Source organism: Paenibacillus sp. FSL H3-0321 (genome assembly GCF_038002865.1).
Taxonomy (GTDB): Bacteria; Bacillota; Bacilli; order Paenibacillales; family Paenibacillaceae; genus Paenibacillus_AQ.
This window is the reverse complement of the sequence record NZ_JBBODH010000001.1, coordinates 3,170,557-3,631,929: the sequence shown is the minus strand read 5'-3', so window position 1 is coordinate 3,631,929 and position 461,373 is coordinate 3,170,557. Positions and strand designations below refer to the sequence as shown.

Below are 461,373 nucleotides of genomic sequence, written 5' to 3'. Positions count from 1 at the left end.
GCTGGAGGTCTTTAAAATCACTCCTGACTACGATCTGGATGTGATGAAGGACCGCCAGACGTTGAATGAAATCACCATTCGGGTGCTGGAAGGACTTGAACCTGTACTGCGTGAGGCCAAACCTGATCTCGTGCTGGTGCATGGAGATACACTGACGACTTTTCTGGCCAGTTATGCCTCTTTCCTGCAGCAAATTCAAGTAGGACATGTTGAGGCGGGACTTCGGACCTGGAATAAATTGTCCCCGTATCCTGAGGAAATGAACCGCCAGCTTACGGGAGTCCTCGCGGATCTGCACTTTGCTCCGACAGATTTGTCGGCAGGGAATTTGAGACACGAGAACAAAAAAGAGTCAAGCATTTATATCACAGGCAATACAGTTACCGATGTGTTTCAATATACCGTACAGCCGGACTACCGGCATCCTGTACTGGATTTTGCTTCAGGAAAAAGACTAATTTTAATGACGGCGCACCGCAGAGAATCTCAAGGCGAACCGCACCGTCATATTTTCCGTGCTGTCAAAAGAATCGCTGATGAATTTGAAGATGTAGCCATTGTTTATCCTGTGCATCCGAGTCCGGCAGTTAAGGAACCGGCGCATGAGATATTGGGCGGACACCCGAGAATCAAGCTGATTGATCCGCTGGATGTCGTTGATCTGCATAATTTTTATCCGCATACCCACCTGATTTTGACCGACTCCGGCGGCCTGCAGGAGGAAGCTCCCTCCTTTGGGGTTCCTGTGCTTGTGCTGCGTGATACAACCGAGCGCCCGGAAGGGATCGAAGCCGGAACATTGGAGCTTGTGGGAACGGACGAGGAGAAGGTGTATCAACGGACACATGCTCTTTTGACCGATCAGAATCTGTATCAGTCGATGAGCCGGGCCGCCAACCCGTATGGAGACGGCAAAGCCTCCGAGAGAATTGTCAATGCGATTTTGCACCATTTTGGAGCCGTTGAAGAGCGTCCTGAGGAATTTCACAGAATGTTCACAACTAATAATTAATGGCACAACGACTAATATACTAAAGTGAATAAAAACAGCATACAGTGAAACTGTACGGTTTATATGGTTTTGGTAGGCTTTGCTGTGATTATTTTCATGTTTTCAAGCACTTTTGAGCAATTTTCAATGAATTGACAAAGAGTCTGGATATTCAGTAAAATTAGTTGGGATTGTAGCCTATGAAGGAACAAAAGGACGAAGCCGGACTGGGACGGACCGCTTTAGTCATCGGAAGTGCAGGCACTTTGCTTGCCGCTTACATTATTATAGGTTTTTTTGCGGCAAGATGGCTGCAAAATCAGATGGACGGCCCCAAATCCTGGCTGGCCATCGGTACAATCACCGGGATGCTTCTCGGGATCGTTAACGTCGTCCTGCTAATCAAAAAATTTCTGGGGGAGCAAAATGGATAATATGACTCCCATGATCAATTCCGTTACCAGGATTACTCTCGTTGTGATGTCCGGATTGTTAATGGGATGGGCACTTCATCATGAGACCCGTACCGTGACACTGGGAATGGCGCTTGGTTTGTTAGCGGGATTGGTCAACTTTCGTTATCTTGCCGCCAAAGTAAGGCGGGTAACAAAGTCGGCTGCAAACCACGAGGGGAAGGCATTCAGCCTTGGTTTTCTTACACGGATCTGTTTTGCGATTCTGGTCACCATGTTTTCGGTCAAGATCGAGCATTTCTCGCTGGAGGCAACCATTGCCGGCCTGTTCATTCCCCAGCTTCTCTCTATTCCTGTGGGGATATATTTAGGTATTAGGAATAAGTTGTAGCCAGATTAAAGAGAAAGGGGGATGATACTATGCATGAAATGCCATTAATCTATTTCGGCGGAATACCGATTGATTTATCCGCTGTTCTGATGCTTTTAATCAGTTCGCTGGTAGTGTTCATATTGGTGATGATGTCTGTCCGCAACCTGTCCGTTGAGAATCCGTCCAAACTTCAGAACTTTATGGAGTGGGTGGTGGAATTTGTACAGGGAGTCATCAGCAGTGCCATGGACCTGAAGAAAGGGAAACCTTACATTTCACTGGGGTTGACGCTGATATTGTTTATCTTTGTCTCCAATCTCCTGGGTCTGCCGTTTTCCTTCATCACTGAAGCTGATAAACCGGTGTACATCTTCGGACATGTAATCGAAGCGACCAAAAACTTGGCGCATGGCGAGCATGCGGAGATCTTGTGGTATAAATCGCCGACTGCCGATATCAATGTCACCGCAGGGCTGGCGATCATCGTGTTTGTATTGATGAACTACCTCGGCGTTAAGCTGAATGGCAAACATTATTTCAAACACTACATTGAGCCGTTTCCAATTTTCTTGCCGCTGAACATTATTGAGAACCTGTCAAAGCCGGTGGCGCTTGCCATCCGTCTATTTGCCAACATTTTTGCCGGTGAGGTTTTGATCACGGTTATTCTGAAGCTGGGATTCCTCGGTATTCCATTCTTGGCAGTCTGGCAAGGCTTCAGTATCTTTATAGGAGCGCTTCAGGCATTTATCTTTACGATTCTGACGATGGTGTACATCGCGCAGATGACGATCCACGAGGAAGAAGCACATTAATGAACTGCCGTGAGGAAAGCGGCAGCCGCCGGAACACTCTTCGCGGGAGATTTTTATATCATTAAACAAATACTAAATGATTCAAAATTAAAGGAGGATATTTACAAATGGAATTTTTGGCAGCAGCAATCGCGGTTGGTTTGGGCGCACTCGGTGCAGGTCTTGGTAACGGTATGATCGTCAGCAAAACGGTAGAATCCATCGCTCGTCAACCGGAAGCACGTAACGCACTGCAGACAACAATGTTTATCGGTGTAGGTATCGTCGAAGTAATTCCGTTGGCCGCAACAGTTATTGCATTCCTGATCATGTTTACTTAATAAACCGTTCTTACGGTTTGGCGGGGAGGGCAAGTGCCATCCGCGCCTTACTTTTGTATATGTCCGCACACCGCGGTAACGGAAAGGAGTGACCACAGTGACTATAGTTTGGACGAATATAGTTTTTTCAATTGCCGCATTTGTACTTCTCTACTTCCTGCTCAGCAAATTTGCATTCAGCAAATTATTCGCAGTTATGGAGAAACGCCGTGAACTGGTGATGCAGCAGATGGATGAAGCAGCTAAGACCAGAGAGCAGGCGGTCGCTTATGTAGAAGAACAGAAGCAGGCTCTGCAGCAGGCGCGTCAAGAGGCACAACAGATCATTCAACAATCCCAGGCCACAAGCAGCAATCAGGCAGACCGGCTTATGGATCAAGCTAAAGCTGAGGCTGCACGTCTTAAGGACGAGGCTGTCCGCGATATTTCCAATGAAAAGAACAAGGCTGTGGAAGCCCTGCGCAGCGAGCTTGGAACGGCTTCGGTCCGCATTGCTTCCAAGCTGCTTGAAAAAGAAGTCAAGGCTGACGGCGAGCAGGAACAGCTTGTCGATCAATACCTCAAAGAGGTAGGAGGCCGCTCATGAGCCGCGATACGGTAGTTGCTGGGCGCTACGCCAGAGCATTGTACGGTGCAGCGGTGGAGAAAGGCATTACGCTTGAAGTGGAAGAACAGCTGAAGACAGTGGTCGAGGTGCTGCATCTTGATCAAGAGGTGAAACGGTTCATTCATGCACCGCGCATCTCCAAGTCCGATAAGCTGAAGGTGCTTCGCACAGCATTTCAGGATAAGCTCTCTCCAACGGTGATGAACATGGTGGAATTGCTGGTTGAGCGGGGCAGAACCGATATTTTTGCTGAGCTGCTGGAAACATACATCAAAATTGAAGGAGACGCCCTCGGTATCGGCGATGCTACTGTGTACTCTGCTTATGCGCTTAGTCAAGAAGAGCAGGATACTGTGGCCGCAGAATTCAGCGAGCTTACTAAACGCAAGATTCGTGTTACGAATCTCGTGGATAAGAGCCTGCTGGGCGGACTTAAGGTCGTAATCGGCGATACGCTGTATGACGGCAGTTTGTCCGGCAAGCTGGAGCGTCTCGAGAAATCTTTTAACGATAAGCATAGAAGATAGGGGTGAGGATATTGGGCATCAGACCTGAAGAGATCAGCACTTTGATCAAAAGTCAAATTGAGCAATATAAAGCCGATATCGAAGTGGCCGAAATTGGCACCGTCATTCAAGTCGGAGACGGTATCGCCCGTGTCTACGGTCTGGAAAACGCAATGGCAGGCGAGTTGCTGGAGTTCTCCAACGGAGTAGTGGGCATGGCTCTCAATCTGGAAGAAAGCAACGTCGGTGTTGTTATTCTGGGTGAGTATACGGCGATTCGTGAAGGCGATCAAGTTAAACGTACGGGACAAATTATGCAGGTACCGGTGGGCGAAGCCCTGCTGGGCCGTGTAGTAAATGCCCTCGGCCAGCCGCTGGACGGCAAAGGTCCGATTGATACGACGGAATTCCGTCCGGTAGAGAACAATGCACCGGGTGTTATCGACCGTAAATCGGTTCATGAGCCGATGCAGACCGGTCTTAAAGCAATTGACGCGATGGTACCGATTGGCCGCGGACAACGCGAGCTTATCATTGGTGACCGTCAAACCGGTAAAACAGCTATCGCAATTGATGCGATCATCAACCAAAAGGGCAACGGCATGAAATGTATCTATGTTGCCATTGGTCAAAAACAATCCACAGTGGCGCAGGTTGTAGAAACACTCCGCCGCCATGGTGCTTTGGAGTATACAATTATTGTAACCGCGTCGGCCTCCGAGCCGTCCCCACTGCTGTATATCGCTCCATACTCAGGTTGTGCAATGGGTGAGTACTTCATGTACAAAGGCGAGCATGTCCTTGTCATTTATGATGACCTTTCGAAGCAAGCCTCCGCTTACCGCGAATTGTCCCTGCTGCTCCGTCGTCCACCAGGCCGCGAAGCATTCCCGGGTGACGTTTTCTATCTGCACTCCCGTCTTTTGGAACGTGCGGCTAAGCTCAGCGATGAGCTAGGTGGTGGTTCATTAACCGCACTGCCTTTCATTGAAACCCAAGCCTCTGACGTTTCGGCCTACATTCCTACGAATGTAATTTCGATTACAGACGGCCAAATCTTCCTTGAATCCGATCTGTTCAACTCTGGTCAGCGTCCGGCGATCAACGTCGGTATCTCTGTATCCCGTGTAGGGGGATCAGCGCAGATCAAAGCTATGAAGAAGGTTGCCGGCTCACTCCGTCTGGATCTGGCCCAATACCGCGAACTTCAGGCATTCTCCCAGTTTGGTTCCGATCTCGATAAATCTACGCAAGCCCGTCTGAACCGCGGTGCCCGTATGATGGAGATTCTGAAACAGGGCGTAAACCAGCCGTTGTCTGTTGAGCATCAGGTGCTCAGCTTGTATACCGCTGTTAAAGGCCACCTGGATGATATTCCTGTCAAGGACGTAAAACGCTTCGAGAAGGAATTCCTGGCGTTCATCGACAGCAGCGCTGCCGGCATTATTAAATCCATCACTGATACAAAGGATTTGACGGCAGACAACGAGACAGCACTGAAAGAAGCGATCGAGAAGTTCAAAAGAGGCTTCGCGACCAGCTAATCGCAAATAACTGTCTACCCATGCTTTGAAACGGGCTTTGGCTCTGCCAAAGCTCTGATATATGCTTACGAAGTTAACTTTGACTTCTTCAAAGCTCAGTTTATGCTTACGAGGTCAGCTTTGACTTCGTCAAAGCTTTAAGGTGGTGAAATCATGGCAAGAAGTATGCGTGATATTAAACGTCAAATCAAGAGCGTTCAAAACACCAGACAGATCACTAAAGCAATGGAGATGGTAGCCGCCTCCAAGCTGCGCAAAGCGCAGGAGAAAGCGGAAGCTGCCCGTCCGTACTCACAGAAGCTGAAAGAGGTCGTATCGAGTATTGCTGCCGGTACACAGGACTTGCAGCATCCGATGCTGGTCAGCCGTCCCGTGAAGAAGACCGCCTATATTATTGTTACTTCCGATAGAGGTCTCGCGGGTGGATACAATGCCAATATCCTGCGTAAAGTGACGATGCTTCTGGCAGAGCGGCATAATTCCAAGGACGAATATGCGCTCTTCGTCATCGGCCGTAAGGGCCGTGATTTCTTGCGGCGCCGTGAATACCCGATTGTAGAGGAAGTTACCGAGCTGTCCGATACACCGAAATTCTCTGATATTAAGTCGATCGCCTACTCGGCGGTTCAGCAGTTTGAGACAGGTGTATATGATGAGCTTTATATCTGCTATAACCGGTTTCTGAATGCTATCAGCCAAGTGCCAACCGTTGACCGTCTGCTCCCAATGGATGCAGTGGGTGAGGGGCACACAGGCGCAAGTGCAGCCTATGAATACGAACCTTCACCGGAAGGCGTACTGCAAGTGCTGCTTCCGAAATATGCCGAAACTTTGATTTATAGCGCAATTCTGGACGGTAAAGCCAGTGAGCTGGGTGCGAAGATGACAGCGATGGGCAGTGCCACTAAGAACGCGTCGAAAATGATCGGAGACCTTAGACTTACGTACAACCGTGCCCGTCAGGCGGCGATTACGCAGGAAATTACTGAGATCGTTGCCGGAGCAAATGCGCAGTCTTGATCTATAAGAAACGGGTGCCGTAGAGCGATACAACGTACCGCTCGCTTCAGGGGCATAGACTCCTGAAGACAGCACTGCCGTTTCTTCTCAATGTAACAGCTTTCGAGGAGGGAAATGAAGATGAACAAAGGACGCGTTGTAAGCATTATGGGTCCGGTTGTTGATATTGAATTCGAACGCGGCCAGTTGCCCGAGATTTTCAACGCTATCAAGATTGAAACCAGCTTGGAGAACGGCCGCATTATTGATCTGACGCTTGAAGTTTCCAATCACCTGGGTGACAATCTGGTCCGTTGTATCGCCATGTCGTCCACGGATGGTCTGGTTCGCGGATTGGACGCGCTTGACCAGGGTGGACCGATTTCGGTTCCCGTTGGCGCAGCTACACTCGGCCGGGTATTTAATGTACTTGGCAACCCTATTGATAACGGTGCTGAGGTTGTCGCAGAGAAGAATCCGATTCACCGTCTTGCCCCGACTTATGATGAACTGTCGACCCAAGCGGAAATTCTGGAAACCGGGATCAAGGTTATCGACCTGCTGGCCCCATACGCCAAAGGCGGTAAAATCGGCCTCTTCGGCGGTGCCGGTGTAGGTAAAACGGTAACTATCCAGGAACTGATCAACAACATCGCTCAAGAGCACGGCGGTATTTCCGTATTCGCCGGTGTTGGTGAACGGACCCGTGAAGGTAATGACCTTTATCATGAAATGACCGACTCCGGCGTTATCAAGAAGACGGCCATGGTGTTTGGACAAATGAATGAGCCGCCGGGCGCACGTCTTCGTGTAGCCTTGACCGGTCTGACCATGGCGGAGTATTTCCGTGATGTGGAAGGCCGCGATACGCTGCTCTTTATCGATAATATATTCCGCTTTACCCAAGCAGGTTCCGAAGTATCAGCCCTGCTCGGCCGTATGCCTTCAGCGGTAGGTTACCAGCCAACGCTGGCAACAGAAATGGGCCAATTGCAGGAGCGCATCACTTCCACCAAAAAAGGCTCCGTTACCTCCATTCAAGCGATCTACGTACCGGCGGACGATTACACTGACCCGGCTCCGGCAACGGCATTTGCCCACTTGGATGCAACGACCAACCTGGAGCGTAAAATCTCCGAAAAGGGGATTTTCCCTGCGGTAGATCCACTGGCTTCCAGTTCGCGTATGCTGGCTCCCGAAATTGTCGGCGAAGAGCATTACAACGTCGCACAAGGCGTTAAGCAATTGCTGCAGCGCTACACTGAGCTTCAGGACATCATCGCCATCCTGGGGATGGATGAACTGAGTGAAGAAGATAAGGTTATTGTAGCCCGTGCCCGTAAAGTTGAACGCTTCCTGTCCCAGCCTTTCCATGTGGCAGAGCAGTTTACCGGCTTTAAAGGCAAATATGTGCCGATCAAAGAAACTGTGCGCAGTTTCAAAGAGATTCTGGAAGGCAAGCACGATGATCTTCCGGAGGCAGCTTTCCTGTTTGTAGGTACGATTGAAGAAGCGGTCGAAAAAGCGAAATCCATGTAATTCTGAGCTTTAGATCATGCTTTCGATGCGAGCTTTACTGGGTAAAGCTTTGAGGAGGAATGGAAGTGAATACCTTTTTGTTGGAAATTGTCACGCCGGAGCGTCTTGTCTACTCCAAACAGGTTAACAGCCTGACAGTACGGGGAGCCAATGGCGAGCTGGGCATTTTGCCGGGACACATTCCGCTTGTGACTCCACTTCAGGTTGCTCCGCTCACTGTAAAATCGGACGGTGTTTCCGTCACTATCGCCGTTCATGGCGGGTTCGTAGAAGTGCATAAAGACAAGGTGACAGTTCTGGCTGAAAGTGCCGAGCTGCCTAAGGATATCGATGTTGAACGCGCCGAAGCGGCTAAAGAACGGGCACAACGCCGTCTTCAGACCCGCAGCAAACAGGATGAGATTGATCACCGCCGTGCGGAGCTGGCGCTGCAACGCGCCGTTACACGGATTAAAGTGTCCACCGGAAAAGGACAACAGTAGCACGAAATGCAGTCAAGCCTATAGCTTGGCTGCATTTTTTTTGGAATAAAAAACCTGTAAAAAATGAACATATTGTCATGAACCTGGGGCTTAATGGGCGAAATGTTTAAAAATTCGTAAAAGTACTGGATTCTTTTCATCTGCGCAAGTATGATATAAGAGTCGATTTCCAAGTAACATTCACACGGGAGGTAACATGGAACAAATGATCTACGATGATTTATCCAGCGCGATCGGTACCAGCGGTTTGGTTTCGATGATCGTTTCTTTGCTCTGTGTCGTATTATCTTGGTGGGCACTTCAGAACCTTAAGCTCGATTTGGTCATAAGATATCCCAAGAGCCCTCAAGGAAGACTGCTCCATCTGTTGCTGGCTATCGTCCTCGGTCATTTCGTGGCTGGGTTTCTGCTGGATTACCTGGGCTGGAGCGGGCTGCTCCGCAATGTGTTTTAATGCAAGTGGGTTTGGTTATATCTGTATAGGTCTATGGATGCGAAAAAGGTGTCGAATAATAAGGTTTTATTATGTCAACACTGAAGTTTAAGGAACGTGCCCGCACATCGGGCGCACAGACGGAATATCCGATATTTTAACAAATGAATCTTAAATTCAAAATTATTTCAGAAATATGGACGCGGAGGGAAACCGAAATGAGCAAATTTATCGTCCGCGGTGGCAACAGATTGACCGGGAGCGTGAAAGTAAGCGGCGCAAAAAATTCCGTACTACCGATCATAGCCGCCTCTCTATTGGCAGAAGAAGGAGTTAGCGTCATTGTGGACGCACCTCCGCTAGACGATGTAATGACTATCAGCAAAGTGCTGGAATCTCTGGGTGCAGGTGTTACATACCAGAACGATATCATCGAGGTTGATGCTAGAAACATCACATCCTGTGAAGCGCCTTATGAATGGGTGCGGAAAATGCGGGCTTCTTTTTTGGTGATGGGTCCTTTATTGTCCCGTATGGGTCATACACGCATTTCTCTGCCCGGCGGCTGCGCCATCGGTACAAGGCCGATTGACCAGCATCTGAAGGGATTTGAAGCGCTTGGTGCCGAGATTAGCTTGGGCCAAGGCTACATTGAAGCGAAATCAAACGGTCGACTGCGTGGAGCCAAGGTGTATCTGGATGTGGCCAGCGTGGGCGCGACTGAAAATATAATGATGGCCGCAGCACTCGCCGAAGGCGTGACTGTGATTGAGAATGCCGCGAAAGAGCCGGAAATTGTCGATTTGGCTAACTACCTGAACGGGATGGGCGGCATTGTACGTGGAGCTGGGACCGGCGTCATTCGTATCGAGGGCGTAGAACGGCTTCATGGTGTAAAACATCATGTGATTCCTGACCGGATTGAAGCAGGTACCTACATGGCAGCTGCAGCGATCACAGGCGGGGATGTATATGTTGAAGGTGCGATTGCTGATCATCTCGGACCTGTAATTGCCAAGATGGAGGAAATGGGCGTTACGATCATTCCTGATGAGAATGGCGTGCGCGTCATCAGCGACAAGCCACTGAAGGCTGTTGATTTGAAGACATTGCCGTATCCGGGTTTCCCTACCGATATGCAGTCGCAAATGATGGCGCTGCTGCTTCGCTCCGTAGGTACCAGTGTCGTAACGGAGACCGTTTTCGAGAACCGGTTTATGCATGTGGATGAATTCCACAACATGAACGCCGAGATCAAGATTGAGGGCCGTTCAGCGATTGTGACCGGCAATGCTCAGCTTGTCGGCGCTAAAGTGTGCGCTACGGACCTGCGTGCAGGCGCTGCGCTTATTTTGGCGGGACTTGTTGCCGAAGGGACTACGGAAGTGAGTGGTACGCATCACATTGACCGCGGGTATGTGAATCTGGCCGAGAAGCTGTCGGGACTTGGTGCAGACATTTGGCGGATTTCCATGGAAGAGTCGGTTGTAGCGGCATCCAAAGAAGAAATCGCCAAACCGGAAGCTACCAAAAGCGAATCATTCAAAAGTGATGAGCTGAAGCCGCGCTTTCAGATTCAGCCAACCTGGGTATAATCGTAAATAATATAAATGGAATAAGCTGCTCCGCATTTGCGGTGCGGCTTTTTTTTAATATAAAAATTTCTATGCTTCACGCTATAAATTATCCTTCTATTTCTCGCTGAAACGGATACCGTCCTTTTGGGGACGGCAAAGCTGTTTCCACTTGTGCTGATTGAAATTTTGCTAACTTCACGGCAATTTGATTCTCTCACTCTCAGAATAGCGTTCTAGCAGTTGTGGAAAACTCATATCTATAAGAATCACCGGTGACTTACGGAAGGAGCCATAGAGATGAAAGATTTCCACTACCTGCGGCGCAAATTCAAACGCCGTTACGCACGCACCCGGCGCGGAGCGCCCCGTATCCAGCGGCTGGTCCCGGCCGCCTGGCTCGCAGCGCCGCTGCTGGCGGCGCTACTGCTGCCGCTGGCGATTGTCCCGCTGCGCGGAGGCGGGCAGCCGGTGCCCAAGGCCATGCCACAGGCCACGGAACGGCCTGTGCTGCCTGAGGCGGCTGCGGGAGAGGCCCCGCAGCCGGAAGTGCATGTCTATTTGTCGCAGAGCGGACAAATAGAGACCCTGCCGCTGGAGGAGTACGTCAGCGGCGTGCTGGCGGCCGAGATGCCGGCGGACTTTGAGCTCGAAGCGCTCAAAGCGCAGGCCGTGGCCGCCCGCACGTTCATTATGCGCCGCCTGGTGGCCGGCGACAGCAGTGGCGTGCCCGTTCCGGGCGCGGATGTGACCGATACGGTAAGCCATCAGGCTTACGTCTCGCAGGCGGCGCTGGAACGGGATTGGGTGCGCGGCGGAAAAAGCGCCGGGCTGGCCAAACTCCGCCGCGCGGTCCGCGAAACGCGCGGCGTCATTATGACCTATAAGGGGCAGCCGATCACCGCCTCCTTTTTCGCCTCCAGTGGAGGCTATACGGAAAATTCAGAAGACTACTGGAATGCCGCCGTGCCTTATTTGCGCAGTGTAGCCAGCCCCTGGGAGCAGGAGATTACACCGAATCTCGCGGCAACATATACCTTTAGTATTTCAGAGCTGATAGGCAAGCTGGGGTTAAGCGGCAAGGCTTTGCCTGCTTCCAAGGATCTTGCAGCTTCCGGTCGGGCGAAGCCGGTCTCCTCTTCCTCTGCACAGATGCCTGTGAAAGTGCTGTCGCTGACTGCGGGACACCGGGTCAAGGAAATCTCGATTGGAGGAACCGTATTTACCGGACGGGAAGTGCGTGAGAAGCTGGGGCTGCGCTCCAGCCAGTTTACCTGGAAGCGAAAGGGCAGCGAGATTATAATTACAACTTACGGGAATGGACACGGAGTCGGTATGAGCCAGTGGGGGGCAAACGGCATGGCCAAGGAAGGCAGCACAGCGACACAAATTCTCAAACACTATTACAGCGGTATCTCATTTGTTCAAGTCTCAACTCTTCTGAAAAAATAACTTGAAAGATACGTATAAAAGCGAAGCGCCCGGTAACACTGGTTACTGAGGTGATAAACATATGAATGAACAAGAAAAAAACAAATCAACCCATGATGAATCTCTCAAAAACAAGCAGGGAGATTCAGGCGCTAAGCCTTCTTCATGGAACAGGCTGTTTTCCAAACGGTGGGTATTCCCGGCAGTCTACACGGCGGCAGCGGCTATTATACTAACCTTGGTGTGGGTCTATCAGGATGCCGGCCAGAAGCCGCTGAACTCCGACACCAACGCAGTCGTTTCACAGGATTCCGCTAAACCCAGCAAAGAAGCCGGTGCAGCAAACGACCCTGAGGCTTTGGAAGTTGTCGCTTCGGCAGAAACTCTGACCTGGCCTGTAGCCAGCCCCGGAGAAGTGGAAGTGGTAAAACCGTTCTATGATGAGAATGGGACAGAAGAGAATCATGTAGCGGCTATGGTGCAGTACAATGACACCTTCGTGCCGAATGTCGGAATCGACATCGCACGTGAGGACAACAAGACGTTTGATGTCAAGGCAGCGCTTAGCGGTGAAGTAACACGGGTTGAAGATGTTGCAGTGTTCGGCAAGGTTGTAGAGATTACCCATCCGAACAATCTGAAGACGGTATATCAGAGCCTCGGCGACACCAAAGTGAAGCAAGGCGATGAAGTAAAGCAAGGCGACACGCTGGCAACGGCCGGACGCAGTGAAATTGAGAAAAATCTTGGCAATCATGTGCACTTTGAAGTGTACGAGGATGGCAAGGTAGTCAATCCTTCGGATCTGCTGCCGCAGCGTTAAGCATAACTTTTAGACAGGAGGCGAATGCCTCCTGTTTTTTTGTTGCTGTGTTCTGCGGAGCATAGCAGGACAGAAGTAAGCTGTTTTCCGCCGAAATGGGCCCTTCTTACGGTTGTCCAGGAAATAAAATGAGCCTTCCAGGGCTTGTCATCCCCTGAAAGCGCGAATATATAGGCCCGCCCCTCATATAATGTACCAAACTATCCACAGTTGGGAGGCGGGAGCGTGCACGATTACATCAAAGAACGTACGATCAAAATCGGACGCTGCATCGTGGAAACCAGGCATACAGTCCGGACCATTGCCAAGGAATTTGGCGTTTCAAAGAGCACGGTGCATAAAGACTTAACCGAGCGTTTGCCGGAGATCAACCCTGATTTGGCCGATCAGGTGAAGCACATTCTCGAATATCACAAATCAATCCGTCATTTGCGGGGGGGAGAAGCCACAAAAATTAAATATAAGAAAACGACCGGTAAAAAACGTGAGGTTGCCGTAGCCGCAAAGCCATGATATTTTCGGAATTTTAAGCAATAATTCAGGTTTATTACATTGTGTATATCCCCTAAAGTATGGTATTTTTAAATTTGGTACTCACTAACTAATCTCATTTAAAATAACACTTTGGGGGCTCTTTCATTATGCTTAGCAAGGATATCGGAATCGATCTCGGTACGGCCAATGTGCTCATTCATGTTAAAGGGAGGGGAGTCGTTCTGGATGAACCCTCCGTGGTCACACTTGAAAGTGATACGAAGAAAGTCCTTGCGGTAGGTGAACAGGCGCGTCGCATGGTAGGACGGACACCTGGCAACATTACAACCATTCGTCCTCTTAGGGATGGCGTTATTGCTGATTTTGCCGTTACGGAAATGATGTTGAAATATTTCATCGACCGCGTTGGCGGCCGTACCTGGTACGCTAAGCCCCGCATTTTGATCTGTGCCCCCACGAATATTACATCAGTTGAACAGAAATCGATCCGTGAAGCGGCGGAACGCAGCGGGGCCAAGGATGTTTATATGGAAGAAGAACCCAAGGCCGCGGCAATTGGAGCGGGTATGGATATTTATCAACCAAGCGGAAATATGGTCGTCGATATCGGCGGCGGAACGACGGATGTAGCTGTCCTGTCCATGGGCGACGTCGTTACCGCCTCCTCCATCAAAATTGCAGGGGACAAGTTCGACGATGCCATTTTAAAATATATCAAACAGAAATATAAACTGCTCATCGGTGAGCGCACGGCTGAGGATATTAAAGTGACCATCGGAACAGTCCGGCCGGGCGGCATGCAGGCGGAAATGGATATTCGCGGCCGGGATATGGTCAGCGGACTTCCACAAACACTGACCATTAACTCCGGTGAGGTTAAAGAAGCATTATGGGATCCGGTTTCCTCTATTGTCGCTGCGGCAAAATCAGTGCTCGAGCGTACACCGCCGGAGCTGTCGGCCGACATTATCGACCGCGGGGTTGTACTGACCGGCGGCGGCGCGCTGCTTAACGGGCTGGACGAGCTGCTCTCGGAGCAGCTGCATGTTCCTGTCTGGGTAGCTGAGGATCCGATGCACTGTGTGGTCAAGGGAACGGGGATTATGCTGGATCATTTGGACAAGGTCGTTAAGAAAAAGTTCTAAGCTGCCGATAATAAAGGATAATAGCAGATTCAGGAAGGAGAATTGCCCTCATGATTAGAGGATTATATACGGCCGCTGCCGGGATGGTCACGCAGCAGCGCAGACATGATACGGCGACGCAAAACATTGCCAATCTGAATACAACGGGGTACAAGCAGGTCGATAGTGTCAGCCATGCCTTTCCCGATGTATTGATTTCAGCCATGAGTGGCGGCACCACGAAGCCGGTAGGCCGCCTCAACACAGGGGTTTTTGCAGAACAATCTGTTTCCCAATATTTGCAGGGCGATCTGATTGAAAGCGGAAAGTCGATTGACTTTGCCTTATCTACTGACTTACAGGTCGCGGACCCTGCTACCGGAGACAACATAGCTTTTGACGGGTCGGGCAAATATGTAACTCCTGAAGGCGAGGTTATCTACCGGCCGCAGGCATTTTTTACCGTTCAAGATAACGAAGGCAATAATTTATATACACGCAACGGAAGCTTCAGCGTTAGCGCGACCGGACAGGTGCTCAGCGCCGGAGGTTTTAATGTTCTAGATGCTAACGGCAACCCGCTGGTCTTGACAGGCCCGCAGGATAATCTTAAAGTGGACGGGCAGGGTAATCTGATCAATACGGCTACAGGGCTTCCTTCTGGAACCAAAATTGGTGTCAGTGTAATCACGAGACCGCAGGAACTAGTGCGCGACGGTAACGGTGTCTTCCATGCCGATGATATTGAGGCTGCGGAAATCCGCTATGCTAACGCAGGAGATAACCTGCAGGTGCGTCAGGGATATTTGGAGAATTCCAATGTGGACCCTACCCAGGTAACGGTTGATATGAATGCTGCATACCGGGCGTATGAGGCGAACCAGAAAGTCATTCAATTCTACGACACCAGTCTGCAGAAGACCGTCAATGAAGTCGGTAGAGTATAGAGGGGGGATTAATCCATGAACAATTCGGCAATCAGCGCTTCTGTCTCGATGTCCAGCCTTCAGCAGCGTCTGGATATTATCGCGGATAACGTTGCTAATATGAGTACCAATGGCTATAAGAGCAAAGAAGGTTCGTTTGAGGACGTTCTGACCCGTGTTCAGCAGCAGTCCAAAGACTACGATCAGCCCGGCCGCAGCATGCCGCTTGGCTTCAATATCGGCTTTGGGGTCCGTGTGCCTGGGGTCTCGACCAACTGGGAAGAGGGTCCGCTTCAAGAAACAGGGAATCCGACGGATCTGGCGCTGCAAGGTAACGGGTTATTCGGGGTTCAGGTGAATGGAGCTACCGCTTATACACGTCAAGGGGATTTTCATTTTACACCGGATGCCTCCAACCCCGATAATATGATGTTGGTAGATAATACAGGCAATCCTGTATTGAATACAGACGGCAACCCTTTAACAGTACCTGCGAATGTAAGTGCCGCTATTGATGAGAGCGGCCGGGTGCTCACGAAGACCAGCGAGAATGCGCCGGCCCGGGTAGCGGGTACAATTATGATTGTAGAACCGCTAAGCAAGAGTGCGATGCAGGCAGTCGACGGTAATTTTTACGTGCTTGCTGACGGAGTCACAGTGCAGCAGGCCTTCCTCCAAAGAGCACCGGGTGAAGCCTCAGCAGTAGGAGTGCGTTCCGGATATCTGGAACAGTCCAACGTTGACCTCAGCAAGGAAATAACGGAAATGATGCAGATTCAGCGCACCTATCAGCTTGTCTCACGGGCACTTTCCTCCAGTGACCAGATGCTTGGCCTGGCCAATTCTATGCGCGGGTAGGTGAAGGAATGAGTCGTCAGGACAATAGGAAACCGGAAGAAGATCAACGGCAGCCGGTGAAGAAGCGGAGAGTATCCACATGGGCCATTATCCAGTGGATTATGATTCCCTTGCTGCTTGTAGCTGCGCTTGCGAGTGGTCTTGTGGTCGGTTACGTCGTTCTAGGCAAAAAGGAATTCAGTGATGTGCTTCTGTGGAGTACCTGGAAGCATGTATATGATTTGGTGTTCGCACCTTAAATATGAGGTGTTTTAAAGCTCCCTGGTTGTCTAAGGGAGTTTTCTTTTTTATACTGGAAAATGTATAATGATTGGGGACCAAGGAACGCCAAAAAGGGCCCTCTCCGCCATGCTGCCGCGTGCGGTGGAGAAAGCCCCTTATCTTAACCTCCACTGCTGCAGGTGGTGAAGGATAATTATAGTTTTTACCGAAGCCGCCAATATTTATGCAGACTTTGTAAAAGAATAAAATCAAAGTACTGCCCAGCGGATTGTTTAAACACGCGGTTACATCCGAAAGGAGCTTTGCGACAATGCTGGATATCAATCAAATTCAAGAAATAATACCCCATCGGCCTCCATTTCTGCTGGTGGACAAAATTACAGAAATAGAAATGGGCAAACGGGCTGTCGGCATCAAAAATGTTACGGTAAATGAACCGTTCTTCACCGGTCACTTTCCGGGTTATCCGGTAATGCCCGGCGTTCTGATTACAGAAGCTCTGGCACAGGTAGGCGCCGTAGCTATTCTGGGACTTGAAGCCAACCGGGGCAAAATCGGTTTTCTGGCCGGACTGGACGGTTTCCGTTTCCGTGGCCAGGTAGTGCCGGGAGATACGCTAACGCTTGAGGTGGAGATTACCCGGCTTAAAGGCAGCATCGGAAAAGGCCAAGCCACCGCGAAGGTGGAGGGCAAGATTGTAGCCTCTGGCGAAATTATGTTCGCGCTCAGCTAGCACCTGTTATACAATCATATATCATAATATGGATAAGGAGAGATTCATATGACTGAATTAAGCCCGAAAGCGCTTGAAACATTGACACGTTGGCTGCAGGACCCTTCTGTGGATGAGAACACGAAGGCAGAACTGAACCTTCTTGCGAATGAAAAACAGGAACTGGAAGAACGCTTTTATAGAGATTTGGAGTTTGGCACAGGCGGATTGCGCGGGGTTATCGGCGCAGGCAGCAACCGGATCAACCGATATACAGTAGGCCGGGCCACCCAAGGTTTCGCTAATTATATACTGGAGCAGCATACTGGAGAAGGCAGACCTTCCGTAGTCATCGCGCATGACTCCCGCCGCTTCTCACCCGAATTTACGCTGGAGGCAGCTCTTGTGCTGGCCGGCAACGGTATTGAGGCGCATCTGTTTCCATCCCTGCGTTCGACGCCGCAGCTTTCCTTTACTGTCCGTCATTTGAAGGCGTCAGGTGGCGTTGTTATCACAGCAAGCCATAACCCGCCGGAATACAACGGCTATAAAGTTTATAATGCTGAAGGTGGACAGCTGGTGCCGGACGAGGCGGAGAAAGTCATTTCCTCCATATTGGAGGTTGATTCCTTCAATGGTGTAAAGCGGATTTCCCGTGAAGATGCAGAAAGTCAAGGCTTGCTGCATTGGCTGGGAGAGAAAGAAGACGAAGCCTTTACAGATACAGTAGCTGCTGTGAGTGTTGCCCGTGAAGAGATCGCTTCTACTCTTGGCAAAGATTTCAAGATTGTGTACACTCCGCTGCATGGAACGGGCAATTTGCCGGTCCGCAGTGTACTGAAGAAGATCGGCTTTACGCAGGTCCATGTGGTGCCGGAGCAGGAGCAGCCGGATTCTGAGTTCTCGACGGTGAAATCACCGAATCCCGAGGAGCGGGAAGCCTTTACCCTGGCTATAAAACTTGGCGAAGAATTGAATGCCGACCTGCTGATCGGTACCGACCCTGATGCAGACCGGATGGGGGCCGTCGTGCGGGACAATGAAGGGAACTTCGTTGTTTTATCTGGTAACCAGTCCGGGGCCCTGATGATCCATTACTACCTGAGCCGTTTGCAGGAACAAGGCAAGCTGCCGAAAAACGGTGCTGTTGTCAAGACAATTGTGACGAGTGAAATGGGCGCAGCGGTTGCCGAGCATTATGGCGCTACTGTATTCAATACGCTGACCGGCTTCAAATATATCGGGGAGAAAATGACCCAGTTCGAACAGTCCGGGGAATACACGTACCTCTTCGGTTACGAAGAGAGCTATGGTTATCTTGCCGGCAATTATGCCCGGGACAAGGATGCCGTTCTGGCTTCTATGCTGATTGCAGAAGCTGGGGCATATTACAAAGCACAAGGCAAGACGCTTTATGATGTGCTTCAGGAGCTGTACAGCAAGTTCGGGTTCTTCCTGGAAAGTCTGGAATCACGGACGTTGAAGGGTAAAGACGGTGTGGCCCAGATTCAGGCAATTATGAATGACTGGCGCAGCAATCCCCCGCAGGAAATCGCAGGTGCTTCTGTAAGCGAGGTTCTGGATTACTCTCTGGGGCTGAATGGCCTGCCTAAGGAAAATGTGCTGAAGTATCTGTTATCCGACGGCTCCTGGTTCTGCCTGCGGCCTTCCGGTACAGAGCCGAAGATCAAGGTGTATTTTGCGGTTCGCGGTGAATCGCTCCAGAATGCCAAGGATAAGGTTGCTGCACTTACGCAGCAGGTTATGGCCCGCGTTGACGGGAAATAATACGAGATAGCTAACTTCCCGCAGAAACGGATACTGCTCCTAACCGGATGCACATCCGTTTCTGCTTGAGTTTAGAGCGATTTTAATTAATATGTAGCTTGGCAGTGAAGACTGTTTTATAAACGGTACTAGGCTTCAAAGTGAAAGAGGAGGTACTTTTGGTGCAGCAGAAATGGCAACGATGGAATATAGCTTCGCGAAAGTGGTTGTGGATTATCGTAATAATTGGTGTCTTGGCTGCTCTCCCGGTTGTTTATGACCGGCTGCAGACGGAGAAATCATCCAAAACGGTTGAATTTGTATTTGATTACCGCGATCTGGTTGAAGTGGCCAGCTACCGCTCTAATCCGAAGGATTATATTTCCGACCAGCTTGACCGTTTAAAGGATGCCGGCGTTCAGAGCATGGCAATTTATGAAAGTACGCTTGAGGATTACCGTAAGGCCCGCCGTTTGATGTTATGGGGAGCGGCTGATATCGCTAATCTTACCGACACTGTGATTCCGGAGAATGAGAACTATACATATGTCCTCTTTACGAGCGCAGATAATAGTGATGCACTCTCGGCAATGATACGTGAAGCGTTCAGCGGTCTTGACATTGGAACGGAGGACTGGAGTTTCCGCGGACAGCAGGGTCTGATCATCAAGACTCCGATTGAAGATGCTACAATGAAACCGTTACAGCCGGATCCGATGACGCTGGACATGCTGCATGGCAAAGGGTTCAACATTGTCCCACGTCTAGTGGACTCCTTAAAGTATAACCAGGAAGCAGTACAGAAACTGCTGGACCGCTATGAGGAACTCGGGGTCAAGCGGATTCTTTTCGAAGGCGAGTCGGTCAAGGGATATAATGATGACGCTGACTTAAAGAGTTTAGACGCCTTTGGAAAACTTATGAAGGAACGCGGAATGGGGATTGCTGCAATTGAGAATATTAAGGCCCAGCAAAAAGGTTTTAATAAACTCGCCTATGAGCTCGATTATAACGTCGCACGGTTGTATTCTCTCAGTGAAAAAGATTCCGGCTTGTCACCGGAAATCATTGCTGACCGTTTCGCGCTTGCAACCAAAGACCGTAATATCCGGATGATTTATCTCAATACGATTCCGGCAAGAAACACCGCTAAAGCTCAGGTGACCGACACGTTGGATAACCTCATAACGAGTCTAAGCGATCCCGGGGGTGCTGTAGATAAAATTGAGGATAACGGTTTTACCCTGGGACAAGCTACGGCTTTTGAAGTCGTAGACTCCTCCTATCAGCGGTATTTCAAGCTTGGGGCTGTGATTGGTGCGGTATCCATGGTTGCTTTGCTTGTTTCTTTTTTCATTCCATGGCTCACACTTCCTGCCTGGGTACTGGGATTGCTGGGAAGTGCCGGACTGCTTGTAGTAAAGCCTCAGCTTTTTGAACAGGCGTTGGCACTTGCGGTAGCTATCAGCGCCCCGACTGTGGCGACAGTAATGGCGATCCGCAAAATCAATGAACAGGGACCGCCGCTTCGAACCAATAAACTAACCTATACGGTCATGAGTCCCAAGCGGCGTTTGGTGCACAGTCTTGTACTTTATGTGAAGACAGCACTGATCTCGCTTAGTGCCGTACCGTTTGTAATTGCACTTCTGAACAACATTACGTACAGCCTTGTGCTCAATCAGTTCCGTGGTGTCAGCCTGCTGCACTTGGCGCCGATTGCCTTGACTGCGCTGTATGTGCTTCTGTACCGTGGTGAATTCACTTTTAACAAGACAGGCCAGCTGCTGCGTACTCCCATTACACTCATAATGGTTATCGCTGCCGGCGTTCTGGCGATCATGGGCTGGTATTACTTAACCCGGACCGGCAACAGCGGCAGTGTAAGTCCATTGGAGATGACTCTCCGGACCTTCCTGGAGAATACAGTTAATATCCGGCCGCGCAATAAAGAATTCCTGCTGGCACATCCGCTGTTCATTTTAGGTGCTTTCATGGCCTATAAATACCGGAATGCTGCGTTTATTATGATTATTGCGGTTATCGGCCAGCTTTCGATGGTGGATACCTTTGCCCATATCCATTCTCCTGTGTTGATCTCCCTGATCCGCGGATTGCTTGGGCTGGGGATTGGTCTGATTATCGGGCTCATCGCCGTTGGCGTATGGCAGATTGCAGAAGGGTGTTGGAAACGATGGTCGCCGCTGCTCAAAAAATAATCCTCTCCGGCTATTATGGCTTCCGCAACAGCGGGGATGAGGCAGTGCTGCAGTCTATTCTAGATGCGCTGCAGAAGCATTCACAAGCTGCCGGCATACCGGTTGAACCTGTTGTATTATCCATTGATCCGGAGTGGACAACAGCTACTTATGGTGTAAAAGCTGTCCACCGGATGAAGCTGGGTGAGGTACGCCAGGCCATTTACGAGAGTGCAGGTCTCATCAGCGGCGGCGGAAGCCTGCTGCAGGACGTGACGGGCAGCAAGAGTATTCCCTATTACCTGGGGATTATAAAGCTGGCTCAATGGATGAGAAAGCCGACATTTATTTATGCCCAGGGCATCGGTCCGGTAAACCGGAAGCTGTTCCATCCGCTGATCAAATCCGTTTTCCGCAAATGCAGCTATGTGTCTGTGCGGGATGAGCAATCTCGCCAGCTGCTGCAGACTATGGGGCTTGGCCGGGAACTTGTTGAGGTTGTTCCTGATCCTGTGATGGGACTCTCTCTTCCCGAGGGTTCCCAACCCCTAGAGGAGATTACCCCCGACACTGCATTGAAGACCGTTGGGATATCGGTGCGTTACTGGGAGCAGTCCCGTAAGGAATTGGATGCCATTGCGCAAGGCCTGCTAAAAGCCTGTGGGCAAGTTCCGCTGCATCTGCGCTTCCTGCCTTTCCATCATTCCTCAGATAATGAGGCTTCCCGTTATGTGATGCAGAAACTGGAGGAAGGTATTGCGCGTCAGGGCGGCAGGATCAGCATCTGTGAAGATGCGCTCCATCCCCGGCAGATGTTGCGCGAGGTAGGAGAATGCGATATGCTGATCGGGATGCGGCTGCACAGTCTCATCTATGCTGCCGGAAGGCGTGTGCCGCTGATGGGGATCTCCTATGATCCTAAGATAGATCACTTTCTTGAGCGGATCGACTGTCGGCCCATCGGTTCTACGACTTCGCTGGACGGCGGAGAAGTTGCTGCTGAAGTCCTTCATCTTCTGGAAGCAGGAGACGATTGGAAACGTAAGCGTGAGCCGCTAATTGCTGCCTTAGTAGAAGAAGCCGAGGCTCCTGCCCGGCAAATTGTTGAATATTTCCACCGCAAAGGATGATTGATAGTGAAAGCAGAAAGTCCGGTACCTACAGTTCCAATTTTTGGCATAAGGGTGTCTAAAATCGATATGAAAGCCACAGTCGCTTATTTGACAGAAGCTGTCCGCAACCGTGAACCGCATCAGGTAATTACTGCTAATCCGATCATGGTTATGACCGCGCTGGAGAATCCCGCTTACATGGAGATCATGAAATCGGCGGAGCTGGTGGTGCCTGATGGGACAGGCGTCGTGTGGGCTGCGGAATATTGCCATGAACCCGTAGCGGAGCGTGTGGCCGGATTTGATCTTTTACATGAATTGCTGCGCCAAGGCGAAAGATATACATGGAAGGTCTATCTGCTGGGCTCTACCCCGGAAGTGATTCACGAGACGTCTTCCCGGTTACAAACTCAGTATCCCGGGATCATAATCTCGGGATATCATGATGGTTTTTTTGGACCCGACGACGACGAAAAGATTATTTCTGGAATTCTGGAGGCACAGCCGGATCTGCTCTTTGTTGCCAGAGGCGCTGACAGCCAGGAACCTTGGATTGCCAAGTACAAATCCAGACTGAACATTCCGGTGATGATGGGGGTCGGAGGGAGCTTTGATGTGATCTCGGGCAAGACCAAACGGGCTCCCATAGCCTTCCAGAAACTTAGAGCGGAATGGTTATATCGTCTTCTTAAAGAACCGACACGCTATAAAAGAATGCTTGCGCTGCCGAAATTCGCAGTAAAAGTGATGCGTGAGAAAGATAAAGTGACAAAAGCTCAGTAAAATGCGGATATTCACCGTGAAAATAAGAATAGCAGCCCAAAAACGGAATTGGAATTTGTATTTAGTTCAGCGTATAATTCAATGCGGTAGAGAAATGGGGGTCGACTGATCAAATGTTAATCATATACATCGCCGGATTTATTGTGTGCATGGGACTCGCCTTACTCTTGACGCCGCTGGTGAAGAAATTCGCTATTAAGATTGGCGCTACAGATGTGCCGAATGCCCGTAAAGTGCATACGAAGATTATGCCCCGCCTTGGCGGACTTGGTATTTTTCTGGCGTTTGTGTTGGGCCTGCTTGCCGTATTGCCAATTATTCCTTATGACTTCACTCCGCGGGAGGTAAGCTTCATCAAAGCGCTGCTGTGTGGCGGCGGAATGATTGTTCTGATCGGCGGTTTGGATGACCGGTTCGAACTTTCGGCAAAGGTGAAGCTGCTGGGCCAGATTGCGGCTGCCTGCATAGTAGTCTTCGGTTTTGGTATTACTGTTGATTTCGTAAATATTCCTTTTCATAATACGTATTCTTCGCTGGAAAGCTGGATTGCTATTCCACTGACTATTTTCTGGATTGTGGGTGTCACGAATGCCGTTAACTTGATTGACGGGTTGGACGGGCTTGCTGCCGGGGTATCCGGTATCGCAATTGCCACCATTGCAGTGATGGCCTTCTTGATGGGAAATACAATGGTTGCACTCCTGTGCCTCTTGCTGCTGGGCAGCATCATAGGATTTCTGTTCTTTAATTTTCACCCCGCCAAAATTTTTATGGGTGATACAGGTTCACTGTTCTTAGGTTTTTGCTTGGCTCTGCTTGCACTTCTTGGGTTTAAGCAAATTGCCGTCGTTTCTTTTATTACACCGCTCCTCATTATCGGAGTGCCTTTGTCTGATACCTTTTTTGCCATCGTACGCCGCAAGCTGCAGAAGAAACCAATATTCGCACCGGATAAAGGCCACCTGCATCATTGCCTGCGCGAACTGGGGTTCAGCCACCGTCAAACGGTACTGATCATTTATGGAATTGCTACATTTTTCGGTGTATTGGCTGTTATCCAGACATCAGCATCTCTTTACGAAGCTAACTGGGTTACTTTTGTAGTCATTTGCGTAATGCTGTTCTTCCTGCAAATTGGTGCGGAGATTACCGGTGTCATCAGTAAGACCAAACGTCCTGTGATTGACTTCTTCCTGAGAATGCGAATGAAGGTTAGTCAGGAACGAGGCTCTAAGCTGTAGGATTTGTTTATAGATTTATATTGCTATTAATATATATTTTTTTGAAAAGCTCATCCTGATGTAGGGTGGGCTTTTTGTATTCCAGGGGTATTATTGAAGGAATCTGATGCTGCACGAATTATAAGTGTATAGAAAATTCAACGAATTCCTTCAAATTATCTTCTGTAGGACCGATAAAATAATTAACATCATCAAAAGGGAGAGATTAATGACATGCAGCGCATGAGAAAGCCATTTGTATGGACGCTTCTGTTCGCCTTAATTGTATCTTTAATTCCAACTGGACTTATGAATACTGCAGTGGCTGCAGATACGCTTAAGCCTACCAGTTATTTTACGCCAGATAATACGAAATTGAGAAACACTGTTGACCTGACATTACTGCCTCCAATAGAAAAACAAATCTCAAGAACCAATGTATTGCAAGTAACGGATGCTAATTTACCAGTTACAGGAACGTTTACAAAAGTTACGAGTTCTACTCTGGGGGCAAATGTACAACGTTTGAACTGGGATGATGGGAAATGGGTAGAGGATGCTACACATGTAACGCCGGGTGTTGTCCAGCTGGATATTGACAGTCCTGACAACCGCTTTAGCGCAAATCTGACATTGTTTCCAGGCATGAACAAGATTACTCTTACAGGGTCACAGGGAAGCAATGATCGCTCTGAGGCTTTTTATGTACTATTTGATCAGGTTCCTTATGTCGAGAGACTTCAAGTTCTGGGTGGCTCAGAGAAGCTTAATTTGAACGAAGGAGCACAATTGGTCGTAGCCACCAAAGAAATTACACTTGAAGGTAAAGCGTTAAATGCAACAAAGGTTACTGCTGCCATTAATAATGAAAGTGCATCAAATACCTCTTTACTGCAGGATGGAACGTTCTTCTCGCAGCGTATGGCGCTTAATCCGGGTGTCAATAATCTGAAATTAGTCGTGCAGAATGGCTCAGATACGTTGAGCTTTGAATATACGCTTTTTTATTATGATGAGAAGAATCCTATAGTTAAAATGTATTTGGTTGATTCGCACAGTCAGGGTCAGGACCTGCTGGGTGGTCAGCCGGTGATGACAGAAAATTCAGATACTGCAAAATTAATGGTTCAAATGATGGTTGAGGATACTGCGGGAGTCCCTTTTGCGGGTTCGGCAGTAGTGAAAATGAATGGAGCAGTATCAACGCCTACCTATGGGAGCGGTATAACATTGGACAGCGCTGGTCTTATCGCTTTGAACGCGGGAGATGAGGTTTTGGTACCCTCTCCTATCAAGAATGCACCGTCCTATCGGCTGGTTTCTTTTGAGATGCCGCTGACCCTAAACAAAGACAATGCAACGCCAGCGAACAGATTAGAGACACAAACACATAATCTTTCGGTAGCTTACGGAACTAAAACTATAAATCGTTCTTTTGATTTTCAGTATATGAAAGATAGAATCGTAATCACGGATATGAAATATCTTGCAGGGTACGATGGAACGGGCGATATTCCACCCGGGGTAGCTCTGAATGGGGCTAAGGTGGATGCCAGTGAGTTCTACATCTCGGTTAAAACAAATACAGCAGTGACTAGTCCGGCCAAATTGATTGCGAAATATTTACCTATTTCCACTGCTGGACTGACACCGGAGTTGGTAACTTCTGTTTCAGGTACACAGCATATCTTTAAAATAAAGGATTTCCAAAACGGGAACCAGACCGTTAGATTTAACATTGAGGGTTCCTCTGCATATAAGGATGTTAATATTTCCTTTGCCTCTAAAAGCTATATTTATGTATCCAACCTTACAGATGGACAGACTATTGTTATTGATTCCGAGGCTGGCAAGACCCTTGCTGTTAAGGGGCAATATATTGATTTCAATTCAAACTCCGATTACTTCGTGGCTGAAATGTATGTGAATGGAACAAAAGAAAGATCAACCGGCTTAGATAAAACTTGGTTTAAAAGTGCCGCAGGCGGATTTGAGGTTAGTTTAGGTATTAATGCGACTACGGGGCCATTAGTGTTTGGAGAGAATAAAATTGTCTTTACAGGCACAGGTACAGATGAAAAGGGGCAAACCCGGGAAGTCCGCAAGGAATTGCGCATTTACATTCTCGATGAGAATGTATCAACCATAAGTAAGTTTCAACCCGCTGTGGGTACTGCTAGAAGTACGTTTCCTGATCGGGAGTTTGGACCAACGGATGAACTGCTGACCAAACTATTTAACTTAACTCCTGATTTTATATATAAGGATAATCAGTATACTACCAGCTTGAAAACTTATGATCTGGTACTTAGAGGAAGCGGTGCGGTAAAGCTCAATTTGAATATGGGAACAAAAAATATCCTGTCACTTGATATTCCTGCCATTCCGAATCCAATAATTACTCCCAGCCCGAGTTTTGCAGATAAACGCTATACCACCAGTTTTGCCGGGAGTCAAAAAGACTTTGTAATGCGGATTCAGGATCTTGTGAATGATACGCCAGGAACGTATATTTACACTCTTGAGCTGATAAATAGTACAGGAGCCAAAACCAGTCAGAAGCTGGAGATTGTTAGAGAAGTTAGTGCCTATCGTATTCTCTCTCCTCAGCCTTCTGTAGGTACTCAATATGTTGTTAATAAAAACTTTGTTCATTTTGATATTGAAGCTGAAGGGGCTACAGATGTCATCATAGACAAAGAAAAAGCAGTCAAACGTACGGATTTGGGGCCAGGGAGATTTGCACTGGACTATGTAGGGTTGAAGGCGGATAAAGCTAACAGCATCAAAATTCAAATTGTTCGCGGTGCTACGACAAGTACAGACACTATTTCAATATTCTATACCGGTACAGTAGCAGTCGATGCACAATACATGTCACCTAAAACAGCAGACAAATACAGTGTGTTTAACAAAGCAGTGGAATTAACCTTCCCTAAAGGAACGGTAATGCAAAGTACGGATACACGTAATTTGACGAAGTACTATCCTAATAACAAGCTGCGGTTTGGGATTGCAGACCCATCCACAGGTGTTGTAGAACGGCGTAACGATTATGGGAACGTCATCGGCTTCCCTGAAACCTTTAAAGAGAGTGGCATACCAACTTGGACGATTCCAGATGAATTTACGCTCCGGTTCAATTCTCCTTACGAGAGCAGCAATTTTGGACGTATATCGGAAGTGTATTGGATCAGCGGAGGATTGGGTGAACTTGGAACCACATCAACGCCAGGGCATATTCCAGCTACGAATGGTTTAGCTCCTTATTCTGTAGATGGATTGTTTGGAGATCCACAGACTCCTGCGGAACGTATCATTACACCGTCTAAGCGGGGGAAATTGACATTGGCCTTTGACCCGAATGTTGTACAAGACGCGGGAACTATTGTTACGGTCTTCAAATACAACAGTAAAAGGGAATGGGAGAATATTGGCGGTACTGTAGATACCAATAAGCACACGATCTCCGTTCCTTTTGATGAATTTGGGTATTATAAGGTAATGAAAATGAGCCGAGGATACAATGACGTCACGAATCATCAATGGGCCAGAAATATTTTGAACGCTCTTTACTCAAAGGGTATTATGAAAAATCTTCGGTTTGAGCAATTTGGAACAGACGATCAAGCGACACGAGGTGAATTCGCGACACTTCTGGTTAAAGGGTTGAATCTTCCACTTAACTATGATGACAACAAGACGTATTCCGATCTGGTGCCTGGAGCAAGTTCAATCACATGGGACTATGCCCATATTGAAACTGCGTCGAGAGCAGGCATAGTGACTGGACTTACCGATGGAGTATTTGCTCCGGATCAGCCAATTACTCGTGAGCAGGCAGCTGTAATGATTGCCAGAGCCCTGAAATTGAAATTGGCAGCTAACGATCAGAAATTAAAGGATTCAGTCGCCAAGTCGTTTTTGGATTCCGGTAAAATAGAATCTTACGCCTTGTCGGCAGTCCAAGCGGTTTCGAAGGCGAAAATTATGAATGGCGCTGAAGTAAGCATAGCTGGTCAAAAGAAGGCTTCTTACAACTTTAATCCTAAGTCTAATATGACCAGAGCTGAGGCAGGAAAGATCGCTGTGGAACTGTTAAAGAAGAGCACCACCATCTTCCCTAAAACCCTGAGCTAGATACATTTTAATTTGTTATGATATTACGGAGGGCTGGTTACTTGCCCTCCGTTTTGTATGCAAATGAATATGTAAAGGGTATGCCTTTATAAATCAATTCTCTTTGGGTATAATAAGAAACGAACTATATATAGCTCTTCGGAGAAGCTGTGACTTTATGCAGGTTGAATTTCCATTTAGATAACTTTGTAATCTGCTCCCATTTACGGTACAATAAATTAGAAAATAATATTTTCTGAAAGGTGAAAGCCATCCATGAAACCGATTTTAGCAAAAGCACAATTGGATTATATGAAAGCAAAGAATATGTTTGAGAATAGAGCGAAAATCCTGGAAAAGGAAATCACAGCAAAAAGAGCGTTGCAGGAAATTTCACAGGATCTAATGGAGGAACTTGTACAAGCTACAGGATTCCATGATGCATATAATGATCTTGTTATTGCGGAGAATGCATTAATTGAGTGGTCTCATACTACAATTAAGCATGAGAAGAGCTATCGGGAGAACCGCACGGCGATTGACGCGATGTACGAGAATGTCAATTCAAGCCCTGAGAAGCGGCAGGAATTGATTCAGCTATCGATGAAGATCCGTTAGTTATATGCTTTAAAGTGAAAGCGCCGGTTACGGCGCTTTTTTGTTTTGGCTGATAAAGAAATTTCCGGGTTTGAAAAAAGGTGATTATGTTTATTAACTTAACAAATATTGTTTAATGACGTTTCGAAAGTTCATGTGCTATACTGTTTCCCGTAGTCACCCATGATTAGCAATAGTTAGTAGAACTACATATGCTCTTCTATTGGAGCGGCATCGGGATGCCAAAAAAACTTTTTTTGAGTAAGGCGCAACTTTTCCAGAACTTCTGCGTTTAAAGTGTAGAGTCATTTGCACCAGACATTTGGGATCACCCAAATTAATGAAGGCGCAGTGATTGGAAAAATTAGCTTTACGTGACTTGAGGCACATTGTATAATACTTAGGTAGAATTAGGAATCTAGTATTGTCATGCCTTAAACCGGTTTACCAGTTTCTGTGATACCCGTCACAGACATTATTTATACTTAATATGCTCAACTCGGGAAAGGGGGTGCATCGGCTAATGAGTGACATGAGCTACCCAACTAAAGAAAAATCTCAGTTCATGAACGTCCAAGGAGGAGAAAAAAAGGTTATGAAGAAAATTTTATCCGTAGCATTATCTACAGCAATGGCATTCTCGATGTTTGCCTCTGTAGCATTTGGTGAAACTGCAACAACTCCACAAGCGAAATTTGATGCTTTGGCAGCGAAAGGTATTCTTGAAGGGTACCCAGACGGTCAAGCTCATCTTGAAAAAGATCTGACTCGCGCTGAATTCGCGAAGATCGTGACTAAATTGTTTGATCTTCCAGAAGTAGCTCCTACAACATTGTCTTACAAAGACAAAGGTTACACTAAAACTATGTGGGCAGTGCCTTACATTGAAGCTGCAACTGCAGCTGGATACATGAAGGGAACTGACACTGTAAAAGGTCTCTTTAACTTCAATGGTAAAGTTACAGTGCAAGAAATTGCAGCTGTACTGCACCGTGCTTTGAAACTTGAAACTCCTACTACAACTGACAACAATGCAGCTGTATGGGCTAAAGGTTATGCACAAGCAGTTGTTGAAGCTGGTCTGGTTGCAAAGGGTGTTGATTTCAAATCCAACGCTACCCGCTCTTTGGTAGTAGAAGCAGCTTATGCTGCTGCTAACTACTCGAAAGCTCCTACAGTAGTTTCGGGTGAAGCTTTGAACCCAACTAGCGTATTGGTGACTTTCTCTGATAAATCTACAACAACTGTAACTCTGACTACCGCTTTGGTAGAAGGCGTTGAAACTACAGTTCCTTTCAAACACAACAACGTTGACTACAGCGTGAAGGTTACTCTTGCAGCTCCTAAGGTTGTTTCTGTAAATGCTCCAAACGCTAAGCAATTGCAAGTAACATTCAACCGTGCAATTGATACTTCAACTTTAGTTTCTAACGATAAGCTTAAATCCGGTGTTATCAGAGTAATTCCTTTGAATAACCAGCCTGCTATTACTGTAGATGGTTCTGAAGTGAGCGTTAACGCTGCTGGAACTGAAGCAATTGTTACGTTCCCAGGTCTTGAATTCCTTAAAGGCCAATACACTGTTGTTGTAACAGATGCAGTTAAGACAACTGCTGGAACAGCTCTTGCTAATTACAGCGCTTTGTTGACTGCTGCTGATACAGTAGCTCCAACAGTTGCAAGCGTAACTGCTGTAGCTAAGGATACTACCAATAAAGTGCTTGTGAAGTTCAGTGAGCCAGTTAAACCAGCTGGAATCATTGCTAGCGTAAACGGTGTGTCTGCTTCAGTAACTCGTGAAACTTACGACACCTTCAGCTTGACTGCAGGTACATTGAAGACTGGTACAACTTATGATGTATCCTTGTTGAATGTTAGTGACTTTGCTGGCAACCTGATAAGTCCTAATCCGATCAAAACAAGCGTAGCTGTAACTTCTGATACTGCTGCTCCTACAATTACTTCTGTTACTGCAACAGGTGATAGCCTTATCACTGTCAAGTTCAACAAGAAAGTTAACTATCAGTCCCTGATTGGTAACGTTAAATTCTTGAATACTTATGGAGAGTCTCAAGGAACACTTAGTGTCGAAGCAACTGCTGACAGCGACACTATTAAGTTTAAAGTTCCTGCTGGATTCAAACTGCCGGATTCCGGTTCTTACACTGGATCACTTGTTTTCGGAGCGACTGTTAAAGACACATTGGGCAACACGCTTGGTACTCCAGTGACTCAACCGATCACACTTGTGAAGGATACTACGGCTCCTGTAGCTTCTAATGCATCATTCAGCACTGATAAAGGTCTGGTTGTACCATACTCCGAAGATGTTACGCTGGTAGGTGGAACACCAACATTGATTAGCGACTCTACTGGTCTAGTAGTAACTGGTGTTGATTTCAGTGGTGCTAAGATTGTTGACGGTACTAAGCTCACATATCCAAATGTGAAGGGTCTTAGCGGAACTTATACTCTGCGTCTTCCTGCTGGTTTAGTAACAGATTTGGCACTTGCTAAGAACAAGTCAGTTGGCACTACTATTAATGTTAGTGCAGCAGCTGCAACTACAACTGACACTGAAAGACCTGTAGTTACAAGCATCACTTACTCTGAGGGTGTTAAAGCTGATACTGAAGTTGTCTTCACCGTAACAGTTAAAGACAACGTTGGTCTGAATGTGGTGTCCCTGCGTGATGTTAACAGTTATACTTTGGGCAGCAAAGCACTTCCTACAAATTCCTACGCTCAGCTATTGAGATCTGATGGAACTGCAACAGCTCCTACAGTAGCAGTAGTTGAAGTACGCGTTCCTAAAAATGCAATCAGTAAAACTGAAGCAATTGAATTTATTGCATCCGGTATTACAGATACTGCAGGAAATGGTACTTACGGCGCTACTATTAAGCCAGTATTGGCAGACGGTGTTAAACCAACCTTGGATTCAGCAGCTGTTTCTTCTGGAGATACTTCACTTCTGCAATTGACATTCTCCGAGCCGATTGATGCTGCTACTCTTAAGGCTAGCGACTTCGTAATTATTGTGAACAACAACACGACGACTCCAGCAGCAATTACTGGTGGTTTCATCGCCGGTGTTGGTAACGATGCAGGTAAATACTATGTTAGACTTGCAGGATATTCTGACCTCAATGCTAACAACGTAAACAATATTACTGTTAGAGTTATCGATGGTGCAACTGCTACAGATAAAGCAGGTAACACTATCGTTGGTGATAAGACAGTAAACGCTAAGTAATCTCCGATTACCGAAGCACAGAATAGCCTCTTCGGAGGCTATTCTTTTTTTTAGATTTTTTATGTAATAGGGCTTACAATCCCAGTACATTGGAGGTTAGTATGAAACCAACTTATAAAATAATGACAGCAGCTGTGCTTATTACAGGCAGTCTGTGGGGTGGATCCCTCTTTTTTGGTGAAGCTGACGGCGCCAGTGTAGGCAACCAGCCAGGAACGTCTGAAGATCCTGTAGTAACCAAAAGCTATGTGGATCAACAGATTCAAAAAGCGCTACAGGGTGGAACTATTGCTACACAGGCTCCAACGGCCACGCCAACGCCTGCAGCGACCCCTACGCCTACAACAACACCTAGCCAGAATAAAGGCGATGAAGTTGAGATCGTTGATGTGAAAGCAGGTCAGACTCTGATTGCCGGAGCGGGTGCCGAATTTATCGTTCGCGCCGGAAAGGCGGCTATTTATTCTCAGGACAGTAATGGTGTTGCTGATTTAACTGATGGAGCGGATCTGGTTAACGGTACTGCTGCACCATCCAATCATCTGTTATCTTTCCCTCGTGCCGGACGGGGCATAGTGGTACAAGACGGTCAGACTGGTGGGCTGGTGGTTATGGTGCGCGGAGCCTATACATTGAAATAGGCTCGAATATAAATAGGATGTCCTAATATCGGATTCGTCATACTTCGGCACAGTTTACCACTGTTGACAAACATTGAGGCGATTGAGGCCCTGGTAAAGAGCACACAATACTTCCTGTAATCTTAAAAAAATTCAGGAGGTGCTGTAACATGGCACGTACTAACCGCACAGTTGTACCGGAGAGCCGGGCAATGCTTAAACAGATGCAATACGAGATCGCTGCTGAATTTGGACTATATGGAGCTTCTTACGGTGGCGGGGCTGACACAGAGTTTGCTTCCGAACTGGGAGCTTTGGGTGGAACAGGGGGAATCGGGCGAAGTCAGTACCTCGGACATATTACATCCAGAGACAACGGATCTGTAGGTGGGGAAATTACAAAGAGACTGGTCAAACAAGCCGAGCAGTCTTTGTTTACTTAATACCCGAACCACTCTAGGGTTTGCTTGCGGGGGATCACTGTTTTGTTAAATAAGCTAGTACCTTACGCTATGACAGGTAACACTGGCTATAATTGACACCATCCGGCAAATAAGATAATATGACTTTTGAGGAAAGCCATAAACCTTTTCCATGCGGAAAAGGTTCATTTTTTTAAGATATGCGGTATTCCGATATTTATACTATACTTATTTTATGTGGCCTGTTATTTGTTAAGGAGCCCCCTTATACAGTGTCAGACTATCCATATGGGAGGTTATTGTACATGTCGATTAAAGGACGTCATTTATTTACTTCCGAGTCCGTAACGGAGGGGCATCCGGATAAGATCTGTGATCAGATCTCTGATGCGGTACTGGATGCTTTTCTGGCTAATGATCCAAACGCACGTGTCGCCTGTGAGGTAGCGGTAGCAACGGGTCTTGTGCTCGTCATTGGCGAAATTAGTACAAAGTCGGAGTATGTAGATATACCGGCCATTGTACGTAATACGATTAAGGAAATTGGCTATACACGGGCGAAATATGGCTTTGATTATAATACTTGTGCCGTTCTCAGCTCGCTGAATGAGCAGTCTGCAGATATTGCCCAAGGTGTAAATGCTGCGCTGGAGAACCGCGACCCTGCACAGGTTGCTGAAGAAACCGCCAACATTGGTGCCGGTGATCAGGGGTTGATGTTCGGGTTTGCTACGAATGAAACGCCTGAATTGATGCCGTTACCCATTGCTTTATCCCACCGTATTGCCCGGCGCCTGTCTGAGGTCCGCAAGAATGGCACTTTGGAATATTTGCGTCCTGATGGCAAGACACAGGTGACCATTGAATATGATGGTGAAAAACCGGTACGTGTAGATACTGTAGTGGTATCCACACAGCATGCTGAAGAAATTTCGCTTGAGCAAATTCAGGCTGATATTAAAGAACATGTTATTTTGCCGGTTGTTCCTGCCGAATTGCTAGATGAGAATACTAAATATTTCATTAATCCGACAGGCCGTTTCGTTATTGGCGGTCCGCAAGGTGATGCAGGCTTGACTGGGCGCAAGATTATTGTCGATACTTATGGCGGATATGCCCGTCATGGTGGAGGGGCATTCTCAGGGAAGGATCCGACTAAGGTCGACCGTTCCGCAGCTTACGCCGCCCGTTATGTCGCCAAGAATTTGGTGGCCGCTGGTCTTGCCGACAAATGCGAGATTCAACTGGCCTATGCCATTGGCGTTGCTAATCCTGTCTCGATTAATGTAGATACATACGGAACAGGTAAAATCAGTGAGGAAAAAATGGCTCAGTTAATCAGCAGCAACTTCGATTTGCGGCCGGCCGGAATCATTTCCATGCTGGATCTGCGCAAGCCGATTTATAGACAAACTGCAGCTTACGGTCATTTTGGACGTACAGATATTGATCTTCCTTGGGAACGTGTGGACAAGGCAGAAATGCTTAAAGACCAGGCTGGGATATAAATTATAGCTTTAGAATCAGGCCCGTAAAGGCAATTCTTCGGTTCAAGGAAGAACTGCTTTTACGGGCTTTTTTGTATGTGTATGCTGAAACTATATATAAGTGAACTTATCTTATAGAGGAACTCTTCTAAACTTTGGAAGCCTTTTAGCCGAAATATAAGAATATATGTAAAGACGAAAGTATGGCTTGAGAGGAGTCTATCACCGCATGAAAAGGAAAATTTCAATATTAGTAGCACTCATTCTGGCAGGGGATCTGCTGCTCAGTGCAGGGTATTCGTCAATCGGTCCCGGGAATTCAGCAGTTTATGCTGCAAGCGAATTCAGCATGGTGACTTCGCCAACAGCAGGTGAGGTCAATGTAAATGTATCGTCCTCCATTAAGCTGAAATTCGATCGTCAGGTGTATCCGCAGAGTGGAGATATCACCCTTACTACGCGAGACGCAGGCACGCCATATGTGACGGTGCCTATCGGCAGTTCTGGGCTAATAAGCAATTCTACGGAATACGAAGTTAAATTAGGCAAGCAGCTGGAGAAGAACAAAACCTATACTGTCACTGTTCCCAGAGGACTATTTAAGGACGGGGCAGGTGCTGACTCAGCGGCTGCTTCATGGACATTTACCACATCACCTGAAATGAACCTGAATATTGGGGCAAGCGAATTCAATCCGGCGAACTATTCACGGGTAGATTCCACAACACTGACTCAGCTTAGCTTTAAGCTGAACAAGAAGCTGCAAAAGAGCGGTGGATCCATTAGACTCATTTCCTCGGCAGACAATTCGGTTGTTCAGGAATTCAAGGTTAATGATGGAGATTATTCAGTCAATTTGCAAAGCGATGAATCTTCCACGATAGTGAGATTGAATCTTGCGAGTAGACTTACGGCCGGAAAAAGTTATTATGTTCTAATCGATCCTTACGCCTTTAAGGATGATGAGAATAAAACCTTCGCTGGAATAACCAGTGGGAACATCTGGAGTTTTTCCACAAAGGGAACAGGCGCTGCGGTAAATGTATCCCCAGCCAGTGGTGCTACTGCCGTATCCCCAGCCGGCAACATTCAGCTGAACTTTGACCAGCCGATGACGCCGGTTAATGGAGTGATCACATTATCTTCCACTAATGCAGCGGATACAAGATACTTTGATGTGAACTCCTCGGCTGTTACCGGTGGTGGGACCAGAACTATAACGGTAGCATCGACATCGGTGACGAGTCCGCTGATGAATAATACTATTTACACAGTCACTATTCCTGCAGGCGCGTTTAATGACCAAGATGGCAATGCTTTTCCTGCCTCAGGAACACCGTATGTATGGAGTTTTACAACCACTTCACAGACAGGGTACGCTGTAGACTCGCTCAGCCCGGCAGACCGTAGTGAATCTGCGGCGCTTGATCAGCCCATTAAGATTACCTTCAATCGTCCAAGTAAATATATTGAGACGAATCCTGTGAGCCTGTATAAGAGTAATGGAACTAAATTAGGATCAAAAGTAATCGTAAATAACGACACTGAATTCGTAATCGTGCCTTCAAATACGCTCGAAAACGATACGGTTTATTACGTTGATGTTCCTCCAGGTGCTTTTGTTGAAAAAAATAATCCAAATTCATATGAGGGACTCAGCGGGAAAAACTCTTGGAGTTTCCGGACGGTAGCATTAGATAAGAGGGCACCGGTTCTGGTGTCTACACAGCTTGAAAGTAACCGCACAATCCGGCTGAAGTATGATGAAGCAATTCGTCCGGCAGTTGCTCTGCTGTCTTCCAGCTTTAATGTAACGGTCAACGATGAGAGAAGGACAGTAGAGAGTGTATATATCCAAGGCGACAGTGTGTATGTAACCCTTAGTACGGGTGTAGCAGTAGGCCAAGTTGTCAAAATAGCCTATACGGGTGGCCTTAGAACGATTCAGGATGCCGCCGGCAATGCAGCATCTACGTTTTCACTACGACAGGTAACGAATACAGTCCAAACGGCACTTCCTGCACCTAAGGACGGAATTTTGTCAGGCAAGACTTTGACACTGAATTTCAATGATACGCTTAAAGCGATTTCCACCAACGCCTTCAGCCAGTTTTCTGTTTATGCAGATGGTGTTTCACTTGGAGTGGTTTCCTCCACTTCCAGTGGCTCCACGGTCGTCCTGGGGCTAAGTAGTGATGCACCGAATGGACAGACGATTCGCCTAGCCTATTATGCCGGATCTTATCCTGTCCAAGATCAATATAGCCAGAATATAGCGAATTTCAACGATTTTTATATCCGTAATACCAGTGATTCAACTGCACCTGTTTATCAAAGCGCTTCAGGCTCTGGAAATAAGATTGTGCTTACATATAATGAGGGATTGTCTACGGCCAATTTGCCGATGAACAGCCAATTCTCCGTACTTGTGGGGAATACACCTAATTATGTGACAAACGTAGAAGTAAGCGGGAATCTGGTAACCTTGACGCTAGCGAGTGCCTTGAACACGAATAACTCCACTACGATTTCTTATGTACCGGGAACGGCCGGAATCAGTGATCTGAACGGCAACCGGGCCGCTTACATTAACCTGCAGCCAGTGTCGGTTTCAGGCACCAGCAGTAACAGTAACGGTACAACAACAGTGCCGTTTATTAATTCAGCGACCATCTCCGGTGATGAGCTTATTGTAAACTTCAGCAAAAATATGCAGGCGTCCTCAAGCTTGTACACCAACCAATTTGGCGTGAGAGCAGATGGAAGCAGTGTGGGTGTACAATCGTATACTGTATCGGGAAGTACATTGAAGCTGCTGTTGTCCACGGTAGTCAAACCCGGACAAGCTGTAAATTTATCCTATATGTCCGGTTCCGGTAATATTCTGGATCTGAACGGCAGTGCGCTTGCCTCATTCAGCTCACTTTATGTTCAGAATCTCACCGGTGTAGGCACATCCACAACCGGGCGTCCTTCGTATCTGGGAACTCTGGCAGCAAGTGAATTTGGCAAAGAGTATCCGCTATTGAAAGGGGACTCCGCAGCTTCTGCGGAAGATCGTTCCTTATATAACCAGTCGGTAAAAAGATATACCCTTACGGCTGACCGATTGACTGCCAGCTATGATTATCTCAATAAAACGGGCAGTCCGTCTCTGGCATTCGAAGTCCCTTCCACGGAATTGGGGGCCTATGTAGTTGTACCGCTGAAGCCCCTGCTAGAAGCAGTGAAACGCGACAGTAAGGCAACCTTTGCTATACGTTATGGTGACAGCCTGTACAATCTTGCACTAAATGACATGGATTTGACCGGCCTTGCGTCCAAGTTAACTACAGACAGCAGCAATATCTCGCTGGTGCTAAGACTTGAAAAGGTACCTTTCGGCACATTTGGGCCACTTGAGGCAACGCTTAAAACTCAGGGAATGCAGAGTGTAACCAGCCTTGTGGATATCCGTTTGACCGCTGCGGTCAGCGGCAATTATTCCAATAGTACGGTTCTAAATGTTCCGGGTGAATATACGGCCCGTACAACTTCTTCTTTAGTCAGTGACCAGACTTTAGCAGCCAGACTAGACCTTGTCTATTCTGAAGCAGCATATCTGCCTAGCAAAATCAGCGGGGCAGGAAGCTATACCTTCATTCAGGCGAAGGTGGTAGGGAATCAGGTGGTAGGAACGTTCCTGTCTACCCGGGGCTTTTCAGATATGAGCAGGCACTGGAGCAAATCAAGTGTAGCTTTGCTGGCAGCCAAAAACATTATAGACAACAGCTACGGCAGCACCTTTAAGCCGGAGCAGAAGATTACCCGTGCCGAGTTCGCGGTGATGCTAAGCAGAGGACTTGGGCTGCTTGGTGACCGTGAGACAGCACAGCGCTTCAGTGATGTTCAAGCTTCTACCCAAATCGGAGATGCTATAGGCGCAGCGGCCAAGGCCGGAATTATAACCGGCAATACGGATGGTACATTCCGTCCAAATGCCAATATTACCCGTGAGCATATGGCGACAATGATGATTCGGGCTATGGAATACACCAAAAATCCGATTACGCTTAGCGGCACAACCACATCCGTACTTTCGGCCTTTAAAGATAAGAGCAAGGTTTCGGGTCAAAGCGCCGAATTTGTGGCCAAAGCTGTGCAGGAAGGAATTATTCTGGGTATGCCTGGCGCCCAGTTTCAGCCTCAAGGCAATGCCACCCGCTCTCAAGCGGCAGTAATGCTGCAGCGGATGCTGACAAAGGCCGGTTTCTTGTAAAAAGATAAGAATTTATATTCTTCACGCTATAAATTATCCTTCTACTTCTCGCTGAAACAGATACCGTCCTTTTGAGAATGGCGAAGTCGTTTCCACTTGCAAGCGGTATGAGTACCTAAGTGTGCCATTTCTACCGACAATAGTTGTAGGTCCGCTCTCAAGCGTCCGGTTTTGCGCCGGGCGCTTTTTGTCAGTTCAAATTGATGAATCTAGTAATATTCGCAACTTTTTCCCATAAATTCAGTCTATTAAAGGTATAACGGGAACATAGAAAACGGTTTATAGATTTTTGAAAATAGATGTGAACCTATGGGGAAGTTTAAATTTTTAACAATGAGATGGGAGAGTTACGCTGAAATGAATGAAGTATTCAAGGACAAGAATAGCAGAGCAGATTTACGGGGAATGAAAATGTCGCCAGCTAAAAGATGGATCGCCGCTTCATTGGCAGGAGTGCTGTGGATCATGCCGGTAATCGGCAGTGAAGGGTTGCCGCATTTCGGGCCGGGAACCGCATCGTTGGCTCAAGCAGCAGCCTCTATCAAAGTAACCAAATTGGGTGAAGAGGTAATCACTTCAGGGGCAGTGATGATGAAATATAAATTCTCCACCACCCGCTCCGGCAAAAATGCGACAGGGCTCGCGGATGTAATTCGTGTAGATCTGAGCAACCCCTACGTATCTCTAGACGTTATGACCGGCAAAGGCGGCAACTTGACTACGCGCCAAAGCACAGGCGGTATGGCTGCGGAAACCGGAGCAGTGGCGGCAGTTAATGGAGACTATTTCAATACAAATGGTGAAGGCGCGCCTATCGGTGGACAGGTAACGGGCGGCGTCGTTGTTTCAACGCCGTCGCAGCTTAATGGAATGTACGCCTTTGCTGTTACCAAGGACCGCAAGCCTGTGATCGACGAATATACGTTTGAAGGGCTGGTGACGGCGGAGGATGGTTCACAATTCCCGTTATCCGGCATCAACAAAGGAGCCTATACTCCGGATGGAGGCGGTTCCACATACAGCCATGCCAATGCAGCCTATGTTTATACGGATGCCTGGACAGCACGGGAGCGGCCAAAGGACAGCTCGGCCAGCCCCACAGAGGTTCTGGTTGAAAATGATATCATTACCCAGATTTCAGAAGCCGGTAAACCTCTGGCAATAGCAGTTCCTAAAGGTGCCTATATTCTGCGGACACATGGACTAGCTTCGCAGTTTGTTACGGGGCACCTGGCTGTAGGGCAAAAGCTGGTCACAGACTATACGCTACGCTCCAAAACAACGCAGCAGGAGCTCGATCCCGCCAATCTGCAGATGATGATAGGTGGACATACGATACTGGTCAATGGCGGCCAAGCTGCGACCTTCTCGCGCTCAACCAGCAGTCTTGGCGGTTACCGTGCCCGCACAGCACTGGGGTATTCACAGGATGGACAGTATGCCTATGTTATTGCAGCCGAGAAAAATGACAACAGTGCCGGAATGTCGCTGGCAGAGCTGCAATCCTTCATGACGAACATCGGTGTCTGGAAGGGGCTCAATCTGGACGGAGGCGGCTCTACAACGATGGTAGACCGGCCTTTGGCCGAAACCTCCACCACTCTTACGTTTAATACAGAGTATGGCAAAGAGCAGCGCAGCATTGTCAACGGGCTTGGAGTATTTACATCTGCTCCAAAAGGCGAAGTGAAAGGGATTAAAATCAGCGGCAGCCCGGTGCTTCTGATCGGACAAAAGGCAAGCTATTCTTTAAAGGGCTATGATACGTACTATAATCCAATTGATGTAGCTGCAGCAAACCCGGCTTGGGTAGCAAGCAATGGCAGTGCAAGTGTAAGTACGGGGGAAGTGACCGGAGTGAAACCGGGGACAGTCACCTTGACAGCGACCAGCGGTACGGCCAGCGCGTCTACTAAGGTCACTGTTCTGGGTGGTGAAGATCTGAACGGTTTGTCTGTTGGAACGGCTACAGCGCCTCTTATGGCCGGTGCATCGGTATCCGTGCCTGTGACGGCAGCTGCCAAGAGCGGAGCAACAATTTCAGTGCCGAATTCAGCACTTAAATGGGAGTTTGTCGGTTTTAAGGGCAGTGTGCAGGATGGCAAGCTCACAGTTGATTCTGTCAATCCTGGTGTGACTACCGGATATGCGATCGCCCGTTATGACGGCTTCAGCACTGCAGTTGTATTGTCGGCAGCGGCTGCTTCTACCTGGGAAGACTTTGAGAATGTAACTTATCCGATTGCCTTTACTTCCAATGTCAACACTGTAACAGGAACTGCGGGGGTTACGGCCGGCAGTGCTGAACGGGCAGGCTCCAAGGTGCTGTCGCTCAGCTATGACATGACGGCCGGCAGTGGCAAAATGTATGCCTACGCCCAATTCAATGGTACGAGCGGTAAAAGCATCCCGGCAGCAGCGGCCTCAATGTCGATTGATGTCATGGGCGATATGAGTTTGAATTGGCTGCGGGCTGAAGTAGTGGACAGCAGCGGAACTACAGCTTATATTGATTTGGCCAAAGTTATCGACTGGAACGGCTGGAAAAGCTTGAATATTGATTTGTCAGGCTCCGGAATTAAATTCCCTGCTTCCTTAAAGAGATTGTATGTGGTGAATGTAGAGGAAGGACAAGACGAGCGGGCCAAAACCGGCACCGTTGCTTTTGACAATATTTCCTTTGTGATGCCGTCGCTTTCCAGTGAAGCTGGGCTCCCGAAGGGAACCGCTGTAATGAAAATCGGTTCCAAATCCATGGCGCTGAACGGAACGGATAAACCCATTGACGTAGCTCCGGTTGTTAAGGGGGAGAGTACTTATGTGCCGATTAAATATGTGATGGACGCGTTTGGCGGCAGTGCGGGTTGGAATTCAAGCACCAAGAAGATCTTGGTTTTGCGCGGTGCAAAAGTTATGGAACTTACTGTGAATAGCAAGGAATATGTGTTGAATGGGAAACGGCAGAGTGCTGAAGTAGCCCCTTTGATCCTACAGGGCAGGACTTTAGTACCTCTAAGATTGGTCTCAGAACAGCTAGGTTTGACCGTAAAATGGGAACAGAACACGAAGACCGTAACTATCGAATCGTGATATGTTAGTATAAAGGAAAGCCTTTAATACGATTCGATAGAAATGGGGCAAGCATCCGTGGAATTTCAGGCCGATGCGATAGATCGCGTCATTAAGAATACCATCGACGTGATGGAGAGCAGCAAGTATCAGATATTTGAAATATTGCAGGTTGCACGGGATGAGCTTGTTGCACTCACCAAAGAACTGCAGCGCGTTATGGAAGAAACGGATGAAACATTGCAAAAGGTAGACAAACTGGAGCTGCAGTACCACCGCTCCCGCATCCGGCTGACTGAGGTTAGCCGGGATTTTGTCCGCTACTCGGAGAAGGATATCCGGATTGCGTATGAGAAGGCGACAGAGCTTCAGCTTGAGCTCATGATGACAAGGGAAAGGGAAACCTATCTCCGGAGCAGACGGGATGAACTGCAACAGCGGGTTCGAAGTGTGGAGAACTCAGTGGAACGTGCCGAATCGATTGGTTCGCAAATGAGCGTTGTCCTGGAATATTTGTCCGGAGAACTAGGACAAGTGACTAGAATTGTCGAAACTGCGAAGAACAGGCAGATGATCGGACTAAAAATAATCCTGGCTCAAGAAGAGGAACGGAAGAGAATTGCCCGGGAAATTCATGACGGTCCCGCTCAAATGCTGGCGAATTTAGTCCTTAGGACGGAAATTGTAGAAAGAATGCTGGTAAAGCAGGAATTTGCCCTGGTGCAGGACGAAGTAATAGACTTAAAGGGACAGGTTCGATACAGCCTCGAAGAAATGCGCAAGGTGATTTTTAATTTACGTCCGATGGCTCTCGATGATTTGGGGCTGATCCCGACACTCCGTAAATACGTTCATGATTATGAGGAGAAGACGAAGATCAGAACCTCCTTTGAAACGAGGGGTAAGGAGCACAGGCTGTCTTCTGCTATGGAGGCGGCGGTGTACCGCCTGGTTCAGGAAGGTTTGTCCAATGCGGCCAAGCATGCCTTTCCCAGCTATGTGCTAGTAGAGATCACTTATCAGGCGCAGCTGATTAAGATCGTCGTAAAGGATAATGGATTAGGCTTTAATGTTAAGAAGGTAAGCGAGCAGAGCAACCGTGAAAGCTTTGGACTGGTAGGCATGCGGGAGCGGGTGGAACTGCTTGAAGGAAGAATGGAAATTTTGTCAGCAGAGAATCAGGGCACAACAATTGTAATCCACATTCCGACGAATGTGGATAAGGGAAAGGAGTAATGTGATGGAGAACCAAAGTTCTGGCAAATCGCCCATTAAGGTTCTTTTGGCCGATGATCATCAATTGTTTCGTGAAGGGCTGAAACGTATTTTAAATATGGAGGATGACATTGAAGTCATTGGCGAATGCGGTGACGGCATCCAGGTGTTGGAGTTTTGCAATGTCAATAAACCGGATATCGTGCTTATGGATATCAATATGCCTATCGAGAACGGTGTGGAGGCTACTCAAAAGCTGCGTGAAATGTTCCCCGAAGTCAAGGTTATTATTTTGTCGATTCATGATGATGAAAGCTATGTATTTGAAACACTGCGCAAGGGTGCCAATGGCTATTTGCTGAAGGATATGGAGGCAGAGTCGCTTATTAACGCCATTCGTTCCGTCTGTGAAGGCCATGCATTTATCCATCCCAAGGTTACGGGCAAGCTGATTAATCAGCTGCGGCGCATGACCTATCTCAATGAGACGGGAGCAATGACCGAAACAGCCGTTAAGGAAGCAGGGGTCAAATTCGTTGCAGGCGACAACAATCCATTGACCCGGCGCGAGGCAGAGGTACTGCGGCTGATGGCCGAAGGCAAGAGCAATAAGATGATCGGAGAATACCTCTTTATCAGCGAGAAAACTGTTAAGAACCATGTCAGCAGTATTTTGCAAAAAATGGAAGTCGACGACCGTACTCAAGCAGTCATTAATTCCATCAAATACGGCTGGGTAACCCTATAATAGGCTTAACCTTAACTGAACGTTTTGGAGAATCCCAATGATCCGGAACAACATTACATAACAGACTGCAGCGATTCTGCTGTAATCAAACGTATTGTTTCAGTGCGCAGTTATATTCGATTTGGCAAAAATCTGATGTAAATATGTACCCGGCTATACCCAGTCTTGTTGGAACCATGGGCAGGCACCGACCTTTTAACTCCGGCATATAGTGTCGGTATACAGAGGAGGTGCATCTCCATGGTAGCCCAGTTAATCTGGATTGCGGTTATATACGGATCCGCAGTTGTCCTTGTTCATATTTTGCGCAACCGGGAACTGACCCGGCAGACGGCACGTTCTGGGAAGCGGCTGCATTATATTCTTATTACCCGTAATCATGAAGCTGTTGTCGAGTGGTATATCCGGGTAATCGGTATTCATGCTTTTCTGACCGGAAAGTTATTTCGGGTGACAGTAATGGACGATGATTCAAGTGATGATACAATAGCTGTGGCTTCCAGATTGGCTTGCAGCGGTTCTTCCATTGATGTTGCCCGGTTCATGCACAATCGTAGCTTACAGGCAGAAAGCCCGTTACAGCAGGGTATATTGGTCGATTTGCGGTTTCCCGGCACTACTGCTCCGCTGCCGTTTATGCGGATGCCGGAAAGCGGGGGATATCAATCAGAGCGCGGCGAATGAGAACTAAATACGCAAGAATCGGGTGAAGCACACTCTCCATGAATGGAGTGGTGTGCTTTTTTGTGTCTCAGGATAAATTAAGGAGGGATTGCAGATGAGGCTTGCCCTATATGCTGTGAAGGATAAGGAACGCTGGCACCTGTGGGTTTCGCTGAATATCCAGGTAGACAATGTCTGGTGGAGCGGGGTTGGAGGTGAAGGCTGGAACGGACAGTCTGCGGACAAACTGGTATTGCTTTCTGCGGATCTACCGCTCGGTTGGGCAGTCAAACTTCGTGACAATGTCAAACCTGTGAAGGGTATGCAGGAATGGACGGAAGAACATTGGGCTGGCTATCTGGCTAATCTATTGCAGGCTGAGATTAATGAGGAGCGGGAAGCGGGGGGCGAATGGAAGAACAGTACCCAGGTTCATCCAACCGCCAGTTTTAAGGAGCGGACTGAGCGTTTTGCACTCAGCGCGCAGGCGGATCGCTTAGTGGAGGTGCTGTCCGGCCGGTCTTTGCTGCAGTCTGAAGTTGAAGCCCTGCTGGAGGAGAAGGATCCGGAACTGGCAAACACTTGGCAAGCTGCAGCGCAGCTCGCACATTTGCAGGGGCGGCTGAAGCTTGAGGCCGCTTGCAGCAGGGCTGAAGAGAGCCAGGGGAAACTGCGGCGATGGAGCTCGGGGGTAGGAAAGAGAGCTAAGCAGACTGAGAGCTTACAGAAGGCTGCAAGTGAGGCAAGGAGAGAGCGGGGAAGTAGGGAAGTAGGTGGCGATACATTGAGAGAGAGCGAAGGCGGGGATTTCCGTGCGCGGCTGCCCAGCGCAGGCGGCCTCCTGCGTGCGGCGGCGCTTCGCCTGCCGCGGCTCCGCTTGCCCCTGCGCGGCGCTGTCGCCCGCCGCGCGGACATGCGCTGCCTGCGCTGCGGCAGCGTCGCCACCGGCCGCACGGCCTGCGCCGCGTGCGGCCTCGCCGGCTGCGCCTACTGCGAGGCCTGCCTCGCGCTCGGGCGCAGCCGGGCCTGCGCGCTACTGCTGCGCAGCGCGGCTCTTCCGGCCGTACGGTGTACGGCCGGTGTCAGTCCCACCGTAGCAGCGCGCCGGTGGGGGTTGAGCAGCGCGCAGGCGGGAGCCGCCGGCGCTGCACTGGGGTTCCTGGCGGAGCCGCGCCAGCGCTCCGCCGCCCAGGGCCCAGAGCGGTTCCTGCTCTGGGCGGTTACAGGAGCGGGAAAGACGGAGATCACTTTCCCGCTCCTGGAGGCGGTGCTGCTCGCCGGGGGACGCGTGCTGATAGCGACGCCGCGCCGCGACGTCGTACTGGAGCTGGCTCCCCGGCTGGGCCGGGCGTTCCCGGACAGGACGCTCTCCGTGCTATACGGCGGCAGTCCCGACCGCTGGGGCCAGAGCCAGATGGTGCTGGCGACCACGCACCAGCTGCTGCGTTTTCATCAGAGCTTTGATCTGGTCATTATTGACGAGCTGGATGCATTCCCCTACGTCAATGATCCAATGCTGGCCTTTGCTGCCGAGCATGCGTGCAAGCCGGACGGCCGTTTTATCTATTTGTCGGCGACGCCGCCACCGGAGCTGCAGCGCCAAGCACATAGCGGCAGACTTCCGCATGCCAGAGTTCCTGTGCGTTTTCATGGCCATCCCCTGCCCGTGCCACAGCATTTGACCATGGCGCCGGTGCAGCTATGCCTGAAGCGCAGAACTCTGCCCGGGAAGTTTAAGAAGGCGCTGGGCAGGTCTTTTGCCCGGGAAGCGCAGATATTTGTGTTTGTGTCGCGGATTTCCCATATTGCCGGACTGCTGTCGCTTCTGCGGCGGAGTTTTCCGGGTAAAACCATTGAAGGCACCTCATCCCAGGACCCCGAAAGAGCAGAGAAGGTGGCGGGATTCCGCAGCCGGGCAATCTCCCTGCTGGTGACAACTACGATTCTTGAACGGGGAGTAACAGTCCCGCGAAGCGATGTGTTTATTCTGGATGCTGACAGTGGTCTGTTCGATGAGGCCTCACTTGTCCAGATGGCAGGCCGGGCCGGGAGGTCGAAGGACGATCCAGACGGATCGGTGATCTTCTTATCTCCGCAGTGGACAAGGTCACAGCGCGGAGCCATTTCGCAGATTCGGACAATGAATGCCATTGCCCGCAGGCAAGGGTTGATAAGCAAGGAGAGATGGATATGAAATTCTCACTCTTAAAGCTGGCAAATGTTCGATCCTTATTTGCCCCTTCCCTGCAGCAGTGCCTGATCTGCGGGAAACACAGTCAGCCCGCAACAGAACTGCCTGGAATCTGTGCGGGCTGTGAAGCGGCAATTCCCTGGATTCGCTGTCCACGCTGCAGTAAATGCGGACGCCATGTCGGCTGTCCCGATTGTACCCGCAGCAGCGAGCCAGGTCCTATCGTGTGTAACCGCAGTGCGGTTGCTTATACGAGTGTGATGCGTGAGCTTCTGGGACGGTACAAATATCGCGGCGATGAGAAGCTGGCTTCAATGCTTGGCCTGATGCTGGACAGGGCATATTCCATTCTGAAGGAAGAACGGGAGCAGCTAATGCACAGCAGCCGTCCGGTGCAGAGCAGATTCTCAAACATCATTCTTCCTGCCAGAAAAAACGAGCGGAATCGCTTCTGGGCGGCCGACTTGCTGGTTCCTGTACCTGTCAGTGACTCCCGGCTCGTGGAGAGAGGATTCAACCAGGCCGAGCGGCTGGCGGAGATTATATCCCGGCGCAGAGGGATACCACAGCTCCCGCTGCTGATCCGTACCCATCATACCGGCAAACAGAGCTTTAAGACCCGGGCAGAGCGGCTGGCAGATATGAAGCACGCTTTTGCCGCTAGCCGAGATTCTAAAGTTCTATCAAGTTTTGAAGATCTGTTGGAATCATTGAATCCGCAGGACCGGCCTTTGCAGATTATCATTGTCGATGATATCTATACCACAGGAAGCACCATCCGTGCGTGCGCGGAAACGATAATCCGGCTAAGCGCGAGTTTGGGCTGCACTGCGGAAATATACAGCTTGACCTGGGCCAGATCTTAGAACGGTCATTTTACTTCCATTTTGAAGGTATGCATGAGCAGCGCAGTCAGCGAGACCGGGAACACAATTACAATCAGCATTACGATCTTTCCGGTCTCGATGTTACCAATATCGGATACATATGGGGCAGCCACCACGGAAAAAGGCGAATACCAAAAATATTTGCTGCCGCTGACTCCAAGACTCAGATTAGCAATCGTAGCGGCCACTGCCACCAGCACGGGTACAAGCAGGGAGCGGCTGATCTGGCTAAATAGAGCAAAGAGCGGCAGAACCGCAAGCTGACCCAGCAGGAACAGCCCTGCGCGTGCTAATTGATCGTTCAACAGTTCTGCAGGTAACGGCTCTCCTTTAAAAATCCAAATGGTAATATACAATCCTATAAATTCAATAAACTGGCTGACCAATAAAATCAGGGAAGCTATGAATAGTTTGGTGAATATAATCGACATTCTGGAGCGTGGATAAGTGTATAACACGGAAGCCGTAAAATCTGTATATTCCTTGGAGATGATCTGACTAGCTATTAGAGCAATCCAAAGGGTTACCGTCATGAATGGATACATCAGCTTTTCATTCGAGAGATAACCTTCCCAGGACATGGGCTCTCCAAGGCGCATTACCATAAACAACAATGGGCCAAACAGGCTTACTGCGGGGAGAGCCCAGAAAAGCGGTGATTTTCGGAACTTGAGCCATTCACAGTATAGCATCTTAGTTCAGCTCCTTTTGGCTGGTGACATGGATGAAAAAATCCTCGAGTGAGTCGGCGCGGATGGCCAGCTCTTTCACTTCAATCCCGTGCACCACCAACTGGCGGTTGATTTCACCGCTGTTGTCGAAGCCCTCATACAAACGGAGCACTCCCTTTTCCCATACCTGGAACCTGTGAATTCCAAGCTGGCGCTCCAATAGCACGGCCGTCTGCTGATCATCATTCACCTTAAGCTCAAGATAGTGGCGGTTTTTGCCCTGGATTTCTTCGTAATCCAACTGCTCAATGAGTCTGCCTTTATGCATAATACCGATCCGGTTGGCCATAAGCTCGATTTCGCCCAAAATATGACTGGAGATCAGCACGGTCAATTCCCGCTTCTTCTGCAGGTCTACAATAAGCTCGCGGGTATCCTTAATGCCAAGGGGGTCAAGCCCATTAATCGGCTCATCCAGGATGAGCATGTCCGGGCGATGCATGAGTGAACGGGCAATACCGAGGCGCTGGCGCATGCCGAGTGAGAGCTGTTTTGCTTTTTTATGTGCGGCCTGCTGCAGACCGACCAGCTTCAGATGCTCCATCACGGATTCCCTCTCGGGAATGCCGCTCATCCGGCGGTGAATTTCAAGATTCTCGGCGGCTGTCAGATGTGGATAGAATCCCGGAGTTTCGATAATAGAGCCAATCCGGCTGTAAAGCGTTCTGTGCAGCGGATTACCAAGCCATTCGATGCTGCCGGAGGTAGGCTGGATTAATCCCAAAATCATGCGCAGGGTCGTAGTTTTGCCGGCTCCGTTCTGGCCGAGAAGACCATAAATATCACCTTGGCGCACGGTCAGGTTCAAATTTTCAACTACGGCCGAGTTTCGGTAGTGCTTGTTTAAGTCACGGGTTTGCAGAATAGGAATCATTGATTGTCTCTCCTCAGTAAAGGTATGGACTCAGCTTAGAGGAATACCCTTACTTAACTATGACTTAATTCTTACTTTTTCTTTAATATTCCACAATTCAGCAAGAGGAAGCCTTAGGCAGCTGCAAAATAAAAGAGGTGCGTTCCCCCGGTATCGAAGCGGCATGGAGACTTCCCCCCAGCTTGAGCGCCAGCTGTCTGGCTATCGTGAGTCCCAAGCCGCTGCCGCTGCTGCCGGATGTACGGGCAGGTTCAAGCGTGTACATTCTTTCGAAAATAAGCTTCAAATTCCCTGGCGAAATCCCTGGTCCGTTATCCCAGATTTCAAGCGAAATGTGATCCTCCGTTTCGGTGAGTCGCGCCCCGATTATTCCGGAGGAAGCCCCGTGCCGCAAGCTGTTGGACAGCAAATTGCCTACGATGCGTTCCACAGCCATGCTGTCACCAAGCGCATACAAGCGTTTTTGCGGAATCTCCACAACAGGCTCCAGGGACAGGTTGAGAAAAATAGGATAGAGGCCGACCAGCATTTCCTTGGTTAATCTGTTCATGTCTATGGGGACGTTTTGCAGGGGGAGATCCCCGGCTTCAATCTTCGCCAATTGAAAAAACTGATCCAGCAGCTCATACATCGAGCGGGATTTCTTATAAGCGATGTTCATGAATTGTTTCTGCTCCGCACCACTCAGATTCTCATCCGTTTGCAGTACCTCCAAATAGCCCATCACAGAGGTCAAAGGGGTACGTAAATCATGCGAGATATTCGATACCAGCCGTTTGTGCGCGTCCTCTGCTTGCCTTGTACGGGATTCAGCATTTTGCAGACGGTCCAGAACACTGTTAATGCCGGAAGCTAACCTGCGAAGTATAGGATTTTCGCTAAAGACACGAACCCGCTCATTAGGCAGAGACTGTCCGGGTTCTGTGAAGGCAGTCTTGTTCAATAAAAACTCATGGACATGATTCAGTTCACGATGAAGCCGCAGTAAGCGGAAGGTAAGGACAATGGCCAACAGGACAGCAAGAATTAGGCTGATAAGAAGGAAAAGAACTGTCATGCTTCACCCCATTTGTAGCCCATTCCCCAGACTGTGATGATATGCCGGGGGAGAGAAGGGTCCTCTTCAATTTTGGAGCGCAATCTGCGAATGTGTACAGAAATGGTGTTTTCCGCACCCGCACCTGCATAATCTTCACCCCAGATTCGGGTATATAGATTTTCCCGGGTGAACACTTTTTTGGGATGAGAGGCCAGCAAATAGACGATTTGAAATTCCGTGGCCGTCAGACCGAGGGAGACACCGTTTTGCAGGACTGAGCATTGCTCTGGATCAATTAAAAGATCGCCACAGGAGATATATGGATTGCTCTGTTCAAGGAGAGGATCGGCTGAAAAATCAATATACCGCCGGATAAGCGCCTTTGCACGGGCTATTAATTCAAAGATACTGAAAGGCTTAATGATATAGTCATCAGCTCCGCTGCCGAGACCGATGATTTTATCCGTTTCCCCGTCTTTGGCGGTCATAATCAGCACGGGCACGTAGCTGACCGCACGGATTCTTCGCAGTACCTCCAGTCCATCCATACCTGGCAGCATCAGATCAAGCAGTACAAGCTGGAAGGGGCCGTTGTTCTCAAAGGCTGCCTTTGCCTCAAGACCGTTCCCGATCCGTATGCATTCCATGCCTTCCTTATGAAAATATCGTTCGAGCAGCCCGGAAATTTCCTGATCATCTTCAACGACAAGAATACGAATCATGTGATTTCTCCTTTGATATGACCGTTTAGCATATTTTTTGCTATTATAATATAATTAAAGCGATTTTTTAGCCGATACTAATCATAGACGGAATTTCAGCTATCATGTAATCTAGAGCATAAGACGTGAATTCACTGTAAAGAATGTAAGAAGGGAGCCGCTGCCGAAATGAATTTAGACAATTGTCCAAAGTGCGGCCGGTTATATGTCAAAAATATCATGGACCTGTGCCAGCCCTGTCTCAAAGAGCTTGAACATCAATATGAAATCTGCGTAGAATATCTGCGCAAAAACAGAGGCACCAATATTCAGGAGCTGTCCGATGCTACGGAGATTCCGATCAAGGAAATCACCCGTTTTATTCGCGAAGGCCGAATTTCCATAGCAAATGCGCCTAATATGATGCTGCCGTGCGAAGTGTGTGGAACCTTGATCCGTGAAGGTCATATGTGCGACAGCTGCCGCTCCCGTCTGACGAAAGATCTTGCAAATGCTGCTAAAGAAAGCGCTGCTGCGGAACCTGTTAAGAAGTCATCTGAGGGTGCCTACCGGGCAGTCGATAAGCTCCGCGGTATATAAATTCTGTAAAAAAACGTTTGCAGCTATAAAGAATGTTTCAACGTAGGCCGATAAACTTAGTAAAGATTATCGGCTTTTTTATATCAAAAGGAAGGTGGAAGTTATGAAAATTAACGAGACCGGACGAATTAATGCGATTAATCCGTATCAACGCAGTGCGGAATCGCAAAGGCAGGAACAAATGAAGAAGAGTACGCGTAAAGATGAGGTTTCTATTTCCGACGAAGCTATTAAGCTCTTGCAAGCCCAGAACAGCGGCAAGGTTGATGCAGAACGCGCACTTAAGATTGACAGCTTGAAGCAACAGGTCTCCGCAGGTACCTATGAAGTAGACGCAGCCAAACTCGCAGAGAAACTCGCCCCTTATTTTAAGCAATCCTCCGAGAATTAGGTGAACCCATCCATGGCATTGACGAAATTGCTTGAATTGCTTGAGCGGCTGGACGAAGCGCATCTTCAGATGCTGGATCTGGCCGCTGTCAAGAAACAGACGATTATGGACAACAAGGTGGATGGTCTTATTGACATCATGAACCGTGAGTCCAAATTAATGAAGCTGATTGGACAGCTTGAAGAGCAGCGCACGGAGGCTGCGTATGCCTTTTTGCAGCATGTGGGCATACGCTCCAACCTGAATCTGAATCTGACAGAGCTGTCCCGGCTTGTATTTGACCCTGAAGACAAATTACGGCTGCTGCAAATTCAGCAGAAGCTTTCAGACACAGTGCGTCGCTTGAAGAAAGCCAATGAGCTGAACCAGAAGCTGATTGAGCAGTCGCTTACCTTTATAGATTATTCCCTGGATTTGCTTGTCGGAAGACCGAACCAGGACTTTACCTATCATCATCCATCCGACAAGGGCAACAGCGCAGCACGGCCGGGCCTTTTTGACACCCGCGGATAAAATTGTATTTATTACTGGCTGTTTTGCCGGAGCAATCACAAGGGAGGACCAAGTAGCATGACATCGACATTTCACTCAATTGAGACCGCAAGACGAAGCCTTTTTACGCAGACTGCTGCGCTCAATACAACCGGACACAACATTGCCAATGCAAATACGGAGGGCTATACCCGCCAGCGCGTGAATATGAAAGCAGCTTCACCTATTGAGGCGTATGGACTCACTAATTCTACCGTTCCCGGCCAGCTGGGTACCGGTGTAGAATTCACCTCCATCGAACGGATCCGGGAAATGTTCCTGGATGACCAATACCGTGGAGAAAGTGCCGCCAGCGGCAACTGGACCATCCAATCGGATACCCTTGATAAGCTGGAGGCTATTGTGAATGAACCTTCAGATACAGGTATCCGGACCGTACTCGATAACTTCTGGAAGTCCTGGTCGGATTTGAGCAAGAATCCAGAGGACCCAACGGCCCGTAAGATTGTAGTGCAGACCACACAATCGCTTACTGATGCAATTAATTATATGAGCACCCAATTAAATAATCTTGACCGTGATCTTACCTCCAATATTGATGTAAAGGGGAAGGAAATTCAAACCTACCTCAGTTCTATCGTCGACCTGAACCAATCCATTGCTAAGATTGAAGGCATGGGGGATCAAGCCAATGATCTGCGGGATCAACGTGACCTGTTGACGGACAAGCTCTCTAAGATTGCTAATATTACGGTGGTAGATACGGACGCCGGATATAACATCTCATTGGGGGGACGGAATCTTGTGCAGGGAGCAGCGCTCAGCGCAACGGTAGACAGCGCGTTCCTTAATGCTGCTTATGACTCTGGAGATCTGAAGGCTGGAGAAGCTTACGGGATGATATTTTCCAACAGAACTTATGTCGCAGATTACAAGAAACAGCTTGATACTTTGGCTAATACGATTGCCAACGGAGAGGTGCAGGTTACGATTCCGGCAGGCTCTACCGTACCCGCAGGAACTACAGTACTCAAAGACTCAGAAATCATAAATGTAGACGGGACTAAGACCACACTGCTTGCAGGTGCTGCAATTCCTATTCCTCTAACCGGCGATCTAAAAACTACTGTTAAAGGTCTGAACGGCTTGCATCAGTTGGGATTTGGTATGGATGGCAGCTCAGGCCGCGCATTCTTTACCCCTGCTGTCGCAGGTGAAGCTATCACTGCCGGCAATATTCGGTTGAATCCGGAGATTGCAGCCGATCCAAGCCTATTTGCCACTTCGATGCGTGCAACTACTGATACCGCTGGCAAGGTTTCAGTGATCAAAGGCAATAATACCTTGGCCCTGATGTTCAGCAATCTCAAAGATAATAATACATTTACTACAGCAAGCGGCTCTACAACAGGCACTGTCGGGTCCTATCTCAGCTCTATGGTCGGCCAGCTTGGTATCCAATCACAAGAGGCTGCCCGCCAGGCAAGCAATTCGGACTTTCTGGTCGAGCAAGTGGATTCCCGCCGCCAGTCTGTAAGCGGCGTATCACTGGATGAAGAAATGTCGAATATGCTGGTATTCCAGCATGCTTACAGTGCCGCTGCGCGTTTTATGACGACTTTTGATGAAATGCTCGATAAATTGATTAATTCTACCGGCACCGTCGGCAGATAGAGGAGGAAGAGCATATGTTGAGGGTAACCTCCAATATGATGAATTCACAGCTGCTGCTTAACTTGAACCGCAATGCGCGTACAATGAACGATACACAGCTGCAGCTGGCCAGCGGGCGGAAGATCAACAAGCCCTCCGACGACCCTGTAGGAATTACATATTCTTTGCGCTACCGTGCGGAGCTTTCGTCAAATGAACAATATACCAGGAACGTAGACGGTGCTCTCTCTTGGCTGGACTATAATGATACTGTGCTGGGCCAGGCAGGAGATGTTGTGCAGCGTCTGCGGGAGCTTACCGTGAAGGCATCGACAGGAAGCAATCCCCAATCGGCGTTGGATAGCATCAACGAAGAGGTCTTGCAGCTCAAAGAACAACTCGTGGATATCTCCAACAGCAAGCTCAACGGCAAATACATCTTTAATGGTGAGAAATATGATACTAAGCCATATGATTTTGCCAAAGGGACAGATGGGTCCTATGACACTTCCATGCCGGTCACTACAGATTCTGGACAAATTCAGTATATTGTGGGTGAGGGTGTGCAGATGCCTATTAATATGACTGGTAATGATGTATTTGGTCATACTGGGGATTCTGATAATCTATTCTCAATTATTAATAGCATTTCTGCTGCCTTGGAAAAAGGTGATTTAAAAGCCATATCAGGTCAACTGGACAATATCGATACACGGGTTGAAACCATCTTATCTGCCCGCGCAGAGATTGGTGCGAAGACTAATCGTGTGGAACTAATGCAGGATAGGCTTAGCGATCTCAACATCAATCTGACAGATCTGCAAGCGAAGACGGAAGATGCTGATTACGAGGAGCTTATTATGAAGTCCAAAATTCAAGAGAATATCTACAATGCCTCTTTGTCGGTAGGTGCTAAGATTATATCTACCACACTCGTGGACTTTATCAGATAACGGAGGTGAAGCTCGCTTATGCAGTCCATTCTGCAAATTCGACAGACACCGGCAATAATTGGTATTGATGCTGATCCCGGAACATTTTCTATGTCACAGCCCAAAGCAGAGGTAAACGTAACGACTACGCCAGGCGAGTTGACGGTTCAATCTTCCAGGCCGGAGTTAACCATTGATCAGACGAGGGCACACGCCGCCTATAACGGAGGCAGTGTATTGGATATGAACAAACGTATCTATTCCGGGATTCAGCAGTTGTATCTTCAAGCGATTGCCCGCAGAATGGAGCAAGGAACAAGGATGGCTGAGTTTTTTAAGCCTGGTAATACAATAGCTGAAGTATATGGCATGGATACCGAGCCGAATTCCTTCCCTGAGCCTTGTGGCCCTGCCTCCTATGATAACGTGGATATCCATTTTGAGACGAGAGCTCCTCAAATTAGCTTTCGGGCAGCAGAGGTTGATATTCAAGTCGAGAGACATCGTCCGGAAACTGAATATACTCGCGGCAAGCTGAATATTTACATGCAGCAGTATGCATCGATTCAGTTTATTCCACCCGAAGTGAATGTTCAATTGTAGCTTGTTAAGCTATAGATGTGCCTAGAGCACCTCTATAGCTTTTGTACTTTTCTAATAATATTATATTATGCCTAAGGAATAGTTTTGCATTGCAGAACTTTTAAGGAGTGAACAACTTGATTATTGAAACGCTATCTTGGGGTAAACTAGAAATAGACGAAGAACAGATCTATCATTTCTCTAAAGGATTGCCCGGCTTCGATGAGGAGACTGATTTTGCTCTGATACCGATGGCTGAAACTCCGTTTTGGGTACTACAGTCTGTAAAAAACATAGGTCTATCTTTCTTATTAGGTGATCCATTTGTCTTTTACCCCACCTTTGAATTTGAGTTGCCAGATGATGAAGCTGAAGAGTTAGGGATTGGCAAAGATGTCGTTGTCCGCTGCATTATTACATTAAAAGAGCAATTAGATCAATCAACGATTAATCTACTCGCTCCCGTTGTACTCAATCCTACAGGCCTATCCGGCAAACAGATTGTTTTGCACAAGGCCCCTTATCATACGAAGCATAGCTTGCTGCAGGAACAGTCGGCTATAGACGGAAAGGATGGTGGATAACATGCTTGTACTGTCCCGCAGAAAAGGGGAGTCCATCGTGATACAGGACCAGATTGAACTGACCATCCTAAGTGTGGATGGGGATACAGTTAAAGTGGGGATCTCTGCACCGAAACATGTTGATATTTTCCGCAAAGAAGTCTATCTCTCCATCCAGGAGTCGAACCGTGAATCCGTTGCTCCTCAGCAGTCTGATTTGAATGCGCTGATTGATCGGCTGCGCGGCTCAAATGCCAATAATTAAATATTCGGGACTGTTTAACCAACCTGAGCAGCAATAAGCTGCTCGGGTTTTTTTGTCGATTGGAGAAGAAAATTAAAAGAAAATAAAAAAACTTTAAAAAACTCTAAACAGTTGGGGACATGCAGACGATATATGTATTAGACGCTGATCCGGCAGGGCGGCCGACCTTAATGGTTCGGCGTTTACCACATGGATGTGGAACTAACTTAATTTCAGGGAGGAAATATCAAATGATTATTAACCACAATATCCCGGCGTTGAATACTCACCGCCAACTGTCCATTAACACTGCTAACACTAACAAAAATATCGAGAAATTGTCTTCCGGTCTTCGCATCAACCGTGCCGGTGACGATGCTGCCGGTTTGGCAATCTCCGAAAAAATGCGCGGTCAAATCCGCGGCTTAGATCAAGCTTCCCGTAATGCTCAAGATGGTATCTCGTTGATTCAAACCGCTGAAGGTGCATTGAACGAAACTCACTCCATCCTTCAACGTCAACGCGAAATCGCTAACCAATCCGCTAACGGAACAAACACTGATTCCGATCGTCAAGCTCTGCAAGACGAAATGAACCAATTGACTTCCGAAATCAACCGTATCGGTAACACTACTGAGTTCAATACTCAGAAATTGCTGCAAGGTGATGGAAAAGCATCTTTAAAGGGAACGGGCGCATTTACAGATACTCTATTAGGTACTGGTGCTGGGACTGTAGGTGCAACTGTAAATACTGAAGCTACACAAACATTGGCTCTTACTGCTGGAACAGCAGCGGTAGCTGGACAAGATGTTAAGTTCACTTTGAATGGACAAGAAATCACTATTAAATTCGCTGCTGCTGGAGCAAATGGTAAAACTGGCGCGGATGGTGACCGTCAAGTATTTGATGTGACTTCTAATTCGGCGACTATTACACTTGATGGAACTACTCCTGGTAACAATACTGGTACTAACGCAGCATTGGATATTGCAAAAGCTTTGCAATCAGTAATTGATGCAAATGAAACTTTAAAGGGTAATTTTACATCTAGTGGAGCGACAGCTAATTCGGTTGTAGTAAAAGCAGTATCTAAGGACAATGGTGGAGCACTGTACGGTTCTAAGGGGAATATTGCCGCAACGACTGGTACTCTTGCTGCTGTTGCTACCGCAGGTGCTGATGATGTAGGGGTTACCTCGTATACTCAAGCTACAGGCGTTATTACATTCGCTGCCGGAAACGCAGCTGAACAGGCTAAGCTTGTAGGAACAGGACTAACAATTAATGATCAACAAATTGAGTTCTATGATGCTACTAAAGGTGCTTATACTGGTAAAGCGCTTGGCGTAAATATCAGTGGTGCAGCAGATGCAACTGCTGTTGCGAAAGCTATCGTAGATACACTTGGTGATAAGCTGGACGGAGTTAAGCTGACTAATACCGCCGGAGCCCTAACTATTACTGCAACTGATGCAAAAGGCGAAGCTGGTAACGGCATTAAAGTTACCAACGGTGGAGTTCAAAAAGACTTCGAAACTTCTTTCCAAATCGGTGCTAACAAAGGTCAATCCATGAGCCTGTCGATCAAAGACGTTCGCTCAAACGCTCTTGGTATCACAGGTAAAGCTGGCGATGTTGGTTTCACTACTAGCAACACAGTAACTAACGGAACTAATGATGTTAAAGGCGAAGCTGCTCTGAACATTGCTACTAAAGAAGGCGCATCTGCTGCTATCGCAGTTCTGGACAAAGCAACTGCATTCGTATCCAGCGAACGTTCTAAACTGGGTGCCGTTCAAAACCGTTTGGAACACACCATCAACAACTTGGGAACAGCTTCCGAGAACCTGACTGCTGCTGAATCCCGTGTACGTGACGTTGACATGGCTAAAGAAATGATGCAACAAACTAAGAACAACATCCTTGCTCAGGCTGCACAAGCTATGTTGGCGCAAGCTAACCAACAGCCGCAAGGCGTTCTGCAATTGCTTCGTTAAGATTTACGCGCTTCACGCTAGGCCCCGGGGAAACCCGGGGCCTTTTTTCTTTTTTTACTTGACTTGAACAAAATCCTAAATTATCCCTGAAACTAACCGATATATAAAGTATTAAAGTGTATAGTGGAGGTCGGGGTTAATGAATGTACAGTTTTCACTTACTGCTAGTTCTACAACAAGCGGACAGGGTAGAGCCGAATCAACAACAGCATCGGGCGGTGGACCGGTATCACCCGTAAATCAAGTCTCTGCGATCCGTAATACCAAGGAGATGAGCTTGAAAGAAAAGCAGGGCGTGAATGTAACCGTTGCTGAGGAACAGTTGATCCGCACCATTGAACGGGCCGTTCAATCTCTGCAAGGACCCCAGACCACGCTGGAGATCAGCATCCATGAGAAGACACATGATATTATGGTGAAGGTGCTTAACAAAGATACCGGTGAATTAATACGCGAAGTTCCCCCAGAGAAGACTTTAGACCTTGTAGCTAGTATGATGGAAATTGCAGGTATTCTTGTAGACGAAAAAATATAACCTTTGGAGGTGTCAACTTGGTAACACGTGTAAATGGTTTCTCAGGCATGGACATTGATAGCATGGTCAAGAGTATGATGGCCGCCAAACGGGTGCCCCTAGATAAGCTTACCCAAGATAAACAGATCCTGCAGTGGACGCGGGAAAGCTACCGGGAGCTGAACAGTAAACTCTACGATTTCCGGCAAAATAAATTGATTGTGAAATATGGCGGGAATGCGGCTCTAAATGCGAATAAGGCAATTACTACTGGAAATACAGATGCCGTAAAAGCAGAGGCTCTGGCTTCCGCCAATGGCATTAACATGGAGGTAAGTGTTAGTCAGTTGGCTGCCCGGACAACGCTGCAGATGAATACAGGATTAGGACAAGGGGTATCAAGTTCTACTTCGCTGGCTACGCTCGATGGTGTTGATTTATTTAGTCTTTCAGAGGATGCCCGAACTGAGTATCTGAAGAAGGGTTTTGATGTTGCCATTAATGGGGTGGAATTTAAGGACAAGGATGGCAAATCCCTGTTCAATGGTCTTACTTCTATATCAACGATGGTGGCAACCATTAATTCGCACCCGACTGCCAATGCTATTGCAAGCTATGATGAGATTACAGGGAAATTAAGTATTGCCTCTAAGACCAGTGGAGATCCTAATCCAGCTTCTGGATACAAAGCAACAAGGGATGTAAAGGTAGGGAACGGAAGTACCTTATTGGCTTTATTCACCAAGAGAACTGTTACGGAAGTAGAGACCATTGGGGCCGGAACCAGCGATGGTACCAAAACATTGGCCCACCTCCAAAATCTGCTGGATACGACAATCGAGGCAGATGCCGAGAAGTTGAAATACAAATTCAGCGTCAATGGTGAATCCTTCTCCTTTGACGGAACCAAATCTATTAATGATGTTGTAGCTGAGATTAACGCGAAGTCAGGTACAACTAAAGTACAGGCAGAATTTACCGGTGGCAAATTGAAGCTGACTGCGGACTCTGGAAGCGAAGTAAAGCTAGGGGGTGATTCCTTCGAGCTGCTGCAGTTGTTCAAAGGTGTAAAGCCTGCTGTAGGGAGTCCCAGTGATTACAATGTTAAGAATGGACAGAACGCCATCGTTTCTATTAATGGTGAACTCATTAAAGATACGAACGACAATGTTTTCACAATTAATGGCGTCCAACTGACGCTGCTGAAGGAAACGGTTATAAGAGGTCCTGTTGATCCTGCAAATCCAACCGCTCCACCTCCAATAACAGGTGACAATACGATCAAAATTATAACCCAATCTGACCCGGATAAAGCTATAGAGTCCATTAAAGGCTTTATAGAAGACTACAACAGCTTGATCAAAACGCTGAATTCCAAAATTGATGAAGTTAAATATCGTGATTTCAGGCCACTGACGGATGAGCAGAAGAAGGAATTAAAAGAAGCAGATATTAAGACCTGGACAGAGAAGGCACAAAGTGGTCTTCTAAAGAATAATGACATTATAAAAAATGTCCTATCCCAAATGCGTGGAGTTATAACGGAGAAGCTGGGTCCGCTTAGTACGCTTGGGATTACCACAGGGAATTATGCCTCAGACGGCATGTTGGTGATTGAGAACGAAACGAAGCTGAAGGCTGCCATCAGTGCAAATCCTCAGCTTGCTCTTGACCTGTTCCAGGGTCCGGGAAATGCTGTAAATGACGGTATTTTTGATAAGATGGCAGATAAGATAAGTGCTGCACTTAGCAATATTGCTGAACGCGCAGGAACAAACAAAAACTCAATGGACCTATCCAGCACCTTTAAAGAACAAAGTGTAATGGGTAAGACGATGAAGGGGTACAATAGTCGAATTCTTCTCATGCAGAGAAACCTGGCAAATACGGAGAATCGCTACTACAAGCAGTTCACTGCGATGGAAACGGCAATGAGTAAGATGCAATCCCAGTCTTCCAGTCTGCTATCCAGCATGGGTCTATCATCATAACAGTTAAAGGGTGAGATCATTGATTAATTCTCCATACGATAAATACCGCCAGTCTTCCGTTCAGACGTCTACACCTGCCCAACTGGTGATCATGCTCTATGACGGGGCCATCCGCTTCATCCGGGCAGGGCTGGACGGTCTGAAACAGAACGATCTTGAAAAAACCAATATTAATCTCGGGAAGGCGCAAACTATCGTCAGTGAGCTGATGAGTACGCTTGATCGTAGCTACGAGGTGTCTGAAGGACTATATTCACTCTACGAGTATACGAGTTTCCTGCTCGTAGAAGCGAATATCCGCAAGGATGCAGTGAAAGCTGAGGAAGCGGTAGGCTACTTAACCGAACTGCGGGAGACCTGGCTGCAGGCCTCCAAAATTGCGGCTGGCCAGGGCGGCCAGGCGCCGTTACCGACGGAAAGCGCGCATGGATGAGCTGATTGCGCAACTGCAGCTGTTGACGAAAGACATCCTGGAGCGGCTGAACGATGCTGATTATGAGGAACTTGAAGTTTTTGTGGAGGAGCGTCAGCAACTGATAGACGACATGACTCGCCAGCTTTCGTCTAATCCTGCACGAGAGTCGCAAAAGGTCGAAATCGAACGAATCCTGCATCACGATCCAGATATCACTGCCCGCATGAACGTCCTCCGCCTGGAAGCTCAAGACTGGCTTCAGAAACGGAACCAGGCTAAAGCACAGCGCAATGCCTACGAGGCCGGATACACCCCAGACAGCTTTTTAATGGACCGGAAAAAATAATAATTTCCTGATGATTCATCTCAGGAGCAGGCGGGTATTAAATAGCGTCTGCTCCTTTTTTGATGAAAAATATCACAAGGTTGACGACTTTATATTAAATTTAGGGATGGTAATTTATTGAAAGAAAACATTTACTATTCCAATTGACAATAAAGAAGCAGCGGTGGTATAGTCGACTTGTGAGCAAGACTCACGTTCATCTGATGACGAAGGGAATGTTTAATCAATGGAAGGTAAAGTTAAATGGTTTAACGCAGAAAAAGGTTATGGCTTCATCGAAACTGCCGATGGTGGCGACGTATTTGTACACTTCTCCGCGATTCAAACTGACGGTTTCAAGACTTTGGATGAAGGACAATCCGTAGAGTTTGATATCGTAGAAGGCGCACGCGGACCACAAGCAGCTAACGTCATCAAATTATAATCATCCGGCGAAGCCGACCTACATATATGGTAGATGGTTAGCAATTGAGACTACGCTAGCGCGGACCTTGGGATTACTCCCGGGGTCCTTTTTTGTTGTTCAGGTAATTAACAGAGTAGCAAAATAAGAAAGAATGAGCGTAGGTTAAATCAACAGTTCCCAACATTTTACCAATTTTTTGTTAGATTCACCCTTGTAGAGGGTAATGTAAGACGTTGGGCTCTCAATGTGCCTCGACATACACAACTATGGCGTATGCTTCCGGGAGGATGTGGAAGAAGCGATGAGTGAAGCCTATGCCCATCAAACACTCAGGAGGATGAACAGCTGAATGAAGAAAACATGGCGTGGATTTATGACCGTACTACTTGGAGTTAGCATGTTGTTCGGGGCTCTGGGCAGTGTTTCTGCCGCTTCTGTGCCAAAGGATATTAAGGGACACTGGGCACAAAGCCAACTGCAGAACTGGCTGGACAATGGATATTTGGGTGGATACCCTGATGGTACGGTTAAGCCCAATAAGGTGATTACCCGGGGCGAATACGTTGCTTTTGTAAACCGTCTCTTTGGATTTACGGATACGGCGGCTATCAGCTTCAAGGATCTTCAAAAATCCAACTGGGCTTACAATGAAGTAGCGAAAGCTGTAAAAGCCGGATATATCGCCGGTTTTAGCGACAAAACCTTTCGCCCTTTAAGCCCGCTGACAAGACAGGAAGCAGCGGCAATTACTGCCAGATTACTTAGTCTGAACACAGGCAGCACTACACTTGCATTCAAGGATAGTGCCCAGATTTCTGTGTGGGCACGGGGATCCGTTGCTGCGGTAGCCAATAAGAAGATTATCAACGGGTACACAGACGGAACCTTCGGTCCTAAGAAATCGCTGACAAGAGCCGAAGCGGTTACCATCATCGGAAATTCGGTAGCTAACCGGCCGGGTGGCTCTGGTGGAACTGTAACACCTACCCCTACGCCAACAACAGCGCCAACCGCGACACCTGCACCTTCGGCAACACCTGCACCAACACCAATTCCAACTAGCGGTACAGGCGGAGGCAGCGGTGGTGGAGGGGGCAATGGTGGTGGTGGTGGCATCACTGTTCCATCTGTAAGTGGTGTAACCTACGGACATGTTGGTGTTGTTACAGCAGAAGTGTATCTTACACCTTCAGTGACCGGTGATGTCTATTATGTTGTAGCACCTTACAGCAGTACTGTATCGGCACCGAGCGCTTTGCAGATTAGAGACGGCCTGACTAGTGCCGGAACAGCTGGTGTCAATAGCGGAAAGACAGCAGCGACGGGCAATACAACGGTATCTTTCTCTGTGTATGGATTGCAGGCGGGTACTGAGTATGCAGCCTATGTAACGCTTGCTGATTCTTACGGAAACTGGTCAGTAGTATCGACACTGCGTTTAACCACTGCTGCAAGCAGTGCAACTTCCATTACTGCTGTTAAACCAGGGGAGATAGGTACGGTTACAGCAGATGTGTATGTCACCTACGGGCAAGCAAGTGGGACTAATGTACCGGTAAGATATGTAGTGTTGCCGGCTAATGCAGCTGATCCGAGTGCAGCTCAAATTGCCCAGGGAAAAGATAGTGCAGGAATAGCGCTGTCAGCTCCTTGGACGGGTTTAATCAGTCCTGCCCCTGCTCCTGGAGTAAGACAGACGCTGGGGCTTACCGGCCTGACTGCGAATACCAGCTACAAGGTATATCTCATTACCGGCAGTGAAAACACATGGTCACCGGTGGAGATTCTGCGCATTCATACTAAGTAGAAGTAACTGACTTTGGTCCGGAAGAGGGTGATTAAAAACAACCCTTTCCGGGCCAATTGTGTATTTTCGGGGAAATCATAGCATCTTATGTTAGCTAAATGTAAAGGCTGTCATGATTTGTTTTTTACTTAGCGCTGACAATTTGGTATAATGAAAATGTAAACAAAGGAGGAGTGCCCATGCAATTCAGCATTCGAGGTCAACAAATTGAAGTGACCGACGCTTTGAGAGAATATGTTGATAAGAAGCTCAGCAGACTTGAGAAGTATTTCGATGCACCCCCTACCTCAGAAGGATATGTGACGCTTGGCGTTGTCCGCGGCCTTCATACGGTGGAGGTAACCATTCCACTGGCAGGTGTGACGCTTCGTGCCGAAGACCGCAGTGATGACATGTACGCTTCCATTGATGCTGTTGTGGACAAGCTGGAACGCCAAATCCGCAAGCACAAGACCAAACTTAATCGTAAGTTCCGCCAGGAAGGAAGCCTGAAGACGCTGTTTGTAGAAGGATCCCCTAGTGCTGTTGCCGTAGAGGAACAGGATTATGATGATTTGGAAGTTGTGCGTAACAAGCGGTTTACCTTGAAGCCTATGGATGTCGAGGAAGCGATCCTGCAAATGAACATGGTTGGACATAATTTCTTTGTGTTCTCCAACATCGACACTTCTGAAGTGAGTGTTGTTTACAAACGAAATGATGGAAAGTATGGCTTGATTGAACAGAACTAGATTCTGAAAATCAAGAAGGCAATAGCTGAGGCAGCGTTATTCGTCTCAGTCTGACGTAGAAAATTAACCGAGCCCCTATTCGTGTGAATCGAATAGGGCTCTTGTGCGTATATAAACGGAGACAGAAAAAAGGGCAACATTGCCCTCCAAAGGTACAGCGGCATTTCAGTGAAAATATGAAGTTAAAACGCGACTGAACTTTTTTTGTAAAATAAGGTTGCGGCCTGCTCGTATTGCGGCATCTCTTACAAACTGTTACAATTTATGAAGCAGCGGAATCGAAATAATATATGGCCCTTTCAATTTTGTGGGATGGGCTCGATTCCACCATCTGTGTTGCATGAAAGGGGTTAACCATGCTAGGACTTGTAAAGAAAATATTCGGCGACACCAATGAACGGGATGTCAAACGTCTAATGAAGACGGTCGAAGTAATTAATGGACTGGAGCCGGATTTTGTGGCGCTTTCGGATGAAGCGCTCAAAGCTAAGACTGAAGAATTCCGCGCCCGTATTGAGAAGGGCGAAACCTTGGAAGAGATTCTTCCCGAGGCCTTTGCAACCGTACGCGAAGCTTCCAAACGGACGCTGGGCATGCGGCATTTTGACGTACAGCTGGTTGGGGGAATGGCGCTGCATGAAGGCCGGATCTCCGAGATGAAGACAGGTGAAGGTAAGACACTGGTAGGAACGCTGCCGGTATATTTGAATGCATTGCTGGGTAAAGGCGTGCATGTTGTAACTGTAAATGACTATCTCGCTCAGCGCGACAGTGCGCAAATGGCACAAATCTATAACTTCCTGGGCTTGACCGTCGGGGTGAACCTGAACGGTATGGACCATGCTGATAAACAAAGCGCTTATGCCTGCGATATTACGTATGGCACGAACAATGAATTCGGCTTCGACTACCTGCGTGACAACATGGTGCTCTACAAGGAGCAAATGGTACAACGCCCGCTATACTTCTGTATTATTGATGAGGTTGACTCCATCTTGATTGATGAAGCCCGTACCCCTCTTATTATTTCCGGACAGGCTGAGAAATCGACAGAGTTGTATTACGCCGCAGACCGTTTCGTGAAGAAGCTGACTGCTGAAGAGGACTACACGATTGATATTAAAGTGAAGTCCGTGGCTTTGACCGAGAAGGGTGTCGCTACGGCAGAACGTGCTTTTGGCATTGAGAATCTATATGACCATGCCCATGTAACCTTGAATCATCATATCGTACAAGCCCTCAAGGCCAATGCTATTATGCGCCGCGATGTGGATTATGTAGTAAATGATGAAGAGGTTGTTATTGTCGATGAATTCACGGGCCGTCTGATGGCCGGACGCCGTTATAGTGACGGGCTGCATCAAGCGATTGAAGCCAAGGAAGAGATTCAGGTACAGAATGAGAGCATGACGCTCGCTACAATTACGTTCCAGAACTACTTCCGTATGTACCGCAAGCTGGGTGGTATGACAGGTACTGCGAAGACGGAAGAAGAGGAATTCAAGAAGATCTACGGGCTGGAAGTTCTCCAGGTGCCGACCAATAAACCTAACAAACGTGATGATATGCCAGACGTCGTGTACAAGAGCGAAAATGGCAAATTCAACGCTGTAGTAGCGGAGATTGTAGAGCGCCATAAAAAGAACCAGCCAGTACTGGTAGGTACAGTATCCATCGAGAATTCCGAACGCGTATCTGAAATGCTGAAACGCAAGGGTGTTAGACACCAGGTGCTGAACGCCAAACATCACGAGGCGGAAGCAGAAATTATCTCTCATGCCGGACAACCGGGAACAGTAACTATCGCTACGAATATGGCTGGCCGTGGTACGGATATTGTACTGGGTGAAGGTGTGACCGATCTTGGTGGCCTGCATATTATTGGTACGGAGCGGCATGAATCCCGGCGGATTGATAACCAGCTGCGTGGACGCGCGGGACGTCAAGGCGACCCGGGCTCAACTCAATTTTATCTGTCGCTTGGCGATGAACTGATGAAACGCTTCGGAGCGGATAATGTCCTGAATATGATGGACCGTCTCGGATTCGAAGAAGATCAGCCGATTGAGAGCCGTATGATTACCCGTGCAGTGGAATCTGCCCAGAAGCGGGTAGAAGGCAACAACTTTGATATCCGTAAGGTTGTATTGCAATATGATGACGTAATGAATCAGCAGCGTGAGATTATCTACAAACAACGCCGCGAAATTCTGGAGTCTGACAACATTAAAGATATCGTAGTGGAAATGATCAAACCTGTCATTGACCGTGTGGTTAACGCCCACTGCAGTGATGATATTCCGGAAAACTGGGAGCTTCAAGAGGTTGCTGATTATGTAAACAGCAAACTGTTGGAAGAAGGCGTTTTGACACGTGACGATCTCTGGGGCAAGGAAGTTGAAGAGATCATCGAGTACATCTTCACCCGTGTGCTGGAGAAATATGCAGCCCGTGAAGAACGTCTGGGTGCCGAGCTGGTACGCGAATTCGAGAAGGTTATCGTACTTCGTTCCGTAGACAGCAAATGGATGGATCATATTGATGCGATGGATCAGCTTCGTCAAGGGATTCACCTGCGTGCTTACGGCGGTACCGATCCGCTTCGCGAATATCAATTCGAAGGCTTTGAAATGTTCAATGCCATGACCGCCAGCATTCAGGAGGAAGTAGCGACCTACATTATGAAGGCGCACATTGAGACGAATCAGGAACGCCAGTCGGTAGTGGAAGAGGACAAAATCTCCACAAATGCTGAGCCTGCCGAGAAACGTCCGGTGCATGTGGAGTCTGCGATTGGCCGTAACGACCCTTGCCCTTGCGGAAGCGGCAAAAAGTACAAGAACTGCCACGGACAGAACGCGTAAGACATAGTTAGTACTTGATTTTATGATTCTGTTAAAATAGTGAGCAAGTACGAAGTGGCGAGTGCATTTTAATGCTTCGCGCTTTAGGTCTTGTCCATTGCTTCAAAGGTTATAATGACAATAAAAAGCGGCTGGGCCCGGGGGACTCCCCCCGTTTTGCGGCCCGGCCGCTTTTTTGGACTTTGGGATCTTTTGGTGACATGAAGCGGAGCAGAAGGAACTGTTCTTGAGAACTTAACCATGAAGGTGAGAGTAACGGAGGGGAAGTTTGGAACTGTAGGAGCGCTAGCGTCCGCCTTTGTCTTCGGATTTCTACCGCCAATAGCGGATAAAATCAAGAAATCTGAAGACAACAGCGGCCGGAAGTCCAAACATTCCCCGCAGTTACGGGCATCACCGAATAATACGCTTTGTTCTGAAGAACAATTCCGCCAGCGAAGCGCGTTGGACTCCAGAAATGCCTAAGTCCAATCAGCCGCCCGGCGCAAACACTTATTTTTGAAAGGTGAAGTGAACCATATGATCGATGCTAACGTGAAACAAGACCTGCGTGAAATAGGCAAGAAACTAACCAACCTTAGGGGGTCTCTTTGACTTAGATCTGAAGCAGGAGATGATCGCAAACTTTGAGGAGAAAATGGCTGCTCCCGGATTTTGGGATGATCCCGAGAAAGCGCAAGGTGTGATCGGCGAGATGAACGCGGTAAAGTCCAGCGTGGATCAGTATGAGAAGCTGCAGCAGGATTATGAAGATGCCGCAATGATGGCTGAGCTTGCCGATGAAGAAGGCGACGACGCCCTGGCAGCAGAGATTGCCGGAACTATCCGCAGTGTTGGCAGTAAAGTCGATGAGTTCGAGCTTCAGCTGTTGCTGAACCAGCCGTATGACAAGCTGAATGCAATTCTGGAGCTGCACCCGGGTGCTGGCGGAACGGAATCCCAGGATTGGGGACAGATGCTGCTGCGGATGTATACGCGGTGGGCGGAAAAGAACGGATTTAAAGTAGAGGTGCTCGATTATCTGCCGGGTGATGAAGCGGGGATTAAGAGTGTTACGCTGCTGATCAAGGGTTTTAATGCCTATGGCTATTTAAAGACTGAAAAAGGGGTCCACCGGCTGGTGCGCATCTCTCCGTTCGACTCTTCCGGAAGACGCCATACTTCTTTTGTCTCCTGCGATGTCGTTCCAGAAATATCCGATGACGTAGAGGTGGAGATCCGTACAGAGGATCTGAAGATCGATACGTACCGGGCCAGCGGCGCAGGCGGTCAGCATATCAATACAACCGACTCTGCCGTGCGGATTACCCACTTGCCGACAGGTGTAGTGGTAACCTGCCAGAACGAGCGCTCGCAGATCAAAAACCGGGAACAGGCAATGAAAATGCTCCGTTCCAAGCTGTATGAGCGCAAACTGCAGGAACAACAGCAGCATCTGGATGAGATCCGCGGCGAGCAATCTGAAATTGCCTGGGGAAGCCAGATTCGCTCTTATGTATTCCATCCCTATAGCATGGTAAAGGATCACCGCACTTCCGTGGAAACCGGAAATGTCGGAGCGGTCATGGACGGCGATTTGGATCTGTTCATTGACGGGTACTTGCGGAGCCAAATCAAAACAGAGGTTGAATAAGCGGAACTGTATTCCTACGCGTCTTCGGAGGTGTAGGAATTTTTGTGATGTAAGAATGAAATGCCTGTAATTCCCGCAAAGTAGTTGAAATGCTCTGGAACAACAACTTGACTTGGTGGCGATATATAAGCAAGATCACATCTTAAGGAGAAAAGGCATACATGCAAAAAATCAATTCACGCAACAAGCCCCCGTTGATCCCGCTGAACGGGCCGCTGCGCCATACCGTAGATATTGTGCTCATCCTGGTCGGGTCGCTGATTACCGCGCTTGCTTTTAATCTGTTTTTCTTGCCGAACCAGATTGCATCCGGCGGGGTTTCGGGATTGTCCGTACTTGCCGAAGCCTGGTTTCATGCGGAGCCGGCATTTACGCAGTGGGCGCTGAATATCCCGCTGTTTGTGCTGGGGATCATCTTTCTCGGCAAGCAATATGGAATCCGCTCCTTGCTGGGGAGCTTTGTGCTGCCGCTGTTTATTTTCCTGACCAAAGATGGGCCTGTTCCTACAACAAACCCGCTGCTGGCTTCCATCTATGGTGGTATCGGCGTGGGTCTGGGTCTGGGTCTGGTTTTCCGCGGGCGCGGTTCGACAGGTGGTTTGACCATTCTGGCGCAGATTATCCAGAAGATCACCGGGTTCAGCTTCTCACTCTCCGTTGTGCTGCTGGACGGTACGGTCATTACGCTGGCTGCTTTTGTACTGGGGATGGAGCAGGCGATGTACGCATTGATCGGGCTGTTCGTTACAGGCAAAGTAATCAACGCGCTTGAGGTAGGCTTTAGTACGACCAAGGTTGCGTATATTATTTCAGACCAGACGGAAGAGATATCGCAGGCGATCTTAAACGACCTGGACCGTGGTCTGACTAAGCTGAAGGCTGAGGGCGGATATACTGGCGACAATCGTACGGTTCTCATGGCAGTTGTCGGACAGAACGAGATTACAAGGCTGAAGGCCATTGTCCGCTCGGTCGATCCGGGGGCGTTTGTCATTATAACGGAGGCTCATGAAGTATTGGGCGAAGGCTTTAAAAGAGAAGCATAGATTTTTCCTTAGGGGAAGCTCAAAGCTTCTCTTTTTTCTTAGATATCGGGTCACGGGCTGCGGTGGAAATCTAAAAATGCTTGGAATAAAGTTGACGCAACGTGTTGTATTTATATTAATTCGGACGTATAATAATACATATTTGCTGGACGGTATTCATTCAATTCATGAAGCAGGAAGTGGGGATGACAGTGGAAGGCAAGCTGAGAGCGGCAATTGTCGGATCAACGGGTTATGGAGGCGTGGAGCTGATTAGGCTGCTGCAGAACCACCCTGATATAGAGGTTACGTCAGTGATCTCCTCATCGAGTGCGGGCGAGCCCATTGAGAATGGATTCCCCCACTTAACGGGAATTATCCAGCGCAATCTGGATGGTGTAGACCCGGCAGAGATCGCCGGAAGGGCGGATGTCGTGTTCACGGCTACGCCGTCGGGAGTCAGTGCGAAGCTGGTGCCGCAATTGCTGGAGGCAGGACTGAAGGTCGTCGATTTATCGGGTGACTTCCGGCTAAAAGACGGTGCGGAGTATGAACAGTGGTATAAGCATCCGGCTCCCCCTCAAGCTTACCTGGAGCAGGCGGTCTACGGCTTATGTGAGGTATTCGGGGAACGTGCCGCCGGCGTGGATTTTATCTCTAATCCGGGCTGTTATCCTACGGCAACACTGCTGGGGCTGATTCCGGCGCTGAAGGCAGGCTGGATTAAGCATGACAGTATCATTATTGATGCAAAATCGGGAGTTTCCGGGGCAGGGCGCGGAACGAGTCTGATGGTCCATTTTGCCGAGATCAATGAGAACCTCAAAGCCTATAAAATCAACAAACACCAGCATATTCCCGAAATTGAGCAGGTGCTCACGGAGATTGCCGGAGAGAAGGTAACCGTAACGTTCACCACGCATTTGGTTCCAATGAACCGGGGGATCATGAGTACGATGTATGCCGGGATGAACGGAAATTATAGCGAGCAGGATTTTGTGGAATTATACCGTGAGTATTATGAAGGCAGACCGTTTGTCCGCGTCCGCGGGGCTGGCGTTGTTCCGGCGACGAAAGAAGTCAGCGGCTCCAACTACTGCGATATCGGGTTTGCCACAGATGCCCGTACAGGCCGGGTTACCATAGTGTCCGTGATTGACAACATCGTTAAAGGCGCAGCAGGGCAAGCGATTCAGAACCTGAATTTGATGATGGGATGGGAGGAAACCCGTGGCCTTGGCTACACGCCTGTGTATCCGTAAGGTTCAGCGGTCAAACATACAATGAATGAGATTAAAGCTTATACCGTCTTGGAAGGCGGAAGTATAACTGCACCGAAGGGATTTACCTCTGGAGGGCTGCACTGCGGCCTCAAAAAAACCGACCGCAATGACCTTGCGGCCATCCTTTGCGAGGTACCTGCCACGGCTGCTGCTGTCTATACGACCAATGTATTTCAGGCTGCTCCGCTGAAGGTGACACGGGAAAGTCTGGCGAACGGGGTATTGCAGGCGGTAATTGTAAACAGCGGAAACGCCAATGCCTGCACCGGTGAACAGGGAGAAGCCGATGCCTACGAAATGCGTGCCGCTGCTGCACGTCATCTCGGTGTGAATGAGCTGGATGTTGCGGTTGCTTCTACCGGGGTAATCGGTGAGCTGCTGAAGATGGATTGTGTACGCAGCGGAATTGCCGGACTTCCGGAGAAGCTGGATGGGGGAGCGGCTGGTGCGGAGGAATTCTGCCAGGCTATTTTGACTACCGATCTGGTGAAAAAAGAATGCTGCGTGAAGGTGCTGGTCGGCGGCGAGGAAGTTACAATTGCCGGAGCGGCTAAAGGTTCGGGAATGATTCATCCCAATATGGCCACGATGCTGGGCTTCATGACCACGGATGCGGTCATTGATGGGGAAGCTCTGCTGACCCTGCTGCGCATGGCTACCAATTCAACATTTAATATGATCACGGTGGATGGAGATACGAGCACCAATGATATGCTGGTAGCGATGGCCAGTGGTCTGGCCGGCAATGAGAAGCTGACGCGGCTTCATCCGGATTGGGACGCTTTTGCTGCTGCGTTTATACATGTCTGCAAGACGTTGGCCAAGGCAATTGCCCGTGACGGCGAAGGTGCAACGAAGCTTATTGAAGTGCAGATCAGCGGGGCAGTCCATGATGAGGCTGCAGGTGCAATTGCCAAAACGGTGGTCGGCTCCAGTCTGGTCAAATCGGCGATATTCGGTGCGGATGCCAACTGGGGACGAATCATTGCTGCGGTGGGACGCGCGGGAGTGCCTGTATCACCAGAGCGTGTAGACATTTCGCTGGGAGAGATTGAGGTGCTGAAGCAGTCGCGTCCGGTTGCTTTTGATGAAGAGAAGGCACTTCACTATTTGCAAAAGAGCGATACGATATTGATTACCGTAGCTTTATCTGATGGGGATGGTACGGCTACAGCCTGGGGCTGTGATCTCACTTATGATTATGTGCGGATCAATGCGGCCTACCGTACCTGACCAACCTGTTGCATAAGTCCATGGGAAGGATACCGATACTATGACCGATGAACGTATAGAGAAGAATAAGGCCGGCGGGCTGTTCGTGATGAAATGCGGCGGCAGTACGCTGGCGGCATTGCCTGACTCTTTTTTTGAGGATTTAAAAGAGTTGCAGAGCAGCGGTGTGAAGCCTGTGATCGTTCACGGCGGTGGCCCGGCGATCTCTGGAAATTTGGCGAAGCTAGGTATTGAGAGCCGTTTCGTGAATGGCCTGCGGGTGACGACCGAGGAAGTGCTGGATGTGGTGGAGATGACCTTGGCCGGGAGTATCAACAAGGCGATTGTCCGAAGAATTCAGGGCAGCGGCGGGCAGGCAATTGGCCTATCCGGTGTCGACGGGAATCTCATCATGGCCAAACCGGTAGCGAACAGCGATGAAGTGGGCCAGGTCGGTGAAGTAACCGGGGTCAAAGCAGAGATTATCAAGGGTATTCTTGATTTGGGCTATATTCCTGTAATTGCTCCTATCGGTGTGGATGCAGCAGGCCAGCGCTACAATATTAATGCGGATACAGCAGCCGGAGCGGTGGCTTCTTTTGTGGAGTCGCCCAAAATGATTGTAGTGACGGATGTTCCGGGCATTATGCGTACAGTGGAAGGACAGAAGATTGTGCTTCCGTCGGTGACGGTGGCGGAGATTGAAGAATTGATCGAAAGCGGCGAAATCTACGGCGGGATGATTCCTAAAGTGCGGGCCGCGATGGACTGCATTCAGGGCAGTGTGTCGGAGGTCGTTATTGTGGACGGCAAGGAGCCGAAAGTACTCAGCCGTGTGCTGCAGGGCGAATCGCTGGGAACGAGCATTATTTCTTCCTAATATAAGTTGAACAAAAGAACTACCTAGAGGCAAAAGCAGCGGAGGGGAAGTTTGGAACTGTAGGAGCGACAGCGACCGCCTTTGTCTACGGATTTCTACCGCTAAGAGCGGTATTGTTCAAGAAATCTGTAGACAACAGCGGCCGGAAGTCCAAACATTCACCGCAGTTGCGTTCTATGCCGGATCGGTAAATCTAAAGTTCAACTTATGTAGCTGAATTTGATAGAATGCAAGAGAAGATGTACTGCACAGCCGCATTCTGATTGGAATCACAAAATTACAGCGCTGCCGGAGTACCGGAAGCAGCATGGTGGGAGAGTGACTAAGAATGAGTAAGCTAACGCAAGCGGAAAAGGATTCTTTGACAGGGGCAACGGAAAACCGTTCAGCGGAACTGGAGGATCAGGGGGCTGCTCCTGCCAAGCTGGGTGCGGTATTCCCGTCCTACGCCAGATATGACATCAGTCTGGTCAAGGGCAAAGGCAGCTGGGTATGGGATGATCAGGGCAATAAATATCTCGATTTCATGTGTGGTCTGGCTGTGACCAGTCTGGGGCACGCTCCGGAGAAGGTTGGCGCGAAGCTGAAGGCGCAGATTGATACGCTATGGCATGTGTCGAACCTGTTCCACATTCCGGGCCAGGACCGGGTAGCTGCGCTGCTTACGGGCAACAGCTGTGCGGATCAGGTGTTCTTTTGCAACAGTGGAGCAGAAGCGAATGAGGCTGCGATCAAGCTGGCCCGCCGCTATCACCAGAAGGTAAAGGGCACGGGGCGTTATGAGGTTATCACGTTCGAACAATCCTTCCATGGCCGCACATTGGCGACACTTACGGCTACCGGCCAGCAGAAGGTTAAAGAAGGCTTCCTGCCGCTTCCGGCAGGCTTTAAGACGGTGCCTTTGCATGATCTTCCGGCGCTTAAGGAAGCGATCTCCGAGAATACCGCAGCCATTATGCTGGAGATGGTGCTGGCGGAAGGCGGCGTGCTTGAGGTGCAGCAGGAGTTCCTGGACGCAGTGGTGGAACTGTGCAAGGAGCATGGTCTGCTGCTGATCGTCGATGAAGTGCAGACCGGCATGGGCCGTACCGGCAAGCTGTTTGCACATCAGCATTACGGCATTGAGCCGGATATTTTCACTTTGGCCAAAGGTGTGGCCAGCGGTTTTCCGGCGGGGGTTATGCTGGGCAAAGGCTATTTGCGCGAAGCCTTCAGCCCGGGCAGCCATGCGAGCACCTTCGGGGGCACGCCGCTTGCCGCAGCGGTAATGGAAGCGACCATCGAGACGATGCTCGAAGATGAGCTGCCGCAGCGCGCAGCCGAAATGGGCCGGTACCTCACCGGATTGCTGGGAGAGAAGCTGGCAGATACGCCGTTTGTGAAGGAGATTCGCGGCAAAGGCTTGTTGATCGGCATCGAATGCCAGTCGCCGGTAAGCGATATTGTGCTGGCCGGACAGAAGCAGGGATTGCTGTTCGTACAGGCCGGACCGAATGTGATTCGGCTGCTGCCTAATTTATATGTAAGCAAAGAGGAGATCCACCAGGCGGTGGACATCCTTTCCGAACTAATTCATACTTATGCTAACAAAGAAAACGGGGAGGCAGGTTCATGAGCCAGGGTGTACAAAACGCTGCGAATACAATCGCACAGCAGCTCAAAGGCCGTGATTTACTGGAGCTGAACGATTACAGTCCGGAAGAAATCACGTATTTGATCGATTTGGCCATCGAGCTGAAACAGAAGCAAAAGAACGGCGAGGTCTACCAGCCGCTAAAGGGCAAGACGATCGGGCTGATCTTCGAGAAATCCTCGACCCGCACACGGGTTTCATTTGAAGTGGGAATGTATCAGCTGGGCGGACATGCGCTTTTCTTAAGCAAAAATGACATTCAGCTTGGACGCGGAGAAACGGTCGGGGATACGGCGCAGGTAATGTCCCGTTATCTTGACGGCATCATGATCCGTACCTTTGGCCATGATAAAGTGGAGGATCTGGCGCGTTATGCCTCAGTCCCTGTAATCAACGGACTAAGCGACCTGGCTCATCCTTGCCAGGTGCTGGCGGATTACCAGACGGTCTATGAGCACAAGGGCAAGCTTAAAGGGCTGAAGCTGGCATATATCGGCGACGGCAACAACATGGCGCATTCCCTGCTGATCGGCGGAGCCAAGTTGGGTGTGCATGTCTCCATCGCCGGACCGGAAGGCTATGAGCCGGATGCCGCTGTCGTCGCGGAAGCGCGGGAGATCGCCAAGGGGACCGGCTCTGTCATCGTCATCACCCGCAGCCCGCAGGAAGCGGTACAGGATGCCGATGTCATCTACACGGACGTGTGGGCGAGCATGGGCTTTGAGGCCGAGCAGCTGGCCCGCGAAGCGGCGTTCAAGGACTACCAGGTCAATGAGGAACTGGTCAAAGGCGCGAAGAGCGACTACCTGTTCCTGCATTGCCTGCCGGCCCACCGCGAGGAAGAGGTCAGTAGCGGTGTAATCGACGGTCCGAATTCGGTCATTTTTGACCAGGCCGAGAACCGCCTGCATGCGCAGAAGGCCCTGATGGCCGCGCTTATGGGCTAATTAATTTAGCCTTAGGTTTAGAGTGAATAAAGATTGATCTTGCAAGGGGCTTGCTTGGTCTTATACTATATAAAACACTATATAGGTTGAACTTAATAAACAGCGTTAGAATTCCGGTGCGGAGCAACGGAGTGAAAGTTTGGAACTGTAGGAGCGATAGCGTCCGCCTTTATAATCAGATTTCATCTGCGAACGCAGACTGAAATTATAGAAATCTGATTATAACAGCGGCCGAAAGTCTAAACATTTCACGCAGTTGCGCCTGATCACCGGAGTTCTATAAGCGAATTTTTGAAGTTCATCCTATACCCCCCCACACGAAAGGAAGTTGCTTCTTCATGGCTAAAGAAAAAATTGTACTCGCCTATTCCGGCGGACTGGATACCTCGGTCATTCTAAAGTGGCTGAAAGAAACCTATGACGCGGAGATCATTGCTTTTACAGCCGATATCGGCCAGAAGGAAGAGCTGGATGGTCTGGAGGAAAAAGCACTGGCGACCGGCGCCTCCAAAGTCTACATTGATGATCTGCGCGACGAGTTCGCGAATGACTTCATCTACCCGATGTTCCAATCGGGCGCACTTTATGAAGGACAGTACCTGCTGGGCACCAGCATTGCCCGTCCGCTGATCGCCAAGCGGATGGTGGACATTGCGATCGCTGAAGGCGCTACGGCCATTGCCCATGGCGCAACAGGCAAAGGCAACGACCAGGTACGCTTTGAGCTGGGTGTAGCTGCACTGGCTCCGAACATCAACGTTATCGCACCTTGGCGGCTCGAAGAGTTCCGCAACCAGTTCCCGGGCCGTGCAGAAATGATCGCTTATGCGGAAGCCAACGGAATTCCGGTACAGGCCTCAGCGGCAAAACCGTATTCCATGGACCGCAATCTGCTGCATATCAGCTATGAGAGCGGCGTGCTGGAGGATCCTTGGTTTGATCCAAGCGCACCGGAGAACAAGGGAATGTTCCTGCTCAGCAACGCGCCGGAGGATGCTCCGGACGAGGCGGAATATTTGGAGCTTGATTTCCTCAAAGGAGATTGTGTTGCGCTGAATGGCGAAGCTTTGACCCCGCTGCAAGTCATGGAGAAACTCAATGAACTGGGCGGCAAGCACGGTATTGGTCGCGTAGATATGGTGGAGAACCGTTTTGTCGGTATGAAGAGCCGCGGTGTGTATGAAACTCCGGGCGGAACGATCCTGTTCACGGCACACCGCAAGATGGAGTCCATCACCATGGACCGTGAAGTGATGAACCTGCGCGACAGCCTCATTACCCGTTACAGCACTTTGGTATATAACGGCTTCTGGTTTGCGCCTGAACGTCTTGCTCTACAGGCTCTGGTCAAAGAAAGCCAGCAGAACGTGACTGGTACGGTGCGTCTCAAGCTCTACAAAGGCAATATCATCGGTGCCGGCGTCAAGAGTCCGGTCAGCCTGTACAACCCGGATATCGCGACGATGGAAGCTGATCCTACACAAGCTTATGACCAAGGCGATGCCACAGGATTTATCCGTCTGAATGCCCTGCGTTTGAAGGTTTCAGCAGGTGTAGCGGAATCCAAGAAGTAGAGTATTTTAACCGCGCGGCGGTATTAGTCAAGAAATAAGTTCAGCTTAATTAAGCAGACATCCGAAGGCCGTTCCTCCCGTCAGGACAGGAGCGGCCCTTCTGGCGTCAACAGAGGAGGAAAAAACAGGTGAGCAAGCTTTGGGGCGGACGTTTTACCAAAGGAACAAACAAGCTGGTGGAGGAATATACGGCTTCCATCGGGTTCGATAAGGCTTTGGCCGAAGAGGATGTGCAGGGCAGTCTGGCCCATGTCACAATGCTGGGCAAATGCGGGATTTTGCCGAAGGACGATGTAGAAACGATCAAGGCGGGTCTGAATAAGGTGCTGGATAAGGTTCGGGCGGGAGAGATTGTTTTTTCCGTAGCGGATGAAGACATTCATATGAATATCGAAAAGAACCTGATTGAGGAAATCGGTCCAGTCGGCGGGAAGCTGCACACCGGACGCAGCCGCAACGATCAGGTGGCGACCGACATGCATCTATACTTGCGCAATCGGGTAGTAGAGCTGGTTGGGCTGCTGCATGAACTGCAGGAAGCGCTGATCGGCCAGGCGAAGGATAATGTGGAGACGATTGTTCCCGGTTATACACATTTGCAGCGGGCACAGCCAATCCTGTTCGCCCATCACCTGCTGGCTTATGTGTCGATGTTCCGCCGGGATGCGGAGCGCCTGACGGACAGCTATAAGCGGATCAATGTACTGCCGTTGGGAGCGGGCGCGCTGGCGGGAACTACATTCCCGATTGACCGCCATTTTGTAGCGGAACAGCTTGGCTTCGACAGTGTGTACGAGAACAGCCTGGATGCAGTCAGCGACCGTGACTTTATCGTTGAGTTTCTGGCGAACGCCTCGTTGATCATGACCCACCTGTCCCGGCTAAGCGAGGAGCTGGTGCTGTGGAGCAGCACGGAATTCAGCTTCGTGGAGCTGGATGATGCCTTCTGTACCGGCAGCAGTATTATGCCGCAGAAGAAGAATCCGGATGTGCCGGAACTGGTGCGGGGCAAAACCGGCCGCGTCTACGGCAACCTGATTGGCCTCCTGACCGTACTGAAGTCTCTGCCGCTGGCTTACAACAAGGATATGCAGGAAGACAAGGAAGGCATGTTCGATACAGTAGCCACTCTTACAGGGGCGCTGCAGCTGTTTGCACCAATGATCTCCACCATGAAGGTGAATAAGGGGCGGATGCGTGAAGCGGTGAATACCGACTTCTCCAACGCGACCGATATTGCAGACTTCCTGGTCGGCAAAGGCTTGCCTTTCCGCCAGGCCCATGAAGTCATTGGCAAAACCGTACTGTTCTGCATTAACGAAGGGAAATTCCTGCTCGATCTGACGCTGGAGGAATTCAAGCAATTCTCGCCGCTGTTCGACGAGCAGATCTATGCAGTCTTGCAGCCGGAAGCAGTGGTGGATGCGCGCAACGTGTACGGCGGCACAGCCACTGTGCAGGTGAAAGCAGCGATTGGACGGGCAGAGGCTTCCTTGCTTGAGGCCAATAAATGGGTAGTGCAGCATGGGAACGCCGCTGAATAGTTAACTTTTGGCCAACGCATCATCGAAAGAGCTTAAATCAAGAAAGACTGTCTTCAGCCGTATCTTAGGATGCGGGAGGACAGTCTTTTTTCTATACTAGGGGAATGTCTCTGCATTGGCAGAGAAAAGCCTATTTCGATAATGGCAGCCAGGCCAGCACATCGCGGATCTTGGTGTCCCAGTAGCCCCATTCATGTTCACCCGGGCCTTCCTCATAAGTGAGGGGCAATGACGTCTTGCTGCAGGCTTCACGGAAGGCCTGATTATCCTCGTACAGGAAATCCTCGGTGCCGCAGCACTGGTAGAGCAGCGGTTTGGGTCCCTTCGAGCCGTCAACTTCTTGAAGCAGCCACAATAAGTTATCCGGAGTGCCTGCGATGTCTTTTTTGCCAAAGATCAGCTCGTACTCTTTACTTTTCTTCGAGGCATCTTCCGAGTTCAAGAAATGATGGGCCATATCGAGTGCCCCCGACAGACTTGCAGCAGCGGCAAAAACCTCCGGCTTGCGCAGACCCAGCTTGATCGCCCCATAACCACCCATTGAGAGGCCAGCCACGAAGTTATCCTCACGTTTCGCTGACAACGGGAAAAAGGAGCGCGCCAGCGCAGGCAATTCCTCACTGATAAACGTCCAGTAATTGCCCCCTGAGGCCATATCCGTATAAAAGCTGCGATGTACCTGCGGCATAACCACAGCAATCCCCAGTTTCGCTACATACCGTTCGATTGAAGTCCGGCGCAGCCAGATGGAGTCATCATCAGACAAGCCATGCAGCAAAAACAGCGTCGGGTGAAGATCACCCCGTTTTACATTGCTGAGCCCGATCTGTGTAGTGGTTTGCTGCGGCAAAATGACAGTCATCGAAGTGTTCAGTCCCAATACTTCCGAATAAAATTTGCAATCTATTAAAGCCATTTATTCACTCCTCCTCTCAGCCAAATAATACCATAGTGCAAATCCGATATACATCCTCGGCGGAGCTTTTTTTGTGCTTGCCGGACATAAATCCGTTTTCATAAGAAGCGGGATTGGGTATTTTAGCTTACGGGACACCGTAAGCTATAAAGCAGCTATCGCTGCAATGGAAGCATTTGAGCTCTGCTAATTTTTAAAGACAATGAAGGAGGCGTTTAAAGGATGAATAAGAAGTGGATGATCGGTTCATTAGCTCTCTCCCTGGGGCTGTTATCTGCGGGAAGCGGGGCACTGGCGGCTTCACCGCCGCTCTCGAATACAGGAGTAAAAAGCGTAGCCGCAGTGGCACCGGGAAAAGAGGGGCCGGCATTGGTCAATAATTTAACAGTCAATAGCGTGGTTCCGCTGGTGGCCCATGCCAAAGCTTTGTATACGTATACGCATCGCGGAGGAAGTGCATATATGCCGGAGCTTTTTCAGTATAATGCTATGGAATACCGGTTTCTTTCCAGTGATCTCGGAACGAAGCAGAAACTGCTCAGTTACATAAAACGTGCGTATACCCACAAGGCGGCAGCTTATTATGTACAGAATCAATTTCTGGAGTATAAGGGGAGAATGGCGCAGGTGAATGCCGACATGGGCAATTTGCTGCAATATGAGAAGGCTAAGGCCAGAATGATCTCAAAAGACACAGCCTCGGCGGTGTTCGAGCTTAGTGTGCCTTATCCCGAGGGCCAGGGACCAAATGAGACTGTAATAGTCAACCTGAAGAAAGTGAACGGGTACTGGAGGATTGACACGTCACCGGACATTCTTTTCTAAGAGGCAGTGAAGTGGGTTTGCTATTCGGGCTGAGGTAGATCTGAAGGGTAGACAACACCGGCGAACTTGCCGTTGCTCGTAATAATAATGCAATCATTTCTCATAGGCTCGGGGCGGTTCATTGCTTCAGCCCGCACGTTGTCTGGGGAGGCGGAGATGTCTGTAATCAGCGGCTTGCAGTTCATCAGCTTGGTTATAGATTCTCTGTAGAAATGATCCATGCCCAAACGTCCGGTGGCTTTCAAAAAGAAGCGCTCGCACATCAGCAGGCCAACAGGTTCATTCACGGAGTTGCAGACGACAATGCATTTGGATTCTGGATGCTGAAACATGACACGCAGCGTTTCACGGCAGGTGCGGGAGGCGTAGACGGCAGGAGCGCTGCGGACGACGGAGGGCAGCCCGGATGCAAGTATTGTGCTCATAGTAATTCATCCTTTCCGATGTTAGTTTACTTTCAGTGTAACGTCTTACCATTAACTGTGGTGGCGCTGTAGATTATCAGAGTGTAAAATGGATATAAACGGGCGTGCAACGAATGCTTCCTTATACTTCCCAAAAAGACGGTCAGAGCATCCGCTGCTGACCGTCTTTTTCGAATTTCCGTAATGTCCGCCAGTAAAGGGAAGGCTCACTGCTGTTGACTGCTGCGTACGCCATCCTCAACCAGTTGCTTTTTGGGTGATTCCGGCAGGGTGGATCTGCTCATGCCGCCGCGGTTGATGGCGATGACCCGTTTTTGCGCCGGATAGACATCGCGTGAGAGCTTTGTCTTCTCTACGGCTTTGCCGTCCTCATAGCGGGTAATATAGGTCTCAACCACATAGCCGGTTTTGCCGTTCTGCAGTACCCGTGTTCCGCCGGGAGGCAGCGAGGAGTCGCCTACATACTTATCGGTCGGCGGCAGCACCTCCACAGTCTGGGAGTGGACAGAATAGGAAACGTTCTTCGGGAACGTTCCGAACAGCTTTACAGTTAAGGTGCGCCCCTGTACCGCAGCTTTAATAATCAAGTATTTACCGGTGTTGTTGCGGAAGCGGAAATTGATGTAGCCCTGGGCGAAAGTTGCATCCTGTCCCTTGGGCAGATAGCTGACCGGCAGCGAATGATTGCGCCGCTCCACAATTTCCAGCCCCGAGCGGAGTGCGGCGTTGTAGAGGGTGCTGGAGACCTGGCAGATTCCACCGCCAGTGCCGGGCTGCAGCTTTCCGTTCACAATGACCGGTGCTTCACGGAAGCCGTATTCAACCTGAGCTTTTTCAATCGCTTTACCGTAATCGAACACAGCGCCCGGCGGGAGCATTGTACCGTTGACGGCTTTGGCGGCGGCTTCTACGTTAAAGGACCGCCCGGGTCCGCTTGTACCGAGTGAAGTGCTGAATTGGGTGATTTTCCGTTCAATCCCCTGGTCTTTCAAAGCCCTAAGTGTGACTGCAGGCTCCTGGACGGCCAACGGCACTTCAAGAGTGATTCCCTTGCCCTGCAAAGAATCTACGGTACTGAGTCTGGTTGGCAGGGCTGCCCGGAGGGCAAGCTCCAGTCCGTGCCAATCCACCTCGTAGGAGGTCTTCTCTGGTGTATAGACTACCCGGTCATCCTCAGTAATCCGCCGCGTGGCGTCAACGGGAATGCCAAAAGACTCTCTTTCCCAGGCCGGGCTTAAGCTGTTCTGGAGTTGGCTGATCTCCAGATGGGCACCGAAGCTCCAGCTGCGGGGGAAACTCCGGCGGGCGCGCACCCGGTCCAAGAGTCTTCCTTCTGTCAGCTCCTTCAGTCCCCGGAGGAAATGTTCCGCTTCGTAGGTCATTCCCGCTTGCTTCAGCGTGAGGGTCAACTCCGTATTACCCTCCGCCTTCAGGATAAGAGGGACCGCCTCCAGCGCCTCCAGCCGTGTATTTAATCCGTTGCGGACCTCGCCGATGTCCATTCCGCCGATGTTCCAGCCTGCCAAATAGGTGTCCTCCGGAAGGGTTTTCTGGCTCCCATATAAATGAAGCGCTCCGGCGAAAAGAGAAGCGGCAAGGATGAGCCCGATCAAAGCGATAAGCGCAGCGTGGATTTTTTTCATGAAAATTCTCCTTCTGGGGGCGGATTGGCGCTTGAAGCGGCGCGGGCCATAGTAACAATGCTAGTAGTAACAATGCTTAAAGAACGGTTTCTTTAACCGATATATATGTACAGGGGACAACAATCACGCTTTTATATATGTATATGTGCGGCTCCGGCAAAACTTTCGGGTACTCAATCGGTTACGGATTTGTTACAATAGATACGCCTGCGATAATAATGCAGTTTATGGAAGCTCCCGCTGTTTACTGTCGAAAGGCAGGGGCCGGAGCAATATGTCAGAATCGGGAAGTGATAAGATGATCGAAATGCAGGACGTATGGAAGACCTACCCGAACGGAACCCATGCCCTTCAAGGTGTATCCGTTAAGATCGATCGCAATGAATTCGTTTATATCGTCGGACCGTCCGGCGCAGGGAAATCAACGTTCATGAAATTAATTTATAGAGAAGAAACTCCGACCAAAGGACAGATATCTGTAGGCGGGTTTAATATAGGTAAGCTCAAGCCGCGCAAGATCCCTTATGTCCGCCGTAATATCGGCGTTGTGTTTCAGGATTTTCGCCTGCTGCCCAGGCTGACAGCTTACGAGAATGTCGCTTTTGCTATGGAGGTTATTGAAGCACCGAAGAAGATCATTAAGAAACGTGTCAATGAAGTGCTCGACCTGGTAGGTCTCCGCAGCAAAGCGGGCCGTGAGCCTTCGCAGCTGTCGGGCGGGGAGCAGCAGCGGATCGCGATTGCCCGGGCCATCGTCAACAATCCTTCCGTTATTATTGCGGACGAGCCTACCGGCAATCTGGATCCCGAGACCTCATGGGGAATTATGCAGCTTCTTGACGAGATTAATTTTCGCGGCACGACCATTGTAATGGCTACCCACAACAGAGATATTGTCAACAAAATGCGTAAGCGGGTGCTGGCTATAGAGAACGGTAACATTGTTCGAGACCAGGTGAGAGGGGAATACGGTTATGAGTTTTAAGACCTTCTTGCGGCATGTGCGGGAAGGCTTCAAAAACGTATTCCGCAACGGTTGGATGTCGGTGGCTTCCATCACATCCATTGTCGTCTCTCTCTTCGTCCTAGGCGTATTTATATTGCTAGTGCTTAATGTTAATTCCGTCGCAGACAAGGCGGACAGCCAGGTGCAGATCAATGTGCATTTAGCGCTGAATACGGATCAGAAGATGCGTGAAACGGTGGAGAACGAAATCGGCAGCATGCCGGAAGTCAGCAAGGTTGAGTTCGTCTCCAAGGAGCAGGGGCTAAAGGAATTCCGCGAAGATATGGGCCCGGATGCCGCCGAGCTTTTGGAAGGTTTTGATGTAGATAATAATCCGCTGCCGGACAAGCTGCTGGTGGAAGTTATCGAACCCAAAACCGTTCCTTTTGTCTCCGGAAAGATTGAAGCACTCAACAAGACCCACAAAGAGCAGCCAATCTTTAAAGTAAACTATGGCAAAGGATCGGTAGAGACGCTGTTCAAAGTAACGCGTGCTGTGCGTAACATCGGCTTTATTTTTGTGGCAGGGCTTGCGCTGATGTCGATGTTCCTGATCTCCAATACGATCCGGGTGACCATTCTTGCCCGCCGCAAGGAGATTGGCATCATGAAGCTGGTGGGTGCGACGAATTATTTTATCCGCTGGCCGTTCTTTATTGAAGGTGCGCTCATTGGTCTGATCGGATCGCTGGTTACCTCAGGTGCCCTCTACGTCGGTTACACTGGTCTCGTGGCTTCCGTACAGGGAGATCCGATGCTTGGGCTGAAACTTGTTCCCTTTGAGGATATTTGGTTGATGCTCTGCGGGCTGCTGGTTGGCCTGGGAGTGCTGATCGGTGTGTGGGGAAGTACCGTGTCGATACGCAAGTTTTTGAAAGTATAAGTCTTCATTCAATACTACTAAAATTACGAAACGATAATATTTGAGAATAAAGGATGGGGAGTGCGAGTTGAAGAAGATTGCCGCCGGATTAGCCGCTGCACTGCTGGTTGTCACTTTAGTAGGACCCTCTGACGGATATGCCAAGAAGACAAGTGTCGCTGAAATTGACAAGCAATTGAAGAAGCTGCAGCAAGAGGTGCAGACGGCCAAGGCTGCACAGGAAAAAGCGGAATCACGCAATCAGGAAGCCCAGCACTATAAGAACAAGACAACGCTTAATCTCCAGAATGTGCTGGAGCAAATAGAACAAGTGAAAGGCGAAATGAAGACCACCTCCGGCAAAATCGCCAGCACCGAAGAGTCGCTTAATGTTACCGCGGCCGAGCTGGATGAAGCAGAAGCGCGTGTAGCTTCCCGGGAGAAATTGCTGGAATCGCGCGTTCGGCTGATGTATACAGATGGGGCGGTATCGTACCTTGATGTGCTGCTGTCTTCAAAGAGCTTTGCGGATTTTCTCGACCGGGCCGATTCGCTGAAGATGATTGTGGATCAGGATCAGGATTTGCTGGTGCAGCACAAAGTGGACAAGCAGACCGTTATTGTGAAAAAGCAGGAGCTTGAAGGGCAATATGCCCAGGCCAAGCAGTTGTACACGAATCTGGAATCCCAGCGCAGCGTGCTTAAGGAAAGAGAAGCGCAGAGACAGGAACTTATTGCTTATTATGACAAGGAAATACAAGACACGGATGATATCAGTGAAGAGCAGAACGCCAAGCTAGTGCAGCTTGCCAGTGAACGTTCCGCTTTGGAAGTGCAGAAGGATAAGATTAAGGCTGAAGAAGCGGCACGCAGGGCAGCAGCAGCGAAAGCGGAGGCGGCCCGCAGAGCGGCGGCAGCGGCAGCTAGAGCTAAGGAGGCTGCGAGCGCTAGCAGCTCCAGTTCTAGCTCTAGTTCCAGTTCTTCAGAATATGTTGGAGGCAGTGGTCCTTTCCTGATGCCGGTAGGCCAGGCACGTATTTCTTCTCCTTTTGGTCCTCGTACCCATCCGGTGACAGGAGAGGTTGGTAAAATGCATACGGGTGTGGATTTTGCAGTTCCGCAGGGGACGAGCATCCATGCAGCGGACTCCGGCACCGTTATTATTGCAGAATGGTGGAGCGGTTACGGAAACTGCGTAATTATTGACCACGGCGGCGGTGTCTGGACATTGTATGGACATATCCGCGAAGGCGGCATTAAGGTGAGAGAAGGCGAAAAGGTAGAACGAGGCCAAGTAATTGCTGAATCGGGATCGACAGGTCGTTCAACGGGGCCCCATCTGCATTTTGAAGTCCGGATTGATCAAAAAGCGGTTAATCCAATGCCTTATCTCTAATTTTTAGCACTAATAAATATAAATTCGTTATACGGCATATACTGGGAGAGATACCGTTCTTTCCTGGACGGACTAATGTGGGTTTTACGAGATGGACAAGAAGGGACGGTGGGAACGTTATGTTAAAGAAAAGCACAGCGGCCTTTATGATCGTCGCCGCCTTGCTGTGCGGCAGCCTGCTGACCTTAGGCGTAACCGGATATGTGCAAGTATTTGGACAAGCCGCAGGCGAAGGCCTGGCGGCGTCGGTGCGGCCGACCGGTGGCCTGGAGGACAAGGAGTCACAGAAGCTTGGAACCGCTCTGAGTTTGATTGAGGGCAATTATTACGAGACTGTGGACCGGGAAAAGCTGATAGATGGTGCGGTCAACGGTATGATGGAAGCCCTGGGCGACCCTTATTCCAACTATATGGGCAAGGAAACGGCAGAGAAGTTCGAGGAGAGTATCGAAGGCTCCTTCTCGGGAATCGGTGCGGAAGTTTCCTCAGACAACGGCAAGGTAGTGGTGGTGTCCCCAATTAAGGGCTCACCTGCCGAAAAAGCCGGAATTCAGGCCAAGGATGTTATCCTGTCGGTGAACGGAGAGTCGCTGGAGGGGTTGGAGCTGAATGCAGCTGTAGCCAAGATACGCGGCCCGAAAGGCAGCGAAGCCACGCTTCAAATCCAGCGGGCAGGTTCTGCAGTGCCGCTGAAATTTGTAATTACCCGTGCTGACGTGAAGCTGGAGACTGTGTATGCGACCATGGAGAAGAACGGGGTGGGTGTTATCGAGGTGACCCAGTTCTCCATGAATACCGCTGAGCGCTTCAAGACAGAGCTGGCTAATCTGGAGAAGCAGGGCATGAAGGGACTTGTCCTTGATGTCCGCAACGATCCCGGGGGTGTACTGCAAAGGGTCATTGAGATGGCAGAGCAGTTCGTACCGTCCGGCAAAACGATTGTCCAGGTCGAGAATAAGGACAAAACGCGCGAGGTCAGTACCTCAAAGGGCTCAAGCAAGAAATACCCGGTAGTCGTGCTGATGAACAAAGGCAGTGCAAGCGCATCGGAGATTCTTGCCGGGGCATTGCAGCAATCGGCCGGGGCCAAGCTGATCGGTGAAAATTCATTCGGCAAGGGCACGGTGCAGACCAGTTTTGAAAAGGAACTCGGGGATGGCAGTCTGCTCAAGATTACCATTGCCAAGTGGCTGACGCCGGATGGCACCTGGATTCACGGCAAAGGAATTAAGCCGGATATCGCGGTATCCCAGCCTGATTACTTCTCGGTGGCGCCTATTAACAAAAGTGTGGCACTGCAATACAACATGAACAGTTCCGATGTGAAAAGCGCACAGACGATGCTGGAGGGTCTGGGCTACAAGCCGGGCCGCAAAGATGGATATTTTGATGCAGGCACGAAGGAAGCAGTCAAGAAATTCCAAAGCACGGCGAAGCTGAAATCGACAGGTGTCATTGACGCCAAGACAGCAGAAGCCATGGAGCTGGCGCTGATCAAGGTTATTCAGGACCCGGTCAATGATAACCAGCGGAACAAGGCAATCGAAGAGATTCAGAAGGAAATTAAGGCAACAGCGTCGAAAAAGTAAGAAGGCTGAATTCAGCCTTCTTTTTTTCTATGACGGGTAGATGATACTGAATTACACTGCAATAGGAGTCAAGCCAGGGAGATAAGGAGTGTGACGAAGTCTTTGAATGTGATGACGGAACTGCTTACAAGCTGGGGGAATGCGGTCATACATCTGCTTCTTCAGCCTTACTACTATATCGCACTTATATTTATAGCACTGTATTACCGCAGGCAGGTTGCACTGGAGCGGAAGCTGATTCATGTGAAGCAGCATAGCTGGGGGCGGGAAACATGGCGGACGATCTGGAGCGGGCTGGTCATGGGGCTGCTCGTCTCGCTTGCCGCGATCGCGCTGGGCATTTCACTGCCCGGGGCTGCGGTAGCCCTCATCTGGGTGGTCAGTCTGGTATTGATGTTGTTCCGTGTGCGGTTTTTATGCTTCGCCTATTCCATAGGCTTGCTGGGAGTTGCGCAATTTGTGCTCTCCTTCTTCCCGGATAGCCTGCAGAGCGGAGGCTTAAGCACCTTCGCCACGGCGCTGCGGGATATGGATATCCCGGCGCTGCTGGTGCTGGCCGCGTTGCTTCATCTCGCGGAAGCGCTGTTGGCGCGCTGGCAGGGCGCGCGCCTGGCAACCCCGCTCTTCCTGGCAGGGAAGCGCGGCAAGGTCGTCGGCGGCTATCAGCTGCAAGCCTTCTGGCCGCTGCCGTTGTTCCTGCTGATTCCCTCAGGCGCGGGAATCGGCGACCTGCCCTGGCAGCCGCTGCTGGGCGGCGGCCTTGGGCTGGTCTCGCTGCCGGTGATCATCGGCTTCAGCGAGATGACCCAGAGCATGCTGCCCGGGCGCAAGGCGGCCCGCACGGCAGGACGGCTGCTGTTATACAGCATCGTCCTGCTGGGCATCAGCCTGCTTGCGGCCTGGTGGAGCCCGCTGACCGTGCTCGCGGCGCTCGCCGCTGTTCTGCTGCACGAAGGCTTAAGCTGGTACAGCGCTCTGGAGGAGCGCAGTACCAGTCCCATCTTCGTGCATCCCCCGGCCGGCCGCAAGGTGCTTGCCGTGCTGCCGGACAGCCCCGCGCAGGAGATGGGCATCCTGCCGGGCGAGATTCTGCTGAAGGTCAACGGGGTCCTGTTGACCGAAGCGGCGCAGCTGCATGAAGCGCTGCGCATGAACCCGGCGTTCTGCAAGCTGGAGGTCAAGAACCGGGAAGGCGAGAGCAAATATCTGCAGCGGGCGATATATGACGGCGACCATCACCAGCTCGGGATGATTTTGGTGCCGGAGCCGGATGAATTGCGTACTGCTGAGGCCAAACCTTCCAGCATCTTCAGCATCATCGGAATGAAGACCGGAACCCGTCGCCGCAGCCTTCCGGCAGATAGACTCAAGCGGACCAAACCTGCCGGAGCTGAACCCAAACAGGAAAACGCCGGAGGCTGACCTGCTGCAGAATTCGCAAGTGGTTGCATCCACACCATCAACTAAACCAATAAAAAGGCCTGCATTCCCGCGTAACTGCGGGAGGCAGGCCTTTTTCTAATTGTACTGAGTATATCTATGTATTCCTATCCATAGAGAAAGCCGGGAACAACTTTCTGTCTGCGAACTACTTCTCCGTTCCACAACCGTTCTCTGTAACGTAATCCCGGCTGGCCATCACTTCTCCTGCTGGTTTTTCAAATAGAATATTGCAATCTGTGTCCGGTCGCGCAGTCCGAGCTTACTGAGAATATCGGTAATGTAGTTTTTCACGGTACCTTCACTTAAGAACAGCTTGGCGGCAATTTCTTTATTGGTAAGACCTTCGGCAATGGAAGCAACGACGGCCAGCTCTGCTTTGGTTAGGCCGAAGGATTCCAACGGCCGGCCCTGTACGGCTTCTGTACGTGAGGCGGGCTGCAGAAATCCGGCCATTTTGCGGGCGATGTCGGGATGGATCAGCATGTTGCCTTCATGCACCGTCTTAATGCCCTGGATGATGCGGTCCGGCGGGATGTTCTTGAGCAGATAGCCGCTGGCGCCGTTACGGAGTGCCTCAATGATATATTCATCATCATCAAAGGTGGTCAGCATGAGTACGGAGATATTGGGATAAGTCTCCTTGACGAGACGGGTGCCCTCCACGCCGGAGCAATTCGGCATTCGGATATCCATTAGTACCACATCTGTTTGCGGCAGCGACTGCAGCAAGGCTAATGCTTCATTGCCATCACCTGCTGCGCCAACAACCGCAATGTCGGGGTCCAGACCTACCAGCACTTTAAGGCTTTCACGGATAAAAGAGTCATCGTCAACAATTACTACATTAATCATAGCGGGCAAACTCCTTATCTCTAATTTATGATCCTACGGTTCTTCATGCAACGTTACCTAATCTCCGCCTGCCTATAAACCGGCAGACGGGTAATTGCGGTGAATTGCGGCTCCGTACGCAGCTCCAGTGTTCCGCCAATCAGGTTTGTCCGCTCGGTCATGCCTTTCAGGCCCATGCCGCCGCTGCCCTGCATTCTTCGCAGCTGGTCGCCTTCGGGCCGTTTGCCATTATTGCCAACCTCCATCTTAACCTCTTGCTCACTATAGGACAGTGTGATCCATACTGCCGCTGCTTTTCCGTGCCTTAGGGCGTTCGTGATGGCCTCCTGGGCATTTCTATAAAGTACGACCTGGGTACTTGGGTACAGCGGATAAGGATACCCATGAATGGAATACGTAGTTTCAATACCCGTATCCCGCCCGATTTCTTCCAGCAGGCGGTCCAGGGCATAAGCTCCTTCAAGCTGCGGCGCATAATTAATCCGTCTTACGGCAGCGCGCATATCGTCCATGCTGGCCGCGAGCTGATCGCGGATCTGGTCCATCATCTTCATTCCGGATTCAGGAGCAGCCGGCAAGGTATGAATGGCAGCTTCAACCATCATTTTGACCCGGATCAGCCTGTGGCCGATATCATCATGAAGCTGGCGGGAAATCCGTACCCGTTCCTCCGATTGTGCGGCATTCTCTACCTGAGAGGTGAACTGCAGCAGCCGGCTACGGGCTTCTTCCAGCTCAAAATGCTTGCGGCGCAGCTCATCATAGAGAAACTGCGTTTCCTCGCGGCCGCGGCCGGTCCGCAGCAGCAGCACATTGAGAAAAACGGCCAGCAGGAAAGTAAGATTCATCACTCCCCATTCGACAGGTGTTGATTGACTGAAGGCGATATTCAGGACAGCCAAATGAACGTAGGTGAACACGACGGATACCGCCTTTGACTGTTGACGTGAATAATGCAGCAGCGCTGAGATGGCCGGGAAAATCATCAGTGTACCGTACTGGCGGCATAGCCAGGCCGTGAAGAGCAGTTCTATACAGGACAGCAGCGGCAGTGATTTCGGCAGCCGGTACTCAAGCGTCACCACAAGCAGCAGCAGCAGGAAATGCAGGGTGAATAATTCATAGTCGGCATAGTCGTAGACGTATATAGTGATCGCCGCAGGGAGCAGAATGAGGCCGTAACGCAAAGAGTTCAGTTCTTTAATCAATAGAAGTCATCCTTTTTTTCAATGGAATGCCCGAATCTATCATGCTATTTGTTCTTATATTTATCTTAGCATATTCCCCGGCCATTTCAGGAGATGACTTTAGTCACCCCAGAAGATGACCTTTCGTACCTTCGGTGATGTTGTTGGCGCGTTACAATAAGAGCATAGAGATTGAGGAACAGGGGAGATGAAGAGATGACACTTGCGGTACTCAGTAATGTAGTGAAACGGTACGACCAGAAATTAACGGTAGATCATGTGAATCTGAACATCGAGGAAGGCGAAATTTTCGGTTTGCTCGGCCCAAACGGCGCCGGGAAAAGCACAACCATCAGTATGATTTGCGGCTTGCTGAAGCCTGACGGCGGCGAGATTATCATCGACGGGCTGTCAGTGGCAGCAGCTCCGCTAGAGGTGAAAAAAAGAATCGGTCTGGTTCCGCAGGAACTGGCCTTGTATGAAACGATGACGGCTGAGGAAAATGTGAGATTTTTTGGCAAGCTGTATGGCCTGCGCGGCAAGCTGCTGAAAGAACGGGTGGAAGAGGCGCTGGAATTCACCGGACTAAGCGACCGGACGAAGGATAAACCGGCCACCTTCTCCGGGGGAATGAAACGGCGGCTGAACATTGCCTGCGCGATTATGCACCGCCCGAAGCTGATCATTATGGATGAGCCTACGGTAGGTATTGATCCCCAATCGCGCAATCATATCCTCGAGTCGGTTAAGACGCTGAACAAGCTGGGGTCGACCATCATTTACACCAGCCATTACATGGAGGAAGTCGAAGCGATTTGCGACCGTGTAGCAATCATGGATAAAGGTCATGTTATTGCCTGCGGCACAGAGAAAGAACTGCGGGAGAAGGTTGCCCATGAAGAGAAAATTGTCATCAAGGCTGTCAATATCTCGGCTGCCCTGATTAAAGAGCTTAGTCTTCACCCGCGGATTAACCGCGTCAAGGAAGTGGAGCAGGCGGTGGAGCTGTACCTTCCATCCTCACAGAGTGAGCTGCAGGACATTTTGTTTATCTTTTCCAAGCATGAGGGGATTATTGTCTCCCTGCATATCGAAGAGCCGGATCTGGAGATGCTGTTTCTGAGCCTGACCGGACGGACCTTGCGCGATTAAAGGAGGGGGAACCTGAAATGAACATTTTGATAATTGCGGTGTACGAACTGCGCAGGTTGACCCGTTCACGGTGGGTGCTGATGATTTTGTTCCTGCTGCCGCTGGTGCTGATCTTCCTGCTTGGCGCGTCGCTCTCCGGGGTAGTGGGAGACAAAGAGGCTGAAACTATCGACCCGGTTAAGGTAGCTGTAGTGAATGGTGGTGGGACAGGAAGTTCCAAGATGATCAAGACTTTTCTGGATTCAGCCGAAATCAAGGATTATATTATTCCCCAAGAGGCCAAAACCAGACAGGAAGCAGAGAGCGGGCTGCGGTCCGGGATCTACGGCTATGCGGTGATTGTGCCGAAAGAATTTGACAGTGGAGTACAGCGCGGGGGAAAGGCTGAACTGGAGTTCATTCTTGGTAAAGACCGGATGGATAACACCGTTGCCGGAACAGCCTTTGACAATTTTCTCAGCATCATGAATTACAAGCAGGCTGCAGCGATGACCCTAGGCCCGGAAGCAGTTGCCGCCGCAGCTGATTCTCATCAAGAAGGGACAGCCGTAAAGCTTGGGGATTTGAGTAAAGGGGGAAGAACTTACACAGCCTCGCAATTTTATGCAGCCTCAATGCTGTTGATGTTTCTGCTGTATAGCGGCCTTACGGTGACTCATTCGCTGTTCAGCGAGAAGGACAATCACACGCTTTACAGAATCAACTCCATGCCGGTTAAAGGGTCGGATTTGTTTATAGGAAAAATGCTGGGCATTGCGATTGTCACCATGCTTCAATGTGCGGCCATCATTCTGTTGTCTTATTGGCTGTTCGGTGTGTATTGGGGCAATCGTCCGGGTCTGCTGGCGCTGTTCTGCCTGCTGATAATCCTCGCTTCCCTGACCATTTCTGTAATTGCGTGCATGTTCAGCAAAAAAGAGACGGAAGCCACGAGTATCATCAATGTCATTACAGTAGGCATGACCTTTCTTAGCGGAGGCATGGTTCCGCTTCCTGATTCCTGGGTGAACAGTATTGGTGCGTTTACGCTTAATCATTGGACGCTGCAAGCCGTAATCCGAATGATGCTGCATTCAGATTTAGAGCAGATTCTGCCGAATTTATGGATGATGCTGCTGATCTGCCTGATTCTATTCAGTGCGGCAATTCTCTCATACCGGAAGGTGGGGTACCATGAATAACATATTTACGATTGGCCGGAATATGGTCAAGCGAACGATAGGTTCCCACAAAGGGCTGCTGCTGCATATCCTGTTGCCCTCTTTAGTGGTAGCCGGTATTGTCTCCGTTACCGGCGGCATGGAAGATAGCGCGGCGGTTCTGCTGTATACCAGCAAGGATACCGGAGCAGCCGGGAATCATCTGATTGTTGAACTGGAGAATAGCGGGGATTACAAGCTTGTTGAGCGCAGCGATGAGGCTGATTTGAAGGAAGGTGTCACCTCGCAGGACGGTGCGGCCGGATTGTGGATTCCGGAGGGCTTTACCTCGGGAATTCTGCAGGGGAAAGCGCCGCAGCTCACCGTATATGAGCTGAAGACGACAGAGGATTCTATACTAATCAAGATGAAAACCGATGCTATCGCTGTAGAAATGCTGTCAACCGCAGCTACGGTGAGAAAGGCTTCTGCAACCGGGAGTACGGATTCGGAGGAGAGATTCACCGCGATTCTGAAGCAGGCGGAAGAGCATAATGTAGGCAGTATCCGAACCGACTATAATCTGTACCCGCGGCAGACACTGGGTGTTATTACAGGTATGACACTGATGTTTCTGATGAGCCTCGTGACCAGCAGCGTGTCGCTGATTATGGCGGACCGCAGAGGGCGGACGATGATGCGGATGTTCAGCGCACCGGTACGATCCTATGAAATTGCGCTCGGCAATTTCCTCGGCAGCTTTATGGTAGGGCTGATCCAGATCGCTGCTGTGCTTGCACTGGGCAAGTGGGTGCTCCGTTACGACTATGAGGTGCCGATGTATTTATATTTCCTGGTCCTCGCTGCATTCATGCTCGTATCCATGGGAATTGCCGGTACTGTGGCGGGGCTGATCCGCAACCCGAACAATACCGGGATGCTGAATACGCTGATCCTTACACCGACCTGCATGCTGGGCGGCTGCTTCTGGCCACTGTCCATCATGCCGGATTACATGCAGAAGGCGGCCAATTTCACGCCGCAGAAATGGGCGATTCAAGCGGTGGACATCGCCGCAGCCGGTGGAGGTTGGGATGAGCTGTGGCTGCCCTTTGCCATTCTGGGCCTGATGGCCGTTATTCTGCTGGCCATCGGCTCCGCGATTCTTCGCCCTAATGAAGCGGGGATCAACGCGTAGGAAGAATGAACTGTAACACAAAGCCTTTATTTCTCACAGCAGCAGAAGAGGGACTGCTGCTGGCGGGGGATAAAGGCTTTTCGTTCTAAAGAATCCTTTGATTACCCAATATTCCCCATAAAAAGAGTTGCTAAAGTTATGATGGAAGCGGTATCATTAAATCTTGCGAAGCAAGTTTTATCCGAAGTGGATTCAATGAAGTAATGCTAACAAAACTTTTGGGAGGTCGGGAAGATGAGCAGCAACAAGTTGGCTTGGACCTGGAAGGTGAAGGAAGAGTACCTGGAGGAATATGTGCAGATGCACCTGAACCCTTGGCCGGAAATCCTTGAGGAGCACAGCAAAGCGGGAATCAGCAATTATTCGATCTTCCAGAACGGCAATCAGTTCTTCTACTGCTTTGAATGTGATGACAAAGAGGCGGCTTTTGCTTACATTGCCCAGAGCGATGCCTGCAACCGGTGGAACGCCATTACCTCTAAAATGGTTGAGGGCTCCTTTGATTTTAACGAAGAAACACCGATGGAACCGCTCCGCGAGGTATTTTATTTGAAATAGTACGGTTGCCCATATAAATATTTTCTTGATCAACCGAATATTTGTTTGAATTTGATGAAGCCTGTCCATATAGGCTTCTTTTTTGTTTTTTTATGGAAAGCTTGTACTGGCGGTTTGGGGCAGAGCGAGTGGATTATTTAGGTTTATATTGTGTTGCTTCGGCCGGGCTTCGGCTTATCTGGAGGAGCTCCATCCCGGGAATGGGATCACCTCCGCCTCGGGACTGAGCACGAAACCCTTCGTTGGGCGGTTTTGACTTTGGCCAAAAGCTACTACACTAAAGCAGGAAAGCAATGCTTGATACATAAGGGATCAGTCTTAAAGAGAGCAATCAATAATGGAGTGGAAGGGGAAAAAAAGAATGACATGGTTAACGAAATGGTCGTTTGGCAATAAGGGGGCGGTAGGTCTTCTAGTTGTTATGGCACTGGTGGTGGGGATAATGAGCTACACCTCGCTGCCGATGGAATTCATGCCGGAGGCCGATAATCCACAGATCACGGTTACAGTGCTTGGACCCGGACAGGATGCGCATTCGATGGAAACCTCGGTTACCAAGCCGATTGAGGCGGCGACCTCTCAGGTGAAGGGCAAGACCGAACAAATGTCTACCTCCGGAGACGGATATGCCAAGGTAGACATATATTTTGACGGTAAGTCTGATATGAAGGAGGCGGCGCAGGAAGTCGAGAAAGCTGTGGGTACACTGCAGTTTCCCGAAGGTGTGATGGACCCGTTCATCATTCAGCTGAACACCTCAATGATTCCTGTCTCCCAGCTTACGCTGTCGTTCGATGATGGGCTCACCAAAGATAACCTTGAGATTGCCGAGAATACCATTATCCCTGAGCTGCAGAAGATCGAAGGGGTAGCCAGCGTAGCTTTGTATGGCAAGACAGCTCCTCAAGTTAGAGTGAAGCTTGATCCGAAGGCGATGGCCGCAAAAGGGGTAACCACTGCGCAGGTATTGGGGCTGCTTCAGGGGCGCAATGTTTCCGCCTCCATCGGCGAGCAGACGATCGGCGGCCAGACGGGGAATGTGAATGTAATCTCTTCGATAGACAGTATAGATACCTTGAAGCAGCTGCCGGTCGGGGCTGGAGCAAAGCTGCAGGATATTGCCGCTGTTGAGGCCAAGATAGACCAGGAGAGCGTCAGCCGCTCCAATGGTAAAGATGTGCTGTTCGTCGTAATTACCAAGGAAGCGAATGCCAATGCAGTAGATGTCGGCGATAAGGTGCGCAGCGCTGCAGACGATATCAATGACAGAATTAAAAATGCCGAGGCCTCCGTCATTTTCAGCACCTCTGATATGGTGGTCACCTCCGTCAACAGCATGATGCGTGAAGTCCTGCTCGGTGCGTTGTTTGCGACAATCGTAATCCTGCTGTTCCTGCGTAACATCCGGGCTACGCTGATCACGGCGATATCCATTCCGCTGTCCCTGGCGGTTACCCTTTACCTGCTTAAGGTATCGGGAATTACCCTGAACATCGTTACCTTGGGCGGGGTTGCCGTTGCTGTCGGACGGCTGGTGGATGACAGCATCGTGGTCATTGAGAATATTTACCGGCGTATGCAGAAGGAACCCTTGTCCCGTGATATGGTGATCAGCGCAACCCGCGAGGTGGCCAGAGCCATAACCAGCTCAACGCTTGCTACGGTGGCGGTATTCCTGCCGATGGGGCTGCTGCGCGGCGGACTGCAGGCTTTCTTGCTTCCGTTTGCCTTGACGGTAACTTACTCCTTGCTGACTTCGCTTGTTGTGGCGCTGACTGTCGTTCCGCTGCTAAGCTCCTGGCTGCTGCGCGGCTCTTCCCTGAAGGAACATGAGCCCGCCGGATGGTTCACCCGTTTTCTCGATTGGAATCTGCAGCGCAAATGGCTCACGCTGAGCCTGGGGCTGGTGCTGTTAGTCGGCTCTATTGGCGCTTATATTGCTATGCCGAAGGCCGCGCTGGATGCTAGCGATGCCAGCAATGTATCCGTTCAACTGGTATATCCGAATGATGTTCCGGTCGCGGAGGTGTTGAAGAATGGCAAGTTGCTGGAGCAGGAGCTGATGAACCAGCCGCAGGCCCAGACGGTCATCATGCAATCCGGGAACAGTGCCGATTCGGCGAAATGGGGCAGTGTTACCTCGCTGACCCAGGTGGATTATACAGTAATGATCAAAGAAGGAACGGATGCGCAGGTGTTTTTGGATCAAGTCCGCAGTCTTCAGGCTTCCTATACGGGGGCAACGCTGACCGCAAATGAAGCCAGCATGATGGGCTCAAGCTCCACCAGTGAATATGTCGATATTGTCGGCAATGATGTCGCAGCTATCAATACAATTGCTGAAGAGGTCGCCGCCAAGGTGAAGAGTATAGAAGGTGTGCAAAAGGTCAGCAGCAACATGGAGGATACCAAGCCGGTATTTGCCTTCAAGGTGAATCCTGCTGAAGCTAACGCCCAAGAAATCTCCATGCAGCTGGGGGCGATGCTCAATCCGGTTCCGCTGGGACAGATCGAGTTGGACGGTTCTCCTGCCGGCGTTATCCTTGAACCTGTTATTCAGGCGGAATCACAGGAAGACCTGAAGAATATGACCATCATGACCGCCGCTGGTCCGCAGCCATTGTCGCAAGTGGCAGCCCTTGAGGTCACGGATCAGCCAGCTATGCTGTACCATAAGGACGGCAAGCCTTATGTGCGGATTACCGCAGAAGTGGATCCGAAGAAGGTATCGGCCATCGGTGCCGATATTAAAAAGCAGACAGACGGCATAACGCTGCCGGACGGTGTAACTCTGTTCGCAGGCGGAGCATCGGCAGACCAGGCCGGGGACTTCGGTGACCTTGGAATGACGGCGCTGATCTCAATCGGCCTAGTGTACCTGATTATGGTGCTCACCTTTAAGACGCTGCGTGCACCACTGGCAATTATGTTCTCATTGCCGCTTGCAGCCATCGGAGCGATTGTAGCCCTGATCATATCCGGGGTAACCCCTGACTTCACCGCGTTGTTCGGTGCATTGATGCTGATTGGCATCGTGGTCACAAATGCGGTGGTGCTGATCGACCGCATCAAACAGAATGAAGCGCATATGTCGATCCGCGAGTCCATTCTCGAAGCAACCGGCACACGGATGCGCCCGATTCTAATGACGGCGATTGCCACTGTCTGCGCCATGTTACCGCTGCTCTTCGGACATTCCGAGCAGGGCAGCATTGTCTCGCAGAGTCTGGCCATCGTAGTAATCGGCGGATTAACCGCAGCCACTCTGCTGACGCTGCTGGTCGTGCCGGCCATCTACGAGCTGCTGTACTTCCGCAAATCTGCCAAGGAACGTAAAAAGGCGGCAAAATCTGCGGTTGCAGCATAGGCCGAAAAAGGCAGGGAAGGCTTGTATCAGTGACAATTGAATAGTATCCGGGCAGGTGACGTATTGGAGCTTTTAAACTCCTGAGGTTAATCCTGCAAAAAAAGTCTTAGCCTGTGTTCCACACTTCCATTACGGAACGTGGAGTTCATGAGCTAAGACTTTTTCATTTATTCTTACAAAATATTTACAATCAATAATATACATATAAAAACAAAATTTCCTACTGAATTATGTAAAATAATATGATATTTTGTGTAAATATATAGTTTTAACACATATTAATATATAAAATACTTGTTTTTCCATGGTAATATATGTATGATTAATCTTGTAATAAATTAATAGGCGAGGGGGGAAGTTGTTCTTTTCGCTACACAATTTTTATCGCCCGGTTTAGTAGTGTTCTTGTTAGTAGCAAGGATATAGTGAAGGATTCATTCCAACTCAATTACTAAAAGGAGATGTTTAATTGTGAAAAAAATTCAAAAGTCAGCAATTGCCGCACTTTCTACTATGGCCATGCTCTTAGGATCTGTACCGGCTGCGTTCGCCGATGAAGCCGTTACTCCTGCTGCTGCTCCTGCGGCACAGGAAGTTCAGGCAGCGAGCGGAGTTGTTACACCGCTGGCATTAGCTTATGGAAATGTAGGGGATCCTACTACGTATTATTATTTCGGCGGTACTACTACTGTTAATGTTTATGGCGTACCTGGAGGTGTTTACACAGTGTATGCTATCGACCAAAATGGTTCTTATATCGACATAGGCCTTGGTCAAATCACTTATCAAGGTTCTGTAAGCAGACAATTATGGGGCTATCACAAAATTTACGTATCTAGCAGTTTCCCAGGAACATTTTCCTTTAACTATTAATAATTATTGATTGATTTTAACGTAATCGTAATTACTATCTTCATATAAACGTCAAAACCCCACCGGCCCAAATGGACAAGTGGGGTTTTTAGTATTTACATTCTGGTCTTTAATAATCAGTCCGCTCTTTGCGGCTCAATTCCCCGTACTTTCATAACGCGATAGTCCGAAACGGAAAATGCCATAGGCCGCAACTGCGCTTCCTATCGCAGCTACCGGGGCCAGCATCCACCAGCCGGACCATTCGCTTTTGCCAAAAATATATGTCGCCGGATAAAAGCTGATAAACGCATATGGAAGCACGGTGGAGATGAATATGCGGACAGCCTGCGGGAACAGCGTGATCGGATATTTGGCCAGGTCGGCCAAATTATGGACCATCAAGGGAAAGGCATTGCCGGCATTACGGATCCAGAAGGCTGCCGAATTGCCGGCCAGATTGATCGACACGCGGATAACTACTGCTGTCACAAGGAGCAGGGCAATAATTATGATTTTGCCAAAGGTCCAGTGGAGATGGGTGTGGACCAGCGATTGCCAGACAATTACGCCGCCGATCAGCAGATTTCCGAGGCCGTTAATGCCGATGCCTGTACAGAACACCTGAAGCACGACAGGCACCGGCCGCAGCAGATAACGGTCCATTTCTCCCATGTTGACCAATCTGCCCATACGCCAGGCCCCCTCGAAGAACAGGGAGGCAATGCCTTCGGTCAGAAAGATCATCGCGTACATAAAGGTGACTTCCCAGAACTGCCAGCCGTTGATGTCGGGAATCCGGTCATAGATGACCCAGAGGAAGACGAATCCCAGCACCTGCGTTAATGTGGCAGAACACATTAAGATATAGAAATCCTTATTGTATTCCATGATGGCTTTTAACTGCTGTATGTAGAGCCTTTTGTATAGATAGAACATGCGTGATAACTTCATGCTTCGCTCTCCTTCCGCCTAACCTCCATGAATCGTTACCTGACGTACTGCCCAGTTCCACATGCATTTTCCGGCAATCCAGAGTGCAATCCCCCAGAAGAATTGCAGGCCGATCAGCCTGACGCTCTCCCAAGTGTCCGCCTGTTCCAGAAAGATCATCGTCGGTGTGTGAATAATGCTCTGAAAAGGCAGGAACAGTGCGAGCTTTTCCAGCCAATCCGGGAAAAAGGCCAAGGGTACCAGCGCTCCGGATAGCAAGTTGGTCAGGGCGATTCTTGTCCAGACAATACCCATGGAACCGGTCGACCAGAAGCATAATAATGCCGCAAGATAGACAACGCCGAACTTTACCAGGATCGCTCCGAGCAGACTGATTGCGAACAGCAGATAGACCAGCGCCGACTGCGGGAAGGTTACACCGGTCAGGAAGGTGGCGAACAGAACGAGCAACACCGTGCTCATTCCTCCCTCAAGCAGGCTGGAGCCCAAGGTTTCCGCAAATCTTGCACTTTGAAAATCAATGGGCTTAAGCAAATCTACGGCAACGCTCCCGTCGAGGATTTTGCCGGAAATAGATGTTTCGGAATACCAGGACAACACAGAGTTGGCCAGAAAGGTAACGAGCAAGTAGGTTTTCATCTGGTCCCAGGAATACCCGCCTACGATATCGCGGCCGCTATAAATGCCCTGCCACAAAAAGTAGATCGCCAGCAGATTGATCGAATTGGCCAGAAAGGTGATCACGTAAGAAGTCCGGTAAGCGAGAACATTTTGCAAGGACCGGTTGGCAATACTTCTGTATTTCTTAAGATTGGGTACAGGCATGACTGCGTTCGCTCCTCCTTATGCACCGGTTTCGTTCAGGTTCAGATTTCCGTCGTATACGGCTTTGATGACTTGCTCGATATTGGCATCCTCCATCCGGAAGTCAATCACCTCGCCATGTTTCATCACCCGGCTGACCACTTCGCTGGCGGTATATTCATAACGGTCAAAGGATACGGAGAACTCTTGATCATTCTGCAAGTCCAGCTTCATTCCCGGAGTCTGTGAGAGCTGCTGGTACAGCTCGGGCAATGGCGAGCCCACCTGGAAAAAGATCACCCGGTTTCTGGCGAAACGGGATTTGACTTCACTTAAGCTACCGTCATAGATAATGGAGCCGTGGTCGATGATAATCAGCCGTTTGCACAGGTCCTCAATATCACCCAGATCGTGGGTGGTCAACATAACTGTAGTCTGCTGCTCTTGGTTGATCTTTTTGATGAATTCGCGGATTTTCTGCTTCACGGAGACGTCGAGGCCAATCGTCGGTTCATCCAGATACACAATCGGCGGGTTATGTAATAAAGCAGCAGCCAGATCCGCTCGCATACGCTGGCCGAGGGAGAGCTTCCGGGCGGATAAGTGAATAAATTCACGCATACCCAGCATCTCAATAAACATCTCCAAGTTGGTCTTGTACACAGCATCGGGGATCTGATAAATATCCTTCAGCAGGGAAAAGGACTCCACAATCGGAATATCCCACCACAGCTGCGTGCGCTGCCCGAACACCGCTCCGATCTGGGCGGCATTTTCCATTCTTTTCCGGTACGGGTTGATACCGTTTACAGAAATACTGCCCGCGGTAGGCATCAGTATGCCGGTCAGCATTTTGATCGTGGTGGACTTGCCTGCACCGTTCGGCCCGACATAGGCCACCGTCTCACCTGCCTCGATGCTAAGGTCCAGCGACTGCACCGCCATCTTCTCAATATGCCTGGGGATCAGCAGATGCTTGACCGCGCCTTTGAGGCCGGGCTCCTTCACCGCCTGCATAAACGACTTGCTCAGTCCTTTAGCTTCAATAATACTCAAGGGTCATCCTCCTTCAGTGTTGATATTCTATAAAAAGGCGTGTTCCGTTAATATAGCACTGCTGTAATGTCGAAAACTATCACAATAAATCGAAAGAATAATTTTTTTATTAGTTTATGACGAATCCTGCAAAAAGACCTCTGTCTGATGAACATGCGGATTTTATAGTGGAGCTTTATTTGTCCATAATAGACAATCTAATGATGCATGTTCTTAATTCTCTGATTTATGTTATAATACGTTTTTCTAAAATCGATTATAATAGATTATGGTAAAAATGGAGGTGGAGCTATTTGAGTATCTTTGACAAGACGAGAGTCTGGTGCCTGCCCGGGGACTTGAAAGAGGAGCAACTTAAATTATTCCAGCCAGTCGCCAAACAAGAAGGAGCAATACCTGCTGAATTGACAGCGGTTTCTTCGAATGAAAAATGCAAAAACCGTATTTATCATACAGCAATGATTGCTTCCATCCGCAACGAAATGAAAAAAATCAGCCAGTTTATCTCCATTCCCTATGTTGTGTTCTTAACTGGCAAGGAGGGCGTCATTCTGGAGCTGGTATCTTCCTCTCCGGATCTTCAAGCGGATATGCTTCAGGCCGGTATGGGTGTCGGTGTCAGCCTAGGAGGGCAATATTCTGGTTTAAATGCGGTCTCGTTGGCTATGGAAATGAACTGTATTGGTGTAGTGAGAGGCGAGGAACATTCCAATATTGTATTTAAAGGGTGGAATTGCGTATGTGCTCCGCTGCAGAGGGATGGCAAAGTGTATGGTTATGTGGATATTTCCTTCAATAAAAATGAACAGATTGAATTTGCCATCCCCTTCGTGCAGCAGATGGCTGAGAACATTTCGGAGAAGTGGATGGAGCAGCACCCGGAGATGCAGCAGTACCGGCTGGAGGCCAGTTTTCAGGAATTTAGACTGACTGCGCGCGAACAAGATGTGTCCCGGTTATGGCTCATGGAGAAAAGTGCGCTGCACATTGCCAACGAGCTGGGGATCAGCGAAGGCACAGTGCGTAACATGGTCAAGAACATCTACAGTAAAATGCGTGTAAATGACCGGTGGCAGTTCACCAAAAAGCTTGCGCATTAACAGATTTTTATACATATAAAAAGAGCCGGCCCGCGATAATTGGTATCCAGGGCCGGCTCTTATTCAATTCTTATAGAGCCGGTTTAGGGATAATCAGCTTTAACCGCAAGAGCAATTCAGTACTGGCTTGCGTGCGGCCTGCGTTTCATCCAGACGGCTGATCTCCGTAGTGTGCGGAGCATTAATGACGATTTCTGGAGTCTCCTGGGCTTCCTTGACGATTTGAATCATCGTTTCGATGAAGCCATCAAGCGTTTCCTTGCTTTCGGTTTCGGTTGGCTCAATCATCATGCACTCTTCCACAGTCAGCGGGAAGTAGACCGTTGGCGGGTGGTAGCCGAAGTCGAGCAGGCGTTTGGCTACGTCCAGCGTGCGCACGCCGTATTGCTTCAGGTTCTTGCCGGACATCACAAACTCGTGCTTGCAGACACCCGGATACGGAATTTCAAAATACGGTGCCAGCCGGTGCATCATATAGTTGGCATTCAGCACGGCGTTTTCGGAAACCTCGCGCAAGCCGTCCGGCCCGTAGGTACGGATATAGGCATAGGCACGGACGAGAATTCCAAAGTTGCCGTAAAAGGCCTTGACCCGCCCGATGGATTCCGGGCCGCCATAGTTCAGCGAGAAGCTGTCATCTTCATTCTTGACCACCGTAGGCTGCGGAAGAAAAGGAATCAGCTTCGCTTTCACGCCGACAGGTCCGGCTCCCGGACCGCCGCCGCCATGCGGGGTGCTCATCGTCTTGTGCAAATTCAAATGCACCACATCGAAGCCCATATCGCCGGGACGGGTAATGCCCATAATGGCATTGGAGTTGGCTCCATCGTAATAGAGCAGTCCGCCCGCTTCATGTACAATTGCAGCAATCTCCACAATCTGCGTTTCGAACAGGCCGAGTGTGCTGGGGTTGGTCAGCATCAGCGCGGCGGTATCGCTGCCGACAGCTGCCTTCAGCGCTTCAAGATCAACCATTCCTTTATTATTGGAAGGAATCGTCACCGTATCAAGTCCGGCTGCTGCGGCGCTGGCCGGGTTGGTGCCATGCGAGGAGTCCGGCACAATCACCTTCGTGCGGGTCTCGCCGCGGCTCTCATGGTAGGCGCGGATCATCATCAGGCCAGTCCATTCACCATGTGCGCCTGCGGCAGGCTGCAGGGAGACGGCATCCATGCCGGTCAAAGCGGAAAGATCATTTTGCAGGGTGTACATCAGTTCCAGAGCTCCCTGAATGCTTTCTTCCGGCTGGTAAGGATGAATCTTGGCCAGTCCCGGGAAGCGGGCAACATCTTCGTTGATCTTCGGATTGTATTTCATCGTACAGGAGCCGAGCGGATAGAATCCGTTGTCGACGCCGAAGTTGCGCCGGGACAGCGCGGTGTAGTGGCGGATGACATCCACTTCGGATACTTCCGGCAGCACGACCGGTTCGCTGCGCAGAAGTCCTGCAGGGATCAGTGCATCAAGGTTCTCATCCTGCGGAACATCACACTGCGGCAGGGAGTAGGCCGAGCGGCCGGGACGGCTAAGCTCGAAGATCAGACTTTGTTCCGGTTTCATAAACAGCCCTCCAGTGCGCTGGCGAATTGGTCAATTTCGGTTTTGCTTCTTTTCTCCGTGACGGCAACCAGCATATGTCCGGCAAGCTCCGGATAATCACGGCCCAGATCGTAACCGCCGAGATAACCTTCTTTTATGAGCTTGGAATTAATCTCGCTCACTTCACTTCCTTCGGGAAGCTTCAGGACGAATTCGTTAAAGTAAGGAGCTGAGAACGCAGCCGCAGCACCGTTAATATCGCCGAGTTTGCCGGCGGCATAGTGGCTCTTGCGGATGTTCAGCTCGCCAACCTCGCGCATGCCTTCTTTGCCCATCACGGACAAATAGACGGAAGCGCATAGCGCCAGCAGCGCCTGGTTGGAGCAAATGTTCGAAGTGGCTTTTTCACGGCGGATATGCTGCTCGCGGGCCTGCAACGTCAGCACGAAGCCGCGTTTGCCGTTCCGGTCAACGGTCTGGCCGACAATCCGGCCCGGCATGCGGCGCATCAGATGCTCCGCTACGGCGAAGAATCCGCAGGTTGGGCCGCCCAGCGAAGCCGGAATGCCCAGCGGCTGCGCATCACCGACGACAATGTCGGCGCCGAGCTTACCCGGCGTTTCCAGTACGCCGAGCGCCAGCGGGTTGGCGCTGACGATGAACAGGCCTTTGACGCCGTGGATCAGCGGCTCGATGGCACCGAGATCTTCTATCGCGCCGAAGAAGTTCGGTGACTGCACCAGGACAGCCGCCGTGTCGCCGTCGATGGCTGAGGCAAGCTTTGCTTGGTCGGTTACACCGTCTTTATAGTCAATCTCTACGACATCGAGGCCCCAGGCCCCTGCCGAAGTGCGCAGCACCTGGCGGGCCTCAGGATGCACGGTGCGGGAGACAATCAGCTTTTTGCGTTTGGTGGCACCAGCTGCAAGTACTGCCGCTTCCGAGAAAGCCGTAGCACCATCGTACATGCTGGCGTTGGCCACCTTCATGCCGGTCAGCTCACAGATGTAGGACTGGAATTCAAAGATCGCCTGCAGCTCGCCTTGGCTGATTTCCGGCTGGTAAGGGGTATAGGCAGTATAGAATTCCGAACGGGAGATGACATGATTGATGACGACAGGGATATGATGGTCATACAGGCCGGCGCCGAGGAAGCTGGCGTGGGTATCGAAATTGGCATTTTTGTCGGCCAGCTCTTTCATATGGCGCAGCAAGGCGTATTCATCCAGCGCCTCCGACATCGGCATAGTTCCCTGATAACGGACGGCCTCGGGGATATCGGAGAACAGCTCCTCCATGGACTGAATTCCGACTGCTTCCATCATTTCGTTGCGGTCTTGTTCAGTCATTGGCAGATAACGGTGCTTCATTGCGGCTTCACTCCCTGGCTCTTTTTGTAGAATGGCGCTTTGACCACGACAGCCTTGAGCTGCTTGCCGCGGATCTCTACGTTTACCTCTGTGCCTATTTCACTGTAAGCTGCATCCAGCAGCGCAAGTCCGAGATTGCGTTTGAGTGTCGGTGACTGGGTGCCGGTGGTCACTTCACCGATCTTTACTCCATCCCCGTATACAGGGTAGTGGGAACGCGGAATGCCGCGGTCGATCATTTCCAGACCGACGAGGCGGCGGGGCAGACCGTCAGCCTTCTGCTTCACCAGCACATCACGGCCGATGAAATCTTCTTTGTCCAGCTTCACGAAGAACTGCACGCCTGCTTCCAGCGGCGTAATATCCGCCGACAGCTCCTGGCCGTACAGCGGCAGCTTGGCTTCAAAGCGCAGCGTGTCGCGTGCGCCAAGACCGGCTGGTGTCAAGCCGTGCGGAGACCCCGCTTCCAGCAGGCCGTTCCACAGCGCAGCCGCTGTATCCGGCGGCGCGTAGAGCTCGAATCCGTCCTCGCCGGTATATCCGGTGCGGGAGAGCAGAACGTTCACGCCGCACACCTCGGCGTTCTCGATGAAGTGGAAAGGCTTCAGCTCAGCAATGGGAGCCGCTGTAACTTTGGAGAGGATGGCCTCAGCCAGCGGGCCCTGCAGGGCGAGTAGAAGAGTCTCATCCGAGATGTTGCTCAGGCTGACGCCGCTGAATTCTGCGGTGAGATGCTTCTGCAGCCATTGAAAGTCCTTGTCGATGTTGGAGGCGTTCACGACAAGCATGTAACGCTCTTCGCCGAGGCGGTATACGAGCAAATCATCGACAACACCGCCGTTTGGATATAGAAGCAGCGTGTACTGCGCTCCACCGTCTGCCAGCTTGCTGACATCATTGGTCGTCATTTTTTGCAGGAAGGCTTCGGAGCCGCTGCCGCTAACCATGAATTCACCCATATGCGACACATCGAACAGTCCGGCTTGCCCGCGGACGGCCTCATGCTCCTTGACGATTCCTGTAAACTGCACCGGCAGCTCCCAGCCGCCGAAGTCAATGCATCTGGACTCCGCATAAGCAGAATAAAGGTCATAAAAAGGCGTTCTTTTCAAAGCGTTCATGTGCTCACTCCCTTGGTCTGATTACATGCAAGCCTAACGGGATTTCCTTTGCCGGCAGGGACGGAGTCCGTTTCTGCCCATTAAAAAAAAGGACAGGCGGAAGCCAAATATGCGCACGCGCATATTTGGCTTCCGCTCTGTCCTTTGTACCTGAGAGTTACCCTGCTGTGAACCCGGCAGGTTTCCCCGTTGGTGACCAGTACGCTGCAATAGCAGGGCCTGATGCTCTCCAGAGATGCGTCCGGCAAAGGTCCTTTTGCCTGAGAGATTCACCCCTTAGAGGGCTTACTCCTTCGGCGCCGTCTTCAAGAGACGGTCTCTCCCTATGCCATCATTCGCAAACCGTATAATTTTCTGCTGTCTCCATTAAACCGGGTATGGAGGTCCACTGTCAACAAAAAAACGTCAAAAAGATGACAAATTTAAATTTCCTGTCAGTTATATTGACATTGAGCAGGACGATAACTTAGTCTATAACTAAATTTACAACTCCAATTCGGAAATGAGGCGGCTTGAAATGAGTGAAGTGCTAGATAACCTGCTGTACAGCGAAGAGCATGAATGGGCGCAGCAGGGCGAAGGACGTTTAATACGTGTTGGGATTACGGATCATGCCCAGCATTTACTAGGCGATATCGTATTTGTGGAATTTCCTGAAGTTGGATCGGCTATTTCTGCCGGGGACAGCGTGGGCAGCATTGAATCCGTGAAGACGGTTTCCGAATTATATTCACCGGTATCGGGAACGGTGACCAAGATTAACGATGCACTGGAGAACAGTCCGGAGCTGATTAACGATCAGCCGTACAGCGGGGGCTGGATTTTTGAACTGGAGATCGAAGGCGAGTATGCCGAAGCCGTATCGGGACTGCTGGACGCAGCCGCTTACCGTGAACGGGTTGGGGAATAGCAATTGGTTTTGTGAAAAATTTATTAAAGACGGATTTCGCGCATTAGCTGCACTAATGTGAGAAGTCTGTCTTTTTGCGCTTTCAGCGGCTTGGAAAATCTGCAAGTCCCGGATAAAAATGTGGAGCCATCCGCCACAAGAGGGGCAGCAGTGCAAGGCTAATCAGGACGAATAAACAGCATAAAAGGATAAATCTGTAGATTTTGCGAGGGGGTGCAGCCGGTCTGAGCACAAAGTAATAAACGCCGATAGAGTAAAAGGGATACAGCAGGACAGCTGCCATGGCCATGCAGACAAAAAAGGTCATCTCACCGGCTGAGCTGGGGATCATTGTGTCCGGGTAATACACGGGATCAAGCTGCAAAAAGATAACCAAAAGTGGCACATAAGCGAAAAACAGGTGCAGAAAAAAGCAGCGGATGCGTCCGTTGTCGGCCAGACCGTAGAGCATCCACCAGACTCCCAGCCAGGGCAAGGCAAAAGCGCCGCCCGCAAGCAAAAAACGAACGGCGATTTGAATCAGCTTGCTTAGCGGATACACATTGGCTTGTTCGCCCCAGAAAAGGGAGTACGACGAGAGTAAAAGGAAATAAGCCATGCCCCCAACGAAGAACGTAATGATTCCCTGGAGAAACGTGGTAACCAATAGCGAGACTAGTAGACGCAGATTTTTTAAAAATCGGGCGGGATCAGGTGGTGTTCCGTTTAGAGTTTCCATACCTATTCAGACTCCTTTAGAAGCAAATGTAACCTTTCATCATCTGCTGTTCTGGGCTGATAGGCGGAATTATTCTTCGTCTTGAAGCTGCCGCAGCACGATTAGCTCGACGCGGCGGTTTTTCTGTTTTCCAAGCAGCGTAGTATTGTCGGCAGCAGGCCGGGTATCGGCATAGCCGGCATACTGGAAGGTATCCGGATCCAGTCTTTCATTGTCGAGGAAGAAACGCAGGATGGAGAGTGCCCGCGCGCCTGACAGCTCCCAGTTGTCGTTATAGCGCGAGCCAACCGACACCGGGGTATTGTCGGTATGTCCCTCGATGCTGATGGATGCGCCTATGCCGCGGAACAGGCCTGAGAGCTGGCGGAGTGCAGGGAATGCAGGTGCTTTCAGCTCGGCTTTGCCGGCATCGAACAGGAACCGGTCGCTAAGCGTAATGGCAATGCCCTGTGGTTTATCTGCAACAAAGATCTGATCTCCGAGGTTGTTGTCTTCAACATATTTGGTGATGACGCCCATCAATGAGGCCAGCTTCGCTTCCTGTTCCTTGAAAGCCAGTTCACGTGAAGAAGGCGGCTGTGCCGTCTCTCCGGCATTGGCCGTGCCTGCAACTTTGCTTCCTGTTCCATTATCTTGACTGCCTTCGCCAGCGACAATTGCAGAATTGCTTCCTTGTTTCTGACTGTTTGCTGAGCCGCTGTTTTCCGTTTCTTGTTGGCTCTCCAGAATGCCATCGCCACCTTCAAGCACGGGGTTGCCGCTCCTGAACGTTTCCGAAAGGGAACCTGTGACAATCTTGTATTTCTGCACGTCCAGACTGCTCATGGCGAACATAATGACGAAAAATATAAGTAAAAGTGTAATGAGATCGGCATAAGTGATCATCCAGCGGTCATTGCTCTCCCGGCTTTCGGCGTGCTGCTCACGCCGGTTTCTCTGCCTCATAGCAGCCCTCTTGCATACTCACGCTCACGGCTTCCGGCAGAATCCGCAGTGAAGGAGCTAAGCTTCTTGCGCACCAGCTGCGGATGATCCCCGTTCTGCAGGGCCAGAATGCCGACCAGCAGCATCTCCATGCCAGCCAGCTCGGTTTGGCTGCGGGATTTGATCTTGGAGGCAATGGGTAAAAATATTAGATTAGCGCTGGCTACACCGTAAAGCGTCGCTGTAAAAGCGACTGCGATGGATGCTCCCAGATTGGAAGGATCGGTCAGATTGCTGAGTACATGGATCAGTCCCATGACCGTCCCGATAATCCCCATCGTTGGTGCGTAGCCTCCGGCCGCCTCAAATATTTTGGCGTAGCCGTTGTACTTCAATTCTTTGGCGTCCATGTCCAGCTCCAGAATCTGGCGAACCTCGTCAGCATCTGTGCCGTCGACGATCAGCAGCAATCCTTCACGGGTAAAGGGATTGGGATGTTCTTCGGCTTTTTGCTCCAGCAGGAGCACACCGCCGCGCCGGGTAATAGCAGCCATGGAGATCAGCTCCTCCGCGTTCTGCTCACTCAGGTCCGGATGCCTGCCGAAGGCCATGCGCAGTGCAGCAGGGATGTGGCGCAGTTTAGATGCGGGAAAGCTGATGAGAACAGCGGCCAATGTGCCGCCAAAGACAATTAGTGCGGCATTAGGCTGCAGCAATCCGGAGAGATTGCCGCCTTCCCAAAAGAAGCCGCCGATCATAGCGGCCAGTCCAGCCAGGAGGCCGATAATTGCGGTGATATCCATAGGTTATGACTCCTTACTTTTCTATATATTATGGTTTGCATGAATGTAGGCAACACTGTATAATAAACGGGAACAAGTATTCTTATCTTCCATATTTTTCAGGATTGTATGGAGAGCCAGTACTTAGGGCCACAATTATACTATACTACTATATTTTAGACGATAGAGGGGAGACGGGCAAATGAGCGATATTGTCGTCAGTACGAAGACTTTTGAACTGGAGTCCGAATACACACCCCAGGGCGATCAGCCTCATGCCATTGAGGAATTATTGGACGGCATCCGGCAGGGCAAGAAGCACCAGACGCTGCTGGGAGCGACGGGCACAGGTAAGACATTCACCGTCGCACAAGTGATTTCCAAGTTAAACCGCCCCACGCTGGTAATAGCGCACAATAAGACACTTGCTGCGCAGCTGGCGAGTGAATTCAAAGAGTTTTTCCCGAACAATTCGGTAGATTACTTCGTCAGTTACTACGATTACTACCAGCCAGAGGCTTACATTCCCTCCTCCGACACCTACATCGAGAAAGATTCCAGCATCAATGAAGAGATAGATAAGCTGCGCCACTCCGCGACCAGTTCATTGTTTGAACGGCGCGATGTTATTATTGTAGCGAGCGTATCTTGCATTTACGGCCTCGGTTCGCCGAAGGAATACGGAAGCCTCCTGCTCTCGCTGCGGGTAGGGATGGAGAAGCCACGCAACCAGATCTTAAGCAGACTAGTAGATATCCAGTATCAGCGCAATGACATGAATTTTGTCCGCGGTACATTCCGTGTGCGCGGTGATGTGGTTGAGATCTTCCCGGCTTCCCAGGGAGAACATGCCATCCGGGTAGAACTGTTCGGCGACGAGATTGAACGGATTACCGAGATTGACGTGCTGACCGGAGAATTAATCGGTGAACGTGAGCACATCGCGATCTTTCCGGCATCTCACTTTGTAACCCAGGAAGAAACGATGAAGGTTGCGATCGTCAACATTGAACGTGAACTGGAGGAACGGCTGGCCGTTCTTCGCGACGCAGGCAAGCTGCTGGAAGCCCAGCGGCTGGAGCAGCGGACGCGTTATGACATCGAGATGATGAAGGAGGTCGGCTTCTGCTCCGGGATTGAGAACTATTCCGGACCGCTCACCTTCCGTGAGCCGGGAGCAACCCCTTATACCTTGATGGACTACTTCCCGGATGACATGCTGATTGTTATTGATGAATCTCATGTTACCCTTCCGCAGATTAGGGCCATGTATAACGGTGACCGTGCGCGGAAGACCGTTCTGGTAGAGCATGGGTTCCGCTTGCCGTCAGCGCTGGATAACCGGCCGCTTCAGTTTGAAGAGTTCGAAGACAAGGTAAGCCAGATCGTCTATGTATCCGCCACGCCAGGTCCATACGAAATGGAACACTGCGATACGATGGTGCAGCAGATTATCCGCCCTACCGGTCTGCTTGATCCGATTATTGAGGTGCGTCCGACAGAAGGCCAGATCGATGATCTGATTAGTGAAATCCGCGAACGTGTGGAACGCGATGAACGGGTACTGGTAACGACACTTACGAAGAAAATGTCCGAGGATCTGACCGATTACTTCAAGGAGATCGGGATCAAGGTCCGATATATGCACTCTGATATCAAGACGCTGGAGCGGATGGCGATTCTGCGTGATCTGCGTCTCGGTACGTTCCATGTCCTCGTGGGTATCAACTTATTAAGAGAAGGACTGGACTTGCCAGAGGTATCCCTTGTCGCGATTCTCGACGCCGACAAGGAAGGTTTCCTCCGTTCTGAACGCTCACTGATTCAGACTATCGGCCGTGCCGCCCGTAACTCAGGCGGCCGCGTCATTATGTATGGTGACCGTATTACGGATTCCATGGAGAAAGCTATGAGCGAAACTGAACGCCGCCGGGCGATTCAGATTGCCTATAATGAGAAGCATGGAATCACCCCGACGACGATCAACAAGAAAATCCGCGAAATCATCGAGGCGACCAAGGTCGCCGAATCCAAGGCCGAATATCTCACCGGCGTGGGCGGCAAGATGAACAAGAAGGACCGCCAAAGCCTGATGAAGCGTCTGGAGGCCGAGATGAAGGACGCCGCAAAGAACCTGCAATTCGAGCGCGCCGCCGAACTGCGTGATGCTTTGCTGGAGCTGCGGGCCGAGTAAATATTTAAGCGAGTACTGGAACGGCGCTTCCCAGGCCGTTCTTTTTAGATAAACTGCTCCGTTGTCTTGTTGCCTGTTGTCAGCGCATCCCGCAGGGACAGCCGCCCTGACGGGTTTCCGGTTTTAGCGCATCCCGCAGGGGCAGCTGTCCTGGCGGGTTTACGGTTTTAGTGCATCCCGTAGGGACAGCCGTCCTGGCGGGTTTCCGGTTTTAGCGCATCCCGCAGGGACAGCCGCCCTGACGGTTTTCAGTTTTAGCGCATCCCGCAGGGAGAGCCGTCCTGGCAGTTTCCGGTTTTAGCGCATCCGTAGGGACAGCGTCCCGGCACGCAGCAGCATGCAGCGTGCCGACCAGCGGAGCACGGACGTTGAAGCGGTCCCTTTAGGGACAAGCGCTCCGAGCACCATAACAGCTAAGTACAGCCCCATCCATCTCCTTCGCCAACCTTGCGGGTGTCCAGAGGGCGCAGCCCTTGGGGCCCTCCCTTGGAAGGGAGGGTTTGGGAGGGATCGGAAATATTTTGAAATGTGGCTTTTAAATAAAGCTTTGAACTAGTTTTGAACTAAATGATGTATATAAAGGAGAGGTACCGTTGGCGAACGAAAATATAGTAATCAAAGGCGCGAGGGCGCATAATCTCAAGAACATTGACGTAACGATTCCGCGGGACCGCTTCGTCGTGCTTACGGGACTTAGCGGCTCCGGCAAATCGTCGCTGGCGTTCGATACGATCTACGCGGAGGGACAGCGCCGTTATGTCGAGTCCCTGTCGGCGTATGCCCGCCAGTTCCTGGGCCAGATGGAGAAGCCGGACGTTGATTCCATCGACGGATTATCTCCGGCAATATCGATCGACCAGAAGACTACAAGCCGCAATCCGCGCTCAACGGTAGGTACGGTTACGGAGATTTATGACTATTTGCGGCTGCTGTTTGCCCGGGTCGGCCATCCTCATTGCCCGGATCACGGGATCGAAATTACATCACAGACCGTCGAACAGATGGTGGACCGGATTATGCAGTATCCCGAGAAGACGCGGCTGCAGATTCTGGCACCGGTTATTTCCGGGCGCAAGGGTGAACACAAGGGGTTGTTCTCGGACATCTCTAAGCAGGGATTTGTCCGTGTGCGCGTTGACGGCGAGCTGCGGGAAGTCACTGAAGATATTCAGCTGGAGAAGAACAAGAAGCATACCATCGAGGTCGTGGTTGACCGTATCGTCATCAAGGATGATATGGAGACTCGTCTGACCGACTCGCTTGAAACAGCCCTGAAGCTCTCAGGTGGACAGATTCTGGTTGATGTTATCGGCCAGGAAGAACTTCTGTTCAGTTCGAATTTTGCTTGTCCGGTATGCGGATTTAGTATTGAAGAGCTGGCACCGCGGATGTTCTCCTTCAACAGCCCTTTCGGCGCTTGTCCAGAGTGTGATGGACTTGGTGTGAATATGGTTGTCGATCCCGATCTATTAATTCCGGATTCCGAGAAATCTATTGAAGAAGGAGCATTTCTGGCCTGGACCGGCAGCACATCGAATTACTACCCGCAGTTTCTGAAATCGGTCTGTGAGCACTTTAAGATTCCGCAAAATGTTCCTGTAAGCAGTCTGACTCCCGAACACATGAGCAAGCTGCTCCACGGTACAGGCAGCGAGAAGATCCGGTTCCGGTATGAAAATGACTTTGGCCAGAAAAAAGATGCGCTGGTTGCCTTTGAAGGAATTATTCCGAATCTGGAACGACGTTACCGCGATACGGCATCGGATGGAATCCGTGAGTTTATCGAAGGTTTTATGAGCGCCAAGCCTTGTAATGTGTGCAAGGGCAAACGGCTGAAGAAAGAAATTCTTGCGGTCACAATTAATGAGCAGAATGTAGCGGATGTTACGGATCTCTCGATTGGCGACTGTTTGGACTTCTTTGATAAACTGGTGCTTAGCGAGAAGGAAACAGCCATTGCCCATCTTATTCTGAAAGAGATTAGCAGCAGACTTGGCTTCCTGGTGAATGTGGGTCTGAATTATTTGACGCTCAGTCGTGCGGCAGGTTCACTCTCCGGCGGTGAGGCGCAGCGGATCAGGCTGGCGACGCAGATTGGCTCCAGCTTGATGGGCGTTCTGTACATCCTGGACGAGCCTAGTATTGGTCTGCATCAACGAGATAATGACCGGCTGATCGCCACACTGGGGCATATGCGCGATCTCGGCAACACATTAATTGTGGTTGAGCATGATGAAGATACGATGATGGCGGCAGACTATATTATTGATATCGGACCGGGTGCCGGTATCCACGGCGGACAGGTTATTGCCCAAGGGACGCCGCAGGAAATCATGAAAGACCCGAATTCCTTGACCGGAGAGTACTTAAGCGGACGCAAGTTTATTCCGGTTACGTCCAAACGGCGGCCAACCGATGACCGCTGGCTGGAAATTCGCGGAGCCAAAGAGAATAACCTGAAGAACGTAAATGTCAAGATTCCGCTGGGCGTCTTTACTGCAGTGACTGGAGTTTCCGGTTCCGGCAAATCGTCGCTGGTTAATGAAATCCTCTATAAGAGCCTGGCCCGTCAGTTGAATAAGGCCGTTAAGGTCCGTCCCGGCCTGCATAAGGAAATTCGCGGTCTGGACAATTTGGACAAGGTCATAGAGATCGACCAATCGCCGATCGGCCGCACGCCGCGTTCCAATCCGGCTACCTATACCGGGGTGTTCGATGATATTCGTGATCTGTTCTCCAAAACCAATGAAGCCAAGGTGCGCGGATTCCAGAAGGGCCGCTTCAGCTTCAACGTCAAAGGCGGCCGTTGCGAGGCCTGCCGTGGAGACGGAATTATCAAGATTGAAATGCACTTCCTGCCGGATGTCTATGTTCCTTGCGAAGTATGCAAAGGCAAACGATACAACCGCGAAACACTGGAAGTGAAATACAAAGGCAAAAACATCTCTGATGTGCTGGAAATGACGGTAGAGGATGCAACCGGGTTCTTCCAGAACATCCCGCGCATCCACCGCAAAATGCAGACCTTGCTGGATGTGGGTCTTGGGTACATCAAGATTGGCCAGCCGGGAACGACGTTGTCCGGGGGTGAAGCACAGCGCGTGAAGCTGGCTTCCGAGCTATACCGCCGCAGTACCGGCAAGACATTGTACATTCTGGATGAACCGACAACAGGGCTGCATGTGGATGACATCGGCCGCCTGCTGGAGGTGCTGCACCGCCTGGTAGATTCCGGCGAATCGGTTCTGGTTATCGAACATAACCTCGATGTGATCAAGACGGCCGATTATGTTATTGATATGGGACCGGAAGGCGGCAGCGGCGGGGGAACGGTACTGGCTACAGGGACACCGGAGAAGTTAATCACCGTTGCGGAGTCCTATACCGGTAAATATCTGAAGCCGATTCTGATCCGCGATACGGAGCGGACTGAAGCTCTGCAGCTGCAGACGTCGGAGACAGTATAACTGCACTTCATGAAGAACAAAAGAGCCACAGCATTTTCGCCGTGGTTCTTTTAGTTTTTGGGTGAAAGCCATTATAGAAATAAGGACAGCTTAATAGTTGAATCAGGCATATCGGAAGCATGTCCGCAGTAAGATTCAAAGAGAAGGATTTGCGTTGAATGATTAGCAGAGATGGAAAAAAGCCTTACATATAATTTGCTCTTTGAAAAATCAATAAAAAACAAGGTGTCAATGAAAAATATCATGATTATTATCCCGAATCCGGCGCTAAAAAAATATTTATCGTGACTTTTACATAAAATTTATGCAATTCCTATTGCGTCACTGAAATGGTAGCGATAACATAGAGGGAGATATGGATTAGATGAACTTGCTTGACAACACTTTCGAGGAGGTAATGCCATGCTGCTTGCAGAAGCTGCTGCGCAAGAACCGTCTAAATTTCATACCTTCGATGTATTTATGATCGCCTTTACCATCCTGATACTCATCGGGGTCATCCGGCTGCTGCGGGCTCCGCAGAAGAACAAATTTGCGATTGGCTTCGGAGTGGTGAGCTTGCTGGTATTTGCGGTTTCGGACTACGCGATGCTTATGCACTGGTTAAGCTGACACAGGAACGCTGCCCTGCTTCAAATTCAAGTCAAAACAATTGCAGATTTAAGTTTACCCAAAGACACCTTTAATCGCCGTCAGGCGTGACTAAAGGCGTCTTTTTCAAATTTCGCACTTCTTCATATGAGTTGACTGCATTATGTACAACCTGGAACAAGGTCAGAGAGAGCGCCCGGCGAAGGCTGGGGAAATGGGGGAAGAATATGGTTAAGAAAAGCCTCGGACTGTTGCTGTGCGGAGTATTGCTGACAGGAATAGGAGGCGGATCGCTTTCTGCGCAGGGGGCGCCGTTTCTAGATGGCTTGCAGACTGCGGGGAATGTATCGTCTTCAGGAAAGATCAAAGAAATAGGAAGTACCCTGACCGGCAGCAAAAAGAGTGCAGCCTCGATAACCGATCCGGTACCGCAAATTATCAAAGAGGTTTCCCCGTCGGTAGTAGGAATTATCGGCAAATATTCAGAAGATCGCTCTCATGCACCCAATGACCGTTTTAATCTGTCCCATGGATCAGGTATCATCGTCAGGGCAAACGGCTGGATTATTACGAATGCGCATGTGATGAAGGGACTGCAGAATGCTGTGGTCGTTACATCGGACGCGAAGTCCTACAGCATCACAAATACGTATCTGGATGAGGTTAGTGACCTGGCACTGATCAAGATCAATGCCAAGGCATTAAAGCCTGCGAAGTTTGCCCAATCTGCTGCCAGCCTTCAGGTTGGCGACAAAGTGATTGCCATCGGTACACCCATTTCCTTCTCACTGCGAAATTCTGCCACGGTAGGGGTGGTCAGCGGTCTTAACCGTTCAGTGGATGCTGCCTATCGGCTCATCCAGAGTGATACAGCGATTAATCCAGGCAACAGCGGCGGTCCGCTCGTCAGCATGAAAGGCGAGGTACTGGGCGTAAACAGTCTGAAATTTGCCGCAGTAGGCGTAGAGAATATGGGATTTTCTATCCCGTCTGATACTGTACAGTACATTATGAACCAGCTGTTCAAGTATGGAGAGGTAAAACATCCAAGTCTTGGCCTGGAGCTGGAGGAAAGCTGGTCTGCCTTAGTGGGCCTACCCTCACAAGATCCCTTAACAGTTACGAAGGTCATCTCTGCGGAAGCAGACAAGGCAGGGATTCTTGAAGGGGATGTTTTATACGCGATTAACGGCCACCGTGTCGGTTCCTTAGTGGATGTTAATGAACTTTTTAAAAGCTACGCACCGGGTGCGGTGGTAAATCTGCTTATGCAGAGCGACGGCGATATTGTTACCCGAAAGCTCACGCTTGGCCAGGGCGATCCCCTGATAAACAATGAAGAAGCTGATGTGGAGGGTGCTGCTGATGGACAAGCGGAAGAGTAAAGGGGTACTGGGAAGAGAAGGGCGGAAGAGGGACCGCAGATATACTTATCGTGGTCTATGTACAGCGATGCTTGCACTGGTGCTGCTGTTGACTGTGCTCCCGGCCACAGAGGTGCACGCGGCGGAGAAAGCCGAGCTACAGCTCACCCTTAAAGTCGGCAGTCCGGCTGCAACGGTGAATGGCAAAAAAATTACGATTAAGCAGCCTTTTATGAAGAATGGTACCGTCATGGTGCCGCTCGGCGTGTTCAAGAAAACATTTGGCAGCACGGTTTCCCTCGAACCCGGCGATGTGGTCAAGGTGATGTACGGACGGCATACGGGAACGATGGTGATAGGCAGCAGCACCGCGTGGAAGGACGGCGTCAAAATTAAACTTGCTGCACCGCCGCATATGGTCTCCGGGGTTTTGATGGTCCCGCTGAGGTTCGTGGCAGGAGTGCTGGACGCACGTGTAACTTCCGGCAGCAACGGTGAGCTGGTAGTGTCGCTTGTGCCATCAGTCACTGAAGAAGAGGCGCCCGGGGATAGCGGCATTGACAGCGATGTCGGTAAGACCCGGATAGGGAACAGCCATTTTCAGTGGAGCATGAATTATCCTCCCGGACTGGTGGTTGGCGACAGCGGCGGCAATGAAGGCGTGGCTACCTTTATGAATTCAGAGAATCAGTATTATCTGGAGGTTCATGCCTCACCGCAGGAGAACCCGGCAGACCCGGAACAATTGCTGGATGGGCTGCTCCGCTCGGCTGAAGAAGGCGGGGAAACGATTTTGGACCGGGAAACTTATCCGAATGCCGTTGTTCCCTACGCGCGAATTGTCAGCAAGGATTCCAGCGGCGCACTGTGGGAGAACAGGCAATATAATGCCGGAGGGAGATTGTATGAGCTGTATCTGACCGATGACAATGCAGCGAACTATAAGGATTTTGATAAATATGCAGTGCTGTTGAACTCCTTCCGGCCAACCTTTGACCCGAATGATAAAAGCCAACGTGATCTCTCCACAGTGAAAAACGGGCTGCATGAAGGGTACAATGAGGACTACGGCATTGCGCTGCAGGTCCCTGCAGACTGGAGTATGGATGACCAGCATCTGTATTATGAGAGCAAACAAGGGAGCTATTTGCGCGTGAAAGTGACAGCTGCTCCGTCCGGTTCTACGCTGGAAACCTGGAGCAAGGAGTTGGAGGCGCAGATTCGAGCTAACTATGTGGACGGGGCTTATACGATTAAAGAAAGCACGTCTGCAAAAGTTTCCGGTCAACCGGCGCGGGTCATTGAAAGTCTGCTGAATCCGGGCAGCGGCTGGATTACGAAATATCAAACCCTGCTGTTGAAGAATGGGCACCGCTATTACGTAGAATATGTGGCAGTTGCCGGTCAGGATGAGGACAAGGCACGGTTCAAGGATATTTTAAGCTCAATCGATATTGATTTTGAATTAATAAAAGAGAACTTCGGGCGGCTGGAAACAGATGACTATCCGGTACTTTACGCTAAAACAGTCAACAAAAGCTCCAACACCTATGGCTACAGCATTCAGATTCCGTCATTATGGACAGCGGTCCAGGATGTCTTTGAAACCCAGAACATAGAATACCGCTTCACCGGAGGGCGTTTCCAAATCACTGTGAGCCCCGAAGGTTCAGCCGAGTACACTGTGAGCCAGCTCCAAAGCTACTATCAGAACACGAAGAATGACCCCAAAGGCCCGAAGGTCGAACGTGTGGAGGACATCACCTTTGCCGAAGTTCCAGCCACAAGCCTTACTGTGCACCAGAGCAAAAACGGCATTCCTTACCGCACCCAGCTCATTGTTTTTAGCAAAAATGAACGGGTCTATACCCTCACTGTCACGCTAAACGATGCTAACGCAACGCCTGAGCAGCAGACTCTAATAGACAAGACGTTGAAGTCTTTTGTGTTGGCGGGGGAGAAAAAATAGGTAGGACATGTTGAGGAATAAATAGTATTATTGCAGACGAAGAACGTCCCAAGTTGCCAATTTTGGCTGGGGCGTTCTTTTTTTATGAAGAAATGAGTTTGGCTAGAGGACATCTATATGCCTAAAGGTTCTGCTGCAAAATGTCTGGTGGCCACTTTTGGCCTGGAATGTGATGGTTACCAGAGTCATGTCAAAGATATGGACAGAGAGATTCAGTTACTCTTTGAACCGGGATGCTTTTTTATCAGGGATGGGTTGGAGAGTCATTCATTTCTCCTTCGACGATGTACAAAGGCGGAAGGGATAGGTTAGGTATAAGTTCGGTTTAAATAATCCGCTTAAAGCCCTTTCCCTGTATAATTTCTGGCAAATCAATGGCGCAAGGCTGTGATATTTGATACAATTAATAAGTTGAAGAGATGGAAATGACCCGTCCATATGACGGTTTGGGAGGATATAAATGAACGAGCAAGGAATACGCAGGGAAGACGTGGAGCTGTTGGCTCCGGCAGGTGACTGGGAGTGCATGCGTGCAGCGGTGGCGAACGGGGCGGATGCTGTCTTTTTTGGCGTAGAGAAATTTAATGCACGGGCCAGAGCAAACAACTTCCGCTCGGAGGAGCTGCCGGAGATTATGGCATTCCTGCACAGCTATGGCGTGAAGGGGTTTCTGACCTTTAATATACTGGTGTTTGAGAACGAGCTGGCAGATGCAAAAGAATTGATTGATGCCTGTGTAGATGCGGGTGTGGATGCGGTGATTGTACAGGATTTGGGGCTCGTCAAAATGATCCGTGAGATTTCTCCGGACTTTCCCATTCACGGCTCGACGCAAATGACGATTACTTCACCGGAGGCGGTGGAGTTTACGAAACCCTTCGGGCTGGAGCGTGTAGTGCTCGGCCGTGAGAACAATCTGAAGCAGATCCGCACGATCGGGGAGCAGGCCCGCCTGCCGATGGAAGTTTTCGTGCATGGAGCACTTTGTGTGTCCTATTCAGGGCAATGCCTGACCTCGGAAATGTGGGGTGGACGTTCCGCGAACCGCGGGGAGTGTGCCCAGGCCTGCCGTTTGCCGTATGACCTGATGGTCGACGGTGAAGTGAAGCCGATGGGTGATGTAACCTATCTGCTGTCTCCTAAGGATCTGGCGGCCATTGATCTGATGCCGGAGCTGATCGAAGCGGGTGTGACCTCTTTCAAAATAGAAGGCCGTCTCAAAACACCGGAGTACGTGGCAAACGTGGTGAGCAAGTACCGTAAGGCTATTGACCGGTATTTTGACGGAAACTGGTCTCCGACTTCTAAAGAAGATATCCGTGAGCTGCAGCAGAGCTTTTCCCGCGGTTTTACGCATGGCTTCCTTGAGGGAACAAACAACAAGAAGCTGGTTGACGGGACTTTCCCGAAAAGCCGTGGTGTGTATATGGGCACGGTGGAGCAAATTCTCCGTGATGGCGTAGTCTGCCGCATTCATGCTCCGCTTAAACGCGGAGACGGCATCGTGTTCGACGCCGGTGATCCGACCAAGAAGGAAGAAGGCGGACGCGTGTATGACCTGCGCCGCAAAGGCGTGAAACTTGAGGGCGAGGCCGGAGAAGGCTGGATCATCGACATTGTGCCTGGGCGCAACGATGTGGATTTGCGCCGCCTGCATGTCGGCGACCGCATCTGGAAGACCAATGATCCTGCGCTCGACAAGGCGCTGCGCCAGAGCTACGAAACCGAGAAGCCGTACCGCGTCTTCCCGGTTCATGTCAAGGTGGAAGGCCGCGCCGGAGAGAAGCTGGCTACATGGTGGACGGACGTGCAGAAGGACGTGACTGTCCGTGTGGACTCGGAGCTGCTGCTGGAGACCGCGCAAAAGCGCCCGATGGACGCCGCCCTGCTGGAAGAACAATTCGGCCGCCTGGGCGGGACCGTGTTCCAGCTTGAGGCGCTTACGTCGCAATTAGAAGGCGACGTGATCGTGCCTATGCGCGAGCTGAACAGCATCCGCCGCCAAGCGGTGGAGCTGCTTGCCGGCGAGCGCCCGAAACCGCCCGTCTACGTGAAACGGGCGGTAGAGATCTATAGCGACGCCTCCCGCAGGGACGTCGCTGCAAGCGGTGATGCGGAGCTCACCGCGCTGTGCCGCAGCCTGCCTCAAGTGCAGGCTGCCCTCGAAGCCGGCGTAAGAAGCATTTACGCCGACTTCGAATTTATCAAGCAGTTCCCGGCAGCGGTAGACGCTGTCCGGGCTGCGGGGGCCAGCATCACGCTGGCCACGCCACGTATCCATATGCCGGGCGAGAACGGCTATCACGCCAATATACTGCGCCTGCAGCCGGATGCTGTGCTGGTGCGCAATACCGGCGCGCTGTATTATTATCTGCGCCGCCGCATGGAGCAGCCGGATGCTGTGCATCCACGGCTGATTGGCGACTTTTCGCTGAATATCGCCAATCATAAGGCGGTGGATCTGTTCCTGGAAGCGGGCTGCGATGTTGTCACGCCTTCTTATGACCTGAACATTCAGCAAATGGTCGATCTTCTGGGCCGCAGCGACACCTCGCGGATGGAGGTTGTGATCCATCAGCATCTGCCGATGTTCCACACCGAGCACTGCGTGTACTGCACCTTCATGAGTGAAGGCACAGACTATACGAACTGCGGACGCCCTTGCGAGGAGCAGCGTGCATCTCTGCAGGACCGGATCGGCATGTCCCATCCTGTCCGCGTGGATGAAGGCTGCCGCAATACCGTATACAATGCGGTTGAACAGTCAGGCGCGGAATACTTGAATAATTTCCGCGAACTGGGCGTTTCTTCTTTCCGCGTCGAATTTCTGGAAGAAACACCGGAGCAGGTTGCCGAGGTCATTAGTCTCTACTCCCGTGCGCTCCGTGGGGAAATCTCCGGCACGCAGGTATGGAAGAGCCTGAAAGCCACCAACCAGCTTGGGGTTACACGCGGACAACTCGTCAACGCAAAATAAAGAAGAGAGGGACTGGCTTACCCATCCCATGGTAATTAGTCCCTAGCTCCGAATCTATGCAGAGCCAGTGTGGCAAAGGAGGATTGATGAATCCTCCATGCCGCACTGGCTCTTTTTGTCTGCAGGATTATTCTTACTGGAGGGTTAACCATATAACTGCCAAAAATCATCCATAACTGCTATAATTAAATTAATTATGCATTTTACCATGTCATCTAAAATCGGAAAAAGAAAAGAATACGAAGGAGCTATATGATGAAGATCCGTAAAGCGATTATTCCCGCTGCCGGTCTCGGAACCCGTTTTTTGCCCGCGACCAAAGCGATGCCCAAAGAAATGCTGCCGATTGTAGACAAACCAACGATTCAATATATTGTAGAGGAAGCCGTTGCCTCCGGCATTGAGGACATCATCATCGTGACGGGTAAAGGCAAGCGCGCGATTGAAGACCATTTTGACAACTCATTTGAGCTGGAGTTCAACCTGGCTGAGAAACAGAAGTGGGAGCTGCTGGAATCTGTGCGGAAATCCTCCGAAATGGCCGATATTCACTATATCCGGCAAAAGGAACCGCGTGGACTAGGACATGCTATCTGGTGTGCCCGCAAATTCATCGGGAATGAACCGTTTGCTGTATTGCTCGGAGACGATATTGTTGAAGCGGACAAACCTTGCCTTAGACAGATGATCGAAGTTTACGATCAATATAAATCCTCCATAGTCGGAGTTCAGCCGGTGCCTTGGGAAGAGGTATCCCGATATGGTCTTGTAGATGGTACACCCTTGGCTGAACGTGTCTACAAAGCTAACCGCCTTGTTGAGAAGCCAAAGAGAGAAGAGGCTCCTTCCAACCTGGCGATCTTGGGACGTTATATACTGACTCCGCGTATTTTCGATATGCTCGGAGAACAACAGGTTGGAGTAGGCGGCGAAATCCAGCTTACGGATGCCATTGCCCGTTTAAGCGAAGTGGAGCGGATCATCGCTTACGACTTTGAAGGCAAACGCCATGACGTCGGCGAGAAGATGGGTTTCATCCAGACGACGATTCACTATGCGCTCCAGCATGAGGAGCTTAAGGAAGGCTTGCTGCAGTACCTCCAGGAAGTGCTCCAGAGCGAGGCTCAGAAAGTCAGTAATTAACTGAGCGCCGGTACCCTTATATCTGCGCACGGCATCTGCCATAACATAAAATAAATAAGAGCGCTCCGCTGTCTACAACTGCGGGGCGCTCTTATTTATTTTTCCAACTAAAGATTTATAAGACGATCATATGTTCATAGTTCTTATTGCAGCGGGCGCTGGTTCCATATACAATATCGCCCGTTGCCTTGCTATCCTGTTAACTACTCTTGAAATGATGTGCTTGCAATTTCAGTAATCTTTTCAATTTCCGCAGGATCAGCAGCGATTAGCTTATTATATACATCCTGATCGAGAGCGGTGTTGGCCTTTTGTTGAGCAGCGAGGTACCAACGGGCAATTTCGCGGTTAGTAGCATCAGTATAATCCTCACTCAATCCAAGCTTCAATGTTGCGGCAGCAACCTGAGTTTGACCTGCCATGAACTGAATTCGGCCTGCATTCAAAGTGATCGCTGAAGGAATGGCCTGGCCCTGCAAGTCTGTAGTTACCTGACGATAGGCTTCGAGGCCGATCTTGAGATTAAGCTGTTTACTATCGTCATTCTTTTGAGTGAAAGCCTGCTGAGCCAGCTCGTAGGAACGGCTGATAAGCGCGCTATACCAGTTCGTGTCCCAGAGAGTTGTACTGTTTACGATATCAGTATAGTTGTCGTTAAAGCCTAGTTTTAACGTTGCTGCCGCAGCATCATTTTCTCCTGCCAGCAACTGCATTCTGCCGATATTTAACGCAATGTTTGGTGTGATCGAGAATGGACGGCCTTGCAGCTGCTCAGGAGGCAAAGTTTTCAGGTGTTCCACTCCATCAACCACATGCTTGTAGGCATCAAAGCCACTAGTCAGGTATTCCTGCTTTTTAGCTTCATCCTTTTGTGCACTTGCTGCATTTGCAAGCGCTTGGGACCGGCTGATTATTGTCTCATACCAATCAATGTCCCACACAAATTTATCGGCATTATCAAGGTAGACGCCCAGGGCAAGATCGCTCTGCCCCTTAAGGTCATAATATCCGACTAATTGCTTCAACAAATCCTTATTATAAGGCTCGTCCTTAAGTGCGCGAGAAATTACGCTGTAAGCTTCCTCAAGATACTGCTCATCTTGGGTTTGGCTAAAGACTTGCTGATCCATGGACGATAAGTATATCGCCGATTCCGGGTGGAATGGACGGTCTTTCAGGGCATCTACCAAAGGTGTTTTAATTTCCTCATAAGATTGGCTGACGCCGATCAGTTTTTTTGCTTTCATTGCGTCATTGCTGGAACCGATATAGCTTATCGACATAAAGACCAGATAGATGGTGCCGATGGTGAGTACAGCCAAGTAGCCGATACGCAGTCCGGGTTTACTCCAGCCACGGCGAAGCGGTTTGCTGTCCATGACAGCGGCCATTCCAGCCAGTCCAAGGAAAACAAGGATTCCCATAAAGGCATAGCTTAGGTTGAAATCCAGCAAGCTGTGGACAAGAATGGACAAAGCGATAATAAGGAAGAAGAATCCATTATCAAATTCATCTTTCTCCCGTTTCACATAACTGCGGATATATTTATAGAAAATGTATCCGATAAAGCCCATAAATACGATGAATCCGACAATTCCAACCTCAATCAGATATTGGAGGAAGAAATTATGCGCCTGGCGGCTGGTATAAGGGTTATTCTGATAGTGTTCATAGAGAGAAGCCCAGCCTCCGCCACCCGCACCCAGAATCGGATAATCTTTAACAACCTTAAGAGCATCTTTATAGAAAGTGAACCGCTCTAGTACACTGTGCTGCTTGAAGTTGATATTCTCCAGCCGCGTTTCAATATTATCCGGCAGAACACTGCGGACGCTTGTACCAATGAGCAGGAAAGCCGCAATTCCAACAAGCACGATCGATACCAGTGGAAGCCACAGCCCGGAAAACTTACGGGAAGACATGCCGGATAGCTTTGCTTCCAGCCAAGGGGCAACATAACGCTGAACCGCCCACCCAAGAGCAGCAACGATAGCAGAGGCCCCAAGCAGGTACGCCCAAGCTTTAAGAGCAGCCCCTGAAGTGAAGCTGGTATTCAGTTCTAGTCCCAGCGTAGTCAGGGGATTTGTAACGAGCAGAGCTGCAAGGCCGGAAATGGCAATGTGGATAATCCAGAGAATTTGCTGAGCAGGTTTCAGGAACAGCAGCAGCAGGATGAATACCACAGGCAGCATGACGAGCCCGCCACGGGACAACGTCAACAGCAGCGATACAATAATGGGCACAAGCATAAATCCGTGAGTCAGCGTACCGTACCATTTTTTAGAGCGGACCAAAGCAAATACAGCTACAAACAGAAAAGCCATCAGGAAGGCAGCATAGGTATTGGCGTATTGGAATATGGAAGTCAGCCGCAGACCGTTGGAGTCGGTCATAACAGCATCTAAATATTTACCATCCCGCACAGTGTTGGAGAACCAGCCAACCAGAGTACCGGCAAATTTCGAGCTGCCAAGCCAATTTAACAGTCCAAATCCTACAATAAAGTAAGCAACCGCAAGGACAGCGTTTTGGATGACAAGATTTACTTGCTTTTGCTTCAAGAGATATAACGCTATAATGAATATTGCAATGTACATGCTCTGAATTAACAGCAGGTTCATCGCCATATAATGCGAGGCTGCACCAAAGAGTGACAAAGCATACGTTATTGGAAGCAGCAGTGAGGCGACAGCCAGCAGATCGCGCTGCTCCTCAAGCTTGAATTTGTTGAAGTAGAGGCCCATCCACACCAATAACATCAGGCCGCTAAGCAGAGCAGACACATAGACCGGTTTTTCAAAATCAATCTGTTGTCCATTAAACACCCCCACCTGAAACGGGGTCCAAACCAAAAACACAATAAAAGCAACAACTAATGCCCATATAGGGCTGGATATCTTTTCAACATTTCTCGACTGAACAGCATTTTTTCCGTATACTGGTTTAGACACGTATTAATCTCCTTTTTTCTCTGATTGTAAACCAGATGTGGCATACATTTAGTATTTTACTACAAGATAAGTAGACCTGTAACTGGTATTCCTAAACAATACCAAAGGCTTATCAATAAATCATTAATGAATGAGGGGATTTAACTTGAAAGGCATAATATTAGCAGGTGGTTCTGGTACAAGATTGTACCCTTTAACAAGAGCTGTATCCAAGCAAATGCTTCCAATTTATGATAAGCCTATGATTTATTATCCATTGTCTGTTTTAATGCTTGCTGGTATAAAAGAAGTTCTGATAATTTCAACTCCTAGAGATTTACCCTTTTTTGAAGGATTACTTGGAGACGGATCAGCGATAGGAATGAAGCTAAAGTATAAAATCCAAAATGAGCCCAATGGTCTTGCAGAAGCTTTCATTTTAGGTGCTGACTTTATTGATGGAGATGCTGTCTCTCTAGTATTAGGAGATAATATTTTTTATGGTCTGAATTTCTCCAAAATACTACAGCAGGCATCAAAACTAGAAGAAGGGGCACTAATATTCGGGTGTTATGTAAATGATCCAAAAGCTTATGGGGTAGTTGAATTTGATCAAAATAAGAAGGTTATTTCGATTGAAGAAAAACCCAAAAAACCACGCTCCAATTTTGCTGTTCCTGGTCTGTATTTTTTTGATAAAGATGTTGTAGAAATTGCGCGATGTGTTGAACCTTCTGCAAGAGGTGAATTGGAGATCACCTCTGTGATTGAAAGATATCTTGTGAGTAATAAACTGAATGTGGAATTGATGGGAAGAGGCATGGCTTGGCTTGATACAGGAACACATGATTCTTTGCTGCAAGCTTCTAATTTTGTAGAAGCGATTCAAAAAAGACAGGGACTTTATATATCTTGCATTGAAGAAATAGCCTTTCGCATGAACTATATTGATAAAGAACAGTTAATAGCATTGGCTGAACCGCTTTTGAAAACGGAATATGGAAAATATTTAATTGATGTTGCAGAAGGTAACGTATGAAATTATCTATATAATTAGCAGAGGAGCCTTAATGGTGGGGTTTAAAAAAAAGAGTATTATGAAATTTGGTATTGTTGGCGTAATCGCCTTGATGTTTTTTTATGTAGTGCTTTATTTTTTTATCCAACCCTCAAATAAAATGCAGTTAAGCATTGTTGTAAAGGGTGCAGAAAAGGATTACTACCAAGTTTATTATTTGAAAGACAATGATGGGGAATTAAGTGAAGAACAATCAGTTGTAGCAAATTACAACAATGCAGGAGAATTTGAGAAACTGAAATTTCCTTTAGATAATGATATAAAAAGTCTGCGGCTTGATTTAGGCACTAAACCAGGGCAAGTAATAATTAGCGGGATATCTATAGGATCAATATTAAACTCGTACGAAATATATATTGAGAATGTTAGCCTTGAAGACAGTCACCAAATTGAAAATGTGAAAAATGATCAAGAATCCCTAACTGCATTGATTACAGGAACTGATCCTTATTTTAAACTGGTGCCGCCAGATGAGATCACAGCAAAGGTGATTAAAGATAATCAATTAGTTCAAAAACTTCTTGTTGCAGGAATAGCGCTCTTAACAGATATTATATTTTTAATTATCTTGAAATTGCGACATGATATTAAATTTTTGTTCCGGGAGTTATATCAAAATAAAAAATTGTTGTATTTTTTATCTGTAAATGATTTCAAAACCAAATACGCTGGCTCATATTTAGGAGTGATTTGGGCATTTGTACAGCCGGTAATAACAGTATTAATATATTGGTTTGTTTTTGAAGTGGGTTTTAAATCAGGTTCAGTACATAGTGTTCCCTTTATACTATGGCTAGTAGCTGGTATTGTTCCGTGGTTCTTTTTTGCAGAATCCTGGGGTAGCGCAACAAATGTTATGCTGGAGTATAGTTACTTGGTTAAGAAAATTGTCTTCCAAGTTAGATTACTGCCTCTGGTGAAAGTTACCTCATCCTTCTTTGTGCATTTGTTTTTTATTATCCTGACTTTTATCATCTTTCTACTATATGGAGTTAATCCTTCACTATATGCTACGCAAGTGATTTATTATTCTTTGTGTACAATTTGTTTCGTGTTCAGTATTTCTCTTATTTCAAGTTCTCTTATTGTTTTCTTTAAAGATTTAGGACAAATAATCAGTCTGCTATTACAATTCGGTATGTGGTTAACGCCCATCTTGTGGAGTTCTACAATGCTCCCTGCCTCTTACAGGTGGATACTTAAAGTCAATCCGGTCTATTATTTAGTTGAAGGCTACCGGGATGCTTTGATTAATAAGGTTTGGTTCTGGGAAAGGTACAATCAATCCATTTATTTCTGGTTGCTCACAACAATACTGTTTCTAGTTGGGATAACTCTTATGAAGAAAATGAAACCACATTTTGCGGATGTACTTTAGAAAAGGTGAGGGTTATGAGCAAAGAGCTAGCTATAAGAGCGGAGAATATTACAAAAGTCTACAAGCTTTACGAGAAACCTATTGATCGCTTGAAAGAGTCCTTAAGCCTCCGGAAGAGGAACTATCACCGCCCCTTTTTTGCACTTAATGATGTTAGTATGGAAATTAACAGGGGGGAAGTTGTTGGCATAATTGGTAAGAATGGTTCAGGCAAGTCCACTATTCTGAAAATCATCACGGGTGTGTCCTCACCTAGCGCTGGGGAAGTTTATGTGAATGGAAAAGTCTCAGCGCTATTAGAACTGGGCGCAGGATTTAATTTGGAATATACGGGGATAGAGAATATTTATTTGAATGGCATGATGATGGGGTTTAACCGAGAGGAAATGGATGGGAAATTAAATAGTGTTTTAGAATTCGCTGATATTGGTGATTTTGTTTATCAGCCAGTTAAAGCATATTCAAGTGGGATGTTTGCAAGACTTGCCTTTTCGGTTGCTATAAATGTAGATCCAGATATATTAATCGTGGATGAGGCATTGGCCGTGGGTGATCTGAAGTTTCAAATTAAATGTATGGAAAAATTCAGTGAATTTAGAGATAAGGGTAAAACTATTTTGTTCGTGTCACATGATATAAATAGTATAAAACGATATTGCAACAGAGCAATTTGGTTGAATGCAGGGAGAATTGAAGCACAGGGTGATACTGACCTAATATGTGATCGATACACTGACTATCTAAAGTATGGAGAGTCTGCTTCTAAGAAGAAAGATGACAAGGAAGAAGATAGAGGGTTGTCCTTAAACAAGGACATTATTGGTGTTATAGAAAGCTTTGAAATTCAGGATACCCAAGGGAATGATTTGAATGATATTACCTATAATTCCGACTTTAGAGTAAAAATACAATTTGAAATGAATACAGAAGATCTAGAGATTGTGATTGGAGTAGCTATACATTCTATCGATGACACATACGTATGTGGAATAAACACTTTATTGGATAAAGAAGAAATAAAATATAAAAAAGGTGTTAACGCTATTTATCTGGACTATAACTCCTTTAACTTATTAGGTGGAAGTTATTATTTTGACGTTGCAATATTTGAAAAGAACGCACATATTCCTATTGATTACAAAGCAAAAGTGAAGGAGTTTTTTGTGAGATCCACTTATGTAGCTGAAGGGATTTGTGTTTTACCACATAAATGGAGAATGGAGAATGATTGATGATGAAGTATGATTTTGATTTGGATCTTTCATCAAAGAATTCTGTCTCTTTAATCATAAGTAAAATTAAAGATGGTTCTACTGTTTTAGAATTTGGACCTGCTGCTGGACGAATGACAAGATATCTAAAGGAAGAAAAGAATTGTACGGTTTATATTGTGGAAATTGATGAGGACGCTGCTAAAAAGGCATCTAAATATGCAGAAGAGTGTGTCATTGGTAACATAGAAGAGTTTACTTGGTTTGATAAGTTCAAACATATTAGTTTTGATCATATTGTTTTTGCTGATGTTTTGGAGCATTTATATAATCCTCGATTAGTCCTGGGAAAATGTGTAGAGCTATTAAGTGAGAGTGGAACTGTGGTTACTTCTGTTCCTAATGTAGCACATAACAGCATTATTATCGATCTTCTTCATAACAAGTTTGAATACAGAAAGACAGGGCTGCTAGATGATACACATATCCGATTTTTCACGTATGAATCTTTGATCGATACGGTTCATTCTTGTAATTTGGAAGTTAATTGGGAGGACGCTATTGTTAAAAGCGTGGGACATACAGAATTTGGTAATTATTTCGATGGGCTTCCCAAAGGCGTAGCTAAGTTTTTGAAAAAACGTCCATCAGGAGATGTTTATCAATTTGTTTTGGAGCTCAAATTACAATCTGCTTATCCAGAAAGTTCATCTAAGAGAAGCAATATCGTTACGACAGGAGAGTATTATTTCTCCCAACTATACATTGATTGTGGAGATGGATTTACTGAAAGTCAAAGTATACGTATAAAGACCGCAAATAATACCGAATGTTGTTGTAAGTTTGATACTACTGGATTTGAAAATATTAAATCACTGCGCTTAGATCCTTTAAATACAAATTGTCTGCTGAAAATTAAAAATATATCTTGTATAGATATGAATAATGAAGAACACATCATTGATGATTTTAGTAGTAATGCTGATTATATTTCTGGTGATATCTACTTATTTGACAATGATGATCCACAAATCATTTTCAATCCGGTCTGTACTGAATTGAAAGAGGTTAGAATTCATTTTGGTATTATTAATTATGAAACCGAAAATGAAAATTGGTTTTTGGAAATTCTCAATGAAAAAAATGCTCAATCAGAGGGATTACTGAATGAACTATCTTTAATAATCGACCGATTAAACGTAGAAATTAAAGAGGGTCAAAAACAGCTTGAACTTAAAGAACAAGACTTGATAAAAGAAAGTGATGCAGCGAAAATTGAATTTAGTCGGCTTCAGGATGAAATAAGAAGTAAAGATGAAGCGTTGAAAAGTAAAATGGATGAACTGGAGTCTGCTGATAGACAATTAAGACTTTTGGATAACCAACTGTCAAAAATCTATTCTTCTAGGCCTTGGAAGGTGTACTCTAGATTATTTAAAAAAAATGATTGATTGGTGTGATGGAAGTGAATGAAGTGGAAGAGATCATTAGAAATGTAATTGAACAAAATAAGCTGAAAAAGGGCTTATTCCGACATACAACTCAAATAGAATCAATTGAATTGAAAAATACAATAGTACAAGAGGATGGCTTTTTAACATCTGATGAGACCGGAATTGCGAGCTTGCAATTGAATTTAAAGAAAACTGGAGAATTCCTTAAAATTATATATAACTTCCAGAGTGATGGGAATGAAGGTGAAGTGAATATTGTTACTAAAGGAGAGGATAAACAAGAAAAATATCCTTTAGGAAGGTTTTACGGAGAAAGTATTGTTTATTTTCTGAAGAATTCTTTTGATGTTAAAAGCTTATTAATAGAGGTCACTACAAGCAGTGCTTTTAAGGTGGCTCAACTAGAGGTTATTTCTATCAGTTATTCGGAATATAAGTTCAATAAGTTAAAGCAGTATTCACAAAAGTTAAGCAGTTTGATAAGTAAACAACCGCATCTGAAAAAGAAATTCATTGCTCAGTTGAGAACTGACGGATTACGTAAGACACTCCAGAAAACGCAGCAAAAGCTGCATCAAGCAAATGAGAGTCACAATAATATACAAATTATATCCGGGGTTCCCAATATTCATTCGATTGAACATAACAACTCTATTCTGTTTGTATGCCACGATGCTCAAAATGCAGGGGCTTCAATATTATCTTTGAACTTAGTCAAAACGTTACATGAAACGTTCAATAAAGATGTCGTTGTATTTCTTTTAAAAGGTGGACCTTTAGAGAAGGAATTTCTCAAGTATTCAACGGTTATAAATTTTAATCAGAGCTCCCTTTCGTATTTGGAAAACCAAAACGAAGTTGAACGTATAGTTAAAGAATTTAAACAAAAGGGCTTTGATTTTTGTATTTCGAATTCGATTGTATCAAATATTTTGACAAAGGTTTTATATGACCATGACATCAAAGTCATATCTTTGATTCATGAATTGCCAACCTCAATATTTACTTATAATTTTTTGGAAGCGGCAAAGTATGTATGTAACTACTCGGATAAGATAGTTTTTCCTAATGAATTTGTAAAAAAGTCTTTCAAAGAGAAGTTTGATTTTAAAGAAGAACGTGCTGTGGTGAGACCTCAAGGGATTTATAAAAAAAGAACTCTTGAGATAAATAAGGAAGCTGCAAAAATAGAACTTTGTAAAACCCTGGGGATCTCGGAGAGATCAATCATCCTTCTAGGTGGGGGCTACGGTGATATTCGCAAAGGATTTGATCTATTCTTTTCACTTGCAAGCAATATTTTGAAAGACGACCAAAAGAAAGAATACCATTTTGTTTGGGCTGGGGAAGTGGAAACTGTCCTTGGGAACTGGATGCAACATGATTCACGTGTCTTGGGAGTTGAATCACATATTCATTTAATGGGTTTTCAATCTGACCTTCTTCCAATTCTTCAGGGAGCCGACATATTTTTATTGCCATCTAGAGAAGATCCCTTTCCATCGATAGCATTAGAGGCCATTGATAATGGAACACCAACTGTTACATTTGCAGAAAGTGGAGGGATGGCAGAATTCATCCAAAAGATAGGAGTGGTTCCTTCAAAGTATCTAGATATAGAAGATATGAAACAAGAGATTTATAGAATAATTGGAGATAATAACCTGTACAACTCGTTGAGTCAAGTAGGACGGGAATTGATTGAAAAGGAATTTGGGTTTTCTGATTATGTGCATGATTTATTGAAAATGAGAGAAAAGGCCCAACCTAAAAACGAATATCGCATTTCTGTTATTATTCCAAACTATAATTATGAGAACTACTTGGAGGAACGGCTTAAATCTATTATTTACCAAACTATACAACCCGCTGAAATTATATTTCTCGATGATCTGTCTACAGACGGCAGTATTTCTGTAGCTGAAAGAATTCTAAGTAATTCCAATATCCCATATCGGATTATAAAAAATGAAAAGAATGTAGGCTGTTTCGGACAATGGATTAAGGGTATAAAGGAAGCTACAGGTGATTTAATTTGGATTGCAGAAGCTGATGATGTATGTAAATTGGATACATTAGAGCAATTAACAAAGTTCTTTGAAGATGATGAGGTGAATCTTGCTTACTGTCAGTCTGAAATTATTGACAGCAATTCAAAAAAAGTTGGATTTATTTACAACGAGTATACCAATGATCTCTCAAGTACAAAATGGGAAAGTTCGTATATTTTAGATGGAAAGCAAGAAGTGGTCCAAGGGTTAGGAATTAAGAATACTATTCCTAATGCTAGTGCTGTATTATTCAGAGCTACTGCACTTGTTGGAATCGAAAAAGAGCTCACTAATTATAAAATTGGCGGAGACTGGCTTGCTTACCTTTATACCCTGAAAGTAGGGAGAATTGCATTTTGTCCATTGACTTTAAACTATCATCGTAGGCATTCAAGTAGTATTGTAAGCAGAAATGAACAGAAGGTAGAATATTATCAGGAAATGATAGCAATTAAGAAGTATATTCTTCAAAATTTCGAAATTCCACAATTCCTGGTTCCGAAATTTTTAGAGCATGTTTCGAATGAATATAAACGACTGGGTTGTAAAGGGTATGATAGTACAAATATTCTGGATAATAATATAATATCCGGATTGTATCAAGATCTTATAGATATGACTGAGACTAAGGTTACTTCATCTAATTACTTGCAAAATAGTAAAAATATATTGTTTGTTGCGCCTGATTTCGAAGTGGGCGGCGGACAGATGTTAGTAATAAGATTAGCGAATTTCTTCTCAGTAAGTCAAAAAGTATATATCTATAATGCACGGCCATGGCTAACTACAGATCCAGTAATAGCCAAAATGATTTCTGAGGCCGTCACTGTTCTTGACAGTACGGGGAATCCAGATGAACTTAAGGAGTTAATTACCGAACTTGATATTGATGTTGTGAATTCACATATATGGTGGTCAGACAAGATCTCATACAGAGCTCTTAAAGGCAATCAGAAGGTGAAATGGATTTTATCCATGCATGGATGTTACGAAGGCTTGAAAGCAAATCCTGACTGGGATGGTGAATTCGCGAACCTCGTAAGTCCCATGTTAAATACCGCAGATCATGTTATATATGCTACAAACAAAAATCTTGAGATATTTGATGTTGTCAAGCTCGAAGATTCATCCAAATTGCACAAGATTTACTACGGTTATGAACTACAGAGTATACCTCCAAAAAATAGGGAAGAGTTAGGTATGAAGCAGGGGGAATTTCTATTTGGCTTAGTGTCCCGTGCAATAAAAGAAAAGGGCTGGGAGGAAAGCATAAAAGCAATTATTGAGTTGAATGAGAAAGAGGAAAGTAATGCCCATCTAGCTCTGATTGGACAGAGCGAATATGCAAATAAGTTGAAAGAGAAATACAAGGACTACAAGTATATCCATTTTATTATGAATTTGAAAAAACCTTCAGAGTGGATTGGGTGGGTAAAAGTTTTCAATGCCGCATTACTTCCCAGCTATTTTATTTCTGAAAGCTTGCCTAACTCCATTATTGAATACTTAGCCTATAATAAGCCTGTTATATCTACACGTATTGGTGAGATTCCTGAGATGCTCTATTCAGAAAAGAACGAAAAGTATGCAGGGATATTGCTGGATCTAAATTTAAATCGAGAAGTAGATGTTGAAGACTTAGTTGTAGCTATGCGGACTATAGTATCAGATAGAATTGCCTTTGAGAATTATAGTAATAATACTGAATTGTTATTTGAACAGTTTAGTATGAAAACGTTCGGTTCTAAGTACTACGAGTTATTCTTGTAATAAATGAGGGGGAGTCACCGAAATTATGAATATTCTTTTGCTAGGTGGTGCGGGATTTATCGGTGTAAATCTAATTAAGAGATTGCGTCAGGATAGATATAACGTTACTGTATACGACAGATCTCTCGATAGTAAGGTCTTGCCGGGATCCAACCTTAATCTTATTGAAGGTGATTACCTATCGGAGAATAATTTTGATAGGATTTTAGAAAATCAAGATGTTATTGTACATTTGATTAGTACAGTATCTCCAGCCTCTTCTATGCAAAACATCTCAAATTCGTATAAAGATGATGTAGTGAAAACTTTGGAATTACTTGAGCTGGCTAAGAACAAAGGAATAAAAAGAATGGTATTTATATCATCTGGTGGAACTGTATATGGCAACTCGCCTAACTCGGATTTATTGCATGAGGATATGGAATCATATCCTCTAAATCATTATGGTATTATGAAGTACACCATTGAAAAAATACTCTTGATGTACAATCAACTGTATAATATGGAAAATGTAATCTTGAGAGTGGCCAACCCCTATGGGCCAGGTCAAAATCCTCAGAAAAAAATTGGAGCAGTATCAGTGTTTTTGGACAGTATATTGAAAGGTAATGCGCTAACACTCTATGGTGATGGAGCTACTGTAAGAGACTACATCGAGATATCGGATGTCTGCGAAGCCATTGTCCGTGCCATTGAGTATCATAGCTCAAGTAGCATTAAACCTATATTTAATGTGGGAACTGGAGTTGGAACCAGCATTATGGATGTAATTAGAACTATTGAGCAAATAATTGATATTAAGGCTACCATTAATTTTGAGAAAATGAGAGATATTGATGTTAAAAGAAATGTTTTGGACCCTAGACGCTCTCGTGAGTATTTAGGTTTTAATTATCAGATTACTGTTAATGAAGGAATTCAAAGACTCCTAATAGAACATGATAAACTCATAGGACAATAATATGAAAGTTTCAATCGTTATTCCTAACTATAATGGTGAAAGATATTTGGAAGAGTGCTTGGTTTCTTTAAAAGCTCAAACCTTTACTGAATTTGAAACAATACTGGTCGACAATGCTTCGAACGATAGAAGTATAATAGTTGCCCGCGAAATAATTCCTGACATTATTTGTATTGAACTTAAAACCAATACAGGGTTCAGCGCAGCAGTAAATTGTGGTATTAGAAAATCCATAGGAGAGTACGTAGTTCTACTAAATAACGATACTCTACTAAATGCATTATGGTTAGAAGAATTGGTTTCTTGTATTGAGAACCATCCGAAGGCTTTTTCGTGTGCTAGTAAAATGATTCAATATCATCAACGTGATCTTATAGATAACGTAGGTGACACAATGACTCTTTTCGGGTGGGCATATCAAGAGGGGCATGGGAGACAAACAAATCTGTACAACCATAATAGAACTATTTTTACAGCTTGTGCGGGTGCTGCTATATACCGCAAGGAAATATTTGAGGAAATCGGATATTTTGACGAGCTTTTTTTCGCATACTTAGAAGATGTAGATATTGGTTATAGAGCCCGTATTATGGGATACACAAATATATTTTGTGCAAATGCTATTGTATATCACATTGGTAGTGCTACCACTGGTAACGGATACAATGAGTTAAAGGTTAGATGGTCTGCAAGGAATAATATCTACTTAATATATAAAAATATGACGTGTGTACAGATAGTGCTTAATTTTCCGTTTTTGGTGCTTGGTCATGTTTTCAAATATTCTTTTTACAAGAAGCTTGGCTTTCATGGGGATTATTCCGCTGGAATACGACAAGGCATCGCTGGTAGGAAGGATATAGTGAAGACTGACTTTAAATTGAGAAACATTAATAATTATATAAAAATCCAATATTGGCTTGTTAAAAAAGGCATACAGTACGGACTTGCTAAAGTCAGAAAGGTGTTAGTAAATGAAGGGTGATTTAACCTTTTTAATTTTGATTTTATCTAATGCAGAGAAGGAAGGTGGGGGGGAATGAGTATCAAATTAAAACCACAGCATATATTTCTTCTGTTAGCATCAATATTCGGGCTATTGTGGGTGCTGCTTGTTCCTCCGTTTCAATCAGCTGATGAATTTGCCCATTTTTATCGAGCATATGAAATCTCAGAACGTAACTTGGTAACTGAAAACATTGATGGACAGATTGGCAATTATCTTCCTTCAGCAATTCGAGATTTTGAAGCAGCTGTCGGAGGGGGAACTATCACACGTAATTATGAAAACAAAGCATCTATAGACATTTTAAAGGATGCTGCGAAAATTCATGTGACTCCAGGGGAAAACGATTTTTTTCTTTTTCCAAGTTCCGCAGTCTATCATCCAATTGTATACTTACCACAAGCAATTGGAATCAAAATCGGAAGTTTGCTGGATACTAATTTGTTAGTTACCTTCTATTTAGGTCGCTTTTTCAATTTGTTTGCATATATAGCGATGACATATTTCGCTATTAAATTGATTCCAAAATTAAAATATACTCTTTTATTACTCTCAATTATGCCAATGACTTTAAATCAGGCAGCGTCGCTTAGTGCAGATGCGTTAACTAATGGCGCCTTGTTTTTATTTTTTGCTTATCTTATGTATTTGATATTTAATATTGAAATTAAACATATTAATCGAAAACAAGTTTTTATTTTGTTGGTTCTAACTTGTTTGGTAGCGGCGTCTAAAAATGCTTATTTTTTGTTTTGTCTTCTGGTTGTATTATTGCCCAAAGAAAAAACAAAAGGGTTCAAACAATATATTACCTATGTATCTGCTATAATTGCTTCAGGGTTATTGGTTGTAATATCTTGGATGATAGTCTTAAAGTATATTCATGTCACATTTCCGATCGATCCTAAGGCTCAGCTACTCACAGTTTTCCAGCACCCATTCCAGTTTACTGAAAAATTAATAAATACATTTGTTGAGTTTGATTACTTATATATTCAATTTGTTGGTGTTTTTGGCTGGGGAGAGACTTCTGTTCATTATTTAAGCGGTATTATTTTCTTGTGCTTGCTGACAGTATCAGTAATTATTGAAATGAAGAATACAGATCATCCGCTTAATGATATAAAGAGAGGTTTTATTCTGTTTGCAGCGTCAATTTTAACTGTAATAATTATAGCTTCGACGTTGTATCTTACATGGACACAAGAAGCAGGGAACGTTATATATGGTATACAGGGAAGGTATTTTATTCCTGTTTCCATAATTTTTCTGTATTCCATTTATTTGCTGACACCGCTGATTAAGAGAATACGACAACAATACGTTTATTCAATTTTGATTATAGTTGTTTTATTATTATCTTTGCAAAAAATTGTGCACCGATTTTGGCCTGTATAGTAGGCCTTTTAGTCCAGATGATTAATTTTATATTTATGAAGGAGTATCATGAATAATAAAAAAATATTATTGGTAATTCCTGCTTATAATGAAGAGGATAATATTCGGCGACTCTTAAACAATATTAAAGCAATTAATATTCCGAACTCAGAGATATTAGTTATCAATGATTGTTCACTAGATACTACTAGCCGTATATGCAAAAACTTGGGTGTTGCAGTTGTGGATCTACCATGTAATCTTGGGATTGGTGGGGCTGTTCAAACAGGCTATAAATATGCTCATACTTTTGGCTTTGACATAGCCATCCAAGTAGATGGAGACGGTCAACATGATCCTAAGTATATTTTCAAATTGATCGAACCGCTTTTAAACGATGAAGCTGACATGGTAATTGGTTCTCGCTATATTGAAAAAATAGGTTTCCAGAGCTCGCTGATAAGAAGAATTGGTATTAATTATTTCTCACATCTTTTATTGCTTCTTACAAAACAAGTAATTACTGATCCGACATCTGGATTTCGTGCATGTAATAAGAGCGTGATTGAACTTTTCTCAAAAAGATACCCTACAGATTATCCAGAACCTGAATCAATAATGTATTTAAAAAGAAAAGGATTTACTCTAAAGGAAATCCCTGTGGAAATGAAATCCCGTGAGGGAGGTAAGTCCTCTATTACAAAACTGAAATCAATATATTATATGTTGAAAGTCTCTCTGGCCATACTTATTGATAAGATGAGAAAGCAAATTGTATGAGAAGGAAGTAATATATGATATCTTTTAAGCTTCAAGTTATTTTGTTAATAGGCTCTATTCTGTGTTTTATTCTTCTCATTAATATGATTCGTAAATATCGTATTGAACTAAAGTACTCAATGCTATGGTTTTGTATAATGTTTTTCATCCTGATCCTTTCTATATTCCCAAGCCTATTTGAAATAATCGCTAGCCTTATGGGAATAGAATTACCTGTAAATGCTCTATTCTTGCTTTCTATATTTGGTATAAACTTAATGCTATTCTCATTAACTTTAGTGATCTCAAAATCTACGATAAAAGTGAAGGAATTATCCCAGGAAATCGGGCTGCTCAAATATGAAGTGGAAGAACTAAAACGAACAATCAATAGTGGGAAATGAGGTGATAGTACGTTACGTTCATCTGGTGTGGTTAATATGGTGTTGCTTTTATTAAATATAATAATGCTGGCTTCAGGTCAAATTTTGTTCAAATTAGGATTGGGGAAAATGGGGGGCGTTAGTTTAGATAATGCATGGAAAGCATTATTTAATTTATACATTATCGCAGGCCTTTTTTTATATGTATTCGCTACCTTGATTTGGTTTGTAGTATTATCTAGAATCCCCTTAAGTGTTGCTTACCCAGTACAAAGTATAGCTTACGTTCTCGGTTTACTTGCAGCCTTATTTATATTTAATGAACCTGTGACACTTATTAAATGGGTAGGTATGGCTGTGATTATGGTTGGCGTTTTAATAATCGCAGTTGATTAATAATAAGAAGGTTTTGTTTCCATGTGCATCAACCAGGGTATACCGTGCATGAATTGTGATTGAACTGTCACATAGTACAGGGATACAAGGTCAGGCATGAACAGGGAGCCTTTCTGCAGTTTTTTAAACTCCGATGCTACTGCTAAGTCCATTCCTTAAAACAAATATTTCAGTTATGCATATAATATTCGTAATGAATGACAAATGTTTTTCAGTAGGGCTGGCGGATGGCACTGCAAAGGGTTGATTGAACTTAAATTATATAAATGAGGAGGGGAATTAGTTATGAAGGTCATTCCTCTACAATTACAGGGTGCATGCATCCTTGAGCCGGTGGTTCATGGCGACAACCGGGGTTTTTTTATGGAGAGCTATAATGAGGAATTAATGCATAAGGCAGGAGTGAACTATAAGTTCATCCAAGACAATCAATCCCTCTCTTCTGAGGTTGGAGTACTTAGAGGATTGCACTATCAATTGAATCCGAAAGCGCAGACCAAGCTTATTCGAGTTCTATCGGGTGTAATTTATGACGTTATTGTTGATATTCGCCGTAATTCTCCAACATTCGGACAGTGGGTTGGGGTAATTCTCAGTGAATATAATAAACGTCAGTTGCTGGTGCCAAAGGGCTTTGCGCATGGGTTTTGTACGCTGGTGCCGAACACCCAAGTGTTATACAAGGTGGACCAATATTATTCCCCCGAGAACGACCGCGGCATATTATGGAGTGATCCGGCACTTGGCATTGACTGGCCGGTGTCAACTCCAGTCCTGTCGGACAAAGATGGGCGCCATCCTTTGCTTAAGGATGCGGAGCTCAATTTCGATTAAATACTATTCAATGAATAAAAGGTGGGCTAACATATGAAACTGCTCGTTACCGGCGGGGCCGGATTTATCGGCAGCAATTTTGTAATATACATGCTGCAGCAGCACCCGGATTACCAGATAGTGAACGTGGATGCGCTGACGTATGCGGGGAATTTGGAGAATTTGAAGTCGGTGGAGGGCAATCCGAATTATACGTTTGCTAAAGCGGACATTACGGATGTAGAGGCGATGGACACACTGTTCAGCCAGGGAGTCGATATCGTAGTCAACTTCGCGGCGGAATCACATGTGGACCGGAGTATTCTGGAGCCGGATGTGTTTGTAAAGACAAATGTGCTCGGCACACAGGTGCTGTTGGATGCAGCAAAGAAATATAGTGTGACCAAATTTGTTCAAGTGTCTACAGATGAGGTGTATGGAACGTTAGGAGCTACGGGACTCTTTACTGAAGAAACTCCACTCACTCCAAACAGTCCTTATTCCGCCAGCAAAGCGGGCGGAGATTTGCTTGTGCGCGCCTACCACGAAACCTTTGGGTTGCCGGTTAATATCACCCGCTGTTCTAACAACTACGGGCCATACCAATTTCCGGAGAAGCTGATCCCGCTTATGATTTCCCGTGCGCTTGCTGACCAGGCACTGCCGGTTTATGGTGATGGAATGAACATCCGTGACTGGTTGTATGTAGAAGATCACTGCAGCGCAATTGATCTGGTTATTCACGAAGGGGTAAACGGTGAGGTCTATAATATTGGCGGCAATAATGAGCGCACAAATGTGCATATCGTGAATACTGTGCTGCAGGAACTGGGCAAACCGGATTCTCTGATTACTTACGTGCAGGATCGTCCCGGACATGACCGCCGCTATGGCATCGACCCAACTAAGATTACGAACGAGTTAGGCTGGAAGCCAAAGCATACATTTGAAACGGGCATTAAAGAAACCATTCAATGGTATTTGAACAATAAAGAGTGGTGGGCCCGTATTCAATCCGGCGAATACCAGAAATTTGCCGAACTTCAGTATGGCAGCCGATTGGGGGATTCCCTGTAATGTCGAAGATGAAGGTATTGGTTACGGGTTCCGCTGGACAGTTGGGGCAGGACCTTGTACTTTTGTTGCAGCAGCAAGGACATGAGGTTCTAGGCTGTGACCGTCAGGAGATGGATATTACAGATCTCGATCAATGTACTGAGGTCATCAGCGGGTTCGGTCCGGATGCTGTCATTCATTGTGCCGCCCATACAGCGGTGGATGTTGCGGAAACCGATGTGGATGCCGCCTATTTGATTAATGCCACCGGAAGCCGCAATGTAGCACTGGCTGCGGAGAAATCCGGAGCCAAGCTGGTATACATTAGTACGGATTATGTTTTTGATGGTATGGGAACTCAGCCTTATCATGAATATGATAATATGGATCCGCAAAGTATTTATGGCAAGTCGAAGCGGGCAGGAGAAATCCTAGTGCAGTCTTTGTCCTCGAAATTTTTCATCGTACGTACATCATGGGTGTATGGCAAGTACGGCAACAACTTCGTAAAAACGATGCTGAAGCTGGGACAGGAGAAGCCGCTGCTGCAGGTGGTAGACGACCAGCAAGGCTCACCTACCTACACCGTAGATTTGGCCCGTTTCCTGCTTGAGCTGATTCAAACGGAGAAGTACGGAATTTATCATGCCTCTAACAGTGAGTCCTGTACCTGGTATGAGTTTACACAGGCGATTTTCGCTGAGGCAGAAGATATTCTGGGTCTGAAATTCACAGCAAAGCTAGAGCCGTGTGCTACAGAACATTTTCCACGCCCGGCACCACGTCCGCGCAATTCGGTAATGGAGCATCTGTCTATCCGCACGAACGGGTTTGAAGATATCCGGCCTTGGCGGGCTGGATTGAGGGACTTTTTGCTGGAACTGAAATAGATAAGCGCAAACTAAGCTCCTGAACCGTCATCGACGGTCGGGAGCTTTTTGCTGCAGTAACGACTGTTCATATTAACACATTACAAAGTGCTGACACCATGGCTAAAATTCCACTTTTTATTCCTTCTCCAAGGGATGTCATCATTCCAGGGTAACGTAGCCGCAACCTGTTGTTTTCGTTATAATAATGTTTAACAGCTTCAGAACCAAAATGAATTCAAGAATCCGAGGATATTTATGAATAACAAAACAGTCAGTGTACATATTGTTACCTTTAACAGTGCGGATGATATTATTGATTGTCTGACGGCAGTACTCGCCCAGGATTATCCGGTGAAGCAGATTGTGGTGGTGGATAATGCCTCAACAGACGGATGCGTGGATAGAGTGAAGGAGTTTTATCAAAAGATCGAAGAGGCCGGGGTTCCTTCCCTTGTTCTCATAGAAAATAAGATCAATACTGGCTTCGCCCCCGCCCATAACCAGGCCCTGGCGGCAACGGATACAGATTATGTACTCGTGCTTAACCCGGATCTGACGCTTGAGAACAGTTATATTTCCAGGCTTATCTTGCAGATGGAATCAAATCTGCGTATTGGCAGCACTACCGGCAAGCTTTTGCTCAAAGCTGATCACTCCCTTGTGGACAGCACAGGGCTGCGGATGAATAGAGCCCGGCGTGCCTTTGACCGTGGTGCAGGAGATCCCTCCACAGACTGGTCGGAATCTGGTTTCGTATTTGGCGTATCCGGCGCTGCAGCGATGTATTCGCGCCGGATGATTGAAGATATCAGCGTTGAGGGGGAGTTCTTTGATGCGGATTTCTTCGCCTATAAGGAGGATGTGGACGTGGCATGGCGGGCTGGGCTGTTCGGCTGGTTGGCTTACTTTGAAGCAGAAGCCATAGGCTACCACGAACGTGGCTGGAAACCTTCCGGCAGGGACAGCAAACCGATGTTCATTAGGCGGATTTCGTATATTAACCGCTACAAGATGATTTACAAGAACGAACCTGCCGGCACGCTGCTTCTCACTTTGCTGTATTCACTGCCGTATGAACTTGCCGCACACGGTTATACACTGCTTAAGGAACGCCAATTGCTAAAGGCCTGGTCTGCTTTTTTTCAACAATGGAGACATCTTAAACAGAAACGGCGATATATACAAAATAAAGCATCCAGGAAACCGGACGAGTAAGGTAATTTACCGGCACAGTAAATCTGTAAAAACCTCCCTAATTAGGCTGCGCCTATCAGGGAGGTTTTTATGTTATAATAGTTGTCGGTAGATTACTATATTAGTCAGGAGCGTAGTGAAGTGAATATAGATGTCAGTATATTAATCTTAAATTACAACACATGCGGCCTGACGATGGACTGTATTAGGTCGGTATATGACTCGGTAACTAATTATTCCTATGAGATCATTTTAATAGATAATAATTCCCGTGATCATTCTGTCGAGTCGATCAGCAAGGAATTCCCGGATGTGCTGCTGATTGCCAACTCTGAGAATGTTGGTTTCGCCCGGGGTAATAATCAGGGGATGGAGGCGGCCTCCGGACGTTATGTGCTGCTGCTCAATTCCGACACGGTAGTGCGGAAGGATACGCTGGAGACGATGGTTTCCTTTATGGACAGCCGGCCGGATCTTGGCGCTTCGGGCTGCAAGGTGATTTTGCCGGATGGATCGCTGGACAAGGCCTGCAAGCGAGGATTTCCGACGCCTTCGGCATCCTTTTATTATGCTTTTGGTTTCAGTAAGCTGTTTCCCGACCGTCCCAGATTCAACGGCTACCAGTTAGGTTATTTGGATCCGGATCTGGATTACCCGGTAGACTGTCTAGTCGGGGCTTTTATGCTGGTGCGGCGGGCGACGATCGAGCAGGTCGGCGGTCTGGATGAAGAGTTCTTTATGTATGGTGAAGACTTGGATTGGTGCTTCCGGATTAAAGAAGCCGGGTGGGGGATTTATTACTATCCGCAGACCTCCATCGTGCATCTAAAAGGCGGCAGTGCGCGGCGCAGGCCATTTAAAATTGTCTATGAGTTTCACAGAGCGATGATTTTATTTCATCGCAAGCATTATAGCAAGAGGTACAACAGTATGATTAATGGAGCGGTGTATGCCGGAGTCGGGGTAAAGTTCACCCTTTCGCTTGTCCGCAATATGTTAAAGTCTTCACGCGTGGTTTCTTCACCGGCACAGAGCCTTGCGGATTCCGGAGAAGCAGGTCCACGCAATGAAACGAATGCTGAGGTGAGATTATGATTCGCCGTAATCAGAGGTTTTTAACACAACTCTATATGGTTGCCGACTTCCTGATTATCCAAATCTCCTTTCTGGGGGCCTGGTGGCTGAAGTTCAAGAGTGGCTGGCTGGAATCCTATAATACGCTTCCGGTTGAATCCTATGCCTATTGGAGCCTTATTTATGGTGTGATATCCGTATTTATAGGAATTGTGCTTTCCCTGTATTTGCCGAAGCGTAAGAAACGTTTTGTCGATGAATTCCTCAAAATATTTCAGGTGCATATCATGGCAGTCTTTATCCTGCTTGGCCTGATGTTCTTCCTGAAGGAAATCGACGTTTCCCGTCAGTATCTGGCCATATATATGGGTTTTAATATTCTCTCCATCATGCTTTACCGTTATGTGCTGAAGACGATGCTGAAATCACTCCGTGAAAAAGGCTTTAACCGTCAATTCGTGCTGATTATCGGTGCAGGCTCGCTCGGCAAACGATTCTACAACAATTTGGTGCAGTACCCGGAGCTGGGATATGAGACCATTGGTTTTCTTGATGATTTTCAGGAATGGGATGGGATAGAGGAGCGGCGCTTTAAGCCAATACTCGGCAAGGTGGATGAACTGGCTGGAATGCTGGAGCTGCTGCCGGTAGACGAGGTGATTCTGGCGCTTCCGCTTGATGCCCACTCCAAGTATCCTGCCATTATTGCCGCCTGCGAAAAGGCTGGGGTACGGACGCTGATTATTCCGGATTTCTTCGACTACCTGCCGGCGCGTCCTTATTTTGATAATTTTGCCGGAATGCCAATGATTAATGTCCGTGATATTCCTCTGGATATGACTGGGAATAAGCTGGCCAAGCGACTGTTTGATATTATTTTTTCGCTGTTCGCAATTATTGTAATGTCGCCTGTAATGCTCATAGTGGCCCTTGGTGTTCGCCTGACTTCTCCTGGCCCGGTCATCTTCAAGCAGGAACGTGTAGGACTTAACCGGCATAATTTCATGATGTATAAGTTCCGCTCGATGAAAATGCAGCAGGACGGCGAAGAAGATACAGGCTGGAGTACGCGGGAGGATCCGCGGCGCACCCGCTTCGGAAGTTTTATCCGCAAGACCAGTCTAGATGAGCTACCGCAATTTTTTAATGTGCTGCTGGGGCATATGAGTGTGGTAGGGCCCCGCCCGGAACGGCCGTTCTACGTGCAGCAGTTCCGGGGAGAGATCCCTAAGTATATGGTGAAGCATCATGTGCGTCCGGGTATTACCGGATGGGCACAGAGCAATGGTCTGCGTGGGGATACCTCGATTGAAGAACGGATTAAGCATGATATTTTCTATATTGAAAATTGGTCATTGCTGTTTGATATCCGGATTATTGTCAGAACGATTCGCAACGGATTTAAAAATGCCTACTAATTTCACATAGAAACGGTTGTTATCCTTACCCAAGGCCACAGCCGTTTTTTGTTTTTATACTCCAACTTTTGCAAAGGAAACCTACTATAATGGATAACAAAAAGAGTACTGCATCAGTCATCATGGTTATAGCAATAGTACTTTTGCTTGCGATTACGCTGATACCGGAAGATAAAGAGCCGGTCGCCGGCTTTGCAGCCCACCGGGTTGTTGCCCATGCAATGGGTGGCATCAACGGGCATGCCTATACCAATGCTGTTGAAGGTTTTATCGCCAATTATGAGCAGGGAACACGTGTATTTGAAGCCGATCTGCTGTTCACGGGGGATCAGAAACTAGTGGCCCGTCATGAGTGGTCAAAGGATATGACTAAGCAGTTAGGACAGCAGGAAGTGCTTCCTGCTGACAAGCAAGGGGAAGTACTGGATTATGCCGAATTTATGGACAGTCCGATTCTGGGCCTATACTCGCCGGCTGATATTGAGAAGATCATGGATTTGATGATGGCTTATCCGGATGCCTATATCGTAACCGATACGAAGGAGGTTGAAGCGGAGCTGGTCACACAGCAATTCGAAATGATTGTCGAGGCAGCTGAGCGCAGGGATCCATCGCTGCTGAAGCGGATTGTGCCGCAGATTTACAGTCGTGAGATGTTGGATATGATCTGTAAGGTGCATGTCTTCCCCAAAGTCATTTATACTTTATATCAATCGGAGGACAGTGATGAAGTGGTGACTCAATTCGTCAAGGAAACCGGGGCGGACATCACCATGTCTGACGACAGGGCCACCAAGAGCTTTGTGCAAAAGCTGAAAGGGGCCGGTGCCCGCGTCTATGTGCATACGATTAATGATGAGAAAGAAATCGTCCAGCTGTCCCGTTTGGGTGTGGACGGGTTCTATACCGATTTCGTTTCTGAAGATGACATGGACAGACTCAGAGGTCTGGGGCGAAACTAGCAGCCGGCAGTGGTGATGATGAGCAATCATTGTTCGATGAACGCTGCACTTAAGCATAGTTTCTGCCAGAAAGATAAGACTGATCTATAGCATACAACAATGAATTCTTATATTATAAAAAGGCGAAAAAATGTTCGCATTTTTTCGCTCTTTAAATTGACACTCCCCTTAGCACTGGCATAGACTAGAGTTACGGCTTTTTGCGGTAGCGGGAGTGTATTTGGCTTGCTAGATGAATGATGGAGATGGACGATTGATGAATATGATGCGGCAACTGATACAGCCTTGGCGGCATGTTTTTAAGCTCGATCCGGACCGTGAGCTCGGAGACCTTGAGCTGGAGGCCATTTGCCTGTCCGGAACCGATGCGATTTTGGTTGGGGGCTCCACCGGTGTGACTTATGAGAATACTATTGATCTGCTGAACCGGCTGCGGCGTTATGAGCTGCCTTGCGCACTGGAGATTTCGGATCTGGAGGCAGTCGTTCCCGGCTTTGATTTGTATATGATTCCTATGGTGCTTAATACGCCAGACACGGCCTGGATTATTGGCCAACACCGCAAAGCCATTCAACGTTACGGAAGTCTGATTCCGTGGGAACTGCTGCTGGCCGAAGGATATATTGTCCTGAATGGAGATTCTTCCGTAGCACGCCTTACGGGTGCAGACCATTCGCTTAGTGCCGAGGGGGCTGCGGCATATGCCCAGATTGCGGACAAGCTGATGCAGCTTCCGGTAGTGTATCTTGAATACAGCGGCATGTTCGGTGATATGAAGACGGTTCGTTCGGTAAGAGAGATGGTGGAGAACAGCCAGCTGTTTTACGGGGGGGGGATTACCGGCGAGGCTGAGGCTGAGCAGGCAGCTGCCCTCTGCGACACCGTAGTGGTCGGGAATATTATTTACCAGGATATACAGCAAGCACTGCTCACCGTGCAGGCGGTAAAGAAGACCCAGCAGATGCATTGGGAGTAGCAAGTTTGAGATAGCGCTGCTCTTGACATTCTAAGCTTAAACTGAGAAAGGAGCATGTCACACATGCAACTTGTTAACATACAGGAAGCCGTAAGCCGGCTTAATCCTCCACAGCGCCAGGCTGTAGAAGCTACTGAAGGGCCCTTACTGATTATGGCCGGCGCGGGCAGCGGCAAGACCCGGGTGCTTACCCACCGCATTGCCTGGTTGATTGCGAACCGCAAGGCTCCGCCGTGGGCAATTCTGGCGATTACCTTTACGAATAAGGCGGCCCGGGAGATGCAGGACCGTGTCTCCAAGCTGGTTGGATCAGAAGGACGGGATATATGGGTATCCACCTTTCACTCGATGTGTGTACGGATTCTGCGCAAGGATATTGAACGGATTGGCTTCACCTCCAATTTCTCAATTCTCGATTCTACAGACCAGTTGTCCGTCATCCGCAACTGTATGAAAGACCTGAATATCGATACGAAGAAATTTGAGCCAAAGGCTGTCCAGGCCGTCATCAGCACAAACAAAAATGAGCTGATTACTCCGGCGCAGTACGAGCAGAAGATTGGCGATTATTTTGAAGGTCTTGTTGCTAAAGTGTACACCAAGTACCAGCATCGGCTGAGAAGCAACAACTCGCTGGATTTTGACGATTTAATTATGAAGACGATCCAATTGTTCAAGGAAGTGCCTGAGGTACTTGATTTCTACCAGAAGAAATTTAAATACATTCATGTGGATGAGTATCAGGATACAAACCGTGCGCAGTACATGCTTTGCCGCATGCTGGCGGAAAGCCATCACCGGATTTGCGTAGTTGGTGACAGCGACCAGTCGATTTACCGCTGGCGCGGAGCAGACATTACGAATATCCTTAATTTCGAAGAAGACTATCCGGAAGCGAAGACGATTCTGCTGGAGCAGAATTACCGTTCAACCTCCAATATACTAAATGCAGCCAACGGCGTAATTGCGCTGAACTCCGGACGTAAACCGAAGAAGCTATGGACCGATTCAGAGGAAGGTCCGAAGATCAAAGTGTTCCGCGGCGACTCCGAGCATGACGAAGGTTATTTTGTAACCGGAGAGATCAGCAAGAATGCCAAGCAGGGCCAGGCTTACCAGAATCATGCCATCCTGTACCGCACGAATGCACAGTCTCGCGTAATAGAAGAAATTTTGATCAAATCGGACATTCCCTATCAGATCGTAGGCGGGATTAAGTTCTATGACCGTAAAGAAATCAAGGATCTGCTGGCGTACCTGCGCCTGCTCTCCAATCCGGATGATGACATCAGTCTCACGCGCATTATCAATGTGCCAAAGCGGGGGCTGGGTGATACTACTGTGGGCAAGCTGGCTGTAGCAGCAGCAGAACGTGGGGTATCCATCTTCCGTGTGCTGCAGACGGTGGACGATCTGGGCTTTGCCGGACGGACGCGCAATACGCTGGTGGAGTTCTATGATATGATCGAAGCGCTGCACCGGATGGTCGAATTCCTCTCGGTAACGGAGCTGACGGAGAAGATTCTGGAGCTCTCGCAATACCGGCTGGAGCTGCAGAATGAGAATACGCTAGAATCCCGCTCACGGCTGGAGAACATTGATGAGTTCCTGTCCGTGACGATGGAATTCGAAAAGAATAACGAAGACAAGTCGCTGGTCTCCTTCCTCACGGATCTGGCGCTGATCGCTGACATCGACAGTGTGAATGACGATGAGGAGGAACGCGACGATGCTGTAGTGCTGATGACCATGCACAGCGCGAAGGGGCTGGAATTCCCGACCGTGTTTATTATCGGGATGGAAGAGGGCGTATTCCCGCACAGCCGCGCCTTCCAGGACAATGACGAACTGGAAGAAGAACGGCGGCTGGCGTATGTAGGCATTACGCGTGCGGAGAAACAGCTGTTCCTCAGCTGTGCCCGCAGCCGCACGCTATTCGGACGGACGACGGCCAACCCGCCGTCCCGCTTCCTGGAGGAGATTCCGGAGGAGCTGAAGGAAGATACCGGCTCTGCTTCGGACCGCTTCCGGCGCGGTGGCGCGGAGGTTGGCGGTGCCTATGGCGGCCGTGGCTTCACCGGCGGCGCCCGGGGGAACTTCGGCAGCCGCGGAGGCGCTGCCGGGGATGCGCCGGCAGGCGGCGGGGCCGCCGGCTTTGGCGGCAGCACAGCGTCAGCGGCCGGAGCAGGCCGCGTGACCGTAACCTCCGGAAGCGGCGCACAGCGCGCATCAGGAGCGGGGGCCGCGGCGCCAGGCGATTATAAAGCCGGCGACAAGGTAGCCCACGGCAAATGGGGCACCGGCACCATTGTGTCCGTGAAAGGCAGCGGCAACGACACGGAGCTGCAGATTGCTTTTCCGGCACCGGTCGGTGTGAAACGGCTGCTTGCGGGTTTTGCCCCGATTACCAAAGTCGAATAATCCGGGGACGGTTAACAAATGCGTTTTTAGAATATAAAGATAAAGTAGAAGTATCATTCACATGCTTTACATTATCCTTATGACGGAGGGATACGCCCGGATGGACGTTATGCATACGATGGAAAAGCTTGTGGCTGAGCTGAATCAATACAATTACCATTATTACACGCTGGATGCACCGCAGGTCAGCGACAAGGAATATGATGTGCTTTACGATAAGCTGGTTGCCCTGGAAGCGGAGAGCGGCATTGTGCTGCCGGATTCCCCTACCCAGCGTGTGGGAGGGGAACTGCTGAAAGGCTTTACCCCGCACCGTCACCTTGCTCCGCTATGGAGTTTGGACAAAGCGCAGAATATTGAGCAGCTGCGGAGCTGGAATGCCCGTGTGCTGCGTCTCGTGAACGACTACAACACGAAGAATCCGGATACACCTCTGCCCGAGCCTTGTTATGCCGTCGAACTGAAATTCGACGGCCTGACCCTGAACCTGACCTACCGTGACGGTGTGCTAGTGCAGGCGGCGACAAGAGGAAATGGAGTGACGGGTGAAGGCATACTGGCTCAGGTGAAGACGATCAAGTCCGTTCCGTTGACGATTCCGTTCAAGGAAGGTCTTATCGAAGTGCAGGGCGAGGGGATTATGAACCTTTCGGTGCTGGCCGACTACAATACACGGGCTGCCGAACCGCTGAAGAATGCACGCAATGGCGCTGCCGGAGCGCTGCGCAACCTTAATCCTAAGACTACGGCGAACCGCAGGCTAAATGCTTTCTTTTATAACGTGGGTTATGCTGAAGGGGTGCAGTTTGCCGATCATCAGGAGATGATGAATTTCCTGCGGACCAACCAGTTTAAGGTGAATCCGTACCTCACCTACTTCGCTAACTTTGACGAGGTTACAGAGCAGCTGGCGGAGATTGAAGAGAGCCGTTCCGGTCTGGACTATCTGATTGACGGTGCGGTAATCAAGGTTACCGATTTCCGTATCCGTGAAGCACTGGGTTATACCGATAAGTTTCCGCGCTGGGCGGTTGCCTACAAGTTTGAAGCTGAAGAAACGACGACCATATTGGAGTCAGTCAGCTGGAATGTAGGCCGCACAGGCAAAGTCACACCTCTGGCCCGTGTGGAGGCGGTAGAACTGGCTGGAGTTACTGTCCAGAACTGCACGCTGAACAACGTCGGAGATATTGAACGCAAGAATCTGAAGCATGCGCTGGGCACGCGGGTGTTTATCCGCCGCTCCAATGATGTCATTCCAGAGATACTTGGCAAGGTGACGGAAGAAAGCGACGGCGGGGAAATTGTATTCCCCGAGAATTGTCCGTCATGTGGTTTCCCGCTCGAAATGCGCGGAGCGCATCTTTTCTGCAACAACAAGCTGGATTGCAAGCCGCAGATTATCGGACGGATCACCCATTTCGCTTCCCGTGATGCGATGGACATTGAGACCTTCAGCGACAAGACGGCCGGGCAGCTGCACGAAGAGCTGAATGTGCGGGAGCCTGCCGATTTATATGAACTGAACTTTGAACAGCTGGTCAAGCTCGATCGCTTCGGTGAAAAGAAAGCGGACAATTTGCTGAAGGCGCTGGAAGAGAGCAAAGGGCGTGATCTAGCCTCGTTCCTCTTTGCCCTAGGCATTCCGAATACCGGCAAAGCAACCACACGGATGCTGGCCGATCATTACCGCAGTCTGGAGGCGGTAATGTCCGCAACTGCAGAGGAACTATCTGGATTGCCGGATATCGGTGGGATTGTGGCAGAGAGCATCGTGGGCTTTTTCGCTGATCCTTTTGTGGTAACGGGTATTAACCGTATGCTTGCACTGGGTGTAGAAGCGAAGGCACCTGAGGCTCCACGGCCGGTCAGTACGGATTCCTTCTTCAGCGGTAAGACCGTAGTGTTAACCGGCTCGCTGCAGAAGCTTACCCGTGAGGAAGCTGCGGAACGTCTCGAGGCGCTTGGCGCCAAAGTATCGGGCAGTGTCTCCAAGAAAACCGATCTGGTCATCGCCGGCGAAAAAGCGGGCAGCAAGCTGGCCAAAGCACAGCAATTGGGTATTCAGGTCATTGAGGATGAGGAAGAATTGATCCGGCTGCTGGAGATTTAAGATTGTTTTACGATAGTACTGAATATCAATGTACAGCAAGATACAGAGTCCTGTGATCATTTCGCTTCCTGCGAAAGGTCACAGGGCTTTTTGAAATTTAAGGATATACAATTCTACGTTTACATCTGCAACAGCAGGATCATCCCTGTCGAGGAGAAGCTTTTCTTTCGAGTTGTGGTGGAAAGAGAAGTGCAGTGTTGAATGGAAAATTAATCCTGACGGCGAATCGTTTTTATGCTAAAATGAATGAATAATAATATATTCATTCACATAAGCCTTGTTGTAGCTGCATATTTATCAATTGCCTTGGTCAAGCATACGCCTCAGTGTAACGGTCCATGGAAGGAGGACTAAAGATGAATAAAGCCATGACGGCCCAGTCTGTTCACTATGGGATGGGTACAGAGATGATCCACAAAGTTTTCAGCGATCATGGGGAAGAAGCACTCAGAGCTGTCGAGTATGAAGCTGAAAGGCTTGAAAACCTACTAAGCCGCTTTATACCCGATAGCGAGATTAGCAGGGTCAACAGGTCAGCGGGGATGAAATGTGAGAAGTTGAGTCCGGATACCTATGAGGTGCTGTCGCTTGCTGCTGAGTTTTCAAATTATAGTGATGGATGTTTTGATGTCACTATCGGCCCCTTAGTAGATCTATGGAATTATAAGAATTCATCTGAAATTCCCGATGAGGTAAGAATCACAGAGGTTCTTCGTGTGGTGAATGCTGCAGATTTGATGTTAGATCCTCATGAAAAGACTGCTGGACTTCAAAAAGTGGGGCAGTCCGTTGATTTAGGGGGGATAGGCAAAGGATATGCCAGCGATAAGTTTGTAGAGCTGTTTAAGAAATTTGGTATCTCATCGGCTTTCACAAACATTGGCGGAAATGTGGCAGCTGTGGGAGTGAAGCCGGATGGTTCCCCTTGGCGTGTAGGTATCCGTCACCCCAGGCAGAATAATCGATTGATTGGAGCTGTGCTTGTAGCGGACAAAGCTGTGGTTACCTCCGGGGATTATCAGCGATTCTTCATCGATCGTAAGGGGAAAAGGCGTCATCATATCCTGAATCCGCATACCGGATATCCGGCGGAATCAGGTTTGATCAGCGTGACCATTGTTGCTGATAACGCTACGCTTGCGGATACGTTGTCTACTTTGATATTTGTAGCCGGGATGAATAAGGGGATTCAGCTTCTTACAAGCTTCCCTGGAACCGAAGCGGTTCTCGTGGATACGGACTTGCAGGTTCATGTTACCCGAGGTCTCAACAACTGCTTTCAGCCGGAGATGGGGATAAGAGCGAATATCTTAGGATAAAAGACGGGAGTAGATTGCAATGAAACGAAAGGGGAGAAACAAAATGCTAATCGCAGTTATCGTACTGGTGGTACTCGTTGCGGGAGGTGCAGGGGGAGCGTTACTCTTTACTGCTGGGGAACGGCGTGAAGCTAAAAACCTCCCGATCAGAGCACTGGATTTTAAGCAGATTAAGAATGGCACATATGTTGGGGAATATAAGGGAGGTATGTACAAATGGAGGGCCAATAAAGTTCAAGTGACCGTGAGCTCCAGCAAAGTTACAGACATCAAGGTGTTAGAGCAAGCAGAGAAAAAACCGGCTGAGTTCACAGATGAGTTGTTCGGCAGGGTAATCCGGGAGCAGTCGCTGCAGGTAGATACCATAAGTGGTGCAACGCTCACCTGCAAAGCTTTTCTCAAAGCGATAGAAAATGCGCTGGATTAATCAAGGAAATCATTACAAGGAATCGAGAGGAGCATCCGATGATATTTTACTTTTCGGGAACCGGGAACTCGTTATATGCTGCTAAAAATATAGCCCTTCATACGGGTGAAGAGTTAATTTCCATATCTGCCGCAGAGAACACAGGCAATGAATGCAATGAATATAATCTGAAGGATCATGAAATTATTGGATTTGTCCATCCTACTTATTCGTGGGGACCGCCTGGAATTGTCCTTGAATTTATTAGAAAGCTTAAGCTGAACAATTACCAGGGGAACTACGTTTTTTCCGTCGCAACCTGCGGAGGCAGCATCGGCAATTCAATGAAAGTAATGAAAGATTGTCTGAGCAGAAAAAAGATAAAATTAAACAGCGGATTTTCTATCAAAATGCCAAATAATTTTATCATCATGGGCGATGTAGATTCCAAAGAAGTGGAGCACCACAAGCTATCTGCGGCAGAGGAGGCTCTAAAACAAATCAACCATGACATTGAGCAAAGAACAACAGGAGCATTCAGGATAGATAAAGGCAAGTTTCCGTGGGTATTAACCGGTATTATAAATCCGATGTTTGCTAAAAAGGCCATTGATCCGACCAAGTTTCAGGCAGATGATAGTTGTATCGGCTGTGGTACCTGTGAGCAGGTCTGTAACTGCAATAACATTCAAGTTTCTGAAAAACCGCAGTGGGGGAAAAATTGTACGCTATGTTTGGCGTGTATTCATTATTGCCCCGTCAAAGCCATTCAATATGGCCAAAAAACCGAAAACAAAGGAAGATATACAAATCCCCATATAACTATTGCTGAATTTATAAATGAAAGATGATTGTACAAAAAACGTTACTAGCCCTCATCTTGGTGACAAGGTGTGGGTTCTTTTGTGTCCCGGTGATATATGAACAGTTGATAATTTAATACAACCCCTGACTACAGTTGACAATTGGTTAACCTTTCGAAGGTAAGATTGGTTAAAGATCTTTATAACAAGGAAGGGGTTTATAATGAAAAAGCTGATGAAGAGTGTGGTAATTGGAGGATTGGCAGCAGCTGTAGTTTCAGGAGCTACACTGGCCGGAGCGGCACAAAGTGCCAAAACTTCTGGGGGAGCTGCAAAAGCCCAGTCCAAAAATCTTATCGTACTAATTGGTGACGGCATGGGTCCGGCCCAAATTTCTGCCGCAAGATATTTTCAGCAATACACCAAGGGAGTCAGCCATCTTAATCTTGATCCGTACTACGTGGGACAAGCGACTACATATGCAGACCGTGGTGAGGACGGCGGGAAAATCGTTTCGGGGATCGTTACAGATTCCGCCTCAGCCGGTACTGCATTTGCTACAGGCCACAAAACATACAACGCAGGCATCAGCGTTTCCAATGAAGATGTATCCAAACCGTTTGCCTCCATTATTGAGGCTGCGGAAACGAGCGGCAAAGCAACAGGACTTGTTACCACAGCCCGGATTACTCACGCGACGCCAGCTGTCTACGCCTCGCATGTCCGCAGCCGTGATAATGAATCGGCGATTGCCTCGCAATACCTGGAGAGCGGTGTAGATGTTCTGATGGGCGGGGGCAAGCAGTTTTTTGTAACCAAAGATGAAAAGGGCAAACGGACGGATAAGAACATCCTCCCTGATTTTAAAGCCGAAGGCTACACTGTAGTTGAAAATAAAACAGCCTTAAATGCGCTTACCTCCAAAAACAGCAAGGTGCTGGGCCTGTTCGGCAGTTCCCATGTGGCTTATGTTCCGGACCGTACAGCGGAAATTCCCAGCCTGGCGACAATGACCTCCAAAGCGCTGAATATTTTATCAGCGGATAAAGAGGGTTTTGTAATGATGATTGAAGGCGGACGGATTGACCATGCCGGTCATGCCAACGATCTGCCGACACTTGTCCAGGAGGCACTCGACTTCGATGCCGCGGTCAAGACAGCGATTGATTTCGCGAAGAAAAACGGCAACACCTCCGTTGTGGTTACAGCCGACCATGAAACGGGTGGACTGTCCCTCTCCCGCGACAACATTTACGAAATCAATATCGACCTGTGGGATAAGCAAAAACATTCCTCGGAAAGCCTGGCTGCCGCTCTGGAAGCAGCACAGACACCGGAAGAGATCCGCAGCATCGTAACAGCCAATACATGGATTACCGATCTTACAGACGAAGAGGTTGCACAAATTATGGAAGGCGACGGGTCTTCGTATAAACGTGAAGGAGCCTACAATGCAGTGGTTTCCAAACGTCTGCTCGTGGGCTGGTCAGGCCATGGCCATTCCGCAGTAGATGTGGGTGTCTGGGCTTATGGTCCGATTGCGGAGCAGGTAAAAGGACAGGTGGACAACACCGAGATCGCGAAGGCGGGTGCCAGCATACTGGGCCTTGATTTGAACAAACGTTCCGCAGAGCTGCAATCCCAATACGTTTATCCGAAGTTCAAAATCAGCCGCGACAACAAAGTACTTTATCCTGCTGAAGCTTTGATCAAGGCGCTGGGAGGCACTTACAAAGGGGATGCTGCTGCTGCGAAGCTGACATTGCAGAAAAATGTAATTGATGTGAATCTGACAGACAAAACCGCTAAGCTGAACGGCAAGGCTGCTTCTTATATCGTTGATATCGATAACGGCGTATTGTACCTGCCGCTTAGTGCATTCAGCCAGCTGAAGGGCACAACCTTGACTTGGGATGCCTTGTCCGAACGTATTAAATTGAGATAGGAGTGGCTCTGTTGCTCCAAATTCACGATTTGAAAAAGCAATTTCGTGTAGACGGAAGAAATGTGCCGATACTGGATATTCCTGAATGGAGTGTTGAAAAAGGAGAGAACGTAGCGATTACCGGACCCAGCGGGTCCGGTAAAAGCACTCTTTTGCATCTGATCAGCGGAATTCTGCTGGCCGACAGCGGCGGGATTGTCGTGGACGGCAAGCCGTTACGCGAGCTCACAGAGGCGAAGCGTGATGCTTTCAGGGCTTCCAATATCGGGTATGTGCTGCAGGATTTCCATCTGATCCCCTCATTGACGGCAAGGCAGAATGTGGAGATCGCTATGACCGCAAAGCTTCCGCTTAAGGAGAAAAGAAGGGTAGTCGACGATTGGCTGGATCAGGTAGGTCTGGCAGACCGGGGCCGGCATCTTCCCTCCCAGCTTTCCCGCGGGCAGCAGCAGAGGGTAGCGATTGTGCGGGCGCTGGTGAATGAGCCGCCGCTTGTGCTGGCGGATGAACCCACCGGCAGTCTGGACTGGGAAACGGCAGATGAAATTGCCTCGCTTTTACTGGATCTCAGCGTCGCTCATGGACATACCTTAATTGTTGTAACGCATGATCTCAATATGGCGAACCGTTTTCCCCGCTGTCTGAACATTCAAGAGATTAACCGGATACGCCGGGAATCAGCGCCCAAACTCCAGAGCAGCCGGGAGAAACGGAAGAGGGAATTGTATGAGTCTCTTTAAATTAACACTGCGTAATTTGCTGCATCGGCGGTTTCTGTCGCTGTTGACGGTATGTGCGGTCGCAGTTACGGTTGCTTTTATCGTCCTGCTATCCTTGTCCCGGCAAAGCGTTGAGCAAGGCGCCAAAAAAGGGTATGGCCCCTTCGATCTCGTAATTGGCGCAGCCGGCAGTGAAACCCAGCTTGTGCTGAATACCTTTTATCATATCGGTGCTCCGACAGGCAATATCCCGCTTGCTGTTCTGGATCAAGTGGAGCAGGATCAGGATGTGGATAAGGCCTTTGCGATGACAACGGGAGATAATTATAAAGGGTTTCCGATCGTCGGCATGGACTCCGGATATTTTGTTACCCGTTACGGCGACCGTAACCTTCAGGACGGGAATTTATATGCGCACACCGGTGAGACCATTATTGGATCGTATGTGGCGGAATCTCTGGGTCTGCACATTGGTGATACATTTACGGGCGCACATGGACTTGTTCAGGGAGACAGCCATGAAACTGCGGAGGCGGAACACACAGAGGAGCATGAGGAGGAGCATGAGGAAGACCATGCTGCCGAGGCGGCCGGAGATTCGCCGGACGAAGCACATGACGAAGAACATGGCGAAGAACACGCACATGAAAGCTTCCAGTATACCGTTGTGGGCATTCTTCCGGCCCTCAATACCCCTGATGACCGCGCAGTATTTACGACCGTAGATTATGCCTGGGCCGTACATGGCTTGCCTCCTGAGGAGCGGGAGATTACAGCCGTGCTGGTTAAACCGGCCAGTCTGCTTGGGGCCCATGATTTGAAAGAGGTGCTGGATGGCAGTAATGGAGTTCAGGCTGCCTATACAAGCCAGGCGGTTTCCGACGTGCTGAACGCTGTTGATCAGGGAGCACAGCTATTGAGTGTGCTCACGGCATTATGCGTAATTCTGGCAGCGATAGCGATCCTGCTGTCTTTGATTGCCGCAGTCGGGGAACGTACCAAGGATGTGGGGCTATTGCGTCTTCTCGGCAAATCCAGAGCCTATGTATGGTTGACCTTAACGAGCGAAGGTCTGCTGGTGACAGCTACCGGACTTATCGCCGGACTGCTGCTGGGTCATCTTGGCGCTTTCCTGTTGAAGGATGCACTGTTCGCCCAAGCTGGCATTCAAATTGAACCTTATCAGTGGACACCTGATCATTGGCTTATTGCTGCAGGGGCGCTTTCCATTGGTCTGCTGTCTTCGCTGGGGCCTGCATTCCGGATGTACCGGATGCATCCTCTTGCTTTGTTCAAATCCTAGGAGGTACATTCACTTGATAACATTAAAGGGTAGGTTGATCCTGATGACGGCTGCTATTACAAGCATGGTGCTGCTTCAAGCATGCGGCCAGAACAGTGCAGCTGATGGCGGTGGAGAGTCCTTTGCTGCTGCGGTGGAGGCGGACAGTCCGGTAACAGAGGATGTGGCACAATCACCCGAAGCTACACAAGTACCCATAGTTCCAAAAGAATCACCGGCAGCTTCGCCAACCGTGGAGCGCTCTCCAGAAGCCGCCACGGCCACAGCTGGACCTTCACCGGAACCCGAACTGGCTGCGGCGCCATCCATCGCACCAAGTACATCCAAACCTTTGCCGAAACCTTCTGCTCCAGCAGCAGTTATTCAGGATACATCGAAGAAGACTGTAGGCTCCAGCAAGAGTAATAGCAAGAGCCCGGCATCTACAGCACCTGAAACGAAGTCAAAGGCTAAAACAGGTGAAGCAGACAAGAACGGTGGAAAGAGCAGCGCTGTATCTCCGTCTCCACAAGCCAGCTCTCTCCCTGAGGTCAGCCCTGCCCCAACCGCAACCGCAGTGGCCCAATTGAAGACTTCCTCCACAGGCCACACTGCCATTGATTGGAACGGCTTCTTTGACGGCAGCGACCAGACCCGCCCCTCGGAGCAGTTTTGGGATCTCAGCGGCAGCGAGGTTACGATTAAGGGCTTTATGGGCGAAGTCCTCTCCTTTGAGAAGAACTGGTTTCTGCTGATTCCAGAGCCCGGAGCGGAGTGTCCCTTTGATAATGGGGATGAGACCTACTGGAACAAGATTATGATTGTCTTTGTGCCTGAAGGCAGCAAGCTCCGGCATACCTCCGGCCCACTGCAAATTACCGGACGTCTGGACGTGGGCATCAAGATTGACGAGTCGGGCTACAAAACGATGTTCCGGCTTTATGATGCCTCCTTCAAGAGTATTTAAAGGAACTAATAAAATGAGTAATACCAGCCTTTGTATACCTTATGGGGATACGGGGCTTTTTTTGGGTTTATAGATTGGATAATTTCTAATATATTAGAAGGTAGATTACCACTTATGGAATGGAAAGGATACCTACCTGTGAGACAAGAAACAATATTGCTAGTGGACGATGAGCGGGAGATCGTTAACCTGATGGATATTTATTTCTGCAACGAGGGTTATCGGCTGCTCAAAGCCTTTGACGGACAGGAAGCGCTGGAATATTTAAAAGAGGAGAAGGTGGACCTCATTATTATGGATGTGATGATGCCCAAGATGGACGGGATAGAAGCCTGCATGAAAATCCGTGAAGAGCAAAATATGCCGATCATCATGCTGTCCGCCAAAAATTCGGATATGGATAAAATTCTTGGACTCAGTATAGGTGCCGACGATTATGTCGGAAAGCCGTTTAATCCGCTGGAGCTTGTGGCCCGGGCCAAATCACAGCTGCGCCGCTATCATAAATTCAACAAGGATACCCAACCAAGGATGAATGACAATGAGCTGATCTTCGAGGATCTGGTCATCGACATATTGAAACACGAGGTTTGTGTGGATGGACGTAAGGTAAGGCTGACACCCCGTGAATTTTCTATTTTGGAGCTGCTGGCAAGACATCAGGGTCAGGTGCTCAGCATGGAGCAGATTTACAGGAATATCTGGAATGAGCCTTTTCTGGACGGAGGCAGCACGGTTATGGTACATATCCGCAATATCCGCGAGAAAATTGAGCTGGATCCGAAGCAGCCCCGTTATGTGCAAACTGTATGGGGGATCGGGTATAAATTGGACGGGCCATCCTGAGAACTTGAGGTGATAATGCTGTGAATGCAAAATATATAAGTACTATCCGCTGGAAATTCATTTGGGCGTTTATTCTCAGCATGTTGTCAGGAGCCATCCTGTTATGGGGAGGTTACCGGCTGGTGAATTCTCTGCTTCACATGAACACGAGTTCACCGTCGGCACCCTATTCCCTGGTTTTGAAATGGATTATTAACCATATTGGCTCAGTGCCGGTAATGACAGCCGTAGGCATTATCAGCTTTTTGGTGTTCTTTTTTTTGTACACGCGAAAAGTAGTATCCTATCTCGAAGAGATCACACAGGGGATTCAGCAAATCACCAAACTGGGAGAGTCACACCGGATTGAAGTGCGGACCAGTGATGAGCTAGGTGTACTAGCAGAGAATATTAATATTATGTCTGAACGGCTGCAGCAGTCCCTGCTTGAAGAGCGTAAGGCGATCCAGGCCAAAAATGAGCTGATTACCGGGGTCTCTCATGATTTGCGCACTCCGCTGACCTCGGTTTTGGGTTATCTGGATTATATTGAGCAGGACCGCTGCCGGGAAGAGACAGAGGTGCGCTATTATGTAGGCATTGCTTATCAGAAAGCACTGGTGCTGCGTAAGCTGATTGATGATCTGTTCGAATATACCCGTGTCAACAGTGGAGGACTGCCGCTTGCAGCAGAACAGCTGGACCTCAAGGCGTTCATCCGGCAGCTGGCGGAAGAGGCGGTTCCAGAGCTTGCCCGGGCAGGCATGGCCTATGAGCTGGTGGACCATACAGAATCCTTATGGATTCAGGGAGCGCCTTACGAGTTGCTGCGCGCTTATGAAAATTTGATTACCAATGCCATCCGTTACGGGCGTGAAGGGAAAAAACTGGAGATCGTACTCACCCGGGAAGGGGATGAAGCGGTCGTGCGGATCAGCAATTTTGGAGAAATGATTGCCGAAAGCGACCTCCCGCATATTTTTGAACGATTCTACCGGGCTGAACGCTCACGTTCCCGGCATACCGGAGGTTCGGGGCTGGGACTTGCTATAGCCAAAGGGATTGTGGAACGCCACCATGGAGAAATTACAGCCCAAAGCGATGTGAACCGTACCGACTTTATCACCCGCTTCCCGTTGTCTCCAGAGGAGTCTTTAGAGAATCTTTAGAACTTGTGCGGGAGGTTCTTAAGAACTTGCCGGTATTCTATGTGTCATGGAGTAGTAAATGCACAGATACCGGGAGGGGATAAACTTGAGAAGACTAAATACGGTACGAACCGGATATTTGTATGTTATTGGAGGAAGCTTGCTGCTCAGCGGTGGTGTTGTTATGGTGCTACAGGCGGTGGTTTCCTTTCTATATTCGCGGCATAGCGCGGATTCCGGGGCTTTTACAGTCCGCTTATTGCATTGGATGATCAATCATATCGGCAGGTTGCCTTTGGCTGTAATTCTTTTTACCGCTCTTTCCGGCAGTTTTTTTCTGCTGCGTTCGCAAAAATTATCCGATGATTTCAAGGCGCTGCTTCGGGCATCGGATGAGCTTGCGGCGAATGGGTTCTTTAAGGAACTAGAGGTATCCACCGGAGGAGAGCTGGGCAGGCTGGCTGCTAATCTGCGGAAACTGAACAAAGGCCAGCAAACAAAACTCACCGGTACAGCAGAGATTGGATCGGCAGATGCAGAAGAAGCGGGATGGAGCAGTGAAGAGAGTATGGCCCTCATACTAAGGATGAAGACGCTGCTGCGCTTGCTGGATGAGCTGAAGGCTGCAGAAGGAGAGGCCGTTCAGGTGGATGCGATGAAACGTGAAGCGGCGGGCTTGGAGCGGTTCCTTGTGAACCTGATTGCAAAGTGCTGAGCAGAGGGAATACTGGCACCCGGCTCACCCGGCGAAAACTGCTGCGTGTTTTTTATACCGGATTTGATCTTGCGGTAATTGGCGTGTTACTGCTGCTGGCAATGCTGTTTTATGTCCGTGTATATGGAGAGACTGTGGTAAGCCGTCAGGCCGGGAAGCTGGTTTTAGATCAATCAAGCGTCATTACCGACTCAGAGGGGAATGTGCTGCGCCGAATTCCACTGCCGGAATCGGGATATCGGACGATGGCTCAGCTGGAAGAAATGCCGGCGCTGCTGATCGACACTTTTTTGGCAGTCGAGGACCGCCGGTTCTACAGCCATCAGGGACTGGATTATACGGGAATCCTGCGTGCCGCCATTAACAATACCGTGAACTTCAGAGTAACAGAGGGAGGCAGCAGCATCACCCAGCAGTTAGCCCGCAATCTCTATTTAAACAGAGATAAAAATATGCTACGCAAGCTTAACGAGGCCTCCATTGCTACAGCTTTGGAGAAACGGTTGTCAAAGCGGGATATTTTGCAGCTTTATCTGAACCAAATCTATATGGGCCGGGGGCAGTATGGAATAAAGGCGGCAGCAGAGTACTATTTCGGTGTAAGTGACCTCAAAAAGCTGGAGATTTCGCAAATCGCTGCTTTAGCGGCTATCCCGAAAGGTCCTTCCATCTATAATCCTGCGGAGAACAACGCGGTTTCCGAGGGGAGGAGGGAGCTTGTTCTGGGAATCATGCAGCAGCGGGGGCTGATCAGCCCACAGCAAATGGTTGCCGCGCGCAAACAAAAATACCAGCCTCCGGAAGAAGCTGAGACTGAGGTTGCAGGTGCTTCCTATATTGACGCTGTGCTGAAAGAAGCCTCCCGGCTTACCGGTAAATCGAGGGAAGAGCTGCAAACAGGCGGTTACAGGATTAAGACAGGGATGAATACAGACATCCAGAAGACACTGGAGCAAGCATTTCGTAACACAGATGTCTTTCCTCCCGATGGGAAAAACCAGCAGGTCGAGGCGGCCATGGTGATACTCAATCATCACACCGGGGAGATTGCCGCCATGATGGGAGGGCGCAATCCCCAAACGGGCAGCCTTAATCGGGCGATTATTGACGCACGCCAGCCGGGTTCCGCCTTTAAGCCGATTATTGATTACGGGCCTGCGCTGGAAAGCGGCAACTTTACTCCATCGAGTATAGTTCCCGACCGTAAGCAGTCTTACGGGAGTTACAGCCCGGGTAATCTGAATGGCGTATACCGTGGCCAAGTTAGCCTGAACCAGGCGCTCCAGCAATCCATCAATGCTCCGGCCGTATGGCTGCTGAAGCAGGTGGGAATCTGCAGCGCCCGTCAATTTGCCGGAAAGCTGGGGTTAGAACTGCCGCAGGAGGATAATAATCTGTCCATTGCGCTCGGCGGGCTCCACAATGGGGTATCTCATCTGAAAATGGCCCAGGCCTACAGTGTGTTTGCGAGCGGGGGGATGTTTAATGAAGCTCATACCATTAGCAGCATAACCAATGCGCACGGTCGGGTTCTATACAAGCATGTCTCCAGCCAGCGTCAAGTGATCTCGGCGCGAACTGCGGAAAGCATGACGTTCATGCTCCGCAATGCAGTAAATCAAGGAACCGGGAAAAAAGCGCGGATGAACATACCGGTTGCCGGCAAGACCGGAACGACTCAGGCAGCGCTTCCCGGTGTCGACAGCAAGGCTAATCGGGATCTTTGGTTTGTCGGCTACACACTGGATTGGACAGCCGCTATATGGATGGGTTTTGACCGTACCGATAAGGATAACTATATGACTGCGGGCAGCGGGATGGCGGCCGCTTTATTCTCCTCAGTGATGAACAAAGCAATAGCCGTTCGGAATTGAAAGAGGCGCTGGCCGCAGTTATACACGATTTGCTCCAGGCAGCCAGGCGTCTTTGTCGTACCCCCGCTGTTCCCAATAGCCGACATGGTCCTCAGCAATGAGTTCAATCCGGTTGAGCCATTTTACCGATTTATAGGCATACATTTGCGGAGTGACCAAACGTACAGGCCCGCCCAGCTGATTCGGAATCGGCTTACCGTCATGCATGACGGCAACCATAACATCCTCCATTCGCGCCTGTGCGAGTGTCAGGGAGTCCGTATAGACGCCGTCGCCGGAATACAGCTTGACCATCACCGCCTGGCTTTTTACTCCGGCAAGATCAAGCAGTTTGGAGAGGGGCAGACCCTCCCAGGTATTTTTGTAGACAGACCAGCCAGTGACGCAGTGGAAATCACTGACCTGCACCTCGCGCTGCAGCTTGACGAATTCCTCCCAGTTCCAGGTGAACTTCTTGTCCACCAGCCCGTCAATCGTAAATGACCAGCTCGAATTATCGAATGCTGGAATATCGGTTACAGTATATACGCGGAAGTTCCCTTCCGCTCCTCCACCAATCGGTGGTGCTGAATCTGCCAGCGGAATAGGGTCGGGAATTAGTGTGTTGGCATTGTTTGCTGCATAATCCGCGGTGCCGGGCAACTGAAAAGATTTGCCGATCCAGCGGACAAAGGTCGGTCCGAGCGTTACCGCAAGTCCGGCACCCACAGCGACTTTAATGAAACCGCGGCGGGTATACATCGGCTGCTGGACATGGGCTGCTCCCGGCTGTTTCTGCTCATCATTAGAAGCAGATGCTCCATTAGCCGATGTTACCGGTTCTGGTACAATAGAGCGTTTCTTCGGTTCTTTGAGCCATTTGACTCTGGTAATAGAGTGGTAGATAATAACCGGAAGTCCAACCCAAGTCAGAAGATCATGTATAAATAGTGCGGTATTTGCTGCTCTTGGCCCGGCAAGCCTGAATTGCCAGAGTACGACACCCGACACAATCCACCCGATCAATAGGGCCAGCACAAAAATCACATTAGCTTTTTGCCCATTTTTCCCCTTGAGCCTTTTCCAGTGTTTTGCAGCAAGCAGTAAATAATAAATGACCGGAATCAGCAGCACCAGTCCAAACGCGATATGTGCCCATTTTAGCCACACCCTGCCCTCACCCAGAAGCTCCCGCCAGAAACCGCCGACCAGCAATAATCCGCTGAGTGCCAGAAACAGGACCAGCCAGGCATTCCACATATGGATGGAGACAAGCTTCTTCCCGTATCCTTTACGAATGTTCGTGAGTGCTTTCTTCAATTGCCATTCCTCCTCAGCCTTCCGCGCTATGACAATTAGTTCAACTTTTAATTAATTGTACCCTAAAAAAGGGCGGTTGGATAATTCTGCTGGTTGTTAAGAGCTTATATCTTCTGCTGTGAAAAAAGCCCACCCTACTCTAATAGAGAAGGATGGACCCTTATGGACTTATATAGATATAGAAGAGAGACGAAGCGATGAAATCATGCTGCTTATTCAGCGGCCCATTTCTCCAGCGTCTTATCATTGGGTAACAGCAGGGCAAGCAGGCCAAGCAGCGGGAGGAAGCCGCAAGCTATGAACACAGTCGCAATTCCGATCCGGTCGATCAGGTCGCCGATAACTACCGAGCCGATCCCGCCAAGCCCAAAAGCCAGTCCAGTAATCAGTCCCGAGACGGTTCCGATATTGCCCGGATAGAGCATTTGTGCATAAATGACTGTTACTGAGAAGCTGGACAGCAGGACAAATCCGGAGATGATTAGCAGAACAGCGGCCCAGAAATGGTTTACAAAAGGCAGCGCCAGCGCAAAAGGCACAGTACTCACCATAGAGATCAGGATGAGATTACGCCGTCCGAAACGGTCGGCTAGCGGGCCCCCGAAGAAGGTTCCAACTGCACCGGCCGCCAAATACATAAAGATGTATATTTGAGCGTCATCGAGCTTCATTCCGTATTTATCCATTAAGTAGAAGGCATAATAGCCGCCGATGGAGGCGCTGTACCAGGAGCGTACAAACACGATAAAGACCAGGATCACGGTTGCGGTCAGAATGCTTTTGCTGCGAGCAGGGTCAAGCGTGCGTCCAGTCGATTTTTTGCGGAACGTATAGCCTGCATTAAGCATTTCTTGGTACCATTTGGCCACATAGGTCTGTACGGCAATTCCGGCGGCAGCGATTACGGTGAACCCAAGTGCGCCCATCTGCCCAAAGGGAATGAATACCCATTTCATCAAAAGAGGACCCAGCGATTGTCCGGCGTTGCCTCCCACTTGGAAGATGGATTGCGACAATCCCTTGCGCTGACCTGCAGCCATATGAGCTACACGCATGCCCTCCGGGTGGAACGCAGCCGAACCGAAGCCGACAAGCATAACAGAGAAGATGACCAATACGTAATTTCCGGCAAAAGCGAGCAGGAACACTCCGGCGAACGTGCAGCACATCCCCAGAGGGAGCAGGATCGGTCGGGGTTTACGGTCAGCGGCATAGCCGATTATCGGCTGAATCACCGAAGAAGTGATGTTCAGGGCGAAGGATATCCATCCGACCTGTGCATAGGAGAGCAGCATGTTTTCCTTTAAGATAGGAAACATCGCCGGGATAAGCGCCTGAATGGAATCATTGAATAAATGCACAAAGCTAACGGCGAGTAAAATCCGGTAAATAGTATCCTGCTGCAGATTGCGTTGTTCCCGGTCTTTTGCAACTAAAGAGGGAGCAGCGGGTATAGAATTCTTATTCATCTGAGCTCCTTTCAAACGGGTTAATGGGTGAGCATATATATGGAAATACGATAAATCCTATTTTAGCCACAATCGAAGCGTTATGGGAATCAATTTGTACTCGAGTCGATCCAATTATGCGTTATTTTATTATTTTATAAAAAAGGGTTGCAAACATTCCTTCAGCATGATATATTATCTCTTGTGCTTATGAGGCATCGACGCTGAACTTGATCAGCGAAGAAGAAATAAGTTGACAAGAAATACAGAAACATGATATGATCTAATTCCTGCGCAAGAGACATAACGTTGAAAGCCGGGAGCAAGTTCTTTGAAAACTGAACAAATGGAACGCGTTAATTTTTAAAGATTCATTTAATGAATCGTCAGTTTCAAAATGAGCAATCGCTCTTTTCAATATCTTTTTCGGATGGTTATTTTCTCGAAGTGATTCGGGTGAAGTAACCGCTCGAAAAAACCAATTTGGAGAGTTTGATCCTGGCTCAGGACGAACGCTGGCGGCGTGCCTAATACATGCAAGTCGAGCGGAGTTATGAAGGAGCTTGCTCCCGATTAACTTAGCGGCGGACGGGTGAGTAACACGTAGGCAACCTACCTCTTTGACTGGGATAACTACCGGAAACGGTAGCTAATACCGGATAATTCCTTTGTTCACATGGACGGAGGATGAAAGGCGGAGCAATCTGCTACAAGGAGATGGGCCTGCGGCGCATTAGCTAGTTGGTGGGGTAACGGCTCACCAAGGCGACGATGCGTAGCCGACCTGAGAGGGTGAACGGCCACACTGGGACTGAGACACGGCCCAGACTCCTACGGGAGGCAGCAGTAGGGAATCTTCCGCAATGGGCGAAAGCCTGACGGAGCAACGCCGCGTGAGTGATGAAGGTTTTCGGATCGTAAAGCTCTGTTGCCAGGGAAGAACGTCCGGTAGAGTAACTGCTACCGGAGTGACGGTACCTGAGAAGAAAGCCCCGGCTAACTACGTGCCAGCAGCCGCGGTAATACGTAGGGGGCAAGCGTTGTCCGGAATTATTGGGCGTAAAGCGCGCGCAGGCGGCTATTTAAGTCTGGTGTTTAAACCTTGGGCTCAACCTGAGGTCGCACTGGAAACTGGGTGGCTTGAGTACAGAAGAGGAAAGTGGAATTCCACGTGTAGCGGTGAAATGCGTAGATATGTGGAGGAACACCAGTGGCGAAGGCGACTTTCTGGGCTGTAACTGACGCTGAGGCGCGAAAGCGTGGGGAGCAAACAGGATTAGATACCCTGGTAGTCCACGCCGTAAACGATGAGTGCTAGGTGTTAGGGGTTTCGATACCCTTGGTGCCGAAGTTAACACAGTAAGCACTCCGCCTGGGGAGTACGGTCGCAAGACTGAAACTCAAAGGAATTGACGGGGACCCGCACAAGCAGTGGAGTATGTGGTTTAATTCGAAGCAACGCGAAGAACCTTACCAGGTCTTGACATCCCTCTGAATCCACTAGAGATAGTGGCGGCCTTCGGGACAGAGGAGACAGGTGGTGCATGGTTGTCGTCAGCTCGTGTCGTGAGATGTTGGGTTAAGTCCCGCAACGAGCGCAACCCTTGACTTTAGTTGCCAGCAGGTAAGGCTGGGCACTCTAGAGTGACTGCCGGTGACAAACCGGAGGAAGGTGGGGATGACGTCAAATCATCATGCCCCTTATGACCTGGGCTACACACGTACTACAATGGCCGGTACAACGGGAAGCGAAGCCGCGAGGTGGAGCCAATCCCAGCAAAGCCGGTCTCAGTTCGGATTGCAGGCTGCAACTCGCCTGCATGAAGTCGGAATTGCTAGTAATCGCGGATCAGCATGCCGCGGTGAATACGTTCCCGGGTCTTGTACACACCGCCCGTCACACCACGAGAGTTTACAACACCCGAAGTCGGTGGGGTAACCCGCAAGGGAGCCAGCCGCCGAAGGTGGGGTAGATGATTGGGGTGAAGTCGTAACAAGGTAGCCGTATCGGAAGGTGCGGCTGGATCACCTCCTTTCTATGGAGAATCGTCACCTGCAACGGTGACATTCAAATCGGAAGCTTAGCTTCCAAGATACTTAACGCGTATCCATTTGTTCGGTTTTGATGGAATTTGCGGGGCCATAGCTCAGCTGGGAGAGCGCCTGCCTTGCAAGCAGGAGGTCAGCGGTTCGATCCCGCTTGGCTCCACCAACAAACTTCATCAATAGTAGTACCTTGATCCTTGAAAACTGGATACCGAAACGAATTTGCGTTTTAGAACATCTTTTAGCTGAAACTTGTGTAAACAAGTTTTAATTAATAGTGATACTAAGCGAAGGTTTTGGATTGTGAGCGACTTTTGGCTTTAAACAGACTGGCGGACAGAGTGATCTGGAAGCGCTGTTTAAAACAAGATGAGCGAATAAACCAAATACCAGAGCGATTGGTTAAGCTAATAAGAGCACACGGAGGATGCCTAGGCGCCAGGAGCCGACGAAGGACGTGGCGAACAACGAAACTGCCTCGGGGAGCTGTAAGCAAGCTTTGATCCGGGGGTGTCCGAATGGGGAAACCCAGCTGTGGTAATTCGCAGTTACTTCTCTCTGAATACATAGGGGAGATAGAGGCAGACCAGGGGAACTGAAACATCTAAGTACCCTGAGGAAGAGAAAACAATAGTGATTCCGTCAGTAGCGGCGAGCGAACGCGGAACAGCCTAAACCAAGGGGCTTGCCCCTTGGGGTTGTGGGACGTCTCACATGGAGTTACAAAGGAATATGGTAGGTGAAGAGGTCTGGAAAGGCCCGCGATAGAGGTAAAAGCCCTGTAGCCTAAACTGTGTTCTCTCCGAGACGGATCCCGAGTAGTGCGGGGCACGTGAAACCCCGTATGAATCCAGCAGGACCATCTGCTAAGGCTAAATACTACCTGGCGACCGATAGTGAAACAGTACCGTGAGGGAAAGGTGAAAAGCACCCCGGAAGGGGAGTGAAATAGAACCTGAAACCGTGTGCTTACAAAAAGTCAGAGCCCGATCTATGGGTGATGGCGTGCCTTTTGTAGAATGAACCGGCGAGTTACGTTTAACATGCAAGGTTAAGGTGAGAAGCCGGAGCCGCAGCGAAAGCGAGTCTGAATAGGGCGATTTAGTATGTGGACGTAGACCCGAAACCGTGTGATCTACCCCTGTCCAGGGTGAAGGTGCGGTAACACGCACTGGAGGCCCGAACCCACGTATGTTGAAAAATGCGGGGATGAGGTGGGGGTAGCGGAGAAATTCCAATCGAACTCGGAGATAGCTGGTTCTCCCCGAAATAGCTTTAGGGCTAGCCTCGGTGAATGGAGTGGTGGAGGTAGAGCACTGATTGGGTGCGGGGCCCGCAAGGGTTACCAAGCTCAGTCAAACTCCGAATGCCATTAACTTCTTGCCGGGAGTCAGACAGTGAGTGCTAAGATCCATTGTCAAAAGGGAAACAGCCCAGACCATCAGCTAAGGTCCCCAAGTGTGTGTTAAGTGGGAAAGGATGTGGAGTTGCACAGACAACCAGGATGTTGGCTTAGAAGCAGCCACCATTGAAAGAGTGCGTAATAGCTCACTGGTCGAGTGACTCTGCGCCGAAAATGTAACGGGGCTAAACACACCACCGAAGCTATGGCTAGATGCTTTGCATCTGGGGTAGGGGAGCGTTGTATGCAGGTTGAAGGTGTACCGTAAGGAGCGCTGGACAGCATACAAGTGAGAATGCCGGTATGAGTAACGAAAAGATCAGTGAGAATCTGATCCGCCGAAAGCCCAAGGTTTCCTGAGGAAGGCTCGTCCGCTCAGGGTAAGTCGGGACCTAAGGCGAGGCCGAAAGGCGTAGTCGAAGGACAACAGTTTGAAATTACTGTACCACCGTAATCCGCTATGAGCGATGGGGTGACGCAGGAGGGTAGTGACGCGGACTGATGGATGTCCGTCTAAGCAGTGAGGCTGGTGTGTAGGCAAATCCGCACACCATTAAGGCTGGGCTGTGATGGGGAGCGAAAATTATAGTAGCGAAGGTCATGATCTCACACTGCCAAGAAAAGCCTCTAGCCAGGAGAAGGTGCCCGTACCGCAAACCGACACAGGTAGGCGAGAAGAGAATTCTAAGGCGCGCGGAAGAACTCTCGTTAAGGAACTCGGCAAAATGACCCCGTAACTTCGGGAGAAGGGGTGCCTCGGTAGGGTGAATAGCCCGAGGGGGCCGCAGTGAAAAGGCCCAAGCGACTGTTTAGCAAAAACACAGGTCTGTGCGAAGCCGCAAGGCGAAGTATACGGGCTGACGCCTGCCCGGTGCTGGAAGGTTAAGGGGAGCGGTTAGGAGCAATCCGAAGCTGTGAACCGAAGCCCCAGTAAACGGCGGCCGTAACTATAACGGTCCTAAGGTAGCGAAATTCCTTGTCAGGTAAATTCTGACCCGCACGAATGGCGTAACGACTTGGGCGCTGTCTCAACGAGAGATCCGGTGAAATTTTAATACCTGTGAAGATGCAGGTTACCCGCGACAAGACGGAAAGACCCCATGGAGCTTTACTGCAGCTTGATATTGAATTTGGGTACGATCTGTACAGGATAGGTGGGAGCCGTAGAGGCAGGAGCGCAAGCTTCTGCGGAGGCGCCGTTGGGATACCACCCTGATCGTATCTAGGTTCTAACCTGGTACCCTAATCGGGTACGGGGACCGTGTCAGGCGGGCAGTTTGACTGGGGCGGTCGCCTCCTAAAGAGTAACGGAGGCGTTCAAAGGTTCCCTCAGAATGGTTGGAAATCATTCGAAGAGTGCAAAGGCATAAGGGAGCTTGACTGCGAGACCAACAAGTCGAGCAGGGACGAAAGTCGGACTTAGTGATCCGGTGGTACCGCATGGAAGGGCCATCGCTCAACGGATAAAAGCTACCCTGGGGATAACAGGCTTATCTCCCCCAAGAGTCCACATCGACGGGGAGGTTTGGCACCTCGATGTCGGCTCATCGCATCCTGGGGCTGAAGTAGGTCCCAAGGGTTGGGCTGTTCGCCCATTAAAGCGGTACGCGAGCTGGGTTCAGAACGTCGTGAGACAGTTCGGTCCCTATCTGTCGTGGGCGCAGGAAATTTGAGAGGAGCTGTCCTTAGTACGAGAGGACCGGGATGGACGTACCGCTGGTGCATCAGTTGTTCCGCCAGGAGCATGGCTGAGTAGCTACGTACGGACGGGATAAGCGCTGAAAGCATCTAAGCGTGAAGCCCCCCTCAAGATGAGATTTCCCAATTAGTAAGACCCCTTGAAGACGACGAGGTAGATAGGTTGGAGGTGGAAGTGCAGCAATGCATGGAGCTGACCAATACTAATCGGTCGAGGGCTTATCCAACTAGTTAAGACGCAGATTTGTTTCGGATTCAGTTTTCAGGAATTAAGGTTCCTGAAGCATTTACGCTGTAAATGCCTGTTTGGTGGCGATAGCGGAGGGGTTCCACGCGTACCCATCCCGAACACGACCGTTAAGCCCTCCAGCGCCGATGGTACTTGGACCGAAGGGTCCTGGGAGAGTAGGACGCCGCCAAGCACACAAAGCCATTGTTGATTCATTGACAGTGGCTTTTTTGTGTTTGTGCAGGGCTGTGGAAATGTTGTGGATAATTTTCAGCAAGCGCAGAAAACTTACACACATGTGGATACAATATTTGATAGGGAACTATCCCTAAATGATGTGGATGAAAGACATATTGTTGGGGATTCGTCAAGAGAAAATCCAAGTAATACACGGGTTTTGTGGATAATATGTGGAATTTGTGGATAGAGACTGTGGAATCGTGGATAACTATTTTTTACCGGAAAGATATTCTTTCCGGTTCTTTGTGCTGCTGTGTATAAGTTGTGGATAACCATTGGATTCTTTATAATCTTTCTTGGCGGATTCGCGTACCTTTTTTGGACTTGATATACTCTTGATAAGCACTATTCTATTTGATAATGAGGTGAAGGTATTGGAGATCAGGCAATTGCAGCTAGAGGATTTTGAGGCAAGCCTTGGCTTGTCCGAGTACGCTTTTCAATTCAAACTTAACGGTGACGACAGAGTAAAATCCAAACGGAAGTTCAAGCCGGAAAGAGTCTGGGGCATCTTTGAGGAAGGGGAGCTAAGTGCAGAGCTGACGCTGCTGCCTCTTCAGGTGTATGTGCAAGGCAAAGCCGTCTCCATGGGTGGGATTGCCGGAGTGGCGACATGGCCGGAGAACCGCAGACAGGGACTTGTGGCCAAGCTTTTGTCCCACACGCTGCAAACAATGAACGAATCAGGTCATACGCTTTCCTTCCTGCATCCCTTCTTGATTCCTTTTTACCGCAGGTTCGGGTGGGAGATCTACTGTGAATATAAGAAGTACACGATACCGGTGGGCAAGTTTCCGCGGAAGGCCGAAATGGAGGGGCGTGTAGAGCGCGATAAAGCAAATATTGAAGTAATGGAGCAGTTATACGGGCGCTTTGCTTCCGGGTATAACGGTACGCTGCTGCGTGATCGTGAATGGTGGGAGAACAGCGTAGTGGATGAGGATACACATCATTGTGTGTTTTATTCTGCAGCGGGTGAACCGGGAGGTTATGTGCTCTATAAAATAGAGAACAAAGAACTGGTTATTGATGAATTCATTTTTATGGACGAAGAAGCCCGCCGGGGATTGTGGACTTTTCTCGCCAACCATGATTCGATGGTCACCGCTGCGAAGTTAAACCTGGTGCCAGCAGATGATATGCTGCCGTTTTTGCTTCCGGATCCCCGTATTCCGCAGGAGAATTATCCTTATTTTATGGCGCGTATTGTTAATGCCAAAGCCTTTGTGGAAGGACTCACCTTTAAGGAACAGAGCGAGCTGCAAAAGCGCATGTTGTATATTGAGGATGAGCATGCCCCGTGGAACGAGGGGCTGTGGGAGTGGAAGGTCAATCAGCAAGGTGAGGCATCTTTAATACAAGTAAAGGATACCGGAGAGCAGGCGGATTTGCGCTGCGGCATTGGAACATTGACGGTGCTGCTGCTTGGATACAAACATCCGGAAGAATTGCATCGCTGTGGGCAATTAAGCGGCAGTCTAGAAGCTGTGGAGTGGCTGAAAGGGATTATGCCGCAGGCACGGACCGCATTATTTGATTTCTTTTAATCGTAAGCAGCTCTTCCGCGCTGAATGAAGCAGGGAGAGCTTTTTATTTTTTCATATAAAAATGCATGTTGATCCAAGGGTTACTCCGAATACAATGGCAGCAATAAGTAAAAAATAAGACTAACCACTTGGAATTCAGTGAGAATATGTTATAATATGAAAAAAGTCAAAGAAAGTCAAAGTCAACGCATCTCGAAAGCAGTCTCTCCTAAGTGTAATGGTCTGAAAGGCAGGACATTGTGTCCGATTCGCCATCAGGTGCTTGGGTTAAGTTCTTAAGAGATCACCGCCGGACGGGTGTACAGCAAGAATTACCCTAACGATTTGAACACTGGAGGATGAGTGATGCGTAATATCTCCGATATTATCGAACAATATCTGAAGAATATTTTGCATGAAAGTCCCGAAGGTACGGTGGAAATTCAGCGTAATGATCTGGCGGACCAGTTCTCCTGTGTACCGTCGCAGATCAATTATGTCATCAGTACGCGCTTTACTTTGGAGAAGGGCTATGTGGTCGAGAGCAAACGTGGAGGCGGAGGTTACATCCGGATTCAGCGCTTTGAGCTTCCTCAGAATGTGGCGCTTTACGCACATCTCAAATCCACGATAGGCAATGATATTGACCAGAATTCCGCCGAAGGGCTGATTTACCAGCTTGAGGAGGCCCTGTTCTTAACCAAGCGTGAAGCGTGTCTCATGCGCGCCGCTGTTTCCCGGGATTGTCTGACGATTAATCTGCCCTACCGGGATGAGATTCGTGCCAAGATTATGAAAGCCATGCTGATTTCTTTGCTTGGTAAATAATACGAATGGTAAGGGGGACACCGCTTATGCTTTGCCAGGAATGCGGCGTCAAACCGGCTACCCTTCATTTCACCAAAATTGTGAGTGGAGAGAAGACGGAATTTCATATTTGTGAAAGCTGTGCGCGGGAGAAGGGGGAGTTAATTCCCGGAACCGCGGGCGGGTTCTCCATTCACAGCCTGCTCTCCGGTTTACTGGATCTGGAAGGCTCCGGCAAGGAGAAATCCGCGGCAACCCAAAATGCACAGGGTCTGAAATGCGAGAATTGCGGCATGACGTATTCCCAGTTCAGCAAACTTGGACGGTTCGGCTGCAGCTCCTGCTATAAATATTTTGACAGCACGCTGGATCCGCTGTTCCGAAGAGTGCACGGCAGCACCGCTCATGTAGGCAAGCTGCCGAAACGTGCAGGGGCACAAATTATGTGCAAACGGCAAATTGATGAACTGAAGTTGGAATTGCAGCAAAGCATTATGCAAGAGGAGTTTGAAACTGCAGCCGAGCTGCGGGATCAGATCCGCCGACTTGAAAAAGAAATGGCACAAGAGTAAAGTCTTTCATATATAGGGGGGATGCGGCATGTCAAGTCTCCGGTTTACCGAACAAGCGCTTAGTGACTGGATGCGCTGCGGTGGCAGCCATTCCGAGATTGTAATCAGCAGCCGTATGCGTATCGCCCGCAATCTGGAGCACCTGCCTTTTCCTTTGCTGGCATCTGCCGAGCAGGCGGAAGAGGCGCTGGAGCAGCTGGCACCCGTGTTTCAGGGAGAAGCTGCAGCGGACTTTGGTACCTTTCAACTGCTGAAGCTGGATGAGCTGGATGAGCTGGATAAAAAAGTGCTGGTGGAGAAACATCTGATCAGTCCAAATCTAGCCAATGATTCACGGGGTGGAGCGGTCATTTTGAACGAGGATGAGTCGGTCAGCATTATGATCAATGAGGAAGACCACCTCCGGATTCAATGTCTGTTTCCCGGCCTGCAGGTTAAAGAGGCTTGGGTAAGGGCAACGGCCATCGACGATATTTTTGAGGCTTCTGTCAATTATGCCTTTGATGATAGAAGAGGGTACTTAACGAGTTGTCCCACCAATGTAGGAACCGGGCTAAGAGCTTCGGTGATGCTGCATTTGCCGGCATTGGTTATGACCCATCAGATCAACCGGATTCTATCCGCTGTAAATCAGGTGGGACTGACCGTAAGAGGGATTTATGGTGAGGGCAGCGAAGCAGTAGGAAACATCTTTCAGATATCCAACCAGATTACACTGGGACAGACCGAAAGTGAGATCATTGAGAATCTTCACAGTGTGGTCACCCAGATTATAGAGCATGAACGGAATGCCCGTGAACGCCTGCTGGTTGATTCCGCACTGCGGATTACCGACCGGATTAAACGCTCTTACGGCATTTTGTCCTATGCGGCAGTGATGGAGCTAAAAGAGTCGGCCCAGCGGTTATCCGATTTGCGGCTTGGAGTCGATTTGGGGATACTGGAAGGGCCTTCGATTTCAGTGCTGAATGAGCTGAATGTCAAGACACAGCCCGGATTTTTGCAAAAGCTGTTCGGCGATGAGCTCACGGCTACTGAACGTGATATGTACCGGGCGAAGCTGCTCCGGGAAACACTGGGATCACAACATTAATTATAGATATTTATTATTCGTGGAGGTGCAGGAGATATGATGTTTGGAAGATTTACGGAACGCGCACAAAAAGTGCTGGCGCTGGCGCAAGAAGAAGCTGTTCGTTTGGGACACAACAACATTGGGACAGAACATATTTTGCTCGGACTGATTCGTGAAGGAGACGGCATAGCCGCGAAAGCTCTAATCGGACTTGGTCTGGGTCTTGAGAAAATTCAGGATGAAGTGGAAACACTGATCGGCAGAGGACAGGAGCAGCCAACAAACATCGCGTATACTCCTCGTGCCAAAAAAGTTATCGAGTTGTCGATGGACGAAGCCCGTAAGCTGGGGCACACTTACGTCGGCACTGAGCATATTCTGCTCGGGCTTATCCGTGAAGGCGAGGGTGTAGCTGCCCGTGTACTCAACAACCTGGGGATCAGCCTTAACAAGGCCCGCCAGCAAGTGCTGCAGCTGCTCGGCAGCAGCGAAGCTACTTCCAGCCACAGCGGTGCGCCTGCTAATGTCAGCACACCAACGCTGGATGGTCTGGCCCGTGACCTTACCGCCTATGCCAAGGATGGCAACCTGGATCCCGTTATCGGCCGCAGTAAGGAAATTGAACGTGTCATTCAGGTGCTGAGCCGCCGGACGAAGAATAATCCGGTGCTGATCGGTGAGCCTGGGGTTGGTAAAACAGCCATTGCCGAAGGTCTGGCCCAAAAGATCATCAATAATGAAATTCCGGAAACGCTGCGCGACAAACGCGTAATGACTCTGGATATGGGTTCTGTAGTAGCCGGAACTAAATACCGCGGTGAGTTTGAAGACCGCCTTAAGAAGATTATGGATGAGATTCGCCAGGCAGGAAACATCGTGCTCTTCATTGACGAGCTGCACACCTTGATCGGTGCAGGCGGTGCGGAAGGTGCCATTGACGCCTCTAACATCCTGAAGCCGGCTCTGGCCCGTGGAGAGCTGCAATGCATCGGTGCCACTACGCTGGATGAATACCGCAAATATATTGAGAAAGACGCAGCCTTGGAACGCCGCTTCCAGCCAATTACGGTGGATCAGCCATCTCCTGAGGAAGCTGTACAGATTCTTTACGGACTACGTGACCGTTACGAAGCCCATCACCGGGTGAAGATCACGGATGAAGCCATCGTAGAGGCTGTAAAACTGTCCGACCGTTACATTCCTGACCGGTTCCTTCCGGACAAAGCAATTGACCTGATTGATGAAGCCGGCTCCAAGGTAAGATTGAACTCTTATACGATTCCACCAAATCTGAAGGAACTGGAAATGCGTCTGGATGATATCCGCAAGGAGAAGGATTCAGCCGTACAGAGCCAGGAATTCGAGAAGGCTGCCGCACTGCGGGATACGGAGCAAAAGATCCGCGAGGAACTGGACACGACTAAGAACCAGTGGAAAGAGAAGCAAGGCCGCACCGACTCACAGGTTACACCGGAGGATATCGCTCAAGTGGTTGCCAGCTGGACCGGCATACCGGTCAGCAAGCTGAAGGAAGAGGAAACCGACCGTCTGCTTAATATGGAGTCTATCCTGCATGAACGGGTAATCGGCCAGGATGAAGCCGTCAAGGCAGTCAGCCGGGCCCTCCGCCGGGCACGTGCAGGACTTAAGGATCCTAAACGCCCTATGGGTTCCTTCATCTTCCTCGGTCCTACCGGGGTCGGTAAAACCGAGCTGGCACGGGCGCTTGCTGAAGCAATGTTCGGCGATGAGAATGCGGTGGTCCGGATTGATATGTCGGAGTACATGGAGAAACACTCCACTTCCCGACTGGTAGGAGCGCCTCCAGGTTATGTGGGTTATGAAGAAGGCGGACAATTGACCGAGAAGGTACGCCGTAAACCATATTCCGTAGTACTGCTGGACGAAATTGAGAAGGCCCATCCGGAAGTATTCAACATCCTGCTGCAGGTGCTGGAAGACGGCCGTCTGACCGATTCCAAAGGCCGCGTGGTCGATTTCCGCAACACTCTGATCATTCTTACCTCCAATGTAGGAGCGCAGGCGATCAAGAAGAATTCGACGCTGGGCTTCACAGCGGTGCAGGATGCGGGAGCAGACTACACCAATATGAAGGGCAAGGTTATGGATGAGCTGAAGAAGAGCTTCCGTCCCGAGTTCCTGAACCGGATCGATGAGATCATTGTCTTCCACTCCCTGGAAGAAAAGCATATTGCAGAAATTGTTACGCTGATGTCCGATGAGCTGCGCAAGCGGCTGCGTGAGTACGATGTGGACTTTGAGCTGACAGAGGGAGGCAAAGCCTTCCTGGCTAAAGAGGGCTATGATCCAGCCTTCGGCGCACGTCCGCTTCGCCGGGCGATCCAGAAGCATATTGAGGACCGGCTGTCCGAAGAACTGCTGAAGGGCAACATCAAAAAAGGTGATTCCCTCAAGATTGATGAGGTGAACGGTGAGCTTGTCGTAACTACCGTTGAGCCGCCAGCAGCTTCCCTGGAAAAAGAAGTAGAAACTGAGAAATAATATCCATCTGTGAAACATAGCTCCCGCTCCTCCGTATAGAGGGGCGGGGGCTTTTTGTTGCTGTGCAGACCCTTTTGGTGATAATTCACCCGAATTTCAGGAAAGTTAATGGGATACTCCTCAAAAGTAGCTCTGAACTGACCTTTCGTTCAAGGTGCAGAAATGGTAAACTTTGAATAAGAGAAAATTATCCGCAATTTAAGCAGTTCGGACGGTAAGGAGTACACATGGCTAAACCAAAAACTAAATTTTTCTGCACCGAATGCGGCTACGAATCGCCGAAGTGGTTCGGCAAATGCCCGGGCTGCCAGGCATGGAACTCCATGGTTGAGGAGACCGAAAGCGTAGTCAAAACACAAGGAATGAATGCACCTATTTTTCAGAGTAAAGAAAAGGCGCAATCGATCATAAATATAGAAAGTGACAAAGAGCCCCGTATATTGACAGGCATCGGTGAGCTTAACCGGGTTCTCGGCGGAGGTATTGTGCCGGGATCGCTGGTGCTGGTCGGAGGCGACCCCGGCATCGGGAAATCAACCCTGCTGCTGCAGACCTCGCATGCATTGACTACTCAAGGTTTACGCGTACTGTACATCTCGGGAGAAGAATCGGTTCGGCAGACGAAACTCCGTGCCGATCGCCTCGGGGCGTTATCGGCAGAGCTGTATGTACTGTGCGAGACGAATATGGAAAGCATCGAGGAAGCCATTGAACAGATCAAACCTCAGTTCCTCGTCATTGACTCCATCCAGACGGTATTCATGCCGGAAGTGACCAGTGCACCCGGCAGCGTGACACAGGTTCGGGAATGTACGACAAGATTTATGCGAATCGCCAAAATCCGCGGGATCGCAACGGTACTTGTAGGTCATGTCACTAAGGAAGGCGCGATTGCCGGGCCCCGAATGCTGGAGCATATGGTGGATTGCGTGCTCTATTTTGAAGGAGAGCGGCATCATACGTACCGGTTGCTGCGGGCAGTCAAGAACCGCTTCGGTTCAACCAATGAGATCGGTATCTTTGAGATGGGGGAGATCGGGCTTACAGAAGTGGAGAATCCCTCCGAGCTATTCTTGTCCGAACGTCCGCTAGGTGTAGCAGGTTCCGCAGTAGTGGCGAGTATGGAAGGAACCAGACCGGTGCTTGTTGAGCTTCAGGCGCTTGTCGCTGCAACTCATTTCCCTTCCCCCCGCCGGATGTGCACAGGTATGGACCACCAGCGGATGGCGCTAATTATTGCAGTCCTGGAAAAACGGATGGGGATGTTCCTGCAGAACCAGGATGCTTATCTGAACGTTGCCGGTGGGGTAAAGCTGGATGAACCGGCAGTAGATTTGGCTGTAGCTATCAGCATTGCTTCCAGCTTCCGCGATATATCAACCAAGCCTTATGATGTCTTCTTTGGTGAAGTCGGTCTCACCGGTGAGGTCAGGGGGGTCTCACGCGCGGAAATGCGGGTGAAGGAAGCGTCTAAGCTTGGCTTCCGGAGAGTGATTATGCCAGAGAAGAGCATGAAAGGCTGGAAACATCCGCAGGATATCCAGATTATTGGCGTCAGTACCGTAGCAGATGCACTATCGGTCGCGTTAGATTAGGGGGCATAGGAAGATGAAAGAATATAATCAATTAGATAATATGAATGATCTGCTGAGGATGGCGGCACCCGGAACTCCCTTCCGGGAAGGTCTGGAGAATGTGCTGCGTGCAAAGACAGGAGCTTTGATTGTTGTCGGATACAGCCCGGAGGTGATGGAAGTTGTCGATGGGGGATTCTCCATTAACTGCGATTTTTCACCCAATTATTTATATGAATTAGCCAAAATGGACGGAGCCATTATTCTGAGCGAGGATTTGAAACGGATACTGTACGCAAATACGCAGCTCATTCCCGACTCCTCCATCTCCTCCATTGAGACAGGGATCCGCCACCGTACTGCAGAGCGTGTCGCCAAGCAGACGGGCAAGCTGGTAGTATCCATTTCCCAGCGGCGGAACATCATTACCTTGTATCAAGGTTCCATCCGTTATGCGCTTAAGGAGATTGGGGCAATTCTGGCCAAAGCTAACCAGGCCATACAAACCCTGGAGAAGTACAAAGCAGTACTTACCCAGGGCTTAACGAACCTTTCCGCTTCTGAATATGAAGGCATCGTTACCGTGGCCGAAGTAGTCGGGGTGATCCAGCGTGTGGAGATGGTGCTGCGCATTAAAATGGAAATCAAGCGCTATATCAACGAACTCGGCAACGAAGGGCGCTTGATCAGCATGCAGATGGAAGAACTGGTCGGAAATACAGAGGAAGAAGCATGGCTTCTGTACAGAGACTATGCAAGAGAGGAACAGGAGGACAAAATCCGCGAAATTATTGCCGGCCTCAAACGTTCCAGCGACGATGAGCTGATGGATGACAATCATATTGCCCGTCTGCTCGGCTATTCCTCTACAGCAATTGCCTCCGAGGAAGTTGTTACTCCGCGCGGGTACCGGCTGCTTAATAAGATTCCACGCCTGCCGAATGTGATCATCCACAATCTGGTGGAGCGCTTCGAAATGCTGCCGAATCTGATGACCGCGAGCATCGCGGAACTCGATGAGGTGGATGGAATCGGAGAGGTTCGGGCACGAAATATCCAAGACGGACTTAAACGCCTGCAGAAACAAGTTCTTATTGACAGGCAAATGTAAATAACATACAATCACGTAATATTGAAGAAGTTAGGCTCAAAGTAATAAAATAGAGGTGAAGAAATGATACAAAAATCAATTCCGAGTCTTTTTACCATTGGTAACCTGATGCTTGGAATGTTTGGTATCATGATGGCGTTTGACGGCAAGCTTAGCATGGCCGCTATCATGGTGATTATCGCTATGCTGCTTGACGGACTAGATGGCCGTGTAGCGCGGGCGCTGGGCTGCGAGAGTGAATTTGGCAAAGAGCTGGATTCCCTATCCGATGTCGTATCCTTTGGTGTGGCACCTGCGCTAATTATGTATCTTACAAGCCTGCAGGATTTGAGTTCTGCGCTCGGCTGGACTGTAACAGCAATATTCCCGGTATTCGGGGCGCTGCGGTTGGCCCGTTTTAATGTCCGCCCGGGAATCCCCGGATATTTTGTCGGTTTGCCTATTCCTGCTGCAGGTGGCGTGCTCGCCACACTGGCCCTTTTTCATAAAGATGTTTCCGCTCCATTCATGATTGTTGCCACTTTGCTCTTATCTTATCTGATGGTCAGTACAGTCAAATACCCTAACTTCAAGAAGATCGGACTGCCCAAAAAAGCGGTCGTTGGTGCGCCGTTAGTGATTATTGTGGCGGTAGCAGTAGCAGTTGTGTTCCCGGAGCAGATTGCCAAGATGATCTTTGGACTGCTCGCACTGTATGCTTTGTACGGATTTAAGCATAATATTGACCGGCTCACGGCACGTCGCCGTCACCGCCGCAGAAGACGTTCGGAAGACAAGATCTATCACTCCAAGAACGGGTAGCATGCAAGTTATTCCTCTAGATGATAATTCCTTTATATATACCAAAAAGGCTTTGCCCTCCCTGACCTCAGTGGACGGCAAAGCCTTTTTCGGCTGAACGTATGAAGAAAGCATACAAGAGCGTCTGCAGTCATGATTAGGATAGGTTGAACAAACCGAGCGTAGCGCATTTCTGCGATTCCTTCACCACAACCTCGTCCATATTAATGTCAAGCAGATTGCACAGTGCGGACATATAGAACAATTCCCGCCCCAGCTCGGAAGCGACAACTTCACGGCAGTTCTCGCACAGCTGGCCCTCAAGATGAGTTCCTGCGAGTTCCTTGGCTTGTTCAAGTCCCAAAGCGGGCTCGAACACCTGTTTGGTGGCATGCAGCTGAATACAGCCGCATTCGGTAATGGCCTTGACAACGGCACGGTTGACGGATGCGCTGCTCTGCCCGTTCTTGGACATTACATCCAGAAGACTACGGTGACGGAGCAGCAGTTCGGAGACTTGATCCTGAAAGGCCTGTAAACTTGGTGCGCTCATTTTTCATTCACCCCTGGGTTCGTAATTGAGTTCATTATATGCCAGGGCCCCCCTGTTTTCAACGGGAATAGGAGTTCCTGGGAATCTTTACAGAAGCGGTAAGGTAAAAGTATGAGAAAAAATAAGCAACCCCCGATTACCGTCCTGAAAATTGGAACATACTGGTGAGGTATAGATCATTTTAGGATGAATAAAAGGAGGTGCTTAAGGTTATGTGGAAAAAAGTGATGTTGACGCTTGCCGGGTTATGCGGAGCCTGGTCCGGTTTTTCGCTATACCATACGGCAGAAAAAGGGTTCCCTGAGGGAATGGGAAAGCTGGGGGGAAATCTGCCTGTGGAAGGAAGCATTTTATTTACGGTGCTGGGTGCCATTATTTTTTTGTTTGCGGGGACTTTATGCGCGGAGTGGGCAGGTTCAAAGCTGCGTGAGGCGGTGCTGTACTGCTCACGAATTCCGATGAATGAATTGGCCGCAGGTGCCGCAGGACTTACGGGAGGGCTGCTGTTGTCCCTGCTGCTCCATCCGGCCATGGACTGGCTGGGGAAGGCAGGTGAGCTGGTGCAGGTGGCTGCCACGCTAGCTCTGGGTTATATGGGGCTGCGTATTGGTCTGGAGAAGAAAGAGGAGTTGGCCTCGCTTTGGACAACCGGGCGCTGGGGGCAATCGGCTGAACCGGAGGGCCGCGGACTGGAGGAGCATAAAATTCTCGATACCAGCGTCATTATTGACGGGCGGATTGCCGACATCTGCAAAACGGGATTTATCGAAGGGACGATTGTCATCCCTGAGTTTGTTCTGGAAGAGCTTCAGCACATCGCCGATTCTTCCGATCTGCTGAAACGCAACCGTGGTCGGCGCGGTCTAGATATTCTCAATAAGATCCAGAAAGAACTGGATGTGAAGGTGCTGATCTACGAGGGCGATTTCGAAGAGATCTCCGAGGTGGACAGCAAGCTGGTCAAGCTCGCCAAAGTGCTGCGCGGCAAGGTAGTAACCAATGATTTCAATCTCAATAAGGTCTGTGAGCTGCAGGGGGTTTCCGTACTTAATATCAACGATCTGGCAAATGCGGTAAAACCGGTTGTTCTGCCGGGAGAGGAGATTATCGTACAGGTCATTAAAGACGGCAAGGAGCATGGACAAGGGGTAGCCTATCTCGATGATGGAACAATGATTGTCGTTGAAGGCGGACGCGAGTACATCGGCACGACGATGGAGGTTTTAGTTACAAGTGTGCTGCAGACCTCAGCCGGCAGAATGATTTTCGCCAAACCGAAACTGCTGGAAAAAGCGCAATAAGCAAGAAGCCATATCGCAAAATGTCTTTTGGGTTGGAAATGACCGCCAAACACGTTATGATGGGGATATACGTGAAAGACAGGAGCAAAAAGAATGTCGAACAGTGTGGGCGCCGTGATTGTGGCGGCAGGCAGAGGAACACGGATGGGGACCGCCGAGAGCAAGCAATATTTGCTGCTTCAAGGCAAACCCATTATCGTGCATACGCTGGAGGTGTTCCAGCAGCATGAGCTTATCTCTGAAATTGTGCTGGTCACTGGCCAGGAGGACATAGAACGCTGCCGGGAATGGGTAGAGGCCTATAAGCTGGATAAAGTGAAGGCTGTCGTTCCCGGAGGCTCCGAACGCCAACACTCCGTGCATTTGGGGCTAAAGCAGCTGGACACCAACTGGGTCATGGTGCATGACGGTGTACGTCCATTCGTGCAGGAGAGTGAGATTGATGCTTGCTACGAACGGGCCAGAGCGATCGGCGCGTCCGTACTTGCAGTGCCGGTAAAGGATACGATCAAGCAGGTGGACGGTAATGGCAAGGTGCTGTCTACGCCGGATCGGCGAAGTCTGTGGGCGATTCAGACCCCGCAGACTTTTCGTCTGTCTGATTTGCTTGCGGCGTATGCCGCGGCGGAGCAGGAAGGATTTATTGGCACCGATGACTCCAGTCTGGCCGAGCGCAGCGGGATTCCGGTATCTGTGGTGGAGGGAAGCTACAGGAACATAAAGATTACAACGCCGGAAGACCTGGATTTTGCCGAATTTACAGAAAGAAACAGGGGAGAGGGTTAAGCATGATAGCTGTAGGACAAGGTTTTGATGTACACCAGCTGGTAGAGGGAAGACCGTGTATTATTGGCGGAGTCACCATCCCTTATGAAAAAGGGCTGCTGGGGCACTCCGATGCGGATGTGCTGCTGCACGCGGTAAGTGATGCTATTCTGGGGGCGCTTGGGCTCGGCGATATCGGCAGGCATTTTCCCGACACCGATCCGGCCTTCAAGGATGCGGACAGCCTGAAGCTGCTGGAGCAGGTATGGAGTCTTGCCCGCGAGCGTGGCTATAAGCTCGGCAATATCGACTCAACCATTATTGCCCAGAAGCCAAAGATGGCTCCGTACATCCCGCAGATGACCGAGATCATTGCCCGCGCGCTGGGAGCGGAAACCTCGAAGGTAAATGTAAAAGCGACCACTACCGAACAGCTCGGTTTTGCCGGACGCGGAGAAGGAATTGCGGCACAATCTATTGTCTGCCTGCTCCAAGATGTGATATCATCTTGAGATGGCTGCAAGTGACCTAATTTTAACCATTATGAAGCGGAGGGAATACTATGGCGGATCAAGTCCGGGTGCGTTACGCACCGAGCCCTACGGGACATTTACATATCGGAAATGCCAGAACAGCACTGTTTAACTATTTATTTGCCCGTAATCTGGGCGGGAAATTCATTATCCGGATCGAAGATACGGATGTAAAGCGCAATGTCGCCGGCGGGGAAGAAAGCCAGCTGAAATATTTGAAATGGCTGGGAGTAGACTGGGACGAGAGCGTCGACGTTGGCGGAGAGTACGGCCCTTACCGCCAAACCGAACGCCTTGATTTGTATCGTATCTACTGGCAGGATTTGCTGGACCGCGGTCTGGCTTACCGCTGCTATTGCACCGAAGAGGAGCTGGAAGCGGAACGTGAGGAACAGACGGCCCGCGGCGAAACTCCGCGTTATTCGGGCAAGCACCGCGATTTGACAGAGGAACAACGCCTCGCGTTTGAAGCGGAAGGACGTATTGCCAGTATCCGCTTCCGGGTGCCGGAAGATCGCACATATACCTTTGAGGACATCGTAAAAGGCAGCATTTCTTTTACTACTAAAGAAATGGGCGATTTTGTAATCGTGAAGAAGGACGGAATTCCGACCTATAACTTTGCTGTAGCGATAGATGATCATCTGATGGAAATCTCCCACGTGCTGCGCGGGGAAGACCATATCTCCAATACGCCGCGCCAGCTGATGATTTACGAATCACTTGGCTGGGAACCGCCGCTCTTTGGCCATATGACGCTGATTGTCGGCGATGACCACAAGAAGCTGAGCAAACGGAACGAATCCATTATTCAATTCATCGAGCAGTATGATCAGCTAGGCTATCTGCCGGAAGCTCTCTTTAACTTCATCTCCTTGCTTGGCTGGTCTCCGGAAGGTGAAGAGGAAATCTTTAATAAAGAAGAGCTGATCTCGATCTTTACCGCTGACCGCCTGTCCAAGAGTCCTGCTGTATTCGACACGAACAAGCTGGCTCATTTGAACAATCACTACATTAAGCATGCGGATCCGAAGCGGATTGCAGCGCTGGCCATTCCTCATCTGCAAAAGGCGGGAAGACTGCCGGCTCAGCTTAATGATGAACAGCAGACCTGGGCGGAAACACTCGTTGCACTGTATCAGGAGCAGCTGACGGCTGCATCGGATATTGTCGGGCTTTCCGAAATGTTCTTCCGCAGCCATGTGGAGCTCGAAACGGAAGCGGCTCAGATTCTGGCTGAGAGCCAGGTTTCTGAAGTTCTCTCCGCTTTTCTGGCCAAGGTGGAAGGTGCTGAAGATTTCACTGCCAGCAATATGGCTGTTCTGATTAAAGAAGTGCAGAAAGAGACGGGCCATAAAGGAAAAGCGCTGTTTATGCCAATCCGTGTCGCTTTAACAGGTCAGACGCATGGCCGTGATCTGAATGTGACGATTGCCCTGCTGGGCCGGAACCGTGTCATTGAACGTTTGAAATCACAAATCAAAGGGGCCTAAGCTTTGATGGCCTGGGGGCAAACCTCTTGTCAGTCCCTTATCTTTTCGCTAAGATAGAAGAATATTGTAATAGCTGTGATCAGGAAAAGTACGCGCATAAGGACAATTGCCAGAGAGAATAACCTCGTAAGGAACTTCCTTAAGAGGCTGGAAGTTATTCATTTGTCCGCCGCTGAACATGCGCCTGTGAGCTGCAGGGTTGAGCGTTCCTTTGAGGGACGTTAGACTATGCCGGGAACGTTGCCGTTAACGACGCAAGAGGGATGTTGCATCCAGAGGCCGGAATGCTGGGCTGGGGAATATGCAATCATCCAAGCAGAGTGGAACCGCGGTTACACGCCTCTGCAGCTTTAAGCTGCAGAGGCGTTTTTTGTTGAAATGGGAGAGCAGATTCTTTGGATATAAAGATGGATTTCTGACCAGGCCAAAGCTCGCGGCAAACGTGTAGAGAGATAGATAGTGGGCTGCGCCAATACCTTCCTTATGCGTACCTGTAAACAGGAGGCGGGGAAGCCAAGAAGAGGGGAACCGTGATGTTTAAGCATATCAAGTCGGACATTCGGGCAGTATTCGACAACGATCCCGCAGCCCGCAGCAGATTCGAGGTTGTCTTCACTTATGCCGGACTTCACGCTATTTGGGGTCATCGGATGGCCCACTCTTTTTACAAACGGCGCTGGTTTACGCTGGCGCGCATCGTTTCACAGATCAGCAGGTTTATGACCGGTGTCGAAATTCATCCCGGCGCCCGTATCGGGGATCGGTTGTTTATCGACCATGGCATGGGGATAGTCATTGGCGAAACTTGTGAAATCGGTGATGATGTTATTATCTATCAAGGAGTTACGCTTGGGGGAACCGGTAAGGAAAAAGGAAAACGCCATCCTACTGTCGGCAATAATGTTGTAATTGGTTCCGGTGCGAAAGTACTGGGATCGTTCCGGATCGGCGATAATTCCAATATCGGCTCCAACGCGGTCGTACTGCGTGAAGTGCCCAATAACAGCACTGTGGTAGGCAATCCCGGCCGAGTGGTCAAGCGCAACGGGGAACGGGTATCCGACCGTCTCGATCATACCAAGATGCCGGATCCGCTGGTAGATTCCCTGCGTTTCCTGCAGAAGGAGATTGAGGAAATCCGGGAACAGCTCGGGAATGAGGATAAGCAGAAAGCCGAGCAGCGGCGGCTGGAGAGCCAGCAATATATAGGGGACTATGAAATTTAAGCATCCCGGTATTCCAGTGAATGCCGGAACATCAGAAAGGATTGGGAACAGCATGGCTTTGCAAATCTACAACACAATGAGTCGCAGCAAGGAGCAGTTTGTGCCTCTGAAGTCAGGGGAGGTAAAAATGTACGTATGCGGACCAACCGTCTACGGCTATATGCATATCGGAAATGCCAGACCTGTTATCGTTTTTGATACGGTCCGCAATTATTTAGAGGCAATCGGCAATGAGGTACGATATATTACCAATTTCACCGATGTCGATGACAAGCTGATCCGCAAAGCGGAGGAAATGAATACTACAGTAGCTGAAGTCGCTGAAATTTTTATCGCTGCCTACGGTGAAGATCTTGCCGGTCTTGGTGTAAAGCCGGCGACGATGAATCCGCGGGTTACACAAAGTATGGATCTGATTATTGAGCTCATCAAGGAGCTTGAAGACAAAGGTTATGCTTATGAGAACGGCGGCGATGTGTATTACCGCACGGGCAAATTTGCCGATTACGGCAAGCTGTCCCGCCAGAATCTCGAGGAACTGCAATTTGGGATTCGTGTGGAAGTAGATTCGCGCAAGGAGAAGCCCGAGGATTTTGTGCTGTGGAAAGCGGCCAAACCGGGTGAAATCCATTGGCATAGCCCTTGGGGGAATGGACGTCCCGGCTGGCATATCGAGTGCTCGGCCATGGTCCGTGAATATTTGGGCGATACTATTGATATCCACGGCGGGGGGCAGGATCTACAGTTCCCGCATCATGAATGCGAATGCGCACAAACGGAAGTGCTGACCGGCAAGCCGCTGTCGAACTATTGGATGCACAACGGATTTCTCAACATCGGAGACGAGAAAATGTCGAAATCGCTCGGCAACGGGCTGCTGGTCAAGGATATCCGCCAGCGTTTCAAAGCCGGAACGATCCGCTATTTCATGCTCTCCACCCATTACCGCAATCCGCTGAACTTTTCGGAAGAAGCGCTGCTGTCTGCCGAGAAAAGCGCCGAGCGGATCGCGCTGGCAGAGAGTAATGTGAAGCATCGTCTGGAACTTGCTCCTGAAGGGGCTGGGGAAGCAGCGAGCGGAGAGACCGTGGATCGCCTGGCGAATATACTGGAGACTTTCCATGCTAAAATGCAGGATGATTTCAATACCCCGGATGCGATCACTGCCGTATTCGACTGGGTAAGCCTTGCGAATCTTACGCTTGCGAACAACGAGGCGAAATCTGCGGATCTTGCGGCACTGCTGAAGGCTTTTGCGGAGATGAATGATGTTCTGCGCCTTGCTCCCGAGCTTGAAGAAGAGGTCGCAAGTGAAGATGTGGAGCGGCTGATCGCAGAGCGGGCAGAAGCGCGCAAGAATAAGAACTGGGGACGGTCCGATGAAATCCGCGACGAGTTGAACAGTTTGGGCATCCTGCTTGAAGACACTCCACAAGGAATGCGGTGGCGTCGTAAATGAGCGGGGAGTTCAATGTGAACAACGCTTGGTTCCCGTACGAACCCTCCAAGCCGGTCCGGCAGCTCTCGCCAATCGTGCTCGCCTATGCGGGAGACGCGATTTATGAAGTGGCTGTCCGCCAATATCTGATCTCGCTGCCGAATCTTCGTCCGAATCACTTGCACCGCACGGCAACCGGACTGGTCTCGGCTAAGGCACAAAGCACCATTCTTGCCTTTCTTGACCCGATGCTCACGGATGAGGAGAAGGATGTCGCCCGGCAAGGGCGGAACGCTAAGTCAGGGACGATCCCCAAAAATGCGGATGTGCTAGAATACCGCCATGCCACCGCTTTTGAATGCCTGATCGGACACCTGTATTACACTGGGCAGCAGGAGAGAATCCAAGAACTCGTCCACAGCAGTATAGAGTACATGATGAACCGGCCCAAGTGAGGCCATAAAACTTATAGAACAGGAGGCATGAACATGGAAGAAGAAATAAAGACAGAAGAAGAAATACTGGCCGGTAAGCATTCGGTGCTTGAAGCGCTTCGTGCCGGCCGTACACTGAACAAGATATGGATCGCCGAAACGGCGCAAAAGCATTTAACTGCACCGATCGTTGCTGAAGCACGCAAAGCGGGGATTGTGATCCAGCATGTAGACAAGCGGAAGCTGGACCAGCTTGCACCCGGAGTGCAGCATCAGGGAGTAGTGGCTCAGGCTGCGCCGTTCGCTTATGCGGAAGTTGCCGATATTCTGGCTGCGGCCGAGGCCAAAGGGGAACCGCCTTTTCTTATCCTGTTGGATGAGATTGAAGATCCGCATAATTTGGGCTCCATTCTGCGGACAGCTGATTGCACCGGCGTACACGGGGTAATTGTGCCCAAACGGCGTTCTGCGCAAATTACGGCCACCGTGTCCAAAACCTCAGCCGGAGCTGTAGAATATGTCCCCGTAGCGCGGGTCACCAATCTTGGCCAGACTATAGACCGGCTTAAGGAGCTGGGCGTCTGGGTGGTCGGAACAGATGTTGCTACAGATCAGAACCTGTATGAATCGGATATTTTCACCGGTCCGGTAGCTGTTGTTATTGGCAATGAGAACAAGGGAATGGGCCGCTTGATCCGTGAAAAATGCGATGTACTGCTGAAGCTGCCAATGGCCGGTAAGATCAACTCTTTGAATGCCTCAGTTGCGGCCGGCGTCATTATGTATGAGGTATTGCGGCGCCGGCAAGTACAGGGATAGCTATGGCAGATTGGCGCGATGTGCTGCTTGTGGATGGATACAACATGATCGGCGGCTGGCCGGAACTTTCGGCACTGTCGGAGACAGGCATGCAGGGAGCACGCGACCGGCTGCTGGATATGCTGGCCGATTATCAGGCATTCACGGGGCGGCGCGTCATTGCCGTATTCGATGCTTACCGTGTTCCGGGACTTGGCCGTTCCTTTGTGCAGGGGAAGGTACAGGTCTTTTTCACTAAGGAAAAAGAAACCGCGGACGAATGCATTGAGCGGCTGGTTGGAGAATTCGCTCACCGCCGCCGGCAGATTTATGTGGCAACCAGCGATTTTGTGGAGCAGCATGTAATCTTTGCCCAAGGGGCGTTGCGGATTTCTGCCAGAGAGCTGCGGCTGGAGATCGAAGAAAATCAAAAGCAGGTTAAGAAAGCTATCGAGCCGCAGGGTATCAGCTCCCAGCGCCATTCCCTGGAAGAAAAACTTCCACCGGAGATGCGGAAACGCCTGGAGGATTGGCGGCGGCAATGAAAGCATCCGGAAACCCGCAATCATTTGATTAAATGCCAAAAATTGTTATAGAAGATTGTTTTTGGACAAATGCGGTTGACGGTGTAAGGTAACATAATATATACTGATCCTATATTTCGAGAAGTGACGATGTGTCTTGCGTTGCAGCCGGGGGGATTCTTGGTGAGTGTCGACCTCAAGGAATTAATGCTGTCTGAGTATGATTTCATAAGTGATGAAGAAATTGTCGAGATCTTCCGTGGTGGCGACAGTGGCGCATTGGAGCATTTGATTAACAAGTACCGTAATTTCGTACGTGCCAAGGCCCGTTCTTATTTTCTGATTGGAGCGGATCGTGAAGATATCGTACAGGAAGGCATGATTGGCCTTTATAAGGCAATTCGTGACTTCAAGGGCGATAAGCTGTCTTCGTTTAAGGCCTTTGCCGAACTCTGTATTACCCGTCAGATTATAACTGCCATTAAGACGGCTACCCGCCAGAAGCATATCCCGCTTAATTCGTATGTCTCTTTGGACAAGCCTATATACGATGAAGATTCCGACCGGACGCTGATGGATGTCATTTGCGGAACCCAGGTGCTGGATCCGGAAGAACTGATTATTAACCAGGAGGAATTTATCGGCCTGGAGGATAAGATGGCGGAGATCCTCAGTGATCTCGAACGCAAAGTTCTGATGCTGTATCTGGACGGCAGGTCCTATCAGGAGATTGCGGAAGATTTGAAGCGGCATGTGAAGTCGATTGACAATGCTCTGCAGCGAGTGAAACGTAAATTGGAAAGATATCTGGAAGTGCGTGACAATTAATGATATAATGGACAGGAAAGGCTCGGTCATCGAGTCTTTTTTTAGTGTTTATGCAAGTTTTGATGGATAAGATAGGATTTTAGTTGATTGCCGTTGCTAAGAGGTTTATTCACAGTCGGATTGCTCCATAATGGTAAGAATAGTGCCTATCGATGTTCTATCGAGGAATTCCGTCCGTGATGTCATTCATGACGACCTTGCACAAGGCAGCGAACAGCTGGGAAAGACAAGAACAAGACAATGAATGGAACACGGCTACATTACCCGAAATTACCCAGTGCGATGGGGAATTCTTTCGTTGACACAGAGCTTGACATTATGCTAAAGTGTTTTAGGTAGGCCTAAATTCGCGGGTTTTTTTAGGATCAATATTTGCGTCTTCTAATTATAAGATTAGAAGTACGTCTTCGGGAGGTGCATATCATGCGGGTAATTATCACTTTGGCTTGTACAAGTTGCAAACAAAGAAACTATGCGACAACCAAAAACAAGCGAAATCACCCCGACCGCTTGGAGATGAAGAAATTTTGCAAGTTCTGTAACGAGCAAACTCCTCATCGCGAAACCAGATAGTCTTTGGAGGTGTAGTCGGCGTGAAACGTAGTTTCAAGTCATTGTTTTCCTTTTTCACTGAGAGCTGGAGCGAGCTCAAAAAAGTTCGCTGGCCTAGCCGTAAAGAGTTGAAAAACTATTCATTGATCGTTCTCGGTACAATTGTAGTTATGGCGCTTTACTTCTGGGTTCTGGACATCGGTATTTCCGCTCTGATCGAAACGATTATTTAGAGAGGTCCCAGGTGGCTTGTATGGAAAAAAGATGGTATGTTGTTCATACCTATTCCGGGTATGAGAATAAGGTTAAGGCCAATTTGGAAAAACGCGTTGAGTCCATGGGCATGGAAGACAAAATATTCCGTGTTCTTGTTCCTATGGAAGAAGAACTGGTAAACAAGGATGGCAAGAAAAAAACTGTCATGCGTAAAGTTTATCCTGGTTATGTTTTGGTCGAAATGGTTCAGACTGATGATTCTTGGTATGTTGTCCGCAATACGCCGGGCGTTACCGGGTTTGTCGGTTCGACAGGTTCCGGATCCAAACCTACCGCTCTGCTTCCGGAAGAAGTTGAACAAATTCTGAAGCATATGGGCATGGTTGAACCTAAAGCGAAGATTGATTTCGAAATTAAGGAATCCGTACGTATTATGGTTGGTCCCTTTGCGAATTTTGTGGGCTCCGTGGAAGAGATTTTGGCTGACAAGAGCAAGATCAAAGTGCATGTTAACATGTTTGGACGGGAAACCCCGCTGGAGTTGGATTTCACTCAAGTGGAGAAAATATAACAGTGTCAAGGGTTTCTTGTGGGAGAACGCTTTAAGCGTTCGAATACCACTATTTACGCAAGGAGGTGTCACTCATGGCTAAAAAAGTTATTAAAATGGTGAAACTGCAGATTCCTGCAGGGAAAGCGAATCCAGCGCCTCCAGTAGGTCCGGCGTTAGGTCAAGCAGGTGTCAACATCATGGCATTCTGTAAGGAATTCAACGCTCGTACTGCCGACCAGGCTGGCCTGATCATCCCGGTTGAAATTACAGTATTTGAAGACCGTTCGTTTACCTTCATCACTAAAACTCCTCCGGCTGCCGTTCTGCTTCGCATCGCTGCTAAAGTAGAAAAAGGATCCGGTGAACCAAACAAGAAAAAAGTAGCGAAGCTCGGCCGCGCAGCGGTTCGTGAAATCGCTGAAACAAAAATGCCCGACCTGAACGCTGCATCTATCGAAGCTGCAATGCGCATGGTTGAAGGTACTGCCCGCAGTATGGGTATCACAATCGAAGACTAATATGTATTCGATGCACCGGTCATTCATGACCGCAATATGTGGGAGGAATTTCCGCTAACACCACAAAGGAGGAACATTTTCATGGCTAAACATGGTAAGAAATACCTGGAATCTGCTAAGCTGATCAATAGCGAAGCAACTTACGAGCCTTCAGAAGCTGTAGAGCTTGTGAAAAAGGCGGCAACTGCCAAATTCGACGAAACCGTTGAAGCAGCAGTTCGTCTGGGTGTAGACCCGCGTAAACAAGACCAAGCGGTTCGTGGTGTTGTTGTCCTGCCTCACGGCACAGGCAAAACGCAACGCGTGCTTGTATTTGCAAAAGGTGAAAAAGCGAAAGAGGCTGAAGCTGCTGGCGCGGATTTTGTAGGTGATCAGGATATGATCAACAAGATCCAACAGGGCTGGTTTGAATTTGATGTCTGCGTAGCTACACCTGATATGATGAGTGAAGTTGGTAAACTGGGTCGTCTGCTCGGTGGTAAAGGCCTCATGCCTAACCCTAAAGCTGGCACAGTTACTTTCGACGTTACCAAGGCTGTGCAAGAAATCAAAGCCGGTAAAATCGAATACCGTCTTGATAAAGCCGGTCAAATTCACGCGCCTATCGGCAAAGTTTCCTTTAATGCTGAACAATTGAACGAAAACCTTAAATCCCTCATTGACGCTCTGAACCGTGCGAAACCGGCTGCTGCTAAAGGTGTTTACCTGAAGAGCATTGCTATTTCGTCCACTATGGGACCGAGTGCTCGTGTAAACACAACTTCTTACAGATAATAGGGGTTGACTCCTAGAGTCATCTTTGATAATCTATAACAGTTGTGAACTTTAAGGTGATCATTCTTCAACTTGAATATGCTTACCGTAGACAGTAGGTGCCGTAGGGCTTAATTTCCTACCGAGGTGTTGTGATAGAAACAAGAAGTGCCGGGTGCATGCCTGTGTAACTTACGTTTTATCAAGCCTTCGTGAATCTGCGGAGGCTTTTCTAATGCCTGCGTAGGAACGACGAGAATTTTCCGGAAGAATCGTCGTCACATAAATTTTCAGGAGGTGTATACAATTGGCAAATGCAAAAGTAATCCAAGCTAAACAGGAAGCGGTTGATGTTGTAACAAGCAAACTGCAGAACAGTGTTTCCACTGTTGTTGCGGACTACCGTGGATTGAACGTTTCGCAAGTGACCGAACTGCGTAAGCAGCTTCGTGAAGCTGGCGTTGATTTTCAAGTCCTGAAGAACTCTTTGGTGCGTCGTGCAACTGCGGCGTCTGAGTTGACTGAGTTGGACGCAGTTCTGACTGGTCCTACAGCAGTAGCATTCAGTGAAACTGATGCGGTAGTAGCAGCCAAGATTTTGAACGACTTCGCTAAGAAGAACGACGCTCTGAAACTGAAGGGCGGCGTTGTAGAAGGTAAAGTTATCGACGCAGATCAGCTGAAAGCACTGGCTGAGCTTCCATCCCGCGATGGTTTGCTGTCCATGCTGCTTAGCGTGCTTCAAGCTCCAATCCGCAACTTCGCCCTTGCAGTTAAGGCTGTTGCTGAGAAAGAAGAACAAAGCGCGTAAGCCTTTGTCTCTAGCATCATAATCAATACCACAAACAAATTTAAATATAAAATGGAGGTTCAATCATGAGCAAAGAAACAATTTTGGAAGAAATTAAAGGCATGAGCGTATTGGAACTGAACGACCTGGTTAAAGCAATCGAAGAAGAATTCGGCGTAACTGCAGCAGCTCCAGTAGCAGCTGGCGGAGCAGTAGCAGCAGTAGAAGAAGAGCAATCCGAATTCGACGTAATTTTGACAGGCGCTGGCGCTTCCAAAATCAACGTTATCAAAATCGTTCGCGAAATCACAGGCCTGGGCTTGAAAGAAGCTAAAGACCTCGTAGACAACGCTCCAAAAGCAATCAAAGAAAAAGTAAGCAAAGAAGAAGCCGAAACTACCAAAGCAAAATTGGAAGAAGCAGGCGCAGCTGTAGAAGTGAAGTAATTTGCTTCAATAAGGTAATGCCCCGGGAAGAAACTTTTCCTCCCGGTTCTTGCAACCCCCTTGAACTTGTTCAAGGGGGTTGCTGTATACAATTAGGAAGAGCAAAATGAAAGGGAGGATCTTATGTCGCAGCATTATTACTCGCAGCAGCCGGAAGTGCGTCATGACAGACGTACCTTAAGCACGGTTCTAAGAGGGAAAACCCTGCGGTTTACCAGCGACGCCGGTGTTTTTTCCAAAGGAGATATCGACCATGGCAGCCGTGTACTAATTGAGGCTATGGACATTCCGGATGGATCTGCAGTGCTTGACGTAGGCTGCGGGTACGGACCGATTGGCATTAGTGCAGCGTTTCTGGCCCCGGGCGGCCATGTGACGATGATTGATATTAACAGCCGTGCGGTCGAGCTGGCTCGCGAGAATGCCCATCATAATGGAATCCGCAATGTTACGGTTATGGAAAGCGATGTGTTGTCTGCAGTAAAGGGACAGAAGTATGATGTCATACTTACCAATCCTCCGATACGTGCCGGCAAAGCGGTAGTGCATCGTATTTTTGAAGAGGCGTATGAGCATTTGAATGAGGGTGGAAGTCTGTGGATTGTAATACAGAAGAAACAGGGGGCACCTTCAGCGGCAGCCAAACTCGAAAGCTTATTTCCGGTTGTGGAAGAAGTGGGGAAAGACAAAGGCTATCGTATTATCAGAGCGCAAAAAAATAGTTGATTAGTTATTGACTTGTGATATCGATAGTGGTATTATTATAAAATGTCAGTATTAAGCTAGGCTCCATGTCTTTAGTTTGCTGAAATGTCAAGTAATATATTGTCGCCCGGCAAGCGCATGCCGTACGGCAAGTTTGTGCGAATTCAGTTCTCTATGTTACTGCCACGGCGAAGGTCGCCGGGGAAATAGATAATAGCGCATAAACTGTTGCTTGGTGACGTATAATACGTACGTTTTGGGCAAATCTACTGGATAAGGAGTATTTTGGTCATGGATAGATGCGCTCTTTTTTCGAAAGATTTCGATAAGGGCTTTTCTCTATTTGTGGCTGAATCCTTGTGTTATGGTTCCATTATAATGGTCCAAACAAGGGTTCGCAATCAATTTTTAAGTGAGTAGACATGAGGGGTGAGTAAAGTTGGCAGGACATCTTGTTCAGTATGGTCGACGCACTCGGCGGAGCTATGCGAGAATTAACGAGGTACTCGAGGTCCCGAACCTGATCGAGATCCAACAAAAATCTTATGATTGGTTTTTGGAGGAAGGATTGCGGGAAATGTTTCAGGACATCTCGCCGATCCAGGATTTCACAGGGAATTTGGTGCTTGAGTTCATTGATTACAGCCTGGGTGAACCGAAATATACGGTTGACGACGCTAAAGAGCGGGACGTAACATATGCGGCTCCTCTGCGGGTGAAAGTACGGCTCATTAATAAGGAGACCGGTGAGGTCAAAGAGCAGGAAGTGTTCATGGGAGATTTCCCGCTGATGACGGAGACCGGCACTTTTATTATCAATGGTGCGGAACGGGTTATTGTCAGCCAGTTGGTTCGCTCTCCAAGCGTCTATTTCAGCACAAAAGTGGATAAGAACGGTAAAAAAACCTACACCGCCACAGTAATTCCTAACCGCGGAGCCTGGCTGGAACTTGAGACCGACGCTAAGGACATTATGTATGTCCGCATCGACCGGACTCGTAAGATCCCGGTTACCGTGCTTCTGCGTGCTCTTGGGTTCGGCAGTGATGCTGAGATTCTGGAACTGCTTGGCAATGATGAATATATTCGCAATACGCTGGATAAAGACAACACGGACTCTACGGAAAAGGCGCTTATCGAAATCTACGAGCGTCTGCGTCCGGGCGAACCGCCGACACTTGATAATGCCAAGAGCCTTTTGGTCGCACGTTTCTTTGATCCGAAGCGCTATGATTTGGCCAATGTAGGCCGCTACAAGATCAACAAAAAGCTGCACATTAAGAATCGTCTGTTCAATCAGCGTTTGGCTCAACCTCTGGTTGATGAGTCCACAGGTGAAATCCTGGCGGAATCCGGCCAAATGGTTGACCGTCGTCTGCTTGATGAGCTGATTCCTTATTTCGAGAAAAATGTTGCCTCCAAAAACTACCGTGTAAGCGGTGGGGTTATGGACAGTATTGATATCCCTCTGCAAACGATCGACGTGTTCTCGCCGATTGAAGAAGGACGGGTTATCAAACTGATTGCCAATGGCAATATCGACAAATCAGTGAAGCATATTACTCAGGCTGATATTATCTCCTCAATCAGCTACTTTATTAATTTGCTGCACGGCATCGGCAACACCGATGATATCGACCACTTAGGTAACCGTCGCTTGCGTTCTGTAGGTGAACTGCTGCAGAACCAATTCCGTATCGGGTTGTCCCGTATGGAACGCGTAGTGCGTGAGAGAATGTCGATTCAGGATGCTAATGCGATTACGCCACAGGCTTTGATCAACATTCGTCCGGTTATCGCGTCGATTAAAGAGTTCTTCGGTAGTTCGCAGCTGTCCCAATTTATGGACCAGACGAACCCGTTGGCTGAACTGACGCATAAACGCCGTCTATCGGCACTCGGACCCGGTGGTCTGACTCGTGAACGCGCGGGCTTTGAGGTTCGTGACGTCCATCACAGTCACTACGGCCGTATGTGTCCAATTGAAACGCCGGAAGGTCCGAATATCGGACTGATCAACTCCTTGTCCACCTTTGCCCGCATCAATGAATACGGCTTTATTGAAGCGCCGTACCGTTGGGTGGATCCGAAGACTGGCAAGGTGACCGAGCAGATCGATTACCTGACTGCCGATGAAGAAGATAACTATGTAGTTGCTCAGGCTAACGTACTGATCGACGAAGAGGGCTCCTTCAAAGAAGACATGGTTATCGTTCGTTACAACAAAGATTCAGACAACATTACAACAATGCCAAGTAATCGCGTGGATTACATGGATGTATCGCCGAAACAGGTTGTATCGGTCGCTACGGCGCTCATTCCGTTCCTTGAGAACGATGACTCCAACCGCGCACTGATGGGATCGAACATGCAGCGTCAGGCCGTTCCGCTTCTAATTCCTAAAGCGCCGCTTGTCGGCACAGGAATGGAACATAAATCCGCTAAGGATTCGGGCGTATGTATTGTTTCCAAGTATGACGGTATTATTGAACGCTCGTCGGCCAACGAAATTTGGCTGCGCCGCGTTGAAGCTGTCGAAGGCAAGGAAGTTAAAGGCGATATCGTTAAATATAAATTACACAAATTTATGCGTTCGAACCAGGGTACCTGCATTAATCAACGTCCGCTGGCTAAAAGAGGCGACATTGTTAAGAAAGGTGACATTCTGGCAGATGGACCATCTACGGAAATGGGCGAACTTGCTCTTGGCCGCAACGTAGTTGTTGCGTTCATGACTTGGGAAGGCTACAACTACGAGGATGCGATCCTGCTGAGTGAGAAACTGGTTAAGGAAGATGTATACACTTCGATTCATATCGAGGAATACGAATCCGAAGCTCGCGACACCAAGCTGGGACCTGAAGAGATTACGCGTGATATTCCGAATGTCGGTGAAGAAGCGTTGCGCAATCTTGATGAGCGCGGCATTATCCGCATCGGTGCGGAAATTAACGCTGGTGATATTCTGGTAGGTAAAGTTACTCCGAAGGGTGTAACTGAACTGACTGCTGAAGAACGCCTGCTGCACGCTATCTTTGGTGAGAAGGCCCGCGAAGTGCGCGATACTTCGCTGCGCGTTCCTCATGGTAGTGATGGTATTATCGTTGACGTTAAAGTATTTACACGCGAGAACGGCGATGAGCTGCCTCCGGGTGTGAATCAGCTGGTTCGTGTCTACATCGCTCAGAAACGTAAGATTTCTGAAGGTGACAAGATGGCCGGACGTCACGGTAACAAGGGTGTCGTTGCCCGGATACTGCCTGAAGAAGATATGCCATTCCTTCCTGACGGTACACCGGTGCAGGTTGTCCTGAACCCTCTGGGCGTTCCTTCCCGTATGAACATCGGCCAGGTGCTCGAAGTTCATATCGGTATGGCTGCCCTGCAGCTCGGTATTCACGTAGCTACTCCAGTATTTGATGGAGCGCGTGAGAACGACGTGTTTGACACGATGGAAGAAGCCGGCATGCAGCGTAATGGTAAGACTGTGCTTTATGACGGCCGTACAGGTGAACGCTTCGAGCGTGAAGTTACTGTCGGCGTTATGCACATGATCAAACTGGCGCACATGGTTGACGATAAGATTCATGCCCGTTCCACAGGACCTTACTCTCTCGTTACACAGCAGCCACTCGGCGGTAAAGCCCAGTTCGGCGGACAGCGTTTCGGGGAGATGGAAGTTTGGGCGCTTGAAGCTTACGGTGCTGCATATACACTTCAAGAGATTTTAACTGTGAAGTCCGATGACGTGGTAGGCCGTGTCAAGACGTACGAATCCATTGTCAAAGGCGAGAATGTTCCAGAACCAGGTGTTCCGGAATCGTTCAAAGTACTTATCAAGGAACTGCAGTCGCTTGGTATGGATGTTAAGATCCTCAGCGGCGACGAGCAGGAAATTGAAATGAAGGAACTGGATGATGAGGATGAGACGTCAGGCGACAAGCTGAGCCTCAATTTGGAAGGCGCAGAAGTCGGAATAGAGTAATTAAAGCTGTAAGAATCAATTTCATTTAAAAAGGACCGTGCCCTCTTTTGATCTAACCATCAAGGGAGGGCCTCCGGTACTAAATCAGGATATAGGTTAAGGAGGGTTGCTCCTTGTTGGACGTTAACAATTTTGAATTCATGAAAATCGGGCTTGCTTCTCCGGAGAAGATTCGTTCTTGGTCCCGCGGAGAAGTAAAAAAACCGGAAACCATTAACTATCGTACATTGAAGCCGGAAAAAGAAGGTCTTTTCTGCGAACGTATCTTCGGACCGCAAAAGGACTGGGAATGTCACTGTGGTAAATACAAACGCGTCCGTTATAAGGGCGTAGTGTGCGACCGATGCGGCGTGGAAGTTACCCGCGCTAAAGTTCGCCGCGAACGTATGGGCCACATTGAACTGGCGGCTCCTGTATCTCATATCTGGTATTTCAAAGGTATTCCAAGCCGTATGGGTCTGGCACTCGATATGTCCCCGAGATCGCTTGAAGAGATCATCTACTTTGCATCTTATGTTGTAACCGATCCAGGTGAAACGCCACTGGAGAAGAAACAACTGCTGTCCGAGAAAGAATACCGCAGCTACCGTGAGAAATACGGCTACGGTTTCCAAGCCGGCATGGGTGCCGAAGCGGTGAAAAAGCTACTTCAGGATATCGACATTGAGAAGGAATTGGAATTCCTCAAGGAAGAGCTGCGTACCGCCCAAGGCCAACGCCGCAACCGGGCAATCAAACGTCTGGAAGTTATTGAAGCCTTCCGCAACTCCGGCAACAAGCCTGATTGGATGATCATGGATGTGCTTCCGGTTATTCCTCCGGAGCTTCGTCCGATGGTTCAATTGGATGGTGGCCGTTTTGCTACGTCTGACCTTAACGATCTCTATCGTCGCGTAATCAACCGGAACAACCGTCTGAAGAGACTACTTGATCTGGGTGCTCCTGATATTATCGTGCAGAATGAGAAACGGATGCTTCAGGAAGCTGTCGATGCACTTATCGACAACGGCCGTCGCGGCCGCCCTGTAACGGGTCCTGGTAACCGTCCGCTCAAATCGCTCAGCCATATGCTGAAAGGTAAACAAGGACGTTTCCGTCAGAACTTGCTCGGTAAACGGGTTGACTATTCCGGACGTTCCGTTATCGTTGTAGGACCGTATCTCAAAATGTACCAATGCGGACTTCCAAAGAAAATGGCGCTTGAACTCTTCAAACCGTTTGTTATGAAAGAATTGGTGAACAAGGGCTTGGCCCATAACATCAAGAGCGCAAAACGTAAAGTTGAGCGTGTAAGTCCTGAAGTATGGGATGTGCTTGAAGAAGTAATCAGAGAGCATCCGGTTCTGCTGAACCGTGCCCCTACACTTCACCGTCTCGGTATTCAAGCGTTTGAACCGATTCTGGTAGAAGGTCATGCTATCCGTCTTCACCCGCTCGTATGTACGGCTTACAATGCCGACTTTGACGGTGACCAAATGGCGGTGCACGTTCCTCTGTCTGCAGAAGCTCAAGCGGAAGCACGTCTGCTCATGCTGGCCTCCGGTAACATCCTGAACCCTAAGGACGGCAAACCGGTTGTTACCCCTTCCCAGGATATGGTCCTCGGTACGTTCTACCTGACCATGGACAACAAGGAAGAAAAGGGTACGGGTATGATTCTGCGCACCGTGAACGAAGCTGTTTCAGCTTACCAGCGTGGAACCGCAGGTCTGCACGCCCGTGTAGCTATTCCTGTTAAGGCTCTGGGTAAAACCTGCTTTACAGAACAGCAACAAGGCGCAATGCTGATTACTACGGTCGGAAAGATCATCTTTAACGAGATCTATCCTAGCAGCTTCCCTTATATCAATGAAGCGACCAAAACAAACCTGCTGCAAGGCACACCAGAGAAATACTTTATCTATGAAAAAGGCGCGGACATCCGTGAGCTGATTATGAATGCTCCGGAAGCAAGTGCTGTAGGTAAGGAATACCTGGGTCTGATTATTGCCCGCTGCTTCGAAACCTATCACACGACCAAAACGTCTGTGATTTTGGATAAAATCAAGCAACTCGGCTTTACGTACTCCACACGTTCCGGTGTTACGGTTGCCGTATCGGACGTTATCGTTCCGGAGGAAAAAGCTACAATCCTGAAAGAGTCCGAGGCTAAGGTCGATGTGGTTGCCAACCAATATCGCCGTGGTCTGATCACCAATGACGAACGGTATGACCGTGTTATTGAGATCTGGTCGAAGACGAAGGATGATCTTACCAACGTGTTGTTGAAATCGATGGACCGTTTCAATTCCATCATGCTCATGGTTGACTCCAAAGCGCGTGGTAACAAATCGCAGATTACCCAGCTGGGTGGTATGCGCGGACTGATGGCTACACCATCGGGACGGATTTTCGAATTGCCAATCAAAGCGAACTTCCGTGAAGGTCTGACCGTCCTCGAGTACTTTATCTCCACTCACGGAGCGCGTAAAGGTCTGGCCGATACAGCGCTGCGTACAGCCGACTCCGGATACTTGACCCGTCGTCTCGTTGACGTTGCCCAAGACGTTATTGTCCGTGAAGAAGACTGTGGTACCGATAAAGGCTTCACCGTCAGCCGTATTCAAGATGGCAAGGAAGTTATCGAAGATCTGTACGACCGTATTGAAGGCCGCTACTCCTTTGAAACTGTACGTCATCCGGAAACGAAGGAAATCCTCGTTCACCGCAACGATCTGATTGACTCCGACAAAGCTGAGGCGATTGTTAACGCTGGTGTGACCAAACTGCAGATCCGTTCTGTGCTGAGCTGCCGTGCGCGTCACGGTGTCTGCAAGAAATGCTACGGACGTAACCTGGCAACAGGTAAATTCGTGGAAATCGGTGAAGCTGTCGGTATTATCGCGGCACAATCCATCGGTGAGCCGGGAACCCAGCTTACAATGCGTACGTTCCATACCGGGGGTGTTGCCGGTGATGACATCACGCAAGGTTTGCCGCGTATCCAGGAGTTGTTTGAAGCCCGTAACCCTAAAGGTCAGGCTACAATCAGTGAAATTGACGGGGTAATCAAGGAAATCCGCGAAACCAAGGACCGCCGCGAAATAGAGGTTCAAGGTGAAGCTGAATCTAAGACTTATTCCATCACCTACGGTTCGCGTCTGCGTGTCAGTGAAGGCCAGGAGATTGAAGCTGGCGATGAGCTGACTGACGGTTCGATCGACCCTAAAGAAATGTTGCGCATCAAAGGGATCCGCGGGGTACAAAACTACATTCTGCAAGAAGTACAGCGTGTATACCGTAACCAAGGCGTTGAGATCAATGATAAGCACATTGAAGTTATGATTAAGCAGATGCTGCGCAAAATCCGTATTATCGATGCTGGTGATACGAATCTCTTGCCAGGTGCATTTGCTGACATTCATGAATACGAAGCTGCGAATAAGGAAGCCATTCTTTCTGGTAATGAGCCTGCAGTTGCCAAACCGGTACTGCTCGGTATTACTAAGGCATCCCTGGAGACAGATTCCTTCCTGTCTGCGGCCTCCTTCCAAGAAACTACCCGCGTCTTGACTGATGCTGCAATTAAGGGTAAAGTAGATAAGTTGCTTGGACTCAAAGAAAATGTTATTATCGGTAAGTTGATTCCTGCAGGTACTGGCATGAATCGTTACCGTAATGTGAAGCTGAGTGATCCGAATGTCGAAAGCTCGCAAGAAGCTTTAGAAACGGTTCCTGCTGAATAGTTAAATAATCATGGCGGGCAGTTGATTATGCCACGGCTATTTATAGACGTGGCGCTGCTGCCTGCTGTGAATATTAATAAATTTATTGCCGATTCTCTTGACATCATCTACTGATAATGCTAATATGTCTAAGGTGCGTGAGTAGCCTGGTTATTCTTGTTCATTGGAGGTAATGATTTATCATGACTGATGATAGAGGACTGCAGGATGCTCAGGTCAAGATCGGTACCAAACAAACCGTCAAGGCGGTAGAGTTGGGCCAAGCCGCAGAAGTCTATGTGGCAGAGGACGGAGATCAACGGCTTACTTCCAGAATTGTTATGCTTTGTAACAAACAAGGTGTGAAGGTCTCTTATGTGGACACGATGCTGAATTTGGGCAAAGCTTGCGGTATAGAAGTTGGTGCTGCTATGGCAGCCGTCTTAAAACAATAGCACGAGAAGCGTTTTTGTACCGGGGTACACTTCGGCAACAAAGACTTTTCATTTGTCTTTTTATGAACCGCCTGGGTCTGTGGACTTAATGTTCGTAAATAGATTACTATTTCAGGAAGGGGGTGGCACAACAATGCCAACTATTAATCAACTGGTTCGTAAAGGCCGTCAAGCCAAAATCGAAAAATCCAAATCTCCCGCTCTTCAAAAAGGGTTCAACGCCCTCAAGCGTGAGACTACAAATTTGAGCGCCCCGCAAAAACGCGGTGTGTGCACTCGTGTAGGCACAATGACTCCACGTAAACCAAACTCCGCGCTTCGTAAGTATGCCCGTGTTCGTTTGACGAACCGTCTTGAGGTGACTGCTTACATTCCGGGTATTGGACATAACCTTCAAGAGCACAGTGTTGTATTGCTGCGCGGAGGTAAAGTTAAGGACCTTGCAGGAGTTCGTTATCACATCGTTCGTGGCGCTTTGGATACAGCAGGCGTTGCTAACCGTATGCAAGCTCGTTCCAAGTATGGTGCAAAACGTCCTAAAGCAAAGAAATAAGTTAAGAATATCTGAATAATAAACATTGAGAAAGGGGGATATCCATGCCACGCAAAGGTCCAGTTACTAAGAGAGATGTATTGCCAGATCCATTGTATAATAGCAAGTTGGTTACTCGTTTGATCAACCGTATTATGCTGGGTGGTAAAAGAGGTGTCGCTCAAAGCATTCTGTACAATTCGTTCAAGTTGATTCAAGAACGCACAGGCAAAGATCCGATGGAAGTTTTCGAAGCTGCCATCAAGAATATTATGCCGGTATTGGAAGTTAAAGCTCGTCGTGTCGGCGGTGCTAACTACCAAGTGCCTATCGAGGTTAAACCTGAAAGACGTACTGCTTTGGGATTACGTTGGCTCGTGAACTACTCACGCAACCGCGGTGAGAAGACGATGGAAGAGCGTTTGGCGGCTGAGATCATCGACGCTTCCAACAACACAGGCGCTTCCGTTAAGAAACGTGAAGACACGCACAAAATGGCTGAAGCAAACAAAGCGTTTGCTCACTACCGCTGGTAGGATTTAAGGCCGTTCAAATAACTTATATTTTGAAGGGAGATCCAATTCATGGCAAGAGAGTTCTCCTTAAAAAATACACGTAACATCGGGATCATGGCGCATATTGATGCTGGTAAGACTACTACCACTGAGCGGATTCTATTCTATACAGGCCGTACGCACAAAATCGGTGAAGTTCACGAGGGTGCTGCTACAATGGACTGGATGGAGCAAGAACAAGAGCGCGGGATTACTATTACTTCCGCTGCTACAACTGCTGCATGGAAAGGTCACCGCATCAATATCATTGATACCCCTGGACACGTTGACTTCACAGTTGAAGTTGAACGTTCCCTTCGTGTATTGGATGGGGCAGTAGGCGTTTTCAGTGCGAAAGAGGGCGTTGAGCCTCAGTCTGAAACCGTATGGAGACAGGCTGACCGTTATGGCGTTCCCCGGATCGCATATGTAAATAAAATGGATATCATCGGTGCGGATTTCCTAAACGTTATCGACAGCATGCGTGATCGCTTGCAAGCCAATGCAGTTGCTATTCAACTGCCAATTGGTGCCGAAAACGACTTCATTGGTATTATTGACCTGGTTGAGCAAAAAGCTCATATGTTTAAAGACGATCTGGGCCAAAATATTGAAGTAACGGACATTCCGGCTGAATATCTGGAACAAGTTGAGGGGCTGCGTCTTGAGTTGATCGAGAAAGTAGCAGAACTTGACGAAGATCTGACTATGAAGTACCTGGAAGGCGAAGAAATTTCAGTTGATGAGATCAAAGCTGCTCTGCGCAAAGGCGTTGTAGAAGTTAAGATCTTCCCTGTAATTGTCGGATCCTCCTACCGTAACAAAGGTGTCCAACTGATGATGGACGCTGTCGTTGATTACCTGCCATCCCCACTGGATGTACCGGCTATTCAAGGTCATCTGGATGACGGAACTGAAGCGGTTCGCCACTCTTCGGACGAAGAACCATTCTCAGCACTGGCATTTAAAATCATGACAGACCCTTATGTAGGTAAACTCACGTTCTTCCGCGTGTATTCCGGTATTCTGGAATCCGGTTCTTATGTAGTTAACGCTACTAAGAACAAACGCGAGCGTATCGGCCGTATCCTGCAAATGCATGCGAACAGCCGCCAAGAAATCTCCATCGTTTACGCTGGTGATATCGCGGCAGCCGTTGGTCTGAAGGACACAAGTACTGGCGATACACTTTGTGATGAGAAACATCCGGTTATTCTGGAGTCCATGAACTTCCCTGATCCGGTTATCGAAATCGCAGTTGAACCAAAAACCAAAGCTGACCAAGATAAACTGGGTGTTGCTCTCGGTAAGTTGACTGAAGAGGATCCAACTCTTCGTGCTCACACTGATGAAGAAACAGGCCAAACGATCCTGGCAGGTATGGGTGAGCTTCACCTTGATATTATCATCGACCGTATGCGCCGCGAATTCAAAGTAGAAACCAATGTGGGTAAACCACAGGTTGCTTACCGCGAAACATTCAAAGCACCAGCTCGTGTCGAAGGTAAATTCGTTCGCCAATCCGGCGGTCGCGGTCAGTATGGTCACGTATGGGTTGAATTTGAACCTCTCGAGCCAGGTACTGGCAGCAAGTTCGAAAGTAAAGTAGTCGGTGGCTCTGTTCCTAGAGAGTATATCGCTCCTGCACTTGCCGGTATTGAAGAGCAAATGAAAAACGGCGTTATTGCAGGCTTCCCGCTTGTTGACGTTAAGGCTACCATCGTTGATGGTTCTTATCATGATGTTGACTCCAACGAAATGGCGTTCAAAATTGCCGGATCGATGGCACTCAAAGCAGCTAAAGACAAGTGTAAGCCTGTCCTGCTTGAGCCAATCATGAAAGTGGAAGTAACTGTTCCTGAGGAATATATGGGTGATGTAATGGGTATGCTGAACTCCCGTCGCGGTCGGATCGAAGGTATGGATTCCCGTGGTGGAGCGCAAATTATCCGTGCGAAGGTGCCTCTTTCCGAAATGTTCGGATACTCCACAACACTCCGTTCTGGTACTCAAGGACGCGGCGTATTCTCCATGGAGCTTTCTCACTATGAAGAAGTTCCTAAATCCATTGCGGAAGAGATCGTTGCTAAGAACAAAGGCGGAGAATAATTAACTGTTTTAACTTGCTGTCCGGGTACACGATCAGTCATCCTAGATAAGCAACTAGCCCGGCGGCTCAAATATAAGGAACCCCACAATAAGGAGGAACTGTTCAAATGGCAAAGGCAAAGTTTGAACGTAACAAACCACACGTTAACATCGGTACTATTGGTCACGTCGACCATGGTAAAACAACTCTGACTGCTGCAATCACTACTGTATTGTCCAAAAAATACGGTGGCGCTGCTGTAGCATTCGACCAAATCGATAAGGCTCCTGAAGAACGCGAACGTGGTATCACTATCTCCACAGCTCACGTTGAATATGAAACTCCTAACCGTCACTACGCACACGTAGACTGCCCTGGTCACGCCGACTATGTTAAAAACATGATCACTGGCGCAGCGCAAATGGACGGAGCTATCCTGGTTGTATCCGCAGCTGACGGCCCTATGCCACAAACTCGCGAACACATCCTGCTGTCCCGTCAAGTAGGCGTTCCTTACATCGTTGTATTCTTGAACAAATGCGACATGGTTGAAGACGAAGAGTTGCTTGAACTGGTTGAAATGGAAGTTCGCGACTTGCTGAGCGAATATGATTTCCCAGGCGATGATACTCCAATCATCCGTGGATCTGCTCGTGAAGCTCTTCAAAACCCTGATGGCGATTATGCACAAAAAATCGTTGAGATGTTCGAAACGATTGATACGTACATTCCGCTTCCAGAGCGTCAAACTGACAAGCCTTTCTTGATGCCTGTCGAAGATGTATTCTCCATTACTGGCCGCGGTACTGTGGCAACTGGTCGCGTAGAACGCGGAACAGTTAAAGTCGGAGAAGAAATCGAAATCGTTGGTATTCATGAAGAAACTAAGAAATCCGTAGTTACGGGCGTAGAAATGTTCCGTAAATTGCTGGATTCCGCTCAAGCAGGCGACAACATCGGCGCACTTCTGCGTGGTGTTGACCGTAACATGATCGAGCGCGGCCAAGTAATTGCTAAGCCGAACTCCGTTAAACCACACACTGAGTTCACTGCTCAGATCTACGTTCTGACTAAAGAAGAAGGCGGACGTCACAAACCATTCTTCACTGGTTACCGTCCACAGTTCTACTTCCGTACAACTGACGTAACTGGCATCATCAACCTGCCAGAAGGTACTGAAATGGTTATGCCTGGTGACAACATCACAGTAACTGTTTCCCTGATCTCCCCAATCGCTATTGAAGAAGGTACTAAATTCTCCATTCGCGAAGGCGGACGTACAGTTGGAGCAGGTAGCGTAGCTTCCATCCAAAAATAATTCGGTTCTATCCGTTAGGATAGTGCTGAATCATAAAGGCAGGGATTCTTCTCCGGAAGACTCCCTGTTTTTTTGCATAAAAAAAACTCTATTTCCTTATAAAGACCCGGAAATAGAGTTGAATTCAAAAGAAACGATTAGGATATTTCTTGGGTGTACGCTGGGCCTGGAACTTTGGATATTACCACATGCAAACTTGCAGGCTGATGACCATTGTTACAGTAGGAAAAGGATTCATCACCGGCGAGGTGGATAACATCACCTTCAGCTAGATCCTGCTCTACATCGTTAACATTAATGATGCCGTTTCCCTTCAGAGCAAGGATGAATACATCTGCTCCGGGATGCTTATGCGCTGGAAGCTGTTGGTCTGGCATGAAATTAAGCATAAACATTACACTATCGCCTTTTTGAAACAGGATTTTTTTTGTAAACCGTTCCTCCTGATATTGAATTGCCTCTACTAATGTCTTTTTCTCCATCATTAATCCCAACCTTCGTTTTTATTATTGTTTTAAAGTTTAACTTCATACTCACAATGCTCATGACCTGCAGCATTGCATTTTACTTCTCTGACGGATATCCGTCTTCCCATGATTTTGGATAAAGCCCCTTCCAGAATAGCTCCTTCCAAATCACAAATCAGCTTCTCTTCCTCCAGCGTCGGGAGACCTTTACAAAAGCAGTCCTCCACCGCGATGTTGATCTTGCGGTCATCCTCATGCAGGATGCGTGGAATCCCTATTTTCAAATCCTCGAATAGTTGTAGTAACTCCTCGAGTGTGTTCACTGGTAGACTCTCACCGATTTTTCGGCCAACAGTAAGTGTAGTTCCTTTACCGCCAAGGGGGAGACCCTGGTTCATTCCGATAAGGCGGATGGTGCGGAATAATTCAAGCGGAACCATGTTGCCAAGCACAGATCTGTCCATACTTTTCATATCTTCGAAGGTATATTGCAGCATAGATACTCCATCTCCTTTAGATCTCTCTATAGGACCTATTGTGACGGATATTGATAATATATTCCTTGATGCAGATCAAGTTTTTTAAAAAAAGTTGTGAGGGCAGTCACTGGGTAGCACTAGGATCCTTGTTATGGTGATAATAGCGGAAAGGATGGTGAGTGAATGGAATGCACAGTATGCAATTCTCATTCTTGTGTTTCTCAGGTGCCCGTATTCAAGAATCTATCAGATGAAGAATTGGTAATGGTAGAAGCGATAGTAGAATCGAGCCATTATGCTAAGGGAAGTCTTGTATTCCGAGAGGGAGAAGAATCAGATTCACTTTTTGTAGTGAAGAGTGGCCTCATTAAGCTCACGCAGAGCAATAAAGAAGGCAAGCAGCATATCTTCCGATTCCTGTTCCCCGGCGACTATTTCGGACAGTTTGCTTTGCTGCACCACAAACAAAATTATGTAACAGCCGAAGTTGTAGAGAGTGGAAGTGTATGCCGGATGCACCGCAAACAATTTGTTCCTTTATTGGAGAACAACGCGGCGCTTGCATTCAGCTTTTTAATGTCAATGAGCGAACAGTTGCATCAAGCCGAAGAGCTGGCTGGTGCAATGCATATATATGATGTAGAAAAACGCCTCGCCCGGTTGCTGCTTTATCTGCATAACAGAAATCAATCGGAGGATTCCTCCCGTGTACAAGGTAACAGCATTGATTTGCCGGCTGCCAAAAAAGAGTTCGCCGCTATGATTGGAGCCACTGCCGAAACACTTAGCCGCAAGCTGAATTATCTGGAAAGTATGGGGATTATCACGGTCCGTAAAAGAACGGTAGACATTTTAGATCTAAAAGCACTGAATCAAATGGCAGAAATGAACGAATAGAATCTAGAAACGACAATATACGACAAAATAACGGTCCGAATAACTTATTTTTCAACATTATTCAACAAAATATTACTTAAAATTCTTTACAATTATTCTATCCATAGAGTAAAATATTTCTATATCAGCGATGTTATTTTCAGGAAATTCAGGGAGAGTGGAAGTATGGGGAAATGTCCTTTTTCTTTTATGCATGGTTTAACATCACGTAACACAAGCGAGGAATCTCCCGAAGTGCACTCAATGGACAGCAAGAATCTTGTACCCACTGCCACACAGTTTTTTCATACCCTTGACGGGCATGAGGAACTCAATGAACAGATGCGAATGATTGACTTGACTGAGGAAGATCTTACGCTTCTGCGTCTATTGAAACCGGTTGTAGAAAGAGATATCGACATCATAACCGACCAGTTTTACAAGACGGTGCTTGGAGTCGGTAAACTGGAAGCGATTATTCTTGAACACAGCAGTATTGAACGGTTAAAAAAGACTTTAAAGCAGCATATTATTGAAATCTTCGATGGAAACGTTGATGAACACTACATTGCCAAACGTCTCAGCATTGCGAAGATTCATAAGAGAGTCGGACTGGAGCCGAAATGGTATTTGTCGGCTTTTCAAAACCTGCAGAATGTATTTATTACAGCTGTATATAATCAATCCCTGAAAGAAAACGAGACCTTAAAAGTGGTTCAGACCATAACCAAACTGCTGAATTTGGAACAACAGCTAGTACTGGAAGCGTATGAGAAGGAAAACACCAGAGAGAAGGAAGAGCAGTACTTAATTGTAAAAAATGAACTGAAGCAAAAAATCGTAGAATTCAGCGGTGAGCTAATAGATCTCAGTATGGATACTAACGCTGCTGTAGAGCAGCTGGTGGCAAGCAGTAACGAAGTGAGTAGTACGTTCCAACGAACTGCAAGTTCGGCTAAGGAGTCTCAGGGGATGGCTAGGGACGGGCATGAGCACTTGGACAGCCTTACCGGTCAAATTCATCTGATTTATGAAAGCACCAATGAAATGGAACGGTCGGTGGATGAACTAAGCAGCTCATCTCGGCAGATCCAGAAGATTGTTGCAGCTGTTCAGGAAATTGCTGATCAGACCAAAATCCTTTCACTCAATGCTACTATAGAAGCTGCGAGGGCTGGAGAGCATGGTAGAGGCTTCAGCGTAGTTGCGCAGGAGGTCAACCGGCTAGCCGAGGATACCAAGAATACAGTTGTACGCATCGGCGAGCTAACCGATCTATCAGGGAGGCTGACCTCTCAGGTTGTTGAAGAGATCCGCAAGGTACAGGAACTGACTAAGAGCGGTAAACATCAATCGCTTGAGACCAGCCGGCTGTTTAGTGAAATCGTGGATTCCATGCAGACCAGCACCCAGGAAATTGTGACCGTAGAACAAGAGATAAGAGTGTTGATTCAAACTATCGAAGGAATCGGCTCTACAACGGCACAATCTGCCGCCTCAGCGGAGTATTTCCGATCAGCTACAGAGGGTCTTTAATTAGGAACGACTACATATGTGCCATATATATAGAAAGAAAACAACTTGTGAAAAAAATCATGAGTTGTTTTGTATTTTCGCTTGCAAAGTGTCCGCCTATTATATATAATAATAAATGTTGTTCTGAGACGTTGCGATGATGTGAGAGGTTACTGACACACCCGGCCCCTTTGCCATGAGGTCGACGTCAGAAAATTTTCACGGAGTATGTCCGATAATAAATTGGGCGATAGAAGGAGGGACTAAAATGGCAAAGCAAAAAATTCGTATCCGCTTGAAAGCATACGACCACAGAATTCTTGATCAATCCGCAGAGAAAATCGTTGAAACAGCAAAACGTTCGGGTGCTGGTGTATCCGGGCCGATCCCGCTGCCAACTGAGAAGCAAATCATTACTATTCTCCGTGCGGTACACAAGTACAAGGATTCCCGTGAACAGTTTGAACAACGGACTCACAAACGTTTGATCGATATTGTGAACCCAACACCACAAACTGTGGATGCCTTGATGCGCTTGGATCTACCGTCCGGTGTAGATATCGAAATCAAATTGTAATACTATCTATTAAAGCAACTAGGAAAAGAAAAGAGGTGTCAACATTGAAAGGTATCTTAGGAAAAAAACTCGGTATGACTCAAGTGTTTACTCCAGAAGGTAACGTAATCGCGGTTACGGTTATCGAAGCTGGTCCTTGTGTGGTACTGCAAAAGAAAGACCTGAATATCGACGGATATGAAGCAGTGCAGTTGGGCTTTTCCGACAAGAAGGAAAGTCGCTCCAACAAGCCTGAACAGGGTCACGCCAAAAAGGCAAATGCAACACCTAAGCGCTACGTTCGCGAAATTCGCGGTGTTGACCTCGGGGCACTCGAGGTTGGACAAGAGCTGAAGGCTGATATCTTCGCTGAAGGCGAATTTGTTGACGTAACAGGTACATCTAAGGGTAAAGGTTTCCAAGGTGTTATCAAACGCTGGGGACAAAGCCGCGGACCAATGGCACACGGATCGCGTTACCACAGAAGACCAGGTTCCATGGGTTCCATCCAAGCTAACCGTGTTCCAAAGGGCAAACGCCTGCCAGGACATATGGGTCACACGACCGTAACGGTTCAAAAGCTTGAAATCATCAGAGTAGACGTTGAACGTAACGTATTGCTGGTTAAAGGCGCTATTCCAGGTCCTAAAAACAGCTTTGTGAAAGTTAAACAAACCGTTAAGAAATAATTACTGAAGAAAGGAGGAACATGAAATGCCAAAAGTAACACTTTTTAATATTAGTGGTAACGAAGTTGGCGAAGTTGAATTGAGCGATACAGTGTTCGGTATTGAACCGAATGTGCATGTTCTGCACGAAGCTGCGCTTATGCAAAGAGCTTCCCTTCGTCGTGGTACACATAAAGTAAAAGGACGTTCTGAAGTGCGTGGCGGCGGACGTAAGCCTTGGAAACAAAAAGGTACAGGTCGTGCTCGTCAAGGCTCCATTCGTTCTCCACAATGGAAAGGCGGCGGCGTAGTCTTCGGACCAACACCACGCAGCTATTCCTGGAAACTGCCTAAGAAAGTTCGCCGTTTGGCCATCAAATCCGCGTTGTCCTCGAAAGTACTCGGGAATGACATCATCGTATTGGATAGCTTGACAATGAATGCTCCGAAGACGAAGGAATTCGCGGCGATTCTGAACAATCTTAAAGTAGGCAGCAAAGCCCTGATCGTAGCTCCTAGCTATGATGACAATGTGGCACTTTCCGCTCGTAACATCCCTGGGGTGAAATTCGTAGCGGCTGACGGCATCAATGTTCTTGACGTACTGACGTACGACAAACTGATCATCACTAAAGAAGCAGTTCTGAAGGTAGAGGAGGTGTTCGCGTAATGAAAGATCCTCGTGATATTATCAAACGTCCGGTGATTACGGAACGCACATCCGAATACATGAGCGAATTGAAATACGCTTTTGAAGTGGATATCCGTGCTAACAAGACCGAAATCAAAAAAGCTGTCGAGGCTATTTTCAAAGTTAAAGTAGTTAGTGTGAACACAATGCGCGTACCTGGCAAATTGAAACGTTACGGCAAATACTCCGGATATACTCCAGAGTGGAAAAAAGCCATCGTGAAGCTCAGCCCGGACAGCAAACCGCTCGAATTCTTTGAAGCGGTAGAATAATACTCTGTAAAGTAAGGAGGGAATACAGTGCCAATCAAAAAGTACAAACCGACATCTCCGGCCAGACGTAACATGTCCGTGTCTACGTTTGAAGAAATTACAACAAATGAGCCAGAGAAATCTTTGCTTGCGCCGCTGTTCAAACATGCGGGCCGTAACAACCAAGGTAAAATTACAGTTCGTCACCATGGCGGCGGACACAAACGTAAATACCGTATCATCGACTTCAAACGTACAAAAGACGGCATACCAGGTAGCGTTGCTACGATCGAGTATGACCCGAACCGTACATCAAATATTGCTTTGATCCACTATGCCGATGGAGAGAAACGTTACATCCTCGCTCCTCAAGGCCTTAAAGTTGGGGATAAGATTGAGTCCGGCCCTGCGGCTGACATCAAAATTGGTAACAGCCTTCCGCTGGCGAACATTCCAGTCGGTACAGTTATCCACAACATTGAACTTAAACCAGGCAAAGGCGGCCAGTTGGTACGCGCTGCCGGTACAGAAGCTCAATTGCTGGGTAAAGAAGAAAAATACGTTTCTGTTCGTTTGACTTCCGGTGAAGTTCGCAGAATCCTCAGCGTATGCCGTGCAACGATCGGATCCGTAGGTAACGGTGATCATGAACTGATCAAGATTGGTAAAGCCGGACGCAGTCGCTGGCTGGGCAAACGTCCTGAAGTACGCGGTGTTGTAATGAACCCTAACGATCACCCACACGGTGGTGGTGAAGGCCGCGCTCCAATCGGACGGAAATCGCCTATGTCACCTTGGGGTAAACCAACCCTCGGCTACAAAACGCGTAAGAAAAACAAGGCATCTGATAAATATATCGTTCGCCGCCGCACGAAATAAGACGCTTCTGGCAAGTTAGCTTAACGCGAAGCGTCGATTCGCGGTTTGAAGAACCGGATGAAGGGAGGATTCACACATGGGTCGCAGTTTAAAGAAGGGGCCGTTCATCGATGGCTACCTGCTGAAAAAAGTTGAGGAATTGAACGAGGCAGATAAGAAGGTCGTTGTTAAAACCTGGTCCCGTCGCTCTACCATTTTCCCTCAGTTTATCGGACATACGTTTGGTGTATATGACGGCCGTAAACACGTGCCAGTATACGTAACGGAAGATATGGTAGGTCACAAGTTGGGCGAGTTCGCGCCAACACGTACTTACAAAGGCCACGCGGGTGACGATAAGAAAACAAGAAGATAATTAAGGTCTTCGTTTGAGAGGAGGGAAAACAATGGAAGCAAAAGCACATGCAAGATCGGTGCGGATTTCCGCTCGCAAAGCGAAACTGGTTGTTGACTTGATTCGCGGCAAGCAAGTGGGGGAAGCGATTGCAATTCTTCGCCACACTCCAAAATCCGCTTCTCCAGTAGTTGAAAAGTTGCTTAACTCGGCGATCGCCAATGCTGAGCATAACTACTCTATGGACGTGAACAGTTTGTTCGTTAGCGAAGTTTTCGTTAACCAGGGTCCTACGATGAAGCGTTTCCGTCCACGCGCCATGGGCCGTGCAAGTCGGATCAATAAACGTACCAGCCACATTACTTTGGTGGTATCTGAGAAATAAGGAGGGATAACACGTGGGTCAAAAGGTAAATCCAGTCGGTCTCCGAGTCGGGATTATTCGCGATTGGGAATCTAAATGGTATGCAGGCAAAGATTTCGGTACTCTTTTAATGGAAGACGTCAAAATCCGGGAATACCTTAAAGGTAAGTTGAAGGATTCCGCTGTTTCCCGCATCGAGATCGAAAGAGCGGCAAGCCGCGTGAACGTTACAATTCACACTGCTAAACCAGGTATGGTAATTGGTAAAGGCGGAGCAGAAGTAGAAGTACTTCGCAGCGCAGTTACAACTATCGCTGGTGGCAAAAAGGTTCACATCAACATCAACGAAATTAAGCACCCTGAACTGGATGCAATTCTTGTTGCTGAAAGCATTGCACAACAATTGGAACGTCGTGTATCGTTCCGTCGTGCTCTGAAACAAGCGATTCAAAGAACTATGCGTTCCGGTGCAAAGGGAATTAAAACTCAAGTTGGCGGACGTCTTGGCGGCGCTGAGATTGCCCGTTCAGAAGGTTATAGCGAAGGAACAGTTCCACTTCATACGCTTCGTGCCGATATCGATTACGGAACGGCTGAAGCACATACTACTTACGGCCGTATCGGTGTAAAAGTATGGATCTACCGTGGAGAAGTTCTTCCCCCAGCTAAGAAACAAGCTGCTCAGGAAGGAGGCAACTAATCATGTTGGTACCAAAACGCGTTAAACACCGCAAGCAACAACGCGGTCACATGAAGGGTATGGCAAAAGGCGGTACCGAATTGAACTTCGGCGAATTCGGCTTGCAAGCTTTGGAGCCGTCTTGGATCACTAACCGTCAGATCGAAGCTGCCCGTATCGCAATGACACGTTACATCAAACGTGGCGGTCAAGTTTGGATCAAGATTTTCCCAGATAAGCCTATTACTCAAAAACCTCTTGAGGTTCGTATGGGTAGTGGTAAAGGTAACGTTGAGAAATGGGTAGCCGTAGTTAAACCGGGCAAGATTATGTTCGAACTCGGAGGCGTGTCGGAAGAAATCGCTCGTGAAGCGATGCGTCTTGCCGCTCACAAGCTGCCTATCAAGACTAAGTTTGTGAAACGTGAAGAATTGGGTGGTGAAGCAAATGAAAGCTAATGAACTTCGCAACTTAACCACTGCCGAGATTGAACAAAAGATCGCAGGATTCAAAGAAGAACTTTTCAATCTCCGTTTTCAATTGGCAACTGGCCAATTGGATAACCCGACTCGGATTCGTGATGTGCGTAAGGAAATAGCTCGTGCTAAAACCGTTATCCATCAAAGAGTACTCGGGATCAGCTAAGTGAGGGCGGATTAATGATCCGTAATCAGGAAGGAGGCTAACTATGAGCGAAGAACGTAATGCACGCAAAGTGCTGATCGGTAAAGTAGTCAGTGACAAAATGGATAAAACCATCGTAATTGCTGTTGAAACCTATAAGAAACATAATTTGTATCACAAACGCATCAAGTCTACGAATAAATTCAAAGCACATGATGAGGAAAACGTTGCTAAAATCGGTGATACTGTAAAAATCATGGAAACTCGTCCTTTGTCTAAAGACAAACGTTGGAGACTTGTTGAAGTGGTTGAAAAAGCGGTTATCATCTAAGATAGTGAGCAGACCCTTTCCGGAAGGAGGAAATTAATAATGATTCAACCATTTACACGTTTGCATGTGGCTGATAACTCTGGTGCGAAGGAACTGATGTGTATCCGCGTACTGGGTGGTACTGGACGCCGTACAGCAGCAATCGGTGATCTGATCGTTTGTTCCGTTAAACAAGCAACACCAGGCGGCGTTGTCAAAAAGGGTGATGTTGTTAAAGCGGTGGTTGTTCGTACTAAACGTTCTGTGCGCCGTAAAGACGGTTCTTACATCGCATTTGACGAAAATGCAGCTGTTGTTGTTAAAGACGACAGAAGCCCACGCGGAACACGTATCTTCGGACCAGTTGCTCGCGAACTTCGCGATAAAGACTACATGAAGATCGTTTCCTTGGCACCGGAAGTAATCTAATAAAGTTACCCATAAAGTAACGTGAAGTTCTGAGAAGGTTAGTCATAGGAGGTGTAATAAATGCCTAGAGTGAAAAAAGTTCTGGAATCCCATAACAATAAACTGCATGTGAAGAAAGATGATGTGGTACTTGTGATCAGCGGGAAAGACAAAGGTAAAAAAGGCCGTGTCATCGCTGCTTATCCTCGTGAAAACCGCGTCCTGGTAGAAGGCGTGAACATGGTGAAAAAACACCAGAAGCCTAACCAGTTGAATCCGCAAGGCGGAATCATCGAACAAGAAGCTTCGATTCATGTGTCCAACGTAATGCACATTGATCCGAAGAGCGGTAAAGTTACTCGTATCGGTTACAAAGTACTCGATAACGGTAAGAAGGTTCGGGTAGCAAAGAGATCCGGAGAGATTATCGACTAATACAGTTCTAAAGAAAGGAGGTAAATCTTCATGGCAGCAAGAATGAAAGAACGTTATTTGAATGAAATAACACCTGCTCTGATGCAGAAGTTTAACTATACAACTGTTATGCAAGTACCTAAGATCGAGAAGGTTGTCATCAACATGGGTGTGGGTGACGCTGTTCAGAACTCCAAAGTACTTGATGCTGCAGTTAATGACTTGCAACTGATCGCTGGTCAAAAGCCAGTAATCACTAAAGCTAAAAAATCCATCGCCGGTTTCAAACTGCGCGAAAATATGCCGATTGGGGTTAAAGTAACACTGCGCGGCGAGCGTATGTATTACTTCCTGGACAAATTGTTCAACGTAACGCTTCCACGCGTACGTGACTTCCGCGGTGTTCCCACTAAAGCCTTTGACGGCCGTGGTAACTACACGCTTGGTCTTAAAGAACAACTGATCTTCCCAGAAATCGAGTATGACAAAGTGGATAAGGTCCGCGGTATGGACATCGTTATCGTAACGACTGCAAAGACGGATGAGGAATCCCGTGAGCTGCTGAATCAGCTGGGAATGCCTTTCGCTAAGTAAGAATCATCCATTTCTCCGAAACTGTTTAGGAGGTGTCAGGCTAAAGTGGCAAAAACTTCGATGAAAGTTAAACAACAACGCGAGCCTAAGTTCAAAGTACGTGCATATACACGTTGTGAGCGTTGCGGTCGTCCACATTCGGTACTGCAAAAGTTCAAAATTTGCAGAATTTGTTTCCGTGAGTTAGCTTATAAAGGCCAGATCCCTGGCGTGAAAAAAGCAAGTTGGTAAGAAGTTTATAAACGGGAAGGAGGTTTACACACATGACTATGTCTGATCCTATTGCAGATATGCTTACTCGTATTCGTAACGCCAACACTGTGCGTCACGAGACAGTAGAAATGCCTGCTTCTACTATGAAAAAACAAATCGCGGACATCTTGAAGCGTGAAGGTTTCATCCGTGATGCGGAATTCGTTGAAGATAGCAAACAAGGGATTATCCGTATCTTCTTGAAATACGGCCCTAACCAAGAGCGTGTTATCTCTGGTCTGAAAAGAATCAGTAAACCAGGCCTTCGCGTTTACACGAAGAGCAATGAAGTGCCTCGTGTACTCGGCGGCCTAGGAATCGCGATTATCTCCACATCTAAGGGAGTTATGACCGACAAAGAAGCTCGTCAATCAAAATCGGGCGGAGAAGTTGTCTGCTACATTTGGTAATAAACGTCACAAGATAAGGAGGTGCAACACATGTCTCGTATTGGTCGCAAACCAATCGCAGTACCTAGCGGTGTAGATGTCACTTTGGACAACGCCGTTATTACAGTAAAAGGTCCTAAGGGCACTTTGACTCGTGAGCTTCATAAAGACATGAAGGTTACAGTTGAAAATAACGAAATCACCGTTGTTCGCCCGTCGGACAACAAATTGCATCGTTCACTTCACGGCACAACCCGCTCCGTTGTCAACAACATGGTGAGCGGTGTGACTGAAGGTTTCTCGAAATCTCTGGAGCTGGTTGGGGTCGGATATCGTGCAAGCAAATCCGGAGATAAAATCGTTCTGAACGTTGGTTACTCCCACCCGGTTGAAATTACACCGGAAGCGGGCATCGAGTTCGAAGTTCCTGCGAACACGAAGATCATCGTTAAAGGTATCGATAAAGAACGCGTTGGCGCTTATGCTGCCAAAATCCGTTCCGTACGTGAACCAGAACCGTATAAAGGTAAAGGTATCAAATATGAAGGCGAGCGTATCATCCGCAAGGAAGGTAAAGCCGGTAAGAAGAAATAATCGGCTTACTCTTCATTGTAAGATACCCCGTGCATCTTAAAGTGAAGCTGTTTACGGCAAACTGAAGGGAGTGAAAGGGAAGTCATGATTACAAAAGAGGATAAAAACAAGGCTCGTCTCAAAAGACACCTGCGTGTTCGTAAAAAAATCCAGGGAACTACTGAGCGTCCACGTTTGAACGTGTTTCGTTCTTCGAAACACATCTACGCTCAATTGATTGATGACGTGACAGGCGCTACAATCGTATCTGCCTCGACACTTGATAAAGATCTGAGCGCTACAATCGGCAATGGCGGCAGCGTTGAAGCTGCAAGCAAAGTAGGTCAATTGATCGCTGAGCGTGCTAAAGCTAAAGGTTATGCAGTGGTTGTATTTGACCGCGGTGGATACTTGTACCATGGACGAATTCAGGCTTTGGCTGATGCAGCTCGCGAAGCTGGTCTTGAATTCTAGAATATTTCTTAAAAGGAGGTTAACGACTTGCGTGTAGATCCGAACAGTTTAGAGCTGACAGAAAGAGTTGTACACATTAACCGTGTAGCAAAAGTTGTAAAAGGCGGACGCCGTTTCAGCTTTAGCGCACTTGTTGTTGTGGGCGATGGCAACGGCTACGTTGGTGCTGGTATCGGTAAAGCCGGCGAAGTTCCGGATGCCATCCGTAAAGGCATTGAAGACGCCAAGAAAAACCTGATTCACATTCCAATCGTAGGAACTTCGATTCCCCATCTGGTTACTGGACATTTCGGCGCAGGACGCGTGCTGCTGAAACCAGCATCGGAAGGTACTGGCGTTATTGCCGGCGGTCCAGTTCGTGCGGTATTGGAATTGGCAGGCGTTGGCGACATCTTGACAAAATCTTTGGGTTCTTCGAATTCCATGAACATGGTCAATGCAACTTTAGAGGGTCTTTCCCGTCTGAAACGCATTGAAGAGGTCGCGAAACTTCGCGGCAAATCTGTCGAAGAATTGCGCGGTTAAGGAGGGGAACGTCAATGGCAAAATTGCAAATTACCCTCGTACGCAGCGTAATTGGACGTCCAGAAACACAACGTGTTACTGTTAAGACGCTCGGCCTGCGTAAGACTAACTCGTCCGTGGTTCACAATGACACTCCTGCAATTCGCGGAATGATCAACAAAGTGAGCCACTTGCTGTCCGTTACAGAAATCGAAGGCTAAACGCCTCGCATAAATTAACAAACATAAGGAGGTGCAAACGATGAAGTTACATGAACTTGCTCCAGCTCCGGGTTCCCGCAAAGAACGCAACCGCGTTGGTCGCGGACCTAGTAGCGGTAACGGAAAAACTTCCGGTCGCGGTCATAAGGGTCAAAACTCCCGTTCCGGCGGTGGTGTTCGTCCCGGCTTCGAGGGTGGACAAAACCCGCTCTATCGTCGTCTGCCTAAACGTGGTTTCGTCAATCCTACCCGTAAAGAGTATGCGATTGTGAACCTGGAAGATCTGAATAGCTTTGCTGAAGGAACTGAAGTGACTCCACAGTTGCTGATTGAAACTGGTGTTGTAAAGAATTCCAAAAGCGGCATTAAGATTCTCGGTAACGGCGAATTAGCCGTTAAATTGACTGTACAAGCAAATAAGTTCTCTCAATCTGCGGTAGAGAAAATCGAAGCTGCCGGCGGTAAAACCGAGGTGATCTAATGTTCAAGACGCTTAAGAATATATGGCATATTGAAGATTTGCGCAAAAAGATCCTGTTTACCCTGTTCGTTCTGATCATCTACCGACTCGGTTCGTTTGTACCGGTTCCTGGTGTGAACAAAGAAGTACTGGAAACAACAAATCAAAGCGGCGACGCTTTGATGGGTCTTCTGAACACCTTCTCGGGCGGAGCGCTCAAAAACTTCTCGATTTTTGCGATTAGTATTTACCCGTACATTACCGCATCGATCATCGTGCAATTGCTGTCGATGGATGTTATTCCTAAGTTTGCTGAATGGGCAAAACAAGGGGAGCACGGGAAAAAGCAACTGGCGCAAGTCACCCGTTACGGCACAGTAGTGCTCGGTCTGATTCAAGCGTTTGCGACTTCAATCGGATTCAACCGGATCTACAGCACTGAGATGATCCCGAATGCAACCTTTGCGGATTATCTGCTTATCGCGATCATTCTGACTGCAGGTACATCGTTCCTGATGTGGCTGGGTGAGCAGATCACGGAAAAGGGAATAGGAAACGGGATTTCGATCCTGATTTTTGCGGGAATCGTCGCTGCCATACCGGGACATATCACGGCTACGGCTCAATCCAGCTTTATACAGCCGGATCAGATGTTCCTGAATATTCTTAAAGTCGTTATCGTGTTGATCTTGGTTGCGGCGATTATTGTTGGAGTAATCTTCGTACAGCAAGGGATTCGTAAGATTCCTGTGCAATATGCCAAACGCGTAGTCGGCAACAAGATGTATGGTGGACAGAATACGCATATTCCGCTGAAGATTAACGCAGCAGGCGTTATTCCTGTCATTTTCGCTGTTTCTCTACTGCAATTCCCGGTTGTACTCTCCAGCTTCTGGTCAACACATGAGTGGGCGAAATGGGTTGCTGGCAACCTGAAGTTTAATGAGCCTCTCGGTATGGTTCTGTATGTGCTGATGATTATTGGATTTACGTTCTTCTATACGTTTGTTCAGATGAATCCACAGCAGATGGCCGATAACATGAAGAAGAATGGCGGTTATATCCCGGGTATCCGTCCTGGTAAAGCAACGGAAAAATATCTCACCAAGGTAATGTCCCGTCTGACTATGTCCGGCGCGCTGTTCTTGGCGTTTATATCCGTACTTCCTGTATTCTTCGGGAAGCTCTCCGGTCTACCTGATTCGGTTCAGATTGGTGGTACATCCATCCTGATCGTAATTGGTGTGGCATTGGATACCATGAAGCAGATCGAGAGCCAATTGATCAAACGCCATTACAAAGGCTTCATCAATAAATAGTGGATAGGTTCCGGCGAAGCATGTGATTTACAGACTTCCCGGCACCTATTGTGCTGTTTCTTGCTTGGTGGCGAACTTTTGGGGGGAGAGAGAAATCGTGAACATTCTATTCATGGGCCCTCCTGGGGCAGGCAAGGGGACACAAGCAGCAGTTATCGTTAAAGAGCTTGGCATTCCGCATATTTCGACAGGTGACGCCTTCCGCTTGGCAATCAAGCAGGGTACTCCGGTTGGACTGAAGGCCAAATCTTACACCGAGCAAGGCTTGCTTGTACCTGATGATGTGACTATTGGGATCGTTGAAGAACGGCTTCAGCAGTCCGATTGCGAAAAAGGTTTCTTATTGGATGGCTTTCCAAGAACCCTTTCGCAAGCGGAAGCGCTGGAAGATATCTTAAGCCGCCTCAATATTTCATTGGATCATGTAATCAACTTGAATGTAGACCGTGGACTGCTGATGGCGCGTCTTACGGGACGTAGAATCTGCAGAGTTTGCGGAGCATCCTACCATTTAATTTTCAACCCGCCGAAGCAAGAAGGCATTTGCGACATTGATGGCGGTGAGTTGTATCAACGTCCGGATGACAACGAAGAGAGCGTAGGCAAGCGTCTGGATGAGTATGATAACAAGACAGCACCGCTGCTTGCGTTTTATGAGAATAAAGGTCTTTTGCGTCAGGTAAACGGAGAAAACGAAATCAATGTCGTTACTTCCGAAATCGTATCTTTGTTGCGAGGTTAATGTAATGATCATTTGTAAATCCGAGCAGGAACTTGCCTTTATGAGGGAAGCTGGTCGAATTGTTGCCGAGAGTCACCGGTTGATCGCTGAGGCTATCCAGCCTGGCATCACAACCGGAGAGCTCGACAGAATCGCCGATCAATACATTCGCAGTCAAGGTGCTGTGCCGTCTTTCAAAGGTTACAACGGTTTTCCTGCCAGCATTTGCGCTTCAGTCAACGAACAATTGGTGCATGGATTTCCGGGTAAACGCAAATTGATGGAAGGCGATATAATAACGCTTGATATCGGTGCAGAGTACCGCGGTTATCACGGTGATTCCGCTTGGACCTACGGAGTGGGCAGCATTTCCGAAGAAGCTCAGCGCTTGCTGGACGTCACGGAAGGCTCCTTGTACGCAGGACTGGCGTTAGTCAAACCGGATGTGCGCTTGTTTACAATCTCCCATGCGATCCAGCAAACTATTGAAGACGCCGGATTCTCCGTCGTACGAGAGTATGTGGGTCACGGCATCGGGGCAAAACTGCATGAAGAACCGCAAATTCCGAACTATGGCATAGCGGACCGCGGACCACGTCTGAAACCGGGTATGGTACTCGCGATTGAGCCGATGGTGAACGTAGGGGACAGATATGTCAGAACGCTGGAAGATAACTGGACGGTCGTTACGGTAGACGGTTCATTGTGCGCTCACTTCGAGCATACAGTAGCAGTTACACCGGACGGCATGGAAATTTTCACAAAACTGAATGCGTAGGTGATCTTGATGAATACTCAGAGCAGCCCGCAGATTGGTCAATTGGTGAGAATTCTCAAAGGCAAAGATGCCGGAGAGGCTGCCGTGGTTATCGCAGTTGTGGATAGCAGATTTGTATATATTGCCGATGGGGACAAACGGAAGTTTGATGGGCCGAAGAAGAAGAACATTCAACATCTGGAGCTCATACCCTTTATCAGCAATGAGGTTGTGAACAGTTTGGAAGAAACCGGCCGGGTTACCAACGGAAAGCTGCGTTTTGCAGTGATGAAGTATGGCGGACCTGCTGGAATAAGTGCAGATGAGAAAGGAGACTAACTGTGGCTAAAGAAGATGTCATTGAAGTCGAAGGTACGGTCATTGAGCCGTTGCCGAATGCAACGTTTAAGGTAGAGCTTGAGAATGGTCATCAAATACTTGCCCATGTGTCCGGGAAATTGCGGATGCACTTTATCCGTATCCTAACCGGAGACAAAGTGGTCGTGCAGTTATCGCCTTACGATTTATCTAAAGGTCGTATAACTTACCGTAAATAGGTGGGAACTACAACAAAAGTTTTGCTTCGCAAAACTTTGAGGAGGTAATTAACATGAAGGTAAGACCTTCTGTGAAGCCCATGTGCGAGAAATGCAAAGTCATCCGCCGCAAAGGGACTGTTATGGTAATTTGCGAAAATCCGAAACACAAACAAAAACAAGGTTAAGAAGGGGGTGTAGCGTAAAATGGCTCGTATAGCTGGAGTGGATTTGCCACGTGATAAACGCGTTGAGATCGCCTTGACTTATATTTTCGGAATCGGTAAAACGACTTCCCAGAAAATTCTTAATGAAACAGGCATTGACGTTAACACACGTGTCCGTGATTTGACGGAAGATGAAGTCAGCAAACTGCGTGAAATGATCGACAAATCGGTTAAGGTTGAAGGTGACCTGCGTCGTGAAATTTCCTTGAATATTAAGCGTCTTACTGAGATCGGCTGTTACCGCGGTGTTCGCCACCGTCGTGGATTGCCTGTTCGCGGTCAACGCACTAAAACGAATGCCCGTACCCGGAAAGGCCCGCGTCGTACGGTAGCAAACAAAAAGAAATAATAAGGGGGGATAAGAGACAATGGCTAAACCGAAAAAAGTCGTACGTACCAAACGTCGCGACCGGAAGAATATCGAGAGCGGCGTGGCACATATTCGTTCCACGTTCAACAACACTATCGTTACGATCACGGATCCTCACGGAAATGCAATTTCCTGGGCTAGCTCCGGCGGTCAAGGATTCAAAGGTTCCCGTAAATCGACTCCATTTGCAGCGCAAATGGCAGCCGAAAGTGCTGCTAAAGCAGCGATGGAACACGGCATGAAGTCCGTTGAAGTTATGGTTAAAGGACCGGGCGCGGGCCGCGAAGCAGCCATCCGTTCCCTTCAAGCCGCAGGGCTTGAAGTAAACCTCATTAAAGACGTAACTCCGGTTCCTCACAATGGATGCCGTCCGCCGAAACGTCGTCGCGTATAGTGAAATCAGAATTGTGATTGTGGTATAATTCTGACGCATCTGCTAATAATAGGTGTTTAGGCATACTACATGATGCACCTGATGGGGTGACAGTTTCATATAGGAGCGACGTTTGAAGGAGGGGTACACTCGTGATAGAAATCGAAAAGCCGAAGATTGAGACCGTAGAAGCCAATGATGAAGGAACCTATGGGAAATTCGTAGTTGAACCGCTGGAACGTGGATATGGCACGACTCTGGGGAACTCGCTTCGCCGGATTCTGCTTTCCTCCCTTCCGGGAGCCGCAGTAACATCGGTCCAAATTGACGGCGTTTTGCATGAGTTCTCGACCGTTCCTGGCGTAATGGAAGATGTGACGGAAATCATTCTGAACCTTAAAGCTCTTTCTCTGAAGATCCATTCAGATGAAGAGAAAGTGTTCGAGATTGATGCTGAGGGTGAAGGCATCGTTACCGCAGGTGATATCCGTGCGGATAGCGATGTTGAGATCCTCAATCCGGATCTTCATATTGCAACGCTGGGACCTGGCGCGAGACTTCACATGCGTATTTTTGCAGGCCGTGGTCGCGGCTATGTCCAAGCAGACCGGAACAAACGCGACGACCAGCCAATCGGTGTTATTCCGGTTGATTCCATCTACACTCCTATTTCCCGCGTGAATTACGGCATTGATAACACTCGTGTCGGTCAAGTGACGAACTATGACAAGTTGACGCTGGAAATTTGGACGGATGGCAGTATCAGACCGGAAGAGGCTGTAAGCCTCGGAGCCAAAATTTTGAACGAGCACCTCGTATTGTTCGTAGGACTTACGGACGAAGCGAAAGACGCCGAAATTATGGTTGAAAAAGAAGAAGACAAAAAAGAAAAAGTGCTTGAGATGACAATCGAAGAACTTGATCTTTCTGTCCGTTCCTACAACTGCCTCAAACGTGCCGGTATTAATACCGTACAAGAGCTGACTACGAAAACTGAAGAAGATATGATGAAGGTTCGTAACTTGGGCCGCAAATCTTTGGAAGAAGTTCAAGAGAAGCTCGAGGAACTTGGTTTGGGTCTCCGCACAGAAGAATAGTTAACAGATTGCTTGAGTACTTGAGTGAAGGAGGGAAAACAAATGGCATACCAAAAATTGGGCCGTGATTCCAGTGCGCGTAAAGCGTTGTTCCGCGACATGGTAACGGATCTGTTCCTTTACGAGCGCATCCAGACAACGGAAGCCAAAGCGAAGGAAGTTCGTTCCATCGCTGAGAAACTGATCACTAAAGCGAAAAAGGGCGATCTTCATGCTCGTCGTCAAGTAGCTGCATTTGTTCGTCGTGAAACTGTTGACGGTGAACAAGATGCAATCCAAAAACTGTTCTCTGATATTGCTCCTCGTTACACAGAGCGTCCAGGCGGATACACTCGTATCCTGAAGCTGGGACCTCGCCGTGGCGATGCTGCGCCTATGGTTTATCTTGAACTGGTAGACCGCGCGTAGTAACGCAAGTAATGATTTCCGGAATTATCCCTTTCCCCCATGATCCTCGGAGCATGGGTAGGAAAGTATTAAACGTTATTGTGCTGCAGGGGCGATAAGGCCCTGCCGTACAACTAACCGCGGGAATCACCTTGTATAGAGTAGAAGGAGCTCCCGCCGGGGCTCTTTTTTTTTGAAAACCAAGTATGGACTGACAGGAGAACGGAATGCGCAATCTATTGATGAAAGTCAATTATGACGGGACCCATTATGATGGCTTTCAGACCCAGCCTCAGGGCAATACGATTCAGGACCGGCTGGAACAGGCCATACTCCATCTGACGGGCGAGGCGCTCAAAATAACCGCCTCTGGACGGACAGACGCGGGTGTGCATGCTTATGGACAGCCGTTTAACTTCATGACCTCCTCTCAAATCCCGCTTGAACGCTGGTGCCTGGCCCTGAATGCCCGGTTGCCGCAAGATATCGTGGTTACCGAGGCGAGGGAGGTTCCGCTATCGTTCCACTCTCGTAGAGGAGCAAAGCGCAAAACCTATCGGTACACAATTAATGGCAACCGGTTTCCGGATCCGTTTCAGCGGCGCTGGCAGCATCACCACCCGGTGAAACTCGATATACCGGCTATGCAGAAAGGTCTTACACATTTACTGGGTACCCATGACTTCACCTCGTTCGCATCACGGAAGTCCACGAAGACTTCCCATGTCCGGACGATCTTTGAGGCTCATATGGAGATTGACCGCAGTATGTGTCGACCTGACTCTGTAGACCAGGGTGTCATTCACACTTATATTACGGGCAGCGGATTTCTGCAGCATATGGTTCGCATTATTATGGGGACGCTGATTCATGTGGGTGAAGGCAAATACCATGCGGATAAGGTTGCGGATATTCTAGCCGCATGCGATCGGGCGGCGGCAGGACCAACGGCCGTATCCAAGGGCTTGGCGCTGTGGAGTGTTGAATATGACGAGGATGGAATTTAGGCGAGAGCGTTCTATACTTTTTTAATAAAAATTATAGTCAAATAGCTTAAAAATCACTTGCACTTGTCATGTTTATGCTGTAATATAAAAGTTGTGTTTTCTTGATGGCTATCCCACAGCCCCGATCAAGAAGATGCCGACAAATAAGCTTTTTTTAACTCACATAATCGTAATCCAATGAGAAACAAGATATACGAAACAGATGATTTTCGTACGAGAACAAGGAGGAAACATTCATGCGTACCACCTATATGGCGAAACCAAACGAAGTTGAACGCACTTGGCACATCATTGATGCCGAAGGCAAGACACTTGGTCGTTTGGCCAGCGAAGCCGCTGCATTGATCCGTGGCAAACACAAACCGCAATTCACTCCACATGTTGATACTGGAGATTTCGTAATTGTTATCAACGCTGAGAAGATTCACCTTACAGGCAAGAAAATGCAAAACAAGAAATACTACCGTCACTCGATGCACCCAGGTGGCTTGAAAGTCACTGTTGCAGAAGACCTGATCAAGACTAAACCTGAACGCATGATCGAATTTGCAGTTCACGGTATGATTCCTAAGACTCGTCAAGGGGATCACATGAAGCTGAGATTGAAAGTCTATGCAGGCGCCGAGCATCCACATGCAGCACAAAAACCTGAAGTTTACGAACTTCGCGGATAAGAATAAAGGAGGACAGTTTCATGGCACAAGTACAATACTATGGGACAGGTCGTCGTAAACATTCGGTAGCACGTGTTCGCCTTGTACCGGGTGAAGGACGCATTGTCATTAACAAACGCGAGATGGACGAATATTTCGGTGTGGAAACACTGAAGATGATCGTGAAACAACCTTTGAACCTGACTGAAACACTGGGCAACTACGATGTAATCGTTCTTGCACATGGCGGCGGCATTTCTGGTCAAGCTGGAGCAATCCGTCACGGTATCTCCCGTGCATTGCTCAAAGTGGACCCTGAATATCGCGGTGCGCTGAAGAAAGCCGGCTTCCTGACTCGTGACCCACGTATGAAGGAACGTAAGAAATACGGCCTCAAAGCAGCACGTCGTGCTCCACAGTTCTCGAAACGTTAATATCCCTTGGTTTCAAGGATATCAAGCCTCTGGCCTTTATGGCCAGGGGCTTTTTGTATTGGTATTTTAACGGAAGGTTCATGCTTATACTAATTAAACTTCTCTAAAGATCTTCGATCTGTTTCGAGGAGTTGAACGATATCCCTCATATGAAGTACAAAATTTCTTTTGGAATATCCACACCTGTAGACAAGTTGGTGCACTTGGAGTGTTAATTGTCCATCAAAACAAATTAAGTCTCCACTTATTGTTGATTCCACAACGATATCATTTAAGGCCTCTAGTTCAATTTCTTGAAACCGTTCATCCATAGGAATAACAATTTCATATTGTGTAGTTAAAGTCTTATAATCTAAACAAACAATTAGTTGGTCTGGCCCATCAAAATTGCTGTAGGGGTCATAATATGCCAATACTTTTGTCTCTTTAACATGATTGCTGTGTGTGTTTGGGTTTTTCTTGAATTTATTATGCAATGTTCTGCCAGATAATAATTCGCCTTCATATTCACGGCGTAAGATTTGATCAAACCTTAACTTAGCCATTTCTCTAGGGACTCCGAAGATGCTCGAGAGTTGATGGATTGCCTGATTGTAATCATCAGATAAAACGTATGCTCTTATCATGAAATACGGCATTGTCGCATAGAGTACAAATTTGTGAGCGTCTTCTTCCTGAGCTTTAACAAATTGATTGGGAAGTACGATCTGATTACCAACGTGGCGAAGCATGTGACAGAGCTCATGTAAGAAATCAAAGCGTTGTCTGATTGGAGATATCCGGCTATCCAGAAGAATACATCGCATACCTGAGACTGACTCATAAGCACGGCTACTGATAGGGGAATATTGTACATTTATATTTAGTTTAATGGAAAGATCATGAATTGTAATTTGCTCTGGGCTCGTAATGTGGTGATCTAAATAAATATGTTCAATGAATTGCTCTAAATGAGTTTTTTTGTAATGTATAAACATAATGGGCCTCCGTTATGAGAATGTATGTTCGTATATATGGATGCGTGAAACCAGCTCGTCGGCTGGCACCACGATTATGTGTGATTATGTGTATTAGTTGTTATTACTGATCATTTGCTTTTTTCTTCTCCAGGTCTTTAATAAAATTCCAGAAGGTAAGCATTTCCCGTTTTCTTTCTTCTGGAGCACCCAGGTAGTCTTTAAAGAATAGGCTGTGTTCAGGATTGTTAATAAAAGCTTCAAACTCAGCAAGCTCGTGAATCGAGTGGGAAACAACTTCTTCATCAGGTCTAAATGCCAAACGATCCATTTCTTCAGTTGTAATTCCTAGAGCACGGCATACTTTGATGACATTATCTACTGAAGCACCACCTACCCCGCGCATTAACATTGATCTGAGCGTAGTATAAGGAATCCCCGCTTTCTCAGCAAATGCTTTTGTGTTCAGGCCGGTTTCCTCGATCAGTTTCTTTAAGACTTCAGCCCTCCGCACTGTCAAGTCCTCCTCATATCATCAGAATGTTCTTTCTACTAAGATGTATTTCATTATAGAGGTTTTTTTTTTGCAAGTAAATGCTCAATATCGTATTTATTCGCAATAATCAATTGACTAAATACGAAAATGAGTATACCATTGATAAAAAATACGATATTGAGTATTGGGAATCATATTTATTTAAATTGTTTGATATATGAACAAAGCGCATTTATACAATAATAAGTGCTTAATTGATTCGTATAACAACGTTACTAATACATAATATGATTAATTCCCCTCACAAAAGGAGCATAAGGATGACTACAGTACGGAGTGGAAAACCAGCCCTGCCGTATACCAGGGAACTTGAGGGCATGCTTTCAGATTATCAGGATACTTTGAAGGTAGCCGAATGTGCTTATGTGAACGCTGATGCTGATGACCGGAAAATCATTTCTGGAATGGTCAGTGACTGCAAATACATAATTGAGTGGCTGACCACAGGGAGGCGTCCGGGAAATAGAAGGGGGATAGAGCGTCGTGCCGGATATGAACGTGAAATATTACTGGAACCGTTACGAATGCAGTTGTTTACCAGTAGCGATGCTATTAATCGAAGTGACTCGATTACAAATGATCGGCGTTCATTGCTTGATTTTGCTTTAGAGCCATTGAGTAAAAGGGAGCGAGAATGCTATATGATGGCGCATGGAGAAGGATTTTCCCATGCTTGTATAGCTGAGATGCTTGGAATTTCAGCCGGTAGCGTAAGTGAGTACATTCAACGGGCTCAAAGAAAAATAAGCCCTCTTGTTAATGAAATAAGAGAGTTTGTCTAGCAAATGCCCTGTATGTATAGAAAGACATTTTAAAGCATGTGCTTAACCGGCTTGGCTGGTAAGGAGGTGGAAGTTGATATGACTACTAAAGCTAATCTGTTCTAAAGGGTATGAAAATAAATTCATAATAATCGGGCAGTGCTTATGAGTGGAAGTGTTTACCGAAAGGGGAAATGATGTGACGATATTTTTGTTGATCAAGGCGATTCAAACCTTTTTGGAAAATGAGCTGGTTGATGATGCATTTGCGGTTCCAAATGTATATTTAGGTGATTTGCCGCCGAATTCTGCAGATAGTCAGGAGGATCCCGAATATCCGTTCATTATCATCCGACCATTTGAGGGGGAGGGAGGTAAGGATAACATACAATCCCAGATTAAACTCCTTTTTAGGACTCGGCCGCGGGATAATTCAGGATTTATTGATTTATTAAACCTGATGGAGCGGGTACGTATACTGCTTATGCGGCAAGGTATCCTGGAAAAGAAATTCGCTATTAATGATAGCTGGAAATGGAAACTTATTGAGGAACAGCCAATGCTCGAATGGGTTGGTGAAGTCATTACCACATGGACTTTACCGCAAATTAAACGGGAGGTAAAAATATGAGTCGAACTAAAAATAATGTTAAATTGCAGGAGGAGCAAGTGGTAACGGTGAAAGAAAATTTGGATTCAGTAAAAATCTATCTTGGTCCGAACTTGCCGGGTGGAAGCTTGCTGCAGTCAACTGTCTTTCGGACCGGTATTCCTGCTTATTTGCAGCCACTGATTGCGGAACAGCCGGATGTAGAAGAACTTATCGTACCGGTTAATGGGATGAATGCAGTGCAGGAACGTATTGTTCAGTCCGGTACAGCAGAGTATGCAGCATATCAAAGGCTTTTAGGAAAGGGGAATTAATTAATGGCCTATAAACATGGTGTAACAATTATCGAACAACCAACATCAGTCCTGGCACCCACAGAGGCAATGAGCGGAATTCCGTTTGCAGTAGGGACGGCTCCTGTTTATCTGGCTTCGACAGCTGCACCGGTGAATACTCCAGTGCTGGCTTATACTTATGCTGAGGCTGTAGCCGCACTTGGCTATAGCGATGATTGGAAGAACTATACTCTTTGCGAACTTATCTACTCACATTTCGTGTTATACAAGAAAGCCCCGTTGATTATGGTTAATGTCCTGGATCCCGCTGTGCATAAGACGACGGTGCCACCGGAGGCGGTCACTGTAAATAACCGTACAGTTACGCTGACGTCTGAGGGGATACTGTTGCCAACGCTCACAGTCAAATCGTCTGACGGAACATCAACATACGTAGCTGGTGTCGACTTTAATGCCGCATTTAATGATAACGGCCATGTAGTGATCTCGGTGAAAGCTGGTGGAAACATTTCAGCTAATGTAGCACAGCTCTCTGTAGGGTATGACCGGATTAATCCAAGTGCCGTAGACTTGGTTGATGTGATCGGTGGTCTTACATCATCTGGGGAATACACCGGCTTTGAGTTGATTAACCAAGTGTATCCGCGTTTCGGGATTCTCCCAGATTTACTGCTTGCACCTGGATGGTCTCATTTCCCTTCAGTAGCAGCAGTTATGAGAGCCAAAGCCAGCAACATTAACGGCAACTTCAAGGCAATGGCGCTGACAGATATTGATCCGGCTCAGGCTTATAGCGATGCCGGAACCTGGAAGTCCGAGAATAGCTATAATGGAACTCTCCAAATTGCCTCCTACCCCATGCTTACAATGGGAGATAAGCAGTATCATTTTTCCACCCAGCTGGCAGGGTTAATCGCAGCAACAGATGCGAACTACGGTGGAGTACCTTTTGTATCGCCATCTAATAAAGCACTTCAAGCCGATGGCACTGCGCTTTCAAATGGGACGAGCTTGTATTTGGGGATCGATCAAGTGAGCTATATGAACAGTCTCGGAATTATGACAGCCCTTAATCTTGGCACGAGCGGATGGAAAGCCTGGGGAAACAACACATGTTCGTTCCCGGGGACGACCGATCCGAAAGACAGCTTTATTCCGGCTCGCCGAATGTTTAATTGGATCGGGAACAGCTTGATTCTGACCTATATGCAAAAGGTTGATGATCCGATGAACAAGCGGCTGATTGCTGCGGTCACGGACTCGGTAAATATTTGGCTGAACGGTCTCGTGGCATCCGGTGCGCTGCTGGGCGGCCGTGTGGAATTTAATGCTTCCGAAAATCAGGCCACGGACCTGATGTCCGGTAAAATTACTTTCCATTTATATATCACTCCACCAGGTCCTGCACAGGAGATCTCATTCCTGCTTGAATACGACACAACTTATTTGGCTGCATTGACAGCCTAAAGGAGGAAAAACATGCCTAATAGATCAGAACGTATTATCGATTATTCAGTCTTCTTGAGTGATCAAGATAGATATTTGGGTACAGCTACTGCTACGTTGCCAGAAATTACTTATCTGGTGGAAACGATCAAAGGTGGAGGAATCTCGGGCGAAATCGAGGCTCCTTCTCCAGGACATACCGGTGTAATGAATCTGTCCCTCAAATGGCGTACGATGGAAAAGGAAGCAGTTGAACTAATGGCTCCTAAGGTTCATATGCTAACCCTGCGCGCATCAATTCAGACGTTTAATACCTCCACTGCTGAATATAATGAATCCGCGCTAAAGATCACAGTACGTGCAAGACCACTGGGGCTGTCACTAGGCAATCTTGAACCTGCGACAACTATGGAGACTACGAATAATTTCTCGGTTAGTTATCTGATGGTGGAGCTCAACGGTGAGCGTATATTGGAGATCGACAAATATAACTATGTCCACAGAGTGTTTGACAAAGATTATCTTGAAATTACTAAAAGAAATTTGGCATTGTGATAAGGGAGGGCTAAACAATGGAAAATGAAACAATCGAGGAGGACTTGGCGGAAGTATATACTTTCGCCCGGCCTGTAACTTTTGAAGGAAATACTGTAGAAACTTTGACCATTGATTTCGACAAGTTGACCGGCGTGGATATTCTTGCCTGTGACCGTCAATACCAAGCAGAAGCGGCAAGACACGGTGGCACTGAATTGGTTAAGGAGACGAATAAAGCCTATCAGGCCTACATTGTAGCAAAGGCCGCCGGCGTTCATGTCGGATTAATCCGCGCGCTTCCGGCAAAGGATTTCACTAAGCTGACTTTGCGGGCACAAAGTTTTTTGCTGCTGTAGGCTGTGGGGGTGGCGAGGAGGTCAAGGATCTCGCCGCCCTTCTGGCCATGTTTACCTACACACCCATTCCGTATTTTCTTTCGCTGCCCCTTTGCGAAATGGTGGAATGGGTGGAGCGGGTTACCCGGATTAAGGGAAGGAGGAAATAATTCGTGGCAGGGTCGAGTGGTGCAATTAATAGTTATAATATTGTTTATCAATTGAATGCCGTTGTATCTGCCTCCTTTCGCCGGTCGGTGGGAGAAGCAGAGGACAGTATAGAAGATGTTGCAAGGGTTCTTCGGGAGTTATCACGAATTTCAGGTTTTGATAATGTGCGGCGAAATGCGGACGCGGCGGAAGATTCAGTTGGAGAATTAGGCGAGAGTGCTTCTAAACTTGGCCGCATTTTGGAAGGCATGAAGGGACAGAAGGAACTATTCTCTGAATTGAAATCAGGTATCGAACCGCTTAAGAAAATTATGAGCGGAATCAATGAATCCGCTGATGCTATGGCCCAATTGCAGGCATCAACAGGAATGACAACAGAGCAGATGGAGGATATGGAGGAAATCTCTAACAGTCTCTATCGCCAGAACTATGGTAAAGGCTTTGAGGATTTAGGTGACTCTCTGGCGCTGGTTAAAAAAGTATTGCAGCAAAGTGGGGATGAGCTTGAGAAAACTACGGAGAATGCGATTACCTACCGGGATGTTTTTAAAGGAGAGCTGCCTGATTCCTTAAAAGCAGTGGATGCGATGATGCAGCGGTTTGGCATTAACTCCGAGCAAGCTTATAACTTGATGGCTCAAGGGGCACAGAAGGGCTTGGACCAATCTGGTGAACTACTTGATACGACAAGTGAGTACAGTGTGTATTTTGACAAAATGGGCTATTCAGCCAATGAGATGTTCAGCCTCTTCAGTGCAGGGATCGAAAATGGGGCCTCTTCGCTTGGAGGTGTAGCTGATGCTGTGAAAGAGTTCAGTACAGCAATAATGAGTGACTCTGACTCAGTAAGCGCCTCTATATACGAGTTGTTTGCGCCAGAGCAGTTGGACAAGTTCAGCGCAGCGCTTGTAAAGGGCGGTGCAGGTTCGGCTGAATACGCCCAACTTCTGAAAGTGGCAGGAAAGACTGTAGCTGACACCCTGACAAAAGATTTAAAAGCGGGCGGAGATTCCGCGAAGAAAGCCATGCTGGAGCTGCAGAAAACACTTGGCAGCGGAGAGAAGATTTTCAAGGGGCTGTCGAACGGTTCACTTACCGGCAAGCAAGCGATGGAGCAAGTGATTCAGAAGCTAAAAGAAATTAAAGATCCTGTAAAACAAGCACAACTTGCTGGAGAGCTATTCGGCAGTCAGTTCTCGGCTATTGGCAGCGAAGCCATTCTTGCGCTCGGGAGCACCCGAAGTCAATTCGACATGACCAAGCAGACTATGGAAGAAGTTGCTGCTGTAAAATACAGTACGTTGACACAGCAGTTCCAGGCAGTCGGCCGTGAAATGATGACCGAACTGATCGTTCCGCTTGGAGAGAAGTTGATGCCGCTGCTTCAGGGTCTGGTTCAATGGATGGGGAACAATAAAGAGCTCATGATGGTCATTGGCCTTGGAGCTCCCGCGGCGGCAATCGGAGTGAATACTCTCAAGATTGTTCAGGGATTCCTGAAAATCGGAAGTGCTGCTGGCGGTGCAGGCGGAGCGGCTGGCGGGTTTGCCGGAGCGCTGGGACTGCTGACGAATCCAGTGGGGGTTGCTGTGGGTGCACTGGGATTAGTGACAGCTGGGGTGGTCGCTTATAAACATCATCAGGAAGAAGCTAGGATAAATCTTCTGAATATGGGTGATGCGTTAGGCGAGGCATATAACAATTATGAGGAGATTGACCAAGCAAGCAAAAGAAATCAGGACCTGATAACTGAATACGACCGACTGACTAAAAAAATAAACGATGCTAAAACTCCTGCGGATGAATTAACCGAGGCAAGAAGGAAACTTAAGGATGTCGAACAAGAATTAATCGCTATGAATCCGGATATTTTATCCGCTGAAGGCTCAAAAAATAGCAAGTTTCGAGAGCAACTGGATCTTGTCGAGGATGTTTATGAATCAAGAAAGGATATGAGTAAGCGGGAGATTGAGCATGATGCGCTTGAAGCCAAAGGCAAAATGCCGGAGCTTGAGGACCAATATTCAGAGCTAACTGAAAAGCTTGAGAAGCATAGCGAAGCTTATGAAAAAGCGAAAGTGTCCTATCGAGATTATCTCGAATACATGAATCAGCTCGATAAAATTAATGATAGTGATGCAACCTATGAGCAAAAAAATCAACAACGGGATATATTAGCTGCACAAATCCAGAAATCTACAGGAAAAGATTACAGCCACAACTGGGCCAACTTGCAAGGCGAATATGAGGATATTGAAAAGTCATTTAATAAATATAATTCGAAGATTGAAAAAACTCAAAATGAAATGAAAGAAGCTGAAGAAAGCTTCGCCTCTTATTACGATCTCCAGAAGCGCTTGATTGAGCTTGACCTTGGAGGCTCACTGGCAGAAAAGGCTCCCAAGTATAATGAAATGTCTGATGCTCAAAAAGAACAATTTGATCAAGCAGTGAGCGACATGGCTATACTTAATCAGGAAGTAGATATGTTGCCCGATGAAAAAAAAATAGATGTTATGCTGATATGGGAGCAAACAGGGCAAGTCCCTGATTTTAGTCTTACAGAAGATGACTGGATAGAAATTGATAAGACAATGAAGAATGGCGGTAAGCCTGATTTACGGACTTCAGCGGGTCAAAAATATAACCGTTTGCAGCAACGTGATCCTGGTTTTGAGGGTTATGCGGGTTATGCGGATGGAGGCATAGCTTTACGTCCTTCTATATTTGGAGAAGCAGGCCCTGAAATTGCAATTCCGCTCAATAATAAACCGCGTTCCCGCTCCCTTCTGGATAAAGCAAATGACTTAATGGGTTACACCAGTTCAACCAGCTTAACGGAGGGGAATATACAGGTCAACTGGGCGCCGCAAGTTACGATTCAAGGAGGGACGCCGTCTATTGCAGCTGAAGTAGCCAAGGCCATCCAGGATCAACAACCAGCATTTGAACAACGGTTTCAGCAAATGATCCAGCAGCAAAGGCGGGTGAGTTTCTAATGATCTACAGGACAGTACAAGGTGACACTTGGGATAGTGTCGCCTTTCAGGTGTATGGAGACGAGCAATTAATGACAATGCTCATGAATGCAAATCCCAACCATACGGAAACAGTCATCTTTTCTAGAAATATCGCCATAAACGTGCCTGATAAGCCAGTTATCACTTCAGATATGCTTCCGCCTTGGCGAAGGGAGGATTAACCTTGGATTTGCCCCAAAACGCCCGAAGGGCAATGCTGGTACTTCAGTATAACGGAAAGGATGTAAGCAAGGATATTGCAAAATCGCTGACAGGTTTTCAGTACAACGATGCCGCTTCCGGTTCACTTGATGACATTTCTATCTCACTGGAGGATACAGGGCGTAATTGGCAGGGGGCCTGGGTTCCAAGCGAAGGGGATCGAATCCATGCCACAATACGCACTATAAATTGGGATGCTCCAAATGAAATTAAGAAGCTGCCACTTGGGACATTTGAAGTAGACAGCATTGAATTTAACGGACCGCCGGATACGGTGGCAATTAAGGCAGTGTCGCTTCCAATCAGTTCGGAAATTCGAATGCAGCAAAGCTCGCGAGCCTGGGAGAAAACGAATCTAAATACGGTGGCTGCTGAGGTTGCCAAACGGGCAAAGCTAAAGCTGCTTTATAGGGCTGAAGAAAACCCCTCCTATGATCATTTGGAACAGACAGAGCAATCGGATTTAAGCTTTTTGTTGGAGACAGCGACCAGAGAAGGAATTGCCATTAAAGTATCAAACGGCACTCTGGTAATGTTTGATGAATCTGTATATGAAAAAAAGTCACCAATCGCGACTATAACACGTGGTGAGGACAATGTGAAGGGATATGGATTTTCAATCAATACGGCATACTCGGCATACCGTGCCTGTACGATTACGTATACACCACCTAAAAGGAAAGAACCGGTACAAGCAACGTACACGCCTGCTGGTGCTCCGAAGACTGGTCCTATACTAAAGATAAACGAACAGGTAGATGATCAAGCTGCGGCCATACAACTGGCTCGTAAAAGGCTGAGGGAGCGCAATAAAGAAGGCGGAAAAGGCTCATTATCTCTCATGGGAGATATCCGCATGGCAGCTGGCCTGACTATTAATATTGTGGGCTGGAAGCGGTTTGACGGTAAATACATTATTGAGTCTGCAAGACATGTTATCGGAAGCGGAGGCTATACAACTGATTTGGAAATAAGAAAGGTATTAGGGTGGTAATCATGAACTTTATTGGACAAGTTTCTACGGCAGACCCGGGATCCGGCAGCGTGAGGGTTACCTTTCCTGACCGGGACAATATGGTATCAGCTCCGCTGCCGGTTATTACACCAGGGGGATGGGGACGTACAAATGCTGCTTTTCCGGAGCCTGGGGATACCGTTCTTTGTGCATTTTTGGATAATGACCGATCTGCAGGTTTTTGCCTGGGGACCTACTATGGTTCAGAGGATGCTCCGCCTGGTTATGTCCATCAACAGGGTGTGTGGTTTGAGGATGGCAGCTTTGTCTTTTATGACCGCAGTACCCGTATGTTAAATATTAAGGCAGTCGGCGGTATCAAAATTGAAGGGGATTTGACCGTTACCGGGAATATTACAAGTTCAGGAGGCGTATTATGAGCGGAGAAGCAGAAGCGGATATCTATACTGTCGGCGCCCTTGGGCCTATCGTATTTTCTGTTTCCGAAGCATACATTCTAACGCTCCAGGATTTAGTGCGAAGCAGCACGGGGCGCTGGGCGCAACATGATATTATCGGGCAAAAGCCTAAAAAAGAGTGGCTGGGACCTGGAGTGGACACAGTGACCTTTTCTATACGCTTTTCTTGGGAGTATGGCCTCAACCCCAGGAAAGCAGTGGACAGGTTAACAGAACTGGAACGGGCCGGCAAAGCACTCCCTCTAGTTATTGGAAATAAGGGTGTAGGAACAGGGCTATGGGTAATCACTAATATGACACAAGCCTGGGAGCAGCTTGACAACAGGGGGAATGTCCGTGTAGCAAAAGTTGATCTTACATTGGAGGAATATGTAAAGTGATCTATACCGTAGATACTACCCAGCAGTCAAACATAGATTTTGCACCGGAAACAATAGCGGAAGAAATTGCCCAAAACGTTCGGACGATTCTCATGACACCGCAGGGCAGTGCACCGCTGGCACGAAATATCGGACTGGATTATGGAATAGTGGACGAGCCCTATTCCTTCGCAAAGACACGTATTATAAGCGAGATTATGTCTGCTGTGGCTGAACAGGAGCCACGAGCGCAAATAACGGAAATATTTTTTAAGGATGACCTGATTGATGCTTTGACAGGCCGGTTATTAGCAGTAGTGAAATATAGTTTAAATGAGGAGGTGATGTGATTTGGTGCTATATGCAGATTTGCCTGAAATACAATTCGTGGCCGAAGAAGCTGCGGATATCCAGCGAAACGTGATTGCTATTTACGAGGGCCTAACCGGCCGTACCCTGCAGCCTGCCGATCCGGTGAGGCTGTTTTTGTCTTCATTGGCTGTTCTGATTGTTCAACAACGAGTACTTATTAACCAGACGGCAAAGGGCAATTTGTTACGGTATGCATCGGGAGTTCTGTTGGATCATATGGGTGCATTTCAGGGTTCGGAGCGATTGCCTGCGTCTTCGGCAATCACCACGCTGCAATTTACATTGTCCATCCCTTTGTCAGCGGTCACTTCGATTCCTGCGGGTATCCGTGTCGGTATACTAGGAGGTGATGGCTCTATATATTTTGCGACAACAGAGTATGTAGAGATACCAGCCGGAGCAACCACTGGCACCGTTACAGCGATTTGCTCATCGCTCGGTGCTGGCGGCAATGGTTTCTTACCGGGGCAGATTAATGTTCTCATAGATCAATTACCGTTTGTTCAGTCTGTTATCAATTCTACAACGAGCAGTGGAGGTTCTGCAGAGGAGACGGATGAAGCCTTTCGGGATCGTATCCGGGCAGCTCCGGATTCGTATAGTACAGCTGGTCCGCAGGGGGCATATGAGTTTTGGGCAAAGTCCACATCTGCAGCAATTCTAGATGTGCATGCCTATTCCCCAAATGATGGTAAGGTGACAATAGTCCCTTTGCTTGTTGGTGGACAGATTCCAGGCCAGGATATCCTTGATGCCGTCGGCGAGATATTGGATGATCGCGGTATTCGGCCATTGACGGATCAGGTGAAGGTAATTGCCCCGACAGCTGAATCTTATAATACTACTGTGACCTACTATGTTAGCCGCAGTCGGGCTTCGGAAGTATCTAGCATTCAGGCGGCGGTAACAACCGCAATCGCTGATTATCAGCTCTGGCAAAAGTCCAAGCTTGGTCGACATATCAATCCTTCTGAATTGATTGCCCGTGTCATGGAAGCGGGTGCGCTGCGCGTAGTGCCGACAGCACCAGTGTATACGGCTTTGACAATGACCCAAATTGCACAGGAGGGTACAACAACAATCACCTATGGAGGTCTTGTCGATGATTAATATTCAAACGGTAAGCCTGCTTGATCTCCTTCCGCATTCGATCCGAAACGATCCGGCTATCACTGCCGCCGCCACTGCACTGGATGAACAACTTCAAGTAACAACGGATATGATAACATCGCTAAATATATTTAGCCGCTCGACAGAATGGACAAATGAAGAAACTGATCAATTGGCACTTCAGTACCGTCCGCCCTATTATGATCCGGAATTATCCGTGGGACAAAAGCGACTCCTGGTTAACAACGCCATTTCGTTTCACCGGCATAAAGGAACAGCTGGTGCTGTTGAAAATTTGATAAAGATTCTATTTGGGGAGGGTTCAGTTGAGGAGTGGTGGGAATATGGCGGTGATCCTTATCATTTTCGAGTGGTTACTAATAATGCGGATGTTACTACCACACGTGCACAAGAGTTTATAGAAGCCGTGAATGCAATTAAACGTCTTTCTACTGTACTGGATAGCGTCACCATATCACAAGCTGAAACACTGCCATTGTATATAGGTGGGTTTATACACGTTGGAGAACGAATTATTATTTAAGGAGGGGCTTTTGTGGCAGTATTTGGTGGCATGACAATAACGACAAAAGGTATTGCACTTCAGGGCAAGGCGCAGGCGGGAGCGGCACTTAACTACACGCGTATTGCGGTCGGAGATGGAACACTTAGTGGGCAGTCTATTTCAGCGCTAAATGGGCTGATTTCTCAAAAAAAGAATTTGCCGATTACAAGACTGAAGACTCAACTGCCTAATAAGGCGGTAATTGGAGCAGTTTTATCAAATGCAGAAATTACAACGGGCTTTTATTTTCGAGAGGTCGGGGTTTTCGCACAAGATCCGGATGTAGGGGAAGTTCTTTATGCTTACGCCAACTCCGGCGTAACAGCAGATTATATTGCCCCCGCCGATAGTACCGACATCATAGAAAAGTCATTTGACTGTATTGTTGTAGTCGGCACTGCAGCAAACATAACGGCAGTAATCGATGAATCGCTGGTTTATGCTTTACGGTCTGATCTGGATGCTGTAGCAGCAACCAAGGTGGACAAGGTGGGCGGAAAACAACTAAGCACCGAAGATTATACCACGGCTGAAAAGACTAAGCTGGGAGGGATGACGGCGGGTGCCGGTGGAGCAGGATCAGCATCAGACAATGTCATCGGGAATCGAACGATAAGCGACAGCACCGCACCCACTGGCGAAACTGGCACGCTGACCACTTTGCTGGGTTGGCTGGCTAATATGATTAAGGGAATCACGGGTAAATCCTCCTGGCGGACAGCGCCAGCTACAACATTAGAGGCAGCTAAAGTCCACGCGGATGATGCCACCCGCCACATCACTGCCGCAGAGCGAACAACCTGGAATGCTAAGGAGACTACTAGTGGAGCACAGGCAAAAGCTGATGTTGCCAAAGACGCAGCTATCAATGCAGCTGGCTTAGATGCTACAGCAAAAGCTAATGCGGCAGCCGACGCAGCAGAGGCAGCGGCAAAGGCTGCGTCAATCCCGACAACCCAAAAGGGCGCGGCGAATGGTGTAGCAGCACTGAATGAAATAGGCCAAGTAATGGGAAGCGGGTTGAGTTTGGGTGGAAATAAATTAGGAGAAAGTGTATTTACATTCTCTTTCGCTCATGGTGTCCCAAATCAAAAGATAAACCTAGTTCACACGGGGTTAACCGCTGGTTTTGTAGAAGTTACAGTGGCGAGTACATGGAGCAATGGCAATGCGGCGGGGAAATTAACGAAACGCTATGACATTATAACAGATAGCTCTGGCACTTTAAGTTACCAAACTGATGCTTATACAGAGGTAACCGGACCGATACAAGATAATATATCTATTTCCCCAATTTCGTGGGACTCTAGTAATTCGACTTGGAAGATTTCCATTGAAGCGCGGACGAGCAACGGAAACGATTATGTTGTTAGTATTAAACAGATGTCTCCTCATGGTTATGTTGCGTGGAGTAAAGGTGCTGTATACACTGGTGCTGCCACAACATTACCTAGGGCAGTACAAACTATACCAGATGATACAGTTACGCGAAGTGGATATTTGATTCAAAAACACCGATTAACAACACCAACTGGAACAGTAATTAACCTTTCTACTGGATATAACTTAAATGATTTGACAGTAAACGGTTTTTATGACGGAGAAAATTTTGTGAATGCTCCTAATAACATAACGGATTGGTTTTATATTGAGTCTTATGTTCATTCTAACAATCAGTGGGACTACCGCTTCCAACGTGCTACTACTTTAAACGGGTCACCTACACGAAAGCCTTCTACATTTGAGCGTATTCAGGTCGGGGGAGTATGGGGAGCTTGGTCTGAAGTAGCGGCAGGCGATTCTGTATTTAAAATTAACGGGCTCGTAGATAAGGATTATAATCTAATTGTTAAACCAGGAACGTATCAAATTTATGGAAGTGTATTCCCTAATGGCCCAGCATTAACAGCACCTTGGGGCATTCTTAACGTCTATCTGGGAAGTAACAGTTACGTTGTACAAGAAGTTACCCAAACAACGGGTGCATTCGAAAGATGGTATCGGGCGGCGACAGAAACAACATGGAGTCCATGGAGAAAAGTTGTTACTGATGCAGATACTCCAGCATTCGCAAAGGCAGGACGTTTTGTTACTTTTGGCGGGGCAATGACGGGCGTAACGACTGCTGAGTTTATAATTATGCTTAATAATATGGGAGCACACTCCCCAGAGGGAGGGTATTGGGTAGGACGGGGTGACTGGTCTTATGGTACTAATGCCTATATTACAGATTCCGGCTTTGGCAAGATACACCTCGCTGGGGCAGTTGTGGAAGTTATAGGCTCCCTTGTTGATGATAAGTATACAATCCGCGTTACGACCCCGCCGACGAATGGTGTAGATGCCGATACAACCAATAGTGAGTTTACCTATGTTAACAATGGGGTAGGTTATTACCCGGCGTGGCGGAGAAGCCTAAACACTGCAAATACGTCAGGCTTGTTCGGAGTTGGAAATACTGTAAGTAATGCCAATAGGTTAGTATACAATGGTTCATATGTTGTTACTGCAGCATGGACGGGTAGCCCATGGGCTGGGACAGACGGAAGTAATCAGGGCTATCTTACGCATACTAGCTGGAACGCTGACAATTCTTATGCCATGCAAACGTTCATGCCCATCAATGCTACTGACGTCAATAGAACAGGAATGTGGTACAGAAGAAAATTAGCGGGTGTTTGGGGCACATGGACTAGAACGTACAGTGCCGATAATGATGTTGGCCTTTTTAAAGAAAGGGGAGGCGTACCTGCTGGGTCAGATTTAAATGACTACCACGGCAACGGATCTTACATGCTCTTAAGTGACTGGTACGCAACTTATGTTCACCGTCCGCCGGTGGACTCATACTACGTCTTGACAGTTTCGAGAGCCCAGTCCAGTGGCGGTTTCGTCAAGCAAACGGCTACTCAGGTATTTGGATCTTTTGAGTACTACCGCACTCGTACGGATCAGGGGTTTTGGAGTCCATGGGTAGAAGTAATGACTAGTGAATCAGGCAACTCATTTGTTAAACGTGGAGCCCCCTCCGCCGGCGAGGACCTAAATAATAAAACTGCATTGGGTATGTACTTATTGGGAGCCAGCACCGATTATGTCAACGGACCTGGTATGGACTGGTGCATAATGAACGTGTATGCCAATACGGCGGGCTATATCGTCCAAGAAGTTACGAATATGGGGTTGGAGCCTCGAAAGAGGTATAGAACGAGAACTGAACTAGGTGTGTGGAGTCGATGGGTTGACGTTGTTTCCACAGATGCTACCGGGAAAATTGCGAATGTAGCCAATAATAGATATGTAGGCAAATCCGTGTATCTTAGCACCACTTCTGCACAAACAGTTGCGAATTATACAACTGGTGCTACAACTACTGCTGTAACTATTAAAACAAGTTTGATTACTGATGCCGTAAGAACTGTGTATATTTTTATATCATATATAGATTCGCTCGGCCGGGATCAAACTTATACAGTTTTGCCACCTACACAGATGGCCGTTGGAGATTATCAATTCATATCACCAACCCTTATCTGCAGAAACGCCAGTGCTGTTACTGTAGTTGGACAAACACCATCAGCTGGTGGCAACGCGTGGGTGTCAGCTGTAATTACAGAGGAGGGTTAATTAATGGTTTTATATATACCAGGCACAGCTGATCCGCAGCATGTATTAACTGGACAAAGATTTAGTTCAAAAACAAATTATTTTGCGCTGGGCGAGATGCCCTTAAAAAATGCTTCAAATGGTGACGGAGCAGGTGTAAACCACCACCTAGCCAAACAAACATCTGCGGTCCCTGGTACGATCTATTTAAGACCTGTTAATCCGACTGACCCTATTACAGCTTTTCAAGGGGATGTATGGATAAGGAAAGACGACGCGAACTTTAATCCCGCATATTGGAGATCAGATGTAACTATGTTTGGCCTGCGGGGAGTTATGCCAAACAGAAGCGCGGAAAATATCCACTTACCTGCCGCTGCAGTAACGGTATGGGCTAATGATAGAGTGTTTTTGCAGCCCCCACAGGGTTACTATGATGGGTCCACGTGGGTTACTACTGCTGCTCCACAATTTAATGCTTCAAATATTCGTAATGGAGTGAACCTTCTTGGAATCACGGGAACTATGGTAGAGGGCAGACGCACGGCTACCGGAACATTCGTCCACAATGGTGCACAAACTTCTACCATAAACGGACTCGGATTTACGCCCTCAACAGTAGAGACGGGCTTTTTTAATACTGTTAACTATGTCCGTATAGGCTACTCACTTGGACAGTGGTATGGTAGCGCGTTGACCGGAAATCAAACCCAGCCGCTGTCTACAACCTTTCATCAAAGTTCTATTTTTGCCGGGGGTTTTACCATTGAGATACCGTTTGCAAGTGGGTATACAATAACATGGCGGGCGACAGAATAAAAAATAGGAGGATATTAATATGGAAATCGGAAGAAAAATTTATTTTGATAAAGTGACAGGAAATGTAATTCTTGATACTGGTGAAAGAGTTGGTGATGTTGTTAAAACAACTCGCGAGCAGGATTTTGCATCTTTCAAGGTGCTTAATGAACGTGTAGAGGAAACGTTAGGAATGATTGAATTAGAGTTCGGTCAATATAATGTTGAGTTTCGCGAGTCTTGGGGACGATTTCGCGTGAATTTAGAGACAGAAGAATTGGAGTTTTTATATACAAACCCAGAAGCTCCAGAAGAACCTACGGAACCAGTCTACCAGAAGCCCTTAACCGAGCAAATCAAGGGCCTGACAACAGAGCTATCCAGCACACAGATGGCGCTCGCTGATAATTATGAGCAGTTACTCTCTGCACAAAAAGAGGCTGTAAGTGCGCAATTGGCGTTAACCGAGCTGTACGAGCTGGTATTGCCCTTGACTGGAGGTGCTAAGTAAATGACACAAGTATATACAAGCTTGATCCGCGAGGGACTTAAAAAGCTGGAACAAGTACCGGCTGTAATCCGCGAGGATGTTGCCGCGCTGCTGGAAGATAATGCCTAAATGATTGGCAGGGCTGCTGGTGTCCGGCGGTCTACGTCTCATGAAGGGAGGTGACACAATGTCTGTTATTTATGCCTTGTTGATTATTAAGGGGCTGAAAACTTATGCTCAAGTGCCAGCCAAACTGCAGCCTGAGGTTAAGACCTACCTGGCAGCGTCTGATCTGGATGAAAACGGAGAACCATTACCAGCTAAATAAATTTAAGGATGCGCCCAATGAGGCGTTTTTATTTTGCCCTCGGAGCCGATCCGGGGGCTCTTTTTATACAACAACTAGATAAAGGGGTACGTCATGATGGCAGACGCGGGTGCAGATGTAAGAGGAGGGGTTCAGGATGTAATGCCATTACAACAACGTCTTGAAGAGGTAGAAGCGGGATTGAATACTCTGACCAGTGAGTTTGCCCGAATAGCTGCCGAAAACGTTACGGCAAACACTAAGTTACGGTTACTGGAAGAGAATGACCATCGTCAGGATGAAAGTATTAAGGAGATTAAAAGCTCAACCATCAAAATGGAGATTCAGTTCAGTGCAATTATGGCTAAGTTCGACAGCCTCGAAAGCAAAATTTTCTCGTTGCTTCAGCAAGCTAACAAGGACAGTGGGGCAGAGCGGAAACTTTGGATGGACATGATTAAATACATTGTTTTGATTGCTCTTGGAGCAGCAGCAGGCAATCAATTTTTAGGGAAATAGGGAGTGATGTGATGCTTATATTAGAGCAGGTAAAACTTAAATCCCATAAACGTCTGATCGGGCTGCATCCTGTTGTTGTAGCGGCTACGTTGGCTCTCATTGAACGGAGTTACGCCCGGGGAGTCAATATAGTCATTACCCAAGGGCTCCGGACCATTGAAGAGCAGGACGCCCTGTACGCTCAGGGTCGTACGAAGCCTGGGCCTATTGTGACCAATGCCAAGGGGGGGACGAGTTACCACAACTTTGGACTTGCAGTCGACTTTGCGTTGCTCTTGCCAGATGAAAAACAGGTATCTTGGGACTTGAAACGCGATGGTGATGCAGACGGAATGGGAGATTGGACAGAGGTGGTGCAGGAGGCCAAAGCGCTCGGGTTTGAGTGGGGTGGGGATTTTATCTCCATCAAGGATGCACCACACTTCCAAATGGCCTTCGGTCTTACAACGTCTCAGTTACGTGCTGGCAAGGAACCAACAGCATCCCAGGTGGCAGCGGCATATATCAAAATTGGTAAATGTACGAAGGAGGATTCAGAAGTGAAGAAAGATGTAATCGTATCAGTAATCGTGGATGGCCTGAAGGTGGCTGACGGTGTAGCGGACGAAGGGGTAACCTATACGCCAGCAAGAGCCATAGCAGAGGCTCTGGGAGCTACAGTGTCGTATGATGCCAAGAGCAAAACAGTGACAATCAATAGTAAGGAGGCCAAATAGTGAGAAGCAAATGGAGAAACTATGGATTATGGGTATCCTTGGCGGCAGCAGTACTGCTGGGGGTGCAGACCGTTGGCATGATCTTTGACGTGCAATTCACATCGGAGAAATTTGAAGAAGTAATGGCAGCAGTAAATGCTGTACTCGGCGTGCTGGTGGTGCTGGGGATCGTGAGTAATCCAGAGGCTGGCAAAGGTTATACAGATAATATGTGAAAAATTCGATAGGTTAAAAACGATCACGCCCTACCACGGAAGCGGCGGGGCAAGATTTCGCTAGGGGAGTACATGTGTGTAACTCTGATTAATGGAGAGTTTTTTTGATGACTATATATCTCGACCTAATTTACAACCAAACTAATCGGAATTAATCGGAACTCTTGAAAAGAAACTTCCTATTATATATGGCTATCTGAACTAATCGAAATTAATTGTCGCGCTCCACAGTTCTCGAAACGTTAATATCCCTTGGTTATCAAGGATATCAAGCCTCTGGCCTTTATGGCCAGGGGCTTTTATTTTTGCCATAATGACGCTGTGACCATGGCAATGGCTTATTTTATCTAACACTAAAGCCATGCAATATGGATCTCCAGAGATGATCATTATCATGGAACATGTCCGGGACTTCTGGGATTTGTAAGGCGCAAACATTGTTAAAGGGCCAAGGAGTTTCGATGATTCCTTGTACGGGTGCATGATTAATAACAAGCAGGTTAAATGTTCCTTGAACCATCCCGTTTAACACATCCAGCAGTTCAGCGGTTTCATGTATTGTTGCTTCGGTGCGAATAAATAATACCTTGTCAGCGACCCTGAGGGTCTCGAGGAATCGCGGAATGCGGCGCTGTAGTTTTTCTTTTAATTTTGGATAGCTGACAAGCTGCTCCGGTGTATTTTCACTCAGTGGAAAATCATGGTGAGAAAAAGCATGGTACGCTGCGTCCCTAACAATAAAACATTCCGCTTTATGATTAATTCCCGTAATACTAAGATTAGGAAAATCCATGAAATGGGCGAACCGATTTCGCAATAGATTGCTTACACCTGCCAAAACGGGGGTCTCCACCCAATCAATCACCCCACCTACCTTTCGTAATAGAGTGCGGGATAATTGATCTGCAGCGAGGCAGTTATGTCCTAAACTGAAAATAACGTCATAGGTACCCTTGATCTCATTCAATATCATGCGGATCCCCCCCGGATAATTTACTATATTAAATTAATGTCAGGAGAAAAGCGTTTGGACGATCATACATATTTAATTTGAAACAGGCACTTACTTATATCGAGACAAGGCATGGCCTCATAATCTATAAAGTATTAAGTATAGTTGAGGCGGTGCGAGTAATGGTGAAAATATCGGTTTTGTTGCCTGTATACAACTCATCTCTTTATATTGAGGAGTCAATTCAGAGTATCCTTCAGCAATCGTATCCGGATTTTGAACTACTGATTATAGATGATGGGTCTGTTGATGGAACCTTGGGAAGAATAAGGGGGATTCATGACAGCCGTATAAAGGTGATTTCTCATGCCGTAAACATCGGGCTTATCAGAACATTGAACGAAGGCCTTTCGTTATGTACTGGTGAATATATTGCCCGAATGGATGGGGATGACATCGCATTGCCGCACCGTTTGGCACGTCAGGTGGCCTTTATGGATGCGAATCCGCATATAGGGGTTTGCGGTAGCCAAGCAGAATATATCGGCATAACCGGGACTACGGCTAAACCACTAATTCATGACGAAATAAGGTGTTGGCAGTTTTTTCACTGTACGATTGTGCATCCTACTGTCATGCTTAGAAAATCCATTCTGGATAATCATGGAGTCAAATATTGGGATTACCCCCATGCGGAAGATTTTGAGCTGTGGAACCGCTTGGGGGAGGTAACCCAATTGACCAATCTGCCTGAAGTGCTGCTAAAGTACAGGGTGCATACTAACCAGATATCTTACGTCCATGAAACTATGCAAGAACAGATGGCTGAGAGGATCATCAGGCAACAATTTGGGCAAATCGGGCTCAATCCCACCTATGAGGAGTATCAGCTGCATAAGGATTTCTGCCATTTTAGGATTCAGGTTCATGATTTCAATCAATACAACAGAGCGTTAGCATGGGCTAATAAAATCTTGGAGGCGAATAATCGGGTCCGAAAATACAATCATGAGGTTTTGAATTCGGTATTATCCCAATGTTTTACCTTCTCTCAATAAACTTACGGCGGTTTTCTTTAAACTGGTATTTCTCTGGTCCTAAAACACCCGTTGACTTTGTGAACAATGCTCTATTAGGCGCATTCACGAGTTGGAGGCCTTTTTAAAGTAGAAGTTATGGTTTGGTAATTCAGAGTTTCTGACTATATATTCTTCTTATTACAGCATATCTCTCGGTTTTTAAGGATATCAGGCCTCTAGCCTTTATGGACAGGGGCTTTTGGCTTTTTATGGTGCTATAAATGCTATAAAATGCATTGACTTCCTCAGGGAAAGTTATATACTATTCCATATAAAAATAGTTGGAATTGTCGTCATAAGTTCAGCATTATCTTTAAGCTGCATAACTAGGATGGAGGAATACCGTAATGAATCTGCTTGAGAAAGAAGATTTGATTAAAGTTAAGGCTGAGGAACTGGAAAATGCCTCACCTGAAGAGATTATTCGTTGGGCAGTAGAAACTTTCCCGAACATCACCTTTGCCTGCAGTTTCGGAGCCGAAGATGTAGTACTTGTTGATATGCTGCAGAAGGTTAGTCCGTCAACGGATGTTTTTTATCTGGATACGGATTATCATTTCAAAGAAACCTATGAGACAAGAGATATTATGGCTGATAAATATGGAATGGAGTTCGTGCGTGTGTCGCCGCAGATATCTACGCAGGAACAAGCACTTCAATACGGTGATGCGCTATGGAGTGTCGATCCTAACCAATGCTGTGCGATCCGCAAGGTAGAGCCGCTTACCCGCATTCTTTCCCAATATGATGCCTGGATTACCGGGATTCGCCGTGATCAGGCGCCAACTCGCGCCAATTCCAAAAAGGTAGAGTACGATTATAAATTCGGACTGGTCAAATTTAATCCGATTGCGCACTGGACGACTGAGGATGTATGGAATTACATCCGCGAAAATGATGTTGTATATAATCCGCTCCATGACCGCAATTTCCCGAGCATCGGCTGCGAGCAATGCACCCGTGCTGTTATGCCTGGTGAAGATCCGCGTGCCGGAAGATGGTCCGGTTCGGAAAAAACGGAATGTGGACTGCATAAATAAGCAAGGCACGAGAAGCGAGACACAGGAGGAGAGAAATTAGATGACGTCAATACTTCCACATGGAGGAACACTGATTCAGCGTACAGTGGAGGGAGCGCAGAGGGAAGAATTGCTGCAGCAAGCTTCGGACTATAAATCAATCGCAATTAATACATGGACTATCTCTGATCTGGATTTGATTGCCGTGGGAGCCTTCTCACCGCTTACCGGTTTTTTAAATGAAGAAGATTACCGTTCTGTCGTGAAAAGCATGAGACTTGCGGATGGCACCGTATGGAGTATTCCCATCACACTTGCTGTTGAGGATGAGGTGGCCTCAGGTCTGGCTGTTGGTGATACCGTGTCTTTGATCGGTGAAGAAGATGGTGTGATTTATGGTTTGCTTGATGTGCAGAGCATTTACAGCGTAGATCAGCAGCTTGAAGCACAGAACGTCTTCAGAACGACAGATCCGGAGCACCCTGGCGTCAGCAAATTGCTGGCCCGTCCGGCAACCTATGTAGGAGGACCTATAACGGTCTTGAATCGTCCGCAGCCGGAGAAGTTTGGGGAGTTCTACTTTGATCCGGCCAAGACGCGGCAAATATTCGCTGATAAGGGCTGGAGAACGGTTGTTGGCTTTCAGACCCGAAATCCCGTTCACCGTGCGCATGAATACATTCAGAAGTGTGCAATGGAGGTTGTAGACGCTCTGTTCCTCAATCCTCTGGTCGGCGAGACCAAATCCGATGATGTGCCGGCCAATGTGCGGATGAAGAGTTATCTGGCACTGCTGGAAAATTACTACCCGGCAGACCGTACGTTCCTTGGAGTGTTCCCGGCAGCTATGCGTTACGCGGGTCCAAGAGAAGCGATATTCCATGCCATGGTCCGCAAAAATTACGGCTGCACCCATTTCATCGTGGGCCGTGACCATGCCGGTGTAGGTGACTACTATGGAACTTACGAAGCACAAGAGATTTTTTCTAACTTCACTGCTGAGGAGTTGGGGATTACACCGCTATTTTTTGAACACAGCTTCTTCTGCATCAAATGCGGAAATATGGCCTCCAGCAAGACCTGCCCTCATCCGGGTGATCAGCATCTGACACTATCCGGTACGAAGGTGCGTGCGCTGCTGCGGGATGGCCAGTGCCCGCCTCCGGAATTTACGCGGCCTGAGGTTGCGCAAATTTTGATTGAGGGAATGTCTCAGGAAGTTAACGCCTAAATACGAAGAGCCAGTACTATTTGGCCCTCTTGTCCCATATAGATGAGTAGAATCTATCGGGACGAGGGGGTCTTTGTTATGTCTGGCCGAAAGCAGCGGAAAGTCTCGGTCTGGATCTCATGGAACAGTATTAAAAAAGGCATGCTGGGCGCAGTGCTGCTTGCTGTGATGATCGGCATCATTGCCTATGATATGCCTACCGCCAAAACGCTGAACTATTGGAGCCTGCCATTGTCCGGTAAGATTATAGCCATCGATGCCGGCCATGGCGGACCGGACGGAGGGGCAGTCAGCCGTGAGGGACTGATCGAGAAGGATATTAACCTCTCGGTGTCGCTGTATCTGCGCGACTATTTGCAGCAGGCGGGGGCGATTGTAGTTATGACGCGTGAAGGTGATTATGACCTGGCCCAGGAGGGCACCAAAGGATATTCCAAGCGCAAGACAGAGGATCTGAAGCAAAGGGTAAGGACTATTGAAGAGAAAGGCGCGGACCTCTTTATCAGCGTCCATATGAACAGTGTCCCTTCCGGCCGCTGGAGCGGAGCGCAAACCTTCTATTATCCCAACAACGAAGGGAATAAAGCGTTGGCGGGCTTTGTGCAGGATGAGCTCAAGGCTACACTGGAGAATACCGATCGTGTAGCTAAAACTGTGAATACAGTGTATCTGTTAAAAGCATTGAAAATGCCGGCTGTGCTTGTGGAGGTAGGCTTTCTGTCACATCCGCAGGAGTCGGCTTTGCTTGGAGACGATGTCTATCAGCGGAAGGTGGCAACGAGCATTTACCGCGGGATTATGCGGTATGCTTCAGAGCAGCAGTGAGGAGGGACTACTCATCCGCAGAGGGGGAATGCTATAATAGACAAAAATACCGGAACCTTATCCGTCCGGAAGGAACAGAGGTGCTTTCCATGCTGACCAGGGAACAAATTCAGGAACTATTGCAGTCGCTTACAGACCCGGAATCCGGAAAAAGCCTTGTGGAGCTGCAGCTGATTCGCGATATTATGATCAAGGAAGACCGCATATCCTTATCTCTTGTATGTCTGGACCAAGATGAGAAGAGCCGTATGGAGTTGGAGCAGCAGGTGCGTGATCTGCTTACAGCGGGCGGAGCCGGCAATGTGCATATCCGGCTGCGTGATGCCACCGACTATGAGCGCTCTATCTTGCGCGGAGAGAGCGTGGACGATGTGCCGGAAGATCGTCAAGGGGACAAGCTTAAAGGGCATGCAGCGGGTCTTGAGGGCCATGAGCTGATTGGTGAGAACTCCGGCGTGAACTTCATCGCTATCGCCAGCGGCAAGGGCGGGGTCGGCAAATCAACCGTGACGGTAAATCTGGCAGTGGCACTCGCCCGAAAAGGGAAGAAGGTCGGATTGATTGATGCTGATATTTATGGCTTCAGTATTCCGGACATGATGGGGATTGAAGAGGGCCCGATTGTCGAAGAAGGCACCATTATACCTGTAGAACGTTTCGGAGTGAAGGTCATGTCCATGGGCTTTTTCATCCGTGAGAATAGTCCTGTCATCTGGAGAGGACCCATGCTTGGCAAGATGCTCCGCCAGTTCTTCAGCGACGTAGGTTGGGGAGAGCTTGACTACATGCTGCTTGACTTGCCTCCAGGTACGGGTGATGTGGCGCTGGATGTGCATCAGATGCTGCCGCACAGCAAGGAAATCATCGTAACTACGCCCCATGCAACAGCAGCCTTTGTAGCGGCTAGAGCAGGTTCAATGGCTTTGCAGACAGAGCATGAGATTCTTGGGGTCATTGAGAATATGGCCTACTATGAATGCTCGGAATGCGGCAAAAAGGACTATATTTTCGGCCGCGGCGGCGGGGCGAGACTAGCAGAGACACTGCATACGGAGCTGCTGGCCCAGGTGCCGCTTGGCGCACCGGATAATCATATCTCCGAACCGGATTTCTCACCGTCCGTATATAAACCCGAAACAGCTACCGCACAGCTGTTTGCGGAGATTGCCGATAAATTGATTGCGAAGTATGAGCAGTAATTCAGATTGGCATTAAAAAGAGGCCGTCCCAATTGTAAGTGGGACAAGGCCTCTTTTTATTTAGGAACCGGAATCATCGCCGCCTTCTTGCTTCTGGCTGTCCCCGCCGCTTCCTTGATCCCCGCCGCCTTTTTCCCCGCCTTTCTTTTCAACCTTCGGTTGAAGTTCATCCTGGACTACCGTTTTAAGCAAACCAAGCACTTCCATGCGGAATAGGGGATTTTGCATCGCTTCCTGCATAATGGTCATGGATTGCTTGCGGTAATCTGAAGTTTTAGTAAGGTCTAGGAACATTTTCATCATTTCGGGCGACTTCATGATCTCTTCAATTGATTTTTGATACGTTGGGTCTTTGATCAGCTGAAGATGCAGCTCCTTGCTCTGGGTATTGATCGCTTTGGCAAATTCACCGGCAAATTGCGGATCGGTCATAATTTTTTCAATTTCTTTTTGATACTCCGGAGCTGTAATTGTGTCCTTGACGGCAATCCGGATTTGCTCCGTCGTTTGGAGCGGCATCATTTTCATGCTCAGCCCGCCGCCGCTTCCTTCGGAGCCGGAGCTTGGACTGGAGAGTGCCTCCTCTACGGCTTTCTTTCCCTCATCGCTTTTCAATATATCAACAACCATGGTCTTCATTTCCTTGTATCCCATCTGCCCGGATGATGAACTGCTCTGTTCTCCTCCGCAGGCCGTTAAAGCCATAATTAAGCTTAAAGCCAGGCCTCCGGACCATAAACTCCTCCATTTCATTGGCGCTGCCCCTCCTTTGTAGGATTCCTGACTGTAGTATGCCGCGCGGACACACATTTATGTTGCAGTATAATGGTTTTTTGACGGTAAGCTTGGTAAAATAAATCTGACACGGGGAGGTGAACTGGCTGAGTATAAGGAAATGGTTTTATTTGTTCTGGACCACACTTCTGATCGGTGCGGGCGGAGCGGTAGTAGCTGGACTTGCACTGCAGGCTGTGAATGGCCGAATCGAGTTCAAAAGCACTGCCGATCTCTTCATTTACCCCCTGATCCTTTTTGGCTATGGCATGCTTGTCAGCGTTTACTCGCAGCTCGGCTTCTTTGCGTATCTGATTCTCAACTATATGGGAACAGGTGTGTTTCGGCGAAAGGTCTGGCAGTACATACAACTGGTGCTGGCTGTGCTTGCCCTGCTCGAGCTGATCTTTCTGCGAACTTTTGTAGGAGGAGAACGAAACGTCGTCTCTGATTTGATTCTGGGCATCGTTATATTGCTTACAGCCATTATTGTGTCCTACTTTAAAGTACGAAGCACGAATAGTTCAGCCTGGATTCCGACATTTTTCTTTATGACAGCCATCACGATAGTGGAGACGATTGGTGTGCTCCGCATAGGAGTGGACAGCGCTACCGTATTTATTGTAATTCCGCTTATTGCAAGCAATGCATTCCAAATTCTGATGCTGCACCGTATTCTGAAACCACGAACAGGATAATTATGAAAATACAAAGAACCCCGTTCTCCAGATGAGAAGCAGGGTTCTTTGTGATTCCTCCAGCCGGCGATTAAAATCAGGAGGAGGAGGTTAATCTTAAAGACATACTACATATTTTAAAGATGCGGCTGTTCATGCTCACAAAACTTTGAGGAGGGGAATATATGAACATCAAGCGCTATATGATAAAAGACACAAACGAAACACTCCTGAGCAAGCTTGATCCGAACGAAAGCGGCGACTTAACCAAGGAGGAAGCCGAGGGCAAGATGAAGGAGCTTAAAGAACGTCTCACCGAGCTGCAGGATATTCTATTTGCCCAGAAAAAGCATTCCCTGCTTGTCATCCTGCAAGGGATGGACTCCAGCGGGAAAGACGGCACGGTAAAGCATATTTTCTCCGGGATCAACCCTCAGGGTTTTATCGTCACCAGCTTTAAAAAACCGTCTCTCGAGGAAGAAGCCCATGATTTCCTGTGGAGAGTGCATATGAAGACGCCGCCCAAGGGCTACATTGCCGCGTTCAACCGCTCGCATTATGAGGATGTCTTGGTTCCCCGCGTGCACGGCAGTCTGCAAAAAGATGAGATGAAACGCCGGTTTCGTTATATCCGCCAGTTTGAAGAAATGCTGGTGGAGGAAGGGACAACGATCATCAAACTCTTTTTGCATATCTCCAAGGAGAAGCAGCTTGAGAAAATTCAGGAGCGGCTGCAGGACCCGGCGAAACATTGGAAGTTTGACGCCAGTGACCTGCAGGAGCGGGAATTTTGGGATGATTATCAGGAGGCTTATCAAGATGTATTTAAAGAAAGCAGTTCAAAAAACGCGCCCTGGTATTGGATTCCGGCCAATCGCCGCTGGTACCGCAATTATCTCGCGTTGGCCATTGTGGTGAAGACGCTGGAAGGGCTGAACTTAAGTTATCCGAAGCTGAACACTCCAACGCCCGATATATCAGAGCTGATATCACCACGCCATTAAAAATTACAGAAGAAGCAGGAGAGAGTGGCGGGTTAGCCTACATTCCGGCAGCGTCTTCAATTCCATCGTCCAGCCAAGCGGAATCACGTACTTCCTTGCCCTCGGCGCTGCCTTGGCTGATTAACTCGGACACAGTAACAAATTCGTAGCCCTGGCTGCGCAGCTTGTCAATGATAAGCGGAAGAGCCTCGTGAGTTTGTTTACAGGAATCGCTGGCATGCAAAAGCACAATATCTCCGGGATGAGCCTTTGTCGTTACTCGATTTACGATATTGTCTACACCGATGTTCTTCCAGTCTAAAGAATCGGTATCCCACTGAATGACCTTATAACCCAGGTCGCTGGCCACCTGAAGCACTCTTTTGTCGAAATCGCCGTTTGGCATGCGGATCAGATTCGGTTCCTTGCCAGTCAATTCGGTAAGCACGGTATGTGCTGTCGAAATTTGGGTGCGGATTTCCTCGTTGCTCAGCGCGCTGTAGTTTACATGCTTGTGACCATGGCTGCCGATCTCATATCCTGAATCTTTAATGCTTGTTACAATTTCCGGATGAGTTTTGCTCCAGGGTGACGACAGGAAGAAGGTGGCCTTATCCACTTTTTTCTCTTCCAGCACCTTGAGGATCGGTTCGGGCCTTTTTTCTCCCCAGCTAATATCAAAAGTTAAAGCGATCAGCTTCTTCTCCGTCGGCACACTGTATATCGCAGAAGGGGCCGTTTCGGAAAAAACGGTAATATTGCCCCTCTCGACATAAACGACACCGGCGGCAAGAAGCGCAGCGGCAAAAATGTAAATGAACCGTTTTATCTTCTTGCCGCTGAATACATAAAAAGAATTCATACTGACAGCGCTCCTCTCCTATGCGAAATGCTTGTTTGTTCTAAATGTATGCTCGTACCCACCGCTTATGACCTCCTCTAGGACAGAAATCATAGTTAAGGCTTTTGAAGCGGTGACGTCAAAACTTCCAGGAGGTGTCTATGTTATCCTTTTTTACGTTTGCCAAAGATTTAACCACGATCCGCAAAGCCTTAATACTGGCAGCCATTCTATTCATCGCAGGGGGTGTGATTGGCTGGATAGGCACCGGCGCTATGCAAAAATTGATTGAACAGCAGCTGCAGGGTCTCAGTAATATCAGTAAAGATCTTAAAGAGTCCGACCATCCACAGTGGAGTTTTTTCAAATTTATATTTCTGAACAATAGTATCAAGAGTGTGCTCATTATTTTCCTCGGTGCCTTCTTTGGGATACTTCCCGCATTTTTTCTGCTCATCAACGGTGCGGTTATCGGATATTTAATCCACTTGTCGGTGCTTCAGGAACAGGATTTGTTTACGCTTATCGTTAAGGGGCTCCTGCCGCACGGGATCATTGAAATTCCGGCAATCATTATCGCCTGTGCTTTTGGACTGCAGTTCGGCGGTAAAATATTCGCAGGTATATTCGGTACAGCCGCCAATAAAGAAAAGCGGAGCAACGCTTGGCCGGTCTTTATGCGGCAAACATTAACGGCATCGGTTTGGATTGTGATCCTTTTATTGATCGCCGCAATAATTGAAAGCACGATTACATTTTCACTTTTATCATAAAAAACCCGGGAATTGAGCATAACATTAAAGCCATACGATTTTGGGGTTTCCTGACAACCGGTGCTATGTATTTGCGGCAAGACCATAGAGGTGATTTTTTCGTAATTATGGTTATAGATACTGCGCTCCGGTTAATCTAGTGTAAACGGATAAACAGGTACAGCTTCCCGTCATCCATGGACTATCTTCTATCACACAAGCAGCGGCATTTGAGGTTTCTGTAAATATTAAATTTCATGAAGGAGGCCAAGCATATGTTGGGAATGTTGTTCAACGAGAAGGAATGTAAGGAGCTGGACTATGTTTTGCGTAAAGAGCTTGATGAGATGCTTCTGGATTTAAGTGATCAACGCTTGGACCAAAATATCAGGCATGCCATTGCCAATCGATATAAAACAGTATTTCGTATGTACGCACGTTTTGCTCCTCAGAAAGAGCTGTCTAAATATGCGTGGGGCGGCCGGTCATCCCAATTTAAACATTAAAATTAGAGGGCTGATACTTAGGGTTCAATCGCTTGTCCATGAAATTAACTAAATAGGTTGACTAAAAGGGAGCCGCTATGATACATTATATCTCGCGCTCCTTTTCTATGTATTGAAAAGCAGCTGCAGGCAAGGAAAAACGAAAAAAACTTTTTTTCAAAAAAAGACTTGCCAAAATGATAAACACTGTGATATATTATAAAGGTCGCCGCTGAGACGCGGTGAAGAGTTAAAAAGAGACATTGATCTTTGAAAACTGAACAACGAGTGAGTGGGAAATCACGCAAGTGAGATCCAAAACTGATGAGTTTCACAGCGTATTTATACGCTTTAGAAATTTCATCGTGAGAATGTAAATTCTCGTCAGATGTTTCAAAATGAGCAATCGCTCTTTCTGGATACCAATTTGGAGAGTTTGATCCTGGCTCAGGACGAACGCTGGCGGCGTGCCTAATACATGCAAGTCGAGCGGAGTTATGAAGGAGCTTGCTCCGGATTAACTTAGCGGCGGACGGGTGAGTAACACGTAGGCAACCTACCTCTTTGACTGGGATAACTACCGGAAACGGTAGCTAATACCGGATAATTCCTTTGTTCACATGGACGAAGGATGAAAGGCGGAGCAATCTGCTACAAGGAGATGGGCCTGCGGCGCATTAGCTAGTTGGTGGGGTAACGGCTCACCAAGGCGACGATGCGTAGCCGACCTGAGAGGGTGAACGGCCACACTGGGACTGAGACACGGCCCAGACTCCTACGGGAGGCAGCAGTAGGGAATCTTCCGCAATGGGCGAAAGCCTGACGGAGCAACGCCGCGTGAGTGATGAAGGTTTTCGGATCGTAAAGCTCTGTTGCCAGGGAAGAACGTCCGGTAGAGTAACTGCTACCGGAGTGACGGTACCTGAGAAGAAAGCCCCGGCTAACTACGTGCCAGCAGCCGCGGTAATACGTAGGGGGCAAGCGTTGTCCGGAATTATTGGGCGTAAAGCGCGCGCAGGCGGCTATTTAAGTCTGGTGTTTAAACCTTGGGCTCAACCTGAGGTCGCACTGGAAACTGGGTGGCTTGAGTACAGAAGAGGAAAGTGGAATTCCACGTGTAGCGGTGAAATGCGTAGATATGTGGAGGAACACCAGTGGCGAAGGCGACTTTCTGGGCTGTAACTGACGCTGAGGCGCGAAAGCGTGGGGAGCAAACAGGATTAGATACCCTGGTAGTCCACGCCGTAAACGATGAGTGCTAGGTGTTAGGGGTTTCGATACCCTTGGTGCCGAAGTTAACACAGTAAGCACTCCGCCTGGGGAGTACGGTCGCAAGACTGAAACTCAAAGGAATTGACGGGGACCCGCACAAGCAGTGGAGTATGTGGTTTAATTCGAAGCAACGCGAAGAACCTTACCAGGTCTTGACATCCCTCTGAATCCACTAGAGATAGTGGCGGCCTTCGGGACAGAGGAGACAGGTGGTGCATGGTTGTCGTCAGCTCGTGTCGTGAGATGTTGGGTTAAGTCCCGCAACGAGCGCAACCCTTGACTTTAGTTGCCAGCAGGTAAGGCTGGGCACTCTAGAGTGACTGCCGGTGACAAACCGGAGGAAGGTGGGGATGACGTCAAATCATCATGCCCCTTATGACCTGGGCTACACACGTACTACAATGGCCGGTACAACGGGAAGCGAAGCCGCGAGGTGGAGCCAATCCCAGCAAAGCCGGTCTCAGTTCGGATTGCAGGCTGCAACTCGCCTGCATGAAGTCGGAATTGCTAGTAATCGCGGATCAGCATGCCGCGGTGAATACGTTCCCGGGTCTTGTACACACCGCCCGTCACACCACGAGAGTTTACAACACCCGAAGTCGGTGGGGTAACCCGCAAGGGAGCCAGCCGCCGAAGGTGGGGTAGATGATTGGGGTGAAGTCGTAACAAGGTAGCCGTATCGGAAGGTGCGGCTGGATCACCTCCTTTCTATGGAGAATCGTCACCTGCAACGGTGACATTCAAATCGGAAGCTTAGCTTCCAAAACACTCACTCGTGTTCAGTTTTGAAAGAGCAAGTCTCTTTCGTATGCGTTTGGTGGCGATAGCGGAGGGGTTCCACACGTACCCATCCCGAACACGACCGTTAAGTCCTCCAGCGCCAATGGTACTTGGACCGAAGGGTCCTGGGAGAGTAGGACGCTGCCAAGCGGACAACCAATCCTTTGGTTGACTCAATGTTATGTTATATGGGCTTTTAGCTCAGTTGGTTAGAGCGCACCTCTGATAAGGGTGAGGTCGGTGGTTCGAGTCCACCAAGGCCCACCATATAACATTTAACAGGATAGTACTTTTATGGGGCCATAGCTCAGCTGGGAGAGCGCCTGCCTTGCAAGCAGGAGGTCAGCGGTTCGATCCCGCTTGGCTCCACCAAAATGATTTAAACTCAATACTTCTTTAAACTTGATCCTTGAAAACTGGATACCGAAACGAATTTGCGTTTTAGAACATCTTTTAGCTGAAACTTGTGTGAACAAGTTTTAATTAATAGTGATACTAAGCGAAGGTTTTGGATTGTGAGCGACTTTTGGCTTTAAACAGACTGGCGGACAGAGTGATCTGGAAGCGCTGTTTAAAACAAGATGAGCGAATAAGCCAATACCAGAGCGATTGGTTAAGCTAATAAGAGCACACGGAGGATGCCTAGGCGCCAGGAGCCGACGAAGGACGTGGCGAACAACGAAACTGCCTCGGGGAGCTGTAAGCAAGCTTTGATCCGGGGGTGTCCGAATGGGGAAACCCAGCTGTGGTAATTCGCAGTTACTTCTCTCTGAATACATAGGGGAGATAGAGGCAGACCAGGGGAACTGAAACATCTAAGTACCCTGAGGAAGAGAAAACAATAGTGATTCCGTCAGTAGCGGCGAGCGAACGCGGAACAGCCTAAACCAAGGGGCTTGCCCCTTGGGGTTGTGGGACGTCTCACATGGAGTTACAAAGGAATATGGTAGGCGAAGAGGTCTGGAAAGGCCCGCGATAGAGGTAAAAGCCCTGTAGCCTAAACTGTGTTCTCTCCGAGACGGATCCCGAGTAGTGCGGGGCACGTGAAACCCCGTATGAATCCAGCAGGACCATCTGCTAAGGCTAAATACTACCTGGCGACCGATAGTGAAACAGTACCGTGAGGGAAAGGTGAAAAGCACCCCGGAAGGGGAGTGAAATAGAACCTGAAACCGTGTGCTTACAAAAAGTCAGAGCCCTATTCATGGGTGATGGCGTGCCTTTTGTAGAATGAACCGGCGAGTTACGTTTAACATGCAAGGTTAAGGTGAGAAGCCGGAGCCGCAGCGAAAGCGAGTCTGAATAGGGCGACTTAAGTATGTGGACGTAGACCCGAAACCGTGTGATCTACCCCTGTCCAGGGTGAAGGTGCGGTAACACGCACTGGAGGCCCGAACCCACGTATGTTGAAAAATGCGGGGATGAGGTGGGGGTAGCGGAGAAATTCCAATCGAACTCGGAGATAGCTGGTTCTCCCCGAAATAGCTTTAGGGCTAGCCTCGGTGAATGGAGTGGTGGAGGTAGAGCACTGATTGGGTGCGGGGCCCGCAAGGGTTACCAAGCTCAGTCAAACTCCGAATGCCATTAACTTCTTGCCGGGAGTCAGACAGTGAGTGCTAAGATCCATTGTCAAAAGGGAAACAGCCCAGACCATCAGCTAAGGTCCCCAAGTGTGTGTTAAGTGGGAAAGGATGTGGAGTTGCACAGACAACCAGGATGTTGGCTTAGAAGCAGCCACCATTGAAAGAGTGCGTAATAGCTCACTGGTCGAGTGACTCTGCGCCGAAAATGTAACGGGGCTAAACACACCACCGAAGCTATGGCTAGATACTATGTATCTGGGGTAGGGGAGCGTTGTATGCAGGTTGAAGGTGTACCGTAAGGAGCGCTGGACAGCATACAAGTGAGAATGCCGGTATGAGTAACGAAAAGATCAGTGAGAATCTGATCCGCCGAAAGCCCAAGGTTTCCTGAGGAAGGCTCGTCCGCTCAGGGTAAGTCGGGACCTAAGGCGAGGCCGAAAGGCGTAGTCGAAGGACAACAGTTTGAAATTACTGTACCACCGTAATCCGCTATGAGCGATGGGGTGACGCAGGAGGGTAGTGACGCGGACTGATGGATGTCCGTCTAAGCAGTGAGGCTGGTGTGTAGGCAAATCCGCACACCATTAAGGCTGGGCTGTGATGGGGAGCGAAAATTATAGTAGCGAAGGTCATGATCTCACACTGCCAAGAAAAGCCTCTAGTCAGGAGAAGGTGCCCGTACCGCAAACCGACACAGGTAGGCGAGAAGAGAATTCTAAGGCGCGCGGAAGAACTCTCGTTAAGGAACTCGGCAAAATGACCCCGTAACTTCGGGAGAAGGGGTGCCTCGGTAGGGTGAATAGCCCGAGGGGGCCGCAGTGAAAAGGCCCAAGCGACTGTTTAGCAAAAACACAGGTCTGTGCGAAGCCGCAAGGCGAAGTATACGGGCTGACGCCTGCCCGGTGCTGGAAGGTTAAGGGGAGCGGTTAGGAGCAATCCGAAGCTGTGAACCGAAGCCCCAGTAAACGGCGGCCGTAACTATAACGGTCCTAAGGTAGCGAAATTCCTTGTCAGGTAAATTCTGACCCGCACGAATGGCGTAACGACTTGGGCGCTGTCTCAACGAGAGATCCGGTGAAATTTTAATACCTGTGAAGATGCAGGTTACCCGCGACAAGACGGAAAGACCCCATGGAGCTTTACTGCAGCTTGATATTGAATTTGGGTACGATCTGTACAGGATAGGTGGGAGCCGTAGAGGCAGGAGCGCAAGCTTCTGCGGAGGCGCCGTTGGGATACCACCCTGATCGTATCTAGGTTCTAACCTGGTGCCCTAAACGGGTACGGGGACCGTGTCAGGCGGGCAGTTTGACTGGGGCGGTCGCCTCCTAAAGAGTAACGGAGGCGTTCAAAGGTTCCCTCAGAATGGTTGGAAATCATTCGAAGAGTGCAAAGGCATAAGGGAGCTTGACTGCGAGACCAACAAGTCGAGCAGGGACGAAAGTCGGACTTAGTGATCCGGTGGTACCGCATGGAAGGGCCATCGCTCAACGGATAAAAGCTACCCTGGGGATAACAGGCTTATCTCCCCCAAGAGTCCACATCGACGGGGAGGTTTGGCACCTCGATGTCGGCTCATCGCATCCTGGGGCTGAAGTAGGTCCCAAGGGTTGGGCTGTTCGCCCATTAAAGCGGTACGCGAGCTGGGTTCAGAACGTCGTGAGACAGTTCGGTCCCTATCTGTCGTGGGCGCAGGAAATTTGAGAGGAGCTGTCCTTAGTACGAGAGGACCGGGATGGACGTACCGCTGGTGCATCAGTTGTTCCGCCAGGAGCATGGCTGAGTAGCTACGTACGGACGGGATAAGCGCTGAAAGCATCTAAGCGTGAAGCCCCCCTCAAGATGAGATTTCCCAATTAGTAAGACCCCTTGAAGACGACGAGGTAGATAGGTTGGAGGTGGAAGTGCAGCAATGCATGGAGCTGACCAATACTAATCGGTCGAGGGCTTATCCAAAAACTACCCCAAAAAGTGAAGAAGAGGCTGACGAAGCCGATTCCGAATACTTTCCGGGGGCCCCGAAGAGATGAAGGGCAGACGCAATTTTCGTTTCGGATTCAGTTTTCAGGAATTAAGGTTCCTGAAGCATTTACGCTGTAAATGCCCGTTTGGTGGCGATAGCGGAGGGGTTCCACGCGTACCCATCCCGAACACGACCGTTAAGCCCTCCAGCGCCGATGGTACTTGGACCGAAGGGTCCTGGGAGAGTAGGACGCCGCCAAGCGGATATTCCCTGATAGCTCAGTTGGTAGAGCACTCGACTGTTAATCGAGTTGTCACAGGTTCGAGTCCTGTTCGGGGAGCCATGCTCTCATAGCTCAGTAGGTAGAGTGCTTCCATGGTAAGGAAGAGGTCACCGGTTCGAATCCGGTTGAGAGCTCCACAGATTTACATGGCCCGTTGGTCAAGGGGTTAAGACACCTCCCTTTCACGGAGGTAACATGGGTTCGAATCCCATACGGGTCACCAACAATACTTATCATTACCCTTTGAAGGCATACATATGGAGGCTTAGCTCAGCTGGGAGAGCATCTGCCTTACAAGCAGAGGGTCGGGGGTTCGATCCCCTCAGCCTCCACCATAAACTTCTTGATATTTATAGAAATTATGGGCATTATAAAGGTATCCATCATAGGGGATTCGCCAAGCGGTAAGGCAACGGACTCTGACTCCGTCATCATAGGTTCGAATCCTATATCCCCTGCCAAATGCGAGCCATTAGCTCAGTTGGTAGAGCACCTGACTTTTAATCAGGGTGTCGAAGGTTCGAGTCCTTCATGGCTCACTTTTATTAGTATTATGCGCGTGTGGCGGAATGGCAGACGCACCAGACTTAGGATCTGGCGTCTTACGACGTGGGGGTTCAAGTCCCTTCACGCGCACCACTTATTTGCGGACGTGGCTCAGCGGTAGAGCATCGCCTTGCCAAGGCGAGGGTCGCGGGTTCGATTCCCGTCGTCCGCTCCATAATTTTTGCGCCCTTAGCTCAGCTGGATAGAGCGTTTGACTACGAATCAAAAGGCCGGGAGTTCGAATCTCTCAGGGCGCGCCATTTTTAATATTAACGGGATGTAGCTCAGCTTGGTAGAGCACCTGGTTTGGGACCAGGGGGTCGCATGTTCAAATCGTGTCATCCCGATTGTACACCTATGCGGGTGTAGTTCAATGGTAGAACTTCAGCCTTCCAAGCTGATAGCGTGGGTTCGATTCCCATCACCCGCTCCATAGTTTCGGGATGTAGCTCAGCTTGGTAGAGCACCTGGTTTGGGACCAGGGGGTCGCATGTTCAAATCGTGTCATCCCGATACTCAGCTAACCAGCTGACATTTAACTCTTACTCCGGTAGGAGTTTTTTGTTTACTTAAGTGAATGATAGAGTGATAATGAAGCTCTCCATAACCCAAGTGGGTTTTATGCGCGCTTTGGACGGGAAGGACCTAACATCCGCTTGATGTGGCAGGAGAACTCGCTCAAGGCTCTCTGACCGTGCTTTATGATAGGTTTAGGTATTTGGAAGGTTAGGCAATCCAAGCCGTTCTGTTCGATTGAACAGGGCCTGGTTATTAGAATGCTAGGGCGTCAGGAAGTCCTCATAATGCCACGAAATGAAAACCCCCAATTTTAATGGTCCTTTATATGAATAGATTATATAAATTTATGCCAGCCATTGTCTTTACATAAATACCCTGTTAGTCAGCCAATATAATAAGTATTTTATGACTGTATAAAACGCCAAATTGGTGTATAATCGTAATTACTGCGACGCTTTACAGCGCAATAAGTTGAAGATTTCCGGGCGGTTTTATTGTATGATATGTGGAAAGCTTCAAATAGACAATGTTAAGAACATTGATCCGGAAGAGGATGGGGGGAGCAGCATGACCGAACTTACGACTACCGTTAGCAAAAGCAACTCCAACAATCTGCTGCGGCGGGACGTACGGTTCCTGGGGAATATTCTGGGCGAAGTCTTGGTTCATCAAGGCGGTAACGAATTGCTGGAAATCGTGGAGAAGATCCGCGAGACCAGTAAATCGCTGCGCTCATTGTTTTTGCCTGAACTGCACAATGAATTTAAGGAGCTAATTAATTCACTGGATCCTGAGAATCGCCACCTGGTGATACGGGCATTCGCCATCTATTTTCAATTGGTGAATATCGCCGAACAGAATCACCGCATTCGCCGAAAACGCGACTATGAACGTTCAGCCGGAGAGACTGTACAGCCCGGGTCCATAGAAAGCGCTATTCAGGAGCTACGCGAGCGTGACTTCTCCCATGAGGATGTCCATGAAATCATGAATGGCCTCTCACTAGAGCTGGTCATGACGGCTCACCCTACGGAAGCTATGCGCCGGGCGATCCTTGATATTCATAAACGGATTTCCGACGATGTAATGGGATTGGATAATCCTACCTTGACCTTCCGGGAACGTGAACAGTTGCGCGAGAAGCTGCTGAACGAGGTCATCACGTTGTGGCAGACCGATGAGCTGCGTGACCGCAAGCCTACGGTACTCGATGAAGTGCGTAATGGAATGTATTATTTCCATGAGACGATTTTTCAAGTATTGCCGGATGTGTACCAAGAGCTTGAGCGATGTCTGAGCAAATACTATCCAGGCCAGAACTGGCATGTACCGACGTATCTGCGTTTTGGCTCATGGATCGGCGGGGACCGCGACGGCAATCCTTCGGTGACTGCTGCAGTTACGCTGCAGACGCTGCGCTTGCAGCGCAAGCTGGCGATCCGGGAATACCAGCGTATCATGCGCGAACTCATGCAGTACCTGAGCTTTAGTACAAGCATCGTCGAGGTGACGCAGGAACTGGTGGATTCCATTGAACAGGACCGCAACATTATCAATCTTAACCGGGTTGATGCCTGGCGCAATGACAACGAGCCTTACCGGATTAAACTCAGTTACATGATCTCCAAGATACAGAACGTGCTGGATGATGAGAAAAAGGGTACGCCTGAGCGCTACTCCTCACCAGAACGATTTATAGATGATTTGAACGTGATAGACCGCAGTCTGCGTCATCACTATGCGGATTATGTAGCGGATACCTACATTAAGAAGCTGATCCGCCAGGTGGAGCTGTTTGGCTTCCACACGGCTACACTGGATGTTCGCCAGCACAGTCAGGAGCATGAAAATGCGATGACAGAAATTTTGGCCAAAATGAACATCACGCAGGATTACGCTAAATTAGAAGAAAATGAAAAAATTCAAATTCTGGAGAATTTGCTGAATGATCCGCGTCCGCTGACTTCACCTTACCAGACTTACAGTGAGAGCACAGAGGAATGTCTTGCGGTGTACCGCACGATCTTCACTGCGCAGGAGGAATACGGCAAGCAGTGCATCACCAGTTATTTGATCAGTATGGCTGAAGCAGCGAGCGACATCTTAGAGGTTATGGTGTTCGCGAAGGAAGTCGGCTTGTTCCGTAAAGATAATGATGGAACTGTCGTATGTACACTGCAGGCAGTGCCGCTGTTTGAGACCATTGATGATTTACATGATGCGCCACAAATTATGCATACACTGCTTAGTATGCCGATCTACCGTGATGCCGTTAGTGCGATGAGCGATGTGCAGGAAATTATGCTTGGCTATTCGGACAGCAACAAAGACGGCGGGGTAGTTACCGCGAACTGGGAATTGCGCGTTGCATTGAAGCAAATTACGGCTACTGCAGAGGAATTCGGGATTAAGCTGAAATTCTTCCACGGACGTGGTGGTGCGCTCGGACGCGGCGGGATGCCGCTGAACCGCAGTATTCTTGCTCAACCGGCCTCAACCATTGGCGGTGGCATCAAGATTACGGAACAGGGAGAGGTTATTTCTTCCCGGTATTCGATGCAAGGTATTGCTTACCGCAGCTTGGAGCAGGCAACCTCGGCGCTTGTGACGGCAGCTATTAATGCCAGAATGCCTGAGGCTGATCTGTACGAAAGCAAGTGGGAAGAGATTGTGGCCCGGATTTCCGAAGTTTCGCTTAATAAATATCAGGATCTGATCTTCCGTGATCCGGATTTCTTTGCTTATTTCAAAGAATCAACACCGCTGCCTGAGGTTGGAGAACTCAATATCGGTTCCCGTCCTTCGAAGCGTAAGAATAGTGACCGTTTTGAGGATCTGCGCGCCATTCCATGGGTGTTTGCGTGGACGCAGAGCCGTTATCTGCTCCCGGCCTGGTACGCCGCTGGAACAGGGCTGCAGAGCTTCTATGAGGATAAGGAAGAGAACCTGAAGATCATGCAGCATATGTATGAGAATTTCTCCTTCTTTACTACGCTCATTGACACCCTGCAAATGGCTATTGCCAAGGCCGATCTGATTATCGCCAAGGAATACGCAAGCATGGGTAAGAATGAGGAAGCGCGTCAGCGGATATTCGGCCAGATCGAAGCCGAATTCAAGCTGACCTCAGAACTCATTCTCAAAATCACCGGCCAGCAGGATATTTTGGATAACGTTCCTGTGATCCAGGAATCTATCCGGCTGCGCAATCCATACGTTGACCCACTCAGCTACCTGCAGGTGCAGTTGTTGTCCGAGCTGAGAGCTCTTCGCGAGGTTGAAGGCGATGACGCCGAGCTGCTGCGTGAGGTGCTGCTCACGATCAATGGTATTGCCGCCGGTCTGCGGAACACGGGCTGATACTCTGATCTGACTTGATGGTTTGCAATTTTTGATCTTCAAAAAGTGAATTTTTGAAATTGATTTACTGTAGTTAATATTCATGATGTTCTCTCTAAGTTGTTGATTTTTTGAAGCCGGCAAAGCCGCTTTCTTCAAACCCGTCCGCCTCTGGTATGGAGGCCGACGGGTTTTTGTGTTTCTATGTAGCCGGCCTTAATGACCCGGCAAGGGAACCGGATCTTGTTACTTTACATTAGCTGAAGGTGCCGTTACTGAGCAGCTTCCAGCCCCATGACTCTCAGCATTTGTTGCTGAAATGTAATTTGGGCTGAATCATATGGCATGCCAATGCCGGTGATGGAGCAGCGAAGAGGAAATTTGGAACTGGAGGAGCGGTAGCGTTCGCCTTTATTGTCGGATTCCTACCGCTGCCAGCGGTTCAAATCAGGGAATCTGACAATAACAGCGACCGGAAGTCCAAATGTTTCCCGCAGCTGCGATTAATCACCGCTCACAATGCGTGGATTTTGCCCAATATACCTATAGGTAACAATACAATCCTTGATTTTTGCCGGAACATGAATTACGATTTAAATGCTTGTACCGTGGACATTCAAGAGATGAAATACCAAGGGCGGCAAGTCTGGGGGAGTTAACAGGTGGAGAATTTGGAAGGCAGATTGACAAAGCTCGCCTTGAAAGGCGACCAAAGGGCATTTGCCGAGCTTGTGGAACTATATAAAGACAAGATATATCATCTGGCTTACCGGATGCTGAACAACCGCCATGAAGCGGAGGATATCGTTCAGGAGACTTTTTTGCGTGTGTATCGAAATTTGGACCGTTATGATGATAAGCAGAAGTTCTCAACCTGGATTTACCGGATTGGCACGAACCTCTGCATTGATAGGCTGCGCAAGCGCAAACCAACGTATTCGCTGGATGCCGAGATGAATGATCAGGAAGGTATTGACGGCTATTCGATGATCCCCAGCGACAATGTGACACCGGAGACAGAGCTTTTGCTCTCTGAGACACAGTCGCTGATTTATGAGGCTATCGACAGTTTGCCCGTCAAATACAGGTCCGTGATGATTCTGCGTTATTTGCAGGATTTGTCGCTTCAGGAGATCAGTGATGTGCTGGATATGCCCGTAACGACGATCAAGACACGGGTTCACCGCGGACGTGAATTTTTACGTAAAAAATTAGGCCCTAAAATGTAAAAATAGATTTATTTTTATGAAACGTCCTTCAGGGAGCGACGTATGTAAGTTAAGCAAGTCTTATGCGCCCTGTCTCTTTGTTTTGAAATAATTAAATAGCACTCATGAAAGGATTGGCTCCTATGGAATGCAAACTGGCCGTCTCTATGATGCACGACTACCTGGATGACGACTTGCCCGAACTGCAGCAGAGGGAATTGAAGGAGCATCTTCTATCCTGTCCGGATTGCCGTGCGAAGTTCAAAGAATTGGAACAGACCGATATGCTGATGTTCTCGCTGATGCACCAGAACCCTGTAGCCTCGGAGGATCTTGTAGGCCGGATTATGAATTCATTACCGAAATCCAAGAAGGAAAGAGCTTTTATCACCTGGATCAAGCGACATCCCGCGCTTACTGCGGCGTCCTTGTTTATTTTTGTGATGTTGATGAGCTCCGTTACTTTTTGGAATCAGGATAGACAGCTTGTAGTCAGAGGAAGCGACCTCGATCAGGTTGTCATCAAAGGAGATACGGTTATCGTACCTTCCGGCAAAATCATTTCCGGCGATCTTACGGTGGAGAACGGTAAAACTCAAGTATATGGGGAAGTAAACGGCAATGTGACTGTGATCGACGGCACTCTGTACAAGGCTTCAACCGCTCATATTTCCGGGCAAGTCAAAAGCATAGACCAAGCGGTAAGTTGGCTCTGGTATAAAGTGACGAACATGTTCTCTGAAGTTGCCTACCGTTAATTAGATATGGTTGCTTTTAGCAGAAAACTCATTTGCGCCTCTTTTTCCGGAAAGATGGCGCTTTTTTGTTGTCTTTAAACGTCTGAAACATAAAACCCCAACGACCTAAACTTGCAACCTGAGCGTGAACGTTATAACCTAGATATTGATACAGAACTTACAGACATTTTACATAAACCCAGCTAATATGAAATGACGGGGGTTTTAGGCAATGAGTTATTTTACTGACCTTACATGGAAAGAGTCCATTAAAGATATAATCGATATCCTGATTGTCAGTTATATTATTTATAAAGTGCTCAATATGGTTCGCGGAACGCGGGCGGTTCAACTCCTGAAGGGGATATTGGTGCTGGTCATTATTTGGGCGCTGAGCACCCTGCTGGATTTGTATACCTTGAAATGGCTGATGAATCAGATTTATACCTTTGGGATCTTTGCGATCTTTATTATCTTTCAGCCTGAACTGCGAAGGGGACTGGAGCAGCTTGGACGGGGCAAATTTTTTGGACGAACCGCGGAGAATGATGAGGAAGTCAGTAAATTAATCGGCGAAGTCATTAAAGCCATGAATTATTTATCCCAGCGAAAGATAGGGGCCTTAATTGTCTTCGAAAGGGCGACTGGACTTAATGAATTTACTGAATCCGGCATTCCGATGCGTTCTGTTGTCAGCTCTGAGCTGCTGATCAATATTTTCATTCCCAACACCCCGCTGCATGACGGTGCGCTAATTATGCAGGATGGTCAAATCGCCGCCGCTGCCTGTTATTTGCCGTTGTCGGAGAATCCGTTCATCAGCAAGGAGCTGGGGACACGCCACCGGGCGGCCATTGGGATCAGCGAAGTCGCGGATTCTGTGTCTGTTGTGGTCTCTGAAGAAACCGGGCAAATTTCGCTGGCGATTAACGGGCAAATTGTGAGGGACATTAAGGAAGAATCGCTCATCTCGAAGCTGCACCAGGAGCTTAGTGCGACTTCCCCGCTGAAGGAGAAAAGTTCTGCTTTCTGGAAACGGAGAGGGGGCAAGAGCAATGGATAAGTGGATGAAGAACAATAACTTCAACAAAATTCTTGCGCTTGTCTTCGGTGTTATTTTATGGACCATTGTACATGTGGATACGGAGCCTACGAACCAGACTACGGTTAATACTGAATCGAAAATCATTGAGAATGTTAAGATAGCGAGAAGCGGATTTGATGACGAAAAGTATATCTACACCATGGACGTTGACAGCGTAAGGCTGGAGGTTCGGGGCAAAAGATCCGACCTTAACTTTAAGTTGTCGGATGCCTATAAGGTTTCGGTGGATTTAAGCGGATTACAGCCGGGGGATACAACGCTGCCGCTAAATTATTCGCTGCCCAGCGGGGTGATGTATGAATCCATGGAGCCTAAACAAGTGAACGTGCATGTGGAACTGCGGACTACAAAGTCATTTCCGGTCACAATAAGTACGAAGGGCGAGCCGGCGGCGGGCTATCAGGTCGGCACCCCGGTGATTCAGCCGGAGACGGCTGAGGTTACGCTGGCTGACAGTGAGCTGAGCAGGGTGGCTAAGGTGCAGGGGATCATCGAGCTGGATGGCGAAAGTGAAACCTTCAAAGAGAAAAAACTAAAGTTGTATGCCTATGACAGCAGCGGCAAGGAAATAGAAGATGCAGTGATTGAGCCTGCTTCCGTATCTGTGGAACTGCCGATCACCCTGCCTTTCAAAAGCTTGCCGCTAGATATCAGCTTCAGCGGTCAGCTTCCCGGCTCCCTCGTCGTATCCAGGGTAACTCCTGAGGTCGATGCGGTGAATGTGTTTGGGAACAAGGAGGTGCTGGCAGGGCTGTCCTCCTATGAGGTGACCCTGGATTTAAGTTCTATCACTTCTGCGGGTACACAGCAGCTGCCACTGGAGCTTAAGCCTCCTGAGGGAGCCACGAAGGTCGATCCGGGAACGGTGAAGGTGTCGGTGACGACCGCAGAAATTGCCCAGCGGACGATTGAGGCGGTTCCCATAAAGCTGGAAGGGGTGGCCAACGGACTTACAGCCCTGATGACAGATCCATCCAGCAAAACTGTATCATTGACTGTATCCGGGGCACCTACCCTGCTGGATCAACTAGATAAGGACAATATCAGTGTGGTCGCGGATGTCGGCGGTTATGCCGCAGGCATTCATCAGGTACCCCTTCAGGTCTCACTGCCAAGGTTTATAGCGCTGGTGAATTCCGCCCAGCCGCTTACAGCAACAGTGGATCTGCAAGTACCTTCAACGCCAGAAAGTTCGGAGGCACCGGATACCGAGACGGCAGTCACCCCGGAGCCAAGTTCTGAGCCTGCTGCCGGTGAAGAAATTACTGCCGAGCCCTCCCCCTCTAACAACGGGGATAGTGCAGCCACGGCCACACCAACCCCGACTGAAAGCACGGCAGAGAGCAGCAGTACCCCCACTGGCAACGGGAATAGCAATAATGCCGGAAGCACAGGCGGAACGTAACTTTTTAAACAGGAATACGTCTATTTAGATGTATTTCGGTACACGGAATAATTAAACTTTCATACAATAATTCATTAAGCTGAAGCAGCGTAATCAAAGGAGAAATAAAGATGGGTAAGTATTTCGGAACAGATGGTGTACGCGGAGTTGCAAACCGGGAATTAACAGCAGAAATGGCCTACAGTATTGGCCGCTGCGGAGGGTATGTGCTTGCGGGTAACGTAGAGAAGCCTAAGGTAGTCATAGGGATGGATACACGGATTTCCGGTCCATTGCTGGAATCGGCGCTTGTAGCCGGCCTGTTGTCCATTGGGGCCCATGTTATACGTCTGGGTGTAGTGAGTACACCTGCTGTTGCATATATTGCAAGATTGCTTAAGGCCGATGCGGGCGTCATGATTTCTGCGTCGCATAATCCCGTGGAGGATAACGGCATTAAATTTTTTGGCGGTGACGGCTTCAAGCTGACTGACGAGACGGAACTGCGGATTGAAGAACTGATGGATGCGGAGCAGGATGAGCTGCCCCGTCCTGTTGGATCTGGTTTAGGTACAGTTACGGTAGATAACGATGCTAAATATCTTTATCTGGAATATTTGAAGACAACCATTTCCCAAAGCTTCAAAGGAATCAAAGTGGTGCTTGATTGCGCACACGGTGCAGCGTATGAGCTGGCCCCGCGGCTATTCAGAGAGCTTGGCGCCGAGGTCATTGCCATTGGAGCAGAGCCTGACGGGCTAAACATTAATGATGGCTTCGGTTCCACCCACCCTGAAACCTTGCGTGAGGAAGTACTGCGCCAAGGTGCGGATTTAGGACTTGCCTTTGACGGCGATGCCGACCGTCTAATTGCCATCGACGAGAAGGGCGACGAGGTTGACGGTGACTTTATCCTTTGCATCTGCGGAGATGCCATGAACCGTGCAGGTAAGCTGAAGGATGGAACTATTGTCTCTACAGTAATGAGCAACATCGGTTTCTACAAAGCGACTGAGAAATTATCGCTGAATACAGCCAAGACAGCTGTCGGCGACCGTTATGTGATGGAAGAAATGCGCCGCGGAGGATACAACCTGGGCGGAGAGCAGTCCGGGCATGTCATTTTCCTCGATTATAATACAACCGGAGACGGCATCCTCACAGCGATTCAGCTGGTGGATACGATGAAGGCCTCAGGGAAGAAGCTAAGTGCGCTGAAATCAATGATGACCAAATATCCGCAGGTGCTTGTGAATGTACGTGTGCAGGATAAGACCAACTACCCTAACAATCCGGCAATTGAAGCGGCGATAAATGAGGTGGAAGGCAAGCTTGGCGATAATGGCCGTGTGCTGGTACGTCCTTCTGGAACCGAACCGCTGATCCGTGTAATGGCGGAAGGACCGGATAAGGCTGAACTGGATCTTTTTGTCGGTCAGATTGTTGATGTAGTACAGCGCGAATTGGTCTAATTTGTTATTTATACTGGCAGCCGGTGGATGCAATCGACAGATTTATTCACCGGCTTCCTGATCAATATACCCAGTTTCTTGAAGTGTTCCAAAAGGTTTCACGAGTTATAGCATTGCCAAAGTGATGTAAGGTGCATATAATGATTAAGTGTCATTCCAGAAGGAAAGCGGGGATAGTAAGGTTACAGCAATAGCAAGCGCCAGAGCTTGATCTTGCGCGGGGGAGAAGGGAAAGCCTGCAAGATGCCAATCAGGGCAAGGCTTGAACGGATCACGGCAGATGTAAGCTGACGAGGTGGAGGCGTTCGAAATGTTCGGCGGGGACCTCCCGGTGATGCACCAGAGCCGTAAATGGAAGCGGAAAATGAGCGGGCGACCACTCTTACAACGCGACTATGGGTGCAAATTAGAAATGTTATTTCATGGGTATGCGCTATCTGGAAAGTAAACAGAGGTCTGCTGCGGCAGAGGAGAAGACTGTGCATTTCATGAACACCTAGCAGGTGACAGGTTTATTTTGTTGGACTTATGACTACAACAGAATATTTGCTTTTTCTCAAGTAACATGCCGCACGGCACGTTTCTTTCCTTATGCCGCCCACATTACGATAAAATGGACGGAGGAAAATATAATGTGTGGTATTGTAGGATATATTGGTAATCAGAATTCGCAGGGGATCTTGGTTGAAGGATTGAAGAAGCTGGAGTACCGTGGTTATGATTCGGCAGGTATTGCCGTATTTACCAAGGAAGGACTGCAGGTCGTGAAGGCTCAGGGCCGTATGGCAAACCTGGAGTCGAGACTTGAAACCACTCCGCTGACAGGAAGTGCCGGAATCGGGCACACCCGCTGGGCGACTCATGGTAAACCTTCTGATGAGAACTCCCATCCTCACACCGATGAAAGCCAGAAGTTCTCGGTAGTTCACAACGGGATTGTCGAAAACTACCTGGACCTTAAAGAAGAGCTGATTGCCGGCGGATGCCACTTCACTTCCGAAACAGATACAGAGGTTATTTCCCACCTGATCGCCCGTGAATATGAAGGAGATATCGTAAAAGCTGTTCAAAAAGCGATCACTTTCATGCGCGGTGCGTTTGCACTGGGTGTTCTGACTGAATATGAGCCGGATAAACTAGTAGCTGTGCGTCAAGCCAGCCCGCTGATTATCGGCCTTGGCGAAGGCGAAAACTTTATCGGGTCCGATATTCCGGCACTGCTGGAATACACCCGCAACGTATATATTTTGAACGACGGCGAAATGGCTGTATTGACACGGGATGCTGTCGAACTGATGACGATTGAAGGCAACTTTATTTCTCGGGAAATGATTACTGTCGATTGGGATGCAGTTACCGCAGAAAAAGGCGGTTATGAGCATTTCATGCTGAAAGAAATTCACGAGCAGCCTAAGGCTTACCGCGATACTATGCGCGGCCGTATGAATGCGGAAGGCAACAAGGTTATTCTGCCGGAGCTGAACCTGACCGTTGAGCAAATCAAGAATATCCGCAACATCCAGATCGTGGCTTGCGGTACAGCCTACAATGCGGGTCTGGTTGGACGCAGCTTGATTGAATCCCTGGTTCGTATCCCAGTTGAGAACGATATCGCTTCGGAATACCGTTACCGCTCACCAATCGTAACACCGGAAACACTGGTCATCGTTGTCAGCCAATCCGGTGAGACTGCTGATACACTGGCTGCTTTGCGTGAAGGTCAAGCAAACGGTGCGCATGTACTCGCAATCACCAACGTTGTGGGCAGCTCCATCGCCCGTGAAGCCAATGACGTGCTTGTGACACTGGCTGGACCGGAAATCGCTGTAGCGTCCACTAAGGCATATACTTCGCAGATTATCGCGTTCACTTTGTTTGGTCTGTATCTGGCTGAAGTACGCGAAACACAAAGCGAAGCACAGGTTGCCGAGATTCTCGCGGCTATGCAGTCACTGCCTGAGCAAGTGGAAGAAATTCTGGCACAGAAAGAAGCCATCAAAACCTATGCTGAGCAAATCTCCGAGCACAAACACCTGTTCTTCATCGGCCGCGGCGTAGACTATGCGGTAGCTCAGGAAGGCTCGCTGAAGCTGAAAGAAATCTCCTACATTCACTCCGAAGCTTATGCTGCGGGTGAACTGAAGCATGGTACCCTGGCACTGATCGAAGAAGGCGTTCCAGTCATTGCCTTGGCCACCCAGGAATCCGTTCTGGAGAAAACCGTCAGCAACATCAAAGAAGTGAAAGCCCGCGGCGCAGACGTGCTGGCAATCACTCATGAAGAGCATGTAACCGACCTGCTGAGATCGGTAGATCAGGCATTCGTGATTCCTAAGACCCTGCCGCTGCTGACATCTGCTTTGTCCGTAGTAACGCTGCAATTGCTGGCTTACTACGCTTCGCTGGCTCTGGGCCACGATGTGGATAAACCACGTAACCTGGCGAAGAGCGTTACGGTGGAGTAATAGAGGGTTTGATAAGAATTCTTGTTCAGTTGTTTAGAAACAATATAGTTATGAAGTTGACATTAGAGTTATGAAGAAGACATTAAAGTTTTGAAGTGAACATTAAAGTTATGAAGTGATCTGACAATAAAAATTGGTACAACAACGCAGACATAATGGGTCGTCCTGAAATTTCAGGACGGCTTTATTTTTTTGGAATGGATATTAAGGTGAGGTGTTAAAATTAATTATTATATTTAAAAAGAAAGTAAAGCATTTGACTGAGAAATAAAGTGTTAGTGTTAAAAGAAATAAAGTATTAGACTAAAACAATAAAATTGTATACTATAAGAGCGTTTGGTTACAAAAACATAAAAGTTATACTTTTTATATAAGTTATTACTTTTGTGTTTAGTTTGACAAAATGGTCTTTTTATGCTATGATAACAGTATAAATTGTAAGGGGGTGATTCCATGAAGGTAACCATAGACCGTAACATATATTTAATAAAATTAGAGAGTTCGTTGCTGGATTAAAGTAAGACCCAAAGAGGGTAACCAGGTGTGATTGCAATAGATACAAGAAAAATTTCAATTGTTGATTTGGTGCTTTATATGGGAAGGAACAAGGCAATTTCATCTACTTACGCGCCTGCTGAAGAATCTATTAAAATAACGCGCGCTATGAAACAAACAAAGATACTAAGGATAAGGTTTCCCGCGCTACACAAGGGAGAATTTAATAACATGAGAATAGGTAGATTAATTGGTGAATCAGGGAAGGTAACAGGAAAAGGAATGGTTATTATACCCAAAGAAGTACGTAATACATTGAAAATAGAAGAGAATGACAAAATTCAGTTCACTCTGGTAGGAGATGATGTGGTATTAAGAGTGGTCAAGAGTAGTAAGTCTTTGCTTGATGTCTTTGGCAGCTTTACACCCAATAAACCCGTAGTTGATGTTAAAGATCTTAGAGATCAATTCCGAAAGGAGCTGATCGCTGATGATTTGGCGCGTCAGGAAAAGTAGGAGGAAAAAAAGTAATGATGAAGAAAATGTTAGGCGATACAAATATCGCAATTCGCTTGCTGGTTGGAGACAAGGATATTGAACTGTCGGAAGGTAAGGAACAGGTAAAAGTAATGGTAGAAGAAACCCGGAAAATTGCAGAGAAGGTAACCCATGGTCAACTGGTCTTAGAGATTCCAGATACAGTGGTTGCGGAGATGGTTTATGTGCTGCATAGTTACTACAAAGTCGAAAGAGCAGAAATATCCCGGCTGATACTTGGGCTGCTTGAAGTAGATGGGGTAGAGTCCAGCACTATTATGAAAACGGCGGTACGGGAATATGCCACGAACAATTTAGATATCGTGGATATTCAGCTGGCTGTACTGAGCCGACAATATGAACTCCCTGTCCTGACCTGGGACAGCGGATTTGAGCGACTTGACTGCGACTATAAAACGCCTAGCGATTTTAATAATTCCGATCATACCTAGTAGATTTACAAAAAGGCTTGTCCTATGCAGCACGGCGCAGCATGCAAAGGACAAGCCTTTTGCCCATTATAAGAGGGGGAGACTGACTGGATCTGCAGCGAATAAGCAACGGATCTGCAGGCGTAAAAATTGGAGTTCTTCCGGATGAAGCTAGGCTTCCCGTTAGGCCCGGCCGGCGTGAGTTCCTGGTTCTCTTTAGAAGCGCCAGGCAGTGGACCGTCAGACGGTTATCTCGACCAACTGCTTCGCCAGCCCTCCCCTTAGAAGCAAACTAAATTTAATAGCTTCTAAAGGGAGGTTTTATTACGTTTTACCAACTACTTTTAAGATGGGGCACTAGCGATAAGCTACCATTGTTCTTGTGCTGTGTTATCTGCTTAATTTGCGTTGTCCGCCGCTAATCTGCAATATTATGCTATTCGTATAATGTAAGCTTATCGCTTCCTACAACAGCCGTTGCGCCTTCACAGCACCCAATGCTCCAACTCGTAATGATCTTCAAACGATCGCGCTTGCTCGGAGCCCGACTCGATAAGCTGATGTCGATTAGCTTCAAGCAACCGACCAATTTCGTCATCGGTAATACGCAATTTGCGCAGCGTGTTGCCAACTATCTTGTTTGTTAACGTCATTCTCGGCGGATTATGCTCATATACCAAGGTAATAAGTGTTTTAAAATTGTCGAGCCGTTGTCCATGCTTCTCAGCGTCGGCAAGAGAGGCTTTTGCTTGCTGCTCAGCATAATTCATATACTTCAAGCAAGTCTCTACGACTTCATGGTCGATGCTCATTCTAGAGCACAACTGGCCCAATACAACATCACTTTCAAATAGCTCTAACAAATCCTCTCTATCATCACACTGGTATTGCACAGCTTCAATATTCTCTGCGATAAATGTGAAAAATTGCTGTCGCTCCTCCTCTGAGCTATGGGCAAGCAGCAAATCCCACATTTGTTTATTACTTTGGTTGTTTGTTGCTGTAACCGTCAGCAACTGACTAAACAACGCCTGTCGTTGAGCGGGATTAGCGACCATCCTCGTATACACTGCCATACTGTCTTCAAATCGGGGAATATCATGATTGTAAAGGGCATCTATAAATTCCCGCAATGCGATATCGAAGCAGCGTCCCTCTTGTGGTCGCCCCAATACCTCCACGATAACACGATTCCATAACTTTTCGTTATGACCATGATAGCCATTCCACCATAACGGCTGCGGGTAACCGCATTGGACGTTGAGGCAGCATTCCAGCAGTCCCTTTGCCAACAACCGATCCACTATAACGCCAATCTCTTGTTCAAATAAGACCTCGCTCAAAATCGCAATTTGCACTTCATCAGGAACAGCGCGGCGATTCAGTGCAACTCCACGCAACCAGCGAGCATCTTCTCGTTCCGATTGCAAAACTTCTATTAGCCTTGCTCGTTCGATACTTGACAACAAGGGCCAGTGGTCTATCAATTTACCAATCGTAACCGTGAGCAAACTAGTTTGCCGAACCTCCAGCAGTTCTCGGAGCAGCTCCACTCTAACTTCAGCAGCTTGTCCTGTTCCTTTCAGCAAGTAATCCGCAACACTCATGCCATAATCCTCCGGTAGATGATGCTCGCTATAATGATGCAGCCAACGATGCCAAGAGCTTGCCAATTGGACAATCCGCGCCAAATCATCAACATAGGCCAGAGACTTTCTGGCTGCGTTCACCATATGCGCTTCATTCATCTTCATAAATTTAGATGGAAAATGGTTCAGCAACGCAATAAACACATCGTACCAAACAAGCCATAGTTCGCAGGTCTCCTCGACTGAGAGCTTATCCCAGGCTAGTCCATCCCTCGAATACTGATCCTCGAAATATTCTAAAAAACGTTTGGAGCGCAGCGCAACAGACATGATTGTAAGTGAGTTCCTAAAATAGTTTAAAATGTCCGATTTGGCTTGCTGAGAATAGCAGCTCCAACTGGACAAAGCACCGCGAAACAGCTTATAAATATACTCCGGATGTTCTTGTGGCTCCAAGTAGCTTGTAATATTCTCGAACGTATAAGCGAACTGTTGAAACAGGCGTTCTACCGCTTTCGCTCGAATAAAGCTTTCATCACAAGCTAGCGCTAGCCGAATAATGTGTAGCAGATCCGCGGGTTCCATTTTGTCAACAACGCGAACTGCTAGCATATACTGTATTTCTTCAGCACTAAGCGGCTCGCTTGCCGCCAATTTTTGCAGACTTGCTGCATATCTGTCCTCATCCCATTCCAGCCAGTAGAAACTGAACCGACGCTCCGTTGCTGTATTAAAATACGGTTCGCCCTTATGCCACAAAATGTCATTGTCGTTCATCGTGTTTTGAACTTTTGCAGCACGCACAAACGCCTTCTGCTCCTGATCGTCCAACTCATTCAGCCGACTATTGAAATACATAATGACCCGATCCTTCACAGACGGAAACAACGAATGTAGACTTCTTAACAGTAATACCTTGACTCGCTGTTTAAGCATAGCATCTTGTGTCTCGGCATACTGCCACTCTGCCATCATAAGCGCACATAGGTTTCCGTCTTTAGATGGTGAAGCCAGACTTCGACCTAACATGCGGAAGTTGCTATCCTTGTCGGCAAAAACGTCCTCCAGATTCGTTTGGAGTAATATTTTGCTCGCGTGGTAGTAAATCGGATGGGTAAACACAATCGTTTTATAAAACGAATCAACTTTGATATAACCACGGTCGCGTAAATCTCGAAGCGCTTCTCTATCGTTGACCGTAATCTCATACGTTGACTGGTAGGCTGGATATGGCGGTGTCTCCGCAACTTTACCCCCCATATGATAGGCAACCGACTCTTCAGACTGGGAACTAAGTGCGGGCTCCTCCGTAGATTCACTTAAGAGAAACGCTAAATCGTAAAGTTTGGCCGCTCGATAGGTGTTGCAGCTTAAACCAAGCGCTATAAACACACGTTTGCTGTACTGCCCCTGCTCGTCAATTTGCCGTGCTAATCGATTAGAGTCGATCCGTGCTTCATTAACGATTACTGACTCCGCCCATTGCTCAAGCACACCCAGATCAGGCTGCGCATAATAAAGATGCACAATTTGTCCTGGTTGCAAGACGCTTGTATGTTCATTACGCTCCAGCCAGTCCCGCAGGCGTAGAAACAATGCCGCAGAAGAAGTCGACACACCATAATAGCGCATCCAGATCTGCTCTCCGAGCGCAGCCTCATTAGCCGTCAAATCATGCCATAAATGTGCCTTAATTCGGCATTCCGCAATTGAGTCCCGACGTAAAGTATGAAGCAAAATATCGCTGCGTGTTGTCACGATTAGTTTGCGATGTGGACCGCAGGCTTCCAGCAGCCGTTCGACTTTAGAGACAAGCTCTGCCTTTTGTGGATAAGTGGTCATGGAGCCAAACGGGTCCTCCAATACGAGCAATCGTTCCTCATGGCTCACATGCCGCAAAAAAGCGAGCGCACCGCTATCCCCATCTAGCTCACTTGTTATTTTCACTCTAAAGCCAGACTCCTGATAACGTTGGGCAATCTCCTTCGCCAAATACGTTTTGCCACAGAAGGATACCCCAGTCAACAACAGCACATGGGATGCTTCTAAAACTTCACTGCAGACGGACATTTCGGCGCGCGGTACGAGCTTCTCATCATAGGGGAATACTCGATCGCCGTTGTAAGCAGCAAGCAGTCTAACAACATCCTCCGTGATGGATTGCCCGGAATCGCGTCCTTGCCGAACTAGCTCATCCAGCTTACTAATGACGTCATTTGTTTGGCTTTGCGGAACGGCGTATTTTCTATTAAGCAACCGTGCTAGCCGTTCATAAACAGTATCCCAGTCCATAGACTCCCAGACGCGGTTCTTTTTTAAAATCTTCCTAAGCTGAATTTTTGAGTTATTTCTAAAAAACTGCTGCAAAAAACGCCGACGTCCCTGCCCAGTAGGAGTTGCATCTGTGTAGTGAGCCAACACATTTGTTTTGACCCGATCCAATAAGTCGTTGCCCATCCCTGCCGTTAACGGCAGATAAACCTCATTGGAATCTACAAAGAGGCTCACGTCGTCCTGGCAGCGGGCATTAGTTACAAATAATACAAAGCGATTGGCGTCCTGCTTTAATTTCTCCAGTAAGTTCATATCTCGGCTATGCTTGTCAAAATGGCTAATCCAACTCGAAAACTCCGCCAAATCAATTTGATCAGAGCGATCCTTCACTTGCACGTCCAAAATATAAGGATTGCCCGCGGCCTGAAAGGTAATACGCGAATCTTCACCATCCGCACATTCGATATAGATGCCAACATTTTCTTGATCCAGCAGCTTCAGCGCCACATAAGCAGAAACGAGATACTGGTACTCATAGCCTCGAACTCCTGCGATTTCAACGGTCATCCTGTCACCCCTCATCTAGTCAGCCTGAATAGACCAAAAGCCATATTGCAGCTCTTATGGTTCTGTTACCCATCATTGTAGTTCTATCCCTATCCTTAATTCCCCTCCTGTAAGTGGTGAATTTACAGCAAAATTTACAGAATTATAGAATGAAGGAAGCGAAAAAAAGAATAAGACCACCGCAAGAATAAACGTTTGAGCAATTAGAGCTGTCACTGTGAGCTTACCATCAAAGCAAAAAAGTTACTTTTCATTATGCTGGACGAAAAGGAAGAATAGGTACAGTAGCCGCAGGTAACTTACTTATTCTAGGGCTAAGTGGCACATTTGACGAAGCCATCGTAGCCCAAATAGCCATGAAATCCGCAATTCCTCGTAAGTTTTTTGTAGGAACGATAGTTAGTAGCTATCTCTCAATGAAGAAGACAATCCTTATTATCACATACAAAATATAGACAATAATTTAAAATAAATGAATAAACATTAGATATGGAGTGGTTTTATTGTTTGGAATTCAGGTATCCGTCCTTATTGTAGCGGTTTTCACAGCATTTATAGGCTATCAATTCAGAATTAGAGAAAAGAAAAGAGATTTAGCTCATTCAGAAATAACAAAAAGCTATAATGAGGTTTATTCTCCAGTTAAGTTTCTACTTAAAGAGATCAACGAGGAGCCTAGCAAAGAAGAAAAATTAGTACTCATTGATAATTTTTTTAATAAACATGGTTTGAGTGGTTCAAAGGGGCAATTAATTGGAGCTTCTGAAATATTAAATAAATACTTTGAATTGAATGCTTTGTATAAAGCATTCAAGCATGATCAAAGTGCTTACGAAGATAAATTCATCCAGAGCCTGAAAAGTTTCGAAGTGCAAATAACAAATGAATTTTGGGATGCTCATGACATTATCTATAAAGAACATATTAGATACAAAAAACATCATTTTAATCCGGTAAGATCTCTATTCTTAGATCTTCTAGCAACGATCAAGTTTATGACAGAACTAGCGACAAGTATTGTATTTATTGCATGGGTAGCAATACTAACAGACATTGTATTAAAGTTACATATTTTTAATGAAAAATCAGTAGCTGTTATATTAGTATTAACCGTTATGGTGGCTTTGTTTTATGCTATGACATTCATCTACTATAAAACATTTTATAAACCAACTAACAATCGTTATAAGATGAAATGATTTGTATTAATTCTTAATTTAGCTTTACCTTTCTACAACTATTATAGATTCACTTTGATCGTATTCTAGAATGAGGATGTCTGCATATGGATAATATTCTAAAGATACTTCTAGCTAGTAGTAGCGTGATTGCATTAAATTTTATTTAAGACTATAACTTCTAATGACTTTGATAAATTGCTAATTCCCAAATACCAAAAAATGCTGCAGGTGGTTTGTGCATTTATACTTCTAATTGCTCTTTTCATTGGGTATGGAGTGTTATTCGCGTTCCTTATGAATCAAGTCAAAGAAAATAGATATACAGATTTTGTGATAGGTATCCTATTACTTGTATATATTATTGCGTTAATAATCATTGGTTGTATCTGTATATCAAAAAAACAAAAAGAAAAAAAGACAGGTAGGGAAATCAATTACTCTGAGAAAAAAGTTGAATATTTAACCATAGGTATGATTTTTTTAAATCTTATTATTTATGCATACTTTTTAAACGAGTCCTACTTAAAACCGGTGAAAAATGGAGCGTATTACTGGGATCTTATTTCATGTATTAGTGTGTTTTTTATGATTACGTATCTTTTAATGAAAGCACAACTTTACTTACAAGGCTTTAAGAGAAGACGCTGGAGTTACGTATTATCTCCGACTCCTGAGAAAATAGAAGAGCGATATTTACATGTTTTATATGCAATATCAGCCACACAACTTGTTCTTTCTGAAGATGGAAATTCCCAGTACCGTCGCCATCACGATCAAGCTTTCGAGAGTCTCCAGAAGATCCTTTTTGCCATTCGTGAAGAGGTAGGAAATAAATATCCGGTAAGGTAGGTGTATCTACAACAGATTATACGGAGAAAGGGTTATATCCGGAAGAGTTAGCGCACATTCTTATGGGGGGGAACCGATTAAAATGCTATCCATGCATTATTGATGGGATAACCCCTTTGAGACTAAAAGATATATATGGCACTTATCAAGTACCTCACACATAGCAGTCATTTATCAGCATGTACAAGTACCTGTTATACTTGTAGGAAACATTCACTCGTAGTTTAGCGGACCGTATTCTTGAGATCGCTTGGCTGATATTATTACCATTGGTCGCCCGTTACAGATCCCGATTACGGGAAAAGCTCACTGAGTGAGAGTCAATCCTTTGAGGGTAATTCGATGCAAAGAAAACAATTATTTACATCAATATGAATGCTTGTTTTTTTGTAGTGATACCCCTTGTACGCTAACATAGTCTAGCCTTGCTCCTACCTGTCGGGAGGCGAAGAAGCTGTTGAATCAGTTCCGGTACTCGAGATCCAGAACATGTTCAGTATCCTGTACCCGGCAATAACTTGGAGAATACCACATCCAGGATCTAAATTCGTATTTAAGAAGCTACGGTCAAATCTTTACTGGAATACTTAAACTTAGCGGACAGGGTATTAAAAATCAGCAAGGAAGTCGCAGCAGACCTTTTTACAGCACTCCTTTGACTATGTACATACACTTTTTCCTTTGCTGCGCAACTAGGAAAAGTAATTGGGTAGTTGAATATGAAATGTTATTGTGAGATAATAATTAAGGGAACATAAGTTCTTTAATTTGCTTATAGGACTGTGATGTATGGGGAAAGCAATTGATGCAATTAATGCTGGTTTGACGTATCAGAATCTGTATTTTTGGTTATTTGCTTCTGAGTTGCTCCATAATGATACCAATATTAAGGAAGTATCATACGAAGATGATCGAATTAAATCTCTTGATGATGTTGTAGTTGAATATATTGAACCTATAAGGGGGGATTACAGCGTCGACGATGAAGTTACTATGGACTTTTATCAGGTGAAATTTCATGTAAAGAATTCGCAACAGATAGAATTATTAGACCTCATTGATCCTTCATTTATTAATGCCTCTACACACTCCTTCTTAAATCGCGTACACGATGCTCTGAAACAAGGATATACTAAAGCCCGCTTTCATTTAATTACACCATGGAACATTAAAAAAGGCGATCCATTAGAAGTTTTATTGGACAATCATCATAACAAATTACAATTGAATGCCTTATTTGATGGAAGGCAAAGGACTAAAATGGCCTTAGCTCGAAAATCAATGATGCAACATCTAAAGTTAGATAATGAGGCGGAACTATATGCCGTTTTAAGCAGCATTCGCATTCAACATAGTAAACCGGGGATTTCCTTGTTAATCAAGGAACAACTCAATTCTAAATTAATGCTTGCAGGACTTAAACCCCTTGATTTCAGAGTCCTTGTAAATCCTTATAATGATTTGATAGTAAACTGTGCAAGTAAAGGGAGTAAGCGCTTTAATAAAGATTCCCTTATAAAGCTCTGTCGCGCAGAACGGTTGTATACAGGCCAACCATTGTTGTACAAAGATGATATTCCTGTAGGAATTCGAAGTTTTCTTCCATATACGGAAAATTTAGAGGAAGAAACAAATCATCTGTTGTGTCTTAGTGACCACTTTGACGGACGATTACTTAAATCAGAAAAAAGTTGGAATGGAGATATTTACGCTAGATTAGTAGAGTTTACCCAGAAAATCTTTTCTCCAGGTAATGCATATCTCATTCAGTTCAATACTCATCTTTCTATAACATTTGCTGTAGGTTTAATCCTTAATCCAAAATCAGGCGTTAAAGCCTTTCCTGTTCAGCGTGGAGATGGATTAATTGCATGGATTCCGGGTGTACATTATGAAACAACTCCAGATTATCCAATGTTCAATGAAGAAAGCATAGATAACCCTGTAGCTGAAGGGGATACAGTTGTTGCTATCAGTATAACTCGGAATGTTAAATCTCACGTTGAGTGGTACATTGAGGATAGCGGATTATCAATAAAATCGTTTTATCATTTTTGTTTGCCTTTAGAGGGCACTAAGGCAATACAGGATGGTACACATGCCTGGTTATTAGCAGAACAGGTCATCCGGATTTTAGATAGGCGCAATCCGAGACAGAGAAAAGGCAAGGTTCATTTCTTCTTTGCTGCTCCTGGTGGTTTTGTTTTTTTTCTTGCTCAACAAGCAGCCAATATCCCAGAGATCATTTTATACGAACATGATTTCTCTGGCGATGGATCATATTCACCTTCGCTCATACTACCACTCTAAAAATTCGGAGGTATTATTGTGAATATTCCTACTTACTTTGCCAGATTCCTTAAAGAAATTCGTTTAACGGATAATCAAGTCGATGATCTAATCAAAGGACATACTACGTTAAGAAAAAGATTAAATGAAGACGAAGATATGTCTAAGATTATTGTAAGTACGTTCCTGCAAGGAAGTTACCGAAGATCTACAGCTGTTTGCCCAAAAGGGGATAGTCGTTCGGATGTGGATGTCATTGTGGTGACAAAGTTAAGTATGGAGGAATACAGCAATCCAGAAGATGCTATCAAGGTTTTCGAACCATTTATGGAGAAACATTATGCAGGAAAGTATCAGATCCAGGGTCGTTCCATAGGAATTTCTCTGAGTTATGTTGACTTAGATGTAGTCATAACAGCTGCTCCCTCAGAGAGTGAGGAAGGTATTCTGGAATCAACAAGTGTTACCGACATGCGCCCACTGGAAGATATTGAAACATGGTCATTAAAGGGATCATGGAAAGTTCTGAATGAAACATTTGAAGCAAGCTCTATTTTTAAGACGTATTCCAATGCTAATGAGCCAGAGTGGAAAACAGTTCCTCTTTGGATTCCGGATAGGGAAGCCGAGGAATGGAAACAAACAGATCCTCTGGCACAAATTAAATGGACACAAGAAAAAAATAAATCATGTAACCGGCATTACGTCAACGTAGTGAAGGCACTAAAGTGGTGGAGAAGAATAAACAACGTGCCAAAACATCCAAAGGGATATCCATTAGAGCATCTCATTGGTTTATGTTGTCCAGATGGAATACAAAGCGTTGGCCAAGGTGTAACTGAGGTTCTGGAGGCCATAGTGAATAACTATTCAACAAAGCCGTTTATGGCAGACCACGGTGTACCGGAACATGATGTAATGGGCAGAGTTACTGATGAAGAATACGATGAGTTTTATGAGTTGGTTAAAAAAGCAGCAGAAATTGCTAGAAAAGCTTCAGATGCCACCACTGTTAAAGAAAGTGCAGAAGAATGGAACAAACTCTTCGGTTCGAAATTTCGGACATCTGAGGCTACAACTACTAATCAGAGTAGTTCTGGAGTCTTTTCAAAAAGAGAAAACCCAACTGGCTCAGATATTGTAGGTGGACGGTTTGGATAATCCTTTAATACCTGAAAGCATAATAATTGGGTGCACCCAATTAGAAATTGTTGCAGGACATCAGCAACTTCAAGACCTTTATTGGTCTGAAAGTTTTAAAAATTGGATTCTTCGGTTTAGTATAAATGTATCAGGGATAGATGAACGTTCTATCCCCCATACTACGAATTGGTATATGTTAATAGATCCTCTTTATCCAAGAGGGTCTATTGGTATATACCCCGACAAAGTAAATAGTATTACTCAAACCTATCAGCACATGAATGAAAACAAACTGGTAGAGCATTTTCCTTGGCGGCTAGGAAAAATATGTACTGATTGGGATAATGGTCAGCTTGAGTTATTATCGGATACTGAGGAACAGATGGATTCAGATCAACGTATTTCATGGCATGTTGAGCGATTAAAAAAATGGTTGCTTGCTGCTTCAAACAATTCTCTGGTGAACTCCGGGGATTATTTCGAATTGCCACATTCATATTATGATGGAGAACTGTTCATTGCTTTCGCAGAAGAACAAAAGCATCTTATACAGTGGAATGGAATGAAAAGTAGATCCGGTTTGGTATCTCTTAAAGAGATACCAGAATATAAGAACGCTTTATTTGTTTCTGACTTTTTTGATAGGAAATCGAATATGATACAAACATATAGCTGGGGGAAACTAATCGGAACTAGCTTTGAACCCATTCTTTACTACGGGGTATGGGTTTTGCTCCCGTTCTTGCCCATTTCCCATCCCTGGACTTATCCCAAAACAATAAAGGAATTAGAAGCTATTTGTAAGAAACATCATTTTGATATCTGGCGAGAAATATATGGGCACATGCATGTTTTCAGAGAACAGGAACGACACAATTACCTATTGATTGGATTTCAAATTCCCCAATCAGTTGGAGAAGAAAATGTAATTGTGCATTGGATAAGTATTGAAATTGCGAAATTAACTAAAAAAGTAAATAAGATTACAGGATTCAGAAGAGCAAATGACTTTTATTTTCAACGAGATCGCATAAACCATCTACATCCGGAAAAAAGCTTAAAGTATGTTCGTACAGAAAACTGGAGTAAAGAATCAGTGCTTAGCCGCGGAAGGTTAAATGAAAAAGTGCATCATGATAGTGTGTTTTTAATCGGTGCGGGAGCTCTTGGTTCAGCCATAGGGGAACTACTTTCTCGTACAGGTATTTCTAAAATAATTGTTTGTGATAATGATATTTTAAAAGTTGGTAACTTATCTCGGCATACGCTCGGTATTAATCACTTATCCATGAATAAAGCTGAAGCATTATCGTATAGAATTAATTACAATAATGTACACACTTGGTCTGTAGCCATCACCAGTGCTTTTCCTAATTTGAGTGAAGATGAAGTAGAGGTATTGGAGAGTCAAGATGTCATTATTGATACAACAGGAAGCGACGCAGTTATTGACTTTTTATATTCTTTTGACTGGACACTTCCGAAAAGGTTTGTTTCAGTGTCACTTGGATTCGGCGCAAAACGGATGTTTGTTTTTTTGTCTAACAAACACCCATTTCCACGCCAGTCCTTCTATAACTTTCTCAGACCGTGGATTGAATTGGAGCGCGAAGAGAATAAAGACATTATCTTACCTAGAGAAGGTATAGGATGTTACCATCCTTTATTTCCTGCTCGCTCAGATGACATTTGGATGATGGCTGGACTAGCGATAAAAGAAATTGAAGCATGGTGGATCCAACCATTTGGCTCCAACATATTTGCTGTGTATGAACAACAACATATAAATGGATTGCCAGCTGGCGTTTTACTAAAGCGGCGAGAGGTGTTTTAATGCTTGTTCATAGATATAGAGATATTGAAAGCAAGCTTGAAGTTGAATTTAGTGATGATGTATTAACATTTATGTTAGCGCAATGTACCTTAAGTGGAGAATTAGAGACAGGTGGTATTCTAGCCGGCTACTATGATGATGAGAGGAATAGGGCTGTTATAATAAAGAGTAGTGCTGCTCCTGCTGATTCGAAACAAACAAGAACTAGATTTTATAGAGGAGTGCAGGGACTCAAAGATTGGCTTAATACTTTGTGGAAGATAGACAAGGCCTATTATGTGGGGGAGTGGCATTTTCATCCGTTTGCATCAAGTAGAATGAGTATGATTGATTCTAAACAAATGAACTCAATATCTAAAAATAAGTCAATGAACTGTCCAGAACCTATATTGTTTATCATTGGAGGGAACCCTCGGAAAAACTATTCTGTTTCAATCAGCATTTTCATGAAAAACAAGAAGCCGATAGAGCTTAGTGAGTATTTACTTGAAATAATCTAGAAATAGATGTTTAAAATAAGTTTTGAAAAGCGAACCTAAATAAAGGGCCCGATTGGGAGCCCTTTATTTAGGTTCATTATAATGTTTAAGTTGGTAGTTTTTCTTGAAACGTATGAATTAAGGAGAGGTGGAGATAATAGAGATAAGAAACCTAGTGAGGTATTTAGTAATGAATTATGATGACGTTTATAAGCTGCATCTACAATTACTGAGCATATACGAAAAAAATGAGCGATATTCACGGAATCACCAAATACAGATAGATTACTATAAAAGGCAGTTGATCATGTTTACTGAAGATAATGTTCAACGTATTTTTGTTTTAAATCAACTGCTAAAAATTCATGAAAAGACTCGTGAAGATCTCGTCAATCGTTGCGCAAACCATTATTTTTCAAAGGATGTTAATGCTGATTCCAGTATATAGAGTGAAAAAGCTCAATAATAAAAAGTGGAGACAGTTTTGTTTGAGAAGAGTCAGCTGAGGTTAATGGGGTACATATACTGCAGCCAGAGACGCATAACTAATTAGTTATGCGTCTTCTATGTTTTAAGAGGAGGATGAGATAGTGTCAAATCCTGTTTATAAGACTCATGCAAATCGGATTAAGGATGGAAGAGGGCAAGGAAGAGGAGCCGACTATATTCCTTTTATTCAGGCAAATGATAATAAAGTGGCGTCAGAGGGATGGTTAACCCGTACTCCAGGGTGGCATTCCAATCGAATACATCATACATTGTCCAAATATGAGTATCAATATTTGCTTGTACAAGATTGGGCAGACAAAGTTATAGATATCCGAGAACAATATCCCCTTCCAATTGAAGAAACACAAAGAATAGCGAAAAAATTAAATATAATTCATGCGAATTTAAAGGGACAAGATGTAGTTCAGACTTCTGATTTTATGTTAACCGTTCCAAAGGGTGAGAATGGAACAATGGAAGAAGCCAGAACTTTTAAACCAACAAATAATTTGACTAAAAGGACGCTTGAATTATTTGAAATTGAAAGACGGTATTACCAAGAAATCGGTATTCAATGGAAAGTGGTGTTTGATGTAGGAAGACCCATTAATTTCATAAAAAATATTGATTGGTTGCACGATGCAAAGCGGCCAGACGTGCGGCCGGGTATGGATAGCGAAATGGTCAATATCATTGCTGAACCTATATTTAAATTGTTGAAAAAGAATGATCAAAAGAAATGTTAGTGTTTCCTAGATGGCGTATCCATCAGATAACACCATATTCAAGCATTGGGGTTATCGTCCCTCGGTCTGCCAGAGGGATTTCGGAATTCTAACGGGTACCGATAGTTGAATGACAGAAAAAAGCAGACCAAGAACTGTATTGTTTCAGTATTGGCCTGCTTTTTTGTGATGCTCCCTCAAAAGATTACATTGAATACATGTAAACAATGTGCAGAGTCTTATACTTCAAGGTTCTTTAACACGCTCGTTTAGATAACGTTAAAAAATATACGCTAAGCCTTCGGATGTGACCGGCTTAGCGTTTTTTCTTACTCGCGCGCCTAGCCAAACTAGGCACAACTAGCCGGTGAAAGTCCGGTCGGGGAGTCAAGTCGCCTCATAGCTGGCGGGCAACTGGTGGAGAGATCCTAAGGTTGAAGCCCCGTGACAAAGTAGCACCTATGGAGCGCGAACAAATCAGCAGGCCGTAACATCAAGTGAATCCTGCCGCACGTCAAAAAGAACCCGAACAGGGACAAGAGAGAGTCGAGCCCCGGAGTTATGGGTGAAGACCACGGAACGCGTGAAGCCCTTGGAAGACAGCGCGGAAGAACTCTCCGATGTAAGGGGAACGACATGTTGAGAAAGTTGTGTCTGGAACTAGGGAGCCCCTGCACGACGAACGTCGTAAAGAGCAAACCCATAAGCCCGAAAAGTGAAGTGGTGAGCTGCAGGAAGGGAGTCGGAGGGGGGACATATTACCGAGAAGTGAGGACAACAAAACCCCATGGAGGGAAGGGCGGCGAAAGCCAATACCCTACTTTGTCCATGTGCCAGAGGAGGTGAAAGTCAGTGAATGCAGTTAAATCTGCTAACTACGCCAAAGTAAAAGCTCGACAACTCCAAAACGCACTATACCTCGCGTCCAACGGGAATCCAAGGCGGCGGTTTCACGCGCTGTACGACAAAGTGCACCGCGGGCGTATACTTTGGGAAGCATGGAAACGGGTCAAATGGAATGGTGAAGGCTGCGTAGATGGCAACGGGGCTCAACGAAAACGGGAATGGCCTCCTACGAGAATTCTTCCCCAAGGGTCAGACTTTGCAGATGTTACGGAAGAACATCGGGCTGATTAATAATCGTCCCCGCAAATGTCTCGGCTGGAAGTCGGCTCACGAAACTTTCATGGATGAGGTGTCGCACTTAGCTTGACAAACCGTCTTTTTAAAAACAATGGCTAGTTAAAGTTCTAAACAATAAGAACTTCAACTAGCCAATTACTTTATGGCGTTACAAGCTCATGGTGATGCCCATTCAGCTCGATTCTATAAATTCCAATCGTTTTTTTTCTTTCATCAGAGCTTAGACCGCCAAAGCGTTGATAGCCAAATGTAGTAATGCCATTATCAGTAATTGGCCAATTATAGACCTTAGCTAATGTGTCAAAACCATAATAAAATCCAGGCATACCTAAATAATCAGTAGACCATTGTCCATTGTTAAATGTTGCAGATTTTAAATTGCTTGTTTCTTGAGGATTGGGAATACCACGCCCATATCTAATCAAATAATAGACATCGTTTAAATATGTTTTTACCGCCTCTATCGGTGCTTTTTCAATCGCTACCCTTGTAATCTCTTCTCCTTCCACACGGTATAAAATAAACTCCTGCGTTGTGTCCCAGGCATAATTCAAATAAAAATTGCCCATATCTGTATTAAACCATATATTCCCCAGTCGAACTAAGTTTTTATCCTCGATCAAATCTTGATAAACAAAAGGCTCGAATTGATTAAAAGTATTGCTAAATAATAATTGACCGTTTTCTTTAATGACTGCCATAAAACGATCACTATAGACAATGGACTTTCCTTGGTACAGTAATTTTAAAACAGGGATAAGATTAAGGTTTTCGATTGCTGTGGCGTTAACATCCCTAATTATAATCAAGCCATAGGGTTGAATCTGTGCATTTTTTAAATACAAGACTCTTTTATTAAATGCCTCACCCATATATCTTAAAGGAATATACGTTGTATTGTTATAAATGCTTGCAGCCACGTCCATTACGCTTGATTTACCGTTTATAGTAATATTTTTATTTCCTATTTTCAAGAAAACGGTATTCGTAGCGTACTTCATGGTAATGGACTGTTCTTTTGTATTAAAATCTACCTTGGCACCAAATCCTTCAGAAATAAAACGAAGGGGTACTAGTGTACGTCCATCTTTCACAATCGGCTTAACGGCTGATACTTTCTGCCCATTAATAAATGCCATGGAGCTTTCAGGAGAAAGAATCATACTATTTTTCAAGTCGGATTCTGTTACATCTTCATAATAGTCATGAAGATTTTCCGCGTGTGCCGCAGAACCAAAAGCCAGGAATAATGTAAAAGTAAATAATGTGATGATAATTTTCAATTTCATTACTACACCTCTCAATAATGAATTTTTAAAGATACATATATGTAAAATTTACAAATATATGTTATATCCATATTGTACACTTTTCCGTCAGGGGTTGCTACCCCACTGCAAAAGAAGTTGGTCCCCCAAAAGAACTTTGGGGAACCAATATAGATTTTTTATTTATAGATTTTTTACAGATGCATATACGTCAGCATTACCAATCCATGTCTTATCCACAATGTACTTTTTTCCGTCAGGGGTTGCTACCCCTAATGGCCATTCTTCTGTCGATACATTACTACCTGTTGTAAAGGCAACCCAATTACCATTACTATCTTTATATTTCATTTCATAAGCTCTCACTTGATCATGTAGAACACTCCATGGATCTAGTGGTGGAGTATACCCTGTATCTTGACTAGAAGCAAAGACTAGCCGTGCAGCGTTCGTAATAGGATCGAGCTTTTTACTGAAAACTTTTAAAGTAGAACCATTTACCTTGAATTCGGCCAAGCCATCTGCGTTTTTTTCAATTGAGATTGTGACAGTAGCACCGTCAGCGTATAAGTTGCCATAGGTTGTGGCGCCATCCCCATTCATAAAAACACGCCACTTTAAAACACCATTCTCTTTCCAAGCAGTTTGGTTTCTACATGATATGCCGCATTCATAACCATTAATGCCAACATAGAAATTAATATAATCCCATTGTCTTGGTAAAGTTTTATTGGCCGGTAATGTTAATGTTGCTTTGAACCCTTTGTCATTAAGATGACCGTTTTTGATTCTTACAAGCTTTGAATATTCATTATAAGCTGACATAGTTAACTACTTCCTCTCATTTTGTTTTTTATTGATATTTTTTATAACTCAGTTGGGGCTTCGAGTGGTTCCCCAATGCCACTCGATTTCTATTTTACTGGGTTATATATAGTAAAGTGTGATCTAAGAGCGGAAAAACAACCTATTTATTTGTTTTTTAATATGAAGTTTCAGAGTCTAGCCGGAAAGTTATTTAACAAAAAAACACATCCCATTGTTAGGACGTGTTCACTTCATACGATTTAGATTAATCATGCTAACCCTTGTTTGCAGCAGTATCTCGACAAAAAAGATGTAAAATCCGGACTATTTGTCAGATCGTACGAAAGAATTTTTTTAATCATGGTTTCAACGATAACTTGCTCTAGGTCATCTTGACGATCGGCGGCAACATTCATGCGTTGGCTCCGAATAGCAGGAAAAAAGGATTGAATAATTGCTTCTAATGCTTTATGGTCTCCCTTTTGTGCGAGTTGAACTAAATCAAAAAGGTCATCCCTCATAATTTCCCTCACTTTGTTATTTTTGTTTGTGGATAATAGCATCGATTAATTGAGAAATGCTTTCGGTTAGTTTATCGAGTTTCTTTTCAAATCGCGTAAGAAGATACCCAGTAATTACAATTGGAAAACCAACCTGACTAATTGCCGTAAGTAAGTATGTTAATGGTTGCTGCCCCTCCCCCATATAATCACCCCCTTCTTTGCATTGCTTTACGAAGTTTATCTAGTGCAGAGACTCGAATTTTACGGATCGCTTGTGGTGAAACCCCGCAAATTTTAGATACCTCGTTGTCTTGGTAATTCATTGCGTAAACCAATGTAGTCACATATTTTTGTTTATCTGTTAACGACGAGAAGGCTTTAGCGAGGTTCTCATTCGAGATAGTTTCTTGAAAATGTGATGGGTTGGTAAAGGATTCTTCTTTAGGCATTTCTGCGAATTTATATTGGATTAATTCACCCAAATTTGATCCTTCGGCTTCTTCTGAAAGTGGTTGATCGAAGATGACTTGATTGCGCTGCTCGTATTTCCGGTTAATTCTCATATGATCAATTGAACAATACTTAATGGTGTTGGAAAGATATTTAACAAGCCGGATTCTAAAAAAATGTCTTCGGAAATTATCATCTAGCAACTTTCGAGCATCATGATCCCCTTCAATTGATTCAAGTAATAGGAGAATATTGTCCTCGATTTGGAAAAATCCAGTAATAACTTGATCAGAGAATAGTGATTTATTAATGGCTTTGTAATGACAGAATTTCTTTTTTTGGATGTCAGAAAGACTCATTCATATCACTCCTTAGATTAAATAATCCCTCACTGTTAAAGTGTTAAATATATACAATAAAACAACCTATATGAGAACAAATGTTCTGTTACTAGCCGTAAAAAATGATCCTTCGCAAATTTCGAAGAGATCACATGTTCTTTTTATGGTAATATTATACTATATTTTCCAAAGGTTTTGCCGACAATTTTCGGGTCAAAAGAATAATTATTTTCGCGATTTTCGGAACGTAATGCCGCTTAAGCGCAGACGAATCGAGGAGAACCAGAAGTAGAGCTCCGCGCCATTTCTCCAGCCACCGCCGTGGCTGTCTACCGCGCTTCATCGTATGCTAGAGCCTACAGGAGAAGCATTTTGCAAATGGTTTTGAACAGCAGGAGACCTATAAGATGACGGGAAAGGGAATCAAGGAATTCATCATCCAAAACGGTAGAGTGAATCAAGATACTCTCATTCGAAACTATTATGGCGCTGAGAGAGTGATGGAATCGGAATAATTTGTTCATACTACGATAACGGAGACGATAGCACAATAAACTACACCACGAGGCTGCCGCAGAATGAACGGCAGTCCATTACGCTCCCTCAAAACATTAGTTTAATAATATCAGCGGCAGTCTAATACTTTATTTTCACCGAACAACAGGAATTGAACTTCAGACGAAAGCTCCGCCCTATGGAGTGACCATCAATTATTCAAATGAATGACGCTTCGGATGTGACAGAGGGTTGAGCAATAAGCGGAGAAGCTTTCTATCGCAATTCGGTTCTGCTCCTTGGCCTGATTGATAACATAGGTATGATGCTTTATCTGGAAGAACACAAAGAAGGGAGTAAGGAATGATGTGAAATTCTGTACCGGCAAGTTACCGGTTAGTGATCCAACTTCCATACGCATTTCATGACAATTTTGATTCTCGAGTAATTCTGCGGTCAGCTCTCCGTTCATTTTGACCATTTGGCTTTTGGCAATTGCTAATCCGAGCCCTGTTCCTTTGCCCGATCGGGAGTGGTTTCATAATTACTCCTTCCATTAATCGATATGATGTATAATGGCGGCATATAAAAATTCGGCTAAATCTTCATCGCTATGTTCGAGATAATAATTTGAAATCCCGAGGGTGATCCTATTAAAATTTCCATCGAAGAAATCAGCAGAGATCAAGAAGAGGAGATCCGCATCAGGTGTCATGAAGTGGATGACGAAATAAACGAGATTGTAAATAAGCTGACAACAGAAGCTCTCGTTATACTGGGATATCAGGATGACAGTGTGAGCCGTATTAATCTCAGTGATATCTATTATTTCGAGGCTGTTGACGGAAAGGTGTTTGTGTACAGCAAGAACAAGGTGTATGAAGTCAAACAAAAGCTGTATGAGCTAGAGGAATTATGCAGTGAAAAGAACTGTTTTCGTGCATCCAAATCTACGATTTTGAATATTGCCAGGATTGCAAGTATTCATCCGTCCATAAGCGGCCGGTTCGTAGCATTGCTTGATAATGGGGAACGTGTAGTTATCTCAAGACAGTATGTACCCGTGCTCAAAAACAGACTTGGATTATAAGGGGAGATCGACATGAGGTTTTCTGAATTTGTAAAAGAGACCATTAGGGAGTTCTTGATGATCTTCGCATCCGTAGTCATTATAATTACAATTTTACGGCAAATTTTTGCTCCCGATATAGCCTTTGATTTGAAGTCGATATATATCCTTATGGCCTTTTCATTTTTGAGTGCATTAACGGGAATTATTTTGTATGCTCCTCATGGGATAAGTGAGAAGAGAATGCGTGTCCGAATTGTCGTCCATTTCTTCACCTTAGAGATCCTTTTGATTTCTCTTGGCAGCTTAATTGGTGCTGTAAGTAGTGTATCCGGCGCACTCACTCTTGCAATCGAAATTGCAGTGGTTTATGCCATAGTTCGTCTATTGTCCTATGAGAATGATAAAAAGGAAGCAGGCAGGATCAACGAAAGACTAAAGGCAGTTAAGAAAGGAACTTACGAGTAGTCTATACAATCATAAAGCAGCATTTAAGGCTCTTTAAAAGAAGGCGGTAAGCTCTATGCTTACTGCTTTTTTGCATCTTATTGGTTCGTGGATACAGCTTATCGTTTTTCTATATACACCCTTTTCGCAGTTTTTTATGATGAGTTCAGTACTCCCTTTTTATGCCTGAAGAACCTTGTTATATCAAGGACTGGGATTTATGAAATTGATTCATTTACTTGTTTTATGGAGGATGTGCGTACGATAATCGAAGTTTCAGACGTGGTCAAAAAATACAATAATCTCGATGTGTTGAAAGGGATTAATCTGAGCATACGTGAAGGTGAGATATTTGGGTTGCTAGGACCTAATGGGGCTGGGAAGTCTACGTTGATGAATACGATATTAGGACTTTTACGTTTTAACAGTGGCTCAGTGAAGATACTCGGCAAAGACTTTTCAACACATGCAACAGAAATCAAACGTGAAATTGGTTACGTTCCTCAGGAAATTGCTGTATTTGAAACGTTAAATGCGATAGATAATGTCACTTATTGGGGCAGATTGTATGGTCTGCGAAGAAATGAGTTAGCACAAATGGTTAAGCAGGCACTGGAGTTTACTGGTCTGTGGGACAGAAGGAAATCGAATGTGAGTACCTTTTCAGGCGGCATGAAGCGAAGGCTCAATATTGCTTGTGCGATTGTGCATAAACCGCGTGTTCTATTTATGGACGAACCGACGGTTGGGGTTGATCCGCAAACACGCAATCATATCTTGGAATCTATCCGATTAATGAACAAAGAAGGCACGACGGTCATTTATACGACTCACTATATGGAAGAAATTGAAGCAATCTGTGACCGTGTTGCTATCATGGATTTTGGTCAGTTAATTGCACTTGGGTCAATTGACGAATTAATTGCAGACCATATCCACGAACAGTGCCTAAGATTGGAATTCACTGCTAATACAGCGGAATCTGTCAAAGTAATCGAGTCCTTTGATGGAGTTTTGTCCTTTAGTGTTAACAAAGAGATATTAGAAATTAAACTAGACAAAGATGACAGTTGTATTCCTCTTATATTGGAACAATTAATCAAGCAACACTTTAATATAAAATATATGGCAGTAGAAAAACCGGATTTGGAAACTGTTTTCCTCCAATTAACAGGTAAAAAGTTGCGTGATTAAATCTGAAAAGAGGATATGCAATGAATATTTTGTTCCAGATGTTCTATACGGTTAAACGGATGATCATGAATCCAAAAGCAATTTTGATTAATTTGCTTACTTATACTATCATTATTCTCATTTTGGGTTCGGTATTCGGTAGTACATATGATATACAAAAGTCATTGGGGAAGGTCACAATAGCTTATGCAAACCTTGATTCAGGCAGGTATGGCGCTATTTTTGATGCTGTTTTACATTCAAATGATGTTACTCAGCTTGCGGAACTAAAGCCGGTTACGTCATTAGATGATGGCAAAGTTCTTATTAATAAGGATAAAGCAGATGCCATTATTTATATTCCTGATAATTTCTCTGACGATAGAGATCTCCCCCATGTCGTCCATGTCTACTTATCAACAGATTACGGTGTACCTACGCTGGTTGTTAAGAACATTGTAAGTAGTCTAACCAATTTGATGAATACGTCTAGCGTTATTTACAACATATCAGGACAAACAGAAGTCGATGCGATGGGTTCCGAGCCGCAGAAGAATAATGAAGAGAATGTCAATGAACAATCCTTATCAAGTTCAAATTTGCAAGCGACGACAGCGATGGGGTATTACAGCATAGCGATGATACTGATGCTATTATTATACGGGCAAGAATACGGTATTTTTATGGCGTCAGAAGACTATTTGGGCACTTTAGGTAATCGAATGCGCTTGTCTGCTGTGAAACCGTATGTACAATATATTGGCAAAGGACTTGGTTTGTCATTGGTGACATTTTTCCAAGCGGTCATCTTACTCTTGCTTACAAAGTACGTATATGGTGTGGATTGGGGAAATCATATTATAGTTGTACTTCTTACTTTGTTTATATTATCCATACTCGTTACACTACTTGGGATGATGCTGGTTATTATTACACGTAGCATTCAAAAAGCACAATCATTATCCAATTTCATTACGCTGGGGGGGACTTTCATCGTTGGCGGTTTTGTAATCGTGGACTTTGGATCACTTGCCTATCTATCACCAAGCTATTACGCTAAGACTGCTCTTTTCAATGTCATATATGGGAATCAAGTGGAACAGGCACTTATTAATATAGGCGTAATGATTTTGATTTGTGTCGGATTTGTGCTTGTAAGCCTGGTTGCTTCGAGGAGGACGGTAGAATGACAATATTTCTTAATTGTATTAGACGTGTTATTCAGAAGGGTTGGAGTTTGTTGTTTATTTTTGTTATACCGATTTTACTGATTGTTTTTTTGATTGTGGTAACATCCCAGGAAGTTCAATATAAAATTGGGATAATAGATGAAGACAATACCTTGTTCACTCAAGATTTTATAGAACAATTGAAGGGGCAGTACGAAATTATCAGTCTTACGAGCAATGATGATGTCAAAAGCATGGTTATTAATTCAGAACTAGACGGTGGATTGCTTTTTCAGCAGGGCTTCACCGAAAGCTTGTTGAATGGTGAGGACGTCTCTGTATTAAACTATGATTTAGCAGGTACTGACATCTTTGGGCCTGTAAAAGTGTATGTGTCAAGCTATGTAGCTTCTGCAAAACAAATTGCAAGAGCGTCTGGAGGTGATGAGAAGATTTTTTACCAAGGCATGGATCATTACAAGAACAGCGCGTTTAAGGTTACATATGAAAGTACGCTTAAGTATGCGGGTTCAGAACGAGACGTCAGCAATGCGGTAAAATCATTAGGATTTATTGCTTGTGGTATGATATTTCTCATGACATTCTCCACCAGTTTAATCTTGCAAGATAAATTATCAGGTGTGTATGATCGTATTGCAGTTACGCCCATTTCAAGATTTAGTTATCTCATACAAAACATGCTGGCATGTTTTGTGATCGCTGCTATTCAATCAGTATTGTTACTGAGCATTATATCTAGCATAGTAGATTTTCCATTTGGGCAGACCTCTGGGCAGAAACAAGAAGTGTTGCTCGTGTGCTTGGCTTTCTCCCTTGTTTGTGTCGCTCTAGGTGTAGCAATCAGCAGATTCTCGAACACCCGCCTAATGGCTGGTTCGCTCTCGACTTTAATTTACTTTCCTATGCTAATGCTTGGGGGTTGTTTTTGGCCGCGGGAGATTATGCCTAAATTTGCGCAGCAGATCGGAAATTTTTTTCCGACGACATGGTTTTTGCAAGCAGGTAGAGATGTTATAGCCGGGAAAGGTATTGCTGCTTCTTCACAGCAACTGATATATTTGTTTAGCTTTGCAGCTCTACTTATATTTGTTTCCTTTATCGTAAGGAATGAAAAGGTAAGGACGTGAATGAACATAGAAACAATTGTGGTAGATCAAAAAAGTGCTGATGCTGTCAGAATTGTGCGTAAACGGGGAGAGTTGATGTAAGAGTAAGTATTATTGTGAAATAATCTTCATTTATCTTAATTGGAAAAGAGGTTTTGAATCAATGAATAGCAATATTATTTGGGGGATAGCATTATTAGCGCTGAGTTTGTTTTTTAAACCATTATTGGCGATTGTGGGGCTGAATGAAAGGTTGTTCGGATTGTACTGGCAAGGTGAAACTGTGTTTTCATTGAGTCCATTCTTAGTTCGGATTATTCTAGCAGTAATTGGGATTATCATGCTTATCATCGGCGGTATGCAAGTTGTAAAGCAGAAGAATACATAGTTGAAAGGAGCTTCGCAGCACTTAATTGGCAAACAAGCTTCGATGTAGCTGAGGCAACATGCATTGCTGGATTTGACTGAATTAGAGTCTGGATAAAAGAGCAGCTTTGCGCGTTTATCAAAGAAAACAAGCTGGTCTGCGAAAGTTCAGTTAATTAAATTAGTTTCACGGATTTTCATCACCATTTGAATAAGTGGAAAAGCAACACAGATATCAAGCGCCGTCCTGAAATCCCAGGGTGGCTATTTTTTTTTGTAAATGGAAGTGTAAGGAGAAAATAATATTTTAGACTGAGAAAATAAAGTATTAGACCGTCGAGGGGATTAAACGAACGGGCAGGATAGCTCAATAATTTCGCGAATACTCTACATAGAGTTATTTACGAAGTTCGTAAATAAGACGTTATGCGAAAGTGCCGTAAATCTTATTAAGGAGGAATCCTCTTGATAGGCCCGATATATCTTAGGGAAGGACTAGTTACAAAGTTTAAAGATCATATTTCAAGCACCCCTTATTGCATAATAATTCACAACGATGAAACCCATTCAATAAAAAAACCAAAGAATCTAACGACCGACGAGGTTAATTCAATCGTTTTCAATTTTATTAGTGCAAAGTATCCTATTGTTTGTTCAGCAGGAAGCAAAAGTACAATTCCTTTTTGGGACTATCATGTTGCCCTGAATTGTGGAGATAGTGATAAAGATGTTTTTATTTCTGAATTATTAGTTAGAGAACCAGTGCACGAAAATATGATAAAAGGAATATTAATGGCATATTTTATGGTAATCAACAACAAAAATAACTACGAAAGACTAGTTGTACCAATTGAATTGGAAAAGATTGAGGGATATGAAAATATAACAATTGAATATGACCACCTAAAAAAAGTTAGCTTTATTAAATAATGAAAGGAGTTAAGAATGAAAAGATATATTGAATTTTCTTTTTATCTACCGTTTTTTGATTTGATAGATGACACGTTTGAGGTATTTAGTTTAGAAGAATTAATGAGACAATTAAATATAAGATTTAATTTCATGGAATTATGTGACCAGTATTTATCATATGGCGAAGGACCTAGCAGAGCAGGAAAGGGAGATGTTTTTGTATTTTTTACGAAAGACGATAGGGATAGTTTTATATTAATAGATTTGTTTAATGACTTTACTGATCAGCATAATATGGTGAAATTAGGAGTCCGCTGTGAAATTAAACATGATAACGATAAGCGGGTAAGGAATATACTTAATAATATACACTCAAGGGCAGAGATTAAAAGTAAAATAAAAGAGAGTAATGATGATTTACTGAAGTTAGAGATCAACAGCGAAGAGTATCCAAAAGAGATTCGTTATGGGGATCAAAAATACATGAAGAACATTTATTATAACACCATATAGACCTTATGCCAGTAGTTCAAGAAAGCAGATACATCATATAACAACGTATTCACGCTGCGGGCCTGATGTCCCTTGGTCTGCATGAGGCATTTCAAGGAAGTGGACTCCAGCAGATAACCCTGCACTGGCTAAGTCCGTCGGACCTGGGGCTACGCCCCTTAAGCCAGGAGGGTTCGTGAATACAACAACGTTAGGCGAAATATTGCAATACTTAATAAATACAGTAAGAAGTGGGGTGAGTCATGATGATATTTTCAAAGACAGATAATCTAAATAGATTATCATTTGACATGGAAATGAAGAAAAGAAAAGTCTACAAAAATATAACAAGAGTAAAAGGACGAATGGTTCCTGTTATTGATTGGCAGATTTCCTTATATATAAACGGCAATAAACTAGATGAAGATGAAGTGTTTGTAGAAGATGTTTTTTTCAACTCGTTACTTTATTCTGGGAAGTATCCCATGTTTACTTGCACTTGTGGTATTTTCGGATGTGGAGGGTATTATGTAGATGTTGTACATAACAATGAACGATGATTTGGATAACTGAACAATCACCGTTTACGGATAGAACAATTAAGAGTTCTATATAAATAATATTGAATTGTACATGCTGACAGTGAAGTGCTACTGCAAATGAGGGAGACGTATCCGACTTCTTGCTGGCCAAATTTGATTTGGCTCTGGTGAAACCACGGAACGGTGATTTGGAGATAACACAAAGTTGAGTCAAATAATAAAAATATTATTAGAATGATCGATACGAAACTAGACGAGCCAATTACATAAGACAACCGATTTGTAGTTTGTAGTGCTGCGTTTTCTCGATCAGTTATTTCGTTCGCTCTATTCGCGGCTCAAGAACATATGTCTTTCTAATCAATACAATCATCAAAACAACCGGCTGCTCCTCGCCGGTTGTTTTGATTTTATAAAAATACAATTGCTTTTTTTTATCATGAATACCATTTTTAGTTTCTATGTTCTTAAGGTCCGGATGCCAGTGACACGCAGCAGCGTATTTATCAAATTGATTTAGCAATCCTTTTCGTACGTAAAGTGGGAACTCAGGAAGATTGTAATTTAATTCTTCCGATAAGTCGGAGAATACTTCCAGCTTTGCGTTCATAGTTGCATCTCCTTAAATTAAATACGATTTTGATAAAATTATAACCAGTGTAACAATCTGCCCCGGGGTCACCATCGGTGAAAATACGGTTATTGGTGCCGGGAGTGTAGTAACCAAAGATATTCCGGCAAACTCCGTAGCCGTTGGCAATCCATGCAAAGTAATGCGCACGATTGATGAACATGACCGGAAATATTATTACAAAGACAGAGAAATTACAAAAGAAGATTTGGATGAAGAAGCCAGCCTAAGATAAAGCAATAATGAATCCTGTCTATTTGCCGCTATTATCTCTCTAATTTTTTTCGCGATTTCCTTATTATTTCCAGAAAAACTAATGCATTTTTTTACGCAGGATGAAGAATTAATTAGATACGGAGCAAATTTTCTTCATACGATTTCCTTTTCCTACCTTGCAATGGGCTTCACTCAAATGTTTCTCGGCGTGATAAGAAGTATGGAAAAGGCAAAATTAAGCGCCTTAATTAGTTCTTCCGGCTTACTTTTGAACATACTTTTGAATGCTTTATGTGTATTTGTTCTTTACCCAAATATGCCAGAAAAAGCAATTACGGCAGTGGCGCTTGCAACAGTTGTTGCTCGTTTCTTCGAACTGGGATGGTGTTATATATATTCCATTACACGAGGGGCAGTCCGTTTTCAATTACCTAAGCGTGATGACGCTCAACGAAAATTGCTAAAGGATTATATGAGGTACACAACACCTGTACAAGGTAACTATATCGTGTGGGGCGGCGCTTTGACTGCAACCGCCGCAATCATTGGACATGTAAATGCTGATATGGTCGCAGCCAACTCCGTTGCATCAGTGGTGAAAAATTTGGCTGTTGTATTATGTGGGGGTATTGCGACTGGGGGATCAGTACTTGTAGGAAAATATTTAGGCAACAACGAAATTGAGATGGCAAAAAAAGCAGGGGGCCGTATGATCTGGTATGCACTGATATTTGGTGCTCTTTCCGGCGTGCTCATTTTATTAATGAAACCGCTAGTATTCTATGCGGTTGATTTGAACCAAAACGCACAAGAGTATCTTCACGGCATGCTATATATATGTATTTATTATTGTATTGCTAAGTCGATGAACGCAACAACCATTGCTGGTTTATTTGTTGCAGGAGGAGATTCTAAATTTGGCTTCTGGTGTGATACGATAGTAATGTGGGGAATTATTTTACCTTTAAGTTACATCAGCGCTTTTGTGTGGCATTTACCACCTATTGCTCTATATGCCGTATTCAGTTTAGATGAAGTTGTTAAAATGCCAGCTGCCTTAATACGGTATCGCCGATTTAAATGGCTGAAGAATATAACGAGAAATTTCACCGAAACAGAATAAGTGAATTAATAGTATTGACTTATATAAGCCGCAATTAAGTTTATAACCTGACCAGGAGATGATCTATAGAAAAGGCTGTTGAAAGAATCTGACATTACCGGCAACAACATCTCCTAAAAAACCTTGTTCTAAAGATTTGAAAGTTTCCGTTGACCAATTACTAACCTGCTTATGAATCTGACGGCTCCAATGCGATCATTTTGTGCTCCAATGGGATATCTAATAAAGTCCAAAAAAGAAGGGTCTGCGCACAATAACTGCAGGCTCTTCTTTTATTGGGCAGGCGGCGCAGCCGTTTCTGCTTGTACCATTGACATTACAGAAGGCAAAAGATAAGATACAAGTTATTATTCGTAATAATTACTATTAAATATCGAGGTGGTTGTAGAATCTTCATAAACAGCAGCTTCAATTCATGATTAGGATTCAAGCCGGCAGTACAAAGCAGCCTGATCTTGGGTTATAATGAGAATGATTCTCAATTAAAAATGATGCGTTGTATAATTGTATATATGAAAGAGGTGAAAGCGATATGAAGGTGGGGGAAGCAGATTGGTATGACATTGAAAGCCTGCAGCCCAGGCATAATGCACTCGCGGAAGGACTGAACGGCTTATATCGTCCGCATTCGACAAAGAGCAGTCTACAGATTCCGGAGCAGTTCGGTCAAGGTTACTGGGAGCGGATCAGGGTCAGTTCTGCTATTGAGATTACTGTGTGTGAGTTGTGCTTCCTTGAGAACGTCGAGATGCGCAGCAGCGAACAGAAGGGCTCCTTCAAATGGAGCTACTGCCTGGGTGCGCCGATTGAGTGGCAGGTCCGGACATCGAACCGTGATTATCGCCTTAACCACGGGGAACTGTCTGTATTCGGGCATCAGCCGGCGGATTGTGTGGGGATGTATCAGGCAGGAATACCGTATTACGGAATTACCGTCAAGGCAGACCCGTATTTATTCGAACCAGTGCGCCAACTCAGTAGTCAGGCTGGCCGGCAGGAGCCTTTTCAGACGTATACCGCTACTCCGCTAATGCAGCAGATCTTCCAGGAGATGCTCCGCTGCAGCTTTGAAGACAGCCTCAAGCGGATCTATCTTGAAGGGAAGGTTATGGAGCTGACCGCTGTATATATGCATGAAGCGCTGGGCAGACCTGCGGTGCGTGCAGCTCTGTCCAGAACCGATATCGATTCGCTCCTTAGGGCCAAAGAGATTCTGGATCATGACCTGCTTGCTGCTCCCGGCATCCAGGAGCTCTCTAAGCGGGTGTGTCTTAACGAAAACAAACTGAAAAAGGGCTTCAAGCAGCTTTTTGGCATGCCGGTTCATGCTTATATTATCGATAGCAGACTGAAGGCTGCGTATCGACTGCTCGAAAACGGCTCATCCACAGTAACTGCTGCAGCGGTCATGACGGGCTTTAGCAATCCCAGTTTTTTTGCCGAGAAGTTCCGCCAGAAGTATGGATCCGTCCCCTCCCGTTACTTCGGCAGGGCCTAGCTGTATCAGAATAATCCGTTTCTGTATGCCAATCCTCCCGATTCGGGTGTCGGATAAAGTTGTTTTATGCGATAGTTACAATTGATAATGATTATCAATTAACCGCAGGGAGAGATTCGAAATGATCAAAGCAAAAAGACTTCAAACCAAGGATTACATACTGATCGGTATCTTCAGCATTCTGATTTATGCGGTCAATGCCATTGTTGGCTCCATATTGACCCCTGTAATAGGAGCGGCGGCTATGCCGCTCATTGCTGGTTTTTGTCTCTTTTTCTCAGCGGTTGTGTATCTGGTCATGGCGATGAAGGTTGCCAAAAGAGGGGCTCTGCTAGTGCAAAGCATTGTTAACGGACTGGTGTATACCCTGATGGGAGTTCCGCTGATGCTGGTATTCTTCGCACTGGCCGGGCTGTTCGGTGAAGCTGTTCTGTTCCGGGGAGAAGGAACCCAGTACAGAAGACTAACCAGACAGTCGCTTGCGTACGCGGTCTACGGCTGCTTCTATGGCATGGGCACCTCGGTAACCATTTATGTCTACGGCAGCGCTTATCTCTCCGGCATGTTTGATGCAGATACGCTGGATAGAATGTTGTACTTCGCTTACTCTCCGGCATGGATTTCTGCAAGCATTATGTTTGCCTTCGGAATGACGCTGCTCGGCAGCGGCTTCGCCTCCAGGCTGCTGAACAAGCATTTCATTAAAGCGGGTGTCATCCGATGAAAGGTAATTCCGAGGCGCTGGGACTGCTGAAGACTGTAGCCGGCAAAAAAGGGCTGCTGGTTACAGCCAGCATCTTCACCACACTCTCCAGTCTACTGCAGGTCGTTCCCTTTGCAGCGGTATACCGCATCATCGAGGAGCTGCTGCTTCATGCCCGGGATATTGGCGGAATCAACAAGAACCTGATTGTGCAGTGCGGGATTATCGCCCTACTGTCGCTGCTGGGCTCCTTAATTACCCTCTATATCGGAGGGATGTGTTCGCATATCGCCGCATTCAACATTCTTTATGAGCTGCGGGTACGGCTGTCCGACCATGTGGCCAAAGTGCCGATGGGTTATCATACCCGGACAGCTACTGGAGAGCTGAAGAAGATTATTGAGACCAGTGTAGAAAAAATAGAGAAGTTTATCGCCCACCAACTGCCCGATCTTGTAACAGCGGTGATTGTCCCGCTGCTGCTTCTGGGGTATTTGTTCTGGCTGGATTGGGTTATGGCACTGGTGCTGCTGCTGCCGATCGGGGCAGGCTTCTGGCTGCAGGCCAGAGTGTTCGGGAGTGAAGGCGGACAAAAGGCGTACCGGGAGTTCCAATATGCTGTAGAAGAGATGAATGCAACGGGTGTGGAGTATGTGAGAGGCATGCCTGCTGTCAAGGTATTTGGTATTGCTGCAGATTCCTTCCTGACCTTCCGGGACGCGGTGACCCGCTACCGCGATATTTCCCTGCGGATTACGAACCTGTGCAAAATCTCGTACAGTCTGTTTTTTGTTATTATTGGTTCGTTGTTTGTCTTCGCAGTACCTGCAGGCATTCTGCTGGCCAGCGGAGAGGCTGGCAGCCAGTCGTTCGCTGTTACGATGATCCTGTTCCTGCTCATCAGTCCAAGTCTGTCAGCTCCGCTGCTGAAGCTGCTCTATCTGGGTGGGGGCATGAGAGAAATCGTTGAAGGCAACAAGCGAATCGAGGCGGTGTTTGCCGAGAAGCCGGTAAGTGAACCGGAGTCGCCGAGGCTTCCCTCCGGATATGATATCGCCTTCGAGGACGTGTCCTTCGCCTATGAACCGGAGGACAGTATGAATTACAAGCAAATCCTGTCGGGGATCAGCTTCACGGCCAGAGCCGGCGAAATGACAGCGCTGGTGGGGCCGTCAGGGGGAGGCAAGTCGACGATTGCCAGTCTGCTGCTGCGTTTCTGGGATGTGCAGCAGGGCCGGATAATAATCGGCGGCGTGCCTGTTCAGGAGATGGGCACTGAGAAGCTGATGGATACAGTCTCCTTCGTATTCCAGGATGTGCACCTGTTCTACGATACGATTGAGGAGAATATCCGCATGGGCAATACCAGGGCAACGAAAGAAGAGGTTATCGCTGCAGCCCAGACAGCCTGCTGCCATGAATTTATCGGGCGGCTGGAGTCCGGCTACGATACCAGAATCGGGGAAGGCGGCACCTATCTGTCGGGCGGAGAAGCCCAGCGGGTGGCCATCGCCCGCGCGCTGCTCAAGAATGCCCCGATTCTTGTGCTGGATGAAGCAACGGCCTATGCCGATGCCGAGAATGAACGGAAGATTCAGCGGGGGCTGGCAGAGCTGGTCAAAGGCAAGACGGTGCTGATTATCGCCCACCGCCTGTCTACGATCCAGGGGGCTGAACAGATCCTTGTAGTGAAACAAGGTCAAATCACAGAACGGGGAACCCATGAAGAGCTGCGGGCGCACAAAGGCCTGTACGAACAGATGTGGCAGTCGCATATCGCTGCCGCCAAGTGGAGACTGGGGGAGGAGACAAAGGGATGAACCATTATTTCCATAATATTTCGGGCGGAAATACGCGCAGCCTGCTGCCTTCCGCACTTGCTGCCATTCTGGACGGCATCGCCAAGGTTGTACCTGCCGCTCTGCTGGCAGATATCTTCAACACGATCTATCTCTCCTTCGCTGAGCCGGAAACCGGCCTGAACCTTGGCCGGATGTGGACCGTAAGCGTGATTCTGCTAATCTGGCTGGTTGTGGAGTATGCGGCCTATTCCTATCTGTACGACAAAACCTATAAAGCAGCCTACGGCCTGGCTGCTTCCGGCCGGTTGAGCCTGGCGGAGCACATCCGTCATCTGTCCCTGGGCTTCTTCGGGCGGCGGGACCCGGGAGATATTACGAACCTGCTCTTAAGCGATTATGGACAGGTGGAGCAGACCATTTCGCACAATGTGCCGCAGCTGATCAGTGCGGTCATGCTGCCGGTGCTCGCGCTGGCCGGCCTGCTCTTCGTGGATTGGCGGATGGCACTGGCGATGTTCGCAGCCATGCCGTTCGGTGTTCTGCTGCTCTGGCTGACCGATTCACTGCAGGCTCGCCTAAGCGAGAATCATGTACGGGCCAAGAATGAAGCGGCCAGCCGTCTGCAGGAATACCTGTCGGGAATACGCGAGATCAAAGCCCACAATATGGGCGGCAAGCGTTTTGAGCGGCTGCGCCTGTCCTTTGATGAACTGAAACGGGCGTCTATCCGGCTGGAAGGCATCATGGGCCCGATGATTATGGGGGCGATGCTGCTCACCCGCTCCGGCCTCACGCTAATGATCGTGACCGGGAGCTATTCGCTGGCCGGGGGCAAGCTGACACTGCCTGTCTTTCTGCTGTTTCTGCTGGTCGGGACCAAAATCTTCGAGCCGCTTACGGTTGTGCTGATGAATTACGGCGAGATACGTTATTCGGCCTACAGTGCGCGGCGGATTATGGACGTCCGGCAGGAGCAGCCTCTGCAGGGAAGCGGAAGTATTCCTTCGGGTGCGCCGATTGTATTTGAGCATGTGACCTTCGGATATGATGCACGGAAACCTGTGCTGAAGGACCTCTCTTTTACGATTCAACCGCATACGATTACGGCACTGGTAGGACCGTCAGGCAGCGGGAAAAGCACGGTTACCCGTCTGATTGCCAGGTTCTGGGAAATTCAGGAAGGCACAATCTCTATTGGGAGTCAGCCGCTTAGCGGCGCTGATCCGGAGCAGCTGCTGTCCGAAATATCAATGGTGTTCCAGGATGTGTACCTGTTCCAGGACACGATCGGCAACAATATCCGGATCGGTAATATGAAGGCTACCCAGGCAGAGATTGAAGCTGCGGCCATGCGGGCCTGCTGCCATGAGTTCATCACCGCACTGCCGCAGGGCTATGACACTCCTGTAGGTGAGGGCGGCTCCACTTTATCGGGAGGCGAGAAGCAGCGTGTATCCATTGCCCGTGCACTGCTGAAGGATGCATCGATTGTACTGCTGGATGAAGCTACGGCTTCGCTGGACCCGGAGAATGAGACGGCTGTGCAGCAGGCGATCAATGAACTGGTGGCGGATAAGACCGTCATTCTGATTGCCCACCGGCTGAAGACGATACGCAATGCAGACAAAATTATTGTTCTCGATCAGGGGGAACTGGCGGAAGAAGGGACACATGAAGAGCTGCTGGAGCATCACGGATTGTATGAGAAGCTGTGGGATACCCAGCAGGGAGCTGAAGGATGGAGAGTGAAATAGCCGATGCGTGCAATTTTTGACCCGCGCACACAATTGCTTGTAGTGCTGGTTACGAGCGTGGCTGTCTTTTGGGCCGATATGGATAAGGTCTGGATGGTTACCATCTTCATGGCCGCCTACCTGCTGGTACAAGGCGTGTATGCACCGGTGGTGAAATATCTGGTTCTTGCTGCCCTGCTGATCGGGCTGCAGGAACTGCTGAACCGGGACGGAAGCGGGGCATGGAGCTCGCTGCGGTTCCTGACTTATCTGGGACTGCGGTTTATGCCGGTAATGATGGGGGCAGGGTCGCTGGGCAGGGTCCCCTCCAGCAAGCTGATATCGGCGCTGGCATCACTTCGTCTGCCCAGAGGACTGCTTATTTCGTTAGCTGTCTGCTTCCGGTTCATGCCGGTGATCAGACTGGAGTATGAAGCGATCCAGGTATCTGCCAAGTTAAGGGGAGTGTCCTTTACCTCACCTGTGAACTGGCTGCGTCCCTTGCGTACCTACGAATATACAATAATGCCGCTGCTCATGAGGAGCTTGAAGATATCGGATGAGCTGGCAGCCTCGGCAGCGGTGAAGGGAATAGATGATCCAGGCCCAAAAACAAGTATTCACCGCATTGCATTCGGGCTGCAGGATTACCTCGTGCTGGCGGCTTATGCCTGCTTATTGGCTGCAGTATTCTAGGACGGGGGAAAAGAATGGGTATACAAACGATAATTGAGCTGAATAACGTATCTTTTCAATACAATGATTCCTATGAACAATTAAGCGGGGTAGATCTGACAGTTGCCGAAGGTGAATGTGTTGTCATCACCGGACCGTCCGGAAGCGGGAAAACCACATTAACCCGGATGCTGAACGGACTGATTCCTAATTTCTATGAAGGTAATCTTACAGGCAGCGTCAAACTCAAAGGCAGGGATATCCATGAGATCGAGCCTTGGAGCTTCGGGAGGACGTCAGGCAGCGTATTTCAGGATTCCAGAAGCCAATTCTTCACTTCGGTTGTGGCTGACGAGATTGCCTTCAGCGGTGAGAACTACGGTCTGGATCCGGCGCTGATTCTTGAACGGGTAACAGAGCTGGCAGAGGAATTCCGCATCACAGGGCTGCTGTCCCGCGGGCTCCACAGGCTATCCAGCGGAGAGAAGCAAAAGACGGCCTTCGCTTCCGCCCGCCTCACCGATCCGGAGCTATTCGTAATGGATGAGCCCTCGGCCAATCTGGATATGGCAGCGACCAGGGAACTGGCCGGAATGCTGTCAGCCCTGAAGGCCAGGGGTAAAACCATCGTTATTGCCGAGCACCGGCTGTATTACCTCCTGCCGCTGGCGGACCGGATTATCTACATGGCCGGTGGACAGATTACCGCAGAATGGACCCGGGCCGGACTGCTTGCCCTGACTTCCGGACAATTGGACGCGTATGGTCTGCGTTCACCTGTAGTTCCTGAAGGCGTGGATAACTTCACAGTACGGCAGGCGGAGGATCAGGGAAGGGGAAGCCGGCAGCAGCACCAAGAGCATATCACTGTACAGCATGCGAATATTGCCCCTGGAAGATTTAAGCCTGCGGTTCTGGAGGACCTGAGCTTCGCACTGAACAGAGGGGAAATTGCGGCACTCACCGGACCTAACGGTGCAGGCAAAACCACATTAGCCAGAACGCTGTGCGGCCTGCTCAAGGAACGGGAAGGGTTGATCCGGATTAACGGGCAGCCGTGCAAGCCCAATCAGCGTCTGCGCAAAATGTGGTTTGTGATGCAGGACAGCGATTACCAGCTGTTCTCAGACAGTGTGCTGAACGAGTTGCTGATGACTCATGAGGATGAGCCGGGTGCAACCGGACGGGCGGAACGGTTATTAAAGGAACTGGATTTGTGGGAATATCGTGAACATCACCCGGCTTCGCTGTCAGGCGGGCAGAAGCAGCGCCTAACCTTTGCGGTTGGATTGATGAACAGGCCGGACATGATCATTTTGGACGAGCCCACCTCCGGATTGGATGGAAGAAATATGCGCCGTGTAGTAAAACTAATCTGGGAGATGGCTGAATCCGGAGTAACTGTGCTCGTAATCACTCATGATTATGAGCTGGTATGCGGTGCCTGCGATCGGCTACTTCTCCTTGATAACGGAAAGCTGCAGGTGGATCTGGCGATTACTCCTGCTACGGTACCGGAGGTAATCCGGCTGATGCAAGCGGGGAAATAAAAAGAGCAGAGCCTACGGACAATGTCTGCAGGCTCTGCTCTTTTTAATGGCTGCTGCTTTTTTGTCGCACGATACCCGAGATCCGTCGTCCATACTTAATTTCTGATTACCTAACGATAATTCACTAAATAAGTCCGCATAAATTGAACATATCCAGTCCAAAACTTTATTTTTCTTGAACACAAACATAAGCCATGCGAGGGGAATCGGCGCATGGCTTTCATAATTATATATATATTATTATTGAAAATTAATAGCCGGGTAGTTGGATTCCGCGCCAGCCGCTTACCTCGCATTGGCCATATTGATTATCACCTACAGCAACTACTGTGCCGTCCGATTTAAGCCCGATGGTATGAGCGCAACCCGCTGCAACCGCCACAATATCGCGCCAGCCACTTATGTTGCATTGGCCATGCTCATTCCAACCCACAGCCGCCACCGTACCGTCTGATTTAAGGCCGATGGTATGATTACTACCCGCCGCTATCGCCACAATACCGCGCCAGCCGCTTACATCACATTGGTTACGCTTATTCCAACCCACAGCCGCCACCGTACCGTCTGATTTTAGCCCGACGGTATGAAGGTAACCTCCCGCAACCGCCAGCATATCACGCCAGTCACTTACATTGCATTGGCCATACCGATTATTACCCACAGTAGTCACCGTGCCGTCCGATTTAATCCCGACGGTATGCCAGTCACCTGCCGCAACCGCCGCCATATCACGCCAGCCGCTTACATTGCATTGGCCTTCATTATTTCGACCGACAGCCACCACCGTGCCATCAGATTTAAGCCCGACGGTACGGCGCCAACCCGCCGCAACCGCCACAATATCGCACCAGCCGCTTACCTCGCATTGGTCATGTTTATTCCAACCCGCGGCCACCACCGTGCCATCCGATTTAAGACCGATGGTATGAGCATTACCCGTATGAGCATTACCCGCGGCAACCGCCACAATATCGCGCCAGCCGCTTACCTCGCATTGGCCATATTGATTATCACCTACAGCCGTCACCGTGCCGTCTGATTTAAGCGCGACGGTATGGCGATAACCCGCCGCGATGGCGGCCGGCGCGCCGACCAGTGTGTCATATCTTTTAGGCGCAACGGTTTCCATAATCGAATCCCCCGTAATTCATAATTTTATAGATAGTATTGCAGAATCTTCACGAATTTTCAACGATTCAGTGTGGCCGGTCACCGCACAGCTCGCCTCGGGCAACCGTCTGTTCTGGGAGACCTGATGGTGAATTCCTCATATCTAAAGTCATAGATTATTTGAAGTAGACTTCTTTTTCAATGTTAATAACAAAATCAGTCCGATGATACATGCTGTGCCAATCCATTGGAAAAATCCAAAGGGTTCTTTTAACCAAAATACAGTTGTTAATATAGCGGCTAGTGGCTCCAAACTACCTAGAAGGCTTGTTTCTTTTGCTGAAAGACTCTTTAAACTTTCTATATAGAACCAGAATGCTATCATTGTGCCGAATAGAATAACGAAGATTAAGTATAAATAGGTTTCTAGCGTCCAGTTTTTAAAGTCTGACTGCCAAGGTGGATGGATAAAGCTTAATCCGAAACCACCGATTATCATAGCCCAACCAACAATGACGAGGGAATCGTACTGCTTCAAGAGAGGAATTGCGTATAGGGTATAAAAAGCTAGGGCTATTCCTGATAAAAGCCCCCAAACTATTGAGATTTTTGGCACGGATAGTTGAGAGATCGAGCCGTTTGTTAGTAAGAAGAAACAACCAATTAAAGCAAGGCAAATAGTTACCAAATCATTTCGTGTTAAGACAATGTGTTTGCGAAGAATTAAATAGATGATAATCATTATAGGGGCTAAACACTGGAGTAGTGTTGCAACAGCAGCATTACCGGATTTGATTGATGCCATGTACGTGTATTGAACGGAGAGCATACCAACCAAACCGAAGACAAGGAGTTGGCAAGCGGTCTTTCTATTTTTCCATACACTGAATAGTTGTGAACGGTCTTTTATGAAAAACTGAACGGTCAAGAGTAAAGCACCAGCAATGAGCAAACGTGTTGCTACAAGCCAATTTACATCAATTGTGAATTGCTGAAAGAGTTTTTTTGAGACGGTACCACTAATCCCCCAAAATATAGCTCCTGTTATAACAAGAAACAATCCTGTTCTTCTGGCTGATCTATCCATGATGATTCCCCACCTTAAAATATAATAATAGTGTTATAATAGGTGAAAAATCTTTTTAATTATATCTATATTGGATGTTAAAGTATAAATATATTGAGGTTGTGGTCATTTGCAAATTAAAAATTTCATGATTGATCAAAACTTAAAAGAGCTCACTGAGCATCGAACGGTCGTATTACCTGTTGCATGTTACGAAACAACGATTAATCAAAATATAAATGGATATATACCGCTTCATTGGCATGATGAAATTCAGTTTGTTCTGGTTATAAAAGGGGAAGCAATCTTTCAAATAAATGAAGATAAATTAGTAGTACCACAAGGTAATGGGGTATTTATAAATAGTGGCTGCCTACACATGGCCGAAGAAAAGAATAAATCGGGTTGCGTCTATATCTGTTTAAATGTTTCTCCTCATTTCGTTTTATCACAAGAGCTGTATACAACCTATGTAACCCCTTATATTCAAGCGACTAATTTACCCTATTTATTTATAGATGCTGATAAGCCTTGGGGGAAAAATATATTAGATGCCATTGTGAAAATAAATCAATGGATTCAACAAAAATCCCCCTGCTTTGAAATTGATATTACCATGCACCTGGCACTAATTTGGAAAAACTTAATCATCAATGGCTTTCAATTAGAGTACGACCAGATGGAAATGGTAAAGAGCCATCGGATGAAGCAAATGTTGAGTTGGATATACTTGCATTACGCTGAAAAAATCACTTTGGATGATATTGCAAGAGCAGGCCAACTGAGCCGTTCTGAATGCTGCCGATATTTTAAACGAATGTTAAAGATAACTCCGTTGAATTATGTTATGGATTATCGAATACAAAAAAGCTTAGTCTTACTGCAACAAGCAGACTCTAATGTTACAGAAGTTGCCTATAAGGTTGGATTCAACAGCACCAGCTATTTTATAGAAAGATTCAGAAAGGAGATGAATATGACACCCTTAGCCTACAAAAAATCAAAAACGGATAATTGCTAATGTATTAAATGAATTTTTATTTTAGGGGGGCATGACATGGAAGTTTTTGCAGAATATTTAGCGCAAATTGATAACCCGGAACATCGGGACCGAGTGGAAGAGGTTTTGGCTTGGGTAAACAATAAATTTCCAAACCTAATGCCGAAGATTGGCTGGAACCAGCCTATGTTCACCGATCATGGAACATACATTATTGGCTTTAGCGTAGCCAAACATCATATGGCTGTTGCCCCTGAAATTGCAGGGATTAATCATTTTTCTGCTGAAATTGTGCAGGCTGGCTATGATCATACCAAGCAGTTGGTACGTATCCGTTGGGATAGTCCGGTTGATTTCTCATTGCTTGAGAAAATGATCGAGTTTAATATTTTGGATAAGGCAGATTGTTCAAGCTTTTGGCGGAAATAAAGTCGTCAAGATATGAGCGCGTTGCTTGAATTTTATTATATTAAAAGTGAGGTGCTGGATGAAATAGCGCTTCACTTTTTTTATGGAAATTTGATGTCGTTTGGTATTAAAAACCGATTGATGATTGTATAATATAACAGAATATGTAAGCGTTTACTGAGTATGAGATTTCATAAGACACACCATATGTTATGTGTCTTAATCATATCCGCTATGCTAGAACGATAATTTTTCCTAGATCTGATGATCTAGCCGCCTCCATATGCTCTGTATATGCTAATGCACCTCCATAATGCCTATCGACTACACCCTAACGATTAGATAACTACCATCCCTCAAGCCATTCCTTTCACCCTTTTACATTGTTAATGAAACACCAAGACATACCCCATAGATTTGCAAACTTGGTGAAGGGGGGGATGAATCTTTTCGGAAAATAGAGCACGGGAATATGCAGCAAACCATTTAAGGAGGTAGCTTTATATGTTCAAAAAAATGTTTACGGTTTTTTGTGCATTAATTATCACCTTCATGACCGTATCTTTCGTCCCCCCGCAAAAGGTGAATGCCGAAGCTAATTCAGTCGTAGCCCAAAATGGCCAACTGCGAGTTTCTGGGAACCAATTAGTGAATCAGGCGGGAGAAGCGATCCAATTAAAGGGGATGAGTTCCCATGGTTTGCAGTGGTTTGGGCAGTACGTGAATTATGATAGCCTGAAATGGATGAGAGACAATTGGGGAATAACTATATTCCGGCCAGCTATGTATACGCAAGATGGCGGCTATGTCAATGATCCTTCGCAAAAAAATAAGGTGAAAGAAGCTGTACAGGCCGCGATTGATCTGGGAATCTATGTGATTATTGATTGGCATGTGCTGGGTGAAAAGGATCCGAATATTTATAAAGAACAGGCAAAAGGTTTTTTTGCAGAAATGGCCAATTTGTATAAGGATTATCCGAATGTGATCTATGAAATCGCCAATGAGCCTAATGGGTATGCTACGTGGAATGGCCACATTAAGCCATATGCAGAGGAAATGATCCCGGTCATCCGATCCATTGATACGAATGGGATCATTATCGTAGGAACCGGAACATGGAGCCAGGATGTACATGATGCCGCCAACAACCCTATCGCCCAAAGCAACATTATGTATACAACACATTTCTATGCCGGGACTCACGGTTCATTGCTGAGAGATCGTATTGATTATGCTAGGAGCAAAGGTGTGGCCGTATTTATCACAGAGTGGGGAACGAGTGACGCTTCTGGAGACGGTGGTCCTTTCCTTGCCGAATCTAAAGTATGGACGGATTTTATGAAAGACAGAAAACTGAGTTGGACCAACTGGTCGTTATGTGATAAAACGGAAGCCTCCGCTGCACTGGCGCCTGGCGCAAGCCCTTATGGAGGATGGTCTGACGCGCAGTTAACGGCATCCGGTAAATTTGTCAGAGAGCAGATAAAGTCAGCAACGCCACCTCCGAGTGATGGTATCGTTTCTGGTAAAACCTACAAAATGGTTAACGTAGGCAGCGGTAAAGCATTGGACGCAGCTGCTGCAGGCACTGCAAACGGCACAAATGTACAGATCTGGGACGATAACGGAACGGGTGCCCAGCAGTGGATAATCACAGATGTTGGCGGAGGTTTGTATAAGGTTATTAACGTCAATAGCAATACAGGTTTGGATGTAGCCGAGATGGGGACTGCCAATGGATCGAATGTGCAATTATGGAGTTATGGCGGCGGTTCCAATCAGAAGTGGAGCATTGTTAAAGTTGGAAGTACTTATAAATTGATTGCCAGCAACAGTGGGAAAGCTCTGGATGTTGCTGCTGCTGGTACTGAAAATGGAACCAACGTTCAAATTTGGGATGACAATGGTACAAACGCGCAAAAGTGGAATCTGTATCAACTAAACTAGCAGGGGAGGTTTGAAGAAGACTCCCGGATTGAATTTATCTCTGCTCAATGTTAATCTAACTAATAGAGATGCATACAAAGGAGCGTTAACCTGATCATGTGGATTACTCTGTAAAGATTAACAATGCGAAAGGATGCCTGTAATAGTGATTACACTATTTTATTCGGCATGCTTTTCTTTAATCTTACAGGGTATGCAGGGAAAGGTGTAATGTAAACCCATTCTGCGGATACCTTAGGGTATCCGCTTTTAATGTTGTGGGAAACCGCATCTCTATCGCTCCTAACCTACATATCCTCCTACTAATGATTGGAGGGATTTTATTATGAAACCGAAGTTAGTCTTGATTGAGGGATTACCAGGATTCGGGAAAACAACAACGGCTCAATTAGTTCATGAAATTCTTACGGAAATGAACCTTAAACCTCAGCTGTTTTTAGAAGGGGATTTGGAGCATCCAGCGGATTATGAGGGAGTCGCCTATTTGGAGAAAAATGAATTCGATGAATTATTGAATACCCATGTGAAGTATCGAGATTTGTTGAATAATCGTGTGATTAAACAAGGGAACCATTATTTCCTGGAATATCGAAAAATCGCAAATGAATATGGGCCCGATTTTCCAGATGAATTATTGCAGACAGTTGCCAAAAGTGATGTTTATGAATTGTCGCTAGCTCAAAACAGGAAACTGATAACAGAGCGTTGGAAGGGATTTGCGGCGAGTGTTTTAAATGGCTCAGACACCTTTATTTTTGATTGTTGTTTTATACAAAACCCTGTAACCATTGGGATGATTAAATATGGTGCACAGAAGGAAGACGTTATAAATTATGTTCTGGAACTGGCAGCGATTGTGGAGCGGCTGAATCCATTGCTGCTTTACGTAGAGCAGAATGATCTTGATCATTCTTTCAGAAAGGCCGTTACGGAAAGACCTAAAGAATGGTCGGAGGGATTTATTGAATATTATACTAACCAAGGGTATGGAAAAAAACAGGGTTATACAGGGTTAGAAGGAACCTTGGAGGTACTGAAGGCAAGAAGGGAATTAGAAGAAGAAATATTTAACGGCATAAACATAGCCAAGAAAAAAGTAAATAACTCTTCTTATGACTTAAATGATTATAAGCAAGTTTTGGTGGGGATTTTATCAGAATATTTTAGTTCAGCAAATTAAGCACAAATGACAAGCCGAGTTGATTTCAGGCATTCACTCCTGATTTCACTCGGTTTTTTTGCTTAAGTATTATATATTGACGTGATATATATTGGTCTGATATATTAATAAGTGTAATATGTAGATGTTTTTAAATAAGGAGGAGCTATTCTTGAACAGTCAGGATGTTATTTTAGGCTTGCTCATGAAAGAAGCGTTGACTGGCTACGAAATAAAGCAGTTATTGGAGAATGTGTTGTCTAATTTCTATAGCTCTAGTTATGGCACGATTTATCCTACGCTTGCCCGAATGGAGAAGGAAGAATTAATAACCAAGGAAATTGTGCCCCAGAAAGGTAAGCCAAACAAGAATGTTTATAACATAACGGCTAAAGGGCGAGATTGTTTTAACGACTATTTACTAGCGCCACTAGAGGGAGACAGTAGTAAGAAATCCGATTTTATGATGAGGCTTTATTTTGGCCGATTTGTGGGGTATGACAAGGTGATTTTCTGGTTGAAGCAAGTACAAGAGGAATCACAAAAAAAGTTAGATCAGTTATTAGAGCAGTATTCACATTATAAAGATGAAATGCACCCGGCCCAGATCATTTGCATCCAGATTGGGATAGCAGAATATAAAGCTAAACTTGCAACCATTGCCGGGGGATTGTTAAGCATGGAGCAGTTAGAGGAAGAGAAGAGCAGCATTTAGCGAATTCAGATACTTTTAGGAGGAATTTTAATGAAAACAATATTCATCACGGGTGCTTCATCTGGCATTGGGAGAGCTACTGTAAAACATTTTGCTGAAAGAGGATGGAACGTAGTAGCCACGATGCGTGCACCTGAAAAAGAAACTGAATTCATTACATTGGACAATGTATTGGTGTTGCGGTTAGATGTTGAGAAAACAGATACCATTCAATCTGCATTGGCTGAAGCTATTCAGCGGTTTGGTAAAATTGACGTTCTCCTGAATAATGCCGGATATGGGTCAATGGGGCTTATAGAAGTAGCTACGGATGAGCAGATCCGCAGACAATTTGAAGTGAATGTTTTTGGTCTTATTAGTATGACTAAAGCCATGCTGCCTCATTTTAGATCTAATCAGGAAGGGTTGCTAATCAACATCTCTTCAATGGGAGGGATCGTGACCTTTCCTACGATGTCTCTGTATCACTCCACTAAATTCGCGGTAGAAGGTTTTTCTGAATCCGTATCTTTTGAATTAGCATCCCAAAACATCAAAGTAAAGTTGATTGAACCAGGAGCCATTAGCACGGACTTTGGCGGAAGATCGATGGAGTTCTTTTTTAATGATGGCTTAACGGATTATAAATCATTCACTACTGCCTTTCTGGGTAAATTAGGGGAAATGGAAAAAGCTCCAGACTATGCCTCGGCACCAGAACTTGTAGCTGACACTATTTATCAAGCGGCCACAGACGGTACAAGCAAATTCCGTTATGTAGTGGGAGAAGATGCGGAAATGCTCATAAGTATGAAGAAAAATACGGTTGAGGAAGAGTATCTAAGTAATATAGCTCAGCATTTTTCATAAAAAGAGGACAGGTTTATCCAAAGCTCTATTAAGAGCACCGTTGACAATTGCTGGATTTCTCTGTAACTTAAACATAACTAAATAAGAAACCACTAGGGGAGCCTGAATAGGCTGAGACGGGAAAAATGCATTCCTGGACCCTTGAACCTGATCTGGATCATACCAGCGTAGGAAAGTGGAGTCGGACCTTTATTTCATTGTTGGCGTTAGCCTTATATGGATATTTGAGCCGCTCCATGTGGAGCGGCTTTTTTGCGCGCACTCTTATTTATTTAAACCTTAAGGAGGAAACAAGATGCCGAATCAAGAGAAGAAACATGAGGTCGATCTGTGTGCTTTTCCGGGAAGTCACAAGGTGTATGTGGAGGGCTCACGGCCTGATATTCAAGTTCCAATGCGCGAGATTACATTAAGCCGAACCTCGGGTACGGCCGGAGAAGCGGAGAATGCTCCTGTCCATGTCTATGATACAAGCGGGCCTTATACTAATGATGAAGCCTATAGCGATATCCGCAAGGGGTTAACGCCTCACAGGCTTCAGTGGATCGCGGAGCGGGGAGATGCCGAATCTTACGAAGGAAGAACGGTCAAGCCGGAGGATAACGGGAATCTCACGGAGAAGTCGGCGGCAGAGGTGTTTCCGGGATTGCAGCGTCGGCCCTTGAGAGCCAGAGAAGGCGGCAATGTCAGCCAGCTGCATTATGCGCGCAGAGGCCTGATTACGTCGGAGATGGAATTTATCGCAATCCGGGAAAATGTAACCCCTGAGTTTGTTAGAGAGGAAGTAGCCAGCGGCCGTGCGATCATTCCAGCGAATATTAACCATCCTGAGAGTGAACCGATGATTATCGGGCGGAATTTCCTGGTGAAGATCAATGCCAATATCGGGAATTCGGCGGTGTCCTCTTCCATTGATGAAGAAGTAGAGAAGATGAGATGGGCTACCCGCTGGGGAGCGGATAATATTATGGATCTGTCGACAGGCAAAAATATTCACACCACCCGTGAATGGATTATCCGCAACTCTCCGGTACCTATCGGGACAGTGCCTATCTATCAGGCTTTGGAAAAAGTAAACGGCAAGGCCGAGGATTTAACTTGGGAGGTATACCGGGACACTCTGATCGAGCAGGCGGAGCAAGGAGTGGATTATTTCACCATTCACGCCGGGGTACTGCTGCGTTACATCCCATTAACGGCCAAAAGAATGACGGGTATCGTCTCCAGAGGGGGTTCGATTATGGCGGCCTGGTGCCTGGCCCATCATCAGGAGAACTTTCTCTATACACATTTCGAGGATATTTGTGAAATCATGAAGGCTTATGATGTTGCGTTCTCTTTAGGTGACGGGCTGCGGCCAGGCTCCATTGCCGATGCTAATGATGAAGCCCAGTTTGCCGAGCTGGAGACGTTGGGGGAATTAACCTCGCTTGCCTGGAAGCATGATGTTCAGGTGATGGTGGAAGGCCCGGGCCATGTACCGATGCATCTGATCAAAGAGAATATGGATAAACAGCTTGAGCTCTGCCATGGCGCTCCTTTTTACACACTGGGTCCGCTGACTACGGATATTGCACCCGGCTATGATCATATCACCTCGGCTATTGGAGCGGCGATGATCGGCTGGTTCGGCACGGCGATGTTGTGTTATGTTACCCCGAAGGAGCATTTAGGATTGCCTAACAAAAATGATGTGCGGGAAGGCGTCATCACCTATAAAATTGCCGCCCATGCAGCCGACTTGGCCAAAGGACACAAGGGGGCGCAGGATCGGGATAACGCACTCTCCAAAGCGCGCTTCGAGTTCCGTTGGCGGGACCAGTTCCATTTGTCGCTCGACCCGGAACGGGCGCTGGAATATCATGATGAGACTCTTCCGGCGGAAGGGGCCAAAACGGCTCATTTCTGCTCTATGTGTGGACCCAAGTTCTGCAGTATGCGCATTTCTCATGGTATCCGCGATACGGCGAGGTTGCAGGATGGACAAGAAGAACCGGAGCAAGAGATGATTACCGCTGGGATGCGGTACAAAGCAGAAGAGTTTAAGGAAGGCGGAGGTCTGATCTATAAATAAACTGTCGGCCGGGTACTATAGCCTAATCGCCCTCCTCCCTCTCAATTGACAGTCTCCGGGCGTATACCTATAATGTAAATCAGATTATGAAAGCTGTTTCATTTCTGATAGATAAGTTTGTTTCGGTGAGATGGAACCCCTTAATCAAGCGGGTTTCATTTTGTTTTTTAGTGTATTTTTGTTCCCAAAAAGGAGAAGCCATGGACACAACGTTCTGCAAAATATTGGTGGTGGACGATGAAATGCTGGTACGGCAGGGGATAATCCATCTGCTGGACTGGGAAGGGGAAGGGTTTCAGATTGCGGGCGAGGCCTCCAACGGAAGAGAGGCTTTTGAATTAATTGAATTACAGCGTCCGCATATCATCCTGACCGATATCGTTATGCCTGTGATGGACGGGGAAGAGCTGATCCGGCTCGTCAAGGGGGTGTATCCGGAAATTGAGGTGATCGTGCTTAGCAGCTTCAGTGAGTTCGAATATGTGCGTTCGACCTTCCAAAGCGGGGTTGCCGACTATATCCTGAAGCCCAGACTGGAGGCCGCTTCCCTGCTTGCCGTTCTGAAAAAGACCGCGCAGCGGATTCCGCTGCTTCAGCATGTGGACTGGAGAAGCGACAAGCGGCAATCCGCGGACTATATTCTGGACAAACTGCTTTCCGGCTTTCCAGTGGAGTACGACGAGGAAGCGCTGCGGGTGATGTTCCCCTTTCCGGGCTTCGTGCTGCTAATTGCTGATACGGGCGACGAACCCGCTGCGAATAGCCGCAAAGAGGAGTGGCTGGAGAACAGTATTCGTTCTCTGCTGCAAAGCAGCGGCAGCAGGGTAACCTTCCGCCGGCTGTCTCCGCTGGAGGGGCATGTCCGCCTGTTGTTTAATCTGGAGGAGGCTGGGTATGAGGCGCTCGTCCGTCTTGCAGATCAGGTATTCACCGCGGGCATTCGTGCAAATATGTTCCTGAATCTCGCGGTCAGCCGGGCTTTCACTGAGCTGAGTGAACTGCATACGATCTATACGGATGATCTGATGAAGCTGCTGGACCGCCGCTTCTTTCTCCCGGATCACTGTTTACTGGTAGATAACGGCGAGGAGGGGGGGCAGGGTCCCGCTTTCGATCAGGATGCCTTCGGCGCAGAGCTGAACCGGCAGGAGTTCGATTTGGCTTTCGGCCGCTTGAGCGCATATGTTGCGTCCATGTCTGGCCGGAGAGATACAGGGATGTTCGAGTTCAAATCGTTTTTATGCCACAGTATGTTTCAGATCATCGGAATGCTGCTGCATTTCCATTACGAGGCCCGCGCCTTGGACGAAAGCAAATATGAGTTCTTCCGCTCCATTCATGAGGCACGGCATATCGGTGAAACGGAGATACGGCTTGAGCAGTTTTTGCAAGCTGCGACGGAATGTGTAACCAAGAACCGCGGCGGAGTACCAGCCATTCAAAAAATTTTACTATATATCGACGAGCATTATTCACGCCAGCTTACGCTGACCGAAGTGGCAAGGCAGTTTCATTTCAACCCGTCCTATCTGTCTAATTATTTTGCGCTACATAACAAAGAGGGCTTCAACGAATATTTAAACCGGGTGCGGATTGAAAAGGCGTGTCTGCTGCTGAAAGAAAATGCCGGTCTATCCATTTCCGAAATCAGCAGTCTTGTGGGCTACTCAGACCACAGCTATTTCACCAGAGTATTCCGCAAGCTGATGGGAATCTCGCCCAGTCAATACCGGAAAGGCTAATGCAGCGGGAAGGAGCCCGAAATGGGACTAACGGAGAAATGGCTCACAAAGCTCAAGGATCAAAGCCTGTTCAGTAAAATATTCGCCGTCATGGTCATCAGCATCATTCTGGTTACCGTCCTGATTACCGGAGTGACCGTACAAATGTCCCAAAAGCTGTTCGTGCAAACCTTCAGCATCACCAATTCCAAGATTATCGACCAGATCAAAAGTGCGCTGGAGAACTCCCATTATGCAACCGTCAACAGCGCTATTGAAGTCGGGCAGAGCGGCGTGATCAGAAGCTTCATGACGGAGAAGGATATCAATTCACTGGCGAACTTCAAGCGGTATTACAGTATGCGGGATCAAATGGACCGCATTCAGTCCGGTATCGGAGGGACCAATATCGGCCTCTCCATTCTGGGTGTGAACGGAAGAAGCTACACCAGCGATGTTACCTACTGGTCGGGCTCCTCAGAAGAGTTGAAGAACAATCCCATTACAAAGGCCGCTCAGGAACGCAATGGGCAGCTCTTCTACAGCTTTATGGACGCCAGCCCGTTCAATTCACAAAGCCGTTATCTGGTCGCCGCCAAGGCGTTGACCGCCCCGGGTCTATCCAAGCCGTACGGCACGTTGTATATGTTCACCCGTGAAAGTGATTTCCGCAAGAACTACGCCAGCTTTACGAGTCAGGGAAACGATGTAATGTTTCTGGATAAATCGGGCCAGATCGTGTCCAGTAATCGGACGGAGCAAATCGGCAGCATGTCTCCCGACCTGCTGGAAAGCGCGCAGCAGATCGCTGAGGTGGGCCTGTCCAGTCAGGAGCTCTCCATCGGCGGGCGGGAGGTCATCGTGCTGGCGGACTATTTGCCTTCGTACAATCTATATATTGTGAATCTGATTGATAAGAAACAGACAATCGGCACGCTGCTGGACAAAAAGGCGATTTTTCTGATCGTTGCAGCAATCGCCGCCGTAGCCGTACTCGTCATCTATTTTCTGACGAAGAGGCTGACGCAGTCTCTGCGCACCCTGGTCAAAAAAATGTCCAATGTGACCAAAAAAAGTTTCCATAACTACATGTCGGTCACCGGCACTTATGAGACAAGGCAGCTCAGCACCGCATACAACTATATGCTTAAAGAGCTGAACGATTATGTGGGTCAGCTTGTGGAGACCCAAAAGGAGCAGCGGAAGGCGGAATTGGCCGCACTTCAACAGCAGATCAATCCCCATTTTCTATACAACACGCTGGCGTCAGTCAATATTCTGGTGCAGAGAGGAAGCAAGGAACAGGCGACCGAGACGATTCATGCGCTGATTTCCCTGCTCCAGAACACCATCAGCAATGTGAACGAGACGATTACAGTGGAAGAGGAGCTTATTAACCTGAAGCATTATGTATATATTAATCAGGTTCGCAACGGCAACCGCATTAAGGTGGATTACTTCGTTTCACCGGACTGCATGTCTGCTAAAGTGCCCAAGCTGGTTCTTCAGCCTTTTATCGAAAATGCCTTCTTTCACGCGTTCAATATCAAAACCTCCGGCTATATCTATGTCACCATAATGAAGGACAGGGATACGCTGCACTGCGAGGTGGTTGATACGGGAGATGGGATGGATCTGGACAACAAAGATTCGATTCCCGCCTCGTCCGTCAGCAGGCAGCTGTTCAGCGGCATCGGCATCCGCAACGTTCATGACCGCCTGACATTGCTGTACGGTGAGCCTTACGGCGTATCCATCTCCAGCACACCGGGGCAGGGGACGAAGGTTTCTATCAAAATTCCCTGCTGACTACGGATTGAACCGGTGTTTTTGCAGCATACTATCCAAGCCACGCCATGAACCGGCGCCTTATAAACGGCGCCGGTTTTTTGTATGTGCGATGTTTGTTGGACGGGGATTTACCTAAAAAAAGTGCGAAAGGAGAAAATAAATGCTAATTCACTCTCCGTGGAAGCGGATACAAAGACAATATTATCACTATTTTAACTAAATTAATTTCTAACGAAATGAAGGACCAGGATGATATTCTTGATAAAGAAAGCACTTTCAAATATACGTTAGGGGGATATACATCATGAAGAAAAAAGCTACTGCTCTTCTGCTCGCCGGCTTTATGCTGCTGACAGCCTGCTCCAGTAACGCCAATAACCAGGCAAATACCAACAATGGGGAAGCTACAGGCACCTCCAAGGAGATCACGGTTTGGGCATGGGACAAAAACTTTAATATCGCCGCAATGAATCTGGCGAAGGATGCGTATGTGAAAGACCATGCGGATGCTAAAATCAACGTTATCGAATATGCCCAGGATGATATTATTCAGAAGCTGAACACCGGCCTCAACTCGGGAAGCGCATCGGGTCTGCCGAATATCGTTCTGATTGAAGATTACCGTGCTCAAAGCTTTTTGCAAACGTATCCAGACTCATTTCAGGAGCTCGGTGATGCTATTAAACCCGCTGATTTCGCCGACTATAAGATCGGACCAACCAGCTTTAACGGCAAGCAATATGGCGTTCCTTTCGACTCCGGGGTTGTAGGCCTGTATGTCCGCACAGACTATTTGCAGGAAGCGGGCTACACAGTTGACGATCTGCAGGATATCGACTGGCAGAAGTACATTGAGATCGGCAAAGCGGTAAAAGCTAAAACTGGCAAAGATATGCTGACCCAGGACCCGAACGATCTGGGGCTGATCCGGATGATGATCCAATCCGCCGGCTCCTGGTATCTGAAGAGCGATGGTACAACACCTGACCTGAAGGACAATGCTGTACTGAAGGAAGCGTTCGAAAGCTATAAAGAGCTGATGTCTGCGGATATCGTTAAGGTTAACTCCGACTGGAGCTCGTTCCTCGCCGGCTTCAACAGCGGTGCCGTTGCATCCGTTCCAACAGGCAACTGGATTACACCATCGGTGAAATCGGCAGCTGACCAGTCCGGCAAATGGGCGGTTGTACCATTCCCTAAATTGAAAAATGCGACAGGCTCCGTGCATGCCTCCAACCTGGGCGGCAGCTCCTGGTATGTACTTAACAACGACGGCAAAGAAGCGGCAATTGAATTCCTGGGCGCAACACTCGGCTCCGACACTGACCTGTACCAGAAGCTTGTGACCGACGTTGGCGTTATCGGAACCTATAAACCGGCTGCTGAAGGCGAAGCTTACACTGCCGCAGACAACTACTTTGGCGGACAAAAGGTCATTTCCGACTTCGCAAAATGGACTGCGGAAATTCCGAATGTTAACTACGGCATGCACACCTATGCTATCGAGGATATCCTCAAGGTTGAAATGCAGAATTACCTGAACGGTACGGATATAAATAAAGCGCTCGGCGATGCTCAGTCCCAAGCGGAGTCTCAAATCCAGTAACCCCTTGTAGGACCTGATTGCTCCGCTGTCCCCCCGTACCGGCCGATTTGAGCCTTGGCGGGGGGACGGCGGCTTATCCATTTTTCGATTCACGCCTGTATAGAGAAAGGATTGAGAGCTGTGAACCATACCATGCGCAACCGCGCTAAGCTTACCGGCTGGTTATTTATTGCTGTGGCCGTCCTCATGATTTGTTTGTTCTACTTTTATCCGATGATTCAGGCTTTGCTGCTCTCCTTCAAAACGGGCGCAGGAGCCAATCTTCATTTTGACGGATTAAGCAACTATAAACGGCTGCTCAGCGACAAAACCTTCTTTACCGCCGTAAAGAATACCTTTCTGTTCCTGATTGTGCAAGTACCGCTCATGATCACTTTTGCGATGATTATTTCGGTGCTCCTTAATGACAGCAAGCTGCGCTTCAAAGGGTTTTTCCGTACCGCTATTTTCCTGCCTTGCGTAACCTCGCTTGTGGCATACTCCGTCGTATTCAAATATCTGTTTGGTAATGACGGACTGGTGAATCTGGCTTTAATGAACATGCATTTGTTATCCGAACCGATTCAGTGGATCTCCGATCCCTTCTGGGCAAAGGTCACGATTATTATCGCAATTACTTGGCGGTGGACAGGATACAACATGATCTTCTTCCTCTCGTCGCTGCAGAACATCGACAACTCCATTTATGAAGCCGCGCGGATTGACGGCGCCTCGGGGGTCAGACAATTTTTCTCGATCACCGCACCGCTGCTTAAGCCGATTATTCTCTTTACGTCGATCACCTCGACTATCGGGACGCTGCAATTGTTCGATGAAATCATGAATATTACTAAGGGAGGTCCCGGCAACGCGACGCTCTCCATTTCACAATATATTTATAACCTTTCGTTCAAGTACACCCCTGACTTTGGATACGCAGCTACTGTGTCTTATTCCATCGTTGTCATGATTATTGTACTGTCCTTCCTTCAAATCAAATTGGCAGGTGATGATAAGTAATGAGAACCTTACGCCGCGCACCTATTTATGTGTTTCTGTCCATTGTAGCGATCGTTTCGATCTTCCCGTTTTTGTGGATGATTATTAGCGCGACAAACCTTTCGGTAGATGTAACTCAGGGAAGAATGCTTCCAGGAAGTCATTTGATCGAGAATATCAAGAACCTGACGGATTCAATCAATCTTGTGCCTGCTCTGTGGAACACGCTCAAAATCTCTGTGACGACAACGATTCTGGCCTTGCTGATCTCATCACTGGCCGGATACGGATTTGAAATTTATCGCAGCAAAGCAAAGGATATCGTCTTCAATTTGTTATTATTATCCATGATGATTCCTTTCGCCGCGTTGATGGTACCGCTCTATCAAATGTTCTCAAAGCTGTCCGCTACAGCTCCGCTCATTGGAGTCAACACGATGGCTGCGGTCATTCTTCCGACCTTCACAACGGCGTTTCTGATCTTCTTTTTCCGTCAGAGCTCCAAGATGTTCCCGCGGGAACTTCTGGAAGCCGGCCGGATGGACGGATTGTCGGAGCTGGGGTTGTTCTTCCGAATTTATGTCCCGACCATGAAGACAACTTATTCGGCTGCCGCCATTATTACGTTCATGTCCAGCTGGAATAATTACCTCTGGCCGCTGATTGTGCTGCAGACCCCGGAGAAACGGACAATACCGCTGCTGATCTCCAATCTGGGTTCCAGTTATTCGCCGGATTTCGGCGTGATTATGGCCGCGGTTGTCATCTCTACGCTTCCGACGGCACTTGTCTTCTTCCTGATGCAGAAGCAGTTCGTTGCCGGTATGGTTGGTTCCGTGAAATAACAATGACTAATAAGCTGAACATAAGAATGAAGCAGCTAACATTCTTATGTTCATGTTCTAAAGGAGGAAATGAAATTGGCAGTTACCCCAAGTTTGAGCTGGCTGGAGGACCCCGGTGTATTCAAGGTGAACCGGCTGGAGGCCCATTCGGACCACCGTTATTATTCAGACATGGCTAAGGCAGAGGCGGGTGCGCCGATGGATATGCGCTATAGCCTGAACGGCAGCTGGAAATTTAGCTATGCGCCGAATCCGGCCAGCCGTGTAGAGTCATTTTTTGCGGAATCCTATAATTGCTCCGCATGGGACAACATCCAGGTTCCCGGACATATTCAGCTGCAGGGCTTCGGCCGGCCACAATATGTTAATACGATGTATCCGTGGGATGGACTAAGTGATGTCCGCCCGCCGCATATCCCGCAGGAGCATAACCCGGTCGGCAGCTATGTGAAGGAATTCCGTCTCCCGGCGAACCTGGAGGACGGACCGCTCTATATCTCCTTCCAAGGGGTGGAGTCGGCTTTTTATGTCTGGCTTAACGGGGAATTTGTCGGTTATGCTGAGGATAGCTTTACACCGTCGGAATTTGATCTGACCCCGTATGTGCGTACAGGCAAAAACAAGCTGGCCGTCGAGGTATACCAGCGCAGTACCGGAGGCTGGCTGGAGGATCAGGATTTCTGGCGGTTCTCGGGTATTTTCCGCGACGTCTATTTGTATACTGTTCCGAAGCAGCATATCCGGGATCTCGCGGTGCGGGCGGAGCTTGACGATACTTATACGCAAGGAAGCCTGAGTGTTCAAATGCAGCTGCTGGATACTCCGCAGGAGAACGTTAGCGCAAGAATTGAGCTCAAGGATAAAGCAGGACAGGTCCGTCTGAGTGCGGAGGGCGGGTTCAGCGGACGTGAACTGACCTTGTCTGGAGACATTGCGGATGTTCTGACGTGGAGTGCAGAGAATCCGTATCTGTATTCACTCTGCATTTCGCTGCTCGATGCACAGGGGAAGCTCATTGAAGCGATTGTCCAGAAGGCGGGGTTCCGCCGGTTCGAGCTGAAGAACAAGCTGATGTGCATTAACGGCAAGCGGATTGTATTCAAAGGCGTCAACCGGCATGAATTCAACTGCCGCACCGGCCGGACGATTACCCGTGAGGACATGCTGTGGGATATCCGTACGCTGAAGCGCAGCAACATTAACGCCGTACGTACGTCGCATTATCCCAACCAAACACTATGGTATGAGCTGTGCGATGAATACGGCATTTACGTCATCGACGAAATGAATCTGGAAACCCATGGCTCGTGGCAAAAGATGGGGGCTGTTGAGCCTTCGTGGAACATTCCCGGCAACGATCCGAATTGGCGCGATATCGTGCTGGACCGGGCAGAGTCTATGCTGGAACGGGATAAGAATCATCCATCCATTCTAATCTGGTCCTGCGGCAACGAGTCGTATGCGGGTCAGGTCATTCTGGATGTGGCGAATTGGTTCCGCAGCCGCGATAATAGCCGTCTTGTCCATTATGAAGGTGTGTTCTATGACCGTAATTACAATGCCACGAGCGATATGGAGAGCCGGATGTATGCCAAACCGGCGGATATCGAAGAGTATTTGAACAGCAATCCGGACAAGCCTTATCTCAGCTGCGAATACATGCATGCGATGGGCAATTCGGTGGGTGGCATGCATAAGTACACGGAGCTGGAGAATAAGTACCCGATGTACCAGGGTGGCTTCATTTGGGATTATATCGATCAGTCGATTATTACTAAGGATCGCTACGGCCGCGAGTATTTTGCTTACGGCGGCGATTTCCAGGACCGTCCGACGGATTACAGCTTCTGTGGCAATGGCATTGTCTACGCCGACCGGCAGTGGACGCCGAAAATGCAGGAGGTTAAATTCCTGTACCAGAACTACAAGCTGGAGCCTGGTAAAACAGGCATTCGGCTCATTAATGAAAGCTTGTTTGCAGGAACCGGACATTTGGCATTGGAATACCGGCTGTATCGTGAAGGAGAGCTGCTCGGCGCTTGGACAACTGACGTCAATGCCGCACCGCAAAGCGAAGTGCTGGTGCCGTTCGAGCTGCCGCAAGCAGACGGGAACCCGGGCGAATACAGCATTCAGGCCTCATTGCTGCTGAAGGATGCGGAGCTCTGGGCTGAGGCCGGATATGAAATTGCCTTTGGAGAGTCCATCTTCGTAGTGCAAGAGGAAGCTGAAGCGGAGCAGCCAGCCGGCCAACTGAAGGTTGTGGAAGGGGATGTACAGATCGGCGTCCTCGGCGAGGGCTTCACCGTGCTGTTCTCTAAACAGGTTGGTTCTCTGGTGTCCTTGAACATCCACGGCCGCGAAATGATTGCGGCTCCTCCGGCTCCGCTGTTCTGGCGGGCGGCGACCGACAACGATAAAGGAACCAATCTCGGCTACAATGCCGGATGCTGGTATGCTGCAAGTCTGTCGCGTAAATGTGTAGAGGTGAGCCTTGCACAGGAGGAAGGTGCAGTCACAGTGAGCTTTGATTACCGGTTCAGCATCCATTCCGGGCTGTCGGTTCAAACCGCCTATACGGTCTACGGCGACGGAAAGGTACGGGTGCATACCCGCTACAACGGCGCTGCGGGGCTTCCGGATCTGCCGATCCTGGCATTGTCCTTCAAAATGCCGGCAGACTACGACCAGACGGAATGGTATGCGATGGGACCAGAAGAGAATTATATCGACCGTGCGTACGGTGCCAGACTTGGCGTGTTCAGCCGGAGCGTACAGGAGCTGCCGTCCCGCTACCTTGTTCCGCAGGAATCTGGTAACCGCACCGGTGTACGCCGCGTGAAGATTACCGATAAATCGGGAGTGGGCCTGCAAATCTCGGCCCCTGCAACCGCTCCTGTGGAATGTAATTTGTCGCCGTATACCGCGTTCGAGCTGGAGCATGCCAGCCATGCGTTTGAGCTTCCGGCGGTTCATTACACCGTAGTGACAGTAGCAGGAAGACAAATGGGCGTAGGCGGAGACGATAGCTGGGGCGCGCCAGTATATAAGGAATACACCATTCCTGCAGAGCAAAGTCTTGAATATGAGTTTTTCATTTCAAGCGTGGGAACGGAAGAGAAATAGCACGTTAGGCTTATTAAAGCCGTAAACCGGCCTTTGTCCTGAATTCATGGACCAAGGCCGGTTGTGTTTTTTTCTGGAAGAGAGGAGTTCAATGAAGGCGGAGGTCTGAGCTATAAATAAACCGCCGGTCCGGGACTGTAGCCTAATCGCCCTCCACTGAATACATTTGAACGATAAGATGATTCAGGAGAGGATGTTGGCCGTGCAAGCTGTTCCTCATGATTTTGTTCAAGGGTGGATTGCCTACACGTCAGAACGCGCCGGAACGTTCGACATTTGGCTGTACCGACCGCAGGACGGTTTTAATTTTCAACTTACCAAGGGACTGGGTACAGAGTTTTCCGTTCCTTATTGGTCTCCTGACAGCAGGAGAGTCGCTTTCATTGGCGTTGGCAACGTGGTCTACCTAATAGATACCGTCACGTTTAGGGTTGCCCGGATCGATCAAATCGAACCCTACTCGCTGCTGGGCTGGTCCCCCGACAGCAAGTTTCTGGCGTATGTCAAAAACGGGCGAATCGTCATCTATGATACATTCTCACATAACAGCAATACCATCATGGAGCCGGGCGCCAGTGATGTCCAATGGTTCCCTTCGGGCACGGAGCTTTTGTTTGCTGCTCCGGATTCCACCGGCAACACCCAGCTTTACCGCATCCGGCCAGATGGTACAGACAAGAGACAAATCACGCAGAATACGGAGGGGCCGCTGCATGATGTTCGGCTTTCCCCGGACGGAGCCTTCGCGCTTTATACGTTTCCCGGCAGCAGCATCTCAATCATTTCCACGGTAGATCTGGCCACCGGCACCATCTACACGCTGGAAGGGGGGCCGCTCGCCAAAAACTATTTTCCAGCATGGTCTCCGGACTCGCGAACCATCGCTTATAGCGCAAGCGATTATAAGGCACCGAATTATTATTCTCTCATCCAAATGGACAGCCGTACCGGTCAGCAGCAGAAGACTATAGCGGCTTCGGACTGTTTCGCCACTCCTGTCAGCTGGTCACCGGAAGGCAGCAGAATCGCCTATTTATCGGGATGCACTGATGCAGGAAGAGCAACTCAACTCTGGATTGTCGATATCCGAGCGGCGATGCCGGTGAATGTCCTCAGCGGTAGTCATATTACCGCCCTGCAATGGTCTCCTCGTATCAGGGTGCCGAAAAGCATCTACACAAACTCCGTGTACCGGGTGTCCTTTCCGTATCCCTCGGACTGGCGCCCGGTCAGCGAAGTGAGGTACGAAGGGCCCGGCGGTTTTTTTCAGGTATCCGCCATTTCAGCAGGCAACCAGATTGCCGAGGTATGCAGCTCCGAAGCCTTTCATCCGTTGAGGCCTTACGGAACTTCTCCCCAGATTGTCATGACGACGATACAAAAGCAGGAGGCCTGCTTCATTTTTCCGTCAGCGGATCAACCCGCGGAGATGAACAAACAGGCTGCCCTCATCGTAAGATACCCCCGCCCAGTCCAAATCGGGGGAACGTTCTACAATTATTTTATTTTGTGGGCCGACGCAAACCATATCCGCCAATTTGGCGGGCGGCTGTCGTTCCAATAGCCAACCTTGCAGCGAACCAGCCCATTGTATGTTCCTTTTCGGTGGATTGGGGAAGGGATTAAGGCAAATGTGGTATGGGATGCGCCAACAAAAACTGTAGTTATTTATCAAAGAAAGCCGATTCATCCCCACCCTATATAGGTTGGGGATGAATCGGTGTTTTTTTGCAAAGAAAACGAACGTATGTGCTATAATATCCCTATATACTTCGTCGAAAGAGGTTGTGTTGGCATGCTCATTCATAAAGCCTATAAGTATCGTATCTTTCCTACAAATGAACAACAGCAACTCATTCATCAGATGTTCGGGTGTTGCCGTTTTGTGTTCAATCATTTTTTAGGCTTATGGAATGATACCTATAAGGCGAAGGGCAAAGGCTTATCCTACAATCGTTGTGCCACACAACTTCCTGCACTCAAACAACAGTTCGAATGGTTGAAAACCGTGGATAGTATTGCTTTGCAATCATCGGTTCGTAACGTGGCAGATAGTTTTGATCGGTTCTTCAAAAAACAGAATCAAGCTCCACGTTTCAAAAGCCGTAAACATCCTGTTCAAAGCTACACAACGAAGTATACGAACGGCAACATTGCTGTGGAAGAACGTCAACTCAAACTTCCCAAGCTGGGATGGATGCCCTTTGCCAATTCCAGAGCCTTAGAGGGACGCATTCTGTCTGCAACCGTTCGCCGTAATGCGTCAGGCAAATATTTCGTATCCATCGTCTGTGCAGTTGACGTTAAGCCCCTGCCTCAAGCCAGCAAAGAGATTGGGGTTGACCTTGGCCTTAAAGAGTTTGCCGTCTGCTCCGATGGATTTCGGGTTCAAAATCCCAAGTGGTATCGCCATTTCGAGAAGAAGTTAGCCTATTGGCAACGCCGTATGGCTCGCCGTACCAAAGGCGGCTCTAACTGGTATAAAGCCAAGCAAAAGGTTGCTTCCATTCATGAGAAGATCGCCAATTGCCGCCATGATTTTCTGCATCAGCTCACAATCAAACTGATTCGTGAAAACCAAACGATCAGTATAGAAAACCTTCGTGTGGCGAATATGCTCAAAAATCACAAACTGGCAAAGTCTATCGCCGATGCGTCCTGGAGTGAGTTCGAACGCCAAATCTCCTACAAGGCGAAATGGTACGGCCGCACGGTTAAGATCGCGGATGCCTTTGCCCCCACCAGCCAAACCTGTTCTGTATGTGGCTTCATCAACCCCGAAGTGAAAAATCTTTCAGTGCGGCAATGGGTCTGTCCAGGTTGTGATACGACTCATGATCGTGATGAAAATGCCGCACAGAATATCATAATGATGGCGGTTTAACTGTCTTGCAAAGAACTGTGGGAACCACAGGAATCGCTTGGTGTACGACTTTTCACATTTGAGAAAATCGATACATTTTGCTTCAAGGGAAGCAATGACCCAAGAATCCCCCACCTTTACAGGTGGCGGGAGTGTTCAAAAGACGAGTCAAGAGTTGTTGAAGGATTCGGTCTGTGCTGAGCTGGTCAAGTCCAGAAATGCAGCGCTTGATTTGCCGCGTATTACGCTGCAGGATGAACTAATCCCGAATCAAGAAGGCGGAGCGGGCGGAACTTATTATTTTCAATATGGGAAAAGCAACAGCTTTATTTATGAATGCAGAGGTATCTCCACCTACTACAAAGTCATCAATGGAGAGGAGTGGGGAACCCGTCCTGATTGCAGCGGGAAGGTCAATTATTTCATGGATCTGTGGAAAATGGAGGAAGTGAAATACGGTACGTTTGACGAAGCGGGTAATGTGATTTTTAGTGCTTCCAAATCTTTTTCGGCTGGAACTAAGGATTTTATCTCGGAAATTCCCGGGGAACAATAAGATTAAGCCGTATATTTTTGAAGCGGTCCGAACATTGTTCGAGTGGATGTTAAGCCGGCAGGAAGGGAAGTACAAGGAGCTATTGGAAGAGTACAATAAAGTAAATAACACGGATTTTGAAAATTGATAGATTTGACTATATCCTTGCACGGAGTGAATGCCGATGGAATTTCAGGAGATAAAGAAAGACTTGTTTTCAATGCCGGAAGAATACTGTCTGGCCCATTGTATTTCAGCGGATGCTAAGATGGGGCTGGAATTGCTGTACAGTTTCGGAAAAGATTCAAGCTTGCCTGAAATTGGCTGTGGCCTGGATAAATTGCAATGGGAAAAAGTAAAAGAGATCATAATGAAAGAATTTAAGGACACCCCTATACAAATCACTGTTTGCAGATTGTAGATTGATTCCGTAGGCGGCTGATAAGGATGGATTCTTATACCCATTCTCGGCATATCATAAAGTTTTGTTCTCTCCTACAATAAGCGTAACAACGGTTCAATGGAGGCTGAGAGCATGACGATTTCATTTAAGGCTTACACCGGGATAGCCGGATTCACTCCGGAGTTTCATCGTGTGCATGAGTTTCTAATCCGGCTGAATCATCCGAAGGTCATCAACGAGGGATTCTTATGGGGACGCTGGGAGTGGATGTTTTCTTTATCCCTGCTGGACCTTTCCAATCTGCACAACATTGGGATCTGGGAGGACGATGGGGAGATCGTTGCTCTGGCTACATATGAACAGACGGTCGGGAATGTATGGTTTGTTGTTGATCCGGGGTATACGTTTCTGAAAGAGGAAATGCTGCTGTACTCCATAGAAAAGCTGGGCAAAGACGGAAACATCAGTGTGTTGATCCGTGATTCCGACAGTGATTGTCAGGAGATTGCTGCGGGGCTGGATTTTAAACCGACGCAGGGATGTGAGCGCAATGCGGTAATTTCGATTGAGGAAGCCTTCACGCAATATACCTTGCCGGAGGGATACTGCATCGTCAGCCTTGCAGATGAAATGGATCTGAACAAATACAACAGAGTGTTATGGCGCGGCTTCAATCATGAGGGGGATGCTCCTGAAACACCTGATTCCCTGCAGAGCAGGAGAGTCGAGCTATCCGGGCCGCATGTGAACTTAAACTTAAAAATTGCAGTGGCGGCTCCGAATGATGAGTTTGTCGCTTACTGCGGCATGTGGTATCTTCCCGGGAGCGATTACGCATTGGTAGAGCCTGTAGCAACTGATCCGGCATACCGGATGATGGGGCTGGGCAAGGCGGCGGTTCTGGAAGGGGTTAGACGCTGCGGGCAATTGGGGGCAAAGCAAGCGTTCGTTGGTTCCTCCCAGCAGTTTTATTACAATATCGGCTTTCGTCCTTATTCTACAGAAACGTGGTGGGCGCGCAGTTCTTGCCATAAAGTGAATGAAGATACGGAAACAGCACTTGAGTAGTTTTTGGAGTATATCTTGAAAAAAGGGATGTCTGGGCGGCCACGTATTTCCTGGCTTGCCGGACATCCCTTTTGTATGGGAACTTATTAGGATTGACTTAGCCGCGGGCAAGCTCCTTGCGCACGATTGGCGCAACCTTGGTGCCGAGCAGCTCGATGGCGCGCATGACCTCACGGTGCGGCATGGTGCCGACATTGACGTGAAGGAAGAAACGTGTAACGCCCAGATTCTTATGCAGCAAAATAATCTTCTCGGCGACATATTCGGAGTCACCGACATATAGAGCTCCACGCAGGCTGCGGGCATCATCATAAGCTGCGCGGTTGTACGGCTGGCTCCAGCCCCGTTCACGGCCAATGACGTTCATTTGCGCCTGGGTGGAAGGATAGAACAAGGCTGCGGCCTGCTCGGTGGTTTCCCCGACAAAGCCGTGTGAATGTGTGGCAATCTGCAGCTTGCTAGGATCATGTCCGGCGCGTGCGGCGGCATCTTTGTAAAGCTTCACTAGCGGAGCAAACCGCTCCGGCATTCCGCCAATGATGGCGAAAGCGACCGGAAGCCCCAGCGTCCCTGCGCGGATCGCCGACTCCGGATTCCCCCCGGTGGCGATCCAGACCGGCAGCGGGTCCTGAACGGAGCGGGGGTATACTGCAAGATTATCGATAGCAGGACGATGGCCGCCGCGCCAGGTTACCTTCTCTGATGCGCGGATTGCCAGCAGCAGTTCCAGATTCTCTTCAAATAATTCGTCATAATCCTCCAGGCTGTAGCCGAACAAGGGGAAGGATTCAATAAACGACCCCCGGCCTGCCATAATCTCCGCTCTTCCGTTCGAAATGCCATCCAGGGTAGAAAAGGCCTGATAGACGCGAACCGGATCATCTGAAGACAGAACGGTAACAGCACTGGTCAATCTGATCTGCTTCGTCATAGCCGCAGCTGCCGCGAGTACAACTGCGGGAGAGCTGCCTGCGTAATCTGCACGGTGATGCTCACCTATCCCATATACATCAAGGCCGACCTGATCGGCGAGAACAATTTCTTCGACTGCTTCGCGCAGTCTTTCCGCATGGCTCATCACCTTGCCGGTCACCGGGTCGGGCGTAGTTTCCAAAAAGGTGCTAATTCCTATCTCCATACTATTATCCATTTGGGCCATTTAAATCCGCCTCCTTCGTCTTTTTATATTACTATACTTTTTAATGTTTCTCAACTTTAGTAAGTGAAAATATAGTGTTGCCGAGAAGCTTGTCCGGTGTCCGGCAGATTGTTATCAGAAAAAAAGCCTGCTGCCCCAGTAATACCCCGGGCAGCAAGCGGATTCAGGAGTGCATTTCTTTAGAATTTCCCCTTCTTGACGGCGAGCTGTACGATCATAATGACAAGAACGAGCAGTGCAATGAGCTGATCTGTACTCATGAGTCCGACCTCCATTCCTGTGAAAGAATGGCTCTTCGGACCGGCATCTCCTCTCCAAGATGCTGCTTCGCTCCCCGTTATCAGAATATGAGCTCCTACACGCTGTTAGTACTTCACAAAATAAATAATTCATACAGTAACTTTGGCTAATAAACATTGAAAGCAACAGAAGCTTCGCAACAGTCAACGAAACTTTTTCCATAATCAACACGTCTATATATTAGGTAAAATAAGGAAGTGGAGGCTTTCAGACATGTTCAAAAGAATCGGAATGGCATTATTGACTTTGAGTCTTACTACCGCAATTGCGGGAACCGGATGGGCAGCTCCTTCTCCGGCACAGATTGATGTCTCCCAAACGTCGTTTGACTTTGATACCGCCAAGCCAAACAGTGATGCAGAGTTTCATCATGGGCTGTTGCTTTCAGTGCAGGCCGATGGAGATCTTGTTTATTATGACCGGACCGGCAAACAGGCTTTTGTCCTCCCGGAGGGGATAGTGCCTGTAACAGACTTTGCTGAGCAGCGGGCTGTTGTGAAGGATTCGGCAACCGGACGGTATGGCTATATTAACACTAAGGGAGTTTTAGCCATTCCCTGCCAATATGCATCCGCCGGAAATCTGTCAGGTGGTGTAGCCCATGTGGTGCTGGCAGAGGGTGCGGGCGAAGCCCTTATTGACCGGGCAGGCAAGGTGGTTACTACACTAACGGAGAAATATAGCTCGGAATTTTATTTTTCGGACGGACTGGCATTAGCTTACGCGCCAAAGGGCGGGAAGATCGGATTTATCAATACTTCCGGCAAACTGGTTATTCCCTATCAATACACTGAAGCGAGAGGATACTCCCAAGGGTTGGCTCTTGTAAAGAACAATGCGGGGCTGTACGGATATATCAATACGGCAGGGAAAACAGTGATTCCGTTTAAGTACAAAGAGGGAAGCGACTTCTCAGAAGGACTGGCGTCCGTGAAGAATGCAAAGGGCAAATGGGGATTTATTAACAAGCAGGGCAAGCTCAGCCTTCCTTTTCAATATGAGAATACCGGTGATTTCAGTGAAGGCCTAGCCAGCGTATACAATTCTGCAGGTAAAGTTGGCTTCATCAATAAACAAGGCAAGCTGGTCATCGGCTACCAGAAATACAATAGAGCTTTTTCGTTCAAAGAAGGCATAGCTTTAGTTGGCATCAGCAATCCGGCCGACAATTCCAAAGACAAATATGGTTACATCAACACCAAGGGCGAACTGCTGACCAAGCTTATCTATACGGGAGAATCCTCATCGTTCAGTGGCGGCTATGCCGTGGGGATGACTGCTCAAGGAACAGGTTATATTCTGACCAAACAAGGATTAGCCAAATAAAATCATCAATCTGCATAATAAGGAACGGCCTGGACAGCATTGTCCTAGCCGTTCCTTATTTGTTGTTACTCCTCGCGTTTCGGGAATCCGTAGCCCGGATATTCCACCACAGGCCATTTCACCTTACGCAGCGCATTCAGCAGCGCCGGCCCGGCATTCAGATTGCTGCCTACCAGCTGATGGGGAGTCAGGGCCATCCACTGGTTCAGGGAGACGTCGGCGAAGCGGTCGCTTTTGAACATTTCCAGAAACCAGAGACTGTCTGTGCCGGTATTCTGGATATAATGTCCATAAGCAAAAGGGACATAACCGACGTCTCCGGCTCTATAATTGAAGGTACGGGCTGCGCCGTTTCCCCCGAAGACGGTCATCCGTCCTTGCCCGGCAAGATAATATTGCCACTCATCATTATTCGGGTGCCAGTGCAGTTCCCGCATGGCCCCGGGTTCAATCTCCACCAGTGCTGCGGCAATGGTCCGGGAGATCGGGAAATTGGAGGAGTCGACGATTCTTACACTTCCTCCCGGGGTCTTCAGCGGGGGCTGGGCCAATAATTGATGTTTAAAGCTCAGCGGAATATCCCCATAAGGCGATTGCACCTTTTGACTCTGTATTGTACCAGGCACTTCATCCTGATAGATGTAGACCTGATCGTTCGGTATGCAGTCAAAGGCGGCAGCGGGCACGCCGAAATTCGCCGTCAGGACTTCCTTGGGCGTATGCGCGAACCAATCGGAGATCGACAGTGTATTTAAATCGGAGAAGCTGCCGTCATCAAAAACGAGCAGGAATTCGCAGCCTTCGGCAAGCCCTTGAATGGAATGCGGAATACCTGGAGGGAAATACCATAGATCTCCGGGGCCGATGTCGGCAATGAAGTTGCGGCCGTTCTGATCCACGGAGGTGATCCGCGCGCTCCCGATCAGCATATAAGACCATTCCGCCTGCTGATGCCAGTGCAGCTCCCGTACTCCGCCGGGCGTAAGGCTCATATTGACCGCTGCCAGAGTCGTGGCGACAGGCAGCTCCCTTACCGTAACTTCCCGTGACCAGCCGCCGCAGTTCAGCTGCATATGGGCATCGGAGAAGGAAAACTTCAGATTCGGAATCAGTCCGTTGTCCGTGGGGGGAGGAACGAACATATCCGGATTCTCGCGGTCCCGCATAATATCGCGCGGCCCGCGGTCGATATTGCCTGCGCCGTCGCTTCTTATCGGCTGGGGTATTTTCATTGTTCCGGCTGAATCCTGTTCAGTGGAATCCATAGATTAAGCTCCTTTCCATATCCGAAAATACATCAATGGGAATATATATGCCGGAAGCCGATTTTTATGAATGGCAGCGGAATGTGGGACACTGGACATGATATTGGATATAATTATTAATATTCAACAAGAATTATAGAGAGCAGGTTTAGAGAACATGACGAATAGCGAACAACAACGCTACCGCTTTAGTGAAGCGCCGATTTGGGAGCTGCAGCGGTCATATTACGAAGAATTGGGTTTGCAAGCCTGGAAAAATGACCAGGTTCCGCAATATATTACGAGCAACCCGATGATCGGGACAGCCTATGCTGAGATGATCTTCGGCTTCTTGCAAGACCGTTATGCACTTGGCCAGACCGATGAGCCGGTTATTATTCTGGAAATGGGTGCGGGTGCAGGCAGACTAGCCTTCCAGGTGCTGCAGAAGCTGAGTGAATTGATCGACTATGCGGGGATTAAGCTGCCTCCATTCCAATATGTAATGAGCGATCTGCCTGTCAAAAATATTGCCGGCTGGCAGCAGCATCCCGGCCTGATCCCTTTTGTTCAGCAGGGAATCCTTGATTTCGCGCGCTTTGACGCGGTCCATGATACCGAGCTGCATCTGACGCACAGCGGAAATGTGATCCATGTAGGTGGACTGAAGCAGCCGCTGCTGGTAATCGCCAATTATTTCTTTGACAGCATTCAGCAAGAACTGCTCTATATCGACGAAGGCAAAATTTATGAATGCGAGGTTTCCCTAAAGTATCCGGAGGAAGCCGAGTCGATGGGAACTTCAGAGGTGCTGAAGGGGATCATTCCGGAATATCATTACAGCCGTGCAGCCGGGTATGAAGAGAAGTCGTATCCGTATCACGTGGTGGCGGACTACTACCGGAAGAAGCTGGAGGATACCCATATTCTGTTCCCGGCTACGGCGCTGGCTTGTATGGAACGGCTGGACAGTCTGTCCCAAGCGGGCTTTCTGCTGTTGACCGCCGACAAGGGCGATCACCGGCTGGAGAACTGGGAGTTTGCAGAGCCCCCTAAGCTGATGCATCACGGAAGTATCTCCTTAACGGCCAATTATCACGCGATGCAGTACTTTTTTGAGCAGAAGGGTGCACTTTCGCTGTTCACCCCGCATCATTATAAGAACCTGAACGTTGGCTGTATTCTGAAGCTTAAAGATCCGGCGAGCCATGTGCATACCCGGCTGGCTTACCGGAGATTTGTCGACCGGTTCGGACCGGATGACTTCTTCAGCCTGAAGGTATGGGTGGATCAGAACTTCGATAGCATCGGGCTGCAGCAAATTCTCGCTTTCTGGCGACTCGGCGGATATGATGCTGAGCTGTTCATCCAGAGCGCTGAGCGTATTTCCAGCCTGCTGGAGGATGCGAATGACGAAGAACTGCTGGATCTCCAGCATGGCATACAGCAGATGTGGGCAGGATATTACCCGATGCCCCAGAGGTATGATCTGGCGCTGGATAGCGGACTGCTGCTGTTTGAAATGGATATGTACCGCGATGCCCGCATGTTCCTGGAACGCTCGCTCCATGAGAGTGAGGAAGAGCCGGTAATTACAGTGCTCTATTGCCTCGCGATTTGCAGCTATGAGCTTGAGGATATGGAGGCGGCACTGGATTATACATGCAAGGCACTGGTCCTGGAGCCGGAACATGAGGAAGCCTTGGACCTGCTGGCCGCGCTCAGTGAGGGGTAAGCCGCCCCTTTACAGGGGCAGGGATTGTTTGGTATTCTATACAAAATAATGACACGCGATGATGAGAAGAGTAGATAATTTCATTCCTTCACAGAGAGCCCCGGATGCTGAAAAGGGGCAGGGAATGTATTGTTGAAACAAGCCTCTGAGCGGCGTATCGGAACCGGCAGCCGGGGATGGTACGACAGGTGCTCCTGTTACAGAGCTAGAGTATAAGCCTTGCTTTCAGCAATGCCGTACTTGATGAGTTTAATATGGCGACATATTAATAAACATGGGGTGGTACCGCGAGAATCTCGTCCCCAAGACGCAAAGTCTTGGAGGTGAGGTTCTTTTTTGTTGCGCAGAATTACTGTTTAGGAGCGGTTATTGCACACACACAGGAGGGTTTAGCTATGAGTAATGTAAATGAGATGCCAGAAGAGAAGAATGAAGAGAACTATATGGAGAAACTGATCAGGGAAGATGTGGAAGGCGGCGTCTACAGCAGAGCGGTCTGCACAAGGTTTCCGCCGGAGCCGAACGGGTATCTTCATATCGGCAGTGCGTTTGCGATTCATACAAACTATGACATGGCCCGCAGATTCAATGGAGTATTTAATCTGCGCTTTGATGATACCAACCCGCTGAAAGAAGATATGGAATATGTGAAGGCCATCATAGAAGATATCGAGTGGCTGGGCTGCAGCCCGGGTGAGCATATTTATTACGGCTCTGACTATTCGGAGCAAATCTACAGCAGCGCGGTGGCCTTGATCCGTAAGGGCAAAGCCTATGTTTGTGATTTGTCTCATGAGGAGGTCACCGCCTTCAGGGGGACTTTAACCGAACCGGGAACGAACAGCCCTTACCGGGAGCGCACGGTGGAAGAGAATCTGAGCCTGTTCAGCGGAATGAGAAACGGGGAGTATCCTTCCGGGTCCAGGGTGCTGCGGGCCAAAATAGATATGGGCTCGCCCAACATCAATCTGAGGGACCCCATACTGTACAGAATCATTCATGCCGAACATTACCGGACAGGGGAGGCGTGGTGCATTTATCCGCTGTATGATTTTGCCCATCCCATTCAAGACGCTATTGAAGGAGTAACACATTCCTTGTGCTCTCTGGAATTCAAGGATCACCGGCCGTTGTACGAATGGGTACTGAATGAGCTGGAGACCCCCGAGGCGCCCAAACAAAGGGAATTCGGCAGGGTTAACCTGACCGGTGTTGTCACCAGCAAACGTTATCTCCGGCAGCTGGTTGCCGGCAATTATGTGGAAGGCTGGGATGATCCAAGATTGCCCACGCTTCGCGGACTGCGGAGAAGAGGGTTTACGCCGGAGAGCATCAAGAGCTTTGTGATGGGGATTGGCATGGTCAGAAATCAGACAATGGTTGACTTCTCGATGCTGGAGCATAGCCTGAGACAGGATTTGAAAGCCAAAGCGCCTAGTGTAATGGCGGTGCTTGATCCTTTAAAGGTTGTGATCACCAATTATGCAGGGCAAGCCGGAGAGAATTTTGAGCTGCTGGATATAGATAACAACAGTGAGAATCCAGAGCTAGGCACAAGAAAGGTCCCTTTTTCCGGAGTCTTATATATTGAGCGGGAGGATTTCATGGAAGAACCGTCTCCGGGCTTTCGCCGTCTGACGATAGGCGGAGAGGTGCGGCTGAAGGGGGCTTACATTATCAAATGCAATGAAGTGGTCAAGGACATGGCAACGGGGGAGATCACTGAGCTGCGCTGTACCTATGACATTGAAACGAAGAGCGGAAGCGGCTTTAACGGGCGGAAAGTGAAAGGAACGCTCCACTGGGTATCTGCCGGTCACGGCATTCGGGCTGATGTATATCTGTACGAGAAGCTGCTCAAAGACAACGAGGGTCCTAAGGGCGATACCGGGACATGGGGAGATGTCATTAACCCGGATTCGGTGAAGCTTCTGAAGAATTGCCTGTTGGAGCCATTTGTGGAAGGGGCATTGCCGGAAGCGAAATTCCAATTTATGCGCCATGGATATTTCTGTGCCGACAGCAAGCACAGCGGCGAAGACCGGCTGGTATTCAACAGAATTGTTCCACTGAAGGATAGCTGGAAGGGGAAGAAATAGCTATTTGAGGAAGCGGGCAAGAACAGGGAATTTCATCCTGAATCTTGCCCGTTTTTTTAAAATTTAAGAATTTATATGCTTCACGCTATAAATTATCCTTCTACTTCTCGCTGAAACGGATACCGTCCTTTTGAGGACGGGGAAGCCGTTTCCACTTGTGGAGTCTTATGTTGTGGAGGCTCACTTACTGGGCTTATGGTACATATGATTAACTATGATTGCCGGACATTAATTTGAGTTAAGAATAAGTGATGGTTTTATCGGAAAATTCCATGAAAATTACATTTACATTTTTCATTAAGCAGATTATAATAAAAATAAGTTAAATGTTGCACCAGGGAAACTTTCATGTGTGAGAACAACTTTTTCCGGGCAAGAGGAGGGTTTGAAATGATCGAGCAAAACGTGGTGGAAACACCCAAAATGATAAATAATCCGAAGCACAAGAATACAATTTCAGCACAAGCTGTACTTAACGGGGACGTCAAAGGATTGAAGAGACTCCTTCCGTTTCTGGGCCCGGCCTTTATTGCCTCAGTAGCGTATCTGGACCCCGGGAATTTCGCCACGAACATTACGGCCGGATCGAAATACGGTTACCTGTTGTTATGGGTCATTGCCGCATCGAATTTAATGGCCGTGCTGATACAGTCCTTATCCGCCAAGCTTGGCATAGCTACCGGAAAGAATCTGCCGGAAGTGGCGCGCGAACGCTTCCCGAAGGGCGCTTCCATTTTTTTATGGATACAAAGCGAACTGGTCATTATTGCCACGGACCTGGCGGAGTTTATCGGGGCAGCCCTTGGACTATATCTGCTATTCGGGATACCGATGCTGCCTGCCGCAATAATTACCGCTGTCGGTTCATTCGCTATTCTTGAGCTGCAGCGGCGTGGTTACCGGACGCTTGAGGCCGGGATTGCTTCGATGGTGCTGATCGTCGTCTTAGCCTTTGCTTTCCAGGTCATTATGGCTAAGCCGGATGCGGGAGCAGTAATCGCCGGAATATTCACCCCTGCATTCGAGGGTGTGGACAGCATCCTGCTGGCAGCAGGGATTCTCGGGGCAACGGTCATGCCGCATGCGATTTATCTTCATTCTTCACTGACACAGAGCCGTGTGGTCGGGATTGACGAAAAAGAGAAAAAACAGATTTTCAAGCTGGAAATGATCGATATCGTCATTGCGATGGTTATTGCTGGTGCTGTGAATATGGCGATGGTAATCGTTGCCGCTGCCCTTTTCTTTAAGAACGGGCTTGTAGTTGAAGACTTGGATGTGGCCTTCCAGCAGTTCCGCCATCTGGCTGGTCCGGTAACGGCAGTTTCGTTCGGCCTTGGACTCTTGATCGCAGGACTGTCGAGTTCTTCGGTTGGGACAATGGCCGGTGATGTGGTTATGCAGGGATTCATTAATAAGAGAATCAACCTGTATCTGCGGCGGGCGATTACGATTATTCCTCCGCTGGCGATTATCGCCTTTGGCATCAATCCGACCCGCGCACTGGTGATGAGCCAGGTAGTATTGTCCTTCGGGATAGCCTTTGCTTTGATCCCGCTTGTTATTTTCACCAGCAACCGCCAGATTATGAAGGGGCTGGTCAACCACCGGATTACTACGGTCCTGGGCTGGATCATCTCTGCGCTGGTCGTATCACTCAATCTGTTCCTGATTGTTGAAATGTTCATCTAAAAGGCAGAATCAGACAAAACCCCGCTCCCCCGGTGACTGTCAGGTATAACCTGACAGCACACCGGAAGGCGGGGCTTTTTGTACATAAGGATGTATAAGCTTTGCACTGATTATTGCTTCACGATATCCTGTACGGATTTATCCAGTTTTTCCAGGAGCTGATCGTGGTTAATTTGTCCGCCGAGATATTCCTGCATCGCAGCGCCGAAGCCCTGAGTTACCCCGTCAGGGAACATATCCCAGTTCCAGCCGAGTGCAGTTGCGGATTTTTCTTGGACAGCAACGGCAACCTGGCCGATATCTTCTGCAGCTGTTTCAATATCAGTTTCAGCCGGAATAAACTTGAACTCCTTGGTCAAATATTGTTTGCCGGTCTCCGAGGATACGAGCCAGTTCAGGAACGCTTTGGCTTCTTCCGGATGCGCGGATTTGCTGTTTACAACATAGTTATTAGGTACTCCTACCAGAATGGTGCCTTCTTCGTCACTGATCGGGAGCGGGAGCAGGCCAAGGTTCAGTGCAGGGTCAATCTTGTCGATATCACCCTGAGTCCAGTTGCCCTGCATCATCATTGCCGCTTTGCCGGAGGCGAAATCAGCAACCTGAGTCGCATAGTCAGTAGTCATTTTGTTATCTTGGGCGTTGCCGAAGATTACATCCACCAGATCAAGCCATTGTTCGAACACGGCATTGCCTTTAAAGGTTTGCGTACCGGCTTTGACATCATCGACAAATTTCTTCGGATCAGGCTGGTGGGCAAGACCAACATTCACAAGGTGCATCCCCATGGACCACCATTCGTTGGTTGCTTCAAATGGAGTGATGCCGGCAGCTTTCAGCTTCGCGGCAGCGTCCTTAAGCTGGGACAGTGTTTTTGGTTCTTCAGTAATACCAGCTTTGGTAAACAGATCCTTGTTATAGATAAGGCCATAGCCCTCGACGTTCATCGGCATGCCGTAAAGCTTGCCGTCCACAGTAGCAGGAGTTTTGGAGGTAGGGATCAGTTTTGCGGCCCAAGGCTGGTCTGACAAGTCGGTAGCGCGGTCCATGTAAGGAACCAGAGCGGTGTAGCCGCCGTTATTGAAAATTTCCGGTTCCGAGCCTGAGGCAATTTCCGCTTTGAGCAAAGCGCCGTAATCTTCGCCGCCGCCATGCGTTTCGACTTCAACCTTGACTCCGGTTTCTTTCTCATACAGTTCAGCCAATGTGTTCAGCTGTTCGGCAATTTCGACCTTGAACTGGAACATTTTGATCGTCACATCTTTGGCAGGAGCTTTTGTCGCCTCAGTTGCTGCTGACTCTTTCGGCGCATTGGTAGCGGTTCCATTGTTCCCGGAATTAGTATTGCCGCCATTGCCGCAACCTGCGATAATGAGTGTGCAAACGGTTGCGATAACAAACGCGAACTTTCTTTTCATAGAATAACCTCCCTGGTCTGTGGTTCCTACAACTTGATCGTAATGCATATGACCTTACACTTACACTTAATATTTTGCTCGAAAAAGTGGATATTGTTGCAACCCTTTTATCCCTTGACGGATCCTGAAGTTACTCCTTCAACAATATACCGCTGCAGCGTCAGGAAGAACAGGAGGATCGGTGTAATGGCCATGACCAGTCCTGCGAGCGCAAGATCCCACTTCTTAGTGTACTGCCCGAAGAATTTGGTTACAGCTACCGGCAGTGTAGTCAGATCCTTATTACCGCCGATGACCAGCACAGGCAGCAGGTAGTCATTCCAGATCCAAAGGGTGTTGAGAATAATTACAGTAACAATAATTGGCATCAGCAGCGGGAAGACGATTTTGAAGAAAACGCCGTAAGGATTGGAGCCGTCGACCCGGGCCGCTTCCTCCAGCTCAAAGGGCACGGTTTTGATAAAGCCGTGGAACAGGAAGACTGACAGAGGCATCCCGAACCCCAGATAGCAAGCCACAATACCGTAAAGTTCTCCGCGCAGCTCCAGGATACTGGTTACCCGGACCAATTGCAGCATCAGCGACTGGAAGGGAATAATCATCGCCGAGATGAGCAGCAGGAAGACAAAGGAATTGAAGCGCGACGGCTTTCTAACGATCTGATAAGCGGCCATGGAGCTGAACAGAACAATGAAGATAACGCTCAGGATGGTAATCTGCAGAGAGTTCCAGAAAGCCTGCGGGAAGTCTATGGCGTCCCAGACCTTAGAATAATTGCTCCACACAAAAACCTGCGGAAACGATGCAGCATCAGTCAGAATTTCCTTAAGCCCTTTAACAGAGTTGCTAAGCACCAGGTAGAACGGAGACAGGAAGACAAGGGCCAGGAGTATGGCGGCAATTTCCAGAATGAAATTTCTGGGACGGTATCTGCTGCTGTTCATTATGCCGACACCTCTTTTCTCTTAGTGATCCATACCTGAGTAACGGTGATCAGTGATACAGCAGCGAAGAAGAGCAGCGCTTTGGCTGTGCCAAGACCGTACCGGTTGTTGATTAGCGCTTCCGCATAAATGTTATAGGCGAGCGACTGGGTGGAGGTTCCCGGTCCGCCCTTGGTCAGCGACAGGTTAAGGTCGAACATTTTAAAGGCATTGGATGTGGTCAGGAACAGGCAGATTGTGATGGCCGGCATGATCAAAGGCACATAGACGCTTTTGAACAGCTGGGGTGCGCGGGCGCCATCGATCTTGGCCGCTTCAATCAAATCCTTCGGAATCCCGGCGAGTGAGGCAATATAGATAACCATCATATACCCGGCAGTCTGCCACACAAATACGATGACAAGGCCCCAGAAGCCAGTGCTGGGCGTACCGAGCCAAGGCAGCTGGAAGAAGGAGATTCCGGTGATTTCGCCGATTGTCCCGAAGCCCTTGGTGAAGATAAACTGCCAGATGTATCCTAGCAGAATACCGCCGATTACATTGGGCATAAAGAAGATGGTACGCAGCAATTTCTTGGTCTTCAGTGTCGTCATCAGCAGGAAGGCCAGCAGAAGTGCCAGCACATTCGCGGCAATTACGGACACTATAGTGAAGCGAAGGGTAAAGAGCAGGGATTCCCAGAACTTATCATCATTCAGAAAAATCCGTTTCCAGTTGGCGGCGCCTGTCCAGACCGCTTTGTCCAGATCCAGCCCGTTCCAGTCAGTGGAAGAATAATAAAAGCCGAGAAAGAAGGGTGTGACCACAATGGTCAGGAAGAAGAGCAGGCAGGGGCCGAGGAAAACGATTTGCTGTCCCCAGCCTTTTTGCAAACGCAGAGCTTTTCTCATATGGAATCTCCTTTGTATAGTTTTTCAACGGGTTCATACCCTCATTATAGGAAGAGGCAGGAGTCATCAACACTCAATTTGATGATTATAAAAGTGGATTATATTGCAGGAGGAAAAGGGCATGTTCAGAAACAGTATCCGGACCCGGCTGATGGCGCTAGTGCTGCTGGCCTCAGTGATTCCGTCGGGGATATCCGTAACGTTCTCATATCTCTATACCAAGAAATCGGTAACCGAACAGTCAGTGAAGCAGAATACGAAGCTGCTGACACTTGGGGAGGCTAATCTCAGTAGTTACTTCAGCGGAGTGAATCAGCAGGCGATGTCCCTATACAGCGGAATCAATGTCCCCAGCTCCTTCTATACGAGCCTGCTTACGGCCAAACATCCGGATAATGCTCCTGAAAACTCCGTCTTGCCGGATAACCGGGCGATCATCTCAACACAGCTCTATAACCTGTTCCTCTCCGACCGGAACACCTTTCAGATTCACCTGTATGTCCGGGCGGCCAGGCAGTCGAATCTGGTGCTCGGCGGGCTATTCCGCCGGGAGAATAATGATGATTACGCCCCGGTGATCCAAACGGAGGAAACGTACCGGCCTTATATTGAGGTTACGCATATGGATCATCAATACGGGATGAAGTCCGGATTCCCTAATTTGAAATCGGGTACTGTGCCGGTTTTTACTGCTCATTTCCCCATGTACCGAACGCCGAGCGATGATGTTCTGGCCGATCTGTCGATTGATTTCCGTTTGGGGGAGCTGGAGGGAATCGTCAAATCCATGTACAATTCGGATACAGAACGGCTTTATATCTTGAATGAACAGGGGCAGGCCTTGTTTGCTTCTGATTCCGATTGGATCGGCAAACCGGTCACTGCAGGCTGGAGCCAGTTGCCGGAGAAGGATGACAGTGGCCATTTCACCTGGAAGAAGGATGGTTTCGAGGGTATTGTAATGTATCGCCACATTGAGAATACGTTGTTCAAGGGCAGCATCATCAAGCTGGTTCCCTATGAAGATCTGTATGGCGATGCCAGAACTATCACCCGGTTCAACACCGGAATCGGTGTGCTGTTCCTGATCCTTGGCGGACTCAGCGCGGTATTAATCTCCGTCGGATTCACAAGGCCGATCAAGAAGCTGATCTCCTTCACCCAGAAAGTGCAGATTGGTCAGCTTGATGCGCATATGGATGCCGAACGGGAGGATGAATTCGGCCTCCTGACACGCAAAATCACCGGCATGACCCGGACGATCAACGATCTTATCTTAAAGGAATACAAACTTGAGCTGGCCAACAAGACCAATCAGCTGAAGGCGCTGCAGGCCCAGGTCAATCCTCATTTCCTGTATAATGCCCTGCAGTCCATTGCCAGTCTGTCCTTGCGCTACAATGCACCCAAGGTGTATGATCTCATCTATTCGCTTGGCAGTATGATGCGCTATTCCATGAACACGGAGCGGACGCAGGTCCCGCTTCGTGATGAACTGGAGCATGTGCAGAATTATGTGATCCTGCAGACGGAACGTTTCGGGGAAGAGAACTTAAGGCTGGATATTGATGCAGAGGAAGCTGCTCTGGAGATTGCCGTGCCCAAGATGATTCTGCAGCCCATTGTTGAGAATATATTCAAGCATGGTTTTACGGACGGGATCCGCGAGGCTGTAATCTCCATCACCTGTGCTCTGGATGCGAACGGCAGCCTGCGGCTTGCCGTCAAGGACAACGGCAAAGGAATCACTGCGGAACGGCTGGAGGAAATTACAGCCGGACTTCAGCAGAGCGGCCGGACAGAGCACGAAGAGATTGGGCTGCATAACGTACTGGCGCGTGTGCGGCTGCAGATGAGCAGCGGGGCAGAGCTATTGCTGCAGAGTGTCGAAGGCGGCGGGGTTAAGGTGACGCTTATTATTCCGCTGGATATGATGGACCCAACAAATTAAGGGAGTGCAATGGACCCAAAGGAGCGGCAAGTGAGATGAAGGTGCTGATTGTAGACGATGAGAAGCATGTGCGTGAGGCGATCCGCTATTTTGTACCGTGGGAAAAATATCAGATTTCAGAGATTTTTGAGGCGACCAACGGGCAGGAAGCTACGCTGATAATGCAGGAGCAACAGCCGGCGATTGTCTTCACGGATATGCGGATGCCGCTGATGGACGGTGCGGAGCTGCTGGAATGGCTGCATCATCATTTCCCGAATACGAAGACAATTGTCATTAGCGGGTATCAGGACTTCAATTATGTAAAGCCGGCAATCGTCTACGGAGGGACAGATTATTTGCTGAAGCCCCTGAACAGTAAACAACTGATTGCCGCAGCCGAGCATGCCTTCAAGCTGTGGTTGGAGGAAGAGGAGGAGCGGCAGCAGAGTCACCGGCAGAATATGCAGCTTAATGTGCTGCGGCCGCTGTACTGGGACAAGATGCTCTCGGATCTGGTCTCCGGCCATGCTTCATTTCAGGAGCTGAAGCCTTCCTTGTGCGAAGAGCTGGGGTTGCAGGGGGATGCGGCAAGCTGCAGAGTTGCCGTAATCTCGCTCCAGCGTGCAAACTGCCGCCTGCTGGAGCGGTTTCATGGCGATGTGACGCTGACCTCCTTCGTGCTGGCGAACGTCTGCAATGAGGTGATCTCCCCCGGGAGAAGCGGCTTTGCCTTTCGCAGCTGGCAGGCCGGCACCGATATTGTCATTCTTTTCTGGACGGCGGCTCTGGATGTGGAAGTGTGGGTGCGGCTTATCAATGAATCGATGAAACAGACTTATGGGGTACAGGTGGATATTGGACTCAGCCGGCCCGTGGCTTTTCCCGAAGGACTGCAAAACGCCTTCCGTCAGGCGCGTCAAGGCCTGAGTGAGCGCAATCTCCTTCAGCGGGAAGGGCGCATTTATCATTACAGGGAGCTGACGGAGGAGAGTGGGTCTGTGGAAGACCACGTGCTGGAATCACTGCTGGACAAGCTCAGAGTGGCCGTATTATCGGGGGATCTGCAGAGAATGGAACGGGTGGTTGATGAATGGGCCGATCAGCTTTCAGGGCTGTCGCTGCTCACCGAGAATAACTTTCTGCACCAGCAGGAAGAGATCCGCGCCGTTCTGATGCGCTGGCGGCAGAATGAGGAGATTGCCTTTGAGCTGTGTTATGACGAAGAGGGGATGTTCTCCGTTGAGAACTGGCGGAATCAGTTTAAGACTATGCTGCAGCGATTGTGGAAAGGGAATTCCCAGACACCGGACAGCCGGCTTGTTCAGGAAATCCGGGAATACCTCAATCAGAACTACGCCAAGGACATGACGCTTCAGCATATCGCCGAGCGCTTTTTTATCAGCAGGGAGAATGTCTCACGCAAGTTCAAACAGATCAGCGGGGAGAATCTGTCCGATTATTTAACTGCACTGAGAATAGACAAGGCCAAGACGCTGCTGCAAAATACAAACCTGCGGCTGTCGCAGATTTCAGAGCTGGTCGGCTATGAGGATGAGAAGTATTTCAGCCGGGTTTTTAAGAAATCGACCGGGCAGACTCCTCGTGAATACCGCAAGCAGGAGGACTCTCTGTAGCGAAATAACCACTCCACAATGGACAAAAAATGGAGCCGTCCTACAAATTTCAGAATTCCCCATCTTTTACCGATAATAGTCATACGGATATCGCACATCATTTTATCGGTTAAATGGGAGGGTTGGTATGGTATGGATAGTTATTTAGGCAGAATCCTCAAAAATGATCTGATCAATGCGTACGGTGTAACTGTAATACCTGCAAGAAGCGTATTGAACGCAGAGCATTTGGAACTCATCCGCAAGCAAAGAATCAATACATTGGATATCGTATTCACCGATGAACAACCACAGACGCCGGCCTGCCGCGAGATGGTCAACGGTGTCGTGGAAGTGTCGAAGGATTTATTTAATTCTTTCAGATTAACCCGCAAAGTACCATTGGCGGATATAAGAAAGGATGTTGTACCGGTTGTTCAGGAGATTTCACTCCTTCCCGATATTTTTGCGCTGTTCGAAGCGATTCAGGGGAAGGACGATTATACATACCAGCACAATATTGGCGTAGGTGTGTTATCCACATTGATTGGCAGATGGATGAATATGGGGCAGGCGGAGCTGTCGGTGCTTTCCCTAGCTGCAACCTTGCATGATATCGGCAAGCTCAAAATCCCCTCCGAGTTGTTGAATAAACCGGATAAGCTGACCGCTGAAGAATTCGCCATGGTCCGAAAGCACACGATCTATGGCTATGAGATGCTCAAGGAGACAACGGGGGCGAATTCCCATATCACCTTGACCGCGCTCCAGCATCATGAGCGAAATGATGGCAAGGGTTATCCGCTGGGGCTGAAGGAGGAGCAGATTGATTCCTACAGCAAAATCGTTGCCGTTGCCGACATCTTTCATGCGATGTCCTCCAAGCGGCCCTATCATGAGGCCATGCCGTTTCATTCCATTGTGGAGCAGATGAGGAGAGGCAGCTTTGGGGCGCTTGACCCGCATGTGGTCTCTGTGTTCCTGGAGAATATTGTGAAACGGACCGTCGGGCGCGATGTGATCTTAACCGACGGCCGTGTCGGTGAAATTGTCTACTTGAATCCCCATAACATCGAAACGCCCTTAATCAAGATAGATGGTGAATATATCGACCTTGGCAAAATGAGGGATCTCAAGATCAAAGAAATCAGTATATAGCCGTTTCGCCATTAACCTTTAAAATAGTCTGCGAGCCCCTCGGCAATTGCCTTGGCGGCTTTTTTCTGATAGGCAGATGTGCGGACGACCGCTTCATCGTTCCGGTTGCTTAGGAACCCGAGCTCCACCAGTGCTGCCGGAAGGTTGTTCTCCCGCAGAATATGGTAGTTGCCGAAGGATACCCCGTTGCTCTTCAGTCCGATGCCCTGCCCGAGCCGGTTCTCAATGGAGCGTGCCAGGCGCAGATCATCCGATTCCGAGTAATAAAAAGTCAGCGTGCCGCTTACATTCTTCGGGGAGGAGTTGTAATGTATGCTGACAAAAGCGTCCGCCCCCACAGACTGCCCGATCTGCACTCTCCTGGCGAGAGAAGGGCGCTGGTCTTGGGTGCGTGTCAGCTCCACACGGGCTCCCTTGGCTGTCAGATAGTCGCGGACATACAATGCCGTCTGCAGATTCAGATCCTTCTCCAAAGTGTCAAAGGATGTGCCGAGCATGCCCGGGTCGCTGCCGCCATGACCCGGATCAATGACGATCCGCTTGCCATTGATCCCGCCAGTCTGCCTAAGGCTGCCAGTCGTTCGGCTCCCGCTTCCCGTGCTCGCGGAGCTTCCGCTGGCAATATATTGTGCAGAGACCCAGCCGGTCTCCCCGCTGGCGGTGCGGATCCGCACCCAACCGTTCTGCCGCAGCAGAACAGTTACGGAGTCCTCTGCCTTTAACGCCCCGAGTATCTTATAACCGGTTCCCGGACCTCCACGGATGCGCAGGGAGTCGGCTGTAACCATTGCTGTGCTGCTGCCGCTTCCGGAGGTCTTGGCGGATGTGGATACAGCAACTGCTGCACGGGCTTCACCACCTGTCCCGCTCACTTTTATGAGATAATACCCCGCAACCCAGCCGGAGATTGAACCGGACCGCACTTTTGCCCAGCCATGCTGCTCATCGGTAACGGTCACCTGTGCGCCGCTTTTTAAGGAGCCTGTGACAGCCGCATTGGCTGCCGGCTCGCTGCGTACATTCAGGGAGCTTGCACTCACTTTTGCTGTATAGGCTCCTGCAGCGGAACTGGTTGCAGTCTGCAGCATGCTTCCAGTGAGCAAGCAGGCTGCCAGCACTGCGGTATGTATAAATTTGTTCATAAATTTCCTCTCTTCCCGGATGGATAAATGTCTATTACCCGTTTCATCGGTCAAAGAAAAGGATTTGGTTAAAATTTAATAGAAATTAAACCTCTGTTCCAAAGCGGCAAAGCACTGTATAATTGTTTCATATTGGAAAAGTTTGTAAAGGAGTGCCGTCGTGACCAGACCCAAACTATTCATCGGATCATCCAGGGAATCCATCCGTTACGCCCGGGCGATCCACGAACAGCTAAAGCGAGAAGCCGAGGTTAATCCTTGGTATGCCAATGCCTTCCGTGCGAATGAATATACGATGGAGGCGCTGGAGAGACATCTGGATGAAAGCGATTTTGCCGTATTCGTCTTTTCACCTGATGATGTGGCTCAAATCCGCGGCAAATATTATTATGTAACCCGTGATAATACACAGTTCGAAATGGGGCTGTTCTGGGCCAGGCTGCGGCGCAGACGTGTCTTTTGCCTGCTTCCGGACCGGGTAACCCCGCGTACGGATTTGATTCCCGGCAAGAATATCGAAGAGTATCATCTCTTATCCGATCTCTCCGGGCTCACCCCGCTGGAGTATGAATGGCAGCATGATAATCCGGTGGCAGCCGTTGATGTCAGCTGCGGGAAGATCCTGGACATTATTCAGGAGCAGGGGAGCTACCGCGATCCCCTGAAGGAATTGGAACATTTGGGCTTGGAGCTTAGGCGCAAGGAAAGTATCCTTCATTTCTTCTGGCAATATAATAGTAATGTGGCCGGAGCTCAGGGTGGAGAGAAATACCAGGCGCTCAGCGAGGCTATCCGCAATTCCTTTCTGCCGCCCGGACAATGCCGGGTGATTGGCGCCGCGCTCTGGCGGGAAAGTGAGAAGGAAGGTCTGATACAGGTAGGCGGAAATGTGGGCCGTGGGCATTGTTACCCTTTTTCATTAAGTGAAGACAAAGGGAAGCGGCCCGGTGTGCTCGATGCTTATCTGAGCAAGGAATGGACCTTTTTTCAGCGTACTGAAGTTGCCGAGGTATATATCCTATGCTATCCTTTAGGTGAGCAGCATGTCCTTTCTGTGCATTTCTCGGGAGACGACGGGCTGTCTGCGGAGGATCTTACCACAGTGGTTGCTTACAACCGCGATTTGTTCCGTACCGTCAATTATTTAGTGGGAGGGGACTAGGAGCATGAAGAATATGAAGGGTGTAGTCAGTTTGTCCAGTGCGGTCCGCCGATCCGCAGGCGGCAACGGCAGCAGTTCCGGAGGGACACGGCGCTCTAAGGGCAAGGCAAGTGCAGGCCGGGCAGCAAAGCCAGCTTCTTCGGCAGGCCACGTATATATTGCGCCATCGCTGGATGGCGGAGATGAGGAATACAAGAAGCTTATCAGCGGGAAGGTCGACAACAGCAAGCCTTCATTCGCCTAAATAGTTAAGGGGTCCCCGGCATCAGCCGGAGACCCCTTTTTTGTAAATATAAGCGATTTATATGCTTCACGCTATAAATTATCCTTCTATTTCTCGCTGAACGATACCGTCCTGCAAAAAAAGCAGTTTCCACTTGGGTACGCCCAGTTTCTTAGATTTCCTGGTGCGAAGACCGGCTGCTACGCTTCTTGGCAATTTCCCGCCGCACGACCGGTGCCACCTCGGTGGCTAGCAGCTCAATAGCCGTCGCTACCTTGTTGAAGGGGAGTCCGCCGATGTCCAGCTGGGTCATGAAGCGGTTATGTCCGAACAGCTCATGCTGGTACAGGATTTTCTCAATAATCTGTTGCGGACTGCCAACGGCAAGCGTGTTAACAGGAGAGACGAAACGCCCGAAATCGCTGCGGGATACTCCGTATTCCTGGCCCGGATGCGGACTGATGGCATTGCGGTAGCTGTAATAGTAAGGGTAGTACTCGTCCAGCGCCTGCTGGGACGTCTTCGCAATATATCCGTGGCTGGTGATGGCGATCTTTAAGTCCTCTGGAGCATGACCGGCTTTGGCTCCGCTTCTGCGGTAGGTTTCGGCAAGATTCTGAAAGGGTTCAGGACTGCCGCTGAGAATGGCGATAGCCATCCCAATACCAAGCGTACCAGCTCTTTCGGCACTTTCGGCCGAACCGCCAATGCCGACCCAGAGCGGGAGCTTCCGCTGCAAAGGCCGCGGGGCGATCTCGGCATTCTTCAGCGGGGAGCGGAAGGTTCCCTTCCAGTTCATGACTTCATGCTGATTGAGCTCCAGCAGCAGATCTAGGTTCTCCGCGAACAGCTTCTTGTAATCTTCCAGCTCGTATCCGAACAGGGGGAAGGATTCCAGAAAAGCACCGCGTCCGGAGATAATCTCCGCCCGGCCATCCGACAGCAGATCAAGTGTGGCGAAGTCTTCGAAGACCCGCACCGGATCTATAGTGCTCAGCACCGTTGTGGCGCTTGTCAGCTTGATCCGTTTCGTGGCCTGCGAAATTGCCGCGAGTACAACCGGCACCGAGGAGATGACAAAATCAAGCCGGTGATGCTCACCGACACCGAACACGTCCAGCCCCGCCTCATCAGCCAGCTTAGCCGCTGCGATGACTTCATGGAGACGCTGCCGGGGGCTGATGGTCTGACCTGTATGGCAATCGGTTACGATATCACCGAGTGTGTAAATACCAAATTCAAACTCCGGCACGTTTTCCTGTGGAACGCTGTTATTCATAAATGCTGACCCCTTATTCAATAGAATGTAAAATATAGTAAATGGTAACTGGTCCGGTGTGAGAAGGAATATTGATGATTATAACATAACTGCTTACAAAATGTAAGTATATGAGTAAATGATAAATGTTATGTGAACCGTGGAGGGCTTTCAGTCGAGTATCTTCACGAGTATCTTCAGAAGAAGCCTATTCAATGCATTTGCTTGAATTAATGTACTTAAGTAAATAGCGTTTTCGCTGTAAACGAAATGTGTATTTTTGTTGACAGACCTGTAGATAGATGATATTTTAAATTTACAAATTCCAATAGTTTTACTTTGAATTATTAATTGCCGACTGTTCAGACAGAGGTGCCCGTGTTATTTCACACGAGGTCCCTCTGTTTTTTTTGTGTAGATTTTGGGTTTGCCAATTGGAAGGAGGAACATGAATGGGTGAAGCTTTGCTGTCTATTACGCATTTGAACAAGAGCTTTGATACAGCGGGCGGGCAGGTACAGGCACTGCATGAGGTTGATCTGCATGTAGAGGAAGGCGAATTTATTACAGTGATTGGACCCAGCGGCTGCGGCAAAAGCACGCTGCTGCGCATCGTCGCCGGTCTGGATAGCGGTTATACCGGCAGTGTGACTCTCGAAGGTGAGGAGATTGGCGGTCCGGGTATTGATAAGGGGTTTATCTTTCAGGAGCACCGCCTGTTTCCTTGGCTTACCGTGGAGAAGAATATCGCCTCCGACCTGCCGCTTGGCAGGCCGGACATCCGGCAGAAGGTGGATGAGCTGATTGAACTGGTGAAACTGACCGGCTTCGAAAAGTCCTATCCCCGCGAACTGTCCGGAGGGATGGCCCAGCGTGTGGCGATTGCCCGGGCGCTGCTGCGGAATCCAAAGATCCTGCTGCTCGACGAGCCGTTTGGCGCTCTGGATGCATTTACCCGGGCGCATATGCAGACGGTGCTGCTGGACATTTGGCGGCGGAACCGGACCACGATGATTTTTGTAACCCATGACATTGATGAAGCTGTCTTTCTGGGCAACCGGGTAGTCATTCTGGAGCCGCGCCCGGGCAAAATCCGCAAGGTCGTTCCGGTCGATCTGCCTTATCCGCGCAAGAAGACGACTACCTCTTTTCAAGAGCTGCGTCTGAAGGTGCTGAATTATTTCGAGAAGGTGGATGAGCTTGAGCTGACTGACGGGGCAGGGATTTAAGGTTGTCTTTACTGAAACGATTTTATAGAAACAAGGGATTCGTGTTGTCCTTTATCCGACTTAGACGATGTGAATTATATGATAAAAGGAGGGATATTTATGAGCAATCGGGCCATCGCGGCCAGAACCCCCGGAAGACCCGGAAAAGCGGCCATTGCAGGGCTTGGTATGCTGCTGCCGGGAAGCGTGCTGATTCTGTGGCAGACCCTTGGACATTATGGAATGATCTCGGAGATGCTGTTCCCGACCCCTTATACCATTGCCCAGTCGTTCATCTCGCTCGCTTCCACCGGAGACCTCTGGAGCAACCTCCGGATCAGCGTGATCCGGGCATTGTCAGGATTTCTGCTCGGCGGCGGTCTTGGCCTGCTGTTCGGCGTACTGGTCGGGCTGTTCCGCAGATCGGAGAAGCTGCTGGATCCCTCCCTGCAAATGATCCGGATGATACCGAGTCTGGCCGTAGTGCCGTTGTTCATCCTGTGGTTTGGCATCGGTGAAGAATCCAAGGTGCTGCTGATTGCCAAAGGAGCTTTTTTTCCGGTATACATCAATACGTTTATGGGCATCCGCGGGACTGACAACAAGCTGTTTGAAGTGTCCAGGGTGCTTGGCTTCAGCCGGCTGCAGCAGATTCTCCGGCTGGTGCTGCCGGCGGCGGTCCCGAACATAATGCTTGGCGTCCGCCTGTCGCTGGGCTTGTCCTGGCTGGGACTGGTAGTGGCTGAGCTGATTGCTTCCACTTCAGGAATCGGATACATGATGTCCGACGCCCGCCAATTTGCAGACACACCTGTAGTGTTCGTGGGAATTATTATTTTTGCCGCTGCCGGCCTGCTGAGTGATACCATTGTCCGTCTGATCGAACGGCGGCTGCTGAGATGGCGGGACAGCTATCAAGGATAGGAGGAGAACAACATCATGAGCGATGGAATAGAGGCGGTAGTCAAGGCTGCCAAAGGGGCAAGGGAGGCGCGTGATTATAGCGGTACGGCACCTATTACTGCGCGTAATAATGCGGGAAGACTCCCTTCCTTCCGCTTGAAATCCCTTCTTGCAGATTGGGGAACCGGAGCCGCAATTCCGGTGGCGGTCTTAGCCGTTTGGCAGATTGCCGGAAGCACCGGACTGGTTTCATCGGAATTTCTGCCGGCGCCGCTGTCGATTCTTTCGGCCTTTGCGGGCCTTGCGGGTACCGGGGAGCTTACCCAACATTTGGGTGTCAGTATCGGGAGGGCGGGTCTCGGTTTTCTGATTGGCGGCCTTCTAGGTCTGCTATTCGGGGTGTTGACCGGGCTGTTCCGCAGTGCAGAGTACCTGCTGGACCCGAGTGTCCAGGTGCTGCGGCTGGTTCCGCATCTGGCGATTGCGCCGCTGATTATTCTCTGGTTCGGCTTTGGCGAAGTCTCGAAGACCGTCATTATTATGAGCGGCTCATTTTTTCCGCTCTATATCAATACTTTTATGGGCATCCGGGGTGTGGACAACAAGCTGTTTGAGGTCGCACGGGTACTGGGCTTCAGCCATATGCAGAGGTTGCGGCGGCTCATTCTGCCTGCGGCGCTGCCCGGTATTCTGCTCGGCCTGCGTCTTTCAATGGCGGTGGCCTGGATTGGCCTTGTCGTCGCCGAGCTGATCGGCTCGCAGTCGGGGGTGGGATTTCTGATTAATGAGGCGAAGCAGAACTCCAATACGGAAGTCATTTTTGTAGGCATTATCATTTTTGCGGTGGTTGGCAAGCTGATCGACTCTTTGTTCCGCGCGATTGAGCGCAAATTCCTGTACTGGCGTGACAGCTATCAAGGCTAATGAATCTATAGGGGGCTAGGACAATGAATCAAATTTCGGCAATAAAGGACTCTTTGAATCTGACGGCGGATGTACTGGTGATCGGCGGAGGTCCCGCAGGAACATGGGCGGCCCTAACGGCTGCGGCTAAAGGGGCGAAGGTCATTCTTGCCGATAAGGGCTATTGCGGCTCCAGCGGGGCAACCGCCCCGTCAGGTACAGGGGTCTGGTATGTGCAGCCGGACGCCGTGCTGCGTGAAGAGGCGAAGGCCAGCCGCTATTCCATGGGCGGAAAGCTGGCGGAGCACCGCTGGATGGACCGGGTGCTGGACCGCACCTACGACAATATGAACCGGCTGGGCATTTCGGGGTATCCCTTCCCGCTGGATGAACAGGGCAACCCATACCGCAGAAGCCTGCAGGGGCCGGAATATATGCGGCTAATGCGCAAGCTGGTCAAGAGAGCGGGTGTGAAGATTCTGGACCATAGCCCGGTGCTGGAGCTGTTGGCCGACGGGCACGGTGTAGCCGGAGCAGCCGGAGTGCATACCCAGAGCGGGGAGACCTGGAGCGTTCAGGCGGGGGCAGTGGTGATCGCGACCGGCGGCTGCGCCTTCCTGAGCAAAGCGCTGGGCTGCAACGTCCTCACCGGTGACGGCTATTTATTCGCCGCCGAGGCCGGAGCGAGCCTCTCAGGCATGGAATTCTCCAATGCCTATGCCATCTGCCCGACCTTCTCGTCAGTGACGAAGACGGCCTATTACAGCTATGCAAGCTTCTATTATGAGGACGGCAGCGTAGTGGAAGGGGCAGGCTCCAAGAAAGGCCGCTCGGTTATTGCCCGGAATCTGCTGGCGGGCCGCCAGGTATTCGCCAAGCTGGACGGGGCCTCAGAGGATCTGAGACCGCTGCTGAGAGTCGCGCAGACGAATTTCTTCCTGCCTTTTGACCGCCGGGGAATCGATCCCTTCAAGGACGCTTTTCCGGTGACACTGCGGCTGGAAGGTACAGTCCGCGGCACAGGCGGCATCCGCATTACGGATGAGAACTGCAGCACCGGCGTTCCGGGATTATATGCCGCAGGGGATGCGGCTACCCGCGAGCTGATCTGCGGCGGCTTCACCGGAGGCGGCAGTCACAATGCTGCCTGGGCCATGTCTTCCGGCTCCTTCGCCGGAGAAGGGGCGGCGGCTTATGCGCTGGAGCTTGGGAAACATGCAGCGCACCGCACACCAGTAGGGCTGTCGTCCTCGCCGCTGGTTCACCAGCAGGTGAAGCCGGGAGCGGCAGCCAGAACGGCTGAGGCGGTGGCCGCTGTACAGGCTGAGGTCAAGCCCTACGACATCAATTTGTTCCGTACCGAGCAGGGGCTGACCTCTTCGCTGGAACGCTTGGACGGACTGTGGAAAGAGCAGCGGAGCCGGGAAATCCAGCGTACGCCGGAGGGGGTTAAAGCGCGCGAAGCGGAAGCGATGACGGCGACGGCGCGCTGGATGTACAGCTCCGCACTTGCCCGGACGGAGACCCGGGGGATGCACAAGCGGGAGGATTACAAGGAAACGGATAACGGTCAGCATCACCGGCTGATCAGCGGGGGATTGGATCAGGTCTGGGTGAAAACAGAAGAGGTTGCGAAGGAGAGTGTACTGTTGTGATTGAAGTCATCAGCGCTGCCAGGTGTGTAGAGTGCAATCAATGTGTGTCTGTCTGTCCGACGAACGTCTTTGACCGGGTGGAGAACGGAATTCCCGTCATTGCCCGGCAGAGCGATTGTCAGACCTGCTTCATGTGTGAGCTGTATTGCCCTACAGATGCTTTATATGTAGCGCCGGATTCCGAAGAGCTTACCGGTGTGACAGAGGCGGAACTGGAGCAGCAGGGGCTGCTTGGCGGTTACCGCGAGAAGGTCGGTTGGGGCAAGGGCAGACAGCCGGTGGCAAGTCATGACTTTATGTATAAACTGGCGGCCAGAGCGGGGTTCTGAGAATCCTGCGGAAGAAACAGCACGAATAAAATCATTCAGCAGAAGACTGAGGGGAGATCAGGACAATGAAAACGTATAGAGAGATTCAAGGCGGTTGGGGAAGAGGGATTCGCTTCACACTTATCGCAAGTGTGGTTATGGTCATGCTGGTGCTTCAGGCTTGCGGAAATAATGCAGGCTCCGGCAAGGAGGCTTCTTCGGCAGCAGGAGGCGGCACTAATACTGCAGAGGCGGCGGGTGGTGAGACAGCCGGTAATGCGCCTGCTGTGCTGAGTTTCGGCTTTATCGGCTCGAATAAGCTGAACGTTCCGGGCGGCGCGGAAGGTTGGGGGTTCCATAAAGGCATTATCCAGGAGGAATTGAAGAAATACGGCATTACCGAAGTGAAGCTGACCGGCTTCCCGAACGGACCGGACCAGACGGAATCGCTGATTAGCGGCAGGCTGGATTTCGGCAGTCTAGGGGACACTCCGGCTATTATAGCTTATGCCTCCGGTGCAAAAACACGCCTGATCTCACAATCCTCAGCCCATACCGTCGGCTACCTGATCGGCAAGAAGGACGGTCCCAAGACCGTCAAGGATCTTCAGGGCAAAACCATCGCTATTCAAAAAGGCTCCTTCATGCACCGCTATGTGGTCGGCCTGCTCCAGCAGGAGGGCGTCACCGGCTATAAGCTGGTTCATATGCTGATTCCCGATGCTACGGCTGCACTTGCACGGGGAGATGTGGATGCTACGACCAATCTCGGTGTTCCGGCATTGAAGCTGATTGATGAAGGCTACACCCATCTGGATGATGCTTCGAAGCATCCTGATCTGCTGGGCTCCAGCGCTACTGTTGTGTCGGAGGAATATCTGGAAAAATTCCCGGAATTCCCGAAGGTTTGGAATGCGGCGCGGGAGAAGGCATTGGCCGATCTCAAGCAGCATGAAGAGGAGTATTACGAATTCCTGGCCGAAATCGGCGATACCACACCCGAGCTGGCGAAGCAGGTGAATCCGATCAGCGATATCAAGGATACCGCCTTCACCGAAGAAGGCTTGAAGCTGCTCCAGGGTACGAAGAACTTCCTGGTGGAGGAGAAGCTGGCTAAAAAAGATTTCAATATCAGCGATTGGCAGCTCCAATAAATTCTTATATGGAGGAGGTTACGTATGGGAAAGGAAACTTTGACGATTGAACGTTTCAAGCTGCCGCTGGATAACGGTCTTTATCTGGAGGGCGAAGTAAGGGTTCCTCCCGGTGAGTTATTGAAGCCTGTTGTCCTGATCAGCCACGGCTTCCGGGGTCATAAGGATTGGGCATTCTGGCCGGAGGTTTCCGGCAGGCTTGCGGAAAGCGGCTTCTACACCGTCAGCTTCAACTTCTCACGTATTGCTGCCCGCAGCGCAACAGGGATCGGACCGCAAGAACTCGCGGAAACAGCTACGCTGAGCCGGGAACTGGAAGACCTGGAGCAGGTGCTGGGCAGTCTGCAGGAGGGCAGACTGCCGCTGGCGGAGCAGGCCAACCTTAAGCGGCTGGCCCTTCTAGGGCACAGCCGTGCGGGCGGCGGCAATATTGTGTTCGCTGCCGAGCATCCGGAAGTGCAGGCGCTGGTGGTCTGGAACGGCGGTTCTGCGCCAGCCCGTTCTCAGGCTGACGGGGGGCCGGCACTGACTCCGCAGGACTATGCCGTTCAGGAAGATGTGGAGCGGAATAAGGGACGTTTTAATTTGGAGGAGGCTCTAAGATTGCTACCTGCTACTGCGCTGATCATCCAGGGCGACCAGGACAGGGAATCGCTGCTGCAGCAGAATGCAGGCTTCCGGGAGCAGGCACCGCAGCACCGTTATTATTCGGTAAGAGGTGCTGACCACACCTTCAACACCGTAGATCCTTACGAAGGCCCGACCCCGGAGTTGAATGAAGCCGTGGCGGTGACACTGGGATTTTTGCATGAACAACTTGGCTAGAGCAGGCCGGAAATGATCAAGTGAAACTTTTGGGAGGTAATTGAAATGCCGCAGCAGCAGCAAATAACAACGGATGTGCTTGTGCTGGGCGGAGGTCCAGCCGGGGCATGGGCGGCATGGAATGCAGCCTCACTGGGAGCGCAGGTCATCCTGGCGGATAAAGGGTATCTGGGAACGAGCGGCGCCACAGCTCCGGGCGGCACCACGCTGCTCGTGATCCCGCCGGTAGCTGAGCTGCGTGAAGCGGCGGTTCAGGCCAGGCTTAAAGCCGGAGGGTACCTCTCGGAGAATGCCTGGATACACCGTGTGCTGGATCAGGTGGAGCAGAGTCTGGAACGGGTTGAGGCTTGGGGGTATCCCTTTCCCAAGGATGAAGCGGGAAATCCGCTGCGGACCCATCTCCACGGCCCGGAGTATATGAAGATTATGCGGCGGGTAGTCCGTAAGGCGGGAGTGAAGATCTGGGATCAGTCTCCCGCTTTGGAACTGCTGCATGATGAACATGGAGTGGGCGGCGCGCGGGGGATCAACCGCCTGACCGGCGAAGCCTGGGAGGTACGGGCGAACGCCGTGGTGATGGCTACCGGCGGCTGCGCCTTCCTCAGCAAAGGTCTGGGCTGCAACGTGCTCACAGGCGAAGGATTGCTGATGTCGGCCGAAGCCGGTGCCGAGCTGTCGGGCATGGAATTCAGCCGGCAGTATGCGCCAAGCTTTGAAGGCGGAACGGTGACGCGCGGGCGGATGCTGGCTTGGGCGACGCTGTATGATGCGGCGGGCAAGCCGCTGCACCAGGGCGACCGCAATTTTGGCAGCATCCCGGAACTGATGCAGAAGGGTCCGGTCTATGCTTCGCTGGATTTGGCCGACACAGCGGAGAAACGCGAATTTCTGCGCCGTGCCCACCCGATCTTCTTCATGCCGCTGGAGCGGGCGGGGATTGATCCGTTCAAGGATAAATTCCCGCTCACGCTCCGCTATGAAGGCACGATGCGCGGTACGGGCGGCCTGCGCCTGACGGGCACCGACTGTGCGACAACGGTACCCGGCCTGTATGCGGCCGGGGATGCCGCATCCCGCGAGAAGGTAACCGGCGCCATTTCCGGCGGCGGGGCCTACAACGCTTCCTGGGCCATTTGCAGCGGAAGCTGGGCCGGCCAGGGAGCCGCGCGGCACGCGCTGTCCCAGCCGCGGCAGGCGGACACCCGGCAGCTTACCGCGGCAGGCCGCTATGGTCTGCCGGCTGGCGCCGATGCCCCGGAAACGCTGGAGGCAAGACCGCTGATCGCGGCCGTCCAGCGTGAAATTCTGCCGCTGCAGATTAACTATTTCCGCAGCGAGCCCGTCGTTGCCGCAGCCTTGAAGCGGCTGGACAGCCTGATGCCCTATTTGGCCGGGCGGCCTCCCGCCACGGTGCAGGGCATAGTGCAGTCGCGGGAAGCAGCCGCCATGCTGAATGTCGGCCGCTGGATATACACCGCTGCGCTGGCCCGCAAGGAAAGCCGGGGCCTCCAGCGGCTGGCTGAATATCCGGAGCTGGATATCCGCCAGACCCACCGGCTGATTCTGTCCGGCATAGACCGAATCGGCATCAGCACGGAAAGAGTGCCGCATGCCCATGAGCTGAATGTGCGCAGAGAGGGGCAGGCGATATGATCGAACTGGTCAGCAAGGACCGCTGCATCGGCTGCAGGTTATGCGTCAAGGTATGCCCGACGAATGTATTCGAGATGGAGGGCAAGCTTGCGGTCATCGCCAGGCAGGAGGACTGCCAGACCTGCTTCATGTGCGAGGCTTATTGTCCGGCGGATGCGCTCTATGTAGCGCCCCAAGGAGATGAGCAGGTTGCGGTGGATGAGCAGGAGCTGATTGCTTCCGGGCTGCTCGGAAGCTGGCGGGCGGAGATTGGCTGGAGCCCCGGGGTACAGGATACAATGGCGGAAAGGGACACTACGCCGTTCTTTGAAGTGTTCACTGAAACGTACCGTGGCAAGTGAAACAAGCCATTCGATTCTTTTGTAAGCATAAAGAGGGTGTTCCAGAAGCCGTGAATGAAAGGCTTCCGGGACGCCCTCTTGTCGTATCCATATATTAGCAGGCAATATGCAACTGAACTATTTTACAGCAGTTCTTGAATAGCCGGCTCAATGTCCAGCGGATCGCTGTAGGATTCAAAACGTTTCACAACTTGGCCTTTACGGTCAATAAGAAACTTGGTGAAATTCCATTTCACTTCGTCGTCAGCCAGTGTTGCAGGCTCACGCTCCTGAAGCATGGCATGCAGCAGCTTCCCGCTGGCATTGCTTTCATCAAAGCCTTCAAAGCCCGCCTGACCGGTCAGATAGTGAAACAGGGGATGTTTATTTTCGCCTTTCACATCAACCTTCTCAAATAGGGGGAAGCTAACTCCGTAGTTAATTTGACAGAAGACGTCTACTTCTTCGTTGGTTCCGGGTTCCTCCCCGAACTGGTTGCTGGGAAATCCCAGAATTTGAAATCCGTCATCCTGATATTTCTCATAGAGCTTCTGAAGGTCGGAATATTGCGGAGTGAACCCGCATTTGCTGGCGGTATTTACAATCAGCAGGACTTTATCCTTGTATTGTTCAAGGCTGGTTTCCTTGCCCCGAATGTTGCGCGCGGTATATTGATATATGCTCATTGCTGAATCATCCTTCCGCAATATGTAATGAAATGTTATTATTCATTAAATTGTATACAATTTAATTTCGCGTGTCAAATTGTGCAATGATTTTTTTGTGTGTACGAAGCTGGCTGTTGAGATTATACTAAGGTGTACGAACCGTTCTTCAGCAGGCGGAGAGTCTCCCCATACAGTTAGACACAGACAAAAGAATATAATGCTGGAGGAAATTTGATGAGCACTACAGAACTTACTAGCCAACTTTCCAGTTACACAGGAAGACTGCTGAGAGAGCGCTTCGGGAAAGGGCCCGAATCCATTCATGCTTCTATCGGAGAGCAATGCATCGCCATGCATATCCGCAATTTTATCGGGCCTGTGGAGAGATTTTTGTTAAACAAGGAAGAGGAGCAGGCGTTCCGCTACACGCGGGAGCTCCTGATGAAATCACTGCTTCCCGAGCTTTCGGCTTACCTGAAGGACAAGATGGCTATTGAGGTCAGCGAGATTTTTTATGATTGGGGCATACATAACGCGTCAGGAATGATCGTTGCACTCATCAAGCACAGCGGAGTGGCTGTCGACGATTATGCCGGGCGTGAAGAAGTCCATGCCCAGATCAATGAAGTGAGCAGGAAAGTGCAGAAGGAACCGGAATTTACCGACTCCTGGTGGCTTGGCCCGCGCACTCTGATCATCAAGCGTGAGGGAATTCTGATTCCTCTGGAGAAGGAACTGATTGGCCTCGGCTATGAGAATACACTCAAAACAACGAAACGCAAAATGGAAAAACGTTATTTGGAGGATACCACCACAATTGCGCCGATGCTTGGCAAGGAGCTGTCTGACATTTATGTGGATTGGGATTTCGACAAGGATACCAGTGTGATAGCATATACTTTTCAATAAACATCATAGATGAGGTGGAAATGGGTCGGACATGCAAATGAGCCGAACATGAGCCGGAGAAGGGGGAGATGACCCTTTCTTCGGCTTTTTTATTTTCTCTGACTAGGTATATTGCGCATTAAACATTTAGGGGGACTTGATGAATGGGGGCATACAAGCAGACGGTGCTCTATGTAGAAGATAATGAGCTCAACATGGATTTAATGCATCATATTTTCAAAAGAAATCTGCCCTCCGTATTACTGCTGAAAGCTGATACGGCGGAGCTTGGTCTGCAGATTGCCAGGCAGAAGCTGCCGGATCTGATTATTTTGGATATCGGCTTGCCCGACCTGAGTGGTTATGAGGCATTGGAATCTTTGAAGTCGAAAGAGGAGACCCGGCATATCCCGGTTTTGGCGATTAGCGCCTTTGCCCAGAGATTGGATATTGAGCGGGCCAAAGGTGCAGGTTTTGCCGGGTATATTACGAAGCCCTTTCAGGTCAAAGCCGTTACGGAAACTGTTGAAGCTTTGTTAACAGGGGGTTCCTGACACCGGACCGGGATTAGAGCAAGGGTGTACAGTCAAAGGTGGGGCACTGGGGAGAACTCCGCCGGAAGGCCGGTTTGCCGGCAAAAAGCCGTTCTATAAGGATTATTACGAAGCCGCTTTGTTAAGGGCTTCTTTGTATTTAACTGTTCTTGCCCGCGTATCCGGGATTAAACCTATGATAAACTAAAAGGAAAATGCAGGAACGGTGATTATATTATGGAATCTGAATTTGTGGACGATTTGATGCATCATGCAGAAGAAGTGCTTGCGCTTTATTCTATCTCAGAACCAGCAATTGAATTTATTAGACATAATGAAAATATGACGTTTAAGGTAACAGATACAAGCGACGACAAACAGTATTTGCTGCGCATACATAAACCTGCAACAGCAGGTCTGTTTGGTATACAACATACGCTTGAAGGCTTAAAGTCAGAAATGTACTTACTTCAGGGATTATCCCAAAAGAACAGCCTGCGGGTGCAGAAACCCTCTGTTAACCGTGCGGGCCAGTTTGTTTCAGAATATACAGCCAATGAATTTGGCTCCTGTTACGCAACCTTACTGGAGTGGATAGAGGGTTCAACGCTTACTTTGCAGGAAGACAACATAGGGCAGATTGTTTTTGCATTAGGGGAGAAGCTGGCGGATCTACATCATTTTTCACGGGAATCCGCACTGCCGGCGCTAACCAGACCTGTATATGATGCAGCAAGAATAGATAGTGCGATTGAGGAACTTAAATATGGAATTGAAGCCAGCCTGTACAGTCAAGAGCACTATGAGATCATTAGGGAGGTTCTGGAATATGTAAAGGGACAACTGAGGGATTTGGATGCTCAACAAGAGTGGGGGCTCATACATGCCGATGTTCAACTTGGGAATGTCATTATTACGAATGAGGGTCCCTGTTATATAGACTTTGGATTGTTCGGTTATGGCTATTACCTATTTGACCTGGGCAGCGCATCTTCCATCCTTCCAAGCGAATTAAGGCAAACCCTATTGCTGGGTTATGCTTCAAGGTCCACTTTCACTTTTGATCAGGTACGGTATATTGAAGGATTGATTTTTATGGATATATTCATCAGCTATCTATTTTTTATTCATGACTTTGACCGGAATGGCTGGATTAAAGAGGATGCAGCAAAAGTATGCGATACCCTGTGCAGGGATTTTCTTGCCGGAAAAGAAGTTTACTATTCATTCTAAGACCTGCGGAAAGTGAATATCTAATGCCTTGAATTTTATAGCTGAAAAAGCGGGAATAACATTTGACTTTCGCCCGATTATACAAGATATTTATATTGAAGTTTTAAAATAAGTGAATTTCACTCAATACTCCACAAACGGGCGGTGGATCAGATGTTAAGACAGCATGCGGAGGTATATTCCCGCTTTGGACAGGCGTACAAAACGGGAAAGGTTGGAGTAGCTTTTCTTTCTATGGATGAGAAATGGACCCGTATAAATCCCGCGGTAGTCTTGATGCTGGGATATTCGGAGGAACAGCTCCTGGAGCGTGAATTCGGTGAGTTTCTGCATAATGATTCTTTGGCGGTATATAAAAAGATGATGGGGGCTCTGCAAGCAGGAGAGGCCCCCTTTTTTGAATGTGAAATTAAGCTGACCCGTGCCGCCGGCACACCGGTCCGGCTGCTTCTGCATGCTGTGCTTGTCAGCGATCCTTGTACGGGGGAGAAGCTGCATTATTTAATTCATTTGGCTGAGATTCCGGAGGGGAATACCTCCGAAATTGCCCCTCCTCCTAGTGATGAACTCTACCGGTTGATCGCCGCGAACATAAGGGATATTGTGTATTATTCCACTTTGGACAACATTTGCCTGTATTGTTCACCTTCGATTCAGGAGGTGCTTGGGTACGAGCCGGAGAAGCTGATTGGACGCGATATCCGCGGGCTGATTCACCATGAGGATCTTTCCGTTTTGGAGCTCTCTGAGCCCATGGAGTTTCAGAGCATCCAGCTGCGAATCCGCCATGCCGACGGGCGATACCTCTGGATTGAATTCACCCTGCGTTTAATTGAGGATGGGAATAGCATGAGCGTGCTTGCGGTAGGCCGTGATGTAACAGAGCGCAAAGCCGTAGAGACGATGCTGCAGGAATCCATTGAGCGGTATACCTCCCTGAAAAAATATAATCATGATGCGATTATTTCCCTGGATCTGCAGGGCAATATCATAAACGGAAATGAACAAGCCTGCCAGTTGACAGGCTACACTATCCCTGAAATGGTCGGAATGAGTGTGAGTCTGATTATCGGCGCCCATCATCTGCATGATGTAATCGGTTATTGCAATGAGAACAACAGCAAGGAGCGGAACATCAATCTGATCTGGCATAAAGACGGCCATACCGTCGAAGTGCTGACAACGATCGCCCCTATCATCATCAACGAGGAGCGGGTCGGATTCTATATTATCGTGAAGGATATTACCGAGCAGAAGAAGCTGCTCATTGCCAAGGAGATTGCTGAGAATACGAACAAGGCCAAAAGCGAGTTTCTGGCGATGATGAGCCATGAGATCCGCACGCCGATGAATGGGGTTCTGGGGATGACCGATCTGCTGTTGGACATGAGTGAACCGGGCTCCGTGCAGCGCGAGTATCTCGATATTATCCGGCAGAGCGGTCATACGCTGCTGAATATCATCAATGATATTCTGGATTTCTCCAAGAATGAAGCGGGCAAAACAGCCCTGCACGAAGAGCCGTTTGTGCTGAAGAATTGCATGGACTCCGCGCTCGAACTGCTGCTCCTTAAGGCGGAGGCGAAGGGGTTGTACATTGAGGTTACGACGGGCGCAGAAGTGCCGGAGCATTTGATAGGTGACGCAGACCGGCTGAAGCAGATTCTGCTCAATCTGGTCGGCAATGCAGTGAAGTTCACCTATACCGGAGGTGTCACAATACAGGTCCGGACTGCGGCAAAAGCCGCAAATGGCATTACGCTGCAATTCACTGTTGCTGATACCGGGATTGGTATCCCGGAAGACTCCCGGAGCCGGCTGTTTGAGCCGTTTTATCAGCTTGAGCAATTTATGGGCCGGCGTCATGAAGGAACAGGCCTGGGCCTGGCCATTACCAAACAGCTTGTTGAACTGATGGGCGGCAGCATTGCACTGGATAGCGGCACAGAGATTGGTGCGGCCTTTGTATTCACTGTGGTGCTGCGCGAGGAGGACAAAGGTTCAGACGGAGAACCGGGTACCGAGTTGCCGACCCTGGGTCCGGTTGGCCGGGAGCTGCGTATATTAGTGGCCGAAGACAATGAAATTAACCGAATCGTGTTGCGCAAAATATTGGAGAAGCGGGGCTACGCTGTCGATGTTGCGGTAGACGGACTGCAGGTAGTGGAGATGGCCGGCAGCAAGGACTATGATATTATATTCATGGATGTGCAGATGCCCGGGATGAATGGGCTGGAAGCTACCAGGGTTATTAAACAGACGCTTCCGCAGGAGAAGCTTCCGGTAATTATTGCGGTTACGGCAAATGCGCTGAAGGGCGACCGTGAGCTTTGTCTCGAGGCCGGGATGGAGGAATATATCAGCAAGCCGCTCAGAAGCGAAGCTATTTCGAATATCATCGGGAAATTTTTCTGAGGCGAAAAAATAGGCTTGGGCGCTTAATCTTATTAAAGGATATTTTAGTTGATTAAAGCTGTGAAGCGGCACATTGATGTCTTGCATCAGAGGATCTTATTGATTAAGATAGCATCAACCGGCGCAGAAGAAGCGCCGGCATATAACACAAATGACAATGACGAAGAGAGTAAGCGCTAGAAGCAGATCTTAACAGGGAAGGTGTGCCGGAGACTGAGAGCACCCTCATGAGACGATTAGCGCCGAAGTTCACTTCTGAGTCGGCCCCTGAAGTATTTGCTGCAGCAACTATGGGTAGGGAGGCCCGCGCCCCGCGTTATCGGGTGTAAGATAGGGTTAATCCCGGGCAGGAAATGAGCTTTCATTTTTTGTGCCGGCGGTTGTTTTTGATTAATCCTAAATAAGGGTGGTACCACGGCTCCTCGTCCCTTGCGACGGGGGGCCTTTTTGCGTTCATAGGTTGAATTAATCGAGAAGAGGGAGTGGAAGGTAATGAGCAACGTGGAATTGGATGGGCTGAGAGCCCGCCTGGATGAAATTAATGAGCAGCTGCTGGAGCTGATCTCCGAGCGTGCCCAGGTAGTTCAGGAAATTGGTGTAGTTAAAGAAAAGCAAGGCGTGCCGAAGTTCGATCCGGAACGGGAAAAACAGATGCTGGAGAAGCTGGTAGCGGGCAACAAAGGACCTTTCACAAGCGGAACGATCCGCAGCCTCTTCAAGCAAATCTTCTCCGCTTCTCTGGATTTGCAGTCTGCCGAGCACAAGAAAAGCATGCTTGTCAGCCGCAAGAGCCACAAAGAGGACACCGTTATTGTCCTGCCGGGCGATGTGACCGTCGGCGGCTTGTCGTCGCTGATGGTAGCAGGCCCTTGCTCCGTAGAAAGCGAACTGCAGACCCGTACGGTGGCAGCGGCGCTGCAAAAAGCCGGTATCCGCGTAATGCGCGGTGGAGCGTTCAAGCCCCGGACTTCGCCGTATGATTTCCAGGGTCTTGGCATGGATGGGCTGCGGATTCTCCGTGAGGCGGCTGATGAATACGGCCTGTTGACGATTAGTGAAATCGTTGATCCGGCACATCTGGAGCCGGCACTGGATTATGTGGATATTATCCAAATCGGCGCACGCAATATGCAGAACTTTGAGCTTCTCAAGGCGGCTGGAGAACTGAATAAACCGGTTCTGCTGAAACGCGGGCTTGCTGCAACGATGGAAGAATTCCTCCATGCAGCTGAGTACATCATGTCACGCGGAAATACCCAGGTCATGCTGATCGAACGCGGTATCCGCACTTACGAGAAATGGACGCGTAATACACTGGACATCTCGGCCGTGCCGATCCTGAAGCAGGAGAGCCATTTGCCGGTGCTGGTCGATGTGACCCACTCCACCGGACGCAAGGATATCCTGATCCCTTGCGCCAAAGCGGCACTCGCCGCCGGAGCCGACGGCATCATGGTGGAGGTTCATCCCGATCCGGCGACTGCATTGTCGGATGCTGCGCAGCAGCTTAATATCGAGGAATTCAATACCTTCTTCAATGAGGTTAAGGCTTCAGGACTGTACCGGTAATTTAAAACTATTGAATGGATTTGATTTTCGCAGCATACGCGAGAAAAAGACGGAAATAAACGCTTACAAGTACAGGCTGCACTTTTGTGGAGGTTATGGCGGGTCAGGTACAATAGGAAACATTGGCGTTGCACCGGCCCGGACTGTTCGGAACAGTCCAAGCAACCATAACAGAAACAGGAGGAAACAGAAGCTTGAAGCAGCTAAAATTAAATAACGGGTGGTTTTCCAATACACGGAGCGATGTTCTTTCCGGAATGACGGTGGCGATTGCACTCATTCCCGAAGCGATTGCGTTCTCGATCCTTGCCGGAGTAAGCCCGATGGTCGGTCTGTATGCCTCCTTCTGCATCGCAATTGTAACATCGTTTGCCGGAGGCAGACCGGGCATGATCTCGGCAGCCACTGGCGCAATGGCGCTGCTGGTCGGCAGTCTGGTAATCCAGCACGGAATTGAGTATCTGTTCGCAGCTACCGTATTAGCCGGAGTTTTCCAAATCGTGATGGGGATGCTCAAGCTGGGGAGATTTATTACCTTTCTGCCGCAGCCGGTCATGACCGGCTTTGTCAATGCGCTGGCTATTCTGATCTTTATGGCACAGCTTACGCATTTCAAGGGCCAAGGCTGGGTGATGTATGCCCTTGTAGCCTTGACTCTGCTCATCATCTATACGGTTCCGCGTTTCACCAAGGCGGTGCCTTCGGCGCTTGTGGCAATTATTATCGTTTCAGTGCTCAGCATTGTGCTTGATCTGGATGTGAGGACCGTGGGGGATATGGGAGAAATAACATCGGCATTGCCGCTGTTCCATCTGCCTCAGCTGCCATTTACACTGGATACGCTGCTCATTATATTGCCATATTCACTGTCACTCGCTGTGGTCGGGCTGCTGGAATCGCTGATGACGGCAACTTTAATTGACGATATAACCGGCACCGGAAGCGACAAGAACCGTGAAGCGAAGGGGCAAGGATTGGCGAACATCGTCACGGGCTTTTTCGGAGGCATGGCAGGCTGTGCGATGATCGGCCAATCGATGGTCAACATGAAATCGGGTGGACGCACCCGGCTATCCACCTTTGTGTCGGGGATGTTCCTCTTGTTCCTCATCCTTGTTCTCGGTGATATCGTTAAGCAAATTCCAATGGGAGCGCTGGTAGGCGTCATGATCATGGTGTGCATCAGCACCTTTGAATGGGGCTCGCTGAAGACGCTGGCCCGCGTACCGCTAAGCGATGCGCTGGTAATGATTGTAACGGTTGTTACGGTCGTGCTAACGGATAATCTGTCCATCGGGGTGTTGTTCGGTGTTCTGCTCAGTGCCCTGACGTTTGCCTGGAAAATAGCCTCGATTTCGCTGAGCGTCCAGACATCCGCCGATATGGCCACATATGTCGTTTCCGGCCAGCTGTTTTTCGGTACGACAAGCCACTTTATTCATGAGTTTAATTATGAGGGCGATCCGGAGAACATCAGGATCGACTTCACACATTCCCATGTATGGGACCAGTCAGCGGCTGGCGCCATTGCAAAGACGATCAGCAAGTATGCGGCGTATGGCAAAACGGTTACGATTACCGGATTAAACGAGGAAAGCACACAGCTGGTAAAACGGGTTGGCTTGTCCTTATCCGGCGGACATTTGTAATTCATATGATTAATAATCATCTTTTTAGCAGCTTTCTCTATGGAGAAGGCTGCTATTTATCATCAAAAGCCGAAAAGACTCCGACCTCTATAGGCGGAGATGAATCGGCGGTTTTCAACTATTCAGCGAACATACGTGCTATACTGTAAGAAAATACTATAAAAGGGGGTGTCGCACATGATCGTTCATCAAGCCTATAAATACCGCATCTACCCGAATACCGAGCAACAGCAACTCATTCGTCGAATGTTTGGCTGCTGCCGCTTTGTGTTCAATCATTTCCTGGAAGAGTGGAACCAAACCTATGCCGAGACAGGCAAAGGGTTGTCATATCAGACCTGTGCGACACAGCTCCCCGTCCTAAAAACACAATATGACTGGCTCAAAGAAGTCGATAGTATTGCTTTACAGTCCGCCGTTCGGCATGTGGCAGATAGCTTTGACCGCTTTTTCAAAAAGCAAAATCAAGCGCCTCGCTTCAAAAGTCGGAAGCATCCAGTACAAAGCTACACCACGAAATTCACGAACGGAAATATCGCCATTGAAGGCAACCGATTGAAGCTTCCCAAGCTCGGTTGGATGCGTTTCGCCAACTCTCGGAAGCTGGAGGGTCGTATACTGTCCGCTACGGTACGGCAAAACGCCAGCGATAAGTATTTTGTCTCCCTGGTTTGCGAGGTCGAAAAGATCCCACTCCCACAAGCAGATGCACATATCGGCATTGACTTGGGGCTTAAGGAATACGCTGTGTGCTCCAACGGCGAACATTTTGCCAACCCCAGGTTTTACCGTCAATACGAGAAAAAGCTTGCGCTGTGGCAGCGGCGTTTGGCAAGACGCACACCAGGGGGCTCCAACTGGAAGAAAGCCAAGCAACACATTGCTCGTATTCACGAACACATTGCAAATTCCCGGAACGATTTTCTCCACAAGATGACAACGAAGCTGATCCGTGAGTGCCAAACGATCAGCATCGAACATCTGCGAGTGGCGAATATGATTCAAAATCCCAAACTCTCCAAGTCCATCGCTGATGCGTCCTGGGGCGAATGGGTGCGTCAACTGACGTATAAAGCATCCTGGTATGGACGAACCCTCCGGGTTGCTGACACCTTCGAGCCGACCAGTCAGCAGTGCCACGTATGCGGCACAATCCATCCCGAAGTGAAGAACCTCTCGATTCGAGAATGGACATGTGTAGCTTGTGGAACACACCATGATCGGGATGAAAATGCGGCTCATAATATCAAAGAGGTAGCGGTATAGCAATTACCTATAAAAATAAAACGTAGAACTGCGAGAACGCAGGGATCGCTTGCCCATAAGAGGAGGTTGCTCCTCTGTTCGCAAGAATCCACCCCTTCAAGCGTCAGCTAAGTGGTGGAGATTCAAATATTATAGAAGAACGGTGACATTCCCGGCAGAAGAGGAGTGGAGAATTGAATCTCATCCTGAAAAAAATAACCGCAGTGCTGCTTGTGCCGCTGCTGACATTGGCATCCGGCTGCAGCCGTCCTTCTCCCTAATACAATATAGAATACTTCCCTGCAAAAAATTCCTTGCGACCGCTGGTGCTGCACCACCGTATAAAAGGTTAACAATACCAAGCAGAGCATAATTAGGGAGGTTTCAACAATCATGGAGATTAATCCGAAATTGAAGCAGACTAGGCCAGGCAAACTCATAGGCATCACGGCAGCGGTATTGGTTCTGGGGCTAATCGCCGCCAACTCATTTGCTACCGTAGAGTACGGGCATGTAGGTTTGTACAAAACCTTCGGCAAACTGAACAACAATATGCTGACACCGGGCATTCATTTGAAAATCCCCTTCTTCCAGAGTGTGATTCAGGTTAACACGCAGGTAACCAAAGCGGAGACGGACACTACGGCATCGTCCAAGGACCTTCAGCCCGTATCTACCCATGTAGCCGTTAACTATTCCGTCAATAAAGACTCTGCCTATAATCTGATGAATAATATTGGAGGCAATTTTGATGCGGTGATCATCAATCCGGCGATTCAGGAGATTGTGAAGGAGGTAACGGCTAAATACCCCGCAGAAGATTTGATTACACGGCGTGATGCCGTGGCGGGAGAAATCAGTGGTCTGCTCACTGCACGGCTGGCCAAATATGATCTAGTCGTTAATGACATCAACATAGTCAATTTCAAATTCTCCGATGCCTTCAACCAATCGATTGAAGCGAAGCAGGTCGCCCAGCAGCAGGCGCTGAAGGCGGAGAATGATCTCCGGCGGGTCGAGATAGAAGCTAAACAGAAGATTGCCCAGGCACAGGCGGAGGCCGAATCCTTAAGATTGAAGAAGCAGGAGGTTACACCTGAGCTGGTGCAGCTGAAGCAAATTGAGGTCCAGGAGAAAGCACTGGAGAAATGGAACGGCGTACTGCCGTCCGTAACGGGTGGGGCCACGCCATTTGTGGATATTGATTCGCTGACGCAAAAGTAACCATTGCCTTTGGCATAAAGAAGAGCCTTGCTCCAGAATGAGAGCAAGGCTCTTTGCATGATTGTAAGAAGATAGCTTGTCCGGTTTCCCGTTAATCAGTATTGGAAGAGCATCGTCGGAATTTGCCAGCCGGCGCCTACGGACCAGAAGAAGACATAGTCCCCGCGTTTGATCCGTCCATCCTCGACTCCACGCTGAAAGGCGATAAATGGACTGCTTGTGGCAGTATAGCCGAATTCGTCGCCAACATAGATGAATTTCTCTTCACTAAGGCCGAGCCCCTCTTGAATCAGCTCAATGTTTTTGAGTGAGAATTGGGACAGGCAGAAGGCGGAGATATCATCGGTAGTCAGGCCGTTGCGGCTCAGCAGCTCTTTAATATCGGCTATGGCCGCATCTACGCATACGGTACCGTCAAACGGCGTCCAGCGGATTCGAATCTGCTCTGCTGTTATATCTTCGCGATAGATGTTAGACAATCCGCATGCTGGAAACATAATGTTCTCGCAGCCTTCGGAATCTGTGTAGTACAAGGAATCTGTAAATCCCCCAGCTTCACTGCTCCGCTCCAGAATAACGGCAGCCGCCGCATCTCCAAAGTTAGGATAGGTAATTTCATCATCCGTATTGCAGTTGACCGAGCTGTAGTCGCTCCCTGTGATCAGCGCATAACGGATGCTTGGGTTCGACTGCATGTAACGGCTTGCCTGTTCAACAGCCGCTACCATACCGGCGCAATTGGCATTGGAATCCAGAGTAATGGTGCGATGCTTGCATTGCAGTTTGTTGTGCAGCAGCAGGGCATTGGTAGGATAAGTATACTCCGGTGTCTGTGAAGCGAACACAATCATATCGAGATCTTCACTTTGCAGACCGGCATCCTCAAGCACCTTCTGTGCCGCCTTTAATCCCATCGTCAGCGAATTTTCGTTTTCGTCCTTGATAATGTATCTATTCTTGCGGCCCATCACTTCGAGGAACCGCTTGATGTCTTTCCCCATTTGCGCGAAATGATCAAGGTAATAATCATTGCCAACAATGTGCTGTGGATGGTAGTACGCGGCATTGCGGATTCTAATGTTTTCTCCGGTATGTTTCATCAGGTTCACCTACACTTCGATAATTTCATAGTTTGCCAGTTTTGTGGAGCGGGCCACGCGGCTAAGCTGCATTTTCAGCACCGGACTTTTGGCGATCGTGAAGACTACTTTTTTGAACCCGGATTGTTGGTACAGAATATAGCATTGCTCCAGCATAGGCAGCACATCCGGGGAAGAAACATTCAGCGCAGTGCAGTCCAGGACAATCTCATATTCAGCCGGGTCAAACTTGCTTACGGTTTGATTATATTCCTGAATAAACCGTCCTGCGTCCTCCTCTGACATGGTTCCTTCGACTTGTACATCCAGTTTGTGCTCTTTGGTGTTCGTTGCGAATTTAAAACTACCCATCTGTCCAAACATCTCCTTCTACAAATTAATTGTTTAATCAAGCAAGAAAAATATGGAAACCAATAATTCCATATAATTATTATCGTTGTTTTGAAAAGGATTATTTAGCATAATTAAACTTTTTATTTTTTTATATTTATAAAATAGGGGTTAATCCATTCCGTGCAGAGGTACATAAGCATAATGAAAGGTGTAGAACGTTCTCCTTTGCCTTTCCAAAGCGTTCTTCTATTGGTATGATTACAGGGTGTGAGAATATCTACTGCTATGGAGGAATTAACAATGAGTGAAATTACACTATCCGGGATCATTGATCATACGCTGCTGAAGGCGGATGCACGGAAAGAAGATATCATTAAGTTGGCGGAAGAGGCCAAAGCCTATAAGTTCGCCTCGGTCTGCGTAAATCCAGCATGGGTATCAGTTGCCCATGCAGTCTTGAAAGATACGCCTGAGGTAAAAGTATGCACGGTTATCGGCTTCCCCTTAGGCTCTTCAACACCGGAAACTAAGGCCTTTGAAACAACCGATGCAATAGCAAAAGGCGCAGGTGAAGTCGATATGGTGATCAACATCGGCGCTTTGAAGGATGGCAATGATGAATTGGTGAAGCGTGATATCTCTGCTGTTGTTGATGCAGCCCGCGGCAAAGCCTTAACCAAAGTCATTATCGAGACTTGCCTGCTGAGTGATGAGGAGAAAGTCCGTGCCTGCAAGCTGGCCGTGGAAGCCGGAGCGGACTTTGTAAAGACATCCACCGGATTCTCTACCGGAGGAGCCACCAAGGAAGATATCGCACTGATGCGTGCGGCAGTCGGTCCGGACATCGGCGTCAAAGCATCCGGCGGTGTGCGCAGCGCAGAGGATGCCCTTGTTATGGTTGGAGCCGGAGCGACAAGAATCGGCACCAGCGGCGGCGTGGCTATTGCCAAAGGCGAGCAGAGCCAAAGCAGCTATTAAAGTTCATGCAGTCCAGCTACTCCAGCTACAAAAAACCGGCTGCGCCATCCTTGTATATAGGACGGCGCAGCCGGTTTTTTTTCTAAAGGCAGGACTCCATTATATAATTCACATCATTATAACTAGGGTAGTGTTTTCCGCTGCAATGTCCATGGAAGGAAAGTACAGCAGGTGCAGCTGTGATTAGACAAGTCCTTTGTCCATCGCTTTGCTGATCAGGGTGGCGAACAGGCTGTTGGACCAGGCGAACCACTCGCGCGAGAAATCGGCGGGATCGTCAGGGTGGAAGCCTTCATGCATATATCCGGTATCCGCATCCGTCCGTATAAGCATATCAATCAGTTCTTTGATCTCCTCATCATTGTCTGCCGTCAGCGCCTGCATGGACAGCGCCATATGCCAAACATAACCTCCCGGCGTATGCGGACTGCCGATCCCTTTGGCATGTTTGCCTTCGAAATAGAAGGGGTTCTCGAAGCTGAGAGCAAACCGGCGGGTGTTCTGATAAATTTCATCCTCCACGCCCACATAACCAATATAAGGAATGGACATCAGTCCCGGTGTGCCGGCATCATCCATCAGGGAATAATTGCCGTAGCCGTCCGTTTCATAGGCGTAGATTCTGCCGTATTTCGGGTGGTTTACAATTCCGTAGGTACGGATGCCGAAGTCAATTTCCTTGCGCAGCTTTGCAGCCCGGGCCGCCAGTCTTTCGTCCTTGTACACCTCGCTTGCGATCTCACGGATATACCCTAGAATCACCACGGCGAACATATTTGAGGGAATATTGTAGCCGAATTCGCAGCTGTCATCGCTTGAACGGAAGCCGGACCAGCTCATGCCGGTGTAATTGACGGGCATGCCGCGTCCGTTGTTGTACAAAGTCTCCGTATCCTGAAGCGTCTGCCGGATGAAATAGTACGGCGATTTCTCCCCGTGATGCTGCTCCGTTTCTATAACGTTCACGATGGAGGTCAGCGCCTGGCAGCAGGCGGTATCGAAGATATCGGTCTGCTCCGCTTCCTTCCAGTACATATAAGCCAGTTGTACGACGAAGCAGAGGGAGTCCAGCTCGTATTTGCGCTCCCACATCCACGGATTCAGATTGCAGTCGTCGGTGTCCCGGTAATGCTTGTCGCTTGCTGTTTCGTTGAAGGCATTGGTATACGGATCGATATTGACATAGAACATCTGCCGGGCAATCAGGCCGCGGAGAATCCGCTGAAGCTCAGGATCATTTTTGGCAAAAGGAATATAATGGCGCACCTGTTCAGTGGAATCACGCAGCCACATGGCCGGAATATCCCCCGTGAATACGAAGGTAGTGCCGTCATCAAGCAGTCTGGTTGTGGTTTCCAGCGTATTCGGAAAACAGTTACGGAACAGTTTTTGCAATTTCGGATGGTGAGCGAGCCGTTCGTCGGCTTCATTCAGATACTGGGTAATGGAAGCTGGCAAGTTCATAGTCTAACTCCTCCTGGTATGGTTGATATTAGGGTTGTAAAGGTTGCAGCGCATAGGTGACAATTTGGGCTTTGCTGACGGAACTGCGAAGGATTCCTTCGTCGGATGCTTCCCTGTGGTTCCGCCGCTCCAGAATATCACTGGCGTATGCAGCCTGTACGGGAAAATGAGCCTTAAGCGTAAAATCCTGCTCCCTGTGCGCCAGATTATACCACCGCAGGACAACGTCCTCATTGTCTTCGGACATTTTGAATGCGGAGAGGGCCAGTGTGCGGCCTTGCCACTCCAGCGGCTGATACTCGGCAGGCAAGGAGCCCTGCTGCCAGCCGGTCTGGGCAGTGAACCATGGGGCCTGATATTGATAGGCCCAGGCAAAAGCCTCCGGCTCGGCGGCATCTCCGGCATAAGGACGAACCGCAAATTCTACGGTATGCTCACCCAGGCACTGGGCTTCCGGTGTAGGGAACACACCCCAGTCTCCCAGCTCCGACACGCTGCGCAGCAGGGTCACAGCAATGGTATTCCTCCCGTCGCGCAGGACCTCGTATTCATTCAGTCCTTTGTTGGCGATCATAAGTCCGGCGCTGCCATCCGACACACTGACAAAAGCCTGCTGATGCTGGGCGTTGCTTGGATTAATCCAGTCGGGAGCCGGATCAATATCGCGCTCCGCCGCTTCAAATATGGAATCAGCCAGAAGGGTGGAGGCGGTAAGTCCGGTAGGGAAAAGGACGCGCAGCCGGTGGTCCATAGCCTGATTATTAAACTTAGCAGAGATCTGAATGGAGGTCCCTGCAGCCTCAAGGCTAATCCGGGTCACGATCCGCAGCGGCACTTGCTCCGAGGAACGTCCTGCCTTGCGCTGCCGGAACGGAACCATTTTGCGTTTCTCTTCCGCGAACGCAGCATCGGCGGAAGCCGGGATTTCCCATTCGTGGACGATTTCGTAGGTAATGCGGTAAGGCTCATGCTCGGCAAGAGAGATTCGGGCCGTGAGGCCACGGGTAGTCAGCGGAACATCGCCCTCCGGCTGACGGAACACATACTCATTCCCCAAATCGCCGCAGTTCTCATAGACGCCGAGTCCCTTAAAGACTTTACCGGTATGTTTGTCCGTTACATCATAGGAGCCGTCCTCCCGGATCCCAATAACGAGGAAGTCGTTGGCCATTCCCTGTTCCATGAGTCTCAGTGGACTGGCAGCAGCTTCGGTACGGACATCCGGTGACTGTATCCAGGCGTATGTTTTGTAGCCGAGCGGCGGTACCTGTGCGGCCTCGAAGGTCAGACGGAGTTTGCGGGCCATATAAGGCTTACGGAACTGGTCGTCCGGCAGCTCATAGCCGAACTGGGTGCCCAGATCTTCCGCCCGGCAGGAAATGGTCTGCCCTTCACTGTCCAGCAGCCGGCCGTTGTCCAGATCAAGCGGCAGCCGGTCCAGCGCCTCGGCAATCGCCGCCGGGTTCGGCCCTTCCTTGAAATAGCGCTTGGCGACAATGACATCCACGCTTACCGTACCGCTGCGTTCCCAGCCTGTGGTATTGAAGACCGCTGCCGGAACGGCGGATTCCCCCCAGGAAGCCGTGTTTGCAGTACCGATCACTCCGGTTATGGTCTTCAGGCTTTCTTCAATAATGGCTTCACCCACATGTCTGCTCTTCTCGAAGCGTCCAATCATTTCGCGGTGAACCTCATCCACGCTGCAGCCGCAGATGCTGTCATGCGGATGATTCTGCATCAGGGTCTTCCAGGCGTAGGTTAGCAATGCATGGGGATAAGCCTTCCCGCTGACCAGATAAGCCAGTGTAGCCAGAGGCTCGGCGCCCTTCTCCAGCAGGGTCTGACCCCGCTGGTTCATCTGCTTCAGGTAGACGCGGGCGGAAGCGGTGTTCACAAGCGTCCCCCAGCCGTCGGTGTGCTGGCTGCGCAGCTCGCCGTTCACGGTCACGAGATCTTCAGGCAGCGAGGGCTTAAGCGCCTGCAAATACTGCTCGAAGCTGGAATGGACGAAATCCACATCCGGATACAGTTTCCTGGCGGTCTCCAGGGCATCGGCGAGATTGCGCTGCACAGGCTGATGATCACAGCCGTTCATGAATAGCAGCTCCGGGGTGGATGCATATTTACCGGCATCGGCAAGCTTTTTGTCCCAGAAGGACGTGGCTTCCTGCGCCTCCACAGGCACCTCGTTACCGTTGCTGTACCAGTTCGCGAAGAGCAGTCCGAGCACGCTTGAGCCGTCGGGAGACTCCCAGAGCATTTCGGAATAAGGCGATTCATAGCTTGCACTGTTCAGCTCACCGACCATATTGTCAAAGCCGGTCGGCTTCACACCGCGTCCGAACACTGCAGTCTCAATATCTGCCTGCCGGAGCAGCTGCGGCGCTTGTCCCATATTGCCAAAGGAATCCGGGAAATAGCCCAGCTTGGAGATGACGCCATACTTGGCCGCATCCTGATGGCCGATCAGCAGATTGCGGACATTGGCTTCCGAGCTCGTCAGGAATTCATCCTGCAGCACATACCAGGGTCCGATGACAATGCGTCCTTCACGGATGAATTGCTCCAGGATTTCTCTTTTCTCAGGATGAACCTGAAGATAGTCTTCAATAATAATGGTCTGTCCGTCCAGGTGGAAATAACGGTAGCGTTCGTCCTTCTCCAGGGTCTCCAGGAGTTCATTCATCAGCTTCGCCAGCAGAGCATGATGACGCTCGTAAGGCATGTACCATTCCCGGTCCCAATGCGTGTGGGAGATCAGGTGGGCGGTTGTACGGGTCATAACAGAAACCTCCTATATCGTCAGTCAATCCTTTAGTCAGGCATTCGTAGCAAATGTTTGCATACCTGTCCTGTGATCACAATATGTAACTTTTGCAGCCCGGAGGGAGGTTCATAATTCACACATTTCAGGCGGTGGTCCATATGAAGGTGACAATGGCAGAGCAGGCCGGAAAGTGCCGTAGCAGCGCGGTTTTACACTCCCTTAACATGACAATGCAGAACCTACATATTTACGATGTCAGCTTAGTTTCACTACAATTTGTGTTGTAAGCGTTAGCAAGAGTTGCATTGTGAAGAATGCGAAGCAGCTACACGACTTAATGTTACGTAAACTAACATAGAGAGGAGTGAAAGAATGAAGGGGAGTAACGCTGCGGTATCCGGAAGTCCTTCATTGAAGAACAAGTCCCTTGGCAAAAGGATCTGGAAAAACTGGGAGCTTTATCTGTTCATGCTTCCCGCATTACTGTATTTCTTCGTTTTTCATTATGGTCCGATGTACGGCATCCAGATTGCTTTTAAGAACTTCGTGCCTTCCAAAGGAATCACGGGCAGTGAATGGGTTGGTTTTGATCATTTCGAACGGTTCTTCAATTCCTATTTTTTCTGGGATCTGCTCTGGAATACCTTCAGCATCAGCTTCTATGAACTTGCGATCGGGTTTCCGCTGCCGATTATTCTGGCGCTGGCCTTCAATGAGGTCCGCAACGGTCCGTTCAAAAAAACGGTCCAAACGGTCACCTATGCACCGCATTTCATTTCTGTAGTTGTCATGGCGGGGATGATCATTACCTTTTTATCACCCTCCATCGGAATGATTGTGCGGGTCATTGAGTTCCTCGGATTTCAGCCTGCACAGTTTCTGACCGATCCGGCCTGGTTCAAGACGGTGTATGTCTTCTCGGGTGTCTGGCAGAGCACGGGGTGGGGGACCATTATTTATCTTGCGGCCCTCTCGGGCGTAGACCCCCAGCTGCATGAAGCGGCTATAGTGGATGGAGCGAGCCGGCTCAAACGGGTGCTGCATATCAATCTGCCGACAATTGTGCCGACGATTACGATCATGCTGATCTTGAATATGGGTAATATTCTCGGCCTTGGCTTCGAGAAAATCCTGCTGCTGCAGAACTCGCTCAATATGGAGGCTTCCGATGTAATCTCCACCTATGTATATCGCGCCGGCCTGGTGAACGCCCAATACAGTTTCTCAACGGCTGTCGGATTGTTCAACTCGGCGGTCAACGTCATTCTGCTGGTTACCGTCAACCGGATTGCCAAACGCACCAGTGAGAACAGCCTCTGGTAGAAAGGAGTTGAAGTCTATGGTTACTGCAATGAAAGAATCCAGGGGGGATAAGCTGTTTCTGATCAGCACCTATATTTATTTATGTCTTGCGCTGGTGGTTGTCCTTTATCCGCTGATCTATATTCTCAGCGCTTCAATCAGCTCCCCGCAGGACGTCAATTCGGGGGCCATGTGGCTGTTTCCGAAGAATGTGACTCTGGACGGCTACAAGCTTGTTTTTGAAAACCCTAAGATATGGAATGGTTATTTGAACACAATTATCTACACGGCGGCAGGGACCCTGCTCAATCTCGCCGTTACCCTGCCGGCCTCTTATGCGCTCAGCAGATCTGATTTTGTCGGACGCCAGCTGTTTATGGGCATCATTCTGTTCACGATGTTCTTCAGCGGCGGACTGGTGCCGACGTATCTGCTGGTCAAGAACCTGGGCCTCATTAATAGTATGGGTGCTTTGATACTGCCGGTGGCCGCTTCAGTCTGGAACATTGTCGTGGCCCGCACATTTTTTCAGACGACCATCCCTAAGGAGCTGCAGGAAGCGGCGCACATTGACGGCTGTACCAATCTGAAGCTGTTCATCCGCATTATTTTGCCGCTATCCGCACCGATTGTAGCCGTTATGGCCTTGTTCTATGGTGTAGGCCACTGGAACAGCTATTTTCCGTCCCTGATCTATTTGAATGATGAAGCCAAGTATCCGCTGCAGATGGTTCTGCGCCAGATCCTTGTCCTTCAGGAAATGTCGGCCGAAACCACGGGTGCCGCGATTAACAGCGAGGTGGCGATGGCCATGAATTCGAAGGCAGAAACGGCATCGCTGATCAAATATGGAGTCATTGTCGTCTCCACCCTGCCCATTGTGGCTGTCTATCCGTTCCTGCAGCGTTACTTTGTCCAAGGGGTCATGATTGGCTCTGTCAAAGGGTAAGTGTATAAAATGTAATGATAATAAGGGAGGAATCATCTATGCAGACCACACGCAAACCATGGAAGCTTCTGCTGTCTTCGGCTGTGATCCTGACACTGCTGGCAGGCTGCGGCAATTCGAAAGAAGGGGCAGCGAACAGCGGTACCTCAGAAGTCACTGTGAGTAAGGAAGGATTTCCGATTGTAAGTGGACCCGTTACGTTAACGATGCTGGCACCGGATGTAGGGATTCAAAACTGGGAGAACATGGCTGTGCTTCAGCAGATGCAGGAGCTTACCGGCATTACGCTGGAATACCAGAATGCGCCGAAGGACAGCTTTGAGACCAAAAAGAATCTGGTGTTTGCGAGCGGGGATTACCCGGATATTTTTTATGCTGCCGGTCTGACGACTGCAGAACAGATGAATTATGGAGAACAGGGTATCCTGATTCCCCTGGAGGATCTGATTGATGAATATGCCCCGAACTTCAAGGCGCTGCTGGAGGAGAATCCCGATGTCCGCAAGTCGATTACAGCACCGGACGGGCATATCTATTCCTTGCCTGTGGTGGAGCTCAGCCAGCACTGGTACCGCAACCCGATGTGGTATAACGGGGATTTCCTGAAGGCGCTGAATATTGACAAGCTTCCTGAAACGACCGAAGAGCTGTATACCTATCTGAAGCGTGTGAAGGAGGAAGATCCGAACGGCAACGGCGTCGCAGATGAAATTCCCATCTCCTCGGTGACGACAACCGCAGCGAATCTCCGCGATATCCGCACATGGCTGCTGGGCGCTTTCGGCATCTATGAGGAAGAAATCTACGTGGATGACAACGACACGGTGCATTATACACCGCTTGAGGCAGGCTTTAAGGAGTATTTGACCTATATGAACCGTCTGTGGTCCGAAGAACTGCTGGATCAAGAGAGCTTCTCGCAGACCGCAGAGCAGAAAAAGGCTAAGGCGCAGGACAACCGTGTTGCCCTGTTCTCCGACTGGCATGCTTATATGACTAAAGGCGGAGAGCCTTCGACGGCAGATCCGATGTTTGCGCCCGTTCACAGCGAATCGGTTGCCGCCCCGGCGATTGCCAAGAACAGAGGGATTACTACCGGCGCGTTCGCCATCTCTGAGAGCAACCCGCAGCCTGAAGCCTCCATCCGTTGGGTAGATTATCTGTATTCCTATGAAGGTGCGCTGTTCTTCAATAAAGGGCCGGAGGGAACACTCTGGAATTACACTGATAAAGAAAATAGAGTCAAGGAGTACCTGCCTGTACCAGACGGCAAGGAAATGGAAGATTACCGGGCGACCTTGACGCCTAACTACGGCATCCCGGCCCCAACCCTCTCCATGGATGATATCAACAAGGGTCTGAAGACGGACTTTGACCTTTGGGTGGAGCAGGAGACTAAGCAAAAGCTTCTCGATAAGGGAGCGCGGATTCCGTTCCCGGCCTTGTTCCTCACCGTAGAAGAGCAAACCGAAATCAGCAGTCTGAATTCGGATCTGAGCACGTATGTGAAGCAGATGGAAGCGAAGTTCATCACCGGTGCCGAGCCGCTCTCCGGCTGGGATAATTATGTGGCGACTGTCAAGAAAATGGGCGGTGAGCGTGTGGCCGAGATCAATCAGGCTGCATATGACCGCTGGAAATCCAACTAATTCAGGTCTCTATCCTGAAATAACAGTGTCCATACTAAGGACATTGTTATGGAAGCCTCGAATTTGGCGAAGCCAAATTGAGGGCTATCTTCTTCGAAATTTCATCCTCTGAAGTGCCGCCAAAGAGCGGCATGATTGTCTATTGCAGAAAGGTGCTGTAGAAATGATCTATAAGGATAAAACAAGCCCTGTGGCGGATCGGGTACAGGACCTGTTGCAGCGAATGACACTTGGAGAGAAGGCTGGGCAATTAGTCCAGCCTTTCGGGTGGCAATGTTATGAGAAGCGTCCGGACGGAACCACGGGTATGACGGAAGCCTTCAAACGACAGGTCGCAAGCGGAGGCGTTGGCTCTTTGTATGGAACTCTGCGTGCAGATCCATGGACTGGCGTCACACTGGAGACGGGCTTGTCCCCGAAGGAGGGGGCGGAGGCGGTTAATGCCATTCAGGCTTATGCCATGAAGGAGAGCCGTCTTGGCATTCCGATCCTGTTCGGCGAGGAATGCTCACACGGGCATATGGCTATTGGTGCGACTGTATTTCCAGTGCCGCTGGCCCTGGGTAGTATGTGGAATCCCGAATTGTACCGGGAGATGTGCCGGGTAGTGGCACTCGAGACCCGCAGCCAGGGCGGAGCGGCGACCTATTCGCCGGTGCTGGATGTGGTGCGGGACCCGCGTTGGGGGCGGACAGAGGAGACTTTTGGCGAAGACCCGTTCCTGATTGCCACGATGGGAGTGGAGGCGGTAAAGGGATTGCAGGGCGACCGGCTGGATGCAGATGACTCCGTTCTGGCGACTCTGAAGCATTTCGCCGCCTATGGCAGCTCGGAAGGCGGACGGAATTCCGCGCCTGTGCATATGGGGCTCCGCGAGCTGCATGAGGTGGATCTGCTGCCCTTCCGTAAAGCGGTGGAAGCCGGAGCTTTATCTATTATGACTGCTTACAATGAAATTGACGGTGTTCCTTGCACGACGAACCGTTATCTTCTGCAGGATGTGCTGCGGGAACAATGGGGCTTTGACGGGTTCGTGATCACGGATTGCGGAGCGCTGGGCATGCTGACGAACGGGCATAACACAGCGGACAGCGGGGAAGCGGCGGTGGCCCAGGCGCTGCTGGCCGGAATCGATATGGAGATGTCGGGGGAGATGTTCGAGAAGCATATTTCCAGCGCTATCCATCATGGACGGCTGCAGGAGTCCGACCTGGATCGCGCTGCTGCCCGGATTCTGGAGCTGAAGTTCAAGCTCGGGCTGTTCGACCGTCCCTTTGCCGATCCTGAGCAGGCCGAGCGGACGATAGGCAAGCCGGAGCACCGTGAACTGGCGCGGCGTATTGCCGGCGAGAGCATTGTTATGCTGAAGAATGAGGGCGGAACGCTGCCGCTAAGCAAGGTGATCGGGAAGCTCGCAGTTATAGGACCCAATGCGGATGCATCGTACAATCAGCTGGGCGATTATACCTCGCCTCAGCCCAAAGGCGCTATTGTCACTGTGCTGGACGGGATTCGAAATGCGCTGGACGGCGGGCTGGACAGAGTGCTGTATGCTCCCGGCTGCCGGATTAAAGGCGATTCCCGGGAAGGCTTCGCGCATGCGCTGGCCTGTGCAGCCGAGGCGGATGCTGTTGTGATGGCGATTGGCGGATCAAGTAGCCGAGACTTTGGCGAAGGGACGATTGATCTGCTCACCGGTGCTTCTGTCGTGACCGAACATTCCTGGAGCGATATGGAGTGCGGCGAGGGCATTGACCGTGCCACACTGAATCTGATGGGCGTGCAGCTTGAGCTGGTGCAGGAAATCCAGAAGCTGGGTAAGCCGCTGATTGTGGTCTATATCAATGGCCGTCCAATTGCCGAGCCATGGATTGTAGAGCATGCCGATGCCATTCTGGAAGCCTGGTACCCCGGTCAGGAAGGCGGGCATGCCATTGCCGACATTCTCTTCGGCGCAGTGAACCCTTCCGGGCGGCTGACCATCAGTATTCCGAAGCATGCCGGTCAGCTCCCCGTGTATTACTACAAGCGGCGGACAAGAGGCAAGCGGTACCTGGAGACGGACTTTAATGCCGAGTATCCGTTCGGCTACGGACTTAGCTTCAGCGAATTCAAATACAGCAACTTGAAGGTGGAGCCCGCCGTCATTTCTGCAGATGATGAAGCGCGTGTATCCGTTGATGTAACCAATTCTAGTGCCCGGGCGGGGAGCGAGGTGGTTCAGCTGTATATTTCAGACCTGGCCTCCAGCATAACCCGTCCTGAGAAGCAGCTTAAGGCCTTCCGCAAGATCAGCCTCCAGCCGGGAGACACACAGACGGTTACGTTCAGGGTCGGCAGGGAGCAGCTGGAATACGTATCGGCAGATTTAACGCGGATCGTGGAGCCAGGGGAATTTACGATCATGGCGGGACCTCACTCTGCAGAATATTTGACGGCACCGCTCCATGTCAGGGAGGAGGGCTGAGCCATGAAGCGTATGAACCGTTTTATCGGCTGGCTGGCCAAGAGGCAGTGGGCGGAGAAGATAGAACTTAAGGAATGGAGTATGCGCAAATCCTGCTACATTTCACCCGGCGTATACGAGCACGAAGAGGAGCTTCATCAGAATTACAAGATTTCACGGCTCGACGGAGGCTATGGTACCACGTATTTCCTTCAGCATCAGGTCGCGGTTCCGGAAGGCTGGCCGCGCGAAGAGACTGCACTGCTCTATTTGGGCCGCGGGGAAGGCCTCCTGAGTATTAATGGAGTGCCGCACCATGGCCTGGACAGCAATCATTGGTTCATTCCTCTGCCTCCCGGCGCTGCAGGAGATGAGCTTCAGCTCGGCATCGAGCTGTATGATCCGGTGCCTGAGCCGGAGGACCCCCTGAACCGCCAGGCGGTGATTAAGCCGCCGCTGACCGGGATTGAAATCACACTCGTGCGTGTAAATCCTCCCGTATACAGCCTGCTGCATACGGTGAAGACGGCGCATGAAGCGGCCCTGCTGCTGCCTGCAGAGGACGGGCGCCGCATACGTATCCTGAAGGCGCTGGAGCGGGCGATGGACACGCTCTACATGAAGGAGCATCTGCTCCATGACGGCAATACCGTCGCAGGTGCTGAACAGCAGCTGCGGGCGGAGGTAGCGGCGGAAAGGCCAGAAGGGCTGTCCGCCGGAAAGATGCATATGGTCGGCCAGTCTCATATTGATATTGCCTGGCTGTGGCCGGTCCGGGAAACGGTACGCAAGGTCAGCCGGACCTTCTCTACGGTCTGCGCATTGATGGATAAGTATCCGGACTTCCGCTACTCCCAGAGCCAGCCACAGCTGTATGCCTTTGCTAAGGCGAACTATCCGCAGCTGTACGAACGGATTAAGGAACGGATTGCCGAGGGGCGGTGGGAATTGGTCGGAGGTATGTGGGTGGAACCGGATTTGAACATCCCCAGCGGGGAATCACTGGTGCGGCAGATGCTGTATGGTCAGGGCTTCTATATGAAGGAATTCGGCAAGCGGTCCACGATTGAATGGCTGCCTGATACCTTCGGCTATTGCGCTTCTCTGCCACAACTGTTGAAGCAGGCTGGAATTGATTATTTCATGACTACCAAGCTTGGCTGGAATGATACCAATCCCTTCCCGCATACGCTGTTCCACTGGGTCGGCATTGACGGAACGAAGATCGTGGCCTATCAGAACCACGGGGTAAACGAGCATACCCATCCGAAGGATGTCCAGGAGCACTGGCAGGCCTATGCCCAGAAGGACCGGCATGATGAGCTGATGCTGCTTTATGGCCACGGTGACGGCGGAGGAGGGGTCACCCATGAAATGCTGGAATACGTGGCCCGTACCGGCCTGACGCCGGGCCAGCCAGTCAGCAGATTCTCTACTGCGGAGGCTTTTTTCTCGGAGATCAGCTTGCGCCAGCCGGAGCTTCCCGCGTGGCACGGCGACCTCTATCTGGAGCTTCACCGGGGAACGTTCACTACACATGCCTTTAATAAACGCAGCAACCGCAAAGCGGAGGTCCTGTACCGGCAAGCAGAGATCTGGAGTGTGCTCGCGGAAAAGAGCGGGCTTCTGAAGCATCTGGAACCGGAATATCCGGAGCTTGCCGAAGGATGGAAGCTGCTGCTGCTTAATCAGTTCCATGACATCATCCCGGGTACTTCAATTCCGGAAGTGTACACCACCTCGCGGGAGCAATACGCGGAAATATTCAGCCTGGGCCAGCAGGTGCTGGACACTTCACTCCGTGCATTGGCAAGCGGAGTGGATACTTCGGGAGAGGGCCGTCCCTATGTGGTCTTTAACAGCCTGGGCTGGGAGCGGACGGAGCTGATCCGGCTTGAGGGGGACAGCAGTCTGACTGCGGTGCAGGCGTTCGATGAAGACGGCTTGCTGGATAGCGAATGCTGGAACACGGATGGAGCCGGCGGCAGCTATACGCTGGCAGTCCGGGTCCGCAGGGTCCCCGCCTTTGGCTGCCGGACATTCTGGCTGCGGGAAGCGGAACAAGCCGGCGGACGGCATGAGCCTCAGGGACAACTCAGCGCCGGAGAAGCCTTCCCGGAGCAATGGGAGACAGAGCATTATATTCTTAAGTTTAATGAAGACGGGGAAATCAGCCGCTGGTACGACAAGAGTGCCAGCCGGGAGTTGCTTCAGCCCGGGCAGACCGGCAACCAGCTGCAGTTCTATCATGATACTCCCCCTCTATGGGATGCCTGGGACCTGGACCCGCGTTATGAGCAGCAGCCTGCAGGCCGGGCGAAGCTGCTGGTCCGGCAGGTCCTGGTCAGCGGACCTGCACTGACGGTGCTGAAATTCCGCTGGCAGCTGAATGAATCCCTGATTGAGCAGGAGATCATTCTGCCCCGGCACAGCCGCAGGGTAGATTTTCAGACCCGCGTAAGCTGGAAAGAGGAGCACAAAGTGCTGAAGGCTGCTTTTCCGGTGGATATTGTGGCCGCAAAGGCTACGTATGAGATTCCGTTCGGGGCACTGGAGCGTCCGACTCACCGCAACACCAGCTGGGAGCAGGCACAATTCGAGGTCTGCGGCCACCGCTGGGCGGATTTGTCCGAGGGAGGCTATGGCGTCAGTCTGCTGAATGACTGCAAATACGGCTATGACATCCATGACGGAGTGCTGCGCCTCTCGCTGCTGCGCGCCCCCCGCTGGCCGGACCGCTATGCGGATCAGGGGGAACATGAATTTACGTATTCTCTGTATCCCCACGCTGGCGAATGGCGTCAGAGTGCTGTTGTGCGGGAAGCTGCGGAGTTGAACGAACACTTGCTGGCGGTCAGCGAAGAGTCTCATCCCGGCAGCTATCCGGGTACCTATGCCTGGCTTGGTTTTCAGAGCGGGCATGTGGTGCTCGATACGATCAAGAGTGCAGAGGACGGCAGCGGGACCATTGTCCGGCTGTATGAATCCGCAGGCAGCAGAGATACGGCTGTGCTGAACTGGAAGGCTGATGATATCCGCGCCTGCCGGGTGAATCTGCTGGAGACTGAGACGGGTCCCGTGGAGTCTTCCGGCGGAGTTATCCCGCTTTCTTTTAAACCCTATGAGGTTCAAACAATCAAACTATACCATGAACATTATTCGCAGGAGGAATAGACATGCAAATCACAAGACATCCGAATAATCCGATCGTCGTCCCTGGCGGTTATGAATGGCGAAAGGTTACGGTCTTCAATCCTGCGGTCATCATCGATAACGGGAAATTCTATATGATCGAGCGCACCGCAGGCTCCCTGACCCCGTGCAAGAACTTTCTGGGCCTGCTGGAGAGCGAGGACGGCGTGAACTTTACCCACGTGAAGGATGAGCCGATAGTGACGCCCGATATGCTGGGATTTCCTTACGGCAGTGTGCAGGACCCGCGGATTGTCAAAATCGACGGAACCTTTTATCTGAACTATGCCCTGCGCCCCTGCGCCATGAGCTATTATCCTACCGGGGCGGGTGTCCCGGAGCGCTCCATTCCGGAATACCCGGATGGCTGGGGGGAAGAGGAGGGGCATTGGCTGACCCGGTCATCCATTCTGAAATCGGATAATCTGCTGGACTGGGAGTTTGTTGCGGACACGACACCGCTGGATATCAATGACCGGGATAATATTCTGTTCCCTGAGAAAATAGGCGGCAAATTCGTGCTGCTGCGCCGTCCCGAGGAATACGTGGGTGAAGCCTACGGAACCGAGAAGGCGGCCATGTGGATTACCTACTCCGAGGATCTTATCCATTGGGAAGAACCCAAGCTGCTTGCCACAGCCGGGAATCTATCCTGGGAATCGCGGAAGATCGGAGGCTCTACACCTCCGGTACGTACGGACAAGGGCTGGCTGGTGCTTTATCACGGCGTCGATGAGGACATTGTCTACCGTGTAGGAGCCATGCTGCTGGATTTGGAGCAGCCGGAGAAGGTCATTGCCCGGACACATAATTTCATTATGGAGCCGGAGACGTATTATGAGAAATTCGGTTTTCAGATCCCCAATGTCATCTTCCCGACTGGAAATGTAGTCAAAGACGGGCTGCTTTACATCTATTACGGGGTAACGGACACGGCGATTGCGCTCGCGACCGTTCCACTGGATGAGCTGGTAGAGCATATCCTGAAGGAAGCACAGTAGCAAAATAACCCCACAAAGTGGGGCCTTAGCTTCAAATATAAGAATTTATATGCTTCGCATTGTAAATTATCCTTCTATTTCTCGCTGAAACGATACCGTCCTACAAAAAGGACGGCAAAGCAGTTTCCACTTGGGTGTTTACTCACGTGCTTTGCGGGGCCCCAAAACATATAAAGAAAGGGCGGAAGCTTCGCCAATTTAAACCGGTCTTTTCGCAGCAGTTCCCTTCAAGGCATGGTCCTTGCGGTACTGTCCCGGCGTCAGACCGGTTTCTTTTTTGAACTTGCGGATAAAATTCGGCGCATCCAGATAACCCACCTGCTCAATGATTTCCTTAAGCGGTGCGCTCGTATTCTCCAGCAGCCGGATGACCTCATCCACCCGCCGCTGCCAGATATACTGTGAGAAATTGCTGCCAGTCTTCTCTTTGAAGCTCCGGCTTAAATAAGAGGTCGATATGGCGAACTTCAGTGCCACATGCTCCAGGCTGAGTGTATAATCCGCGAACTGCTGGTCTACGTAAGCAAGTATGTCGTCCATTAATGTGGACTCACCTGTCTCCGTATTTCGCTCAACCTGCTCACAGATGGCGGTGGCCAGAGAGCGCAGGCGGCTCTCCAGCTCTTCGAGAGTCTCGAAGGAGGTCAGTCCCGGCATATCTGCGAACACTTCGTCCATACCAAGCTCGGAGGCTGTGCGCAGAAAAGCGTTCAGCAGATCGAAACAGATGCAGCGCAGCAGACCAGCCTGCAGCGGCTCATCCTTAATTGTGTCGATGGTGTCAGCAATCATTTGCCGGGCAACGGATTCATTGCCCTGCTTAAGGCTCTGCTCCAGCTTCAGCATGGATTTGCGCGGAATCCAGAAGTTCTCGGCGGCAGGCGGATTCGGCTCGGTCAGCTGCTCAAAGTAGGTCACTTGCCCGCTGCGCCGGATCATCCGGTGCTCCAGCGCTGCAGCGGCTTCGATGAAGGATTGATTGAGCCGCGCCAAGTCCCTGTAGGCCATGCCGACACCGATGCTCAGCGCCAGCTGCGAGTGCTCGCGAATCACAGCTTGAACAGCTTCAATAACCTGCTCCATGCGGCTCTGAACCGGTCCGTCCTCATCGCCGGGAAGTGAAATAATCAGGGCAAACTGGTCCTTGGCTGAGAATTCAACACCGAAAATCTGGGCATCAGGACCGGGCAGGCATATATTGCTGAGCATCTCCTGCAGCAGATGGCGTTCATGCGAGGAGCTGGCGCCCGGCACAGTGTTATCCCAGGACAGGATGGCCGAGAAATAGAGGTCTTGTCCTTGCGGATGCCTAAGGCCGGCGCTAAGAATCATCTGTTCAATCTCGGGATCATCCGGCTTGCCGTGCTTGAGCAGCAGCAGCATACACTGATTGCGGACAAACGGCTCCTGCAGATCAATTCTGGCACTGTACTCATGAAGCGTTTGCCGGATCCATTCCCATTCGTTACGGAGCTTGAGAGACTCGTTGCCGCTGCCTCTCAGCTTGGCGAACTCCATCAGATCCTTGATCGGATGGTACTGCCGTTTGGCCAGCAGCAGTGCAGCCGCTATGCCGGTGATGACCGTAATACAGAAGACGAGCAGGATCAGCGTCTGGACATGGGCAACGCGGCTAAAAAATTGGAAGCTTGGCATCGTGGTCACGTAGGTCCAGCCATTTTCTTCGGATTGTACAGAGACGACAGAATACTGTTCACCGTCCAGCTCGAGACTATGTATGCCCGGCTCAAGTGTAGACAAGGTGTTCAGTTCCTCCTTGGGCAGGTTGACGCCGTGGCTGTTCGCGGTCAGCACCTCACCGGTGGCGCTGAAGATATAGCTGCTTCCCGAGAAATTCCTGAGAATCGAATCCATGACGCCGGTCAGCTTCGATTCTTTCATCAGGTACACAACGGTCCCGTAGGGGAACGGATCATTCGGTTTAACCGGAACGAGCATGACCAGCATGGATTCCTTGCGGGAGTTGACAGTCACATTCTCCGCCGGACGCATCAACGGCTGTCTGGTCTCGTTAAGCGCCTGACGTATGTTTTCCGGGCTCCAGTGCTCAAATTGGTAGAGGGTATTGAACGCAACATTAAGATCGGCCAGCCCGCGGTAAGAATAGATGTTGGAATCATCATGAAAATAGAGAAAGAGGTCTTCCGCAATGCTGCTGCTGGCTTTGTAGTTCGCCAGCACCTGGATCGCCTCCAGGCTGTAGTAAGGATGTCTTACCATGTAGGGAGTGAGATGTCTATCATAGGCAATTCTGCCCGAAATTTCCTGAAGCTCGACCATACGGGTATCTATAGTGTTCTTCACCTGGTTGAGCTGGTTGACATTGGATTGCTCAATTTCGACACGGAGGCCCTTTACAGCGTTTTCATAGACGAAGATAGTTACGGCGGTTAAAGGAATAAGGAACATGAGGATATAGGATAAAGCATACTTCATCAGCAGTTTGGATTTGAGATGATTCCAGTTTAACCGGAATCTGGCGAGCAAGGATGACTTGAGTGCAGATTTTGCCATTATGCGTCCCTCCAGCGTTAAGATGTTCAAATTAGAATTATTTAAATGATAAATCACTGTTCTCTTCTTGATCAAACTTATGCTAATATAAACATTATAACATTATAATCTTTAATATGGAGCAGCAAGTTAAGTTTAAATTCAAATATGCTGCTATCCGGGTTGAAGAAGGAGATGGGAAGAGTGGGCACAGAGAATGTGCTGCGCAATTTGCAGCTTGTTGACGGGCGAATGGTTGATATCGCCATCCGGGACGGGATCATCAGCGCCATTACACCGCCAGGCCAGGCTGAAGGAGAGGCCGGGCTGGACTGTTCAGGGTTATATGGATCCAGCGGATGGATTGATTTGCATGTACATGCCGTGCCTGAGCTTGATCCCTATGGCGATGACATCGATGATATTGGTGTGAAGCAGGGGGTAACGACGCTGGTGGATGCCGGAAGCTGCGGTTCAGACCGGATCGGGGCTTTTTATACTGAGAGTCTGAAGGCTGCAACACGAGTGTTTGCGTTGTTGAATATTTCACGGATTGGGCTCGAACGGACAGATGAGCTGTCGCAGCTGGAATGGATTGACCGGGCCAAGGCCCTGGAGGCGGTAGCGGCGTATCCTGGATTCATTGTCGGTCTGAAAGCCCGCATCAGCCAAAGTGTCGTCAAAGACAGCGGCATAGAGCCGCTCAAGCTGGCACGCAGACTGTCGGAAGAAACGAAGCTTCCGCTCATGGTGCATATCGGTTCCTCTCCGCCGGCTATTTCCGAAGTGCTGGAGCTGCTGCGGCCGGGTGATGTGATCACCCATTATCTTAACGGTAAGTCCAATAATTTGTTCCATGCGGACGGCACACCGCTGCATGGGCTGCTGGATGCAGCCGCCCGCGGGGTTCATCTGGATGTGGGGCATGGCACCGCGAGCTTCTCCTTCCGGATTGCAGAGCAGGCCAAGGCGGCAGGCATTGCGCTGAATACAATCAGCACAGATATCTACCGGGGCAACCGTCTGAACGGGCCGGTGTACAGCATGTCGAACGTGCTGACGAAATTTCTGTATCTCGGCTACGGTCTGGAAGAGGTCATCCGCGCAGTCACAAGCAGCGCAGCGGAGTGGCTGGGCAAGCCGGAGCTTGGGCAGATCAGAGTAGGCCAGCAGGCGAACCTGACCTTGTTTGCCCTGGAGGCCGGCGAGAAGCAGCTTAAGGACTCGGAAGGCGATGTCCGGGTCGCGCACCACTATATTGAGGCTAAAGGAGTCTTTGCAAATGGGTCACTCATTACATGCTAGCTATGGATTGAAGCGCGTAATTAATGCCAGTGGAAGAATGAGCATCCTTGGTGTATCCGCACCAACAGATACGGTGATGGAGGCGATGAAGCAGGGCGGACAGAAGTACGTGGAAATTGCGGATCTTGTGGACAAATCCGGAGATTACATTGCCCGGCTGCTAGGTTCCGAAGGTGCGGTTGTCGTGAATTCGGCATCCAGCGGCATCGCGCTGTCGGTGGCAGCCGTTGTGACCGGCGGAGATCCGCGGCTCAGCCTCCGGCTGCATCAGGAGCCGGTACTGAAGAACGAGATTATTATGCTGAAGGGTCATAATGTGCAGTACGGAGCTCCGGTCGAAACCATGGTATTCCTTGGCGGAGGCCGGGTGGTGGAGGCCGGATACGCCAATGAAGGCCGCAAAGAGCATATTGAGCAGGCGATCTGTGAGCGCACCGCAGCCATTCTCTATGTTAAATCCCATCACACCGTCCAGAAGAATATGATTTCCGTGGAAGAGGCCTGGGAGGTTGCTGGGCGCAGAGGGGTACCTCTAATCGTTGATGCGGCAGCGGAAGAGGATCTGCTGAAGTATGTTCAATATTCCGATCTTGCCATTTACAGCGGCTCGAAGGCAATTGAAGGTCCGACCTCAGGCATTGTCGCCGGCAAAAAGAAATATGTCGAGTGGCTAAAGGTACAACTGCACGGGATCGGCCGCAGCATGAAGGTTGGCAAAGAGACAACCTTCGGGCTGCTCCAGGCCCTGAATGAATATCAGGTCAAGGCCGACAGCAGCGAATTGGAGAAAAAGGCTCTGGAGGGCCTTCAGCCGTTGGCCGAGATGCCCGGAGTTTCGGTCCGCATCGTGCAGGATGAAGCGGGCAGAGCCATATTCCGTGGACGCATCCAGATTGAGTCCTCCGCAGCGGGGGTGGACGCCAAGACCGTCAATGACGGGCTGCGTGAAGGTGAGATTGCGGTGTATACCCGGGATTATGGTGTGAAGCAGGGATATTTCGATATCGATCCAAGGTCTCTGCAAGGGGATGATCTTCAGGTCATCGTAAGCAGAATAAGTGAAATCGTGGGGGGTAAACCGAATGAGTAATATCCAGCAGCGCTTCTATAAGAACAGAGCCGCACTTAATGTCTTGGCAGGCAGCATTGAGAACGCCAAGGAGATTTATGCGGCAGCGGAGGGGCATGTCCTGGTAGGTGTGCTCTCCAAAAATTACGCCACGGCGGAGGAAGCGGCAGCTGCTATGACCGAATATGGTCAAGCTATTCAAGATGCCGTATCCATCGGCCTGGGAGCCGGAGACAACCGGCAGGCGGCAGTTGTGGCGGAGATTGCCAAAAGCTATCCGGGCAGCCACATCAATCAGGTATTTCCGGCAGTGGGGGCGACCCGCGCCAATCTGGGAGCCCAAGGCAGCTGGATCAACAGCCTGGTCTCTCCCTGCGGAAAGCCGGGCTATGTAAATATATCGACCGGTCCCATCAGCTCGGGGAACGAGCCGCAAGCCATTGTGCCGGTTCATGCCGCCATTGCACTGGTTCGTGACATGGGTGGCAATGCGCTCAAATATTATCCGATGCAGGGGCTGAAGCTGGAAGAGGAGTACCGTGCGGTTGCCAAGGCCTGCGGGGAAGCCGGCTTTGCTCTGGAGCCTACGGGTGGAATCGACATGGACAACTTTGGCCCCATCCTGGAGATTGCGCTGCAGGCAGGCGTGCCGCAGGTCATCCCGCATGTCTATTCCTCGATTATTGACCCGCAGACCGGGAATACGAACGTAGAGGATGTCCGCAGACTGCTCGAAACTATGAAATCGCTGGTGGATCAGTATGCCTAGGATTGCTGCTTTTGGCGAAGTGATGATGCGGCTGCAGGTTCCTGGCTATGAAACGCTGGTTCAGAGCAGCAGGCTGGAGTACTCTTTTTCCGGAAGCGGGGTTAATGTAACGGCAGCACTGGCCAGATACGGCCATAACGGTGCTATCATAACCACCTTGCCGGAAACTCCGGTGGGTGAAGCTGCGATCGCTTATCTGCGCAAGCTTGGGGTGGATACGTCACTGATCAGCCGGGGCGGCAAGCAGCTTGGGATGTACTTTCTGGAAAATGGCTTTGGAGCCCGCCCCGGCAGAGTCACTTACACAGACCGGCCGGGCAGCAGCTTCAATACCGCCGAGGCGGGATATTATGATATGGCAGCTCTTGCCTCCCGTGTAGACGTCCTTCATTTGTGCGGCATTACGCTGGCTATGAATGAAGGAGTGCGCAAGCAGATGAAACAGCTTGCTGCGGAGGTAAAAAGCGCCGGAGGCAAGGTTGTCTTTGACTGCAATTACCGCCCGGGGCTATGGGGTGCGGATGGCTATGCCAAGGCCCGCCCGCATTATGAAGATCTGCTGGAGCTGGCGGATACGGTGATGATGAATGAGAAGGACGCGCAGTTTATTCTTGGCATCGGAACTGGAGAATATGATAGAATAACACAGTTGAAGCAAGCAATTCCTGAGGTGGCGAAGCGATTCGGAATCGGAACGGCAGCGGGAACCCACCGTGAGATTAATGCTGACAATACGCATTCCTTAACCGGATATATCTATCATCAAGGTACATTCGAATTCTCCCGTAAGCTGACCTTCCCTGTGTTTGACCGGATTGGCGCCGGTGATGCTTTTGCCAGTGCCATCATCCATGGGGAATTGCAGCAGTACCCGTGGCAGCAAACTGTTAATATGGCAGCAGCGGCGGCGATGCTGGCCCACACCACCCAAGGCGACACCGCACTTTTTACCGAGGGTGAGGTGCTCCGGGCGTTGTCAGACCATACCTTAGATGTTGAAAGGTAGTGAACGGCGCGTGTCCCTGAAACGCAAGCAAGGTCCTTTATATCAGCAAATTCAAAAAATCCTCAGAGACCGGATTCTGCACGGTGTATATCCTCTGGGGAGCATCATTCCCTCCGAGCCGCAGCTGGAAAAGGAATTCGGTGTCAGTAAAATGACGGTCCGCGGCGCGGTCCAGGAGCTGTCCCAGGAGGGGTATGTACAAAAGAAAAGCGGCGTTGGAACCATTGTGATGCGCAATACCTCCTATCAGAAACTCTCCAAGGGCAAAAAATTTACAGAGCTTCTCGTAGAAGAGGGACATAAGCTGGAAAAAAGACTGCTGGTGTCTGAGCTCATTACGAATGATGCCGGTACAGAGGAATACCATCGCCACGGTCCGTATTGCCAGCGGATCGAACGTCTCTACATTCTGAATGGACAGCCTTATATTCATCTGATACACTTCCTGACAGCAGACGCGCTGCCCGGCGGAGGTGCCAAAGAAATGGGTGCGGATATCCAGTCGCTGTATGACTCTTTGGAGGAGAACGACATTGTGCTGGAGAACTTCAAGGACCGTTTTTTTGTGGAGCCGGCACCTCCTGAGGTCTGTCTGCTGCTGAAGCTTCCACCGGGGACGCATGTGCTCAAGCGCCTGCGCAACTCCTACGATGGGGAAGGCAGGCTGATCGAACACAGCGTCGGCTGCTATAACACAGAGCTTCATCATTATCTGGTCAGTTATGACACTTGATTAGTTCCTCTCAGACTTTCGTTGCTTGCAGCGGGAGTCTTTTTTCTATGCGGGAAATACTTCATAACAAAAACCTGATGGTCCATAAGCGCTGAGTAATATGATAGAATGATAGGCAAAGTTCCAGCGAATTTGGTGCAGCAAGTGAGTGCGAAGGAGAGAGATCGTTGACGAAGATGAATTACCCGGTCATTGAAACAGACAGGTTGAAGTTAAGATTGCTGACGATTGAAGATCGTGAGGCGGTATTCCGCCATTTCTCGGAGGAAGAAGTAACGCGTTATATGGATATTCCGCCCTGCGGGGACATTAGCGAAGCGGATGAAATTATCCAGTTTCACATCGACGATTCGGGCTGCCGCTGGGGAGTATTCGATAAGCAGCAGGATCAATTGGCAGGGACCTGCGGCTATCATTGCTGGACAACCGGACCTGAGGGCAAAGCAGAAATCGGCTTTGATCTGTCCAGAGACTTCTGGGGCAGGGGACTGATGACCGAAGCACTCCTTCCGGTGATCACCTTTGGTTATGAAGAGATGGGGCTTGAGGTCATTGAAGCTACAGTTGATCCGGGGAACGATAGATCCCTTCGCCTGCTGACAGCGTTGGGGTTTTGTAGAGGTGAGGAGCTGGTAGACAATCTGGTATACTTCTATATGCGGCGAAATCAATTTGCCGGCTAGACACTATTGCCGCTTACGATTGAAGTCCGATACATAGCGATAAAGTCTGATATATAGTGAAAATTGAAAGCGTTATCCATTGGGAGGAAGTGCGATTAAATCAACAGTTCCTCTATACAAAATAAAACACAGTGGAATAATGAGATATTTTTCTTTTCAAATGACATGGTTTGTGAGAGAATAGTTTCAATTCTTAATTAAATTGTTAACGTTTGCCAATTATGAATGGGAGGAAATACCAATGTCAGAAGACCGCAAGCTGTCGTTTGAAACTTTAGCCGTTCATGCAGGACAAGAGATCGATCCAACTACTTTATCGCGTGCCGTACCGTTGTATCAGACCACTTCCTACGGGTTCCGTGATGCGGAACATGCAGCTAATTTGTTCGCGCTCAAGGAATTCGGCAATATCTATACCCGTTTGATGAACCCGACCACCGATGTGTTCGAGCAGCGGATTGCCGCGCTTGAGGGCGGGGCAGGGGCGCTTGCCACAGCTTCAGGGGCAGCGGCGATTTCCTTCTCCGTGCTGAATATTGCCGGGGCCGGCGATGAAATTGTATCTTCCGCCAGTCTGTATGGAGGCACTTATAACCTATTCTCTACTACCTTGCCCAAGCTGGGCATCAAGGTTCATTTTGTGGATTCGGATAATCCTGAGAACTTCCGCAGTGCGATTACAGATAAGACAAAGGCACTCTACGCCGAAACGATCGGCAATCCACAGGGAAATGTACTCGATATTGAAGCCGTGGCGGCCATTGCCCATGAGCATGGTATCCCACTGATCGTAGACAATACGTTCCCGAGTCCGTATTTACTTCGTCCAATTGAATATGGAGCGGATATCGTAGTGCATTCCGCCACCAAATTCATCGGGGGTCATGGCACCTCGATCGGCGGGGTTATTGTGGACGGCGGCAAGTTTGACTGGAAAGCCAGCGGCAAATTCCCGGGGCTGACCGAGCCGGACCCAAGCTATCATGGCGTAGTTTATACGGAAGCTGTAGGACCGATTGCCTATATTATCAAAGCCCGCGTGCAGCTGCTGCGTGATTTGGGCGCTGCAATTTCGCCGTTTAACTCCTGGCTGCTGCTGCAAGGGCTGGAGACTTTACATTTGCGTCTTGAGCGTCACAGCCAGAATGCGCTGAAGGTTGCACAGTATCTGGAAGCCCATGAGAATGTGGAATGGGTCAGCTATGCCGGATTGCCGAGCCATCCTTCCTATACACTTGCCCAAAAGTATTTGCCAAAGGGGCAAGGCGCAATCCTCACCTTCGGAATCAAGGGCGGAGCCGCAGCGGGTGTCAAGCTGATAGAGAATGTGAAGCTGTTCTCCCATTTGGCCAATGTCGGTGATTCCAAGTCACTGATTATTCATCCGGCGAGCACTACACATCAGCAGCTTTCTGCCGAAGAGCAGACAACAGCAGGTGTAACCCCTGAATTGCTGCGTTTGTCGATTGGTACGGAATCCATTGACGATATTCTGTATGATCTGGAGCAGGCGATTGCCGCCAGCCAGCAATAAAGACAGCACAGCAGTTGTACGAAAATAGTCACGGCCTGCAGCGCTTCGCTGCAGGCTATCAAGGCCTTTGCCATTATGCGGAGCCGTTTCCTTCATAATTATGAATCAGATTAATTCTAGGTGATTGTTCGCCTGCGTGATCCTGTTCATACTGTGACTGGATGGCGCATGAGGCAGATGGCCTTTTTGCATAGCTGAAGGAATGCAGAATATCGTTTCCCCTCAAAGCATATGCCTTACAAAAGGGACCGACGAGTGATTTCACGCTTCTGCAAACTCCGTTAAGAACTTACTCATTTGACAACGCTTGCATATTTCATGGCCCATTCCCGTATTTATAAAAAGAAGCAGCGTAACATGCCGGTATCAACCTGTCCCTAAAACGGCGGCCGGCAGCAATCCAATGCCAAAAAGGTGGGTGCGGTGATGAAGGGTGAACAACAGCAGGATCATGTTCGGAGTAATGAGGAGCGCCCGTTCAAGTATAACGCCGGTGATCGGGCTATAGGAGTGGAGATGAGCCAGGCTGCATCCGTGGCTTCCGCTGCTGCGGAATTTATAGACGAAGGGGAGCGGCAAAAGGGAATGGGTCCATTAAACCGTGCTTATTTCAAGCGTCCGGGGGAACGTCCGGCCTTTCTGGTGCTGCGTGACGGCTGTGAGGATCGCCCGCTCTTCCGGGAGGATGCCGGAACGGCTCCGGTGGGCCCTTGTCTGATCCGGAGCGAAGAGTGGCTCAATACTCCCGAGCTAGCCGAGCTGTATGACAGCTGGTTGACCGGTGAGGATGAAGTCCAGACGGAACGGACTTTGCAGCGGATCTATTACCGGCTGCGGGCCGCATCCTTGGCACTGCTGGAATCAGCAGACGGGGCCTGGACCGCAGTCACTCTGCTGTGTACCCCAGAGCTTGCCGCGTTGCCTGCAAGGCTGGCCGTGCTTCAGGATGCGCAGCTCGAAGCGCTGTTCTCCGCCGTGGCGGAGAGCCAGCGGCTGGGCAGCGACTGCCGCGTGGATCTGCTGGCGCCTTACCCCGCCAGCGCGCCCGAATTCGCGGTGATGCGCGAATTCATCGAGGACGTGGCCGAACAGACACTCGGCCACGCTTATGCGGCGGCTTGCCGCATCGGGGCGCTGATCGCGCCCGGTGCGCATTACGCCGCCGGGGAAATCGCGCGTATCGCCGATTTCCTTGTGCTGGACGGCGCGGCCTGCGGGCGCGCGCCGGAAGCCAGCTCCGCCGAGGGCTTTGCCCGTGCGGCGGGAGAGATGCTGGCCGCCGTGCGGCGCGTGAAGCCGGCGGCGGTGGTGCTCGCCGCGGGGGCACCGGCGGCGGCCGCGCTTGCCGATCTGTATGCGATCGGCATGAGCGGGATCTTTTGCAGCGCTGGCCAGCGGACCGAAGCGCTGCTCAGGGCAGCCTGCCTAACCTGGATGGCCCGGCAGGACCATAACGTAGACCCAGCCGCTGGTGGTTGGCTGTAGGATTTCCGGGCGCCCTCCCGCTCTGGCAATAGCCGGCGACCGGGCGCCTGTCCAGCGAATATCCGCCATTTCATGCGGCGGCTCGCTTATCTGTTATCATTGGTGTGCCTGTTCAAATGATTTCTGGTATGCCGGGCATCTGTACAACGATTAGCCCGCATCCGGGCATAAGACTAACTTCCCTGGCAGCTATTTAGCTTGATACTGGCTAGGTGGTAGGAGTCCCTGCAATTTAGTCGAATGATGATGAGGCCTCGGGGGATAATTGCACTTTGTACATCTATTTCATTACTTTATTAGCTTTATTGAGCTATAGTTGCATTCAATACAGCTATAAAAAGCAAAATTGGCCCGCAGAGGAGCAATCGGCTATTTTTAACTGTATGAACTACAACTATTTCACCAAAACGTTTGTATCTGCCGTGAATAGTTGCAGTATATACAGACCTGTTGATTAACCAGAAAAAGGTAGAAAAAAGGCCGCTCATTCGGTAAAGTGTTTGTACCCCTACAAACATCCGAAACGAGGCGACCTCATGAAAAAGTCTACTTCATTATCAAATATTCTGCAATTGGTGATTCCCGAAGAAAAAATGCTCCCATTCTTGGAAGAACTAAAGTATATCGACGTGGCGCGAAAGTTTACTGTCTATGATTTATTTCTATTTTTGGCCGAAGCCGCCTTCCAGCAGTGGGAGGGGTATCGGGACGGAGAACAGCGAATGGCCCTTTGTGGGCAGCGTTCTGTGGATCACTCAACCCTCTCGAAAAAAGCCAAAGACGTTCCTTTTCAATTATTCAAGCGTTTGCTAGATCTCATGATTGGGCTGTGCAATCGAAAGACTCGGCGTGTACTCGGTATTCCGAAGGAGCTGCTAATCGTTGATTCCACTACGATTACGGTAGGTCTGGGACGGTTGACTTGGGCTCCGCACAAAGGCCAAAAAGCAGGCGTTAAGCTACACGTGGGGATCATTGGAGACCAAGGCGAATTGCACAAAGTTACCGAAACGACTGGATATGAGCCTGATTTGAAGAGTTGCCCTGACCTGCTGGACAGAAGATTTATTTTGGTGGCAGACCGGTCTTATGGTAAACACAAGCTGTTTGACAGTTACCAAGAGCAGGAAAACCGGCAGTATTTTGTGATTCGGCTTCGGGATAATACAACCTTTACGAATCCAATCTCACGATGTCGAAAGCGTCCCTTTTCGGGAAGTATTAAGCAAGATTTGACCTGCCAATTGGGAAAGAACATGGCACTCTCCCAGAACAGATTTCGGGTGGTCATCCTAGAGGATCCCAAAGGAAATCCCGTTATTCTCGCCACAAATCTGCACTGGTATTCCCCCGAAGGGATTGCAGAAATCTATAAAAAACGGTGGCAGATTGAAGTCTTTTTTCGTTGGATTAAGCAGCATCTAAACATTCCAAAATTATTCGGAACAACACCAAATGCAGTGTATGGACAGCTGTACACAGCTTTACTGATTTATGTTTTGCTTAAGTTCCTGTTTGAGCAGGGAAATGCTGCGGTGCATCCGAGTGCTAAATTAACATTCGTCGACTTTGACCGGTTATTTACTTTGGAAACTTTACCACCGGAATGGAGGATTTATTTAGCCAATGTAGTGTTTACAACTTCCATAATTTAGCTAATCAACAGACCTGCAGTATATACACTTATGTCTGTCGGATAGCAGGCAACGCACTCGTATCCAATTGGTTCAGCCAATCATCCTTCCATGATTCTTAAGGTAATTGAAAATGTGGTAACCGATGCATCCCCGTGTTCCGCATTGCTGCGGTAAACATGGGGGATGTTTGCGTTCGAAGGGAGGGGGAGCACTGATAGTAAAGATGCAATCAAGGGTGGATACTCAAGTGCTCATTTTATTAAGTTTCTTTAGACCCTGCGTTTCTCATGTTGCCCTCGTACACCTTTGCTCCCAATGCCCGCGATGTTGAGGTTACCTCAATCCCACGATTTGATTTCCCCGTGACCCCATTTGCCCTAGTGCATTGTTGCTCCCAATGCCCGCGATGTTGAGGTTACCTCAATCCCACGATTTGATTTCCCCGTGACCCCATTTGCCCTAGTGTATTGTTGCTCCCAATGCCCGCGATGTTGAGGCTACTTCAATCCCACGATTTGATTTCCCCGTGACCCCATTTGCCCTAGTGCATTGTTGCTCCCAATGCCCGCGATGTTGAGGTTACTTCAATCCCACGATTTGATTTCCCCGTGACCCCATTTGCCCACGTACACTGTTGCTCCCAATGCTTGCGATGCTAAGGTTACCGTCAAGCCTTGATATCCACGATCTTCCAGTTACCCATGTGCACTGTGCTCATGATCCCCGCGTTGCTGATCCTACCCTTGTTCTCTTGATTCTTACGTTACCCAATGTCCAAGTTACGCCGTTGCTCACAATACCCAGTTACCCCAAGTACGCAACCCACACTCATCATTCATTCACCCACCCACCCACATTGCAATCGTCATCCCCGAAACCCCCTCAAAAAAAAGGCTAGTCTCCGGGTTTACATTCGAACGGAAAGTGGTATAGTATTACTGTAAGTTGCACTGAGGAAATATATTTGCATTATTGCAACAATGATTATCATTCTCATTTACCATGCTGTCCCGGCTGAGCCGGGGCAGCATGTGTCATTTTAAGGGCTTTAATAATGGCTCTCATTCTCAGTTGGCTGCTCTTCATCTTGTCAGGGACAGAATGCCAATGCTCCTAAACCAATCAGGAAGGTGATTTTTCATGCAAGCAACATCCAAACAAATGCCAAAACCAATAGCGCGCCAAGGCAACGCGCAGCAGCCCCGGACACCGGAGCCGCGACGTTTCGATCCGAAGGCTATGCTGGGCAATTCCGAAATGCAGGCTGCCCTGGGCAGCGGATTACTTATGCTGATTGCTTGGGCAACCAGCGGCTGGTCGGAAATCCTCTCAGTGCTGCTCTACGTGATCTCTTACACGGTAGGCGGCTGGATTAAAGCGAAGGAAGGCGTGGAGACACTGGTCAAGGAACGTGACCTCGATGTCAACCTGCTGATGATCGCTGCCGCTCTGGGCGCCGCTTCAATCGGCTACTGGAACGAAGGTGCGATGCTGATCTTCATCTTTGCACTGAGCGGCGCTCTGGAGAGTTATACCATGGAGCGCAGCAAAAAGGACATCTCCTCCCTGATGGCTCTGAAGCCGGCCACGGCGGTGCGCATTGAGCAAGGGGCGATGAACGAGGTTGCGATTGATCTTTTGGCCATCGGAGATTTGCTGCTGGTGCGGCCTGGTGAACTGATTCCCGCTGACGGTAAAGTGTGCCGGGGCGAATCGGCCGTCAATCAGGCTTCGATCACAGGCGAATCATTGCCGGTAGAGAAAACAGCCGGAAGTGAAGTATTCGCCGGGACCGTCAACGGGGAAGGCCCGCTCTATATCGAAGTTACCAAGGCTGCAGAGAACACCCTTTTTGCCAAGATTATTAAGATGGTGGAAGAGGCGGAGAGCGAAGTGCCGGATTCACAGCGGTTTATTAAACGGCTGGAGTCGATTTATGCCCGGGTGGTTGTGGCTGCAACGGTTGCATTGATTGTATTGCCTCCTTATCTGTTGGACTGGAGCTGGAGTGATACTTTTTATAAAGCGATGGTCTTTCTGGTGGTGGCTTCACCGTGCGCGCTGGTCTCATCCATCATGCCTGCCATGCTGTCGGCTATTTCCAAAAGTGCGCGCAAAGGCATCCTGTTCAAAGGTGGAGTGCACCTGGAGAATATGGCGCGGACGTCCGTGGTTGCTTTTGACAAGACCGGAACGTTGACTGAGGGGATTCCGCAGGTGACGGATTTTATCGCCGGAGAGGGATACGACCGGAGGGAGTTGCTGGCAGTCAGCGCATCCATTGAGAAATTGTCACGCCATCCGCTGGCGGAAGCGATTGTCCGCATGGCTGAGGAGGAGCAGGTGGAGCTGTGCAATATCCAGGAGAGCAAATCCGTAACCGGCTGGGGGATTGAAGGCACGTTTCAAGGCCAATTATGGAGAGTCGGCAAATCCAATCTTTTGGATGAGCCGGAAGTTCAGAGGGATGACGAACCAGTACAACACTGGAAAACCTTGCGGCAGCAGTTCGAGGCTGAAGGAAAGACCGTGTCGCTGATTCTGGCCGGTGACAAAATCGCCGGGATGATTGCGCTGCAGGATACGGTGCGTCCTCAGGCGGAAGTTGCTGTGCGCAAGCTGCAGAAGCTGGGAATTAAGGTGGCTATGCTGACCGGGGACCGGGCAGAGGCGGCGCAGGCGATGGCAGCAAGAACGGGAGTGGACATGGTATTTGCCGATCTTTTGCCGGAAGATAAAGTAAGTCATATTAAAGCGCTCCGTGAGCAATATGGACATGTGATTATGGTTGGTGATGGGGTCAATGATGCTCCGGCTCTGGCAACGGCCACCGTTGGCATGGGGATGGGCATGAAGGGCAGCGGCGCGGCACTTGAGATTGCCGATGTAGTACTGATGAACGATAATATTGAAGAGATTTCTTCGACCATTGCGCTGGCCCGCCGGTCGCAGCGTATTGTGAAGCAGAATATGATTTTTGCTGTTACCGTGATCGTCAGCCTGATGCTGGGCAACTTTTTGCAGGGGATCGCACTCCCCTTCGGTGTTGTTGGTCATGAAGGCAGCACAATTCTCGTGATCCTGAACGGATTAAGACTTTTACGCTAATAAAAGCTGAATTCGACAAACCTATCGGGTATTCCGGAAATTTAATTGCTTAAAATTGAATTGTTCACAAAATGGGTACGATTACAGCGTGTCTGGCATATTGACAACTCCTTCTTGGGTGATCATAATAAGTATTACATTATAATAATTTTAATTAAGGATTGACGCTTAACCGTCCATCTCAAGGAGGATATAGTCATGTACAAATCCATTATCGTTGGTACCGGACCGGCCGGACTGACTGCTGCTATCTATTTGGCCCGCGCCAACCTGAGTCCGCTGGTGATTGAAGGTCCGCAACCGGGTGGTCAGCTTACCACTACAACGGAAATTGAGAATTTCCCCGGATTCCCTGAAGGTATTATGGGTCCTGAACTCATGGACAATATGCGTAAGCAGGCTGAGCGTTTCGGAGCAAAGTTTATTACAGGCTGGGTGAACAGCGTAGAGCTGGGAGATCGTCCGTTCAAGCTGAACGTTGAAGGTATGGGAACATTGACTACAGATACACTGATCCTATCGACAGGTGCTACGGCAAAATACCTCGGCATTCCCGGTGAGCAGGACAACATCGGACGCGGTGTCAGCACTTGTGCGACTTGTGACGGATTTTTCTTCCGCGGCAAAGAGATCGTCGTTGTCGGCGGCGGTGATTCCGCCCTTGAGGAAGCTGGCTTCCTGACCCGCTTTGCTTCGAAAGTTACCCTTGTGCACCGCCGTGAAGAGCTGCGCGCTTCCAAAATTATGCAGGATCGTGTCCGCGATAATGCCAAGGTGACCTGGGGGCTGAACCGTACTCCACTGGAAGTGACTTCCGGCGAAAAAGGCGTGAACGGTCTGAAGGTTCTTAATAATGAAACCGGCGAAGAGGAATTCATTGAAGCCAGCGGTGTATTTGTAGCTGTCGGCCATCATCCGAATACTTCCTTCCTGGGTGGTCAAATTACAACGGATGCAAACGGGTATATCGTGACCAATCCGGGCACCTCCGAAACCAATATTCCCGGCGTATTTGCTTGCGGCGACGTTCAGGATACCCGTTACAGACAAGCCATTACGGCAGCGGGCAGTGGTTGCATGGCAGCTATGGATGCTGAGAAATACATCGAAAGCCTGGAGCACAGTGCGGTTATTTTGTAACCCTCTATTTGGAATAAAAGGCACTCCGGTGCTACAATAGATACTACCCTGATCTATACTGTTTATATAAAATTAAGGAGGAAATCAACTATGGAAAATGTCATTGTATACACTTCAACCAATTGCCCGCATTGCCGTCAGGTGAAGAGCTTCCTGAGCGAGAAGGGTGTATCCTACGAGGAACGCAACATCGAGCAGAATGATGATTACGCGCAGCAGGTTTGGGATATGGGTATGAGAGCTGTACCTGTAACCGTCATCGGCGATTTCAAAATCGTAGGCATGAACAAAACGCAATTCGACAAGGCTTTGGCAACTGTATAATATAGCCTTGCTCTTGAATAAGAGGATACCGGCCGCTTCCGAGATGGGGGCGGTCTTTGCGTTACCGGGCTTGTATCCGTCCGAATCGTTCAATGTACATATGGATCTCTAACCGATGAAAGGATGCTGCGAACCTTGTTAATGAATTTAAAGGACTACAAGGATTATGGTGATGTAAAACGTTTGCTGGCCGAGTGCATGTGGGCTGCCGATGAGGAGCTTGATGAGAAAGTCGAGCAGGTGCTTGCGGGATATATTGCAAATGATTGTACAGAATTACTGGGCTGCTATGAGAATGGACGGTTGGCAGGGATCATCGGATTCATGCGGCATTCCAGGAAAGCGGCGGAGATCAGGCATCTTGCAGTTCAGGAGCAGTGGCGCGGGAAAGGGATCGGCAGAAAGATGGTAGAGGAACTCCGCAGAACTGCTGAATATGACACGATAACCGCGGAGACAGACCATGACGCCGTTGGGTTCTACAGGAATAACGGATTTGCAGTTAAGAGTCTGGGGGAGAAATATCCCGGAGTCGAGCGTTTCATCTGCAGTCTTTCTCTAAATGACGCAGAACGCAGCTGAGGCAGTCCGGGGAGCAGGTTTCCGTACAAAAAATAGTCTGCTTTGTGATGCCGGCTAGTTTTTGTACGGCAGGAGCAAAGGGTTCGAAGCTCTCGCTTAAGCTTGGGTAAAGGACATGATTACTTGAAAAATAGCGTATACAACAACACCGCTGATAATAAGCATGAATCCCGATTTCTTCCTCGATTGGAACAGACGCAGTACACCGAGACTGACTAAAGGAGCAATGATGAGCAGCAGCAGCAGCACAGTGATGAACATCTGCGCTGAAAGATCAGACGTATCAACATAGGTCATAGACTCACTCTCGCTTTCAGAAAAAGGGGTGATGGTGACATATGTCACACAGTTATGACCTAATTATAAAGGATTGCCCTGCTTATTGCTGCACTTTGGGCTGCTTCAAATGCGGCAAATTTACGTCAATTTGTCTACAGGGTTACCCTGATATTGCCGAGAAAATGCATCACGGCCGAAAAGCCCGCACCGATCATGGTACCGCGGCTGCCCAGCTTGGAAAAAGTGATCTCCAGCTGCTGCTTATGGTAGGGCAGTGTACGCTTAGCCACTACGCTGCGCAGCGGTTCGCCCAGCCAAGGCTCAGCCTCGGACAGGGCTCCTCCGATAACAATCAGCTCCGGATTGAAGCTGTTGATCAGATTCGTGACGCCAATGCCCAGATATTCGCCCATGGTTGAGAAGTGGCGCAGCGTATCCTCCTGCCCGTCCAGCGCATGGCGGACCAGTTCTGTGGTAGTGCGGGCAGGCAATGACAAGTTTGAGTTGTCATAGGTCTTCTCGGAGGCATACAGCTCCCAGCATCCCCGGCTTCCGCAGCTGCAGGGTTTGCCTTCCGCTTCAATGGTCATATGCCCGGTTTCTCCGGCATATCCGCGGGCGCCCTTGTACAACTCTCCCCCGATGATGATTCCCGATCCGATCCCTGAACCGGCACTGATATACAGCAGGTGGCGAACGCCCCGGGCCGCTCCGAAATTAAGCTCTCCCTGTGCACCCGCATTAGCTTCATTGTCTATCGTGACAGGAACAGCGAAAGTATCCTCCAGAATGGAACGTAAATCCACCATCTCCCAGCCAAGGTTGGGGGCGAACAGCACCACGCCGTTCTCATCGACCATCCCCGGCACACCTACTCCGATTCCTACGATACCGTAAGGCGACGCGGGGGATTTGGTGATCAGTTCTGCAATGATCGCCTTCATCTGATTCACAACATAAGGGAAATCATGGGCATCCAGCCGGCAATCCCGCTCGTGAAGCACGCCGCCGTCCAGATCGCAGAGTACTGCCGTGAGCTGCTTTACACGCAGCTCGATGCCGATGACGCTTCCCGCCATTTTGTTAAAATGCAGCATGAGCGGTTTGCGTCCGCCGCTGGATTCCCCGGGGCCGGCTTCAGTCACAAGCTCCTGTCCGCAAAGCTCGGCGACAAGGTTGGACACGGTTGCTTTATTAAGGCCGGTCATCTCGGAGACTTTGGCCCGGGAGACCGGAGAATGCGTGCGGATCGTATGTAAAATAATCGACTTATTGATTTTTTTGACCAGCGCCTGGTCACCGGTAACTTTCACGAAGTACACTTCCTTTTTTGACAACGTTCTCATTAGAGTAGTATGCCACTTAGTCTAGAGTGATGTGCGGAAAAATGCAACAGGAGGTGACGGAAGAAAGCGCGGGAAAGAGAACTGATCTTTCAATATATCAGAGGGAATTCAGGCTTTTTCACATGCTGTTCTGAGGCTTGCCAGCATTGTGTTCAAACGAATGGTAACGCATAGGCGATGCTGTCAAAGGGTACTTTATGGTCATGTTAAACGATAGAGCGGGCAGGGGACGGGTCTTTGGCCCTGCTCGCGGAGGACAAGAAATAGACAAATAAAAAGTTGTTTAAAACTTTGTTTAACCAATATACAAAGTTCTGAAGATGTGTTAAGATGATGCTGTAAACGCTTGCGGGCGAAGCAAAATATCGAGGAGGATTTTACAAATGGCTTATTTTGAAACAGTGAGCAAGATCTCTTACGAGGGAAGCCGTTCCACCAACCCATTCGCATTCAAATTCTACAATCCTAAAGAAATCGTAGCCGGCAAAACCATGGAAGAGCACCTGAAGTTTGCAATGGCATATTGGCATACATTAACTGCTGGCGGTTCCGATCCGTTCGGCGCAGAAACTGCAATCCGCAGCTGGAATCACCTGAGTGGCCTGGATAAGGCTAAAGCCCGCGCAGAAGCGGCTTTTGAATTCATGGAGAAGATGGACCTGCCTTACTACTGCTTCCATGATGTGGACATCGCTCCTGAAGGCGCATCTTTGCGTGAGTTCTATAGCAACATTGATACCATCGTAGATATCCTTGAACAAGGCATGAAGACTTCCGGCAAGAAATTGCTGTGGAACACAGCCAACATGTTCACTAACCCGCGTTATATGCACGGTGCAGGCTCCACTCCTAATGCTGATGTCTTCGCACATGCGGCTGCACAAGTGAAGAAGGGTCTGGAAGTTGGTAAACGTCTGGGCGCACAAAACTATGTATTCTGGGGTGGCCGTGAAGGCTACGAAGAATTGCTTAACACAGATATGGGTCTTGAGCAGGATAACATTGCACGTCTGTTCAGCCTGGCTGTAGATTACGCTAAGGAAATCGGCTTCGACGGTCAATTCCTGATCGAGCCTAAACCAAAAGAGCCTACCAAACATCAATATGACTTCGATGCAGCAACAACAATTGCGTTCCTGCAGAAATATAACCTCGACAAGCACTTCAAGCTGAACCTTGAAGCTAACCATGCAACACTTGCCGGTCATACTTTTGAGCATGAACTGCGTGTAGCACGCACTAACGGCATGCTTGGATCGCTTGACGCAAACCAAGGCGATACATTGCTGGGCTGGGATACCGATGAATTCCCGGTTAACATTTACGATGCAACTCTTACGCTTTATGAAGTACTCAAGAATGACGGACTTGGCAAAGGCGGAATCAACTTTGACTCCAAAGTACGCCGTCCTTCCTTCGAAGCTGAGGATCTGTTCCTGGCGCACATCGCCGGTATGGACACTTATGCCAAAGGCCTTAAAGTTGCCGCTAAATTGCTTGAAGACCGCGTATTTGAAGACTTCATCGCGAAACGTTACAGCAGCTTTAATGAAGGCGTAGGAGCAGATATCGTTTCCGGCAAAGCAACACTGGCTTCGCTTGCCGAATACGCGCTGAACAACGAAAATCCGCGCCGCAATGAGTCCGGACGTCAAGAACTGCTCAGAGCTACTTTGAACCAATACATCCTGGCTGAGTAGGATTAGGGCTTGAGCTTACGGCTCAGACTTTAGTTCAGCCGATATTAACGCAACGGGGGTTGCTGAAGAGAGCATTCTTCGGCAGCCCCTTTTCTTGTAAATGGTGTTTCTTCATTAACTTTTAGGAGGATCAATATGAAATATGTAATCGGTGTAGACCTGGGAACCAGTGCGGTAAAGACTGTATTGGTTGATCCGCAGGGAAAGGTGGCCTTCGAGCATTCCGAAGCCTACCCGCTTAGCAGACCCCAGCCGAACTGGAGTGAACAGAATCCCGAGGACTGGGTGAAAGGAACGCTGGTTAGCCTCCGCCGTCTGATCGAGGTGTCTGGTGTAGATCCTTCGCAAGTGGACGGCATCAGCTTTTCGGGGCAAATGCATGGTCTGGTGCTGGTGGACAGCGAAGGTAATGTGCTGCGTCCGGCAATACTCTGGAATGACACCCGCACTACGGCACAGTGCCGTACAATCGAGAAGAAACTGGGAACAAAGCTGATCAGCATTGCCAGAAACCGCGCCTTGGAAGGGTTCACTCTGCCCAAAATCCTGTGGGTTCAGGAGAATGAGCCAGAGGTGCTGGCGCAAGCGCACCAGTTCCTTCTGCCGAAGGATTACGTGCGTTTCCGTCTAACCGGTGATTATGCTATGGATTATTCCGACGCGGCAGGTACATTGCTGCTGGACGTAGGTGCGAAGCAGTGGAGTGCGGAAATTGCCGAAGCTTTCTCACTGCCGGTCTCGCTGTGCCCTAGACTGGTAGAGTCCTTCGAACTGACGGGAACGCTGCTGCCTGAGATTGCTGAAGCCTCCGGCCTTCTGACATCCACTAAGGTATTTGCCGGCGGTGCGGATAACGCCTGCGGCGCGCTCGGCGCTGGTATTCTGGGTGAAGGCCGGACAATGTGCAGCATCGGCACTTCCGGTGTGGTCCTCTCCTACGAGAGCAACAAGGATCTTAATCTGGAAGGTAAGGTCCATTTCTTTAATCACGGGGAGAAGGATGCCTACTATATTATGGGCGTTACTCTTGCTGCGGGCCATAGTCTTACCTGGTTCAAAGAAACCTTTGCAGCGGAGAAGAGCTTTGACGAATTGCTTCAAGGTGTAAACGATGTGCCGGCCGGAAGCGGCGGGCTGTTGTTCACACCGTACATTGTTGGTGAACGCACGCCGCATCCGGACGCAAATATCCGCGGCAGCTTCATCGGCATGGATTCCGGCCATACCTTGTCCCACTTCACCCGTTCGGTCTTGGAAGGAATTACGTTCTCCCTGCGCGAGTCGATTGAGATTGTGCGTGAATCGGGTAAGGAAATTACAGAGATTGTGGCGATCGGCGGCGGTGCGAAGAATGAGGCTTGGCTGCAAATGCAGGCTGATATTTTCAATGCGTCGATTATCAAGCTGGAGAGTGAACAGGGCCCGGCTATGGGTGCGGCAATGCTGGCTGCCTACGGCAGCGGCTGGTTCCCTTCCCTTGGTGCATGTGCAGAAGCTTTCATCCGTCCTGCAGAAGTTTTTAAGCCGAATGCCGGGCAAGTGGCGGTCTATGATGGGTTATTCAGTATTTACCAGGACGTATACGGCCAGACCCGTGAATTGAATGATAAGCTGGCTGCATACCGGAAATAACTGGGCTTGCAAGAATGGGGCTGACGATCTGCCCGCGATACCCGTTAGGGCAGCGCTTGAGCTGTCCTTGCGGAATTACGCTTCTTAGGGGCTGAAGACTAATGATAAAAGTGCTGATTGTAGATGACGAGCCCAAGCTGAGGGAAGGGATGCGTACACTGATCTCTTGGGAAGAGCTGGGTTACACCGTAGTGGCGACGGCGGCAAACGGATTCGAGGCGCTTGATAAGTTCCATAGCTTTGCTCCCAAGCTGATTGTCGCAGATATTCGCATGCCGGGAATGGACGGTCTGGAGCTGATTAATGAGCTGCGCAAAGAAAACGCTAACTGCCATGTGATTATTCTTAGCGGTCATGCTGACTTCGAATATGCCAAACGGGCGATCTCCTATCATATTGACGGATATTTGCTGAAGCCGGTCGACGAAGAGGAATTGATCTCCTATCTTCATGATCTGCGTGTCACGATAAGTCAGGAGGAGCAATTGAGCCAGCTTCAGACAGATTTCCCGGTACGAAGCAATGAAGTGCTGCTGCGCGAGCTGCTTCAGCCGCGCGAGAATGGTTTTGACACGGCAGAATCAGCAGCCGGGCTGGGGCTTACGGGGTGGAGCTGTGAAATTGTACTGCTGGAGCTGAAACGGGCGCAGAAAGGCGAAGACGGAAGTGAAGATCGTGTGCGCAGCTTGCTGGAGCAGCATTGGCCGGCAGAGGAAGCATTGTTCTTCACCTTGCCTCCATATATGGGAATCCTGTTGAAGGAACCGCTCAAGGACGGGGATGCCCGCACAGCATTGTGGAATGACCTCAATAGAGTTATTTCCAAAGAGGGATTGGATTTTCATGCCGCTTCCGGAGGCGGAGTTGCCGATCCGGAGCTGGCAAGCCAGTCTTTTTCCGCAGCCCGCGAGCTGCTGGAGTCAGCTTTTTTCGGACGCAGAGAGATTCTTCTGAGCGGACAGCCAGATGAATGGCTGGTTCGGATCGATGAGACTGAGGACATTGAGGAATCGGAACGCGATGAAGAGATGGAGCTGCTGCTTGCGATTGAAACCGGGAGTAATGAAGCCATTAAGGCACTGGTCGGGCAGATCATCCGCAAACTTGTTGCTATAAAACGCAATGAGACGTATATCAAAGATAATCTGATCCGGATCATGAGCAGTACGATTGCCCGCCTGGAGGCAGCTACCCCAGACATCCGTTCCTTTATTGCGGGCAATCCTTCTCCCACGGGGGAAGTATACAGCAGTTATTATCTGAGCGATATCGAGAATATGGCAGGGATTTACCTGGAGCAAATTTCGAAGCAGATGAACAGTGGCGGAAAGGGCGATGAGATTAAACGGATCACCGATTTGATCCAGCGCCGCTACAATGAGAACTTGAAGCTGGGGATGCTTGCGCAAATATTTAATTATAACAGCGCCTATCTGGGTAAAATGTTCAAGAACCAGATGGGCGAGCATTTTAATACCTATCTGGACAAGGTGAGAATTGAGAAAGCGAAGCAGTTTCTGACACAGGGCATGAAGGTGTATGAAGTTGCTGAAAGAGTCGGGTATATGAATTCCGATTATTTTAACGCCAAATTCCGCAAATACGTCGGGGTATCCCCAACCGCCTACCGCAAGGATAATTAATCTTGGCCAGCGCACTTGCCGAACGGTTAACGTGAGCATTATGATAGACAGGCTGTTCCCTATCTGCGGCAGATGAGGGAGCGGCCTGTTTGCCATGATTCGGGTGAACAGATTAGGGGAGGAGGGAACGTTATGAAAAATCTGGTGCGGATGATCAATAACATGAAGCTGAAATATAAGTTCATTCTGTTCTACATTGTAGTCGTTATGATTCCTGTACTGATTATAGGCATTGCCCTAACCGGGTATTTTCGCGGGGCTGCCTTGGACAGAGCCATTGATCAGGCAACCAATAATTTGGAGAAAATCAAAAGTCAAATGTCGAGCAAGCTTCGTGTGCCTACAGATATTTCGAATCTGCTTTATTTTGACAAGGATTTCAAGACTCTCGTCACAACGAAATATCCCGATATTTTGGAGCTGACGAAGGCTTATATAAACTTTACAGATTTCAAGGATTATATATTGCAGTATCGCGAACTCTCCAACATCCGTTTCTTTATTGATAACCAGACGCTGGTTGATAATATGTCCATCGCACCCCTGACTCCGGAGATTGAATCCAGATCATGGTATCAGAAGGTTGTCGGGACCAAAGGAATACACTGGCTGTACATCCCTGATAAAGAGGAATATAAAACCAGTGAAAAAGGAACGATTAATAAGTTAAGTCTCATCCGGCAGGTCCCTTATTCAGAGTACAAAAAACCCGGTGTATTAATGGTGCAGGTAAACCCCGATGAGCTGAACGGAATGCTGTACCAGGAGCCCTTTGAAACGATAATCATAGATGAGCAGGGGTACATTACTGCCGCCAAGAACCGGGAGCTCGTAGGGACTACGCTGGATGCCTTTGATATCGATATAGACTTGAGTACGAAAACTAAAGGCGTGTTTAGAACAATGGTGAAGGGTGAAGACTCCTATGTTATTGTCGATGAGATGACTCCTTCGTTTAGCATCAGTCAACTGAAGGTGATTACCGTATTTGAGCGAAACAGCATTCTTAGCAATGCGAATAAAGTGAGTGTTCTGGGGCTGCTGATCATCGTCGGAGTGCTGCTTGTTGCGCTGGTGCTTGTCTATACCATTTCTTTATTGACGACCAACCGCCTGCTCCGGCTCAGCCGCCAACTGAATCAGGTGGCCTTAGGCAATCTGAACGTAGTCTCCCATATCGACGGGACGGACGAAATCGGACAGCTGTCACGGCAGTTTAACTATATGGTGGGAAGCATAAACCGGCTGATTGCCCAAGTTATGGAGAGCAATGAGAAGAATAATAAACTGGAAATCGCCCAGAGAGAAATTAAATTGAAAATGATGGCCAGTCAGATTCACCCGCATTTCCTGTTCAATGCCCTGGAGTCCATCCGGATGAATGCCCATCTTAAGGGAGAGAAGGAGATCGCCAATATCGTCAGACTTCTCGGAAAGCTTATGCGCAAAAATCTGGAGGTAGGCAGAGAACGTGCGCCGATGAAGGAAGAGATTGAAATGATCCGCTCCTATTTGGAGATTCAGAAATTCCGGTATGAGGACAGGCTGATGTTTGAAATAGATTTTGACGCCCAAGCCTCCGATATCCTGATTCCGCCGCTGATCATCCAGCCGCTGGTGGAGAATTCCGTTGTCCACGGACTGGAGAATAAAGAAGGAACGGTTAACGTGCGGGTGAGTGTCGTTTTGTCTGATGGTGCAATACAAGTGCTTGTGTCAGATGACGGTGCAGGGATGACAGAGAAGCGGTTATCCGAAATTTTGACGGTAATTGCCCAAGCTGAGGAAGAGCAGCGAAGCCGGATCGGTCTGCGCAATGTGCACCAGAGACTGGTCTTGTATTACGGGGAGAAGCATGGACTGAATATCGAAAGCGAAGAAGGAAAGGGCACAACAATATCCTTTTCCATCCCGCGTGATAGCGATTTCAGACAGTAGGTTGTTGAATGTCTAATTTACACAGGATTTTACGTGAAATCTGTCGGGTATTCGCTTACATTTGGGTGCGGTATGATATGAATATAAAAACGAAGGGGGAATAATGGACGTGAAAGCGCTCACTGAAAACGGTGTTACAGCAAATGAAAGCGTAACCCCCCACCCACCTAAGAAGCGGAAAAACGGATTTTGGAGTAGCGTACTGCAGCAAAAGTACTTGTATCTGATGTCTCTTCCTTTCGTGATCTGGGTATTCATTTTCAGCTATGTGCCCTTATGGGGATGGTTGATGGCATTTCAGAAATATAAACCGGCCAAGTCGTTTGGGGATCAGAAGTGGGTTGGATTGGATAACTTCAAAGAACTCTTCCACGATGAACGCTTCTACCTTGTGCTAAGAAACACACTTGCAATGAGTGGTCTAGGATTGGTGTTTGGTTTCGTTGTTCCGATCTTGTTCGCCGTACTGCTCAATGAGCTGCGGGGAAACGTCTTTAAAAGAACGGTCCAGACCGTATCTTACCTGCCTCACTTTGTATCCTGGGTTGTTGTAGGCGGGATTGTCTACAAGACACTCGCGATCGACGGAGGGATCGTGAACGATTTGCTGATCTGGCTTAATGTCATTGATGAGCCGATCCAGTTCATGGCTAAAGGTAAATATTTCTGGGGAATTTTAACTGCAGCCGATATATGGAAAGAAACTGGCTGGAATGCAATCATCTATTTGGCAGCGATTACAGGGATCGATAAAGAGCTGTATGAAGCGGCAAAAGTGGACGGGGCCGGAAGAATCAAGCAAATGTTCAATATTACATTGCCGGGTATCCGCACGACAATCACGGTTCTCCTGATTATGTCCATTGGACACCTTGTCGGTATCGGCTTTGAGAAACAGTTCCAGCTGCAGAACAACCTTGTTACCGATTATTCGGAAGTACTGGATTTGTATGCGCTTAAATATGGTATTCAAATAGGACGCTTCTCCTATGGTACCGCAATCAGTATGTTCACCTCAGTAGTCAGTGTGATCTTGCTGCTTGTCGCTAACGGTGTAATGAAGAAAATTACTAAAGAAAGCATCATGTAAGGAGGGGATCTTAAGTGAGCAGCAAAGCTTTTCAAATGTCAAAGTCTGAACGTGTATTCGACATCTTCTTGTACATCTTTCTAGGGTTGGTCATGATTGTGACTCTATATCCCTTCCTGAACGTGCTGGCGATTTCCTTCAATGAATCTACAGACACCGTTCGAGGCGGCATATATATTTTCCCGAGAGCCTGGACGCTTGAGAACTACGAACGGATCTTCAGTTATACAGGTCTGATTCAGGGTTTCAAAATCTCGATATTGCGGACCGTTTCCGGTACAATTCTCGGACTTGCAAGCTCAGCCATGCTGGCGTTTACGCTCAGCCGTCCGGATTTCCGGGCAAGAAAATTTGTTTCGGTATTCCTGGCACTGACAATGTACTTCTCCGGCGGTATGGTGCCTATGTACATTCTGATGAAAGATTTAAATCTGATCGGAACGTTCTGGATCTACATTTTGCCGGGTGCGGTTTCCGCGTTCAACGTATTCGTCATCCGTTCCTTTATGGATGGTCTGCCATACGCCCTGCAAGAGTCCGCTAAGCTGGACGGAGCCAATGACTTCCTGATTTTCTACAAAATCATCTTGCCGCTCTGTAAGCCGGTACTTGCAACAATCGCACTCTTCCTGTCGGTAGGACAATGGAATGAATGGTTCACAACCTATCTGTATAATGGTAACAAGCCGCATCTAACGACACTCCAGTATGAACTGATGAAGGTGCTGTCGAGTACGAACCAGGGCAGCGGCATGGCCAATGCCAACGATTTGGCCCAGCAAATGGCGCAAATTTCACCAGAGTCCATCAAGATGGCTATCACCATTGTAGTAACGGTACCTATTCTTGTAGTGTATCCTTTCCTGCAGAAGTATTTCGTAAATGGTATGACACTGGGAGCTGTAAAAGCCTAATCCCTGCTAGACAGGGCTAGGATAAGAGGGACGTATTTCTGGCAGGAAAATTGCCAAGCAGAATTACGTCCTGGCTTATCCGTTAAATGAAAGCGCTGGATTGGATTTATTATTATATCGCATTTGCAAGCGCTAACAATGGTATATACAGGTTTAACCTGATATGCATAGATGAACTAATACAAATTATCAAGGGGGATACACAAATGAAAAGCAAGAGCATTAAGACTGCTTTTACGCTCATGCTCATGAGCTCTATGCTGATCGCAGGCTGTGGCGGCGGCAACAACAACAAAAATGTTATCAACACTCCTGCCGACAATGGGGCAAAAAACACCGGCAACAATGCTGCTGACGATACTGCTATGGATACAAGCCCTTTTACTATCTCATTCTTTGGTGGGGATGCCAGTCCAAACTGGAACAAAATGCAGGATGATGTGGGTAAAGTAATTACTGAGAAAACTGGTGTAACGATTAATGCAGAGTTTGATGTAGGCAGCGGCGGCGGCGATCAAAAAATCCCTATGATGGCTGCCAGCGAAGATGTTCCTGATTTGATCTTCGCCAAAGGAAATCTTAGTATCCTGGTGGATGCCGGTCTGGTTATTGATCTGACCGACCTAATTGATAAATATGCTCCGAACCTGAAAAAAGTATATGGCGATAACATGAACCGTCTGAAATACAGCCTGGATGACCAGAGTATCTATCAAATTCCTACAAACATGGGCGTCGGCCAGCAATCCTTCGACGCAACAGGAGGATTTGAAATTCAACACCGCGTACTGAAGGAATTGGGCTATCCTGAAGTGAAGACCTTGGCCGACTATGAAAAAGTGCTGAAGGATTATGTGGCGCTGCATCCGGAAACCGATGGACAGCCTACGATTCCGCTTACGCTGAATGCCGATGACTGGAAGATCATGATCACGGTTACAAACCCTGCCTTCACTACAACAGGTGCACCGGATGATGGTGAATATTATGTCGATCCGGAAACTTACGAAGCAAAACTTCACTACAAACGCCCTGAAGAAAAAGAATATTTCCGTTGGTTGAACGGCATGTACGCTCAAGGTCTGCTTGATAAAGATGCCTTCGTACAAAAAGACGACCAATATAAAGCCAAAGTGGCCAGCGGCCGTGTGCTTGGTCTGATCTCCCAGGAATGGGAATATTCCGATGGTGAAAATGCTCTGAAAGCAGCCGGTAAAGATGAGTACACTTATGCTCACTTCCCTGTAACCCTGTCTGAAGAGTATAAAGATCATTCATTCATGTCAACAGGTATCGACGGCTATGGTCTTGCGATTACAACTGCAGCTAAAGATCCTGTCCGGATCATCAAATGGCTGGACTGGATGTCTTCCGATGAAGGCCAGGTTTTGAGAAGCTGGGGGGTTGAAGGCAAGCATTACACTGTAAATGCAGATGGCAAGCGTGAAGTTCCAGCTGAAATTTCAAACAGAAAAGCCAATGATGCCGCTAACTTTGCTAAAGAAACTGGTATCGGGCAATATCTGATCTTCGGTGCACGTTATGGCGATGGTGTGAAGGATTCTACTGACAACTATTACACTGCAACCTTCCCGGAAGAAATCGTAGCTGCTTACTCCGAAGCTGAGAAGGAATCGCTCAAAGGCTACAACGCTACAACATGGAAAGATCTGTTCCCTAAAGAAGATGAATTCCCAGTCAAAGATACCGGCGCTTTGTACAACATGCCTGTTCCAACTGACGGTCAATACCAAGTAATCTTTAATAAGACTCGAGATATCGTGCGCAAACGTATTCCAGAAGCGATCCTGTCTAAACCGGCTGACTTCGATAAAGTATACGATGCATTCCTTGTTGAACTGGACAAAGCCGGTGCTCAGGATATGGAAAAAGAGTTTACAGAACTCGTGAAAAAGAGAGTATCCCTGTGGACTGGAAAAGATTTGTAAACAGCAATTCTCCTTGTAAACAAAACTAATGCAACAGCAAGGACCCGACATTTGTCAGGGTCTTTTGCTGTATTTTAAACTCTTAGGGAGGCGGGAAAATGAACAAAGAGACTCAGGAGCATCCTTGGAAATTAATATACAACCAGCCTGCGGCAATCTGGGAAGAAGCACTGCCGCTTGGCAACGGACACATGGGTGCTATGGTATTCGGAGGCACAGCCAGGGAACAAATTCAGCTGAATGAGGACACGTTATGGTCCGGCTTTCCCCGGGATACCAACAATTATGAAGCGCTCCGATATTTGAAAAGAGTGCGCGGTCTGGTGACGGAAGGCCGTTATGCGGAAGCTGAAGAAACCATTAACGCCCGCATGCTAGGCGTAAATACGCAGGCCTATCTGCCGCTGGGAGATCTTTACCTGGAGCATGACGGTGCGGAGAATTTCAGCCACTATCAGCGTGAGCTGGATCTGGACAGCGGGATTGCCAAAGTATCCTATCACACGAAGACTGGGGAATTTACCCGCGAAGCCTGGATTAGTGCACCTGACGGCGTTTGTGTCATTCAGGCCAAGAGCAGTGTTAAGGGGGGCCTTCAGCTTGCACTCTCTTTGGACAGCCTGCTGAAGCACTCCGTAGAGCTAAAAGGAGGAAACGGGCTTGTCCTTAAGGGCAACTGTCCTACACATATTGCGGATAATTATCATAAGGATCATCCGGGTGCCATTCTGTATGAGGATGGGCTGGGTCTAACGTTTGAGCTTCACCTGCAGGTAATTCTCACAGGAGGAAGCGTAGAGTACACAGATGGCAAACTTGTTATATCAGGGGCGGATAGTGCGCAGCTGCTTCTTGCTGCCGGCACCGATTATGAAGAGCTGAGAAGCAGAGCATCCCATCTCAAGAAGCGCAGTACCGCAAAGAATGGAAACAATCTCAGCCTGGCAGAGAGCTGCGAAGCAAGACTGGCGGCGGCAGCAGCCAAGTCCTATGAAGAACTGCGGGATCGTCATACAGAGGATCACAAACGAATCTTCCGCCGGGTCGACATGGATCTCGGCGGGCGGGAGAGAGACGGATTACCCACTGATGAGAGGCTCATGAAGTATAAGGCGGGACAGGAAGACCCTGCACTTGAAGCGCTGCTGTTTCAATATGGCCGCTATCTGCTGATGGGAAGCTCCCGTACCGGCACGCAGGCTGCTAATTTACAGGGGATTTGGAACCACCATTTGACACCGCCATGGAATAGCAATTATACAACCAATATCAATACCCAAATGAATTATTGGCTGGCCGAGGTTGGCAATTTAAGCGAACTCCATGAACCTCTGATCGATATGATCCGGGAGGTCAGTGAAACGGGAGCCCGGACGGCGGCAGTTCATTACGGAGCCCGTGGCTGGGTAGCCCACCATAATGTTGATCTGTGGCGCAGTTCTTCTCCTTCAGGCGGAGATGCCAGCTGGGCATTCTGGCCGATGGGCGGCGTGTGGCTGTGCCGCCATTTGTGGGAGCATTACAGCTTTAATCCTGACGCTGCTTATCTGGCAGAGACTGCTTACCCGCTCATGAAAGGGGCAGCATTGTTCTGCCTTGACTGGCTGGTGGAAGGTCCGGACGGTCTTCTGGTAACGAATCCGTCCACTTCGCCGGAAAACCGGTTTATGACGAAAGATGGCCAGCCGTGCAGTGTCTCAATGGGCTCCGCGATGGATATGAGCTTAATCCGCGAACTGTTTGAGCATTGCCTCCATGCTGTGCGGATTCTGGGCGTGGATTCCGAATTTCAGCAGCAGCTGGAAGAAGCGCTCTCCCGGCTGTCTCCGCTCAAGATCAGCAATGACGGACGCCTGCAGGAGTGGAACGAGGATTTCGCCGAATCGGAACCGGGACACCGTCATGTATCGCATTTGTATGGACTATATCCGGGAGAGTTCATCAATGGGCGGGATACTCCAGAGCTGTTGGAGGCAAGCCGTTTATCACTGCAGAAACGGATCACCTCGGGAGGCGGACACACCGGCTGGAGCTGCGCTTGGCTGATTAACCTTTATGCACGGTTGAAGGATGGGGAGGCCGCTTACGGCTTTGTCCGCACGCTTCTGTCCCGCTCGGCTTATCCTAACCTGTTTGATGCCCATCCGCCTTTTCAGATTGACGGGAATTTCGGCGCGGCTGCCGGCATCGCAGAAATGCTGCTGCAGAGTCATCTGGGTGAAATCAGCTTGCTTCCCGCACTGCCGGACGCTTGGAAGAACGGCAGCGTCAAAGGACTTAAGGCCCGGGGCGGCTATGAGCTGGATATCGAATGGCAGAACCATAAACTGGTTTCTGCAGTCATTGCTGCCAGCCGGGATGGAATTTGCCGCTTGAATTATCAGCAGCAGGAACTTAAGGTACAGCGTTCTGACGGCACCCTATTGCCGGCAGGGAATGCCCTGGAAATGAAAGCGGGAGAAGTGTACCTGGTAACGGTTTGACGATCCATGACCCAATGATGCATAATAATAAATTGAATCGAAGAGACACTGCCCCCTGGCAGAGATTATCTGCGGGGGCAGTTTTTTTGCGTGCATCTATATAAGATGAACTTGAAAATCTAATGTTCAACTTATATAGGAGCTTTCACTCCAAAAAAGCCTTATCCTCCGGGTGTGTCGGGCCGATAATAGTGAATATGAAGCTTTTTGGCGGAATAAATTAAGCTAACGTGGGGTTTAAGGTTGTGCGGAGTAAATGTTCAGCATCTACTATAAAAGTATAAACCAATAAGTGGGCTATTACTTACAGCAGGGGGCACAGAAGCGATATGGGAAAGAAGAAACAACTGCCGTTGATGAAGGCTATTCTTGGAGGAATGCTGGTTTTTGCTGCGTTGCCGCCTGGTCTCTATTGGAGCTGGGGGCAGGCTTATGCTGCCGCTGATTCAGCATCGCTGCGCTCGGTAACTGAAATGACGCAGAAGCTGACCGCTGCGATGAATAACCGCAGAGAGACCATAACCTTTGCTTATCAGGGGAAGACATCCAAGTTGAAGGCCCAGGTACAAAGTGCGATAGATCAGGCGATGGGCAGCGACCCTTATCTATACTACACCATTGACAGTTACGCATTTTCCTACCGGGGGAGCAGCAGCTCGGCTAATGTGACGGTACAGGTGGAATACCGCGAGACGCTGCAGCAGACAGCTTTTGTAAATAAACAGGTAAAAGAGATCTTGAAGCAGATCATACTGCCGGGAATGAATAATCACCAGAAGATAAAGGCTATTCATGATTGGGTCGTGCTGCATCTGAAGTATGATAACTCCTACAGCAAATACACCGCATATGAAGGACTTCAGAGCGGCAGTGCGGTATGCCAGGGGTATTCGCTCCTGACGTATAAACTATTGCTGGGCGCGGGGATACCCAATAAAATCGTTGAAGGAACGGCGAAGGCGGAAGGGAGAGCTGCCCAGTCGCATGCCTGGAATCTGGTGCAGCTGGAAGGGCGCTGGTACCACCTGGATACCACCTGGGATGATCCGACGCCAAATAAGGAAGGCGCTCTCAGCACGGCTTACTATATGAGAACCGATGCTCAGATGCGCCTTGACCACAAGTGGACCAAGTCATACCCTGCTTCATCTGTCGGCTATGCTCAAACGTTGTCTGAGCTGATCAGCCGCGGGGGCCCAAACGTGGCTGTATATCAGGAGCTTGAGCGGAAGCTTGACTACAGTCTGTATCAGGAGGATTTGATTGTCAGCTCCGGCTCAGAGCTAATGCTGCTTGCCAAACAGGCCATTGCCTCCGGCCAGGCGTCCTTGTTGTTCCGCTACGACGGCAGCGAGAAATCGCTGAAGGCTGATCTTCAGGAGCTGTATGCGCTTGAAATGGACCATCTTTCGTACAACAGCTCACCCTTCGACAACACGGGGGATCTGAAGGTATATGTGACTTGGGAATAATAATTACAGAAAAGGGATGCCCCTCGCCATTTGGCGAAAGAGGCATCCCTTTGTTGCGTGAATAGGCGGTAACAGGTAGAATCCGCATAAATCGAGAAAGGATTCTACTCTGCGTGTGTGCTGAGATCGCATTTGTCGAGAGGGATGAGGCTGCTCTTTCTGAACCAGCCATAGCCCAGCCAAATCAAGAGGAATAGTGGCAGGCTGATATAAGAGACCAGAATACCGTACCAGTCGATCGAATCGCCTGTGAAGGCGCCCATATTCTGTCCGAATACGGCAATCAGACATAACGCGAAGGCAAACAGCGGGCCGAACGGGAACCATCTGGCCCGGTAAGGCAGCTCATCGAGTGAATGTCCCTGCTTCACAAAGGCGCGGCGGAAGCGGTAGTGGCAGACGGCAATCCCCAGCCAGTTGATAAATCCGCACATCCCCGAGGCGTTAAGCAGCCAGTTGTACACAGCGCCGTCGCCGAAGAATGAGGCGAGGAAAGCCAGCATACCGACGGCGGTGGTTACGAGAAGGGCACCTACAGGCACGCCGCGGCGGTTCAGCTTGCCGAGGGCGCGCGGAGCCATGCCATCCTTGGCCATAGCGTACAGGACGCGGGTGGAGGCGTACATCCCGGAGTTTCCGGCAGACAACACGGAGCTCAAGATGACAGCGTTCATGACGGAAGCGGCAATGGCCAGCCCTGCTTTATTGAAGACGATAGTGAAGGGGCTGACACCGATATCATCAATGCCGCCACGCAGCAGATCGGGATTCGTGTAAGGAATCAGCAGGCCGATCACGAGAATGGCGAAGATGTAGAAAATCAGAATGCGCCAGAATACCTGACGGATGGCGAGTGGAACATTGCGGCGCGGATTCTCGCTCTCTCCCGCGGCAACACCGACCAGCTCCGTGCCCTGGAAGGAGAATCCAGCGGCCATAAACACACCGACAAAGGCGAAGAAGCCGCCGTGGAACGAGCTGCCTCCGAGCTGGAAGTTGCTGAAGCCTACGGCTTCACCGCCCATGATGCCGAAGATCATGAGTACACCGACCCCCAGGAAGACAATGACCGTGATGATCTTGATAATCGCAAACCAATATTCTGATTCGCCGTAGCCCCGCGAAGAAAGGAAGTTCAGGCCGAACATCAGCAGCAGGAACAGGAGACTCCAGAGCATCGAGGAACTCTCGGGGAACCAGTATTTAATGATGACGGTTGCTGCAGACAGCTCGGCGGCAATCGTAACCGCCCAGTTATACCAGAAATTCCAGCCAATGGCGAAGCCGAAGGCAGGGCTGACGAACCGGGTGCCGTAGGTGCTGAAAGAACCGGAATCCGGCAGATAGGTGGCCAGCTCTCCAAGGCTGGTCATTAGGAAATAAACCATAATACCAACCGCTGTATAGGCCAGAAGCGCTCCGCCCGGGCCGGATGAGGCGATGGCACCGCCGCTGGCCAGGAACAGACCTGTACCGATTGAGCCGCCTAAGGCGATCATTGTTAAATGCCTTGCCTTGAATGTTTTGCGCAGTGCCGTGGGGGCAGTGGAGCTGCCGTGACCCGCAGTCTGCTGCTTATCTCGCTTAGCTTGCATGAATAGGACACTCCTTCAGATGATCATGTTTCTGTTCATGAATAGGGAGTGCTGAGTCGCCGCCTTCCCTTTATAAGGAAGGGGCATCCTGAAAGCGCAAAAAAAACCGCAGACGGATTCTGCGGTTTCCTGTATTACAGCTCCGCATCATACTCCCTGTTAAGATAGCGCAACACAGTGGCGGCCCGCGGTTTCTGACCGGCGGTGCACTGTGACAGTTCCGTGCCTTTCGGCGACGGCCCCAGTCTTGCAGCTGACAAGAGCGGCTGCAGAGACTTCGGCGGATATTCCTTTCGGCGGCGTTTCACAGACGGCTCTTTAACGTCTCCACGCGCGTACTCTTAATATTCGCGACCTCTACCTCATCTTAGGTATGATGAGGCTATCTTTATACTATGAACACAACAGGAATTAGTATAATGCAACTTGGCATCGCAAGCAATGACAAATATAGGGATGTTGGCGTCAGTTGCGGCGGCGCTCCGACATCTGCTGCCAGACGGTTCCGGCAGCTTCTTCACCGGAGGAGATGCGTTCCAGCGCCATTCTGGCCTGGAGGCCCACCTCGAACTCCGGATCGTCCGCTGCTGCCTTCAGTGCCTCTTCGGCTTCAGCTGTGCCGACCTCGTAGAGGAAACGTGCAGCCCGCCAGCGGACAAGCTTGCTGGCATCTGTCAGCGACGCCGTCATCACCGGCGTCGCTGCCGGATCGCCGATGTCGGAGAGCGTATCGCCGGCCGTGCGCCGCACCGCCGGGGCGCTGTCTCTCATCGCCTCGTACAGCAGCTCCATCGCCTCGGGCGTGCGAAGGTCGCCCAGGTACACGACCGCAAGCCTGCGGAGCTGCAGCTTGGGGTCGTGCAGCGCCGTGCGCAGCTCCGGCAGGAGCTCTGCCGTAGGCAGAAGGTCCTCCAGCGCGGCGTAGCGCACGCGCCAATCCTCATGCTTCAGGTCTCGCAGCAGCTCGGCCTGATCCTTCTTCTGCCGCTGCTCGATGAACTCGCCGGCGGTCCCGTGCGCGATGGCCTGCTGCACGAGCGAGTCGAGGCGTTCCTGCGGATACGCCGCTTCCAGCTCCTGCTCCACCTCGCGCGCAATGTCGGCCGGCTCGCCGTAACGCACGCCGTAATCGGTGAGCTTGCGCTCCTTGATCATCACGGCGCTGGCCACATCCGTTACCGCCTGCGTGAAACGGGCGGCAAGGGCAATGCGCTCCTCACTCGCGCCCGTCTTGACGCGGATCTGAATCGGGATGCCGCGGAACATCTGCACGAATACCTGTGATTCTCCGAAATGGGCACCTGCATTCTCATCGGCGAGGTCGAAATCCGCGCTTAGGCCGTCAGTGCCGAAACGGCTCTGCACCTCGCGGAGGATGGCCGCCCAATCGGCGCTGCCTTTGCGTTCAAGCGCGGCGAAATCGGCAGCATGATAAATGCTGGTGACGCCTGGAATGCTCAGCATATCCCGTGCCCAGGAGGGCGCGGTGCGCTGGCTTTCCGGTGTATAGGTCCGGCGTATTCCGGGCTCCAGGCTTTCATCCAGATGAAGCTTCATCGTATTTGGACTTGGAGTCGGTTCAATAAATGTGATCTTCATACGTTAGGCTTCCCCCTTGAACGGCATTCGTGCCGTGTTCTTTACCCGCATTTTACATCATTTCATGCCTCAAATCCAAAAGGGTTACCGGGGCAGCCGCTTAAGTCCAGGCGGAAGTGGGTAAAATTTGTACTAAATGTAAGGGCGTCTGGCCGGACACGCAGAGGTTCATCGCTGCATTCAAGGTGACTGCAGCCCTACTTTGCCTTTGGAATTTTGCAAATGACTATGCGGAATCATATAGTAAAGCTATTGAGCTTGCCCTGTAGTTCTTCCGGCAAGCCTTTTAAGGAGAGGTGCTGGAATGGCTAAAATCCGATACAATAACGTCGATAATGTCAGTACAGACAAAACGCTTAAGGAATTCCGCCAGTGGCGCGAGGAGCGCCGCCGCAAGAAGAAGGATTATACCTATAAAGTGCCAAACCATCCGCCGCAGGTATCTTATCTGGCCGGGAACCGGCTGGAGACCACGATTACCTGGATCGGGCACTCGACTTTTTTTCTGCAATATGAAGGGATGAACATTATTACCGACCCGATATGGGCGCGGCGGCTCGGCTTTGAGAAACGGATCGGCCAGCCGGGCATCCCGCTGGGTGAGGTTCCGCCGGTTGATCTGATTCTGATCTCCCACTCTCACTACGACCACCTCCATATTGCCTCCATCCGCAAATTATACCGGGCAGGTACAACGCTCGTAGTACCTGTGGGCCTGAAGCGGAAGATGCTGCGCAAAGGTTTCGCCAACTGCCTGGAAATGCAGTGGTGGGAGGAGCTCACGCTGGGGGCGGTTAAACTTACATTCGTACCGACCCAGCACTGGACCCGGCGGACGCCCTTCGATACGAATTCGTCTCATTGGGGCGGCTATGTGCTGGAGCCTGCCGACCCCGGCAAACACCCGAAAGGGGAGGGGGACGGAGCAAAGCCGAAGCTTCCGCCGAATCTATATTTTGCCGGGGACAGCGGCTTCTTTCCGGGCTTTAAGGAGATAGGCAGCCGGTTTAAGCTCCATGTCGCCCTGATGCCGATCGGGGCCTACGAGCCGGAGTGGTTTATGAATTCACAGCATGTGAATCCCGAAGAGGCGGTTCAGGCCTTTATAGATGTAGGAGCAGAATTGATGATCCCGATGCATTTCGGCACCTTCCGGCTGGCTGACGATACGGCGCGGGAAGCGCTGGACCGGATGGAGCTGGCCCGCGAGGCTCAAGGAATCCGTGCAGAGCGTATCCGCACATTGGGTTACGGTGAAACATTGGTGGTGCATCCCGAAGAGCGTGATTCCCGCCAATAGCCCGGCCGGGCAAGCGGCGAGCGCGGATTTTCCCGCAATTCGGCCTATTTGATGTTGGACGCTATACGGATCTCTGTATTTTGCCCGGAAACGGCCAGTTTGCTCTAAAAAGACGGCAAAGCAGTTCCTTCTTGGGCCTCTTTTGCTTGATTTTATGCTATAATGAGCCGAAACCCTAAGTGAAAAGGATGGTAATGCTTAATGATTAGCACAAGCGGCGTAACACTCCGCTACGGAAAACGCGCACTATTTGAGGATGTAAACATAAAATTCACACCCGGTAACTGCTACGGTTTGATCGGAGCGAACGGGGCCGGCAAATCGACGTTCCTGAAAATTTTGTCCGGTGAAATTGAAGCAAATATCGGGGACGTGCATATCACCCCCGGTGAACGACTGGCGATACTGAAGCAGAACCATTTCGAGTACGATGAATTTTTGGTGCTGGAAACGGTAATTATGGGGCATACCCGTCTTTATGAGATCATGAAGGAGAAGGATGCGCTGTACGCCAAAAGTGATTTCACAGAGGCTGACGGACTGCGCGCCGGTGAGCTTGAAGGCGAATTTGCCGAGCTGAACGGCTGGGATGCCGAGCCGGATGCGGCGGCCATGCTGATCGGTCTGGGCATTATGCGTGAACTGCATGACAAGAAAATGGCCGAACTCAGCGGCAATGAGAAGGTACGGGTATTGCTTGCACAAGCCCTGTTCGGACGCCCGAATAACCTGCTGCTCGATGAGCCTACCAACCACTTGGATCTTGAGTCCATCGGCTGGCTGGAGAACTTCCTCATGGATTACGAAGGCACCGTCATCGTCGTATCCCATGACCGTCACTTCCTGAACAAGGTATGTACACATATTGCGGACATCGACTTTGGCAAAATTCAAATGTATGTCGGCAACTACGACTTCTGGTATGAGTCCAGCCAATTGGCCCAGGCCCTGCAGCGCGACTCGAACAAGAAGAAGGAAGACAAGATGAAGGAGCTGCAGGCATTTATCCAGCGTTTCTCGGCCAATGCCTCCAAGTCCAAACAAGCGACTTCGCGTAAGAAGCAGCTGGAGAAAATTACTTTGGACGACATACGTCCCTCCAACCGGAAATATCCGTTCCTCAACTTCAAGCCGGAACGTGAAGCAGGCAAGCAGCTGCTTACCATCAGCGGGCTGAGCAAATCCGTTGAAGGCGAGAAGCTGCTCGATGAAATCAGCTTTGTGGTGAACAAAGGGGATAAGATCGCTTTTGTAGGTCCATATTCACAGCCTAAATCACTGCTGTTTGATGTCATCATGGGTGAGAAGGAAGCGGATGCCGGTGAATATGCATGGGGAGTAACAACAACCCAGGCCTATTTCCCGAAAGACAACTCCAGCTATTTCGACGGGGTAAACATGAACCTGGTAGAATGGCTGCGCCAATATTCCAAGGATCAGGATGAAACCTTCCTCCGCGGATTCCTCGGCCGGATGCTGTTTGCCGGTGAAGAAGCGCTGAAGAAAGCAAGCGTCCTGTCCGGAGGCGAGAAGGTCCGCTGTATGCTGGCCAAAATGATGCTGAACGGTGCGAATGTGTTAGTGTTTGATGAGCCTACCAACCACTTGGATCTGGAGTCTATCACGGCACTGAATAACGGGCTGATTGATTTCGACGGAACCATTTTGTTCACTTCGCATGACCATCAGTTCATCCAGACGATTGCCAACCGCATCATCGAGATTACCCCTACCGGAGTTATCGACCGCTCGATGAGCTATGATGAATATCTGGAGAACCCGGAAATTAAGGAAATGCGCCAGCGCATGTATCCTGTGGAAGCTTAAGAGATAACTGAAAGAATGAACAGTAATTCGTTCATAGCAAAACGGCTGCGTTACCCCTTATGAGGGATAACGCAGCCGTTTATGTTCAAATATAGTGTGAAATGCGACTTGCACATGCCAGAATTCCTAAGAACCACCTGTGCGGCGGCGCTGATTGTTTGGCTTCTTGTTATTTTGACTCTTTAGCGGCTTCGCTGAACCGGCTTGAAAGGAAGAACCCGGTTTAGCGGATGACTGCTGTTTCTTCTGTTCCAGCTTCTGGCGGATGGCATCAGCCAGGTTGATCTTTGGTTTATCATTACTTTCGCTCATTATGTTAACCCCCTTATAAAGCAAGTCCTTTACTTTATTCTAATTGTTTTTAAATGCAGTCACAAGGGCAAGAATAAATCAAAGCATGATTTACCGGAGGGGCAGTAAAGAAACCGGGTATAGGGGGGACAGGAATTGGCCGATATTTATGAAGATATACGCAAAGGTGAACGGGGGGCCTTGATCAGCATTATTGCTTATCTTATTCTGTCCGCCTTAAAGCTGGTCAGCGGGTACTTGTTCGCTTCCAGCGCGCTGCTTGCAGACGGATTCAATAATCTGACGGACATTGTCGCTTCACTTGCGGTACTAATCGGGCTGCGCATCTCGCGGAAGCCGCCTGACTCGGATCATACGTACGGGCATTTCCGCGCCGAGACCGTAGCTGCATTGCTGGCATCCTTTATTATGGCTATGGTCGGAATTCAGGTTATTGTAGAAGCGGTCCGGTCTTTATTCGAAGGAGCCAAGGAGGTGCCGCAGCTTTGGTCAGCAGGTGTGGCGGTACTGTGTGCGGTTGCCATGATGGGGGTCTATATCTATAACAAGCGGCTGGCGAAGCAGATTAACAACAGTGCACTCATGGCTGCGGCTAAGGACAATTTTTCCGATGCAATGGTGAGTATCGGTGCTGCTGTTGGGATCGTTGGCGCACAGTTCGGACTGCCGTGGATCGACTCCGCTGCTGCGGTTGCTGTCGGTCTGCTGATTTCCAAGACAGCTTGGGATATTTTTCGTGATTCGACATACCGGTTGACTGACGGCTTTGATGAAGATAAGCTGCTGGATTTGCGCAGCACGATTGCCCGGACGCCGGGTGTGGAAGGGATCAAGGACCTCAAGGCCCGTGTTCATGGAAATCATGTGCTGGTGGATGTTGTCGTGGAAGTGGATGCCGAAATTACCGTATTGGAAGGTCATGAGATCAGCGATTCCATTGAAGATAGAATGAGCAAATTGCATAATATAATGAATGTGCAGGTCCATGTAGAACCTAAAGGTTAAAAATTCTTAATTTCTTCTAGTTATCTGTAATTTCCACCAAATCCAAGGAGAATTCAAGACTATAGACCTGGTACTTACCATAAAGTGGCAAGCTTTTTTGTGAAATTTGGAGCATGTTCCAATTCCCGGCTAAGCCTATAATGAGGGCAGAAAGCAACAAACGTAGCGCGCGCCGTTGTTGATTTTCTCATTTTGCTAAGCGGGGGAACGCTATGATCACATCACATAAGCAGATTGCAGCAACGTTACTGGTCTCAGCATCACTTGCAGTATCATTGGGAGTTTTCAGCCCGCAAAAGGTGCAAGCAGCTTCGGTTTCTTCAGATTTCGCAGTGACAGCAACATCTGGATTAACCGGTACTATACAATCTTCAGTTCGTCTGCGCACGAGCGCTTCCACAAGCGGTAGTGTGCTTCGTTATTTAAACGAAGGTGAACAGGTAACAATTGTGGAACAAACGAACAGCTATTGGTACAAAGTCAGAACTTCGGATGGAACCGTTGGTTATACCAGCGCGGGAGAGCAGTATATTCGAGTGGGTTCGGGATCTGGAAATACATCTTCCGGACAGACAGGGGTTATACAAGCTTCGGTCCGTCTTCGGGAACTGCCTTCTACAAGCGGAAAAGTACTGGGGTATTTAAATAGAGGCGATCAAGTAGCTATTCTGGAACAAACGAACAGTTACTGGTACAAAGTAAAAGCTGCAGACGGAACTGTAGGCTATACAAGTGCTGCAGACCAATATATCTCGGTAGGTGGCGAAACGTCTACTCCAGCACCAACACCAGTGCCGACACCAGCACCGAATCCAACACCAGCGCCAGCGCCAGATCCAACGGCTCCGTCACAATCAGCAGTGATTGAACGGGTCATTGCCGCGGGCATGGGTTATCTTGGAACTCCTTATGAGTTCGGATCAAGCAGAAGCAACACGAGCACTTTCGATTGCTCCGACTTTATCCGGCAGATCTTCATAGATGCAGCTAATTTGAAACTGCCTGCTGATTCACGTCAACAGGGAGCCTGGGTACAGCAGAACAGCAACACTGTCACAGATATTTCAGGCCTGAAACGCGGGGATCTGATGTTCTTCATGGATTATAAAGGAAATTCAGCTTCTGCTTATGCAGGCATCGACAAATCTGCGGCAAGAATTTCACATGTAGCCATGTATCTGGGTGACGGACAAATGCTGCAAACGTATTCCGTATCTTCAGGCGGGGTACGGGTAGATAAATTAAGCGCTTCTTGGGTGAACCGTTTCCTTTACGGAGGTTCGGTCATCCGCTAAATATAAATGTATACAGGAAGCGACAGCATCGCAAGTTTGTGACGGGTGAACTAGGGCGGATGTTTTGTGGGGCTATCCCATCAGTAGAATTTTCTGCTGAGGGATAGCCTTTCCTGTGTTTAGGGCATGCAAGAAAAAAAGCCTGTCAGGACTTTTGGATGTCCGCAGGCTGTTTTACTATACACCCTCGTATGGGCGTATCTATACTAAAAAGGCAAGTCCCCGCATGGCTATGTATGAGTTTGGGAGCGGGGCGCTGCTCGTAAAACTGATTTATGGAGTGATTACATAAGCGGAGGCGGGAACCTTAATCCAGCGCATGCCCAACCAGGTGTATATCTCTCTCCATTCATTGCCGTTTGAGTCAACCAGGATATTTCCTGTAGTGTCAAGGGTTTGAGCGCCGAGAAAACCCGTGGCAACGGGGCTGTTCATGGAAGCGTAGAAAGGTGTTGCTTTTGTCAAAATAATCTGAGGAGTTGCTGGTCTAAGGTCTGATTGTGTGATTACTGTCTCAAACCGGGGGCTGTAAGTCGTTTCCGTTACAGTTGTTGTGTTGGTTACTTCTGCAGCTGAAGCCGTTGCGGCTATGGAAGCCATAAGACCCATTGCTACTGTTAAGCTGGCTAATTTTTTCATTGTGATTCCTCCCAGAGTTGGTTTTGGTTTTGCGTATATTTACCATGTTTGCGATGTGTTAATAAGCATGTAAACAAAAAGTGGATACAATGAACCAACCCCTTTATTTTTTATGAAAACTATCGTGAACAGAGGAATGAAGGCGACTTACGGGTGACAATCCGTGTGGAAAGGCCTATACTTTCTGCATGGTGAATATGATGTATGGAGGAAAAAGGGAGGGAGGAATCTCTGGCATAATCATACAGCGGCAACCGCTATACATAAATCAGACCCGAACTCCTTTTCGGAGTCCGGGTCCTTTAGCACCTGTAATGTGATGTGGTTTTTAATGTTCTTTTACAGTTACAATGATCTTCCTCTGCGTCCTGTAAAGAGCGAAACTATGAACAGCACGAGGAAGATAAAGAACAATACTTTAGCGATTCCTACTGCCGCCCCTACGATATTAAAGAAACCGAATACACCGGCAATCAATGCAATTACCAGCAGAATTACTGACCATTTCAACATGTGATGTCATCCTTTCTGTATGGTGATGTAGTCATTGTTTAAACGGGTCTCTCCCCTTTGAAACAAAATAGGAGAGGTAGTCTTTAAGTCGCTTGACAAGCTGTTTCGGCCAAAGTAAGTAAGGGTAACTATGCAGTATCAAGGCAGAGCAAGCCGACATTTATGATTTGGAAGGGGTTTTCGTAATGATCATTGAACTTAGCGTTGCACTTGTTGCGATTGCATTCACCGTACTCGTTTTCTTTTTAATTAAAACCTTAAAATCAGCGAAAGAATCCCTCGACAAGGTCAGCCAGACTCTGCAGGAGGTCCAAAAGACGGTAGATGAGCTTACTTATGAAGTGAAAACAACCGTCAGACATGCCAATGATATTACGGCCGACGTCCAGGGCAAGATTCAAAAGATCGATCCTATTATGGATTCAGTGAAAAATCTTGGCGATGTAATGAACGAATTGACGCTTACCGTGAAGCAGGTATCCGTGACTGTGATTGAGAAGTACCGGAAATCACGCGAGCTTAAGGAGAAAGCCAAAGCCGTCTCTGTAGAAGATGCTCCGCTGACACCTGCCGAAGAACGTACAGTAAAATCCTATGATGCCGCATATGCCAAAAAAGGTCCGGGGAAAATAGGAATGGCGCTTAAAGGCGTAGACGCTGCAGCTGCTATATGGCAAAAATTTCGACATTAACTAAGTAGGCGGCAGTGAGAAAGGCGGGATGATTTCATGAACATTGTCATTCTTTTGCTAAGTCTTCTCTCTCCATATTTAACACCGTCTCCGCAGAAGGAACATGTTCCTGCCGCCCTTTTTTACATGCAGCCGCCAGTGGTGCTGGCCATTGAACGCAGTATGGGGGTAAGCCCTTATATCAGCAGCTTTAATTCTTTGGCGGGGGCATCCCTTTATATGTCGGAGGAAGAACTGCTGCTGGCTAAAGGTTCGCCGCTTAGTATTGCTCCTGATCCCTGGCAGGAATGCCTGGAGTATCAATACGCCGATATGTCGGCAGGAGTTTGTGAAGGGGCCGTGCTGTATGTTCACGTAACGCCGGCACAGGCCGGGCAATACGGGTTGCAGCTGAATGAAGAAAAACTGGATCCGGCGCGAAACAATTTTCAAGAGCTGCTGGGAACCCCTGATTTTGTAGCTGAAGACGGCGATGTCTATTTAAGAGGAAGCGCTGCGCTGAAGATTTACCGCAATCCGCAGACAGGGGAATGGGAGGGTATTGATTTATTTGATGGAAATTCCTCCTGACCTGTTTCACGGTCCGTTATTAAGGTTAATGAAGGAACAGTTGTCTTATCAGGCATTATCCTCATTAATCTAACCATAGGAGCGTGATTTCATGGATTCAATCGGTACACAGGCGTATGCCAAGCTGCTGGAAAATGGTGTTCAGGCGATCGAAGAAGTGAATCGGCTGCGCAGCAGCGGCTATTCCAGAGATGACATTTATGTCATTAGCCACGATCAGGACCGTGAGGGCCGTATCGTTGATGCTGCAGATACTAATGAGGTAAGTCTCAGTGAAGAAGGGTTATTTGGCGCGATCGCCAATCTTTTCCGTTCGCGGGGGGATGCGCTCCGTTTCAAAATTACTTCGCTGGGTTTTAGCAGCGCAGAAGCTGGCTTCTACGAGAAAGAGCTTGATTCAGGCAAGGTTCTCGTCATCGCTAAAAGAAACCCGCAATAAACGCCGGTTTGTTGTATGAGAACCTATAGCCCGATAGCGTAACCTCCAGCTCCACTATAATTAGTGGGGCTGGAGGTTACTTTGTTGAATGCTGATACAATATATTACTCTCCTGGTAGGTTGTTGATAATTGGAAAGACGGCGTTCAAATATCGTATGATAGAATTATAGATGTAAGGGATTTGTACGGCTCTAATACTAATCGTGCGAGGTGAAGATGCTTGAGAATTTTAATCGTAGATGACAACCCGACTAACGTAATCATTATCCGTGAAATCCTGAAAAAAGAAGACTATCGAAATTTCATAACAGCATCATCCGCCAAAGAAATGCTGAAACTGCTTGGCATTGGAGGCGAAAAGAAAGGACCGCAGCAGTCGGATATCGATTTAATTCTGCTGGATATGATGATGCCAGAGATGGATGGAATCGAGGCTTGCCGTGTGGTTCAACAATATGAGCATCTAAGGGATATTCCGATTATTATGGTTACCGCTGTGGGGGATTCCAAGAAATTGGCGGAGGCACTGGATGCCGGAGCTGTGGATTATGTTACGAAACCGATTAACAAGGTTGAACTTATGGCGCGTATCCGGCTGGCGCTCCGCCTCAAGCGGGAGAAGGATTGGCATAAAGAGCGGGATCAGCGGATGCAGGATGAATTGAAGCTTGCAGCACTTGTGCAGAATGCTGTACTCAGTTTGCCAATTACGGATGAGGTTTTGGAGGCGCATGCCATCTATCAGCCTTCCGCTGAACTGGCCGGTGACCTGTATGCCTGGTATCCGCTGGGAGACGGCAGGTATGCTGTGATCCTGCTGGATATGATGGGACACGGGATCTCCTCGTCGCTTTTCTGTATGTTTCTGGCCTCTGTGCTTAAGGATACTGTGACTACGTACGTGGAGCCGGAGAAGGTAATTCAAGAGCTGAACCGGCGGTTTAACCAGCTCTATATCGAGAAACAGCTGGTCCAGTATTACTTTACCGCGATTTATCTTGTGATTGATACGCGAATGAAGCGAATTGACTATGTAAATGCCGGACATCCGCCGGCGCTGCTCTTTGAAGGCAACGCCAAGAAACCAGTGCTGCTGGAGAGCAACTGCCATCCGGTCGGGTTGTTCGACCGAATTGATATTCAGCCGCAGAGTTTGAGTTTCGAAGAGGAAGGGCATCTGGTAATGTACACTGACGGTCTGCTGGAAATGGCCCCGGGTGAACAGGAAGAGCAACTGGACTTTATGATCGGGAATCTGAACGGGGACCACGAATGGCGTGAAGAGGTTATGCAGGAGGCTTTTTTCACAGATGAAGCGGACCAGGAACGTGATGACGACAAATGCCTGGTGTGGATCACGCTGAAGAAAGGAACGGATAAGGAATGAAGATAAAGGCCAAGCTGCTGATCGGCTTCAGCGCGATGCTGGCAATTATGTTGGCACTTACGCTGATTGGATACGATCGGCTTAATTATATGAGCAACCAGCTAGACGGCTTTCAGGACAGATACAGCAAGGGGCGTGCGATTTCCGGACTTCGGGGCGAAGTCAATGATATGGCGCGGATCCTGACCACATCGATGCTGAATGCCGATACGCTGTCTGTGGGTGCCCAGAAAACTGAGATAGACGGCAAAGTCATCAAGGCGGAAGGGTATTTGAAGACCATAGAAGCTTCGATGAGTGCTGCGGAAGAAATGGAGTTTTTGAGCCGGATTAAGAAAGCTAATTCCGCTTACCTGAACTATCAGAATAAAGCGTTGGAGATGCTTACAGCCGGTTATTTTCAGAATGCCAACACTTACCGCAATACAGACGGACAGGTCATCCAGAACGAGGTGCTGGACAGTCTGAATGCCCTCGCTGATTATAATGCCTATCAGATGACCGAAGAAAATGCCACCGCGCAGAAAGCTTATGAAAGATCCATTCAAATGGTAACGCTGATTATGATTGTGGGGCTGCTGCTTGGACTTGGTGTCGTCCTTTGGGTGATTCCAAGCATTACGCGCGGTCTTAATGTCGTTTCCATGATGATTACGAGCTTCGGAAACGGCAAGATGCGGGCGATCCGCAGGCTCAAGGTAGTCTCTAAGGATGAAATCGGTGATGTAGCCCGAGTATTTCAGGAGATGGCGGAGGACATCGAACAAAAGCAGCAGCTGGAAAAAGCTTATGCGCAGGCTCAGAGCGATCAGGCCTGGCTGAATGCGAATATCGCACAGGTAACAGAACTGCTGCGCGGCGTCAGTTCACTTGATCAGGTGTCGCAGACCTTTATCAACGAATTCACTCCTGTGCTGGGAGCCCAATACGGCGCGGTTTATTTGAAGGATAGCAACAATCCTAATCTGCTCACTGCAAGCGGCTATTATGCCGGTGAAGGTGGCGACAAGCCGAAGGAAGGGTTTGAAATCGGCCAAGGGCTTGTCGGACAAAGCGCCCTGGATAAGAAGCCGATCAAACTGACAGAGGCTCCGGACGATTATATTTCCATTTCTTCAGGGTTTGGCGATTCCCATCCTCAACATATATCTATTTATCCGTTGTTGTTTGAGGATGAACTGCTTGGCGTTGTTGAATTTGCCTCCTTTACGCCATTCACCGCGCTGCAGAATGAATTGCTGCATCAACTGACGAATAATCTCGGTGTCATCCTGAACAATATCAGCCGCAGACTCGTGGTGGAGGAGCTGCTGCGCGAATCACAGGCGCTCACGGAAGAACTGCAGTGCCAGTCGGAGGAGCTCCAGACCCAGCAGGAAGAACTTCGCCGCTCCAACGAGAATCTGGAGGAGCAGACCGATGCACTTAAACGTTCGGAGGAGCTGCTGCAGCGGCAGCAGGGAGAACTGGAGCACTACAATAGTGAACTGGTATCCAAAACCCGCGCGCTGGAGGATCAGGTCCAGGAGGTTGAAGAGAAAAAGGATGAGATTGAGCACGCCCGTGTCCAGTTGGAGAAGCAGGCGATGCAGCTTGCTGTAACGAGCAAATACAAATCGGAGTTCCTGGCCAACATGTCCCATGAGCTGCGGACTCCGCTGAACAGTCTGCTTATCCTTTCACAGCTGCTTACCGAGAATAAAGAGGGTAACCTGTCGGAAAAGCAGGTTGAATTCGCGCACACGATCTATATGTCCGGTGCGGATCTCCTGAAGATGATTGATGAAATTCTTGATCTTTCCAAGGTTGATGCAGGTAAGATGGAGCTGAATTATGAAGAAGTTCCGCTGACGGAGCTCAAAACCTTTGTGAAACAGAATTTTGCTCCTCAAGCCCTTAAGAAAGGGCTGTCTCTGCGTCTTTCCTTTAATGAGCCACTGCCGGACAGTTTATTTATAGACAGTCATCGCCTGAAGCAAATTCTGCGCAATCTGTTGTCTAATGCCTTTAAATTTACCAGCGAGGGTTATGTGGGATTTGAGGTAAGCCGTGCAGTACCTGCTCAATTACCGTCCTTCCTTCCGCCGGAGTATGAGTATATTTCCATAGCTGTGAAAGACAGCGGTATCGGGATTCCTGCAGACAAGACAGATATCGTATTTGAGGCGTTCCAACAAGTGGATGGGACGACCAGCCGCAAATATGGCGGCACCGGTCTTGGATTGTCGATCAGCCGTGAGTTAGCACGGTTGATGGGCGGTGCCATCGGGCTGGAGTCGCGTGAGGGACAAGGTAGCACGTTTACGCTGTATCTGCCGGTCCAAGGGAATTACAGCCTGCTTCCAGGAGCAGTTGAGGCGGCCGCGGCCCAAGAGGCGGCGACGCTGGCAGAATACGTGGAGGAACTACAACCTGCTAAATCCGGAGATGTCATTCCTGCCCCGCTTAATCCAGTGATGGTGGAGGATGACCGTGAGAATTTGACGGCAAACGATAAGGTTCTGCTTATTGTTGAGGATGATGAGAGCTTTGCCAAAATATTGCTCGATATGGCCCGCGGACGCGGCTTCAAGGGATTGGTGGCGCTGCAGGGGGATATCGGGCTGCAAATGGCCAAATCCCACCTGCCGGATGCGATTATTCTGGACATCCAGCTGCCGGTTATGGATGGCTGGGCGATACTCAGAGAGCTTAAGGGCGCATCACAAACGCGGCATATTCCTGTTCACGTTATCTCTGTGAATGATGAGATGAAGCAGGGCCTAATGATGGGCGCGATGGCTTACTTGAGAAAACCTTCGACCCGGCAGGCACTGGAGCGGGCATTCTCACAAATCGAGAGCTACACAGCCAGTACCCTGAAGCATCTGCTGATTGTCGAGGATGATGAAACTCAGCGCCGTTCCATTATGGAGCTTATCGGCCATGATGATGTCGCCATTACGGCGGTTTCAACCGGACAAGAAGCGCTCGGTGAACTGCGTAAACAGAAATACGACTGCATGGTTCTCGACCTGATGCTTGACGATATGAACGGCTTCGAACTGCTTGATCAGATCCGCGATGATGAGGAACTGAATGATCTGCCGATCATTATCTACACAGGCAAGGACCTGGACAGCAAGGAAGAGACACAGCTGCGGAAATATGCCGAGTCGATCATTATCAAGGATGTGCGCTCGCCGGAGAGACTGCTGGATGAGACTACGTTGTTCCTCCACCGGGTGGAAGCCAATCTTCCGGAGGATAAGCGTAAAATTCTGCAAAAGCTGCACAATAAAGAAGAGCTGTTTGAGGGAAAGAAGATTTTACTCGTGGATGATGATATCCGCAACGTATTTGCCCTCTCCAGCGTACTGGAAGAATACCACATGGAAGTGAAGTTCGCAGAGAATGGCCGGGAAGCACTCGATATGCTGGTCGAACAGGAAGATTTTGATCTGGTGCTCATGGATATGATGATGCCGGAAATGGACGGGTATGAGGCGATGCGCCGGATTCGCCAGATGCCGCAGTATCATAAATTGCCAATAATCGCGCTTACGGCCAAGGCAATGAAGGAAGACCGGGCCAAGTGTATTGAAGCGGGAGCTTCGGATTATATGAAGAAACCGATCGGTACCGATCAGCTACTTTCTTTAATGCGCGTTTGGTTGTATTCGTAAGCGTAAATTTGGGGTAATAGCATTACAGCACCAACAAACAACAGACCGGAAATACGGCAAATGCAAGGGAGCCTTGATAACATGACAGCTATGGAACGGGGATATGATGAGGAGCTCACCCAATCGGGAAGCAAGCAGGAGCTGGAGCAGATTGAAATTGAGCTGCTTCTGAGCGGCGTGCATCGCTTGTACGGATATGATTTCAGAAATTACGCCATGCCTTCTTTGAAACGGCGTATCTGGCATCACGTCCATGCCGAGAATGTGCCGAGCATATCCGCGCTGCAGGAGAAGGTGCTGCATGACCGAGCCTGCTTTGAACGGTTCGTCTACAGCCTTTCCATCCCCGTGACGGAAATGTTTCGGGATCCAGGCCTCTTTTTAACTTTCCGCCAAAAGGTGATCCCGCTGCTGAGGACTTATCCTTATATCAGGATCTGGCATGCAGGCTGCTCCACTGGCGAAGAGGTATACTCCATGGCGATTCTGCTGCACGAAGAAGGGCTCTACGACAAGGCGCGCATCTATGCCACTGATATGAACGAACGCTCGCTGCAGCAGGCTAAGGAAGGCGTATATGAGATCGGTAAGATGAAGCAGTATACCAAGAATTATATGGAGGCGGGCGGGACCCGCGCATTCTCTGAATATTATACAGCGAAATACAATTCAGTTATTCTACAGCCGTACTTGCGTAAAAATATTATCTTTGCAGAGCATAATCTGGCAACAGACACCTCATTCAACGAATTTAATGTCATCTTTTGCCGGAATGTCATGATCTATTTCAATGATGAACTTCGCGACCATGTGCACGGCTTGTTTTATGAGAGCCTCAGCCGGTTCGGAGTACTGGTGCTCGGTTCCAAAGAATCTATTCACTTCACCAGGTATAGCGACAGCTACGAGCCACTGGATAGAGTAGAAAAAATCTATCGTAAGAACAATTAGCGGGATAGGAGGGGCCTATGGGGGTTCAAGAACCAATTCATATATTGCTGGTTGACGACCGTCCTGAAAATCTGCTGGCGCTTGAAGCTGTGCTTGAGAGTCAACACTATAAGCTTGTCAAAGCCAATTCCGGTGAAGAAGCGCTGAGATGTCTGTTAAGATATGAGTTTGCGGTGATTGTGCTGGACGTGCAAATGCCGGGTATGGATGGTATTGAAACCGCCAAATTAATCAAAGCCAGAGAAAAGACGAAGGATATTCCAATTATTTTTATCTCTGCCAACAGTAAAGAGGCGGAGCATCTGTTCGCGGGATATTCTGCCGGGGCTATTGATTATATGGTCAAACCCTTCATTCCGCAGATCTTGAAGTCCAAGATTGAGGGCTTCGTTAACATGCACTTAACTAACAAGAAACATCAGATGCAGTCTATGCTGCTGCAGCAAAAGACGCAGGAGCTGGAGAAAATCAACGGAGAGCTGGTTAAGGCTAAGGAAGCGGCAGAAATTGCTGCTAATGCCAAAACCGAGTTCCTGGCTATGATGAGCCATGAGATTCGCACGCCGATGAACGGTGTGGTGGGTATGATTGACCTGCTGATGGAAACTGAGCTGGCTCCGGAGCAGAAGGAGTATACGGAGATTATCCGCAAAAGCGCCGATACCCTGATTACGGTCATTAACGATATCCTTGATTTCACGAAGATGGAATCCGGCAAGATGGAAATGGAAGAGCAGTTATTTGAGCTACAGACCACTGTTCAGGAGGTATTTAGCTTGTTTTCTGCCGAAGCGGGCAAGAAAAACCTGGAGTTGGCCTATTTCATTGATCAGAATCTTCCAAAGCTGATCTACGGAGATATGGCCCGTTTGCGTCAAGTCCTAATCAATTTAGTCGCCAATGCGGTGAAGTTTACCAATCAAGGCGGAGTTTACCTTGTTGCATCCGGCCTGCCAACAGCTGATAATAAACTGGTAGTTGAATTTACCGTGAAGGATACAGGCATCGGGATTTCTCCGGAAAAATGTGACCGGCTGTTCAAGCCTTTTTCCCAGCTTGATTCTTCTATGACACGCAAATACGGTGGAACCGGTCTCGGGCTGGCAATCTGCAAATCCCTTGTCGGGATGATGGGCGGCGACATACGCGTAGAATCGATGGAGGAGAAAGGGGCGACCTTTGTATTCACGATTGAGGCAGCGAAGCCTGAGGATGAGCTGGCAAGGGGATTTCAAGAGGTGGAGCCGTATGAAGACGTGGACAGCCAGAGATGGCGGAGAAAAGTCCTTGTTGTAGACGACCACCCGATTAATCAGCGGCTTATGGTCAGCATGCTGGATAAGCTGGGTTATGACGCCGACGTCGCCGAGGACGGCAGCCAGGCAGTGGAGCTGGCAATGAAATATGCTTATGATTTTATTTTTATGGATCTGCAGATGCCTGTCATGGACGGTCTGACGGCGACCTCCAAAATCCGGATCAGCGATGGGCCATCCGCCGAGAAGGCAGTCATCATCGCGATGACGGCCAATGTCATGGAGGGTATCCAGAACCGTTGCATGGCTTCAGGCATGGACGGTTATATCAGCAAGCCGCTGAAGCTCAGCAGCATTAAACAAATTATTGCCCGTTATTCAAGACAGGATAGTCACGTCAATGGACGGAATACAACCCTTTTCAAAACATGAACCAGTATTTGCCTATGATGTAGAATTAGTTTTTTTGTTTCAAACCTAGGTCTTTAGGGTTATTGGTAAAGAAAACATTTAATCAGGAGAGTTGTCTATGAATACACATAAAAGCGAAAAATTCCATGCAAAAACCGAAACTGAAGGCAGCGTTTGTACGGTTTCCCTGATTGGAGAACTAGATTTGTCTGTTGCTCCCGATTTCCGTTTGGTCATGGAGCCGCTTGTGGGAGATACGGGGCTTGACCTCGTTATTAATCTGAAAGACTTGAGATATATTGACAGCACCGGTATTGGAATCCTGCTCTCGATCCTCAAAGCAAGACACGGGATGGACGTTAAGTTTACCGTTGAAGAAGTTCCGCCGCAAATCCAGAAGCTGTTTGATATGACCGGTATTTCTAAGTTTTTTGCCCCCCAAGAGAATTCCCACTAGGAAAGGATCGAACTAAGGATGAGTGATGACGTGCAAAAAGTAGTTCTTCAGTTACCTGCGAGCGCAGAATATGTCGATATCGTTAGACTGAATTTATATGGCATTGCCTCAAAAATGGGTTTTACCTATGAAGATATTGAGGATATGAAGGTAGCAGTTTCGGAAGCCTGTAATAACTCTGTATTATATGCGTACGGCCAAGAAGATGGTTTGGTCGATGTAATCTTTGAAGTAGGAACAAGTGCCTTGTCCATCACCGTCAAAGATGAAGGGGAGAGCTTTGACGGATTGGATTCGCCCGACGGACGCATAACGCTGCATGATAAAGAGCTGAGTGATGTTCAGGTTGGCGGACTGGGATTTTATTTAATGCAAGCGCTCATGGATGACGTAAGCGTCGTGAGTGAAGCAGGGAGAGGGACAGTCGTTACCCTGACTAAGCGGCTTAATTTCAGCGAGGAGAAAGTATGAGCGATAAAGTGACTCCCCCAGAGTCCATGAACGAAGCAGTAAGTTTGATCTGGGAATATCAGCAGACCAAGGATAATGAAATTGCCACCGTGCTGATCAAGAAATATGAGCCGATGGTGAAGATGGCTGCCGGGAAAATTGCCCGCAACCGTCCGGATCTTTATGAAGATCTGTATCAGGTGGGGCAGATGGCGCTTATCCGGCTGCTGCAGCAATACGATATCAGCTTGGGCATCCCGTTTGAGCCTTATGCGATGAAGAGCATGATCGGGCATATGAAAAATTTCCTGCGGGATAAATCCTGGTACATACAGGTTCCAAGACGGATTAAAGAGAAAGGCGCCCTTGTGCAGCAGGCCATTGATGAACTTACCATCAGGCTGGAACGTTCTCCTGCTGTGGAAGAGATCGCCCATTATCTTGATCTTACCGTGGAAGAAACTGTAGAAGTACTGGCCGGCAGGGAATGTTATCATTACGTATCACTGGATTCGCCCCTCTCGCAAGAGGAGACGGGCGCTACTCTCGGCGAGCTGATCAGCTCCGAAGCCAACGATTACGAGACTGTGGAGAAACGTATGGATCTCCAGCAGGCGCTGGGCCAGCTTAAGGAGCAAGAGCAGCAGGTGCTGCTGCTGGCGTTCCAGGACGGCCAGTCGCAGCGTGCCATCGCGCAGAAGCTCGGCGTATCACAAATGAGCGTCTCACGGATCCAGAAGCGGGCCACCGAGAAGCTGAAACAGATCATGGCGAACTCCTCCTATTGATTCTTATCGCTAGTCCCCAAGATTAGGACATGCCTTATCCCCGCCGGGGAAGGGTATGTCTTTTTTAAAATATAAGCATTTATATGCTTCACGCTATAAATTATCCTTCTATTTCTCGCTGAAACGGATACCGTCCTTTTGAGGACGGCGAAGCCGTTTCTGCTTGTTTGCATTAAACCTGAAGCGGACATACACAACCACCCCGCTAAGCAGTCTGTTCAGCAGACTGCTTAGCGGGGTGGATAACGATGCTATCAACTGTTGGCATCAATATACTTTTTGATTTCTCCAAGATATTCACCGATAACGGGTACATCAAGAAACAGGCTGAGAATGTAACCCAATAAGCCGAGTATCACGAATGTACCGAGTGAAAGCCCAAGACCCCGGGATATCCCGGCCATAAGGTTCGTAATAATCCGCTTTTTGGGATCCGTATAATTCTCAAGGATATCCTTGAATTCGGATTTTTCCAGTGAATCGGCAATTTTGTCGAGCCTTGCGTTCAGCCGTTTGACTTCATGCCGCAATTCAAAGGGATGCTCTTCGACTTCGTAGGTTTTGGTCTTGCTGCCTGCATCTCCCATAAGGCGTCCCTGCTTTCTTTAGCCGTATAAGGGCTTTGATAAAAATGCAGCTTCATTCAAGAAGAAGCTGCATTCCTCATAACAACAGCCAGCTGCGGTGAGCTGGCTGTTCTCAAATTTAGATCAAGCCGTGATTCACCGTAGTTTAGTAAGAAGACTTGTAAGAGGCTTTTACTTCGTCTTTGGCATCCTTGGCTTCATCGGCTATCTCTTTAGAGGATGCTTTGGCCTCATCGGCTACATTCTTAGCTTCCTCTGCTACATCTTTAGACGCATCTTTTACGTCAGAAGCAACATTTTCGGAGACTTCACTGATGGAATCGCCCAGTTTTTTGCCTGTTTCCGCCAATGTGGCAGCAATTTGCTGTTTACTGTCGCTTACGGTAGTGAAGATGTCGGAGGCTTTGGCCGATACAGTGCTTGCGAGATCGGTTGCTTTTTCCCCAACAGTAGTCGCAATTGTTTTAGTCTTGTCCGTTACGACACCTGCAACCTCTTTGGTTTTGTCTGTAGCCAGCGTAAGCTTATCAGACAAGTCACTGCGCATTTCACGGCCGGGCTTAGGGGCGAACAACAGCGCAGCGGCAGCGCCGAGCAAACCACCAATAAAGATTCCTTTGAAAAAAGTGCTTCCGCTTTCTACCGGATGTTCCGTTTCTGCTTTATTCATGACTAATCACTCCTCATTAGATTATGGTATTCCGAAATTAGGCGGCTGCCGTCATTCGAATTCAGGATAGCCTGAAGTATCTTACTTCGTATATAAACGTTGGCGTATAGGCTGAAACAGCAGACAAGTATGGAGAAGAATGGGAGAGACTAGAGCAGGATACGTGAACAAAGGAAGATTTTCCTATTAAAAACAACGAAATATGGAGCTTTACAAATATCCTCATGCGGAAATACGAAAGTTCACACTTGATAGTAATAATCATTAATGATTGACCGGGAAAGGAACAGGGTAAGAAATACTTAATTAAAGCGCCTATAACAATTTAAATCGAGGAGCGGTTTCGACCCGTTAAGCACGGAGAAGGTTCCAACATCTTTGGAGGTGCATGGTTATGATAAAAGTAGTTACGTCAGCAGAAAGACATACTTCGAATAGAGAATGGATTCACAGTGAGTTCAGTTTTTCCTTTGCCGATTATGATGATCCCAGCAATGCGCACTTTGGTGCGCTGCTCGCACACAATGACAATGAACTGAAACCGGGACAAGGGATGCATGAGCATCCGCATCATGATCTGGAGATTATCACCTATGTTGTTTCCGGAGTACTGAAGCATCAGGATGACCTCGGCAATCACGCGGATATTCAGGCAGGAACGGTTCAGGTCATGAGTGCGGGGACCGGGGTTAACCATTCGGAGACGAATCCTTCGGAAAGCGACAATGTGCGGTTTCTGCAAATCTGGCTGCTTCCTAGCACACCGGGGCTTGCACCGAAATGGGATGCAAAGTTTTTCCCGCGTGAGTTCAAGGGCAACACGCTGCTGCCTGTCGTTTCGGGGAGTGGTGAGGAAGGCACATTGAAGGTGAATGAGGATGCAACTCTTTATCTATCGGTGCTGGACACGAACAGGGAGCTTCATTATGCGCAAAAAGAAGACAGGCGGACGCACATCTTCCTTATTTCCGGGGATGCAGAAATTTCTTGCTCAGATGGCACTTTTCAGCTGAAGCCAGGCGATGCCGCGCGTATCCGCAAGGGTTGTGACTTGACGATCAAAAGCATTGGCAGTGAAGGCGAAGCGGAACTTATACTGATTGATTTGCCGTAAGCATTAAATCTTGCCCGTTGCATTGTACTTGTAAGCATAATAAATCCTAAAGGAGCTCCTTGCCTGACGGCCATCCGCGCGGATGGAATCGTAGGCAAGGAGCTCCTGTGCATGCATGACAGGTTATTTGAAAAATATAAGAATTTATATGCTTCGCGCTATAAATTATCCTTCTATTTCTTGCTGAAACGGATCCCGCCCTTTTGAGGACGGCGAAGCCGTTTCCACTTGTTTCTATTTCTTACGCAGGCGTCCAAGCTCGGAGACAAGCGCCTCCACCTGCGAGATGCTGAGCCGGTCGCTGCTCATGGCAACTTCATAAATATCAAGAATATCCTCATAGTTGTTCACCGAGAAAGCAGAAGCCTGCATGGCTGCGGCGCTGGCCATCTTCAGCTTGCTCTTAATGCCCTCGATCATATATTCCACATTTTCCTGGCTGGGCTGCGATAAATCCATGGGGTTAAACAGTCCTCTCTGTGTTTGGATTCAAATATTCTATCATGATTGGGCAAGGAAACACCATTTTTTTGTTGGCTTCATCTAAATCATGTTAAATTAAAAGAAATAAACGAAGGGTTCTATATAAGATGAACTAAAGAACTACCTAGAGGCAAAAGCATCGGAGGGGAAGTTTGGAACTGTAGGAGCGATAGCGACCGCCTTTGTCAACGGATTTCAACCGCAAATAGCGGTATAAATCAAGAAATCTGTGG

401 protein-coding genes, 15 tRNA genes, 7 rRNA genes, 4 pseudogenes, 3 riboswitches and 2 other annotated features (1 of these 432 only partly in view) are annotated in these 461,373 nt (G+C 48.5%); of the genes and pseudogenes, 365 read left to right on the top strand and 62 right to left on the bottom strand.

The window, feature by feature from the left end; translation table 11 throughout:
- From wecB to MHI45_RS15880, 39 genes are all read left to right on the top strand, one after another.
- Nucleotides 1-1,012: the 3' portion of a non-hydrolyzing UDP-N-acetylglucosamine 2-epimerase gene (gene wecB / locus MHI45_RS16070; RefSeq protein ID WP_038597431.1), read on the top strand. The gene continues 149 nt to the left of window position 1, outside the view; only the last 1,012 of its 1,161 coding nucleotides appear in the window; the start codon falls outside the window, past its left edge; the stop codon is at nucleotides 1,010-1,012.
- A 179-nt stretch (nucleotides 1,013-1,191) separates the two neighbouring features.
- Complete coding sequence (locus MHI45_RS16065) at nucleotides 1,192-1,425, top strand: AtpZ/AtpI family protein (protein WP_052092354.1); 234 nt, start codon at nucleotides 1,192-1,194, stop codon at nucleotides 1,423-1,425.
- Nucleotides 1,418-1,795 (top strand): ATP synthase subunit I, encoded by a 378-nt coding sequence (locus MHI45_RS16060; protein WP_038597428.1) that lies wholly within the window; start codon nucleotides 1,418-1,420, stop codon nucleotides 1,793-1,795. Before MHI45_RS16065 ends, MHI45_RS16060 begins: the two co-directional genes overlap by 8 nt.
- Nucleotides 1,796-1,824: 29 nt before the next feature.
- Nucleotides 1,825-2,592, top strand: coding sequence for a F0F1 ATP synthase subunit A (atpB, locus tag MHI45_RS16055; protein ID WP_076109661.1), 768 nt, complete (start codon nucleotides 1,825-1,827; stop codon nucleotides 2,590-2,592).
- A 107-nt stretch (nucleotides 2,593-2,699) separates the two neighbouring features.
- Nucleotides 2,700-2,912, top strand: coding sequence for a F0F1 ATP synthase subunit C (atpE, locus tag MHI45_RS16050; RefSeq protein ID WP_036699216.1), 213 nt, complete (start codon nucleotides 2,700-2,702; stop codon nucleotides 2,910-2,912).
- A gap of 97 nt (nucleotides 2,913-3,009) precedes the next feature.
- Nucleotides 3,010-3,498, top strand: coding sequence for a F0F1 ATP synthase subunit B (atpF, locus tag MHI45_RS16045; protein WP_076109660.1), 489 nt, complete (start codon nucleotides 3,010-3,012; stop codon nucleotides 3,496-3,498).
- Nucleotides 3,495-4,046, top strand: a complete 552-nt coding sequence (locus MHI45_RS16040; protein ID WP_038597419.1) for a F0F1 ATP synthase subunit delta — start codon at nucleotides 3,495-3,497, stop codon at nucleotides 4,044-4,046. Before atpF ends, MHI45_RS16040 begins: the two co-directional genes overlap by 4 nt.
- An 11-nt stretch (nucleotides 4,047-4,057) precedes the next feature.
- Nucleotides 4,058-5,569: a F0F1 ATP synthase subunit alpha gene (gene atpA, locus MHI45_RS16035; protein ID WP_076109659.1), complete on the top strand. Its 1,512-nt coding sequence runs from the start codon at nucleotides 4,058-4,060 to the stop codon at nucleotides 5,567-5,569.
- 153 nt (nucleotides 5,570-5,722) lie between these two features.
- The gene (gene atpG, locus MHI45_RS16030) at nucleotides 5,723-6,589 is read left to right on the top strand and encodes an ATP synthase F1 subunit gamma (protein ID WP_076109658.1); all 867 of its coding nucleotides are present in this window, start codon (nucleotides 5,723-5,725) and stop codon (nucleotides 6,587-6,589) included.
- Between the two features lie 120 nt (nucleotides 6,590-6,709).
- Complete coding sequence (gene atpD, locus MHI45_RS16025; protein ID WP_076109657.1) at nucleotides 6,710-8,107, top strand: F0F1 ATP synthase subunit beta; 1,398 nt, start codon at nucleotides 6,710-6,712, stop codon at nucleotides 8,105-8,107.
- Between the two features lie 65 nt (nucleotides 8,108-8,172).
- Nucleotides 8,173-8,589: a F0F1 ATP synthase subunit epsilon gene (locus tag MHI45_RS16020; RefSeq protein WP_076109656.1), complete on the top strand. Its 417-nt coding sequence runs from the start codon at nucleotides 8,173-8,175 to the stop codon at nucleotides 8,587-8,589.
- Nucleotides 8,590-8,785: 196 nt separating this feature from the next.
- Nucleotides 8,786-9,043: a DUF1146 family protein gene (locus MHI45_RS16015; protein ID WP_038597407.1), complete on the top strand. Its 258-nt coding sequence runs from the start codon at nucleotides 8,786-8,788 to the stop codon at nucleotides 9,041-9,043.
- Between the two features lie 197 nt (nucleotides 9,044-9,240).
- Complete coding sequence (gene murA / locus MHI45_RS16010; RefSeq protein ID WP_076109655.1) at nucleotides 9,241-10,617, top strand: UDP-N-acetylglucosamine 1-carboxyvinyltransferase; 1,377 nt, start codon at nucleotides 9,241-9,243, stop codon at nucleotides 10,615-10,617.
- Nucleotides 10,618-10,896: 279 nt separating this feature from the next.
- On the top strand, nucleotides 10,897-12,048 hold the full coding sequence (spoIID, locus tag MHI45_RS16005) for a stage II sporulation protein D (protein WP_076109654.1): 1,152 nt from the start codon (nucleotides 10,897-10,899) through the stop codon (nucleotides 12,046-12,048).
- 61 nt (nucleotides 12,049-12,109) lie between these two features.
- Nucleotides 12,110-12,850: a M23 family metallopeptidase gene (locus tag MHI45_RS16000; protein WP_076109653.1), complete on the top strand. Its 741-nt coding sequence runs from the start codon at nucleotides 12,110-12,112 to the stop codon at nucleotides 12,848-12,850.
- Between the two features lie 225 nt (nucleotides 12,851-13,075).
- Nucleotides 13,076-13,363, top strand: a complete 288-nt coding sequence (gene spoIIID, locus MHI45_RS15995; protein ID WP_038597396.1) for a sporulation transcriptional regulator SpoIIID — start codon at nucleotides 13,076-13,078, stop codon at nucleotides 13,361-13,363.
- 128 nt (nucleotides 13,364-13,491) lie between these two features.
- The gene (locus tag MHI45_RS15990) at nucleotides 13,492-14,490 is read left to right on the top strand and encodes a rod shape-determining protein (protein ID WP_038597393.1); all 999 of its coding nucleotides are present in this window, start codon (nucleotides 13,492-13,494) and stop codon (nucleotides 14,488-14,490) included.
- 50 nt (nucleotides 14,491-14,540) lie between these two features.
- Nucleotides 14,541-15,416, top strand: a complete 876-nt coding sequence (locus tag MHI45_RS15985) for a flagellar hook-basal body protein (protein WP_038597390.1) — start codon at nucleotides 14,541-14,543, stop codon at nucleotides 15,414-15,416.
- Nucleotides 15,417-15,431: 15 nt separating this feature from the next.
- Entirely contained in the window at nucleotides 15,432-16,253 is an 822-nt protein-coding gene (locus MHI45_RS15980; protein WP_076109652.1) for a flagellar hook-basal body protein, read from the top strand.
- 8 nt (nucleotides 16,254-16,261) lie between these two features.
- The gene (locus tag MHI45_RS15975) at nucleotides 16,262-16,492 is read left to right on the top strand and encodes a DNA-directed RNA polymerase subunit beta (RefSeq protein ID WP_076109651.1); all 231 of its coding nucleotides are present in this window, start codon (nucleotides 16,262-16,264) and stop codon (nucleotides 16,490-16,492) included.
- A 293-nt stretch (nucleotides 16,493-16,785) separates the two neighbouring features.
- Nucleotides 16,786-17,208 carry a 3-hydroxyacyl-ACP dehydratase FabZ gene (gene fabZ / locus MHI45_RS15970; protein ID WP_038597382.1) on the top strand — a complete coding sequence of 141 codons (423 nt, stop codon included), beginning with the start codon at nucleotides 16,786-16,788 and terminating at the stop codon, nucleotides 17,206-17,208.
- A 48-nt stretch (nucleotides 17,209-17,256) separates the two neighbouring features.
- Nucleotides 17,257-18,975 carry a phospho-sugar mutase gene (locus MHI45_RS15965; RefSeq protein WP_076109650.1) on the top strand — a complete coding sequence of 573 codons (1,719 nt, stop codon included), beginning with the start codon at nucleotides 17,257-17,259 and terminating at the stop codon, nucleotides 18,973-18,975.
- Between the two features lie 161 nt (nucleotides 18,976-19,136).
- On the top strand, nucleotides 19,137-21,173 hold the full coding sequence (locus tag MHI45_RS15960; RefSeq protein WP_076109649.1) for a DUF5693 family protein: 2,037 nt from the start codon (nucleotides 19,137-19,139) through the stop codon (nucleotides 21,171-21,173).
- A complete protein-coding gene (gene csaB / locus MHI45_RS15955) occupies nucleotides 21,149-22,282 on the top strand; it encodes a polysaccharide pyruvyl transferase CsaB (RefSeq protein ID WP_076109648.1) in 1,134 nt (377 codons plus the stop codon). Before MHI45_RS15960 ends, csaB begins: the two co-directional genes overlap by 25 nt.
- Entirely contained in the window at nucleotides 22,283-23,047 is a 765-nt protein-coding gene (locus MHI45_RS15950) for a WecB/TagA/CpsF family glycosyltransferase (RefSeq protein WP_445667503.1), read from the top strand. It abuts the gene before it with no gap.
- A 113-nt stretch (nucleotides 23,048-23,160) separates the two neighbouring features.
- Entirely contained in the window at nucleotides 23,161-24,288 is a 1,128-nt protein-coding gene (locus MHI45_RS15945; protein WP_038597370.1) for a glycosyltransferase family 4 protein, read from the top strand.
- Between the two features lie 213 nt (nucleotides 24,289-24,501).
- Nucleotides 24,502-28,407 carry an S-layer homology domain-containing protein gene (locus tag MHI45_RS15940; RefSeq protein WP_076109646.1) on the top strand — a complete coding sequence of 1,302 codons (3,906 nt, stop codon included), beginning with the start codon at nucleotides 24,502-24,504 and terminating at the stop codon, nucleotides 28,405-28,407.
- Between the two features lie 255 nt (nucleotides 28,408-28,662).
- The gene (locus MHI45_RS15935; RefSeq protein WP_341119183.1) at nucleotides 28,663-29,004 is read left to right on the top strand and encodes a hypothetical protein; all 342 of its coding nucleotides are present in this window, start codon (nucleotides 28,663-28,665) and stop codon (nucleotides 29,002-29,004) included.
- A 502-nt stretch (nucleotides 29,005-29,506) separates the two neighbouring features.
- Nucleotides 29,507-32,239 (top strand): S-layer homology domain-containing protein, encoded by a 2,733-nt coding sequence (locus MHI45_RS15930; protein ID WP_076109645.1) that lies wholly within the window; start codon nucleotides 29,507-29,509, stop codon nucleotides 32,237-32,239.
- A 101-nt stretch (nucleotides 32,240-32,340) separates the two neighbouring features.
- Complete coding sequence (locus MHI45_RS15925) at nucleotides 32,341-32,880, top strand: hypothetical protein (RefSeq protein WP_076109644.1); 540 nt, start codon at nucleotides 32,341-32,343, stop codon at nucleotides 32,878-32,880.
- Nucleotides 32,881-33,029: 149 nt separating this feature from the next.
- Entirely contained in the window at nucleotides 33,030-33,302 is a 273-nt protein-coding gene (locus MHI45_RS15920) for an alpha/beta-type small acid-soluble spore protein (RefSeq protein ID WP_076109643.1), read from the top strand.
- Between the two features lie 284 nt (nucleotides 33,303-33,586).
- Complete coding sequence (metK, locus tag MHI45_RS15915) at nucleotides 33,587-34,789, top strand: methionine adenosyltransferase (RefSeq protein WP_076109642.1); 1,203 nt, start codon at nucleotides 33,587-33,589, stop codon at nucleotides 34,787-34,789.
- A gap of 208 nt (nucleotides 34,790-34,997) precedes the next feature.
- Nucleotides 34,998-39,026 (top strand): Ig-like domain-containing protein, encoded by a 4,029-nt coding sequence (locus tag MHI45_RS15910; RefSeq protein WP_076109641.1) that lies wholly within the window; start codon nucleotides 34,998-35,000, stop codon nucleotides 39,024-39,026.
- 357 nt (nucleotides 39,027-39,383) lie between these two features.
- Nucleotides 39,384-42,116, top strand: coding sequence for a stalk domain-containing protein (locus MHI45_RS15905; RefSeq protein ID WP_083675508.1), 2,733 nt, complete (start codon nucleotides 39,384-39,386; stop codon nucleotides 42,114-42,116).
- 57 nt (nucleotides 42,117-42,173) lie between these two features.
- A complete protein-coding gene (locus MHI45_RS15900; protein ID WP_038600984.1) occupies nucleotides 42,174-43,331 on the top strand; it encodes a sensor histidine kinase in 1,158 nt (385 codons plus the stop codon).
- Nucleotides 43,332-43,335: 4 nt separating this feature from the next.
- Nucleotides 43,336-44,058, top strand: a complete 723-nt coding sequence (locus MHI45_RS15895) for a response regulator (RefSeq protein WP_038597350.1) — start codon at nucleotides 43,336-43,338, stop codon at nucleotides 44,056-44,058.
- Between the two features lie 240 nt (nucleotides 44,059-44,298).
- Nucleotides 44,299-44,742, top strand: a complete 444-nt coding sequence (locus MHI45_RS15890; RefSeq protein ID WP_341119182.1) for a glycosyltransferase family A protein — start codon at nucleotides 44,299-44,301, stop codon at nucleotides 44,740-44,742.
- 94 nt (nucleotides 44,743-44,836) lie between these two features.
- Nucleotides 44,837-46,915, top strand: a complete 2,079-nt coding sequence (locus tag MHI45_RS15885; RefSeq protein WP_341119181.1) for a DEAD/DEAH box helicase — start codon at nucleotides 44,837-44,839, stop codon at nucleotides 46,913-46,915.
- Entirely contained in the window at nucleotides 46,912-47,778 is an 867-nt protein-coding gene (locus MHI45_RS15880; protein WP_076109638.1) for a ComF family protein, read from the top strand. The genes MHI45_RS15885 and MHI45_RS15880 overlap by 4 nt, the downstream gene beginning before the upstream one ends.
- A 5-nt stretch (nucleotides 47,779-47,783) precedes the next feature.
- Here MHI45_RS15880 and MHI45_RS15875 read toward each other — a convergent pair whose 3' ends face one another.
- The 4 genes from MHI45_RS15875 to MHI45_RS15860 form a co-directional block, all read right to left on the bottom strand.
- Complete coding sequence (locus tag MHI45_RS15875; RefSeq protein ID WP_076109637.1) at nucleotides 47,784-48,491, bottom strand: ABC transporter permease; 708 nt, start codon at nucleotides 48,489-48,491, stop codon at nucleotides 47,784-47,786.
- A gap of 1 nt (nucleotide 48,492) precedes the next feature.
- Complete coding sequence (locus tag MHI45_RS15870; RefSeq protein ID WP_076109636.1) at nucleotides 48,493-49,404, bottom strand: ATP-binding cassette domain-containing protein; 912 nt, start codon at nucleotides 49,402-49,404, stop codon at nucleotides 48,493-48,495.
- Between the two features lie 97 nt (nucleotides 49,405-49,501).
- Nucleotides 49,502-50,461, bottom strand: a complete 960-nt coding sequence (locus MHI45_RS15865) for a sensor histidine kinase (RefSeq protein ID WP_076109635.1) — start codon at nucleotides 50,459-50,461, stop codon at nucleotides 49,502-49,504.
- Entirely contained in the window at nucleotides 50,458-51,165 is a 708-nt protein-coding gene (locus tag MHI45_RS15860; protein ID WP_076109634.1) for a response regulator transcription factor, read from the bottom strand. Before MHI45_RS15860 ends, MHI45_RS15865 begins: the two co-directional genes overlap by 4 nt.
- Before the next feature lie 168 nt (nucleotides 51,166-51,333).
- On the opposite strand from MHI45_RS15860, the gene MHI45_RS15855 reads away from it, so the two are divergent.
- From MHI45_RS15855 to argH, 26 genes are all read left to right on the top strand, one after another.
- Complete coding sequence (locus tag MHI45_RS15855; protein WP_076109633.1) at nucleotides 51,334-51,744, top strand: TIGR03826 family flagellar region protein; 411 nt, start codon at nucleotides 51,334-51,336, stop codon at nucleotides 51,742-51,744.
- 103 nt (nucleotides 51,745-51,847) lie between these two features.
- Nucleotides 51,848-52,135, top strand: a complete 288-nt coding sequence (gene flgM / locus MHI45_RS15850) for a flagellar biosynthesis anti-sigma factor FlgM (RefSeq protein WP_038597336.1) — start codon at nucleotides 51,848-51,850, stop codon at nucleotides 52,133-52,135.
- Nucleotides 52,136-52,147: 12 nt separating this feature from the next.
- Nucleotides 52,148-52,648: a flagellar protein FlgN gene (locus MHI45_RS15845; protein ID WP_038597334.1), complete on the top strand. Its 501-nt coding sequence runs from the start codon at nucleotides 52,148-52,150 to the stop codon at nucleotides 52,646-52,648.
- A 57-nt stretch (nucleotides 52,649-52,705) separates the two neighbouring features.
- Nucleotides 52,706-54,301, top strand: a complete 1,596-nt coding sequence (gene flgK / locus MHI45_RS15840; RefSeq protein WP_076109632.1) for a flagellar hook-associated protein FlgK — start codon at nucleotides 52,706-52,708, stop codon at nucleotides 54,299-54,301.
- 14 nt (nucleotides 54,302-54,315) lie between these two features.
- A complete protein-coding gene (gene flgL / locus MHI45_RS15835; RefSeq protein ID WP_076109631.1) occupies nucleotides 54,316-55,233 on the top strand; it encodes a flagellar hook-associated protein FlgL in 918 nt (305 codons plus the stop codon).
- 18 nt (nucleotides 55,234-55,251) lie between these two features.
- Entirely contained in the window at nucleotides 55,252-55,815 is a 564-nt protein-coding gene (locus MHI45_RS15830) for a DUF6470 family protein (protein WP_076109630.1), read from the top strand.
- Between the two features lie 116 nt (nucleotides 55,816-55,931).
- Nucleotides 55,932-56,378 (top strand): flagellar assembly protein FliW, encoded by a 447-nt coding sequence (locus tag MHI45_RS15825; protein ID WP_076109629.1) that lies wholly within the window; start codon nucleotides 55,932-55,934, stop codon nucleotides 56,376-56,378.
- 1 nt (nucleotide 56,379) lies between these two features.
- Complete coding sequence (gene csrA, locus MHI45_RS15820; RefSeq protein WP_076109628.1) at nucleotides 56,380-56,622, top strand: carbon storage regulator CsrA; 243 nt, start codon at nucleotides 56,380-56,382, stop codon at nucleotides 56,620-56,622.
- A gap of 230 nt (nucleotides 56,623-56,852) precedes the next feature.
- Nucleotides 56,853-58,601, top strand: a complete 1,749-nt coding sequence (locus MHI45_RS15815) for a flagellin N-terminal helical domain-containing protein (RefSeq protein WP_076109627.1) — start codon at nucleotides 56,853-56,855, stop codon at nucleotides 58,599-58,601.
- Between the two features lie 139 nt (nucleotides 58,602-58,740).
- Nucleotides 58,741-59,136: a flagellar protein FlaG gene (locus MHI45_RS15810; protein ID WP_076109626.1), complete on the top strand. Its 396-nt coding sequence runs from the start codon at nucleotides 58,741-58,743 to the stop codon at nucleotides 59,134-59,136.
- A gap of 17 nt (nucleotides 59,137-59,153) precedes the next feature.
- On the top strand, nucleotides 59,154-61,106 hold the full coding sequence (gene fliD / locus MHI45_RS15805) for a flagellar filament capping protein FliD (protein WP_076109625.1): 1,953 nt from the start codon (nucleotides 59,154-59,156) through the stop codon (nucleotides 61,104-61,106).
- 19 nt (nucleotides 61,107-61,125) lie between these two features.
- A complete protein-coding gene (gene fliS, locus MHI45_RS15800; protein ID WP_076109624.1) occupies nucleotides 61,126-61,539 on the top strand; it encodes a flagellar export chaperone FliS in 414 nt (137 codons plus the stop codon).
- Nucleotides 61,532-61,867, top strand: a complete 336-nt coding sequence (locus MHI45_RS15795) for a flagellar protein FliT (protein ID WP_076109623.1) — start codon at nucleotides 61,532-61,534, stop codon at nucleotides 61,865-61,867. Before fliS ends, MHI45_RS15795 begins: the two co-directional genes overlap by 8 nt.
- A 226-nt stretch (nucleotides 61,868-62,093) precedes the next feature.
- Nucleotides 62,094-62,291 (top strand): cold shock domain-containing protein, encoded by a 198-nt coding sequence (locus MHI45_RS15790; RefSeq protein WP_019915069.1) that lies wholly within the window; start codon nucleotides 62,094-62,096, stop codon nucleotides 62,289-62,291.
- 331 nt (nucleotides 62,292-62,622) lie between these two features.
- Nucleotides 62,623-64,080 (top strand): S-layer homology domain-containing protein, encoded by a 1,458-nt coding sequence (locus MHI45_RS15785; protein ID WP_076109622.1) that lies wholly within the window; start codon nucleotides 62,623-62,625, stop codon nucleotides 64,078-64,080.
- A gap of 179 nt (nucleotides 64,081-64,259) precedes the next feature.
- On the top strand, nucleotides 64,260-64,811 hold the full coding sequence (gene hpf, locus MHI45_RS15780) for a ribosome hibernation-promoting factor, HPF/YfiA family (RefSeq protein WP_038597313.1): 552 nt from the start codon (nucleotides 64,260-64,262) through the stop codon (nucleotides 64,809-64,811).
- 356 nt (nucleotides 64,812-65,167) lie between these two features.
- On the top strand, nucleotides 65,168-67,675 hold the full coding sequence (gene secA / locus MHI45_RS15775) for a preprotein translocase subunit SecA (protein WP_038597310.1): 2,508 nt from the start codon (nucleotides 65,168-65,170) through the stop codon (nucleotides 67,673-67,675).
- A gap of 519 nt (nucleotides 67,676-68,194) precedes the next feature.
- Nucleotides 68,195-69,308 (top strand): peptide chain release factor 2 gene (prfB, locus tag MHI45_RS15770; protein WP_144024261.1). Its coding sequence is split into 2 segments (ribosomal slippage): nucleotides 68,195-68,266 and nucleotides 68,268-69,308, totalling 1,113 coding nucleotides; the frame shifts between segments, so codons are not numbered across the junction.
- A 161-nt stretch (nucleotides 69,309-69,469) separates the two neighbouring features.
- Nucleotides 69,470-70,354: a YitT family protein gene (locus tag MHI45_RS15765; RefSeq protein ID WP_076109619.1), complete on the top strand. Its 885-nt coding sequence runs from the start codon at nucleotides 69,470-69,472 to the stop codon at nucleotides 70,352-70,354.
- Nucleotides 70,355-70,539: 185 nt separating this feature from the next.
- A complete protein-coding gene (gene argC / locus MHI45_RS15760) occupies nucleotides 70,540-71,595 on the top strand; it encodes an N-acetyl-gamma-glutamyl-phosphate reductase (protein ID WP_076109618.1) in 1,056 nt (351 codons plus the stop codon).
- A gap of 21 nt (nucleotides 71,596-71,616) precedes the next feature.
- Nucleotides 71,617-72,849 carry a bifunctional ornithine acetyltransferase/N-acetylglutamate synthase gene (argJ, locus tag MHI45_RS15755; protein WP_076109617.1) on the top strand — a complete coding sequence of 411 codons (1,233 nt, stop codon included), beginning with the start codon at nucleotides 71,617-71,619 and terminating at the stop codon, nucleotides 72,847-72,849.
- A 40-nt stretch (nucleotides 72,850-72,889) separates the two neighbouring features.
- Nucleotides 72,890-73,708, top strand: coding sequence for an acetylglutamate kinase (gene argB, locus MHI45_RS15750; RefSeq protein ID WP_076109616.1), 819 nt, complete (start codon nucleotides 72,890-72,892; stop codon nucleotides 73,706-73,708).
- Nucleotides 73,709-74,036: 328 nt separating this feature from the next.
- Nucleotides 74,037-75,323 (top strand): aspartate aminotransferase family protein, encoded by a 1,287-nt coding sequence (locus MHI45_RS15745; protein WP_038597298.1) that lies wholly within the window; start codon nucleotides 74,037-74,039, stop codon nucleotides 75,321-75,323.
- Entirely contained in the window at nucleotides 75,320-76,288 is a 969-nt protein-coding gene (gene argF, locus MHI45_RS15740) for an ornithine carbamoyltransferase (protein WP_076109615.1), read from the top strand. Before MHI45_RS15745 ends, argF begins: the two co-directional genes overlap by 4 nt.
- A gap of 338 nt (nucleotides 76,289-76,626) precedes the next feature.
- Nucleotides 76,627-77,862 carry an argininosuccinate synthase gene (locus MHI45_RS15735; protein WP_038597293.1) on the top strand — a complete coding sequence of 412 codons (1,236 nt, stop codon included), beginning with the start codon at nucleotides 76,627-76,629 and terminating at the stop codon, nucleotides 77,860-77,862.
- Between the two features lie 128 nt (nucleotides 77,863-77,990).
- On the top strand, nucleotides 77,991-79,406 hold the full coding sequence (gene argH / locus MHI45_RS15730) for an argininosuccinate lyase (RefSeq protein WP_076109614.1): 1,416 nt from the start codon (nucleotides 77,991-77,993) through the stop codon (nucleotides 79,404-79,406).
- 130 nt (nucleotides 79,407-79,536) lie between these two features.
- On the opposite strand, the gene MHI45_RS15725 is transcribed toward argH, so the two are convergent.
- Nucleotides 79,537-80,322 (bottom strand): alpha/beta hydrolase, encoded by a 786-nt coding sequence (locus MHI45_RS15725; RefSeq protein ID WP_076109613.1) that lies wholly within the window; start codon nucleotides 80,320-80,322, stop codon nucleotides 79,537-79,539.
- A gap of 222 nt (nucleotides 80,323-80,544) precedes the next feature.
- On the opposite strand from MHI45_RS15725, the gene MHI45_RS15720 reads away from it, so the two are divergent.
- On the top strand, nucleotides 80,545-81,147 hold the full coding sequence (locus tag MHI45_RS15720; protein WP_076109612.1) for a DL-endopeptidase inhibitor IseA family protein: 603 nt from the start codon (nucleotides 80,545-80,547) through the stop codon (nucleotides 81,145-81,147).
- Between the two features lie 20 nt (nucleotides 81,148-81,167).
- Here the strand turns inward: MHI45_RS15720 and MHI45_RS15715 are convergent, their stop codons facing one another.
- The gene (locus MHI45_RS15715; protein ID WP_076109611.1) at nucleotides 81,168-81,572 is read right to left on the bottom strand and encodes a hypothetical protein; all 405 of its coding nucleotides are present in this window, start codon (nucleotides 81,570-81,572) and stop codon (nucleotides 81,168-81,170) included.
- A gap of 206 nt (nucleotides 81,573-81,778) precedes the next feature.
- Nucleotides 81,779-83,215 carry a VanW family protein gene (locus MHI45_RS15710; protein ID WP_076109610.1) on the bottom strand — a complete coding sequence of 479 codons (1,437 nt, stop codon included), beginning with the start codon at nucleotides 83,213-83,215 and terminating at the stop codon, nucleotides 81,779-81,781.
- Nucleotides 83,216-83,513: 298 nt separating this feature from the next.
- Here MHI45_RS15710 and ftsE point away from each other — a divergent pair, with 298 nt between their 5' ends.
- The 5 genes from ftsE (at nucleotide 83,514) to MHI45_RS15685 (ending at nucleotide 89,490) form a co-directional block, all read left to right on the top strand.
- Nucleotides 83,514-84,200 carry a cell division ATP-binding protein FtsE gene (gene ftsE, locus MHI45_RS15705; protein ID WP_038600957.1) on the top strand — a complete coding sequence of 229 codons (687 nt, stop codon included), beginning with the start codon at nucleotides 83,514-83,516 and terminating at the stop codon, nucleotides 84,198-84,200.
- Nucleotides 84,190-85,104, top strand: a complete 915-nt coding sequence (gene ftsX, locus MHI45_RS15700; protein WP_076109609.1) for a permease-like cell division protein FtsX — start codon at nucleotides 84,190-84,192, stop codon at nucleotides 85,102-85,104. Before ftsE ends, ftsX begins: the two co-directional genes overlap by 11 nt.
- Before the next feature lie 67 nt (nucleotides 85,105-85,171).
- Complete coding sequence (locus tag MHI45_RS15695; RefSeq protein WP_076109608.1) at nucleotides 85,172-86,479, top strand: murein hydrolase activator EnvC family protein; 1,308 nt, start codon at nucleotides 85,172-85,174, stop codon at nucleotides 86,477-86,479.
- A 119-nt stretch (nucleotides 86,480-86,598) separates the two neighbouring features.
- Nucleotides 86,599-88,068 carry a S41 family peptidase gene (locus MHI45_RS15690; protein ID WP_076109607.1) on the top strand — a complete coding sequence of 490 codons (1,470 nt, stop codon included), beginning with the start codon at nucleotides 86,599-86,601 and terminating at the stop codon, nucleotides 88,066-88,068.
- 111 nt (nucleotides 88,069-88,179) lie between these two features.
- Nucleotides 88,180-89,490 (top strand): PDZ domain-containing protein, encoded by a 1,311-nt coding sequence (locus tag MHI45_RS15685; RefSeq protein ID WP_076109724.1) that lies wholly within the window; start codon nucleotides 88,180-88,182, stop codon nucleotides 89,488-89,490.
- A gap of 216 nt (nucleotides 89,491-89,706) precedes the next feature.
- On the opposite strand, the gene MHI45_RS15680 is transcribed toward MHI45_RS15685, so the two are convergent.
- Both MHI45_RS15680 and MHI45_RS15675 read right to left on the bottom strand, forming a co-directional pair.
- Nucleotides 89,707-90,363 carry a response regulator transcription factor gene (locus tag MHI45_RS15680; RefSeq protein ID WP_076109606.1) on the bottom strand — a complete coding sequence of 219 codons (657 nt, stop codon included), beginning with the start codon at nucleotides 90,361-90,363 and terminating at the stop codon, nucleotides 89,707-89,709.
- Nucleotides 90,364-90,416: 53 nt separating this feature from the next.
- The gene (locus tag MHI45_RS15675; protein ID WP_076109605.1) at nucleotides 90,417-91,571 is read right to left on the bottom strand and encodes a sensor histidine kinase; all 1,155 of its coding nucleotides are present in this window, start codon (nucleotides 91,569-91,571) and stop codon (nucleotides 90,417-90,419) included.
- 195 nt (nucleotides 91,572-91,766) lie between these two features.
- On the opposite strand from MHI45_RS15675, the gene MHI45_RS15670 reads away from it, so the two are divergent.
- From MHI45_RS15670 to MHI45_RS15645, 6 genes are all read left to right on the top strand, one after another.
- Complete coding sequence (locus MHI45_RS15670; RefSeq protein WP_076109604.1) at nucleotides 91,767-92,702, top strand: ABC transporter ATP-binding protein; 936 nt, start codon at nucleotides 91,767-91,769, stop codon at nucleotides 92,700-92,702.
- A gap of 17 nt (nucleotides 92,703-92,719) precedes the next feature.
- Nucleotides 92,720-93,883: an ABC transporter permease gene (locus tag MHI45_RS15665; RefSeq protein WP_076109603.1), complete on the top strand. Its 1,164-nt coding sequence runs from the start codon at nucleotides 92,720-92,722 to the stop codon at nucleotides 93,881-93,883.
- Nucleotides 93,876-95,039: an ABC transporter permease gene (locus MHI45_RS15660; protein WP_076109602.1), complete on the top strand. Its 1,164-nt coding sequence runs from the start codon at nucleotides 93,876-93,878 to the stop codon at nucleotides 95,037-95,039. Before MHI45_RS15665 ends, MHI45_RS15660 begins: the two co-directional genes overlap by 8 nt.
- Nucleotides 95,040-95,273: 234 nt before the next feature.
- A complete protein-coding gene (locus tag MHI45_RS15655; RefSeq protein WP_076109601.1) occupies nucleotides 95,274-95,597 on the top strand; it encodes an L-rhamnose mutarotase in 324 nt (107 codons plus the stop codon).
- A gap of 361 nt (nucleotides 95,598-95,958) precedes the next feature.
- Nucleotides 95,959-98,964, top strand: coding sequence for an efflux RND transporter permease subunit (locus MHI45_RS15650; protein WP_076109600.1), 3,006 nt, complete (start codon nucleotides 95,959-95,961; stop codon nucleotides 98,962-98,964).
- A 471-nt stretch (nucleotides 98,965-99,435) separates the two neighbouring features.
- On the top strand, nucleotides 99,436-99,837 hold the full coding sequence (locus MHI45_RS15645; protein WP_038597252.1) for a hypothetical protein: 402 nt from the start codon (nucleotides 99,436-99,438) through the stop codon (nucleotides 99,835-99,837).
- Nucleotides 99,838-99,972: 135 nt separating this feature from the next.
- Here MHI45_RS15645 and MHI45_RS15640 read toward each other — a convergent pair whose 3' ends face one another.
- Genes MHI45_RS15640 through MHI45_RS15630 form a run of 3 tightly spaced genes read right to left on the bottom strand, consistent with a single transcriptional unit; the run spans nucleotide 99,973 to nucleotide 102,630 of the window.
- Nucleotides 99,973-100,770 (bottom strand): ABC transporter permease, encoded by a 798-nt coding sequence (locus MHI45_RS15640; protein ID WP_076109599.1) that lies wholly within the window; start codon nucleotides 100,768-100,770, stop codon nucleotides 99,973-99,975.
- Nucleotides 100,771-100,788: 18 nt separating this feature from the next.
- The gene (locus tag MHI45_RS15635) at nucleotides 100,789-101,595 is read right to left on the bottom strand and encodes an ABC transporter permease (RefSeq protein WP_076109598.1); all 807 of its coding nucleotides are present in this window, start codon (nucleotides 101,593-101,595) and stop codon (nucleotides 100,789-100,791) included.
- An 18-nt stretch (nucleotides 101,596-101,613) separates the two neighbouring features.
- Nucleotides 101,614-102,630: an ABC transporter ATP-binding protein gene (locus MHI45_RS15630; protein WP_038597244.1), complete on the bottom strand. Its 1,017-nt coding sequence runs from the start codon at nucleotides 102,628-102,630 to the stop codon at nucleotides 101,614-101,616.
- Nucleotides 102,631-102,923: 293 nt separating this feature from the next.
- On the opposite strand from MHI45_RS15630, the gene MHI45_RS15625 reads away from it, so the two are divergent.
- Nucleotides 102,924-103,730, top strand: a complete 807-nt coding sequence (locus MHI45_RS15625) for a LuxR C-terminal-related transcriptional regulator (protein WP_076109597.1) — start codon at nucleotides 102,924-102,926, stop codon at nucleotides 103,728-103,730.
- Nucleotides 103,731-103,829: 99 nt separating this feature from the next.
- Here MHI45_RS15625 and gcvPB read toward each other — a convergent pair whose 3' ends face one another.
- The 3 genes from gcvPB to gcvT are packed head-to-tail and all read right to left on the bottom strand — an operon-like array spanning nucleotide 103,830 to nucleotide 107,760.
- Entirely contained in the window at nucleotides 103,830-105,290 is a 1,461-nt protein-coding gene (gene gcvPB / locus MHI45_RS15620) for an aminomethyl-transferring glycine dehydrogenase subunit GcvPB (protein ID WP_038597238.1), read from the bottom strand.
- A complete protein-coding gene (gene gcvPA, locus MHI45_RS15615; protein ID WP_076109596.1) occupies nucleotides 105,287-106,639 on the bottom strand; it encodes an aminomethyl-transferring glycine dehydrogenase subunit GcvPA in 1,353 nt (450 codons plus the stop codon). Before gcvPA ends, gcvPB begins: the two co-directional genes overlap by 4 nt.
- The gene (gene gcvT, locus MHI45_RS15610) at nucleotides 106,636-107,760 is read right to left on the bottom strand and encodes a glycine cleavage system aminomethyltransferase GcvT (RefSeq protein ID WP_076109595.1); all 1,125 of its coding nucleotides are present in this window, start codon (nucleotides 107,758-107,760) and stop codon (nucleotides 106,636-106,638) included. Before gcvT ends, gcvPA begins: the two co-directional genes overlap by 4 nt.
- Nucleotides 107,761-107,998: 238 nt before the next feature.
- Nucleotides 107,999-108,095: riboswitch (glycine riboswitch) on the bottom strand.
- Between the two features lie 182 nt (nucleotides 108,096-108,277).
- Between gcvT and gcvH the strand changes: the two genes are divergently transcribed.
- Nucleotides 108,278-108,670 (top strand): glycine cleavage system protein GcvH, encoded by a 393-nt coding sequence (gene gcvH, locus MHI45_RS15605; RefSeq protein WP_076109594.1) that lies wholly within the window; start codon nucleotides 108,278-108,280, stop codon nucleotides 108,668-108,670.
- An 82-nt stretch (nucleotides 108,671-108,752) separates the two neighbouring features.
- Here gcvH and MHI45_RS15600 read toward each other — a convergent pair whose 3' ends face one another.
- The 3 genes from MHI45_RS15600 to MHI45_RS15590 form a co-directional block, all read right to left on the bottom strand.
- On the bottom strand, nucleotides 108,753-109,388 hold the full coding sequence (locus tag MHI45_RS15600) for a hypothetical protein (protein ID WP_144024260.1): 636 nt from the start codon (nucleotides 109,386-109,388) through the stop codon (nucleotides 108,753-108,755).
- 69 nt (nucleotides 109,389-109,457) lie between these two features.
- Nucleotides 109,458-110,333: a flagellar motor protein MotB gene (locus MHI45_RS15595; RefSeq protein WP_076109592.1), complete on the bottom strand. Its 876-nt coding sequence runs from the start codon at nucleotides 110,331-110,333 to the stop codon at nucleotides 109,458-109,460.
- On the bottom strand, nucleotides 110,330-111,115 hold the full coding sequence (locus tag MHI45_RS15590; RefSeq protein ID WP_076109591.1) for a flagellar motor protein: 786 nt from the start codon (nucleotides 111,113-111,115) through the stop codon (nucleotides 110,330-110,332). The genes MHI45_RS15595 and MHI45_RS15590 overlap by 4 nt, the downstream gene beginning before the upstream one ends.
- A 181-nt stretch (nucleotides 111,116-111,296) precedes the next feature.
- Here MHI45_RS15590 and uvrB point away from each other — a divergent pair, with 181 nt between their 5' ends.
- Nucleotides 111,297-113,288 (top strand): excinuclease ABC subunit UvrB, encoded by a 1,992-nt coding sequence (gene uvrB / locus MHI45_RS15585; RefSeq protein WP_076109590.1) that lies wholly within the window; start codon nucleotides 111,297-111,299, stop codon nucleotides 113,286-113,288.
- A 297-nt stretch (nucleotides 113,289-113,585) separates the two neighbouring features.
- On the opposite strand, the gene MHI45_RS15580 is transcribed toward uvrB, so the two are convergent.
- Nucleotides 113,586-113,717 (bottom strand): hypothetical protein, encoded by a 132-nt coding sequence (locus MHI45_RS15580; RefSeq protein ID WP_256718049.1) that lies wholly within the window; start codon nucleotides 113,715-113,717, stop codon nucleotides 113,586-113,588.
- Between the two features lie 164 nt (nucleotides 113,718-113,881).
- Between MHI45_RS15580 and uvrA the strand changes: the two genes are divergently transcribed.
- From uvrA to galU, 7 genes and pseudogenes are all read left to right on the top strand, one after another.
- The gene (uvrA, locus tag MHI45_RS15575) at nucleotides 113,882-116,755 is read left to right on the top strand and encodes an excinuclease ABC subunit UvrA (RefSeq protein ID WP_076109589.1); all 2,874 of its coding nucleotides are present in this window, start codon (nucleotides 113,882-113,884) and stop codon (nucleotides 116,753-116,755) included.
- A gap of 402 nt (nucleotides 116,756-117,157) precedes the next feature.
- Nucleotides 117,158-117,367 (top strand): hypothetical protein, encoded by a 210-nt coding sequence (locus tag MHI45_RS15570; protein WP_038597219.1) that lies wholly within the window; start codon nucleotides 117,158-117,160, stop codon nucleotides 117,365-117,367.
- A 185-nt stretch (nucleotides 117,368-117,552) separates the two neighbouring features.
- Nucleotides 117,553-118,731: a S1C family serine protease gene (locus tag MHI45_RS15565; protein WP_439823158.1), complete on the top strand. Its 1,179-nt coding sequence runs from the start codon at nucleotides 117,553-117,555 to the stop codon at nucleotides 118,729-118,731.
- Nucleotides 118,712-120,679 (top strand): stalk domain-containing protein, encoded by a 1,968-nt coding sequence (locus MHI45_RS15560; RefSeq protein WP_179091694.1) that lies wholly within the window; start codon nucleotides 118,712-118,714, stop codon nucleotides 120,677-120,679. Before MHI45_RS15565 ends, MHI45_RS15560 begins: the two co-directional genes overlap by 20 nt.
- Before the next feature lie 98 nt (nucleotides 120,680-120,777).
- Nucleotides 120,778-120,977, top strand: a pseudogene (locus MHI45_RS35190) (hypothetical protein); the annotation flags it as partial.
- A 162-nt stretch (nucleotides 120,978-121,139) separates the two neighbouring features.
- Nucleotides 121,140-123,656 (top strand): DUF3656 domain-containing U32 family peptidase, encoded by a 2,517-nt coding sequence (locus tag MHI45_RS15555; RefSeq protein WP_076113848.1) that lies wholly within the window; start codon nucleotides 121,140-121,142, stop codon nucleotides 123,654-123,656.
- 255 nt (nucleotides 123,657-123,911) lie between these two features.
- Nucleotides 123,912-124,799: a UTP--glucose-1-phosphate uridylyltransferase GalU gene (gene galU / locus MHI45_RS15550; protein ID WP_076113847.1), complete on the top strand. Its 888-nt coding sequence runs from the start codon at nucleotides 123,912-123,914 to the stop codon at nucleotides 124,797-124,799.
- A gap of 203 nt (nucleotides 124,800-125,002) precedes the next feature.
- Here the strand turns inward: galU and MHI45_RS15545 are convergent, their stop codons facing one another.
- A complete protein-coding gene (locus MHI45_RS15545; protein WP_076113846.1) occupies nucleotides 125,003-127,750 on the bottom strand; it encodes an O-antigen ligase family protein in 2,748 nt (915 codons plus the stop codon).
- Nucleotides 127,751-127,895: 145 nt separating this feature from the next.
- On the opposite strand from MHI45_RS15545, the gene rfbA reads away from it, so the two are divergent.
- The 32 genes from rfbA to MHI45_RS15385 all read left to right on the top strand — a co-directional run bounded on the left by rfbA (nucleotide 127,896) and on the right by MHI45_RS15385 (nucleotide 166,455).
- A complete protein-coding gene (gene rfbA, locus MHI45_RS15540) occupies nucleotides 127,896-128,768 on the top strand; it encodes a glucose-1-phosphate thymidylyltransferase RfbA (RefSeq protein WP_076113845.1) in 873 nt (290 codons plus the stop codon).
- Nucleotides 128,769-128,799: 31 nt separating this feature from the next.
- Nucleotides 128,800-130,185 carry an ABC transporter permease gene (locus MHI45_RS15535; RefSeq protein ID WP_076113854.1) on the top strand — a complete coding sequence of 462 codons (1,386 nt, stop codon included), beginning with the start codon at nucleotides 128,800-128,802 and terminating at the stop codon, nucleotides 130,183-130,185.
- Nucleotides 130,186-130,199: 14 nt separating this feature from the next.
- Entirely contained in the window at nucleotides 130,200-131,417 is a 1,218-nt protein-coding gene (locus MHI45_RS15530; protein WP_076113844.1) for an ABC transporter ATP-binding protein, read from the top strand.
- Nucleotides 131,417-132,847: a class I SAM-dependent methyltransferase gene (locus tag MHI45_RS15525; RefSeq protein WP_076113843.1), complete on the top strand. Its 1,431-nt coding sequence runs from the start codon at nucleotides 131,417-131,419 to the stop codon at nucleotides 132,845-132,847. Before MHI45_RS15530 ends, MHI45_RS15525 begins: the two co-directional genes overlap by 1 nt.
- A gap of 14 nt (nucleotides 132,848-132,861) precedes the next feature.
- The gene (locus MHI45_RS15520) at nucleotides 132,862-136,671 is read left to right on the top strand and encodes a glycosyltransferase (RefSeq protein ID WP_179091855.1); all 3,810 of its coding nucleotides are present in this window, start codon (nucleotides 132,862-132,864) and stop codon (nucleotides 136,669-136,671) included.
- Between the two features lie 25 nt (nucleotides 136,672-136,696).
- Nucleotides 136,697-137,632, top strand: coding sequence for an NAD-dependent epimerase/dehydratase family protein (locus tag MHI45_RS15515; protein WP_076113841.1), 936 nt, complete (start codon nucleotides 136,697-136,699; stop codon nucleotides 137,630-137,632).
- 1 nt (nucleotide 137,633) lies between these two features.
- Nucleotides 137,634-138,617 carry a glycosyltransferase family 2 protein gene (locus MHI45_RS15510; protein WP_076113840.1) on the top strand — a complete coding sequence of 328 codons (984 nt, stop codon included), beginning with the start codon at nucleotides 137,634-137,636 and terminating at the stop codon, nucleotides 138,615-138,617.
- Between the two features lie 54 nt (nucleotides 138,618-138,671).
- Nucleotides 138,672-140,036, top strand: a complete 1,365-nt coding sequence (locus MHI45_RS15505) for a DUF2142 domain-containing protein (RefSeq protein WP_076113839.1) — start codon at nucleotides 138,672-138,674, stop codon at nucleotides 140,034-140,036.
- Between the two features lie 48 nt (nucleotides 140,037-140,084).
- The gene (locus MHI45_RS15500; protein ID WP_076113838.1) at nucleotides 140,085-140,795 is read left to right on the top strand and encodes a glycosyltransferase family 2 protein; all 711 of its coding nucleotides are present in this window, start codon (nucleotides 140,085-140,087) and stop codon (nucleotides 140,793-140,795) included.
- 14 nt (nucleotides 140,796-140,809) lie between these two features.
- Entirely contained in the window at nucleotides 140,810-141,178 is a 369-nt protein-coding gene (locus MHI45_RS15495; RefSeq protein ID WP_076113837.1) for a DUF2304 domain-containing protein, read from the top strand.
- Nucleotides 141,179-141,214: 36 nt separating this feature from the next.
- Nucleotides 141,215-141,553 (top strand): EamA family transporter, encoded by a 339-nt coding sequence (locus tag MHI45_RS15490; protein WP_076113836.1) that lies wholly within the window; start codon nucleotides 141,215-141,217, stop codon nucleotides 141,551-141,553.
- Nucleotides 141,554-141,838: 285 nt separating this feature from the next.
- The gene (rfbC, locus tag MHI45_RS15485) at nucleotides 141,839-142,387 is read left to right on the top strand and encodes a dTDP-4-dehydrorhamnose 3,5-epimerase (protein WP_076113835.1); all 549 of its coding nucleotides are present in this window, start codon (nucleotides 141,839-141,841) and stop codon (nucleotides 142,385-142,387) included.
- A gap of 33 nt (nucleotides 142,388-142,420) precedes the next feature.
- Entirely contained in the window at nucleotides 142,421-143,443 is a 1,023-nt protein-coding gene (gene rfbB / locus MHI45_RS15480) for a dTDP-glucose 4,6-dehydratase (protein WP_076113834.1), read from the top strand.
- An 8-nt stretch (nucleotides 143,444-143,451) separates the two neighbouring features.
- Nucleotides 143,452-144,312, top strand: a complete 861-nt coding sequence (gene rfbD / locus MHI45_RS15475) for a dTDP-4-dehydrorhamnose reductase (protein WP_076113853.1) — start codon at nucleotides 143,452-143,454, stop codon at nucleotides 144,310-144,312.
- Nucleotides 144,313-144,549: 237 nt separating this feature from the next.
- Nucleotides 144,550-145,509 (top strand): glycosyltransferase family 2 protein, encoded by a 960-nt coding sequence (locus MHI45_RS15470; protein ID WP_076113833.1) that lies wholly within the window; start codon nucleotides 144,550-144,552, stop codon nucleotides 145,507-145,509.
- Nucleotides 145,510-145,635: 126 nt separating this feature from the next.
- Entirely contained in the window at nucleotides 145,636-146,583 is a 948-nt protein-coding gene (locus MHI45_RS15465) for a glycosyltransferase family 2 protein (protein ID WP_052092736.1), read from the top strand.
- Nucleotides 146,580-147,980: an undecaprenyl-phosphate glucose phosphotransferase gene (locus MHI45_RS15460; RefSeq protein ID WP_076113832.1), complete on the top strand. Its 1,401-nt coding sequence runs from the start codon at nucleotides 146,580-146,582 to the stop codon at nucleotides 147,978-147,980. The genes MHI45_RS15465 and MHI45_RS15460 overlap by 4 nt, the downstream gene beginning before the upstream one ends.
- 89 nt (nucleotides 147,981-148,069) lie before the next feature.
- The gene (locus tag MHI45_RS15455) at nucleotides 148,070-148,942 is read left to right on the top strand and encodes a phosphatidylinositol-specific phospholipase C/glycerophosphodiester phosphodiesterase family protein (RefSeq protein WP_341119178.1); all 873 of its coding nucleotides are present in this window, start codon (nucleotides 148,070-148,072) and stop codon (nucleotides 148,940-148,942) included.
- A 265-nt stretch (nucleotides 148,943-149,207) separates the two neighbouring features.
- Nucleotides 149,208-149,918 carry a heptaprenylglyceryl phosphate synthase gene (locus tag MHI45_RS15450; RefSeq protein WP_341119824.1) on the top strand — a complete coding sequence of 237 codons (711 nt, stop codon included), beginning with the start codon at nucleotides 149,208-149,210 and terminating at the stop codon, nucleotides 149,916-149,918.
- Between the two features lie 63 nt (nucleotides 149,919-149,981).
- The gene (gene pcrA, locus MHI45_RS15445; RefSeq protein ID WP_341119177.1) at nucleotides 149,982-152,339 is read left to right on the top strand and encodes a DNA helicase PcrA; all 2,358 of its coding nucleotides are present in this window, start codon (nucleotides 149,982-149,984) and stop codon (nucleotides 152,337-152,339) included.
- A gap of 100 nt (nucleotides 152,340-152,439) precedes the next feature.
- A complete protein-coding gene (gene ligA, locus MHI45_RS15440; protein ID WP_341119176.1) occupies nucleotides 152,440-154,452 on the top strand; it encodes an NAD-dependent DNA ligase LigA in 2,013 nt (670 codons plus the stop codon).
- A gap of 356 nt (nucleotides 154,453-154,808) precedes the next feature.
- On the top strand, nucleotides 154,809-155,771 hold the full coding sequence (locus tag MHI45_RS15435; RefSeq protein ID WP_341119175.1) for an FAD:protein FMN transferase: 963 nt from the start codon (nucleotides 154,809-154,811) through the stop codon (nucleotides 155,769-155,771).
- Between the two features lie 19 nt (nucleotides 155,772-155,790).
- Complete coding sequence (locus MHI45_RS15430) at nucleotides 155,791-156,198, top strand: FMN-binding protein (RefSeq protein ID WP_076113827.1); 408 nt, start codon at nucleotides 155,791-155,793, stop codon at nucleotides 156,196-156,198.
- A gap of 38 nt (nucleotides 156,199-156,236) precedes the next feature.
- Nucleotides 156,237-157,028: an EFR1 family ferrodoxin gene (locus MHI45_RS15425; protein ID WP_076113826.1), complete on the top strand. Its 792-nt coding sequence runs from the start codon at nucleotides 156,237-156,239 to the stop codon at nucleotides 157,026-157,028.
- Nucleotides 157,029-157,203: 175 nt separating this feature from the next.
- The gene (locus tag MHI45_RS15420) at nucleotides 157,204-158,925 is read left to right on the top strand and encodes an alkaline phosphatase (RefSeq protein ID WP_076113825.1); all 1,722 of its coding nucleotides are present in this window, start codon (nucleotides 157,204-157,206) and stop codon (nucleotides 158,923-158,925) included.
- A 2-nt stretch (nucleotides 158,926-158,927) separates the two neighbouring features.
- Nucleotides 158,928-159,665: an ABC transporter ATP-binding protein gene (locus MHI45_RS15415; protein WP_231578346.1), complete on the top strand. Its 738-nt coding sequence runs from the start codon at nucleotides 158,928-158,930 to the stop codon at nucleotides 159,663-159,665.
- Nucleotides 159,652-160,947 carry an ABC transporter permease gene (locus MHI45_RS15410; protein WP_076113824.1) on the top strand — a complete coding sequence of 432 codons (1,296 nt, stop codon included), beginning with the start codon at nucleotides 159,652-159,654 and terminating at the stop codon, nucleotides 160,945-160,947. Before MHI45_RS15415 ends, MHI45_RS15410 begins: the two co-directional genes overlap by 14 nt.
- A gap of 13 nt (nucleotides 160,948-160,960) precedes the next feature.
- Nucleotides 160,961-161,893 carry a hypothetical protein gene (locus MHI45_RS15405; RefSeq protein ID WP_256718252.1) on the top strand — a complete coding sequence of 311 codons (933 nt, stop codon included), beginning with the start codon at nucleotides 160,961-160,963 and terminating at the stop codon, nucleotides 161,891-161,893.
- 192 nt (nucleotides 161,894-162,085) lie between these two features.
- Entirely contained in the window at nucleotides 162,086-162,739 is a 654-nt protein-coding gene (locus MHI45_RS15400) for a response regulator transcription factor (RefSeq protein ID WP_439823192.1), read from the top strand.
- Nucleotides 162,740-162,759: 20 nt separating this feature from the next.
- Nucleotides 162,760-163,887, top strand: a complete 1,128-nt coding sequence (locus MHI45_RS15395) for a sensor histidine kinase (protein ID WP_144024468.1) — start codon at nucleotides 162,760-162,762, stop codon at nucleotides 163,885-163,887.
- Between the two features lie 85 nt (nucleotides 163,888-163,972).
- Nucleotides 163,973-164,581, top strand: a complete 609-nt coding sequence (locus MHI45_RS15390) for a hypothetical protein (RefSeq protein ID WP_076113823.1) — start codon at nucleotides 163,973-163,975, stop codon at nucleotides 164,579-164,581.
- On the top strand, nucleotides 164,575-166,455 hold the full coding sequence (locus MHI45_RS15385; protein ID WP_341119174.1) for a transglycosylase domain-containing protein: 1,881 nt from the start codon (nucleotides 164,575-164,577) through the stop codon (nucleotides 166,453-166,455). The genes MHI45_RS15390 and MHI45_RS15385 overlap by 7 nt, the downstream gene beginning before the upstream one ends.
- 18 nt (nucleotides 166,456-166,473) lie before the next feature.
- Here the strand turns inward: MHI45_RS15385 and MHI45_RS15380 are convergent, their stop codons facing one another.
- Together MHI45_RS15380 and MHI45_RS15375 are read right to left on the bottom strand one after the other, a co-directional pair.
- Complete coding sequence (locus tag MHI45_RS15380) at nucleotides 166,474-167,754, bottom strand: molybdopterin-dependent oxidoreductase (protein ID WP_076113822.1); 1,281 nt, start codon at nucleotides 167,752-167,754, stop codon at nucleotides 166,474-166,476.
- 212 nt (nucleotides 167,755-167,966) lie between these two features.
- Entirely contained in the window at nucleotides 167,967-169,223 is a 1,257-nt protein-coding gene (locus tag MHI45_RS15375) for an MFS transporter (protein ID WP_038597156.1), read from the bottom strand.
- Between the two features lie 459 nt (nucleotides 169,224-169,682).
- Between MHI45_RS15375 and MHI45_RS15370 the strand changes: the two genes are divergently transcribed.
- From MHI45_RS15370 to pssA, 12 genes are all read left to right on the top strand, one after another.
- Nucleotides 169,683-171,238: ribosomal RNA gene (locus tag MHI45_RS15370) — 16S ribosomal RNA — on the top strand.
- Between the two features lie 100 nt (nucleotides 171,239-171,338).
- Nucleotides 171,339-171,414, top strand: a tRNA-Ala gene (locus MHI45_RS15365).
- Between the two features lie 234 nt (nucleotides 171,415-171,648).
- Nucleotides 171,649-174,575, top strand: a 23S ribosomal RNA gene (locus MHI45_RS15360).
- Between the two features lie 78 nt (nucleotides 174,576-174,653).
- Nucleotides 174,654-174,770: ribosomal RNA gene (gene rrf, locus MHI45_RS15355) — 5S ribosomal RNA — on the top strand.
- Together the 16S, 23S and 5S rRNA genes with 1 tRNA gene alongside form the textbook arrangement of a ribosomal RNA operon.
- A gap of 421 nt (nucleotides 174,771-175,191) precedes the next feature.
- Entirely contained in the window at nucleotides 175,192-176,364 is a 1,173-nt protein-coding gene (locus MHI45_RS15350; RefSeq protein ID WP_076112968.1) for a GNAT family N-acetyltransferase, read from the top strand.
- Between the two features lie 345 nt (nucleotides 176,365-176,709).
- Nucleotides 176,710-177,171 carry a CtsR family transcriptional regulator gene (locus tag MHI45_RS15345; RefSeq protein ID WP_038597151.1) on the top strand — a complete coding sequence of 154 codons (462 nt, stop codon included), beginning with the start codon at nucleotides 176,710-176,712 and terminating at the stop codon, nucleotides 177,169-177,171.
- A 26-nt stretch (nucleotides 177,172-177,197) separates the two neighbouring features.
- Entirely contained in the window at nucleotides 177,198-177,722 is a 525-nt protein-coding gene (locus MHI45_RS15340) for a UvrB/UvrC motif-containing protein (RefSeq protein WP_076112967.1), read from the top strand.
- A gap of 28 nt (nucleotides 177,723-177,750) precedes the next feature.
- Nucleotides 177,751-178,815, top strand: a complete 1,065-nt coding sequence (locus tag MHI45_RS15335) for a protein arginine kinase (protein ID WP_038597147.1) — start codon at nucleotides 177,751-177,753, stop codon at nucleotides 178,813-178,815.
- A gap of 36 nt (nucleotides 178,816-178,851) precedes the next feature.
- Complete coding sequence (clpC, locus tag MHI45_RS15330; protein WP_038597145.1) at nucleotides 178,852-181,320, top strand: ATP-dependent protease ATP-binding subunit ClpC; 2,469 nt, start codon at nucleotides 178,852-178,854, stop codon at nucleotides 181,318-181,320.
- A 227-nt stretch (nucleotides 181,321-181,547) separates the two neighbouring features.
- A complete protein-coding gene (gene radA / locus MHI45_RS15325; protein WP_038597143.1) occupies nucleotides 181,548-182,915 on the top strand; it encodes a DNA repair protein RadA in 1,368 nt (455 codons plus the stop codon).
- A gap of 13 nt (nucleotides 182,916-182,928) precedes the next feature.
- Nucleotides 182,929-184,005 (top strand): DNA integrity scanning diadenylate cyclase DisA, encoded by a 1,077-nt coding sequence (disA, locus tag MHI45_RS15320; protein ID WP_038597139.1) that lies wholly within the window; start codon nucleotides 182,929-182,931, stop codon nucleotides 184,003-184,005.
- A 63-nt stretch (nucleotides 184,006-184,068) separates the two neighbouring features.
- Nucleotides 184,069-184,806, top strand: a complete 738-nt coding sequence (pssA, locus tag MHI45_RS15315; RefSeq protein ID WP_038597137.1) for a CDP-diacylglycerol--serine O-phosphatidyltransferase — start codon at nucleotides 184,069-184,071, stop codon at nucleotides 184,804-184,806.
- Nucleotides 184,807-184,942: 136 nt separating this feature from the next.
- Here the strand turns inward: pssA and MHI45_RS15310 are convergent, their stop codons facing one another.
- Nucleotides 184,943-185,338: a hypothetical protein gene (locus MHI45_RS15310; protein ID WP_038597135.1), complete on the bottom strand. Its 396-nt coding sequence runs from the start codon at nucleotides 185,336-185,338 to the stop codon at nucleotides 184,943-184,945.
- Between the two features lie 212 nt (nucleotides 185,339-185,550).
- Here MHI45_RS15310 and MHI45_RS15305 point away from each other — a divergent pair, with 212 nt between their 5' ends.
- The 25 genes from MHI45_RS15305 (at nucleotide 185,551) to tuf (ending at nucleotide 211,848) form a co-directional block, all read left to right on the top strand.
- On the top strand, nucleotides 185,551-186,639 hold the full coding sequence (locus MHI45_RS15305) for a PIN/TRAM domain-containing protein (protein WP_076112966.1): 1,089 nt from the start codon (nucleotides 185,551-185,553) through the stop codon (nucleotides 186,637-186,639).
- A gap of 93 nt (nucleotides 186,640-186,732) precedes the next feature.
- Nucleotides 186,733-187,425 (top strand): 2-C-methyl-D-erythritol 4-phosphate cytidylyltransferase, encoded by a 693-nt coding sequence (ispD, locus tag MHI45_RS15300; RefSeq protein ID WP_076112965.1) that lies wholly within the window; start codon nucleotides 186,733-186,735, stop codon nucleotides 187,423-187,425.
- Nucleotides 187,426-187,427: 2 nt separating this feature from the next.
- A complete protein-coding gene (gene ispF, locus MHI45_RS15295) occupies nucleotides 187,428-187,916 on the top strand; it encodes a 2-C-methyl-D-erythritol 2,4-cyclodiphosphate synthase (protein WP_038597129.1) in 489 nt (162 codons plus the stop codon).
- 50 nt (nucleotides 187,917-187,966) lie between these two features.
- A complete protein-coding gene (gene gltX / locus MHI45_RS15290) occupies nucleotides 187,967-189,430 on the top strand; it encodes a glutamate--tRNA ligase (protein ID WP_076112964.1) in 1,464 nt (487 codons plus the stop codon).
- Between the two features lie 533 nt (nucleotides 189,431-189,963).
- On the top strand, nucleotides 189,964-190,656 hold the full coding sequence (gene cysE / locus MHI45_RS15285; protein WP_038597125.1) for a serine O-acetyltransferase: 693 nt from the start codon (nucleotides 189,964-189,966) through the stop codon (nucleotides 190,654-190,656).
- A gap of 52 nt (nucleotides 190,657-190,708) precedes the next feature.
- The gene (cysS, locus tag MHI45_RS15280; protein WP_076112975.1) at nucleotides 190,709-192,115 is read left to right on the top strand and encodes a cysteine--tRNA ligase; all 1,407 of its coding nucleotides are present in this window, start codon (nucleotides 190,709-190,711) and stop codon (nucleotides 192,113-192,115) included.
- Nucleotides 192,112-192,549: a Mini-ribonuclease 3 gene (locus tag MHI45_RS15275; RefSeq protein WP_038597122.1), complete on the top strand. Its 438-nt coding sequence runs from the start codon at nucleotides 192,112-192,114 to the stop codon at nucleotides 192,547-192,549. The genes cysS and MHI45_RS15275 overlap by 4 nt, the downstream gene beginning before the upstream one ends.
- A 33-nt stretch (nucleotides 192,550-192,582) precedes the next feature.
- Nucleotides 192,583-193,347: a 23S rRNA (guanosine(2251)-2'-O)-methyltransferase RlmB gene (gene rlmB, locus MHI45_RS15270; RefSeq protein WP_038597120.1), complete on the top strand. Its 765-nt coding sequence runs from the start codon at nucleotides 192,583-192,585 to the stop codon at nucleotides 193,345-193,347.
- A 2-nt stretch (nucleotides 193,348-193,349) separates the two neighbouring features.
- Nucleotides 193,350-193,871, top strand: a complete 522-nt coding sequence (locus MHI45_RS15265; protein WP_076112963.1) for an NYN domain-containing protein — start codon at nucleotides 193,350-193,352, stop codon at nucleotides 193,869-193,871.
- A gap of 162 nt (nucleotides 193,872-194,033) precedes the next feature.
- A complete protein-coding gene (gene sigH, locus MHI45_RS15260) occupies nucleotides 194,034-194,678 on the top strand; it encodes an RNA polymerase sporulation sigma factor SigH (RefSeq protein ID WP_020427086.1) in 645 nt (214 codons plus the stop codon).
- A 423-nt stretch (nucleotides 194,679-195,101) separates the two neighbouring features.
- Nucleotides 195,102-195,251 carry a 50S ribosomal protein L33 gene (gene rpmG / locus MHI45_RS15255; protein ID WP_074086515.1) on the top strand — a complete coding sequence of 50 codons (150 nt, stop codon included), beginning with the start codon at nucleotides 195,102-195,104 and terminating at the stop codon, nucleotides 195,249-195,251.
- A 20-nt stretch (nucleotides 195,252-195,271) separates the two neighbouring features.
- Complete coding sequence (secE, locus tag MHI45_RS15250; protein WP_038597114.1) at nucleotides 195,272-195,463, top strand: preprotein translocase subunit SecE; 192 nt, start codon at nucleotides 195,272-195,274, stop codon at nucleotides 195,461-195,463.
- A gap of 20 nt (nucleotides 195,464-195,483) precedes the next feature.
- A complete protein-coding gene (gene nusG, locus MHI45_RS15245) occupies nucleotides 195,484-196,017 on the top strand; it encodes a transcription termination/antitermination protein NusG (protein WP_020427084.1) in 534 nt (177 codons plus the stop codon).
- A 74-nt stretch (nucleotides 196,018-196,091) separates the two neighbouring features.
- The gene (gene rplK, locus MHI45_RS15240; RefSeq protein WP_020427083.1) at nucleotides 196,092-196,517 is read left to right on the top strand and encodes a 50S ribosomal protein L11; all 426 of its coding nucleotides are present in this window, start codon (nucleotides 196,092-196,094) and stop codon (nucleotides 196,515-196,517) included.
- Between the two features lie 81 nt (nucleotides 196,518-196,598).
- Nucleotides 196,599-197,291 (top strand): 50S ribosomal protein L1, encoded by a 693-nt coding sequence (rplA, locus tag MHI45_RS15235; protein WP_076112962.1) that lies wholly within the window; start codon nucleotides 196,599-196,601, stop codon nucleotides 197,289-197,291.
- Nucleotides 197,292-197,358: 67 nt separating this feature from the next.
- Nucleotides 197,359-197,513: a sequence feature (ribosomal protein L10 leader region), on the top strand.
- A 64-nt stretch (nucleotides 197,514-197,577) separates the two neighbouring features.
- Nucleotides 197,578-198,081, top strand: coding sequence for a 50S ribosomal protein L10 (rplJ, locus tag MHI45_RS15230; protein WP_076112961.1), 504 nt, complete (start codon nucleotides 197,578-197,580; stop codon nucleotides 198,079-198,081).
- 65 nt (nucleotides 198,082-198,146) lie between these two features.
- The gene (rplL, locus tag MHI45_RS15225) at nucleotides 198,147-198,506 is read left to right on the top strand and encodes a 50S ribosomal protein L7/L12 (protein WP_076112960.1); all 360 of its coding nucleotides are present in this window, start codon (nucleotides 198,147-198,149) and stop codon (nucleotides 198,504-198,506) included.
- Between the two features lie 123 nt (nucleotides 198,507-198,629).
- On the top strand, nucleotides 198,630-199,232 hold the full coding sequence (locus MHI45_RS15220; RefSeq protein ID WP_076112959.1) for a class I SAM-dependent methyltransferase: 603 nt from the start codon (nucleotides 198,630-198,632) through the stop codon (nucleotides 199,230-199,232).
- A gap of 418 nt (nucleotides 199,233-199,650) precedes the next feature.
- Nucleotides 199,651-203,196, top strand: a complete 3,546-nt coding sequence (gene rpoB / locus MHI45_RS15215; protein ID WP_076112958.1) for a DNA-directed RNA polymerase subunit beta — start codon at nucleotides 199,651-199,653, stop codon at nucleotides 203,194-203,196.
- Between the two features lie 113 nt (nucleotides 203,197-203,309).
- Complete coding sequence (gene rpoC / locus MHI45_RS15210) at nucleotides 203,310-206,921, top strand: DNA-directed RNA polymerase subunit beta' (RefSeq protein ID WP_038597098.1); 3,612 nt, start codon at nucleotides 203,310-203,312, stop codon at nucleotides 206,919-206,921.
- A 182-nt stretch (nucleotides 206,922-207,103) separates the two neighbouring features.
- Entirely contained in the window at nucleotides 207,104-207,355 is a 252-nt protein-coding gene (locus MHI45_RS15205) for a ribosomal L7Ae/L30e/S12e/Gadd45 family protein (RefSeq protein ID WP_038597095.1), read from the top strand.
- A gap of 133 nt (nucleotides 207,356-207,488) precedes the next feature.
- A complete protein-coding gene (gene rpsL, locus MHI45_RS15200) occupies nucleotides 207,489-207,908 on the top strand; it encodes a 30S ribosomal protein S12 (RefSeq protein ID WP_038597092.1) in 420 nt (139 codons plus the stop codon).
- Nucleotides 207,909-207,952: 44 nt separating this feature from the next.
- Complete coding sequence (rpsG, locus tag MHI45_RS15195) at nucleotides 207,953-208,423, top strand: 30S ribosomal protein S7 (RefSeq protein ID WP_036652908.1); 471 nt, start codon at nucleotides 207,953-207,955, stop codon at nucleotides 208,421-208,423.
- 48 nt (nucleotides 208,424-208,471) lie between these two features.
- A complete protein-coding gene (gene fusA / locus MHI45_RS15190; RefSeq protein WP_038597089.1) occupies nucleotides 208,472-210,550 on the top strand; it encodes an elongation factor G in 2,079 nt (692 codons plus the stop codon).
- 107 nt (nucleotides 210,551-210,657) lie between these two features.
- On the top strand, nucleotides 210,658-211,848 hold the full coding sequence (tuf, locus tag MHI45_RS15185) for an elongation factor Tu (protein WP_038597087.1): 1,191 nt from the start codon (nucleotides 210,658-210,660) through the stop codon (nucleotides 211,846-211,848).
- A gap of 137 nt (nucleotides 211,849-211,985) precedes the next feature.
- On the opposite strand, the gene MHI45_RS15180 is transcribed toward tuf, so the two are convergent.
- Nucleotides 211,986-212,333, bottom strand: coding sequence for a cupin domain-containing protein (locus MHI45_RS15180; RefSeq protein ID WP_256718213.1), 348 nt, complete (start codon nucleotides 212,331-212,333; stop codon nucleotides 211,986-211,988).
- A gap of 29 nt (nucleotides 212,334-212,362) precedes the next feature.
- Nucleotides 212,363-212,812, bottom strand: a complete 450-nt coding sequence (locus tag MHI45_RS15175) for a V4R domain-containing protein (RefSeq protein WP_038597084.1) — start codon at nucleotides 212,810-212,812, stop codon at nucleotides 212,363-212,365.
- A 246-nt stretch (nucleotides 212,813-213,058) separates the two neighbouring features.
- On the opposite strand from MHI45_RS15175, the gene MHI45_RS15170 reads away from it, so the two are divergent.
- From MHI45_RS15170 to rpsI, 36 genes are all read left to right on the top strand, one after another.
- Nucleotides 213,059-213,691: a Crp/Fnr family transcriptional regulator gene (locus MHI45_RS15170; RefSeq protein ID WP_179091820.1), complete on the top strand. Its 633-nt coding sequence runs from the start codon at nucleotides 213,059-213,061 to the stop codon at nucleotides 213,689-213,691.
- 243 nt (nucleotides 213,692-213,934) lie between these two features.
- Entirely contained in the window at nucleotides 213,935-215,206 is a 1,272-nt protein-coding gene (locus MHI45_RS15165) for a globin-coupled sensor protein (protein ID WP_179091819.1), read from the top strand.
- Between the two features lie 247 nt (nucleotides 215,207-215,453).
- Nucleotides 215,454-215,762 carry a 30S ribosomal protein S10 gene (rpsJ, locus tag MHI45_RS15160; protein ID WP_017692074.1) on the top strand — a complete coding sequence of 103 codons (309 nt, stop codon included), beginning with the start codon at nucleotides 215,454-215,456 and terminating at the stop codon, nucleotides 215,760-215,762.
- A 44-nt stretch (nucleotides 215,763-215,806) separates the two neighbouring features.
- The gene (rplC, locus tag MHI45_RS15155) at nucleotides 215,807-216,430 is read left to right on the top strand and encodes a 50S ribosomal protein L3 (RefSeq protein ID WP_076112955.1); all 624 of its coding nucleotides are present in this window, start codon (nucleotides 215,807-215,809) and stop codon (nucleotides 216,428-216,430) included.
- A 25-nt stretch (nucleotides 216,431-216,455) separates the two neighbouring features.
- The gene (gene rplD, locus MHI45_RS15150) at nucleotides 216,456-217,079 is read left to right on the top strand and encodes a 50S ribosomal protein L4 (protein WP_038597074.1); all 624 of its coding nucleotides are present in this window, start codon (nucleotides 216,456-216,458) and stop codon (nucleotides 217,077-217,079) included.
- Nucleotides 217,079-217,372, top strand: coding sequence for a 50S ribosomal protein L23 (gene rplW, locus MHI45_RS15145; RefSeq protein WP_019908225.1), 294 nt, complete (start codon nucleotides 217,079-217,081; stop codon nucleotides 217,370-217,372). Before rplD ends, rplW begins: the two co-directional genes overlap by 1 nt.
- A gap of 27 nt (nucleotides 217,373-217,399) precedes the next feature.
- Nucleotides 217,400-218,230, top strand: a complete 831-nt coding sequence (gene rplB, locus MHI45_RS15140; protein ID WP_038597071.1) for a 50S ribosomal protein L2 — start codon at nucleotides 217,400-217,402, stop codon at nucleotides 218,228-218,230.
- Nucleotides 218,231-218,306: 76 nt separating this feature from the next.
- Nucleotides 218,307-218,585: a 30S ribosomal protein S19 gene (gene rpsS / locus MHI45_RS15135; protein ID WP_038597069.1), complete on the top strand. Its 279-nt coding sequence runs from the start codon at nucleotides 218,307-218,309 to the stop codon at nucleotides 218,583-218,585.
- Between the two features lie 31 nt (nucleotides 218,586-218,616).
- Complete coding sequence (gene rplV, locus MHI45_RS15130; RefSeq protein WP_019908228.1) at nucleotides 218,617-218,949, top strand: 50S ribosomal protein L22; 333 nt, start codon at nucleotides 218,617-218,619, stop codon at nucleotides 218,947-218,949.
- A gap of 13 nt (nucleotides 218,950-218,962) precedes the next feature.
- Complete coding sequence (gene rpsC, locus MHI45_RS15125; RefSeq protein WP_038597067.1) at nucleotides 218,963-219,628, top strand: 30S ribosomal protein S3; 666 nt, start codon at nucleotides 218,963-218,965, stop codon at nucleotides 219,626-219,628.
- 2 nt (nucleotides 219,629-219,630) lie between these two features.
- On the top strand, nucleotides 219,631-220,065 hold the full coding sequence (gene rplP, locus MHI45_RS15120) for a 50S ribosomal protein L16 (protein ID WP_036652954.1): 435 nt from the start codon (nucleotides 219,631-219,633) through the stop codon (nucleotides 220,063-220,065).
- Nucleotides 220,055-220,252, top strand: coding sequence for a 50S ribosomal protein L29 (rpmC, locus tag MHI45_RS15115; RefSeq protein ID WP_019908232.1), 198 nt, complete (start codon nucleotides 220,055-220,057; stop codon nucleotides 220,250-220,252). Before rplP ends, rpmC begins: the two co-directional genes overlap by 11 nt.
- Before the next feature lie 43 nt (nucleotides 220,253-220,295).
- Nucleotides 220,296-220,562, top strand: coding sequence for a 30S ribosomal protein S17 (gene rpsQ, locus MHI45_RS15110; RefSeq protein ID WP_038597064.1), 267 nt, complete (start codon nucleotides 220,296-220,298; stop codon nucleotides 220,560-220,562).
- 39 nt (nucleotides 220,563-220,601) lie between these two features.
- Complete coding sequence (gene rplN, locus MHI45_RS15105; protein ID WP_019908234.1) at nucleotides 220,602-220,970, top strand: 50S ribosomal protein L14; 369 nt, start codon at nucleotides 220,602-220,604, stop codon at nucleotides 220,968-220,970.
- A 60-nt stretch (nucleotides 220,971-221,030) separates the two neighbouring features.
- Complete coding sequence (rplX, locus tag MHI45_RS15100) at nucleotides 221,031-221,384, top strand: 50S ribosomal protein L24 (RefSeq protein ID WP_019908235.1); 354 nt, start codon at nucleotides 221,031-221,033, stop codon at nucleotides 221,382-221,384.
- A 30-nt stretch (nucleotides 221,385-221,414) separates the two neighbouring features.
- Entirely contained in the window at nucleotides 221,415-221,957 is a 543-nt protein-coding gene (gene rplE / locus MHI45_RS15095) for a 50S ribosomal protein L5 (protein ID WP_076112954.1), read from the top strand.
- Between the two features lie 45 nt (nucleotides 221,958-222,002).
- On the top strand, nucleotides 222,003-222,188 hold the full coding sequence (locus MHI45_RS15090) for a type Z 30S ribosomal protein S14 (protein WP_036589425.1): 186 nt from the start codon (nucleotides 222,003-222,005) through the stop codon (nucleotides 222,186-222,188).
- A 32-nt stretch (nucleotides 222,189-222,220) separates the two neighbouring features.
- The gene (gene rpsH / locus MHI45_RS15085) at nucleotides 222,221-222,619 is read left to right on the top strand and encodes a 30S ribosomal protein S8 (RefSeq protein WP_019908239.1); all 399 of its coding nucleotides are present in this window, start codon (nucleotides 222,221-222,223) and stop codon (nucleotides 222,617-222,619) included.
- Between the two features lie 30 nt (nucleotides 222,620-222,649).
- Nucleotides 222,650-223,192, top strand: coding sequence for a 50S ribosomal protein L6 (rplF, locus tag MHI45_RS15080; RefSeq protein WP_038597058.1), 543 nt, complete (start codon nucleotides 222,650-222,652; stop codon nucleotides 223,190-223,192).
- 84 nt (nucleotides 223,193-223,276) lie between these two features.
- Nucleotides 223,277-223,645: a 50S ribosomal protein L18 gene (rplR, locus tag MHI45_RS15075; protein ID WP_076112953.1), complete on the top strand. Its 369-nt coding sequence runs from the start codon at nucleotides 223,277-223,279 to the stop codon at nucleotides 223,643-223,645.
- Nucleotides 223,646-223,672: 27 nt separating this feature from the next.
- Nucleotides 223,673-224,170, top strand: a complete 498-nt coding sequence (gene rpsE, locus MHI45_RS15070) for a 30S ribosomal protein S5 (protein ID WP_036652980.1) — start codon at nucleotides 223,673-223,675, stop codon at nucleotides 224,168-224,170.
- Between the two features lie 14 nt (nucleotides 224,171-224,184).
- The gene (gene rpmD, locus MHI45_RS15065) at nucleotides 224,185-224,370 is read left to right on the top strand and encodes a 50S ribosomal protein L30 (RefSeq protein ID WP_019908243.1); all 186 of its coding nucleotides are present in this window, start codon (nucleotides 224,185-224,187) and stop codon (nucleotides 224,368-224,370) included.
- 40 nt (nucleotides 224,371-224,410) lie between these two features.
- Entirely contained in the window at nucleotides 224,411-224,851 is a 441-nt protein-coding gene (gene rplO, locus MHI45_RS15060; protein ID WP_076112952.1) for a 50S ribosomal protein L15, read from the top strand.
- Nucleotides 224,851-226,149, top strand: coding sequence for a preprotein translocase subunit SecY (gene secY, locus MHI45_RS15055; protein ID WP_038597052.1), 1,299 nt, complete (start codon nucleotides 224,851-224,853; stop codon nucleotides 226,147-226,149). Before rplO ends, secY begins: the two co-directional genes overlap by 1 nt.
- A gap of 97 nt (nucleotides 226,150-226,246) precedes the next feature.
- Complete coding sequence (locus tag MHI45_RS15050) at nucleotides 226,247-226,891, top strand: adenylate kinase (protein ID WP_038597049.1); 645 nt, start codon at nucleotides 226,247-226,249, stop codon at nucleotides 226,889-226,891.
- Between the two features lie 4 nt (nucleotides 226,892-226,895).
- Nucleotides 226,896-227,648, top strand: coding sequence for a type I methionyl aminopeptidase (gene map, locus MHI45_RS15045; RefSeq protein WP_076112951.1), 753 nt, complete (start codon nucleotides 226,896-226,898; stop codon nucleotides 227,646-227,648).
- Nucleotides 227,649-227,657: 9 nt separating this feature from the next.
- A complete protein-coding gene (locus tag MHI45_RS15040) occupies nucleotides 227,658-227,966 on the top strand; it encodes a KOW domain-containing RNA-binding protein (RefSeq protein ID WP_340896385.1) in 309 nt (102 codons plus the stop codon).
- Nucleotides 227,967-227,968: 2 nt separating this feature from the next.
- Entirely contained in the window at nucleotides 227,969-228,184 is a 216-nt protein-coding gene (infA, locus tag MHI45_RS15035) for a translation initiation factor IF-1 (RefSeq protein WP_018753971.1), read from the top strand.
- A 53-nt stretch (nucleotides 228,185-228,237) separates the two neighbouring features.
- A complete protein-coding gene (rpmJ, locus tag MHI45_RS15030) occupies nucleotides 228,238-228,351 on the top strand; it encodes a 50S ribosomal protein L36 (protein ID WP_026688601.1) in 114 nt (37 codons plus the stop codon).
- Between the two features lie 19 nt (nucleotides 228,352-228,370).
- A complete protein-coding gene (gene rpsM / locus MHI45_RS15025) occupies nucleotides 228,371-228,739 on the top strand; it encodes a 30S ribosomal protein S13 (RefSeq protein WP_020427053.1) in 369 nt (122 codons plus the stop codon).
- A gap of 19 nt (nucleotides 228,740-228,758) precedes the next feature.
- On the top strand, nucleotides 228,759-229,154 hold the full coding sequence (gene rpsK / locus MHI45_RS15020; RefSeq protein ID WP_019908251.1) for a 30S ribosomal protein S11: 396 nt from the start codon (nucleotides 228,759-228,761) through the stop codon (nucleotides 229,152-229,154).
- 131 nt (nucleotides 229,155-229,285) lie between these two features.
- Nucleotides 229,286-230,230, top strand: coding sequence for a DNA-directed RNA polymerase subunit alpha (locus MHI45_RS15015; protein ID WP_036680585.1), 945 nt, complete (start codon nucleotides 229,286-229,288; stop codon nucleotides 230,228-230,230).
- Between the two features lie 42 nt (nucleotides 230,231-230,272).
- On the top strand, nucleotides 230,273-230,638 hold the full coding sequence (gene rplQ, locus MHI45_RS15010; protein WP_019908254.1) for a 50S ribosomal protein L17: 366 nt from the start codon (nucleotides 230,273-230,275) through the stop codon (nucleotides 230,636-230,638).
- Nucleotides 230,639-230,844: 206 nt separating this feature from the next.
- Complete coding sequence (gene truA, locus MHI45_RS15005; RefSeq protein ID WP_076112950.1) at nucleotides 230,845-231,624, top strand: tRNA pseudouridine(38-40) synthase TruA; 780 nt, start codon at nucleotides 230,845-230,847, stop codon at nucleotides 231,622-231,624.
- 236 nt (nucleotides 231,625-231,860) lie between these two features.
- Complete coding sequence (gene rplM, locus MHI45_RS15000; RefSeq protein WP_038597038.1) at nucleotides 231,861-232,298, top strand: 50S ribosomal protein L13; 438 nt, start codon at nucleotides 231,861-231,863, stop codon at nucleotides 232,296-232,298.
- A 20-nt stretch (nucleotides 232,299-232,318) separates the two neighbouring features.
- Nucleotides 232,319-232,711, top strand: a complete 393-nt coding sequence (gene rpsI / locus MHI45_RS14995; protein ID WP_025706574.1) for a 30S ribosomal protein S9 — start codon at nucleotides 232,319-232,321, stop codon at nucleotides 232,709-232,711.
- A gap of 89 nt (nucleotides 232,712-232,800) precedes the next feature.
- Here rpsI and MHI45_RS14990 read toward each other — a convergent pair whose 3' ends face one another.
- Together MHI45_RS14990 and MHI45_RS14985 are read right to left on the bottom strand one after the other, a co-directional pair.
- Complete coding sequence (locus MHI45_RS14990; protein ID WP_076112949.1) at nucleotides 232,801-233,688, bottom strand: ImmA/IrrE family metallo-endopeptidase; 888 nt, start codon at nucleotides 233,686-233,688, stop codon at nucleotides 232,801-232,803.
- Between the two features lie 103 nt (nucleotides 233,689-233,791).
- Nucleotides 233,792-234,181: a helix-turn-helix domain-containing protein gene (locus tag MHI45_RS14985; RefSeq protein WP_076112948.1), complete on the bottom strand. Its 390-nt coding sequence runs from the start codon at nucleotides 234,179-234,181 to the stop codon at nucleotides 233,792-233,794.
- A 302-nt stretch (nucleotides 234,182-234,483) separates the two neighbouring features.
- On the opposite strand from MHI45_RS14985, the gene MHI45_RS14980 reads away from it, so the two are divergent.
- The 22 genes from MHI45_RS14980 to MHI45_RS14875 all read left to right on the top strand — a co-directional run bounded on the left by MHI45_RS14980 (nucleotide 234,484) and on the right by MHI45_RS14875 (nucleotide 252,112).
- Nucleotides 234,484-235,005, top strand: coding sequence for a sigma factor-like helix-turn-helix DNA-binding protein (locus tag MHI45_RS14980; RefSeq protein ID WP_083675823.1), 522 nt, complete (start codon nucleotides 234,484-234,486; stop codon nucleotides 235,003-235,005).
- A gap of 178 nt (nucleotides 235,006-235,183) precedes the next feature.
- Nucleotides 235,184-235,615, top strand: a complete 432-nt coding sequence (locus tag MHI45_RS14975; protein WP_052092341.1) for a hypothetical protein — start codon at nucleotides 235,184-235,186, stop codon at nucleotides 235,613-235,615.
- Nucleotides 235,612-235,908: a hypothetical protein gene (locus tag MHI45_RS14970; protein WP_341119172.1), complete on the top strand. Its 297-nt coding sequence runs from the start codon at nucleotides 235,612-235,614 to the stop codon at nucleotides 235,906-235,908. The genes MHI45_RS14975 and MHI45_RS14970 overlap by 4 nt, the downstream gene beginning before the upstream one ends.
- A 3-nt stretch (nucleotides 235,909-235,911) precedes the next feature.
- Nucleotides 235,912-237,357, top strand: coding sequence for a phage tail sheath family protein (locus MHI45_RS14965; RefSeq protein ID WP_076112947.1), 1,446 nt, complete (start codon nucleotides 235,912-235,914; stop codon nucleotides 237,355-237,357).
- 12 nt (nucleotides 237,358-237,369) lie between these two features.
- Nucleotides 237,370-237,891, top strand: coding sequence for a phage major tail tube protein (locus tag MHI45_RS14960; protein WP_038597011.1), 522 nt, complete (start codon nucleotides 237,370-237,372; stop codon nucleotides 237,889-237,891).
- 17 nt (nucleotides 237,892-237,908) lie between these two features.
- Complete coding sequence (locus MHI45_RS14955) at nucleotides 237,909-238,229, top strand: phage tail assembly protein (RefSeq protein ID WP_076112946.1); 321 nt, start codon at nucleotides 237,909-237,911, stop codon at nucleotides 238,227-238,229.
- Nucleotides 238,230-238,381: 152 nt separating this feature from the next.
- Nucleotides 238,382-241,378: a phage tail tape measure protein gene (locus MHI45_RS14950; RefSeq protein WP_076112945.1), complete on the top strand. Its 2,997-nt coding sequence runs from the start codon at nucleotides 238,382-238,384 to the stop codon at nucleotides 241,376-241,378.
- Complete coding sequence (locus tag MHI45_RS14945) at nucleotides 241,378-241,581, top strand: tail protein X (RefSeq protein WP_076112944.1); 204 nt, start codon at nucleotides 241,378-241,380, stop codon at nucleotides 241,579-241,581. The genes MHI45_RS14950 and MHI45_RS14945 overlap by 1 nt, the downstream gene beginning before the upstream one ends.
- A gap of 2 nt (nucleotides 241,582-241,583) precedes the next feature.
- Nucleotides 241,584-242,615, top strand: a complete 1,032-nt coding sequence (locus MHI45_RS14940) for a phage late control D family protein (protein WP_341119171.1) — start codon at nucleotides 241,584-241,586, stop codon at nucleotides 242,613-242,615.
- Between the two features lie 2 nt (nucleotides 242,616-242,617).
- Nucleotides 242,618-243,016: a hypothetical protein gene (locus tag MHI45_RS14935; RefSeq protein WP_076112943.1), complete on the top strand. Its 399-nt coding sequence runs from the start codon at nucleotides 242,618-242,620 to the stop codon at nucleotides 243,014-243,016.
- Nucleotides 243,013-243,435, top strand: coding sequence for a phage tail protein (locus MHI45_RS14930; RefSeq protein WP_076112942.1), 423 nt, complete (start codon nucleotides 243,013-243,015; stop codon nucleotides 243,433-243,435). Before MHI45_RS14935 ends, MHI45_RS14930 begins: the two co-directional genes overlap by 4 nt.
- Nucleotides 243,432-243,764, top strand: coding sequence for a GPW/gp25 family protein (locus MHI45_RS14925; protein WP_076112941.1), 333 nt, complete (start codon nucleotides 243,432-243,434; stop codon nucleotides 243,762-243,764). Before MHI45_RS14930 ends, MHI45_RS14925 begins: the two co-directional genes overlap by 4 nt.
- Nucleotides 243,765-243,768: 4 nt before the next feature.
- Nucleotides 243,769-244,896 (top strand): baseplate assembly protein, encoded by a 1,128-nt coding sequence (locus MHI45_RS14920; protein WP_076112971.1) that lies wholly within the window; start codon nucleotides 243,769-243,771, stop codon nucleotides 244,894-244,896.
- Nucleotides 244,889-245,440 carry a phage tail protein I gene (locus MHI45_RS14915; protein ID WP_076112940.1) on the top strand — a complete coding sequence of 184 codons (552 nt, stop codon included), beginning with the start codon at nucleotides 244,889-244,891 and terminating at the stop codon, nucleotides 245,438-245,440. Before MHI45_RS14920 ends, MHI45_RS14915 begins: the two co-directional genes overlap by 8 nt.
- A gap of 12 nt (nucleotides 245,441-245,452) precedes the next feature.
- Nucleotides 245,453-249,088, top strand: coding sequence for a phage tail-collar fiber domain-containing protein (locus MHI45_RS35185; protein ID WP_076112939.1), 3,636 nt, complete (start codon nucleotides 245,453-245,455; stop codon nucleotides 249,086-249,088).
- Nucleotides 249,089-249,091: 3 nt separating this feature from the next.
- A complete protein-coding gene (locus tag MHI45_RS14905; RefSeq protein WP_076112938.1) occupies nucleotides 249,092-249,886 on the top strand; it encodes a hypothetical protein in 795 nt (264 codons plus the stop codon).
- 19 nt (nucleotides 249,887-249,905) lie between these two features.
- A complete protein-coding gene (locus MHI45_RS14900; protein ID WP_076112937.1) occupies nucleotides 249,906-250,376 on the top strand; it encodes a hypothetical protein in 471 nt (156 codons plus the stop codon).
- The gene (locus MHI45_RS14895; RefSeq protein WP_256718210.1) at nucleotides 250,377-250,484 is read left to right on the top strand and encodes a CD1375 family protein; all 108 of its coding nucleotides are present in this window, start codon (nucleotides 250,377-250,379) and stop codon (nucleotides 250,482-250,484) included.
- A 58-nt stretch (nucleotides 250,485-250,542) separates the two neighbouring features.
- Nucleotides 250,543-250,683: a CD1375 family protein gene (locus MHI45_RS14890; RefSeq protein WP_179091818.1), complete on the top strand. Its 141-nt coding sequence runs from the start codon at nucleotides 250,543-250,545 to the stop codon at nucleotides 250,681-250,683.
- A 93-nt stretch (nucleotides 250,684-250,776) separates the two neighbouring features.
- Nucleotides 250,777-251,181 (top strand): hypothetical protein, encoded by a 405-nt coding sequence (locus MHI45_RS14885; protein WP_144024423.1) that lies wholly within the window; start codon nucleotides 250,777-250,779, stop codon nucleotides 251,179-251,181.
- An 11-nt stretch (nucleotides 251,182-251,192) separates the two neighbouring features.
- Entirely contained in the window at nucleotides 251,193-251,897 is a 705-nt protein-coding gene (locus tag MHI45_RS14880) for a M15 family metallopeptidase (RefSeq protein WP_076112934.1), read from the top strand.
- Complete coding sequence (locus MHI45_RS14875; protein WP_076112933.1) at nucleotides 251,897-252,112, top strand: phage holin; 216 nt, start codon at nucleotides 251,897-251,899, stop codon at nucleotides 252,110-252,112. Before MHI45_RS14880 ends, MHI45_RS14875 begins: the two co-directional genes overlap by 1 nt.
- A 343-nt stretch (nucleotides 252,113-252,455) precedes the next feature.
- On the opposite strand, the gene MHI45_RS14870 is transcribed toward MHI45_RS14875, so the two are convergent.
- Nucleotides 252,456-253,085 carry a DUF1796 family putative cysteine peptidase gene (locus tag MHI45_RS14870; RefSeq protein ID WP_076112932.1) on the bottom strand — a complete coding sequence of 210 codons (630 nt, stop codon included), beginning with the start codon at nucleotides 253,083-253,085 and terminating at the stop codon, nucleotides 252,456-252,458.
- Between the two features lie 161 nt (nucleotides 253,086-253,246).
- Between MHI45_RS14870 and MHI45_RS14865 the strand changes: the two genes are divergently transcribed.
- From MHI45_RS14865 to MHI45_RS14845, 5 genes are all read left to right on the top strand, one after another.
- Nucleotides 253,247-254,122, top strand: a complete 876-nt coding sequence (locus tag MHI45_RS14865) for a glycosyltransferase family 2 protein (RefSeq protein WP_076112970.1) — start codon at nucleotides 253,247-253,249, stop codon at nucleotides 254,120-254,122.
- A 368-nt stretch (nucleotides 254,123-254,490) separates the two neighbouring features.
- On the top strand, nucleotides 254,491-255,183 hold the full coding sequence (locus MHI45_RS14860; protein ID WP_076112931.1) for a phosphoadenylyl-sulfate reductase: 693 nt from the start codon (nucleotides 254,491-254,493) through the stop codon (nucleotides 255,181-255,183).
- A gap of 40 nt (nucleotides 255,184-255,223) precedes the next feature.
- Complete coding sequence (gene sat / locus MHI45_RS14855) at nucleotides 255,224-256,393, top strand: sulfate adenylyltransferase (protein ID WP_076112930.1); 1,170 nt, start codon at nucleotides 255,224-255,226, stop codon at nucleotides 256,391-256,393.
- 78 nt (nucleotides 256,394-256,471) lie between these two features.
- Nucleotides 256,472-257,218, top strand: a complete 747-nt coding sequence (gene cwlD / locus MHI45_RS14850) for an N-acetylmuramoyl-L-alanine amidase CwlD (RefSeq protein WP_076112929.1) — start codon at nucleotides 256,472-256,474, stop codon at nucleotides 257,216-257,218.
- Between the two features lie 89 nt (nucleotides 257,219-257,307).
- Entirely contained in the window at nucleotides 257,308-258,417 is a 1,110-nt protein-coding gene (locus MHI45_RS14845) for an Mrp/NBP35 family ATP-binding protein (protein WP_076112928.1), read from the top strand.
- A gap of 60 nt (nucleotides 258,418-258,477) precedes the next feature.
- Here the strand turns inward: MHI45_RS14845 and gerD are convergent, their stop codons facing one another.
- On the bottom strand, nucleotides 258,478-259,170 hold the full coding sequence (gene gerD / locus MHI45_RS14840) for a spore germination lipoprotein GerD (RefSeq protein WP_076112927.1): 693 nt from the start codon (nucleotides 259,168-259,170) through the stop codon (nucleotides 258,478-258,480).
- Nucleotides 259,171-259,298: 128 nt separating this feature from the next.
- Here gerD and MHI45_RS14835 point away from each other — a divergent pair, with 128 nt between their 5' ends.
- Both MHI45_RS14835 and MHI45_RS14830 read left to right on the top strand, forming a co-directional pair.
- A complete protein-coding gene (locus tag MHI45_RS14835; protein ID WP_076112969.1) occupies nucleotides 259,299-259,889 on the top strand; it encodes a KinB-signaling pathway activation protein in 591 nt (196 codons plus the stop codon).
- A 164-nt stretch (nucleotides 259,890-260,053) separates the two neighbouring features.
- On the top strand, nucleotides 260,054-260,872 hold the full coding sequence (locus MHI45_RS14830; protein WP_076112926.1) for a PPK2 family polyphosphate kinase: 819 nt from the start codon (nucleotides 260,054-260,056) through the stop codon (nucleotides 260,870-260,872).
- Nucleotides 260,873-260,909: 37 nt separating this feature from the next.
- Here MHI45_RS14830 and pdaB read toward each other — a convergent pair whose 3' ends face one another.
- Nucleotides 260,910-261,713 (bottom strand): polysaccharide deacetylase family sporulation protein PdaB, encoded by an 804-nt coding sequence (gene pdaB, locus MHI45_RS14825; RefSeq protein WP_038596963.1) that lies wholly within the window; start codon nucleotides 261,711-261,713, stop codon nucleotides 260,910-260,912.
- Nucleotides 261,714-261,853: 140 nt separating this feature from the next.
- Between pdaB and MHI45_RS14820 the strand changes: the two genes are divergently transcribed.
- The 29 genes from MHI45_RS14820 to MHI45_RS14680 all read left to right on the top strand — a co-directional run bounded on the left by MHI45_RS14820 (nucleotide 261,854) and on the right by MHI45_RS14680 (nucleotide 283,069).
- Complete coding sequence (locus MHI45_RS14820; RefSeq protein WP_076112925.1) at nucleotides 261,854-262,465, top strand: stage II sporulation protein M; 612 nt, start codon at nucleotides 261,854-261,856, stop codon at nucleotides 262,463-262,465.
- Nucleotides 262,466-262,719: 254 nt separating this feature from the next.
- Nucleotides 262,720-262,950, top strand: a complete 231-nt coding sequence (locus MHI45_RS14815; protein WP_025336637.1) for a hypothetical protein — start codon at nucleotides 262,720-262,722, stop codon at nucleotides 262,948-262,950.
- 403 nt (nucleotides 262,951-263,353) lie between these two features.
- Nucleotides 263,354-264,909 (top strand): 16S ribosomal RNA (locus tag MHI45_RS14810).
- A gap of 105 nt (nucleotides 264,910-265,014) precedes the next feature.
- Nucleotides 265,015-265,131: ribosomal RNA gene (gene rrf, locus MHI45_RS14805) — 5S ribosomal RNA — on the top strand.
- 40 nt (nucleotides 265,132-265,171) lie between these two features.
- A tRNA-Ile gene (locus tag MHI45_RS14800) sits at nucleotides 265,172-265,248 on the top strand.
- A 29-nt stretch (nucleotides 265,249-265,277) separates the two neighbouring features.
- Nucleotides 265,278-265,353 (top strand) — tRNA-Ala (locus tag MHI45_RS14795).
- Between the two features lie 239 nt (nucleotides 265,354-265,592).
- Nucleotides 265,593-268,520: ribosomal RNA gene (locus MHI45_RS14790) — 23S ribosomal RNA — on the top strand.
- Between the two features lie 151 nt (nucleotides 268,521-268,671).
- Nucleotides 268,672-268,788: ribosomal RNA gene (rrf, locus tag MHI45_RS14785) — 5S ribosomal RNA — on the top strand.
- Between the two features lie 6 nt (nucleotides 268,789-268,794).
- Nucleotides 268,795-268,870: transfer RNA gene (locus tag MHI45_RS14780), tRNA-Asn, on the top strand.
- A 1-nt stretch (nucleotide 268,871) separates the two neighbouring features.
- Nucleotides 268,872-268,947 (top strand) — tRNA-Thr (locus MHI45_RS14775).
- Between the two features lie 11 nt (nucleotides 268,948-268,958).
- Nucleotides 268,959-269,033, top strand: a tRNA-Glu gene (locus MHI45_RS14770).
- A gap of 36 nt (nucleotides 269,034-269,069) precedes the next feature.
- Nucleotides 269,070-269,145, top strand: a tRNA-Val gene (locus MHI45_RS14765).
- 52 nt (nucleotides 269,146-269,197) lie between these two features.
- Nucleotides 269,198-269,271, top strand: a tRNA-Gln gene (locus MHI45_RS14760).
- A 5-nt stretch (nucleotides 269,272-269,276) separates the two neighbouring features.
- Nucleotides 269,277-269,349 (top strand) — tRNA-Lys (locus MHI45_RS14755).
- 16 nt (nucleotides 269,350-269,365) lie between these two features.
- Nucleotides 269,366-269,449: transfer RNA gene (locus MHI45_RS14750), tRNA-Leu, on the top strand.
- A 7-nt stretch (nucleotides 269,450-269,456) separates the two neighbouring features.
- Nucleotides 269,457-269,531, top strand: a tRNA-Gly gene (locus MHI45_RS14745).
- An 8-nt stretch (nucleotides 269,532-269,539) separates the two neighbouring features.
- Nucleotides 269,540-269,616 (top strand) — tRNA-Arg (locus MHI45_RS14740).
- Between the two features lie 13 nt (nucleotides 269,617-269,629).
- A tRNA-Pro gene (locus MHI45_RS14735) sits at nucleotides 269,630-269,703 on the top strand.
- Between the two features lie 12 nt (nucleotides 269,704-269,715).
- Nucleotides 269,716-269,789: transfer RNA gene (locus MHI45_RS14730), tRNA-Gly, on the top strand.
- A gap of 6 nt (nucleotides 269,790-269,795) precedes the next feature.
- Nucleotides 269,796-269,869 (top strand) — tRNA-Pro (locus MHI45_RS14725).
- A gap of 573 nt (nucleotides 269,870-270,442) precedes the next feature.
- A complete protein-coding gene (ppc, locus tag MHI45_RS14720; protein WP_076114197.1) occupies nucleotides 270,443-273,235 on the top strand; it encodes a phosphoenolpyruvate carboxylase in 2,793 nt (930 codons plus the stop codon).
- 641 nt (nucleotides 273,236-273,876) lie between these two features.
- Nucleotides 273,877-274,443: an RNA polymerase sigma factor SigW gene (gene sigW, locus MHI45_RS14715; protein WP_038596958.1), complete on the top strand. Its 567-nt coding sequence runs from the start codon at nucleotides 273,877-273,879 to the stop codon at nucleotides 274,441-274,443.
- Between the two features lie 122 nt (nucleotides 274,444-274,565).
- A complete protein-coding gene (locus MHI45_RS14710; RefSeq protein WP_038596956.1) occupies nucleotides 274,566-275,180 on the top strand; it encodes a zf-HC2 domain-containing protein in 615 nt (204 codons plus the stop codon).
- Between the two features lie 211 nt (nucleotides 275,181-275,391).
- Nucleotides 275,392-276,222 (top strand): diadenylate cyclase CdaA, encoded by an 831-nt coding sequence (cdaA, locus tag MHI45_RS14705; protein ID WP_076114180.1) that lies wholly within the window; start codon nucleotides 275,392-275,394, stop codon nucleotides 276,220-276,222.
- Nucleotides 276,215-277,669: a CdaR family protein gene (locus MHI45_RS14700; RefSeq protein WP_076114181.1), complete on the top strand. Its 1,455-nt coding sequence runs from the start codon at nucleotides 276,215-276,217 to the stop codon at nucleotides 277,667-277,669. The genes cdaA and MHI45_RS14700 overlap by 8 nt, the downstream gene beginning before the upstream one ends.
- 110 nt (nucleotides 277,670-277,779) lie before the next feature.
- Nucleotides 277,780-279,120 (top strand): phosphoglucosamine mutase, encoded by a 1,341-nt coding sequence (glmM, locus tag MHI45_RS14695; protein ID WP_076114182.1) that lies wholly within the window; start codon nucleotides 277,780-277,782, stop codon nucleotides 279,118-279,120.
- A 632-nt stretch (nucleotides 279,121-279,752) separates the two neighbouring features.
- A complete protein-coding gene (gene glmS, locus MHI45_RS14690; RefSeq protein WP_076114183.1) occupies nucleotides 279,753-281,585 on the top strand; it encodes a glutamine--fructose-6-phosphate transaminase (isomerizing) in 1,833 nt (610 codons plus the stop codon).
- A gap of 543 nt (nucleotides 281,586-282,128) precedes the next feature.
- Nucleotides 282,129-282,596, top strand: coding sequence for an AbrB/MazE/SpoVT family DNA-binding domain-containing protein (locus MHI45_RS14685; RefSeq protein ID WP_076114184.1), 468 nt, complete (start codon nucleotides 282,129-282,131; stop codon nucleotides 282,594-282,596).
- A gap of 14 nt (nucleotides 282,597-282,610) precedes the next feature.
- Entirely contained in the window at nucleotides 282,611-283,069 is a 459-nt protein-coding gene (locus tag MHI45_RS14680; protein ID WP_076114185.1) for a PIN domain-containing protein, read from the top strand.
- A gap of 464 nt (nucleotides 283,070-283,533) precedes the next feature.
- Here the strand turns inward: MHI45_RS14680 and MHI45_RS14675 are convergent, their stop codons facing one another.
- A complete protein-coding gene (locus tag MHI45_RS14675) occupies nucleotides 283,534-287,478 on the bottom strand; it encodes an nSTAND3 domain-containing NTPase (RefSeq protein WP_076114186.1) in 3,945 nt (1,314 codons plus the stop codon).
- Nucleotides 287,479-287,981: 503 nt separating this feature from the next.
- On the opposite strand from MHI45_RS14675, the gene MHI45_RS14670 reads away from it, so the two are divergent.
- The 8 genes and pseudogenes from MHI45_RS14670 to MHI45_RS14635 all read left to right on the top strand — a co-directional run.
- Nucleotides 287,982-288,677, top strand: a complete 696-nt coding sequence (locus MHI45_RS14670; RefSeq protein ID WP_076114187.1) for a hypothetical protein — start codon at nucleotides 287,982-287,984, stop codon at nucleotides 288,675-288,677.
- A 276-nt stretch (nucleotides 288,678-288,953) separates the two neighbouring features.
- On the top strand, nucleotides 288,954-289,508 hold the full coding sequence (locus MHI45_RS14665) for a hypothetical protein (protein WP_341119170.1): 555 nt from the start codon (nucleotides 288,954-288,956) through the stop codon (nucleotides 289,506-289,508).
- A 789-nt stretch (nucleotides 289,509-290,297) separates the two neighbouring features.
- Nucleotides 290,298-291,818, top strand: coding sequence for an SAVED domain-containing protein (locus MHI45_RS14660; RefSeq protein WP_076114189.1), 1,521 nt, complete (start codon nucleotides 290,298-290,300; stop codon nucleotides 291,816-291,818).
- Nucleotides 291,819-291,836: 18 nt separating this feature from the next.
- Nucleotides 291,837-292,958, top strand: a complete 1,122-nt coding sequence (locus tag MHI45_RS14655; protein ID WP_076114190.1) for an SMODS domain-containing nucleotidyltransferase — start codon at nucleotides 291,837-291,839, stop codon at nucleotides 292,956-292,958.
- The gene (locus MHI45_RS14650) at nucleotides 292,951-294,774 is read left to right on the top strand and encodes a ThiF family adenylyltransferase (RefSeq protein WP_076114191.1); all 1,824 of its coding nucleotides are present in this window, start codon (nucleotides 292,951-292,953) and stop codon (nucleotides 294,772-294,774) included. The genes MHI45_RS14655 and MHI45_RS14650 overlap by 8 nt, the downstream gene beginning before the upstream one ends.
- Nucleotides 294,774-295,274: a Mov34/MPN/PAD-1 family protein gene (locus MHI45_RS14645; protein WP_076114192.1), complete on the top strand. Its 501-nt coding sequence runs from the start codon at nucleotides 294,774-294,776 to the stop codon at nucleotides 295,272-295,274. The genes MHI45_RS14650 and MHI45_RS14645 overlap by 1 nt, the downstream gene beginning before the upstream one ends.
- A gap of 569 nt (nucleotides 295,275-295,843) precedes the next feature.
- Nucleotides 295,844-296,488 carry a TnsA endonuclease N-terminal domain-containing protein gene (locus tag MHI45_RS14640; RefSeq protein WP_179091877.1) on the top strand — a complete coding sequence of 215 codons (645 nt, stop codon included), beginning with the start codon at nucleotides 295,844-295,846 and terminating at the stop codon, nucleotides 296,486-296,488.
- Between the two features lie 1,024 nt (nucleotides 296,489-297,512).
- Nucleotides 297,513-297,680: pseudogene (locus MHI45_RS14635) on the top strand (IS30 family transposase); the annotation flags it as partial.
- Nucleotides 297,681-297,750: 70 nt separating this feature from the next.
- On the opposite strand, the gene MHI45_RS14630 reads toward MHI45_RS14635, so the two are convergent.
- The 5 genes from MHI45_RS14630 to MHI45_RS14610 all read right to left on the bottom strand — a co-directional run bounded on the left by MHI45_RS14630 (nucleotide 297,751) and on the right by MHI45_RS14610 (nucleotide 300,997).
- A complete protein-coding gene (locus MHI45_RS14630; RefSeq protein WP_341119169.1) occupies nucleotides 297,751-298,899 on the bottom strand; it encodes a copper amine oxidase N-terminal domain-containing protein in 1,149 nt (382 codons plus the stop codon).
- A 162-nt stretch (nucleotides 298,900-299,061) separates the two neighbouring features.
- A complete protein-coding gene (locus MHI45_RS14625) occupies nucleotides 299,062-299,703 on the bottom strand; it encodes a hypothetical protein (protein ID WP_076114019.1) in 642 nt (213 codons plus the stop codon).
- Nucleotides 299,704-299,954: 251 nt separating this feature from the next.
- Nucleotides 299,955-300,206: a helix-turn-helix domain-containing protein gene (locus MHI45_RS14620; RefSeq protein WP_076114018.1), complete on the bottom strand. Its 252-nt coding sequence runs from the start codon at nucleotides 300,204-300,206 to the stop codon at nucleotides 299,955-299,957.
- A gap of 16 nt (nucleotides 300,207-300,222) precedes the next feature.
- Nucleotides 300,223-300,390 carry a YvrJ family protein gene (locus tag MHI45_RS14615; protein ID WP_076114017.1) on the bottom strand — a complete coding sequence of 56 codons (168 nt, stop codon included), beginning with the start codon at nucleotides 300,388-300,390 and terminating at the stop codon, nucleotides 300,223-300,225.
- Nucleotides 300,391-300,394: 4 nt separating this feature from the next.
- Nucleotides 300,395-300,997 (bottom strand): sigma-70 family RNA polymerase sigma factor, encoded by a 603-nt coding sequence (locus MHI45_RS14610; protein WP_076114016.1) that lies wholly within the window; start codon nucleotides 300,995-300,997, stop codon nucleotides 300,395-300,397.
- 1,195 nt (nucleotides 300,998-302,192) lie between these two features.
- Between MHI45_RS14610 and MHI45_RS14600 the strand changes: the two genes are divergently transcribed.
- From MHI45_RS14600 to MHI45_RS14560, 9 genes are all read left to right on the top strand, one after another.
- Complete coding sequence (locus MHI45_RS14600; RefSeq protein ID WP_256718263.1) at nucleotides 302,193-302,564, top strand: LytTR family DNA-binding domain-containing protein; 372 nt, start codon at nucleotides 302,193-302,195, stop codon at nucleotides 302,562-302,564.
- A gap of 12 nt (nucleotides 302,565-302,576) precedes the next feature.
- On the top strand, nucleotides 302,577-303,011 hold the full coding sequence (locus tag MHI45_RS14595; protein WP_076114014.1) for a DUF3021 family protein: 435 nt from the start codon (nucleotides 302,577-302,579) through the stop codon (nucleotides 303,009-303,011).
- Between the two features lie 225 nt (nucleotides 303,012-303,236).
- Complete coding sequence (locus tag MHI45_RS14590) at nucleotides 303,237-304,184, top strand: ABC transporter ATP-binding protein (RefSeq protein WP_076114013.1); 948 nt, start codon at nucleotides 303,237-303,239, stop codon at nucleotides 304,182-304,184.
- Between the two features lie 20 nt (nucleotides 304,185-304,204).
- Nucleotides 304,205-305,353: an ABC transporter permease gene (locus MHI45_RS14585; protein WP_076114012.1), complete on the top strand. Its 1,149-nt coding sequence runs from the start codon at nucleotides 304,205-304,207 to the stop codon at nucleotides 305,351-305,353.
- A complete protein-coding gene (locus tag MHI45_RS14580) occupies nucleotides 305,350-306,480 on the top strand; it encodes an ABC transporter permease (protein ID WP_076114011.1) in 1,131 nt (376 codons plus the stop codon). Before MHI45_RS14585 ends, MHI45_RS14580 begins: the two co-directional genes overlap by 4 nt.
- A 142-nt stretch (nucleotides 306,481-306,622) precedes the next feature.
- A complete protein-coding gene (locus tag MHI45_RS14575; RefSeq protein WP_076114010.1) occupies nucleotides 306,623-306,847 on the top strand; it encodes a hypothetical protein in 225 nt (74 codons plus the stop codon).
- Between the two features lie 443 nt (nucleotides 306,848-307,290).
- On the top strand, nucleotides 307,291-307,755 hold the full coding sequence (locus MHI45_RS14570; protein ID WP_076114009.1) for a hypothetical protein: 465 nt from the start codon (nucleotides 307,291-307,293) through the stop codon (nucleotides 307,753-307,755).
- A gap of 15 nt (nucleotides 307,756-307,770) precedes the next feature.
- Nucleotides 307,771-308,250 carry a hypothetical protein gene (locus MHI45_RS14565; protein ID WP_038596794.1) on the top strand — a complete coding sequence of 160 codons (480 nt, stop codon included), beginning with the start codon at nucleotides 307,771-307,773 and terminating at the stop codon, nucleotides 308,248-308,250.
- Nucleotides 308,251-308,492: 242 nt separating this feature from the next.
- Nucleotides 308,493-308,789, top strand: coding sequence for a hypothetical protein (locus MHI45_RS14560; RefSeq protein ID WP_076114008.1), 297 nt, complete (start codon nucleotides 308,493-308,495; stop codon nucleotides 308,787-308,789).
- Between the two features lie 295 nt (nucleotides 308,790-309,084).
- Here MHI45_RS14560 and MHI45_RS14555 read toward each other — a convergent pair whose 3' ends face one another.
- Nucleotides 309,085-309,381 (bottom strand): hypothetical protein, encoded by a 297-nt coding sequence (locus tag MHI45_RS14555; protein WP_076114007.1) that lies wholly within the window; start codon nucleotides 309,379-309,381, stop codon nucleotides 309,085-309,087.
- A 55-nt stretch (nucleotides 309,382-309,436) separates the two neighbouring features.
- On the opposite strand from MHI45_RS14555, the pseudogene MHI45_RS14550 reads away from it, so the two are divergent.
- The 9 genes and pseudogenes from MHI45_RS14550 to MHI45_RS14510 form a co-directional block, all read left to right on the top strand.
- Nucleotides 309,437-309,637 (top strand): annotated as a pseudogene (locus MHI45_RS14550) (hypothetical protein); the annotation flags it as partial.
- A gap of 27 nt (nucleotides 309,638-309,664) precedes the next feature.
- A pseudogene (locus MHI45_RS14545) lies at nucleotides 309,665-309,895 on the top strand (MATE family efflux transporter); the annotation flags it as partial.
- Nucleotides 309,896-309,934: 39 nt separating this feature from the next.
- On the top strand, nucleotides 309,935-310,741 hold the full coding sequence (locus MHI45_RS14540; protein WP_306080848.1) for an MATE family efflux transporter: 807 nt from the start codon (nucleotides 309,935-309,937) through the stop codon (nucleotides 310,739-310,741).
- Nucleotides 310,742-311,273: 532 nt separating this feature from the next.
- Nucleotides 311,274-312,239: a helix-turn-helix domain-containing protein gene (locus MHI45_RS14535; RefSeq protein ID WP_144024480.1), complete on the top strand. Its 966-nt coding sequence runs from the start codon at nucleotides 311,274-311,276 to the stop codon at nucleotides 312,237-312,239.
- 121 nt (nucleotides 312,240-312,360) lie between these two features.
- Nucleotides 312,361-312,963, top strand: coding sequence for an MptD family putative ECF transporter S component (locus MHI45_RS14530; protein ID WP_076114005.1), 603 nt, complete (start codon nucleotides 312,361-312,363; stop codon nucleotides 312,961-312,963).
- Complete coding sequence (locus tag MHI45_RS14525) at nucleotides 312,960-314,762, top strand: ABC transporter ATP-binding protein (RefSeq protein WP_076114004.1); 1,803 nt, start codon at nucleotides 312,960-312,962, stop codon at nucleotides 314,760-314,762. The genes MHI45_RS14530 and MHI45_RS14525 overlap by 4 nt, the downstream gene beginning before the upstream one ends.
- Nucleotides 314,759-316,498, top strand: a complete 1,740-nt coding sequence (locus MHI45_RS14520) for an ABC transporter ATP-binding protein (RefSeq protein WP_076114003.1) — start codon at nucleotides 314,759-314,761, stop codon at nucleotides 316,496-316,498. Before MHI45_RS14525 ends, MHI45_RS14520 begins: the two co-directional genes overlap by 4 nt.
- A 3-nt stretch (nucleotides 316,499-316,501) precedes the next feature.
- Nucleotides 316,502-317,173: an energy-coupling factor transporter transmembrane component T gene (locus MHI45_RS14515; RefSeq protein WP_076114002.1), complete on the top strand. Its 672-nt coding sequence runs from the start codon at nucleotides 316,502-316,504 to the stop codon at nucleotides 317,171-317,173.
- A gap of 14 nt (nucleotides 317,174-317,187) precedes the next feature.
- The gene (locus MHI45_RS14510) at nucleotides 317,188-318,702 is read left to right on the top strand and encodes an ABC transporter ATP-binding protein (RefSeq protein WP_341119168.1); all 1,515 of its coding nucleotides are present in this window, start codon (nucleotides 317,188-317,190) and stop codon (nucleotides 318,700-318,702) included.
- A gap of 250 nt (nucleotides 318,703-318,952) precedes the next feature.
- Here the strand turns inward: MHI45_RS14510 and MHI45_RS14505 are convergent, their stop codons facing one another.
- Together MHI45_RS14505 and MHI45_RS14500 are read right to left on the bottom strand one after the other, a co-directional pair.
- Nucleotides 318,953-319,831: an RCC1 domain-containing protein gene (locus MHI45_RS14505; RefSeq protein WP_341119167.1), complete on the bottom strand. Its 879-nt coding sequence runs from the start codon at nucleotides 319,829-319,831 to the stop codon at nucleotides 318,953-318,955.
- 150 nt (nucleotides 319,832-319,981) lie between these two features.
- A complete protein-coding gene (locus tag MHI45_RS14500; protein WP_340896417.1) occupies nucleotides 319,982-320,899 on the bottom strand; it encodes a DMT family transporter in 918 nt (305 codons plus the stop codon).
- A 109-nt stretch (nucleotides 320,900-321,008) separates the two neighbouring features.
- Here MHI45_RS14500 and MHI45_RS14495 point away from each other — a divergent pair, with 109 nt between their 5' ends.
- The 19 genes from MHI45_RS14495 to MHI45_RS14410 all read left to right on the top strand — a co-directional run bounded on the left by MHI45_RS14495 (nucleotide 321,009) and on the right by MHI45_RS14410 (nucleotide 343,969).
- Nucleotides 321,009-321,899, top strand: a complete 891-nt coding sequence (locus MHI45_RS14495) for an AraC family transcriptional regulator (protein WP_340896419.1) — start codon at nucleotides 321,009-321,011, stop codon at nucleotides 321,897-321,899.
- A 36-nt stretch (nucleotides 321,900-321,935) separates the two neighbouring features.
- Entirely contained in the window at nucleotides 321,936-322,307 is a 372-nt protein-coding gene (locus MHI45_RS14490; RefSeq protein ID WP_340896420.1) for an iron chaperone, read from the top strand.
- A gap of 483 nt (nucleotides 322,308-322,790) precedes the next feature.
- On the top strand, nucleotides 322,791-324,236 hold the full coding sequence (locus MHI45_RS14485) for a cellulase family glycosylhydrolase (protein ID WP_445322166.1): 1,446 nt from the start codon (nucleotides 322,791-322,793) through the stop codon (nucleotides 324,234-324,236).
- 325 nt (nucleotides 324,237-324,561) lie between these two features.
- Nucleotides 324,562-325,416 carry a hypothetical protein gene (locus tag MHI45_RS14480; protein WP_340896421.1) on the top strand — a complete coding sequence of 285 codons (855 nt, stop codon included), beginning with the start codon at nucleotides 324,562-324,564 and terminating at the stop codon, nucleotides 325,414-325,416.
- Between the two features lie 151 nt (nucleotides 325,417-325,567).
- A complete protein-coding gene (locus MHI45_RS14475; protein ID WP_340896422.1) occupies nucleotides 325,568-326,110 on the top strand; it encodes a PadR family transcriptional regulator in 543 nt (180 codons plus the stop codon).
- A 30-nt stretch (nucleotides 326,111-326,140) separates the two neighbouring features.
- Nucleotides 326,141-326,959 (top strand): SDR family oxidoreductase, encoded by an 819-nt coding sequence (locus MHI45_RS14470; RefSeq protein WP_340896424.1) that lies wholly within the window; start codon nucleotides 326,141-326,143, stop codon nucleotides 326,957-326,959.
- 84 nt (nucleotides 326,960-327,043) lie between these two features.
- A riboswitch (TPP riboswitch) is annotated at nucleotides 327,044-327,150 on the top strand.
- A 104-nt stretch (nucleotides 327,151-327,254) separates the two neighbouring features.
- Entirely contained in the window at nucleotides 327,255-329,033 is a 1,779-nt protein-coding gene (gene thiC / locus MHI45_RS14465) for a phosphomethylpyrimidine synthase ThiC (protein WP_340896426.1), read from the top strand.
- Between the two features lie 200 nt (nucleotides 329,034-329,233).
- Nucleotides 329,234-330,775 carry a response regulator transcription factor gene (locus MHI45_RS14460; protein WP_340896428.1) on the top strand — a complete coding sequence of 514 codons (1,542 nt, stop codon included), beginning with the start codon at nucleotides 329,234-329,236 and terminating at the stop codon, nucleotides 330,773-330,775.
- Nucleotides 330,776-330,796: 21 nt separating this feature from the next.
- Nucleotides 330,797-332,563, top strand: a complete 1,767-nt coding sequence (locus MHI45_RS14455) for a sensor histidine kinase (protein WP_076113991.1) — start codon at nucleotides 330,797-330,799, stop codon at nucleotides 332,561-332,563.
- 286 nt (nucleotides 332,564-332,849) lie between these two features.
- Nucleotides 332,850-334,151 (top strand): ABC transporter substrate-binding protein, encoded by a 1,302-nt coding sequence (locus MHI45_RS14450; protein ID WP_340896429.1) that lies wholly within the window; start codon nucleotides 332,850-332,852, stop codon nucleotides 334,149-334,151.
- Nucleotides 334,152-334,283: 132 nt separating this feature from the next.
- A complete protein-coding gene (locus MHI45_RS14445; protein ID WP_076114021.1) occupies nucleotides 334,284-335,150 on the top strand; it encodes a carbohydrate ABC transporter permease in 867 nt (288 codons plus the stop codon).
- The gene (locus MHI45_RS14440; protein ID WP_076113989.1) at nucleotides 335,150-335,974 is read left to right on the top strand and encodes a carbohydrate ABC transporter permease; all 825 of its coding nucleotides are present in this window, start codon (nucleotides 335,150-335,152) and stop codon (nucleotides 335,972-335,974) included. The genes MHI45_RS14445 and MHI45_RS14440 overlap by 1 nt, the downstream gene beginning before the upstream one ends.
- A 69-nt stretch (nucleotides 335,975-336,043) precedes the next feature.
- Nucleotides 336,044-339,100, top strand: coding sequence for a glycoside hydrolase family 2 TIM barrel-domain containing protein (locus MHI45_RS14435; protein WP_340896430.1), 3,057 nt, complete (start codon nucleotides 336,044-336,046; stop codon nucleotides 339,098-339,100).
- Between the two features lie 193 nt (nucleotides 339,101-339,293).
- A complete protein-coding gene (locus MHI45_RS14430) occupies nucleotides 339,294-340,664 on the top strand; it encodes a hypothetical protein (RefSeq protein WP_341119166.1) in 1,371 nt (456 codons plus the stop codon).
- A 6-nt stretch (nucleotides 340,665-340,670) separates the two neighbouring features.
- A complete protein-coding gene (locus tag MHI45_RS35180; RefSeq protein WP_083675918.1) occupies nucleotides 340,671-340,805 on the top strand; it encodes a stalk domain-containing protein in 135 nt (44 codons plus the stop codon).
- Nucleotides 340,806-340,895: 90 nt separating this feature from the next.
- Nucleotides 340,896-341,984, top strand: a complete 1,089-nt coding sequence (gene tnpB / locus MHI45_RS14425) for an IS200/IS605 family element RNA-guided endonuclease TnpB (RefSeq protein ID WP_340896433.1) — start codon at nucleotides 340,896-340,898, stop codon at nucleotides 341,982-341,984.
- Nucleotides 341,985-342,078: 94 nt separating this feature from the next.
- Nucleotides 342,079-342,519 (top strand): hypothetical protein, encoded by a 441-nt coding sequence (locus tag MHI45_RS14420; RefSeq protein ID WP_340896434.1) that lies wholly within the window; start codon nucleotides 342,079-342,081, stop codon nucleotides 342,517-342,519.
- Between the two features lie 163 nt (nucleotides 342,520-342,682).
- A complete protein-coding gene (locus MHI45_RS14415; protein ID WP_076114050.1) occupies nucleotides 342,683-342,919 on the top strand; it encodes a hypothetical protein in 237 nt (78 codons plus the stop codon).
- Nucleotides 342,920-343,033: 114 nt separating this feature from the next.
- The gene (locus MHI45_RS14410; RefSeq protein WP_076114049.1) at nucleotides 343,034-343,969 is read left to right on the top strand and encodes a GNAT family N-acetyltransferase; all 936 of its coding nucleotides are present in this window, start codon (nucleotides 343,034-343,036) and stop codon (nucleotides 343,967-343,969) included.
- 97 nt (nucleotides 343,970-344,066) lie between these two features.
- On the opposite strand, the gene MHI45_RS14405 is transcribed toward MHI45_RS14410, so the two are convergent.
- Nucleotides 344,067-345,128, bottom strand: coding sequence for an LLM class flavin-dependent oxidoreductase (locus tag MHI45_RS14405; RefSeq protein WP_038596754.1), 1,062 nt, complete (start codon nucleotides 345,126-345,128; stop codon nucleotides 344,067-344,069).
- Between the two features lie 513 nt (nucleotides 345,129-345,641).
- Here MHI45_RS14405 and MHI45_RS14400 point away from each other — a divergent pair.
- The gene (locus tag MHI45_RS14400; RefSeq protein WP_076114047.1) at nucleotides 345,642-346,754 is read left to right on the top strand and encodes a WG repeat-containing protein; all 1,113 of its coding nucleotides are present in this window, start codon (nucleotides 345,642-345,644) and stop codon (nucleotides 346,752-346,754) included.
- A gap of 65 nt (nucleotides 346,755-346,819) precedes the next feature.
- Here MHI45_RS14400 and MHI45_RS14395 read toward each other — a convergent pair whose 3' ends face one another.
- Nucleotides 346,820-348,019 (bottom strand): oxalate decarboxylase family bicupin, encoded by a 1,200-nt coding sequence (locus tag MHI45_RS14395; RefSeq protein WP_340896436.1) that lies wholly within the window; start codon nucleotides 348,017-348,019, stop codon nucleotides 346,820-346,822.
- Between the two features lie 157 nt (nucleotides 348,020-348,176).
- On the opposite strand from MHI45_RS14395, the gene MHI45_RS14390 reads away from it, so the two are divergent.
- The 3 genes from MHI45_RS14390 (at nucleotide 348,177) to MHI45_RS14380 (ending at nucleotide 353,524) form a co-directional block, all read left to right on the top strand.
- Nucleotides 348,177-349,733, top strand: coding sequence for an SAM-dependent methyltransferase (locus tag MHI45_RS14390; protein WP_076114045.1), 1,557 nt, complete (start codon nucleotides 348,177-348,179; stop codon nucleotides 349,731-349,733).
- A 49-nt stretch (nucleotides 349,734-349,782) separates the two neighbouring features.
- Nucleotides 349,783-350,040, top strand: a binding site (T-box leader).
- Nucleotides 350,041-350,128: 88 nt separating this feature from the next.
- Nucleotides 350,129-351,832: a glutamine--tRNA ligase/YqeY domain fusion protein gene (locus MHI45_RS14385; protein WP_076114044.1), complete on the top strand. Its 1,704-nt coding sequence runs from the start codon at nucleotides 350,129-350,131 to the stop codon at nucleotides 351,830-351,832.
- Nucleotides 351,833-352,255: 423 nt separating this feature from the next.
- Nucleotides 352,256-353,524, top strand: coding sequence for an Nramp family divalent metal transporter (locus MHI45_RS14380; protein WP_144024483.1), 1,269 nt, complete (start codon nucleotides 352,256-352,258; stop codon nucleotides 353,522-353,524).
- A gap of 110 nt (nucleotides 353,525-353,634) precedes the next feature.
- Here MHI45_RS14380 and MHI45_RS14375 read toward each other — a convergent pair whose 3' ends face one another.
- The 3 genes from MHI45_RS14375 to MHI45_RS14365 all read right to left on the bottom strand — a co-directional run bounded on the left by MHI45_RS14375 (nucleotide 353,635) and on the right by MHI45_RS14365 (nucleotide 356,776).
- Nucleotides 353,635-354,942, bottom strand: a complete 1,308-nt coding sequence (locus tag MHI45_RS14375) for an ABC transporter substrate-binding protein (protein WP_038596738.1) — start codon at nucleotides 354,940-354,942, stop codon at nucleotides 353,635-353,637.
- Between the two features lie 107 nt (nucleotides 354,943-355,049).
- Nucleotides 355,050-355,889 carry a carbohydrate ABC transporter permease gene (locus tag MHI45_RS14370; protein WP_439823194.1) on the bottom strand — a complete coding sequence of 280 codons (840 nt, stop codon included), beginning with the start codon at nucleotides 355,887-355,889 and terminating at the stop codon, nucleotides 355,050-355,052.
- Nucleotides 355,886-356,776 carry a carbohydrate ABC transporter permease gene (locus MHI45_RS14365; RefSeq protein WP_038596733.1) on the bottom strand — a complete coding sequence of 297 codons (891 nt, stop codon included), beginning with the start codon at nucleotides 356,774-356,776 and terminating at the stop codon, nucleotides 355,886-355,888. Before MHI45_RS14365 ends, MHI45_RS14370 begins: the two co-directional genes overlap by 4 nt.
- 121 nt (nucleotides 356,777-356,897) lie before the next feature.
- Here MHI45_RS14365 and MHI45_RS14360 point away from each other — a divergent pair, with 121 nt between their 5' ends.
- The 3 genes from MHI45_RS14360 (at nucleotide 356,898) to MHI45_RS14350 (ending at nucleotide 361,480) form a co-directional block, all read left to right on the top strand.
- Complete coding sequence (locus tag MHI45_RS14360; RefSeq protein ID WP_038596731.1) at nucleotides 356,898-358,727, top strand: sensor histidine kinase; 1,830 nt, start codon at nucleotides 356,898-356,900, stop codon at nucleotides 358,725-358,727.
- Between the two features lie 35 nt (nucleotides 358,728-358,762).
- On the top strand, nucleotides 358,763-360,343 hold the full coding sequence (locus MHI45_RS14355) for a response regulator (RefSeq protein ID WP_038596728.1): 1,581 nt from the start codon (nucleotides 358,763-358,765) through the stop codon (nucleotides 360,341-360,343).
- Nucleotides 360,344-360,475: 132 nt separating this feature from the next.
- Nucleotides 360,476-361,480, top strand: coding sequence for an HD-GYP domain-containing protein (locus MHI45_RS14350; RefSeq protein ID WP_076114039.1), 1,005 nt, complete (start codon nucleotides 360,476-360,478; stop codon nucleotides 361,478-361,480).
- An 11-nt stretch (nucleotides 361,481-361,491) separates the two neighbouring features.
- Here the strand turns inward: MHI45_RS14350 and MHI45_RS14345 are convergent, their stop codons facing one another.
- Entirely contained in the window at nucleotides 361,492-362,622 is a 1,131-nt protein-coding gene (locus MHI45_RS14345; protein WP_076114038.1) for an N-acetylmuramoyl-L-alanine amidase, read from the bottom strand.
- Between the two features lie 160 nt (nucleotides 362,623-362,782).
- Here MHI45_RS14345 and MHI45_RS14340 point away from each other — a divergent pair, with 160 nt between their 5' ends.
- Both MHI45_RS14340 and MHI45_RS14335 read left to right on the top strand, forming a co-directional pair.
- Nucleotides 362,783-363,784 carry a TIR domain-containing protein gene (locus MHI45_RS14340; RefSeq protein ID WP_076114037.1) on the top strand — a complete coding sequence of 334 codons (1,002 nt, stop codon included), beginning with the start codon at nucleotides 362,783-362,785 and terminating at the stop codon, nucleotides 363,782-363,784.
- A gap of 4 nt (nucleotides 363,785-363,788) precedes the next feature.
- Complete coding sequence (locus MHI45_RS14335) at nucleotides 363,789-364,028, top strand: hypothetical protein (RefSeq protein WP_038596719.1); 240 nt, start codon at nucleotides 363,789-363,791, stop codon at nucleotides 364,026-364,028.
- Between the two features lie 151 nt (nucleotides 364,029-364,179).
- On the opposite strand, the gene MHI45_RS14330 is transcribed toward MHI45_RS14335, so the two are convergent.
- Nucleotides 364,180-365,286 (bottom strand): LLM class flavin-dependent oxidoreductase, encoded by a 1,107-nt coding sequence (locus MHI45_RS14330; RefSeq protein ID WP_076114036.1) that lies wholly within the window; start codon nucleotides 365,284-365,286, stop codon nucleotides 364,180-364,182.
- A gap of 431 nt (nucleotides 365,287-365,717) precedes the next feature.
- Here MHI45_RS14330 and MHI45_RS14325 point away from each other — a divergent pair, with 431 nt between their 5' ends.
- The 9 genes from MHI45_RS14325 to MHI45_RS14285 all read left to right on the top strand — a co-directional run bounded on the left by MHI45_RS14325 (nucleotide 365,718) and on the right by MHI45_RS14285 (nucleotide 374,215).
- Nucleotides 365,718-366,494, top strand: a complete 777-nt coding sequence (locus tag MHI45_RS14325; RefSeq protein WP_076114035.1) for an ABC transporter ATP-binding protein — start codon at nucleotides 365,718-365,720, stop codon at nucleotides 366,492-366,494.
- 99 nt (nucleotides 366,495-366,593) lie between these two features.
- Nucleotides 366,594-367,397 (top strand): ABC transporter permease, encoded by an 804-nt coding sequence (locus tag MHI45_RS14320; RefSeq protein WP_076114034.1) that lies wholly within the window; start codon nucleotides 366,594-366,596, stop codon nucleotides 367,395-367,397.
- A 15-nt stretch (nucleotides 367,398-367,412) separates the two neighbouring features.
- On the top strand, nucleotides 367,413-368,300 hold the full coding sequence (locus tag MHI45_RS14315) for an ABC transporter permease (protein WP_076114033.1): 888 nt from the start codon (nucleotides 367,413-367,415) through the stop codon (nucleotides 368,298-368,300).
- Nucleotides 368,301-368,323: 23 nt separating this feature from the next.
- The gene (locus tag MHI45_RS14310; RefSeq protein WP_076114032.1) at nucleotides 368,324-369,934 is read left to right on the top strand and encodes an FAD-dependent oxidoreductase; all 1,611 of its coding nucleotides are present in this window, start codon (nucleotides 368,324-368,326) and stop codon (nucleotides 369,932-369,934) included.
- Nucleotides 369,931-370,263 (top strand): 4Fe-4S dicluster domain-containing protein, encoded by a 333-nt coding sequence (locus tag MHI45_RS14305; RefSeq protein WP_038596708.1) that lies wholly within the window; start codon nucleotides 369,931-369,933, stop codon nucleotides 370,261-370,263. Before MHI45_RS14310 ends, MHI45_RS14305 begins: the two co-directional genes overlap by 4 nt.
- Before the next feature lie 65 nt (nucleotides 370,264-370,328).
- Entirely contained in the window at nucleotides 370,329-371,396 is a 1,068-nt protein-coding gene (locus MHI45_RS14300) for an ABC transporter substrate-binding protein (RefSeq protein ID WP_076114031.1), read from the top strand.
- Between the two features lie 24 nt (nucleotides 371,397-371,420).
- Entirely contained in the window at nucleotides 371,421-372,221 is an 801-nt protein-coding gene (locus MHI45_RS14295; protein ID WP_076114030.1) for an alpha/beta hydrolase family protein, read from the top strand.
- A 45-nt stretch (nucleotides 372,222-372,266) separates the two neighbouring features.
- Nucleotides 372,267-373,874 (top strand): FAD-binding protein, encoded by a 1,608-nt coding sequence (locus MHI45_RS14290; RefSeq protein ID WP_076114029.1) that lies wholly within the window; start codon nucleotides 372,267-372,269, stop codon nucleotides 373,872-373,874.
- Nucleotides 373,871-374,215 (top strand): 4Fe-4S binding protein, encoded by a 345-nt coding sequence (locus MHI45_RS14285; protein WP_076114028.1) that lies wholly within the window; start codon nucleotides 373,871-373,873, stop codon nucleotides 374,213-374,215. Before MHI45_RS14290 ends, MHI45_RS14285 begins: the two co-directional genes overlap by 4 nt.
- A gap of 122 nt (nucleotides 374,216-374,337) precedes the next feature.
- Here the strand turns inward: MHI45_RS14285 and MHI45_RS14280 are convergent, their stop codons facing one another.
- A complete protein-coding gene (locus tag MHI45_RS14280; RefSeq protein WP_076114027.1) occupies nucleotides 374,338-374,880 on the bottom strand; it encodes a glutathione peroxidase in 543 nt (180 codons plus the stop codon).
- Nucleotides 374,881-375,096: 216 nt separating this feature from the next.
- Between MHI45_RS14280 and MHI45_RS14275 the strand changes: the two genes are divergently transcribed.
- The 8 genes from MHI45_RS14275 (at nucleotide 375,097) to MHI45_RS14240 (ending at nucleotide 385,618) form a co-directional block, all read left to right on the top strand.
- On the top strand, nucleotides 375,097-375,771 hold the full coding sequence (locus tag MHI45_RS14275) for a Na-translocating system protein MpsC family protein (RefSeq protein ID WP_038596697.1): 675 nt from the start codon (nucleotides 375,097-375,099) through the stop codon (nucleotides 375,769-375,771).
- A gap of 143 nt (nucleotides 375,772-375,914) precedes the next feature.
- Entirely contained in the window at nucleotides 375,915-376,304 is a 390-nt protein-coding gene (locus tag MHI45_RS14270; protein WP_038596695.1) for a response regulator, read from the top strand.
- A gap of 216 nt (nucleotides 376,305-376,520) precedes the next feature.
- Entirely contained in the window at nucleotides 376,521-377,516 is a 996-nt protein-coding gene (locus MHI45_RS14265; protein ID WP_076114026.1) for a phosphotransferase enzyme family protein, read from the top strand.
- Between the two features lie 153 nt (nucleotides 377,517-377,669).
- A complete protein-coding gene (locus tag MHI45_RS14260; RefSeq protein WP_076114025.1) occupies nucleotides 377,670-379,931 on the top strand; it encodes a PAS domain-containing sensor histidine kinase in 2,262 nt (753 codons plus the stop codon).
- A gap of 492 nt (nucleotides 379,932-380,423) precedes the next feature.
- Nucleotides 380,424-381,500, top strand: coding sequence for a bifunctional 3-deoxy-7-phosphoheptulonate synthase/chorismate mutase (locus MHI45_RS14255; RefSeq protein ID WP_076114024.1), 1,077 nt, complete (start codon nucleotides 380,424-380,426; stop codon nucleotides 381,498-381,500).
- Between the two features lie 194 nt (nucleotides 381,501-381,694).
- Nucleotides 381,695-383,149, top strand: a complete 1,455-nt coding sequence (locus MHI45_RS14250; RefSeq protein ID WP_076114023.1) for a SulP family inorganic anion transporter — start codon at nucleotides 381,695-381,697, stop codon at nucleotides 383,147-383,149.
- A gap of 177 nt (nucleotides 383,150-383,326) precedes the next feature.
- Nucleotides 383,327-384,415: an IS200/IS605 family element RNA-guided endonuclease TnpB gene (gene tnpB / locus MHI45_RS14245; RefSeq protein WP_341119165.1), complete on the top strand. Its 1,089-nt coding sequence runs from the start codon at nucleotides 383,327-383,329 to the stop codon at nucleotides 384,413-384,415.
- A gap of 372 nt (nucleotides 384,416-384,787) precedes the next feature.
- Nucleotides 384,788-385,618: a prohibitin family protein gene (locus MHI45_RS14240; RefSeq protein WP_076114130.1), complete on the top strand. Its 831-nt coding sequence runs from the start codon at nucleotides 384,788-384,790 to the stop codon at nucleotides 385,616-385,618.
- 95 nt (nucleotides 385,619-385,713) lie between these two features.
- On the opposite strand, the gene MHI45_RS14235 is transcribed toward MHI45_RS14240, so the two are convergent.
- Entirely contained in the window at nucleotides 385,714-386,718 is a 1,005-nt protein-coding gene (locus MHI45_RS14235) for a ketoacyl-ACP synthase III (RefSeq protein ID WP_038596683.1), read from the bottom strand.
- Between the two features lie 9 nt (nucleotides 386,719-386,727).
- Nucleotides 386,728-387,069, bottom strand: coding sequence for a hypothetical protein (locus MHI45_RS14230; protein WP_076114131.1), 342 nt, complete (start codon nucleotides 387,067-387,069; stop codon nucleotides 386,728-386,730).
- Nucleotides 387,070-387,351: 282 nt separating this feature from the next.
- On the opposite strand from MHI45_RS14230, the gene deoC reads away from it, so the two are divergent.
- Nucleotides 387,352-388,029: a deoxyribose-phosphate aldolase gene (gene deoC / locus MHI45_RS14225; RefSeq protein ID WP_076114132.1), complete on the top strand. Its 678-nt coding sequence runs from the start codon at nucleotides 387,352-387,354 to the stop codon at nucleotides 388,027-388,029.
- A 183-nt stretch (nucleotides 388,030-388,212) separates the two neighbouring features.
- Here the strand turns inward: deoC and MHI45_RS14220 are convergent, their stop codons facing one another.
- Both MHI45_RS14220 and MHI45_RS14215 read right to left on the bottom strand, forming a co-directional pair.
- Nucleotides 388,213-389,493, bottom strand: a complete 1,281-nt coding sequence (locus MHI45_RS14220) for a glycoside hydrolase family 125 protein (protein WP_076114133.1) — start codon at nucleotides 389,491-389,493, stop codon at nucleotides 388,213-388,215.
- Between the two features lie 28 nt (nucleotides 389,494-389,521).
- The gene (locus MHI45_RS14215; protein ID WP_076114135.1) at nucleotides 389,522-392,275 is read right to left on the bottom strand and encodes an alpha-mannosidase; all 2,754 of its coding nucleotides are present in this window, start codon (nucleotides 392,273-392,275) and stop codon (nucleotides 389,522-389,524) included.
- Between the two features lie 357 nt (nucleotides 392,276-392,632).
- Between MHI45_RS14215 and MHI45_RS14210 the strand changes: the two genes are divergently transcribed.
- The 6 genes from MHI45_RS14210 to MHI45_RS14185 all read left to right on the top strand — a co-directional run bounded on the left by MHI45_RS14210 (nucleotide 392,633) and on the right by MHI45_RS14185 (nucleotide 402,799).
- The gene (locus MHI45_RS14210; protein WP_341119164.1) at nucleotides 392,633-393,583 is read left to right on the top strand and encodes an ABC transporter permease; all 951 of its coding nucleotides are present in this window, start codon (nucleotides 392,633-392,635) and stop codon (nucleotides 393,581-393,583) included.
- A 16-nt stretch (nucleotides 393,584-393,599) separates the two neighbouring features.
- Entirely contained in the window at nucleotides 393,600-394,511 is a 912-nt protein-coding gene (locus MHI45_RS14205) for a carbohydrate ABC transporter permease (protein ID WP_076114136.1), read from the top strand.
- Between the two features lie 38 nt (nucleotides 394,512-394,549).
- Nucleotides 394,550-396,160: an extracellular solute-binding protein gene (locus MHI45_RS14200; protein WP_340896459.1), complete on the top strand. Its 1,611-nt coding sequence runs from the start codon at nucleotides 394,550-394,552 to the stop codon at nucleotides 396,158-396,160.
- Nucleotides 396,161-396,323: 163 nt separating this feature from the next.
- On the top strand, nucleotides 396,324-398,627 hold the full coding sequence (locus MHI45_RS14195) for a glycoside hydrolase family 3 N-terminal domain-containing protein (protein ID WP_341119163.1): 2,304 nt from the start codon (nucleotides 396,324-396,326) through the stop codon (nucleotides 398,625-398,627).
- A gap of 3 nt (nucleotides 398,628-398,630) precedes the next feature.
- Nucleotides 398,631-401,780: an alpha-mannosidase gene (locus tag MHI45_RS14190; protein ID WP_341119162.1), complete on the top strand. Its 3,150-nt coding sequence runs from the start codon at nucleotides 398,631-398,633 to the stop codon at nucleotides 401,778-401,780.
- A 2-nt stretch (nucleotides 401,781-401,782) separates the two neighbouring features.
- Entirely contained in the window at nucleotides 401,783-402,799 is a 1,017-nt protein-coding gene (locus MHI45_RS14185) for a glycoside hydrolase family 130 protein (protein WP_340896462.1), read from the top strand.
- Between the two features lie 198 nt (nucleotides 402,800-402,997).
- Here the strand turns inward: MHI45_RS14185 and MHI45_RS14180 are convergent, their stop codons facing one another.
- Nucleotides 402,998-405,334 (bottom strand): helix-turn-helix domain-containing protein, encoded by a 2,337-nt coding sequence (locus MHI45_RS14180; RefSeq protein WP_341119161.1) that lies wholly within the window; start codon nucleotides 405,332-405,334, stop codon nucleotides 402,998-403,000.
- Between the two features lie 231 nt (nucleotides 405,335-405,565).
- Between MHI45_RS14180 and MHI45_RS14175 the strand changes: the two genes are divergently transcribed.
- The 13 genes from MHI45_RS14175 (at nucleotide 405,566) to MHI45_RS14115 (ending at nucleotide 420,688) form a co-directional block, all read left to right on the top strand.
- Complete coding sequence (locus MHI45_RS14175; RefSeq protein ID WP_256718268.1) at nucleotides 405,566-406,618, top strand: amidohydrolase/deacetylase family metallohydrolase; 1,053 nt, start codon at nucleotides 405,566-405,568, stop codon at nucleotides 406,616-406,618.
- Nucleotides 406,596-407,708, top strand: coding sequence for a DgaE family pyridoxal phosphate-dependent ammonia lyase (locus MHI45_RS14170; RefSeq protein WP_076114145.1), 1,113 nt, complete (start codon nucleotides 406,596-406,598; stop codon nucleotides 407,706-407,708). The genes MHI45_RS14175 and MHI45_RS14170 overlap by 23 nt, the downstream gene beginning before the upstream one ends.
- Nucleotides 407,701-408,456: a 2-dehydro-3-deoxy-phosphogluconate aldolase gene (gene dagF, locus MHI45_RS14165; RefSeq protein WP_076114146.1), complete on the top strand. Its 756-nt coding sequence runs from the start codon at nucleotides 407,701-407,703 to the stop codon at nucleotides 408,454-408,456. The genes MHI45_RS14170 and dagF overlap by 8 nt, the downstream gene beginning before the upstream one ends.
- Complete coding sequence (locus MHI45_RS14160) at nucleotides 408,449-409,462, top strand: sugar kinase (protein ID WP_076114147.1); 1,014 nt, start codon at nucleotides 408,449-408,451, stop codon at nucleotides 409,460-409,462. Before dagF ends, MHI45_RS14160 begins: the two co-directional genes overlap by 8 nt.
- Nucleotides 409,449-410,195 carry a GntR family transcriptional regulator gene (locus MHI45_RS14155; protein WP_179091875.1) on the top strand — a complete coding sequence of 249 codons (747 nt, stop codon included), beginning with the start codon at nucleotides 409,449-409,451 and terminating at the stop codon, nucleotides 410,193-410,195. Before MHI45_RS14160 ends, MHI45_RS14155 begins: the two co-directional genes overlap by 14 nt.
- 176 nt (nucleotides 410,196-410,371) lie before the next feature.
- On the top strand, nucleotides 410,372-410,878 hold the full coding sequence (locus tag MHI45_RS14150) for a GNAT family N-acetyltransferase (RefSeq protein WP_076114153.1): 507 nt from the start codon (nucleotides 410,372-410,374) through the stop codon (nucleotides 410,876-410,878).
- 241 nt (nucleotides 410,879-411,119) lie between these two features.
- Nucleotides 411,120-412,412 (top strand): homocysteine synthase, encoded by a 1,293-nt coding sequence (locus MHI45_RS14145; protein WP_076114148.1) that lies wholly within the window; start codon nucleotides 411,120-411,122, stop codon nucleotides 412,410-412,412.
- 426 nt (nucleotides 412,413-412,838) lie between these two features.
- Nucleotides 412,839-413,897, top strand: coding sequence for a hypothetical protein (locus tag MHI45_RS14140; RefSeq protein WP_076114150.1), 1,059 nt, complete (start codon nucleotides 412,839-412,841; stop codon nucleotides 413,895-413,897).
- 536 nt (nucleotides 413,898-414,433) lie between these two features.
- Complete coding sequence (locus MHI45_RS14135; protein WP_341119160.1) at nucleotides 414,434-415,552, top strand: IS4 family transposase; 1,119 nt, start codon at nucleotides 414,434-414,436, stop codon at nucleotides 415,550-415,552.
- Nucleotides 415,553-416,674: 1,122 nt separating this feature from the next.
- Complete coding sequence (locus MHI45_RS14130) at nucleotides 416,675-418,642, top strand: heavy metal translocating P-type ATPase (RefSeq protein WP_340896471.1); 1,968 nt, start codon at nucleotides 416,675-416,677, stop codon at nucleotides 418,640-418,642.
- Nucleotides 418,643-418,840: 198 nt separating this feature from the next.
- Complete coding sequence (trxB, locus tag MHI45_RS14125) at nucleotides 418,841-419,782, top strand: thioredoxin-disulfide reductase (protein ID WP_340896473.1); 942 nt, start codon at nucleotides 418,841-418,843, stop codon at nucleotides 419,780-419,782.
- Nucleotides 419,783-419,872: 90 nt separating this feature from the next.
- Entirely contained in the window at nucleotides 419,873-420,106 is a 234-nt protein-coding gene (locus tag MHI45_RS14120; RefSeq protein WP_038596638.1) for a glutaredoxin family protein, read from the top strand.
- A 141-nt stretch (nucleotides 420,107-420,247) separates the two neighbouring features.
- Entirely contained in the window at nucleotides 420,248-420,688 is a 441-nt protein-coding gene (locus MHI45_RS14115; protein ID WP_340899716.1) for a GNAT family N-acetyltransferase, read from the top strand.
- Between the two features lie 96 nt (nucleotides 420,689-420,784).
- Here MHI45_RS14115 and MHI45_RS14110 read toward each other — a convergent pair whose 3' ends face one another.
- Together MHI45_RS14110 and MHI45_RS14105 are read right to left on the bottom strand one after the other, a co-directional pair.
- Nucleotides 420,785-420,985: a hypothetical protein gene (locus MHI45_RS14110; RefSeq protein ID WP_038596633.1), complete on the bottom strand. Its 201-nt coding sequence runs from the start codon at nucleotides 420,983-420,985 to the stop codon at nucleotides 420,785-420,787.
- Nucleotides 420,986-421,119: 134 nt separating this feature from the next.
- Entirely contained in the window at nucleotides 421,120-422,280 is a 1,161-nt protein-coding gene (locus tag MHI45_RS14105) for an ROK family transcriptional regulator (RefSeq protein ID WP_179091836.1), read from the bottom strand.
- 416 nt (nucleotides 422,281-422,696) lie between these two features.
- Here MHI45_RS14105 and xylA point away from each other — a divergent pair, with 416 nt between their 5' ends.
- From xylA to MHI45_RS14060, 9 genes are all read left to right on the top strand, one after another.
- Complete coding sequence (gene xylA, locus MHI45_RS14100; protein WP_038596629.1) at nucleotides 422,697-424,013, top strand: xylose isomerase; 1,317 nt, start codon at nucleotides 422,697-422,699, stop codon at nucleotides 424,011-424,013.
- A 135-nt stretch (nucleotides 424,014-424,148) separates the two neighbouring features.
- A complete protein-coding gene (gene xylB, locus MHI45_RS14095) occupies nucleotides 424,149-425,645 on the top strand; it encodes a xylulokinase (RefSeq protein WP_076113316.1) in 1,497 nt (498 codons plus the stop codon).
- Nucleotides 425,646-425,746: 101 nt separating this feature from the next.
- On the top strand, nucleotides 425,747-427,288 hold the full coding sequence (locus MHI45_RS14090) for a response regulator transcription factor (protein ID WP_076113317.1): 1,542 nt from the start codon (nucleotides 425,747-425,749) through the stop codon (nucleotides 427,286-427,288).
- 132 nt (nucleotides 427,289-427,420) lie between these two features.
- Nucleotides 427,421-429,226 (top strand): sensor histidine kinase, encoded by a 1,806-nt coding sequence (locus MHI45_RS14085; protein ID WP_076113318.1) that lies wholly within the window; start codon nucleotides 427,421-427,423, stop codon nucleotides 429,224-429,226.
- 103 nt (nucleotides 429,227-429,329) lie between these two features.
- Nucleotides 429,330-430,316 (top strand): ABC transporter permease, encoded by a 987-nt coding sequence (locus MHI45_RS14080; RefSeq protein ID WP_144024445.1) that lies wholly within the window; start codon nucleotides 429,330-429,332, stop codon nucleotides 430,314-430,316.
- Between the two features lie 14 nt (nucleotides 430,317-430,330).
- Complete coding sequence (locus MHI45_RS14075; protein WP_179091837.1) at nucleotides 430,331-431,230, top strand: carbohydrate ABC transporter permease; 900 nt, start codon at nucleotides 430,331-430,333, stop codon at nucleotides 431,228-431,230.
- A gap of 206 nt (nucleotides 431,231-431,436) precedes the next feature.
- A complete protein-coding gene (locus MHI45_RS14070; protein ID WP_076113319.1) occupies nucleotides 431,437-433,179 on the top strand; it encodes an ABC transporter substrate-binding protein in 1,743 nt (580 codons plus the stop codon).
- A gap of 98 nt (nucleotides 433,180-433,277) precedes the next feature.
- Entirely contained in the window at nucleotides 433,278-435,662 is a 2,385-nt protein-coding gene (locus tag MHI45_RS14065; RefSeq protein WP_076113320.1) for a glycoside hydrolase family 95 protein, read from the top strand.
- A gap of 329 nt (nucleotides 435,663-435,991) precedes the next feature.
- Nucleotides 435,992-437,134, top strand: a complete 1,143-nt coding sequence (locus MHI45_RS14060; protein ID WP_076113321.1) for a transglutaminase domain-containing protein — start codon at nucleotides 435,992-435,994, stop codon at nucleotides 437,132-437,134.
- Nucleotides 437,135-437,238: 104 nt separating this feature from the next.
- On the opposite strand, the gene MHI45_RS14055 is transcribed toward MHI45_RS14060, so the two are convergent.
- Complete coding sequence (locus MHI45_RS14055) at nucleotides 437,239-438,729, bottom strand: amino acid permease (protein WP_076113322.1); 1,491 nt, start codon at nucleotides 438,727-438,729, stop codon at nucleotides 437,239-437,241.
- Nucleotides 438,730-438,886: 157 nt separating this feature from the next.
- A riboswitch (Lysine riboswitch) is annotated at nucleotides 438,887-439,097 on the bottom strand.
- A 97-nt stretch (nucleotides 439,098-439,194) separates the two neighbouring features.
- Nucleotides 439,195-440,328, bottom strand: coding sequence for a virulence factor (locus MHI45_RS14050; protein ID WP_341119159.1), 1,134 nt, complete (start codon nucleotides 440,326-440,328; stop codon nucleotides 439,195-439,197).
- A 304-nt stretch (nucleotides 440,329-440,632) separates the two neighbouring features.
- On the opposite strand from MHI45_RS14050, the gene MHI45_RS14045 reads away from it, so the two are divergent.
- Nucleotides 440,633-441,628: an MBL fold metallo-hydrolase gene (locus tag MHI45_RS14045; protein ID WP_076113324.1), complete on the top strand. Its 996-nt coding sequence runs from the start codon at nucleotides 440,633-440,635 to the stop codon at nucleotides 441,626-441,628.
- Between the two features lie 201 nt (nucleotides 441,629-441,829).
- A complete protein-coding gene (locus MHI45_RS14040) occupies nucleotides 441,830-443,455 on the top strand; it encodes an ABC-F family ATP-binding cassette domain-containing protein (RefSeq protein ID WP_076113325.1) in 1,626 nt (541 codons plus the stop codon).
- 126 nt (nucleotides 443,456-443,581) lie between these two features.
- On the opposite strand, the gene MHI45_RS14035 is transcribed toward MHI45_RS14040, so the two are convergent.
- Nucleotides 443,582-443,767 (bottom strand): hypothetical protein, encoded by a 186-nt coding sequence (locus MHI45_RS14035; protein WP_038596607.1) that lies wholly within the window; start codon nucleotides 443,765-443,767, stop codon nucleotides 443,582-443,584.
- Between the two features lie 135 nt (nucleotides 443,768-443,902).
- Between MHI45_RS14035 and MHI45_RS14030 the strand changes: the two genes are divergently transcribed.
- The gene (locus tag MHI45_RS14030; RefSeq protein ID WP_076113326.1) at nucleotides 443,903-444,772 is read left to right on the top strand and encodes a cation diffusion facilitator family transporter; all 870 of its coding nucleotides are present in this window, start codon (nucleotides 443,903-443,905) and stop codon (nucleotides 444,770-444,772) included.
- 212 nt (nucleotides 444,773-444,984) lie between these two features.
- Nucleotides 444,985-446,067: a C40 family peptidase gene (locus MHI45_RS14025; protein WP_076113327.1), complete on the top strand. Its 1,083-nt coding sequence runs from the start codon at nucleotides 444,985-444,987 to the stop codon at nucleotides 446,065-446,067.
- Between the two features lie 273 nt (nucleotides 446,068-446,340).
- On the opposite strand, the gene MHI45_RS14020 is transcribed toward MHI45_RS14025, so the two are convergent.
- Both MHI45_RS14020 and MHI45_RS14015 read right to left on the bottom strand, forming a co-directional pair.
- Nucleotides 446,341-446,706 carry a hypothetical protein gene (locus MHI45_RS14020; RefSeq protein ID WP_038596602.1) on the bottom strand — a complete coding sequence of 122 codons (366 nt, stop codon included), beginning with the start codon at nucleotides 446,704-446,706 and terminating at the stop codon, nucleotides 446,341-446,343.
- Between the two features lie 345 nt (nucleotides 446,707-447,051).
- A complete protein-coding gene (locus MHI45_RS14015; protein ID WP_038596600.1) occupies nucleotides 447,052-447,219 on the bottom strand; it encodes a DUF1328 domain-containing protein in 168 nt (55 codons plus the stop codon).
- Nucleotides 447,220-447,404: 185 nt separating this feature from the next.
- Here MHI45_RS14015 and MHI45_RS14010 point away from each other — a divergent pair, with 185 nt between their 5' ends.
- From MHI45_RS14010 to MHI45_RS13965, 10 genes are all read left to right on the top strand, one after another.
- The gene (locus MHI45_RS14010; RefSeq protein ID WP_076113328.1) at nucleotides 447,405-447,911 is read left to right on the top strand and encodes a DUF948 domain-containing protein; all 507 of its coding nucleotides are present in this window, start codon (nucleotides 447,405-447,407) and stop codon (nucleotides 447,909-447,911) included.
- A 36-nt stretch (nucleotides 447,912-447,947) separates the two neighbouring features.
- Nucleotides 447,948-448,481 (top strand): hypothetical protein, encoded by a 534-nt coding sequence (locus MHI45_RS14005; protein WP_076113329.1) that lies wholly within the window; start codon nucleotides 447,948-447,950, stop codon nucleotides 448,479-448,481.
- 91 nt (nucleotides 448,482-448,572) lie between these two features.
- Nucleotides 448,573-448,920 (top strand): general stress protein, encoded by a 348-nt coding sequence (locus MHI45_RS14000; RefSeq protein WP_038596595.1) that lies wholly within the window; start codon nucleotides 448,573-448,575, stop codon nucleotides 448,918-448,920.
- 221 nt (nucleotides 448,921-449,141) lie between these two features.
- Complete coding sequence (locus MHI45_RS13995) at nucleotides 449,142-450,308, top strand: SpoIIE family protein phosphatase (RefSeq protein ID WP_038596593.1); 1,167 nt, start codon at nucleotides 449,142-449,144, stop codon at nucleotides 450,306-450,308.
- Nucleotides 450,305-453,973 (top strand): response regulator, encoded by a 3,669-nt coding sequence (locus MHI45_RS13990; protein ID WP_076113330.1) that lies wholly within the window; start codon nucleotides 450,305-450,307, stop codon nucleotides 453,971-453,973. The genes MHI45_RS13995 and MHI45_RS13990 overlap by 4 nt, the downstream gene beginning before the upstream one ends.
- An 81-nt stretch (nucleotides 453,974-454,054) precedes the next feature.
- Nucleotides 454,055-454,924: a CheR family methyltransferase gene (locus MHI45_RS13985; RefSeq protein ID WP_076113331.1), complete on the top strand. Its 870-nt coding sequence runs from the start codon at nucleotides 454,055-454,057 to the stop codon at nucleotides 454,922-454,924.
- Nucleotides 454,925-454,941: 17 nt separating this feature from the next.
- Complete coding sequence (locus tag MHI45_RS13980; RefSeq protein WP_076113332.1) at nucleotides 454,942-456,612, top strand: response regulator; 1,671 nt, start codon at nucleotides 454,942-454,944, stop codon at nucleotides 456,610-456,612.
- 97 nt (nucleotides 456,613-456,709) lie between these two features.
- Entirely contained in the window at nucleotides 456,710-457,048 is a 339-nt protein-coding gene (locus tag MHI45_RS13975; protein WP_038596585.1) for an STAS domain-containing protein, read from the top strand.
- Between the two features lie 18 nt (nucleotides 457,049-457,066).
- On the top strand, nucleotides 457,067-457,519 hold the full coding sequence (gene rsbW / locus MHI45_RS13970; protein WP_038596583.1) for an anti-sigma B factor RsbW: 453 nt from the start codon (nucleotides 457,067-457,069) through the stop codon (nucleotides 457,517-457,519).
- Complete coding sequence (locus tag MHI45_RS13965; protein ID WP_076113333.1) at nucleotides 457,516-458,286, top strand: sigma-70 family RNA polymerase sigma factor; 771 nt, start codon at nucleotides 457,516-457,518, stop codon at nucleotides 458,284-458,286. The genes rsbW and MHI45_RS13965 overlap by 4 nt, the downstream gene beginning before the upstream one ends.
- Before the next feature lie 254 nt (nucleotides 458,287-458,540).
- Here MHI45_RS13965 and MHI45_RS13960 read toward each other — a convergent pair whose 3' ends face one another.
- Both MHI45_RS13960 and MHI45_RS13955 read right to left on the bottom strand, forming a co-directional pair.
- Nucleotides 458,541-458,873: a DUF5665 domain-containing protein gene (locus MHI45_RS13960; protein ID WP_038596579.1), complete on the bottom strand. Its 333-nt coding sequence runs from the start codon at nucleotides 458,871-458,873 to the stop codon at nucleotides 458,541-458,543.
- Between the two features lie 145 nt (nucleotides 458,874-459,018).
- The gene (locus MHI45_RS13955; RefSeq protein WP_076113334.1) at nucleotides 459,019-459,543 is read right to left on the bottom strand and encodes a YtxH domain-containing protein; all 525 of its coding nucleotides are present in this window, start codon (nucleotides 459,541-459,543) and stop codon (nucleotides 459,019-459,021) included.
- Nucleotides 459,544-459,937: 394 nt separating this feature from the next.
- Between MHI45_RS13955 and MHI45_RS13950 the strand changes: the two genes are divergently transcribed.
- Nucleotides 459,938-460,657 carry a pirin family protein gene (locus tag MHI45_RS13950; protein WP_076113335.1) on the top strand — a complete coding sequence of 240 codons (720 nt, stop codon included), beginning with the start codon at nucleotides 459,938-459,940 and terminating at the stop codon, nucleotides 460,655-460,657.
- Between the two features lie 234 nt (nucleotides 460,658-460,891).
- On the opposite strand, the gene MHI45_RS13945 is transcribed toward MHI45_RS13950, so the two are convergent.
- Nucleotides 460,892-461,116, bottom strand: coding sequence for a DUF1128 domain-containing protein (locus MHI45_RS13945; protein WP_038596573.1), 225 nt, complete (start codon nucleotides 461,114-461,116; stop codon nucleotides 460,892-460,894).
- Nucleotides 461,117-461,373 lie beyond the last annotated feature (257 nt).

What these genes read in the sequence shown, in the direction of transcription:
- MHI45_RS16065 (WP_052092354.1), top strand. Translation starts at nt 1,192, where the DNA reads ATGAAGGAACAAAAGGACGAAGCCGGACTGGGACGGACCGCTTTAGTC.
- MHI45_RS16060 (WP_038597428.1), top strand. Translation starts at nt 1,418, where the DNA reads ATGGATAATATGACTCCCATGATCAATTCCGTTACCAGGATTACTCTC.
- atpB (WP_076109661.1), top strand. Translation starts at nt 1,825, where the DNA reads ATGCATGAAATGCCATTAATCTATTTCGGCGGAATACCGATTGATTTA.
- atpE (WP_036699216.1), top strand. Translation starts at nt 2,700, where the DNA reads ATGGAATTTTTGGCAGCAGCAATCGCGGTTGGTTTGGGCGCACTCGGT.
- MHI45_RS16040 (WP_038597419.1), top strand. Translation starts at nt 3,495, where the DNA reads ATGAGCCGCGATACGGTAGTTGCTGGGCGCTACGCCAGAGCATTGTAC.
- atpG (WP_076109658.1), top strand. Translation starts at nt 5,723, where the DNA reads ATGGCAAGAAGTATGCGTGATATTAAACGTCAAATCAAGAGCGTTCAA.
- atpD (WP_076109657.1), top strand. Translation starts at nt 6,710, where the DNA reads ATGAACAAAGGACGCGTTGTAAGCATTATGGGTCCGGTTGTTGATATT.
- MHI45_RS16015 (WP_038597407.1), top strand. Translation starts at nt 8,786, where the DNA reads ATGGAACAAATGATCTACGATGATTTATCCAGCGCGATCGGTACCAGC.
- murA (WP_076109655.1), top strand. Translation starts at nt 9,241, where the DNA reads ATGAGCAAATTTATCGTCCGCGGTGGCAACAGATTGACCGGGAGCGTG.
- spoIID (WP_076109654.1), top strand. Translation starts at nt 10,897, where the DNA reads ATGAAAGATTTCCACTACCTGCGGCGCAAATTCAAACGCCGTTACGCA.
- MHI45_RS16000 (WP_076109653.1), top strand. Translation starts at nt 12,110, where the DNA reads ATGAATGAACAAGAAAAAAACAAATCAACCCATGATGAATCTCTCAAA.
- MHI45_RS15990 (WP_038597393.1), top strand. Translation starts at nt 13,492, where the DNA reads ATGCTTAGCAAGGATATCGGAATCGATCTCGGTACGGCCAATGTGCTC.
- MHI45_RS15985 (WP_038597390.1), top strand. Translation starts at nt 14,541, where the DNA reads ATGATTAGAGGATTATATACGGCCGCTGCCGGGATGGTCACGCAGCAG.
- MHI45_RS15980 (WP_076109652.1), top strand. Translation starts at nt 15,432, where the DNA reads ATGAACAATTCGGCAATCAGCGCTTCTGTCTCGATGTCCAGCCTTCAG.
- MHI45_RS15975 (WP_076109651.1), top strand. Translation starts at nt 16,262, where the DNA reads ATGAGTCGTCAGGACAATAGGAAACCGGAAGAAGATCAACGGCAGCCG.
- fabZ (WP_038597382.1), top strand. Translation starts at nt 16,786, where the DNA reads ATGCTGGATATCAATCAAATTCAAGAAATAATACCCCATCGGCCTCCA.
- MHI45_RS15965 (WP_076109650.1), top strand. Translation starts at nt 17,257, where the DNA reads ATGACTGAATTAAGCCCGAAAGCGCTTGAAACATTGACACGTTGGCTG.
- csaB (WP_076109648.1), top strand. Translation starts at nt 21,149, where the DNA reads ATGGTCGCCGCTGCTCAAAAAATAATCCTCTCCGGCTATTATGGCTTC.
- MHI45_RS15945 (WP_038597370.1), top strand. Translation starts at nt 23,161, where the DNA reads ATGTTAATCATATACATCGCCGGATTTATTGTGTGCATGGGACTCGCC.
- MHI45_RS15940 (WP_076109646.1), top strand. Translation starts at nt 24,502, where the DNA reads ATGCAGCGCATGAGAAAGCCATTTGTATGGACGCTTCTGTTCGCCTTA.
- MHI45_RS15935 (WP_341119183.1), top strand. Translation starts at nt 28,663, where the DNA reads ATGAAACCGATTTTAGCAAAAGCACAATTGGATTATATGAAAGCAAAG.
- MHI45_RS15930 (WP_076109645.1), top strand. Translation starts at nt 29,507, where the DNA reads ATGAGTGACATGAGCTACCCAACTAAAGAAAAATCTCAGTTCATGAAC.
- MHI45_RS15925 (WP_076109644.1), top strand. Translation starts at nt 32,341, where the DNA reads ATGAAACCAACTTATAAAATAATGACAGCAGCTGTGCTTATTACAGGC.
- MHI45_RS15920 (WP_076109643.1), top strand. Translation starts at nt 33,030, where the DNA reads ATGGCACGTACTAACCGCACAGTTGTACCGGAGAGCCGGGCAATGCTT.
- metK (WP_076109642.1), top strand. Translation starts at nt 33,587, where the DNA reads ATGTCGATTAAAGGACGTCATTTATTTACTTCCGAGTCCGTAACGGAG.
- MHI45_RS15910 (WP_076109641.1), top strand. Translation starts at nt 34,998, where the DNA reads ATGAAAAGGAAAATTTCAATATTAGTAGCACTCATTCTGGCAGGGGAT.
- MHI45_RS15905 (WP_083675508.1), top strand. Translation starts at nt 39,384, where the DNA reads ATGAATGAAGTATTCAAGGACAAGAATAGCAGAGCAGATTTACGGGGA.
- MHI45_RS15895 (WP_038597350.1), top strand. Translation starts at nt 43,336, where the DNA reads ATGGAGAACCAAAGTTCTGGCAAATCGCCCATTAAGGTTCTTTTGGCC.
- MHI45_RS15890 (WP_341119182.1), top strand. Translation starts at nt 44,299, where the DNA reads ATGGTAGCCCAGTTAATCTGGATTGCGGTTATATACGGATCCGCAGTT.
- MHI45_RS15885 (WP_341119181.1), top strand. Translation starts at nt 44,837, where the DNA reads ATGAGGCTTGCCCTATATGCTGTGAAGGATAAGGAACGCTGGCACCTG.
- MHI45_RS15880 (WP_076109638.1), top strand. Translation starts at nt 46,912, where the DNA reads ATGAAATTCTCACTCTTAAAGCTGGCAAATGTTCGATCCTTATTTGCC.
- MHI45_RS15875 (WP_076109637.1), bottom strand. Translation starts at nt 48,491, where the DNA reads ATGCTATACTGTGAATGGCTCAAGTTCCGAAAATCACCGCTTTTCTGG.
- MHI45_RS15870 (WP_076109636.1), bottom strand. Translation starts at nt 49,404, where the DNA reads ATGATTCCTATTCTGCAAACCCGTGACTTAAACAAGCACTACCGAAAC.
- MHI45_RS15865 (WP_076109635.1), bottom strand. Translation starts at nt 50,461, where the DNA reads ATGACAGTTCTTTTCCTTCTTATCAGCCTAATTCTTGCTGTCCTGTTG.
- MHI45_RS15860 (WP_076109634.1), bottom strand. Translation starts at nt 51,165, where the DNA reads ATGATTCGTATTCTTGTCGTTGAAGATGATCAGGAAATTTCCGGGCTG.
- MHI45_RS15855 (WP_076109633.1), top strand. Translation starts at nt 51,334, where the DNA reads ATGAATTTAGACAATTGTCCAAAGTGCGGCCGGTTATATGTCAAAAAT.
- flgM (WP_038597336.1), top strand. Translation starts at nt 51,848, where the DNA reads ATGAAAATTAACGAGACCGGACGAATTAATGCGATTAATCCGTATCAA.
- MHI45_RS15845 (WP_038597334.1), top strand. Translation starts at nt 52,148, where the DNA reads ATGGCATTGACGAAATTGCTTGAATTGCTTGAGCGGCTGGACGAAGCG.
- flgK (WP_076109632.1), top strand. Translation starts at nt 52,706, where the DNA reads ATGACATCGACATTTCACTCAATTGAGACCGCAAGACGAAGCCTTTTT.
- flgL (WP_076109631.1), top strand. Translation starts at nt 54,316, where the DNA reads ATGTTGAGGGTAACCTCCAATATGATGAATTCACAGCTGCTGCTTAAC.
- MHI45_RS15830 (WP_076109630.1), top strand. Translation starts at nt 55,252, where the DNA reads ATGCAGTCCATTCTGCAAATTCGACAGACACCGGCAATAATTGGTATT.
- csrA (WP_076109628.1), top strand. Translation starts at nt 56,380, where the DNA reads ATGCTTGTACTGTCCCGCAGAAAAGGGGAGTCCATCGTGATACAGGAC.
- MHI45_RS15815 (WP_076109627.1), top strand. Translation starts at nt 56,853, where the DNA reads ATGATTATTAACCACAATATCCCGGCGTTGAATACTCACCGCCAACTG.
- MHI45_RS15810 (WP_076109626.1), top strand. Translation starts at nt 58,741, where the DNA reads ATGAATGTACAGTTTTCACTTACTGCTAGTTCTACAACAAGCGGACAG.
- MHI45_RS15795 (WP_076109623.1), top strand. Translation starts at nt 61,532, where the DNA reads ATGGATGAGCTGATTGCGCAACTGCAGCTGTTGACGAAAGACATCCTG.
- MHI45_RS15790 (WP_019915069.1), top strand. Translation starts at nt 62,094, where the DNA reads ATGGAAGGTAAAGTTAAATGGTTTAACGCAGAAAAAGGTTATGGCTTC.
- MHI45_RS15785 (WP_076109622.1), top strand. Translation starts at nt 62,623, where the DNA reads ATGAAGAAAACATGGCGTGGATTTATGACCGTACTACTTGGAGTTAGC.
- hpf (WP_038597313.1), top strand. Translation starts at nt 64,260, where the DNA reads ATGCAATTCAGCATTCGAGGTCAACAAATTGAAGTGACCGACGCTTTG.
- secA (WP_038597310.1), top strand. Translation starts at nt 65,168, where the DNA reads ATGCTAGGACTTGTAAAGAAAATATTCGGCGACACCAATGAACGGGAT.
- MHI45_RS15765 (WP_076109619.1), top strand. Translation starts at nt 69,470, where the DNA reads ATGCAAAAAATCAATTCACGCAACAAGCCCCCGTTGATCCCGCTGAAC.
- argC (WP_076109618.1), top strand. Translation starts at nt 70,540, where the DNA reads ATGACAGTGGAAGGCAAGCTGAGAGCGGCAATTGTCGGATCAACGGGT.
- argJ (WP_076109617.1), top strand. Translation starts at nt 71,617, where the DNA reads ATGAATGAGATTAAAGCTTATACCGTCTTGGAAGGCGGAAGTATAACT.
- argB (WP_076109616.1), top strand. Translation starts at nt 72,890, where the DNA reads ATGACCGATGAACGTATAGAGAAGAATAAGGCCGGCGGGCTGTTCGTG.
- MHI45_RS15745 (WP_038597298.1), top strand. Translation starts at nt 74,037, where the DNA reads ATGAGTAAGCTAACGCAAGCGGAAAAGGATTCTTTGACAGGGGCAACG.
- argF (WP_076109615.1), top strand. Translation starts at nt 75,320, where the DNA reads ATGAGCCAGGGTGTACAAAACGCTGCGAATACAATCGCACAGCAGCTC.
- MHI45_RS15735 (WP_038597293.1), top strand. Translation starts at nt 76,627, where the DNA reads ATGGCTAAAGAAAAAATTGTACTCGCCTATTCCGGCGGACTGGATACC.
- MHI45_RS15725 (WP_076109613.1), bottom strand. Translation starts at nt 80,322, where the DNA reads ATGGCTTTAATAGATTGCAAATTTTATTCGGAAGTATTGGGACTGAAC.
- MHI45_RS15720 (WP_076109612.1), top strand. Translation starts at nt 80,545, where the DNA reads ATGAATAAGAAGTGGATGATCGGTTCATTAGCTCTCTCCCTGGGGCTG.
- MHI45_RS15715 (WP_076109611.1), bottom strand. Translation starts at nt 81,572, where the DNA reads ATGAGCACAATACTTGCATCCGGGCTGCCCTCCGTCGTCCGCAGCGCT.
- MHI45_RS15710 (WP_076109610.1), bottom strand. Translation starts at nt 83,215, where the DNA reads ATGAAAAAAATCCACGCTGCGCTTATCGCTTTGATCGGGCTCATCCTT.
- ftsE (WP_038600957.1), top strand. Translation starts at nt 83,514, where the DNA reads ATGATCGAAATGCAGGACGTATGGAAGACCTACCCGAACGGAACCCAT.
- ftsX (WP_076109609.1), top strand. Translation starts at nt 84,190, where the DNA reads ATGAGTTTTAAGACCTTCTTGCGGCATGTGCGGGAAGGCTTCAAAAAC.
- MHI45_RS15690 (WP_076109607.1), top strand. Translation starts at nt 86,599, where the DNA reads ATGTTAAAGAAAAGCACAGCGGCCTTTATGATCGTCGCCGCCTTGCTG.
- MHI45_RS15685 (WP_076109724.1), top strand. Translation starts at nt 88,180, where the DNA reads ATGACGGAACTGCTTACAAGCTGGGGGAATGCGGTCATACATCTGCTT.
- MHI45_RS15680 (WP_076109606.1), bottom strand. Translation starts at nt 90,363, where the DNA reads ATGATTAATGTAGTAATTGTTGACGATGACTCTTTTATCCGTGAAAGC.
- MHI45_RS15670 (WP_076109604.1), top strand. Translation starts at nt 91,767, where the DNA reads ATGACACTTGCGGTACTCAGTAATGTAGTGAAACGGTACGACCAGAAA.
- MHI45_RS15665 (WP_076109603.1), top strand. Translation starts at nt 92,720, where the DNA reads ATGAACATTTTGATAATTGCGGTGTACGAACTGCGCAGGTTGACCCGT.
- MHI45_RS15660 (WP_076109602.1), top strand. Translation starts at nt 93,876, where the DNA reads ATGAATAACATATTTACGATTGGCCGGAATATGGTCAAGCGAACGATA.
- MHI45_RS15655 (WP_076109601.1), top strand. Translation starts at nt 95,274, where the DNA reads ATGAGCAGCAACAAGTTGGCTTGGACCTGGAAGGTGAAGGAAGAGTAC.
- MHI45_RS15650 (WP_076109600.1), top strand. Translation starts at nt 95,959, where the DNA reads ATGACATGGTTAACGAAATGGTCGTTTGGCAATAAGGGGGCGGTAGGT.
- MHI45_RS15640 (WP_076109599.1), bottom strand. Translation starts at nt 100,770, where the DNA reads ATGAAGTTATCACGCATGTTCTATCTATACAAAAGGCTCTACATACAG.
- MHI45_RS15635 (WP_076109598.1), bottom strand. Translation starts at nt 101,595, where the DNA reads ATGCCTGTACCCAATCTTAAGAAATACAGAAGTATTGCCAACCGGTCC.
- gcvPB (WP_038597238.1), bottom strand. Translation starts at nt 105,290, where the DNA reads ATGAAACCGGAACAAAGTCTGATCTTCGAGCTTAGCCGTCCCGGCCGC.
- gcvPA (WP_076109596.1), bottom strand. Translation starts at nt 106,639, where the DNA reads ATGAAGCACCGTTATCTGCCAATGACTGAACAAGACCGCAACGAAATG.
- gcvT (WP_076109595.1), bottom strand. Translation starts at nt 107,760, where the DNA reads ATGAACGCTTTGAAAAGAACGCCTTTTTATGACCTTTATTCTGCTTAT.
- gcvH (WP_076109594.1), top strand. Translation starts at nt 108,278, where the DNA reads ATGAGTGAAGTGCTAGATAACCTGCTGTACAGCGAAGAGCATGAATGG.
- MHI45_RS15600 (WP_144024260.1), bottom strand. Translation starts at nt 109,388, where the DNA reads ATGGAAACTCTAAACGGAACACCACCTGATCCCGCCCGATTTTTAAAA.
- MHI45_RS15595 (WP_076109592.1), bottom strand. Translation starts at nt 110,333, where the DNA reads ATGAGGCAGAGAAACCGGCGTGAGCAGCACGCCGAAAGCCGGGAGAGC.
- MHI45_RS15590 (WP_076109591.1), bottom strand. Translation starts at nt 111,115, where the DNA reads ATGGATATCACCGCAATTATCGGCCTCCTGGCTGGACTGGCCGCTATG.
- uvrB (WP_076109590.1), top strand. Translation starts at nt 111,297, where the DNA reads ATGAGCGATATTGTCGTCAGTACGAAGACTTTTGAACTGGAGTCCGAA.
- MHI45_RS15580 (WP_256718049.1), bottom strand. Translation starts at nt 113,717, where the DNA reads ATGGGGCTGTACTTAGCTGTTATGGTGCTCGGAGCGCTTGTCCCTAAA.
- MHI45_RS15570 (WP_038597219.1), top strand. Translation starts at nt 117,158, where the DNA reads ATGCTGCTTGCAGAAGCTGCTGCGCAAGAACCGTCTAAATTTCATACC.
- MHI45_RS15560 (WP_179091694.1), top strand. Translation starts at nt 118,712, where the DNA reads ATGGACAAGCGGAAGAGTAAAGGGGTACTGGGAAGAGAAGGGCGGAAG.
- MHI45_RS15555 (WP_076113848.1), top strand. Translation starts at nt 121,140, where the DNA reads ATGAACGAGCAAGGAATACGCAGGGAAGACGTGGAGCTGTTGGCTCCG.
- galU (WP_076113847.1), top strand. Translation starts at nt 123,912, where the DNA reads ATGAAGATCCGTAAAGCGATTATTCCCGCTGCCGGTCTCGGAACCCGT.
- MHI45_RS15535 (WP_076113854.1), top strand. Translation starts at nt 128,800, where the DNA reads ATGGTGGGGTTTAAAAAAAAGAGTATTATGAAATTTGGTATTGTTGGC.
- MHI45_RS15530 (WP_076113844.1), top strand. Translation starts at nt 130,200, where the DNA reads ATGAGCAAAGAGCTAGCTATAAGAGCGGAGAATATTACAAAAGTCTAC.
- MHI45_RS15525 (WP_076113843.1), top strand. Translation starts at nt 131,417, where the DNA reads ATGATGAAGTATGATTTTGATTTGGATCTTTCATCAAAGAATTCTGTC.
- MHI45_RS15515 (WP_076113841.1), top strand. Translation starts at nt 136,697, where the DNA reads ATGAATATTCTTTTGCTAGGTGGTGCGGGATTTATCGGTGTAAATCTA.
- MHI45_RS15510 (WP_076113840.1), top strand. Translation starts at nt 137,634, where the DNA reads ATGAAAGTTTCAATCGTTATTCCTAACTATAATGGTGAAAGATATTTG.
- MHI45_RS15505 (WP_076113839.1), top strand. Translation starts at nt 138,672, where the DNA reads ATGAGTATCAAATTAAAACCACAGCATATATTTCTTCTGTTAGCATCA.
- MHI45_RS15500 (WP_076113838.1), top strand. Translation starts at nt 140,085, where the DNA reads ATGAATAATAAAAAAATATTATTGGTAATTCCTGCTTATAATGAAGAG.
- MHI45_RS15495 (WP_076113837.1), top strand. Translation starts at nt 140,810, where the DNA reads ATGATATCTTTTAAGCTTCAAGTTATTTTGTTAATAGGCTCTATTCTG.
- MHI45_RS15490 (WP_076113836.1), top strand. Translation starts at nt 141,215, where the DNA reads ATGGTGTTGCTTTTATTAAATATAATAATGCTGGCTTCAGGTCAAATT.
- rfbC (WP_076113835.1), top strand. Translation starts at nt 141,839, where the DNA reads ATGAAGGTCATTCCTCTACAATTACAGGGTGCATGCATCCTTGAGCCG.
- rfbB (WP_076113834.1), top strand. Translation starts at nt 142,421, where the DNA reads ATGAAACTGCTCGTTACCGGCGGGGCCGGATTTATCGGCAGCAATTTT.
- rfbD (WP_076113853.1), top strand. Translation starts at nt 143,452, where the DNA reads ATGAAGGTATTGGTTACGGGTTCCGCTGGACAGTTGGGGCAGGACCTT.
- MHI45_RS15470 (WP_076113833.1), top strand. Translation starts at nt 144,550, where the DNA reads ATGAATAACAAAACAGTCAGTGTACATATTGTTACCTTTAACAGTGCG.
- MHI45_RS15460 (WP_076113832.1), top strand. Translation starts at nt 146,580, where the DNA reads ATGATTCGCCGTAATCAGAGGTTTTTAACACAACTCTATATGGTTGCC.
- MHI45_RS15455 (WP_341119178.1), top strand. Translation starts at nt 148,070, where the DNA reads ATGGATAACAAAAAGAGTACTGCATCAGTCATCATGGTTATAGCAATA.
- MHI45_RS15450 (WP_341119824.1), top strand. Translation starts at nt 149,208, where the DNA reads ATGCGGCAACTGATACAGCCTTGGCGGCATGTTTTTAAGCTCGATCCG.
- pcrA (WP_341119177.1), top strand. Translation starts at nt 149,982, where the DNA reads ATGCAACTTGTTAACATACAGGAAGCCGTAAGCCGGCTTAATCCTCCA.
- ligA (WP_341119176.1), top strand. Translation starts at nt 152,440, where the DNA reads ATGGACGTTATGCATACGATGGAAAAGCTTGTGGCTGAGCTGAATCAA.
- MHI45_RS15435 (WP_341119175.1), top strand. Translation starts at nt 154,809, where the DNA reads ATGAATAAAGCCATGACGGCCCAGTCTGTTCACTATGGGATGGGTACA.
- MHI45_RS15430 (WP_076113827.1), top strand. Translation starts at nt 155,791, where the DNA reads ATGAAACGAAAGGGGAGAAACAAAATGCTAATCGCAGTTATCGTACTG.
- MHI45_RS15425 (WP_076113826.1), top strand. Translation starts at nt 156,237, where the DNA reads ATGATATTTTACTTTTCGGGAACCGGGAACTCGTTATATGCTGCTAAA.
- MHI45_RS15420 (WP_076113825.1), top strand. Translation starts at nt 157,204, where the DNA reads ATGAAAAAGCTGATGAAGAGTGTGGTAATTGGAGGATTGGCAGCAGCT.
- MHI45_RS15410 (WP_076113824.1), top strand. Translation starts at nt 159,652, where the DNA reads ATGAGTCTCTTTAAATTAACACTGCGTAATTTGCTGCATCGGCGGTTT.
- MHI45_RS15400 (WP_439823192.1), top strand. Translation starts at nt 162,086, where the DNA reads ATGGATATTTATTTCTGCAACGAGGGTTATCGGCTGCTCAAAGCCTTT.
- MHI45_RS15375 (WP_038597156.1), bottom strand. Translation starts at nt 169,223, where the DNA reads ATGAATAAGAATTCTATACCCGCTGCTCCCTCTTTAGTTGCAAAAGAC.
- MHI45_RS15345 (WP_038597151.1), top strand. Translation starts at nt 176,710, where the DNA reads ATGCGTAATATCTCCGATATTATCGAACAATATCTGAAGAATATTTTG.
- MHI45_RS15340 (WP_076112967.1), top strand. Translation starts at nt 177,198, where the DNA reads ATGCTTTGCCAGGAATGCGGCGTCAAACCGGCTACCCTTCATTTCACC.
- MHI45_RS15335 (WP_038597147.1), top strand. Translation starts at nt 177,751, where the DNA reads ATGTCAAGTCTCCGGTTTACCGAACAAGCGCTTAGTGACTGGATGCGC.
- clpC (WP_038597145.1), top strand. Translation starts at nt 178,852, where the DNA reads ATGATGTTTGGAAGATTTACGGAACGCGCACAAAAAGTGCTGGCGCTG.
- radA (WP_038597143.1), top strand. Translation starts at nt 181,548, where the DNA reads ATGGCTAAACCAAAAACTAAATTTTTCTGCACCGAATGCGGCTACGAA.
- disA (WP_038597139.1), top strand. Translation starts at nt 182,929, where the DNA reads ATGAAAGAATATAATCAATTAGATAATATGAATGATCTGCTGAGGATG.
- pssA (WP_038597137.1), top strand. Translation starts at nt 184,069, where the DNA reads ATGATACAAAAATCAATTCCGAGTCTTTTTACCATTGGTAACCTGATG.
- MHI45_RS15310 (WP_038597135.1), bottom strand. Translation starts at nt 185,338, where the DNA reads ATGAGCGCACCAAGTTTACAGGCCTTTCAGGATCAAGTCTCCGAACTG.
- MHI45_RS15305 (WP_076112966.1), top strand. Translation starts at nt 185,551, where the DNA reads ATGTGGAAAAAAGTGATGTTGACGCTTGCCGGGTTATGCGGAGCCTGG.
- ispD (WP_076112965.1), top strand. Translation starts at nt 186,733, where the DNA reads ATGTCGAACAGTGTGGGCGCCGTGATTGTGGCGGCAGGCAGAGGAACA.
- ispF (WP_038597129.1), top strand. Translation starts at nt 187,428, where the DNA reads ATGATAGCTGTAGGACAAGGTTTTGATGTACACCAGCTGGTAGAGGGA.
- gltX (WP_076112964.1), top strand. Translation starts at nt 187,967, where the DNA reads ATGGCGGATCAAGTCCGGGTGCGTTACGCACCGAGCCCTACGGGACAT.
- cysE (WP_038597125.1), top strand. Translation starts at nt 189,964, where the DNA reads ATGTTTAAGCATATCAAGTCGGACATTCGGGCAGTATTCGACAACGAT.
- cysS (WP_076112975.1), top strand. Translation starts at nt 190,709, where the DNA reads ATGGCTTTGCAAATCTACAACACAATGAGTCGCAGCAAGGAGCAGTTT.
- MHI45_RS15275 (WP_038597122.1), top strand. Translation starts at nt 192,112, where the DNA reads ATGAGCGGGGAGTTCAATGTGAACAACGCTTGGTTCCCGTACGAACCC.
- rlmB (WP_038597120.1), top strand. Translation starts at nt 192,583, where the DNA reads ATGGAAGAAGAAATAAAGACAGAAGAAGAAATACTGGCCGGTAAGCAT.
- MHI45_RS15265 (WP_076112963.1), top strand. Translation starts at nt 193,350, where the DNA reads ATGGCAGATTGGCGCGATGTGCTGCTTGTGGATGGATACAACATGATC.
- rpmG (WP_074086515.1), top strand. Translation starts at nt 195,102, where the DNA reads ATGCGGGTAATTATCACTTTGGCTTGTACAAGTTGCAAACAAAGAAAC.
- nusG (WP_020427084.1), top strand. Translation starts at nt 195,484, where the DNA reads ATGGAAAAAAGATGGTATGTTGTTCATACCTATTCCGGGTATGAGAAT.
- rplK (WP_020427083.1), top strand. Translation starts at nt 196,092, where the DNA reads ATGGCTAAAAAAGTTATTAAAATGGTGAAACTGCAGATTCCTGCAGGG.
- rplA (WP_076112962.1), top strand. Translation starts at nt 196,599, where the DNA reads ATGGCTAAACATGGTAAGAAATACCTGGAATCTGCTAAGCTGATCAAT.
- rplL (WP_076112960.1), top strand. Translation starts at nt 198,147, where the DNA reads ATGAGCAAAGAAACAATTTTGGAAGAAATTAAAGGCATGAGCGTATTG.
- MHI45_RS15220 (WP_076112959.1), top strand. Translation starts at nt 198,630, where the DNA reads ATGTCGCAGCATTATTACTCGCAGCAGCCGGAAGTGCGTCATGACAGA.
- MHI45_RS15205 (WP_038597095.1), top strand. Translation starts at nt 207,104, where the DNA reads ATGACTGATGATAGAGGACTGCAGGATGCTCAGGTCAAGATCGGTACC.
- rpsL (WP_038597092.1), top strand. Translation starts at nt 207,489, where the DNA reads ATGCCAACTATTAATCAACTGGTTCGTAAAGGCCGTCAAGCCAAAATC.
- rpsG (WP_036652908.1), top strand. Translation starts at nt 207,953, where the DNA reads ATGCCACGCAAAGGTCCAGTTACTAAGAGAGATGTATTGCCAGATCCA.
- fusA (WP_038597089.1), top strand. Translation starts at nt 208,472, where the DNA reads ATGGCAAGAGAGTTCTCCTTAAAAAATACACGTAACATCGGGATCATG.
- tuf (WP_038597087.1), top strand. Translation starts at nt 210,658, where the DNA reads ATGGCAAAGGCAAAGTTTGAACGTAACAAACCACACGTTAACATCGGT.
- MHI45_RS15180 (WP_256718213.1), bottom strand. Translation starts at nt 212,333, where the DNA reads ATGATGGAGAAAAAGACATTAGTAGAGGCAATTCAATATCAGGAGGAA.
- MHI45_RS15175 (WP_038597084.1), bottom strand. Translation starts at nt 212,812, where the DNA reads ATGCTGCAATATACCTTCGAAGATATGAAAAGTATGGACAGATCTGTG.
- MHI45_RS15170 (WP_179091820.1), top strand. Translation starts at nt 213,059, where the DNA reads ATGGTAGAAGCGATAGTAGAATCGAGCCATTATGCTAAGGGAAGTCTT.
- MHI45_RS15165 (WP_179091819.1), top strand. Translation starts at nt 213,935, where the DNA reads ATGGACAGCAAGAATCTTGTACCCACTGCCACACAGTTTTTTCATACC.
- rpsJ (WP_017692074.1), top strand. Translation starts at nt 215,454, where the DNA reads ATGGCAAAGCAAAAAATTCGTATCCGCTTGAAAGCATACGACCACAGA.
- rplD (WP_038597074.1), top strand. Translation starts at nt 216,456, where the DNA reads ATGCCAAAAGTAACACTTTTTAATATTAGTGGTAACGAAGTTGGCGAA.
- rplW (WP_019908225.1), top strand. Translation starts at nt 217,079, where the DNA reads ATGAAAGATCCTCGTGATATTATCAAACGTCCGGTGATTACGGAACGC.
- rpsS (WP_038597069.1), top strand. Translation starts at nt 218,307, where the DNA reads ATGGGTCGCAGTTTAAAGAAGGGGCCGTTCATCGATGGCTACCTGCTG.
- rplV (WP_019908228.1), top strand. Translation starts at nt 218,617, where the DNA reads ATGGAAGCAAAAGCACATGCAAGATCGGTGCGGATTTCCGCTCGCAAA.
- rplP (WP_036652954.1), top strand. Translation starts at nt 219,631, where the DNA reads ATGTTGGTACCAAAACGCGTTAAACACCGCAAGCAACAACGCGGTCAC.
- rpmC (WP_019908232.1), top strand. Translation starts at nt 220,055, where the DNA reads ATGAAAGCTAATGAACTTCGCAACTTAACCACTGCCGAGATTGAACAA.
- rpsQ (WP_038597064.1), top strand. Translation starts at nt 220,296, where the DNA reads ATGAGCGAAGAACGTAATGCACGCAAAGTGCTGATCGGTAAAGTAGTC.
- rplN (WP_019908234.1), top strand. Translation starts at nt 220,602, where the DNA reads ATGATTCAACCATTTACACGTTTGCATGTGGCTGATAACTCTGGTGCG.
- rplX (WP_019908235.1), top strand. Translation starts at nt 221,031, where the DNA reads ATGCCTAGAGTGAAAAAAGTTCTGGAATCCCATAACAATAAACTGCAT.
- rplE (WP_076112954.1), top strand. Translation starts at nt 221,415, where the DNA reads ATGGCAGCAAGAATGAAAGAACGTTATTTGAATGAAATAACACCTGCT.
- rpsH (WP_019908239.1), top strand. Translation starts at nt 222,221, where the DNA reads ATGACTATGTCTGATCCTATTGCAGATATGCTTACTCGTATTCGTAAC.
- rplF (WP_038597058.1), top strand. Translation starts at nt 222,650, where the DNA reads ATGTCTCGTATTGGTCGCAAACCAATCGCAGTACCTAGCGGTGTAGAT.
- rplR (WP_076112953.1), top strand. Translation starts at nt 223,277, where the DNA reads ATGATTACAAAAGAGGATAAAAACAAGGCTCGTCTCAAAAGACACCTG.
- rpmD (WP_019908243.1), top strand. Translation starts at nt 224,185, where the DNA reads ATGGCAAAATTGCAAATTACCCTCGTACGCAGCGTAATTGGACGTCCA.
- rplO (WP_076112952.1), top strand. Translation starts at nt 224,411, where the DNA reads ATGAAGTTACATGAACTTGCTCCAGCTCCGGGTTCCCGCAAAGAACGC.
- secY (WP_038597052.1), top strand. Translation starts at nt 224,851, where the DNA reads ATGTTCAAGACGCTTAAGAATATATGGCATATTGAAGATTTGCGCAAA.
- map (WP_076112951.1), top strand. Translation starts at nt 226,896, where the DNA reads ATGATCATTTGTAAATCCGAGCAGGAACTTGCCTTTATGAGGGAAGCT.
- MHI45_RS15040 (WP_340896385.1), top strand. Translation starts at nt 227,658, where the DNA reads ATGAATACTCAGAGCAGCCCGCAGATTGGTCAATTGGTGAGAATTCTC.
- rpmJ (WP_026688601.1), top strand. Translation starts at nt 228,238, where the DNA reads ATGAAGGTAAGACCTTCTGTGAAGCCCATGTGCGAGAAATGCAAAGTC.
- rpsM (WP_020427053.1), top strand. Translation starts at nt 228,371, where the DNA reads ATGGCTCGTATAGCTGGAGTGGATTTGCCACGTGATAAACGCGTTGAG.
- rpsK (WP_019908251.1), top strand. Translation starts at nt 228,759, where the DNA reads ATGGCTAAACCGAAAAAAGTCGTACGTACCAAACGTCGCGACCGGAAG.
- rplQ (WP_019908254.1), top strand. Translation starts at nt 230,273, where the DNA reads ATGGCATACCAAAAATTGGGCCGTGATTCCAGTGCGCGTAAAGCGTTG.
- truA (WP_076112950.1), top strand. Translation starts at nt 230,845, where the DNA reads ATGCGCAATCTATTGATGAAAGTCAATTATGACGGGACCCATTATGAT.
- rplM (WP_038597038.1), top strand. Translation starts at nt 231,861, where the DNA reads ATGCGTACCACCTATATGGCGAAACCAAACGAAGTTGAACGCACTTGG.
- rpsI (WP_025706574.1), top strand. Translation starts at nt 232,319, where the DNA reads ATGGCACAAGTACAATACTATGGGACAGGTCGTCGTAAACATTCGGTA.
- MHI45_RS14990 (WP_076112949.1), bottom strand. Translation starts at nt 233,688, where the DNA reads ATGTTTATACATTACAAAAAAACTCATTTAGAGCAATTCATTGAACAT.
- MHI45_RS14980 (WP_083675823.1), top strand. Translation starts at nt 234,484, where the DNA reads ATGACTACAGTACGGAGTGGAAAACCAGCCCTGCCGTATACCAGGGAA.
- MHI45_RS14970 (WP_341119172.1), top strand. Translation starts at nt 235,612, where the DNA reads ATGAGTCGAACTAAAAATAATGTTAAATTGCAGGAGGAGCAAGTGGTA.
- MHI45_RS14965 (WP_076112947.1), top strand. Translation starts at nt 235,912, where the DNA reads ATGGCCTATAAACATGGTGTAACAATTATCGAACAACCAACATCAGTC.
- MHI45_RS14960 (WP_038597011.1), top strand. Translation starts at nt 237,370, where the DNA reads ATGCCTAATAGATCAGAACGTATTATCGATTATTCAGTCTTCTTGAGT.
- MHI45_RS14955 (WP_076112946.1), top strand. Translation starts at nt 237,909, where the DNA reads ATGGAAAATGAAACAATCGAGGAGGACTTGGCGGAAGTATATACTTTC.
- MHI45_RS14945 (WP_076112944.1), top strand. Translation starts at nt 241,378, where the DNA reads ATGATCTACAGGACAGTACAAGGTGACACTTGGGATAGTGTCGCCTTT.
- MHI45_RS14935 (WP_076112943.1), top strand. Translation starts at nt 242,618, where the DNA reads ATGAACTTTATTGGACAAGTTTCTACGGCAGACCCGGGATCCGGCAGC.
- MHI45_RS14930 (WP_076112942.1), top strand. Translation starts at nt 243,013, where the DNA reads ATGAGCGGAGAAGCAGAAGCGGATATCTATACTGTCGGCGCCCTTGGG.
- MHI45_RS14915 (WP_076112940.1), top strand. Translation starts at nt 244,889, where the DNA reads ATGATTAATATTCAAACGGTAAGCCTGCTTGATCTCCTTCCGCATTCG.
- MHI45_RS14905 (WP_076112938.1), top strand. Translation starts at nt 249,092, where the DNA reads ATGGTTTTATATATACCAGGCACAGCTGATCCGCAGCATGTATTAACT.
- MHI45_RS14900 (WP_076112937.1), top strand. Translation starts at nt 249,906, where the DNA reads ATGGAAATCGGAAGAAAAATTTATTTTGATAAAGTGACAGGAAATGTA.
- MHI45_RS14895 (WP_256718210.1), top strand. Translation starts at nt 250,377, where the DNA reads ATGACACAAGTATATACAAGCTTGATCCGCGAGGGACTTAAAAAGCTG.
- MHI45_RS14890 (WP_179091818.1), top strand. Translation starts at nt 250,543, where the DNA reads ATGTCTGTTATTTATGCCTTGTTGATTATTAAGGGGCTGAAAACTTAT.
- MHI45_RS14885 (WP_144024423.1), top strand. Translation starts at nt 250,777, where the DNA reads ATGATGGCAGACGCGGGTGCAGATGTAAGAGGAGGGGTTCAGGATGTA.
- MHI45_RS14880 (WP_076112934.1), top strand. Translation starts at nt 251,193, where the DNA reads ATGCTTATATTAGAGCAGGTAAAACTTAAATCCCATAAACGTCTGATC.
- MHI45_RS14870 (WP_076112932.1), bottom strand. Translation starts at nt 253,085, where the DNA reads ATGATATTGAATGAGATCAAGGGTACCTATGACGTTATTTTCAGTTTA.
- MHI45_RS14865 (WP_076112970.1), top strand. Translation starts at nt 253,247, where the DNA reads ATGGTGAAAATATCGGTTTTGTTGCCTGTATACAACTCATCTCTTTAT.
- MHI45_RS14860 (WP_076112931.1), top strand. Translation starts at nt 254,491, where the DNA reads ATGAATCTGCTTGAGAAAGAAGATTTGATTAAAGTTAAGGCTGAGGAA.
- sat (WP_076112930.1), top strand. Translation starts at nt 255,224, where the DNA reads ATGACGTCAATACTTCCACATGGAGGAACACTGATTCAGCGTACAGTG.
- cwlD (WP_076112929.1), top strand. Translation starts at nt 256,472, where the DNA reads ATGTCTGGCCGAAAGCAGCGGAAAGTCTCGGTCTGGATCTCATGGAAC.
- MHI45_RS14845 (WP_076112928.1), top strand. Translation starts at nt 257,308, where the DNA reads ATGCTGACCAGGGAACAAATTCAGGAACTATTGCAGTCGCTTACAGAC.
- gerD (WP_076112927.1), bottom strand. Translation starts at nt 259,170, where the DNA reads ATGAAATGGAGGAGTTTATGGTCCGGAGGCCTGGCTTTAAGCTTAATT.
- MHI45_RS14830 (WP_076112926.1), top strand. Translation starts at nt 260,054, where the DNA reads ATGAACATCAAGCGCTATATGATAAAAGACACAAACGAAACACTCCTG.
- pdaB (WP_038596963.1), bottom strand. Translation starts at nt 261,713, where the DNA reads ATGAATTCTTTTTATGTATTCAGCGGCAAGAAGATAAAACGGTTCATT.
- MHI45_RS14820 (WP_076112925.1), top strand. Translation starts at nt 261,854, where the DNA reads ATGTTATCCTTTTTTACGTTTGCCAAAGATTTAACCACGATCCGCAAA.
- MHI45_RS14815 (WP_025336637.1), top strand. Translation starts at nt 262,720, where the DNA reads ATGTTGGGAATGTTGTTCAACGAGAAGGAATGTAAGGAGCTGGACTAT.
- ppc (WP_076114197.1), top strand. Translation starts at nt 270,443, where the DNA reads ATGACCGAACTTACGACTACCGTTAGCAAAAGCAACTCCAACAATCTG.
- MHI45_RS14710 (WP_038596956.1), top strand. Translation starts at nt 274,566, where the DNA reads ATGGAATGCAAACTGGCCGTCTCTATGATGCACGACTACCTGGATGAC.
- cdaA (WP_076114180.1), top strand. Translation starts at nt 275,392, where the DNA reads ATGAGTTATTTTACTGACCTTACATGGAAAGAGTCCATTAAAGATATA.
- MHI45_RS14700 (WP_076114181.1), top strand. Translation starts at nt 276,215, where the DNA reads ATGGATAAGTGGATGAAGAACAATAACTTCAACAAAATTCTTGCGCTT.
- glmM (WP_076114182.1), top strand. Translation starts at nt 277,780, where the DNA reads ATGGGTAAGTATTTCGGAACAGATGGTGTACGCGGAGTTGCAAACCGG.
- glmS (WP_076114183.1), top strand. Translation starts at nt 279,753, where the DNA reads ATGTGTGGTATTGTAGGATATATTGGTAATCAGAATTCGCAGGGGATC.
- MHI45_RS14680 (WP_076114185.1), top strand. Translation starts at nt 282,611, where the DNA reads ATGATGAAGAAAATGTTAGGCGATACAAATATCGCAATTCGCTTGCTG.
- MHI45_RS14675 (WP_076114186.1), bottom strand. Translation starts at nt 287,478, where the DNA reads ATGACCGTTGAAATCGCAGGAGTTCGAGGCTATGAGTACCAGTATCTC.
- MHI45_RS14665 (WP_341119170.1), top strand. Translation starts at nt 288,954, where the DNA reads ATGAATCAAGTCAAAGAAAATAGATATACAGATTTTGTGATAGGTATC.
- MHI45_RS14660 (WP_076114189.1), top strand. Translation starts at nt 290,298, where the DNA reads ATGGGGAAAGCAATTGATGCAATTAATGCTGGTTTGACGTATCAGAAT.
- MHI45_RS14645 (WP_076114192.1), top strand. Translation starts at nt 294,774, where the DNA reads ATGCTTGTTCATAGATATAGAGATATTGAAAGCAAGCTTGAAGTTGAA.
- MHI45_RS14630 (WP_341119169.1), bottom strand. Translation starts at nt 298,899, where the DNA reads ATGAAATTGAAAATTATCATCACATTATTTACTTTTACATTATTCCTG.
- MHI45_RS14625 (WP_076114019.1), bottom strand. Translation starts at nt 299,703, where the DNA reads ATGTCAGCTTATAATGAATATTCAAAGCTTGTAAGAATCAAAAACGGT.
- MHI45_RS14620 (WP_076114018.1), bottom strand. Translation starts at nt 300,206, where the DNA reads ATGAGGGATGACCTTTTTGATTTAGTTCAACTCGCACAAAAGGGAGAC.
- MHI45_RS14615 (WP_076114017.1), bottom strand. Translation starts at nt 300,390, where the DNA reads ATGGGGGAGGGGCAGCAACCATTAACATACTTACTTACGGCAATTAGT.
- MHI45_RS14610 (WP_076114016.1), bottom strand. Translation starts at nt 300,997, where the DNA reads ATGAGTCTTTCTGACATCCAAAAAAAGAAATTCTGTCATTACAAAGCC.
- MHI45_RS14595 (WP_076114014.1), top strand. Translation starts at nt 302,577, where the DNA reads ATGAGGTTTTCTGAATTTGTAAAAGAGACCATTAGGGAGTTCTTGATG.
- MHI45_RS14590 (WP_076114013.1), top strand. Translation starts at nt 303,237, where the DNA reads ATGGAGGATGTGCGTACGATAATCGAAGTTTCAGACGTGGTCAAAAAA.
- MHI45_RS14585 (WP_076114012.1), top strand. Translation starts at nt 304,205, where the DNA reads ATGAATATTTTGTTCCAGATGTTCTATACGGTTAAACGGATGATCATG.
- MHI45_RS14580 (WP_076114011.1), top strand. Translation starts at nt 305,350, where the DNA reads ATGACAATATTTCTTAATTGTATTAGACGTGTTATTCAGAAGGGTTGG.
- MHI45_RS14575 (WP_076114010.1), top strand. Translation starts at nt 306,623, where the DNA reads ATGAATAGCAATATTATTTGGGGGATAGCATTATTAGCGCTGAGTTTG.
- MHI45_RS14565 (WP_038596794.1), top strand. Translation starts at nt 307,771, where the DNA reads ATGAAAAGATATATTGAATTTTCTTTTTATCTACCGTTTTTTGATTTG.
- MHI45_RS14560 (WP_076114008.1), top strand. Translation starts at nt 308,493, where the DNA reads ATGATGATATTTTCAAAGACAGATAATCTAAATAGATTATCATTTGAC.
- MHI45_RS14555 (WP_076114007.1), bottom strand. Translation starts at nt 309,381, where the DNA reads ATGAACGCAAAGCTGGAAGTATTCTCCGACTTATCGGAAGAATTAAAT.
- MHI45_RS14540 (WP_306080848.1), top strand. Translation starts at nt 309,935, where the DNA reads ATGCCAGAAAAAGCAATTACGGCAGTGGCGCTTGCAACAGTTGTTGCT.
- MHI45_RS14535 (WP_144024480.1), top strand. Translation starts at nt 311,274, where the DNA reads ATGAAGGTGGGGGAAGCAGATTGGTATGACATTGAAAGCCTGCAGCCC.
- MHI45_RS14530 (WP_076114005.1), top strand. Translation starts at nt 312,361, where the DNA reads ATGATCAAAGCAAAAAGACTTCAAACCAAGGATTACATACTGATCGGT.
- MHI45_RS14525 (WP_076114004.1), top strand. Translation starts at nt 312,960, where the DNA reads ATGAAAGGTAATTCCGAGGCGCTGGGACTGCTGAAGACTGTAGCCGGC.
- MHI45_RS14520 (WP_076114003.1), top strand. Translation starts at nt 314,759, where the DNA reads ATGAACCATTATTTCCATAATATTTCGGGCGGAAATACGCGCAGCCTG.
- MHI45_RS14515 (WP_076114002.1), top strand. Translation starts at nt 316,502, where the DNA reads ATGCGTGCAATTTTTGACCCGCGCACACAATTGCTTGTAGTGCTGGTT.
- MHI45_RS14510 (WP_341119168.1), top strand. Translation starts at nt 317,188, where the DNA reads ATGGGTATACAAACGATAATTGAGCTGAATAACGTATCTTTTCAATAC.
- MHI45_RS14505 (WP_341119167.1), bottom strand. Translation starts at nt 319,831, where the DNA reads ATGGAAACCGTTGCGCCTAAAAGATATGACACACTGGTCGGCGCGCCG.
- MHI45_RS14500 (WP_340896417.1), bottom strand. Translation starts at nt 320,899, where the DNA reads ATGGATAGATCAGCCAGAAGAACAGGATTGTTTCTTGTTATAACAGGA.
- MHI45_RS14490 (WP_340896420.1), top strand. Translation starts at nt 321,936, where the DNA reads ATGGAAGTTTTTGCAGAATATTTAGCGCAAATTGATAACCCGGAACAT.
- MHI45_RS14485 (WP_445322166.1), top strand. Translation starts at nt 322,791, where the DNA reads ATGTTCAAAAAAATGTTTACGGTTTTTTGTGCATTAATTATCACCTTC.
- MHI45_RS14480 (WP_340896421.1), top strand. Translation starts at nt 324,562, where the DNA reads ATGAAACCGAAGTTAGTCTTGATTGAGGGATTACCAGGATTCGGGAAA.
- MHI45_RS14470 (WP_340896424.1), top strand. Translation starts at nt 326,141, where the DNA reads ATGAAAACAATATTCATCACGGGTGCTTCATCTGGCATTGGGAGAGCT.
- thiC (WP_340896426.1), top strand. Translation starts at nt 327,255, where the DNA reads ATGCCGAATCAAGAGAAGAAACATGAGGTCGATCTGTGTGCTTTTCCG.
- MHI45_RS14460 (WP_340896428.1), top strand. Translation starts at nt 329,234, where the DNA reads ATGGACACAACGTTCTGCAAAATATTGGTGGTGGACGATGAAATGCTG.
- MHI45_RS14455 (WP_076113991.1), top strand. Translation starts at nt 330,797, where the DNA reads ATGGGACTAACGGAGAAATGGCTCACAAAGCTCAAGGATCAAAGCCTG.
- MHI45_RS14450 (WP_340896429.1), top strand. Translation starts at nt 332,850, where the DNA reads ATGAAGAAAAAAGCTACTGCTCTTCTGCTCGCCGGCTTTATGCTGCTG.
- MHI45_RS14445 (WP_076114021.1), top strand. Translation starts at nt 334,284, where the DNA reads ATGCGCAACCGCGCTAAGCTTACCGGCTGGTTATTTATTGCTGTGGCC.
- MHI45_RS14440 (WP_076113989.1), top strand. Translation starts at nt 335,150, where the DNA reads ATGAGAACCTTACGCCGCGCACCTATTTATGTGTTTCTGTCCATTGTA.
- MHI45_RS14435 (WP_340896430.1), top strand. Translation starts at nt 336,044, where the DNA reads ATGAAATTGGCAGTTACCCCAAGTTTGAGCTGGCTGGAGGACCCCGGT.
- MHI45_RS14430 (WP_341119166.1), top strand. Translation starts at nt 339,294, where the DNA reads ATGTTGGCCGTGCAAGCTGTTCCTCATGATTTTGTTCAAGGGTGGATT.
- tnpB (WP_340896433.1), top strand. Translation starts at nt 340,896, where the DNA reads ATGCTCATTCATAAAGCCTATAAGTATCGTATCTTTCCTACAAATGAA.
- MHI45_RS14420 (WP_340896434.1), top strand. Translation starts at nt 342,079, where the DNA reads ATGACCCAAGAATCCCCCACCTTTACAGGTGGCGGGAGTGTTCAAAAG.
- MHI45_RS14415 (WP_076114050.1), top strand. Translation starts at nt 342,683, where the DNA reads ATGGAATTTCAGGAGATAAAGAAAGACTTGTTTTCAATGCCGGAAGAA.
- MHI45_RS14410 (WP_076114049.1), top strand. Translation starts at nt 343,034, where the DNA reads ATGACGATTTCATTTAAGGCTTACACCGGGATAGCCGGATTCACTCCG.
- MHI45_RS14405 (WP_038596754.1), bottom strand. Translation starts at nt 345,128, where the DNA reads ATGGCCCAAATGGATAATAGTATGGAGATAGGAATTAGCACCTTTTTG.
- MHI45_RS14400 (WP_076114047.1), top strand. Translation starts at nt 345,642, where the DNA reads ATGTTCAAAAGAATCGGAATGGCATTATTGACTTTGAGTCTTACTACC.
- MHI45_RS14395 (WP_340896436.1), bottom strand. Translation starts at nt 348,019, where the DNA reads ATGGATTCCACTGAACAGGATTCAGCCGGAACAATGAAAATACCCCAG.
- MHI45_RS14390 (WP_076114045.1), top strand. Translation starts at nt 348,177, where the DNA reads ATGACGAATAGCGAACAACAACGCTACCGCTTTAGTGAAGCGCCGATT.
- MHI45_RS14385 (WP_076114044.1), top strand. Translation starts at nt 350,129, where the DNA reads ATGAGTAATGTAAATGAGATGCCAGAAGAGAAGAATGAAGAGAACTAT.
- MHI45_RS14380 (WP_144024483.1), top strand. Translation starts at nt 352,256, where the DNA reads ATGATAAATAATCCGAAGCACAAGAATACAATTTCAGCACAAGCTGTA.
- MHI45_RS14375 (WP_038596738.1), bottom strand. Translation starts at nt 354,942, where the DNA reads ATGAAAAGAAAGTTCGCGTTTGTTATCGCAACCGTTTGCACACTCATT.
- MHI45_RS14365 (WP_038596733.1), bottom strand. Translation starts at nt 356,776, where the DNA reads ATGAGAAAAGCTCTGCGTTTGCAAAAAGGCTGGGGACAGCAAATCGTT.
- MHI45_RS14360 (WP_038596731.1), top strand. Translation starts at nt 356,898, where the DNA reads ATGTTCAGAAACAGTATCCGGACCCGGCTGATGGCGCTAGTGCTGCTG.
- MHI45_RS14355 (WP_038596728.1), top strand. Translation starts at nt 358,763, where the DNA reads ATGAAGGTGCTGATTGTAGACGATGAGAAGCATGTGCGTGAGGCGATC.
- MHI45_RS14350 (WP_076114039.1), top strand. Translation starts at nt 360,476, where the DNA reads ATGGATAGTTATTTAGGCAGAATCCTCAAAAATGATCTGATCAATGCG.
- MHI45_RS14345 (WP_076114038.1), bottom strand. Translation starts at nt 362,622, where the DNA reads ATGAACAAATTTATACATACCGCAGTGCTGGCAGCCTGCTTGCTCACT.
- MHI45_RS14335 (WP_038596719.1), top strand. Translation starts at nt 363,789, where the DNA reads ATGAAGAATATGAAGGGTGTAGTCAGTTTGTCCAGTGCGGTCCGCCGA.
- MHI45_RS14330 (WP_076114036.1), bottom strand. Translation starts at nt 365,286, where the DNA reads ATGAATAACAGCGTTCCACAGGAAAACGTGCCGGAGTTTGAATTTGGT.
- MHI45_RS14325 (WP_076114035.1), top strand. Translation starts at nt 365,718, where the DNA reads ATGGGTGAAGCTTTGCTGTCTATTACGCATTTGAACAAGAGCTTTGAT.
- MHI45_RS14320 (WP_076114034.1), top strand. Translation starts at nt 366,594, where the DNA reads ATGAGCAATCGGGCCATCGCGGCCAGAACCCCCGGAAGACCCGGAAAA.
- MHI45_RS14315 (WP_076114033.1), top strand. Translation starts at nt 367,413, where the DNA reads ATGAGCGATGGAATAGAGGCGGTAGTCAAGGCTGCCAAAGGGGCAAGG.
- MHI45_RS14310 (WP_076114032.1), top strand. Translation starts at nt 368,324, where the DNA reads ATGAATCAAATTTCGGCAATAAAGGACTCTTTGAATCTGACGGCGGAT.
- MHI45_RS14300 (WP_076114031.1), top strand. Translation starts at nt 370,329, where the DNA reads ATGAAAACGTATAGAGAGATTCAAGGCGGTTGGGGAAGAGGGATTCGC.
- MHI45_RS14295 (WP_076114030.1), top strand. Translation starts at nt 371,421, where the DNA reads ATGGGAAAGGAAACTTTGACGATTGAACGTTTCAAGCTGCCGCTGGAT.
- MHI45_RS14290 (WP_076114029.1), top strand. Translation starts at nt 372,267, where the DNA reads ATGCCGCAGCAGCAGCAAATAACAACGGATGTGCTTGTGCTGGGCGGA.
- MHI45_RS14285 (WP_076114028.1), top strand. Translation starts at nt 373,871, where the DNA reads ATGATCGAACTGGTCAGCAAGGACCGCTGCATCGGCTGCAGGTTATGC.
- MHI45_RS14280 (WP_076114027.1), bottom strand. Translation starts at nt 374,880, where the DNA reads ATGAGCATATATCAATATACCGCGCGCAACATTCGGGGCAAGGAAACC.
- MHI45_RS14275 (WP_038596697.1), top strand. Translation starts at nt 375,097, where the DNA reads ATGAGCACTACAGAACTTACTAGCCAACTTTCCAGTTACACAGGAAGA.
- MHI45_RS14270 (WP_038596695.1), top strand. Translation starts at nt 375,915, where the DNA reads ATGGGGGCATACAAGCAGACGGTGCTCTATGTAGAAGATAATGAGCTC.
- MHI45_RS14265 (WP_076114026.1), top strand. Translation starts at nt 376,521, where the DNA reads ATGGAATCTGAATTTGTGGACGATTTGATGCATCATGCAGAAGAAGTG.
- MHI45_RS14260 (WP_076114025.1), top strand. Translation starts at nt 377,670, where the DNA reads ATGTTAAGACAGCATGCGGAGGTATATTCCCGCTTTGGACAGGCGTAC.
- MHI45_RS14255 (WP_076114024.1), top strand. Translation starts at nt 380,424, where the DNA reads ATGAGCAACGTGGAATTGGATGGGCTGAGAGCCCGCCTGGATGAAATT.
- tnpB (WP_341119165.1), top strand. Translation starts at nt 383,327, where the DNA reads ATGATCGTTCATCAAGCCTATAAATACCGCATCTACCCGAATACCGAG.
- MHI45_RS14240 (WP_076114130.1), top strand. Translation starts at nt 384,788, where the DNA reads ATGGAGATTAATCCGAAATTGAAGCAGACTAGGCCAGGCAAACTCATA.
- MHI45_RS14235 (WP_038596683.1), bottom strand. Translation starts at nt 386,718, where the DNA reads ATGAAACATACCGGAGAAAACATTAGAATCCGCAATGCCGCGTACTAC.
- MHI45_RS14230 (WP_076114131.1), bottom strand. Translation starts at nt 387,069, where the DNA reads ATGGGTAGTTTTAAATTCGCAACGAACACCAAAGAGCACAAACTGGAT.
- deoC (WP_076114132.1), top strand. Translation starts at nt 387,352, where the DNA reads ATGAGTGAAATTACACTATCCGGGATCATTGATCATACGCTGCTGAAG.
- MHI45_RS14220 (WP_076114133.1), bottom strand. Translation starts at nt 389,493, where the DNA reads ATGAACTTGCCAGCTTCCATTACCCAGTATCTGAATGAAGCCGACGAA.
- MHI45_RS14215 (WP_076114135.1), bottom strand. Translation starts at nt 392,275, where the DNA reads ATGACCCGTACAACCGCCCACCTGATCTCCCACACGCATTGGGACCGG.
- MHI45_RS14210 (WP_341119164.1), top strand. Translation starts at nt 392,633, where the DNA reads ATGAAGGGGAGTAACGCTGCGGTATCCGGAAGTCCTTCATTGAAGAAC.
- MHI45_RS14205 (WP_076114136.1), top strand. Translation starts at nt 393,600, where the DNA reads ATGGTTACTGCAATGAAAGAATCCAGGGGGGATAAGCTGTTTCTGATC.
- MHI45_RS14200 (WP_340896459.1), top strand. Translation starts at nt 394,550, where the DNA reads ATGCAGACCACACGCAAACCATGGAAGCTTCTGCTGTCTTCGGCTGTG.
- MHI45_RS14195 (WP_341119163.1), top strand. Translation starts at nt 396,324, where the DNA reads ATGATCTATAAGGATAAAACAAGCCCTGTGGCGGATCGGGTACAGGAC.
- MHI45_RS14190 (WP_341119162.1), top strand. Translation starts at nt 398,631, where the DNA reads ATGAAGCGTATGAACCGTTTTATCGGCTGGCTGGCCAAGAGGCAGTGG.
- MHI45_RS14185 (WP_340896462.1), top strand. Translation starts at nt 401,783, where the DNA reads ATGCAAATCACAAGACATCCGAATAATCCGATCGTCGTCCCTGGCGGT.
- MHI45_RS14180 (WP_341119161.1), bottom strand. Translation starts at nt 405,334, where the DNA reads ATGGCAAAATCTGCACTCAAGTCATCCTTGCTCGCCAGATTCCGGTTA.
- MHI45_RS14175 (WP_256718268.1), top strand. Translation starts at nt 405,566, where the DNA reads ATGGTTGATATCGCCATCCGGGACGGGATCATCAGCGCCATTACACCG.
- MHI45_RS14170 (WP_076114145.1), top strand. Translation starts at nt 406,596, where the DNA reads ATGGGTCACTCATTACATGCTAGCTATGGATTGAAGCGCGTAATTAAT.
- dagF (WP_076114146.1), top strand. Translation starts at nt 407,701, where the DNA reads ATGAGTAATATCCAGCAGCGCTTCTATAAGAACAGAGCCGCACTTAAT.
- MHI45_RS14160 (WP_076114147.1), top strand. Translation starts at nt 408,449, where the DNA reads ATGCCTAGGATTGCTGCTTTTGGCGAAGTGATGATGCGGCTGCAGGTT.
- MHI45_RS14155 (WP_179091875.1), top strand. Translation starts at nt 409,449, where the DNA reads ATGTTGAAAGGTAGTGAACGGCGCGTGTCCCTGAAACGCAAGCAAGGT.
- MHI45_RS14150 (WP_076114153.1), top strand. Translation starts at nt 410,372, where the DNA reads ATGAATTACCCGGTCATTGAAACAGACAGGTTGAAGTTAAGATTGCTG.
- MHI45_RS14145 (WP_076114148.1), top strand. Translation starts at nt 411,120, where the DNA reads ATGTCAGAAGACCGCAAGCTGTCGTTTGAAACTTTAGCCGTTCATGCA.
- MHI45_RS14140 (WP_076114150.1), top strand. Translation starts at nt 412,839, where the DNA reads ATGAAGGGTGAACAACAGCAGGATCATGTTCGGAGTAATGAGGAGCGC.
- MHI45_RS14135 (WP_341119160.1), top strand. Translation starts at nt 414,434, where the DNA reads ATGAAAAAGTCTACTTCATTATCAAATATTCTGCAATTGGTGATTCCC.
- MHI45_RS14130 (WP_340896471.1), top strand. Translation starts at nt 416,675, where the DNA reads ATGCAAGCAACATCCAAACAAATGCCAAAACCAATAGCGCGCCAAGGC.
- trxB (WP_340896473.1), top strand. Translation starts at nt 418,841, where the DNA reads ATGTACAAATCCATTATCGTTGGTACCGGACCGGCCGGACTGACTGCT.
- MHI45_RS14120 (WP_038596638.1), top strand. Translation starts at nt 419,873, where the DNA reads ATGGAAAATGTCATTGTATACACTTCAACCAATTGCCCGCATTGCCGT.
- MHI45_RS14115 (WP_340899716.1), top strand. Translation starts at nt 420,248, where the DNA reads ATGAATTTAAAGGACTACAAGGATTATGGTGATGTAAAACGTTTGCTG.
- MHI45_RS14110 (WP_038596633.1), bottom strand. Translation starts at nt 420,985, where the DNA reads ATGACCTATGTTGATACGTCTGATCTTTCAGCGCAGATGTTCATCACT.
- xylA (WP_038596629.1), top strand. Translation starts at nt 422,697, where the DNA reads ATGGCTTATTTTGAAACAGTGAGCAAGATCTCTTACGAGGGAAGCCGT.
- xylB (WP_076113316.1), top strand. Translation starts at nt 424,149, where the DNA reads ATGAAATATGTAATCGGTGTAGACCTGGGAACCAGTGCGGTAAAGACT.
- MHI45_RS14090 (WP_076113317.1), top strand. Translation starts at nt 425,747, where the DNA reads ATGATAAAAGTGCTGATTGTAGATGACGAGCCCAAGCTGAGGGAAGGG.
- MHI45_RS14085 (WP_076113318.1), top strand. Translation starts at nt 427,421, where the DNA reads ATGAAAAATCTGGTGCGGATGATCAATAACATGAAGCTGAAATATAAG.
- MHI45_RS14080 (WP_144024445.1), top strand. Translation starts at nt 429,330, where the DNA reads ATGGACGTGAAAGCGCTCACTGAAAACGGTGTTACAGCAAATGAAAGC.
- MHI45_RS14070 (WP_076113319.1), top strand. Translation starts at nt 431,437, where the DNA reads ATGAAAAGCAAGAGCATTAAGACTGCTTTTACGCTCATGCTCATGAGC.
- MHI45_RS14065 (WP_076113320.1), top strand. Translation starts at nt 433,278, where the DNA reads ATGAACAAAGAGACTCAGGAGCATCCTTGGAAATTAATATACAACCAG.
- MHI45_RS14060 (WP_076113321.1), top strand. Translation starts at nt 435,992, where the DNA reads ATGGGAAAGAAGAAACAACTGCCGTTGATGAAGGCTATTCTTGGAGGA.
- MHI45_RS14055 (WP_076113322.1), bottom strand. Translation starts at nt 438,729, where the DNA reads ATGCAAGCTAAGCGAGATAAGCAGCAGACTGCGGGTCACGGCAGCTCC.
- MHI45_RS14050 (WP_341119159.1), bottom strand. Translation starts at nt 440,328, where the DNA reads ATGAAGATCACATTTATTGAACCGACTCCAAGTCCAAATACGATGAAG.
- MHI45_RS14045 (WP_076113324.1), top strand. Translation starts at nt 440,633, where the DNA reads ATGGCTAAAATCCGATACAATAACGTCGATAATGTCAGTACAGACAAA.
- MHI45_RS14040 (WP_076113325.1), top strand. Translation starts at nt 441,830, where the DNA reads ATGATTAGCACAAGCGGCGTAACACTCCGCTACGGAAAACGCGCACTA.
- MHI45_RS14035 (WP_038596607.1), bottom strand. Translation starts at nt 443,767, where the DNA reads ATGAGCGAAAGTAATGATAAACCAAAGATCAACCTGGCTGATGCCATC.
- MHI45_RS14025 (WP_076113327.1), top strand. Translation starts at nt 444,985, where the DNA reads ATGATCACATCACATAAGCAGATTGCAGCAACGTTACTGGTCTCAGCA.
- MHI45_RS14020 (WP_038596602.1), bottom strand. Translation starts at nt 446,706, where the DNA reads ATGAAAAAATTAGCCAGCTTAACAGTAGCAATGGGTCTTATGGCTTCC.
- MHI45_RS14015 (WP_038596600.1), bottom strand. Translation starts at nt 447,219, where the DNA reads ATGTTGAAATGGTCAGTAATTCTGCTGGTAATTGCATTGATTGCCGGT.
- MHI45_RS14010 (WP_076113328.1), top strand. Translation starts at nt 447,405, where the DNA reads ATGATCATTGAACTTAGCGTTGCACTTGTTGCGATTGCATTCACCGTA.
- MHI45_RS14005 (WP_076113329.1), top strand. Translation starts at nt 447,948, where the DNA reads ATGAACATTGTCATTCTTTTGCTAAGTCTTCTCTCTCCATATTTAACA.
- MHI45_RS14000 (WP_038596595.1), top strand. Translation starts at nt 448,573, where the DNA reads ATGGATTCAATCGGTACACAGGCGTATGCCAAGCTGCTGGAAAATGGT.
- MHI45_RS13990 (WP_076113330.1), top strand. Translation starts at nt 450,305, where the DNA reads ATGAAGATAAAGGCCAAGCTGCTGATCGGCTTCAGCGCGATGCTGGCA.
- MHI45_RS13985 (WP_076113331.1), top strand. Translation starts at nt 454,055, where the DNA reads ATGACAGCTATGGAACGGGGATATGATGAGGAGCTCACCCAATCGGGA.
- MHI45_RS13980 (WP_076113332.1), top strand. Translation starts at nt 454,942, where the DNA reads ATGGGGGTTCAAGAACCAATTCATATATTGCTGGTTGACGACCGTCCT.
- MHI45_RS13975 (WP_038596585.1), top strand. Translation starts at nt 456,710, where the DNA reads ATGAATACACATAAAAGCGAAAAATTCCATGCAAAAACCGAAACTGAA.
- rsbW (WP_038596583.1), top strand. Translation starts at nt 457,067, where the DNA reads ATGAGTGATGACGTGCAAAAAGTAGTTCTTCAGTTACCTGCGAGCGCA.
- MHI45_RS13965 (WP_076113333.1), top strand. Translation starts at nt 457,516, where the DNA reads ATGAGCGATAAAGTGACTCCCCCAGAGTCCATGAACGAAGCAGTAAGT.
- MHI45_RS13960 (WP_038596579.1), bottom strand. Translation starts at nt 458,873, where the DNA reads ATGGGAGATGCAGGCAGCAAGACCAAAACCTACGAAGTCGAAGAGCAT.
- MHI45_RS13955 (WP_076113334.1), bottom strand. Translation starts at nt 459,543, where the DNA reads ATGAATAAAGCAGAAACGGAACATCCGGTAGAAAGCGGAAGCACTTTT.
- MHI45_RS13950 (WP_076113335.1), top strand. Translation starts at nt 459,938, where the DNA reads ATGATAAAAGTAGTTACGTCAGCAGAAAGACATACTTCGAATAGAGAA.
- MHI45_RS13945 (WP_038596573.1), bottom strand. Translation starts at nt 461,116, where the DNA reads ATGGATTTATCGCAGCCCAGCCAGGAAAATGTGGAATATATGATCGAG.